The following is a 461,373-nucleotide window of genomic DNA, read 5'->3' as shown; positions in this document are numbered from 1 at the left end:
AGTTCCTCGAAGCTTGTGTCCGGGTTGCCCCAGGTGACGCGCGCGGTGATGGTGCCGCCGACGCGCTCATGGATGTGGCCAAGGTTGCGGATGACCTTGCGCCAGATACCGCGGCCGCGGTAATCGTCCGTCGTCTGTTCGCCACCATCTATGGACACCAGGATGTTGGAGAAGCGCGCCAACATCCAGTCGGGCAGATCGTCAAGCAGCGTGCCATTGGTCTGGAGCTGGTAACGGAATTCGGGGAAACGCCGCATCACCTGCTGCATCATTTTCTGGTTGAGCGTGGGTTCGCCGCCGTAGAAGGTGACGTAGATTTCCTTGCCGGCGAGATGTTTTTCGACGAAGGCGGCCAACTGGTCGATGTCATATTTGAGCTCGGTCTGTGAACCCAGCACCTCGCCTACGCCGAGCGAACAGTAGGTACATTTCAGGTTGCATTTGAGTGTCGTCAGCAGTTGCAGTTCGACGCGGTTGCCGGCAATGGGATCGATATCCGAGTCCGGCGCGGGCGCCGGACGTATGGCTTCAAGAGTATGGGTAGGCAAGGTTTTCTCCTCCGGGCCAAAAAACTGAGCCGCGATGCAGGGCATTGCGGCGGCAGGGGTCAGACGGCGGCAGGGAGGAGCGGAGGGCCGGTCTTGTGCGCGGCGATGACGCCAAAACGCAGCCAGGCCGCGGCCACGCTGGGCGCGACGATGCGGGAACGCAGGCAGGCGGAGAGGTGGGCAGTCATGGAGGATGAATTTTGTTTTCCCGATTATTCGCGTGCGATTCTATATCACCAAGACCATATCACGCGTCTGCCAGGCAGCAGGGATACGCGGTTTATCGGGAATCTTCAGTGGATCAATCAAGGTATACTTAAATCCACGTCAGCCAAAGCATCAGACAGGGCGCTTTTATTTTGATCAATTTCCGCCAGTTGCCGGTTCCTCGATCCCATCCATGTATCTGAGTTACTTTGGCTTAACCGAAGCACCTTTCTCCATAGCGCCAGACCCGCGCTATCTTTATATGACGCGGGGCCATCAAGAGGCGCTCGCGCATCTGCTTTATGGCGTGAACGGGGATGGTGGATTCGTGCTGCTCACGGGTGAGGTCGGGGCGGGCAAGACCACCGTGTGCCGCTGCCTGATCGAGCAAATTCCCGACTCCTGCGATGTGGCCTATGTCTTTAATCCCAAGCTGACTGTGGAGGAATTGCTCTCTGTTGTTTGCCTGGAATTGGGCATCGCCAGCCCGCCCGGAAACACCAGCATCGGCGTATTCGTTGATTGCATCAATGCTTACCTGCTCGATGCCAATGCCAAGGGCCGGCACACGGTGCTGATCATTGATGAAGCGCAGAATCTTTCCGCCGAAGTTCTGGAGCAGATGCGTCTGCTTACCAATCTTGAAACCAATCAGCGCAAGCTGCTGCAGATCATCCTGCTGGGTCAGCCGGAACTGGCGGAGATGCTCGATCGGCCTGGATTGCGGCAGCTCGCGCAACGCATCGTCGCGCGCTATCACCTGGGAGCTCTGGCCAAGTCCGAGGTAGCCGCATACGTGCAACATCGCCTCGACGTATCGGGCAACCAACGGCAGATTTTCCCCAAGGCGCTCATGGGCCAACTGTATCGCCTGAGCAAGGGCGTACCGCGGATCATCAACGTGCTTTGCGACCGGGCGCTGCTGGGAACCTACACGCAAGGAAAGGAGCGGGTGGATCATGCGACTCTTGCTCAGGCAGCACGTGAAGTGTTCGGGCAGCGAACGGTGCACAGGCGCACCCTGTGGCGCACCGCTGTAGCGGCACTGTTGATTGCAACAAGCGGCGCACTGGCACTTGGTGCCTATCGGTGGACACAGCATGACAGCAAGACTGCGGCAGTAACGCCCGCGACTGTAAGAGCCGCGGCAACACCGGCGGCAAAGCTGGACGCGGCTGGCTCGACCCCAACTGCGCCGGTGGCTGAAAAACCAGCGCAGGTGCTGGCATGGCCGCAAAGCGTGCCGCGCACGAACAGCAGGTCGATGGCTTATGCAGCGCTATTCCAGACATGGAAAATGGACTATGAGGGCGGGGATGCCTGCCAGCAGGCCACAAGGGCAGGCTTGCACTGTCGTGTGGCGCGCGGCGGACTGGGGGAACTGCGCGAAATGAATCTGCCCGCGGTGATGCACATGAAGGATGAGCAAGGCCAAGAGTTCTATGTCACGCTGACCCGGCTTAACGGCAACACGGCCACCCTTGCAGTCGGAGGCAAAAGCAGGACAATAGCGCTGGAAGCCTTGGCAGACCAATGGTCCGGACACTACACCGTTATGTGGCGCATGCCCCCGCAAGTCCAGGAACATATCCGGTTCGGTGAACGCGGTGCGGCGGTAGCATGGCTAAGCCAGATGCTCCCAAAGGGGCAAGGCAGCGCCGCGCAGACCAGCGGGGAGCCTGTGTTCGACGATGCCATGACGCGGCGGATCAGGCAGTTCCAACTTGCTCAGGGATTGATACCCGACGGGGTTATCGGACCGCAGACCCTGATCCGCTTGAGTGCGTTATCCGATCAAGCGGCGCCGCAACTCACTCCCGGGCAAGGGAAAAAGTAGGCATGTCATATATCCTCGATGCTCTCAAGAAATCCGACCAGCAGCGCCGGCGCGGGGTGGCGCCGACACTGCTGGCACCGCAGCTAACGGCGGCAGTGTCCGAACGTCGCTTGTCGAAGTTTCATGTTCTGCTGGCTGTGCTGCTGATAACTGCCGGCATCGTGATCGGCGCTTTGCGTCCGTGGCAGGGCGAACAACCGGCTTCAATTCCGGCATCGGCAATGGTTGTTCAAGCGGCAAGGCCACCTGTAGCGATGACACTACCAGAATCAAATCCGCCCCCATCTCCAGCCTCGGTGCAAGCGCAATCGCCCTTGCATTCGGAACAGGAGATACCGGCGCAGAAACCTGCGACGGCAACGCTTCCGGCCCCTGTCGCACAGCCTCCCAACCCAATCGCGGTCTCTGTTCCGCCATCTGCGGCCGGAAAGCCTGAGGTGTCCGCCGCTGCCGCTACTACTCAAGAGCAAACAGTGATGACTATGGCAGAATTGCCACTATCGATCCAGCAGGAAATCCCGAAAATGACGATTACGGTCCATGCCTATTCACGCACATCCAAAGAGCGTCTGTTGGGCATCAATGATCGGATGTTGCGGGAAGGCGATTACCTTATACCGGGCCTGATGCTGGAGCAGATAACGCCGGAAGGCATGATCATGAACTACAAGGGCTACCGCTTTCGGCACGGCGTGCGCTAGTCCCTGTTTTACACAAAGGCAGATTGCGATCTGCCTTTGATTCCATATCGGTCAGTGCTTCTTCTTCTCCGCCTGTTTCTGCATCTCTGCAACTTTCGCGGCTGTAGCTTTGTTCTGCTTGGCGATCACCAGGGTCTTGAGCTTCTCGTAGACCGCACGCGATACGATGTTGCGGGTTGTGAGATGGGCCTTGGTGAGGTAAGGCCGGCCGGCGATGATCTTGTCGGCTTCCGTGTCACTGATACCCGGAAGCGTCATCAACTCCTTTTTTTCAGCGCTGTTGATGTCGACAAGCTTGACCTTTGCGACGGGTTTGCGCTTGGTCTCGCTCACGACGCTATTTGGGCTCGCTTTGGTCTTGCTGGTTGCTGCCTGCGGCGCATCTGCCTTGTTGTCGGCAAAGGACGGGGTAACGCCCAGCGACAGTACTGTCGCAGCAGCCAAGGCGACAGAGATAAAATGATATTTCATAAAATTTCCTTTTGAATGAACTTGCGTTTTAATTCAGGCAGTCTTGTCTTGACAAAAAATAACCCGGATACATTATCGCATCCGGGTTAGCTTTTGGCGCTGTTGCCGGGGCACGGCGAACCGTGCCCGGCTTTTTTCACGATCGACTACTTCGCATGCATGGCCTTGATATCCGCAATTTGGCCGGAGAGGTGGCAAATCGTGCACTGCTCGGTAGTAGCAAGAGCTGCAGTGCGCCCCGCATAAAGCGAACCGCCGTTCGCCCTCATGTGGGCTTGCGCCACAGTGCTGTCGTGGCAAGCGAAGCATGCCGTTGCAATCGGCGAGTTCACCAAGGTCGTGCCCGCGGCGGCGGTAATTACCTGTGTGCCGGCGTTATAGCTGAAACCCGAGCCATAGTCGGTGTCCAGCGTGATGTACGGCGAGAATGCAAACAAGGACAAAGCGCTGGCTGTGGACGAGAATATACCCGTTGCCACTGTCCGGTACAGTCGATTGGGCAGGGCACCGGCCGATGCGGCGGCGCTGAAGTCATAGGTGCCGGGCAAATGGCAGGTTTCGCACTTGTTGAGAATGCCCGGATAACCAATTTTCCAGAAGCCGTCGGTAGTGGAAGAGGCATGCCAAGTGAAATCCATCCCGCGCTTCGCTGCCGCATGGATCGCGTGGACAAAGCTCGTAGAGTCCGCCGACCAACCCGAACTGGTTCTGTTCGGATTGTGGCACCAGGAACAGGTCGTGCCGTCGTTGCGCTGTCCGGCGTGGAAATTGTCTTCAGTGAACACCCCGAGTTCCTGGTGGCACTTGTTGCAGCGCGCATCTTCGACGATCGCCCGGCGCCCGGTATAGCCGCTGGCCACCTTCTGCTGATCGGGCGCGACGACGATCAGGCCGCCCGTTGCGTTGGGCATGCCCGCGGTCAGTCCGCTTCCCGTCGCGGCCGTGACCGGATAATTTGAGAGATTCGTCTGCGTGAGCGGCAGGGTGGACTTCACGTTGTACGAATACCCCATGCCGCCGGTCAGCATCACCGCGCTCGCCGGTATGGTGATGCCGGTAAGGGTCGCGGTGTAGAAGCCGTTGGCGTCAGGGCCGGTCAGGGTGCCGGCACCGGTGCCCGTGGCGGTACCGTTCCAAAGGCTCCGCAGGTAGCTGGACACGGAGGCGTTGAAATCAGCCGGGGCGGCGATGCCATCCTGCGGCACGGCGAACACGAAGTACACGCTGGGCGCACCCATGAAGTTGTCCCAGATTTCCTTCTGTCCCGTCGCGGGGTTCGGTGTCGCGGTCGCGAAAGTGTTGAAGGGTGTTGCTACCCCGTTTTGCAGCATCCTGAAGACCATTACCGGCTGGTTGCTCGCATTCTTGGAAACGCTGTTGATTTCATAGGTGACCTTGATCGCGCCTGCTGGCACGTTGCTCGTGTTTGACGCGATCCAAGCGGCGTTGGTATTGGAGTTGGTGCCGCCCAACAGGAGCGAATTGGTCGGGTTTGGCGGCGTCACCGGTATGTGGTTTACCGCGATGGTCGTCGCATCATGGCATAGTGCGCATTGCGAATCATCCGCCTTGGCGCCGCCGACGTGGCCAGGAAAGGCTCCATTCAGCGTTTCGCCGCCGCCGGTCGCGAAATTGATGCCATCATGGCAGGCGCCGCAGGCCGAACGGTTGGGCACGTTCTTCCAGTTGTCGCCCTGTGCCGTGGCGCTTGCCGCGCCGGCCGTACCGTCGTGGCACTTGGTGCAATTGCGGATATCCTGCGGGAACTTGCAGGCTTCTTCGTACCTGACGCCCCCATAGTTATAGCCGGCTTTTAGCAGGAATTCGCTCATGTGGATCTTGTGGATATGCGGGGCCAGCTTTCCGACCGCGAGGCCGTTGATCCGGTAGGTGCTCAGACCGTCATAATTGCCATCGGCAAGGACCACCGCTTCCGTCCGCCCGTACTTGCGCTGTTCGGTATGGCAGACCACGCAGTACTCGACCTTGTTGCGATTGCCGCCATGGAAGGTGGCATCGGAAGCTTCCGCCGAGGCAGTGGGGAAGCCGCCAAGGTTCTGGTGGCAATCATTGCATTTCTGCGTCGAGGCGATATCGCGCCCGGACGCCGTTACGGCTGCGCCGGTGGCCGGGGTGAAGTCATAGATCGCGTTCGCCGGATTGGCCAATAAAACCCCCGGGGTCACCTGAACGGCGTTAGGCGTGTTGGTGCCGGTGCCGGGGGCGTTGCCGGAAAGCTGGATTGACACACGATGGACCAAGGTGGGATCGAAGGTCAGATCATCCAGGTCCGCGGCAACGTTAGGGGCGGTCAGCGTCGCTGCCGCAACGTCATCCTTGGCCTTGGTGATGTCCCTATAGAACGTATAGGTGTAAGTACCATCGCCATGATCTACCAGCGTACCGGTATTGTCGGTGGTCGGCCGTGTCGGAACCGAGGCGGTAATGGCGCCGGTGGTCGCGTTCTTGGTTGGCACTGTGGTCACGATGTAGCTCACCCACCTGCTCGGGGCGGTGCCCGTGCCGGGGACCAGTTTGGCCAGGGCGAAGGAAAGATTGGCATAGCCGGGCACTGTGGCGGTCGCGCTTTGCGATGTATTGCCCAGCCCCACGACCGGGTTGCCAGCAGCAGTTATCACCGTGAAATTGACGACGGGGGGACTGGCGATGGTAACGCTTTGCACTGTAACCTGGGGTGCAAGCGCTGCCCAGGCCGCAGTGGCAGCCTCAGTGACAGGAGCGGAGTTGCTGGCCAGCGTAACTGGGCCGGTACCGGCATCCTTGCCCGGAGGACCCGCCGGCCCCGCCGGACCCTGCGCACCCGTTGCGCCGGGGGAACCGTCACTGCCGTTGTCGCCGCTGCAAGCGGCCAAGGTGCCGACCATCAGTGTTATCAAGCCCAGCCGGGCCAGTGCAGTGATCTTCATTGTGTTCTCCGTTATCGTTAGAAGTCTGATTGTTGTAGTCAATGAGGCCGTGAATCAAGTCAGATTTTTTCTCGCATGCGTATATCTTCTATCGGTTTACTTGGCATTTGCGTTGCAAAAAATAACCACCTGAGGAATTAACCAGGCAGTCATTATCTTGAGCTTGCTTACATTCTTTTACATTATTTATTACTAGCCAAGGTCGCCTGCTCTGTCAATGGGCTGTTCTACCTATGCTTTGAACTTTCGGGCATCACGCTGGAATGGCATGGGTTCAATAGCGGGCCTGTCTCACCGGGAGTCGTATCCCAGGCGAAAAAACGGAAGCCATAACGCTTCCATTTCTGGTGCTGCGCCGAGACGCATTAAGCATGCCCCCGGTTTTGGTGCCATCAACCGTTTCACATGGTCAGTGCTTCTTCTCCGCCAGTTTCTGCAACTCTTCAAGTTTCTTCGCGGTCGCCTTGTTCTGCTTGGCGACCACCTTCGTCTTGAGATTTTCGTAGACACTGCGGGCGAGGACGTTTTGGGTAACCAGATGGGCCTTGCTAAGGTAAGGTCGGCCGGCGATGATCTTGTCGGCTGCAGTGGCGTCGATGCCGGGGAGTTTCATCAACGCTTCCTTGCTCGCACTGTTGATATCAACCAGATTTTTCGGGGCAACCTTTGCGGCTTTGGCAGGAACAGCGGGCTTCTTGGCCTTGACTCCTGTTGTCTTGACAACGCTGGCAGCTTTCGCCCCCGAGCTATCCTCTGCCGCGTTCTCCACGGCCAGGGACAGGCTGGTGGTCAGCATCAGTGCTGCGGCGATCAGAACGGATGGGATGAAACTGTGTTTGTATTGCATGAAATTCTCCTGGGTTTTCTGGAAAAGGCTGGAATGGGAAAGATATAGCGAACGCCGCCATTGTTGTCAATGCGCACTATCAAAAAGAAACCGGAAGCGATGCGCTTCCGGTTGGGGTACTGCGCCGGAGACGGATTAACCGTTCTCCGGCCTTGTTGCTGTCATCGACTATTGCGCATGCATGGTCTTGATGTCGGCCAATTTGCCTGAAGCATGGCAAAGTGTGCATTGTTCGGCCTTGGCAAAGCCGCTGGTGCGAACACCGGTGCCAGTAACCGTAACGGTTGAAGCCCGCCTGACGATGGTGCCGCCATTCGACTCCATGTGCGATACGGCTAAACTGCTGTCATGGCAACCGAAGCAGGCAGAGGCGATCGGTGAGCTCACCAAGTTATCGGTTGAGTAATCACCAGGGCCGGCGCCATTCGTCGTTACCCAGGGTGAAAGATCAAGGCTCCCAGCCGTATGGGTCACGGCATTGGTATCCGTCGCCCACAGCAGATTGGGTACGGCAGCCGCATTTGCGGTCGCGCCGAAGTCATAACTGCCAGGAACGTGACAGGTTTCGCATTTTTTCAGCACGCCCGGATAGGTGACGTCACCAAAACCCTTCGGGTTTTCGGCGGTGGCCTGGTAGGTGAAATCCTGCGTCCGCTTCGAAGCGCCATGGATGCTGTGAATCATGTTTTTGGCCTGCAGACTCCAGCCGGTGGCGCCATGGCCAGCCGGGGTGTTCGCCGTATGGCAGATGGGGCAGCCTTCGCCATTGTTACGCGAGCCGCTGTGGAAGGACGGGTCGACACCCAGTTGTCCATGGCAGTTGTTGCATTTTGCATTACTGACAACGGAACGGCGGGCGGTGTAACCGGTCGCGGTCTTTATCGCAAACTGTGTCTCGCGCAGGCGCAGTCCTTTCGGATAATCGGCAAGGTTCAGTTGGACGAAACCGTTGTAATTGACGCCAAGCGCCGCGGTTACCAACTTCGCACCGGCCGGAAGAGCGGTGGCCAAGGTTGCCGTGTAATAGCCGTCCACATCGGGGCCGGTCTGGGTCCCTTTGCTTGCTATGCCGTCACGAAGATCGCTCACGCTGGCGCTAATGGAACCAGTCCAGTCGGCCGGACTTGCAACGCCATCCGTAGCAGCAGCGTAAACCACATAGATACTGGGCGACCCGGCAAGGTTGTTGATCAGATAGTCCTTGTCTTGATAGGTACAGGTTGCCGGGACTGTTGTGGCGCAGGCAGGCTTGGCGTTCAAGGTGACCGGTGCCATTGCTCCACCAGCTCCATCATCCTTCAGGATGCGATATACCACGGTGGCTTTATTGCTGGCCACGCTGGCCGACTTGATCTCGAGACCAATCTTGTAGGCGCCGGCTGGCATATTCAGCTGCGATGCCAGAGCGATATCAGGACCCATTCCGGCCGCGTAACCGACGGTAGGCGTGTCCACTGCAGTGTTCAGCGGGTAACCGCCACGGCCGCCATTGGAGCCCGTAGGATCGACCGTTACGTGATACATCGGAATATCAGCCGCACCATGGCAGAGCGCGCACTGAGAGTCGTCCGCCTTGGCACCGCCAACGTGGCCGGCGAATTCACCGTTCAAAGTCGTTCCGCCGCCGGTGGCAAAGTTGATGCCGTCATGGCAAGCGCCGCAGGCGAGGCGGCTGGGCACCATCTTCCAGTTGTCGCCGTTGGCGGTCTTGTTGACCGCAGTGGCCGAACCATCGTGGCACTTGACGCAGTTTGTAACCGGCTGCGGATAGGTAACCTCGTTGAATTTGCCTTCAGAGGAGTTATTAAAGTTGTAGCCCTGCTTGAGCAGCTTCTCACCCATGTGGATGTGATGCAGCATATTGGGGAGGTTGCCCAAGGCGCGACCATCGACGACGGCGGTGGTCTGGCGGGTGGTTCCGGTCAGGGTCATGCCGCCATCGGTACTGCTCGCTTCCTGGCTGAAGGAGTACCTGATCTGGTCGGTATGGCAGGTCACGCAATATTGCGGATCCTTGCGACTGCCGTGGGCCAGGACTTTCCCGGCGTGGCATCCGCTGCAGGAATCGATCTTGACGATATTGCGCGTGCTGGCCAGGGAGCCGCCATCGGGGCGGAAATCAAACACGGCGTTCGCGGTGTTAACCATATTCACGCTGGGAGTTACGGTCACGGCAGTGGGCGTGTTGGATCCGGTGCCGGGGGCAGCGCCGCCGAGCTGAATTCCCAGACGGTGGGTTAGGGTCGCATCGAAGCTCAAATCGCCCAGATCGGCCTTTTTATTAAGGCCGTTAGCTGTGTCTATCAGGGCCGCCGCAAGCGTTGCGACTTGCGTGGGATCGCGGTAGAAGGTGTATTGGTAGGTGCCATCACCGTTATCGACCAAGGTGCCTTGAGCATCCGTAGTGGGGAAAGTACCGCACCAGGTCGGAGCAGTGGCGGAATCGCAGGACGTTGTGGCAGCGATAGTCCCCGCCTTCTCGGCTACGGTTACCGGCCTGAGTACGTTATAGCTGACCCACTTGCTGGGGGCGCCGTTGGTGCCGGGTACCAACTTGGCCAGGGTGAAACCGAGGTTGGTCAAGCTGGCCACAGTGGCGGTGGCGCTTTGGGACTTGTTGCCCAGACCCACCACCGGATTGCCGGCGGCATCTTTCACCGTGAAATTGACGACGGGGGCGCTGGCGATGGTCACGCTTTGCACCGTGACCTGTGGTGCCAGTGCCGCCCAGGCCGCAGTTGAAGCCGAAGTAGGCGTAGCGGTGTTGCTGGCCACCGCGACTGTGGCAACCGCATCCTGGCCCGCTGGGCCTGCCGGACCCGCCGGACCCTGTGCCCCCGTTGCGCCGGGTGAGCCGTTGCTGCCATCATCGCCGCATCCAGCCAAAGTACCGGCTATCAGCATTACAAGACCCAATCGGATCAGTGTTTTAAACTTCATTTATTTCTCCCAATTAGAAGATAACTAAAAAACCCCGATACGATTCCGTAAGGAGTCGCACTGCTTAGATACTGCTGTTTCAAGAACCTGCGCTCGATTGCCAACCCTCAGTAATGCTGAATGTTTAACTGCGGATTTCATCCACTTGCGTTCGTTACTTCATGCTGATACAGCGTGTTCGCGGCGTAATGCAATGGAGGCAAGCTCGCATCCCCATTTATGCGCGCTTCGCTACCAGACAATCCGTAACTAGCGGTAACAAAATATACGGGCAACATAATGTGCCCTGTTTGACACAGATCAAGCGCTCTTGGCGCATAGCCTGAAATGCGGCGCATAACGACAGCTTTTATGATCTGGATCAACAAATGCTCTCCGTATCCGATGATTAAGGCTAATTGGAGTCTCTCGGCTGTCATCCAGGCTGTAATGCCGTCCCATTGCTGAGCGTGTTTGCATGCGTTGCAGTAAATAGCTTCTGGATTTCCCTGGAGTAATCGCCTATCGACCATGGCCGGCAGTCCATGTCGCGGTTGCACCCGGAGTAAACGAAAAAAACCCGGAAGCGTTGCCGCCTCCGGGTTTATTGGCACTTTGCCAAGGCACGGTCACCGTGCCCCGGCTGTTACCGTGACCAAACCTCGGCCACTTTATTACTCATGCATGGCCTTGATGTCGGCCACTTTGCCGGAACCATGGCAAAGCGTGCACTGCTCGGTCTTGGTAAATGTCATCGTCGACGCTGTGCCAATTGCCGGACGCGTTGCCGTCGAGGCGACGCTGGAGAACAACCGGACGATGGTGCCCCCGTTCGATTCCATGTGCGCGACAGCCAGACTGCTGTCGTGGCAGCCGAAGCAGGCAGAGGCAATCGGTGAAGTCACCAGATTGTTGGCGGAGTAGTTAATCTGCCCCGCGCCATTGATCGTCACCCAGGGCGAAAGGCCGATGGAAGGAAGCAGGGTGGGATTGCTCATGTCTCCCTTCGCATCCGTGGTCCACAACAGATTGGGCAGAGCAGCACTGTTCGCACTGGCACTGAAATCATAGGCGCCGGCCACGTGACAGGTCTCGCAGTTCTTCAGGATGCCCGGATAGGTGACTTCCGCGAAGCCGCCCGGATTCGCGGCGGTGGCTTCGTAGCTGAAATCCTGTTCGCGCTTGGCCGATCCGTGAATGGAGTGCACGAGGTTCTTGATGCCGACGTTCCAGCCGCCGCCGAAGCTGTTGGCTGCCCCGGTGTGGCCGGTCGCGTTGTTGGCGTTATGACAGATCGCGCAGCCTTCGCCGTTGTTGCGTGCGCCGCCATGGAAGGACGGGCTGACACCGAGCTGGCCATGGCAGTTGTTGCACTTGGCGTTGCTGACAATGGAGCGGCGAGCCGTGTAACCGTTCGCGAGCTTCATGACGAACTGCGGTTCGCGCAGCCGGATTCCATTGGGGAATTCCGGGTGACCCAGCTGGACGAAGCCTTGGTAGTTGATACCAATCGCGGCGGTGACCATCTTCGCCGCGTCAGGGATGGTGCCGCTCAGCGTCGCGCTGTAGAAGCCATCCGCGTCGGGGCCGGTCTGCAAAGCACCATCGCGCAGCGCCTTGACCGTCATATTGGTGCTGGCATTCCAGTCGGCCGGATTTGTAATGCCGTCTTGTGTGACCGCATAAGCCACATAAATGCTGGGCGTGCCATCGACGTTGTTCATCAGGAAGCCCGTGGCGTTCAGGGTGACCGGCAGTCCGTCTTTCAGGATGCGATAGACGACTGTGGCTTTCTTGGCGCCGGCGGCACCAGCGACGGTGACCTGCTTGATCTCGAAATTCATCTTGAAGACGCCAGCCGGCAGATTGCCGAGCTGGGACGCCAGCGGAATCGTAGGACCTTGTCCGGAGGGGAAACCCGGCGTGGGCGTGTCCAATGCGGTGTTTGCCGGGTATCCGGCACGACCACTCGAACCTTCAGGATCGACCGTCACGTGGTAAATCGTCGCGATCGAAGTGGCATCGTGGCACAGCGCGCACTGAGAGTCGTCCGCCTTGGCGCCGCCGACGTGGCCGGCGAATTCACCGTTCAAAGTCGTTCCGCCGCCTGTAGCAAAGTTGATACCGTCGTGGCAGGCACCGCAAACGAGGCGATTGGGCACGTTCTTCCAGTTGTCGCCATTGGCGGTCTTGGCGTTGGAGGTCGCCGATCCATCGTGGCACTTGACGCAGTTCTTGATGTCCTGCGGATAGGTGATTTCGTTGAACAGGATATTGGCGTAGTTGTACCCGTCCTTGCTCAAATGGTGACTCATATGGAGTTTATGGACGTAGTTGGGGAAGTCGCCGACTGCATTGCCGCCGATCCGGTAGGTGCTGCCGGAAAAGCCGGTTGCCGTGGTCGTGGCTTCGGTACGGCCGTACTTGCGCTGGTCGGTGTGGCAGACCACGCAGTATTTCGTTTCAACACGGCCACCGCCGTGTAGCGCCAGCTTGCCGTGGCATTCATTGCACTTGGCCGTAGCAACGATGTCGCGCGAAGGATCGGTAGCGGCTACCGGGCCGGTGGCGGGAATGAAGTCATAGATCGCGTTGGCCGGATTCTCCATGGCGACGCTAGGGGTCACGGTAACGCCATTGGGGGTGTTGCTGCCGGTGCCGGGTGCGTTGCCGGAAAGCTGGATCACCAAGCGGTGAACCGCGTTCGCATTATAGGTCAGATCGCCCAGATCCGCGGCGACGTTGGGCGCGGTCAGCGTGGCTGCCGCAACTTCGTCCTTGATCTTGGTGATGTCGCGATAGAAGGTGTAGGTGTAGCTGCCATTCCCGTTATCGACCAGCGTACCGGTGTTGTCGGAACTGGGCCGGGTCGGGACCGAGGCGGTAATGGCGCCGGTGGTCGCATTCTTGGTCGGCACCGTGGTCACGATGTAGCTAACCCACTTGCTGGGAGCGCCGCTAGTACCGGGAACCAGTTTGGCCAGGGCGAAAGCCAGATTGGGATAGCTGGGAACTGTGGCGGTCGCGCTTTGCGATGTGTTGCCCAGACCCACCACCGGATTGCCGGCGGCATCTTTCACCGTGAAATTGACGACGGGGGCGCTGGCGATGGTCACGCTTTGCACCGTGACCTGTGGTGCCAGTGCCGCCCAGGCCGCAGTTGAAGCCGAAGTAGGCGTAGCGGTGTTGCTGGCCACCGCGACTGTGGCAACCGCATCCTGGCCCGCTGGGCCTGCCGGACCCGCCGGACCCTGTGCCCCCGTTGCGCCGGGTGAGCCGTTGCTGCCATCATCGCCGCATCCAGCCAAAGTACCGGCTATCAGCATTACAAGACCCAATCGGATCAGTGTTATAAACTTCATTTATTTCTCCTAATTAGAGATAACTCCAAAACGTCACCACGGTTCCTAAGGAGCCGCATTTGCATTTGCATTTGTTTAGGTACTGCCATTCCCCGAAACTGCCTTCTGACTTGCCAATCTCCTGTTAATGCTAAAGTTATTAATTAATAAAAGCGCCATCACATGCCAGTAATAAAACGTTACAAAGGATACTAGTAACCATAATTTCTTTATTGACATGGATCAAAGCTGATACAGATCAAACAGATGATCAAAACCCTCCCGGTATGCCGCGGCCTCCGAGTTTTTATAGTCCGTCAGTCTTTGATTGTGTGATTATGCGAACGGAATCACGCTTTCGATTCCGCTATTTGAGTTGTAGTGCGAAGCTTCCATCGCCACGTTCGACGGCGATCATTCGCAACAGCGGCGCGAGCTGTTGCTGGTGCTGCGGTGGAATGTGGGCAGTGCCCGAAAACGCGAGATTGCCCCCACCGTACCATGAACCTTCGCCGTCGAGCTGCAATGGTCCCTGAACCGTGCGCAGCGACGTTCGTACCGTGGCGCCGTCACCATCGAGTCGCAGTTCATAGTCGCCCAGAGGCGAGACTCGTGTAAACGCCGATCCTGCGCCGCGCCATTGCAGTGTGGCGTTGCCCTGGATCGAGTCGCGCCCGAAGGTAAGCCGTGCAATGTGCAACAGCATGTCGCCAGTGAGTCCGAGCGGGGCCAGCTTGGGTATGCCAAGGCCGAGTGCGGCGGCGGGCAAGTCGATGTCGGCATCCTCTACTTCGATCCGTGACGGCGTAATCGTCACTGGAAAATGCCGGGGCGCACGATCCAGTGTGACTTCATACCGGAGTTTTCCGCGCAGCAGATACGCGGGTCGGATTTTCCAGGCGATGCTCTTTGCGATTCCGCTACGGCGGTTTACATCGAGGATCTCGATCTGTCCCGTCCCCGACCATAACGTACCGCTGGCTTCAGCGAGACGCAGCGCGCCTGCACTGGCTTGTGCCAGGCGTGCGTCGATCAGGGTCGACGGCGCGGTGGCGATCAGTCCAAGCGCAAAGACAGCAAGCCCAAGGCCAATCAGTAGCCAGCGGCTCACTGTGCTTTGGCGCGGGTGAAGGTGGCGGTTATGCTCACCAATCCCGGCGTGGTCAGGGCCTCAATGCGGCTGGTGTCAAGCCGGATGCGCTGCTCCTGCAGGGTTGCGACCCAGGCCAGCCAGTCGGCGAAAGGCACCGACCCGAATACCACTTGCACCTGATCGGCCCCTCTGGCATCGATGCGCAGCAGCGCGCGCCCGAGTCCGGTGGCATTGGCCTGAGACTGTATTTGCGTACGCAGGTCGGACTGCGGCGTGGGAGGTGAAGGCATAGCGCGCACGCGGGCGAGTTCGTTTGCATCGGATTCCAGACGCAGCGCCTGTGCACGCAGAACGGATACCGATGCTCCCAGTTGGGTTCGAGCCTGGTTCGCCGACTGCACCAGCAACAGGTACAGCATGGCTCCCACAACCACGGCCAGCGTGACGATGATCACCCGGTCGCGCGGCGAGCGTGATTCCCACAGCTTCTGCAGCCGCGCCTTCATGATGCGCGCACCGTGATAACTACTTTTCCACCAGGCGCAGCCTGAACACCCTGGTCGACGCGCAAGCCGGATTGGAGCAGACGCGCCACGATGCTGCGAATGCCATCGTTCTGCACACCAGCAAGTTCGAGCGTCATGCGTCCGCTCTCGTAGGAGGCGATGCGCAGTCCGCCTGGTGGTACCTGTCTCAATGCTGCTGCCACGTTGCTTATCATCGGTAGAAAGTCACCACTGTCAGGTTGCCCGACGGCATGTCGTGCCTCGGCCAGGTTGCGCCGCATTTGCAGCGCCGGATCCGCTATCGCGACGGCTTGCGGGAAGGAAGCGCGGAAACGCGATTCCATGCGTGTGCGCAAGTTGCGCTGCTCGCTGGCGAGGCGAGTCCAGTCCGCGACCAGCGCCAGTGAATGTATGGCCAAGACTGCAGTCATGATCCATGCCGCTGGGCGCAGACGGGCGAGAGTATCGGGTGGCAGGCGCCAGCGTATGCGCTCCTTCATCAGACTGACGCCGGCTTCGGGTGGCGCCGAGCGCCAGTCCCAGGGTTCGGCAGTGCGCAGGGCGACGCCGAGCGCGCGTTGCCATGCGTCGATTTTGAGTGGCGCATCGGGTACAGTCGCGTACACCGCGATCGATGAAGGAGCCTCGCCACGGGCCTTCACTTCGTCGAGCATCAGGCGCAGTGACAGCGGGGGGGATGCCGAGTCGCCGCGATCGGTCGCGCCGCCTTCGAGATCGGAGGTGCGCACGAATCCCTCGTGACCGTTCCAGGCGAGGCTCCATTCGCCTTCCATCCGCGGCAGCATCAAGGTTTCGCAGTGCACTTCGTAGCCGCGGATACCAACGGCGTCGAGTGCGTCGTGCCAGGCCTTGAGGCCCTGCTGGTCGGCGACGGCGAGCACATCGGCATCACCTGCGGAGCCGAGCCAGCTTACCTGATTGGCATCGGGGTCGCCGACGATTTCCTCTTCCACGGCATAGGCGAGCATCGCCCCGGTGCGGCGCTTGGCCGATTGCGGCAGGCGCGCCCGGGTGATCAGGACATCGGCGGCGGGAAGCACCAGTTGCACGCGTTCGGCGCGCTGCGGCAGTTGCGCCAGCGATCCTTCGCCAACGACCGCTTCGCGGCCGTCGCCGACCAGCGCCCATTGACAACGTTGTGGCGCCTCGCGCAATAAACCGTAAATTCGAAGCAAACTCATAGCGTAGCCTTGCTAAAGGTGTTCATTGCCATTGTATTGGAATGTGGGCCGGTGCGGCCTCTACTCCGCATCCCGACCGTATCATAGATATTTGCGCCATACGATATCAGGCCAGTTGGGGGTTTGGCGCGAGAACAGGGCCTTGCCGCGCGCCGAAGCGCCGCCGATAGTCACGCGCAGTGTCGCCATGAAGTAATCGCTGCTCACGCTGATGCCGCCGGATGCCGCTTCCGCGCCGCGCGGAAGGCGTGCGATGAATTCGTCGCTGCCGCGAAAATATGTCCGTTCCCGTTGCGAGACCAAAAGCTGGGCGCTACCAAGGTCGAGGCCATCGATTACTGCGGCGATCACTTCGGCGGGGGCGGTATTCACATTGACGGCAGTGGTCTTGGGCAGCGCCGTTATGTAAGGGCGCAGGCGGGTGCGCACATTGTCGTCGAAGCCACGTACCAGCGCCAGTTCATCCACGTCGATGAGCGGCTGGTCGGCGGCGAGGTAGGGTGGATCCAGGGCAAGGTAGTATTCGTCCTCGGCCCCATCCTGCGGCTGTGGCTGGCTGTCGGCGTCGATCCAGTCGGCAAGCGCGCCTGCGAGTTCGGCCGGCAAGCCCAGGATCGACAGCAGTTTGCTGAAGTGCGCGAGCTGCACCACATTGATCTTTCCTCCCGTTACCAGATTATTGATATTGAATTTTCCCTGCTGATCCTCGATCAGGCCAAGCAGTTCGCCGTTTTCGACCGACATCGGCGGTAGTTTCAACGCCCAGGGTTCGCCCAGATGGTCGACATTGCTTATGCGACGGTCATCGTAGAGTATGGCGCGCGCCCAGTCTGCGCCAGCCAGCAGTACGGAACGTGCCTGGATGTGGTCAGTCGTCAGTTCGACCTGGCGCGCCCATGTGCTCTGCGAAACCATGATCGCCACTGCTGCCATGGCGGCAAGCGCAACCACGCCCATGGCGAGCACGATGGCGACGCCACGCTGTTGGATTTTCATGATTGCAGCACGAATATGCGCACGATTTCTTCGTCCGTGGCGAGCACGATGCGCAGGCGCACTGCGCGCGGAATTGGCTTGTCGGTCGGCGCCGTGGGCCAGGCGTTGACCCAGAGCAGGGCAGGATTAAGGTACTGTAATTCGAAGGTCTTCACTCCGGCCAGTACCGGATAGTGCTGGGGTTGTGCGTCGGGTGCGACATCCAGTCCAGGCCACAACCACAACTCGATCTCGTTTTTTTCGTTGAGCCGATAGGCGATCCTGCGTGCCGTGTCGATGCCGTCAGCCGAAGCGAAGTGGCTGAATTCCAGGCTCGCCGCAACCGTTTCCGCCGCTGGTGTGCCCAGCCATGCTGGCGCGAGTCTGTCGCCGCTGCGTACTGGACGTGGCGCTGCCAGTTCCACGTCGCGCTCGAAGCGCCCGTAAAACGCTGCCACGCGCTGCCATTTGTCGGTTTCCCGCTTGACGTGTTCGCGCGCGTCGAGTACCGCTCCCAGCCCGCGGTAGGACATCAACGCGAGCAGCGACAGTACCAGCAGCGCGACCATTACCTCGATCAGGGTGAAACCGCGTGCGGTTTTCATTTGCCTGATCCCGGCGCATTGACGATGAACCCGGTGAGGTGCGCCAAAGCATGCGCCTCTTCGGCCGTCGCAAATACCTGTACCTCGACGCGGCGGAAGGCGGCGTTCGGAGTGGCGATGATTTCCTCGCGCCAGGCGAAGTCGAGGTTGCCTTGACGCGCGGTGCCGCGCAGCATCCCCGGCGGCAGCCAGTCAGCGCGTGCGCGGTGCTCGGCCAGCAGGTTTTCCGCAATCCAGCCGGCGAGCAGGCGTGAGCGCAGTTCGGCCACGTTGTTCGTGCCCTGGCCGGCGGCGCGCAGTGCCGCCATCAGCGCGATCGAGACGATGGCCAGCGCGACCAGCACTTCGACCAGGGTGAACCCTTTGCCGCTAGCGCAGCGCCACTTGGCCATTCTCTGGGCCTTCTCCTGGTACTGCTACGCGCACGTCGCCGACCGGAGAGCCAGTGACGGCAATATGTTCCTTGCCCAGTGCCATGCCGATGGTGAATGCCAGTGACGACCCCTGCGGAGTAAATTCCAGACGCATGGCTCCCTGCGGCTTCATGTTCTCCACGCGAAAATCGGAAACCATCATGCCTTGCGGCAGGGTCAACGCGCGCAACAGATCGCTGTCGCGAATTTCAGACCAGGTGCCGTCGTCATCCAGGCGCCAGAAGCGGTAGCCCGATTCGTCGGCGGTCCAGGCGATGGATTTCCCCGTGAGCCGCGCTTCCGTGGCGGCAAAATCCAGAAGCTGCGCCATGCGGTCCGCTTCGAGTTTCAATATGGCGCGATCATCGGGCTGTGTGATGGCGCTGACCAGGCCGATGAACAGGCCCATGATCATCAGCACCACGAGCATCTCGATCAGCGTGAAGCCCCGGCTTGGCGCCGAGATAATCGCGCGGCTCATTGCCGCCGGCCTAGAGTTCCCAGGAACCGATGTCGGTGTCATTACCCTCGCCACCGGACGCGCCATCGGCGCCGTAGCTGAAAACATCGATCTCGCCATGCACGCCGGGATTGAGGAACTGATAGGGATTGCCCCAGGGATCTTTCGGCAGGCGCTCGACATATCCGCCCGACTTCCAGTTGAGCGGGATCGGCGAGGTCTCCGGCTTGACCACCAGCGCCTGCAACCCCTGGTCTGTCGTCGGGTAGCGCTGATTGTCCAGGCGGTAGAGTTTGAGCGCCTGCATCAGGCTCGCGATGTCCTGTTTCGCTGCAATCACCCGCGCCTCATCCGGACGGCTGATAATCTTTGGTACCACCAGGGCGGCGAGAATGCCGAGAATGACGACGACTACCATTACTTCGAGCAAGGTGAAACCACGTTGCCTGCGTACATCGATCAGCATCGCTAAATTATCCCTTTCAACAATTGATGCTCCCCTCTCTTGGGGGCAATAACATCAATTATAATGCTTCGATAGACGTAACCGGCGGTCCCAGCAGTCCATTCCTAATATATGATGTGCCAATTCATGCATTCAGCCGATTACCGCCCTTGGCCCGTTTTTAGGCGCACGTATGATAATTAACGAGGATTGAGGAAGAATGCAGGCGCTCTCTTTGGGTCGATCCAGTCTTGCGCAAACGGCTCTCGTTTCCTCACTGACTTTGGTCGCGCTCGCGCTGCTCGGCGTCGTGCTCGCTTACTGGACCTGGGAGTGGTTTGCGCCGCGTGCCGAACCGCGCATCGAGGCGAGCGCGGTGCAAAGTGGCAGTGTAGCGGCCGCCGCAGCCATTTTTGGCAACGTGCCACGCAATCAGGAGACTGCTGCGCCCACCGGTATTGCGATCAAGCTGCTCGGCGTAGTGGCCGCCTCACCCGGCCGGCGCGGTTATGCGATCGTGCAATTGGAAGCGAAGCAGATTCTGGCGGTGCAGGAGGGCGAGGAGATTGCTCCCGGCATTCGCCTTGCCGAAGTTCACGCAGCTAACGTCATCCTGGAACGCAATGGCTTGCGCGAAACGCTTGCATTGCCGGAGAAGAAAACCTCCGCGTCCCCTGCACCGCAAGCCGCGGCATACGCTGTCGGACGACCTACGGAGTCCGCTGTTCCACAACCACAAGTTACAGAACCTGTTGCTCCTCAAGTCATACGACCGGCTAATCGGCGAGGCAGGAGATCCTCTCGTCAACAAAATGACAGTGATTGAAACCCATGATTTTCAGATAATGTCGCCATCGGTTTTTTACGGCGCAGCCAAGGATCATCTATGAAGCATTACTGGTTACGAACTGGTTTTTTGTGGCTCGCCATCGCAGTTGCAAGCGGGCAGGCGTGGGCTGATGACACGGCACCTGCCGAAAATCCTCCTGCCAAGGCGGCTGCGCGTCCGAGTGGCCCCGATATGGTTACGCTCAACTTCGTCAATGCGGACATCGAAGGCGTGGTGAAGGCGGTGAGCGAAATCACCAGGAAGAACTTTGTTCTCGATCCGCGCGTCAAGGGCACGGTCAGCATCGTCTCGGCCAGGCCGATGTCGCGGTCGCAGGTCTATCAGGTGTTCCTGTCGTCGATACGGGTGCAGGGCTTTACCGCGGTGGAACAAAGGGGCATGGTCCTGATCGTTCCGGAGGGAGATGCCAAACTGTACGCTGACTCGCCGGACAATGCGCGTGCGGCGGGGGATGTCGTCAGGACGCAGGTGTTCAGGCTGCAACACGAATCGGCGACGCAACTCGTGACGGTATTGCGCCCGTTGATCGCTCCCAACAATTCGATCACTGCCAACCAGAGCAGCAATACGCTGGTGGTTACCGACTATGCGAGCAACCTGCAGCGTATCGAAAAAATCGTTGCATCCATAGACCAGCCCGCCGATTCCGATTCAATCATGATTCCGCTCAAGTACGCCTCGGCGCTGGACGTCGCACAGACCATCAGTCGCTTGCTCGCCGATCCGGGGCAGACAGCGGACCCGACCAATCGTTTTACGGTAGCCGCGGACGCGCGCTCGAACAGCCTGCTGGCCCGCGCCGGCGATCCGTCGCGCTTGCGGCGGGTGCGCGAGTTGGTGGCGATGCTGGATACTCCCACCAGCGCCAGCGGTAATATTCACGTGATCTACCTGAAGAACGCGCAAGCGGTGAAACTGGCGGAGGTCTTGCGTGCGATCCACAGCGGTGAATCCAGCGGTGCGCAATTGGCCGCGCCGGCGGCGGCTGTGCCGGGGCAGGCGCCGGTAGCGGCGCAGAGCGGCGGGATGGCATCCGGCATTATCCAGGCCGATGCGGCCACCAATTCGATCATCATTACCGCTCCCGACGCGATCTACAATAATCTACGCGCTGCGGTGGAGAAACTCGATGTGCGCCGCGCTCAGGTCTATATCGAAGCGTTGATTGCCGAAGTCACCTCCGACAAGGCAGCGGAGCTGGGCGTTCAATGGCAGAGCCTATCCGGCCTTGGCAAGAACGGCACGCAGGCGTTTGGTGGCACTAATTTTAGCAATACAGGTGGGAACATAATTGATCTTTCCGGTACTGCTATGAAAAATGGGCTGTCATCATCAGATGTCGGAAATGGGCTAAATATCGGCGTGTTAAGGGGGACGGTCACGATTCCGGGCACGGATATCCAGATACTTAACCTCGGTGCGCTGATCCATGCGGTAGCATCGGATTCAAGCACCAATATCCTCTCCACGCCGACGTTGCTGACCCTCGATAACGAGGAGGCAAAAATTGTGGTCGGGCAGAACGTACCTTTTGTTACCGGAAACTATACAAACACCGGCGCGGGTACTGGCGTGGCTAACCCGTTTCAGACCGTTGAGCGCAAGGATGTTGGCCTGATGCTGAAGATCAAGCCGCAGATTTCCGAGGGTGGCGTGGTGCGGCTGCAAATTTCCGAGGAGGTTTCCAGCGTGCAGGATCTCAACAAGGACGGCGGGGGCATCATTACCAATAAACGCTCGGTCGATTCGACGGTGCTGGTCGACGACGGCAAGATCATCGTGATCGGCGGCCTGATGCAGGACTCGGTCACCGATGGCGCGAGTAAGGTTCCGTTCCTGGGCGACATCCCCTTGCTCGGCAATCTGTTCAAATCCAGCAAGCGCGAGCGCAACAAGACCAACCTCATGGTATTCCTGCGGCCGACGTTGCTGCGCAGCGAGGAGAGCGCCAATTCGATCAGTGGCGACCGTTACGACTATATTCTGGGTGAGCAGGCCAAGGCCGTACCCGGGTCCGCCATTCTTCCCGATTTCGGATCGCCCCGTCTGCCGCCGCGCCCGAGTTTGCCAGCGCCTAAAGCGGACAAACCCGCCACGCCGCAATGAGCAAACCGGCCGTTCCCTACGCCTTCGCCAAGGCCAAAGGCGTCGTCGTTACTGGTGTTGACGATGAAATGGCGCATGTGGCAGTGCGCAGCGGCGCACGCGCTACTGCGCTCGCCGAAGTGCGCCGCGCGCTGGGTGTGCCGCTACAGGCCAGGCGTATCGATGCCGACGAGTTCGATGAGGTGATCTCGGCCCTCTACAACACCGCCGATACCGGCGCCGCTGCGCTCGCCGACGACATCGCGCAGGACCTGGATCTGTCGCGGCTGTTGCAGGAAATTCCCAAGGTCGAGGACCTGCTCGAAAGCCAGAACGACGCGCCGCTGATCCGTCTGATCAATGCGTTGTTCACTCAGGCGCTGCGCGACGGCGCCTCCGACATCCATATCGAACCCTTTGAAACGCGCTCGGTAGTGCGGCTGCGGATCGATGGAACATTGCGCGATCTGATCGAGCCGGCGCGCGCGCTGCATGGCGCGCTTGTCTCGCGCGTCAAGATCATGGCGCAACTCGACATTGCCGAAAAACGTTTGCCGCAGGACGGGCGCATCACGCTGCGGGTGGCGGGAAAGCCGATCGATGTCCGGGTGTCGACAATTCCGACCGGTCATGGCGAGCGTGTGGTGCTGCGCCTGCTGGACAAGCAGGCAGGGCGGTTGGACCTTTTCAAGCTGGGGATGGACGCCACAACGCTGGCGACCATGGACAAGCTCATCAGTTCACCGCATGGCATTGTCCTCGTTACCGGTCCCACCGGGTCGGGCAAGACCACGACGCTTTACGCCGCCCTTTCGCGCCTGGATCCGAAGGCGCTCAACATCATGACGGTGGAGGATCCGATCGAGTACGACCTCGACGGCATCAGCCAGACCCAGATCAACGCCCGCATCGACATGAGCTTCGCGCGTGCGCTGCGTACCATCCTGCGCCAGGATCCCGATGTCGTCATGATCGGCGAAATCCGCGATCTGGAGACTGCGCAGATCGCTGTGCAGGCGAGCCTGACCGGCCACCTGGTGTTCGCCACGCTGCATACCAACGATTCGGTGAGCGCCGTCACGCGGCTGGTCGACATGGGCGTGGAACCGTTTCTGCTCGCCACCAGCCTGATCGGCGTGGTAGCACAGCGGTTGGTGCGCCGCCTTTGCCCGGAATGCCGCAAACCGTTTACGACGGATGGGGCGCAGCTGAAGGCGCTCGGATTCGCACCTATGCCAGGAAGTTTCTACACTGCGCAAGGCTGCCCCGCCTGCAACAACTCGGGTTATCGCGGCCGTACCGGCATATATGAACTGCTTACCGTCGACGACACGCTGCGCCGGTTGATCCATGACCGTGCTTCAGAGCAGGCCTTGCGTGACCACGCTATTGCACATGGCATGCGCTCACTGCGTGACGACGGCATGCGCTGGGCCACTCTGGGCGAGATCAGCCTGGACGAGGTGGTGCGCGTGACGCGCGAATAGCGCCATGGAGTCATTTCACTACGAAGCGCTGGATACAGCCGGGCGCATGGTGTCTGGCGTGGTGCAAGCGGATACAGCGCGCCAGGCACGGGCACAGTTGCGTGCCCAGAACCTGCTGCCTTCGGCGGTTGACCTGGTGCGCGCACGAGAGCGCGCAAGCAGGCCCTGGGCGCGCGGCATCTCCTCGGACGAACTGAGTCTGGTAACGCGGCAGATGGCCACTTTGCTTACGTCCGGGCTGACCATGGAGCAATGCCTTGGCGCGCTGATCGAGGAAAGTTCCGAACCGATGACGCGCGAAGTGCTGGGCGGCGTCAAATCCGAAATCACCGCCGGGCTCTCCCTTGCCGGCGCCATGGGCAGCTATGACAAAAGCTTTCCCGATTTCTACCGTGCGCTGGTGCACGGCGGCGAAGAATCGGGGGCCTTGTCCACGGTATTGCAGCATCTTGCTGATTATCTCGATGCACGGCAGGCGCTGAAACAGAAGACCACCCTTGCGCTGCTCTATCCCATTCTGGTGACAATAGTCGCGGTCAGCATCGTCACCGGCTTGCTGGTATTCGTGGTGCCGAAAATCGTGCAGGTGTTCCAGCAGTCCCGACAAGCCCTGCCGCTGCTCACGCGCATGCTGATCGGTCTTTCCGACTTCCTGCGCGCAGTCTGGCCTTATCTGACGGTCGCTGTTATCGGCGGTCTGATTGCCGCGCGTCAGGCGCTGCGCCGCGCTGGGCCGCGCCGCAGTTGGGATGCCTTGTTGCTGCGCACCCCCTGGCTCGGGCAGCTGATTCGCGGCGTCAACACTTCGCGTTTCGCCAGCACGCTCGCCATCCTGGTCGGTGGTGGCGTGCCACTGCTCTCGGCGTTGAATTCCGGCGCGCGCGTGATGACAAACGTGGTGATGCGGGAAGCCGTCGAAGCCGCCATCGAACGCGTGCGCGAAGGCGAAAGCCTGGCACGTTCACTTGGCGCAACGCACGTGTTCCCGCCGCTAATGGTGCATCTGGTCGCGAGTGGGGAATTGAGCGGCAAACTGGAACAGATGCTGCAACGCGCCGCTCAGCTCGAGACCCAGGCTTTGGAACGGCGCCTTGCCGTATTCCTGACTTTGCTTGAGCCAGTAATGATCCTGGCGATGGGAGGAGTAGTGCTGCTGATTGTGCTTGCCATACTGCTCCCGATCATCTCGATCAATCAGTTGGTGCACTGAAAAACGTTGAAGCTTTGGCCGATCTAACCCATCTACAAGAAAGAACAAGATGTCAAGACAGCAACTAAAATCGTTCGCTTTCTTTTGTACCTTATTGGTCGGCGCTGCAGTTCATGCTGACGCGACGGCAGAAGATTTCTCGCCCCAGGTCTGGCTCAATCCCGGCCTCTATTCGATGCACTTCAATCGCAATAAGGACTTTCGTGAAAACAATATTGGTTTTGGCGCGGAAGTCATGTTGACTGATGACCATGTGCTAATGGCGGGTTCCTTCATCAACAGTGACCGGCAAAGAAGCCACTATGGTCTCTACCAGTGGCGTCCGCTGCATTGGCAGGTTTACGGCGTCAAGGTGGGTGCGGGGATCGCTGCGGGCGCTTTCGACGGCTACCCGAAATACAAAGACGGCGGATGGTTTCCCGCCGCACTGCCGCTGCTGTCCGTGGAGGGTGAGCGTTTGGGGGCCAATTTCGCTCTCATCCCCAATATCCCGAATCGCATGAGCGGAGCAGTGGCGGTCCAGGTAAAGTTGAGGGTTTGGTAGCGACTGGCGGCTTCGTTCTATTCGCTCGATGCTCCGATGAGCGGACGGTACTGATAACGGAACACGTTAACTTTGAAGTGTCATCCCCGCGGATACCCATTGGGCACGCAGAGCGGGAAGCAAGTGTCTTGGTCACCGAAAGCCGAGCCGCTGGATCCCGCCGGTTTTCCGCTCACGCGGCGTCTGGAATGACGGCAATTAGAACTTGTACTTTACCGACAGCCTAACCACATCCACATGATACCGTGACGGTTGTATCCCCAAGGCCAAAACATTTGGAATGGCGCTGGGGAATACGCCGTCCAGCATCCAGTCCTTGCTGGAGTAACGCTCGTACCAGTAATCCGCCAGCAATGAAATGTTCTCCTGTAGACGGTAGGCGGCATAGAGTTTCAGACTATCCAGCGATGTATTGATTTGCGGAAATCCCGGACCCGATATGCCGTTATCAACGCTGATCTTGCTATGTGAATGCGTAATACTGTAATCGGCGCCAAGATCGAGCTTGTCCTTGATTGCCGCGTGCTTTATGCCAAGGCCAAAGAAATCGATGGTGTCCTTATTGTTGGCAGACCAGTCCGGCGTCGCAAATGCCTGGCTGCCTGCCTGCTTTGACTTGATTTCCTGATGGTTCGCGAAAAAATGCAGACTGGTTTGTTCCGTGACCACCATGGAGATGTCGCCGTTCAAATCAAATTCCTTGCCGTTGGTCAAGCCAATGGTTGTATCGGAATACTTGTCCTCAGACGAATCAGCTCCCAAGCTGACGCTGATGCGTTCGCTTACCGCGATGTCGGCGCGTACCGACGCAGTGTCGCGCGTACGATTCGCCAGATTGTATCTTCTTAGCAGCGGATTCTCGGGCGGCGTGATTCCGGCAATGGGCTGGAACGAGCCTGAATTGCTGCGCTCGCCACGCGCGAGCTTGAGTGTCAAGTCAACCATATCCACCAAACGCGTGGTCGCTTTGCCCCAGACGATGTTTTCGTGTGTCTTGTTGACTTCTGCATAAGTGCGCTCGCGCGAATCGAAATCAGCGCCCAACGCGCCCCTCAGGTTTTCTAAAACCCGGTAATCGCCGCTCAGCTTCAATTTGTCCTGCTTGATGCCGTAGGGCAGATTCGTCCTTGGCGCGCCGGGGAACATGTCGGTTACATATACGGAATAAAGTGACTGTGGCGTGTCGTTGTCGCGGTCGTTATGCGTATATACGGCGTTCAGTCGCATCTTGTCAGTTACCGCGGAACTGAGCTTCAGAGCAACATCGAATGTCTTGGCTCGTCCGTTCACGGAACCTCCCGGTCCCGGGACTGCGGTGCCATATTGGAGCAGGCTGCTGTCTTGCGTCATGCGGCCAACGGCGATGTCGGCTGTGGCCCGCGTCCGTTCCGTGAATTGGTACCCAGCCGAGGCCTGGATCTGGTGAAACTCGTTGTCCGGCGGAAGCGCAAGCTGGCCGGAAGCCGAATTGGGAAACGTTGCCAGGAAAACCGGCGTGGCGTATGGATTGGCCCAGGTTAAAGATTCATCGTTGTTCCTGAACTTCGATCCGTAGTAGGCGAGCTTCAATTGAAATTTTTTGCCGGAGTAAGTGGCCGATGCGTCGATCTGGTCGGTGACATAGTCCACCGGTTCGATCAGTTGTGCCGTATCGACGAAGAAAGAGCCAGCCGTGCGTTTTGTGCCGTCTTTTGTTTCGTGGCGAAAGCTGACGGCATATTCCCAGTCGCTGTGGGGTAGCCATGAGACGCCCACGCCCAGTCGTTTCCTTTCGGTGCCGATATCAACCGTATGCATATTGCCTGCCAAGGGCATTGCGCCTGTCGTATCAGCCGCAAAGCCGGGCGGCAGGGTCAGCGACGTGCCACCATTGAAGGGGGTTTGCGCGTTGTCCGTAATATAGTGGGGTATTTCATCATAGTTGAGCAACAGCTTGTAGTTGCCCTGTTTCCCGCCTTCTGCGTCGATAGAACGCGAATCAAGCCCGAGATTCGATGCATTGAGTTTCCAGTATTCGCCACTATCCTTGCTGCGATAGCTCGCTGAACCGTTGCCGATAAAATATCCGCCGTCCTTGTTGAGGCCGGTGAAATCACCAAATTTGGCCGATTGGTCCGAGACTGAAGTCGCCCCAACTTCCACTGTTGCGCTGAACGAACCCTCGAACTTGCAGGACTCGCATTTCCACTGGGAGGTATCGGCAGCGCCCTTTACATCGTCGGCCAATGCGGCCGTCGATAGTGCTGATAGCATACCGAGCAGCAGCAGTTGATTTGAAGTTTTCATTTTCTTGTCCTGTTTTAGTTATGGCATAACACGCTTCGCGCGTTGGCCTCCACTGAAACTACGTTTTATAGTCTGCCTCTTCAAGAGACTCCGTCATCCTGTCCGCCCTGGCCGTTATTGCGTTGGCGGATCTGCGGATGCCGGCTAGCGCATTAGTTTCACTCCTGACGGATGGTTCGAACCGTGGATCTGCGAGTGGCAATTGGTACAACTGCCAGCAAGCAGGAAGGCCGATCCACCACCCGTGCCGCCGGGCAGAGAGGCGCTGGTGCGCGCCACCGAGGGATGGCCGGCTACTGTGTGGCATTGTTGACAGAGCAGGGGTGGTGTCTTTTTCAACAGCGCGGGACGCACGGTTCCATGCGGCGAGTGACACAGCGTACAGTCTTCCGCCACTGGAGAGTGCTCCCACAGGAAAGGTCCGCGCTTTTCCGCATGGCAGGTATAGCAGGTCTGGTTCACGGTTGGCTTGTTCAGCATGGCGCTGGCATTCGAACCGTGAGGGCTGTGGCAGTCGCTGCATGCCAGCTTGCCGTACCGAACTGGATGAGTCGACGGCTTGGCAAAGTCCGCGCGTTGTTGCTTGTGACATTTATAGCAGACATCCGGCTGAGCCACCTTCTCTCTTACGGGATCACGCTCAGCGTGGATCGTGTGGCAATCGGTACAGGCGAGGTTATTATTATCGTGCTTGCTGCCAATCCAATCCATACGAGACCTGTTCTGATGGCATTCCAGACAGAACTTGTTGCGCTGCTGCGGCGTCAGGAACGATGAAGGCTCGAAACTGTTTATGCCATCATGCCCGCCGCCGCCATCGGCGTGCTTCTTGCCCGGACCGTGGCAGGCCTCGCACTGCAAGCCGCCGGCGGCAAAGGGGGTGCGCTTGTCGGCACGGTTGGCATGCTTGGTCTTGAAGATTGCCATAACCGGAAAATCGCCGCCTTCGGTATGGCACATGAGGCAGGTGTCTGCACCAGTATCGGTGTATTCGGTGCCCATGCTGAGCGGGGAAGATGCGAGTGATTTGGTTGCATCCTCAGCGAATGTGACCGAGTTAAACGCAAAACCAGACACCAGAATCAGTACGGCAATAGCTGTTTTTGTCATATTTATCATTGTTGCTTGTCTTCCAAAATTAGCACAGGCCGATTTTCGTCTATTACGGAACACCATGAACCACCTTGACGTCAAGTAACTTGCCCGCCCCGTGGCAGTAAGCGCAAGCTTCCTGACGAGGGGCAGTGTCGATTGCCGTTTGCGTCACCGAGAAGAGTGCCGCCTGGAAGGCACCTTGCATATGCGTTTTCGTCGCCGCGCTATCGTGGCAGGACGAACAGACTGCGGCAATCGGTGTGATTCTCAAATTGTCCGCCGGATCCGTGATTGAGGCGCCCGTGCTGATGGTGGTTCCCAGTATGCCCTTGGCCGTGGGTGCATCCCAGACACCCGTCATCTGATACGACGTGCCGGCGTGGCACATGGTGCAGTCGTTCAATTTTCCCGGAAAGACGACTGTACTGAAGTCGTTCACGCTGCCACCGAAACCATAAATCGTGATGCCCTTGTCACGGAAACCGCCCTTGTCTGCCTGTCCGGCATGGATGCCATGGATCATGGTCTTGAAGTCGATGGCCTCCTCCGTCTTGCCATCGATGCCCACCCCGGTGCGCCGCGACTTGTCGGTCGCATTCGGGTTGTGGCAGACAACACACACACCTGGCTCGTCAGTGCGGTTGTTACCATGCAGACTTAGCGTGCCATGGCATACGTTGCATTTGGCGATGTCCACCACTGCCCGACGCGGCGCTACTACGCCAGTGATCGCGAAATCCTTGAACACACTCTTTACCGGCAGTCGATCGGCAAAAGTTCCGGCGGTAGTGACATCGCCAGCAGGATGCCCTTCCATCAAGGCCCGTAGCGCACCTGTCTGCGTGGCGGGGATGGCACTGGACGCGGTGACGGTGAATGTGCCCGGCGTCGCGCCTGCCGTTACCGCCGCGTTGCCAAGGAGGTTGATGCTGATCGGCTGGCCGAACGCGAGGCTGTTGTTGTCGTTGCCGAAATCCAGCTTCCCGGGTGTGTTCCAGCCCAGCTTGACGGTCAGCGTGCTGCTGGCGCCTGCGGTAAACGCCGCGGCGGTCTTGATGTCGTAGGGGGCATCTGCGTTGGTCGGATCGGTGACCGAGAAGGTGATGACCGGCGTGCTGCCCGCAACGGTCGGCGTGACGCTGATGATGTTGTACTTGAACTTGGCCGCTGCCGCCTTGAGTCTGGCCGGGAAGTTGTGCGCGATGACGATGTCCTTATTGTCTGTGTACCTCCCTGCCGCGTGGCAGATCGCACAGGTGCTGTTATCGGTCATGACGCCGCCGGGGTGCGCCACTGTTTGATAGGGCTTGGCCGGATCCGGACTGGCGCCGAAATAGACATCGTCATGGCAGGAACCGCAGGCCTGCATGCTCGGCTGGGTTTTCCAATTGTCGCCCTGCGCGGTGGCATTCGTTGCACCGGGCGTGCCGTCATGGCACTTGGTGCAATTGCGCACATCCTGCGGGAAAACGACTTTCGAAAAATCAGTCCCGTTGACGACGTATGGCGTACCAGCGATGACGCTCGGCAGATTGGGAGCGTTGTGGATCTTGTGGATCATCACCTTGAAATCCACTGTTGTGTTCGGAGCCCCCGCAACCCAGGAACCCGGGTTGTGGCAGGTGACGCACAACTTCGTGTCGACCCGCGTTCCGTGCGCTGCAAGCTGACTGTGGCAGGCGTTGCACTTGGCGTTGGAAACGATATCGCGCGTGGTCGTAACGGCACGGCCATCCGGCACGAAATCAAAAATGCCAGCGGTCTTGGCATAGGCGCTGTTGGCCTGCTGTATGGTGACACGATTTGTCAGGCCGGGTTGATCGCTGAGGTCAAGCGCCTTGCCGTCAGCATCCGTACAGGGTGCCGGACAGGCGACATTCTTGATGTCGGTGGCAAAAGCATAGGTATAGGTGCCATCCCCATGATTGGTCAGCGTGCCGAAAGCATAACCGGCGGCCGAACGCTCCTGGCTGCCCTGCACCGCCCCGCCGTTGCTCCGGTTGATGTAGTCCTGCCAGATGCTTGGACCGCCGTTTGTCCCCGGCATCAACTTCGCGATGTTGAAGCGCAGGTCCGCCGCAGTCAGGCCTGCCATTCCGACGCCGGCTTGGTTGGTGACCGTGAAGTCCACAACAGGGGAATTATTGACGGTCACTCCGGTGATAGTCATGGTCAGCGCGGTCGCGGCAGTCAATGCCGCGATATCGGCTGAGCTTGACGAAGGTGGCGTGGGTGTCCCTGTAGCACTGCCGCCGCCACCTCCGCCACCACCACAGCCTGCCAGGGCAAGCGTAAGCATGATTGCCGCTGCCAGGTTAATCCACTGATGATGCGACGTTCGATTTTTGTCCATGACTATCCGTTTGTCCGTGGCTAAGGGATGCCAGAGTGAGGTGCTCACAAAAAAGATAAAAAGACGTAACGAACATATCAGCATAACGAATTTAACGACTGCTGATGATTTCCGCCATGATGCATCATTTTATTTTGACAGGCTAATAACTTTGAGCAGGCTAATAACCGATTTCCAGCGCTCTGGAAGGATACCATAGCGAGAATTGGTTGTACGGACAGACAGGTTGGCAATTCGGGAGTTGGGCTCGTCCAGTCCGGCTGATAGATGAAAATGATACGATTGGAACTGTGAGAGGCTGAATGCACGGGGCGCCAAACAATTTGCCGTGCCATGCCAAGAGCTTATAGGTGGCCATATCTTTATGAACAAGAAATTTACACAGCAGGCGAAAACAGGGATTCGACGAATCGTCGGGGCATCTATGTCAATGGTGGCGATTGCCATAACGGCGCTGGCCCTGTTCGCCATATCGCTGCAGGCAATGGCACAGAGAACCGAACGTAGCGGCAAAGAAGTGGTGACGTCAGTGTGCGCTGCCTGCCACGGCACGGGCGCGAATGGCGCGCCGAAGATTGGTGACAGGAAAGCGTGGGCGGCACGAGCAGAGCGGGGCTTGACGGGGCTTTCGCAAAATGCCCTCAAGGGCATCCGGAAGATGCCATCCCATGGCGGCAATCCGGCGCTCAGCGATACCGAGATCGAACGTGCCATTACCTACATGGTCAATGCATCTGGCGGCAACTGGGCGGAGCCCGTCAGCAGAACGGCGCCAGCCACGGAGCGTAGCGGCGCGCTGACAGTGCGAACCTACTGCGCCAAGTGTCACGAAACCGGTGTCGGCGGCGCACCCAAAATAGGTGATAGCGCGGCGTGGGCGCCACGGGTCAAAGAGGGATTCGAGATGCTGACCCGCTCCGCCATCAATGGCCACGGCGGCATGCCTCCGCGTGGTGGCGTGGCCAACCTGACCGATGCCGAAATCCGTCTGGCCATTACCTACATGTTTAACCCAACATTTGACCCTGCAACCGCGAAGGCGCCGTCCACGGTGGCAGTGAGGCCGGACCCCAATCATCAGATCATCGACGGAATGGAAGTCTACTTTGGTGTGACTTCGGCGGAGTCGATACGCAAGCGGCCACCGGGTGCTGATCCGGAAAGTACGATGCATGGTGGGGTACCGCGTGGGAACGATTATTACCACGTAAATATTTCACTCTTCGACGCCAAGACTAAAACCGCGATCAAGGGCGCTCAGATCGAGGTGAAGATCGCGGATCCGTTAATGGGCGATCAGGTAAAGTCCCTTGAGCCATTGGTGATCAACAACATTGTGAGCTATGGGAACTATATTCGATTACCTGGCAAGGATCCCTACACTATCGTCGTGCTGATTCGCAAACCGGGCGATTCCCGCACGATCGAGGCCAAATTCGGTTTCAGGCAATAAAGGGGTTGTGCCGAACGCAGAAAGATTGCAACAATCAATAAAAACCGGGATGTCCAACTGTCCTTGGACATTACCAAGGGGGAGCGTGTTCGATGCCGAAACATATCGTCCGACTGGTCATGCTGCTTTTGGCATTCGTTATTGTCGCCTATACGGCCAAGCAGTACTTCACCGCCGGTTCGTTCTATCAGTTCGGGCACTATCGTGGCCTCTCGGTGGCGGAGATCGCATCGGACAAACCCAAGTTCAAGACGCCAAAGTACTGCGAGCAATGCCACGCCAGCGAATATGCAGAATGGGCGAAGGGCGTGCACAACAACGTCGAACTCGGCAAGGTCGTCAAGTGCGAAGTGTGTCACGGCCCGGCGGGCAGCCGCGACGTCAAGGGCCGGTTCGACAACGTGACCACCGGCAAGGATCACCCCAGTGGCTTGAAGATGACGATTCCGGTCGACACCGCCAGGCTTTGCACACTGTGCCATGAGCAGATGCCCGGACGTCCCGCGCAGCAGCGGCAGATCGTGGTGGCCGAGCATGCCAGAACCCAGCAATGCACGGTTTGCCACAATCCGCATTCCCCCAGGACCTTCAAAGTGGCTGCCGCTAGCGCAGCAAAAGGCGATGCCGTGGCGGGCAAGGCGATCGCGGCTGGTTGCGCCGGATGTCATGGCGAAGCGGGCATTGGTGATTCCGCTCCCGGACTTGCCGGACAGAAGGCGGACTATCTCGTCATCTCCCTCAAGGCATACAAGACCGGCGCACGCGCTAACGAGTTGATGAGTTCGATAGCCAAGGATTTGAGCGACAACGATATCGCCAATGTTGCTGCGTATTTTTCCGCTGCCAAATGCAAGAGCGCGGGGAACGGGGACAAGAAGGCCGCCGCCGCAGGCCTGGCGGTTGCGGCGAAATGCGCTACGTGCCACGGCGCGCAAGGCGTCAGTACGCAACCCTCATGGCCGAATCTTGCCGGCCTGTCCGGTGAGTACCTGTTGGGCAGCTTCAAATCCTACAAGGCGGGCGAGCGCAAGAACGGCATGATGGATGGCATCGCGCAAGGACTGAGCGATACCGACGCGGCGAACGTCGCGGCATATTTTGCCAATGCAGCTTGCCGCTAGGCGTACGCACGCAAAGCGGTCAAGGTCAATGCAGCGAGGAGGGCTACCCAGATGGCAGATAACGACGAGCAGGAGAAACAGCGTCGCGAGCGCAGGCAAGTCCTGCGCTTCTTCGGCGTGGCCGTTGGTTGCGGCGGCATGGCAATCGCGGCCGGTACTGGCTTGCCAGGATTGTGCGAAGCGGCGGCCGCTTCAGAGGCCGCATCGCCGCCCAAACCGGATATACCGGATTACGACTGGACCAAGCATCGCTGGGCCTTTGGCGTGGACGCGACAAAGTGCATCGGCTGCCTGCGTTGCGTCGAGGCGTGCAAGATCGAGAACAATGTGCTTGCAGATGCGCATCACTTCCGCACCTGGGTCGAGCGCTACGTCACGCTGGAAGGAGAGGAGAAGGCACGCATCGACAGCCAGAGCGATCCGGTGAATATCGCGGCATCGGGTTCCGAAAGCGCATATCGATTCGCCAACCGCTACAAGGATGCGAAGGTGGACAGGGCTTTCTTCGTGCCCAAGCTTTGCAACCATTGCACCCATCCGGCCTGTGTGCAGGTATGTCCCACCGGTGCGACCTACAAGACCGAGGACGGGGTGGTGGTGATCGACCACAAGTATTGCATCGGCTGCCAATATTGCGTCCAGGCCTGTCCCTATGGCGCGCGCTACTTCAACGAAGAAAAAGGTGCCACCGACAAGTGCACCTGGTGCTACCACCGCATCACCAAAGGCCTGCAACCGGCGTGCGTGGAAGTTTGCCCGGTCAGCGCGCGTATCTTCGGCGATCGCAACGACAAGCAGAGTCCGATCAGCCTGTTCCTCCGCAACAACCGGGTTTCGGTGCTGAGACCAGAATCCGGCAATGCGCCCAATGTTTTCAACGTGGGTCTCGACAAGGAGGTGATCTAGTGGAAGCACTCTATGACGTTGCGCCCTATATCGGTTATGTCTATCCCAACGAAACCATCATTCCGTGGACTGTGCTCATCGCGCTCTATCCCTATCTCACCGGCCTGGTAGCGGGGGCTTTCACGGTATCGAGCATGTACCACGTGTTCGGCATGCAGCGCTTCAAGCCGGCCGCGCGCCTTGCCCTGCTGACATCGCTGTGTTGCATGGTTATTGTTCCATTGTGCTTGCTGACCCATCTGGGCCATCCGGAGCGGGCATTCAATGCCATGATCACGCCACACTGGAGTTCGGCTTTCGCCGTTTTCGGTTTTGCGGCTGCCGGCTACACCCTCCTGTTGCTTCTGGAAAGCTGGTTCGTGTTCCGGCCTTACATCGTCGAGCAGGCGCAACAAAGAAAAGGTGCCCTTGGATTGCTCTATCGTGTCCTGTCGCTGGGGTCCCATGACCTTTCCGAGGCAGCGATGCGCGTCGACCGCAAGTGGATTTTCGCCCTGGCGGTGATCGGCATCCCCGGGGCGCACGGTTTGCACGGCTATGTCGGCTTTGTGTTCGGTTCACTCAAGTCGCGCGAATGGTGGTCCTCCGATCTCATGCCGCCCATTTTTCTTTTTTCCGCCATCATCTCGGGTACCGCGCTGCTAATTGTGCTCTACGTCATATCCAGCCTCTTGCGCAAAAAGACAGTGGATTTGCCTTGCCTCAAGGGCATGGCTTATGCGCTGTGGGGATTCATGATGTTCGCCCTGGTGCTGGAGGGGGTGGAATTCGGAGCTCTGGTCTACCGTGGTCGGGAGGGAGTGGACATGATAATGGAGTACGTCAGGGGCCCGCTCTTCATTCCGTTCTTTACCCTGCAACTGGGGATTGGGTCGGTGTTGCCGATCGTGCTGCTCAGTTTCATGATGTGGCGTGGCACCACCGGCAAGGCACTGATCACGGGTGTCACGACATGCGCCGTCCTGGTGTTGCTCGCGGTGTTCATGATGCGCTGGAATGTGGTGATCGGCGGACAGGAGATATCAAAGACGGGCAGGGGGCTGCTGACCTATCATCTGCACTTCCTCGGCAGGGAGGGCGGTCTGGTTGCAGCCTGCTTGCTGGCTACGCCATTTGCATTGCTATCCTTTTTGGTGAGAATATTGCCACCATGGGATGACCAGGCGACAACTTGACCACCTGTTTAGCATAGAAGATCTCAGGGCTTTCTCAACCACAAAGGAGGCATGAAATGAAATGCGCAATAATTACGCGTGCTTCCCTCGCAGCGCTGTTGCTCGGCGCCGGCTAGATGCTGATTCTCCATCAGTAGCTGCGAGTGCTTCTTTCGGTGGTTCTCAGGATTCAATCTGGGCCGAGAGCCAGGCAGCTTTTTCATGTTAACATTCGCGGCGGCCGAAGCTATGCAGGTGACTGCGCATGCAAGATTCAACGATTAATAAGAATGTTCATGGAGATCAACATTGATGAAGCGGAGCGTCAGGATTTGCCACTTGTTTTCGCTGCTGCTTGCGATTGTGGCGACGGTAGTGAGTGCGTCCAGCGAAGCCGCTCCGTCGAGCGTGGCTGGCACTGATGAACTTCGAGCCGCATACGCAGGACCCTTGGAGGTGGCGGAGGGCAAGCGCGTGGCGAAACAATCCTGTGCGGGTTGTCATGGTATAGACGGTATCGCTACCATCAAGGGCATACCCCATCTCGCTGGCCAGCGAGCATCCTACCTCTTGATGGAGATGCGAGCTTACAAGGCGGGCGCCCGCTCCGATAAGTCCATGGACGGTGCGGTCAAATTCCTTAGCGACGAGGCGCTGCTCGCGGCTGCAGCCTACTACGCCAGTCTCGATCCGGCGCCATCGAGCGCCGCCAAGGCTGCTCCTGCCAAGGCCGATGCGCTGAGCGCCGGCAAGGCAGCCGCCGCAGGTTGTGCTGGCTGTCACGGCGATACCGGCATCAGCAATACACCTGGCGTGCCCAATCTGGTCGGACTGGACCCGGCATATCTGGTCACGGCCATGACTGCCTACAAAGCAGGACAGCGCAAGGATGAGATGATGAAGACACTGGTCGGTGCATTAAGCGACAGTGATATGAAAAACATCGCGCTCTTCTACGCCTTGCAAAAACCCGCTGTGGCACAAACACCAGTTTCGGGCGACAAGGCTGCCGGCAAGGCGGCTGCCTCGGCATGTGCCGGGTGCCATGGCGAACAAGGTGTCAGCGGCAGTCCGGCAACACCCAGTCTTGCCGGCCAGGACAGTCAATATTTCCTGGCGGCGCTTCAGGAATACAAAAACGGATCTCGTGCCGATGAAAGCATGAAGGGAGTGGCCGCTGCCCTGGAAAACCGTGCCATGAAGGATCTCGCAGCGTACTACGCAGCACTGCCGCCACAGGCGCCGAAAGTAGTCAAGCCGCTGAGTACCTCGGAATGGGCGCAACGCTGTGACCGCTGTCACGGCATTAATGGCAACAGCATCGACCCGCGTATTCCGGCAATAGCTGCGCAGCGTCTCGACTATCTGGAAAAAGTATTGCTTGCGTACAAGTCCGGCGCGCGCAAGAGTCCACAAATGTCAGCTATGTCGGCTTCTCTGAGCGAAGAAGACATTACCGCTCTGGCTGCCTACTATGCCCGCCAGAAGCCGCGTGCCGTTGTCTTCGTGCAGCTGCCTGCCAAATGAGCGAATTGCGGTGATCCACCCCTACCCTAAGTCGGGGGGATTCCTGCGCCGGCGTGCTTTGCTTCGTATAATCATTGGAAACAATCATGACTGACATCAAACTTCATCAGCATTATCTGCATTTTTCCGAGCTTCCCTACAGCATGCGCTCGCTGTACACGGTAGTGCTCATGACGCTGGGTCTGGCTTACCTGTTCGCTGCCATCTACCTGTTTCATAGCTACGCGGGGCGAGCCGGCGGAAACCCGATGATGATGACGTACAACGACGTCGTCGTCGCCTACTCCGGCAGTGGCAAGGGCTCGCGCCTCGAAGCGGCGTTACGAGGCCCCATGTCTACGATGTTGCCGGCCGATGAAGCCAGTGCGCTCATCGGGTGGGTGGAGATGGGTGCCGACAAGGACGGATATGAAAAAAACGTCAAGCCGACGCTGGACAAGCGCTGCATGAGCTGTCATGACGGCAGCAATCCGCATCTGGTGAATCTGAACGGGTTAGACAATCTGAAGAAGGTGACCGAGAAGGATACGGGTACCGATATTTTTACGCTGGTTCGTGTATCTCATATACATATGTTCGGCCTGAGCTTCGTTTTCTTTCTGATGGGCACCATCTTTGGTCATGCCTACATGCGGCCCGTGTGGCTCAAATGTGCTGTGATCGCCGCGCCTTATCTGTGTCTCGTAGCGGACATCGGTACCTGGTATCTGGTCAAGCTCTATCACCCCTTTGCCTGGCTGACGATAGCCGCTGGCGCAGGCATGGGAGCATCCTTCGCTTTCATGTGGGCGGTATCCATGTATCAGATGTGGTTTACAAGGGCGCCACAACCTGTCTTGTTGCGATCGGACGACAAGTCGAATGTAGGCTGATCAATGCCGGTTTTAGCACGGTGATATCAACCGATCCGGATTTGTTTGATGTAATCGTCGTTGGCGCCGGGATTTCCGGACTTGCCAGCGCATGGGGAATCCAGCAGCAGGGCGCGCGCGTGCTTGTCATCGAAGCGGTCTCGCGGCCAGGGGGGTGCATAGCAACCGCGCACGAGCAGGGCTGCCTGCTCGAATCGGGGCCAAATAGTGCACTTGATACCACGCCATTAATCAATCACCTGCTGAATGAGTTGGATATCGCCAACTCACGCATTGCGGGCAATCCGGACGCCCGTAATCGCTATATTTTGCGCGATGGCGAACCACGCGTACTGCCAATGTCTCCGTTCGCGTTCCTGACCAGCCCGTTGTTCTCGACTGGCGCCAAATTGAGGTTATTGCGAGAACCGTTCATCGCGCGCGGCACATCAGATGCCGAGGAAACGGTCGCGGCTTTCGTGCGTAGGCGCCTAGGCGCCGAATTTTTGGATTATGCGATCAATCCTTTCGTTGGCGGGGTGTATGCGGGCAATCCGGAGATGCTTAGCCTTAGCGCCGCATTTCCGCGGTTGCACCAGCTTGAGCAGGAGCATGGCAGTCTGATTCGCGGGCAATTGCTTGGTGCGCTGGCGCGCGCTCGCAGTCCGGAAAAATCAAAAAAATCGGCGCCAACGTTTTCATTCCGAGAGGGAATGCAAACAATGACCGATGCCATGGCGCGGCATCTACGTATCGAACTCGGCGCCCAGGTTATCAGCGTGACGGCCGGCGACAACGGTTATACGATCAGCACTGATAGTTCTGGCATGCGTCGCGAATTCCGTTCACGAGCCGTACTGTTGGCGGTGCCAGCTTATGTCGCAGCGAGTCTTGTTGCATCCATTGCACCACATACGGCGCAGGCACTGGCGGATATCCCTTATCCTCCCGTTGCGGTAATCCATAGCGCATACCACCGCAGCGCGATTACCCATCCTCTTGATGGATTCGGATTGCTGGTTCCGGCCTGCGAACGCAGGCAAATCCTGGGTACGCTATTCTCCAGTTCGCTATTCGATAATCGTGCGCCGCACGAACGTGTGTTGCTCACAACGTTCATGGGTGGCATGCGGCAGCCAGATTTGACGCAGCTTGGCGAACGAGAGATTGCCCGCATCGCTCAAGCCGATAATGCGCAGTTGCTCGGTATTGCGGGGCCGGCCGAATTTGTGAAGGTCACGCGCTGGGCGCGCGCGATTCCGCAATACACGCTGGGTCATTCCGAGCGCATGGCGCAAGTCGATGAGGCGGAGCGAATATTTCCGGGCTTGTTCTTTTGCGCCAATTATCGCGGTGGGGTTGCGGTCGGAGACTGCATCAAGTCAGCGCACCATGCCGCCAACGCGACGACGAATTTCCTGCGTGGGCGTTGAGGCGTGGCTGTGATGCAGGGCACTAAGTGGGGGGGCGCTTTGATCTGGATCAAGTTTCGCATTGCGCGGCCGGTTTAGACTCGCGCGCCGTAAGCAAGCAAAGTATTAAATGCAAAGCGATGGTAAGCCTGCAATTAGCTTAATACAATCAAATTTATAGCATGCTATTTCCCGCCCGTTGCCCATCCGGCCGTCTTATCAATAAGTAGGAAAGGTAGTTCCATGCGCGGTTTTAAACTCATAAAGTATTTATTGGCATTCGCCGTTTGCTTATTGACATTTGCTGGAAGCGGAATGATGCCAGTGTTGGCGGCAGATGGCGGCAATGAAAAGGCGGCCGAATCGGTGGCGGACAATCTTCCTAGCGAGCTTTGCCTGGGTTGCCATGGCGAAAAAGGGTTTGCAGCGCCGGGAGCCGACGGCAAGATGCGCTCGTTGTACGTGAGGCAGGGTAAATTTGAGAGCAGTGTGCACGGCAAGCGTCAGTGTGTAGAATGCCATACGGATATCACCGAAATCCCGCATCAGCCAGGCATGGGACAAAAAGTCAGCTGCGTGACTTGCCACCAGAAATTATGGGAAACCGCGAAGAAGGAGGGCAAGACTAATGATAAGGAGTTCGCGCGGCTCGGAGTGGTAGTACAGCAAATCGACCGGTTCATGAAATCGATCCACGCGCGTCCAAATGCCGAGGATCAGTCGCATACCAATGCGACTTGCTACAATTGCCATGACGCGCATTACATTTACCCAGCGGGTAGTCCGGAGCGGACCGAATGGCGTCTGGATGTGCCCAACAAGTGTGGGAAGTGCCATGCCGCCGAGAGAAAGGCCTATGCGACATCAGTGCATGGCCAAATGGTACTCGAAAATAATTATCCAGATGCTGCGATCTGCTCGGATTGCCATTCGACGCACAGCGTGGAGGATCCGACGCTTGACGTAACCCGGGTTGCCATCACCAAAAACTGCGGCAACTGCCATAAGGACCAACTAGAAACCTATACGAAAACCTATCATGGTCAGGTCAATACCCTGGGTTACGGCTATACGGCCAAGTGTTTCGACTGCCATGGCAGCCATACGATCCAGTTCGTAAGCGATCCCCGTTCGACCGTATCTCCGGAAAACCGCGTCAACACTTGTCGCAAATGCCATGTGGGTGCGACGGCCGGGTTTGTTTCGTTCGAGCCGCACGGTAACAGTCATGACCGCAAGCGTTTCCCCTTGATGTGGGCTACGTCCACATTCATGATTGCATTATTGTTCGGCGTGTTTGCCTTCTTCTGGTTGCATTCAGCATTGTGGTTCTACCGGGAATACAAGGATCGCAAGGAGGGCAAGAAAGTACCCCACATTGTGACGGATGGGCTGAAACTGGATGAGAGCAAGCATTTCCGGCGTTTCCATCCTGCCTGGCGGGTTGCGCACATATTTTTTGCCCTCAGTGTAATGATGCTGGTACTGACCGGTACGGCAGTATTGTTTGCCGATGCAACATGGGCAAAAGTCATTGTGGACATGTTTGGCGGCCCCAAAGTGACGGCTATCGTGCATAGAGTCAGCGCGGCGATCATGCTGGGAATATTTTTCCTGCATTTGATCTATGTTGTGATCCGCATCGGCCGGGAATGGAAAACATTCAATTGGTTTGGCCCGACTTCGCTGGTGCCCAACTTGAAGGATTTGGAGGACATGATCGGCATGTTCAAGTGGTTCTTCGGGCAAGGGCCGCGTCCGATCTTCGAGCGTTGGACTTACTGGGAAAAATTCGACTATTGGGCGGTGTTCTGGGGTATGGGCGCCATTGGCGGTACCGGGTTGATGTTGGCGTTCCCGAATGCGGTGGCCTCGATTCTCCCAGGGTGGGTCTTTAACATCGGCACCATCATCCATGGCGAAGAGGCAATCCTGGCTGCAGTGTTCCTGTTCACGGTGCATTTTTTCAACAACCATTTCCGGCCGGACAAGCATCCTCCTCCGGATATCGTGATGTTCACCGGCACACAATCGCTGGAAGAATTCAGGCACGAGCACACCTTGGAATACAGCCGCCTGGTTGCCTCCGGAGAAATCAATAAATATCTGGTGGATGCGCCATCGCGGGCCATGACTTTGGGTTCGAGGATATTGGGTATAGCCCTGATCATTATTGGCCTGACATTGTTGACACTGGTGCTGATCGGGTTTATCGGAGGCGCATGACATGGCAGCGGGCACACAGAGTGAATAAGTCTCTGCGTGTCCGTGCTGTTTCAAAGCCAGTTGGAAACGAGACAACTTTAGGGTAAATCTGGGGCGTTTTTTTCAGCAGAGTATGAACAAAGGAACAAGTCATATGCGCCGCAGAGAGAGCAGCCTATTTTTTCGTCTGTTATCGAGATAGAATTCATTTGTGGTGCTGTGAAAATGACTGGAAGCAAGTCGCGGTTTAACTAATTCTTGGGATTTCCAATGAAAAATTTTGTACTGGGAATTGCGCTGTCAGTGATGCTGATTGGCTGTACGGATAAAGGAACATCAACCGCCAAATCCGCCGCAGGAGATGTGGGCGCGGGCAAAGTCATCGCGGAGCGCGACTGCAAGGCCTGTCATGGCCTGGATGGCCGTGGTGTTGCCCCGGGAATACCCCACCTCGCGGCGCAACGAGTACGCTTTCTGCTCGCATCTCTGTATGAGTACAAGGATGGTCGGCGTACCCATGCAGCACTAAAGGGCATGGCGGAAAATATGAGCGATGCGGATTTGCGCAACGTGGCTGCGTACTACGCCAGCCAGCTGCCAGTCGCGATCGCGTCATCGGATGTCAAGCAATCATCTCCCTATGAGCAGGGCAAGGCGCTGGCGGCAGAATGCGCCAAATGCCATGGCGCTGACGGAAACAGCAAGATCCCGGGCACGCCCAGTTTGGCGGGCCAACAGCCGCACTATCTTGTCGCTGCGATACGGGAGTATCACAGCGGAGAACGCAAGGTGGCTGTGATGAAATCGATGCTGCAGTCTTCCGACGTAATTGCGATAGAAAACCTTGCACTTTATTTTTCAGCGCAAATCCCTGCTCAGCGTATCGCCCCGGCGCGCGGAGATCCCGCAGCTGGGGAACCCGCGACCGCCATGTGCGGCGGTTGCCACGGCCCCCGTGGCGTAAGCAACGACGCATCAACGCCGTCGCTGGCAGGCCAGGATCCCGTGTACCTTATTAACGCCGCCAAGGCCTATCGCACGACCCGCCAGAATTGGGCGATGCAGCGTTACGTGGCCGCCCTCAGCGACAAGGATCTCGAGAATATCGCCGCTTTTTATGCAGTCCAGAAATCCAGTCCCGCCAGCCAGATGCCGGGTACGAACCAGGATCTGGCGGAGAAATGTAATCGTTGCCACGACGCTGAAGACAATCCTGCGATCGTCATGCCGAAATTGAGAGGACAGGACAAGGACTATCTCATCATGGCGCTAAGGGCGTATCGCGACGGCAAGCGCGAAAGTTCAATGATGCACAATATGAGCTATCCCTACAACAATGCCATCATTGAAAGTCTCGCGTCATGGTATGCCAGCCAGCCGGCAAAATGAGCGCTTATCCAATGATTGCACTCCTTTCGGAGTTTCGGAAGAAACCCTAGCAACCGCCCTCTTTTTCTCCTCGGGACGTTCACCCGGAAGGGTGAACGCATTTGCCGCATAATGCGATGCGGGGAGGGTTTTTGCAGGGACAGAAACCTGCCACGGCTTGGGGCCGCCGTATACACGGCGGCTAGCTTTGGCAGCCAAACTCAGTCCCCATCCGCGTTGTCGCCCCCGGTCGCATTGCAGTGAGTCAACGTATTTTGTCACTGGACGTTTTGTACACTATGTTCAGGTTCGATAAGCCCCTTCGTTACTCTTTCGTGCTGCTTCGCGTAGTGTCGGCGTTTTGCGCCTTTGCCGTGCTGATGTCCGCTGCCCCGCGGCCTGTTTTTGCGCAAGAGCCAAATGTTCAGGAGCTGCCCACGCCATCACGCATCGGCATGGTGAGCGGTACCGCATCATTCTGGCGGCCAGGCGCCGAGAACTGGTCGCCGGCCCAGGTCAATACAGCGCTCGCCGCCGGCGATGCGCTTTATACCGCCGCCGCCGCGACACTTGAAGTGCAGGTTGGCGCGCGCGCCTATGTGCGCATGGCGCAGAACACGATGTTGACGCTGCTTGGCAATGAGCCGGGACTTCAACAATTCAAGGTGACCTCCGGCATTGCGGCATTCGATCTGCGCGGCCTCCCCGCCGGCCGCAGCGTGGAAATCGACACGCCTTCGGCTGCCTTCAACATTGATAGTGCCGGCTACTATCGGCTGGAGATCACCGACAGCACCACTCACTTCGTCGTCCGGCGTGGCGGCGAAGCCACAGTGACCCTGCCCGATGGCGACAGCCGGCTGATTGCGCCAAGTCAGGAAGCCGTGATAGAAGCTGGCGGCGATGGCAATGTCGAGACTTATGTCGCGCCCGACACCGACACGTGGGATCAATGGAATTACACCCGCACCGACGACCTGACCGAGGCCATCAGCAATCGCTATGTGTCGCCGGAGGTATACGGCACCGACGATCTGGACCATAACGGCAACTGGCGCGTGACGCCGGATTACGGACCGGTATGGGTGCCAAACGGCATGGCGCCGGACTGGGCGCCTTACAGCAGCGGTTCGTGGGTCTGGGATCCGGTTTATGCGTGGACCTGGGTCGATACGGCGCCGTGGGGTTGGGCGCCCTATCACTACGGACGCTGGGTCAATATCAGTGGTTTCTGGGCTTGGGCGCCCGGCCCGCGCCATCACCATCCCATCTATGCGCCGGCGCTGGTCGCCTTCTTTAACGGCAGTGGCGGCGGCTTGCAAATCGGCTTCGGCGGAGCTGCAGTCAGTTGGGTCGCGCTCGGCTGGGGCGAGCCATGTTTGCCGTGGTGGGGACAACGCAGTTTTGTCGGACGGCCGTGGTGGGGTGGCTGGGCAGGGCCGCGCGTCGTCAACAATGTGGTGATACAGCACAATACTGTGATCAACAACATTACCAACATCAGGTATCGAAATATCAATCAGCACAATGCCGTGATCGCCATCCCGGAAAAGGAGTTTGGGCACGGGCATATTGCCGATATCCGGCATATTGAAGCCGCGCATATTAAAGATTTGAGACCTATTGCCGGACAACATCCGATGCGCCCCGAAGCCGTCAGCTTAGCGCCATCAGCGGTGAAATCCATAATGCCCGCAGCAAATGTCCTGAACCGGCCGGCCGTTGGATTGCATCGTCCGCCCCAGCGCTGGCGGCCTCTGCAGGCCGAACGGCAGGACAACAAGTTGCAAGCGCAACAACAATCGTCGCCCGACAAGCTCATCACGGTGCGCCCGCAACAAACGGGACAAAAAACGCCATGGGCGCGCTTCGGCCAATCAGCCGGACCAGAACGCAACGAACCGCGCCGAGCCCCCGATCCGCCGCGCGTGGAGACATGGTTACCGCAGGTGCCACTGCCGCAGTTGCGGCAGGAAAGCAGCACGACCAAACCGTCAGTGCCGGAGCAGGCGAGGCCGATGCCGCAACAGCAGCAGCCCTCACGAATTATCGAAGCGCCGCAGGTTCAACGGCGTGAACAAGAGCCGGCACGAATCATTACTGTACCGCCGCCGGCGCCGGTAATCATGCAACGCGAAGCGCCGCGAATGCCGGTAGTTGCATCGCCTCAAGCCGAGCACTCGATGTCGCCGCGACATGAACAAGCGCCGCAGAACGCCAAGCCTGAAAAGACAACACCAATGCCATTAGGTGAAATGCGTCAAATGCGTCGGGAGCATGTCGAGCGGCCGCTTGAAAGCAGACAGCAGGAAGCCCCTGCATCGCTGCCCGGCGAGCCCGCCAACAAGTTGTATCCAAGACGCTTTCAGCGAAGCGAGCAGCAGCGCTAATTTCCGATAGGTACAAGGGTGTTATCAATTTCCTTTACGAATAAAGGCATGGGGGCAACTCCTTAGGCATATGGCCAGTTGCCCCCAGATGTCAATAAACCTTGTCGGACAATATCGACATTTAAATCCGCTCCAGACTCGCGTTTATACGGCTTTGTCGGACTTTATTGGACTTCGTTGGTGGGATATGGTGGCGATACTTGGCGGGCTTGTGGGACTTGCTGAGATATTGCTGGATGCTTATTTGGTGGGCGGTACTGGGATCGAACCAGTGACCCCTGCCGTGTGAAGGCAGTGCTCTACCGCTGAGCTAACCGCCCCTTGCGGGGAGGCGCGCATTTAATCACAAATCCCGATTCGCGGTCAATTCAAACTGGTTTACGTGGCTTGGTCGCGTAAAATCTACCGTATTACGACAAACAGTATTCATGCACCATGAGCAACAATATCCGAACCCGCTTTGCCCCCAGCCCGACCGGTTTTCTGCATATCGGCGGCGCGCGCACCGCGCTGTTTTCCTGGGCCTATGCACGGCACCATCAGGGGATGTTCATTCTCCGCGTCGAAGATACCGATGTGGCACGTTCGACGCCGGAGGCGGTGCAGGCGATTCTCGACGGCATGCGGTGGCTGGGTCTCGATCACGACGAGGGCCCGTTCTACCAGATGCAGCGGATGCCGCGCTACAAGGAAGTAATTGCGCAGATGCTTGCCGCCGGCGCGGCCTATCATTGCTATACGCCGCCCGAAGAACTGGAGCAGATGCGCGAGGCGCAGCGGACGCGCGGCGAAAAACCACGCTACGACGGACGCTGGCGACCGGAACCGGACAAGGCGCTGCCACCCTTTCCTGCCGGAGTTGATCCCGTGGTGCGCTTCCGCAATCCGCTCGATGGCGTTACCGCATGGGACGATCTGGTCAAGGGCCGCATCGAGTTTGCCAACGACGAACTTGATGATCTTGTCATTGCGCGCGCCGACGGCACGCCGACCTATAATTTCTGCGTCGTGGTCGACGACTGGGACATGGCCATCACCCATGTCATCCGTGGCGACGATCACGTCAACAACACGCCGCGCCAGATCAACATCCTCAAGGCGCTTGGTGCGCCGATCCCCGCCTATGCCCACCTGTCCATGATTCTCGGCGACGACGGCGCCAAGCTGTCGAAGCGCCACGGTGCGGTGTCGGTGATGCAGTACGACGAGGACGGCTATCTGCCCGAGGCAGTGATCAACTATCTTGCGCGCCTCGGCTGGTCGCATGGGGACGAGGAAATCTTTTCGCGCGAGCAATTCGTCGAATGGTTCGATCTGGCCCACATCACGGCTTCGGCGGCGCAGTTCAACACCGAGAAGTTGAACTGGTTGAACCAGCATTACATCAAGCACGCGGATGATGGCCGCCTGGCCTCCGATGTCGCGCGGCGTCTGGCGCGGCGCGGCATCAATCCCGAAACAGGGCCGCGTCTGGAAAATGCGCTGGCGCTTTACAAGGATCGTGCAATCAACCTCAACGAACTGACCGATGCCGTTGAACCTTTCGTCACCGAGATTCGCCCTTCCGAGGAAATGCTGACGATCCATTTCACCGATGCGGCGCGCCCTGCGCTCAAAATATTGCGCGAGAAATTCGGCTTTGCCGCGTGGAATAAGTCTTCCCTGTCGCAGGCGATCAAGGACACCTGCAAGGAAACCAATCTGAAAATGCCGCAGGTCGCGATACCGCTGCGCGTGCTGCTGCTCGGCCAGCCACAGTCGCCGTCGATTGATGCCGTGCTGGAAGTGCTGGGGCGGGAGCGAGTGTTGAATCGACTCGATCACCACCTCTGAATTCAATCTGCGCGGCGCCCATGTTGCCTGAGCGCCCAGGCAACATGCTCGCGCACCAGGGCCGAGGGATGATCGCGGCGCGCTTCAAGCGCCGCGAGTACGGAGGCCGATGTCGGCGCATTGCCCAGCCCAACGGCGATGTTGCGCAGCCAGCGCTCGTAACCGATGCGGCGTATTGCCGAGCCGGCCAGGCGTTGTTCGAACTCGTGTTCATTCCACTGGAATAACTCCTCCAGTGTCGCAGCGTCCAGTCCATTGCGCACCGAAAAGTCCTCTTCAGGCGTGAGCCGGGCGAAGCGGTTCCACGGGCAGCAGAGCTGGCAATCATCGCAGCCGTAGACGCGGTTGCCGATCAGCGGCCGCAACTCCAGAGGGATTGCGCTCTTCAATTCAATCGTGAGATAGGAAATACAGCGCCGTGCATCCACCTGATACGGCGCGACAATGGCTCCGGTCGGGCAGGCATCGATGCAGGCCGAGCAACTGCCACAATAGTTGTTGATCTGCTGCTTGTCGTGTGGCAGCGGCAGGTTGGCGAATATCTCACCGAGGAAAAAACACGAGCCTGCCTCGCGATGCAGCAGCAGGGTGTGCTTGCCGCGCCAGCCCAAGCCGGCACGTTGCGCGATTTCCACTTCGAGCACGGGCGCCGAATCGGCGAATACGCGGTAGCCGTATTCGCCAACCTCGGCGCGAATCCTTTCGGCGAGGCTTTGCAGGCGGTTGCGCAGCACCTTGTGATAGTCGCGTCCCAAGGCATAGCGCGAGATGTAGGCGCGATTGGCATCGACATGAACCGCATCGGCGTCCCGCGCTTTTGTCTTGTAGTTCATGCGCACGCTGATCACCGACAGCGTGCCCGGCACCAACTCGGCGGGCCTCGCGCGCTTCATGCCGTGGCGCGCCATATAATCCATCTCGCCGTGGTATCCGGCATCGAGCCAGGCTTGCAGGCCCGCTTCGGCCGTGCCGAGGCCGATGCCGGAGATGCCCACGGCGTCGAAGCCGAGTTCCCGTCCCCAGTCCTTGATGCGTTCTGCCAGCGAAGACCAATCCTTATCCATGCCCGATCATAAATCCATAAGCCTCGCGCTGGCCAACGAAGCCGCCACGCTGGCACTCGGTGCGCAACTCGGCAAGGTGCTGGTGCCAGGCCTGCGCGTTTTTCTTGAAGGCGATCTCGGTGCTGGCAAGACCACGCTGGTGCGCGGGCTACTGCGCGGCCTCGGGTACGCAGATAAGGTCAAGAGTCCTACCTATACTCTCGTTGAGGAATATTCGGTTTCTGGCCTAGACTTGTTTCACTTCGACTTTTATCGCTTCACGCGGGCGGAAGAATATCTTGATGCAGGACTCGACGAGTATTTTACTGGCGACGGAATCTGCCTTGTGGAGTGGCCGCGCAATGCCACGCCTTATCTCCCGCCCGCCGACATTGTGGTGTCGCTTGCCGTTGCAGGCGAAGCACGCATCGCCACTATCGTTGCCCGCAGCGACAGGGGGGAGGCATGTCTGACGAGTTTTCCAGCACCCGACGCGATGCGCTGAAGTTTGCGGCGGCGAGCCTGACGCTGCTGGTCACGCCACTCGGCATGCGCACTGCCTATGCCGCCACCAACATCCTCGGTGTGCGCGTCTGGCCGGCGCAGGACTACACGCGCGTCACGCTCGAATATGACCACCCGATCAAATACACGCAACTTCTGGTCAAAAATCCGGATCGGCTCGTCGTCGATCTCGAAGATGTCGAGTTCAACTCGGTGCTGCAAAGCCTGCCCGGCAAGATTTCCGAGACCGACCCCTATATCAAGTTGATCCGCGCCGGGCGCAACAAGCCGGGCGTGGTGCGGCTTGTCATTGAACTCAAGAGCGAGATCAAACCGCAGGTATTCACGTTGGCCCCGGTCGGCGAATATGGCCATCGCCTGGTGCTCGACCTGTATCCGCTCGAACCCGTCGACCCGCTCATGGCGCTGCTCCAATCGAAGCCCGATGTTCCGCCCTACGACACACCATCGCAGCAGCTGCCGCGCGACGTGCCCAGAGATGCGCCCGAGCCGCTCGATGCCGAGCGCAATCCCAATCGTCCGCCCAAGGGGCAGAAACCCGAAATCGTGCGCATGGTCACCATCGCGCTCGATCCCGGCCATGGCGGCGAGGATCCCGGCGCGGTGGGGAAGGGCGGCAACTATGAAAAAAATGTCACCATTTCGATTGCGCGCCGGCTCAAAGCCTTGATCGACGGCGAGGACAATATGCGCTCCATTCTCACCCGCGACGGCGACTTCTTCGTGCCGCTTGGCCAGCGTGTGAGCAAGGCGCGGCGTGTGCAGGCCGACCTTTTCGTCTCGATCCATGCCGATGCCTTCATCAAGCCCGAGGCGCGCGGCTCCAGCGTTTTTGTATTGTCCGAACATGGCGCATCTTCTTCTGCGGCGCGCTGGCTGGCGCAGAAGGAAAATGCAGCCGACTTGATTGGTGGTGTCAACCTTGGCGTCAAGGATCCTTATCTTGCGCGCACCCTGCTCGACCTGTCGCAGACCGCGACCGCGAACGACAGCCTCAAGCTGGGCAAGGACGTGCTGGGCGAACTCGGCCGCATCAACGACCTGCACAAGGGAAAGGTCGAGGAAGCCGCCTTCGCCGTGCTCAAGGCGCCGGATATTCCTTCCATCCTGGTCGAAACTGCCTTCATCTCAAACCCGGAAGAAGAGAAGCGACTTATCGACGACGAATATCAGGACAAGATGGCCACGGCCATCCTGCGCGGTATAAAACGCTATTTCGCCAAGAATCCACCGCTCGCCAAGTCGAAGCTGATGTAAGGTAATATTGACGACGGAGAGAGCGGTGCGTTTCACTCGCCACAGCCCCGGCCGCATTTTGCCTGAACCGATTTGGCCATTAGGTAGGCAAAAAACGGAAGAACGCGTCAAATCACTACGGCAATCGAAAGTTATCTGCGCATAGGGCCAATTTTCTCGGCATTTTTTGATTTGCGTCAATGATCCGATTGCGAACGCGCGTAAATCTTACGCAGTCGCGGAAAAGAAGGGTAATAAGAACTTCTTTATCTTTGTAGTTTGGAAGCAGCACTCACCACTGTCATTATGCCGGCATCGGTAATTTATTCCATAGCAATTGATGGCTATCCGCTCACAGCTTGAAAACAGAATGTGATGTGGGTGGCGATGCGCATAGGCGGGGTAGATAACGCTGTTCCTTTGGTGGTTGGAAGTTTCGGATCGTGGTTGCCGGGTGGAGGGAGTGCCGTGTTTGAATTATTGGTTAGAGATGTTATGGAACCGAAGAAGGCTCTTATGCTTTCGCCCGAGGTCACTGTTAGTAAAGCCGCAGAGTTGATGGCGAAGAAGAAAACCGGGGCTGCGATGATTGTCGAACAGGAGCGCCTGGTCGGAATCTTCACCGAACGCGATGCGCTGTTTCGGGTAATCGCGCGCGGGTTGGATGCGCGCACCACGCGCGTGGCCGAAGTGATGACTGCCGAGCCGAAGACTGTCGCTCCCAACATGTCTTATGGATACGCGCTTGTGATAATGCAGGAAAATGGTTTCCGGCATGCGCCGGTGGTCGACAATGGCAAACCGGTCGGGATGGTCAGCTCGCGCAATGCAATGGATCCCGAGTTGGAAGAATTTGCTGCGGAAGCAAACCGGCGCGAGTTCATCCGCGTCGGGCACGAGCAAGGCGATCCCCACAGTTGATGACAATAACAAGCCAGGGATATGGGCTGTATTGCGGTGAGTCCACCTGCAGTGCCCAAATGTGGGGCCGTCTTGAAATCCGTCTGGCATCTCTACCTGCTCGAATGTGTGGATGGTTCCCTCTACGCGGGAATCACGATCGACGTTCAACGCAGATACGACGAACACCTTTCCGGCAAGGGAGGGCGTTATACTCGATCCCACAAGCCTGTTCGCTTGCTGGCATCACAACCGATCGGGACGCGGTCACAAGCACTGCGTGCCGAACTGGCCATCAAACGCTTGCCCAAGGAAAAGAAACTGACGGCGCTGCGTTCGTCCGGCCTGCTCGGGGGAACCGATGTTGATCACCATTTATTCACCACAGGGAGGAACCACCGCATGAACAAGTCTGAACTCATCGAAGCCGTCGCCAAGGAAGCCGATATCAGCAAGGCTGCCGCCGAGAAAGTGTTGTCCGCCACGACCGCCGCCATCGTCAAGGCAGTGTCCAAGGGCGACAGCGTTACGCTGATTGGTTTCGGCACCTTCAAATCCTCGAAGCGCGCCGCCCGTACCGGTCGCAATCCCCAGACTGGCAAGGAACTCAAGATTGCCGCCGCCACGGTACCGCGCTTTAAAGCCGGCGCCACCTTCAAGAACGCCGTCGCTGGCAAAAAAGCCGCCAAGAAAAAATAATCGTACAGCGCGGATGGCATGCCATCCGCGCTTTTCCCGCAATCATGCCGATCAACAAGACTCCGGATCACGCCAGACTGGATCGGCTTGTTGCGGATGCTCGTCGCTCGGCCGATCAACGCGATCTGGATTACCGCGAGCGGGCCTTGAAAATCTATCCCTGGATCTGCGGCCGTTGCGCCCGCGAATTCACCCGTGCCAACCTGCGCGAGCTTACGGTGCATCACCGCGACCACAATCACGACAACAACCCGCCCGACGGCAGTAACTGGGAGTTGCTCTGCCTGTATTGTCATGACAACGAGCATCAACGGCAACTGGAAGCAAGCGGTGGTGGGACCAGGGAGACAGCAAGGGGTGAGGCAGCTACCCACTCCCCTTTTGCCAGCCTGAAGGATTTGCTGCAGAAGAAGGGTTAAATCCGCCTCCCGGTATCAGGAGGCGGCAAGTTCTTGCGCTGTCTCGCTGCTTATACCGTTATGCTATCCGCCACTTCCTTGAACTCCTTGATCTGATCGAAGCTCATGTAGCGATATACATCGGCGGCCTTGGCGTCGAGTGTCTTGACCTGTTCCATGTACTCGGCCACGGTCGGGATTTTGCCGATCAGCGCGCATACGGCGGCGAGTTCCGCCGAGCCGAGATAAACGCGGGTGTCGATGCCAAGCCGGTTGGGAAAGTTGCGGGTCGAGGTCGACATCGCGGTTGAGCCCTTCCTCACCTGCGCCTGATTGCCCATGCACAGACTGCAGCCGGGCATTTCCATGCGTGCGCCGGTGCGGCCGAGAATGCCATAGTGGCCTTCCTCGGTCAGCACAAACTGGTCCATCCTGGTCGGCGGTGCGATCCACAGGCGCACCGGGATGTCGCTCTTGCCTTCGAGCAGCTTGCTGGCGGCGCGGAAGTGGCCGATGTTGGTCATGCAACTGCCGATGAATACTTCATCGATCTTGTCGCCGGCGACTTCCGAGAGCAGTTTCACATCATCCGGATCGTTCGGACAGGCAAGGATCGGTTCCTTGATGTCGGCGATATCGATTTCGATCACGGCGGCATATTCGGCGTCGGCGTCTCGCGTCAGTAATTCGGGCTTGGCGAGCCATGCTTCCATGGCCTTGATGCGGCGGCCAAGCGTGCGTGCGTCCTGGTAGCCGTTTGCGATCATCCACTTCATCAGCGTGATGTTGGAGCGCATATACTCAATAACTGGCTCCTTGTTGAGTTGCACCGCGCAGGCGGCGGCGGAACGCTCGGCGGCTGAGTCCGACAGTTCGAAGGCCTGTTCCACCTTGAGATCGGGCAGGCCTTCGATTTCGAGAATACGGCCGGAGAAAATATTCTTCTTGCCTTTCTTTTCGACCGTGAGCAGGCCCTGGCGGATCGCATAGAGCGGGATCGCATTGACCAGGTCGCGCAACGTCAGGCCGGGGTTGAGCTTGCCCTTGAAGCGCACCAGCACAGATTCGGGCATGTCGAGCGGCATCACGCCAGTGGCGGCACCGAAGGCGACGAGGCCGGAACCGGCCGGGAACGAGATGCCGATGGGGAAACGGGTGTGGCTGTCGCCGCCGGTGCCGACGGTGTCGGGCAGCAGCAGGCGGTTGAGCCAGGAGTGGATCACGCCGTCACCGGGACGCAGGGCAACGCCGCCGCGCGTGGAGACGAAGGCCGGCAGTTCGTGGTGCATCTTCACGTCGATGGGCTTCGGATAGGCTGCGGTGTGGCAGAAGGACTGCATCACCAGGTCGGCGGAGAAACCGAGGCAGGCGAGATCCTTGAGCTCGTCGCGCGTCATTGGCCCGGTGGTGTCCTGCGACCCCACGGTGGTCATCTTGGGCTCGCAGTAGGTGCCGGGACGGATGCCCTTGCCCTCGGGTAAGCCACATGCCCGGCCGACCATCTTCTGCGCGAGCGAGTAGCCCTTGCCCGTGTCCTTGGGTGCTTGCGGCAGGCGGAACAGCGTCGATACCGGCAGGCCGAGCGCTTCGCGCGCCTTGGCCGTGAGACCGCGCCCAACGATGAGCGGTATGCGGCCGCCGGCACGCACTTCGTCGAAAATGACATCGGACTTGACCTTGAATTCGGCGATGACGGCGCCGTTCTTCAGCGCCTTGCCTTCATAGGGGCGCAGTTCAATCACGTCGCCCATGTCCATCTTGTTGACATCGAGCTCGATCGGCAGCGCACCGGCATCTTCCATGGTGTTGTAGAAGATCGGAGCGATCTTGGTGCCGAGGCAGACGCCGCCGAAGCGCTTGTTTGGCACGAAGGGGATGTCCTCGCCGGTGAACCAGAGTACCGAGTTGGTGGCGGACTTGCGCGAGGAGCCGGTGCCGACGACATCGCCGACATAGGCCACAAGGTTGCCCTTGGCCTTGAGCGCATCAAGCTGCTTGACCGGACCGCGGCTACCCGGCTCGTCGGCATCAATGCCGGGGCGCGGGTTCTTCAGCATCGCCAGTGCGTGCAGCGGGATGTCCGGGCGGCTCCACGCGTCGGGCGCGGGCGAAAGATCGTCGGTATTGGTTTCGCCGGTGACCTTGAACACGGTGAGCGTCAGGCTCTTCGGCACTTCGGGGCGGCTCGTGAACCATTCGGCGTCGGCCCAGGATTGCAGTACGCCCTTGGCGTTTGCATTGCCCTTGTCGGCGAGTTCCTTGACGTCGTTGAAGTAGTCGAACATGAGCAACGTCTTTTTCAGGCCTGCGGCGGCGACGGCACCGACTTGCGCATCGGCCAGCAGGTCGATCAGGGGCTCGATGTTGAAACCGCCCAGCATCGTGCCGAGCAGTTCAGTTGCCTTCACGCGCGAAATCAGCGCGCAGGTTTCGGTGCCCTTGGCAACGGCGGAGAGGAAGCCAGCCTTGACCTTGGCTGCATCATCGACACCGGCTGGCACGCGATAGGTGATCAGTTCGACGAGGAATGCCTCCTCACCCTTGGGCGGCGTCTTCAACAGCGCGACCAGTTGCCCGGTTTGCTGGGTGCTCAGTGGCAGGGGCGGGATACCAAGCGCGGCGCGTTCGGCAACATGCTGACGATAGGCTTCTAGCATGACAATTTCTTTCAGATAGAGTGGTTCAGGGAAAAAAATCGGGATTGGGTATCGGCTTCGAGCGTCATGCCTGTGGCTTGAGCACGTTGCAGCAGCTCCCAGTAAAAACGGTATGAGGCGCGGTCGTGCAGTTTACCTTCATGTTTGATCGGCCCCCAAGAAGCGTCCTGCGCGGCAGCGAGAATTTCGCCGGCATGGTGAATGTCGTCAAAGGAGGGGCGCATGGCTTCGACGATGGGCAGAATCTGGTTGGGATGGATGCTCCACATGCGCAGAAAGCCGAATTCGCTGCGCGCGCGCAGGGCGTCATTGCGCACCACTGCGACGTCGTGAATTTCCGTGGTGACGTTGTGCGCGGCAATGATGCCGTTGCCCAATGCGGCGGCGGCAATCTCGCACTTGGCGCGGGCGATCAGGGGATGGTCGAACTGCCCCGGCGATTTCATCGCGCTGGCAGGGATCGCACCGTGATGCGCGCTGACGAAGTCCATGAGGCCGAAGTCGAGCGATTCGACCTGGGGCATGGCGGCGATCTGCCAAGCCTGGCGCAGGGCGCCATGGGTTTCAATCAGCACATGCACCGGAATTTCGCGCTCGATGTCGTGTTGCTTGCGTACCTCATCAAGTACTGCGATCTGCGTTGCCGCATCATCGAATGACTCCGGCTTCGGAATGACAATGTAGGCGACTTCATTGCCTGCCGCGCCGATAATGATGTCGAGATCGTCGCGCCAGTGTGGGTGCGTGATGTCGTGGATGCGCGCGCCGATATGGGAAGCGCGGAGTTTCGAAGCAGTTCCTGCTACGCCCCGCACAGCTTCGGAAATCAGTGCCGCGACCATCTCGGCGTGTTCCTTTTCGCGGCCGGCTGGCGCGCCATCCTCGCAATCGGCCGTGATGTCGAAAATCGGACCCAGTTCCAACTGCAACTGGAGCGCCTTGCGAATCAGCTTTTCATTGCCGGCATAATGCTCGCAAGCGGCCAGCGCGGGTAGTGGTTTGACGCCTCGGTAAAGAACATCAGCGGGGTGAAGGGGTTTTGTCACTGCTCTCTTTGTCTGTAACAAAAACAAAATTCACAATCTTTGCCACATGGATCACAGAGGCCACCGGGAAAACCTGTGGCCATGTTTTTCACTGTGATCTCTGTGACTATGTTTTTGCTATTTTACTCAGCCCAGCATCGATTTGACGCCGTCCTGCTCTTCCTGCAATTCCTTAAGCGTGAAGTCCATTTTCTGGCGCGAGAAGTCATCGATTGCCAAGCCGGTGACGCGTTGGTACTTGCCGCCGACACAGGTGACGGGTACGCCATAGAGGGTACCTTCGGGAATACCGTAACTGCCATCTGAGGGAACGCCCATGGTGACCCACTTGCCATTGGTGCCAAGTGCCCAGTCGCGCATGTGGTCAATGGCGGCGTTGGCAGCCGAAGCGGCGGAGGAAACGCCGCGCGCCTCGATGATCGCGGCGCCGCGCTTGCCGACTTTGGGAATGAATTCGTTCTTGTACCAGGCATCGTCATTGACGGCGGCTGGGGCGGCCTGGCCGGCGATGGTGGCGAAGCGGTAATCGGGGTACATGGTGGGCGAGTGATTGCCCCATACGATCAATTTCTCCATGCTGTCGACCGGCTTGCCGGTCTTGCTGGCCAGTTGCGACAGGGCGCGGTTATGGTCAAGGCGCAGCATTGCGGTGAAATTCTCCTTGGGCAGGCTCGGCGCCGACTTCATGGCGATCCAGGCATTGGTGTTGGCCGGATTGCCCACCACCAGTACCTTGATGTTGCGCGAGGCGACTGCGTCCAGCGCCTTGCCCTGCTCGATGAAAATCTTGGCGTTTTCCATGAGCAGGTCCTTGCGTTCCATACCGGGGCCGCGCGGTTTGGCGCCGACGAGCAACGCATAATCCGCATCCTTGAACGCCACCTTAGGATCGGCGGTGCCGACCATGCCCGCCAACAGCGGGAAGGCGCAGTCTTCGAGTTCCATCATCACGCCTTTTAGTGCGGCTTGGGCCTTGTCGATCGGCAGTTCGAGCATTTGCAGGATCACGGGCTGATCCTTGCCCAGCATTTCGCCACTGGCGATACGGAACAGCAGGGCATAACCGATTTGTCCGGCGGCGCCGGTAACTGCGACACGAACGGGGGCTTTGGCCATTTCTGATTCTCCTAGAGGAAGGGTTGGGGTTGGTAAAAAAAGTGTACGTTGTTGAAGGCAATGTGCTCAAATATAGTGATGGCATTCGCCAGAGCCAGTCTTGATCTTCGTCAACGACAGGCAATCGAAAGATACTTGAGAATAAAAATTTAGGCTTTGTCCGCAGCCATTTAATTTAACAGTAAGCAACAGGAGATTGGGCACATGACGCAGTTAAAAGATAAGTTGTCGGAAAAGATACAAGCGCATCGCCCACGTACCGCAAGACTCACCAAGGAATTTGCAGACATTGTTATCGACAAGGTCGATATCGGCCAGTGCATGGGTGGTGCCCGGGACATCAAGTGTCTGGTCACGGATATTTCCTCCCTCGATCCTCAAGAGGGGATTCGCTTCAGGGGCAAGACCATTCCCGAAACCTTTGCGGCCCTGCCCAAGGCTGCCGGTTCTGCTTATCCGACCGTCGAGTCCTTCTGGTATTTTCTCCTGACCGGGGAAGTTCCGACTCAGGCCCAGGTGGATGAGGTTGTGGCACAGTGGAAAACAAGGCAGTCGGTTCCCCCGTATGTGTTCGACGTGATCCGCACCCTGCCGCGCGACAGTCATCCGATGGCGATGCTCTCCATTGGGATTCTAGCTTTACAGAGGGATTCCAAGTTTGCCGCCTACTACAACTCGGGCAAGTTCAACAAGACGAATGCCTGGGAACAGGTATACGAGGATGCCAGTGACCTCGTGGCACGCATACCCGTGATCGCCGCTTTCATATACAACCTGAAGTACCGGGACGACAAGCAGATCGCCATCGATCCCAAGCTCGACATGGGTGCCAATTTCGCCCATATGATCGGCCAGAGCGAAGAGTACAAAGACGTAGCCCGCATGTACTTCATCCTCCACTCCGACCACGAATCCGGCAATGTTTCCGCGCACACCACCCACCTTGTGCACTCGGCGTTGTCCGACCCTTACTATGCCTACTCTGCCGGCCTTAGCGGCTTGGCTGGACCGCTTCACGGCCTTGCCAACCAGGAAGTGCTCAGCTGGACCATGAAGTTCCAGGAGAAATACTGCAAAGGCGTTGAACCTACCAAGGAATTGATCACCAAAGCTCTTTGGGATACTCTCAATTCTGGCCAGGTCATTCCGGGCTACGGCCACGCCGTGCTGCGCAAGACCGATCCGCGCTATATGTCGCAGCGCGAATTCTGCCTCAAGACCCCAGGTCTTAAAGACGATCCGCTGTTCAAGTTGGTTTCCATGATATTCGAGGTCGCTCCTGGGGTGCTTTCCGAACACGGCCATACCAAGAACCCCTGGCCGAACGTCGATGCGCAGTCAGGTGTCATCCAGTGGTACTACGGGGTCAAGCACTGGGACTTCTATACTGTCTTGTTCGGTGTGGGGCGCGCTCTTGGTTGCATGGCCAACATCACCTGGGACCGTGCGTTGGGCTATGCCCTTGAGCGGCCCAAGTCCGTTACTACCGACATGCTCGAGAAGTGGGCGGCCGAAGGCGGCATTAAGTAAGCAACTGCAACCAACTCGTCAGAGCAAGGGTAGGGGCTCTGCTGAAGCAGAGCCCACTTCGATTGCACGGGCATCTTGCCGACTACCATGGAGATGGCAGTGCTGCGTACGCAAATACGCAGCCATCTTGCCCTGCTTGTATAATGAATTTATCTTTGAAGCGTGCGATAGGGGCTGAACGGTGACGACGGGTCAAGCAGGCGATTCCTCACAAGCCATGCCCGACTACAAGGAAGGGATCAAGAAGGATGTCGCGGAAATCAAGTTCCTTGTTCATGACCTCCGGGTCGAGGGCTTTTTCAACGAGATCCTGCATTATCACGTCACCCTGAATACCGACCTCGAGATTTACAACATCGAGCAGGCGCAGGTTCTGCACGCGGCGGACGTTCAAGAGCTGAAGTCCAAGCTGGGCGTTGCGCGCAAGGCTTTCCAGGACTATTCGAACGCGGTGAAGAGTTTCTCGCCGGACCAGACGATACTGCTTCTTGGACGGCGCTATATCGACGCTATCCATGAGACCCTCCATCTCATTCTCAGCCCGCTGTGGGGGCGGTCGGATCAGGTACTTTCCTTTTTGCCCAAAGAGGCGCGCTCGGTGCGCTCGCGGCGCCACTACCGCAACTGCATCAGCTGGCTCTACGGTGTGCATCTGCGCATTTCTGCTTTTCGCCAGGAGTCGAATGACCCGAACGCCAAGGAGGAGTTTGATATTGCAGAGGATGTCCGCGATTTCACGCAGGACGTTGTTTATGGATATGTAATAGAGAAGTCCGAAGCAAGAGTTGAATTGCAATTAGAACGGATAGAGTCGGCGGTCATCGTCGGCAGGCGTCCGCGTTTCCGCCGTATGTATTTCAACCTGGTCATGAATGCCGTCGATGCCATGAGCGGACGCAAGGCGGGCGTTGTGCATGTGAGCAGCATCATCGAAGGCGACCGTGTGGCCCTGCGCGTGCGCGATGACGGCGTGGGCATGTCGCCGGGGAAGATCCAGCAACTCCTTACTGACCGTCAGACACTTGACGGCGAAGTTCACTCGCTCGGCTTTGTGTTTGTGCGCCAGACAATTGCCGAGTTCGGCGGCGAACTTGCGATAGAGAGCGAGATAGGCAAGGGAACGACTATCACGCTGCGCCTGCCTTACCTGAAAGACAAGGTTTTGCCACCGGACCCGTCATATCAGAAAATGCATCGCCTGCCGGAGAAATACCGGTCCATGCCAGCAGAGCCTGACACGGCGCGAACGTCATCAGTGGATGTGACGCCGGCGGCCACTGCCGTGGCAGCGGCGCCAGCTCTGTCGCAGGAGCTGGCATCCAGCAAGGGCAACGATGAAGAACGTGCATACGGCAAGCTCCTCTTTGATGCCTATCAGAAGTCCCGGGCCCAGTTCCCCGGGTGTATCTTCGCCATCGCCATCACGGAGGACGACCGGGTCGAGATGTTCGCGCATAAGCCCTATGAGCGCGAATGGAATATCTCGCACGAGGATCTTTCACCCATGTACTTCCAGGCGACCTATCGTGGGCGTATGGAGGAAGACGAGCTAAAACGTCCCATTGTGATACTCAAGCCGTCCCAGAGTGTCGGAGATTACTTTGACTTCAAGGAAGTGCCCGAAGCCGATCGTGATATCGAACGTTTCAAGCGCATGGTTCGAGACGAGGGTATCCGAATTGCGCGCAAACTCATCGCGACAGGACTTGACCCGCATATCTCCGTCCATTTGTCCGGCGCGCCCCGGTTCTTCGCCACTTCCCCGGAGTTTCATGGCACCGAGCCGTTCCCGCTCGATCTGCTGGCGCGCCAAAAATTGTCTTCGGAAGTGAGCTAAGGCGTCAAGCCGGCAGTTTTGACTATTGCGTGTAATACTTCGTCACGCGCAAATCCTGTCCGAACGTCGATCACTATTCGGGCATGGCGCACAAAGCGCCCGGCATCCTGGTTGTGATGTGTCCGGCATCTTTTTGCTGGCACGCGCCATGGACTGGGTGCGACAATGGAAGAAGTTAATGATCCATCCCGTACAGGTGACATCGAGATGAAACAAATGTTAACCAACTCTTACCTCTTCGGCGCCAATGCGCCCTTCATCGAAGAGTTGTACGAGGCATACCTCGTCAATCCGGCCGCGGTAGATCCCGCCTGGCGCGACTATTTCGACAAGCTTGGCACCCTGCCCGGCGCTGGTAGCTATACCGGTCCCGATGTGGCGCATGGTCCGATCATTGCGTCTTTTGCCGAACGGGCGAAGGAGGGCCTGTTCAAGCCTGCTGCGCAGACTGGTGCGGCGGCGGTCGAGAAGCAGGTCAAGGTTCTGCAGCTGATCGAGGCCTACCGGTCCCTTGGCAACCACTGGGCGCAGATCGACCCGCTCAAGCGTTCCGAACGACCACAGATCGCCGAACTGGAGCCTTCCTTCTACGGCTTTACCGAGGCCGATCTGGGGCAGACATTCAATGTCGGCTCCTTTGCCGCAGCGACCGGGTCCGCCCATGCCACGCTGCGCGAGATTCTTGATGCCGCACGGCAGACTTACTGCGGTTCAATCGGCATCGAATACATGTACTTGAACAACGAGGCGCAGAAGCGCTGGCTGCAGTCGCGGCTGGAACCGATTCGCTCCACTTCCCAGTATCCGGTTGAGGACAAGAAGCGTTTCTTGCAGCGCGTGACCGCGGCCGAGACACTGGAACGTTATCTGCATACCAAGTATGTCGGGCAGAAACGTTTCTCACTCGAAGGCGGCGAATCGACCATTGTGGCGCTCGATCAGTTGATTCGCATCGGCGGTGGCCTGGGTATCGAGGAAATCGTCATCGGCATGGCGCATCGCGGCCGTCTCAATGTGCTGGTCAACGTGCTGGGCAAGGCACCGGCGATGCTGTTCTCCGAGTTCGAGGGCAAGCATGTCGAAGACTTGACATCGGGCGATGTCAAATACCACATGGGTTTTGCTTCAAATGTGAGCACACCGGGCGGCCCGGTGCATCTGTCATTGGCATTCAATCCCTCGCACCTCGAAATCGTTAACCCGGTGGTCGAGGGCTCGGTATTTGCGCGCCAGCGCCACCGCGCCGACAAGGGGGGCAATCTGGTCATGGCTGTTCTTCTGCACGGCGATGCCGCCGTGGCCGGGCAGGGCGTGAATCAGGAAACCCTGAATTTTTCCAGCACGCGCGGCTATGGCACAGGGGGCACCTTTCATATTGTGGTGAATAACCAGATCGGTTTTACCACTTCCGATCCGCGTGACTATCGTTCCTCGCTGTATTGCACCGATATCTTCAAGATGATCGAGGCGCCGATATTCCATGTGAATGGCGACGATCCGGAAGCCGTGGCATTGGTGACGCAACTGGCCATGGAATTTCGCCAGACCTTCAAGAAGGACGTGGTGGTGGACCTGGTTTGCTTCCGCAAGCTCGGCCACAACGAGCAGGACGAGCCGATGGTGACACAGCCGCTGATGTACAAGAAAGTACATGCCCATCCCGGTACGCGCAAGTTGTATGGTGACAAGCTGGTTGCGCAGGGTGTCTGCAGTATTGATGAACCCGATCAGATCATCAAGGACTATCGTGCCGCGCTGGATCGGGGCGAACTGCTTTACAACCCCGTGTTGGCGAACTACAAGCGCAAGTACGCGCCTGACTGGACACAGTTTTTTGGTCAGAAATACACCGATGAGTGCACCACCAAGGTGCCCATGACGGAGCTGAAACGCCTTGCCAGAGCCGTGACAACGCTGCCGGACGACCTGACGCTGCATTCGCGCGTGCAGAAAATCATTGACGACCGCCGCCTGATGGGCGAGGGCAAACTGCCACTGGACTGGGGCATGGGCGAGACGTTGGCCTATGCTTCCCTGCTGACGCAGGGCTATAGTGTGCGTCTTTCCGGCGAAGATACCGGACGGGGTACTTTTTTCCATCGTCATGCGGTATTGCACGACCAGAACCGCGAAAAATGGGATGCCGGCACCTATACTCCATTGCAGCACGTCGACGACAAGCAGGCGCGGTTCGTCGTCATCGACTCCATATTATCCGAAGAAGCGGTGCTGGCTTTCGAATACGGTTACTCGACTTTCAAACCGAATGAACTGGTGGTCTGGGAAGCGCAGTTCGGCGATTTTGCGAATGGCGCGCAGGTCGTCATCGACCAGTTCATCGCTTCGGGCGAGGCCAAGTGGGGCCGGCTTTCGGGCCTCACCCTGATGCTGCCGCATGGCTACGAAGGCCAGGGGCCGGAGCATTCTTCCGCGCGCATCGAGCGCTACATGAGCCTATGCGCCGAACATAACTGGCAGGTTTGCATTCCCACCACACCGGCGCAAATTTTCCATCTCTTGTGCCGGCAGATGCTGAGGAAGCTCCGCAAACCGCTGGTCATCATTACGCCGAAATCGCTGCTGCGCCACAAGGATGCCGTGTCTTCGCTCGACGATCTGGCCAAGGGCAGGTTCCAGACCGTGATCAGCGAGGTGGATGAACTCGATCCGAAGAAAGTGACGCGCGTGGTGCTTTGCAGCGGCAGGATTTATTACGAACTGATGGCGCACCGCCGCGAAAACAAGATCCAGAACACCGCCATCGTGCGCCTCGAACAACTTTATCCTTTTCCCCAAAAGGCCTTTGATGCGGAACTCAGGAAGTGGCCGAAAGCCACCGAGATCGTCTGGTGTCAGGAAGAGCCGCGCAATCAGGGCATGTGGTACTGGCTGGTATCGCGCCAGCACATGGTGAAGGCAATCGCTCCCAACCAGTCGCTGTTGCTTGTCAGCCGCCCGGCCTCCGCTTCTCCCGCCGTCGGCTATTACGCCAAGCACAACGCCCAGCAAAAAGCCGTCATCGAAGATGCCTTTGGCAAACTGAAAGCGCCGGAATAAAAAACAGAAAGTGAGAACCTCATGCTGATCGAAGTCAAAGTTCCGCAACTGTCCGAATCGGTTGCCGAAGCCACGCTGTCAAACTGGCACAAGAAGGTCGGAGACGCGGTTGCCCGGGATGAAAACCTGGTCGACGTCGAAACCGACAAGGTAGTGCTCGAACTTCCTGCCACCGAGGCGGGGGTTCTGGTGAAAGTGTTGAAAGACAATGGCGCCACGGTCGTGGCGGGCGAGGTCATTGCCCATATCGACACCGATGGCGCGGCCGCCAAGGCCGTTCCCTCTGCCGCTAACACAGCCGCGACTCCCGCGGCAGCAGTTTCCGCCACGAGTTTGCCGTCCCCGGCAGCCGTGATGCCCGCAGCGCGCAAGCTGATGGAGGAAAAAAGTCTGACGGCTGCGGAGATTACCGGATCGGGTCGCGGCGGGCGCATACTTAAAGAAGATGTACTCGGCACCAGGCCAGCGCCGGCGGCGCCAGCAGCCGTTATGCCTGCCGCAGCAGTGAGCAAGCCGGCACTGCCGCAGCCTGCCGCGATCAGCGCAGAAACGATTGTCGCCGATCGTGCCGAACAGCGTGTGCCGATGTCCCGGCTGCGCGCGCGCGTTGCCGAACGCCTGCTGCAATCGCAGGTGCAGAACGCCATTTTGACCACGTTCAACGAAGTCAACATGGCCGCGGTCATGGAACTGCGCAATAAATACAAGGACAAGTTTGAGAAGGAGCATGGCGTCAAGCTCGGTTTCATGTCCTTTTTCGTCAAGGCCGCTGTCGCCGCACTCAAGCGTTATCCGGTACTCAATGCCTCAGTCGACGGCAATGACATCGTCTACCATGGCTATTTTGACATCGGCATTGCCGTGAGCAGCCCGCGCGGCCTCGTGGTGCCGATCCTGCGCGATGTCGACCAGATGTCGTTGGCGCAGATCGAGAAAAAGATTGCCGAGTTCGGCGCCAAGGCCAAGGCCGGCAAACTTTCGCTGGAGGAGCTCACTGGCGGTACCTTTTCGATTTCCAACGGCGGTGTGTTTGGCTCGATGTTGTCGACCCCCATCATCAATCCGCCGCAGTCAGCAATTCTTGGCGTGCATGCGACACAGGAGCGTCCGGTGGTCGAGAATGGACAGGTCGTGATTCGTCCGATCAATTATCTGGCCATGTCCTACAACCACTGCATCATCGACGGCCGCGAAGCCGTGCTCGGCCTGGTGGCGATCAAGGAAGCGCTGGAAGACCCGGCGCGCCTACTGCTGGATATTTAAGATTTGGTGAAGGGCGAAGGGAGAAGGGGGGAAGGGTAAAAGCGCTACAACCCTTCCCTCTTCACCTTTTCCCCTTCCCTTCCGAAGGAAATACAAATGGCGAAACAATTTGACGTAGTAGTGATCGGCGCCGGTCCCGGCGGCTATGTGGCGGCGATTCGTGCCGCGCAGTTGGGGATGTCAACCGCCTGCATCGAGTCGCGGTCCTATGCCGACCCCAAGGGCGAAGTACGGCTTGGCGGGACTTGCCTCAACGAAGGCTGCATTCCTTCGAAGGCATTGCTGCAATCATCGGAACTGTTTGATCAAGCGGGACACAGTTTCGTGATGCACGGCATAACGGTGGGCGATATCAAGATGGATGTTGCCACCATGATTCGGCGCAAGGACAATATCGTCACCCAGCTGACGAGCGGGATTCGCGGTTTGTTCAAGAAATACAAGGTCACATTGCTGCCCGGTCACGGCAAGTTCGCCGGGCGCGGCGATGGGCATTGGCAAGTTGATGTTGGGGGCGAGATCGTCGAAGCCAGGCATGTCATCGTTGCCACCGGCTCCCGCGCCCGTCATCTGGATGGCATACCGGTCGACAATAAGGTGATTTGCGACAATGCCGGCGCGCTGTGTTTCGACCAGGCGCCGAAACGCCTGGGGGTGATCGGCGCCGGCGTGATCGGACTCGAACTCGGTTCGGTGTGGAAACGTCTCGGCAGCGAAGTCACGATTCTCGAAGCGTTGCCGGATTTTCTTGCGGCGGCGGATCAGTCGGTGGCGCGCGAAGCATGGAAGGTCTTTACGCAAAAGCAGGGCCTGAACATCCAGCTCGGCATCAAGATCAACAAGGTTACCCAATCGAAGAAGGGCATTGCGGTCGAGTACGAATCCGGCGACGAAGCAAAAACGCTGGAAGTGGACAAGCTGATTGTCTCCGTTGGCCGTATGGCGAACACCGCGGATCTCGGGATTGAGAGCGTCGCTCTCAAGCTCGATGACAAGGGCCGGATAGCTGTCGATGGCCACTGCCGTACCAACCTGGAAAACGTATGGGCGGTCGGTGACATTGTCCGCGGTCCGATGCTGGCGCACAAGGGCATGGAAGAAGGCGTCATGGTCGCCGAGCTGATCGCCGGGCAAGCCGGGCATGTCAATTACGATGTCATTCCGTGGGTGATGTACACCCATCCTGAAATCGCCTGGGTCGGCAAGACCGAGCAGCAACTCAAGAACGAAGGCATCGAATACCGCGCGGCTCAGATTCCGTTTGCCGCCAACGGTCGCGCGCTGGGGCAGGGCGACACCACCGGCTTCGTCAAGATGCTGGCGGATGCCAGGACCGATCGCATATTGGGGGTGCATGTTATCGGCAGCAATGCGTCTGAACTGATTGCCGAGGCGGTTGTCGCGATGGAGTTCGGGGCATCGTCCGAAGATATCGCGCGCATCTGCCACGCTCATCCGACGCTCTCCGAAGCCATGCACGAGGCAGCGCTCGCGGTGGACAAGCGTTCGCTGCATTTTTAATACTTTAAGCCACAGAGGACACGGAGAAAAACCATTTCCGGTTTCTGGTTTTCGCCGAGGTGTTTTTTGAAGTTCTCGGCGATCTCTGTCCCACGGGGATTTCCTTCGGTCATGTCCTCTGTGGTAAATGCTTTTACTGCTGGCGCCGTGAGTCCCAGCTCATTAGGTGGGTAGCGCCAATTATCGTGGTACTTTACAAATTTCTCCCGGGCTTCGTTTAGAATCGTTCCCAGTATAAGAGGAGACCACATGCTGCAAACTGGACAACTCGCGCCAGCGTTTACCTTGCCTGATGCTGACATGGAGATGTTTGCATTCGATAGCTTGCGCGGGCGCCAGCATGCAGTGCTTTTTTTCTATCCGAAGGATGGCACACCGTACTGCACGCTGGAAGCAACCGAATTCAGCGACCATGAGGAAGAGTTTAATCGGTTGAATTGTGTCATCTGTGGCGTGTCGCGCGATGATTGCCTGCGCCATGCCGATTTCCGGGACAAGAACGGCTTGTCCATTCGCCTGCTTTCCGACGAGGACGGGGAAGTCTGTAAAAAATACGGGGTTGCGCAGATGAAGGAAAAGGACGGCCATCGCAAACTGTGCGTAGTGCGTTCCACTTTCATCATCGACAAATCCGGAATTATCCGTCATGCTTTTTACGACGTAAATCCGAAGGGCCATGCGGCGGAGATTTACCGCCTGGTCAAAGAACTTAACGGCAAGGAGAAGGTTGCATGTTGATTACAAAAAATACCGTCGTTACGCTTTCCTACCGTGTGACGGACAGTGACCGCAATCTTGTCGATGAAGGCAGTGCGCCACTGGTCTACCTGCATGGCGGTTACGATGGCATTTTTCCTCGCATTGAAGAATCCCTGCAAGGCAAGGCGGTTGGCGACAAGCTGGACATCAGGCTTCAGCCGAACGATGCGTTCGGCGAATACGATGCCGAACTGGTTTTCATCGAGCCGCGTAATCTTTTTCCCGACTCCATTGAGGTTGGCATGCAGTTCGAGCGTGCCACGGAACAGGAATTGGGAGGGACTCTGCAGGAAGACGACGTGCTCTACACTATTACCGATATCACCGATGACAAGGTCGTCATCGACGGTAATCATCCCCTGGCAGGGCAGACACTGGTATTCACTTGTGAAGTCAGCGATGTACGCATCGCTACAGCGGAAGAAGTTTCGCACGGTCATATTCACGAGCCGGGCGGTCATCACCACTAAATCCAAGGTGCAAGATTCAAGGCCCAAGGTTCAAGGTCGATGCGTTCCCCCTTGAATCTCGAACCTGTTTAGAGTTCCACCGGAGTCGGTGCCACCCGCCAGATGTCGCGGCAGTATTCGGCGATGGTGCGATCGGACGAGAATTTCCCCATGCGCGCGACATTACGCATTTTCATCCTCGGGGGTGCGCTGGCGATCATGCGAGTTAGCTCCATTCTGTCGGATTAATGCATTCTGGCATAGCTGAGACAGATTAAACCAAGCGAGAGGATTCCATCCCGCCGTGATCAGTCGAGCAGGCGCTTGAGGTCATAGAGCCGTTGCAGCGCCTCTCGTGGCGACAGAGCGTCGGGATCGGTCTCGTCCAGGGCGGCAATGACCGGATGCGCTTGTGGCGGTTCCACGTGAGGCGGCGGTGCAAACAAATCGGATTGTTGTGTCGCGGCGAGTTGGTTGTTTTCAAGTTTTGCCAATTGCTTGCGCGCATCGCGCAACACGGCAGCCGGAATGCCGGCCAGGGCGGCGACGTGGATGCCGTAACTCTGCGAGGCGGGGCCTTCTTCTACGGCGTGCATGAAGACGATGCGCTTGCCGTGCTCGACGGCATCGAGATGGACATTGGCGCATTCCGGATGTTCCTGCGCCAGGCGCGTCAGTTCGAAATAATGCGTGGAGAACAGGGTCAGGGCGCGGTTCTTTTCGATGAGGTGGCGCGCGATTGCAAAGGCTAGCGCAAGGCCGTCGAAGGTGGAGGTGCCGCGCCCGATCTCGTCCATCAAGACCAGGCTGTTGCCGGTCGCGCCGTTCAGGATCGCGGCTGCTTCGGTCATTTCGACCATGAAGGTGGAGCGGCCCGAGGCCAGTTCGTCGGCGGCGCCGATGCGTGTGTAAATCGCATCGATCGGGCCGAGGGCGCATCCCTGTGCCGGAACGAGGCTGCCGCAATGGGCAAGCAATACGATCAGCGCCACCTGACGCATGTAGGTCGACTTGCCGCCCATATTGGGGCCAGTGATCAACAGGGTGCGGCGGGCAGGACCCAGACGCGTATCGTTGGGGATGAAGCTGTCGACCTGCTGTTCGACTACGGCATGACGTCCGGCAACAATGCCAATACCGTATTCATCGCGGAATGTCGGGGCGCAATAATCGTGAACGACTGCGGCATCGGCGAAGGCACAGAGACCGTCAAGCAGGGCGATGGCCTTCGCAATGCGCTGCAATGGGGAAATCCACGCTGACAGCGATTCGAGCACAGCATCATAGAGTCGCTTTTCCAGCGCCAGGGCGCGTTCGTTGGCGGACAGTGCCTTGTCCTCGAATGCTTTCAATTCAGGGGTAATGTAGCGCTCGGCGTTTTTCAGTGTCTGACGGCGGCGGTAATCGTCGGGGATGCGTTCGACATTGGCATGAGTGACCTCGATATAGAAGCCATGCACCTTGTTGAATTCGACGCGCAGATTGGCGATGCCAGTGCGCTCGCGTTCGCGGGCTTCGAGCGCGAGCAGGAATTCGCCGCAGTTGCTCTGGATGCCGCGCAGTTCGTCAAGTTCCGCGGAATAACCGGTGGCGATGACGCCGCCTTCGCGCAGCACCACGGACGGCTCTGGTTGTATCGCAGCGGCCAGTAGATCAAGGCATTCTGTCGGAGTGTCGAGATCGTGGTGCAAGTCCGCCAGCAAGGTCGAGTCAAGTGCAGCAAGTGGCGCCTGCAATGTGCCCAGATGGGCGAGACTGGTACGCAACGAGGAAAGATCGCGCGGCCGCGCGCTCTTCAGTGCGATGCGCGCGGTGATGCGCTCGATGTCGGCGATGCCTTTGAGTTCCGCATGCAGCGCAGACAAGGGATGTTTTCCTTCGACACCGATGATTTGTGCGACGGCCGTCTGCCGCGCAGCTGCTGCCTTGCGATCGGACAGCGGGTGATGCAGGCAGTGGCGCAGCCAGCGCGAGCCCATGCTGGTAGCGCAAGTGTCGAGCAGGGAGAGCAGGGTGGGAGCAGCCTTGCCCGACAAGGTCTCGCTGATTTCCAGATTGCGTCGCGTTGCCGGATCGAGACGCAGATACTCTCCTTCGTGTTCGACGGCGATGCCTGTGATATGTGCGAGAGTTTGCAGTTGCGTGGCGCGCGCATATTCGAACAAGGCTCCCGCCGCACCCAGGGCGGGCGTGGGACTGTCGATGCCGAAGCCGGCAAGATCGCGGGTGCTGAAATGCTGCGTCAACGCGCGTTGCGCCGATTCGGTGTCGAAGTGCCATTCAGGCAGGCGGCGAACTGCGGTGGCATTGATTTCCAAAACGGTGCCGTCCCTGTTGTCCGGTAGAAGTATCTCGGCGGGGCTCAAGCGCTGCAGATGCGCAGCCAGCGAATCGGTATCGGTGTCAAGCAGGCGCAGGTCGCCATTGGCGAGATTGAGCCAGGCCAGACCAGCCTGCCGTTTGTCGATCCCGGTACCAAAATTCAGCGCCAGCAGCAGACTGTCAGTCTTGTCGTCGAGCAGGGCGGCATCGGTGAGCGTGCCCGGCGTGACGATGCGTGTTACTGCTCGCTCCACCGGCCCCTTGCTGGTGGCGGGGTCGCCGATCTGCTCGCAAATGGCAACCGATTCACCCAGCTTCACCAGTTTGGCGAGATATTGCTCTACGGCGTGATAGGGCACGCCGGCCATTGGAATCGGCTTGCCGGCGGACTGCCCACGCGCGGTCAGCGTGATGTCCAGCAGACGTGCGGCCTTGGCAGCGTCGTCGAAGAACATTTCGTAAAAGTCACCCATCCGATAGAACAGCAGGGTGCCAGGATGCTGCGCCTTGAGGCGCAGATACTGCTGCATCATGGGGGTATGGCCCAACTCTTTGTTATCCGTATTGCCTTTATCTAGCATCCAGTGCCTGTCTAAAACTTGGTCTATCCACGATCTGAACTTCCCTGTCGCCGAGGAAATGGGCTGTCATCCTGTTGAAGTTCGGCGTAGCGTAGCGGGATTTTCCTCTTCCCAGTGATTTTGCGGCTTTCTCCGCCATCGCTCGCAGGCTGGGGTCACCAATTCCGGCGCCAGCACAAGCCTTATTCCATTGGTCGCGCACAGTGCAACAGCCGGGAGTCTTGCCGCGACAGTTGTGCATGAGGGGCAGCACAAACGTTACTATGCCATGCTTGACTGATTCAAGCCTGATTGCGAGTCTAGCAGCAGTATAAAGACCTTGTGATACGTGTGGAAGCTGAAGCCCGAATACTCAAGCCAGATGAAAATGTTCCGGAGTTCCGAGTTACGGCGCCGATAATTATTCAATATGATTAAATGGAACTGGGACAAAGAAAAAAGGCTGCCGGATCAGGGTGGCCCTTTCTGTTGGTGGGGCGGGGTCAATCAAATTGCACTGCATAACCTGCATGGACCAGACAAAAGGCTCAATTGACCACTTGTCACGATTTTATCGCTCCCGCTTTACACCTCATCAAGCGCTCCGTATAATGCGCGCTCTCTTGAGGGGGTATAGCTCAGCTGGGAGAGCGCTTGCATGGCATGCAAGAGGTCCGCGGTTCGATCCCGCGTACCTCCACCAAGGACGAAGTCCCTATCGTCTAGAGGCCTAGGACAACACCCTTTCACGGTGTGAACCGGGGTTCGAATCCCCGTGGGGACGCCAGTATCGAAGAACGACACCGACCAGTGAGTCGGTGTTTTTCTTTATAAAACAGCTTTCTAAAGTCAATTAACAGGGTTAGCCAATCTTGACACTTCGTCCGCGCGACATCCTGACAGCTAGCAGGAAGCTGAAGGCGACAACGCTGACCACCGCAATGCCGAAATAGGATTCCCTGCGCTCGCTCCAGGCAGCGACGGCCGGCAATGACAATTTCATCACACCGAAGGTGCCGACCAGCAGGCTGATGCCGGCAACCGCCAGGCTCATAACGCGCGAGGCGAGTGCGGCAATCCGGTCCGCGCGCAGGATCAGGCGCGAGATCCAGATTCCGTTCGCTCCGTCGGTCACCAGCATGCCGAGCATGAACAGCAGGCCCAGTGCCAGGGGGTGCTGCCATCCGCCGAACCGGGTCGCCGTCAGCGCGAACAGGGCTGCCTGGCTAACGGTATCGAAAGACAGCGCGAACAGGGCGCCGACCAGTGCTACCCAGAACGGGCTGGCCGCCTCCGCCAGGCGCCCAAGAAAGCGGCCCTTGAGTCCGACCGCACGTACAACCTCGCCTGGTTCAGCGCGCAGCACGGCATGCACGTTGACAACGCCGATAGAGAGCAGGAAGACAACGGATACCCAGGCGCCGAATGCAGTCAGCCATGCCGGCACCAGCCAGTGCTGTGCCAGGGTGCCAACCAGCAGGGCGATGACAATCATCACGAAACCATGCCCAAGCGAAAACAGCATGCCGCAGCGGCGCGCCAGGCATGGCCGGGTTCGCGAGTTGAAGCGCGTGAGACTATCGATGGTCGCCAGGTGATCCGCATCGAAACCGTGCTTCAGGCCAAGCACGAATACCAGCACGCAAAGCGCGGACCATTCTTGCGGAAGCGAAGCATCCATGGGTAGTCAATTCACATATTGGACGGGCGCAGCGTTTTTGCCATTACGTGCACACCATGTCGCACTTGGGGTTTCATGTAGTTACTCATTGGTTTCAGGTTGAGTAGTTAATCCTACGCCGTTCAGTTCTGCGGGGAAAGCAGGTTATCGCCCGATCCAGCAGATAACGCCAGCAATCGCCGGATATCGGGCATCGCGCAAACGATTTAATGCATTTGCTTTGTTCTGAAAAAGCAGTTCGCCACGGCGAACACGGCGACACGGCGAAAACACAAGGCATGGCAGGCATGCGGCGTCTCACCCATTGGATGAAACGAAGTCCATTGGCAAGCTATTGATTTTCTGCCGCCCCGCCTGTCGCCGTGATTCAAATGAGGTTGTCAGGTTTATTCTGCCAGGAAGGCTGGCATGTTCAGCCATGCGCAACAAGTCTGGTCAGGCCACACGAGTAATCGCAGTTATTGACGCCCATGGACTAAGGCGCAACCTTCATCTGCCGTGGCGAGTTCCGATGAAGGTTGGAATGCACTGGATTCCCCTATTCCGTATATTTGCGTACTTTGTGGCAATAACAAATAGTCATTGCGTGCTGGGGCTGGCATGGTGTCCCATTAATAACTGACTATATATTGCATGCAGTCGCAGTATCTTGAGGACAACAAAAAAGCGACAGGAACACTGTCGCTTTTTTGTTGATTTAGTCCAGCTTATTTCTTATGGCATTTGCCGCAGTTTGCCTCATCACCGGCCTTGAACGCCTTCTTGCCATCGTGGCAAGCGCCGCAGAACTTGCCGGCGTTAATGTCAGCCATGGCGATCTTGTCGCCACCCTTCTTCATCGCGAAGAGCTTGGGGTTGGTGTGGCACTCGCCGCATTTCAAACCCTTATCCGCATGTACCTTGCCGTCAAACGTTACCTTGCCCTTGTCACCTCCGGCAAATTCAACAGTCTTTCCCGGTGGGACGGCAAATGCGCTACCCATAGAGAAAATCATAGCCATAACCATTGCTACCAGCCATGCGAACTTCATTTTGTTACCCCTTTCTGTTTAGTGATAAACGATAAAACCACTTGATGCCAATACCCTGCAAACTTGCGTCAAAGAACCTGTACAAAAAATTGTGGCACAGTCCCCACAAAAGAATTATGGCCTTTAAATTGTAGGATGTCTAGCGACTTTACAATGGCTTGGTGGGGAGTTATCGTCGCATTGAGTCGAAGAACTCGGCGTTATTCTTGGTGGCCTTGATCTTGTCGAGGAGAAATTCCATGGCTTCAAGATCGTCCATGTTGTAGAGCAACTTTCGCAGTACCCACATTTTTTGCAGCACGTCCGGTTTCAACAGCAGTTCTTCGCGGCGAGTGCCGGAACGGTTGACGTTGATCGCCGGATACACGCGTTTTTCCGACATGCGCCGATCAAGATGGATTTCCATATTGCCGGTGCCCTTGAACTCTTCGTAAATCACGTCGTCCATGCGGCTGCCGGTTTCGACCAGCGCCGTGGCGATAATCGTCAGTGAGCCACCTTCCTCAATGTTGCGCGCGGCGCCGAAGAAGCGCTTGGGTTTTTGCAATGCATTGGCATCGACCCCACCGGTGAGCACTTTGCCCGAGGCCGGTTGCACAGTGTTGTAAGCGCGGGCCAGCCGTGTGATCGAGTCGAGCAGGATGACAACATCCTTCTTGTGCTCGGTGAGGCGCTTGGCTTTTTCGATCACCATTTCGGCGACCTGGACGTGGCGCGTGGCGGGTTCGTCGAAAGTCGAGGCGACTACCTCACCCTTGACGGTGCGGGTCATTTCCGTCACTTCTTCCGGTCGTTCGTCGATGAGCAGCACGATCAGGGTGACATCGGGGTGGTTGGTGGTGATGGCATGGGCGATGTGCTGCATCATCACTGTCTTGCCGCTTTTGGGGCTGGATACCAGCAATCCGCGCTGCCCCTTGCCGATCGGGGCGATGATGTCGATGACGCGGCTGGTGATGTTTTCCTCGGCCTTGATGTCGCGTTCGAGCTGGAGGTGCTCGGTCGGATGCAGCGGCGTCAGGTTCTCGAACAGGATCTTGTTCTTGCTGTTTTCCGGCGGCTGGCCGTTGATGGTGTCTAGTTTCACCATCGCGAAATAGCGCTCGCCTTCCTTTGGCGTGCGGATTTCGCCTTCGATGGTGTCGCCGGTGCGCAGGTTGAAGCGGCGGATTTGCGAGGGTGAGACGTAGATGTCGTCGGTGCCCGCCAGGTAGGAAGTGTCGGGCGAACGTAAAAAACCGAAGCCGTCGGGCAGAACCTCCAGGGCGCCATCGCCGTAGATCAGTTCGCCCTTGCGGGCCTGGTTCTTGAGTAGCGCAAAAATCAATTCATGCTTGCGCATCCGGTTGGCGCCGTCAATGTTGTTCTCGACGGCTGTCTCCAGCAACTGGCCGACATGGAGGGTTTTGAGCTCCGATAAACGCATGGGAAGAACCTGTGGAAGTGAACTGGACACAAGAATGTCCATGGAATTACGAAAGGGAAAGGTGAAACTCGAAAGGGGCGTTGAAGCCGGTGCTGCGTTTTACTGCCCGAACCCGTAAAAATTATGGCGCTGTTCTGTCTTTCTGCCGAGCGAGTTCGGGGCGACTGTAGCGGTATTACAGATTGCTGTCAATAAAGGCGGTGAGTTGTGATTTGGACAGGGCGCCGACCTTGGTCGCTTCAGCGTTGCCGCCCTTGAACAGGATCAGCGTCGGAATGCCACGAATGCCCAGCTCGCCCGGCGTCTTCGGGTTATCGTCAATATTCAGTTTGGCCACTTTGAGACGCCCCGCATATTCCTTGGCGACTTCTTCCAGAATGGGGGCAATCATCTTGCAGGGGCCACACCATTCGGCCCAGTAATCAACCAGTACCGGTGTGGGGGAATCGAGGACTTCGCTCTTGAAGCTGCCGTCCGTGACATGCTGAATGTGTTCGCTCATATGTTCCTCTGGATCGTTGCGAGCCTGATATGGCTTGTGCAAGAAGTTTAAAGTTTACTACTGGTTTACTGCGTGTTGCGCCAAAATTGTTTTGGCGTGGCAGAAAAGTCAAAAGCTGTTGGAAAGTGGAAACAGGCAAGGCTAGAATATACCATTACATATTTCCGCCACTCACCCTGGGGTAAAACGATGACTTACGTTGTGACTGAATCCTGCATCAAGTGCAAATACACCGATTGCGTGGATGTATGCCCGGTCGATTGCTTCCGTGAGGGGCCGAATTTTCTGGTAATCGACCCGGATGAATGCATTGATTGCACCTTGTGTGTTGCCGAATGCCCGGCCGAAGCGATCTTTTCCGAAGACGACTTGCCGGCAGATCAGAAGCAATGCGTAGCGCTGAACGCGGAACTATCGAAGGTCTGGAAGCCGATTGTCGAGCGCAAAGATCCTCTGCCGGATGCCGATGAATGGGTTGGCGTCAAGGACAAGCTGAAATATCTGGAGCGATAACCAGCAAAAATACCAAAAGGACCGCAGGACGCAAACCCTGCGGCCCTTTTTTATTTACTGTGATTGAACTAGGATGAAACTGTAGTGTAGTGCATACAAACGGAGGAGAGCTGATTATGCAAGTCAGTGAGATTCTTGCGGTCAAGTGGACAGTTCTCTATACGATCGTGCCAAAAGAAGCAGAATCATCGGTGTTCTGACAAAGCGCTACAAAATGGAAAAAATCTGGCTGAGCAGCTATCCGGCGGGAGTCCCGGCCGAGATTGACCTTGCCGAATTTGCGTCGCTTAATGAATTGTTCGAGCGTACGGTTGAGCGCTATGCCGGGCGCACTGCGTTTACCTGCATGGGCAGGTCGATCAGCTATGCGGATCTGGATCGGCTATCGCGCGACTTTGCTGCGTATCTGCAATCCGGGCTGAAATTGCAGCGTGGTACTCGTGTGGCGTTGATGATGCCCAACCTGCTGCAATATCCGGTATGCCTTTTCGGCATCTGGCGCGCCGGTCTGGTGGCGGTGAACTGCAACCCGCTTTATACCGCGCCGGAACTGGAGTTCCAGTTGCGCGACTCGGGTGCCGAAGCAATTGTCATTGTTGAAAATTTCGCCCACGTGTTCGAGGAAATCGCGCAGACGGTACCGACTCGACATGTAATTGTTACAGGACTGGGTGATCTGCTTGGGCCGGTCAAGGGGCGGCTGGTCAACGGCGTGGTCAAATACCTCAAACGCATAGTGCCGGCATGGTCGCTGCCGCAGGCGCGGCAAATGCGCGACGTCTTGTCGAAGGGCCATGCGCTTACACTGGGAATGGCTGACCTTGGTCAGCAGGATATTGCCCTGTTGCAATACACCGGCGGCACCACCGGGATCAGCAAGGGGGCGATGCTGACGCATGGCAATATCATCGCCAACATGCTGCAGGCACATGCATGGATCAAACCTTTTCTGCACGACGGTGACGAAATCATCGTTACTCCCTTGCCGCTGTACCATATCTTTGCGCTTACCGCGAACTGCCTGACTTTCTTCAAGGTGGGCGCGCAAAACGTGCTGATTGTCAATCCCCGTGATATCCGGGGCTTTGTCAAGGAACTAGCTAAATACCGCTTCACCGCCATCACCGGGGTGAATACCTTGTTCAATGCGTTAGTCCATAATCCGGACTTTGCCCGCCTGGATTTTTCTTCCCTGCGCATTCCTCTCGGCGGCGGTATGGCGGTGCAGCAGGCGGTGGCCGAGAAATGGAAAGCGATTACCGGCAAGCAGTTGATCGAAGCCTACGGCCTGACTGAGACATCGCCCGGTGTTGCCATTAATCCGCTTGACTTGCAAAGCTACAACGGCGCCGTCGGTCTGCCCATTCCATCGACGGAAGTTTCATTGCGCGATGACGAGGGCAGGGAAGTTCCGCTCGGCCAGCCCGGCGAGTTGTGCGTGCGCGGTCCGCAGGTAATGAAAGGCTACTGGAATCAGCCCGCTGAAACGGCGAACGTGATGATGGCGGATGGCTTTCTGCGCACCGGCGACATCGCCGTCATGGATACACATGGTTTCCTGCGCATCTCCGATCGCAAGAAGGACATGATCATAGTGTCTGGTTTCAAGGTGTTCCCCAACGAAGTGGAGGCGGTTGTCGCCATGCATCCCGGAGTACTGGAAGTGGCCGCCATTGGCGTGCCCAATGAATATTCCGGCGAAGTGGTGAAAATCTTTGTGGTGAAGAAGGATCCAGATTTGACCGCGGAGGCGCTGATCAAACACTGCCACCGGAGCCTGACCAAATACAAGGTGCCGCATCTGGTCGAATTCCGTGACGAATTGCCGAAAACCAGTGTGGGCAAGATTTTGCGTCGTGCCCTAAGATAGAGTCATTAAGACGTAGTGTAAAATTCCCGCACTATCACTGATGCAGGCGGGCAAAGCGCATGTCCGGCAACACCTTCGGCAAACTTTTTGCAGTTACTTCCTTCGGCGAATCGCACGGCCCGGCCATCGGTTGCGTCATCGACGGATGTCCGCCTGGAATGACACTGACAGAAGCCGATATCCAGATCGAACTTGATCGGCGCAGACCCGGCACTTCGCGCCATGTGACGCAGCGGCGCGAGCCGGACACGGTGGAAATTCTCTCCGGCGTGTTCGAAGGCAAGACTACCGGAACCCCGATTGCGCTGTTGATTCGCAATGAAGACCAGCGCAGCAAGGACTATCAGAATATTGCGCAGTCGTTTCGTCCCGGCCATGCCGACTATGTCTATTTGCAAAAGTACGGCTTGCGCGATCATCGCGGCGGCGGTCGTTCCTCGGCACGTGAAACAGCCGTGCGCGTAGCTGCCGGGGCAGTGGCGAAGAAATGGCTGGCCGAACGCCATGGCGTGCGTGTGCGCGGCTACATGAGCCAGTTGGGTCCAAAGGAGATTCCCTTTGTCGACTGGGACGCGGTTGGCACGAATCCATTTTTTGCGCCCAACGCGGACATGGTGCCGGAACTCGAAGCCTTCATGGATGCGCTGCGGAAATCCGGCGATTCGGTCGGCGCAAAAATTATCGTCATCGCCGAAGGCGTGCCGGTGGGCTGGGGCCAACCGGTGTACGACCGGCTCGATGCGCAGATCGCTTACGCCATGATGGGCATCAATGCCGTCAAGGGCGTCGAGATCGGGTCTGGCTTCGGCGCCATTACCGAACCGGGCAGCATTCATGGCGATGAGATGACGCCGCAGGGTTTTTTGTCCAACCATGCCGGTGGCGTGCTGGGCGGCATTTCCACCGGCCAGGACATCATCGTGAACCTCGCTGTCAAGCCGACTTCAAGCATACGGCTGCCACGCCGATCGATTGATGTGCATGGTCAGCCGACTATTGTGGAAACCCACGGCCGCCACGATCCCTGTGTCGCGATCCGCGCGACTCCCATCGCCGAAGCCATGCTGGCGCTGGTGCTGATCGACGCGGCCTTGCTGCATCGCGCCCAGTGCGGTGACGTGGTCAGTCCTGCGCCCAGGATTCCCGGCCGCGTCGTTGACTGATTCGCGGCTGGTGTCTGTGCCCTATTGGCGGCTGTCGGGCTGGTATTTTTCCTATTTTGCCTTCGTCGGTTGCTTCATCCCCTATTTCAGTCTTTACCTGAAATCGGCTGGCCTCGATGCCTGGCGCATCAGTGTCGTCATGGCGATGATGCCGCTGATGCGCCTGCTGGCGCCGGCGTTCTGGGGCCTGCTCGCCGACCGCCTCGGCCGCAAGGCCATGCTGGTGCGCTATGCATCGACAACCAGCGCCTTGGTATTTGCCGGTTTTCTGTTGACGGCGAATTTCTATTGGCTGATTGCCATCATGGTGGTGATGTCGCTGTTCTGGAGCGCATCGCTGCCCCTGGTGGAGGCGTTGACACTCGGCCATCTGCGCCACTTTGTCGAACGTTACGGACGGATTCGCCTGTGGGGTTCGCTCGGCTTCATCGCGGCGGTGCAGGGCGTGGGTTTTCTGCTTGACCTGTTGCCGCTGACGGCGATTCTGTGGATTTCGCTCGGACTGCTCGGCGCCGCCAGCATTGGGGCTGCACTGATTCCGGAAAGCGAACCGGTTGCGCATGACCGCGTCACGGAACCCCTGCATGAAAGTTTATTGCAGCCTGCGGTCATCGCCCTGTTGTTGGCCGGCTTCATGATGTCGGTGGCGCATGCGCCGCTGTATACCTTCTACTCGATTCATCTGGTCGAACACGGCTATGGCAAGACCACTATTGGCGGGCTCTGGTCGCTGGGAGTATTGGCGGAAATACTGGTCTTCGTTTCCATGCCGCGGCTGCTGGCATTTGGCTCCCTGCGCAACATACTGATGTCAAGTTTTGCGCTTGCCGCCTTGCGCTTTCTCCTCATCGGCTGGGCAATTTCATCACCCGTGGTTGCCTTGTTTGCGCAGCTATTGCACGGCGCTTCGTTTGGCGCCCATCATGCGGCGAGCATTACGGCCCTGAATCGCTGGTTTCCGCCGCGCCAGCAGGGAACAGTGCAATCGCTGTTCGGCAGCATTTCATATGGTGCAGGAGGCGTGGTTGGCGGCCTGCTTGCCGGCTACGGCTGGGAAACGCAGGGTGCCAGCCTGACCTATTCCTTTGCTGCGCTGTTCGCGCTGGCCGGGTTGTTATTGATCTGGCGCGGGTGGCGCGCAGTTGATTAATCCGCTACTTCGGTTAACTCTTGGTCTAACTCGATTCTCGCCGGCGATTTCAAGCTGCGCCAGAGTCCCGCGGGGTACATGCCGCGTTTGAATAAACGCCCGCCTACCATCAGCACGATCCGGGCGATGTCGCGCACTGGTCGGAAATGGCTGGCCCGCGCCAGCTTCGGATAAATGCCGGGAATCGATACCGCGACGCTCTGCACCCCCATATTGCCCGCGACAATCAAAACCTCGCTCTCGAATACAAAGCCGTTCCACGACACCTCGCGCCGCGTCAACCGCCGCAACAATGTCGCCGGATAAACGCGGAAGCCCGACTGAGTATCGGCGATGGCATAACCCGCCGCCCAGGAGATCCAGAAGCGCGCGAACTGATTGGCGTAATAGCGACGCGCGGGGAAATTCTTCCTGTCGTGCAACCTCGCCCCAATGACGATGCTGTCGGGAAATCGTCGCGCGGTGTTGAGCAGTCGCCCGATATCCTCAGGGCTATGCTGGCCGTCACCGTCCAGCGTGACGACAAACTGTGCCGCGTGCGCCAGGGCGTAGTCAAAACCTTTCCACAAGCTAGCCGCCTTGCCGAGATTGCGTTCGTTGCGCAGCAGCGTTACCGGCAGACCATTCAATTGGGCTGCCGTCGTGTCGCTCGATCCGTCGTCGACAACCACGATGCTCGGCACGATTTTTAATGAGCGCTCAACCAGGCTGCGTATCGTCGCCGCCTCGTTGTATGCGGGAATCAATACCACGACATCGTTGATGGTGTTTGACATTCCTTATCCAAACAACCAGTACAGCCAGCGCCACTGCGCCGGCACCATGTCGGCACGATGCGCCACATCATGCGCCCGTATCAGCGCCGCGCGTTCGAGCGTGGCCCCATCGTCATAGAAAGGCCGGGCGGCAAGCGTCAAGCCGGCTCTGCGCGCCTCATCAACCAGCATATGCAGGTATTCCTGCATATGCTCCGCAGTGTAATCATTGGTGTCGTGAAAAGTCACCACAATCGGCGTTGCGCCATCTGCGCCGGGGATCTCGCTGCGCTGCATTCGTTCTTTTACATGCGCCATTTCACTGGCCATATGGCTGCGCCGACGCGGACTGCCGTGATAGCCCCAGACCTTGCCATCGTTGGCGCTGATGTCGGTGAGCAAAACCGCCAGGCCATGGCGTGCATAGGTCGCCAGGGTACGTTCGTTGTAGGCCCAATAAGGCGGACGCAGCAGCGTTGTGGGGCGGCCCGCGATGGTCATAAGATCGGCCAGCCCGTCGTTGAGCGATTGTTCCAGCACCGCATCGCTCAATTTGCAATGATTGGGGTGTCCCAACGTTGATCCGTCATGCAACGCGAGCACATGGCCCTGCGCGTGTTCGCGCCCGAGCAGGGCCTGGCCGCATGCAGTTGCGCCGCCTTCGCTGCTGCGCGTCTGGACGAAGAAAATGGCCTTGATGTCTTTTTGGGTGGGGTTCTCGGCCAACGTAGCGAGAATGCTTGCGGTCGGATTGTCCTTCTCGCGACCGTCCGGGCCATCATCGAACGTGAGAATAAAACGCACCGGAGCAGGCGTTACCACCGGCGCGTCGGCATAAGCCTCAATAGCACAACTCGCCGCCCAGAAAATGGCGCAGAGCCGCAGCAAGAAAAATCTCATGTTTGTCGGCTGCCCTATTCGGTTGCTTGCACGCGCTGTACCGACTGCGTGAACACCCAGGGCAGACCGAAGCCCGCAGCCAGATTGCTGCGTCGCTCGATCAGCGGGCTGGCCCCGAAAGCGGTGTGGTTGATGTTGTCATACTTGATGAAAGCACCGACCCAAAACTGGTCGAAACGCTTCGATGCGGCTGCAATGAACTGCGCGCCCGAATAGCCACCCGGAGCGTCGTAGGCCGGTCGCCCGGCTCTCGCGTATTGTGGGACGACGCTGTAGAAATACTCGTGATAACGGCGGTCGCCAAATAGCGTGCCGGCCACCAGCCCAAGCTTCCAGCCTTGCGTTATTGATACATCAAGATCGAATTGTGGATTCGCCAGCACGCCGGCGCTACGCGCATGGTGGAAGTCGCTGGCAATGACCGCGCGTAGTGGCAGTTTGAGTGCGAGCTTGTGACGTTGCGAATCCTGCGCCAGCAGATAATTGAGCGACGGCCCAATCTCAAGCGTGGGGTCAAGGTCGGGCATGCCCTGGCGCACCGGATTGTTATTGCTGCGCACGGGTACCGAGCCATTGACCGAAATATCGAGTTCCATACGCTCGGTCTTGAACAGTAGACCACGCACTTTTTCCCTGTCGATTTGCAACATCTCGCCGCGATACACGACATAGGGCAGGGGCAGCACGTAGTTGCGCTGCTTGTCCGAGCCGCGGTAGTCGGGAAAGCTCACTACCGCAGCGCCAGCACCGAGTTCCCGGAGTGGAAGTGATTTTGCATGCGCAAAGGGCCAGACGCAGGTCGTGCATGCCATGAAAACGATGCTTGCCAGCGAACATTTCATTGGTGGGCTTCCTAAACTTCGGTGGTAAACATGAGGGTGAACTGCCCGCTCAACAGTAGCACCTCGCCGCCGTATGCCGTGAAACCGTAGATACCGCCGGCGGCATCGGCATGCAGCAATGTCGCGTCAAGCATCAACTCTTCGTCGATGCGGTCGAGCCATTCGCAGGTGGCAGTCACATTGCGCAATGCCGCCAGAACGCCGGCGCGCGGCGCGGACTGGGGATGCCTCAGCGCGCTATGAACGGCAGCAGCCTGTGCGGCGTATTCGATGCCGGCCCACACCGGCAATCCTTCCGCCTCGCGCAAGGGGTTATCCGCGTCCCTGTGAGACAGCGTCGCGCAGCGGATGCCACGCTCATCCCAGCGGATGACGCGGTCGAGCAGGCACATGCGTCCTGCGTGGGGAATGCGTGTGGCGATGGCGGCACGGTCTAGCATCGGCATATCTTCAGGCTCAATTCGTGAGACAACGGAAACGTGGCGACGCCACGCCCGGGATTTTCCAATGTTGCCAGCGCGGCGAAGCCACGCGCACTCGCATTATCATGCCAGATGGGTGGCAGCCAATCCGGCCAGGGGGCCTGCCCATTGCCGGGATCAAGCGTGATTTCCCAGCCCGCCATCGATCGTGACGTGGCGGTCGGCGTCAGCACCAGCGCAATCGCAGTAGCCTCCTGCACCGGCATGACATCGTACAAAGGCGGCGGCATGGGACTGTCGTAGCAGACGTACAACACTGGCACGTTGTCGGCAAGCGCCTGGGCTGCGGCATTCAACAGTCCGGCAGCAAAGCTCCATTGGCTGTGGCACACGCTGCTGGCGGCAAGTTTGGCCTTCATCGCGATGCTGTAATAGCCGCTCGGCGCGTTATGCACGGAGTTGTGGAATAGCGTCGGTGAAACTTCGCGGCTGTCCGCCAGCACCTCGCATAACTGGTGGGTGATCACGCCCGAGGCTTCGGCGGATGAAAATACCATCGCCATGTCCTGCGGCGCCAGTGGCGTCCGGTTCAGCGCCTGCTCGGCAGTCGCAATCGCCAGTCGCACATTCGCGCTGCTGCGCCGGCGTTCCGCGGGCGGCAGACAGGCGGGGGTCACCAACTCCAGCGGCGCGGCAACAAAGGCCTGCTCGCCGGCAAGCACCGGCCGGGCGCTGTCCCAATTCTTGAGCCCCGGCGCCAGCACCCCGACCGCTTCGACAAAGATGCGCATCAGACCACCCTTCCAAATATCAGCGCGCAGTTGCTGCCGCCGAAACCGAAGCTGTTGCTCATCACGCGGGAAAGCGGCCTGGCGTAGCCATGCAGCACAATCCCGCACTGCGTTTCGGGATCGACGTCACGCGTGGTTGGGCTGCCGGGGATGAAGCCGCGCTCCAGGCTCAACAACGCAATCGCTGCCTCGGTGATGCCGGCAGCGCCCAGCGTATGTCCGGTAAAACCCTTCGTCGAAGAGCAGGGCGTGGCTGCGCCAAAAACGCCGGCCACGGCGCGGCCCTCGGCACGATCGTTGGCCGGTGTCGCTGTGCCATGCAGGTTGATGTAATCGATTTCATGCGCACCAAGTTGTGCGCGCGCCAGCGCTTCCAGCATGGCGCGCCGCGCGCCGTCGCCTTCCGGATGCGGGGTGGACATGTGATGCGCATCGCTGGTTTCGCCGTAACCGAGCAGGCGCAATGTGCCGTCTTCCTTGTCAAGCAGGACGAAACCGGCCGCTTCGCCGATGCTGAGTCCCTGGCGAGCGGCATCGAAGGGGCGGCAGATATCGGGCGCAACCAGTTGCAGGGAATTGAAACCATACAGCGTGGTACCGCACAGGCTGTCGACGCCGCCGACCACTGCGGCATCGATCAGCCCAAGGCGGATGAGTCGTTCGGCCAGGCAGAACACCTTGGCGCTCGAAGAACAGGCCGTGGACATGGTCATCGCCGGACCGGCAAGGCCGAGCACGCTGCGCACGAACTCGGTGGTGGCGTCGAGATTGTGCGTCGTCGCGTAGTGAAAATCGGCGGGCAGACGGCCGGTGATCGGATCGCGGTGCTGGTAGGCAATCTCGGTGGACAAAATCCCCGAGGTGCTGGTGCCGAGAAACACACCGACGCGGTAGGACCCATACTTTTGTCTTACAGCCGCGACAGCGGACATGAAGCCGTCCTGTTCCAGCGCCAGCAACGCGAGGCGATGATTGCGGCAATCATAGTCCGCTAGCGTCGCGGGCAGCGCCACCTCTTCCGCCGCGCTCACGCGCCCGATCCAGCAGGGCAGCGGCGCCCACGGCAGGTCGTTGGGGATCAGACCGCTGCGCGCCTCGCGCAGCGCGAGCGCCATCGCCGCCTTGCCGATGCCGGCGGCGCTGCTGGTCGTATAGGAGCGAATGGAGAGCAGGGTCATTGATATGGGAATTGAGCTTCAATACTAAATCAAGGGTGCGTTCCGGCTTCGCGCGGCCGCGCCCACAGCGCGGACAGCATCAGGGAAAGCAGCGCGCCGAGCGCGACCGTGGCGCCGATGGCATGCAGTACCGGCGTGGCGGATAGTGACAGAAAGCCGAAGGTGGCGATCGTGGATATGCTGCATACCACGAGCGAGAGCCGCGTGCGGGCGCGCTCGGTGGCGTCGGCTGGCGGGCGCTCGAAAAACAGCGCGTAGTTGAGGCCGATGCCCAGCACCAGCAGCAGCGCCACCAGATGGAATACGCCGAGGTGCTGGCCGCTTGCTACCAGCAAGCTCACGGTTAACACCAAAGCGGCAGCAATGGGTGCCGTCACGCGCCACGTTCGGCGCGGCGAACCGAGGCCAACCGTCAGCAGCAGCAGAATCAGCAGCGCGCCCCAGCTCGCCTGATGCAAGGCCTCGTAGCGATAGCCTTCCACCATCTGCGATGATATCTGCGCCAAGTCGACCAATTGGCTCTTGCCCGCCGTCAGCGCCGCCGCCAATTGGGAGGGATCGCTGACGCCACCGAGCGGGGTCAGCACCAGCCACTCGCCTTCGAGTTCGATCACCAGTGCATTCAACTTTGCGCCCAGCGGTGTGCCGGCATAACTGGCGCGATTCAGTGGCTGCTCCCGGCGCGCGGCCGCCACGTCCTGCACAAAGGGGGCGAACGCATCAGGGCGAAACGCCAGCCCCTTTAGGGCGACGCGCAAGTTTTCCTGCAAGGTGGGCGTGTCGGGCAGTGCTTTCAATCGTGCCGCCTGGGTGACTGGCGCCGGCAGATACGTGGTTGGCGAGTCGTAACTGCGAATGAGGCTCCGCTGTTTCCATTGTTGCAACACTGGCAGGATTTCTTCACCGGCCTGGAGTGCAGCGGCTTCACTGGCGCCGCGACTCGCGACAAAAAAACTGACTTCGGGAGCACCCATCTCGCGGCGCAGTTGGGTATCGAGTTCGCGCATTGGTGCAGGCACGGGGCTGAGGCTCGCCAGATCCCGCTCCCACCAGGCTGGATGTGTGTACCCCAGCCACAACGCGCCACACAGCGTGGCGAGCGCAGCGATTATCCCCAGCCATCTTGTGTGGGCAATGTTCGCGCCCATCGAGATATTGAGACGACGGAATTCCAATAGGCGATCACCGAGCAGCGAGGGCAGCAGGCGTTGCGTGGTGAGGCCCGCCACCGTGACGCCGACCATCGTAAGCACGCCCAGTTGAGCGAGTCCGGTAAAACTCGATAGCGTGAGCGCCAGTGCGCTGGCGACTGTGGTGAGGACGGCGAGCAACAGGGTGCGGCCGATGCGTTGCGCGGCATGATGGGCGGTTTCGCCCGCTGCGGTATTGAGCAGGAGGTAGTTCGGGTAATCGACCGCCTCGCCGATCAGCGTGGCGGCAAAGCCAAGCGTGATGGCATGCACCGAGCCGAACAGCGCCTGCACCACCAGCACGCCGATCAGCAAGCCGAAGGCGACCGGAGTCAACACCAGCGCGACAGGCAAGGCTGAACGATAGACGAAGGCCAGCATCGCCAGTATCACCAGTGCCGAGCACAGGCTCAAGCGCAATGCATCACCCTCGATAATGCGGCGCGATTCGGCGGCGAATACACCCGGTCCGGTGAGCGTCATGGTCACTTGCGGATAAACCTCGGCGAGTGCGCTGCGCACTTTTGCCATCGCCTCGGCCTGGCGCAGACTGTCGAAGCCCGGGGCGCGCGTCTGGGCGACGAGAAAAGCGCGCTTGCCATCGGCGCTGAACCATACACCCTGGCGCAGCGCCGGCCTGGCGCCGGGATCGAGCTGGCGCAGTGTAGCGAGGAACTCGCCGGTGGGGTCGCGCGCCAGCGTGGTTCGCGACAGCACGCCGAAGGGCGACGCCAGTTGATCGAGTTGTTCCTCCAGCGCGGCACGCAGTACGGGTGCGGCGAAGTGTTCGGCATTGACCTGCGGACTCAGCGCATAGCGATGACGCATCAATACTTCACCCTGCGCCGCGAACTGGTCCAGGCTGCCGTTGGCCGCATAGTCGAATTCGGCTGTATTGCCAAGTTTCTGCGCCAGTGCGCGGCTGGCTTGGGCCAGTGTTTTCTCGTCGGCGCCGTGCAGGGCCACCAGCATCAGGCGCGATACCAGCCCATCGCGCAGTTGCGAGATCAGCAAGCGCTGCTCAGGTGTGGCGGACGGCGGCAGGAAGGCGCTGAAATCGGTTTCAACCCGTACTGTTTTCGCCACGAACAGTGCGATTGCGGCGAAGCAGATCAACACCAGTCCGTAGCGCGCCAACGACGGGGAGGAAAACCTGAGCACTAGCGTACCTGCAGCACGGAGCGATCACCGCTGCGCTCGCGCACTTCGATCTGCTCGATGTGGTCGGCGTGCCCGGACACGGAAATGCGTTCGACATAACGGGTGATTTCTGCTTCGATCGGCGTCATTTCCAGGCGCCATTGCTGTTCATCGCCCTCCAGCGCAAGGCGATAGTGTTGACGCAGCAACTCGGCATCGCCGCCGAGTACGCCGCGCAGGCTGGCGGCAAAGGCGACGAGCAGTGGCTGACTGGACAAGGGATAACTTTTTTCGCTTCCCTTGCGCGTGACGATCAACGCATTGCCGGCAATGCGAAAGCTCTCCTTGCGCGGCGACAGCATGTTTTTTTCCACTGTATCGGGCCGTCGATAAGCCAGGGTCCCGGAACTCACGACGGGTTCAGTGAGCAGGCTTGAATATTTCTTTTCGGTATAGAAAACCTCCGCCGCGGGCGCGAGGCTGAGCAGTTGCATGAGATGCACAAGATCAAAATCGTCGGCATGCACGCTGCTTACCGTGAATATCGACATCAGAGTAACGAGGAGGGCAAGCATTATTTGGTGCGGCGTTTTCATCTATTCGACGCTCCAGTAGTCGTAAAAGTTGAACCAGTTATAGGGGAAACGCCGCGCCTTGCGCTCCAGGGTTTCGACGTAGCATTGCAAGGTGAGCTCTGTCATCGGTTCAAAGGCGATTTCATAGCGACGTCCACCGCGGAACAGGCCGTACACCATCAGCACCGGAGCGCCGATGATTTTCGCCAGCCGCAGCGGGCTCAGCGAGAAACGCGCCGGGCATCCCAGAAACGGCAGGCTTTGCGTGCGCTCATCGCCGTAGACGCGGTCGGCCAGTATGCCGACAACTTCGCCGCGCGCCAAGCACTCCTTGACGCGCAGCATGGAGTCCGGATGGCCGAGTGGAATTATCTTGTACGGTAGTTCGTGTCCATGGCTGGAGATCAGGTCGCGCAGCCCCTCGCTATCGGACAGATGCATCACCACATTGATCACCAGCTTTTTCTCGGCACCGCCGATAACGCCGAGCATTTCGAAGCTGCCCAGATGCGAGCCGAGCAGCAGGCAGCCGCGACCTTGCATCAGCGCCTGCCAGAAAGCGGGTTCGTTGTTCACCTCAACCTTGAATTCGCGTTGCCGACCGTTGACGAGATAGACGCGATCAAGCAGCGTGGTAGCGAAAACGAACAGGTGCATGAAGCTGTCGCGCCAGGTGGCGCGTCGATGCAGTGCGCGGCTCAGGAACGCCAGGGATGATCGCCGCGCCAGAGGTGCGGTCAACAGGAAATAGATGCAGATGGGCACCAGCAGGACACGGCATAGCGCGCGACCGCTGTGCAGCGCCAGCCAGATGATGAGACGCACCAGGCTTCTGCTGCCACGTTCGCGCTGGCTGCGCCACTGCTCGTTCATGCGTTCCCGGCTTGTAACGAATTCGTTGCTCGGCATTGCCACTGACCGCTCGCAATCAGGACTTCGGAATCCGCCAGGAGTACCTTGAAACGCACGCGCTCATCCTGCAATTGTGGATGAATGATAAAAGCGTTGCCGGGCTTGAGCGGAGCGTGAAAGCGCGCGTTTAACAATGTATCCAATTCCATGTGCGGAAAAGCCGTGCGTATGGCTTGCGCGACGCGTGCCAGAATGACAACGCCGGGTATCAGGGGATTGTTCGGGAAGTGTCCGGACAGGGCCGGATGTTCGGCGGAGATCATCATGTGCGGGGCCTTTTGCAGGTGGCATTGCGCAAACAGTTCCACCAATGCGGCTTGGGGAAGTTTTCCGTTGGCGTTTCTCGGCAATTGCGCGACACGATACAGAGGCCGTGGCAGGAACACCGGATCGATACTGGCGCGCAGCGTTTTCAATACCTCACGCGGCGAGAGTGTTGCCGAGACATAAAATGCAGCCATCCGCTGCGCGGGGTGGGAGTTGTTGCCGGAAGCATGCGTGTTATCGTTTGCGGGGGAAAAGTAGGCGCCGTCATCCACGCCGGGAATATCCGTCAAATTCTGGTTCAGGGCTGACAGCGAAGCACGCTTACCGCCGACTTTAATCAAATCGGTTGAACGGCCAAGCCATAGAAAGCGGCCATCCGGCTGCAGCTTCAACTCATCGCCAAGCGCCACGGGTGGCCCGACATGCGGACCCGCAGCCCAGATCTTCTGCCCTTCGCCTTCACCCTCAAGCCATAGCGAAACGCCGGTCAGCGGGGTCCACAGATTTTCGCTGGCGGTACGCCGTATCGCCAGCGCACCGGTTTCGGTCGAGCCGTATATCTCCATGACGGGCACCTGCCACGCCGTTTCGGCCGCACGCGCCACGCTGGCAGGCAGGCTCATGGTCGACGCCACGACGCCGGCAAGGCCGCTTAACGCATGCAACGGTGCGCGCAGATGCATGGGGGTAGTCATCCACCAACTCGATCGATCGCTTTGGCGCAGAACATTGTCGACATCCGCGGGGAGCAGCGGCTTCTGCGCGTGGACGGGTATGCCCGTAGCCCAGGGCAGCATCACCGTAGTTTCAAGTCCGAACATGTGCTGTGGGGGAACACTCCCCACGATGGTACAGGAAGGAAACTCTTCCCAATTCAGCGCAGCAGCCAGACTCGCGGCGCCATGACAAAGCTGTCCCCAGGTCTTGGAGTGCGCGCTGGGTTGCCCGGTACTACCGGAAGTAAACAGGATCGCGGCCATTTGGTCGTCATCGACCAGCGGCATTTGCATTGCATGCGCTGCGCTGTTGACGAGGAAAAGACCGATGTCGAAAACGCGTTCCGCGGCTAAAGGCTTATCGCTCAACAGCCATGCGTCGGGGTATTGCCGCAGCACTTGCTCCCGGTCGCTGCGTCCCTGGCCGGAGGGCAGCAGGGACGTCTGTCCACGCAGCAAGGCGGCGGCGAAGCCGAGCATGAAACCATGACGTGTTTCGCAAAGATTGACGACAAAACGGGTGTCGGGTAGCGCTGCAGCCAAGTGATGCACTTGGCTAAAAAATGTTGTTGCGGTAATTGCGCCACCGGGATAAAGCAGGACGGGATCGCTTGGGGCCCGATATCTTGCCAGCGGCAGCATGTTCAATGCCGCTCGATACTGGCGGGACTTGCTGGAGTCGGGCTGGTGGCAATCTCTTTGATAACGGCAATGATATTGAAGATCAATATCAGCAGCGAACCATGCCGATGATCGCGCAGGCGATGATGACGGTAGATATATTCACCGAGGAACAATGTGGCCGGCACAAAAAACCCCAATCCCTGCACCCAGCGTGACCATGAAGCCAGGGACAAAACCGGCGCAAGCAGCAGCGCGGCGACAAGCAGGAACAAAAAGCACCAGCTCCATGCCCAGGTGAGGATGCGCGTGTAACGCGCAATTTCCAGCGGCAAGTCGGGATGCTCCTTGCGCGCCACGCGCGTAATGAGCGGCTCGGACCCGCGCCTGAGCGTGCGCCGAAAAAAGTACGCCATGAACGCGAAGCCTGCAATCGGCGGCAGGTACACCATAATGAACAGTGAGTCCGACCAGTAGAAACATGCGCTCGACAATATCAGACCCGCGAACAGACCGGCAATGCGCCGGCCGGAGACTGCAACCACGGCTCCGATCATCAAGCCGACGACACCCAGAGCGATGCCACGATAACCGCTGGCGGAAGCTGCCAAATAGCTGACGGCGAGGCCAAACCAGAGCGAACCCGGAATGCCCGGAGCGGCGGACATTGCACGGGTTTCACGCGCTTCAGACATTATTCAATCAAGCTGGAAATAATTGCGGATGCCCGGTACATGCAAGGGTTTCGGCGGGGACTTCAGCGGACACGATGCAGCTGGATATACGCGGACAGGATGCGCAGGGACGTGAAAACCTTTATGTGTTCCGGATCGTCGGAGCGCAAAGCCACCCCATATTTTTGTTCCACCTCCATCGAGAGTTCCAGCATATCCAGAGAATCGAGCCCCAGGCCTTCACCGAATAATGGTGCTTCCGGTTCAATCTGCTCGGGAGTGACCTCTTCAAGGTGGAGGGTATCGACAATCAAGCGAGCAATTTCCTGTTCTATATTTTTTAACACATCATTCATGGACGATATTATTCACAACACATGTCTGGGGGCTGGTCATTGGCTCGCAAAGCGAATTCTCACGGCCATTTATTTTGCGCATATACAGTCTTGGATGCTATCACAGGGTCCTTGGTCATCGGCAAGGGCCCTATATTTTGTCCAGTGTCGGCACCCTTCAGTCGAGAACTCGCCTGGCTCCATGTCAGTGAGCTGTGACATAATCAAAATCATCTGCAAGAGTTGGCACTCCATGCAAAAGATGTTCTACGACATCCGTTAAGAGAATCTCGTCGTCCATTGAGGATCCGCCTCATTCACGAGGTCACCAGCCCGTGGATCCTGGAAGTATTGGAGATCTTGGCCGCAGCTATAGCCGGGGCATTTTGCAAGGGTATTGAAAGGTATTGGAATTTTTTGAAAAGGAACAGATGTTATGAAACAGATAGTGCAGAAGCTGGTGATGTTTGGTGTCGCAGTGGGTGTGCTTGCCGCATGCAACACCATGGCAGGGCTTGGGAAGGACGTTGAAAAAGTCGGTAGCAAGATCGAAAACAAGGCACAAGAGAAAAAGAGCTATTGAGGTAAAAAGGTTCATCCTGCTGACCGATTCGAGGCATGCTGCCCACGCCATCGCTCAAAGGAAAAGATTTGGCCGCCACGAGTCGATTCACAATCCGGCTTCGGATACTGCCGGCAAGGTATCGTCAATTTCCTGGTGACCTTAATTTCGGCAGCAATGATGTTGCGTTTTGGCTTCAATAATGCCGATGTGGCGGATAGAATTGAGTCGGCCGTGAAAAAGTGCTGGCACTGGGCTTTCGAACAGGCGATATTATCGGGTCCGGCATGCAGTCGGTCGGGACACGCGAAACGGGCGGCGCCGTATTGGCGGCGCTGGAATAGTCGAGAGAACGGAACTATGAAGCGAGTGGGACTGGTAGGTTGGCGCGGGATGGTGGGGTCGGTGCTCATGCAGCGCATGAGTGAGGAGAACGACTTTGCCCTCATTGAGCCGGTCTTTTTCACGACTTCGAATGTCGGCGGCAAGGGGCCCGATATCGGGGTCGATGTGCCGCCATTGAAGGATGCATCCAGCATCGACAAACTCAAGGCGCTGGACATCATCATTTCCTGCCAGGGTGGCGATTACACCAATGACGTGTTTCCTCGTCTGCGTGCCGCCGGCTGGAACGGCTACTGGATCGATGCCGCTTCGGCGCTACGCATGAAGGATGATGCGATTATCATCCTCGATCCGGTGAACCTCGATGTCATCAAGCGTGGCCTTGCCGCGGGCGTCAAGAACTACATCGGCGGCAACTGCACGGTATCGCTGATGCTGATGGCACTGGGCGGCCTGTTCAAGGCCGATGAAATCGAGTGGATGACCTCGATGACCTATCAGGCAGCTTCGGGCGCGGGTGCGCAGAACATGCGCGAACTGCTCAATCAGATGGGTGAGGTGCATCGCGTGGCCAAATCACTGCTCGAAGATCCGGCCTCGGCGATTCTCGACATCGATCGTGAAGTTGCCGGCATCCTGCGCGACGAGAGCTTTCCGACCGACAACTTCAGCGTGCCGCTCGCTGGTTCGCTGATCCCCTGGATCGACAAAGATCTCGGTAACGGTCAGAGCAAGGAGGAGTGGAAAGGAGAAGCCGAGACTAACAAGATTCTCGGCCGTAGTGGCAAACCGGTTCCGGTGGATGGACTGTGTGTGCGCGTGGGCGCCATGCGCTGCCATTCGCAGGCGCTGACCATCAAGCTCAAGCGCGACATTCCGCTCGACGAGATCGAGGGTATGCTTGCTGTGCACAACGATTGGGCCAAAGTGGTGCCGAACCAGCGCGACGCCACCTTGCGTGAACTGACTCCGGTCAAGGTGACGGGGACGCTTTCGGTACCGGTTGGCCGCTTGCGCAAGTTGTCGATGGGAAACCAGTATCTGTCGGCGTTTACCGTCGGCGATCAGTTGTTATGGGGAGCAGCGGAACCCTTGCGTCGCATGTTGCGCGTGCTGTTGAATTAAACTTCAGGCGGCTGCAGGGGCAATTTGATGCGGAGGATGAGCTTGCATCGCTAAGGCCATGATGTTATTTTGAATACCAGTTTAGAGTATTCCCCACGGGGGGCACCGTGCATAGAAATGACAAACAGAATGTTTTGAAGCGTGCAATATTGGCTATCGTAATGGTGTCGGCATTGGCCGCGCCGTTTGCGGTCAATGCGGCTGGGCTGGGCAAGATTACCGTGCTTTCCGCGCTGGGACAGCCCTTGCGGGCGGAGTTGGACATTACCGCGTCGCGCGAAGAACTGCCTTCCCTGACCGCTCGCGTGGCCCCCGTCGAGGCGTTTCGCCAGGCCAACGTGGAGTACGCGTCTGTGCTGTCCGCTGTGCGTTTCGTTCTTGACAAGCGTTCCGACGGCAAGCCTTACTTCAGGATACAGACCGATCATGCAGTCAATGATCCGTTCATTGACTTTCTCGTCGAATTGAATTGGTCCTCCGGTCGCCTGGTACGTGAATATGCTTTTCTGCTCGATCCCCCTGAGCTGAAGACCGATAATGTGTCTGCTGCCGTGACGGCGCCAGTCGCGCCAGCGCCTGTGGATACCTCTTCTTCTGCCAGTGCGCCGCCGGAGGTGACGGTTGAATCGGCACGGAGCAATGAAGCGCGTCGGGCTCCTCCAATTGAGTCACAGAAACCCGAGATGGAGAATAAAGCGGCTTCAAATAATATCCGCAAAGTGAAGCCGGGCGACACGCTGAGCAAGATCGCTGTCGAATCAGCGCCGGAGGGTGTTACGCTCAACCAAATGCTGGTGGCCCTGTTCAACAGCAATCGTGATGCCTTCATCGATGGCAATATGAACCGCCTGCGCGCCGGCAGGATTCTTAATGTTCCTGATGCGGAAAAAGCGGCAGCCATCAGCGCCGGTGAGGCGCACAAGGTCGTGGTAGTGCAATCCGCCGCCTTCAATGCCTATCGCAATAGTCTCGCTGCTGCGGCTGCCAATCAAGCGCCGGTGGAACAGCCGAGGCCGCAGTCCAGCAGCGGCAAGATCACACCGAAGGTGGAAGAAAAGGCGCCGTCCGCAAGCGGCCAGGACAAGCTTCTGGTGTCGCGCAGCGAAGCACAAGCGAAAGCGGGCAAGGGTAAGTTGGGCGAGGAAGATATTATTGCTCGCGACAAGGCGTTGAAAGAAGCCAACAGCCGTATTGGAGAACTCGAAAAAAATCTGGCCGATCTCAAAAAACTTGCTGAATTGAAGAGCCAACCTGCCACGGATACACAGAAGACCGGGCAAGCGGCGACAACGGTACCTGTGCCTGCTGCAGCAAAACCAGTGCCCGGCGGCCCGGCTGCCTCCCCAATCGCTACCGCTCCAGTGGCGGCTGCCGCAGCGCCGACGGCGGAAAAGCCGCAGGCAAAACCGAAGAAAAAAATCGTTTCTCCCCCGCCTCCGCCAGAACCCAGCTTCGTCGAAGACAATCCCGTGCTGGTCTATGGTGGTGGTGCTGCGCTTGCGGCTGTTCTGGGTTTTCTCGGCTTTCTTGGCTGGAAGCGCAAACGCGATGTTGCAAGTGCTCCAGCCGTCACAGTGGACGATCTGGCAGCCAGTTCCGTTTTTGGCGTGGCCGCGAGCGAAAATTTAGCTGCCAGTGCAGTGCCGCGCTCCGATTTTGGCCACTCGACCCTCAGGGCTGTCGATACCGGAAAGGAAGGCGTCGACCCGATTCAGGAGGCCGAGGTTTATATGGCCTACGGGCGCGATGGCCAGGCAGAAGAGATCCTTGTCGATGCGATGCGGAAAGATCCCGGCAACCTTGCCGTATATCTGAAACTGCTCGAGATATATGCCGGTCGCAAGAGTCTGCCTCAGTTCAACGAACTGGCCGGCAAATTGCATTCGCGTACCGCCGGCAACGGTTCCGAGTGGAACAAGGCTGCGGTGCTTGGCCGTTCCCTGGATCCGGCAAACCCCTTGTACAGTGGCGCTACAGCGCCTGAGCCTGCGCAGCACGGCCAGACGGCCGCCGTCGAATCAACACCAGCCAGCCAGTCCGTGGATGCAGCGATAGCCCTGCAAGCTCCCCCCTTGCAGGGAGCGCCAGCTAAAGCGGCGGCTGCGACGGCAAATGCGGGGACGAGTACACTCGACTTCGATCTTGATCTTGGGGCTGCACCGGTGGCTTCGGTTGAAGCGCCCACCGCAGCTCCTGCAAAAATGGCTGCCAGCGACCTTGACTTCGATCTTGATCTGGAGACGGCTGCGCCGGTGGTTTCGGCTGAGGCGTCTGTCGTTGCTCCTGTAAAAGCGGAGGCCAGCGACCTTGACTTCGATCTTGATCTGGGGGATGACGAAAACCCGGCCGTGGAAGCAAAACAAGGTGGCGGTCTTGACATCGACTTCAATGCGCCGGCCCAAGCGGGCAACGCACTCGATTTCGATTTCGACCTCGGCGCAAGCGCGCCGGCATCGCTCGAGCAGGCTGCGCCGCCTTTGGATCTTTCATTAATCGATCTTGACCTCAAGCAAACCGACGTACTGGCCGCGGCCGGGAATGCAGGCAACTCGGCAGAAGTGGCAACCAAGCTTGAACTTGCTCATGCCTATGAGGAAATGGGCGACCATGAAGGCGCTCGCGAGCTGCTGCAGGAAGTGCTGACGGAAGGTTCTCCTGCCCAACAGGAAACGGCGCGCAGCAAACTGGCCCAACTCGGCTGACTGTTTTCTGGAAGACGCGGCCATAGCCGCGTCTTCCGGCTTCTTCCGACCCCATGAGGTTTCATTCTTCCAGCCAACTGCTCGTTCGGAGCAGCCTGCTACTGCACATGCCGTCATCCCACGCTTTTCACGAGAATACGGTGAGTCTCACCATCGTCACGCCGCATGCACGCCAGGTTTGGTAATGACCACTCTTGCCGCCGCGGTTGAAGTTCAGGAATGAATGCGATGACAAGAGTTGCCATTGGCATCGAATACGATGGCTCACACTTTCACGGCTGGCAATTGCAACCTGCGCTGGAAACCATCCAGGGCGCGTTGGAACGCGCGGTTGCCGAGATTGCAGGCGAACGTGTGGCGGTGATCGCCGCCGGGCGTACCGATGCCGGTGTGCATGCCTTGGAGCAGGTGGCCCACTTTGATACCAATGCGTCACGCCCGCTCCAGGCCTGGATACGTGGCGTCAATCGTCATCTTCCACCTGCGGTAGCGGTGCGTTGGGCGGTTCCGGTCGAGCCGGCGTTTCACGCCCGGTTTTCGGCGATCTCACGCCGCTATCGCTATGTGTTGTTCAACCATCCGGTACGACCAGCGCTACATGGCGGGCGCGTCGGCTGGTATCACCGTATGCTCAATGTCGACAGGATGTCTTTAGCCGCCCAATACCTGATCGGGGAACATGATTTTTCCTCGTTCCGTTCCTCGGAATGCCAGGCCAGATCGCCGGTCAAGACCCTGCATGAAGTCAATATCCGGCGCCATGGCGACTATGTGCTATTCGATTTTCGCGCCGGCGGTTTTTTGCATCACATGGTGCGCAACATCATTGGTTCCCTGCTTTGGGTCGGTTACGGCAAGGTATTGCCGGAAGCGTTCGCAGAACTGCTGGCAGCTCGCGGCAGAACCCTTGCAGCGCCGACCTTTGCCCCGGATGGACTTTATTTCGCTGGCGCTGAATACGCCGAACACTGGCGATTGCCACTATCGGGTCGTATCATGACGCCCTTCGATCCTGTACAACCTTGAATGTGCGCACCCGAATCAAGATTTGTGGTCTGACTCGCGCTGAAGATGTCGATGCGGCAATCAATGCCGGCGTCGATGCCATCGGCTTCGTGTTCTATCCGCCGAGCCCGCGTAACCTTGCCATCGAGCAGGCGGCTGCCCTGGCAGCGCGCGTGCCGCCTTTCGTTACCAGGGTGGGTCTCTTCGTGAATGAAAACGAGAGCGCTGTAAAGCAGGCACTCGCCGCGGTGGCGTTGGATTTGCTGCAGTTTCATGGTGAAGAATCCGAGGCTTATTGCTGTTCATTTGGACGGCCCTATATCAAGGTGGCACGGGTCAGGCCGGGACTCGATCTGGTAGAATTCGCGCGGTCTTATCCTTCAGCCGCGGGGCTTTTGCTTGATTCCTATGTCGAAGGCTACGGTGGCAAGAGCGAGACATTCGACTGGTCCATCATCCCATCCCGATTGCCATTGCCGGTAATTCTTTCCGGCGGTTTGCACGGCGGCAATGTTGCCGCAGCGATACGTCAATTGCATCCTTGGGCGGTCGATGTGAGCAGCGGAGTGGAATCAAGCAAAGGCATCAAGAATGCCGCAAAAATCGCCGACTTTGTGACGGCAGTAACGCATGCAGACAGCTTACCAATATCCTGACGCGCTTGGCCACTTCGGCACTTACGGCGGCGTTTTCGTTGCCGAGACGCTGATTCCCGCGCTGGATGAGTTGCGCGCTGCCTATGCCGCGGCCCGGGCCGATCCGGCTTTTCGCGCCGAGTTCGAATACGACCTCAAACATTACGTTGGACGGCCGAGCCCGATTTACCACGCCAGGCGCTGGTCGGATTTGCTCGGCGGCGCGCAGATATATCTCAAGCGCGAAGATCTCAATCACACCGGTGCGCACAAGGTGAACAACTGCATCGGTCAAGCCATGTTGGCGCGCCGCATGGGTAAGCCGCGCGTGATTGCCGAGACGGGCGCTGGAATGCATGGTGTCGCGACTGCTACCGTTGCTGCACGCTATGGCATGGAGTGCGTCGTCTACATGGGCAGCGAGGACGTCAGGCGCCAGGTGCAGAACGTCTATCGCATGAAGCTGCTCGGCGCCACGGTAGTGCCGGTGGAAAGCGGCTCGAAGACACTCAAGGATGCATTGAATGAAGCGATGCGCGACTGGGTCACCAACATTGCCAGCACCTTCTACATCATCGGTACCGTGGCCGGGCCACATCCCTATCCGATGATGGTGCGCGACTTCCAGTCCGTCATCGGCGAAGAATGCAAGGTACAGATGCCGGAACTCGCCGGTCGCCAACCGGATGCGGTGATCGCCTGTGTCGGCGGGGGCTCCAACGCGATGGGAATTTTCTACCCCTATATCGATGAGCAGAAAGTGCGCCTGATCGGTGTCGAGGCGGCTGGTTGCGGCATCCAGAGCGGCCGGCATTCCGCTTCGCTGACTGCCGGCCGCCCCGGTGTGCTGCACGGCAACCGCACCTATTTGCTGCAGGACGAGAACGGCCAGATCACCGAGACGCATTCGATTTCGGCCGGCCTTGATTATCCCGGCGTTGGTCCCGAGCATGCCTGGCTCAAGGACTCGCAACGTGCCGAGTATGTGACCATCACTGACGACGAAGCGCTCAAAGCTTTTCATCACCTGTGCCGGCTGGAAGGCATCATTCCCGCGCTGGAGTCTGCGCATGCCCTGGCCTATGCAGCGAAGCTCGCGCCGACCCTGGGCAGGGACAAGCTGCTGTTGGTCAATCTGTCCGGCCGCGGTGACAAGGACATGCACACGGTGGCGGAGAAATCCGGCATCCGCTTCTGACCATGTCGCGCATACAGACCACTTTCGCGCAATTGCACAAGCAGGGCCGCAAGGCGCTGATCCCTTTCATTACCGCCGGCGATCCTGATGCCGAATTGACGTTGCCGCTGCTGCAGGCGCTGGTTGCGGGCGGCGCCAACATCATCGAGCTTGGCGTACCATTCTCCGATCCGATGGCCGACGGCCCGACCATCCAGCGTGCCTCCGAGCGTGCGCTGAAACAGGGCATGTCGCTGACCCGCGTGCTCGATATCATCCGCGAATTTCGTCGGGATAACGATCACACGCCGCTGGTGTTGATGGGATATGCCAATCCGATCGAGGCCTATGGCGTCGAACGATTCGCATGCGACGCCAAGGCTGCTGGCGTCGACGGCGTGCTGACCGTCGATTATCCACCCGAGGAGTGTGAGGCTTTCGCTGCCATCCTCAAACACGCAGGGATGGATCCGATTTTTTTGCTGGCGCCGACCTCGACCGAGCAGCGCTTTGCCCAGGTGGCCCAGTTGGGTAGCGGCTATATTTATTACGTCTCGCTCAAGGGCGTGACCGGTGCCGGCCACCTCGATCTCGATGAGGTGACGAAGCGCATTCCCGCAATTCGCGCTAAAGTCGGCATGCCGATCGGTGTCGGTTTCGGTATCCGCGACGGCAACAGCGCTGCACGGATTGCGACAGTTGCCGATGCGGTGGTGATCGGCAGCCGCATCATCGAGGAAATAGAGAATTCGCCGCGCGATCAGGCTGTCGCAAAGGTGGGCGCATTCATTCGCGGCATTCGTAATGCCATGGATCAGGGGGTACCGTTATGAGTTGGCTTCAGAAATTGCTGCCACCGAAGATCAAGCGCGCCGAAGGAGTTCGCCATTCGGTGCCGGAAGGACTCTGGTGCAAGTGCCCGGCCTGCGAGGCGGTGCTCTACAGCTCTGACCTCGAAAGCAATCTCAGCGTTTGCCCGAAATGCGGACATCATCATCGCCTCAAAGCGCGTGCCCGCCTCAACCTGCTGCTGGATGCCGAAGGGCGTTTTGAGATTGGCGCCGAAGTGATTCCTCTCGACACACTCAAGTTCAAGGACAGCAAACGCTATTCCGATCGTCTCGCGGGTGCGGTCGAAGATACCGGGGAAGCCGATGCGCTGGTAGTGATGCAGGGCGCGATCAAGACATTGCCTGTTGTCGTGGCCTGTTTTGAATTCGATTTCCTCGGCGGCTCGATGGGCTCAGTCGTCGGCGAACGCTTCGTACGCGGTGTGCGCGCTGCGATCGAGGCCCAGAGCGCGTTTGTCTGCGTCACGGCGAGTGGTGGCGCGCGTATGCAGGAGGGTCTGTTCTCGCTCATGCAGATGGCCAAGACGACGGCAGCCGTGACCCAGTTATCGCAGCACAATCTGCCCTTTATTACCTTGCTCACCGATCCGACCATGGGCGGCGTGTCGGCCTCGTTCGCCTTCATGGGCGATGTGGTCATTGCTGAACCCGGTGCATTGATCGGCTTTGCCGGACCGCGCGTAATCGAGCAAACCGTGCGCCAGAAGTTGCCGGAAGGTTTTCAGCGCGCCGAGTTCCTGATTGAAAAGGGCGCGATCGACATGATCGTCGACCGGCGTGAACTGCGCGACCGGTTGGTGTCGCTGATTGCACTGCTGCAACGTACACCTCTTCCCGCATAGATGCCCGACTCACTGTCTGGCTGGCTGGCTTATATCGAGTGCCAGCATGTCCGGCCCATTGTGCTGGATCTGGAACGTGTTGAAGAAGTGCGTAGCACCCTGGGGCAGACAAAAAACTGTGTTGTCATTACTGTGGGTGGCACCAACGGCAAGGGTTCGGTATGTGCAATACTGGAAAGCATCCTGCTTCGTGCCGGTTACCGCATTGGCCTTTATACCTCACCACATTTTCTCGACTATAACGAACGCGTTCGCGTCAATGGACGGACAGTATCCGACGATGAACTTTGCCGCGGCTTTACTGAAGTCGAAGCCGTACGAAACGGAACATTGTTGACCTACTTCGAGTTCGGCACGCTGGCGGCGTGGCAGGTATTTGTACGCAACCAGCTTGACGTCATCATTCTCGAAGTCGGGCTTGGCGGCAGGCTGGATGCGGTCAATGTCTATGAACCGGACTGTGCGGTGGTGACAACGGTCGACCTCGACCACATGGATTATCTCGGCAGCGACCGTGAGCAAATCGGGTTCGAGAAAGCCGGGATATTTCGCCACGGGAAACCCGCCATCTGTGGCGATTCGAATCCGCCCTCGACCTTGCTCGCGCATGCGGCCACAATTGGCGCGGATTTGAGGCTGATCGGACATGACTATGGTTTCGTTTCTGAAGAACAGCAGTGGCAGTTCTGGAGTTGGCTGGGTAAACGCAGTGGACTCGCTCTTCCGGCCTTGCGCGGCGGGATTCAACTCACCAATGCGTCGACAGCGCTGGCCGCGCTGGATACGTTAGGCGACTTACTTCCTGTGGCAACGCAGGACGTTCAGCGCGGCTTGATGGAAGTCGAATTGCCGGGACGATTCCAGATCATTCCCGGCAAGCCAGCCGTGGTGCTCGATGTGGCGCATAACCCGCAGGCGGCCGGCGTGCTGGCAGAGAACCTCGGTAATATGGCATCCGCCCGCGCGCAGACTTGGGCCGTGTTTGGAATGATGGCCGACAAGGATATCGCCGGCGTGATTCGTGCGGTCAAGCCGTGGGTAACGCACTGGCTGGTCTGTACGCTGCCAGGATCACGTGCCGCGAATGCCGCGCAACTCGCCGAACTGCTACGGCATGAAGGTGTTACCGAGCCGATAGGGGAGTATCCGTCAGCGGCCGAAGCATTCGCCTATGCGCGAGGCGCCGCAGAGGATAATGATAAAATTCTTGTTTTCGGATCGTTTCTAACGGTTGCCGACGTTATGCGTATCCTTGCTTCCGGAGCCTGACCGTCATGCCTGACGATTCCACCGTCGATTCAACGATTGACTTGAAGAAACGCGCACGCCGGCGCCTGGTTGGCGCGGTGGCACTGGCGCTGCTGGCCGTGATCGTGTTGCCGATTGTGATGGATAGCGAGCCGAAGCCCAGCGGCCAGGAAATCCAGATCCGCATTCCCAGTCAGGATGGCGATTCTCTCGTTGCGCGCGTGATTCCCGGCCGCCCGGCACCAGCTCCGTTGCCGAAAGATCAGCAAGTACCCAAGCCAGAGCCTGTCGCTGAAATGACTGTTTCCAAAACTCCAGAGGTTGCCGAGAAACCGGCTTCGCCCCGGTGGCGAGCGTGGTAACGGAAACGAAAGTCGATACTGCCAAAAAATCCGAAGTTGCTCATGCTGAGGCCGTGCTCGAAGGCAAGGATGCCGAACAATGGGTTGTGAAACTGGGGGCATATCAGAATGCCGCCAATGTGAAGCAACTGGCAAACAAGCTCAAGGATATGGGTTTGCCGTCTTACACTGAAAAGCTCGATTTGCCGCAAGGGTCGCGCACGCGGGTACTGGCGGGGCCCTTCAAGTCACACGAGGTGGCCGATAAGGCGCGCTCGCGAATTAATAAGATTGGCGTTGACGGCCAGGTTGTGCAAAAGCAGTGACGATCTTCGATTACGCAGTTCTGGCAGGCATTGTGCTGTCAGTGTTGTTTGGGTTTTGGCGCGGAGTGGTCAGCGAGCTGCTGGCACTGGTTGCATGGGTACTGGCGATCGTATTGGGTAGATTGTTTGCACCAAACTTGGCGCCGGAATTGGCGCGGTGGGTACCTGATTCTGCTCTACGGTATGCGGTGGCATTTGTGGCAATTGCCATAGCGGTGTTATTTCTGGCCGCAGGGGTCAGACTACTGGCAAGCGGATTGCTGAAAGTCATTGGACTGGGCTTGATAGACAGGCTTCTTGGCGCCATGTTTGGTTTGGCGCGGGGTGTTTTGGTGGCGCTGGTGCTTGTGGCGGCGGGTGGTTTGACAGCCTTTCCGAAACAGGCATGGTGGCGCGATGCAGTATTCGCAGCGCCACTGGAAACGGCGGTCGTGGCAATGAAGCCGTGGCTGCCACGCGAGTGGGCAAGCAAGATTCGATATCGCTAAGTGTGAATTGAGGACATCATGTGCGGGATTTTGGGCGTTGTAGCAACCACACCGGTTAACCAGTTGCTCTACGACGGGTTGCAGGTGTTGCAGCACCGTGGCCAGGATGCTGCCGGCATTGCGACAGCCGAGGGTGGCCGCTTCCATATGCACAAGGGGCAGGGGTTGGTGCGCGACGTGTTCCGCACCCGCAACATGCGCAATCTGGTGGGCAACTGGGGCATTGGCCATTGCCGCTACCCCACTGCGGGTTCTGCCTATAACGCTGCCGAAGCGCAGCCGTTTTATGTCAATTCACCTTTTGGCCTGATGCTGGCGCACAACGGCAATCTTATCAACACCGGCCAGCTTAAACAGGACATGTTCCTGCAGGATCTGCGGCACGTAAACACCAATTCGGATTCTGAAGTGTTGCTCAATGTGCTCGCACACGAACTGCAACTTGCCTCGACCAAGTACCAGCTCGATCCTGAGACTGTATTCAGGGCGGTGGCGGGCGTGCATCGTCGCGTGCGCGGGGCGTATGCGGTCGTGGCGATGATTGCCGGCTACGGCCTGCTGGCGTTTCGTGATCCATTCGGTATTCGTCCGCTGGTGGTCGGCCGTAACGATACTGAGCAGGGACCGGAATACCTGGTGGCGTCGGAAAGCGTCGCGCTCGACACGCTTGGTTTCAAGATGCTGCGTGATATCGAGCCGGGCGAGGCGGTGTTGATCAATACGCAGGGGCATTTCGTCAGTCGCCAGTGCGCGGAGAAGACCATGCATGCCCCGTGCATGTTCGAGTACGTTTACCTGGCGCGGCCCGATTCGCTGATGGATGGCGTGTCGGTCTATGAAACGCGCGTCAAGATGGGGGAGTTCCTGGCCGACAAGATTCGCCACACCATGCCGCATCTGGAAATCCATGCGGTGATTCCGATTCCGGATTCGTCGCGCCCTGCTGCGATGGAACTGGCGCGCCGCCTTGATCTACCGTACCGGGAAGGATTCGTGAAGAATCGCTATATCGGCCGTACTTTCATCATGCCAGGGCAGGCTTCGCGCAAGAAGTCGGTACGACAGAAACTTAATGCCATTTCGCAGGAGTTTCGCGGCAAGAACGTGCTGCTCGTCGACGATTCGATCGTGCGTGGCACCACCAGTCACGAGATCGTCACCATGGCGCGTGAAGCAGGTGCAACCAAGGTGTATTTTGCTTCGGCCTCGCCCCCGGTACGTTATGCCAATGTCTATGGCATTGACATGCCGTCGCGCGGTGAACTGATCGCTGCTTTTCGTACCGATGAGGAAATCCGGCAGGAAATCGGCGCCGATGCATTGATCTATCAGGACATTGATGCCTTGAAAAAAGCCGTGCATATGTTGAATCCGTCCTTGAATATTTTTGAAACGTCGTGTTTCGACGGTTGTTACATCACCGGCGATGTCACTGCGGAGTATCTTGAAAACGTCGAGCAGGCGCGGGATAACCCGGCGCGGCATTCCGCTGATGGCGACGATAGCGCCCAGCTTGACCTTAACCTGATTCTGGAAGGCCAGGAATAACATGGCGAAAAAACCGGATTTCGATACGCTTGCCGTCCGTGCAGGCCAGGAGCGCAGTCAGTTCAATGAGCATTCCGAGGCGCTTTATCTCACGTCGAGTTTTGTTTTTGAGAACGCGGCTCAAGCAGCGGCACGTTTTTCCGGCGCGGAGAAGGGTTATGTTTATGGTCGGTTCGACAACCCGACCATCGATATGTTCCAACGCCGTCTCGCCGCGCTCGAAGGTGGAGAAGCTTGCGTCGCCACGGCAAGCGGCATGTCGGCATTGCTGTCGACCGTGATGGCGCTGCTCAGCGGCGGCGATCACATCGTATCGTCGCAGAGCGTGTTTGGCGCGACAGTAAATTTGTTCAGCACGATCCTGTCGCGTTTCGGCATCGAGACCACCTACGTCAAGGCCACGGACATCGAGGCCTACAAGAATGCCATTCGTCCGAACACCAAGCTGATTTTCATCGAGACGCCATCGAACCCCTTGATGGACGTTGTTGATATCGCCGCCTTGGCGCAAGTCTCGCGTGCTGCCAAGGTGCGGCTGGCGGTCGATAATTGCTTTTGCACACCGGCCCTGCAGCAGCCTTTGGCGCTGGGCGCAGACATCGTGATTCATTCGGCGACCAAGTATCTTGACGGCCAGGGCCGCGTCCTGGGTGGCGCCGTGTGCGGCAACAAGGCGGACATGGAGGAGGTGTACAAGTTTCTGCGCACTGCCGGTCCTTCGATTTCGCCTTTCAATGCATGGGTCATTCTCAAAGGCATGGAGACGCTGCGCATTCGCATGGAAGCGCAGTCAGCCAATGCGCTGGAGTTGGCGCAACGTCTTGAAGCGCATCCGAAAGTGGCGCGAGTTCTTTACCCGGGACTTGCCTCGCATCCGCAGCATGCGCTGGCTGCCAGGCAGCAGTCGGGCGGCGGTGCCATCGTCAGTTTCGAGGTGAAGGGTGGCCGAAATGAGGCATGGCGGGTTGTGGATGACTGCCGCCTGCTCTCGGTGACGGCGAATCTCGGCGACACCAAGACCACGATAACGCATCCGGCTTCGACGACGCACGGCCGTATCACGCAGGAAGCACGTGCCGCGGCGGGAATCAATGAAAGCTTATTGCGAGTGGCAGTCGGACTGGAGTCGGTGGACGACATTTTCGGCGATCTGCTATCGGGCCTCGGTTAATCGGTTTCCCAGCATCGTATGGATCGTACCGAGCGCTTTTACAAGATAGACCAACTGCTCGGCGAACATCGCGTTGTTCCTTTTTCAACCTTCGAGGAAAAGCTCGGAGTTTCGCGCGCGACCATCAAGCGCGATCTTGAGTACATGCGCAACCGGCTCAATGCGCCGATTGTTTGGGATCGTGAACGCCGCGGCTACTGTTTTGCACAGGCTGAGTATGGCGCCAGCCAATATGAGTTGCCCGGTCTCTGGTTCAGCGCAACCGAGATTCACGCGCTGTTAACCATGCAGCATTTGCTCTCGGGGCTTGATCGTGGTGGGTTGCTGGCATCGCATGTCGAACCTCTTCAGGCGCGGCTGATGTCGTTGTTGGATTCAGGCGACGGCTCGATCGATGAAATCCGTAAGCGCATTCGTATCGTTGGCATCGCATCTCGTGTTATCGGCCTGGATCATTTTTCTGTTTTGGGCTCTGCTTTGCTGCGGCGCAAGCGCGTGCAAATCCTCTATTACGTTCGTGCCCGTGACGAAGCAACCGAACGCGAGGTATCGCCGCAGCGGCTCGTCTATTACCGTGAGAACTGGTATCTGGATGCATGGTGCCATTTACGCAATGAACTGCGCAGCTTCGCTATCGATGCGATACGCCGCGTCGACATTCTTGAAACACCAGCGAAGAATGTTCCGGACAAGACGCTCGATTCGGTATTGGGGGCAGGCTACGGGATATTTTCCGGGCGCAAGGTGCAATGGGCAAAACTGCGCTTTTCCGCGCAACGTGCGCGCTGGGTAATGAGCGAGAGATGGCATCCAAAACAAAAAAGCAGATTGTTGGCTGATGGCCGTTATGCCATGGAGCTACCATACAGCGACCATCGCGAACTGGTAATGGATATTCTGCGCCATGGTCCGGACGTCGAAGTGCTGGCGCCAACTTCATTGCGTGAAGAAGTGATGTCCCATCTCAAGAGTGCCTTGGAACATTACAAAAAATAAAATGCATCCAACTAAAAAAAGTGTCGAAAGGGCTTTACAAGCCAAAAGACTCTTCCTATAATCCTGCCTCTCTGCTGATTGCGGAGCGCGCAAAAAGAAGTGGCGCGAAGGCTCTTTAAAATTTAGAACAACCGATAGGTGTAGGTGCTTGCTGGGTTTTTGAGGCGAGGACGAGTTGGTGGTGCTGAAATCGAAGGCGCGCCAATGCGACGGAAATATGAACGAAAGTTTGGATTTTCGGCGCGAATCAAAACGAAAGTGGAGGTTCTGTTCTGGCCAAGCGAAGTAATACAGCAAGGCACTTACACGAAATAGACAAGACTGGTCAGAGGTAACACTTTGATCAATCCTTGAAGATTCGTTTGAGTGAGTAACAAAATTAAGCAAGATTAAACTGAAGAGTTTGATCCTGGCTCAGATTGAACGCTGGCGGAATGCTTTACACATGCAAGTCGAGCGGCAGCGCGGGGCAACCTGGCGGCGAGCGGCGAACGGGTGAGTAATACATCGGAACGTACCCAATCGTGGGGGATAACACATCGAAAGATGTGCTAATACCGCATAAGTCCTGAGGGAGAAAGCGGGGGATCGCAAGACCTCGCGCGGATGGAGCGGCCGATGGCGGATTAGCTAGTTGGTGGGGTAAAGGCCTACCAAGGCGACGATCCGTAGCTGGTCTGAGAGGACGACCAGCCACACTGGAACTGAGACACGGTCCAGACTCCTACGGGAGGCAGCAGTGGGGAATTTTGGACAATGGGCGCAAGCCTGATCCAGCCATTCCGCGTGAGTGAAGAAGGCCTTCGGGTTGTAAAGCTCTTTCGGCAGGGAAGAAACGGTTTGGGCTAATACCCCGAGCTAATGACGGTACCTGAAGAAGAAGCACCGGCTAACTACGTGCCAGCAGCCGCGGTAATACGTAGGGTGCGAGCGTTAATCGGAATTACTGGGCGTAAAGCGTGCGCAGGCGGTTTTGTAAGACAGATGTGAAATCCCCGGGCTTAACCTGGGAACTGCGTTTGTGACTGCAAGACTCGAGTACGGCAGAGGGGGGTGGAATTCCACGTGTAGCAGTGAAATGCGTAGAGATGTGGAGGAACACCGATGGCGAAGGCAGCCCCCTGGGTCGATACTGACGCTCATGCACGAAAGCGTGGGGAGCAAACAGGATTAGATACCCTGGTAGTCCACGCCCTAAACGATGCCAACTAGGTGTTGGGGAAGGAGACTTCCTTAGTACCGTAGCTAACGCGTGAAGTTGGCCGCCTGGGGAGTACGGTCGCAAGATTAAAACTCAAAGGAATTGACGGGGACCCGCACAAGCGGTGGATGATGTGGATTAATTCGATGCAACGCGAAAAACCTTACCTACCCTTGACATGCCAGGAACTTTCCAGAGATGGATTGGTGCTCGAAAGAGAGCCTGGACACAGGTGCTGCATGGCTGTCGTCAGCTCGTGTCGTGAGATGTTGGGTTAAGTCCCGCAACGAGCGCAACCCTTGTCATTAGTTGCCATCATTTAGTTGGGCACTCTAATGAGACTGCCGGTGACAAACCGGAGGAAGGTGGGGATGACGTCAAGTCCTCATGGCCCTTATGGGTAGGGCTTCACACGTCATACAATGGTCGGTACAGAGGGTTGCCAACCCGCGAGGGGGAGCCAATCCCAATAAAGCCGATCGTAGTCCGGATCGGAGTCTGCAACTCGACTCCGTGAAGTCGGAATCGCTAGTAATCGCGGATCAGCATGCCGCGGTGAATACGTTCCCGGGTCTTGTACACACCGCCCGTCACACCATGGGAGTGGGTTTCACCAGAAGTAGGTAGTCTAACCGCAAGGAGGGCGCTTACCACGGTGGGATTCATGACTGGGGTGAAGTCGTAACAAGGTAGCCGTATCGGAAGGTGCGGCTGGATCACCTCCTTTCTAGAGCGCTAAGCTCGGCAAGTACCTACAACCTATCGGTTGTTCCAGGCAGCAGACAAGCGGGTCTGTAGCTCAGCTGGTTAGAGCACCGTCTTGATAAGGCGGGGGTCGTTGGTTCGAACCCAACCAGACCCACCACGCATACCAGGCGGGGCACGGCCGATAACAACCACCGGGCGTCGAAGCTTGAGGGGGTGTAGCTCAGTTGGGAGAGCGCGTGCTTTGCAAGCATGAGGTCATCGGTTCGATCCCGTTCACCTCCACCAATTGCGCTGCCCGAGTTGCTGCTGACAAGAGTCGATCTCTCAACGTGATCAAGAAATTGGCGGGTTGAGAGATCGGTTTTTTACCGAACGGTTGTAGGTTCTTTAACAATTTGGAAGAAGTAAAGTGTGTGTGGATCCGCAAGGATTCACGCATGGGTTGTGATTGCATTGCTTCATTCCCACCAACTTGAACCGGCGGTGGGGGTGGAGAAACAAGCGCTTGTTGCTCTCTAGGCTAGCGACTTGGGAATCTGGAAAGAGGACCAGGGCGCAAAGTTATAGGGTCAAGTGACTAAGTGCATGTGGTGGATGCCTTGGCGATGTCAGGCGATGAAGGACGTTGTAGCCTGCGAAAAGCTACGGGGAGCTGGCAAACAAGCTTTGATCCGTAGATGTCCGAATGGGGAAACCCGGCCCGCAAGGGTCATCCCATCCTGAATTCATAGAGGTGGGAAGCGAACGCAGCGAACTGAAACATCTAAGTAGCTGCAGGAACAGAAATCAACCGAGATTCCCAGAGTAGTGGCGAGCGAAATGGGAACAGCCTGCAAGATTTAGCTTCTGTGTTAGCGGAACGCTCTGGAAAGTGCGGCCGTAGTGGGTGAAAGCCCCGTACGCGAAAACATGGAAGTGGAACTAAGCTTGCGACAAGTAGGGCGGGACACGTGAAATCCTGTTTGAAGATGGGGGACCATCCTCCAAGGCTAAATACTCGACATCGACCGATAGTGAACCAGTACCGTGAGGGAAAGGCGAAAAGAACCCCGGGAGGGGAGTGAAATAGATCCTGAAACCGCATGCATACAAACAGTGGGAGCGGACTTGTTCCGTCACTGCGTACCTTTTGTATAATGGGTCAGCGACTTACGTTCAGTAGCGAGCTTAACCGAATAGGGGAGGCGTAGCGAAAGCGAGTCCGAATAGGGCGCTTCAGTTGCTGGGCGTAGACCCGAAACCAGATGATCTATCCATGGCCAGGATGAAGGTGCCGTAACAGGTACTGGAGGTCCGAACCCACTAGTGTTGAAAAACTAGGGGATGAGCTGTGGATAGGGGTGAAAGGCTAAACAAATCTGGAAATAGCTGGTTCTCCCCGAAAACTATTTAGGTAGTGCCTCGTATGGACACTTCCGGGGGTAGAGCACTGTAATGGTTGGGGGGGTCATTGCGATCTACTCCGCCATAGCAAACTCCGAATACCGGAAAGTGATATACGGGAGACAGACTGTGGGTGCTAACGTCCATGGTCGAAAGGGAAACAACCCAGACCGCCAGCTAAGGTCCCAAATCCATGGCTAAGTGGAAAACGAAGTGGGAAGGCATAGACAGTCAGGAAGTTGGCTTAGAAGCAGCCATCCTTCAAAGAAAGCGTAATAGCTCACTGATCGAGTCGTCCTGCGCGGAAGATGTAACGGGGCTCAAGCCATGAACCGAAGCTGCGGATGCCTAGTAATAGGCATGGTAGGGGAGCGTTCCGTAGGCCGTTGAAGGTGTGCTGTCAGGCATGCTGGAGGTATCGGAAGTGCGAATGCTGACATGAGTAGCGATAAAGCGGGTGAAAGGCCCGCTCGCCGAAAGCCCAAGGTTTCCTGCGCAACGTTCATCGGCGCAGGGTGAGTCGGCTCCTAAGGCGAGGCCGAAAGGCGTAGTCGATGGGAAACAGGTCAATATTCCTGTACCGATCACAGATGCGATGGGGGGACGGAGAAGGTTAGCTCGGCCGGGTGTTGGACGTCCCGGTTTAAGCGTGTAGGCGTGCTGCATAGGAAAATCCGTGCGGCTTAGCTGAGGCGTGATGACGAGGAGCCATTGGCTCTGAAGTGAGTGATACCCTGCTTCCAGGAAAAGCCTCTAAGCTTCAGTCTGTGATTGACCGTACCGCAAACCGACACAGGTGGGCAGGATGAAAATTCTAAGGCGCTTGAGAGAACTCAGGAGAAGGAACTCGGCAAATTGACACCGTAACTTCGGGATAAGGTGTGCCTCGGTAGCGTGTAGCGACTTGCTCGCGAAGCGCGATGGGGTTGCAAAGAATCGGTGGCTGCGACTGTTTAATAAAAACACAGCACTCTGCAAAGGCGAAAGCCGACGTATAGGGTGTGACGCCTGCCCGGTGCCGGAAGGTTAAGTGATGGGGTGCAAGCTCTTGATCGAAGCCCCGGTAAACGGCGGCCGTAACTATAACGGTCCTAAGGTAGCGAAATTCCTTGTCGGGTAAGTTCCGACCTGCACGAATGGCGTAACGATGGCCACACTGTCTCCTCCTGAGACTCAGCGAAGTTGAAGTGTTTGTGAAGATGCAATCTCCCCGCGGCTAGACGGAAAGACCCCATGAACCTTTACTGTAGCTTTGCATTGGACTTTGACGAGACTTGTGTAGGATAGGTGGGAGGCTGTGAGACTTGGTCGCTAGATCAGGTGGAGCCAACCTTGAAATACCACCCTGGTGTCGTTGAGGTTCTAACCTGGGCCCCTGAATCGGGGTCGGGGACCGTGCATGGCAGGCAGTTTGACTGGGGCGGTCTCCTCCCAAAGTGTAACGGAGGAGTACGAAGGTCTTCTAGGTACGGTCGGACATCGTACTGATAGTGCAATGGCATAAGAAGGCTTGACTGCGAGACCGACAAGTCGAGCAGGTGCGAAAGCAGGTCATAGTGATCCGGTGGTTCTGTATGGAAGGGCCATCGCTCAACGGATAAAAGGTACTCTGGGGATAACAGGCTGATTCCGCCCAAGAGTTCATATCGACGGCGGAGTTTGGCACCTCGATGTCGGCTCATCACATCCTGGGGCTGTAGCCGGTCCCAAGGGTATGGCTGTTCGCCATTTAAAGTGGTACGTGAGCTGGGTTTAAAACGTCGTGAGACAGTTTGGTCCCTATCTGCCGTGGGCGTTGGAGATTTGAGGGGGCCTGCTCCTAGTACGAGAGGACCGGAGTGGACGGACCTCTGGTGTACCGGTTGTCACGCCAGTGGCATCGCCGGGTAGCTAAGTTCGGAAGAGATAAACGCTGAAAGCATCTAAGCGTGAAACTCGCCTCAAGATGAGATCTCCCGGGGGTTTAACCCCCCTAAAGGGTCGCGGAAGACCACCGCGTTGATAGGCTGGGTGTGGAAGCGCAGCAATGCGTTAAGCTAACCAGTACTAATTGCCCGTGCGGCTTGACCCTATAACTTTGTGTGAACAGCACGAAAGCAACAAACGCAGCAATCATTACCCATCTTTACTTCTCCCAAATATCGTGACCCGGCTCAAGCCAAAAAGCCCACCCCGAGTCACCCAGTTTTGTCTGGTGCCCATAGCGTCTTGGAACCACCCCTTCCCATCTCGAACAGGACCGTGAAACGAGACCGCGCCAATGATAGTGAGTTAACCTCTTGCGAAAGTAGGTCAGCGCCAGACTCCCCCTTGAAACCCCCTCCGGCTTAGCCGTGAGGGGGTTTTGTTATTCGCTTGCTAGAATAGCGCCCATGAAAACCACTTTTCTCGAATTCGAGCAGCCGATAGCTGATCTTGAAGCCAAGATCGAGCAACTCCGCTTTGCGCAGGATGATTCCGCTGTCGACATCTCCGATGAGATCAGTCGTCTCGAAGTAAAAAGCCAGGCGCTGACCAAGGATATTTACGCGCAACTGACGCCGTGGCAAATCGCGCAAGTGGCGCGTCACCCGCAGCGTCCCTACACGCTAGATTACATCAAGCATGCTTTTACCGATTTCGAGGAGTTGCATGGCGATCGTGCTTTTGCCGATGACCAGGCAATTATCGGTGGCCTGGCACGCTTCAATGGTCAGTCATGCATGGTGATCGGGCATCAGAAAGGCCGCGATACCAAGGAAAAAATTCAGCGCAATTTCGGCATGCCGCGTCCGGAGGGCTATCGCAAGGCGATGCGCTTGATGAAACTCGCGGAAAAATTCGGGCTGCCGATTTTTACCTTTGTCGACACCCCGGGCGCCTATCCGGGCGTCGATGCCGAGGAGCGAGGCCAGTCGGAAGCCATCGGCCACAACCTTTACGTGATGGCCGAACTCAAGGTGCCGCTGATAGCAACAATTATTGGTGAAGGCGGCTCGGGCGGGGCATTGGCGATTGCCGTCGGCGACTTAGTCATCATGCTGCAATACGCGACCTATTCCGTGATTTCACCGGAGGGTTGCGCCTCGATTTTGTGGAAGAGCGCTGAACAAGCCAATGAGGCGGCGGAAACCATGGGCATTACGGCGACGCGGCTCAAGTCGCTGGGACTGGTAGACCGCATCGTCGCCGAGCCTGTTGGCGGCGCCCATCGCGAATATTCAGCCATTGCGGCCTCGCTCAAGCGCGCATTGCAAGATGCATTGAAGCAGGTCTCCGGCCTGACGCCTGCCCAGCTTATCGAACGGCGCATGGAGCGCTTGATGGGCTATGGCAAATTCAAAGAGCAAACCATCCATTGACCTGTCTGCGTTGTTGAGCGACCGGCTCGCCCGTCATGTCGAGCCGGGCCAGGGCTTGTGTGTCGCGCTTTCCGGCGGCATCGATTCCGTGGCACTGCTACATGCAACTACTGCATCGGCCAAGGCACTGGGACTCAGGCAGCCGGTCGCCTGTCACGTCAATCATGGTTTAAGCCCGCATGCCGGCGAGTGGGAAACCTGCTGCCGCAAATTATGCGAACAGCTTGGTATTGCCCTGGAGGTGCGACGGGTCCAAGTCACGCGCGACGGCAAAGGATTGGAGGCGGCGGCGCGCAAAGCGAGGTATGCGGCGCTGAATGCCGTCGAATGCGACTGGGTTCTTCTCGGCCATCACCGCGACGATCAGGCCGAAACCGTTCTGCTTAACTTGTTGCGTGGCGCTGGCGTTCATGGCGCCGCCGGAATGGCTGAGCGGCGAGGGCGACTGCTGCGACCGCTGCTGGATGTGTCGCGCGAACAAATTGTCGAATATGCAAAATGGAACGGGTTGTCGTGGATCGAGGACGAAAGCAATATCGATTGTCATTACAGCCGAAACTTCCTGCGTCATGAGGTAATGCCCTTGCTTGAGCGGCCGTTTCCCAATGCGACGGTTAGTCTGGCGCGTGCGGCACGGGCATTCGGCGAGGCCGCCGAACTGCTGGATCGGATGGCAGAAGAAGATCTCGGCGCCGCAAAATTATTGAATGTTGCGCAATTGAACGCCCTGCCTCCATTGCGTGCCGCCAATCTGCTGACGTCTTACTTGCGCCGTCAGGGTTTGCAAATTCCGGGCAGTGCAATGGTCCGGGAAATGTTGCGGCAGTTGCTTACAGCCAGCCACGACAGCGATATCCGTTTCACGCTGGGAAATTACGAACTAAGGCGATTCCGCGATCAGGTGCTGGTGGATATTCCCCCTCAACCGGTAGCGCCAACTGTCTGGGCCGGGGAGCAGACAATACCATGGAGCGGCCATCAAATTCATGCCAGTTCCATAGTCGGCGCCGGAATCGCTGCTGCCATGTTGAATTTTGGCCCTTTGTATTTTTCGGCACGTCGTGGCGGCGATGTTCTGCAACTCAGACCGGGCGGACCGCGGCGACCACTCAAGGATTTGCTGCGCGAGGCTGGGGTTCCCCCTTGGCGCCGCAAGAACCTCCCGGTACTTTATTCGGGAGATGAAGTGGTCTGGGTGGCGGGCATCGGCATTGCCGCCAAATATCGTTGCAAGCCCGGAGCAGAGGGCTTTTTGATAGAGTTCGATGGGGTAACTTGGTAGAATTCCACACTTTCAATTTTGTCTGCGGAATATTCCCAAGGAGAACCAAATGGCTGTCGAACGCACCCTGTCCATCATCAAACCCGATGCCGTCGCCAAGAATGTCATTGGCAAAATTTACTCACGCTTCGAGATGAATGGACTGAAAATCGTTGCCGCGCGCATGACCCACCTTTCACGCATTGAAGCCGAGGGTTTTTACGCCGTGCACAAGGAGCGTCCCTTCTTCAAGGATTTGGTCGATTTCATGATTTCCGGTCCGGTGATGATCCAGGTGCTGGAAGGCGAGGGGGCCATTGCCAAGAATCGCGACCTGATGGGTGCCACCGACCCGAAGAAAGCGGCGCCCGGTACCATCCGCGCCGACTTCGCCGAGTCCATCGACGCCAACGCAGTGCATGGTTCGGATGCTCCCGAAACCGCCGCCGTGGAAATTGCCTACTACTTTCCGGCGTTGAACATTTACTCGCGCTAATGCCGGTCAACCTGCTCGATCTCGATGCTGTCGGACTGACGGCTTGCTTCGCCGAACTCGGCGAGAAACCGTTTCGTGCCACGCAAGTGCTGCGCTGGATACATCGTTCTGGGCAGGATGATTTTGACGCAATGACCGACCTGGCCAAGAGCCTGCGCGAGAAGCTCAAGGTCAATGCGGTGATCGTTCCGCCGACGCTCACCTCCGACACGCTATCGGATGACGGCACGCGCAAGTTCCTCTTTGATGTCGGCAACGGCAATGCGGTTGAAACGGTTTTCATCCCCGAGGATGACCGCGGCACACTTTGTATTTCGACACAGGCGGGGTGCGCGCTCGATTGTGCTTTTTGTTCCACCGGCAAACAGGGTTTTAATCGCAACCTGACAGTGGCAGAGATCATCGGCCAGCTTTGGCAGGCGAATCGCGCCCTCGGCCATGATCCGAAAGGAGAGCGCATCATCAGCAATGTAGTGTTGATGGGCATGGGCGAGCCGCTGACGAATTTCGACAATACGGTCACGGCCCTGCGCCTGATGCTCGACGATAATGCCTATGGTTTGTCGCGTCGTCGCGTCACGGTGTCGACATCGGGTATCGTGCCGGCGATGGATCGATTGGCCGCAGCCTGCCCGGTAGCGCTGGCGGTTTCGCTGCATGCGCCGAATGACGCCAAGCGTGATGACCTTGTACCGATTAATCGCAAGTATCCGTTGCGCGAGCTCATGGCAGCCTGCAGGCGTTATCTCAAGCATGCGCCGCGCGACTTCATCACCTTCGAATACGTCATGCTGAGTGATGTCAATGACAGCGACAGCGATGCGCGTGAGTTGATAGAACTCACCTCCGATGTCTCCTGCAAGTTCAACCTGATTCCTTTCAATCCGTTTCCGAATTCACCGTTCCGGCGTTCGCCGGCGCAGCGCATTCGCCGCTTCGCCGATATCCTGATGGCCGCCGGCGTCGTGACAACGACGCGCAAGACGCGAGGCGACGACATCGATGCTGCCTGCGGCCAACTTGCCGGCCGCGTGCGCGACAAGTCAAAGCGGACCGCGCATGCCAAATCCGTAATTTCAGTGGTGGAGGTGAACTCATGAAACTCATGCTTCGGCTTGCGGCAGTGTTTCTGCCCGTCTGTCTGCTGGTTGGCTGTGCCATGTCGCCGTCGAGTCAGTCCAGGGCCCAGGCTCCCGCATCGCAAGAGGTGGTGTTGGGCGAGGCTCGCACTCGTGCCAAGGCGCATACCGATCTGGGTTTCGAGTATTACGCACAGAACCAGTTCGGGGTCGCCCTGAAGGAGGCCAAGACTGCCCTCAATCACGACAACAACTATACCCCTGCCTATAATCTGCTGGCGCTGGTCTATATGAGCCTGGGTGACGACAAGTCCGCCGAGGAAGCTTTTCTGCGTGCCAGACAGCTTTCGCCCGGAGACCCCGAGATTGCCAACAACTACGGCTTGTTCCTGTGCCGGACCAAGCGCGTGCAGCAGTCTTTTCCATACTTCAACGAAGCCTTGCAGAACACGCTGTATCCGACGCCGTGGGAAGCGTTGACCAATTACGCGGAATGTTCCTTGCAAGTTAAGGATTACAACGCGGCAGAAACTCACTTGCAACGGGCATTGGCTTTGATCCCCAACAACGCGCGCGCGCTGTTCCTGATGGCGAAAGTGAAGTATCAGCAAAAACAATATGAGGAAGCGCGCGGCTACATTACGGAATTGCACCGGAATTCCAAACCGAATGCGGCATCGAGTTTCCTCGCCTACTGTATTGCCCGTCTTACCGGCAATCGCGATGACGAGGCACGTTATCTGGCGCAGATGCATAAAAAATTCCCTGATTCCGACGAATACAGGAAATTGCTTCAAGGGGCTCTGGAGTGAGCGATCAGGATATTACTGACGATGTGACCAATGCTTCCCATCCATTCCCGGGTGGGACATTGCGTCAGGCGCGGGAACAAAAGGGACTGACATTGGGTGAGGTTTCCGAGGCGCTGAAGTTCAGTGTCCGGCAGATCGAAGCGCTCGAGAACGACGACTTCCAACAGTTGCAGGGGAAAACATTCCTGCGCGGTTTTATTCGCGCCTATGCCCGCTTGCTGAAATTGCCGCCCGATCCACTGTTGGAAATGCTGGGGGAGCAGTCCTTGCCGTCTCCGGAACAGATTGTTGTACCGGCCAATATGGGTGAGACCAATCCAATACCTTTTTATCGCCGCCATGCAAAAAAGCTTGGTTTTGCCGCGATATTGCTGCTGCTGTCGGGCGGTATGATCTGGTTTGCCGGCACCCAGCCGGCAATGAAACATCAGGTTTCGCCACCTATCGTCGATATTGCCCCCAAGGAGGTCGTACCTGCCGGCGGTCAACCGGCACCGGCCAACGATGCCACAGCCACCACACAGGAACCCTTGCCAGCGGCGATATCGCCGCCCGTCGAGTCGGCAACGACATTGTCATTCGAGTTTTCCGGGCGTTCCTGGCTCGAAGTCAAGGACGCCAGCGGACAGGTACTGCTGACCGGCGAATTTTCCGATGGCCAGAAGCAAGTCATAACCGGCAAGCCGCCGTATCAACTCTGGATCGGCAGGGTATCGGCGGTCAAGGTTAGCTATGGCGGGCATGACGTCGATTTGCAGCCCCATGCCCGGGAAGATGTCGCGCGTTTCACACTCGAATAGCGGTAATGAACGCCACTCCCGATCCAGCTTCATATGCCGCACCAGTGCGCCGCATGACGAATGCCGTGCGTGTCGGTGCTATCACCATCGGGGGCGGTGCGCCTATTGTCATCCAGTCGATGACGAATACCGATACCGGGGATGATCTTGCGACGGCGGTGCAAGTGGCGCAACTGGCGCGCGCCGGTTCGGAAATCGTGCGCATCACGGTAAATACGCGCGAAGCGGCGCGGGCGGTGCCGAAGATTCGCGAACGGCTTGCGGCCATGGGGCAGGAAGTACCGCTGGTCGGCGATTTTCATTTCAATGGCCATAAGCTGCTGACCGAAGTGCCGGAGTGTGCATCGGTATTGTCGAAGTTCCGCATCAATCCCGGCAATGTCGGCAAGGGGGTAAAACGCGACGAACAGTTTGCGCAATTGATCGAAATTGCCTGCCGCCACGACAAGCCGATTCGCATCGGCGTGAACTGGGGCAGCCTCGATCAGGATTTGCTGGCCCGCATCATGGATGAAAACGGCAAGCGCGTGCGGCCGAAAGACGCCACCGAAATCATGCGCGAAGCCATGGTGACCTCCGCTCTTGAGTCGGCCGCCAGGGCCGAGGAAATCGGCCTGCCGGCCAATCGTATTGTTTTGTCATGCAAGGTATCCGGCGTGCAGGATCTGATTGCCGTTTATCGCGATCTCGCGGCAAGAAGCAATTACGCCCTGCATCTGGGGCTCACCGAGGCCGGCATGGGCAGCAAGGGCATTGTCGCCTCGACCGCGGCGATGGCGGTGCTGCTGCAGGAAGGCATCGGCGACACGATCCGGGTTTCGTTGACGCCGGAACCCAACGGCGACCGCACCAGGGAAGTCATCGTCGCCCAGGAAATATTGCAGACCATGGGGCTGCGCGCTTTCACGCCGCTGGTGGCTGCCTGCCCAGGATGTGGCCGCACCTCGAGCAGTTATTTCCAGGAACTGGCGCAAGACATCCAGAACTATGTGCGCGAGCGCATGCCGCAGTGGAAAATTGAACGTGTCGGCGTTGAAAACATGAGCCTTGCCGTGATGGGTTGCGTGGTCAACGGCCCGGGCGAGAGCAAACACGCCAATATCGGCATCTCGCTGCCAGGCACGGGCGAGGCGCCGGTAGCGCCGGTTTATGTCGACGGCGAACGCGTCACGACACTGCGCGGGGACAATATTGCCGGCGAGTTTCGCCAGATCGTTGACGACTACGTGCAACGTAAATATCTCAGGAAGATTGCATAACGGTTCTTATGTCCCAAATAATCCAAGCCATTCGCGGGATGAACGATATCCTGCCCAACGATGCCGAACTGTGGGAAGAGTTCGAGGCATTGGTGCGCGATTGGCTGAGCGCCTACGGCTATCGGCCAATTCGCATGCCGCTGGTGGAAGCAACGCCGTTGTTCGCGCGCGCCATTGGCGAAGTGACTGACATCGTCGAGAAGGAGATGTACTCCTTCACCGACAGCCTCAACGACGATTCACTGACCCTGCGTCCTGAAGGCACGGCTTCCTGCGTGCGCGCCGTGCTGCAGCACAACCTGCTCTACGATGGCCCGAAGAAGCTCTGGTATATGGGGCCGATGTTCCGTCATGAACGGCCGCAGAAAGGCCGCTACCGCCAGTTCCATCAAGTCGGTGTCGAAGCGCTGGGACTGGCCGGGCCGGATATTGATGCAGAGCAGATACTCATGTGCGCCCGCCTTTGGGATGATATGGGCCTCGAAGGTATCCGGCTCGAAATCAATTCATTGGGGAATCTGGAAGAACGTCAGGATCACAGGAAAGCCCTGATTGACTATTTGACCCAACATGAGTCCTTGCTTGACGCTGATGCCAGACGCCGCCTGCACAGCAATCCCTTGCGCATTCTCGACACCAAGAATCCCGACATGCAGGACATTGTCGAGCAGGCGCCGAAGCTGATGGATTACCTCGGCGAAGCTTCGCTCAAGCATTACGAAGGCGTGCAGGCCCTGCTCAAAAATGCCGGCATTCATGCGCGCCTGAATCCGCGCCTGGTGCGCGGCCTGGACTACTACAACCTCACAGTGTTCGAGTGGGTGACGGATCAGCTCGGCGCGCAGGGCACGGTTTGCGCCGGTGGCCGCTACGACGGTCTGGTGTCGCAACTCGGCGGCAAACCTGCACCGGCCTGCGGTTTCGCGATGGGTATCGAGCGGCTGCTCGCCTTATGGACCGATCAGGGCTACCAGCACGAGAAACCGTCACCGGATGTCTATCTGGTGCATCAGGGTGAAGCCGCGCAGGCTGCTGCTTTCAAGGTGGCCGAACGGCTGCGCGATGCCGCATTCGCGGTGCAACTGCATTGCGGCGGCGGCAGTTTCAAATCGCAGATGAAACGCGCCGACGCATCAGGCGCCATACTGGCGGTGATTATCGGCGACGACGAAGCCGTGGCGGGTGAAGTATCGATCAAGCCGCTGCGCGAGAGCGGCGAACAAAGGCGCATTGCGGCGGATGACGCCGCAATTGCCGTGAGTGAATTTATTTTGGGAACCGATGCGTCGTCCGACGCGGACAACAAAAGGAACGAACATGGCAGTGTATGACCTTGAGGAACAGGAACAGCTCGAAGAAATCAAAACCTGGTGGAAGCAGCATGGCAATCTGGTGACCACAGTCATCACTGTCATTGCGCTGGCGCTGGCGGCTTGGCAGGGCTGGAACTGGTGGCAGCGCAAGCAGGCCACGGAAGCGTCGGCGATTTACATGGCGCTTGAACAGTCGATCGGCGCGCAGGATGCCAAGAAAACGCGCGAACTGGCCGGTATGCTGATCGAGAAATATCCGCGTACCACTTACGCGGCAATGGGCGCGCTGTTGTCGGCGCGGGTGCAAACGGAATTCGGCGATGCCAAGACCGCGCACGTCGAGTTGCAGTGGGTCGCCGAGCATGGCAAGGATGCGGTGGTACGGGATCTGGCGCGTTTGCGTCTGGCGGCATTGCTGCTCGACGAGAAGTCCTATGACGAAGCGCTGAAACAACTGGCTGCGCCGCCGCAGGCAGGGCTGGCCGCACGCTTTGCCGAACTCAAGGGTGACGTGCTGGCGGTGCAGGGCAAGAAGGCCGAAGCGGCTGCTTCCTACACGGCCGCGCTTGCCGCGCTGGACCAGACGCCGAAGGGCAATGGCCCGGATGTGCACGCGTCTTACCGCGACATGCTGCAAGCCAAGCTCGATTCACTGGGAGTCGCCAAGTGAGGACCATGCTGCGCATCTCTGCGCTTTTATTGATGGTCTCGCTGGTTGGTTGTTCTGCGCTGAACCCTTGGTCCAGCAGCAAGGACAAGCTGAAACCACTTGAACTTCCTCCGCTGACTCAAACGGCGGTCAATCTGAAAACGCTCTGGCATGTCAGCGTTGGCAAGTCGGAACCCTATGTGCTGACTCCCGCCGTAGCGGGTGGTTCGGTGTTCGTCGCCGCGGCGGATGGCGCGCTGAGCCGTTTCGATAACGGCAAGGAAGTCTGGCGCATCGCGACGGACCAAACCATTTCCGGCGGTGTCGGCAGCGATGGCAAGGTCGTTGTCGTCGGCACACCCAAGGGCGAAATACTGGCTTTCGATGCGGCCAGCGGCAAGTCATTGTGGAAAGCGGCGACCGGCACGGAAATTCTTTCCGTACCCGCGGTGTCTGCCGATCTGGTGATCGTCCGCGGCAGCGATTCCCGTATCGAGGCTTTCGAAGTTGCCGGCGGCAAACGGCGCTGGGTCTATCAACGCAGCACGCCGGCGCTTACCTTGCGTTCCAATGTCGGCGTTGCCGTGTTGCCCGGCGGCGTTGCTGCGGGTTTCCCCGGCGGCAAACTGGTGCTGATCTCGCTCGCGAATGGCGCCCAATTGTGGGAGGCCGCGGTGGCCATGCCCAAGGGCGCTACCGAACTGGAGCGCGTGACCGACATTACCAGTTCGCCCGTAGCCGGCGGCGACAATATCTGCGCGGTTGCCTACCAGGGGCGCGTTACCTGCTTTTCTGTCAGCAACGGCAATCAGCTCTGGTCGCGTGATATTTCCTCGATGGGCGGACTCGATGCCGACGACAAGGCAGTCTATGTCAGTGCCGATCAAGGCGCGGTGCTGGCCTTCGACATCAGCAACGGCTTCAACCTGTGGAAGCAGGACAAGCTGGCGAATCGCCGCCTGTCGCGCCCGCTGATCATCGGCGATGCAGTGCTGGTGGCCGACAACCTCGGCATCGTCCATGCGTTGAATCGCCAGAACGGCGCTTTTGCGGCGCGTCTGAATACGGAGGAGGACAGCCCCATCGCCGCCGAGCCGCAGCGCATGGCCCATGGCATTGTCGTGCAAACACTGTCGGGCGCCGTTTATGCGCTAAGTGTTGAATAGGCCGTGCGCCTGATACCGAGTGTCGCGCCGAGCATGAACACTGTGCCGTTTCCCCCTCACCCCCAGCCCCTCTCCCACAGCGGGGAGAGGGGAGCATCGAGAGTCGCGTTGCGACTGTTATGTGAATGAAACCGACGCTGGTGCTCGTGGGTCGCCCCAACGTCGGCAAAAGTACGCTGTTCAATCGCCTCACGCGCTCGCGCGATGCGCTGGTGGCCGACATCCCGGGACTCACGCGCGACCGCCACTATGGGCATGGCCGCATCGGCCACCGGCCCTTCCTTGCGGTCGATACCGGCGGCTTCGAGCCGTTGGTGAAAGACGGCATCGTGCATGAAATGGCGCGCCAGGCTGAAGCGGCGATCGCCGAAGCCGATGCGCTGCTGTTCATCGTCGATGGCCGTACCGGACTGACGCCGCAGGACAAGGTGATCGCCGACCTGTTGCGGCGTAGTGGTCGGCCGTTGCATCTGGTGGTGAACAAGGCGGAAGGCATGGATCGCGCCGTGGTCGGCGCCGAGTTCCATGAACTCGGTTGTGGCGAACCGCGGGTTATTTCCGCGGCGCATGGCGACGGCGTCAACGAATTGATTGACCTGGTGCTGGAAGCGTTTCCCGACGAGGAAGAGCAGAAAGGCGATCAGCTATCAGGGCCGCCGGGTATACGCTTGGCCATCGCCGGCCGCCCCAATGTCGGCAAGAGCACGTTGATCAATACCCTGCTCGGCGAAGATCGCGTCATCGCCTTCGACATGCCGGGCACCACGCGCGACGCCATCGAAATCGAGTTCGAGAAGAACGGCCGCCAATACACGCTGATCGATACCGCGGGGCTGCGGCGCAAGGGCAAGGTTTTCGAGACCATTGAAAAGTTTTCCGTGATCAAGACGCTGCAGGCGATCGAGGAAGCCAATGTCGTTGTACTCATGCTGGACGCCAGTCAGGATATCTCGGATCAGGACGCGCATATCGCCGGTTTCATCATCGAAGCGGGGCGGGCGCTGGTGATCGCGGTCAACAAATGGGATGCGGTGGACGCGTATCGGCGCGAGCGCATCAAGATCGACATCGAGCGCAAGCTCAATTTCCTCGGCTTCGCCCGCGTGCATTACATCTCCGCCCTGCACGGGCAGGGCATCGGCGGCGTGCTGGGCTCGGTCGACAAGGCTTATGCCGCCGCCATGGCCAAGCTGACCACGCCCAAGCTTACGCGCGCCCTGCTGGCCGTGGTCGAAAAACAGGGTCCGCCGCGCCACGGCCTGTTTCGACCCAAACTGCGCTATGCGCACCAGGGCGGCAGCAACCCGCCCATCATCGTGATCCACGGCAACGCGCTGGATCAGATCCCCGACTCCTACACGCGCTATCTCGAACGCAGCTTTCTTGACATCTTCAAGCTGCAGGGCACGCCGCTCCAAATCCGCTTCAAATCGTCCACCAATCCCTTCGACAAGAAATGACGCAGACTACCCTTTACCAACAGTCGCCGGCCTGGATTCGCTCCATCTCGCCTTATGTGCCGGGCAAGCCGGTCACCGAACTGGCGCGCGACATCGGCTTGCCGCTGGAGAGCATCGTCAAGCTGGCCTCCAATGAAAACCCGCTCGGCATAAGCCCGAAAGCGCGTGCCGCGGTCGAGAAAGCGATGAATGGCATAGAGCGCTATCCCGACACCTTCGACCTGGCCGCGGCACTGGCCAGCCATCTGCGGGTAAGGCACGAGCAGATCGTGCTCGGCAACGGCTCCAACGACGTGCTGGATCTGGCGGCGCGCGTGTTCCTGACCACGGGCCGTTCCGCCGTCATGGCACAACATACCTTTGTCGTGTATTTGCTGGCGACCGTCATGACGGGCGCGGAATGCATCGTCACTCCCGCCAAAAATTACGGCCACGATCTTGCCGCCATGCGTGCCGCGCTGCGTCCCGACACGCGCGTGGTGTGGATTGCCAACCCGAACAATCCGACCGGCACTTTCCTGCCTTATGACGATATCAAGGCCTTCCTGCGCGGCGTGCCGGCCGACGTGGCGGTGGTGATCGACGAGGCCTATAACGAATACCTGCCGCCTGACTTGCGTGTCGACACGGTGCGCTGGATCGATGAATTCCCCAACCTGATCGTGACGCGGACCTTCTCCAAGGTCTATGGCCTCGCCGGTCTGCGCGTCGGCTACGCCGTTGCCGCGCCGGAAGTGGCCGACCTGATGAATCGCGTGCGGCAGCCCTTCAACGTCAACAATCTCGCCGCCGCCGCCGCCATCGCCGCACTCGACGACAAGGCGTTTGTCGACCAGAGTCATGAACTGAACCGGCGCGGGATGCGGCAGATCGAAGCCGGGTTGAAAGAACTGGGACTTGAATGGATTCCGTCCCGCGGCAACTTCATTACCTTTCGCGTCGCGGATGCCGCCGGGGTCAATCAGCGCCTGCTCCGGCAGGGCGTCATCGTGCGCCCGCTGGTCGGCTACGAAATGCCGCAGCATCTGCGCGTTACCATTGGCCTGGAGCAGGAAAACGAGCGGTTTCTGGCAGCCTTGAAAAATGCGTTAAATTCATAAGCCACAGAGGACACAGAGTGCATAGAGAAATGCAAAGGAAATTTATTGCCTCATTGGGTTTAAGTCTTTCCTCTGTGATCTCTGTGTCCTCTGTGGCTAAATGCTTTTATGGTAAAACTTAACAAAATCGTTATTGCCGGCGTCGGCCTCATCGGCGGTTCGTTCGCCCTGGCGCTGAAGCAGGCCGGAGCGGTGCGCGAAGTGGTCGGCATCGGCCGCACGCGGGCAACGCTGGAACGCGCAAAACAACTCGGCGTCATCGATGCCATTGCCGACGATTGGGCCGGCGCCATGCAGGGCGCCGATCTGGTCTTGCTGGCCATGCCGGTCGGCGCCATGGAAGCCGCCCTGCAGGCGCTGCTGCCGCATCTCGAAGCGCATACCGTGGTGACCGATGGCGGCAGCACCAAGCGCGATATATTGCAGGCGGCGGAGCGAATTCTTGGTGCGCGCGTTGCCCAATTCGTGCCCGGTCATCCGATCGCCGGTTCTGAAAAAGGCGGCGCCGCCGCGGCGCAGGCAGATTTGTATCGCGACCGTCGCGTGGTGCTGACGCCTGGCTCCGCGACCGGCACGGATGGCCTCGCGCTGGTGCGCACGGCATGGGAAGCCTGCGGCGCCAAGGTCGATATCCTGAGCACCGCAGCGCATGACCGCGTCTTTGCTGCCGTGAGCCATCTGCCGCATCTGCTGGCCTATGCGCTGGTGCATGAATTCGCCGCGCGCGATAACGCCGGCGAACTGTTCGGTTTCGCCGCCGGCGGTTTCCGCGACTTCACGCGGATTGCCAGCAGCCACCCCGAAATGTGGCGCGACATCTGCATCGTCAATCGCGCCCCGCTGATCGCCGAACTCGATGCCTACATGGCCGCGCTGCTGCGGCTGCGTACCCTGCTGGCGGCGGCGGATGCGAATGGTCTGGAAGCGGTGTTTGCCGCCGCGCGCCAGGCGCGCGATGAATGGCTGCATGGTATGAGCGAAAACGCGGAAGAGTAAATTGACAAGGCGATTTGGAAAGAAAATCGTGGTCTGTCCCTTATTACTCGTCCCTTATTACTCCGCCTCAAACGTAAGCGCGCATTCTGCATATTGCTCATTGCATAAGTCCAATCTATGAACCATCTCGATATTCCCGTATTGCATCGCGCTGCGGGCACGGTGCGGCTCCCCGGCTCGAAGAGCATTTCCAATCGCGTCTTGCTGCTGGCGGCGCTGGCGCAGGGCGAGACCGTGGTTGCCGATCTGCTCGATTCAGATGACACGCGCGTGATGCTGGCGGCTCTGCGCCAGTTGGGCATCGGCATTGAATCTGCCGGCGCGGACAGTTACCGGGTGAAGGGAGCGGCCGGGCCGTTCCCCATCAAGCAGGCCGAGCTTTTTCTGGGCAATGCGGGCACCGCATTCCGGCCGCTGACGGCGGCGCTGGCCTTATCCGCTGGTCATTACCAGTTGTCCGGTGTGGCGCGCATGCACGAACGGCCGATTCGCGACCTCGTCGACGGCCTCACCCAGATTGGCGCCGAGGTGCGCTATCTCGGCAACGCGGGTTTCCCGCCGCTGCAAGTGCTGCCTGCACAGATCAATTTGTCGGCGCCGATCCAGGTGCGCGGCGACGTCTCGTCGCAGTTCCTCACCGCCTTGCTGATGGCATTGCCACTCATGGGTCAAACCGCCGTGATCGAGATGACAACCGAACTCATCTCCAAACCCTATATCGAGATCACGCTGAATCTGATGGCGCGCTTCGGCGTCAAGGTCGAGCGCGAAGGCTGGTCGAGATTCACGATTGCCGCGGGGCAGCGCTATGTCAGCCCCGGTACGATTCACGTCGAAGGCGATGCCTCGTCGGCCTCGTACTTTCTGGCGGCGGGGGCGATTGCCGGTGGGCCAGTGCGGGTCGAAGGAGTGGGTCGAAACAGCATCCAGGGCGATGTGGCTTTCGCCGACGCGCTGGCCAGCCTGGGCGCGCGCATCGGGATGGGTGACAACTGGATTGAAGCGCGTGGGCCATTGTCTGCCCTCATCCCCAGCCCCTCTCCCGCTGATGCGGGAGAGGGGAGCAAGCTGCGCGCCTTTGATCTTGACCTCAATCACATTCCCGATGCGGCGATGACGCTGGCTGTGGCAGCGCTGTTTGCCGACGGCCCGTGCACCCTGCGCAACATCGCCAGTTGGCGCGTTAAGGAAACCGACCGCATTGTCGCTATGGCAACGGAATTGAGAAAAGTCGGCGCGATAGTCGAAGAAGGGGATGATTGGCTGAAGGTCTCTCCTCCTTACACCTCACACCTCACGCCTCATGCTTCTATCGCCACTTACGACGACCACCGCATGGCGATGTGCTTTTCGCTGGTGGCGCTGGGCGGCGTGCCGGTACGGATTCTCGATCCGAACTGCGTCGCCAAAACCTTCCCCGATTACTTCGACCGCTTTGCGGAAATCACCGCACCGGTAATTGCGATCGACGGGCCGTCGGCTTCCGGCAAGGGCACGGTGGCGCAACGGGTGGCAAATGCCTTGGGCTATGGCTATCTCGACAGCGGGTCCCTGTATCGTCTGGTGGCATTGGCCGGCCAACAGGCCGGAGTGGGGTACGACGACGAGGCCGGCATCGCCGCGATTGCCGCGGCTTTGTCGGCCGAGTTCAGGGGCGACCAGGTGTTGCTCTCGGGCAACGATGTGACGGAGGCCATTCGCAGCGAGGAAATGTCGGCTGCCTCGTCGAAAGTGGCTGCATTGCCGGCCGTGCGTGCGGCGCTGATTGAGCGGCAGCGCGCCTATCGGCGCTGGCCCGGCCTGGTGGCGGACGGGCGCGATATGGGCTCGGTGGTGTTCCCGCAGGCAGAAGTCAAAATTTTTCTCACCGCCTCGGTCGAGGCGCGCGCGGAACGGCGATATAAACAGTTGATCGCAAAGGGGGTTGCTGCTAATATTCGGCCCCTTCTTCAGGATTTGCGCGAACGCGATGAACGGGATGCCTCCCGCAGCGTGGCGCCCCTGCGGAAGGGCGAGGATGCGCATCTGCTCGATACGACCGAATTGTCCATCGAGCAGGCAGTCGATGCGGTACTGGGCTGGGCCCGGGACGCGGTTGACGGCAAGCGCTGAAACGCAGGGTGTTTGCAGCGGCGCCAGTCGAGGCAAGCTTTGAGCAACTAACCCACCGTGCATACCTAAAGATGCCGGTGTATATGAAGGTCCCAACTCAATGTCAGCAGTAGCCGAAAGTTTTGCCAGCCTTTTTGAAGAAAGCCTGCAGCGCCAGGAAATGCGCGCCGGCGAGGTCATCACCGCCGAAGTCGTCCGCGTCGACCAGAACTATGTGGTCGTCAATGCCGGACTCAAATCCGAAAGCTTCATCGCCGCCGAAGAATTCAAGAATGACGCCGGCATCATCGACGTCAAGCCCGGCGACTACGTCGCCGTCGCCATCGAAATGCTCGAAGACGGCTATGGCGAGACGCGTTTGAGCCGCGAGAAAGCCAAGCGTATCGCCGCCTGGAACGATCTCGACAAGGCAATGAACGAAGGCATCCTGGTCAAGGGCCTGATCACGGGCAAGGTCAAGGGCGGTCTTACCGTCATGGCCAACGGCATTCGCGCCTTCCTCCCCGGTTCGCTGGTTGACACCCGCCCGGTCAAGGACACTACGCCGTTCGAAGGCAAGGAATTCGAATTCAAGGTCATCAAGCTTGATCGCAAACGCAACAATGTCGTGTTGTCGCGCCGCGCCGTGCTTGAAGCCAACATGGGCGAAGACCGCCAAAAGCTGCTCGAAACATTGCAGGAAGGCACCATCGTCAAGGGCATCGTCAAGAACATCACCGATTACGGCGCGTTTGTCGATCTGGGCGGCATCGACGGTCTGCTCCACATCACCGACCTGGCCTGGCGTCGCGTGCGTCACCCGTCGGAAGTCATCAATGTCGGCGACGAAGTCACCGCCAAGGTGCTCAAGTTCGACCAGGAAAAGAATCGCGTTTCGCTCGGCATGAAGCAGCTCGGCGAAGATCCGTGGGTGGGAATCGCGCGCCGTTATCCTTCCGGCACCCGCCTCTTCGGCAAGGTCACCAACCTCACCGACTATGGTGCGTTCGTCGAGATTGAACAGGGCATCGAAGGCCTGGTCCACGTCTCTGAAATGGACTGGACCAACAAGAACATCCATCCCTCCAAGGTGGTGCAGCTCGGCGACGAAGTCGAAGTCATGATTCTCGAAATCGACGAAGAACGCCGCCGCATCTCGCTTGGCATCAAACAGTGCCAGCCCAACCCGTGGGACGACTTCGCGATCAACCACAAGAAGGGCGACAAGGTAAAGGGCGCCATCAAGTCGATCACCGACTTCGGCATTTTCATCGGCCTGCCCGGCGGCATCGACGGCCTGGTGCATCTCTCCGATCTGTCCTGGAACGTGACCGGCGAGGAAGCCAAGCAGAACTACAAGAAGGGCGACGAAGTGGAGGCCGTGGTGCTGGCCATCGACGTCGAGAAGGAACGCATCTCGCTCGGTATCAAGCAGATGGATGGCGATCCCTTCACCAGCTACATTGCCACTCACGACAAGAACAGCATCGTCAACGGCAAGGTGAAGAGCGTCGACCAGAAGGGTGCCGTGATCGACCTGGGCGGTGAAATCGAAGGCTATCTGCGCGTATCCGAATTCTCACGCGATCGCATCGAAGACCTGCGTACCGAGCTGAAGGAAGGCAATGACATCGAGGTGATGATCATCAACGTGGATCGCAAGACCCGCTCGATCAGCCTCTCGGTCAAGGCCAAGGATCAGGTCGAGCAGAATGAGGCCATGCAGAAGCTTGCCGCCGACACCTCAGCCAGCAGCGGCACGACCAATCTGGGCGCACTGCTCAAGGCCAAACTCAATCAAAACTGAGTCTTGCATAGTCACTCATGACCAAGTCCGAGCTCATTACCCTGCTGGCGGCACGTTACCCGCAACTGGCGGCGAAGGATGCAGATTTCGCCGTGAAAGTGATTCTGGATGCGCTGACCGACGCGTTGGCGCAAGGCGGCCGCATCGAGATTCGCGGTTTTGGCAGCTTCTCGCTCAACTACCGGCCGCCGCGTCTCGGGCGCAACCCAAAGTCAGGCGAGAAGGTGCGGGTTCCGGCAAAGTACGTGCCGCACTTCAAGCCAGGCAAGGAACTGCGGGAACGTGTCGATCTGAGGACATGACGGTTGAATGATGAGCATCCACGGGCGGTATTCTTGGCGGATACCGCCTTTTTTGTGCGTGGAGAAAAATGAAGACCCTGATCTGGATTTTGCGTTTTGTCGTTTTCTTTGCCCTGTTCGGCCTTGCCGTCAAGAACAGTGCGACGGTCGACTTGCGCTTTTATTTTGATCGGCATGTTGATGCACCGCTGTCGCTGGTTGTGCTGGGTGTTTTTGTGCTTGGAGTAGTGGTGGGCATTTCCGCCGCCACGGCCACCCTGCTGCGACAGCGGCGTGAGTTGGGCCGCTTAAAACGCCGCGTCGGCGATCGGAGCTAGCTCGTGGCAATCGAACTCTGGTGGCTGCTGGTACTGCCCCTGTTTTTCGCGCTGGGCTGGATTGCCGCGCGTATCGATATCCGCCATCTGGTCAGGGAGTCGCGTGCACTGCCTCGTTCCTATTTCCATGGCTTGAACTTCCTGCTCAACGAGCAGCCGGACAAGGCGATCGAGGCTTTCCTCGAAGCGGCCAAGGTGGATCCCGAAACTGTTGAACTGCACTTTACCCTCGGCAGCCTGTTCCGCCGTCGCGGCGAAACCGACCGGGCCATCCGCATTCACAAGAACCTGGTCGAACGCGATATGGAAAGCGGCCGGCTCAGCGACGAGCAACGCGTGCAGGCGCTCTCGGAATTGGGTCAGGATTATCTCAAGGCCGGCCTGCTGGATCGCGCCGAGGAAATCTTCATCAAGCTGCGCGGCACCAGCCGCGACGAGGACGCCCTGAAGGCCCTGCTCGAAATCTATCAGCAGGAAAAGGAATGGGCTCGTGCCATTGCCATTGCCGGGGAACTGGGCAGCCACGGCGACCACCTGTGGCATAACGAGATTGCCGAGTTTCACTGCGAACTGGCCGCGAATGAGCTGATGCACGGCCACAATGCCGCGACGCGCGAGCACCTGGAACAGGCGATCAATGCCAATCGCAAGTGCATTCGCGCCACCATCCTGCAGGGCGATCTGGCCTGGAGCGAGAACGATACCGAGGGCGCAATCGCGGCCTGGACGCGAGTCGAAGCGCAGAATGCCGTCTACCTGGCCCTGGTGGCGGACAAGCTGATGCAGGCCCATCGCAAGGCGGGCCGCACGGAACAGGGCCTGCAATTGCTGCGCGCCTATCTCGAACGGCATTCCTCGCTCGACCTGCTCGATGTCGTGGTCAGCGCCGAGATGGAAGCCGGCGGCCCCGAGGCGGCTTACCAGTGCGTGCGCGATGAACTGCGCCGCAACCCAACCCTGATCGGACTTGACAAGCTGCTTGAGGCGCAGATCTATATCGCACCGCCGGAGCGCCGGCCCGATCTCGAACTGATGAAGAACCTGATCCATGCGCACACGCGCCGCGTGGCGCGCTACCGCTGCGACAATTGCGGTTTCAAGGCGCGCCAGTTCTACTGGCGCTGCCCGGCCTGCGGCGGTTGGGAGACTTATCCGCCGCGGCGTACCGAGGAATTCGATTTGGCACCCTGAGGATTTGGCACCATGAAAGTAACTGTTGTAGGAACGGGCTATGTCGGTCTGGTCAGCGGCACCTGTCTCGCCGATGTCGGCAATGACGTGCTTTGCCTGGATCTCGATACGGACAAGATTCGCATCCTCAATGAAGGCGGTATTCCCATTTATGAACCTGGTCTGGAGGCCATGGTGCGCAAGAATGAGGCAGCCGGACGCCTGCGCTTCACCACCGATATCGAAGCTGCCGTCGCGCATGGCCAGATTCAGTTCATCGCCGTCGGCACGCCGCCGGACGAGGACGGTTCCGCCGACCTCCAGTATGTCGTCGCCGCGGCGCGCAATATCGGCAGGTACATGAAGGACTACAAGGTCGTCGTGGACAAGAGCACCGTGCCGGTCGGCACTGCCGATAAAGTGCGTGCCGCGATTGCCGAGGAACTGAAGGCGCGCAGTGCCGGCATCCCCTTTTCCGTCGTATCCAATCCTGAGTTCCTCAAGGAGGGCGCGGCGGTCGACGACTTCATGAAGCCGGATCGCATTGTCGTCGGTGCCGAGGATGCAAAGGCGATTGAATTGATGCGCCAGCTTTATGCGCCGTTCCAGCGCAATCACGAGCGCCTCATCATGATGGACGTGAAGAGCGCCGAATTGACCAAGTACGCCGCCAACGCCATGCTGGCGACGCGTATCAGCTTCATGAACGAATTGGCCAACCTGGCCGAGAAGCTCGGCGCAGACATCGAACTGGTGCGGCAGGGCATCGGTTCCGATCCGCGCATCGGCTATCACTTTCTCTACCCCGGCTGTGGCTATGGCGGTTCCTGTTTTCCCAAGGACGTGCAGGCGCTGATCCGCACCGCGAGCGAAGCGGGGCAGGGACTCAAGGTGCTGCAGGCCGTCGAGGAAGCCAACGAAGCGCAGAAGCATGTGCTGACGCAGAAGATCGTCAAACGCTTTGGCACCGATCTGTCCGGCATGACCTTTGCGCTGTGGGGCCTGGCCTTCAAGCCCAATACCGATGACATGCGCGAAGCGCCGAGTCTGGTCTTGATCGAGGAACTGCTGAAGCGTGGCGCCAGGGTGCGGGCCTACGATCCGGTTGCAATTCATGAGGCCAAGCGCATCCTTGGCGAGGACAAGCGAATTGTGTTCGCCCAGTCGCCGATTGATGCCCTGGTCGGCGCTGATACGCTGGCGATCTCTACCGAATGGAAGGAATTCCGCAGTCCCGATTGGGACGCCATCAAGGCTGCGCTCAAGCACCCGGTGGTATTCGACGGGCGCAATCTCTACGATCCGCAGCACCCGCGCAAGGCAGGGCTGGAATACTTCGCGATCGGCAGGAAATAAAAAACTTTAACCACCAAGACACCAAGGACACAAAGATGCACAAAGAACACAAAATTCAAGAGCGCTTTTCCTTGGTGCTGCTTGGTGATCTTGGTATCTTAGTGGTGAGATTTTAAAAATGAAGATACCTGGCACTTCGAAAGCCCGTGTCCTCATCGTCGGCGATGTCATGCTGGACCGCTACTGGTTCGGCGACGTATCGCGCATTTCACCCGAGGCACCGGTACCGGTGGCGAAGGTGGAACGCACCGAAGATCGTCCTGGCGGTGCGGCGAACGTCGCACGCAATTGTGTGGCGCTGGGCGCGCGTACGGCATTGCTGTCGGTGGTCGGCGCCGATGAACCGGGACAGACCCTGGCGCGACTGCTGAAGGAAGCGGACATCGACGCCCGCCTGCATGAGGACGCCCAACTCAAAACCACGGTCAAGCTGCGCGTCGTGGCACGCCAGCAGCAACTGATCCGCATCGATTTCGAAAATGCGCCGGACCATGAAGTGCTGCGCGACAAGCTGGCCGATTTTGAGCAACGCCTCTCCGATTGCGATGCCATCATACTTTCCGATTACGGCAAGGGTGGCCTGACCCATATCACCGAGATGATCCGCATGGCGCGCGCCGCCGGCAAACCGGTGCTGGCCGATCCCAAGGGCGACGACTACGCCCGTTATGCCGGCGCCACGCTGATTACGCCGAACCGGGCCGAGCTGCGCGATGTCGTCGGCCGTTGGAAGAGCGAGGCCGACCTCACCGCGCGCGCGCAGAAGCTGCGTGCCGAGTTGGGCCTGGAAGCGATTCTGCTGACGCGCTCCGAAGAGGGCATGACCCTGTTTACGGCACAGGGGGAGATACATGAAGCAGCCAAGGCGCGCGAGGTATTCGATGTCAGTGGCGCCGGAGACACGGTGATTGCGACCCTGGCGGTGATGCTGGCCAGCGGCGCCACGCTGGCCGATGCAATGAAACTTGCCAACCGGGCCGCCGGCATCGTGGTCGCCAAACTTGGTACCGCTGTTGCTACACTGGAAGAACTTAAAACCGCGATTTAGCCAAAAGGATTCTCATGTATTACGTGGTGACAGGCGCTGCCGGATTCATCGGCGCCAATATCGTCAAGGCGCTGAACCGGCGCGGCCTGACCAATATCATTGCCGTCGATGACCTGACTCAGGGCGACAAGTGCCGCAACCTCGCCGATTGCGATATCGCCGACTACATGGACAAGGCAGAGTTCATCGAGCAAATCGGCGCGGGCCATTTCGATGGCGTGATCGAAGCCATTTTGCATGAGGGCGCCTGCTCCGATACCATGGAAAGCGACGGCCGCTTCATGATGGAGAACAACTATCGTTACTCGCTGACCCTGCTTGATTTCTGCCTCGAAGACGAAGTGCAGTTTCTCTATGCGTCGAGCGCATCGGTATACGGCGCCGGTTCGGTGTTCCGCGAAATGCGCGAATGCGAAGCGCCGCTTAACGTGTATGGCTATTCCAAGTTCCAGTTCGACCAGGCAGTGCGCCGCCGCTTGCACGATGCCTGCTCGCAGATCGCCGGTTTCCGCTATTTCAATGTCTATGGCCCGCGCGAGCAGCACAAGGGGCGCATGGCCTCGGTGGCCTTCCATCATTTCAACCAGTATCGCGAGAGCGGCAAGGTCAGGCTGTTCGAGGGCAGCGCTGGTTATGCCAATGGCGAGCAGCGGCGCGACTTCGTGTTCGTCGATGATGTGGCCAAGGTGAACCTTGATTTTCTCGACCATCCGCAGCGCTCGGGCATTTTCAATCTCGGCACCGGCCGTGCGCAGACCTTCAATGAACTGGCTGCGGCAACCGTCAATGCCTGCCGTGCACTGGAAGGCAAGCCGGCATTGTCTCTGGCGGAGCTGGTAGGGCAGGGCATCGTCGAGTACATCCCTTTTCCGCCGCAGCTCGTCGGCAAGTACCAGAGCTTTACCGAGGCCGATCTCAGCCGCCTGCACTCCGCCGGCTACCAGGGGCAGTTCGCCAGCGTCGAAGAGGGCGTCGCCAAGTATGTCGCCGTCCTGGCGCAGTCATGAAAACAGCGGCATGAAGACGCTGGAAACTTTTGTCGGCAACACGCCGCTGGTGCGCTTGCAGCGCATTCCTTACGCTGCCGGCGCGGACAACGCGCGCCGCAACAACGTCATCCTCGCCAAGCTCGAAGGCAACAATCCCGCCGGCTCGGTGAAGGACCGCCCCGCGCTATCAATGATCGCCTGTGCCGAAGCGCGCGGCAGCATCAAGCCCGGCGATACGCTGATTGAAGCGACCTCGGGCAACACCGGGATCGCGCTGGCCATGGTCGCGGCGATGCGCGGTTATCGCATGGTGTTGATCATGCCCGAGCACCAGAGCGTCGAGCGCGTGCAGACCATGCGCGCCTATGGCGCCGACCTGGTGCTGACCTCAAAAGCGGGCGGCATGGAAGGCGCGCGCGACCTGGCCGAAAAAATGGTGACTGAGGGCAAGGGCATCATGCTCGACCAGTTCGCCAACCCGGACAACCCGCTGGCCCATTACGAAGGCACCGGCCCCGAAATCTGGCGCGACAGCGAGGGCAGGATTACCCATTTTGTATCGAGCATGGGTACCACCGGCACCATCATGGGCTGCTCGCGCTATTTCAAGGAAGTCAATCCGGCGATCCAGATCATCGGCTGCCAGCCCGAGGAAGGCTCGCAGATTCCCGGCATCCGCAAATGGCCGGAAGCCTATCTACCGAAGATTTTCGATCGTTCGCGTGTCGACCGCGTCGAAAACGTGAGCCAGTCCGATGCCGAAATCATGACGCGGCGCCTCGCCGCGGAAGAAGGCATTTTCGCCGGCGTTTCGTCTGGCGGCGCCCTGCATGTCGCGCTGCGCATCGCCGCCGAAGTCGAGAATGCCGTGATCGTGAGCATCGTCTGCGACCGTGGCGACCGTTATCTTTCCACCGGCATCTTTCCTGCATAAGCTGCCTGCCTGCCTGCTGGCCGGCCTGGTGCTGGTCATACTGCCGGTACGGGCGCAGCAGATCGATATTACCCTCGATATGCTTGAACACAGCGCCTTCAGCGCCCGCGCAGTGCGCGTTGCTTTCGACGCCTTTCATCCCGGCCGGGCTGATGTCACTGTCGCCGAACTGAAAATTGGCGACAGCCGTTTTCGCGACCTGAAACTTCATTGCAACGCCTTTCATCTTGATATCGCTGCGCTGTCCTGCCGTGAGGGAACTCTGCGCCGGGGGCAGCGCCCGCCGTTGTCCTTCACGCTCGACTATCGTTTTGACAGCGGCAAACTGCAACTGACCTTGCAGGACGCCGATGTGGCGGCCTGGTCCACGGTCGTCAAACGCCTGCGCCGCTGGCATCCCTCCGGCCGCTTCGACCTCAGGCTCACGGCCGACCGCGAGCAGGCCAACTTCGATTTTGCCGTGCGCGGCCTTGGCTTCAATACCGATGACTACGGCATTGCCGGCGAAGGCATCGCCGGCAAAGTTGCCGTGGCGGCGCAACGAGCGGGGGATCGCTGGCAATGGCGGGCCTCGGCCGACTGGTCCGGCGGGGAGGCCTTCTGGTCGCCCTGGTACCGGCGTGCCGGCGTACGCATGACCGCCGCGGGGACGGTGACGCCGGCGCAGATTCAGGTCGATCAGGCACGTCTTACCTTCGACCGCCTGGGCAGCCTGACAGCGGGCCTGAGTTGGGACCGGAAGGCGGGCCAGGTTCGACGCTGGGGCTTCGTCACCGAACCGCTTGATCTTTCCGTAGCGGTGAAGGACTGGGTGCAGCCCATGCTCGATGCCCGCGGCCTGCCCGGAATCAACGCCAGCGGCACTACGCGCTATGCCGCCGAATGGGCCGATGGCGCCTTGCAATCGTTTTACGCCGGCATCGAGGATGCCACCTTCAAGGAAAGCACGGGACGCCTGACCCTGACGGGCGTGAGCGCCAGCGTGCCATGGTCGCACCATGACGAATCGGCGGCCTCGGTTTCGGTCGCGGGGGGCATGCTCGACGAATTCCCGCTGGGCGGATTTCGCATCCCGCTGCGCCTGCATGGTTTCGATGTCGCCGTATCGAAGGCAGTCATTCCCTTTCTCGATGGCCGCATCCATATCGACGACTTCCACGCCAAGCGTCCCGGCGCAGCGTGGACCGGGGGCTTTTCCGGCGGCATCGAGGGCGTGTCGATGCCGCGCCTGACTGCCGCCATGAAGCTGCCACCCATGGCCGGCAGCCTGACCATGCGCATTCCCGCTGCCTACTATGCCGATCATGTACTCAACCTGGGCGGTGACATGAGCATCGACGTCTTCGATGGCCGCGTCGTGGTCCGCAAGCTGCAACTCATCGATCCCCTGTCCCGCACTTCGCGCTTCGTTGCCGATGTGGAGGCGCGCCGTCTCGACCTGGGATTGCTCACCAGCACGTTCTCCTTCGGCAGCATCGTCGGCCGCCTCGACGCCGACATCAATGGCCTCGAACTGCAGGACTGGAAGCCTCTGGCCTTCCGCGCCTATCTCGCCAGCAGCCCCGGCAACTACAAGCGCGCCATCAGCCGCGGCGCCCTGATCGATATCTCCGCACTGGGCGGTGCGGCAGGTGCCGCGGCAGTGCGGGCGATTCCCGCCGCCGGTTTTTTCAACACCTTCAGCTACGACCGCATCGGCTTCGGCTGCGTGCTCAAGGACAAGGTATGCCACATGGAAGGCATCGTCCCCGAGGGAGACGGCTATGTGCTGGTGCAAGGCAGCGGCATCCCGGCCGTCAAGGTGATGGGCTACAATCGCAGCATCGACTGGAACCTGCTCGTATCGCGCCTCAAAGCCGTGATCGCGGGCAAGACAAAGGCTGTTATCGAATGAAGCTACTGACGGTTTCAACTACGCTTTCTGCCGCCCTGTTCCTCGCCGGCTGCGTCACCATTAATATTTACTTTCCCGCCTCCGCCGCCGAGAAGGCCGCCGACAAGATCATCGACGAAATCTGGCAGCCCGGCAGCGCGGGAGCGGCGCCCGCCGTCCCGCCACCTGTCAATGACAAACCGGAGAAGCCATGATGTTACGCAGACTGTTGTTCCTGCTGTTGTTCTGTGCCAGCGCGGTTTTCGCCGAAGGCAATCTGGACGTTGATTCTCCCGTCATCAACCAGCTCAAGGCCAGCATGTCTGCGCGCCACGGCCAGCTCAAGCCCTGGTACGACAGCGCCGCTGTCGGGCTGGGCAACGATGGCACTGTCGTCTTGCTGCGCGAAGCGGGCGCCGTGCCACTGGCCCAGCGCCAGACCGTGAACCGCCTCGTCGCGGCAGAGAACGAGGATCGCGCCGCGCTGTATCGCGAGATTGCCCGCGTCAACGGTAACCCGGGATGGGAGAAGGACATCCGCGCCACCTTCGCCCAGCGCTGGATCGACCGCGCTCCGGCTGGCTGGTGGGTGCAGAACGCCACGGGGGCGTGGCAGCAAAAGAAGTAAGTTCGTCATTCCCGCGAAAGCGGGAATCCAGGGTTTAGCCTTTCGTCCTCAGCGCCATGATCCCAGTTCTCGTCTTCGACATCGAAACCATCCCTGACATCGCCGGCCTGCGGACCTTGCATGACTTGCCCGCCGATCTCGCGGAGGGTGAAGTCGCCGAGCTCGCCTTCCAGAAACAGCGTGCCAGGAACGGCAGCGACTTTCTGCCGCACTATCTGCAACGCATCGCCGTCATTTCCTGCGCCATGCGCAGCGACGAAGGCTTCAGGGTCTGGTCGCTGGCCGAACCCAAGCTCGATGAGGGCGAGATCGTCCAGCGCTTTTTCAGCGGCATCGAGAAATACACGCCGCAACTGGTGTCATGGAACGGCGGCGGCTTCGATCTACCCGTATTGCATTATCGTGGCCTGATTCACAACGTCACCGCGCCGCGCTACTGGGAAACCGGCGAGGGCGATTCCCGTGACGCGCGCGACTTCAAGTGGAACAACTACATCAGCCGCTACCACGCGCGCCACACCGACCTGATGGATTTATTGGCGCTCTATCAGCCGCGCGCCAACGCGCCGCTGGACGAACTCGCCAAGCTGATGGGCTTCCCCGGCAAGCTCGGCATGGACGGCTCGGCCGTGTGGCAGGGCTGGCTCGACGGCCGCATCGACGACATCCGCGACTATTGCGAGACCGACGTGGTCAATACCTATCTGGTCTGGCTAAGATTTCAGCTAATGCGTGGCGTGATGACCGACGCCGAGCATGACGACGAGGTGGCGTTCGTCAAACGGCAGTTGGGCGAGATGAAGCAGCCGCACTGGCAGAAGTTTCTCGCGGCCTGGCGTTGATACCCGTCAAGAGGGCATCGGCTCCGGATTGCCCAGCGCCGTCGTATTCAGCCCGCCATCCACATACATGATCTCGCCGGTGATGGCGCTGGCGAGGTCGGAGAGCAGGAAGGCGGCGGCATTGCCGACTTCCTCGATGGTCACATTGCGGCGCAACGGCGCATTATGAGAGTTGTAGGCGAGCAGCCTGCCGAAGTTGCCGACGCCGGAAGCGGCCAGCGTCTTGATCGGGCCGGCCGACACCGCATTGGCACGCACGCCCTGCGGACCGAGACAAAAAGCCAGATAGCGCGTGGCGGCTTCGAGGCTGGCCTTGGCCAGTCCCATGGTGTTGTAGTTGGGCATGGTGCGTTCGGCGCCGAGATAGGACAGCGCCAGCACCGAGGCCTTGTTTCCCTTGAGCAGCAGCGGACGGGCAGCCTTGACCAGCGCAGGAAAACTGTAAGAGGAGACGTCGTGGGCGATGCGGAAGGCGTCGCGCGAAATGCCGTCGAGGAAGTCGCCTTCGATGGCTTCATTGGGGGCGTAGGCGATTGAGTGCACCAGGCCGTCAAGGCCGTCCCAATGCCTGCCCAATTCGGCGAAGACGGCTTCGATCTGCGCATCCTCGGCGACATCACAGGGGAATACCAGGCTGCTGCCGAACTCCTCGGCAAACTTCGCCAGACGATCCTTGAAGCGTTCGCTCTGGTAGGTAAAGGCAAGCTGTGCGCCTTCGCGATGGCAGGCCTTGGCGATGCCATAGGCAATGGAGCGGTTCGAAATCAATCCGGTGATCAGGATGCGCTTGCCGGCAAGAAAACCCATTGTTCTATCCTCTGTGAGCAATAGGGGCGGATTATAGCGGATCGGCTACACTTGCCCTCATGCGATCAATGCTTACATTAGTGCTGCTACCGTTGCTGGCGGCTTGCGGCGCAGCCTGGAACGATCCCTATCCGGCGGCGGAGCGGGGCGGCAATATTCTCTATAGCGCTTTCATCGAGCGGCCCAAGCATCTCGATCCGGTGCAGTCCTACAGCGAGGATGAGGCGGTGTTTACGACGCAGGTGTATGAGCCGCCGTTGCAATATCACTATCTCAAACGGCCGTATACGGTGGTGCCGGCAACGGCGGTTGCCGTACCCAGGCCGGTCTATGTCGATGCTGCCGGCAAGCCGCTGCCGCAGGATGCGGAACCTTCGCGCATCGCCTATTCGGATTATGTGATCTCGATCCGCCCCGGCATCCGTTACCAGCCGCATCCGGCATTCGCCAAAAAGGTCGATGGCAACCATGCCTATCTTCAGGTTCCCGCAACCAAACTTGCGCAGATTCATACATTGACGGATTTTCCGCTGCGTGACACGCGCGAACTGACCGCCGAGGATTACGTCTACGAAATCAAACGCCTCGCTCATCCGCGTCTGCACTCGCCAATCCTCGGTCTGATGTCGGAATACATTGTGGGCTTGGGTGATCTGGCCAAACGCTTGCAGGCGGACGAGAGGCTTGCGGCAAAGCCGCTGGACGCCGCGTGGCTCGACCTGCGCCGCCATCCGCTCGCCGGCGCCGAGGTCATCGACCGTTATCGTTACCGTATCCGCATCAAGGGCAAGTATCCGCAGTTCATCTATTGGCTGACCATGCCATTTTTTGCGCCCATCCCCTGGGAAGCGGACAGGTTTTACAGCCAGCCGGGCATGCAGGAGAAGAATCTGACGTTCGACTGGTATCCGGTCGGCACCGGCCCTTACATGCTGACCGAGAATGATCCCAATGCGCGCATGGTGCTGCAACGCAATCCCAATTTCCACGGCGAGACGTTTCCCTGCGAAGGTGAAAAGGGCGACCGCGAAGCCGGCCTGCTGGCGGATTGCGGCAAGGCGCTGCCCTTCATCGACAAGGCCGTATTCACCCGCGAGAAGGAACAGATTCCCTACTGGAACAAATTCCTGCAAGGCTATTACGATTTCTCCGGCATTGCCTCCGACTCCTTCGACCAGGCGATCCAGACCGGCAGCGGCGGTGAGGCTGCATTGACCGAGGACATGCAGCGGCGCGGCATTCGCCTCAGCACTTCGGTGGCAACCTCGACCATGTACATGGGCTTCAATTGGCTGGATCCGACGGTGGGGGAGACGCGGAACGCGCCAGGAAATTGCGCCAGGCGATATCGATCGCTATCGATCAGGAAGAATTCATTTCGATATTTCTCAATGGCCGCGGTATCGCAGCACAGGGCCCGATTCCGCCTGGCATATTCGGCTATCGCGAAGGCGAAGCCGGCATCAACACGGAGATGTACGACTGGGTGGATGGCAAACCGCGGCGCAAGCCGGTTGCCGAGGCCAAACGGCTGCTGGCGGAAGCAGGCTATCCCGATGGGCGCGACAGCAAAACGGGTGAACCACTGGTGATCAACCTCGATACCACGCTCACCGGCGTCGGCGCCAAATCACGCATCGACTGGCTCTCCAAGCAGTTCCGCAAGATCGATGTGCAACTCGTGGTGCGCAGCACCGACTACAACCGCTTCCAGGAAAAGCTGCTCAAGGGCAACGCGCAGCTGTTTTACTTCGGCTGGAATGCCGATTATCCCGATCCGGAAAATTTCCTGTTCCTGCTCTACGGGCCGCAAGGCAAGGTAAAGACGCAGGGTGAGAACGCGGCGAATTATTCCAGCGCCGAATATGACCACCTCTTTGAGCAGATGCGCACCATGGACAACGGTCCCGCGCGGCAGGCGGTGATCGATCGCATTTCGCAACAACTGCGGCATGATGCACCCTGGATATGGGGTTTCCATCCGAAGGACTATGCGCTCTATCACGCCTGGCTGTTCAATCGCAAGCCGACCAAGGTCGGCAACAACACGCTCAAATATCAGCGCCTCGATCCGGCGCTGCGCGAGCGGAAGCGGCGGGAATGGAACCAGCCCGCAATCTGGCCGGCAATCCTGATAATTGCATTGGTGTTGGGAGGCGCGGCAGCTGCATACGTTGTTTATCGGCGCCGATCGTAAGCGCTATTTGTCCTGCTTCCAATGGAACAAATGCAGCAGCCGGTGCAGAATCGGCGCCAGCATGATGCCGACCGCGATCAGGAATACCAGTCCGGCATACAAGGCGCAGGAGTCGGCGAACAGCTTGTCCTATCGGTGGCCGGCGCGTTCACCGACCCCATACCGCCGAGCAGCATGGCCGCGTTGAGGAAGGCGTCGCGCCAGGCGAGCTGCTCGAAGTGCATGTAGCCGGCCATGCCGGCCAGCAGCGACAGCAGGGCGATCAGCAACGATACCGCAGCATGCAGCGCCAGTCGCCGCAGGAATAACCACCTTGACAGCGGCGCAGTCTTGCGCGATTCGTACTTCAAGCTTTACCCCTGTCAAGTTGTGCTGCCAGCGTGTGGAAGGCGGCAAGTTCAACAGGCGAAAGTTCGCCTACCTGCGGCACTGCACTTTCATCCAGTGTTTGTAACAGGCGGCGCAAATGACCGATATGCGGCAGCATGGTGCCCGCAAACAGAAGCCGGCTCCCCTGTGCCACCAGCAGGGTCGGGAAATTCTCGATCTCGATATCAATGACAAGATCGCCTTGATCCTCGATATCGATCCAGACGAAGCGATGCTGGGAAAACTCCTGACCCAGTGCTACAAAATCGGGCCGGTATTTTCGACACGTATCGCACCATTCGGCGCACAGACAGGCAACCAACAGGTTGCTCATGAGGCGGTTCGACATGAATCAATGGTGAACATGCGTTCGCAGTGGGTAGCAAATGGGTCGGATTCTACCCGTCGACACAGAATGTCGTTTGCCGGCAGCAAGCTTTTCGGTATAATTCCGCCTCCTCAAAGCGCCCGTAGCTCATCTGGATAGAGTACTTGGCTACGAACCAAGGGGTAGGGAGTTCGAATCTCTCCGGGCGCGCCAATCAGGTATGAAAGTGGGCACTTGTTTCGAGTGACCCACTTTTTTTTCGTCCATAGCTGCCGCCCTTGCAAGTGCAGCGTAACTTCCTCGAACCGTGGCGAGCTTGCCTTCCACCACGATTTCATCCACCAGCAGATTCAAATAGCTTTTTGCGAATCCCCGATCGCCCGACAGCAGCCTTTGCCGTAACGCCTTCCCAAAGCTGTCGATCTGGCTGGCCTTGATATGTTCCACAGGCAGCGAATGTTCCCGCCTTGTACCTGCCAACTCGATCAATAGTGCCTCCCTGGATGCTTTCAACTGCTGGGCGCGGCGCTGTGTCACCTCATCCAGTTCAATGGTGCCGGTTTCAATTGCATCCAACAGCCGGTGCTGGCGTTCCTCGGTTTGCTTGAGCTGGCGGTTTAGCTGGTTGATACGTTCCTGCTGGTTGTCCTTGGAAGTCTTCATGCGCTTGCGTAGCGCCGTCATCATGGCTTGCAACCGAGTTGGGGCAAACACCTTGTCTGCCAACTGGCACAGCACCAGGTCATCCAGCTTTTCCATCGGCAGGTTGCCACTCGCGCAGGCATGATTGCCCTTGTTCTGGCGGCTGGTGCATTTGTAGTATTTGTAACGACCACCCTTGCCAGTGGCGAGAGTCAAACTACCGCCGCAGACACCACACTTGAGCAGGCCGGTCAGCAGGGTAGTGGAGGAGAGAATGCGCGGTGATGCCTTGTCCGGGGCGCGGGATTCCCGCTTGGCGCGTACCTGCTCGAAGGTGGCGGCATCAATGATGGCTGGTATAGAGGTTTTCACCCAATCGGTAGGCGGGCGCTTTTTGGCCGTCCTGGAGTCGATGACGTTAAAGTAGTAATCGCCCATATAGAGCGAATCCGACAGCAGCTTGTGAATCTTCTGAATGCCCCAGGGTTTGCCGCGCATCAGCAGCCCCTTGTCGGTCAGATGCTTGGCAATTTCCTTGCAGCCCATCATGCGCCCTTGATGGCCGAGCAGATAGAGGTCATAGGCCATGCGCACGATGCCTGCTTCGGCTTCGTTGATTTCCAGCCGCTTCTTCTTGCGGCCACGACTGCCGGATATATCAGTAGCTATTGCTTGGTAGCCAAAGGGCGGGCGGGAACCATTGAAGAATCCCTGCCGGGCGTTTTCCTTCATGGCGCGGGAGGTGTGCTTGGAATTCTCCTTCGATTGATGCTCATCGAATAGGTTGATGATCCGGCGCATCATTTCCCCGCCAGCGTCGTCACTGGTCGGCTGAGTAATAGAAATAACCTTGACCTTGTTCTTCATCAGCTTGCGCTCATAGACGCCGAATTCGATACCGTCCCGAAAAAAGCGCGACAGACTGTGAATGATGATCGCGTCGAAGGCGGGCGGTTTCAGCATCGCATCGGCAATCATCTGCTGAAATACCGGGCGCTTGTCGTCCGTGGCGGAAGCCCCAGGTTCGACATACTCATGCACGACCAAATGACCATTGGCCTTGCACCAGTCGTTCAATTGTCGCAGTTGGTCAGGAATAGAAAGGTCGTTATCCGCTTGGCGCGTGGTTGAGACCCTTGCGTAAAGTGCTACTGCCATGGTTTCACCTTATTGCTGTCTTCGAAATCGGGTTACCCACCGCCGGCCGACCGCCAGCGTTAGTGGCGCGCTGTCGGCCAGCCGTGGATAACCCTTCCTAATCAATCTTCATCACTATCGTCAATCTGCTGCAACAACAACATCAGTCCCGGCAGCATAGAGCTAATCAAATTCAGTTCTCCCGGTGTCGGATTTTGCAGTTCAAAGCCCTCGAAGCCGATGGCTAGAATTTGTCGTTCGTCGTTCACTCATGGTGGCACCCCCTTTCCTGCAGTCTCGGCCAGCCCATTCCTTTCCTTGCCTTGTTGCTTCAGCAGGGATTCCAATTCCGGTAGGAAGCCCTGTCGTCCAAATTCATCCAGTGCAAACGAGCGAAACGCCTGGTATTGCTCCTTGCCCGGAATGCCGATCTCGGCAGCCCGCAGCACCCGGTTTAAATGGGTATTCATGGTCTCGACAATGGCATCGCGCAGATTGCTCACCATTGCCCTAATCGCATTTCATCCATGCGCCGCTGTACATCCCCATCCCAGGACAAAGGGTCATGCACCCGGTTGAGCAGCTTGCGCAACCTCTCGATGGTTTCTTCCAGGCCAACTTCGCTATAGCCCCGTTTCAAGCCGTGAATCGCTGCCAGCCGTTTCATGTAGCCGTAGACACTCACCCCCAGGCGAATCAGACGTTCATCGAGCAAGCTTTGCGGGTCACATTCACGCACCACGCCCAAGCCTTCCATGACATTGACGCGGGCCTGGAGATCGACCCACAGAGGATGCAGCGGCCAGCGCGAGCGGTTGCTGTCATCGGTACGAATGCGCAGGGCGGTGTGATCATTGACCAGATAGCGCAGCAGATCGCCTTGGCGTTCTGCCAGGTCTTGGAAGGTGCGAATGCCAAAGTGTTTCAAGAGTTCCTTGCGGGTCTGCCATTCGATGCGCCAGACGTTCTTCTCGACACCCCACAGGGCATAGAACCATGACTTGGCGCTTTTCTCTTCAATCTCGTCGCACTTGTTATAAACCCGCAGCACCAAGTCGCCAGCACCAAAGCGGAAGGTCTGCACCCGGCCATCCTTCCGGTGTTGTGCATCTTTGTTGGCCTGAGAAACGAAGCAATCTTCATCGAAATCAATCGGGTCAATCTGATAGTCAAAAGTCATGTCGACTCGGGAAAGCTTCTCCGGGCGATACGGCATCAGGCCAACCGATGCGGCCCAGGCCAGGAAACGCTGATGCAAGGCAGATGCGCCGATATGCCACAGGGCAAAGGAACGGAACGCAACATAGAAATTCGGCTTGTTGAATTCACCGCACTGGATGCTGAAGGCGTCGTTCTCCAAGAGAAAGGGATATCCGCTGCCGGTGCCGTGCGAGGCAAGGAGGAATTGTTCGCTGCCGAGTGTGATGACTTTTGGGTGACGGCTTTTACTAGTGGAGATGAGCGACTTCTCCAGGGCCAACTGCTCGAAATCCAAACCACCCAAGCCATTCGAAGCCAGCCAATAGGCGCACTCGATGGTGTCGAAGCCGGAGAGAAGATGAGCAAAAAACATGGTTACTTCTTACTGAATTGCTCTTTGGTGCCGACTACATTGTCAAACAACAATTCCGGTTCAGCATTGCCGAGTTCGGCTTCAAGTTCGCGATAATGCTTGTTGGATAGTCCTCTGAAGCGGCCCCTAGCACCACCAAGGTAAAACAACGTTTCCCCTGGTTCATCAATTTGTTCCGCAATACGGTCATTCCATTCGGGTTCAACTTGATCGCCTGGGGCTTCTGGTAGCGATTGCTCAAGATCATCTAGAGCGGAAGTGAGTAGATCAGCGACGATCTGGGTGCGGTTTTTCTGGGGGTACATATCGCACAAGGCCGCGATTTTGGCCGCGATATGCACAGGAAAGCGAAAAGAGAACTGCTTGGTCGTCAGCCGCGTGTTGTCTGGGCCTGCCCATATGTCGTGGAGGTGCTCAGTTTTCATGTAATTCACCCATCAGTTATGCGAAGTATGGATAGGTTACATAACTTTCCAGCAAAGTGCAAGCAACTTACGGAAATTATTTTATGGCATTGTTGTGCCGTCCGTGCGTCCGGGCTTGCGCGCGGGCGCGCGGGCGGCACAACAACTTGCTATAACCATGTTGTCATAGTAGGCTCTTACCTTTATGCGGAAAGATTTGTTCAATGTATCCGTAGCCCCCCGTGTTACTTGGACGGGAAGTCACATTGATCCTGAATAGGAAGATAAGATATTTGGTGTCTCTAGGAGGATCGGCAAGATGAGTAACAGACATTTCTTCAGTTCAGTCCGCCCCCTCAGCATTGCCGCTATCGTTTTTGTCATTTCCACAATGGCTTCTGGAATTGTGATCTGGCGCTCCGAAGTCAATCGCCTGCAAGGCTACCGCAGTCAGATTATGGTTATTGCACAAGACCATTCGCAAGCCATAGAGAGCACTTTAAGTAGTGTAATGTCCGTCACGTACGCTTTGGCGGCACTAGTAAAACAGGGGAACGGGACGATCCACAACTTTGAGCATGTGGCCGGCGAGATGCTGCATTTGTATCCAGGTCTAACTGAGTTAGTTCTGTCGCCTGGCGGAGTCGTCACTCAAATAGCACCACTTGCCGGAAATGAACACATACTCGGTTTTGAACAATTCAAGGATCCTTTACAGAAAAAGGAAGCCCTATTAGCTCGTGATACCGCGAAACTGACGCTCGCGGGACCGCTGAACCTGAAAGAGGGGGGTGTGGGAATGGTTGGCCGCTTCCCGGTTTTTCTTGAAAGAAAGGATGCTGACAGCAAGAGGTATTTCTGGGGATTTACCAACGCAATTGTCAGATTCCCGGAAGCTCTCGCTCCATCAAGGCTGTCCAGCCTAGTTGAGGACGGCATTGCCTATGAACTTTGGCGCATTAATCCCAATACCGGGCAAAAACAGACAATCGCCAAATCTACTGTTTCCCCAATAGACCCTGAACATGCCATAGTAGCCCTTCAAAATGCCAATTGGATATTAAGCCTATCGCCAGTTAAAGGATGGGATGATCCGTACATGCTTAGTTTAAAAATCTCCTTAGGGGTTCTGCTGAGTTTTTTATTAAGCTACATAGTGAAGTTGCTGCTTGAAGCCAAATATCGCGCACTAAATTTAGAGACTCTGGTTGACCAACGGACTGCCGCTATCAAAGCCGTGTTGGCAAACGAGCAGCGCCTACGTAACGCGCTTGACCAAGTGCCCTCACCTGTTTACATAAAAGATACAAACTCCCGCTATACCTATGCTAACAAGCAAGCTCTGAAGTTACACAATTGTTCAGCGGAAGAACTAGTGGGGAGTGACGCTAGCCGTTTTCTCAAACCAGATATTTTAAAGAAATTGCAAGCAACCGAAAAACGCGTATTGGCAGGAGAAAGCACGGACGAAGAAATCGAGATTCTCGATGCGCATAATATACGCCATGTACATAGGGAAATGAAAACACCGATATACGCCGATGCCGAGCGCAAGATCATATCGGGTCTATGCGGGATATCTACGGACATCACCGCGAGCAAGGAAGCCGAGCAACGATTGCGGCACTTCAATCGCGTGTATGCGGTCCTGAGCGGCATCAACTCATTAATCGTTCGCGTGCGCGACCGGGACACACTCTTTCGTGAGGCTTGCCGAATTGCGGTCGAGGTAGGGCAATTTGCGGCGGCTTACATCGCCATACTGGATCCCGATTCGAACGAACCTCATCTGGTGGCTTCCAGCAATATTGATGCACGAAATCTGGAGACTCTGCTGGAAATTCTGAAGAAGGTGGCCAACGAGACCATCCCTGAGGCGGAGGGCATCCGGGACCGGATATTGGTGAAACGGCAACCTCTGATTGTGAACGACGTCGAGCACGGGTTGCCGTTATCCCTTAGGGAGGCATCCGACAGTGCCGGAGTCAATTCATTATGCATATTGCCACTGGTAATTGCGAACCAGGCCGTGGGCGTTTTGGGGCTGCGCGCCCGCGAGACAGATGTCTTCGATGCGGGAGAATTGAAGCTATTGGTTGAAATGTCGAGCGACATCGCTTTTGCGCTCGATCACCTCGACAGGGCGGACAAGCTCAATTACCTTGCCTATTACGATCAGCTCACCGGCCTCGCCAATGCAACATTGTTCCACGAGCGTCTGGCGCAGTACGTGCATACGTCGAGCAGCAAGAAGCAGCGTGTTGCGCTAGTGCTACTTGATGTGGAACGGTTCAAGACGGTTAACGATGCACTCGGCCGACAGGCAGGGAATGCGCTGCTCAAACAACTGGCCAAGCGTCTTGCCGATTGTGCTGGCGACCCGGAGGAGGTGGCCCACCTTGGCGGCGATCACTTTGCGCTGGTAATGCCGGTCGTGCAGGGTGCAGAACAGGTGGCACGGATCATTGAAGATCGAGCGCACCACTGCTTTGCAGATTCATTTCAGATAGAAAGCACCGAACTCAATATAGTAGCTAAATTCGGGATTGCCCTTTATCCCGACGATGGTTATAACGCTGAGACTTTGTTCAGGAATGCCGAAGCTGCACTCAAGAAGGCGAAAAACAGCGGCGACAGGTATCTTTTTTACACCCAGCAGATGAATGATCGGGTCACCGAACGGCTCACTCTAGAGAACAATCTGCGGCACGCGCTGGAACGGGAGGAATTCGTGCTCCACTATCAGCCCAAAGTGGAAAGCCAGACGGGACATATCGCAGGGGTGGAAGCGCTGATCCGCTGGAACGACCCCAGAACCGGCCTAGTGCCACCTAATCAGTTCATCCCGTTGTTGGAGGAGACCGGCTTGATTCTGGATGTGGGTGCATGGGCGCTACGCCAAGCAACAAAAGATCACAACCACTGGCTGGAAGCAGGCTTGGCGGCGCCGCGTATTGCGGTCAACGTGTCGGCGATTCAGTTACGCCAGAAGAATTTCGTCGAGGTAGTTCGGCAATCACTGTCCTTGGGTCCCTCGCCACCGGGTATCGACCTAGAGATCACCGAGAGCCTGATCATGGAAGATATAGAAGGCAACATCGGCAAACTGAATGCGATCCGGGACATGGGACTGAGTATCTCCATTGACGACTTTGGCACCGGATATTCATCGATGGCGTATCTGGTCAAATTGCCAGTGAGAGAGCTCAAGATCGACCGTTCCTTCATCATCACCATGTTGCAAGAACCGAATACCATGACCTTGGTCTCAAGCATCATTTCGCTGGCACATTCGCTTGGACTGCTGGTTGTAGCGGAAGGCGTGGATATGGAGGAGCAAGCGAGTAAGTTGCGCATGTTACGGTGTGACAAGATGCAAGGCTATCTTTACAGCAAACCCATTCCACTGGAAGAAATGACGACTTTGATTGGAAAATAAACAAGCCGGGGTGCGGGCCGAGGAATGTAATGGCTGTAGATTCCGGCAAGAACCTATCTGATGTCATTTGTTACATCAAAGGTTCCAATCTTGTTGGAAATACAAATCATAGTAAAAACACACATTCTTTCCAGTGCCCAGATTCATCCTCTCGGGCGCGCCACCAACACTAGGTTTCGCAGATAGTCACCACTAACAAAAGCAAGATTGCGTGACTTTCAGCGTGACTATTTCACCTCTCCAAGGCTCATCCCGTCAGGCTCATCCGGTCCGGAAGAGCCATTCCAGATTTACCTTGGAAGCCCCGACCCGCTTTACCATCATCAGTTCATTTCAGCGCTTTGTTCGGCGAAGACTATCTCCAATACAGCACAAGCTCGCCGAAATTCCGCAACTGACTTTGTTGCTCAATTAAATGTCTTGCCTTCGGCTGCCAGTTTGGCCAGTAACGGCGCTGGCTTCCAGAACCCGCCGTGACGGCCAAGGGCGTATTTCCCCATGGCCACGACTACGTTCGACAGACCGACAGTATCCGCATAGAACATCGGGCCACCGCGATGCCGGGGGAAGCCATAACCGGTGAGATACACGATATCCACATCCGAAGCTCTTTGCGCAATGCCTTCCTCAAGCAGATAGGCGGCTTCATTTACCAGTGCGTAGATAAGCCGCTCGACAATTTCCTGGTCGCTGATCTTGCGTCGTTCTACGCCAATATCCTTGGAATGATTGATGATCATCTCGCTCACAAGTAGCGAAGGAATGGGCGTGCGATCACCTGGTTTGTAATCGTACCAACCACCGCCATTTTTCTGCCCGTAGCGGCCTTTCTCGTAAAGCAGATCGCCGATCTTGGAGTATTCCATATCCGGGCGCTCGGCGATACGACGTTTGCGTATGGCCCAACTGACGTCGACACCCGCGAGATCGCCCATGCGGAAAGGCCCCATGGCGAAACCGTATTTCTCGATCGCCTTATCCACCTGTTCCGGCAGGCATCCTTCCTCCAGCAGGAAGGCCGCCTGGCGTGTGTACATATCGAGCATACGATTGCCAATAAAACCGTCGCACACGCCTGAAACCACTCCGGTTTTCTTGATTTTCTTCAACAATGCCATGGTGGTGGCGAGCACGTCATTGGCGGTCTTTTCGCCACGCACGATTTCCACCAGCTTCATCACATTCGCCGGACTGAAAAAATGGAGGCCAATCACGTCCTGAGGCCGCTTGGTAAAGTCAGCAATCTTGTTCAGGTCGAGAGACGAAGTGTTGGAGGAGAGGATGGCACCGGGCTTCATCACCTCATCTAATTTCCTGAATACCTTTTCCTTTACACCCATCTCCTCGAACACTGCTTCAATCACGATATCGGCGTTCTTGATGTCGTCATAGGACAGGGTGCCCCTGATCAGGCCGACCCGTTCGTCGAACTTCTGTTGCGTGAGCTTGCCTTTTTTCAGAGTGTTCTCGTAGTTCTTGCGTATTGCGGCCAAGCCCTTGTCCAGCGCTTCCGGCTTCATTTCCACCAGCATGACCGGAATGCCGGCATTAGCGAAGTTCATGGCGATGCCCCCACCCATGGTACCGGCGCCGATGATGGCAGCCGATTTAATCGGCCGTTTCGGCGTGTCGTCCGGCACATCGGGAATCTTGCCGGCTGCGCGCTCGCCAAAAAAAGCATGCCGCAGGGCCTTGCTTTCAGTGGTTTGTAACAAAGCAAGGAAATTTTCGCGCTCGACCTTCATTCCGTCCTCGAATTTCATGCTGACCGAGGCGGCCACGCAGTCGACGCACTTTTCCGGCGCCGGGAAGTTCGCCGATTGCACGCTGACAGTAATGCGCGCCTGCTGAAAGAAAGTTTCGTAGTTGGGACAGTCGATCTTGATATCGCGCACCTTGGGCAGCGGCCGCACATCAGCCACTTTGTCCGCAAATGCAATTGCGCCTGCCATCAGATCACCTTCGATCATCTGGTCGAAGAGCCTGGTGCCGGCAAGATCTTCCGACAGCACCGAATTTCCTGAAACGATCATGTTGAGAGCAGTTTCCACACCAACCAGGCGCGGCAGGCGTTGCGTGCCACCGGCGCCTGGCACGATGCCTAGCTTTACTTCGGGCATTGCGATCTGCGCACCGGCGGTAGCCACCCGGTAATGGCAGGCAAGGGCCAACTCCAGGCCTCCGCCCATGGCGGTGGAATGCACGGCGGCGACCACCGGCTTTTGGGCATCTTCGAGCGCAGCAATGACCATGTGCAGCGTTGGTTCGGCAAAGCTCTTAGGGGTGTTGAATTCCCTGACGTCAGCGCCGCCGGAAAAGGCATGGCCCGCTCCGGTGATTACCACCGAATTGACTATCTTGTCGGCCATAGCCATTTTCAGGCCGTCGACAATGCCCGCGCGCGTAGCGTGGCTAAGACCGTTAACCGGGGGGTTGTTCAAGGTAATGACGGCAGTTCTGTTTTCGACTTCATATGTTGCGCTCATTTTGATTCCTTATTATTCAATGTGATTGCCAAAATGCCTTGAACAACTTGCCACTGAAAGTCAGAGCAAGTATTTCAATAGCATCATCGAGCAGGACCGCCGAGCGGTGAAACGGATCACCAAACGCATGATGGGTTTCAAATCCTGCTATGCCGCTCGTCATGTTCTGGCCGGACTTGAGTTGATGCGCATGATCCGCAATGGTCAGATGATCGTTGCGAAAGGAGTGCAGCTTTCTTTCGCCGGCCTGTTTTCATGCGCTCGTGGCCAGATTGCGCCACGGAATAGCGCGTGTCTCACCAAGAAACACCGTTGTCATTATTCGCCATTAACGCGACAGAACCGCGTCTCGTCAGCAACAGCGAGCCTAAAAGATGGTTTCTGCTTATTTCTCCTTGACTATCTGCTTCAGCCGGGCGATGACCGCCTCCATCCCGTGCTGCTTCATCAGCGTTTGCAAACCGATCTCAAGTTGTCCGAGCGGTTCCTGCGCCGCCTGCTCGCGCGGCACTTCGCGTTCGCTATAGACTAGCGCGTGCTCGCCACAGACTTCGACGCACCAAGGCTGCTTCAGCGCTGGCGTGCTCTCGCACATGTCGCACTTCAGCGGGAAGCGGGAATCGGGCTCGATGAAATAATCCCGCGTCGGGCAGGAAGCCCGGCAGAAGCTGCACTCGCTGTAGGTCTTGCCATCGACGGTATAGACGTGCCGACCGTCGCAGCCGGACTTGGTGTGATTGCCGGCGAATATCGGCACGTATTCATCGGTGAGCTCGTTCGACACCACCCGTATCCGCGCCTTGGCCGGATTGATGCTGCTGAACTTGGGATTGGAGTGGAAGGCCGAGCAGGCCATTTCGCAGGCGCGGCAACCCGTGCATTTGTCGACATCGACCAGGATTTCGCGGATGATTTTCATCCCAAGATTCATCGCGAACCTCCTTCGGCGGGAGCCAGTATCCCACATTTTTCAAAGTCGTCGGCGATGTAAGCCAGATCGAGTTCTTCGAGCGTCTTGCGGGTGGGAATGCCCTCGCTGTTCCAGCCCTTGAATGCATAATACTTGCTCAACAATTCCTGCTCGTACTTTTCGTCGCGCACAGCCCAGTGGTCCTCGGGAGGACGCTCGTCCTTGCGGCGCAGCCCGCGGCGTACATTGACGGCCCGGATCAGCGTGCGGATGCGCTGGAAATTCTTCCACAGTTTGGGCTTGTCCATCGCCTTGCCGGTGGCCAGAGTGATGGCCTCGGGAATGTTGTTCATGTGGTAGGGCACGTTGCCTCCGAACTGGCCGCGGAAGGAGGAGACGAAGCCGCAAAAGCCCAGTGAGTCGTCGATGTAGTGCATGGCTTCATTCCAGTCGACGATGTCGCAGGTCGCCTCGTCGGAAATATCACTGCGCTTCACCCAGTTGCGGAAATATTCCTTGAATTTTTCGTTCGGCACCGCTTCCCATTTATTGACGAAGTCGTCTCGCTGCTCCTGGGTGGGCAGCGGATCCTGGGGAAAGGATCCCTCAATCTGGGTGATGCTCATCTTCTCGCCGGTGGCGATCATCAGGAAGTAGGCGGGGTTCAGTTTGCCCAGCTTGATCGGCAGCTGTTCGAATTTCTTGGTGGTATTGTGATCGAAGGCTTCGGCGCCGTTGCCGATGCGTTTTGCGGCTTGGGAAACGCTGTCGGCGAGGATGTCGCCGATGCCTTCGCGGCGCACGATTTTCTCGAGCAGATAGAAGAACCTGCCCTTGACATCCTCCGGCATGCCGGGGAAGTCCTTATCCGTCAGGATGCCGGCTTCGAGCAGTTCGAGGGCAAAGGCCATGACCTGTGGCGTCGAGTAGGAGTCCACCCCATACTCCTGGGCGATGCCGAGGATCTCGTAGCTGAAGTCGAGCTCCAGAAAGGCGGCCATGTGATATGTGTCCTTGCCGAAGCACTTGTAGCCGAAGCGCTGCTGGCCGGGCATCTTGATGACGTTGCGGCATTTCTTCGGACAGTTGTAGCAGCCCGTCTGCCGGTCCATGTTGTCGTATTTCAAGCGGGTCCAGCGGTCCTGGAGCTCCTTGTTCCAGTAACCGGGCCGCCGCGTGCGCGCGTTGCCCCAAGCGAAGTGGTTGTGGTGGAAGCTGTCGTCCTCGTCGACCGCCATCCAGTCGCCACAGCCCGAACTACCGATCATCTGCTGGTGGATGCGCTGACTCATCTCGAACAGTTCGGCGGGACGGGCGACATTGACCGCCCTGGTGCCGCGCACGGCAATGGCTTTCAGCCGCTTGTCACCCATGATGACGCCGACACCGCGGGCGGCGCTGGCGTGGTTGTGATCGATCGACGCCATATAGACGCGGTTCTCGCCGGCCAGGCCGATGGCCGCCACCTGCACCCGCGGGTCGTTCAATTCCTTCTTCAACAGGTCGCCGGTTTCGGTGCAACCCTTGCCGCGCAAATGCGTGGCATCGCGGATTTCCACCTTGTCGTTGTTGATGTACAGATAGACCAAGTCCGGGGCCTTGCCGCGAATGATGATCTTGTCGTATCCGGCGTACTTCATCTCCGGTCCGAAGAAGCCGCCGAACAGCGAATGCGACATCAGGTTAGTCTGTGGTGAAAAGGTGTTCACCGCCGTGCGGTTGCAGGCAGGAAGAGGTGTGCCATGCAGTAGGCCGGTGCTGAATATCAGCAGATTGTCTGGCGAAAATGGGTCAGTCCCGGCTGGTACCCTATCCCACAACAGCTTTGCGGCCGATCCCTGCCCCCCCAAATAATACTCGGCCAAATCGGGCTGGGTCGCCACCTTTTCACAGGTACCCCGGGTGAGATCGACTTCCAAATTGAACCCTGTTTCAGCATACCTCATATCCGTTCCTCTAAGTTCGTCGGCCTCTCGGCCTTTACCTGACTGAATGACTATTCAGTCAGGCAAGTTTACCTTGTTGCCGGGAATTTGCAACTGCATGACCGGTGGGGTTATCGGGAGCTTGAAAAAATGGTTCTGTCGCGTTGATGGCGAATAATGATAATGGCGTTTCTTGGTGAGGCACGCGCTATTCCGAGGCGCAATCAGGCCGCTAGCGTATGAAACAGGTCGGCGAAAGAAAACTGCACTCCTTTTGAGGCGATCATCTGACTTTGCGGATCATGTGCATCAACTTGAGTCCGACCAGAACGCGACGAGCGGCGTAGAAGGATTCGAAACCCATCCATCGCGGCTTTATTGGATCCGCTTTTGTCAATCTTGAGACTTTCTATAACGGGTCGAAGGGCATTTTGGAGATGCTGACGCCTTTGCCAACGTGGCACGCGGCCATTGGGGAATCGAGAACAAGCTGTATTGGGTGCTCGATGTCACATTTCGAGAAGACAATTGCCGCGTTCGTAAAGATCATGCGCCGCAAAATTTCTCTGCCCTGCGCAAGTTCGCGCTAACCTTTGTACTTGACAACCATAGATGAATGACTAATCATTCATCAATCAAAGAGGTAACACTCGGGTTTTGTCGGGGTATTTAATTTGTTCTTAGGTAGCGTCAGCTTGGCGCTGCCCTTTTACGGAGAAGGTATGGACATTCAACTTTCGGGTAAACGCGCGGTCGTTACTGGCGGAGGTAGCGGGATCGGAGCGGCAATTGCCAAAATACTTGCAGAGGCGGGCGCCCACGTATTAATCGGCGACATTTCCGAAGAAAGCGGGGAAGGGTGCGCTGCAGAGATTCGCGCTAGGGGAGGGGAAGCCAGCTTCATCCACCTCAATGTCGCCGATCCGGTAAAGGTTTCGGCTGCGTTCGCCGCCGCCAGAGCTAGCTACGGCGAAATACAGATACTCATCAATAACGCTGGCGCGGCCAAGAGCGCGCCGTTTGTACGCACCGACCTCGACATGTGGCAGCAGATGATGGCGATCAATCTTACCGGGGTCTATCTGTGCTGCCGTGAAACTCTGCCGGCGATGCTGGAAGCAGGATATGGCCGCATCGTTAATACTGCCAGCACTGCGGGCCTGGTCGGATACGCTTACACGTCAGCCTATTGTGCCTCCAAGCATGGCGTAGTTGGTCTGACGCGCTCGCTGGCACTGGAGACAGCTCGGACCGGCGTGACGGTAAATGCGGTCTGCCCCGGTTATGCAGAAACTGAGATGACGAAACGCACCGTGGAAAATATCGTCAAGAAAACTGGCCGAAGCGAGGAAGACGCACGCGCGGAAATTGCCAAACATAACCCGCAGGGTCGGTTGATTATGCCGCAGGAGGTTGCCAACGCTGTGCTCTGGTTGTGCCTGCCGGGCACTGAGTCGATGACCGGGCAGTGCATAGCGGTGGCAGGCGGAGAGGTCATGAACTGAGGCGTAGCCTGATTGCCAAATCTAGTACAGTAAAAAGTGTTGGATAATATATCCCGATGAAACATATATGAAAGAGGAGCAGGAATGGTCTTGGCCGCACATGTCGACAGCATAGTTACCGACACCAGACTGATCGAGGAACGACGGGGGCAGGTTTTGCGCGCTGCAATCAAGCTGTTTTCCGAAAACGGCTACTACACCACAACTATCTTGCAAATAGCCCGCCAAGCCGGCGTCAGCGTTGGCCTCATTTACCAGTACTTCGGCGACAAAGACGACATCCTGTTCCTGGCGCTTAAGTTGGTGCTGGAAACTTATGAGACAGAAATTCCGCTACGCCTGGAAGGTGTCGAGCATCCCGTAGATCGCCTGTGCATGGCCATTTGGGCATATTGCCAGATAGTCGATATTCACCGCGATGCCACTTTGCTCTCTTATCGCTCCTCCAAGTCGCTACGAGCCGATCGCCGTGTCTTGATCAAGGAGGACGAGGCGCGCACGAACAGCATAATCGCTGACTGCATCCACGCTTGCATTACCAGTGACTATATGCGGGAGATCAACGAGTATCTGCTGGTTTATCAGTATGTGATGTTCTCCCACGCTTGGGCACTCAAGTACTGGGCGTTGCGCGATAGATTCAGCTTGGCGCAATATGTCTCCGACGGCATCGACCTGCTGGTTGAACCCTTTCTCACCGCCAAGGGTCGCAAAGCACTTGCTTCATTTCGCCAGCGCATCGGAGACTTCAGTACGCTACAGACGCCATCAGCACCGGTAAAGGCAAAGCGCAAGCTCAGTACGCCGCGCAAGCGGACGTGATCACGTCCAGGCTGTTCTGTACGGGAACGAGCCAGGGTGTAGCAGAACAAAATCCAGCACTGACGCGGGATTTTGAACAGCCACTATTCATGACGTTGCCTCATTTGCCGGAAAACTGGCAAAAATACGGCGAAAAAACTGCTCGCGATTTCAATCGTCGAAATCTGAAATTATTTTTAAACCCGCGTTAGTGCTGTCTTTCAGTCGTGACCTGGTCTATTCATTTGAAAGCGCTGCTGCCCGGTGAAGAGCAGATAATGCTTGCCTTGGGCGCGGCCGATCATGGTCAGGCCTACCTTCAGGGCAATCGAGTAACCCATGCCAGTGAGGCCGGAGCGCGAGACCAGGAAGGGGATGCCCATCTGCGCGGTTTTAATGACCATTTCAGAAGTAAGTCGGCCGGTAGTATAGAAAATCTTGTCGCTGCCGCTCATGTCTTTCAGCCACATCAGGCCGGCGATGGCATCAACAGCATTATGCCTGCCGACATCTTCGATGAACATCAGGATGTCACCATCTGCTTTTGCCAAGGCGCAGCCATGTACCGCGCCGGCCTGCTTGTATATGGATTCGTGGCGACGTACATTGTCGAGCAGGATTCCCAGAGTTGCCTGATCCAGCCGACCCGTCTCGGGAAGGACAATGCTTTCGAGATTCTCCATCAGATCACCGAACATCGTGCCCTGACCGCAGCCGCTAGTGACGGTGCGGCGTTCCAACTGTGCCGCAATGTCGCTGCTTTCGGCATGGGTAGTGACGGCGGCCGAATTGGTTTCCCAGTCGACCTGGACAGAAGCGATCTTATTAATATCGGTCACCAAACGCTGATTTCGCAGATAGCCTAACACCAGCACTTCGGGTGCAGTACCCAAGGTCATCAAGGTAACTATCTCGCGTTTGTCGAGGTACACTGTCAGCGGATGTTCGCCGGCGATCGTGGTGGGCACCGTTGCGCCATGTTCGTTGATGGCATCAACACTCATGGTGGCAGGACGGACGGCTTGCGTCAGATGGAGCTTGTACATGGATCGTTACCCCTTATCTACCAATGCAGGACATATCGATCTTTCAACTTTGCGGATTCCACCATGCGTTTCAGTTTCTGACTCAGTGTTTGTTCGATGACATCAACCCAGCCCCCACAGCCCGTCGAGTCTATCCGCATCTTGCACAACGCTTGGGAGCACGGATTCGATTTCGCTGCGTCCTGGCCATACTCGGTGAGAATCGTTTTCGCCAAGAGCGCCGCATGATCTTCTTCCGGCACAGCATCAGCGTCGAATTCGCCTTCTTAAAAGTTATCTATATCACAGTAAGGCGCTACTATCGCCAGAAGAAATGGATCGCGAGTTAAATTTTGGGGTGTGTGTGCCGCAGGCATACGCACCTGGGGCAACACATGCACGTCCTTAGCCCTGAGGGCGACTTGCTCTGCCGTCACTCATAATGACTCCTCCCATTTTCAACTCCATCGGTCGGGCGAGCTTAGCTTTTCTCCAGGAATTGCCGCACCAACTGCTGCGTCTGGGTACTGCCGAGCAGCCTCTTGCTACCGGCAAGTTCGACTTCGAATCCATTAACGTTCGGCTGTAGCGCCGCATCGATGCAGGTCTTGCATTCAGTCAGTGCCTGGCGCGGCAATTCGGCAATGCGTGTTGCCAAGGTTCTTGCTGCGGCTTCGAGTTCCGCTGCCGGGGCCGCCCATTGCGCCAGACCCAGACCAACCGCAGTCAAGCCGTTGACCATCTCGGCGCCGAGGATAAGGCGCCGCGCCACGCCTTCGCCGCACAGGCGTGTCATGCGTTGCGTGCCTCCGCCGGCAGGAAGCAGTCCCAGCCGCGCTTCAGGCAGGCCGATTTTTGCCGTATCCGATACGATACGCAGATCGCAGGCCAACGCCATTTCGAAGCCACCACCCAGCGCGGCGCCGCCGATCTCGGCCAGGGTGACCAAACCAATTTTCTCCAGGCGCGTCAGGACTTCCTGCAGTCGGCGGGTGAACGCGATCATCAGCACACGGCCTTCCTCGGTCAGGAAGCGGGCGCGCATGAACTCCAGATTCGCGCCGGCGCAGAAAACGCGCTGGTTGCTGCGTATCCACAGTACGCTGACGCTTGGGTCCTTTTCCAGTTGTGAAAGAATTGCATCCAGTCGGGCCACCCAGTCGTCATTAATAGCGTTGACTGGCGGTTGGCACAGAGTGGCGACGGCAATGCCGCCTTCAATGGTCAGGTCGATCATGGGGAGTGACTGAGTTAGGGCTTATTCATCGGTGGTGGAGGCAACGAAACTTGACGCATTGAGAATCAGCAAGTCACGCGCCCCTTCTGTCTGTAACCGCCGACGCGCACGGGGCGCGCCGGCTTTGTTGCTACTACTATCAGCGTTGACGACGACGTATCAGTTGCCTACGAATTTCGGTGTCTGCTTGGCGACAAAGGCGTGATAGGCAATCTTGAAGTCCTCCGTCTGCATGCAGATGGCCTGAGCTTCGGCCTCGGTCTCCAGCGCCTGCTCGATGGTCTGGTTCCACTCCTGGTGCAGGCATTTCTTGGTCACCGAGTGGGCGAAAGCCGGGCCGTCGGCAAGCGAAACGGCCATGTTGGTGGCCGTCTCCAGCAGCTTCTCTTGGGCAACGACGCCATTGAAGTAGCCCCAGGCTAGGCCTTCCTCGGCGCTCATCATGCGTCCGGTGTACAGCAGTTCCGAAGCGCGGCCCTGGCCAATGATGCGCGGCAGGATGCTACAGGCACCCATGTCGCAACCGGCCAAGCCGACCTTGACAAAGAGGAAACCGGTCTTGGCTTTTGGCGTGGCATAGCGCATGTCGCTGGCCATGGAAATAATGGCGCCGGCGCCGCAGCAAATACCGTCGACTGCGGCAATGATGGGCTGCGGACAGTTACGCATTTCCTTGATCAGGTGGCCGGTCATGCGTGTGAACTCCAGCAGACCGGTCATGTCCATCTTGGTCAGCGGGCCGATGATTTCATGCACGTCGCCGCCGGAGCAGAAGTTGCCACCCTCGCCGGTAAACACTACGGCACGCACGTCTTCCGCGTATTGAAACTTGTGGAATGTGTCACGCAATTCTGCGTAGCTTTCGAAGGTCAGCGGATTCTTGCGTTCCGGCCGGTTCAGAGTAATGGTTGCCACGCGGTTGGCCACTTCCATTTTGAAATGTTTCGGCTTCCATTCAGCTGCTTTCAGTTTGTACATAAATATCTCCCAGAAAAAAAGAAAATGAAGAAATTAGCCAGCCATGGCCAGGCCGCCACAGACGCTGAGAATCTGTCCGGTGACAAAGCTTGAGCGATCGCTGGAAAAGAACAGCACGGCATCGGCGACTTCCGAAGGCTTGCCCAAGCGGCGCATCGGCGTGGCGCGGATGAAAGCATCACGGTGCTTTTCCGGCACAGCTGCCATCAGCGGCGTGTCGGTGGGGCCGGGGCAAACGCAATTCACGGTGATGTTGTAGCGGGCCACCTCGCGTGCCAGACCCTTGCTGAAGGCGATGGCGCCGCCTTTAGCGCCGGAATACACGGTCTCGCCCAAGCTGCCGACACGACCGGCGTCTGAAGACACCGTGACGATCTTGCCGGCCCCCTTCTCTATCATCTTGTCGAGGAAGGCGCGCGTGACCGCCACCGGACCCATCAGGTTGATGTCGATCACCCGGCGCCAGAAGTCCGGCGTGTTCTGGATGAAGGGCTCGATCTTGCCCCAGCCAGCGACATTGGCGACGATGTCTACATGAGGGCGAGCCGCATAGCTTTTCTGCGCAAAGTCAGCGATCGAATTCAGATCCGAGACATCGAGGCGAAAGAAGTCGGCGCCCTGGCCACGGCTGCGGATTTCCTTAACTACCGCCGCACCGCCTTCTTCGTTGAGATCGCCAAGCAGAACGTGTGCACCCGCCGCCGCCAGGGTTTCGGCAACTGATTTCCCGATTCCAGATGCCGCCCCAGTAACTACTGCTGTTTTTCCGTCTAATCGCATGTTTGTTTGCCTTTATGACCAAGGGTTGAAAAAAGAATGAGCATTCATTCATAATTTAACATGCACAATTTACAATTGCAACACTACTTTCCTTCCTTGATTTTCCCTATATTGAATGTGGACTTAGCCGTCGGTCAGGAAGTTCTTTACTACTTGACGACCGATGATCAGCTTCTGCACTTCGGTTGCGCCTTCATAGATGCGCAGCGCGCGGATCTCCCGGTACAACAGTTCAACTGGCATTCCTGACTTGACGCCGAGACCGCCGAAAATCTGCACTGCCTTGTCGATCACCTGCTGAGCGTTCTCGGTGGACACCATCTTGGCCATCGCTACTTCGCGCGTTGCTGCCAGCCCCTGGCAATCGCGCGTCCACGCCGCACGATAAGTCAACAGCGCGCTGCTGTCGTTGGCTGTGGCCATGTCAGCCAGTGCTGCCTGGGTCAACTGGAAGTCGGCAAGGGTCTGACCGAACATCTTGCGCGACGTGGCACGTGCCAGCGCCTCATCGAAGGCGTGACGGGCGAAGCCGAGCGCCGCGGCAGCGACGCTGGTGCGGAAGATATCGAGGGTCTGCATGGCAAGTTTGAATCCGCCTCCGGCGATGCCGAGCAGGTTTTCCACTGGTACGCGGCAGTTGGTGAACCGCAGCGTTGCCAATGGATGCGGTGCAATGACCGGAATAATTTCGGCGATTTCCAGGCCGGGAGTATCGGCGTCGACCACGAATCCTGAAATACCGCGACTTCCTGCCGCCTCACCAGTGCGAGCAAAGACGCAATAGAAATCAGCGATGCCGCCGTTGGAGATCCAGGTCTTCTCGCCGTTCAGGATATAGTGGTCGCCATCGCGGGTAGCCGTAGTGGCCATCGCCCCAACATCTGAGCCTGATTCTGGCTCGGTAAGAGCAAAAGCGGCAATTGCTTCGCCTGCGCACACGCGCGGGAGGTACTTGCTTTTGATTTCTTCAGAACCGCCGATGGAAATGGCGCCGCTGCCCAGCCCCTGCATGGCGAAGGCAAAGTCAGCTAGACCGGAGCAGTGGGCGAGTGTCTCACGGATAATACACAGTGAGCGCACGTCGATAGTATCGCGAGCGCCACCATATGCCTTCGCTGCGCATTGGCGCAGCCAACCGGCCTTGCCCAAGCGTGCCACGAGGTCGCGGCAGGTTTGGGCGACGTCTACGTGGCCGTCACCGGCTGGCAGGTCCGCGGCCCATATCTCAAGGTCTCGCGCCAGCTTGCGATGCGTGTCATCGAAGAATGGCCACGCCAGGTAGTCCTTGCTGCTCATACTTCAGATCCTCCGGATGCTTGTCGTGCCCGATATGTTAGGTTGTTACTTCCGACTAACAAACATCGAAGCGAGTAAAATGAAACAGAATGATCGCTCATTCAGTCATCTATTGCAAGTCCTTATCGCACCTCGCTAGTGAGGTGCTTTCCAAGCACTTCTGGCCAGAGCGACTGGAGATCATCGAGGATGCCGCGGATCCCCGCAGGGAATATCCAGAAGTTTGTGTTGTGTGACTCACTAGGTCTCTGCGCTGTTTAGCTGAGTAACAGTTCCGGTTCTGTCGCGTTGGCGCGTAATGGCGGCCAGTCAGTGCCGGTATTTCCAGCTTGAGTCATTTCCAATCAGTGTTTATATTGACGCGCTCATGCAATCGCATCAGATTACGAGCGGCGTCTTGCAATGCGAAATGCCCAAGAATCTCGCATATTTTCGCTACATGCGCCAAACATACTGCGAGCAGCATCAGCAGGAAAGTATCAGCCTGAAAGACTACTCGCCACCACGTCTATTGAACGTCGTCAGTATCTCCGACCTCGTGGCGGGTAGTCGCGGAAGAAACTCCCGATACCAGTGGCACGACCATAGCGATCAGAACGACCAATAGGACCACTGCGATAATGAAGTTCAAGAAGCTCATCTCTCCACCTTTTTTTAAATTATCGAGCAAACCTGGAATCTACCCAGTAGCCATTATAGGCATCTATCAGGAAATGCAAAGGGAATTGATTGCCGGGGCCACTGATGTTGGGAGCAGTAGTACCCAAGTGCAATAGTCGGGTACTGACTCATTGTGTTGAAATACTCCATTGTTTCTTCCCGTATTTCAGCCTTGCGCAAGCGCATCCTAACGGTATGCCGCAAGTCGTGGATATGGAGGTCAGGAATTCAGCGCGCGATGACGATATCGGCCAATGCCCTGATCCAGTCCGGCTGCTCGTTGAGGCAGGGGATGAGGCGGAATTCCTTGCCGCCCGCCGCGAGGAAGGCTGCTTTGCATTCCATGCCGATTTCTTCCAGGGTTTCGAGGCAGTCGGCGGCGAAGCCGGGACAGATTACGTCGATGCGCGAAACACTCTCTTTTGCGAACTGTTCCAGCGTCGGCTGGGTGTAGGGTTGCAGCCAGGCCGCTGCGCCGAAACGCGATTGGAAAGTGACGACATAGTGCTGCGCATCGAGTTGCAGCTCGTTTGCCAACAGCTTTGCGGTGGCCTGACATTCGGCTTGGTAGGGGTCACCGAGATCGACCGAACGCTTGGGGATGCCGTGGAAACTCATGACCAGCTTGTCGCCGCGGCCGTGCATTTGCCAGTGTTTGCGCACGCTGGCGGCAAGCGCGGCGATATAGCCGGGATGTTCGGGAAAACTGCGTACCAGGCGCAGTTCCGGCACATTGCGCGTGTTTTGTGTCCACGTGGCGACATCATCAAACACGCTGGCCGTTGCGGAGGCCGCGTACTGCGGGTAGAGCGGTACCACTGTGATGCGAGCCGCGCCGAGTGCCTTCAACCGGTCGAGCACCGAGGCAATCGAGGGTTGTCCGTAGCGCATGGCGTAGTCGACAAGCATGTCCTTGCGTCCCGATTCGCCGAGCAGACCTTTCAGCAGCTTGGTCTGCCGCTCGGTGTGCACCTTGAGTGGCGAGCCCTCCTTGGTCCAGATGGCGGCGTACTTTTTTGCCGATTTTTTCGGCCGCGTGTTGAGGATGATGCCGTTGAGTATCAGCCACCAGACGATGCGCGGAATTTCGACCACCCGCGGGTCGGACAGGAACTGCTTGAGATAGGGACGCAACGCCTGTGCCGTCGGCGCTTCCGGAGTGCCGAGGTTGACCAGTAAAATCGCATCAATACCAACAGCGGTCGGTACGCTTTCCTTGCGGTAGCGGCCCATCACTTTCCGATCACCGAAGTCTGGACTGAATTAACGAAACATATCGAGCGAAGCGAGCCAATCAGTCGCCGCCCCCGAGAGGGGGAGGATGGGAGGGGGCGGGCCTTCATTTGCTTTTCCGGCTAAGCATCAAAGTCCTTCATCGAATCTATCCATGTCTGGTTCCGGCTTGGCCGGCTTATGAATTCGGCGGCGACAGCGCCGAGGACATCAGTCGCGCCGTGATGTCGACAATCGGAATTACCCGTTCGTAGGCCATGCGTGTTGGCCCGATCACGCCGACGGTACCGACCACCTGTCCCTCGGCGGTATAGGGTGCGGTGACCACACTGCATTCGTCAAGCGAGTCGATGCCCGATTCGCTGCCGATGAACACCTGCACACCGGCGGCTCGGTGCGACAGTTCAAGCAGGTGGGCGAGGCTGGTGCGCTGCTCGAACATGTCGAACAGGCGGCGCAGACGCGCTATGTTGGACGACAGGTCTTCGACGCCGAGCAGGTTCTTCTCGCCGCTGATGACGTATTGCTCGCCGGTATCGGCCTGATTGCCGGCGCTGAGCGCGGCTGTCATCAGTTCGCTCAGGTCCGAACGCAACTTGCGCAGTTCCTCGTGCAGGCGGGCGCGCATCTGGTCAAGATCGAGGCCGAGGAAATTCTGGTTGAGGTAGTTCGCCGCTTCGACCAGTTCGGATGGCGAATAATCACGCTGGGTGAGCAGAATGCGGTTCTGCACTTCGCCATCGTCGGTGACGATGATCAGCAGCACGCGCCGCTCGGAAAGGCGCAGAAACTCGATCTGGCGCACGAGCGGCGTCTGCCGCCGCGGCGCGATAACGACACCGGCGAACTGCGTCAATTGCGAGAGCAATTGCGAGGCCTGGCTGAGCACGCGCTGGCGATGGATGGGCTGGATAACGTCTTCGATCTCGGAGATTTCCTGCTGCGCCAGGGGCTTCACCGTGAGCAGGGTATCGACGAAGAGGCGATAGCCGAGCGGGGTCGGTATCCGTCCGGCGGAAGTGTGCGGGCTGGTGATAAAGCCCATTTCCTCGAGATCGGACATGACGTTGCGGATGGTCGCCGGCGACAGTTCAAGCTCGGAGTAGCGCGACAGCGTGCGCGAGCCGACCGGCTGACCTTCGACGATATAACGTTCGATCAGGGTCTTGAGCAGGGTTTGGGCGCGGACATCAAGCTTCATGCCGGCCATTTTATCGGAATAGCCGCCGCAGCAAATTATGGTTTAATCGCCAAATGGATGAGGTCTACAACAAGCCGGTCAAGACCGTCGCGCTGATCGGGAAGCCGCGCAGTCACGATATCGTCGAACCCATCAACGCGATTGCCGCGTGCCTCAGGGAAAAGGGCGTCAGGGTGCTGATCGAATCCGGCACCGCGGCATTGCTTGACGATATGAGCGATCACGCCGATACAGTGGCCGATTACGCCGTACTGGGCGCGCAGGCCGATGTGGCGATTGTCGTTGGCGGCGACGGCACCATGCTCGACGCCGCGCGGCGCCTTGGCACACACGGCGTGCCGCTGGTCGGCGTCAATGTTGGCCGCGTCGGTTTCATGACCGATCTGTCGCGTTCTGAAATACGGGCTGGCATCGAAGAGCTGCTCGCCGGCAAATTGCTGGTCGAACGCCGCTTCCTGCTTGATGTCACGATCATTCGTGACGGCGAGGACGTATGCAACGCCTTGGCCTTCAACGATGTGGTCGTAAACAAGGGCGAGATTGGCCGCATGATCGAACTTGAAGTCCGGGTCGATGACGAGTTCCTTTATGTGTTGCGCGCGGACGGCATGATCGTGTCAACGCCGACGGGTTCTACTGCCTATGCCTTGTCGGCCAATGGCCCCATTCTTCATCCGGCGGTGCCGGGCATCGCCATTGTGCCGCTCTGCCCGCACGCGCTATCGAACCGGCCGATCACCATTCCCGATAGCAGCGTGGTCGAGCTGTTATTGCTGCCGCCGCACGATGCGCGGGTACACTTTGACGGTCAGGGCATGTTCGATACGCGTGCCGGCGATTGCGTGCGCGTGGCGCGTGCACCGCACACTGTGACCCTTCTCCACCCGCAGGGCTACAGTTATTTCGCGATGCTGCGCGAGAAGCTGCATTGGAGTTCAACGCCGCGTGGGAGTTAACCCGCATGATTGCCAGCGCCACCCACGAGCATGAAAATGCGTAAAGGCAAATTGAATGTCCCCCACCCCCATACCTGCTCCAGGGCTCGCTTTGCACAGCTCGCCCGTCTCGGCGGCACAAAGCGATGCTTTGCGAATTCCCGCCTCAATCCCCGGGGCGGGGCTGCCAATAAGCTCGCTGCGCTCGATATCACACCGGGCGCTGGTTCTGGTTTTTCACATTAACGGCGAGTAATGTGTGTGCTGACATGGCATTCGTCAAACTTGCTACCTCGACGCAGAAATGCGCCACGTGTGACCGCTGGAGCGGGTCGCGGCAACGCAGTGCCGACGGTTCGCAAGTCGAGTTCGATGATGGTGAAACCAATGGCATATGTGCCGGCGGTCCATGGGACGGCAATGTGCGCCATCCGCTTACGCGCTGCGGCCGCTGGATTATCTGGGTAGTGCCACAATAAGCCCCATGTTGCGTCATCTGACTATTCGCGATTTCGTCATCGTCGATCGCCTCGAACTTGATTTCGAGGGCGGCTTCGGTGCGCTCACGGGCGAGACCGGCGCGGGCAAATCGATCCTGATTGACGCATTGTTGCTGGCCTTGGGCGAGCGCGCCGATGCCGGCGTAGTGCGCGCCGGTTGCGAGCGGGCCGAAGTCAGCGCGGAGTTCGACCTTGCCGACGGGAGCTCATTGACGAATTGGCTGCACGAGAACGATTTCGATGCCGGCGGCGGCTGCCTGCTGCGGCGCGTGGTCGATGCCGGGGGACGCTCACGTGCCTACATCAATGGCGCGGCGGCAACAGTGATGCAACTCAAGACCGCCGCCGAATGGCTGGCGGACATTCACGGCCAGCATGCGCATCAATCCTTGATGCGTAGCGAAGCACAACGCCGGTTGATCGACGCACAGGCTGGCTTGAGCGGGCTTGCCAATGATGTGGCCAAGGCCTATCGGAACTGGCAAAAAATCAGAGACGCGCGCGAGAACGCCGAGAGCGATGCCGAGGCCAGCGCGAAAGAGCGCGAGATGCTGGAATGGCAGGTCAGGGAGCTGGAGACGCTGGGTTTCGATGCGCAGCAGTGGCAGGACGACAACCAGGAACATCGTCGTCTCGCTCATGCCGCCGGGCTGATCGAAGGTTCGGCCGCCGCCGTCGCCATGCTTGATGGCGACGAACAGTCGGCGCTGCTTGTCGTCGATGCCGCGCTCAATCGGGTGCGCGACCTGATCGACATCGATGCGGCGCTGAAGGAACCGGCCGATCTGATTCAAGGCGCGCGCATCCAGCTCGACGAAGCCGTGCATGCGCTCAACCGCTATCGCGACCGGCTTGAGCTGGATCCGCAACGCCTCACCGAACTCGAAGCGCGCCTGCAGGCCGTGATGGCACTGGCGCGCAAACATCGGGTACAGCCGGAGGCGCTGGGGGAAATGCAAGCTTCACTGAATGAACGGCTGCAGGATTTGCGCCTTGCTTCCGATCCGACCGCTCTGGCCGAGCATGAGGCCGCGGCAAAAAATGAATTTGATGCCCTGGCGAAGAAACTCAGTGCCGGGCGCAGGCGCACGGCAAGCGACTTGTCAAAACGGGTAAGCGAGGTAATGCAGCATCTGGCCATGGCCGGTGGCAGTTTCGACATTGCGCTCGAACCCGTGAAAGAGCCTGCCGGCTATGGCCTGGAAACCATCGAGTTTCGCGTCAGCGCGAATACCGGACAGCCTTTGCGCCCTCTTGCGAAAGTGGCTTCGGGGGGCGAACTGTCGCGCATCGGGCTGGCGATCCAGGTCATCGCCAGCCAGTCGGCACAGGTACCGACGCTGATCTTCGATGAAGTGGATGCCGGCATCGGTGGCGGGGTGGCGGAAATCGTCGGGCGTATGCTCAAGCAACTGGGCAAGGAACGTCAGGTGCTATGTGTGACGCATTTGCCGCAAGTGGCGGCGCAGGCCGACTGGCAATGGTCGGTCGCCAAGGAAACGGTGCAGGACAGCACCTTGAGCCGCCTTACCGCGCTTGACACTGCCGCGCGCATTGAAGAACTTGCGCGCATGCTTGGCGGCGTCAAAGTGACCGAGACGACGCGCCAGCATGCCAGGGAGATGCTGGCGATCCGGAAAGAAAAATAGTCGCCAGCCCGGTGGCGATGAACATCGCAGCGGCGATATGGCGGATCAATTTCAGTGGCAGGCGTTCGGCCAGTTTATGACCGATCAATACGGCCGGCACGTTGGCCAGCATCATGCCCAGCGTGGTGCCGACCACGACCCAGACCAGGGAACCGCTGAATTGCGCGCCCAGGGCAACGGTCGCAAGCTGGGTCTTGTCGCCCATTTCGGCAAGAAAGAAAGCAATGAGCGTAGTAACGAAGGCGCCGGCACGGCTTTCTTTGGGGTCATCGTCGAGCGAATCCGGATGCAGGGTCCATAGGCCGAAAGCGATGAACACGCCCCCGGTAATCCTGGGCAGCCAGTGCGGCGGAATCCAGTGCGCGATCCATGACCCGGCAGCGCCGGCCAGGGCATGGTTGGCGATGGTCGCCGCGAATATGCCGGCGATGATCGGCAGCGGTTTTTTCAGGCGCGCGGCGAGAACAAAGGAGAGCAGTTGGGTTTTGTCGCCGATTTCGGCCAGCGCGACCAGCACGGCCGAGGTAAGAAATGCTTCCATGTGCATATTGCCTGCGCTAGGGGCGGCAGGTCTTCAGACGGGGTTTTTGACTTCAGGGCAGCGGGGCGGGCAGTTGCCCTCGGCATCGAGATGCTGGCAGTCGTCTTTCTGCGGACAATCCTTTTGTCCGGGGCAGCCGGGTTTGGTACAATCCGCGTAAATATACAGTGCGTGTTCGCGGATGGCGAAGCCGCGCTCGGCGGCGATGCGTTTTTGCCGCGCCTCGATCTCGGCGTCGTAAAACTCCTCCACCTTGCCGCATTGCAGGCAGACCAGGTGGTCATGGTGCTTGCCTTCATTCAGCTCGAAAATAGCCTTGCCGCTTTCGAAAAAATGGCGTTGCACCAGTCCGGCGTGCTCGAACTGCGTCAGCACCCGATATACCGTGGCGAGACCGATGTCGATGTCTTCGGCGATCAGGTGACGATAGACATCCTCGGCCGTCATGTGCCGTGCATCCGTCTTTTGCAGCAGTTCAAGAATGCGCAGACGCGGATAGGTTACCTTGAGGCCGATGCTCTTGAGATTGTCGGAATTCGTCATTTAAGCTGAAGAAGTCGGGGAAACATAAGGCTTATGATATAGTTTTCGGCCTACTTCGAGGATGATTATCGCACCGCGATACAGAATGCCAATGAGGCGACTTTTCCTGCTGCCACTTGTTTTGCTCACTGCCTGCGGCGAAATGCCGAAGCTGCATGCCCCGCCCCTGGCTCTTGGCGACTACTTTTCCGTCTATCACCTTGATATCCGTCAGGGTAACTTCGTCACTCAGGAAATGGCGTCGCAACTGAAGCCGGGACAGACGCGAGAACAGGTGCGCTTTGTGTTGGGAACGCCGCTGTTGACCGACCCCTTCCATGGCAATCGATGGGATTACGTCTATCGTTACGACTCCGGCAAGGGCGATGTTCAACAGCGCCGTCTTACGGTCTATTTCGAAGACAATAAGCTGGCGCGCGTCGATGGTGATGTCGTGCCAGCGGATATGAATGCGGCGCCGAAGCCGGAAGCGGCCAAATCGGCGGCGCCAGTTCAAACTCCCGCTGCCCCGTAGACCAGCATGAGCAAGATACGAGTTGCCATTGCAGGCAGCAGCGGACGCATGGGTCGCACCTTGATCGAGGCGGTACTCGCCGTACCGGATGCTGAACTGGCGGCAGCGCTGGAACATCCGGGCAGCCCGTTTATCGGCAAGGATGCGGGCGAACTGATGGGTTCCCGTTGCGGCATTTCCATCAGCACCGACATCGATGCGGCCCTGAGCCAGGCCGACTGCCTGATCGACTTCACCCGCCCGGAAGGCACGCTCCAGCACCTCGCGGCCTGCCGCAAGCTTGGCGTGCATCTGGTCATTGGCACCACCGGATTTAGCGTGGAACAGAAGCAAGTCATTGAAGAAGCCGCACGCGATATCCCTATCGTATTTGCGCCCAATATGGCGGTGGGCGTTAACGCCGTGTTCAAGCTGCTCGATGTCGCAGCCCGGATTTTGAATCAGGGCTATGACGTCGAGGTCATCGAGGCCCATCATCGGCACAAGGTGGATGCGCCTTCCGGCACGGCGCTGCGCATGGGCGAAGTGGTGGCCGAGGCACTGGGTCGTTCCCTGCCTGAATGCGCGGTGTATGGGCGCGAGGGGCATACCGGCGAGCGCCCGCCAACCCAGATCGGTTTTTCGACCATCCGCGGCGGCGATATCGTCGGTGACCACACGGTGCTCTTCGCCGGCACCGGAGAACGCATCGAAATCACCCACAAGTCCGCCAGCCGCATGCCCTATGCACAGGGGGCGTTGCGTGCCGCACGCTTCATGCACAACAAGAAGCAGGGCCTGTTCGACATGCAGGACGTGCTGGGCCTGCGTTAGGGCGGTTTCTCACGTTCGCGTTGCCGGGCATAGGGCTTGCAGGTATAATTTTGCGGTTTGCCGAGACGGGCCGCGCAGCCCCTGATCCTGTCCGGTCCCCCGATGCCGATCTTAGGAGTTCGCCGTGTCCCAGTTGCCGTCCGCCCTGCTAGCGCTCGCCGACGGCACGGTATTCAAGGGCAGGTCGATCGGCGCCGCGGGCAGCAGCGTGGGCGAGGTGGTGTTCAATACCTCGATGACCGGCTACCAGGAAATTCTCACCGATCCGTCATACTGCCGGCAGATTGTCACTCTGACTTATCCGCATATCGGCAATTACGGCATCAACGCCGAGGATGCCGAATCGCCTCGCATCCAGGCCGCGGGCCTGGTGATCCGCGACCTGCCGCTGGCGGTGTCGAACTTTCGTAGCGCACAGCCCCTGGATGCTTATCTGAAGGCACAAAATGTGGTCGGCATTGCCGACATCGATACGCGCAAGCTGACGCGCATCCTGCGTGAAAAAGGTGCCCAGGCCGGTTGTCTGGTGGCGGGCGAAAAACTCGATGCCACAGCAGCGGTGGCGCAGGCGCGTACCTTTCCGGGGCTTGCCGGCATGGATCTGGCCAAGGTGGTCAGCATCGACAAACGCTATGACTGGAACGAGGGTGAATGGGCCCTGGGCAATGGATATGCGGCGCAGAGTGAAACAAAATTCAACGTGATTGCCTATGATTTTGGCATCAAGCGCAATATCCTGCGCATGCTTGCCAGTCGCGGCTGCAAGCTTGCCGTAGTGCCGGCGCAGACGCCGGCGGCCGAAGTGCTGGCACTCAACCCCCATGGCATCTTCCTCTCCAATGGCCCGGGCGACCCCGAGCCCTGCGACTATGCCATTGCGGCGATCCGCGAATTTCTTTCACGTTCGCTGCCGGTATTCGGCATCTGTCTCGGCCATCAGTTGCTCGGTCTGGCGAGCGGCGGCAAAACCTCCAAAATGAAATTCGGCCACCATGGCGCCAATCACCCGGTGCAGGATCTGGATTCCGGCCGCGTCATGATCACCAGCCAGAACCACGGTTTCCAGGTCGATGAGACCACCTTGCCGAAGAATGTGCGCGTGACGCACCGTTCCTTGTTCGACGGCACGGTGCAGGGCATCGCGCTGACGGATCGGCCGGCATTCAGTTTCCAGGGGCATCCCGAAGCCAGCCCCGGTCCGCATGATGTGAGTTACTTGTTTGATCGTTTTATCGACATGATGGAAAAGAAAAAAATATGAAGCCACAGAGGCCACAGAGAAAAACAAACCTTAGCGTTTTGTTTTTGAATTTCCTCTGTGATCTCTGTGTCCTCTGTGGCTAAAGGGTTTTATGCCAAAACGCACTGACATCCATTCCATCCTCATCATCGGCGCCGGCCCGATCATCATCGGCCAGGCCTGCGAGTTCGACTATTCCGGCGCCCAGGCCTGCAAGGCGCTGCGTGAGGAAGGCTACAGGGTCATCCTCGTCAATTCGAACCCGGCCACGATCATGACCGATCCGGAAATGGCCGACGTGACCTATATCGAACCGATCACCTGGCAGGTGCTGGAAAACATCATTGCCAAGGAGCGCCCCGACGCGCTGCTGCCGACCATGGGCGGACAAACGGCACTCAATTGCGCGCTCGATCTGGCGAAAAACGGCGTATTGAAAAAATACGGTGTCGAAATGATCGGCGCTTCCAAGGAGGCCATCGACATGGCCGAGGACCGCGAGAAGTTCAAGCGGGCGATGTCCCGCATCGGACTCGGCTCGGCACGCTCCGCGATTGCGCACAGCCTCGAAGAAGCGCTCCAGGTGCAGGCGGCGCTTGGCTTCCCGGCCATCATTCGCCCCTCTTTCACGATGGGGGGCAGCGGCGGCGGCATCGCCTACAACCCGGAAGAGTTCGTCGAAATCTGCAAGCGCGGCCTTGAAGCTTCGCCTACCAGCGAGTTGCTGATCGAAGAGTCGCTGCTCGGCTGGAAAGAGTTCGAGATGGAGGTGGTGCGCGACCACAAGGACAATTGCATCATCGTCTGCTCGATCGAGAATCTTGACCCGATGGGGGTGCATACCGGCGACTCGATCACCGTCGCGCCGGCGCAGACGCTCACCGACAAGGAATACCAGATCCTGCGCGATGCCAGCATCGCCGTGTTGCGCGAGATCGGCGTCGATACCGGCGGTTCCAACGTGCAGTTCGCCATCAACCCCGATGATGGCCGCATGATCGTGATCGAAATGAATCCGCGTGTGTCGAGATCAAGCGCGCTGGCGTCGAAGGCAACGGGGTTCCCGATCGCCAAGATCGCGGCCAAGCTCGCAGTGGGTTATACGCTCGACGAATTGAAGAACGATATTACCGGCGGCGCCACGCCGGCCTCGTTCGAGCCTTCCATCGACTATGTCGTCACCAAGATTCCGCGTTTCGCGTTCGAAAAATTCCCGCTCGCCAATGACCGCCTCACTACGCAGATGAAGTCGGTGGGCGAGGTCATGGCCATCGGACGCACTTTCCAGGAGTCGTTCCAGAAGGCGCTGCGCGGGCTTGAAATCAGTGTCTATGGTCTCGACCCGATCGAAGCCGAGCGCGATGAGATCGATCACGAACTGGCCAATCCCGGGGCGTTGCGCATCTGGTACGTCGGCCAGGCCTTCCGCACGGGTTACACGCTGGACGAGATATTCGCTCTCACCAGGATCGATCCCTGGTTCCTGGTGCAGATCGAGGACATAATCAAGACCGAAGCCTGGATCGCCAGTCAGTTGCTCGCCGAGATGGATGCGGATACCCTGCGCGGCTTGAAGCGCAAGGGCTTTTCCGATCGCCGTATCGCCACGCTGCTCAACAGCACTGAAACGGCGGTACGCGAACTCCGCCGCGCGCTCGGCGTGCGGCCGGTGTTCAAGCGCGTCGATACCTGCGCCGCCGAGTTCGCCACGACGACCGCCTATATGTATTCGACCTATGAGGAAGAATGCGAAGCGCGGCCGACGAACCGGAAAAAGATCATGGTACTCGGCGGCGGCCCCAACCGTATCGGGCAGGGCATCGAGTTCGACTATTGCTGCGTGCATGCTGCGCTGGCGATGCGCGAGGACGGCTATGAGACCATCATGGTCAATTGCAATCCCGAGACCGTGTCGACCGACTATGACACTTCCGACCGGCTCTACTTCGAGCCGCTGACGCTGGAAGACATTCTCGAAATCGTCGATGTCGAAAAACCGCTCGGCGTGATCGTGCAGTTCGGCGGCCAGACGCCGTTGAAGCGCGCGCGCGAACTCGAAGCCAATGGCGTGCCCATCATCGGCACCACGCCGGACATGATCGATGCGGCCGAGGACCGTGAACGCTTCCAGAAATTGCTGCACGATCTGGGTCTCAAACAGCCGCCCAACCGCACCGCGCGCGCGTCCGAGCAGGCCATCGCCCTTGCGGACGAGATCGGTTATCCACTTGTGGTGCGGCCGAGCTATGTGCTGGGCGGCCGCGCCATGGAAATCGTGCATGAACAGAAGGACCTCGAGCGCTACATGCGCGAGGCGGTGAAGGTGTCGAACGATTCACCGGTATTGCTCGACCGCTTTCTCAACGATGCCACCGAAGTCGATGTCGATGCTCTCTGCGACGGCAAGCAGGTGGTGATCGGCGGCATCATGGAACACATCGAACAGGCCGGCGTGCATTCGGGCGACTCCGCCTGTTCGCTGCCACCCTTCTCGCTGACGCCGAAGATCCAGGACGAAATGCGCCGCCAGACGGCAATGATGGCCGAAGGGCTCAACGTCGTTGGACTGATGAACGTGCAGTTTGCGATTCAAGGCAAGGGCGAGGAGGCAGTCGTCTATGTGCTCGAAGTGAATCCGCGCGCGTCGCGTACCGTTCCCTTCGTGTCCAAGGCGACCGGTATCCAGTTGGCCAAGGTGGCGGCGCGCTGCATGGCCGGGCGCAGCCTGGCCGATCAGGGTATGACGCGCGAAGTGATACCGCCCTATTTTTCCGTCAAGGAAGCCGTTTTCCCGTTCATCAAGTTTCCCGGTGTGGACAGCATCCTTGGCCCCGAAATGAAATCTACCGGCGAAGTGATGGGGGTCGGCCGCAGCTTCGGCGAGGCCTTTATCAAGTCGCAGATTGCCTCGGGGATGCGCATGCCGACTTCGGGCAAGGCCTTCGTCAGCGTCAAGCAGGGCGACAAACAGAAGGCTGTCGAAGTCGCACGCGAACTGCACGAACTCGGCTTCAACCTGATAGCGACCAGAGGTACTGCCGCCGTCATCGAAGCTGCCGGCTTGCCGGTAACACTGGTGAACAAGGTGACCGAAGGCCGGCCCCATATCGTAGACATGATCAAGAACAACGAGATCAATTTCATCGTCAATACCGTGGAAGAAAAGCGCACCGCGATCGCCGATTCACGCTCGATCCGCACCTCGGCCATGGTGCAGAAGGTCACGCTGTATACCACCATCGAAGGTGCGCGCGCGGCATGCGAGGGCATGCGCCACCTTGGCGCGCCGCAGACCTATGCCTTGCAATTGCTGCACAAGGAATTGTCGTGAGTAAAGTTCCATTGACCTTGCGTGGCGCCGAGCTGCTCAAAGCCGAACTGCATCGCCTCAAGACGGTGGAGCGCCCATCAGTAATTGCCGCGATTGCCGAGGCACGCTCGCACGGCGACCTTTCGGAAAATGCCGAATACGATGCCGCCAAGGAACGCCAGGGTTTCGTCGAGGGCCGCATTGCCGAGGTCGAAAGCAAACTCTCGAACGCGCAGATCATCGACCCCAGGTCGCTGGATGCCGACGGCCGCGTGGTGTTCGCGGCGACCGTCGAACTGGAAGAAATCGAGAGCGGCAAGACCGTGCTCTACCAGATCGTCGGTGACGACGAAGCCGACCTCAAACTGGGCAAGATTTCGCTGAAGTCCCCCGTGGCGCGCGCCCTGATCGGCAAGTTCGCCGGGGATGTCGCCGAAGTGCAGACGCCAGGCGGGATGCGTGAGTATGAGATACTCGATGTGCGATATGAATAAGGCATACCCGGAGACATGAGCAAGCTCGCGGAAGCGCTGTATTCGGTAGCGATTTCGCTCTGGGTCGGCGGGCTGTTCGCCATCGGTTATCTGGCCGCGCCGGTGTTGTTTCATGAACTGGCAGACCGCACGCTGGCCGGCAATCTGGCCGGCGCCATGTTCACCTTTGTCGCTTACGCAGGTTTCGCCTGCGGCGGTTATCTGTTGCTTTACCTGCTGTTCAATCGCGGCTGGCGCGCGCTCAAGTCGGGCGTTTTCTGGATCGTGCTGGCGATGCTGGCGCTGACCTTCGCCGGCCATTTCGGTATCCAGCCGATCCTGGCGCAACTGAAGGCCGACGCGCTGCCGCGACAGGTAATGGAGAGCGCATTGCGCGACCGTTTTGCCGCATGGCACGGCATTTCCAGCGGCTTTTACCTGCTGCAAAGCCTGCTGGGTTTATGGCTTGTAGTTTGGCAGGAACGCGCCAAACGTTAGGAAGCGCCGATTAACCCCGTTCGCATTGAGTTTGTCGAAATGCGCGCTCGTCGAATCATGGGATCTTCGGTTTCACTCAGGGCAGGCTTCGACAGACTCAGCCAGAACGGTACCAACACTAAGGCGTGTCGCGCGCCGTTTATACCAGGCTGTGTTCAATGCCATAGCGGATCAGCTCCGCCGTGGTATCGAGGCGCATTTTTTCGAGCAGGCGTTTGCGGTATTCGCTCACGGTCTTGACGCTCAGGTTCAGCTCTTCTGCAATCCGGGTCAGTGTCTTGCCGGAAGCGATTCGCACCAGCACCTGATACTCGCGGTCGGTCACTCTTTCATGCGGCAATTTGTCGCCGTCGTCGGAAATCGCGGCGGCCAGTTGTTCCGCCAAGGTCGGGCTGATGAATTTCTTGCCGCTGGCGACCTGGCGGATCGCCGTGACCAGCAATTCCGGCGCGCTTTGCTTGGTCAGATAACCGGCGGCGCCGGCCTTGATGGCACGCACCGCGTATTGTTCCTCCGAGTGCATGCTGAGGATCAGCACCGGTTGCCGCGGGAATTCGCGGCGCAACTGTTTCAGCACATCGATGCCATTGCGGCTGGGCATCGATACGTCGAGCAGAAATACATCCCAGCGTTTGTTGCGGGCGAGACGGATTGCATCCGAGCCGTCTTCCGCCTCGCCGGAGATGATGAGGTCGCTGGTCTCGGAGAGAATCTGTTTCAGGCCCTGCCGCACAATGGCGTGATCGTCGGCAATCAGCACGCGGATTTTGCTGGCCATGATTAACGTAGAAAACCAGAACCAGCGCCCGGTGCGATATCGAGCGCAGCGAGCTTATTGGCAGCCCCGCCCTGGGGCGGGGTATGGGGGTGGGGGGCGTTCAATTTGCCTTTACGCATTTTCATCTTCGTGGGTAGCGTGGCGATCATGCGAGTCAGAACAACTTGTGCTGTACATCCTCTTCAACCGCCGTACGGCGGCTTGAGGATTTCAACGGCAAGCTCAACACAATATGCGTTCCTCCCTGCTCACCGGCGCTGACGCTCAATTCACCGTTGAGGCTTCTTACCCGTTCGCGTATGCCGCGCAAGCCGAAGGATTTCGGCTTGTGCAGATCGGTCTCGCCGATCCCGCGGCCATTGTCGCGTATTTCGACGATCAACTGCTGGCGATCGCGGTAAAGCCGGATCGCCACCAGCGAGGCATGCGCATGTTTGGCGACATTCGTCAGCGCTTCCTGAACGATGCGGAATAGCGCGAGCGCGCAACGCTCCTCGACTTCCAGCCCGTCGTCATCGCATTGCGCGCGGCAGGTAATGCCGGTGCGCTGGGAAAAATCTTCCGCCTGGCATTCGATGGCGGCGGACAACCCGAACTCCTTGAGAATGCCGGGACGCAGCTCGCGCGCCACGCGGCTGGCGGTACCCATGGCCTGATCGAGCATGGTCTCGATCGAGCGCGCCTTGTCGCGCAATGCAAGCTGATTCTTCGGCAGCTTGCTGGTGAGCAATGCCGCCTCGATCTTGAGCGCGACGAGGATGCTGCCAAGCTCGTCGTGAATATCGCGCGCAATCCGTTCCCGTTCTTCCTCTTTTCCTGCCTCAAGGTAAGCGGAGAGTTCCGACAACTGCTCGCGTGACCGTTTCAGCGCCAGGTCGAGATCATGCTCGCGGCTGAAGTCGGTGATGACGCCCTGCCAGGTCACCGTCCTGATCAGGGCCTTGGGAGTCTGCGCCTGCAGGCGAATCCATTTCGCCTTTTGCCGATTGCGTGCGCGCAAGCGGCCTTCCCATAGCAGCCCGCTACGCTTCGCCGCCGCAACCGCAATGACTTCTTCCAGCCGGGAATATTCGGCAGGGTCAAGTACTTCGGCCAGGCAGTCAAACGAAGCCATCAGGTCTTCCGCCCTGATATGCAGGAGCTTCTGACAGTTGGCGCTGATGTCGATGAGGCGCAGGCTGCCAGTCCGGTTGCGTTGCAGGGTGAACGTCACGCACGGAACATTGGCGATGGCCGACTGCCACCACTCCGTTGCGGCCTTCAGCTCTCGCGCCATGTCTGCCGACGCCTTCATCTCCCGGATTCGCCGTGGGGATGAAGCTCGAAGTGATGATCTGGTAACAGGCATCCTGGTGTCGCCGAACCGTTGCGATAATCGTGAATAGCGTTGAGTGTAGCCGAAATGAAACTGCCAACCCAACTCGTCGGCTATAATCCGCGCCGCGTTCTTTTGCGCCCTTGCGAGGCCGCAGCCGGCTTAGCTCAGTTGGTAGAGCAACCGCCTTGTAAGCGGTAGGTCGTCAGTTCGATTCCGACAGCCGGCACCACTTCCATACACTACTCACGCCTGCGCGAAATGTCTGCGCAGGTCTGTCGTTACGCCATTGCCACGGGTCACATGGTATCGAGTTCCAGTCGGTCGGTCTTCCGCAGTGGAGACCCGCAGCTTGATCCTATCCTGCAATTGAATTGCTCTCTTATGTGGCACTCCCGGCCACGATCGGCATTGAGACGAGCTTTTCGAGCTTTCAGAATGATCGAGGTATTGGCGATTCCGAGCTCGATCTCGGAATTCCTTTTAGCGATTTCGAGTAGATGACGGCCAATTGTCATCGGATCAAATGCCAGGGTGCTGGCACGCCGCCACAATTTGCGCTTTGAATTCCAAATCATGGCGCCGACGCCTCCGTGATGCCGCCGGCTGCACCAGCTTAGTGTCCATGTGTCCACCATAAAAACCGTGGACACTATTCGACTAGCCGCTCATCACTCAATGTGGATCGGTTGAACTTACACATCCGGCTTTAACACGGACGAATATCTGCTGATCTACAACCGCTTCGGTACTGATCCTTTGTCATCCACTACGTCCAGATAAAGTGTTAATCGTTCGAACTCAAATGTGAAAAGGGAAGATCCTGCTGCGGTGACTCTTGCGCTGGTCTTAAATTATCCGCTTGCTGCAGGGCACTGACCCGAACACCCAGCAGGCGTATTTTCTTGTCGAGAGGCACGCGGCGCAGGCACTCGCCGGCTGCGCGCCGTATCTGCGCTGGTTCCGCTGTGTAGTCCGGTAGCGTGATATCACGCGTGACCGTCTGAAAGTCTTCAAAGCGCAACTTGATTCCAATCGTGCGCCCAAGATAGCCCTTGCGCTTGAGATCCTCCGCCACCCGTACGCAGAGTGCCGTGAAAATTTCGGATAGGGCATCCCGGTCCTGCCGTGGATGCAGATCCCGCTCGAAAGTTGTTTCTCGACTGATGGACTTGGGTTCCGAGTGGGTGACGACCGGGTGATTGTCGATGCCATTTGCTGCGTCATGTAGCCATGAACCGTAACTGCGCCCAAAACGAATTTGAAGGAGTTCAAGTTCTGCGGCGGCCAACTCACCAATCGTTGTAATGCCTAGACCAGCCAGCTTCTCGGTGGCCTTGGGGCCGATGCCGTTAATCTTGCGTACCGGCAATGGCCATATTCTGGAGGGAATGTCCTCCATTCCCAGAATGGTGATGCCATCGGGCTTCTGCAGGTCGGAACAGATTTTGGATAACAGCTTGTTGGGCGTGATGCCGATGGAGCACGTGAGTTCCGTTGCCTCCTTGACCGCTTGCTTGATTCGGCGCGCAAGATCCAAAGTCTCGCCGGGCATATCGGTCAGATCAATGTAAATTTCGTCAATGCCGCGATTCTCGATTTGAGGCGCAATGGTGGCAACAGCCTCCTTGAATAGGCGCGAGTAATAGCGGTAGGCATCGAAATTTACCGGCAACAAGATGGCATCCGGCGCCAATTGAACCGCTTTCATGACGCCCATTCCCGAAAACACGCCGAGTGCACGCGCTTCATAGGTGGACGTCGTGATGACGCCGCGTCCTTTGTAATTACGAATCCGGGCGAATTCATGGGTGCCGTCCGGATTGACCTGCGGCTGGTGATCCCGTCCACCGCCAACGACGACGGGCTGGCCACGCAGTTCCGGATAGGTGAGGAGTTCGACGGAAGCAAAGAATGCATCCATGTCGAGGTGAGCGATGCGCTGGGGCCGGGAAGTCACAGGTCTAATCTAGAGACGAAACCGTAGGGGCAAACTCGAATTCTACTTGCTGCTAGCCATAGATCTGCTCGACGCCTCTTTCACACTCACTGGACCCATCTTTTTGTCCTCGCTATACGAAGTGCGTCACTCTCGACGCGCAACCAAGGGCATTTATGACTGGACTCAAGGAAAGAAGCATGATTGCTGGGCGTATCAACGCATTCGCCACTGATCACACTGTTACTTCGTCCCCCTGACAGGTAAAGCAGTTACTAGTCCATTGAAACAATGAAAACGCACACCATATGGGGTGCATGGGAAAAATGAATCTGAGTAAGACGGAGCGGGAGCAACTGACGAAGATGACACGGAGCCGCACGATCGGTGCGGCCTATGTGCGTCGAGCGAAGTTGATTCTGATGCTGGAAGACGGTGCGTCGCGGGACACGATTATGGAATCGCTGGGTTGCGATTCGCGTTTTATTGCCCGTTGGTTGAGCCGTTTCGCCGATGAACGCTTGGCGGGAATGTATGCGCGACACCCAGGGCGTGCGTCGAAGCAACCGGTGGCGAAATTGGAGGCACGGGTGCTGAATATGACACTCAAGAAAAAACCCAAGGATGGATCGACGCATTGGAGCAGCCGCAAGCTCGCTGCCGAATTGGGCGATGTCTCGTTTGCCACCGTCCAGCGTATCTGGCGCAAGCATGGTGTGCGCCCGCATCGCCTGGATATCCACATGGTATCCAACGATCCCGATTTCGAAACCAAGGCGGCGGATGTCATTGGCTTGTACCTCAACCCGCCAGCTCACGCCGCCGTCTTCTGCGTCGATGAGAAGACCGCCATACAAACCCTCGACCGTAAGGATCGGCAGTTGCCGCAGTCGCCGGCCGCATCCGCGTCGCCCGCAGAGCCGGGATTAGTTATGACGCAGGCGCAACACGAGCTCCGCGTTGTGGCACCGTTTCGACTCGACCTCACCGTAAGCGCGCTGCGGCGTCTGTCCACCAACATGGTGGACGTGCTTACCCCGGAGCGAGAATACGTTCGCGTGCTGGGCGGCGCGCATGCCCCCGTGTTCGTGCGCGTCAAGCAGAGTGGCCCCGAGGTGCTGACCGTTGTACTGGATGGAGACGCGGGCGACTGCGCCCAGGTACTCCCGCTGATCCGGCGGATGCTCGGTGTGGATTGCGATCTCACACACTTCAATCGAGCGGCGAAGCGGATTTCGTGGCTGGCGCCGCTCGCGGATCGCATGCGCGGCGTAAAGCCGCCGCGGTATCCGACCCTCTGGGAGGCGTGCGTCAACGCGATCGTGTTTCAGCAGGTGAGTCTCTTTGCAGCGAGCGCGATCATGCGCCGCCTGCTGATTGCACTTGCGGAACCGTTCGAGCACCAGGGCTTGACGCTGTATAAGTTCCCCGGCGTCGAACGCGTACTGGAAGGGAACGGAGACATCGCCCGTGCGGTTGGGCTCAGCGCTAACAAGTGTGCGACGTTGCGGCGCGTGGGCGAGGCGTTGGCGTCAGGTGCACTGCATGAGGAAATGTTGGAAGAGCGCGCCAGTCCCGATGCTGCAGCCCTGCTCCGGCAGATCAAAGGCATCGGCCCGTGGACGGCCACGGTCATCCTGCTGCGCGGACTCGGCCGGTTGGACGTGTTCCCGATGAATGACAGCAGCGTCGCGCGCAATCTCACGCTAGTCTCACAAGCCATGTCCGTCGACGTTGCGGCCACGCTGAATACGCTCGGCGCACAGCGAGGCATGCTCTATTATCATTTGCTGCTGGCTCGCCTGGAGGCACGCGGAGAGGCAGGACGGCCATCCGGTCCGCCCGCTTAGCCGCCTTCTGGACGGGTTGTGACGTTAAGTCAAGAATGCCTGACTCGAATGGTCGAAGTTTTCGTATTCCTTCTTCCTTTACGCGCGCGTAACGTCACAACTCGCAGCGTCCAAACCGTGCGTGCCTGTGGCGGAAGTGACCGAGTATGGGAATTTCGCGCGTTGCAACACGTTCCCCATAACTCCAAATAACGCAATGCAACGTGGTGGCTTGAAGTGCACCGAATCAATCACGATTCAAGCTGCAAAGTCTACAGAAACTCCAGCATTGGGTTTTCATGCGTGCCGAGAATCTGTTCACCGATATTTTTAGTGAAAGATAATTCCTTTGTTAGCGGCTTTTTTTGGTGTGGCCAGGAACAGGTAAGTTGACCACTTTCTCATTGAGGGCATTCCTCTTCTTCAGGCGTTCGTTTTTTTCGTCGTTGGCAAAGACGTAGCGGCCATACAAAATGCACCCCTTCATGCCCGGGTCACATGGCAAGTTGTTAACCCTGGAACACAAATCGTTGACTTCGTGTGGACAACCCCATGAGCCAGCCATAAATCCTCTTATCCTATAAGCTGTTTTCAGAAAAAAAAGTTACCAAAACTTCAATCTCCACCATGCTGGCCAGCTTCGATTGATTGAGGGCGAGGTAGATCAACGCCCGTAGTGCGATGTCCGTAAGTGTTGCCAAGCCACATGGTCTTTTTAAGAAATATAAACCATATCGCTTTAATCGCAGTGAAGTGATAATCTATAGATGTATAAATAATACTGCTTATTTACAGCCATGGTCAATATCAAATCATCACCGAATTTCGGCGTGGTCAAGGGCGCATTGCGGCGTGTCATAGATCCAGAATTGGATATGAACATCGTGTCAGGTTTGCAGGCAACTTGCGTTCGAGAACTATTGTTAGGAGACGCCCCATGACTTACGTTGTGACCGAATCCTGCATCAAATGCAAATATACGGATTGCGTCGATGTTTGCCCGGTAGACGCGTTCCGCGAAGGGGAGAACTTCCTGGCAATCGATCCCGAGGAGTGCATCGATTGCACCTTGTGCGTAGCCGAATGTCCAGTCGATGCAATTTTTGCCGAAGAGGATGTGCCGAAGGATCAGTATGCGTTTATCCGGCTCAACGAGGAACTGTCCAGGCAATGGAAATGTATTTCGGCGACCAAGGCACCTTTGCCCGAAGCAGACCTGTGGTCCAAAGTGAAAAACAAACTCGACAAGTTGATTCGCTGATTGACGGAGGACCGATGAAACGCTGCAGTAGCCTGGCCTGGCTTTCCCGGCAACACCATGTGACGCTGGTGCTGGCGAAGCATGCGCAGCGCACCGGCACGGACAGCACGGAGGCCACGCGCCAATTGATGGCTCATGCCGTCGAAATTTTTGAGCGTGAACTGGAGCCTCACTTTCATGTCGAGGAAGAGACGCTGCTTCCCTCATTGACGGCTGCGGGAGAAACCGATCGAGTCAGGCGCACTCCGGACGAACACAAAGAATTGCGCTGCCTGACCAGCCGGCTCAGGGCAGGAGATGCGGCAAGCCTGCGCCGCTTCGGCGACATATTGGAAGCTCACGCCAGATTCGAAGAGCGCGAACTGTTTGCGGTTGCCGAGTCGGTCCTGGCACCCGCGGCCACAGCGACCTTGTTGCAGGGGCGCTGATGGGCAGCCGAGAACTGCTTGCTCCCGTCGCCGTCTGGCGCAAGAATCTCGGCCAGACGCCTGCGCCGGAAACCGCAGCACTGTTGTCGCGCAGCCTATGCACGCAACACATAAGGATCAATCACCATGCAGCCACGCCTCTCGCTCGACAAAGACAAACTAAAATTTCTGCTACTTGAAGGCATTCACCCTTCTGCGGTTGAAGCCCTCAAGCAGGATGGTTACCATCAGGTGGAAACGCATACCCATGCGCCCATCGGCGCAGAGTTGATCAAGGCGATCGGCAATGCGCATTTCGTTGGCTTGCGTTCTCGCACCCGTCTGACTGAAGAAGTTCTGAGTCAGGCACCGAAGCTGACCGCCATTGGATGCTTTTGCATCGGCACCAACCAGGTCGATCTGCGGGCCGCCGCACGGCGCGGTATCCCGGTCTTCAACGCCCCTTTTTCGAATACACGCAGCGTCGCTGAGCTGGTGCTTGGCGAGATCATCATGCTCTTGCGCAACATCCCGGAGAAAAACGCGATCCTGCATCGTGAAGGCTGGGTAAAGAGTGCCTCCAACTCCTATGAGGTGCGCGGAAAAACACTCGGCATTATCGGCTACGGCCATATTGGCACACAGATCGGGGTACTTGCCGAGCAACTTGGGATGGCCGTCATATTTTATGATATCGAAAACAAGCTGGCGCTGGGGAATGCCCGGCCAATGCATTCACTGGTTGACTTGCTGGAATCTGCCGATGTAATCAGCCTGCACGTGCCGGAAACCTCGGCCACGCAAAACATGATCGCGGCGCCGCAAATAGCACAGATGCGGCGCGGGAGCTGTCTGATTAATGCCTCGCGTGGTACGGTCGTCGATATTCAAGCGCTCGTCGATGCACTTGAGTCCCACCATTTACAGGGTGCTGCGGTCGACGTCTTTCCAGCGGAACCCAAGGGCAATGACGAACCTTTCAAGTCGCCATTAGTGCGATTCGATAATGTCATTCTTACTCCGCACATTGGCGGCTCGACTGCCGAAGCGCAGGCCAATATCGGTGTCGAGGTGGTAACCAAGCTGATCCGTTACAGCAATAATGGTTCAACGACATCGGCGGTAAATTTTCCCGAGGTCTCGTTGCCGGAACACAGCGGAAAGTGCCGTCTGTTGCATATTCACAGGAATGTGCCGGGGGTTCTGGCGCGGATCAACGAACGCTTTTCACAAGCAGGCATCAATATCGCCGCGCAATACCTGCAGACCAGCGTAGACGTGGGATACGTGGTGATCGATGTGGACGCCTCGGCAAGCGAAATTGCGCTCGACCAACTGGCGTCAATCGAAGGCACGATTCGTTGCAGAATTCTTTATTAAAGCTTAACCTGCAATCGAACCATTGGTCGAAAAATGGAATTGGCCAACGTTGCAGTCTGAAATGTGCTTTGAACAATTTGGGGACCGTTAATGAAATCCGGGGCATCTACAGGACGCCCCAGGTGGGCGAATGCGAGATCGCCACACCGACGATATAAGCCACGCTAAGCAGCGCTGAGAAGAAATACGCGAGGCGGTGCTGTGTGTGCTCCCCCAAGGCCTGCCTGGCAAGCAGAATGTAGACGAACAAGACCACGACCTTGGCAGTGAGCCAACTGTTCACGAAGGGATACTGGTGAATCTGGAAGGCAAGCCATAGTGCCGATCCAAGCAGGACTGTGTCGACCACATGGGGTGCGATGCGCAGCGACATCCGGTGACGCCAAGGCTTTTCTTGTAACTGCAGGGCTTCGCGCAGAATAAACAGCGCAATGCTGATAATGACGCAGGCGATGTGTAGCAGTTTAACGACGGAGTAGGTCATCTCTTCTCCAGAAGACGGAAAAATCGAAATCATGATGTATGGTTCTCGGTCAGATATGGATTCATATGCCCTGGCTATTTTCATTGATGCTTTCGGTTCTGTCGCGAAGTTTTGGCTGGTTGAGCAGGGTGGTCTTGGAATAGTGGTCTTATGCAGTGAGTGAATGGAATTGTGCGGCGGGAGTGACATCAACCCTGCGAGTCAACAACATTCGCCAATTGTTACGTACAGGACGCTTGCGTTGAGGAGGCTCCTTTTCTAATTGCGACGTGCACTTCAGCACTCACCAGTTGAGGCTCGAGCGATCCAAGTCGAGTCCCTGCTCTTCTATCCTCTCTCTTTAAATCGGCGATAACTGATCGGATACGCCAAGTACCAAAGTACTCTCCACAAAATGAGACCAGAACTGACTGCCGTTGAAATCAATCATGTCGCATGTCACTCGGACATCATTACGCTTGAGCGTACGCGACCCTGGCCTCGGCGTAAACATTGTGGCTTAATCCGAAATAGTTGCTGGCAGCGCCTCAGATTTCCAGCATCACCCATTAAAAGATGTATAAATATTGACATCTTTAATAAGATGTATTTATGATGCCGCTTATGGCAGTTTGCCAGTCATGAGAGGAAAAGGGTAGTGAAATGAATACATTACGCAGACTATGGCTCTGGCTCGGAGCCATTTTTCTATTGTCCTTCGCGGCACCTGGGCGAGCATCAGCCAGAGCTTATGGTTTGCCCGCTCGCCCGAAGTCGTTCATTCCGCAGTCATGACGACCCTGGTGTGGTTGCGGGTACCAGGTGATGTCGTATTTGCAGTCGGCGTGTTGTTCCTTGCCGTATTTGCGGTACGCTTGTTGGCCAAGCCAACTGTTTCCAGAAATGCAAAACCTGTACCCGTATCCGCCTCTGTTTCTCATTGAGCAGGCTTCTCGACGTCGAGCCCGGCAATCTGATTGCCGGGCCCGCTTGCAACCATGCCTCCAGTAAATCCCATGTCGAAATCAGTAGCGCCTACCATTCGGGTCACGCCCGATCTGCTGCGCAAGTACGACCGACCGGGTCCTCGCTACACCTCTTATCCCACGGCCGTCGAATTCAATCCTGCCTACGACGCGTCTGCGTACTTCGACTCACTGCACGACGCGGCGATGCGCCCGGACGATCCCCTTTCGCTTTACCTGCACCTGCCATTCTGCGAGCACCGGTGCACGTTCTGCGGGTGCAACGTGGTCATTACCCAGCATCGGGAAGTATTGCAAAAATACTTGAGCTACTTGTATCGCGAGCTTCGCGAGGTGGCACGGCGACTGGGACAGCGGCGCAAGATAGTGCAGTACCACTGGGGTGGGGGTACACCGACCTATCTGAAGATTGAAGAGATACGCGCACTGCACCGTGTCGTGACCGAGTGCTTTGAAGTCCTGCCGGATGCCGAGGCGGCAATCGAGGTTGATCCTCGCGTCACCAGTCGTGAGCAGATCAGCCTCCTGCGCTCGTTAGGCTTTAACCGTCTCTCGATGGGGGTGCAGGACTTCGATCCCGAGGTTCAGGCGATCATCAACCGCAACCAGACGGAATACCAGACGCGCGAGCTCTTTGCGCACAGCCGGAGTGTCGGATTCCCATCGATCAACGTCGACCTCATTTACGGCTTGCCGTTGCAGAAGCCGGAAACCTTCGCCAAGACCCTCGATACCGTGATCGAGCTGAGGGCTGATCGCGTCGCGGTCTACTCTTATGCCCACGTGCCGTGGCTGCGGACCCAGCAAAAGGGCTTCGACCCCGCCTTGCTGCCATCGGCCGAACAAAAGCTCGAGCTGTTTTGCCTCGCGCGTGAAGCGTTTTTGCAGGCCGGTTATTGCCAGATCGGGATGGATCATTTCTCCCTACCGGAAGATGAACTGGCCAAGGCCGTCGAGACGCGCACGCTCTCGCGCAATTTTATGGGGTATACGGTCAAGGCGGCGCCAGATATGATTGGCTTGGGAGTCTCTGCAATTGGCGACGTGGCAGGTTCCTATGCCCAGAACGAGAAGAAACTCCCACGCTACTACGACGCGATTGAGAAGGGCTCGCTCCCGATCGAGCGGGGATACCGGCTCAGTGCCGACGACCAGATCCGACGCTTCGTCATCACTCAGTTGATGTGCAATTTCCATCTTGACTTGCGAACGGTCGAAGAGCGCTTCGGAATTGTGTTCGAGAATGCATTTGAGCGTGAGCTTTCGGAGCTGGCCAGCCCCGACGGCTTGACCGCGAATGGCTTTGTCACCGTGAGCCGTGAAGCAGTGCACGTGGAGCCGCTGGGGCATTTGTTCGTGCGCAATATCGCGATGCTGTTCGACCGCTACCTGCTGGACAAGAATGCCGACGCTCGGATTTTTTCAAGGACGGTCTGACGTGCACCCCAGAGTTGTGGCTGTTTTTCAGGCGCGAGTCCGTATAAGCGCCGCAGCGATAACAAGTTTCGCAATTGCCTCTTATGAATAAAAAATCACAATACGATTGGGATCCAAGGTCTGACGCTGTTCTGAATGATCCTATTGCTGCGTATGATGAAATGCGCGCCCGTTGTCCGGTGGCTTACAGCGAGTATTTGAACTGGTCCTTGTTCAAACACGAAGACGTGGTACGGGTGCTTAATGATCCCCAATCTTTCAGCAATGTCGTATCCAGCTATCTTTCTGTGCCCAATGGCATGGATCCGCCTGAGCATACCGAATACAGGCAGATTATCGAAACCTATTTCAGCCCGCAACGGATGGAGACCTTTGCTCCGGTATGCCGAAACATTGCAAACAATCTGGTTAAGGAATTGCCCAAAGGCGGGGAGACCGAGCTGACGGCGGTACTTGCCCAGCCTTTTGCCTTAAAAATCCAATGTGCGTTTTTGGGGTGGCCAGCATCGCTGCACGAGCCACTACGCCACTGGATACGCAAGAACCATGCGGCCACCCTACGCAAAGACAAAGCCGCCATGGACGATGTGGCTCTCGAATTCGACGGCTACATCAAAGGCTTGTTGGATGTGCGCCGCAAGGCCGGCGTGAACGCGCCTGATGACATTACGGCCAGCCTGCTCGGGGAAAAGGTAGGAAAGCGGCAGCTTGATGATGAAGAAATTGTCAGCATTCTGCGCAACTGGACCGTAGGCGAGCTAGGCACGATTGCCGCCTGCGTAGGAATCCTGGCTCACTATCTGGCCGAGCACGCCGAAATCCAAAAACTGTTGCGGGAGCAAATGTCGTTATTGCCGATAGCAATTGACGAGATTTTGAGGATTCATGCTCCGCTCATTGCCAACCGCCGGATGATCACCAAGCCCGTCGAAATTGGTGGACAAAAGCTGGAGGTTGGTGATCGCATAACTCTTCTTTGGGCTTCGGCCAACCGGGACGAAGCCATCTTTGGGGATCCTGATGAGTTCCGACTCGACCGCGATCAGAAAAAAAACCTGCTGTATGGTGCCGGCATCCATATTTGTCCGGGTGCGCCGCTGGCCCGACTGGAATTGTGCAGCGTCATGGAAGCGTTGCTGAGCCATACCACACGCATTGCCCTGGTACCGGGCAATGCGCCCGTGAACGCAATCTACCCCGGTAGCGGATTTTCTTCTTTGCCCCTGTGGATTCAATGATGCTTTGGGCGAGGCACTTCTGCCAGATCAAGTCTGAACTCCCATAGTTTATTGTTGGTGCGTTCGCGGCGCAGCAGCACTTAGAAGAACTTTTAACTACAGCCACTTTGATTACGTGGAATTGATAGTTGGCCTCGTGCGCCGGCAGCCTGGTTCTCACGTTTCTCCAAACCGCTTCGACGGTGCAAAAATCCGCTCGGTGAGGTTATCCATCTTAATGCCGGCTTGTCTGCCGCGGGAACCGAGACCCTTTAACGCCGAAGTGTTTTTCTCTCGCAATCTCATCGTGAGCGATCCTTGGACGACGTCTGGCAATGAGGTTCTGGATTGGCTGCGGGTGCACGGCTGTGAAGGCGCACGAAGAATATTAGCAACAAGACGAATGCGCTGCTCCATATCATCGATGCAATCACGAGCAGCGGTTGCGGATCAAGCGCCGCCAGTTCCCGTGCCAGCACCGCCGTGCCAATCAGGATGGTCGCCCCAATCCGCACGCGGGCCCGTGAAGGATCCTGCCGCGCCTTGAGCGTCCACGTCATGGCCATCACATTGAGTGTAAGCGTGCCGAGGGCACCCACCGTAATAATATGCAGCGCGGCGAGCTGGTAACGGCCTTCGGCGAGCGCGGCGCCGTACAGCATCAGGCCGATGGCGAGCCATGCGTAACCCGCAGCGAGGCACAATAAGTCTGGCCTGCCACGCAGCCCCCATAGGCGCCAGCGCAACAGGCGCACCGCAGCGAGCGCTCCAGCGATGATCGTCGCCGCGGCTGCCAACAAGGCGAACGGTGACCGGTTGTCGCACAGCGACGCCACGATGGCGACCACCATGGCAATGATTAACCCACCTTCGATACGCGGCTGCACGCGGGCGACGAGGTTACCCCCTTGCCGATAGAACTGGACGGCGACCGTTGCCGCAATAATTCGTCCGCCCATGAACAGCATCAATAGGGCAAGAAGTAAAACTACCATGATGGGTACGGCGTGCTCGGTGCCAGCGAAGCCCGCATGCCGAGCAAGCTGAAACGCGATGCCGCTGATGCAAATAGTCACCAGCACCAGGGGCAGCGCTTGATTGCGCCACTTTTTTGCGGCGCTGGACAGTCGCGGTACGAGTTGCATGGCCAGCAGCGCAACGAACGCGATATTCGCCGCAGCCGCAGTCATGCTTTGGGGGGCACAGAGAAACGCTGCGCGCGCGATTACCCACAGTCCCGCCAGCAGCACCAGACGCGGTATCGCCATAGGGCCGAGCTGGTTGCCCGCTACCACGGCCAGCGCAAAACCGAACAGCATCTCGTGCGCGTGTCCGGTTGAGGATGCCAGCGCTGGAAATGCATCCGTGAGCCCGAGGATCGCGAACACCGAGGCGGGCAAAACGAAAATCGCGTAGGCCGTCGCCAGCGGGAAGAAGATCGAGTAACCAGCAATTCGTCGACGCAGACGTGCGCTGTCAGGATGCCCTTCAGAGTGTAGCAAGTGACTGGTTTCCGCCATATTTCCATAACGAGTCGAAACCATTATTTAGGTGTAGGTAAGTATTCGATGTAAACGCGCCGACTGGCAACTGAATTTTCGTCAAATTGAAAAACACCGGCCGTCGATCTTTCATTTTTTGTTTCCCGAGGTCAAAGCAGGTTTGCCTTCATATACCGTGCCTCGATGCATTGCGGGCCACAGAAGTGATAGAGGTAGTCGGCGCCTTCGAAGCTGGTCGCCACGGCCGCGTAAATTCTTGTGTGACAGTGGTCACACTCAATCGGGATATCCAGAGCCGCAGGCTTGAGACTATTATCGCTGCCGAACTGGCAATCCGGAATCTCACTGGACCCTGGACCCATCAGCTTTCCGTGATCTGCGTGAGAGGCTGGTACGAAGCTGGTGAGGTGGTGATACGGCAATGGAATCGCTGGCGGGAAATGTTTCAGAGAGTGCTTCATCGAGTAGCCACTCATCGTGTCCCTCCGCATGCCGCGGTGGCTCTGACGAGATCGTTTCGGGCAATTTCGTCGGAAAATTAAAAGTGCTGCGAGGTTTGTTAGCCATGATATGCCTCGATTCGGACTGAAAAACTCAGAGCCCCTTACAGCCAAAATGTTTCATTGGGAGCCGACGTTGATCGGGAGTCCGCTGCCGTCAGCTCATGCGACCGCTATCGACTGCCTGGGCGATATGGTGGCACACCGCACAATAGCGTTCCTCGACGTCCCTGCCGAATAGAGGATCCGGCTCGGATTGGGTTTTGGCGTTGATCGTCTTCCAGTCCTCGTCGCGCAGCAGCTGTTCAGCCAATACAAAAAGGTTATTTTCCTCCCTGTCCATATGGGTGCGGTAGTAAGTGATATACAGGAGGCCGGGCGCTTCTATCATCTGTCGCGGCATAAGCGCGCCCGCGATGACGCTCTCCAGGTTTTCGTGAAGACGAGTTCCGGACTCCGCGATCACGCGATGTTGCCTGGCAAGTTCTTCGACGCTTCGCGCTGCGTGGGAATCGCGCTCCAAAAGACATGAAAAAATGACATCCTCCCTTGGATGATGAAAATGATCGGGATAGCGGATCATGTAATGCAGTATGTCAGTCATGAGCTGGTAATCAGGCTGCTCTTCGTGGTGAAATAGACTCAACTGCGTCTCGAGCAAATTAAGCAGTTTTCTGAAGTTCCCATGTTCTTCCTTTAATTTCGCAATTTCATTTGCCATGGCCATCTCCTATGGATTTAACTTTAGGCTCGCGAATAGACGAGTGCCTGTGAGATTCGGATGTTTCACTGAGGTGTCTTGGCATGCCAAAACCGGTGAAGTGGAGGCCAAAACAGTACGAAAAATAAGATTGGCCTCGATAGGTTGGGATTGCCTCAATCGCGCAGTTTGGGGCGCGCTGGGCTTGATTGCAATCACGCACGCCTCAGCAGAATGGTAACCAGAAGCGAGGAATCTTCCAGCGCTTTGACTGCATGCGGCTCTGCGTCGGATAGGTAGACCATGCTTCCTGTACGAAGTATCTGTGTTCGCCCGTGGGCCTCGAACTCCAGCGCTCCTTCCAGGCACTGAATTGTGATCGCACCGGACGCTTTGTGATCAGGAGCCGCCTTGCCGGCCGGCAACACCAGCCGAAAGACCTCGAGGTGATCTGCCCTGACCAGCGTACTTGAAGACGTCTGACGCAGATTCGCGCCAAGTGGACGAACATCTATCAATTCACCGGATGCCGCGTGGGGGATGGCCATGAAAGCTCCCTCCTGTAGTAAAGAATGGGGTAGTTCAGATTGAACCGTCCCACGTTGGTTATAGACCGAAATGGTCGATTGGTCTTAATCCGCATGTGCATGCGCCCCGGCCTCGGAATAATGGCCTTTAGCGGGTTCTTTAGTTACTTCGTAGAGCCGTTCAACATAGTGGATGTACTCGACGTAGGCTTCAATAAATTCCCGCCCGGCCGCAACGTCGTCCCTGTTGAAATTCTTTTTGGAAATCACAGCATTGAATTGTTCGCGCAGGCCTTTTTGAACTCTCTCCGTGAGCAGCTTGACTACCGGTTCCACAGAACCCGTCTCAAGTGCCTTATCGCCTGCGGGAATGGCGGGACCAAGATCGCGGCCGGCAGGTTTGATTCCGGTGTAAGGCGCCCCTTCTCCAGCTCGATGCACGCGCACCAGGGTCTCGAAGAAGTAATTGTCAGCCAGTTCCCTGGCCGAGGGATTCAACTTTCTGACCTCGAGCGTCTTGCGAAATGCGTCCTTGATCTGCGCTTCGTCCGTATGTTGCACCCAGATCAGCACGCGATTCACATTTCCCGTGTCGAGCGCTTGTTGCGCTGCCTTGACTACAGGTCCATCCACGCCATCGCAATGTGCTGATGCTGGAGCCGCGAACAGTAATGCCATTGAGATTGCCGCCAAGGCTGAAGCTTTGGTGCTGATTTGATGAAAATTCATGATTGATAATTCTCCATTGTTGGTAGTGGACTTGATATCTGCTACCAATATTTTTCGAAAGCCATCTGGCCGGACACGCCGCGGCGACTACTGGCGAAGCTGCGTGAACTCAGCAGCTGCCGTAGCTCGCGAGCCAGTTCCGGGTTGCCGCAGATCATCAGGCGCGAATCGGCGACGCTGAGCGGTACCCCCGCCGACTGTTCCAGACGACCAGCGGCAAGAAGTCGCGGGATGCGATCCGCAAGCGGGCTCGCGCCGGGTTCGCGAGTGATGACAGGAAGATAGCTAAGCCGCGCCCCGCCGCCAGTCAACAACGCTTCATTTGGGATTGCGGCAATTTCGTCGCGATACACGAGTTCGGCAGAATGGCGCACGCTATGGACCACGATTAATTGTTCGAACGTCCGCCACGGCAGCGGATCGCGCAATATCGAGAGAAACGGACCAATTCCCGTGCCGCTGGCCAGCAGCCAGAGATCCCGGCCCGGCGCCAATTGGTCAACGGTGAGAAAGCCATAACTGGACTTTTCGATTTTTACCTCGTCGCCGACGCGCAGTCTGCCGAGTTGTTCCGAAAAGGCGCCACCCGGCACCAGCACGGCGATGAATTCCAGATAATCGTCGCCGGCAGCGGACACCATCGAAAAAGGGCGCCAGACCGTATCGTCGCCGAAACCTAGCCCGAGGCGCGCATAGTGTCCGGGCGTAAAGCGAAAGTCGCGATTGCGCGTGGTGCGGAAGGACAGCAGTGTCGACGTCCAGTAACGAATCGACAGCACCTTCTCAGTCGTCCATTTCTCCCCAGGGTTCTGTCGAAGAATCTCAGTGGCCGATTCAGCGATGACGTTCATCACACGCCTCCTTGAACAGCCCGCTTGCCGAAAATGACGCTTGTTGCCATGGTCAAAATGAATATCGGCAGGGACAGCAGGCCCAAAGCCAGAAGCGGCAAGCGGGCCAGGGTTGCAGATCGCTCATTGTTCGCTCCGCTCAGTTCGAACTGCTCCGCGCGGTGGTGGGTGTGGCAGTGGTATCGGGCTTGCCGATTTTCACCTGCCAGACTTCGGGGCCGCTTTCCAGGTAATCCCAAGTGAACTTCTCTTTCGATTCGGCCTGGAACTGGTAGAAGAGCGGTTTGGGATCGTGATCGTTGATCAGCAACAGCGCCTCTCCGGCGGCAAGCTCGTCGAAGCTGCCGAAAATCAGCGGATGACGCTCGCGCGGCGCAATGGAACGAACATCGATGGTGGTTTTGAAGCTGGGTGTCTTGCTCATGGTTCTGCTCCTATAGGAGTGGGGGTGAAATGCAGGGGGAAGGTTTAACATGGTCGAGAATTATTCGAGTTTGCTGCCGGGTTGCCTTATCCATCATCGATGGATTCCAGGGCGGCTCCCAGACCAGACGCACATCGAGCTGCATTGTCTGCGGCAGCGCCTCTTGCAGCGCGACGTGGACATCATCGAGAATCATCTCGCCCATCGGACAAGCCGAAGAAGTCATGGTCATTTCGATCAGCAACTGATCGGAGGTGACATCGATACGGTAGACCAATCCCATGGCGACGATATTCTTGCCTACCTCGGTATCAACGACCTGGCGCAGGATGTCCCGTACCTGCTCCATGTCGATTTGCGGTCTGGTTGGGGCAACCGAGAGTTCGCTGGCCATGATCTGATTAAAAGCTGTAGAATTAATGTCGCTTTATCGTAACACTGGTTTTTTTATAAAGCAATATATTATCTACTGCTTATAATGTCCACATGAAACTGACGACTTTTAGTGATTACACTCTGCGTGTGCTGATGTTCCTGACCATCAACCGGGACAGGCTTGCCACCATTCCGGAAATCGCGGCCGCCTACAACATCTCGGAGAATCATCTGATGAAGGTGGTGCATCAGCTGGCGCGCTCGGGGGTCATCGAGTCGGTGCGCGGCAAAGGCGGCGGCATCCGCCTGGCGCATGAACCAGAGGACATCCGGCTAGGGCAGATCATTCGCGCCAGCGAAAGCAGCGCGCCCATCGTCGAGTGCTTGGGCGTGGAAGAAAGTGCCTGCAGCATCGTGCCAGCCTGTCGCCTGAGAGACATCCTCGTCAGCGCCTTCGCTACGCTTTACGATGTACTGGACGAACATACGCTGGCCGACCTCGTGGGCAATCGCCGCGCACTGAAGCGAGTCCTGGTGCGTGCCCAGCTTAGCTAAGCCTCACTACCTCGGACAATGAAGGGAAAGCCCGTGAACCGCCGCCTCAGTCAACTTGTTTTGGCTCTCTTCGCACTGGGCTTCGGCCTTCTCACGATAATATCCGGTGGTCATGTATTGTTCGGAGACGAAGCAGCCCGCCGATCGGTAGGCCACTATGTCCCTTTCGTCCTATGGTTCAACTTCATAGCTGGCTTTGCTTATGTAAGTGCCGGTTTCGGCATCCTGCGTAGTCATCCATGGGCTGCCAAGTTGGCCCTCGGCATCGCCGTCACTACTTTCCTCGTCTTCGTGAGCTTGGGTATCCATATCGCAATGGGAGGCGCTTTTGAGGTCCGCACCATCGTCGCCATGACTTTCCGCACGCTGACCTGGTGTGCAATTTATATTGTGCTTTCTCGGTTTCTCATACAATCTCGAAAACTTACGCAGTAAAAAATTACAAGCGCTCTCCTTGCCATCAATACACAGCGCAACGCATTATAAGGAAGGAGCAAAGCTCAAGATGAAATTGTCGGCTCGACCGCTCTGGCGCTGACCCGGCAGATCAAAGGCAAGCTCTTGATCATTTGGGATGGCCTCAAGGCCCACAAGAGCAGATTGGTACGCGAGTTCGTCGAATTGAAAGGCGATCGCATCGTGCTCGACTACCTGCCGCGGCTGCCTGCGGTCATCACGAGCGGATCATTGGTGAGCATGCCTCATTGGTCCTTTATCTTCCCGCTGAACTGCTTCCAAATGCCGTGAAAGCGATCCTGGTTCATGTCGATCCAACCCTTTCTTGCATCGTGCGTCGATTTTCAAATTATGTTCCCCCTGGAATCGGGGTTCTGTACGTTGGCAGACATACGGCTAGAACATATTTCATTATGGTTGTTTTGTGTGGAATAGTTGCCGCTGAAAGCCACCACCATCATGGCTGTCGACTTGCGCTACAAGTTGAACATGATGCTCAGATTCATCCAGTAAACAACTTTTGGAGGCAGACGTAAATGAATAGCGCAAAAATTGTCGGAATAATACTGATCGTACTGGGCGGTCTTGGACTCGCTTATGGTGGCTTCAGTTATACCAAAGAGACCACCAAGGCAAAGCTGGGTTCGCTGGAACTCAAAGTGCAGGAACAGGAAACGGTCAACGTGCCGTTGATCGTTAGCGCGGGTAGTATTGCTGTCGGAATATTCCTGCTCGTCGCAGGCAAGACGAAGTAGTTGAACGATCGCCTGCTACCGGATGTCACTGCGGCCCATACATCATAACGCGATGGTCAGGATGCTTTTGGCATCCTGACCATCGCAGAGTCAACTACTTGGGGTTTTACTTCGTGCCGGTGACTTCGACCTCGACACGACGATTCGGTTTTCGATGCATTGATTGCAGACCCCGTAGGGTGATGTTCGATTCGGACAGCCGCACCATTCTTGAGGATTCGCTATTCCATGCCGCTTGCCACGAAGTGCGGATTGTCGAGCCCCTCCTTGCCATAGCGCAACTCGTCACCTTTCAGGGTTTTTACATGTCCGCCGGCAGCCCTGAGTACGGCATGTCCAGCGGCGATGTCCCATTCCATGGTGCGGCCGAGACGCGGGTACAGGTCGGCTTCGCCGGCAGCGACGAGGCAAAGCTTGAGTGACGATCCGGCATTGACCGCTGCCGCGATCTTGCGTCCGGCGAGGAAGGCGTCGAGCGCGGCCGCATCGCCATGTGAGCGGCTGGAGACGACGGTCAGTCCTGCGGCGGGTGCCGTGCGACAGCGAATCGGACGGCGTATGCCATTATCCTCGACGAAGGCGCCTTCCCCGGCGATGCCGGCGAAGAGCCGATTCAGCACCGGTGCCAGGACCACGCCCAGCGCCGGTTGACCATTCTCGATCAAGGCAATGTTGACGGTGAATTCGCCGTTGCGGCTGATGAACTCCTTGGTACCGTCGAGAGGATCGACCAGCCAGAAACGTTCGGCCACCTTGGGGATGCGGCCCGCTGCGACGGCTTCTTCGGAAATGACAGGAATATCCGGAGCGATTTTCGCCAGCGCCGCAAGGATGACGGCTTCGGCTTTTTCATCCGCTTCGGTGACTGGGGAAGCATCGTCCTTGCCGCGTACGGCAAAGTCGGTTGCATAGATGTCCAGAATTACCGTTCCTGCAGTGCGAGCGGTGGCAATTATCCGGTCCAGCAACTGACTGGGGCTTTGGCTCATGAACATCCTCCTTTTTCGACAGTATCCAGTGTAGTGCTGCATTCTTGATGGAACATTCAGAAAAACACTCGTCATTCCACGGGGATCTCCTTTGGCCATTCCCGCGCAGGCAGGAATCCAGCGTCTTTACTGCAAAGTCACTGGGTCCCCGCCTGCTCGGGAGCGACGAAACCGAGCAATAGCGAAGAGAACCAGGTGTGGGTATCTGCCCGGTGTGGCCCTTGGCCATTCGCGGGGGACGACAAAACCTTGGTTCATACGCCGCTCTTGGCGCGCAACTCCACACTAGCCTAACTGAGCCATAAGGGCTAATATTGCGAAATTAAAGTTTTAGTTATTGCCATGCCCTCAATCGACTCACGCAGACTGACGACGGAAGTGCTCAATGAAAAGCGCCGTGAAGCGGTACGCCTGCGTCAGGCCGGCACCCCGCTGGCCGAGGTATCGCGACTCACGGGACTCAGCGCTCCCACGATTATTTCGGCCAGGAAGGCTTTTCTCGCGGGGGGATGGGAAGCCGTCGCGGTCCGCGCGCGGGGGCGTGGTGTCGGAGAAGGGCGGCTGATCTCCTTTGAGCAGGAGGCTGCCGTGTTCGGCCAGATGGTCGACCACGCCCCGGACAAGCTCGGTCTGCCCTATTCCCTATGGCAAGTGGCAGCGATCAAGGCGCTGATTCATCAACTGACCGGCACCACTCTTCCTGAGCGCAGCATAACCAACTACCTGAAGCGCTGGGGTTTGTCGGTGATCAAGCCTTTTGCCAGGCTGGATGCCGGTTCCTGGCCGCTGAAAAAATGGCGCAAAACCATCTATCCGAGCATTATTGAACGCGCTCAAAAAGAGGGTGCCGAAATATTTTGGGTAGATGAGATTCCTCTGCGCTCAGAGAGCTTGACTGCCGATGTTTTGCCCCATCAACGCCGCTGTGCGGTGCGAGCCGTTACCAATCGCGGCAAGCAAATGTGGTTGATCTACGAGGGCGTGTTGCGGGCACCGATCCTGATCGAGTTCCTTGATCGTTTGCAAAAGACTGCCAATGGCAAAGCCTATGTCATTCTGGAGGGCGCGCAATGGCGCCGGGCCTCATCCTTGAGCGCATGGCTGGCGGAACGGCATGATCATTTGCTGGCCTTTCAATTGCCTGACCCGGTCGGAACGGCGGACGTCGCCGCTGGACCCCGCCAGGAGCAAGCGTCGGGACTCGCTGTTCGAACTTTGCCATTGGAGCATAAGCAGTTCGATATCTTCTCTTCGCAGATTAAACATTTAATTACCCAATCAACCGTTGGCTGCGGCTCCTATGATGCAAAAAGCCCAAAAGAAGGATTGCAATCCATGACGCTTACTCACCTGCAACGACTTGAAGCCGAAAGCATCCACATCATGCGTGAGGTGGTGGCCGAGACTGAGAATCCGGTCATGTTGTATTCCATCGGAAAGGACAGTGCGGTAATGCTGCATCTGGCAATGAAGGCGTTTTATCCCGCCAAGCCGCCTTTTCCGCTGCTGCACGTCGATACCACCTGGAAGTTCAAGGCCATGTACGAGCACCGCGACCGCATGGCCAGGGAACTGGGCATGGATCTTTTGGTACATATCAATCCAGAAGGGCTGGCGAAGGGCATCAATCCCTTTACCCACGGTTCGGCAATTCATACCGACATCATGAAAACCGAAGGACTGAAGCAGGCGCTCGAAAAATATGGTTTCGATGCTGCTTTCGGTGGTGCCCGTCGCGACGAGGAAAAGTCGCGCGCCAAGGAACGAATTTTCTCCTTTCGTTCCAGCGCCCATCGCTGGGATCCGAAAGCGCAAAGACCGGAATTGTGGAAGCTCTACAACGCGCGCAAGCACAAGGGCGAAAGCATCCGCGTCTTTCCGCTGTCGAACTGGACCGAACTCGACATCTGGCAGTACATCCATCTGCAGAACATCCCGATTGTCCCGCTCTACTTTGCCAAACCAAGACCAGTCGTGGAGCGCGACGGCATGCTGATCATGGTCGATGACGAGCGCATGCCGCTGCGCGAAGGCGAGGTACCGATGATGCGCAAGGTGCGTTTCCGCACTTTGGGCTGCTATCCGCTCAGCGGCGCGGTGGAATCCGAAGCCGAAACGCTGGAAGAGGTAATCCAGGAAATGCTGCTGACCAGGACCTCGGAGCGCCAGGGCCGAATGATCGATCACGATTCCGCCGGTTCAATGGAAAAGAAGAAACAGGAGGGGTACTTTTGATGAGCCCCCACATTCGCGGCTGTGCCGCTTCACTGCCCCCCGAGGGGGTAACGGTCTCCCTTGGGGCGGCCCTGCGAGAGACCTGCTAATGGCACACGTTTCCGACCTGATTGCGACCGATATCAGCGCCTACCTGAAGTCGCATGAGCACAAGAGTCTGCTACGTTTTATCACCTGCGGCAGCGTCGATGACGGCAAGAGCACGCTGATCGGCCGCCTGCTCTACGAATCAAAAATGCTGTTCGAAGACCAGATGGAAGCACTGGAAGCGGACTCGAAAAAAATGGGAACGCAGGGCGAACAGCTCGATTTTGCCTTGCTGGTGGACGGCCTGACCGCCGAACGCGAGCAGGGCATCACCATCGACGTTGCCTACCGCTTCTTTTCCACCGATGTGCGCAAGTTCATCGTGGCGGATACGCCGGGCCATGAGCAGTACACCCGCAACATGGTGACGGGTGCGTCAACGGCTGATGTCGCGATATTGATGATCGACGCAAGAAAGGGAGTCCTCACCCAAACGCGCCGGCACAGTTATCTGGTTTCGTTGATAGGAATCCGAAACGTGGCGGTTGCCATCAACAAGATGGATCTGGTCGACTATTCGGAAAAGACCTTCAAGGCGATTGTCGAAGACTACATGGCCTTTGCCAAGGATCTCGGCTTCGGCAACATTACCTTTATTCCAATGTCGGCCTTCAAGGGCGACAACATTACCGCACCCAGCGAGAACACACCGTGGTATCACGGCACCACACTGATGGGCTATCTCGAAACCGTTCAGATCGACGAAGAGCGCCTGCAAAAATTATCCTTCCGTATGCCAGTGCAATGGGTGAATCGGCCCAATCTCGACTTCCGCGGCTTTGCCGGCACCATCTCCAGCGGCATCATCAAGGCGGGAGACCCGATACGCATACAGCCTTCGGGGCGTACCAGCACCATTGCCCGCATCGTTACCTCGGATGGCGATCTGGAACACGCGGTCGCCGGGCAATCGGTGACGCTGACGCTGGCGGATGAAGTCGATATATCGCGCGGCGATGTTCTCTCCGGTGTCGATGCACCGCCCGAGTGTGCCGACCAGTTTGAAGCCACGATTGTCTGGATGCACGATGAGCCGATGTTGCCGGGCCGCAACTATCTGCTCAAGATTGGCGCGCGCACAGTCAATGCGCAGGTCACCCACATCAAGTACCAGGTCGATGTGAACTCGATGGAGCATCTTGCCGCCACGCAACTCGCGCTCAATGCAATTGGCGTATGCAACATCAGCATCGATCGCCAGGTTCCGTTCGATCCCTACACTGAAAATCGCGATACCGGCGGCTTCATCCTCATCGACCGACTCACCAATAACACGGTCGGTGCCGGCATGCTGCACTTCGCCTTGCGCCGTTCGCAGAACATCCATTTGCAGCACGTCGATGTCGACAAGGCGGCGCGCAGCGGGATCAAGAACCAGAAGGCATGCGTACTGTGGTTTACCGGCCTCTCGGGTGCCGGCAAGTCGGCGATTGCCAACAACCTGGAAAAACGCTTGCATGCCATGGGCCGCCATACTTATCTGCTCGATGGCGACAATGTTCGGCATGGGCTTAACAAGGATCTCGGCTTTACCGATGCCGACCGCGTCGAAAATATCCGTCGCGTCAGCGAAGTCTGCAAGCTCATGGTCGATGCGGGCCTGATCGTGATCACGGCCTTCATTTCGCCCTTCACGGCGGAGCGGCGCATGGCGCGCAGCCTGCTGGAGGAAGGCGAATTTTTTGAAGTGTTTGTCGATACGCCGCTGGATGTTGCCGAGCAGCGTGACCCGAAGGGCCTTTATAAAAAGGCACGCAAGGGAGAACTGAAACATTTCACCGGCATCAACTCGCCTTACGAAGCACCGAAAAATCCGGAGTTGCGTCTCGAAACGACCAAGCTGACGATTGAAGGTGCGACGGATGCCGTGATCGAGGCTCTGCGTCAGCGCGGGATCCTGCCCGATCTGAATTAACCAAGCATCTGCCGAGTCGGTTGGGACGATTTATATTACTTCTGGATAATTTGAAATGCACGATTGGATGTATTCGCTGGCGGGTTTGTTGGTCGGGGCGATGGTGGGCGCAACAGGCGTAGGTGGTGGCTCGGTCATGACGCCCTTGCTGATCCTGCTCATGGGGGTCGCTCCCCATACTGCGGTTGGCACCGACCTGCTTTACGCATCCCTGACCAAGATGGTCGGGGTCAGCGTCCATCACTCCGAGCAAAGGGTCGATTGGCAGATAGTGCGCCGGCTTGCGACGGGCAGTCTGCCTGCGGCAATTGCCACCTTGCTCTGGATGCATTTGTCGCAGTCGAGCGGAGTCCGCAGTGGCGTGATCATCGTTGCGCTGGGCATAGTGCTGCTTATCACGGCACTGACCATGGTTATGCGGCCCTACTTGAACAGACTGGGAAAATATTTGCGCATCACTGATCCCGCTCGCTTCCGGAAGTATCAGCCTATCCTTACTGTGACGGCAGGTGCAGTTTTGGGCTTCATGGTGGCGTTGACGTCGATCGGTGCCGGGGCGCTGTGTGCGGTAATGCTGCTGTTCCTGTATCCATTGCGACTGACGCCGGCAAAACTGGTGGCAACGGATCTGGCCCATGCCATTCCTCTCGCCCTGGTCGCTGGAGCGGGGCACATCCTGCTGGGCAATGTCGATTTCATCATGCTGGGATGGTTGTTGCTGGGATCGATCCCTGGCATCATCATCGGCGCCCATTTTGGCGGCAAGTTGCCGGACAGGTTGCTGCAAGTCGCTATAGCCGTGGTACTGGGAAGTGTCGGCCTGAAATTGCTCGGTTGACGTTTACCCGAAAGTGCTGCCGTTAATGGCATAAAACGACAGGAGGCCCGGAAGGGCCTCTTGTCGTTATTGCGCTATTTCAAGCCTTTCCTACTCGTGCTTGGTTTCCACCATTTGCAGCGGTTCATCGGGAATGACGACTATGGGCTTGGGTTTGCGACCCAGCGGTTGGGCAGGCGCCGGTTCGACAATAATCGGTTGCGCGCCTGCGGCAGTTTCGATCATGATCAAGCCAGCCTGTTGCAGAGAAGCCGAAACATCGACCTCAGCCGGCGCTGCAACGGGAGCCGGAGCAGGCGTTGTCGCTATCGGTTGCACTGGCGGCGCCTCAGGCGCAACAGCCGCGACAGGTTCAATCTGCGGCGGCGGTGCCAGTGATGCGGCAATGGGTGCCGGCTCAGACTCTGTAACAACGCGCTGCGGGATTGCGGCTTCCAATACGGGAGCAGCAGCTTGTTCTTCACGCATGGGCAACAGCTCGGTTTGAACAAATGCTGGCGCTTGTGCCTCGGTGGTTGCAGCAATCGCACTGGCCACGTCCGCAGCAAATTCGGCGGCTGCGGTGTCACGAGGCGCTTCCGCTCTGTCGGTGTGGTTGCGCTGCTCGCGCTCGCCACTACGGCCACGACCGCGACGACGACGACTAGGTCCTGTTGCTTCACCTTCTTCAGCGGCGGGGCCTTTGCGCACGGCATCGGCAGTTGCCTCCTGCCTGGGTTTAGGCTGTTGTTCCTGTTTCGGTGGCCGCGGAGTGCGTTGCTCGTTGCCGCCCTTTTCGCCACGCTCCTTGCGCGGTTCGCGGGCCTGGACTGCTGGCGCTTCATCACGCTTCGGGCCCTGCTGGCGCGGTTCCTTGCGTTCGCCGCCTTCACGTTGCGGACGATCGTCCTTGTTGCGTCCGCGCCCACCCCGGCCATTGCGGCGTTCTTCGCACTGAGCGCCTTCGCGGCGACCTCGCTCGGTACTGACGGCAGGTTTGACCGGAGGAGGAGCCTCAACCTTGGCAGGCATCAGCCAGGAGAACAGTTTTGTGAACAGACCTTCGTCGGCTTTCGGTTTTTCCTCAACCGTCCTTGCGCGGTTCTCGACAATCGGCGCCGGCTGGTCCGGAGTGATGCCCTTGACTGCGGCTTGAGGCTTCGCCGGTTTGGCTTCGGTCTGCGCTGAAGGCGGCTGGTAACTCTCTTCCACAGGTTTTTCCGCCATCTGGTAACTCGGCAGCACCGTGCCTTCGGCATTCAACTGATCGTGGCGCAGGCGAATGATTTCATGCTGCGGCGTTTCGAGATGACGATTGGGAATAATCACCAGATTGGCGTGGTGGCGCATTTCGATGCGCGCGATATCGACGCGCTTTTCGTTGAGCAGGAAGGTGCCGACATCGACCGGAACCTGGACGTGGATGGCGCCGGTGTTTTCCTTCATCGCCTCTTCTTCGAGAATGCGCAGGATGTGCAACGCGGCCGATTCGGTGGAACGGATGTGGCCAGTGCCGGTGCAGCGCGGGCAGGTGATATAGCTGGTTTCGGCCAGTGCCGGACGCAGGCGCTGACGCGACAATTCGAGCAGACCGAAACGGGAAATCTTGCCGGTCTGCACGCGGGCGCGGTCGAAATGCAGGGCATCGCGCAGGCGGTTCTCGACTTCGCGCTGGTTCTTCGACGACTCCATGTCGATGAAGTCGATGACGATCAAGCCGCCCAGGTCGCGCAGCCGCAGCTGGCGGGCAATTTCATCGGCCGCTTCGCTGTTGGTGCGGAACGCGGTTTCCTCGATGTCGCTGCCTTTGGTGGCGCGTCCCGAGTTGACGTCTACCGAGACCAGGGCCTCGGTATGGTCAATGACGATGGCGCCGCCGGAGGGCAAGGTCACCTGACGCGAATAGGCCGACTCGATCTGATGCTCGATCTGGAAGCGCGAGAACAGGGGCACGTCGTCGTTGTAGCGCTTGATGCGATTGACGGTGGCCGGCATCACGTTTTCCATGAAACTCTTGGCCTGCTCGAAGATTTCGTCGGTGTCGATCAGGATCTCGCCGATTTCCGCATGGAAATAATCGCGAATGGCGCGGATGACGAGACTGGATTCCTGATAGATTAGGAAGGCGCCCGATTGACCCTTGGCAGCACCTTCGATCGCGGTCCACAACTGCTGCAGGTAATTCAAGTCCCATTGCAGTTCTTCGACGTTGCGGCCGATGCCGGCGGTGCGTGCGATCAAACTGGTGCCGGGGGATACCACCAGTTGGTCCATGACATCGCGCAATTCCTGCCGGTCCTCGCCCTCGATGCGGCGCGAAACGCCGCCGCCGCGCGGACTGTTCGGCATCAGAACCAGATAGCGGCCGGCCAGTGAGATGAAGGTTGTCAGTGCGGCGCCCTTGTTGCCGCGTTCGTCCTTCTCGACCTGAACGATAAGTTCCTGGCCAACCTTGAGCGCGTCCTGGATTCTGGCGCGACCCGGATCCATGTCGGAACGGAAGTAGTTGCGGGCGACTTCCTTGAAGGGCAAAAAGCCATGGCGTTCGGCGCCATAGTCGACGAAGGCAGCTTCCAGGCTGGGTTCGAGGCGGGTGATGACCGCCTTGTAGATGTTGCTCTTGCGCTGTTCCTTATTGGCCGATTCGATGTCGAGATCGATCAGTTTCTGACCATCGACGATCGCAACGCGGAGTTCCTCGGCCTGCGTCGCATTGAAAAGCATGCGTTTCATGTGTGCTCCCGCGCGCGGGCAGGGCACGACAAACCACCCGCCCCGCTAATCGCTAGGGAGTTCCAACCAGGGTTGCAGAAGATAAGGCATGTTATGTAAGTGTGCCAGTTGCAATGTGGTATCGAGTTTGTCGTCTCGTTGTTTGATGCCGGTCGCCGTTATGTCGGAGGACCTGCGTCACGCAATCGTGTGTGCCTGTGCTGCGCGCAAATCAAGTAGTATCGCTGCTTCGGGCGAGCGAAATACCCTTTTGGCTGCTGGAAGGTAGTCATCAGGACAACGCGGCATCGATGCAATATGCGATGGAGTCGTTGCTCCGGCTTCTTCTCCCAATGCCGTCATGGTGCGGTCTTTGATTCGCTCGCAGACCATGCACGCAAAAACTGGCAACATCCGGCAACTGCGCCACCGATGCCACTTCGGGCCGTCGGGCACGCCGTCGCAGAACGGCTAACCGGTGATCATTGTATTTCAAAATGAATGACTTGAGTAAAGAAGCAGCAACCCTGCTCGAAGTTGGCGAAGAGGCCGCCGGGCAGCGCATCGACAATTACCTGCTGCGGCTGGCCAAAGGGGTGCCCAAGAGCCACGTCTATCGCATCCTGCACAGCGGCGAAGTGCGGGTGAACAAGGGCCGGATCGGGGCCGACTATCGGTTGCGCGAAGGCGATGTGGTGCGCGTGCCGCCAATCCGGGTGGCGGCCACGACAAAGTCCGCGGCGCCAGCCCGCGATTTCGACCTGGTATTCGAGGACGAGGCCCTGATCGTTCTCGACAAACCATCGGGCACGGCCGTACATGGCGGCAGCGGCGTGAGCTTCGGTGTGATCGAGCAGCTGCGCCGGGCACGACCGCAAGCAAAGTTTCTCGAGTTGGCGCATCGTCTCGACCGCGAAACTTCCGGCTTGCTGATCGTGGCCAAGAAACGCGCTGCACTGACGTCCCTGCATGACATGTTCCGCGCCGGCAAGATCGCCAAGCGTTATCTCGCCCTGGTCAGCGGACGCTGGCTCAATCCGACGCAGCATGTCAGACTGTCGCTGCACAAGTACCTCACTGACGACGGTGAGCGGCGTGTGAGTGTCGCTGCAGAAGGCAAGGAGGCGCACTCCATCGTGCGGCTGAAAGCGCGCTGGGAAAATTTCAGCCTGGTCGAGGTCGAATTGAAAACCGGGCGCACTCACCAGATCCGCGTGCATCTGTCGCACCTCGGATTTCCGATTGCAGGCGACGACAAGTACGGCGATTTTACGCTCAACCGCGAGTTGCAAAAGGCGGGGCTGAAACGCATGTTCCTGCATGCGGCGACGCTGTCACTATGCCACCCGCTTACTGGCGAACCGATTGCGATGGAAGCGCCGCTGCCTGCCGAACTGAGCAATTTTGTGGCGCGAATTGAAAACAACGAGAAACGGGACTATGGCGCACCGCCTTGAACTGATCGTCTTCGACTGGGACGGCACCTTGATGGATTCGACCGCCGCCATCGCGCAGGCGATCCAGGCAGCGGCGCAGGATTTGGGCTTGGCGGCGCCATCGGACGCCGCCGCCCGGCATGTGATCGGCCTTGGTCTGAATGATGCCCTGGCCCAGGCGGTACCCGATCTGCCGCCGCAGCGCTACGGCGATATGGCGCAACGCTATCGTCATCATTACCTGAGCAATAGCCAGTCGTTGCAGCTGTTTGAGGGTATTCCGGAACTGCTGCGGGAATTGAAGACAAGAGGACATTTTCTTGCCATTGCCACCGGCAAGAGCCGCCGTGGCTTGAATGAGGTGCTGGCCCGCAGTGGATTGCATTCATTGATGGATGCGACGCGCTGCGCCGATGAATGCTTTCCCAAGCCGCATCCGCAAATGCTCAAAGAATTACTGGACGAGCTCGGCGTGTCGCCCGAGGCAGCAGTGATGATCGGCGACACCACGCATGATCTGCAAATGGCAAAAAATGCCGGTGTTGTTGCGGTCGCCGTGAGTTACGGCGCGCACGAAGCGGCTGTACTCGTAGCGGAACAGCCGAATGCGCACTGCAACACCGTTGAGGAATTACGCCGCTGGCTGTGCAAGAATGCGTGATCTGCGCTGGATAGCGGGCGCTGTCCGGGAATAAAATTCCACGCGGCAATCAAGCATGATGGCAGTATTCAAATTTCTGAAGAAAGCACTAAAGGAAAACGCGGTGGCCGACAACATCAACGAACCCGGTTGGGAACGCAAAGTCCTCGAAAAGGTGGCGCTGGAATCCATTGCCGAGCAGCGGCGGCGGCGACGCTGGGGAATATTTTTCAAGCTGCTCGGTTTTGCCTATCTGGCCGTGCTGTTCGCGGCCTTTGGCGGCTGGGGCAGCGCCGAGCGACTGGCCGACGGCAAGGACCACACCGCGCTGGTGCAAATGAACGGCGTGATCCAGGCCAAGGGCGATGCGAATGCAGAGAACGTCATCGCCGGGCTTCAGGCCGCATTCGAGGACATGGGCACGCGGGGCGTGGTGCTGCAGATCAACAGTCCCGGCGGCAGCCCGGTGCAGGCCGGAATGATCCGCGACGAGATCGTGCGCCTGCGCAAGAAATATCCGGCGACTCCGCTGTATGTGGTGGTCGAGGATGTTTGCGCATCGGGCGGCTATTATGTCGCTGCGGCGGCGGACAGGATTTATGTGGACAAAGCCAGCATCGTCGGCTCGATCGGTGTGCTGATGGACGGTTTCGGCTTTACCGGGGCGATGGAAAAACTCGGCGTCGAGCGCCGGCTGCTCACGGCCGGCGGCAACAAGGGTTTTCTCGATCCCTTCTCGCCGCAAAACGCCGAGCAGAAGACCTATGCCTTGAGCATGCTGGATGAGATTCACCGGCAATTCATCGACGTGGTCAAGCAGGGCCGCGGCAAGCGCCTCAAGGAAATGCCGGAAACCTTTACCGGCCTGATGTGGACCGGAGCGAAGAGCATCGAACTGGGGCTGGCGGACGCTTATGGCACCACCGAGTCCGTGGCGCGCGATGTCATCAAGGCCGAGGACATTCTCGACTACACGGTGAAGCCCAACTTCGCCGAGGTGTTCGCACAGAAATTCGGCGCCAGCATGGCTGCAGGCGCCATGTCAATGCTGACGCGCTTCAGCCTGCGTTGAGCAGGAAAACCGTGGGCCGGTGATGCAGTGACGGCGAGGTGGCAGTGCGCCATTGTGCGATGCGCCGGGTCGCTATCTGTTCGTCGGCGAGCGTCAGGTTGCTGGCAACGCAAAGACGTGTATTGGGTTTGCAGGTCTTCAACAGTGCCTCGAATAGCGCCTCGTTGCGATAGGGCGTTTCGATGAAGACCTGTGTCTGGTTGAATCGTTGCGATTCCTTTTCCAGTTCGCCGATCCTGGCGCTGCGCTCGGGTTCACGCGCCGGCAAATAGCCGTGGAAGGCGAACTGCTGGCCGTTGAGGCCCGCTGCCATCAACGCCAGCAGGATCGATGAAGGGCCGACCAGCGGTACCACGCGAATACCCAGTTCATGCGCGCGTTGCACCAGCAGGGCGCCGGGGTCGGCGACGCCGGGGCAGCCGGCTTCGGACATCAGGCCGAGATCGTGGCCGGCCTGCAAGGGTGCCAGTAGATGTTCGATCTGCTGGCCATCAGGCTTTTCGGGAAGCTGTTCGATGGCCAGTTCGCGCAACGGTCGCGGATGGGCCATGCGCTTGAGTTCGGCGCGTGTCGTTTTGGCGTTTTCGACGACGAAATAAGTAATCGTGCAGGCAATGTCACGCGTGCGTTGCGGCAGAAATTCGGCCCAGACGGTATCGCCGAGTGCGACAGGAATCAAATAGAGCGTCCCCGTCATTAGCGCGAAAAGGCAAAAACAGTGCGAATTGTGACTATTGAACGCAGCGAGCAAATCAGTAACCCCGCCCCGGGGGTTGAGGCGGGGTTTCGCAAAGCACGGCTTTGCGCCGCCGAGACGGGCGAGCCATGCAGGGCGAGCCCTGGAGCAGGTTGGGGTGGGGGGCCTTCAATTTGCCTTTCGCATATTTTCATCATCAAGGGTGGCGCCGGCAACATGCGCGTTAGGGCACGGTCATGCCTTCGGCGCGCAGCATGTCGCACAGCGCGATGAGCGGCAGGCCGATCAGGGCATTCGGATCGTCGCCGCGCAGGTAACGCATCAGGGCAATACCAAGGCCTTCGGACTTGGCGCTGCCGGCACAATTAAGGGCATCTTCGCGGTCAAGGTAGCGCTGGATTTCGGCTTCAGTCAGGGTACGAAAGCCGACCTCCACCGGAATGCCGCGCAATTGCACATTGCCGGTGGCCGTATTGAACAAGCAGAGGCCGGTATGAAAGAAAATCGAACCGCCGCTCATGGCGCGCAACTGCGCGGCGGCCTTGTCGCGCGTGCCCGGCTTGCCAAAGCGTCCACCGGCGTTGTAGGCTATCTGGTCGCTGCCGATGACCAATGCATTGGGAAAGCGCATTCCGACATCGCGAGCTTTGGCCTCGGCAAGGCGTTCCGCGGTCGCCCCGGGAGATTCGCCTGCCAGAGCCGATTCGTCGACTTCCGGTGCGGCTACCTCAAACGGGATTTGCAGGCGCGCCAGCAGTTCGCGCCGGTAGGACGAGGTGGAGGCGAGAACCAGTTTGTGCGCCGAATGCGACATGTTTTTGATTTGACGGAAAAACGGCCGGCATGATAACATCCGCCCCCTTTCTCGCGGCTGCCGAAGTTGACAGCAATACGCGGCTGATTTGCGGGTGGGTGGCAACATGCAACTGATGCGGATGGTAATCGACGGAGCGGAATTTGCCCGGCGCGGTAACCGAGCCAGCGGTAGCGTGATGGTTGCCGATTTGTCGCGTGTTGCGGAATATCTGGCAAATAGCGCTGGCATGCTGGACTGCGTCGTGCAGGGAGCATGCAGCGACGAGGGTGGCAGGCATCTTGAATTGCACTTGACGATAGGCGGCGAATTGCAGTTGTGCTGCCAGCGCTGTCTGGAAGCGATGCGGTTTCCGCTACGGCTGGATAAGCGTTTGTGGCTGGTGACGCCAGGTGCGGAATGGCCGGAAGAGATGGTAGAGGATGAAGGCTTTGATGTCATTGAGGCGTCTGGGGAAATGGTGGTGGGATCGTTGATTGAGGATGAGATATTGCTGGCTTTGCCGATATCGCCACGTCACGAAATCTGCGGTATCCCCCGGAAGAAAGAGTCGAAGCAGGATGCATCACCATTCGCGGTGTTGCGAAAATTGAAAATCGATTGATGTCGAATCGAGGAAACAAGGAGCATCAACATGGCAGTACAGCAAAACAAGAAGTCCCCGTCGAAGCGCGGCATGCATCGTTCCCACGACTTCCTCACCAATCCCTCGCTTGCCGTCGAGGCAACCACCGGCGAGGTGCATCTGCGCCACCACATTTCTCCCTCCGGTGTTTACCGGGGCAAGAAGATCATCAAGGCCAAGGGCGAATAAGACCGACTCCGATGACGGCCGGATGCGAATTCCGCATCCGGCCGTTTTCTTGAGCGTGCTCAGATAATGACGATTACCATCGCGGTGGATAGCATGGGCGGCGACCACGGCTTGCCGGTCACCGTTCCCGCGACATTCGAATTCCTGCGCCGCGATCCCGGTTGCTCCATCGTCCTGGTCGGCAATGAGGAATTGCTGACGTCCGCTGTCGCCAAGTCCGGTAATAGCTTTGGCGAACGGCTCAAGATTCGCAACGCATCCGAAGTCGTCACTATGGAAGACGCGGTGGCCACGGCGCTGCGCACAAAAAAAGACTCATCGATGCGTGTCGCCATCAACCTGGTCAAGGAAGGTACTGCACACGCCGCGGTCTCGGCTGGCAATACCGGTGCGCTGATGGCGATTTCGCGTTTTGTCCTGAAGACACTTCCCGGTATCGAACGCCCGGCGATTGCGACCATCCTGCCGACCATCAAGGGCCATTGCTACGTGCTTGATCTCGGCGCCAATGTTGATTGCACGCCGGAGCACCTGCTGCAATTCGGCATCATGGGTTCGCAACTGGTATCGACGCTGGAACACATGGATAAGCCCAGTGTCGGCCTGCTGAATATCGGCGAGGAAGACATCAAGGGCAATGAGATCGTCAGACGCGCGGGAGACCTGTTGAAGGCGAGTGACCTCAATTTTTACGGAAGTGTCGAAGGCAACGATATTTTCAAGGGCACTACCGATGTGGTTGTCTGCGACGGCTTCGTCGGCAATGTTGTGCTCAAGGCATCGGAAGGCCTCGCCTCGATGCTTGTCGCCGGTTTGCGTGAGGAGTTCAAGCGCAATCTGCTGACTAAACTCATGGCGCTGTTGTCCAGGCCGGTACTGAATGCTTTCAAGTCACGCTTCGATCATCGCAGCTACAATGGCGCCAGCCTGCTGGGCCTGAAAGGCATCGTCATCAAGAGTCATGGTTCGGCGGACGCCTATTCCTTCTGTTGCGCGCTGGAAAAGGCGGCCCAAGAGGCCCGCAACAATCTGCCCGAAAAAATTGCATCTCGCATGGTCAAGTTCGTATGAATCGTATTGTTTATTCACGCATTACCGGAACCGGCGGCTACCTGCCCGGCGCACCGGTCAGCAACGCCGAGTTGATCCGGAAACACCAACTTGAATCCTCCGATGACTGGATAACCGAACGTACCGGCATTCGTACCCGCCATCTTGTGGCGGCCAATGAAAACGCCAGCGACCTCGCCCTGGAGGCCTGTCGCCGCGCATTGACCGCGGCGGGCAAGGTGCCTGCCGATGTCGACCTCATCATCGTTGCCACCTCCACGCCGGATTTCATTTTCCCGAGTACGGCGGCAATTCTTCAGCGCAAGCTGGGCGTAGCCAATTCGAGTCCGGCCTTTGATCTGCAGGCCGTGTGCACCGGTTTCGTCTATGCGGCGGCGGTGGCCGACAAGTTCATCCGTTCCGGCACAACTCGCTGTGCACTGGTGGTCGGTGCCGAAGTGTTCTCGCGCATCCTTGACTGGAAGGATCGTGGCACCTGCGTCCTGTTCGGCGATGGCGCCGGTGCGATTGTGCTCGAAGCGAGCGACATCCCTGGCATTCTCTCGACCGCCTTGCATGCCGATGGCAGCTATAGCGAAATTCTCAACGTGCCGGGTCAGATCAACGGCGGACAGGCGATCGGCGACCCCTTCCTGCGCATGGATGGTCAGGCCGTATTCAAGTTTGCGGTGCGCGCCTTGGCCGAGGTCGGCGAAGAAGTGCTGGCGGCAGCCGGCATGACCATCGATCAAGTGGACTGGCTGATACCGCATCAGGCCAATATTCGCATCATCAATGCGACGGCGAAGAAACTGGGGCTGCCAGCCGAAAAGGGCATCGTCACGGTTGCGCATCATGGCAACACCTCGGCGGCCTCGATCCCCATTGCCCTTGACGAGGGGGTCCGCGACGGACGCATCAAGCACGGCGAAACGCTGCTGCTGGAAGGTGTCGGCGGGGGGTTCACCTGGGGCGCCGCTCTACTCAAGTATTGACGAAAGAATATCAAATGAAATTTGCACTTGTGTTTAGTTCCGGCATAACGCCCGCCCGCGCGGGCATTAGCCTTCTCTGAAGACTCACGGAGAGATGAAATGAAATTCGCGCTCGTCTTTCCCGGCCAGGGCTCGCAATCGCTCGGCATGATGTCAGCATATGGCGAGCATCCGGTTCTGCGCGACACCTTTGCCGAGGCATCCGCCGCGCTGGGCCGCGATCTCTGGCAGCTGGTGCAGGAGGGCCCGGCCGAAGCGCTGAACCAGACCGTCAACACGCAACCCCTGATGTTGACGGCGGGTATCGCGGTATATCGCCTGTGGCAGGCCCTTGGCGGTCCGCAACCGGCGATGGTGGCAGGTCATAGCCTCGGTGAATATGCTGCCCTGGTGGCGGCCGATGTAATTCCGCTCCCCGATGCGGTGCCGCTGGTGGAACTGCGCGCCAGGGCGATGCAGGAAGCCGTGCCGCAAGGCGTCGGGGCCATGGCAGCGATTCTCGGCCTCGATGTGCCGTCGATCGAGGCGGCCTGTGCGGAAGCGGCGCAGGGACAGGTGGTGCAGACCGTGAATTTCAATTCGCCCGAACAGACCGTGATCGCGGGCCATGCAGCGGCGGTGCAACGCGCGGCCGATGCCTGCAAGGCGGAGGGCGCCAAGCGTGCGCTGCTGCTGCCGGTATCGGCGCCGTTCCATTGTTCGCTGATGCAACCTGCCGCAGAAAAACTGAAGGCGCGTCTGGCGACGCTGACGCTGTCGGCGCCGACGATTCCGGTGCTGAATAATGTCGACGTGCTGGTGCAAAACGAACCGGACAGGATTCGCGCTGCCCTGGTGCGCCAGGCCGCATCCCCGGTGCGCTGGGTCGAAACCATGAAGGCGATGCAGGACGCGGGGCTTACCCACGTTTATGAATGTGGTCCCGGCAAGGTGCTGGCGGGACTGGTGAAACGTTGTGCCGACGGCTTGAGCGGCGGCGCCATCAACGATTTGAAGGGATTGGAGGCGGCTCTCGCCGCCGTGAAAGGATGAATATGGACAACAGTTTGCAAGGACAGGTGGCGCTGGTGACTGGCGCTTCGCGCGGCATCGGTTTATCGATCGCAATGACCCTGGGCCGCAAGGGCGCGACCATCGTCGGGGTCGATATCAACGAAGCGGCCGCCACCGATATCCAGAAGTTGCTCGATGAGGCCGGCATCAAGGGCTGGGGCGCGGTGCTCAATGTCACCGACGGCGCCGCCTGCGAAGCGGTGGTCGGCGAAATCGAAAAGCGCTTCGGCGCGGTGTCGATCCTGGTGAACAACGCCGGCATCACTCGCGACAACCTGGCGATGCGCATGAAGGACGAAGAGTGGGATGCCGTCATCGACACCAACCTGAAGGCAGTGTTCCGGCTTTCGCGCGCGGTCATGCGCGGCATGATGAAAGCGCGCAATGGCCGCATCATCAACATCGCCTCGGTGGTTGGGGCTGCCGGCAATGCGGGCCAGGCCAACTACGCGGCGGCCAAGGCCGGCGTCGCCGGCATGTCGCGCGCGTTGGCGCAGGAATTGGGCAGCCGCAACGTTACGGTCAATTGCGTCGCGCCCGGGTTTATCGACACGCCCATGACCCGGGCATTGGGCGAGGAACAACGTAACGCGCTTTTGCAGAAAATTCCGCTCGGCCGCCTTGGGCAGGCCGCGGAGATCGCTCATGCCGTGGCTTTCCTGGCGAGTCCGGAGGCCGCCTACATCACCGGCACCACGCTGCATGTCAATGGCGGCATGTACATGAGTCAATGAACCATCGGAACAAGCCGCAGCGCTCGCGACTTATTCAGGAGTTTTCAAACCCGGAAACGCCCCGGCTTTTTGTTAGAATGCTGGGGTTTTTCGCCACAGTCTGAGTTCTTCGGAGTTCAGGTCATTGCAGCAAAACCGTTATAACAAACCCGCCACTCAGGGAAGGAGCAATCAATGGAAAACATTGAGCAACGCGTCAAGAAAATAGTCGCCGAACAACTGGGCGTCAACGAAGCTGAAATCAAGAATGAGTCCTCATTCGTCGACGATCTCGGCGCCGACTCGCTCGATACTGTGGAACTCGTGATGGCGCTCGAAGAGGAATTCGAGTGCGAAATACCCGATGAAGCTGCCGAGAAGATCACCACCGTGCAGCAGGCCATTGATTACGTGAACGCCAACGTCAAGTAATCCTGACGCGCATGGCCGCCAGCGCCACCCTTGATGATAAAAATGCGTAAAGGCAAATTGAACGCCCCCCGCCCCCATACCTGCTCCAGGGCTCGCCCTGCATGGCTCGCCCGTCTCGGCGGCGCAAAGCCGTGCTTTGCGAATTCCCGCCTCAACCCCCGGGGCGGGGCTATCAATCGGCTCGCTGCGCTCGATATCACAAGGCGCTTCATCGCTGCTTTTTCACGTTAACTTATCTTCACCCTCTTGGAGCATTCCTTGTCCCGTCGCAGAGTTGTCGTCACCGGCTTGGGGATTGTCTCCCCGGTCGGCAATACCGTTGCCGAAACCTGGCAGAACATCGTTGCCGGCAAGAGCGGCATCACCAGGATTACCCGCTTCGATGCTTCCACCTTCGCCAGCCAGGTAGCCGGCGAAGTCAAGAACTTCGATGTGTCGGCCTACCTGTCGCCCAAGGAAGCGCGGCGCATGGATGCCTTCATTCATTACGGCATGGCGGCGGGCATTCAGGCCTTCAAGGATTCAGGGATAGAGGTTACCGAGCAGAATGCCGACCGCATCGGCGTGAATATCGGTTCCGGCATCGGCGGGTTGCCGATGATTGAATCGACGCACGATGACTTCCTCGCCGGCGGCGCGCGCAAGATTTCGCCCTTCTTCATTCCCAGCAGCATCATCAACATGATATCGGGCAACCTCTCGATCATGCTGGGGGTAAAGGGGCCGAATCTTGCCGTGGTCACCGCCTGCACCACCGGCCTTCATGCTATCGGCATCGGTTCGCGCATGATCGAGTATGGCGACGCCGACGTGATGGTCTGTGGCGGCGCGGAATCCACGATCACGCCGCTGGCGATTGGCGGTTTCAGTTCGGCCAAGGCCCTGTCTACGCGTAACGACGATCCGGCAACCGCCAGCCGTCCCTGGGATACGGGCCGCGACGGTTTCGTGATGGGCGAAGGCTCAGGCGTGCTGGTACTCGAAGAGTATGAACATGCCAGGCAGCGTGGCGCGAAGATTTACGCTGAATTGACCGGCTTCGGCATGAGTGGCGATGCTTATCACATGACGGCGCCGGATACCGATGGCCCCAGGCGCAGCATGCTGAACGCGATGAAGAACGCGGGCGTGAATCCGGACCAGGTGCAATACCTGAATGCCCACGGTACATCGACTCCGCTTGGTGACAAGAATGAAACCGAGGCCATCAAACTGGCCATGGGCGATGCAGCGAAAAAGGTGGTGGTGAATTCGACCAAGTCGATGACCGGCCATCTGCTCGGTGGTGCCGGCGGGCTGGAGTCTGCCTTGACCGTACTGGCCGTGCATCATCAAATATCGCCGCCGACCATCAATATCTTCGAGCAGGATCCGGAGTGTGACCTGGATTACTGTGCGAATACCGCGCGCGACATGAAGATCGATGTCGCCATCAAAAACAATTTCGGTTTTGGCGGCACCAACGGCACGCTGGTGTTTCGCCGCATTTGATCCGGGTGGCGGCAGTGCGACTGCCACTATCAAGTCAATTGCCGGGCCGCCCCAAGATTGATCTGACCCCCGTGGGGGGCAGCCCGGGCCGAAGGTCGGGGCTGGGGGCGCAATTATTTCTTCGCTTGCATCCTTCCCGTTCAGCCGCCGCTGCACTGATCCTCATTCATGGTCTGGCCGTTGCGGCAATAGCCGTCAGCCAGTTCGCGCTGGCCGCCAGGATATTGCTGCTGGTGTTGCTGGCTTTCTCAATGGCGCGCGAATTGTGGTTGCATGCGCTGCGCTTGGGGCCCGGCGCGGTCGTTGCATTGAGCTTGCGTGGGGAGGGAGAACTGGAACTGGAATATGGCGACGGTCGCCGTATTGCAACCCGGGTTGATCCGTCCAGCACCGTATGGCATTGGCTGATGGCGCTGCGGCTGCGCCAGGAACGACGATCCCGCTCACTGTTTCTGTTGCCCGATATGCTGGATGATGAATCCTGGCGGCGTCTCTCGGTGCAGTTGCGTGTGGGGAAACTCAAAGGTTAAGCGAAGTATCTTGCGAGTTCAGTTCGCGTGAGCAGGAATATCTTGTCTTCGCTGCTCGGCGTGTCGATCCAGGTGAAGGGCACGTTGGGGAATGCAGCTTCCACCAGGTCGGCATTGTGACCGACCTCGACCAGCAGGATGCCCTCGGGCGTGAGGCAATCTGCCGCCGAGACGAGGATGCGGCGCACGATATCGAGTCCGTCTTCGCCTGCCGCCAGCGCCAGTGCGGGTTCATGGCGGTATTCGGCGGGAAGGTTGTGCATCGATTGCGCCGTAACATAGGGCGGATTGGAAATGATAAGATCATAACGGCGCCCGCCAGCGCCAGCGAGCAGGTCCGATTCGATCAGTTCGACGACATCCTGCAAGCCGTAGCGTTCGACATTGCGCCGCGCCACTTCGAGTGCGGCAGACGACAGGTCGATGGCATCGATTCGGGCTGCGGGAAAGGCGAGCGCCATCAGGATGGCAAGGCAGCCCGAACCGGTACATAGATCCAGCGCCCGGTCGACTTTTATGCTGTAAGGCAACCAGGGCGATAGTCCGTTTTCCAGCAATTCCGCGAAATAGGAACGCGGCACGATGACGCGCTCATCGACGTAAAAGTCATGGCCGCCGAGCCAGGCCTGGTGGGTCAGGTAGGCGCTGGGGATGCGCTTCGAGATGCGCTGGTTGAGCAGATCGAAAACCGACTGGCGTTCGGCATGCGTGAGCCTGGCGTCCATGAAAAAGTCGATCCGGTCGGGCGGCAGGTGCAGGGCATGCAGCACGAGCCACATCGCTTCGTCATAGGCGTTGTCGCAACCGTGACCGAAAAACAACTGCGCTTCGGTAAAGCGGCTCACGGCCCAGCGCAACCAGTCGCGCAGGGTGAATAGATCGTCGACGAGGGATTTCATTAAATGAGTAAACGCTTCAGCACGCCTTCGTAACAGGCGGCGAGAGGTTCCAGATCGGCCGTGCGAACGTGCTCGTCGATCTTGTGCGAACTGTCATTGATCGGCCCGAACTCGGCGATCTCGGAACTGATCGCGGTAATGAAGCGGCCATCCGAAGTGCCACCCGTCGTGGAAAGTGCGGGTGAGATGCCCGTTGCCTCCTGTATGGCAAGCTCCATTGCGGTTACCAGCTTTCCATGCGGCGTCAGGAACGGGTTGGCGCCAACGGTCCAGCGAATGTCGTATTCGAGATCATGTCGGTCGAGAATGGCATGCACGCGCGATTGCAGCGACTCCACCGTGCTTGCCGTGGAGAAGCGAAAATTGAACAACACCTCCAGCGTGCCGGGCACGACATTGGTGGCGCCGGTGCCGGCGTGAATGTTCGAGACCTGGAAACTGGTGGCCGGGAAGTATTCGTTGCCATCGTCCCAGTGCGTGGCGGCAAGTTCGGCCAAGGCGGGGATGGCCTGGTGGATCGGGTTGCGCACTTTCTCCGGGTAGGCGATATGGCCCTGGATGCCGCGTACCGTCAGGGTTGCCGAAAGCGAGCCGCGGCGGCCGTTCTTGATCGTATCGCCGAGTTTTTCGCTCGAGGTCGGCTCGCCGACGATGCAGTAGTCGATACGCTCGTTGCGCGCCTGGAGCGTCTCCACCACTTTCACGGTGCCGTCGGTGGCGTCTCCTTCCTCGTCGGAAGTGAGCAGGAACGCAATCGAGCCCGAGTGTTGCTCATTTTTCCTGATGAAGCGCTCGACTGCGACCACGAAGGCGGCAAGCGAACTCTTCATGTCGGCGGCGCCGCGTCCATACAGCAGCCCGTCGCGAACAGTCGGGGTAAAAGGATTGCTCTGCCACTGTTCGATCGGGCCGGCGGGCACGACATCGGTATGCCCGGCAAAACAGACCAGCGGAGCGGCATTGCCGCGCCGTGCCCAAAGATTGGAGACCGGGTTTGACACTGAGCCGGAATCGATGCGTTCGAGCGAAAACCCCAGTGCCTGCAGTATGCCGCCGATCAGGTCGAGACAGCCGGCATCTTCGGGAGTGACCGAGGGCCTGGCGATCAGCACCGTGGCCAAGGCTTGAACAGCATTCATGCGTCGAGCTTAAGCGTGAAGTCTTTGAAGTTGCTGAAGTCGGCGCCGGGTGCGATTGACTTGACCGGGTCGAAGAGTGGCGCTTCCTGTTTGCTGCCATGACCACTGTGCCCGGCTTCGGCGGTCACTGTCTGGTCGTTGTTGATCAGGTAAAGCAGGTTGTTGGCGGAATCGGCGTTCGCGGTTGCTTCATCAAGCGTAATGGTGCCCGACTTGTAGAGTCTGAACAGCGCCTGTTCGAACGTCTGCGAACCGGCTGTCATGCTCTGCTCCATCGATTCCTTGAGGCCAATCATGTCGGCCTTTTCGATCAGTTCGGCAATATGGCGTGAATTGAGCATGACTTCTACCGCGGGCGTACGGCTGCCATCCGGCTTGTTTACGAGCCGCTGGGAGATGATCGCCTTGAGCGTCACCGCCAGATCGGCGAGCAGTGCCGGCCGATTTTCCAGCGGGTAGAAGCTGATGATGCGCGATAGCGCATGGTAGCTGTTGTTGGCGTGCAGGGTAGCGAGGCAAAGGTGCCCCGATTGGGCATAGGCAATGGCCTGCGACATGATTTCCTTGTCGCGGATTTCACCGATGAAAATACAGTCCGGCGCCTGGCGCAAGGCATTTTTCAGCGCTGTCTGGAAATTGCGCGTATCGGCACCGACTTCACGCTGGTTGACGATGGATTTCTTGTTCTTGAAGATGAACTCGATGGGGTCTTCGAGCGTCAGGATGTGTCCCGGCTTGCGCTCGTTGCGATAGTCGAGCATTGCCGTGAGCGTAGTGGTCTTGCCTGACCCGGTAGCGCCAACCATGAGGATCAGGCCGCGCTTTTCCATGATGACTTCGGGCAGCACATCCGGCAGATTGAGTGTTCCCAGTTGCGGGATCTCGGCCGGAATGTAGCGCACGACGAGCGCGGGCGTGCCTTTCTGGTGGAACGCCGAAAGGCGAAAATTGCCGACCCCTTCCAGGGCGTAGCCGGCATTGAGTTCGAGGCTTTCCTCAAATTCGCGGTATTGCGCGTCGGTGAGGATTTCGTGGAGCAGGGTGGCGATGGTCGCGCCATCCATCGTCCGTTGATTGATGGGGACAGAGACACCGCTGATCTTGATGTGAATCGGCGAGCCAGTCGAAAGAAAAATATCGGAAGCCTTCTTCTCGGCCATCAATTGAAACAGGCGAGTCATCGTTCCCATTTGCTTTCCCTATTCCGCGCTGTCATTGCGTTCAGTCGCGCAGCAGTTCGTTGATACTGGTCTTCGAGCGGGTCTGCGCGTCTACTTTTTTCACGATCACGGCGCAATACAGACTGTACTTGCCGTCGGCCGAGGGCAGGTTGCCGCTGACGACCACCGAGCCGGCAGGAATCCGGCCGTAGCTGACTTCGCCCGTGGCGCGGTCGTAGATCTTGGTGCTTTGGCTGAGATACACGCCCATCGAGATGACGGAGTTTTCCTCGACGATGACGCCCTCGACGACTTCGGATCGCGCGCCGATGAAACAGTTGTCCTCGATGATGGTCGGGTTGGCCTGGAGCGGTTCCAGCACGCCGCCGATGCCGGCCCCGCCCGACAGATGCACGCTCTTGCCGATCTGGGCGCAGGAACCGACCGTGGCCCAGGTATCGACCATGGTGTTTTCATCGACATAGGCGCCGATATTGACGTAGGAAGGCATCAGTACCACGTTCTTTGCGATAAAGCTGCCACGGCGCGCCACGGCGGGCGACACGACGCGGAAGCCGCCCTTTTCGAACTCGTGCTGGCCATAATGCGTGAACTTGGTGGGCACCTTGTCGAAGTAGCGATTGACGCCGCTCTCCTGCACCTTGTTGTCGCTGAGACGGAATGACAACAGCACGGCCTTCTTGATCCATTGATGCGTGACCCAGCTGCCGTTTATTTTCTCCGCGACCCGGAGTTTGCCTGCGTCGAGTTCGGCCAGCAGTTGGTCGACGGCTTCGCCGATTTTGGCCGGCGCGGTGCCGGGTGTCAGTTCGGCGCGAATGTCCCAAGCGTCTTCGATGATCTTTTGCAGTTCGTGCATGGCGTTTCCTGAAAATTGATTAAGGTTTCAACCTAAAAACGGCAGAAGCTGGCCACAGAGGACACAGAGATCACAAAGATCACGGAGAAAAGCCTTCAAAGCCAACGGCTCTATGCTCACCCGTTGGGTAAGTAACGCTAAGGCAATAACCCGCTGTTTTTCCTCTGTGCACTCTGTGTCCTCTGTGGCTAACTGCTTTTCTCAAGTTTAAAGCTTGCGGCAAAACTCGGCGATGCGTCGCGCGCCTTCAAGGCACTCGGCGGGGTCGGCAACCAGCGCGATGCGGATGAAATTCGCGCCCGGATTGATGCCGTCCGATTCGCGCGCCAGATAGCTGCCGGGCAGGACGCTCACATTATATTGGCGCAGCAGCTCGCGGGCGAATTCGGTGTCGGCGATTGACGTCCTGGCCCAGAGATAAAAGCCCGCATCGGGCAGTTTTGTGTCGAGCTGCTCCGCGATGATGGGCGTCACTTGCGCGAACTTTTCGCGGTAGAGGCGGCGATTTTCAATGACATGCGCTTCGTCGTTCCAGGCCGCGATGGATGCCGTCTGGATGGCGGGGTTCATGGCGCTGCCGTGGTAGGTGCGATAGAGCAGGAATTTCCCGATCAGCGACCGGTCGCCGGCGACGAAGCCGGAGCGCATGCCGGGCACGTTGGAGCGCTTGGACAGGCTGGAAAACATCACCAGCCGGCGATAATCGTCGCGGCCGAGTTTGCTCGCCGCTTCCAGTCCCCCCAGCGGTTTCTGCCGCTCGTCGAAATAAATTTCCGAATAGCACTCATCAGACGCGATGACAAAACCATGTCGATCGGACAGTGCGAACAACTCGCGCCAGTCGTCGAGCGAGAGCACTTTGCCGGTGGGATTGCCCGGCGTGCACACATACAGGAGTTGCACGCGACCCCATTCTGCGTCGCTTAATGCCTGCAGGTCGAGGTTGAAACCGTTGCCGGGCAGGGTGTTGAGAAATATCGGTTGCGCACCCGCCAGCAGGGCGGCGCCTTCATAGATCTGGTAGAAGGGATTCGGACAGGCCACCAGCGCGTCCGGCCTGCCGCCGTCGATGATGGTTTGCGCGAAGGCAAACAGCGCCTCGCGGCTGCCATTGACCGGCAGCACCTCTGTTTCCGCATCGGGAGCGGAGATGCCGTAGCGGCGGCCGATCCATGCGGCAATCGCCTGGCGCAGGGCGGGCATGCCGGCTGTGCTAGGATAGTTCGCCAGTCCCGATAGCCCTTCGCTGAGCGCCGTCTTGATGAAGACTGGCGTGGCATGCTGCGGTTCGCCGATCGACAGGCGGATTTCCTTGAGGCCCGCAACGGGCGTGATGTCAGCCATCAACCGGCGCAGTTTCTCGAAAGGGTAGGGTTGCAGTAGCGACAGGCGCGGATTCACGGCGGGCAGTCAGGCTTGATTGAGGAATGTAATTATAGGCGATGAGTTCCAATCGAACTTCAACGGTGACACTCTCCCTGTTCACCGCAGCAACCATCTGGGGCCTGATCTGGTATCCCTATCGCATCATCGACCATGCCGGCATCAACGGCGTCGTTGCCTCCATGGTGACCTATGCTTTCGCGTTCCTGCTGGGGCTGGCCGTATTGCGGCGCAAATTACGCGGCGCCCGTTTTTCCTGGTGGTTGCCCTTGATCGCGCTGGCGGCCGGCGGCTGCAATCTCGGTTATGTGCTGGCCGTGCTGGGCGGCGACGTGATGCGCGTGCTGCTGCTGTTTTACCTGTCGCCGTTGTGGACCGTGCTGCTCGCGCGCCTGTTGCTCGGCGAGCGGCTGAATCCGCTGGGCATGGCTGTCATCGGCCTTTCGCTGTGCGGGGCGATGGTCATGCTGTGGCACCCCGCAATGGGCATACCCTGGCCGCGCTGTGTGGCCGAGTGGATCGGGATGGGGGCGGGCTTCATGTTCGCGCTCAACAATGTATTGATCCGCCGTACCGGCGAACTGTCGATCGAACTCAAATCCATGGCGTCGTTTGTGGGAGTGATCGTCAGCGGTGCGCTGATGTTGCCCTGGATAACACTGCCTTCCCCGACCGTCATGACGGCAGGACTTTTTTTCCTGATGCTGCTGATTGGCGTGGTACTGCTCGCGGTCAATCTGGTGATTCAGTATGGCCTGACGCAGGTCAAGGCCAATCGCGCCATCGTCATCCTGCTGTTTGAACTGGTCGTCGCAGCACTGGCCTCGTGGCTGCTTGCCGGGGAATACATGGGCATCAGGGAATGGGCGGGAGGCGCCCTGATTATCCTCGCCAGCCTGTTTTCAGGACATATGGAGGAGGACGAGCCGCAAAGCGGCAATGCCTGATTCCTGGCTGATTGGCCATGCCCTGAAAATGGCATGGCCAGAGATTGGGATGACCCTGGAGAGCCGTTTGGCCTCCTTCAAACCGAAGGCCAATTTCTTCGGTTCTACAGTCCTGTAACGGTTGGTCTCTCCTTCCAGCCTTTGGCAAGATAAAACAAAACGAAACACCCAATCATCATGCCTATCGGAACATAGATGAGAGACATCAACGCAAGCAAAACCCACGAGACTTTAGCCCATGGTTTATACTTTTTTATATAGGCCCCGACAATTAAAAATGCGATGCCGAAACATGCGGCAACTGCCAATATCCACGCAACGGGCACCATAGGCCGCAGCAGTGCATTTGCCAAACTTGATTGCATGGAAGCATCGAGTGCAGTGAAAACAGGAATAGCGAGAGCAATTCCAAAGGCACTTCCCACGCCCAGCGTAAATGCCAGAATAACCCATCCCAGCATCCGCAGAAGACGGCCTGCTTTGACAGTATTGGTGAATAACAAGTTGCTCATCGGATTTCGGAAAATACCTATCAAGAAGTTACAGATAGATATGAAAATGCATGCGAGAAAAAATGCTGGCCGGGGTCGTTCGGGTTTTGCCGGACTGAGATACGCATAATCAGTCAGTCCAACGATTGGTTCTCTTTGCTTTTCTTTGCCGGGATGCCGACCATCTCATCCGGCTTGACCAAAAGATCGAATTCGACTGCCGAAACATACCCCAGATCAATTGCCGCCTGCTTCAATGTGCTGCGGTCCTGATGCGCCTTTTTGGCGATCGCGGCGGCCTTGTCGTAGCCGATGTGAGGCGCCAGCGCCGTGACCAGCATCAGCGAGCGATCGACCAGTTCGGCAATGTGCTCCCGGTTCGGCGTGATGCCGCGCACACAATGCCGCTCGAAACTGCGCATGCCGTCGGCAAGCAGCCGCACGCTTTGCAGGAAGTTGTGGGCGATGAGCGGTTTGTAGACATTCAATTCGAAATTGCCGGATGCGCCGCCGACGGTGATAGCGACATCATTGCCGAAGACCTGGGCGCAAATCATGGTCAGCGCCTCGCATTGCGTCGGGTTTACCTTGCCCGGCATGATGGAACTGCCCGGCTCATTCTCGGGAAGTGAAATTTCGCTGAGACCCGAACGCGGGCCGGAAGCCAGCCAGCGTATGTCGTTGGCGATCTTGAAGAGCGCGGTGGCGAGCGTTTTCATGGCGCCATGCACCGCGACGAGCGCATCGTGGGCAGCCAATGCCGCGAATTTGTTGCTTGCCGTGGTGAACGGAATACCGCAGCGTTCGCACAGTTCGGCCGCAACGCGCTCGCCGAATTCGGGAGTGGTGTTGAGTCCGGTGCCGACGGCGGTTCCACCGGCAGCCAGTTCGAAGAGCGGTGGCAGGTTGACGCTTAGCGCCATCTCGGCATGCGCAAGTTGTGCGACGTACCCGGAAAATTCCTGGCCCAGCGTGAGCGGCGTGGCATCCTGCAGATGCGTGCGCCCGATCTTGATGATGTCGGCAAATTCGTCGGACTTCTGCATCAGCGTCTCGCGTAATTGACGCAATGCCGGCAGCACCTGGGAGACGATGCCCCGGCTGGCGGCGACATGCATCGCGCTGGGGAAAATGTCGTTCGACGACTGGCCAAGATTGACATCGTCATTGGGATGCACCAGCCGTCCTGTGCCGCGCTCTCCCCCCATCAGTTCCGAGGCGCGGTTGGCGAGCACCTCGTTCATGTTCATGTTGGTCTGCGTGCCAGAACCGGTTTGCCATATCGACAGGGGAAATTCGAGCGCGTGCCGTCCGGCCAGAACTTCTTCGGCGGCTTGGATGATGGCGACGGCCTTGGCGTCGGGGAGCAGTCCCAACTCACGGCTGACTGCGGCGCAGACGCGTTTCACGAGAGCCAAAGACAGGACCAACTCCATGGGTATTTTTTCCGTTGAAATATGGAAGTGCTGCAGTGAACGCTGGGTTTGCGCGCCCCACATGCGTTCGTCCGGAACTTCTATGGGGCCGAAACTGTCTTGTTCGGTACGCATTGTTTTCTTCCTTTATTTCAATTTGTATTGCTTTAGTGGCATTCTGTCACCATTCTGCTTTACTTCGTAGCGGGCTAGGCCATGACTCAATCATTGTACGATTCGTTCCAGTCCTTTTCACTGCAATCCGGCGCCACCGGATACCTGTATTCCCTGCCGGCGCTGGAGCGCGCCGGGCTCGGCAAAGTTTCGCGACTGCCGGTATCGATCCGGCTGGTGCTCGAATCCGTGTTGCGCAATTGCGACGGCCGCAAGATTACTGAACGGCATATCCGGCAATTGGCCGCATGGCAACCGAACGAGCCGCGCAGCGAGGAGATTCCCTTCGTCGTCGCCCGCATCGTATTGCAGGATTTTACCGGTGTGCCCTTGCTCTGTGACCTCGCGGCGATGCGCGGCGTGGCACGGAAACTCGGCAAGGCGCCGAAGATCATTGAACCGCTGGTGCCGGTCGACCTGGTCGTCGATCATTCGGTACAGGTCGACTATTTCCGTCAGCAGGATGCGCTCGATCTCAACATGAAGCTGGAGTTCCAGCGTAACCGCGAGCGCTACCAGTTCATGAAATGGGGCATGCAGGCCTTCGACACTTTCCGTGTCGTGCCGCCGGGTGTTGGCATCGTGCACCAGGTCAATCTGGAATACTTGGCGCGCGGCGTCCATGCCAAAAAGGTCGACGGCAAAACGCTCTATTACCCCGATACGCTGGTCGGCACCGATTCGCACACGACCATGATCAACGGCATCGGCGTCGTAGGTTGGGGCGTCGGCGGCATCGAGGCCGAGGCCGGCATGCTCGGCCAGCCGGTGTATTTCCTGACCCCGGACGTGGTGGGTTTCGAACTGAAGGGAAAACTGCGCGAAGGCTGCACGGCGACGGACCTGGTGCTGACCGTGACCGAGCAATTGCGCCGCGAAAAAGTGGTGGGCAAGTTCGTCGAGTTTTTCGGCGAAGGCGTCGAGGCATTGACGCTGGCCGACCGGGCCACCATTGCCAATATGGCGCCTGAATATGGCGCGACCATGGGTTTTTTCCCGGTTGATGACGCGACGATCAGCTACTTCCAGGGCACCGGCCGCACCGCGGAGGAGATCGATGCCTTCGTGTCCTACTTCAAGGCGCAGGGACTCTATGGCGTGCCCAAGGAGGGGCAGATCGACTACAGTCAGGTGGTGACGCTGGATCTGGCTGGCGTGACGCCTTCGCTGGCAGGACCGAAGCGGCCGCAGGACCGCATCGAGATCGGCAAGGTCAAGGCGAACTTCATCGACCTGTTTAGCAAGCCAGCCTCCGCGAACGGTTTTTCCAGACCCGCCGCTGAACTCAGGGCGAGCTATGTCAACAGCGACGGTGTGACGGTGAAGAACGGCGACATCCTGATCGCCGCGATTACTTCCTGTACCAATACCAGCAATCCGGGCGTATTGCTGGCGGCGGGCCTTGTGGCGAAAAAGGCCGTGCAGCGCGGTTTGAAGGTTGCCCCCCACATTAAGACGTCCCTCGCACCGGGGTCGCGCGTGGTGACCGATTATCTGAAGAAGGCAGGTCTGTTGTCCTACCTTGAACAACTCGGATTCCCCGTCACGGCTTATGGCTGCACCACCTGCATCGGCAATTCGGGCGACCTGACGCCGGCCTTGAATCAGGTCATTCAGGACCGGCAACTGGTCTGCGCCGCCGTGCTTTCCGGCAATCGCAATTTTGAAGCGCGCATACATCCCAACATCAAGGCCAACTACCTCGCCAGCCCGCCACTGGTGGTCGCCTACGCCATCGCCGGTACGATGCGGAAGGATTTGATGACCGAACCGCTGGGCAAGGACAAGGAGGGCAATGATGTCTGGATTGGCGACATCTGGCCCACCAGCGCCGAAGTGCAAGCGTTGATGAAACTGGCCATGAACCCGGCCGTGTATGCGGCCAACTACCGCCAGCTTACCGCCAAGGGCGACTTGTGGAGCCAGATAGCGAGTACCTCGGGCGATATCTACGATTGGCCGCTATCGACCTATATCGCCAATCCGCCGTTCTTCGATGATTTTGCGCTGGCACCGCCAGTGGCAGGAGGCAACATCACCGGTGCTCGCGCCCTGGGCATCTTCGGCGATTCGATCACCACCGATCACATCAGCCCGGCGGGGTCGATCAAGGAAGCCTCGCCCGCCGGCCTTTACCTGATCGCGCACGGCGTCGGCAAAACCGACTTCAACAGTTATGGCGCGCGGCGTGGCAATCACGAGGTGATGGTGCGCGGCACTTTCGCCAACGTGCGCATCAAGAACCTGATGCTTCCACCACAAGCGGATGGCGGCCGCGAGGAGGGCGGGATCACCTTGCACCAGCCTTCGGGCGAGAAACTGTCGATCTTTGAGGCGGCGATGAAGTACCTCGCCGCCGGCACGCCGACGGTCATCTTCGCCGGCGAGGAATATGGCACCGGTTCCAGCCGCGACTGGGCCGCCAAGGGCACCCGGCTGCTCGGTGTGAAGGCTGTGGTCGCGCGCAGTTTCGAGCGCATCCACCGTTCCAACCTGGTTGGCATGGGCGTGCTGCCCTTGCAGTTCATCGGCAGCACCAGCGCGCAGTCGCTTGGCATCCAAGGCGACGAGAGCTTTGATATCCTGGGACTGGAAGACGGCCTCAAGCCGCGGCAGAAACTCACGCTGGTGATCCACGGCAAGGATGGCGAGCGGCGCAGCGTAAGGGTGTTGCTGCGCATCGATACCCCGATCGAAGTGGATTACTACCGCCACGGTGGCATCCTGCCTTATGTGCTGCGCGAACTATTGATTTGAACGTATAGGCAAGCGCGTCATTCCAAGGGGGCGAAGCCACCCGGAGCGGTGGTTCCCTTCGGTCATGGCATGTGCGGTGCCGTACGCAAATAGCGACTTATGAACCAGGGTTTTGTCGTCCTTGCAAAGGTGGGAACCTAATTAGGCGCCACCCGCATATTTATGCAATAAACATAAATGTACCTGGTCTCTTTAATTACGCTCTGCGGGAAAGCCCAATACCTTTGAACCCCGGTAATCAATGCGGCATATCGGCAAAACATCACCGAGGTGACGCTGATCATTTGAGCCATCTGCGTTAAACTCCCACCTTCTCTAATCTCAACAAATCCGGCGATGATGCAGCGCGCATTGAATCGGCGTGACTTTAAAACGCTTGCCCTGGCCGCAATCGGTGGGGCGCTCGAATATTACGATTTCATTGTTTTCGTATTTTTGGCCGCGCTTATCGGCAAGCTTTTTTTCCCGCCCGATACGCCTGACTGGCTGCAATTGTTGCAAACCTTCGGCATTTTCGCGGCGGGTTACTTGGCACGGCCGCTGGGCGGTATCGTAATGGCCCATTTTGGTGACCTGTTTGGCCGCAAGCGGATGTTCACCCTGGGTATTTTCATGATGTCGATACCGACCCTGCTGACAGGACTGCTGCCCACCTATGACAGCATCGGCATCGCGGCGCCGCTGACCTTGCTGCTGTTGCGCTTGATACAGGGCGCGGCGGTTGGCGGTGAAGTGCCTGGCGCATGGGTGTTCGTTGCTGAGCATGTGCCGCCCCGGCATGTCGGTTTTGCCTGCGGCACCCTGACTTCCGGTCTTTCCGTCGGCATATTGCTTGGTTCGCTGGTTGCCGCCGGAGTCAATACTTTTTTCTCAACTGCGGATGTCATAGCCTATGCGTGGCGGATTCCCTTCCTGGTGGGCGGTGTGTTTGGCTTTATGGGGGTTTATCTTCGACTCTATTTGGAAGAGACGCCGGTTTTCGAGGAGTTGAAACGTAATCGCAAACTTGCCGAAGAACTGCCGCTCAAGGCAGTAATTCGGGAATATCGTCCGGCGATTGTCGTGTCGGTACTGCTGACCTGGCTATTGACCGCCGCCCTTGTCGTGGTCATCTTGATGACGCCAACACTGCTGCAAAAGCAGCATCGTATTTCTCCCGCTGTCGCCTTGCAAGCCAGCAGCCTGGCTACATTTTTCCTGACGATAGGTTGCACCGCGTTTGGCCTGCTGATCGACCGGATCGGTGCCGGTAAAACCTTTATCCTCGGCAGCCTCTGTTTGCTCGGCAGCACTTTGTTGTTTTATTTCAGCCTCGACACTGCGCCGGAACTGCTTTTCCCGACCTATGCATTGGCTGGTTTTTGTGTCGGCATCGCCGGTGCTGTGCCCTACGTAATGGTGAATGCCTTCCCGCCCAAGGTCAGATTTACCGGGTTGTCGTCATCCTACAATCTGGCCTACGCAATTTTTGGTGGTCTCACGCCAGTTTTCGTGACCCTGATCATGAAAACACAGCCGATGGCACCCGCCTATTATGTTGCCGCAGTGTGCCTGCTTGGCATCGCTGTGGGCATTTTCTTGCTGCGTAATGACGTCCATATTGCCGATAAAAGCACTAAGCAGGCGTCTGGGGTAGCAGCATAGTGGGACTAAACATCTAGGACGGTATCTGGTATCTGCAAGGAGAGTACACAGGATGGCAGTTCAGCTATCGACCATCCAAAAACCTGGATCGGCTCGGAGTTGCGCCCCTCGCGATGACATCTGGCAGCGCGAACAGCGGCAGTTCTTTAAGCCCGCTTGTCGTGCATGATGCGGGCTTTTTCACGCACCCAATCGCGTTCTTTTTCGGTTTCGCGCTTGTCGTATTGCTTCTTGCCTTTCGCCAGGCCGATACTCAGTTTGATGCGCCCCTTGGTGTAGTGCAGGTCGATGGGTACCAGCGCATAACCGGCGCGCTCCACCTTGCCGATCAGCTTGGCGATTTCTTCACCATGCAGCAGCAGCTTGCGGGTCCGCACCGGGTCGGGATTGATATGGGTGGACGCGGTGGCCAAGGGGCTGATATGGGCGCCGATGAGGAATATCTCGCCGCTCTTGATGACGACATAGGCTTCCTTCAGCTGCGCGCGTCCGGCGCGGATTGCCTTGGCCTCCCAGCCTTCCAGCACCAGGCCGGCTTCGAACCTGTCTTCGATGAAGTAATCGTGAAAGGCCTTGCGGTTGTCGACGATGCTCATGGCGGGGGAGCTTGGTAGAATCAGCCAATTCTAGCCGAATGCTGACCCATGGCCGTTGTTGAGAAATCCGTATTGATCGAGCACACAGCAGCCCAGATTTTCGAAGTGATCGATGATGTCGAGCATTACCCGCAGTTCCTGCCGTGGTGCAGCGACGTCGATGTGCATGAGAAAACCGAGCGGCAGACGGCCGCCAGGCTGCACGTCAATTATCATGGCATCAAGGCGCATTTTTCGACGGTCAACCCCAAGGAGTTTCCGCGCCTGATGACCATTCATTTGCGCGATGGCCCGTTCAGGCATCTCGACGGCCACTGGCGCTTGACGCCGCTGGGCGAGACGGCGTGCAAGATCGAGTTTCGCCTGCACTATGAATTTTCCAGCAAGCTGCTAGAAAAAGCCGTCGGCCCCGTGTTCAATCACATCGCCAACACGCTCCTCGAATCCTTCGTCAAACGCGCTAATCAGGTCTATGGCTGAGTTGATTGATGTCCAGGTGGCATATGCCTTGCCGGAGCGGCAGGATCTGGTCAGCATCAGCTTGCCCGCCGGGGCCACGCTGCAAAGCGCCGTCGAAGCTTCCGGCCTGTTGCTGAAATATCCGGAAATTGACCTGGCCGGAGGAAGCTTCGGCGTTTATTCGCGCATCTCAAGGCTGGACACCATATTGCGCGATCGTGATCGCGTCGAAATCTATCGTCCGCTCATTGCCGATCCGAAGGAAGTTCGCCGCCGCCGCGCCACTGCAGGAAGACGGCATCCTGCCTGATGTTGCGATTCCGCTTCGCAGCAGATAATAATTGTCCGCCTCCCCGGGCGGAGGCAAGGTTTCCCATCGCGACGGCGCACCTTCAGGCGTGCCGTGCCGCCATCAACGCCGCCTCCACGCGACTGCGCACCTGCAATTTCTGCAGGATATTGGTGATGTAATGCTTGATGGTTTTTTCCGAGAGATGGATGCGGTCGCCGATTTCGCGATTGGTCAAGCCTTGCCCGACCAGGGTGAGGATTTGTGATTCCCTTTCTGTCAGTTCCTCCAGTGGATCGGCAGGTTTGCCTCGCGACAGTGCGACCATGATTCCCGCCGCAAGCGAGGGTGATACATAGACTTCGCCGCTTGCTGCGGTGCGCACCACGCTTGCCAGATCGCGCGCCGAGACGCCTTTGAGAACATAGCCGCAGGCGCCGGCCTTGAATGCAGCCAGCAGCTTGTCTTCGTCTTCGAATACCGTCAGCATCACGATCTTCGTTGCGGGGCAGGCGGTGATTATCTTTTCGGCGGTGACCAGGCCTCCGCCTCCCGGCATGGCGATGTCGAGCAGTACCACGTCGGGCAGCAGCTCGCGCGCGAGCCGCAGCGCTTCCTCGCCGTCCGCGGCTTGGCCGACAACAGTGAAATCCGGTTCGGAGGCGAGCGAATGAACGACGCCTTCGCGAAACAGCGGGTGATCATCCGCGACCAGAATGAGGATGGGGTCACTCATTTTCTTCCTCCAGTAACCGCAGGGGCAGCGACGCGCGGATCAGTGTGCCCGAACCGGGGGCGCTTTGCACGCTGAAAGAGCCGCCGAGTATCTCCACCCGTTCGCGCATTCCCGCCAGCCCAAGATGGCCGTTTGCGGCGATCGTCCGAAGGTCGAATCCCTTGCCGCTGTCGGTAACATCGACAATTAGCTGTTCCCCAGTCCGCGTCAGCCGTACGCGCTGATCGGTCGCGGCGCCGTGTCTGAACCCGTTGGCGAGGGACTCCTGCAACAGCCGGTACAGGGTAATCTTTACGGGCAGCGGCGCTTCGGACGGAAGTTCATCGACCGTGAGCGGCACTGCAAAGCCTACCTTGCGCTCATAGTCGTGCAATGCGCGCTGTGCCGTCTCGGTGAGCGTCAACCGCTCGATTTCCGGCAGCGGCAGCCCCGCGGCGATGGCGTGCAATTCGTCGCGCGCGGATTGCAACGCGGAATGGAGCGTGCGGAATTCGTCTGCCACGGTGCGCCCCTTGCCGACCGTCGAGGAACAGGTGCCGCACGATTCGGCCAGAGTTCCCATGCGCATCAATGCAAGCGCCAGCCCCTGCGCCGGACCGTCATGGAGGTCTGCCGCGATGCGGTTGAGGGTCTGTTCATTGATTGCTGCCGCGCGTCCCCCCGCGCGCCGCACGCGTTCGTGAAGCTGCTCGTTCTGGGCCAGCAGCGCGGTGAGCTGCCTCACTTTATCGTGAAGCTCGTTTTGCTGCGCGGCAATGATATTGCTGGCGCGCTTGATCAGCGCGGCAAGCAGCAGGTACATGACCAGTGTTGCCGCGATGACCACGAGCCAGGTTTTCAGCTTGGCGGTACCGACAGCGCGTGCGACAACATCTGTGGTCTGATAGATCTCGGCAACGCCAACGATCGATCCGGTTTTCCGTTCGTGCATGGGTGCGTAGATTTCAAGCAGTCTGGACCAGCGCTGACGCTCGAACAGATTCTCGTCATCCGTGATATCGGATAAGTGCGATTTCGTTTCCCCGCGAAACGCCATGGCCAGGTCCGGCTTTACCTTGAACTGCCTGCCGATAAGCGCCGGATTGGTGCTATAGATGATGCGGCCATCGCGTGACCACATCTTGAACGTCACGATGCGCTTGCCGACTTCGGTTCCGGAAAACAGCTTGTCCAGCCCAACCACATCCGTGCTGCTCAACTGACCGTTGCTGGCAATAGACTCGACGTGGTCGGAGATGAGGCTGTCCAGATATAACGCAAAAACCTCGCCCTCATGATGGACCACCCTTTCCTCGATCGTGCTGCTGATCCACGTGCCCATGAACAGCATCCCGACCAGCAACACGACGAACCCGCCCGCGAGCAGCAGGCGCAAGAGAGTTAACTTGGCGAAGAAATTCCTGACCACAATTCATTGTAGCAGCCGGTTTTTGCCCGACCTACGGACCAAATGCTGGTTTTTATGGGACTAAGGTCTTAACCATGTCGCGCCCAACAGCCATTGTTCATTCCCGGCGTTTTCCGCAAGATGCGGCCGAAAAGCGGAATATACCCGCAGTGTCTCGCGAAATCACAACCAGGAGGAGTTCAGCATGCGTATTCAAAATATCCGGCATGGGAAACACTTTGTCATGTTCATGGCGGCGGCGCTGCTTGCAGGCATCTTGCGGTCCTCGGCCGCGGCGGATGGCCAGACGGTTTACGACAAGAGTTGCAAGCTTTGCCATGACAAGGGGGTGATGGGCTCCCCGAAAACCGGCGACAAGGCCAAATGGGCGCCCCTGATCAAGGGAGGAGAGGCGGCGCTCGAAGAATCCGTCATCAAGGGCAAGGGAAAGATGAAACCCAGGGCCGGCAATAGTTCTCTGAGTGACGAAGACATCAAAGCTGCTGTCGACTACATGATCAGCAAGAGTTAATAACGCTGCATGTCCAAGGGATACTCGTCCATCACAATCAGCTAGGAAGCGAGAAATGCCGAAACATATCGTCCGACTGGTCATGCTGCTTTTGGCATTCGTTATTGTCGCCTATACGGCCAAGCAGTACTTCACCGCCGGTTCGTTCTATCAGTTCGGGCACTATCGTGGCCTCTCGGTGGCGGAGATCGCATCGGACAAACCCAAGTTCAAGACGCCAAAGTACTGCGAGCAATGCCACGCCAGCGAATATGCAGAATGGGCGAAGGGCGTGCACAACAACGTCGAACTCGGCAAGGTCGTCAAGTGCGAAGTGTGTCACGGCCCGGCGGGCAGCCGCGACGTCAAGGGCCGGTTCGACAACGTGACCACCGGCAAGGATCACCCCAGTGGCTTGAAGATGACGATTCCGGTCGACACCGCCAGGCTTTGCACACTGTGCCATGAGCAGATGCCCGGACGTCCCGCGCAGCAGCGGCAGATCGTGGTGGCCGAGCATGCCAGAACCCAGCAATGCACGGTTTGCCACAATCCGCATTCCCCCAGGACCTTCAAAGTGGCTGCCGCTAGCGCAGCAAAAGGCGATGCCGTGGCGGGCAAGGCGATCGCGGCTGGTTGCGCCGGATGTCATGGCGAAGCGGGCATTGGTGATTCCGCTCCCGGACTTGCCGGACAGAAGGCGGACTATCTCGTCATCTCCCTCAAGGCATACAAGACCGGCGCACGCGCTAACGAGTTGATGAGTTCGATAGCCAAGGATTTGAGCGACAACGATATCGCCAATGTTGCTGCGTATTTTTCCGCTGCCAAATGCAAGAGCGCGGGGAACGGGGACAAGAAGGCCGCCGCCGCAGGCCTGGCGGTTGCGGCGAAATGCGCTACGTGCCACGGCGCGCAAGGCGTCAGTACGCAACCCTCATGGCCGAATCTTGCCGGCCTGTCCGGTGAGTACCTGTTGGGCAGCTTCAAATCCTACAAGGCGGGCGAGCGCAAGAACGGCATGATGGATGGCATCGCGCAAGGACTGAGCGATACCGACGCGGCGAACGTCGCGGCATATTTTGCCAATGCAGCTTGCCGCTAGGCGTACGCACGCAAAGCGGTCAAGGTCAATGCAGCGAGGAGGGCTACCCAGATGGCAGATAACGACGAGCAGGAGAAACAGCGTCGCGAGCGCAGGCAAGTCCTGCGCTTCTTCGGCGTGGCCGTTGGTTGCGGCGGCATGGCAATCGCGGCCGGTACTGGCTTGCCAGGATTGTGCGAAGCGGCGGCCGCTTCAGAGGCCGCATCGCCGCCCAAACCGGATATACCGGATTACGACTGGACCAAGCATCGCTGGGCCTTTGGCGTGGACGCGACAAAGTGCATCGGCTGCCTGCGTTGCGTCGAGGCGTGCAAGATCGAGAACAATGTGCTTGCAGATGCGCATCACTTCCGCACCTGGGTCGAGCGCTACGTCACGCTGGAAGGAGAGGAGAAGGCACGCATCGACAGCCAGAGCGATCCGGTGAATATCGCGGCATCGGGTTCCGAAAGCGCATATCGATTCGCCAACCGCTACAAGGATGCGAAGGTGGACAGGGCTTTCTTCGTGCCCAAGCTTTGCAACCATTGCACCCATCCGGCCTGTGTGCAGGTATGTCCCACCGGTGCGACCTACAAGACCGAGGACGGGGTGGTGGTGATCGACCACAAGTATTGCATCGGCTGCCAATATTGCGTCCAGGCCTGTCCCTATGGCGCGCGCTACTTCAACGAAGAAAAAGGTGCCACCGACAAGTGCACCTGGTGCTACCACCGCATCACCAAAGGCCTGCAACCGGCGTGCGTGGAAGTTTGCCCGGTCAGCGCGCGTATCTTCGGCGATCGCAACGACAAGCAGAGTCCGATCAGCCTGTTCCTCCGCAACAACCGGGTTTCGGTGCTGAGACCAGAATCCGGCAATGCGCCCAATGTTTTCAACGTGGGTCTCGACAAGGAGGTGATCTAGTGGAAGCACTCTATGACGTTGCGCCCTATATCGGTTATGTCTATCCCAACGAAACCATCATTCCGTGGACTGTGCTCATCGCGCTCTATCCCTATCTCACCGGCCTGGTAGCGGGGGCTTTCACGGTATCGAGCATGTACCACGTGTTCGGCATGCAGCGCTTCAAGCCGGCCGCGCGCCTTGCCCTGCTGACATCGCTGTGTTGCATGGTTATTGTTCCATTGTGCTTGCTGACCCATCTGGGCCATCCGGAGCGGGCATTCAATGCCATGATCACGCCACACTGGAGTTCGGCTTTCGCCGTTTTCGGTTTTGCGGCTGCCGGCTACACCCTCCTGTTGCTTCTGGAAAGCTGGTTCGTGTTCCGGCCTTACATCGTCGAGCAGGCGCAACAAAGAAAAGGTGCCCTTGGATTGCTCTATCGTGTCCTGTCGCTGGGGTCCCATGACCTTTCCGAGGCAGCGATGCGCGTCGACCGCAAGTGGATTTTCGCCCTGGCGGTGATCGGCATCCCCGGGGCGCACGGTTTGCACGGCTATGTCGGCTTTGTGTTCGGTTCACTCAAGTCGCGCGAATGGTGGTCCTCCGATCTCATGCCGCCCATTTTTCTTTTTTCCGCCATCATCTCGGGTACCGCGCTGCTAATTGTGCTCTACGTCATATCCAGCCTCTTGCGCAAAAAGACAGTGGATTTGCCTTGCCTCAAGGGCATGGCTTATGCGCTGTGGGGATTCATGATGTTCGCCCTGGTGCTGGAGGGGGTGGAATTCGGAGCTCTGGTCTACCGTGGTCGGGAGGGAGTGGACATGATAATGGAGTACGTCAGGGGCCCGCTCTTCATTCCGTTCTTTACCCTGCAACTGGGGATTGGGTCGGTGTTGCCGATCGTGCTGCTCAGTTTCATGATGTGGCGTGGCACCACCGGCAAGGCACTGATCACGGGTGTCACGACATGCGCCGTCCTGGTGTTGCTCGCGGTGTTCATGATGCGCTGGAATGTGGTGATCGGCGGACAGGAGATATCAAAGACGGGCAGGGGGCTGCTGACCTATCATCTGCACTTCCTCGGCAGGGAGGGCGGTCTGGTTGCAGCCTGCTTGCTGGCTACGCCATTTGCATTGCTATCCTTTTTGGTGAGAATATTGCCACCATGGGATGACCAGGCGACAACTTGATAACCCTTTTGACATAACAAAACGCAGTGCTTTTTTCAATAACAAAGGAGGAGACAAAATGGAGGTCAGCAACCTGATCTGGCTAATATTGATTGTAGCGTTGGGGATTGGCGTTTTTGCCATAGGCTTAAGTCGTCATTTTGAGAATACCAAGAAGGGTAGTCTAGACGGCATGTAAGTTCGACATGTTCCACTGGGGTTTGTCCTGTCCCCAGTGGAGCAGGCATCAACGTCCTGCTGGCAGGGACAATCGCTCCACGCAAGGCGGCGCTGGCTTTCTTTTGTCCTCCGAAAGCCAGGCAGTTTCTTCCCGCGCTTGGGCATCACGCATCCCAGTCCTCACGCGTTCCCTAGAATCTCATCTTCCGGATATCTTGTCGCAGTTACGTTCGACTTGTTCGGTACATCTTCACAAATAAGACGGCTGGACGAATTGCGTGCCACAAATCCGGACGATTCACCGCCTCCTGCCTGATTGTCGGTGGCGGGCGGCTTGCGTATAATGCTGCTTTGTCAAAGAGGAAAACAGCATGAGACTGCTCCAGAAGGCGCTGACGTTCGATGACGTCCTCCTGGTACCCGCCCATTCGGCGATCCTCCCGCGCGATGTCAGTCTCGCCACCCGGCTGACCCGCAATATCCGCTTGAATATCCCCCTGGCGTCCGCGGCAATGGATACCGTGACCGAGGCGCGCCTGGCGATTGCCCTTGCCCAAGAAGGCGGCATCGGCATTCTGCACAAGAACATGGCGCCCAGTCTCCAGGCCGCCAAGGTGGCCAAGGTGAAGCGCTTCGAGTCGGGTGTGCTCAAGGATCCGATCACGATTCCCCCGAACATGACCGTACGCGAGTTGCTTGCGCTGACGCGGCAGCATCGCATTTCCGGTTTTCCCGTCGTTGCGCACGGGTGTGTGGTCGGCATCGTCACCAACCGCGATCTGCGCTTTGAAACCAATCTCGACCAGCCTGTCAGCGCCATCATGACGCAGAAAGAACGGCTGGTTACGGTCGCGGAAGGCACCTCGATCGAAGAAGCGCAAATCGTGCTGCACAAACATCGTCTTGAACGCGTGTTGGTGGTGAATGACAAGTTCGAACTGCGCGGCCTGATTACGGTGAAGGACATTCTTAAGTCCACTGAATACCCCGATGCCTGCAAGGACGAATCCGGCCGTCTGCGTGTTGGTGCCGCGATCGGCGTCGGTGAAGGCACCGAAGAGCGTGCCACCTTGCTGGCCGAAGCCGGTGTCGATGTGCTGGTCGTGGATACCGCCCATGGCCATTCGGAAGGCGTGTTGAAACGCGTCGCCTGGGTCAAGAAGAACTTTCCGCAGGTTGAAGTCATAGGCGGCAACATCGCCACCGGCGATGCGGCGAAAGCGCTGGTCGATCATGGCGCGGATGCGGTCAAGGTCGGCATCGGCCCCGGTTCGATCTGTACCACCCGCATCGTGGCGGGCGTTGGCGTGCCGCAGATCACGGCGGTCGACAATGTGGCGAACGCGCTGGCGACAACGGATGTTCCGCTGATTGCCGATGGCGGCGTGCGCTATTCCGGCGACATTTCCAAGGCCATCGCCGCGGGCGCACATGTGGTGATGCTGGGGGGCTTGTTTGCCGGCACCGAAGAGGCGCCGGGCGAGACCGTGCTCTACCAGGGCCGCTCCTACAAGTCCTACCGCGGCATGGGCAGCCTGGGTGCGATGCAGGAGGGCTCGGCGGACCGCTACTTCCAGGAGGGTGATACCAACGTTGAAAAGCTGGTGCCGGAGGGCATCGAGGGCCGCGTTCCCTACAAAGGTGCTGTCGGTGCCGTGATTCACCAGTTGATGGGTGGTCTGCGCGCCTCGATGGGTTATGTCGGTTGCCGTACCATTGATGAAATGCGGCACCAGGCGCAATTCGTCGAAATCACCTCCGCCGGCGTTCGCGAGTCGCACGTGCATGATGTGCAGATCACCAAGGAAGCGCCGAATTACCAGGTGAGCGAATAAATCCAGCGCCAGCTTGCGCTGGCGTTTTTCATCATCCAGGCCATGCACAACAAGATTCTCATCCTCGATTTCGGGTCTCAGGTCACTCAGCTCATTGCGCGCCGCGTGCGCGAAGCCGGCGTGTATTCCGAAATCCATCCCAACGACGTTTCGGAAGAATTCATCCGCGCTTACGGCGCCAAGGGCATCATCCTTTCCGGTAGTCACGCCAGCACCTATGAAGCGCAGGACTTGCGCGCGCCGCAAGTGGTCTATGAACTGGGTGTACCGGTACTGGGCATTTGCTACGGCATGTTCACCATGGCCGTGCAGTTGGGTGGCACGGTGGAGGCAAGCGACAAGCGTGAATTCGGTTATGCCGAAGTGCGCGCGCGCGGCCATACCCAACTGCTCGATGGCATCCAGGATTCGGTGACGCCCGACGGTCACGGCATGCTCAAGGTGTGGATGAGCCACGGCGACAAGGTTACCGCGCTGCCGTCCGGCTTCAAACTGATGGCCTCGACCGATTCCTGCCCCATCGCCGGCATCGCCGACGAGGCACGAAAGTTCTATGCGCTGCAGTTCCACCCCGAAGTGACGCATACGGTGCAGGGCGCGGCGATCCTGCGCCGCTTCGTGCTTGATATCTGCGGCGCAACGCCGGACTGGAACATGCCTGACTATGTGTCCGAAGCCATTGCCAAGGTGCGCGAACAGGTCGGCAAGGACGAAGTGATTCTCGGTCTTTCCGGCGGCGTCGATTCGAGTGTGGTGGCAGCGCTGTTGCACCAGGCCATCGGCGACCAACTGACCTGCGTTTTCGTCGATAACGGCCTGTTGCGGCTCAACGAGGCGGAACAGGTGATGCAGACCTTTGCCCGCAATCTTGGCGTCAAGGTTATCCACGTCGATGCCGCCGATCAATTCATGGGCCATCTCAAGGGCGTCAGCGACCCGGAGCAGAAGCGCAAGATCATTGGCCGCGAGTTTGTCGAGGTGTTTCAGGCCGAGGCAAAAAAATTACCCAAAGCCAAATGGCTGGCCCAAGGCACTATATACCCGGATGTCATCGAGTCGGCGGGCGCCAAGACCAAGAAGGCAAACACCATCAAGAGCCACCATAACGTCGGCGGTCTCCCTGAAACCTTGCATCTCAAGCTACTCGAACCGCTGCGCGAACTGTTCAAGGACGAGGTGCGCGAGCTTGGCGTGGCGCTCGGCCTGCCGCATGACATGGTGTATCGCCATCCCTTCCCGGGCCCCGGCCTGGGCGTGCGCATCCTCGGCGAAGTGAAGAAGGAATACGCTGACCTGCTGCGCCGTGCCGATGCAATCTTCATCGAGGAATTGCGCAATAACAGGGACGCCGACGGCAGGAGCTGGTACGACAAGACCTCGCAGGCCTTCGCCGTGTTCCTGCCGGTGAAGAGCGTCGGCGTGATGGGCGACGGCCGCACCTACGAGTATGTGGTCGCCCTGCGCGCGGTGCAGACGCAGGATTTCATGACGGCGCACTGGGCGGAATTGCCGCACGCGCTGCTGGCGACGGTCAGCAATCGCATCATCAACGAAGTGCGCGGTCTCAATCGCGTGGTCTATGACATCTCGGGCAAACCGCCGGCGACCATCGAGTGGGAGTGACTGGCAAAGACGAGCAACATCCAGCAACGTCTGGCCAATTCAAGTAGCAGGATCGTTATAGAAGGTCGCGGGTTGCTGGCATTGTCTGGCAACGGCGTGCAGTGTTAAGCAACGGCCTAATGATGATACAAAGCATTTTGCTTTGACTATGCGCGGTTGGTAGTCTGACTTTTTGTTTGTATCGATCGTTGTAGCCGTCGGTCGCCAGTTCGGCCAATCTGGCCGTCGACTGTTCGACCAACTCTGTCGGCAATATACCGGTTACCTGTCGCTCAGCGCCTGACAGCTACGAATGGCAGCTTTCTCATCCCGCGTGTTCGCGCTCTCAACCCGCTGCTGCCTATCGGACTGTCAGTGAATATTAGTCAGGGTTCAGATGCTTAATCGTCGTGAACACGACTATCCTTCAAGGACATTGCGAAGCACTTGTTGTGCCGATTCGAGCTCAGCGACCGTCGCCTGAATTCTTTGCGCATCGAATTCGGGTTGTAGTAGCAGATCATTGAGCTCTTTTGCCGCATCGCATAGGGCTGTGAAACCGACCGGTGCATTGCCGCCCGGGTCTGATAATTGCGCCGTCCCGCCATCGCCGACTTTTCAATGACGTGGCGCGATGCAATGCTGCCCCTCGCTTCGGCGACCCGCAGGATTATTGTTGCCGGGTGTTTGCCCGATCCCAGTAGGGTTCGACACCGATCCGGGCGATCAGGAAGTCAATGAAAGCCCGTACCTTGGTGGGCAAGTGCCGGGTGGGCAGGTACATGGCATAGACATGGCGCTCGACCGGGATGTATTCGGAGAGCACCGCCTGGAGTTGTCCGGCCTGCAAATCCTTGCCGATGATGAAGGTCGGCAGCAAGGCTACGCCGAGGCCGCCGAGGACGGCCTGCGACAGGGCTTCGTCGTCATCGACATGCAGCGAACCTGAAACCGGCACGTCGATTTCTCCCTTTGGCCCATTGAATCGCCACAAGCCTTGTTCTCCGGAACGGGTGTAGTCCAGGCAATTGTGATGAATCAGATCGGCTGGGATGAGCGGCAAACCGTATTTTTCGAAATATGCCGGCGTGCCGCACAATTTGCGTCGTACTGGTGCGAGCTTTCTCGCCACCAGGGGGAGCGGCGGTTCGGCCGTAACGCGAATCGCCATGTCATAGCCATCTTCGGCCAGGTCGATGAGCCGGTCGGTGATGGTCAATTCCATCTTCAATCCGGGGTGAGCGGTCAGGAAGTCGGCTAATGCAGGGGCCACATGCAGGGTGCCGAAGGCCACCGAGGCGCTCACGCGCAGCGTGCCACGCGGTTCGTCGTTGAAACTGCCGACAACCTGCTCAAGTTGCTCCATTTCTTCGAGAATTCGCCTCGCGTGGGCGGCGGCTACCTGGCCAATTTCCGTCAGGCTTAAATGCCGCGTCGTGCGATTGAGAAGGCGGGCACCTAAGACGATTTCCAATTTGGCGACTGCCTTGCTGACAGCTGAGCGGGATGTACTTAGGCGACGTGCGGCTTCAGCAAAACTATCCGCCTCGGCGACACGGGCAAATACAGCCAACAAATTCAGATCAAACATGCGGGCACACCATATGTAGGTAATCCTATATCCCATTGTATCCCCGGAGGCTACATTTTGATTCCGATCCTGGGACTAATCAAGCCACGGTCAGTTGGATAACATGCACCATTATGAAACACGATAATGCATCTGCAGATTCCCGCCATGGCTTGCACACACAGAGGTCCGAGGATTTAGTCGTATCCATGGACGATTATGTCCGCTTGCGTGAACTCGTCGGAGATCACGCCTTGGCCGAAGAGTTGGACCGGGCAATTGTTATTCCATCGGATCGTATTCCGAGGGATGTGGTCACGATGAACTCTCGCCTGATCTACTCCGACGAAAGTACCGGAACGACGCGCGAAGTGGAGTTGGTTTACCCCGAAGAGGCCGATCTCATGACTGGCAGGGTTTCGGTACTGGCCCCTGTCGGTTGTGCGCTCCTCGGCCTGAGTGCCGGACAGTCGATTGACTGGAATTTGCCGGGCGACAAGGTCCATCGCCTGCGGGTCGAGCGTGTTCTCTCTCAGCCACGGCACAGTGGCACCAAGTCGGCCGCTGCCGAGACCCCATAACCAGCGGCATCAACATGCACACCCTCTGGATCAACGCACTGACACGTCAAACCAATTGCATGCTCGCCCAACAACCTGGCAAGGTGTTTCGCGCAATGAGCCGGGAATTTGAATCGACCCTGATCCGGTGCGCGCTGGTGGCCACGAGAGGGTGCCGCATGGATGCCGCCCGCTTGCTGGGTATTGGCCGCAACACGATCACACGCAAGATCCATGCTTTTGGGCTGAATACTGGCGATGCCACGTCCTCGCAAATCGTGAAACCGCAGTTCCGTACACAGCACAGCAAACGAAATAACAAACCACCCCGAGGAGAACCAAATGGCCAAATCGAAAAGAATCACTTCGCCCGATAAAGTGGCACCTGAATCGGTGGAAAATAATTCTGGCATGCTTCATCCGGTCACACCAGAGCAACGCTATCACTATGTCGAGGTTGCCGCTTATTACATAGCCGAGCGCCGCCGCAGCTTCGATGCGGGCTATGCGCACGAAGACTGGGCACAGGCGGAACTTGAAATAGATCGGTTGTTGGCCGAGGTGCAGATCAATCGATGAATGCGGCCCACAGGGAAAGCCAATTTCCTCGCCGTTTGACAAATGCAAACCTCGGTATCGCCGATTCGAGCAGAAAACTTGGGAGAAACAACGTGAAGTCGATTTCAACCGATGCCGTCTTGAAATTATTCCGTCAGGACGCTTTCCTTGACCTGCGCAAGCTGGCCGTACAACTGGGTGTTGATACCGCCAATTCAATGCTTGCAGCGGTCATCGGCAATCTGGTGCGAAAGGGAATAATTCGCCGCCTTGGTGGCAAAGGTCGTCATACCTTGTTCGTGCTGGCCACGTTTGAGGGATGAAGCCATGAGCGGACTTTTTAATAACAGATCACTGACAATTTTGAGTTCCCAGAAAACCAAGGAGGGCAGCCATGTTTCCGGAATATCGTGAGCTATTTTCTCAACTCAAGGCAAATGATCGTCACTTTGACAGCCTATTCATCAAGCACCATGAACTGGATCAGAAGATTCAGCTCATGGAGGCTTATGTCGAGCCGGCAAGCCATGAAGATATCGAGACCTTGAAAAAGAAAAAATTGCGGCTAAAGGACGAGATGTACGACTTGCTCAAAAAAGCCAGCGCAACCCAACCGGCATGAACACATCATGTGATGCAAAATCTGCCTCCCTCACGTGGAGGTAAACGAATGGTAGCCAGAATTCCAAAATGCTTCCCAAGAATCTTATCGCCTTCATCGAAAATGGCCTTGTCGAGAATATGACCATCAGCAGGGCATCCCCCGCTGCCGCATGGTCGGTGTTCGCATATGGCATGGCTCTGCCCGCTGATGTCATTGCCATGATCGAACTCAACCCCGAAGGCTGCCAACGGTTGTGGGCCGATCTCGATGCTGCCTACAGTTTCATCCGCAAATGCGGCTTCCAGCATCAGATCCTGATTGAGGGCTGATGGTTAGATGAATAGAAACATCTCACTTTGTTCCTCTCGGGAGGCCAAAAACTGATTCAGCAGGATTCAATGAGATATTCTCCGAATTCTCCCAAAGAGAATGTCACTCGATGAACGCCCTGGTTATATTGGTTTTACTGATCTTGATCTGCGGCTTTTTTGCCTTGGCAGAAATGGCCCTGGCGGCATCGAGACGGTCCCGTCTGCAACTTCTCGTCGATGCCGGCAGCCACGCCGCGGCACGGGCGCTGCGCATCAAGGAAACGCCATCGCGCTTCATTGCCGCCACGCAAACCGGTCTGACGACCGCGAGCCTGTTGGCGGGGATCTTCGGCGAGAATGCCTTGGCCGCACACATCGAGAATTTCATCGCAGCCTCGCTGCCGCTGCTGGCGGCAGCGCGTACCGAGATCGCCCTGACGACCACCGTCGTGAACAAATACTGCCAACAAAATCAAAACAGGCATGCAGTTGCGCAATAAAACGAGTGACCTTGTGCTTCATTGTATCCCTGCAGGCTCCATGGCCAATATGTTGACGACCTACATGAAGCCTCGCTGCTCAGCAAGCATCTGACACCAACGCCTGATGGCAAGGCGATCCGCTTCATCGACTTTGCCGCACCCCGTCATCAACGGTACCTGAAGTAGAACATGTGGCGGACGAAGCCTGCGAAGACGCGCTCTACGACGTGGCCGTGTTCCGGGAGTTCTGCCGGTTTGATCCGGGATGCGAGCGGATAGCGGATGCCACGACGCTGCTCAACTTCCGGCATCTGCTGGAACAGCACGACCTGGGCGCGGCCCTGTTTGCCAAGGTCGGCGAATTGCTGCTGGCCAACGGCATGAAACTGTCGGGGGGCACGATCGTCGATGCCACGCTGATCGCCGCACCGCCTTCCGTCAAGAACCAGGACAAGAGCCGTGATCCGGAGATGCACCAGACCAGGAAGGGCAACCAGTGGTACTTCGGCATGAAGCTTCACATCGGAACGGACAGCCAGAGCGGTCGGGTCCATGGCGCCAGCGTCACCGCCGCCAATGTCCATGACAACCATGAAGTGCCGAACCTGCTGCATGGCGAGGAAACCCGCTTCCACGGTAACAGCGCCTGCCGGGGCAAGGCGCAGCGCGAACGACTCAAGGACATTGCGCCAAAGGCAAAGGACTTCACCAACAAACGTGCCCACCGGAACTGCCCGCTGACGGACGCCGACAAGGGGACCAACCGTCGCAAGTCCAGTGTATCGGGGCAGGGCTGCTCAAGGATGCGCTGAAGTGGTTTCTACAGGCCCAATCGATCATTGCCGCGCGTGCTTTGATGGTCCATGCCAAGGATAATCACGCCGTTGAGTTCTATCAGCACTTCGGATTTGTCCCGTCGCCGCTCGACCCGTATCACCTCTACCTGACGACCAAGGACATTCATGAATCCTTGGCGTAGTCACTCAAAACGCTGCCTTTGCAGTGCCAGCAAGCCTTTCGGGATGCGTATCCCATCATCCATCTTGCATGCTTGAAAAATTGGGGGCCAAATCCGTCAAAAAATTATTTTTCAGGCAAAATCTGGCAACTACTTGAGTTGATAAGCAAGAGCATGTCGATGGTAAACCTGATGGTAAATTTTTACCCGAAAAGCGTTTATTCTTTTCAAATTAACTGCATGAAAAGCTCGTCAACAATCGAGTGGGAATGAAGTCTTTTGTGTGCGGCGCAGGCATACATTTATCGCAACTTGCTGCAGGGAATAAGCGCTAAAGTAAGTGCATAGTCAGCCCAACGACCGATGCCGTGCCTCGTTATGGCAGGCTTGGACGAGCGAATGGATATGGACCACGGAGAGAAGTTGAATGCGGTGACGCATCTTGTCGGGGCGCTGCTGGCGCTCGCCGGCTCCATTGTGCTTATCGTGCTGGCGGCGCAGGGCGGCGATCCGTGGAAGGTGGTGAGCGTCTCCATTTACGGCGTGACGCTGGTGTTGCTCTACAGTTTTTCCACGCTTTATCACAGCCTGGGCGGGCGCGCCAAAAAAATCCTGCGCGAGTTGGACCACCACGGCATCTATCTGCTCATCGCCGGCACTTACACTCCGTTTTGCCTGGTGACGCTGCGCGGATCCTGGGGCTGGTCGTTGTTCGGAACGGCGTGGGGACTGGCGCTGCTCGGCAGCCTGCAGGAACTGAGGCAAAACAGTGGCGCGCGCATATTGTCAGTCGTGATCTATGTCATGATGGGCTGGGTGGCCCTGGCGGCCATGATCCCGCTGTTGCATGCGCTGGGACCGGTCGGTTTCGCCTGGCTCGTGGCCGGCGGACTGTTCTATACGATTGGCATCATCTTCTATGCGCTCGACGCCCGCCTCAAACACGCGCACGGTGTTTGGCACCTGTTCGTGATCGCCGGCAGCGCCACCCATTACGTAGCGATCCTGAACTATGTGCTGTAAGTGGAGTGGGACACGACTGCTGTGTGCTGCGAACACAGCTCAGCAATTTAATTATTGGAGGCGCGACCCGGAATCGAACCGAGGTACACGGCTTTGCAGGCCGCTGCATAACCACTCTGCCATCGCGCCAGATGTCCCGTCCGGCGTGTGCGTGGGCGGAAATCGATGAAGCGGGCGCGATTTTATCGAACCGTACCCTTACTGTCCAGCCAAGTTCAGATTTCGCGCAGCACGTCGGCCCAGCAGTTGGGGGTTTCGTATAAGCGTATGCGTTCGAGCCGCAAATGGTTGCCATAAACGTCGCGATATAGCGGTTCCAGAATATCGAATGCGATCCTGGCGAGGTTTTCCGCGGTCGGCACCCTGTCGAGTATGACGGTCTTGTGATCTGGCAGCGCCGCAAGAAAATCGACTATGGGCGTGTCCCCGGCGCAGACGAGGAAGGCATGGTCCCATTTGTCCACCAGATGGATCCGGGCGATTTCCTTTACCGCGCCGAAGTCCATTACCATGCCATCGCTGCTGCTGCATGCATCATGAATGACATCGCCGCTCAGCGTCACTTCCAGGACATAGCGATGCCCGTGCAGGTGCCGGCACTGGCTCTGGTGTGCGGAAATGCGGTGCCCCGCATCGAATTCGAGGCGGCGAGTGATTTGCATGGCTGGGGTGATATGCTGATCGGCCTTGGATTATAGATGAGCAATGTCTGCAATGCCCCGCTCTGATGGTTTGCTTTCGGTCGATGACCATTCGCGCGACAGCGCGGGGATGACCTATGTCTATCCTGTTGTCTCGCGCCGGGCGCGCGGCATTTCGGTGGGAATCAACCTTAATCCGAACAACGCCTGCAACTGGCAATGCGTGTATTGCCAGGTGCCGGGCCTGGTGCGCGGGGGGCCGCCACCGATTGACCTGGCACTCCTCAAGGATGAGTTGAACCGGTTTCTGGATGAAGTGGAGTCAGGCCGCTTCATGCGGGAAAAGGTGCCGGTCGGCGCGCGGGTTTTGCAGGATATTGCCTTTTCCGGCAACGGTGAACCGACCAGCGCCGGCGAGTTCCCGGAAGCAGTGAATATCGTGGTGGAAACATTACGCAAGCATTCCCTGCTCGGCACGCTCAAGTTGCGTCTGATTACCAACGGTAGTCAGACGGGCAAAACCGGCGTGCAAAGAGGTTTGCGTGCGCTTGCCGCCAACGATGGGGAGGTCTGGTTCAAGCTGGACGCCGCGACGGCTGCCGGCATTGCCGCAGTGAATGGCGTGCGGATATCACCGGATGCACATCTGCGTCGTTTGAAGGCTTGCGCCGCGCTTTGCCCGACATGGATTCAGAGTTGTTTTTTTAAGCGCGATGGCAAGCTGCCGGCTGCGGCTGAAATCGACGCCTATGTCCATGCAGCAGGGCAGATGAAGGACAGTGTCAAAGGGGTGCATCTGTATGGGCTGGCACGACCTTCCATGCAGCCGGACGCGAGAAGATTAAGCCGGCTACCCGACCAATGGTTCGATGCGTTGGCCAGGCGACTGGAAAGCCAGGGGCTGAACGTGATCGTCAGCCCCTGACCCAAGGGGAAGCTGGAACTGGTTATTTCTTGACGGCGGACTTGGCTTCTTTCTTGAGTTCCCTGAACAGCCCGGGCTTTTTGGCTTTCAGGTATTCGGCAACCTCAAAATCCTCGCGCTTGGCCTTGCTGATGTCAATTTGTTCGACATGCACCAGGCGCAGCAGGTGCTGGACAGGGCGGGGAATATTGCGGCCGCTTTCATAGCGCGATCCACCACTTTGGGTAACCCCCAGTCTGGACCAGAACTGTTGCTGGTTGAGGCCGAGTTTGCGGCGGATGTCGCGGACATTAGCTGTTTTTTCTGAAGCTTTCATTGGTATTCTCCATGAGGAATATTCGGGGAATGCGCGCTTGATAAAAATAGGATGCCTACGTTCTAATGTCTATAACTAAAGTTATAGATGAGTTCAGTATATGGCATACTTGTACAACATACAAGAGCAGGATAAATGTTTTTTCCGGGCCGGCGCCAAGTCCGGAGAGTTGCCAGGCAAGGAGATTGCGGATCAGGTAAAATCGCGCCCTGTTTAACCTTAACTCTCCTTGACTTACGGCTTCATTCAGATGGCACTAATTGTTCAGAAATACGGTGGCACCTCCATGGGATCGCCGGATCGTATCCGCGATGTTGCGCGCCGTGTATCGCGCTGGAAGGCCAAGGGCCACCAGTTGGTGGTCGTGGTGTCGGCCATGAGCGGCGAGACCAACCGGCTGCTGGCCCTGGCGAAAAATGTTTCGCCCAGCCCGGACTCACGCGAACTCGACGTCATGGTATCGACCGGCGAGCAGGTCAGCATTGCCCTGCTGTCAATGGCGCTGAAGGATATCGGTCTCAAGGCGCGCAGCTATACCGGCGCCCAGGTAAAGATCGAGACCGACAACGCCTATACCAAGGCGCGCATCCTGAATATTGACGATGCCAATATTCGCGCCGATTTGAATAACGACACCGTGGTGATCGTCGCCGGCTTCCAGGGTATTGATGCGCACGGCAATATCACCACGCTGGGCCGGGGCGGCTCCGACACCACGGGCGTGGCGATTGCCGCCGCCCTGAATGCGGACGAATGCCAGATTTATACCGATGTCGATGGCGTCTACACCACCGATCCGCGCATCGTCCCCGAGGCGCGCAAGCTCGACCAGATTACCTTCGAAGAGATGCTGGAGATGGCGAGTCTCGGCTCCAAGGTATTGCAGATACGTTCGGTGGAGTTCGCCGGCAAGTACAAGGTGAAGTTGCGCGTGCTTTCCAGCTTCGAGGAAGAGGGCAAGGAAACGCAGGGTACGTTGATCACGTTTGAGGAAGGTCGCAAGATGGAACAGCCAATTATTTCGGGCATCGCCTTCAATCGGGACGAAGCCAAGCTTACAGTCCTTGGCGTTCCGGATCGTCCCGGCATCGCCTATCAGATCCTCGGTCCGATCGCCGAGGCGAATATCGATGTCGACATGATCATCCAGAACGTCGGCAATGACGGTACCACCGACTTCTCGTTTACGGTGAATCGCGGCGAGTACGAACGCGCGCTGAATATTCTGGAGCAGAAGGTCAAGCCGCATGTCGCTGCGCGTGCCGTGGTCGGCGACAACAAGATTTGCAAGGTGTCGGCGGTCGGCGTCGGCATGCGCTCGCATCCCGGCATTGCCAGCCAGATGTTCCGTACGCTGGCGGAAGAGGGCATCAATATCCAGATGATTTCGACTTCCGAGATCAAAATTTCCGTCGTGGTCGACGAAAAATATCTTGAACTGGCAGTGCGCGTACTGCATAAGGCTTTCGGACTCGAACAAGCCGCCTGACAAGTTTGACCGGGGCCGCGCGAGCAGATATGATCGCGCCCCTTGGAGACGTGGCCGAGTGGTCGAAGGCACGCCCCTGCTAAGGGCGCATCTGGGCAAAACCTGGATCCAGGGTTCGAATCCCTGCGTCTCCGCCAAGGAACAAGCAACCAAGCGCCTTTAGAGGCGCTTTTTTGTTTTGTATGCCATTTAGTATGCCACTTGTTGGGTGCTGGTATTTCTGATCGTTTGCGCTTATCTCGGTGTTCTCCTTCACATAACCTTAGCGCGCATTTGAATCGCGGTACCTGCCAGCGCCGATTTCACAGAGAGAGCCGCTAGGGCCGACAGTGCGGTGTTTAGCTTCACCAGTCATCTGTACTCGGCTGCATATTCCGGGTTGCTCGCGTATGACCGGCTCTAGCACAGAGTTCGAATATATTCCAGCGGCAGAATAGTCCTAAGGCATCCTTTTTCTGGGCAGACTACCGGGGGAGGGGGTGGTTATTGCTCATTCTTAAAGTTGTATTTTCAGAAGCGTCTTACTCCCCTGCAATCATTGGGAAGCCGGAGCCTTACGGTGTGCGGCGCGATGACAATTCTGTCTGTCTCGATCAGACCGCACCGATTGTCTCAGCCTGGCCAAAAAACCTCCTTGAAAGCATGAAACCAATTTCATAAGCTATCATTTGGAATGGATAATGATGGCGCTACGCCATAAACTTAAGGGTGCTATTTGAATGGCTATCCCTAATTTGAATAGATTGCTAGTAGGTCTCCTGGTAGGACTCGTCTTATCATTGACCCTATTTGCATACGGTCTAAGTACTTGGATTGCTATAGCTACTGGCGGCAATTTTCAGGCATTGGTGACCCGGATTCTTCCTTCTTTAGCGGCATCTTTTGCCGGAGCTTTTGCCGCTTACAAGTATTCATTGCTGTTAACGAACGAGAAGGCGAACGCAACCCAGATCAGTGCTTCGAATCACGCTATTTTCGCGCCTCATCACATGTACGCAATTCTTATGACCTTCAGGCGGGATTTGGTGGCAACCGGGAGGCTGTCTTGTGAACCTCAAGCAACTTGAATATTTCGTCCGTGTCGCCGAGCTGGGCAGCTTCAGCAAGGCGTCACTGATTCTGAATATTGCGCAACCGGCATTGTCGCGTCAAGTCCGTTTGCTGGAAACGGATTTGCGCGTCACGCTGTTGCTGCGCAACGGTCGCGGCGTCGTGCTCACCGAGGCAGGTCAGCGCCTGTTCGACCAAAGCCTCGGCATCCTGCAATTGGTATCGCGGGTGCGCGAGGATCTGGAAAGCACTCGCGGCGAACCGGGCGGACGCATTGTCGTCGGCCTGCCGCCAAGCATGGGTCGCCTGCTCACACTGCCGCTGGTCGATGGCTTTCGCCGCGCCCTGCCGAAGGCGCGCCTGGCCATCGTCGAGGGCTTGTCTGCCCACTTGGCGGAATGGATAGCCACCGGCCGGGTTGACATCGGGCTGCTGCACAACCCGGATTCGCAAACGGCACTTGAACTTGTGCCGGTACTCGACGAGTCGCTTGGCATGGTCAGCCCGGCTACCAACAGCCGGAAAATCAAGGTCGGCGCCAGCGCTGCAGCCAAGAAAGCTTCCAGTCGCGCAGGCGGTTCCCTGGCGGGATTAGGGGACACGGTAACCTTGGCCGAACTGACGGGTTTTCCGTTGATCCTGCCGGAACGTACTCACGCCATCCGCAAACTGCTGGAGACACAGGCGGCGCTGGCCGGCCGCAAGCTGAATGTCGCGCTGGAAATCTCCAGCGTGCAGTCGATCCTGGAACTGGTGCGCGCCGGTCACGGCCATGCCATCTTGACGCCCACGGCGTTGGCCGCCTCAGGCCAGCCAGAAGCTTACGTCCTGCGCAAACTTGTCGAGCCGTCACTGGCGAGCACCTTGTGCCTTGCGGTTTCGGCACACAAGCCGGCGACGCCCCTGACCAAGCACATGCTGCGCCTGTTACGTGAACTGATCCTGGCCGCGGCTGAGACTGTGCCATCTCCCACTCCGAGCCGCGCCCATAACAAAATGCGATAGCTAGTAGTGCGCCGCTTGGCTTGGCAGAATGCCGTTGTATTGCCACAATCGCTCCATCAATAATTGGTGGGACAAATGCAAACTTCAGTGTCCGATATCGCGACCCGAATCGTTGGCATCTCCTCGATGGCGACGCGCCAGGTGCTGGCCGACCTGGCTGGTGCTTACATGCAGTGCAGCGGCGTCGAGGTCAGCTTCGAATCGGTGGGCGGTGTGGATGCAGCCAAACGCTTGCAGGCCGGTGAACCTTTCGACGTGGTAGTTCTCGCCACAGATGCGATCGACAAGCTGGTCGCCGCCGGACGCGTGGTAGCCGACAGTAAGACCGACCTGATGCGCTCGGCAGTGGCGATAGCAGTGCGCGCCGGGGCGCCGCGGCCGGACATCGGTTCCGAAGATATGCTGCGGCGCACCGTGCTCGCAGCGCGCACCTTGGGCTATTCCACCGGGCCCAGCGGCGTGGCGCTGATGAAGCTGTTCGAGCGCTGGGGCATTGCCGCTTTGGTTCGCAGCCGCTTCGTGCAGGTGCCGCCCGGCGTGCCAGTGGGACAACTGGTGGCAAGTGGCGAAGTCGAACTCGGCTTCCAGCAGCACAGCGAGTTGATGCACCTTCCCGGCATTGCTGTGCTCGGGACTATGCCGCCCGGCAGCGAGATCGTCACTACCTTCTCGGCCGGCCTGTGTGTCACGTCGCTCCAGTCCAAAGCTGTGCGTGCCTTGCTCGGTTTCATGCGCTCTCCCGCCGCCACCACGGCCAAACGGCGCCTGGGCATGGAGCCGGCGTGAGTACCTCAATCAGTATTACTGGAGCATAGTGATGATCATCGACATTCACGGCCACTACACGACGGCGCCCAAGGCGTTGGAAGATTGGCGCAACCGCCAGATTGCCGGCATCAAGGATTCGGCAATGGCACCCAAGGCATCCGAGTTGAAGATCAGTGACGACGAACTGTGCGAGACCATCGAGACCAATCAACTGAAGAAGATGCGGGAGCGCGGTTCGGACCTGACCATTTTCTCGCCGCGCGCCAGCTTCATGGCCCACCACATTGGCGACTTCAATGTGAGCAGCATCTGGGCAGCGATCTGCAACGAGCTGTGCTACCGCGTGGCACAGCTGTTCCCGGACAACTTTATCGGCGCGGCCATGCTGCCGCAGTCGCCGGGCGTCGATCCGCGCACCTGCATTCCCGAGTTGGAAAAGTGCGTAAAGGAATACGGTTTCGTCGGCATCAATTTCAATCCCGATCCATCGGGCGGCCACTGGACTTCGCCGCCGCTTTCCGACCGCCATTGGTATCCGATCTACGAGAAGATGGTCGAGTACGACATTCCGGCCATGATCCATGTCAGTACCAGTTGCAACGCCTGCTTCCACACCACCGGCGCGCACTATATCAACGCCGACACAACAGCCTTCATGCAGTGCCTGACCTCGGACCTGTTCAAGGATTTCCCGACGTTGAAGTTCGTCATCCCGCACGGCGGCGGTGCGGCACCCTACCACTGGGGTCGCTACCGCGGCCTGGCGCAGGAACTCAAGAAGCCGCTGCTGCAGGACCATCTTCTGCACAACATTTTTTTCGATACCTGCGTCTACCACCAGCCTGGCATCGATTTGCTGACGAAAGTCATTCCGGTAGACAACATTCTGTTCGCCTCGGAAATGATCGGCGCCGTGCGTGGTATAGATCCCGAGACGGGGCACTACTACGACGACACCAAGCGCTACATCGAAGCGACGCTGAACCTAAGCGAGGACGACCGCCGCAAAGTCTATGAGGGCAATGCGCGCCGCGTCTATCCACGCCTCGATGCGGCATTGAAAGCGAAGGGGAAATAGCCATGAGCATGAACAATCTCGGCATCGTCAAACGCAACATCGTGCGTGCCGACCGTGCCGCCGTCGACAAGCTGTCGCGCTTCGGTGTGGCCACGATACACGAAGCCATGGGCCGCATCGGCCTGATGAAACCCTATATCCGGCCGATCTACACTGGCGCCCATGTCTGTGGCACGGCCGTCACCGTGCTGCTGCAGCCTGGTGACAACTGGATGATGCATGTCGCAGCCGAACAACTGCAGGAAGGCGATGTCGTCGTCGCCGCCTGCATCAGCGACAACGAGGACGGCTTCTTCGGCGACCTGCTGGCGACCTCGTTCAGGGCTCGCGGCGGCAAGGGGCTGATCATCGATGCCGGCGTGCGCGACGTGAAAGACCTGACGGCGATGAGTTTCCCGGTGTTCTCGCGTGCCATCAGCGCCAAGGGCACCATCAAGGCGACGCTGGGCTCGGTGAACATTCCGGTGGTATGCGCCGGCGCGCTGGTCAATCCCGGCGACGTGGTGGTGGCCGATGACGACGGCGTGGTGGTGGTGCCGGCCGGGTTCGCACAGCAGGCCGCCGACGCTGCCGAGACGCGCGAGAACAACGAAGCGGCAAAACGTGCGCGTTTTGCCGCCGGCGAACTCGGCCTCGACCTGTACAGCATGCGCGATGCGCTGGCCAAGGCCGGATTGAAATACATCGATTAGCGCCATGGGCCTGCCTGCCAATCCCCTGCAGTGGTCCATCGGGCTCGTCGGCTACGGCGAGGTCGGGCGCATCCTTGCCGAGGATCTTCGTGGCTGCGGCGTGGAGAACGTTCTGGCCTACGACCTCAAGCTCGCCGGGCCGGAGGATGCTTCGCTGCGGGCCCACGCACGGCAATTTGGTGTGCATCTCTTGTCCGGCCATGCCAATCTCGCCGCCGACGCAGACCTGGTGATTTCCGCCGTTACTGCCGATCAGACGCTTGCCGTCGCCATATCGGCAGCACCGTCGCTTGCCCCCGGCGCCTGGTTCCTCGATCTCAATTCCGCTTCACCGGGTGTCAAGATCAAGGCCGCCGCCATGGTCGATGCGGCCGGAGGCCGCTATGTCGAAGGCGCGGTGATGACTTCGGTTCCACCCTGCCATATCCGCGTCCCGCTGTTGCTGGGCGGTGCAGGCGCCCGCGAGTTGGCGCCGCTGCTCAAAGTGTTCGGCTTTGACGGCACGGTAGCCAGTGACAAACTTGGCGTCGCATCCGCCACCAAGATGTGCCGCAGCGTGATGATCAAGGGTCTGGAGACGATGGTCATAGAGAGCTTTACCGCGGCGCGCGCGTATGGCGTCGAGGATGCGGTGATCGCTTCGCTCTACGAAACCTTTCCCGGCATCGATTGGGAAAAGCAGGCTAGCTACTTTTTCCAGCGCGTCATTGAACATGGTCACCGCCGCAGCGAGGAAATGCGCGAAGTGGCCCAGACGGTGCGTGAGATCGGGCTCACGCCGTGGTCGGCGCAAGGCACGGCCGAGCGTCAGGCCTGGGTCGCCGACCTGGCCGACGCTGGGCTCTTCGGCGCCAAGGACAGCGAGGAGTTTGCCCGCAGCGTCGACTGGCGCGTCGAGGCAGACCGCATCCTGGACAAACTCAAACCAGGGAACTAAGCATGGAATTCCAGAAAACTCCCGGCTGGCTGGACTGGCACGCCGGCCCCTCGAAACCCCGCTTCAAGCTGCCTGCGGGCAGCGTAGATGCGCACTGCCACGTCTTCGGTCCTGGCGCCGAGTTTCCCTACGCGCCCGAGCGCAAATACACACCCTGCGACGCATCGAAAGACCAGCTCTTTGCGCTACGCGACCATCTCGGCTTCACTCGCAACGTCGTGGTGCAAGCCACCTGCCACGGCGCCGACAACCGTGCCATGCTCGATGCGCTACGGCACTCCGGCGGCAAGGCACGTGGCGTAGCTACAGTCAGGCGCACGGTTACCGATAGCGAACTACAGGAGATGCACGCGGCGGGCGTGCGCGGTGTGCGCTTCAACTTCGTCAAACGCCTGGTCGACTTCACGCCGCGCGATGAGCTGCTGGAGATCGTCGGACGCATCGCCCCACTGGGCTGGCACGTGGTGATCTACTTCGAGGCGGTCGACCTGCCCGAACTGTGGGACTTCTTCACCACGCTGCCGACCACCATCGTGGTCGACCACATGGGCCGCCCCGATGTTGGCAAACCAGTGGACGGCCCGGAATTCGAACTCTTCGTCAAGTTCATGCGCGACTATCCGAACGTATGGAGCAAGGTCAGTTGTCCTGAGCGACTGAGCGTCGTCGGGCCAAAGGCCCTGGACGGAGAGCTGAATGCCTATCGTGACGTGGTGCCTTTTGCCAGGCGCATCGTCGAGACATTCCCTGACCGCGTACTCTGGGGTACCGACTGGCCGCACCCCAACCTGAAGGACCATATGCCTGATGATGGCCTGCTGGTCGATTTCATCCCGCACATAGCGACGACGCCAGAACTGCAGCAAAAAATGCTGGTGGATAACCCGATGCATCTTTATTGGCCGGAGGAAAAATAGATGGCACTTGACAAGCCTTACAAAGACATACCTGGCACGACGATCTTCGACGCCGATCAGTCGCGGCTGGGCTACCATCTCAACCAGTTCTGCATGTCGCTGATGAAAGCCGGCAACCGTGCCCGCTTCAAGGCTGACGAGCGCGCCTATCTCGACGAATGGGCTATGACGGAAGAGCAGAAGCAGGCCGTACTGGCGCGCGACCTTAACTGGTGCATCCGTCTGGGCGGCAACATCTACTTCCTCGCCAAGATCGGTGCCACCGACGGCAAGTCGTTCCAGCAAATGGCCGGCAGCATGACTGGCATGAGCGAGGAGGAATACCGCAACATGATGGTTGCCGGCGGCCGCTCGGTCGAAGGCAATCGCGTGATTGGCGAGGATGGCGACGCCCAGGCACACCGTCAGCCGCAGGGCCGCGCTGGTCGCAAGGGAAGTCAATGACATGGCTCGCATAACCGCATCCGTCTACACCTCCCACGTGCCGGCTATCGGTGCCGCGCTGGACTCGGGAAAGTGCGGCGAGCCATACTGGCAACCGGTATTCAAAGGCTACGAGCCATCCCAGGCGTGGATCAGGGCCAATACTCCCGATGTCATCTTCCTCGTCTACAACGACCACGCCACGGCTTTCAGCCTCGACCTGATTCCAACTTTCGCCATCGGCTGCGCGGCGGAATTCCAGCCCGCCGACGAGGGCTGGGGCCCGCGCCCGGTGCCGGTGGTCAAGGGCCATCCGGAACTCGCCGCGCACATCGCCCAGTCGGTGATCCAGGATGATTTCGACCTGACCATCGTCAATAAGATGGACGTCGACCACGGCCTCACGGTGCCGCTATCGCTGCTGTTTGGCCAACCGGCGGCTTGGCCCTGCCCGGTGATTCCCTTCGCGGTTAACGTGGTGCAGTATCCGGTACCTTCCGGCCGCCGCTGCTTCAATCTGGGCCGAGCCATTCGCAAGGCTGTCGCGGCCTTCGATCAGCCGCTCAAGGTCCAGATCTGGGGCACCGGTGGTATGAGCCACCAGCTGCAAGGCCCGCGCGCCGGTCTGATCAACCGGGAATTCGACCAGGCCTTTCTCGACCAATTGATTGCCGATCCCGCAGCACTGGCGCAGAAGCCGCACATCGACTACGTGCGCGAAGCCGGCTCGGAAGGCATCGAACTCGTGATGTGGCTGATCGCGCGCGGCGCCATGGGCGACGAGTCGGGCCCGGGCACGCCGCGCGTTGCGCACCGTTTCTACCATGTGCCGGCAAGCAATACCGCCGTAGGCCATCTGATATTGGAGAACACCTGATGGGCAAGACAATCAAGGTAGCGCTGGCTGGTGCCGGCGCCTTCGGCATCAAGCATCTGGATGCCATCAAGCTGATCGAAGGAGTTGAGGTCGTCTCGCTGGTCAGCCGCGAGTTGGAGAAGACGCGCGAAACGGCAGTCAAGTACGGCATCGGCCATGTCAGTACGGATCTCGCCGACAGCCTGGCGCTGCAGGAGGTCGATGCCGTGATCCTGTGCACGCCGACCCAGATGCACGCCGCCCAGGCGCTTGCCTGCATGCAGGCGGGCAAGCATGTGCAGATCGAAGTTCCACTGGCAGACAGCCTGGCTGGCGCCGAGTCGGTGCTGGCCTTGCAGCAGCAGACCGGACTGGTGGCCATGTGCGGTCACACGCGCCGCTTCAATCCCAGCCACCAGTGGTTGCACAAGAAAATATCTGCCGGCGAATTCAATATCCAGCAAATGGACGTGCAGACCTATTTCTTCCGCCGCAGCAACATGAACGCGCTGGGTCAGCCGCGTAGCTGGACCGACCACCTGCTGTGGCATCACGCCGCGCATACGGTCGATCTCTTCGCGTATCAGACTGGCGGAACGATCGTCGCTGCCAATGCGTTGCAAGGGCCTCTGCATAAGACGCTGGGCATAGCCATGGACATGTCGATACAGTTGAAGAGCAGCACCGGCGCGATCTGCACATTGTCGCTCTCGTTCAACAATGATGGTCCGCTTGGCGCCTTCTTCCGCTACATCGGCGACAGCGGCACTTACATCGCGCGCTACGACGACCTGATCGATGCCAAGGACAACAAGATCGACGTCTCGCAGGTCGATGTGTCGATGAACGGCATCGAGCTGCAAGACCGCGAGTTCTTTGCTGCGATCCGCGCAGGCCGCGAGCCGAATGCCAGCGTTGCCCAGGTAATGCCCTGTTACTGCATCCTCGACCGCCTGGAACGGCAGTTGAATCAGAGCGCCTGATATGCAGCAGCGTCGCATCGGATCGTTCAGCGTCTCGGCCCTCGGTCTCGGCTGCATGAACCTCAGCCACGCCTACGGCACGCCGCCGGCGCCCGAGGCAGCGACGGCGCTGCTTTTGCGCGCACTCGAGCACGGCATCAATTTCTTCGACACCGCCGCGCTGTATGGCTTCGGCGCCAACGAGAGCCTCCTCGGCCGCGTGCTGAAACCGTACCGCCGGCAAGTCGTGCTGGCCAGCAAGTGCGGCATGACCGGCGTCGATGGCCGGCGCGTCATCGACGGCCGGCCTGAAGTCTTGAAGCGCACCTGCGAGGATAGCCTGCAGCGGCTGCAGACCGATGTCATCGACCTTTACTACTTGCACCGCTGGGACAAGAAGGTGCCAATCGAGGACAGCATTGGTGCGCTGGCGGACTTGGTGAATGCGGGCAAGATCAGGAGCATCGGTCTTTCCGAAGTGTCGGCGCCCATGTTGCGGCGGGCGCATGCCGTGCATCCGATCGCCGCCCTGCAGACCGAATACTCGCTGTGGACACGCAATCCGGAAATTGCCGTGCTCGAAGCCTGCCGCGAGCTGGATGTGACCTTCGTCGCATTCAGCCCACTGGCGCGCGGCTTCCTCACCTGCACGCTGCGCGACCCAGAGCTTCAGCTCGAAGCCAAGGACATTCGCCGCCAGATGCCGCGCTTCGAGGCGGCCAACTATGCGAAGAACTTGGAACTGCTGGCCGAGTACTACCGCATCGCCGATGAAATCACCTGCACACCAGCCCAACTCGCCCTGGCCTGGCTGCTGGCCAAAGGTGAATACATCATTCCGATATTTGGTACCCGACAGGCGGAGCATCTCGACGACAACGTCGGGAGCGTTGCAGTAAAGCTCGATCGCTCCGTCGTCGAACGGCTGGACACGCTGATCAATCAGCAAACAGTGACGGGGCCGCGCTACAACGCGGCCACGCAGCAAGAGATCGACACTGAAACATTTCGGATTGCAGCGTAGGAAACGGGACATGAACAGCGGCAAGCAGAAAAGGGTGATACCCGGCACCACGATGTTCGACGGCGAACAGGCGTGCAAGGGATACGCGCTCAACAAGATGTCATTTCCTTTCAACTCGGTGGAGAACCGGACCGAGTTGCTGCTGGACAAGAAAGCCTACTGCAGCAAGTACGGGTTGAACACGCAGCAGCGCGCGCGTCGTGGTGATTGGCACCGGCGGCCTCTCGCCCCAGCTCGACGGCCGGGCGCGCCGGCTCCATCAACAAGGAATTCGACCTGATGTTCATGGAAAAGCTGATAACCGACCCGCTGTGGGTGACACGTTATTCGAGTGTCGGCCTGGTCGAACTGACCGGCACTCAGGGCGTCGAACCGCTCAACTGGCTGACCTCGCGCGGGGCCCTGCTCGGCGAAGCGACCAAGGTGCATGCCAACGATCACATCCCAATTTCCAACACAGCTTCCGGCCTGCTGGCCATGGAAGCCGTGTAATCAAACGGAGAGAAAAGACATGAGAGTACAAGTTGCCATCATCGGCGCTGGCCCCGCCGGACTCATCCTCGGCCAGTTGCTGCACAAGGCTGGCGTTGACACCATCGTTCTCGAGGCGCAAACCCCGGAATATGTTTTGGGCCGCATCCGCGCCGGCGTGCTGGAGCAGGTCGCGGTCGACCTGCTCGATGAGGCCGGCGTCGGTGCGCGCATGCATGCCGAGGGGCTGCCACATAAGGGCATCGAGTTGCTGATCGGCGGCGTGCGCCACCGCATCGATTTCGTCGGTCTCACCGGCGGCAAGCAGGTGATGATCTACGGCCAGACCGAACTGACCAGGGACCTGATGGAGGCGCGCGCCGCGGCCGGCCTGAAGACCGTCTACGAGGCAAAGGAGGTCAGCGTGCATGACTTCGACAGCGACCATCCGCGCGTGCGCTACACCAAGGATGGCGTCGGCCACGAGATCGAGTGCGACTTCATCGCCGGCTGCGACGGCTTTCACGGCGTTTGCCGCGCCAGCGTGCCGCAGAATGCCATCGCCAACTTCGAGCGCGTTTATCCCTTCGGCTGGCTGGGGCTGCTGTCGGACACGTCCCCGGTCTCCGAAGAACTGATCTACGCCAAGCACGAGCGTGGCTTCGCGCTGTGCAGCATGCGCTCCCATTTCCGCAGCCGCTACTACCTGCAAGTTCCGCTGACGGAGAAAGTCGAGGAGTGGTCCGACGACCGTTTCTGGGACGAGTTGCGCCGCCGCCTCGACTCGCAGGCGGTGGCGGCGCTGGTGACTGGTCCCTCAATCGAGAAGAGCATCGCACCGCTCAGAAGCTTCGTGGCTGAGCCGATGCGCTTCGGCCGCATGTTCCTCGCCGGTGACGCCGCCCACATCGTGCCACCGACAGGAGCGAAGGGGTTGAATCTCGCCGCCTCCGACGTGCGCTACCTGTCGCGCGCGCTGGTCGAGTTCTACGGTGGCAGCAGCACCGGCATCAACCACTATTCCGCGCGCTGCCTGCGTCGCATCTGGAAGGCCGAGCGCTTCTCTTGGTGGATGACCAACCTGCTGCACTTCTTTCCTGACACGAACTCCTTCGACCAGAAGGCGTTGGAAGCAGAACTCGATTACGTAGTGCATTCCCTGGCTGGCAGGACGATGCTGGCGGAGAACTACGTAGGGCTGCCCTTCGACGATTAAGTTCGACTCACCCATCGGATGACTCATCTCAAAGTCTCGAAAACCACAGCCTGCCAGATTCTCAACGCTGTATCTCGACAAGCGCGAAATTGTGTGAATGGTTCTCCGGGGCCAAGAAAGGAAAATTGGGTAACAGCCGCCGCTGACAAAGAAGACGTCCGCCGCCCACGGCCCTTTTGTGCTTGCGTGGCCAGTGACATGGCATGGTGAGGGCGAGATAGTCCACGATCGACTGTGGCAATATCATCTGCATATAGCCGAGTCCGTGATGGTACCGTCTAATGATCGTAAAGCAGCATCGTTTTCACCCGCTTTGCCCTCATGCAGACGCTTCAGGCGATAGGCAATCTGCGCCCGGGTCAGGCCCAGCAATCGCGCCGCAGAAGACAGGTTGCCGCGGGCCTTGTCGACAGCAGTTTCGAGCAGCATGGCTTCGATTTGGTCAAGCGTCAGCACACCATTGAAAACCGCCTCAAGCAGATCCTTGCCGGTTTCCCAGCAGTTGATGTCAAGGCCTCCGGTAGGGTCGAGTCCGAATTCCTGCGGCTGCTCATCGCTGCTAGACAGGAACAGGTGCTTCACCTCGATTCTGGTCCCGCCAGGAGCCAGCATCACGCCGCGCTCAACCACGTTTTGCAGTTCACGGATGTTTCCCGGCCACGGATACGCCAGCAAGGCGCGTTTGGCCTTATCGGTAAAGCCACGCAGCTTCTTGCCATTGATCGCGGTGTGCTTGGCCAGAAAATGTTTTGCCAGCAGCGGAATGTCTTGCTTGCGCTCGCGCAAGGGCGGGATGACGACCTGGAAGGCATTGAGCCGGTAATACAGGTCGGAGCGGAAGCGCCCTTCCTTGACCAGTTGCTGCAGGTTAAGATTGCTGGCGACCACCAGCCGCATATTGACCTTGCGCGTCTTCTGGTCGCCGAGCCGCTCGATCTCACCGTCCTGTAGCACGCGCAACAGCTTGGCCTGCACCGAGGCGGGCAGGTCGCCGATCTCGTCGAGAAACAGGGTGCCGCCGTCGGCGCGTTCGAAGCGTCCCGGCCGCGAGACGAGTGCGCCGGTATAGGCGCCTTTTTCGACGCCGAAGAGTTCAGACTCGACCAGTTCGTGCGGAATCGCCGCACAGTTGACGGCGACGAAGGGCTTGCTGCAGCGCGGCCCCATTTCGTGCAGACTTCGCGCGAAGACTTCCTTGCCGACGCCGGTCTCACCCTGCAGCAGGACGGTGATGTGGCTGGCGGCGGCCTGCTTGAGCAGATCATAGGCGGCGCGAAATCCGGGCGAAATCCCCATGACATCTTGCGGCAATTGATCGCGGTCACCAATCGACGAGCGCAACTGCACCACCTGGGTTTGCAGGTCGATCAGCTGATCGGCGATCGATTCGCTGTTGAAGAAGCGCATCTGCTCGGCGGCATCCTCCCATTCTTCGGCCGGCTTGCCGATGATGCGGCAGTTGTTGTGCCCCATGCCGGTACATTCGACTTCCTTGTACAGAATCGTGCGGCCCATGAAGGCCGAGCTGTAACCGCAGGCGTAGCCGATCTGCGACCAGCACACCGGCTCGCTGTGAATGCCGTAGAGGCGGCGATGCGATTGACCTTCCCAGGAATGCTCCCAGAGAAACTCGGCGTAGAACTTTCCGGTGTGGCGGTTCAATTCCAGCTTGACCGGCATCACCTGCACGATGCCTTCCAGCGTATGCAGTTGCGGGCCGGTCATGAAAGCTTCCTGGTCGCTCGAATCCTCGGCGCGGGTGCGGGCCAGTTCGGCATCGCGCACGCCGGAGGCATAGCCCATGCGAGTCAGGATGCCCCGGGCGCGGTCCATGCCGAGGGTGTCAATCAGTTCCTTGCGCAGGGTTCCCTGCGCCTCGGCATGTACCAGCAGCATGCGGTGCTCGTGCAGCCATATCTGCCCGGTCTCGGCACAAAAATGCATGCGCGCGCGCAGATCCCCGTTTGTGATGCGTCCGACGCTGCGGAGTTTGGTCATTGCCGTACTCCCACTGTCATCTCCTCGCTCTGTTGGTGATCCGCATCTATAGCGATGCAGCGGATTCTTCACGAACTCTATACTGTCGACAGCCTTGAGCTCTTGCAAGTATATTCCAAATATGCAGAATCGACGGCCGTGGCCAAAGACGTTTGACAATCTTATTGTTGCCACCACTTCTGGAGCAGGGCTTGAACATACAGCGTTGTGGTATCGGGCGTTGTCCTGCGCGATTACCATGCGCTTGTCCCGCGAGCGATGCCGCAAAAGCTTCTTGAGAAATGTCTCGAATGCTGCTGCGTCGAATCTTTTTGCACATGGCGCGAACGAACTTGCCGGTACTCAGGCTCACCGCGCCGAAGCAGGCCACCGATTTGCGGTGGGCGCATGCATCTAAAACGAATGAACCCCAACAGCGAACGAAATATCCCTTGACACGGTATCGGTAATCAATTAAAGTTCGTCTGATGATCAGGTTATCGGATTAACGATCCAAATCTACCTAATAAGGGGGCGAAAATGGCAGATGCATCGTATGACGCGATAGTGGTTGGCGGAGGGCATCACGCCACCATCATTTCCTGTTATCTCGCCAAGGCGGGCTTGCAGGTGGCGGTATTGGAAGGACACACCGCCCTGGGCGGGGGTGCGGTCAGCGAGGAAGCGCCGGCACCAGGATTCCGCCAGAATCCGCACGCGCACTTCACCCGCTTTTACGGCCATCCGGCCTACGCGGATTTCAACCTGCGCGAGGAGGGACTCGAATACGTCTTCCCAGAACAGAACGAGGGCATGATTTTCGAGGATGGATCGAGCTTCATCGGCTATTCAGCTTTTCGCGTGGTCGACCCGAAGACTGGCCGCACCGAGGAATCGCCCGAGAATGTGAAGAAGACCTATGACCAAATCAAGGCATTTTCGCAGCGCGACGCCGACATGTATCTGCGCTTGTTCGATCAGTACAAGAAATACTGGAAGAAGGCCTTCCACAAGAACCGCTTCACCGCGCCCACGCCTTGGGGCACGCCGGATGATCTTGAGGCGCTGTGCTATATCGCCGACAGCGGCATCGAGCCGGTGCACCAGTTCATGTCGGTGCGCCAGTGCGCCTACGACTTCTTCGAGAGCCCGGAACTGCGGACGCTGTTCATGCGCGCCTGCCCGACTTCCAATGGCGCCTTCCCCGACGACGCGATGGGCCTGATGAATCTGATGCATGTCATGGGCCTTGTGCTGTCCTTCGAACCGGCGGCGATCGTCAAGGGTGGCACCCAGTCGATCACCGACGCCTTGGTGAAGGTGGGCAAGAAGCTCGGCGTCCAGCATTTCACCGGCTACGAGGTCGACGAGATCATCGTCGAGAACGGCGCCGCGACTGGCGTCAAACTCGCTCGCGGTGGTGTCCTGAAAGCGCCGCTGGTGATTTCCGACCTCGGTGTGCCGCAGACCTTTCTCCGCCTGCTGCGCGCGCAGAAGTTCGACGACAGGTTGTTGCACCGGATCAAGAACATCCACTACGACCGCGGCCAGATCTTCTGGGGCAATGTGGCGATGCACGAACTGCCCAAATACACCGCCGACAACATCAATCCGGGTGTCGGCACGCAGCCACGCTTGTATACCGGCGCCAAGGATCCGGACTACATGGCAAGCAAATATCAACACGACATTTTCCTGCTCGGTTTCCCGCAACAGCCCTATATCCTTACTGCACCCGACAGCATCTGGGACAAGACCCGTGCGCCGGAAGGCAAGCACACGATCCTGATCGAGGACTTCACCGCGCCGGCGCGGCTGTTCTCGGCGCGCGACTGGGGGCGCATCAAGGAAGAGTTCACCGACCGCGCCCTCGAGGAATGGCGCAAGTACGCGCCGAACATGACCAAGGACAACATCATCGGCGTGCGCATCTATGGTCCCTACGACGTGCAGGCCGGCAAGCCCGACATGAAGGAAGGCGGCTGGACCGAAGGGGCGATGTTCGCCTCGCAGCTCACCCGCTTCCGCCCCACGCCGGAAACGTCGGGATTTCGCACACCGATCAAGAATCTCTACATGTGCTCGTCCAACCTGCATTCGGCCGGCGGCATCGGTCGCGGCTCAAGCTACATCGCCTACAAGATCATCGCCCAGGATCGCTCTTTGGCGCGCATCTGGGAACAGGCCGGGCGGGAATTCTAACCAGAGGAGAGCGGGATGCGCGTCGTCGTCTGCCTCAAGCAGGTCATCGATCCACTGACTCCGGCGTCCACCCTGGCGCTCGATCAGAACGAGAAGAAGATTCGCGCTGGTGTCTCCGCGCCGCCGGTGATCAACGGTTTCGACGAACAGGGGCTGGAGGCGGCGCTGCGGCTGCGCGAGGCGATCAAGGATCTGGAGATCGTCTGCGTGGCCGCTGGAGAGAGCTTCAACAACGAAGTGATGAAGCGCTCGCTGGCGGTTGGCGCCGATCAGTTGATCCTGGTGCAGGATCCCTCGCTCGACACCTGGGATCCCTATCTGATCGCGCAGGCCTTGGCCGCCGCGATCCGCCAGGTCGGCGGCGCCGACCTGGTTCTGTGCGGGCGCCAGGGTTCCGACTGGGACAACGCGCTGACCCCCTACATCCTGGCCGATCTGCTGGCGATGCCGCTGCTTACGCTCGCCAAGAGCGTAAAAGTCACTGACGGAAAGCGTGTCGAGATTGAACGCGTGCTCGCTGACGGCTCGATGATGATGAATGCCCAATTGCCTGCGCTGGTGACGGTCACCAGCGAGCTCGGCGCCTTGCGCATGCCCAGCGTCTCGGCGCGCCTGCAGGCGGCGCGCAAGCAGCCGAAGCAGATCGCGCTGGCTGAGCTCGGTGTCGAGGCCGCAACGCTGCATGCCCCCGAGGTGGTGGCGCTTGCCATCCCGCTCACCGGGCGCAGTTGCACCTTCATCGAGGCTGCGGACGGGCCGGCTGCCGGCGCGCGTCTGGCCGAAACACTGTTGCAGGCCGGGGTGATTCGGCTCGGCGGGGAGCGCTGACCATGACGGGCATTCTGATAGTTGCCGAAGTCGACGCCGGCGAGTTGCGGCCGGAGTTCTGGGAACTGGTAACGCTGGCCAGAACCATGACCGCCGTTGTTTCCGGAGGGATCAGCATCGCTGTCATCGGCGCCAACGTGGATGCAGCAGCGCGCCAGGCGACAGCAAGTGGTGCCGATGCACTTCACATAATTGAGGATGATCGTCTGGCCGATCCGTGGCCTGAGGCGCATGCCGCGGCCTTGATCCAGTTGTGCGGCAATCTTGCGCCGAAGCTGGTAATCGCGCCGCGCACGATACTCGGTGCCGAGATGGCGGCACGCCTGGCGGTGCGTTGCCGCTGGCAGTTGGTGCAAGACGTGACCCAGATTGAGGCGACGGCGGACGGCGGTTTACAGGGCTCGCGGCCCGTCTCAGGCGGTGCCGTCGCCGCGACGGTGCGCGCTGGTCCCGGTCCCTGGGTGGTGGTACCGCGTCCGCGCGCGTTCGCGCCGGCCGAACCCGACACCGCTGTCACCGACATCGCGCCCGTACGCCACGCGTTCGAGCCGCCGCCGCTGGCGACGGCGTGCGAGGCGCCGAAGCGCATTGCCGTCGAAGGCATCAGCGTCGAGCGTGCCAAGACCGTCATCTCCGGCGGCGGCGGGCTCGGCGGCCCCGCGCCCTTCGCCTTGTTGCGCGAGATTGCCGATCTCCTCGGCGGAGCTGTCGGCGCATCGCGCGTCGCAGTCGATTCCGGCTGGGTGCAACCGGCCTTGCAGGTCGGCCTGACCGGCAAGACCATCGCCCCCGATGTGTACATTGCGGTCGGTATTTCCGGCGCAATCCAGCATCTGATCGGTTGCTCGTCGTCGCAGGTGATCGTCGCCGTTAATAGCGATGCATCCGCGCCGATCTTCGGGATCGCCAACTATGGCGTCGTAGGCGACTGGAATGAAGTCATGCCGGCATTCCGCGACGCATTGGCCGGACGCGCTGCGTGATCTCCGTGCGGTCGCACTGAAATGTCGATCGAACTCGCCCTGCGCCTCGTTGTTGTTGTTGCGGCGCTCGTTTGGGCCGGTTTCCGCTTCGAGCGTCTCGCGCGCCCGCTGCTGGCCGCGCCAGCCGAGGCGCGCCTGGGGCCGTTCGCACCGCGCGCCTGGGGCGTGGTGGTGAATATCCTCGGCCACGCGCGCTTGCTGCGCAAGCCCTATGCCGGGCTGTTGCACATGATGATGTTCTTTGGTTTTGTGTTTCTGATCACTGCCGTGGTGCAGGTATTCGGCGAAGGCATCTCGCCGCTGTTCGCGCTTGAAGCGATCGGCGGTACGACCTGGATCGCGCTTGGGCAGGATATTTTCGGGATCCTGTTGCTGGTCGGCGTCACGATGGCAGCATACCAACGTGTGGTGCTGGTGCCGGCGCGCTTCGAGGGCTCCAACAAGGGCGATGCCGCGATCATCCTCGGCTTGATCGCGGCCGTCGCAATTGGCATGCTGCTGCAGAACGCCTGCCGCATCCTTGGCAGTGATCCTTCGGCGGCATGGCGGCCGGTCAGCTCGGCTCTGGCAACGCTGCTGCTTTCCTTGGGCATGACCGGACCGGCAGCGCATGCCGGCGCGACGGGGTTCGCGTGGCTGCACATGCTGGCCATCCTGGCCTTCCTCGTCTACATTCCGGGATCCAAGCATCTCCATGTGTTCGCCGGCATCCCCAACGTCTACTTGCGCGACCTGCAGCCGGCCGGACGCCTGATCACGATCGATCTCGAACAGCCGAAGCTCGGCCTTTCGGATATCGGCCAACTCGGCCGCAAGCAGGTGCTCGACCTCTACTCCTGCACCGAATGCGGACGCTGCCAGGAAATGTGTCCGGCCTATGCTTCGGGCAAGCCGCTCAGTCCGAAGTTGCTGATCATGAATCTGCGCGACCATCTCTTGGAAAAGCAGGGGGGCGACGGACAGGGTATAGGCGGCGCCTTGATCGGCGATACCATCAAGGAAGAAACGATCTGGGCATGCACAACCTGCCGCGCCTGCATGGAGGCCTGCCCGCTGTTCATCGAACATGTACCCAAGATTGTCGACATGCGCCGGCACCTGGCGATGGAGGCCGGCAGCGTTCCCGACGGGATCTCTGGCGCGGTGTTGTCGATTGAGCAGCGGGGTCATCCTTGGGCGGGCACTCGATTCTCCCGTCTGGATTGGTGCCGTGATCTCGACGTTCGCGTGCTCAAGCCAGGAGAGACGACCGACACGCTGCTCTGGGTCGGTTGCACGGCAGCGCTCGATGCGCGTGCGCAGAAGGTCGTGCGCTCCCTGGTGCGCCTGCTGCGCGCGGCAAAGCTGGATTTCGCCATTCTCGGCGACGACGAGAAATGCACTGGCGACGTCGCGCGCCGCACCGGCAACGATTATCTATTCCAGATGCAGGCTGCAGCCAATGTTCAGACGCTCAATGCGCGTACCTTCAATCGCATAGTCAGCGTTTGCCCGCATTGCGTCAACACGCTGAAGAATGAATATGCAGATTTCGGCGGCGTGTACAAGGTTGCGCACCACAGCCAACTGCTGGCGGAGTTGATGGAGAGCGGTCAACTGCCGCCTCTGCAGGAGGAGAGCGTGGCGGGCACGGTTACCTTCCACGATCCTTGTTATCTAGGGCGCTACAACGGCGAATTTGATGCGCCGCGTTCGGTCCTCGCGGGAGCGGGTGCGACGGTTACTGAAATGGAGCGTTCCCAAGGGCAGTCATTCTGTTGCGGCGGTGGTGGCGGACGCTCATTCGCGATCGAGCCACCGAATCAGCGCGTCAACGTCATTCGTGCGACGCAGGCGCGCGAAACAGGCGCTCCGGTGATTGGCACGGCCTGTCCGTTCTGCTTGTTGATGCTTGAGGACGGCAGCAAGACGGCGGCGCGGCAGGGAAACGGCAAGGCCCCGCTGCAGCAGGTTCGCGATATCGCCGAAATTCTCGATGCGTCCATGCACGGCACCAGCGCGGGGGTGGCCTTGTGAGCCCCGGCGTCCCGCAAGCAAATGGGCCCACTGGCCCCTCAGGTTTTGCGAGGGTTGCGTGCCCGCGCTTTGCGCGCACCAGGTGCTTTTCTCTTGCTGTCCTGGGCAACGTCTTCGGTGGAATCGAGAACCATCTGGAAGCCATGCTGCATATGTTTTTCGCTGGCGGCCCTGGCTGCTTTCGGATTGTGATCGCGGATCGCGGCGAGGATCGTTTCGTGATCCTTCAACAGCGTCTCGTAATTCTCGAGACGACGGCGCGAAAATCGCCTCGACTCGAAGTAGAGACTGCGCAACAGGCGTGTCGCGAGCAGCAGGGTCTGATTGCCACTGGCATCGGCGACTGCGGTATGGAAATCCAGCGCCGTCTGAATGCTCGCGGCCTCGTTGCCGATCGCCCTGCGGCCCGCTTCAATCGTCTCCGCGATGCGCCGAATGCCAGCTGCATCCGCGCGCTTCGCCGCCATGGCCGCGATCAACGGTTCGAGCATGAAACGCGCCTCGACAATGTCATTGATCAGTTCCGTGCTGGTGAATTCGGACCAGTCCGTCAGCGCAAACAGGGGCGCCGTGTTGACCAGAATCGTTCCCCGGCCTGGCTTGGCCTCTGTCACGCCGAGAATCTGAAACACACGGAACGCCTCGCGAATCGACGAGCGACCGACTCCCATTTGCTCGGCAAGCACGGATTCAGGAGGAAACTTGTCGCCGGGTTTGATCTTGCCAATGGCAACTAATCGAGCGATCTCATGAACGATCGATTTGGAAAGGGACGCATTGCGAGTAATGGATATTTTGGCTAGCATTAAAGTTGGTCTGATAAACAGATAAGATGGCTTCCGCAACTATGCACTACCAGCGCCGAGGATTCAATAGATTTCGAAGAATTTGACAGCATCCTATAGATAGCTTTAGCAGGAATTGTATAAATGAGTTGATCGAGCGCCAGATAAACCGCATGATGCCGCCATAGAGGTTATTAGAGACGCCCGTAGAGGTGTTGAAGGCGATATGCGGAAATTTGAAACAATCAAAATTAGGAGGAAGATCATGACCAACATTGCCGTCGTTCAGACGAAAATGGCATCGCCAGCTGTTCCAGGTTTCGAATTTGACGAGAAGGCTGACCTGGAACAATCGCCTGCCTGGTTTCTCGATGCGACCCACTCGGTTCCGCCGTGGACGCCTCTTTTCGGTTGGTTCTGGATCAACTTTTGCCGGCACGGCATGCAGTACGGCGCGGAAAAGCTTTCGCTGCCGACCGTGAAGGGTTGGGACTGGCGCTTCAAGAACGGCGGCGGCTACCTGACCGTGATGCTGGTCAAGACCGAGGCCGAGCAACTTGAGCGGGAGAAGCGTTTTCGCGTGACGATCCGGCCATTCATCGAGAATTACGACGGCCTCTGGCGCAGCCAGCTCGACGAGATACTGGCTCTGTACGAAGATCTGAAAAAGCTCGACCTCGACAAGGCCAGCAATATCGAACTCCTCGACAACTTCGAGCAGACGATCAACGTTTGCCGGCGCATGTGGGAAGTGCACATGTACATGATGTACGGCACTTTCACGGGCTACATCCTGTTTGAGAACATGTGTCGCGAGCTGATAGGAATCGACGACACCCACCCGCTCTTCCACAAGCTTATCGCCGGCTTCGACAACAAGGTCCTCCAGGTGGACAAGCGGATCTGGGAGTTTTCCCAGAAGGCGGCAAAGTTGGGACTGGCGGACATCATCCTGCGCAGCGAGTCAGCGGATATCGCGGCAAATGTCGAAGCTGCGCCGAGTGGACACGGGTTCATGGCAGAGTTCCGCGCATTCCTGAACGAGGACGGCTGGCGCATGCAGCGCATGTCCGAGATGAACATGCCCACCTGGATCGAGGATCCTGCCCCGCCCCTGACGAACCTCAAACAGTTCCTGGTGAAAGGGGGCGGCTTCAACCTCGAGGAGGAGCGCGAAAAGATCAGCAAGGAGCGGGAAGCAGCCGAGAAGGAGGTGTTCGCGAAGATTGCGCCCGAGCAGAAGGGATGGTTCACAACGGTGCTACGGCTGGCACAGAAATCGGGAATCTTTAGTGAGGAGCACGACCACTATCTCGACCTCTATACACACGCCATGATGCGCCGCTCTGCGCTGGGTATCGGTCGGCGCTTGGTCAGCGCGGGCGCCATCGATACTCTCGAAGACATATTCTTCATCACACCCGAGGATATCCGCAAGGTGGCCATCAACCCGGACCAATACAAGCTGCAGCCGAGCGTGGTGAGCCGGCGCGCAGAATGGCAGGAGTGGTGCAAAACGCCCAATCCCCCGGTGATTCTCAGGGAAGGCTTCGACATGGACCAGGCGATGGCCATGCTGGTCAAGTCGAATGATCCGATTGCCCTGAAAGTGGTGGTGGGCTCGATGCCCGTTGTGAGAGCGGAGCTCAATGCCGATCTGCATGGTACTTGCGGTTCGCCGGGGGTCGTCGAAGGACTGGCGCGGGTGATCCTCAGCGAAGACCAGCTCGCCGACGTCCAGCCGGGAGAGATTCTGGTTACCGCGACGACCTCGCCGAGTTGGACGCCGGTATTCTCCTTCATCAAGGGCGTTGTCATGGACAGGGGCGCATCCTTGTCGCACGCGGCGATTGTGGGACGCGAATACGGCATCCCGGTGCTGATGAATGTGTTTGTCGGAACCCAGAAAATCAAGACGGGACAGCGGATACGAGTGGACGCCAACATGGGTGCCCTTTATATCCTCGACAAGTAATTTTCTCCTGCGAACCGACGGGCAGCAAGGCTGCTTCGTCTCGAACTATCACTGGCTAGGAGCAAATGCTGATGACGAAGAAGTGGATATATGCACTGGAAGAGGTTGGACAGGAGCACCTCAACTTGGTTGGGAGGAAGTGTGCGAACCTGGGAGAGATGACCAAACTCGGGATGCGTGTCCCGCCGGGATTCGCGATTTCGGTGGACGGCTTCGAGAACTACATGCGGGTGACTGGTCTCGGCAGGCGCATCGAAACCTATTTTGCCTCGCTTGGCGAGGATCTGAAGAAGAGCGTCCAAAAACAGATGGACGCCAGCCGTGCGGCGAAGGACATGATCGCGGAAACACCGTTGCCAGCAGGCATCGCCGAGCAAATCGTAAGTAACTACGAGGCGCTATGCGCCCGCTGTGGCGAAGCTGACTTGCCGGTAGCAGTGCGCTCCAGCGGCTCCGTGAGCATGCCCGGCCAGATGGAGACCTACCTCCACGTACGCGGCAGTTCTGAGGTGATGCGGCGCGTGCTCGAAGTCTGGGAGAGCACGTTCAACACGCGCGCCATCGCCTTTCGCCTGGAAAAGGGGATGGCCGTGGACAAGGCGCCGATAGGCGTCGCCGTCATCAGGATGGTCAGTGCCAAGAGCGCTGGCGTGTTGCTCACGGTTGTCCCGACTACCGGCGACACGGATCACGTGGTCATCGAGGGCAACTGGGGTTTGGGCGAGAGCGTGGTGAGTGGCGATATCACGCCGGATAATTTCATGGTAGACAAGGTGAGCCTGGCCATTGAAAAGAACATAAACAAGAAGTCGCGCTATGTCGTCTCAACCGTTAATGGCACGGTCAAAGCCGATGTCCCTTCCCACCTGCAGGAGATTCCGTGCCTCGAAGACGCGGAAATCCACGAACTCGTCCGCATCGCCCTGAGTGTCGAAAAGCACTTCGGCGTGCCGCAGGACATGGAGTGGGTGGTGGATCAGGATCTGCCGTTCCCTGAGAATGTGATCTGGGTGCAGGCGCGTCCGGCGAAGTTCACCGCGCAACGGAAAGATGCCGATGCCGACTACATCGTGGACCAGATGGCAAGGCTCTTCCGCCGTTGACCCGATCTGGATTGAAGCTCGGGAAGTGACGAAGCCCACAGGAAAAGATACGTCGTCAGCAAACTTCACCCGCACAAGGAGGATTCATGGCTGTTCTGTTCAACCAACATTGGGACATCGCACCAGGAAAGCAGGAGGCCTATTCCGACTTCTTGATGAGTTATTACAACCCGACGCTGGAAAAAATCGGCATCAAGCTGGTTGGCGGGTACTACGTGACGGTGGGTATGGGCCCCAGGATCATTGCCGTCGGTCTGGCACAGAACCTGAACGAACTCGAAGAGGCGCTCGCCTCAGCGGACTATGAGGAAGTCACGAATCGGCTGATGGAATTTGTGACGCACTATCACAGCAAGATTCTGATCCCGACCGGCCGGGTCAAGATGGATGGCTACAAGATCCAGACCGGGCTTTGGAAGTTCAATCAATACTGGAACCTGCTGCCGGGAATGGAGCAGCAATACACGGAATTTGTCACGGGCGACTACATCCCAACCCTGGAAAAACTTGGCCTGATTGTGACGGCAGGATGGCGCGTAGTGGTTGGTTCCGGACCCTACATCCTGGCCGAGTCCTCTGCCGCCAACCTCGTCGACATTGCGCGGGCGATTGACACTGACGAATTCCGGCGCGTGATACGCAAGCTCAAGTCGATGTACGTGACGGACTACCACAGCAGGATACTGGCGCCCACCGGTCGCATCGACCTGCCCTATTTTATGAAAGAGATGATGGCGCATTTCTGACACCATCGTTTGTTAAGCGGTGGCAACGCTGCACAAGGACCAACATGGACTTCTTCATCGATGGAAAATGGACGCCGGCGACTACGTCGCGAACGATTCCGGTCGTCAACCCCGCGACGGGCGAAACGATCGATTCCGTACCCGCAGGCAATGCTGTGGATGCCGACCGGGCGATTGCCTCGGCGGCACTTGCCTTCAAGCAGTGGCGCAAGGTTCCGATGGCCCGTCGCGCCAAGCTGCAACATGCGGCTGCTCAACGGCTGCGCGAACGAGTCGAGGAATTCGCCCGCCTGCTGACGCTGGAGTTGGGTCGCCCGCTCGCCGGAGCAAAGATCGAGATCGAGCGCGCGGCCGACCTGCTCGACTACTTTGCCGAGGAAGGACTGCGGCTGCGCGGCGAAATCCCGATGATCAACGAGGAGAACGAGCGGGTGCTGGTCGTCAAGGAGCCGGTCGGCGTTGTTGTCGCCATCGCTCCGTTCAACTATCCGATCACGTTGCTGACGTTCAAGTTGGGCGCGGCGCTTATGACCGGCTGCACCGTGGTCGCCAAGCCGGCCTCCGATACACCGCTGACCACGCTGCTGCTGGCTAAACTTTTCCACCAGGTGGGCTATCCACCCGGCGTATTCAATGCGATTACCGGCTCCGGCGGGGAATTGGGCAGGGCCTTGGTGGAACACCCGACGCCGCGAAAAATCGGGTTCACCGGCAGCAGCCCGGCAGGCAAACGTATCGCAGCCATGGCCGCTGCGACCAACAAGCGGCTGACACTCGAGATGGGCGGCCAGTCGCCGGCCATCGTCTGCCGCGATGCGAACCTCGACGTCGCCATCCCGGCTCTGGTGCGGCATGCCTTTGCCAACAGCGGGCAGTTTTGTTACCGGGTTAACCGGATCTATGCCGATCGTGAAATCTATCCAATGTTCATTGAGCGTTTCGCACGTGCGGCAGCGGCTCTCAAGGTCGGCAATGGCCTGGACCTGGGTTGCGACATGGGGCCGATAGTCAGCGAAGAAATCTTTCGAACCAGTGTCGAGCATGTCGCAGACGCGCTCAGCAAGGGCGCGCAAGCTGCAGCCGGAGGCGCACGGCTACTCGGCGGCGATTACGATCGCGGCTACTTCTTTCCTCCCACCGTACTCGTCGACACGCAGCAGTCGATGAAGATCATGCGGGAAGAGACCTTCGGTCCGGTGGTCGGTGTAATGCCCTTCGCTTCCTTGCCGGAAGCCATCGAGATGGCGAACGATTCGCCGTTCGGTCTGGCCGGTTACGTCTTCAGCACCGACCTGAGTGTGGCGCTCAGCACCGCCGAGAGCCTTGAAGCCGGCTCGGTATGGGTCAATAATATCCATCGCTCTTACAACATGGTGCCCTTCGGCGGCTACAAGGAGAGCGGACTGGGCCGCGAGAAATCCCGCTATGGCCTGGAGGCGTATCTGGAGTTGAAAACCATCTATCTGTCGACAGCACAATGAAAGAAACCCACTACCCCGTTTATCTGCGTGCGCGCGAATACTGGAACACCCGCTTCAACGACTTTCATATGCCGTTGGCTTATTTGCACGGCTGCGAATTGCTTCTGGCATACCCGGCGGCGGACGCGGATATCGTCATCCCGGCTATCTTTCTGCACGACGTCGGCTGGAAGTTGATCCCCGAGGAAGAGCAGGGGCGAGCTTACGGGCCGACCATGGAGGACGAGTCGCTGCGGCGAATCGAGGACGAGTCGTTGCGGCGCCAACACGAAATCGATGGCGCGCGCATCGCTAACGAGATCCTGACGGATGTTAACTACGATCCACGCAAGCGCGAGATGATCGTGCGCATTATCGACGGGCACGACTCGCGGCTGGAGTCACTCTCGGAGGAGGATTCTTTGGTCAAGGACGCGGACAAGCTGTGGCGCTTTACCTTAGTGGGAGTCGATATCCATTATCGGGAATTTGGCAAGCCGCTCAAGGAGTATGTGCCGTGGTTAAGCAATCAAATCGATCGCTGGTTCTTTACGGAACGTGGCAAGCAGATGGCGCACGAGGCGCTCGCCAAAGTCAAACATGCAGTGGCTGAGGTCGGTCATGTCTGAGTCGAATTTGGCCGGGCAAGTGGCGATCGTAACGGGAGCCGGAGGCGGTTTAGGGAGGGCGTTCGCATTGGCGCTGGCCGGGGCGGGCGCGCGGGTGACGGTTGCAGATTGCAACTTTCAGGGCGCTTCCGACACCGTGGAACAGATCGTCGCCAAGGGTGGGGAAGGGATGGCTGTCGAGGTTAACGTGGCGGACGAGGACTCTGTCGAGACGATGACAAAGGCGGTTGCGCAGCGCTGGGGCCGGATCGACACGCTGATCAATAACGCCAGCGTTTATGGCAGCATCGTCCGCAAACCGTTCTTCGAAATCACTCCCGGCGAGTGGGACGCGCTCATGGCAGTCAACCTCAAAGGACCATGGCTCTGCGCACGCGCCGTGTTTCCTTACATGCGTGAGCGTGGCGGCAGCATCGTCAACATCGCCTCGGCCACGTTCTACAGTGGTTCACCGCTCTGGGCCCATTACGTTGCTGCCAAGGGCGGCGTCATCGGTCTCACGCGTGCCCTGGCGCGGGAGGCCGGCGATTACGGCATCCGTATCAACGCCATCGCCCCAGGTTTCACGCTGACTGAAGCCAGCTTGCGATTGATAGAGGATGCGGCGCAATACGGAGTGAATCGTGGAGCGATTAAGAGGGCACAGCAGACTGACGACCTGATCGGGGCGCTGCTGTTTTTTGTTTCGCCGGCCAGCGATTTCGTCACTGGCCAAACACTCGTCGTCGACGGTGGTCGCCAGTTCAATTGAACTTCATTGACCATGGAAATAGATCAATTCAACAATCACGAGTCACGATATTTCATCAAATGACTAGTAGTCGATTGACTGCGCTGGATCATCAGCACAATCGTTTCTGTGATTGCATGTGTAATTTTGCTGCGTGTGCACGTACTGGCGATACCTGTATTTTGCTTGGCTCTAAACAAATCGTGGTCATTCTCTAAATCCGAAATATTGCACTGCGCCAACGTTAGATGGCCCGAATTTTGCGTTACATCACACAATCATAATACTCTTGGGAGGAATTGGATGCGGTGGTCAACAACAACAATGACGACAGTGCCGAGATGGTTAGGTAGTGCATCAGCTATTTTCGCGATGTTGGGCTGTAATGTCACAGCAAACATCAATGATGAGGTAGCGGCAGAGAAAGCCCGCAATGACAACTTTCTGACCATACCCTTGATGCTGGCCCTGGCTTTTGTCTTCATGATGATTTTCTATGGCTCATTTGATGCTGGCTGATGATCCTGCCAATGATATTCGCCACGATCATGATTTACGCCTATACGGGCATCAAAAATATCGGCATGAACGTCAATACGGTGCCGGTGATCGCCGTGGATATCGGCGTAGGGATTGACTACGCCATTTACATCATGCAGCGTATTCGGGAAGAAATGGCACAGCTGCGTAATCTGCGACAGGTCGTGTTACGCGCCATCTCCACTACGGGATTCGCCGTGACCTTCACCGCAACTACCTTGATTGCCGGCGTGATCATGTGGGTGGTGTTCTCCCAACTGCGCTTCCAGTCTGATTCGGCACTGCTGCTCTCGCTCATGCTGGTGTTGAACGCGGCCGCCGCGATGCTGCTGATGCCGGCGTGGGTGATGATTTTCAAGCCGCATTTTATTACTTAGGCATATCTGGGCGAGGATGGCATATTGCAGGTTGGGGCGCAGGGAGCAGCCAAGGCTTGAGTGACATGACAGCCATCAAGCGCCGAACCTGCTGCATGGATAAATGGCCATGCTTCTACGGTGATAGAAGTCTACCGGGATCAGTTACAGCGGGGCGGCGCAAGAACTTCACCAGCAAATGGGCATATTTGGAACCGGTTCTTGACTGAAGCGGGCAAGGAATCAAAAAATCTGGAAAGTAGTGGCATTGAAGTAGTGGCGTTGGCTGTTCGAGTGGATGTTTTTGTGGGTTGGATAATTTTAAACAGGAGGGAATACCAATGAAACAAAGAAACATTTGGAAGAGTCGGCGAATCATGCTATCGGCATGGGTTGGGTTCGCCATGACGGCGCCAATGGCGCTGGCCGACGGACTTCCCGACATGGGGGCGGTTGACAGCTCGACACCGTGGCGAGCGGATATCTATTATCAAAATCATACCGCCTACCGCGGCAAGGACGCGACGGGGGAAACTGTTGGCTTGTCCAAGTTCCGCAATACGATTCAGGTCGAGGCTGACAAAGGCGTCAACGACGGATGGGCGATCCACTCCGTCTTGCGTGGCACCTACGATGGTGTTTACGATATGAACAGCGGGGAATTCGGTAACGACGCGGGCGGCGCAATCAACATGCAATCGACGACCCCGGGCGGTTATTTAAGCACTCCTTGGGGAACTGGCCCCGTTACTCATACGGCGGTTAGTGGACTGGGCTTGCCTCTCAACACGTTTGTTGACACCTATCCCGCGAGCAACTCGAATTCCGGCCTGCGCGTGTTGGGCGACGGCTGGCATGGCATCAACGGCGGTGTCGCATTCGGTGTTCCGGTGCGGCCCTGTAATGTCGATTCCCGCGGCTGCACGGACTTTGGCGGTTACGGCAATCGCACGAAAACCGAATTGGCCTCGCCTGAGTTCAACAGCCGGCTCGACTTTATCCGCGAACTGTACGCCAAGAAGCTGTTCAAGCTGGGTGACGGCACCGACCTGTTCGTCAAGGTCGGCAAGCAGCAGGTCGTCTGGGGCCGTACCGATTTGTTCCGGGTGCTCGATGTGATTAACCCGGTGGATTACTCGCGCAACAACATCTATGACGAGTTGCAGGACATCCGCATCCCGATGTGGATTGCACAGGTCGAGTGGCGCTTTGGTGGCGGCGATATTTTGCAGGAGCGCAATCTTCAGGTAGTCTGGAATTTCGACCAGTTCCGTGCCAACAACCTCGGCCAATGTGGAACGCCCAATTCGATTCTGGATGCAGGCTGCTTCTTCCGCGGCATGAAGAATCTGTGGGATAACGGCGGCACCGTCTCGAACTTTGCCAACGTCGGGCCGAATACCTTATTAGCCACCAACTTCGGCCCGCACCAGATCGGTATCAACAATGTCAACCTGCCTGGATGGAGTTTCAATAACACCCAGTTGGGGGTGAAATTCGAGGGTGTGGCTTCGAGCGGGCTCAACTTCTCCCTGAATGCATTGACCTATCGCTCCCAGTTGCCTTCCTTGCACGGCGGCCAGGGGGCGGTCAATGCCTTCACCGGGGTATCTCAGTCGTCATGGCCGTACCTGATTGCCTTCAACATGGAGTTTCCGCGCGTCAATCTGGTCGGTGGTTCGCTTGACTTCCAGATTCCGGCTGTGGATGCGGCAGTGCGGATGGAAGGCGCCTATACCAGCGGTGAGGAGTTTCCCAATACGGCCAGTCCCAATCTTTATTCGAGAAACCATGTGTTCCGCAGCGTCATCGGGATTGATCGGCCGACATTTGTGCCGTTCATCAGCGAAACCCGGACCACGCTGTTCTCGGGCCAGTTGTTCTACCAGCACATCTTTGACCACGAGCTTTTCTCCAGTGTCTACGGCCCGGTCGGCATGCCGGACTGGAAGGATAATTTTATTGGCACCTTACTGATCAAGGCTTTCCTCGTGGGCGACCGGCTGAGTCCGCAACTGATCATGGCGCGCGACTTCAGGGCGCAAGCGTATGCCGTTGCACCCTCCGTGGATTGGAGCATTACCGATAATCTGCGGCTGACTTTCGGCGCCAATTACAAGTACGGCGATCCCAACCGGAATCAGTTTGATGACTGCCGCTTCTGTAATCCCTGGCCGCCTTTCACAGCACCCAATGGCGACCCGAATCCGTTCGTCGCAGGTTCTCGTGGTTTGGGCGGCGTCGAACCTCTCGGGCGTTTCCGTGCCGGCCCGATTGGTGCTGCATTCGATCAGAACGACATCTACTTTCAAGTCAATTACAAGTTCTAATCTAGGAGACATCACAACATGAAACTCATATACATCATGCTGGCCGCCATCCTGGCGACCTTGGGCGGGGCGGCCATGGCGGCTACCGATGCCGACATAGACAACTCTTTCTCCCCCTACAAAAAGGGGGCACCAAGCTTTCCCGGACTCACGCCGGGCATGACCATCAACAAGGCCAACGTCGACCAGTTCAAGGACATCCTTGCAGTTGGGACTTACAAGATCATTAAGGACGGACTGACCGAGATCAAGGTGATTGGGACAACAAGCTTCGATCTGACGTCGGCATACGTCGAGGCGACCCGGAAGAATCTGAACAAGGTCAAGCTGGGCCCGAAAAATGGTGACATCGAAGGCTATATCGCCGGGCGACCGTTTCCGGAGGAACCGGACCTCAAGGATCCACGGGCTGGCGAGAAGCTGGCCTGGAACTACAAGTTCGGTGTGAATTGGGGCGACAACGCCATGATTTCCCCGTTCTACTGGGAGTACCGCGACTTGGCCACCGGCAAACTTGAACGCACCCTCAAGATGGACATGCACTTCTTGAATCTGAAACACCGCGTAAAAGATGCGCCAGTGCCTGAAGTGCCGGGCAATACCTCCAATCTATATCGGGCCATCTACGCGCATATACAGGAGCCCCAGGATCTGAAGAACACCCAGGTCCTGATCCAGCGCTATGAAGATGACCAGAAGCTCGATGATGCCTACTTGTATCTCGGTTTTCAGCGCCGCGTACGCCGTTTGGCGACCGGTCAGACAACTGATGCCTTCCTCGGCTCCGATCTGATGATCGAGGACTTCGAGGGCTACAACGCCCGGGTGTCCGATATGAAGTGGACCTACAAGGGCACCAAGAATATGCTGCTTCCCATGTGGAACCACAACGATCTGAAACTGGCGACGGATATGCCGGTGGAAGCCGATGGCTACAAGTATGTGGACTTCGGTGGCCAAGGCAAGTGTTTCTACCAGGGAGCCTACCAACTGCGCAAAGTCTATGTGCTGGAGGCGGTGCCGGTCAACCCCAATCACCCGATCAGCAAGCGCGTTTTTTACATGGACAGCCAGTTGCAAAACATTAACGGTGCCATCGAAATCTACGACCGCAAGGGCGAGCTATGGAAGGTTTGGAGCGTTGGCAAGTCGCATGCAGATCACCATCTCCCGATGAACAAGGGGGCCGGTATCGGTATCGACGATGCGTTCTCCATGGTGGACTTGCAGTCCAAGCACTGCACCACTGGCCACTTCAAGGGGCAAGTGAGTTACCAGCAGAACCCGCCTGCCATGTTCCAAGTGCAATTCATGCGCGGCGGCGACTGACACCTTGCATCAATGATTGTCCTTTGGCAAGGGCTTCCTCTCCCATCCGACAGAAACCCTTGCCGATTTATTTAAACAAGACTGTTCACAACTTTCAAACCCGTACTGGCTCAATACGTGAGCCGGCTGAGACTTGTCGGTAAACAGAAAAATAAATGAAATAAATGTATTACTGCTTTTCGGCAATTTAGGCCTGACACATTGCCAGAAACAATCGGCATATTGGAAAGAAATCTTCTGGAAGCTCAAAATCTCGGCAAAGATCAGCATAAGTCATGAACACCTTGCCTCAGATAACCAGCAATAGAGTATTCGGAAGGGAAAGCATGCAAGACGTCTCTGCACTCAACACCTTTTTCAGCCCGAGGAGCGTCGCGGTGGTCGGCGCGTCCTCCGATCCCAAGAAGCCCGGCAATACCGCCCTGCGCAACATGAAATCCATGGGCTACAAGGGAAAGATCTATCCGATCAACCCGCGCGAGCAAAGCATTCTCGGACTTGCCTGCTACAAGAACGTGCTCGACATTTCAGAACCGGTCGATGTTTGCGTACTGCTCGTGCCGGCGGATTTCACCTTGCAGGTTGCGCAGGACCTCGTCAAGAGAAAGAAGCGCTACCACGACGTCAGCGCCGTCGTCTGCATGTCGGCCGGCTTCGGCGAACTCAACACGAGCGAGGCCGGGCAACGCGAGCGCAACCTGGTGCAGACCCTGCGGTCCGCGTCGATCCGGCTGATCGGGCCGAACTGCCTCGGCATCATGGACACGGTGAGCGGGTTTAACACGAATTTCGACATCGGCGACTATCCGCGCGGCGGAATCAGCATACTCACGCAAAGCGGCGCGTTTGGCAATTCGTTCCTGTTCGGCTCGGGAACCACTGGCAAGGTGGGACTCAATAAATTCGTCTCCATCGGCAACATGGCCGATGTGCAGATGTCCGAACTGCTCCTGTTCCTGAAGGCCGATGAGTCGACGCGGGTTATCGGCATTTACCTCGAAGGTCTTACCGAGCCGAGAGAATTTTTCGAGATCGCCCGCGACGTCGTCGCAACCAAGCCCATCGTGATACTCAAGAGCGGCAGAAGCGAGCTGGGTTCGACCGCCGCGTTGTCCCATACCGGTTCGGTAGCCGGCGCTGATGCGATCTACGATGGCGCCTGCCGGCAATCCGGGCTGATCCGCGCGCGGAGCGTGGCGGAGTTCTACGACACGCTGCGGGCCTTCGCGAAGCAGCCTATGCCAGCCGGGAATCGCGTCTGCGTGCTGACGCACATGGGAGGCCCCGGAACGATGTGCATCGATGAAATCTCGACGCTGCCGGGCTTGAAGATGACGGCATTTTCGCCAGAGACCCACGACGCGCTGAAGCGCATTCTGTCCCCGGCTGCCAACATCGGCCAACCGCCGGGATACGTCGACCTGACGGCCGCCCATTACGAGAACCTGCACAACCAGGTTCTCCAGCTCCTGTTCCGGGACCAGAACGTCGATGCTGTGATACAGATATTGGCGCCAAGCGCGTTCCTGGACCAGAAACTGCTCGCGAAGGAAATCCTCAGCGGCTACGAATCCCAAAGCGGCGCGAAGAAGCCGCTCTTGAACGTCGTGACCTTCGGTGATTTTGCCGATACGTTGCGCCAAGGGCTCGAGGGCGGCGGTCTACCGACCTTCGATTTTCCGGATTCCGTTGCCCAGGTCGCCGCGAATCTTGCGGCCTATGCGACCATCCGCAAAGCGGCGGGGCAGGGACGCGTCGTAAAGGCCGAGAGGATCGCGGCGCAAGCGGCGCAGGGGCCGGCGGAGCGGCTGATCGCCGTTGCATCCGGGCAGGGGCGCATTAGCCTGCTCGAGCCAGAAGCCTATGAAGTATGCAAGCAATACGGCATACGAGTGCCACCCTTCAGGAAGGTGGATGCGCCGGAGGACGCCAAGCGCGCGGCGAACGAGATCGGATATCCGGTCGTGCTCAAGATCGTATCGGCCGAGATCCTGCACAAGACGGACGCGGGCGGGGTGATGCTCGGCGTCAGTTCCGACAGCGTTCTCGAGCAATCGTACGCAAAGCTCATCGAAAACATCCGCAAGGCGGCACCGCGAATCGCAAAACCGAACGTCCTGGTGCAGAAGATGATGCTGGCAACGACGGAACTCGTGCTTGGCGGCCTGAGGGACAAGCTGTTCGGTCCGACCATCATGTTCGGCCTGGGGGGGACCTACATCGAAGTGCTCAAACACGTTAATTTCCACCTCACGCCATTAGGGCTCGAGGATGCGAAGGAACTGATTCGCGAGACCCTTCCGCCGGCCCTGCTCGAAGGTGCGCGCGGCCGAAAGAAAATGAACGTCGACGCGATCGCGGGCGCGCTCGTGTCATTGGGGCGGCTGTTCGAAGAGCAGCCACAGATCGAACAGGTGGATCTGAATCCGTTCCTTCCGGACGACGAAGGAGGAATCGCCGTCGACGCGAGAATCATTCTGGCAAAGCAGGCAAGCGCGGCCAAGAACTTATCCGCAAATAATGTTAACCCCTAACAGCACCTTGCGAAACGCGATGATGGCGGCCGTTCCGCCGACCTCTTTTTACGAAATATTCGGGTTAGTGTGAATGACAGCGAGGAAGCCTTGGAAGTGGTGAATGACACTTGCTTTGGTTTGTCCTCGGCGGTCATTACGAATGACCTGCAGAAGGCGATGAGCCTATCCCTCCAATTAGAGGCGGGCATGGTGCATGTGGACGACTCCACCGGCCTGGGCCAACCCATTGTCCCCTTTGGCGGCGTTAAGGACTCGGGCTTTGGGCGCGAAGGAGGCACTACTCGATGAACAAGATTACTGAAGTAAATGGATCACCATCCAGCCCGGACAGCGTGCGTTTGCACCCTTGCTCCCGGTGTCGTTCTTATTGCACCGCCAGACCAATTTTTGCTGCTATGCACCAACATCGTATGACATGAGCTTTGCAGCACGCTTGTGCAGAACAAATCGGATATCTAGTCGGAGTAACCCATGAACATTGCTCAAGAAATCTTCAGCGCGGCACAGAGTCGTGGTCTTACGACTCGGCCGGCACTACTTTGCGAAGACCGTACGTTGACCTACGGCGAACTGGAACAGGCCGCGAATCGCTTCGGCAACGCACTCATGGCCGAGGGTGTTGCCCGTGGCGAACGCGTGCTGTTTTTGCTCGACGATTCACCCGAGCTGGTCGCCGCCTACCTTGGCACGCTCAAGATCGGGGCCGTTGCCGTGGCGCTCAATCTGCGCATGGCGCCGGTCGACCTTCTATTCATCCTGCGCGAGAGCGAATGCCACTGCCTGGTCGTGCATCAAGAGTTCCTGCCACTCTACCAAGGCATTGCCGACCAGTTGAGCAACCCGCCCAGGGTGATCGTCGTCGAAGGCCACGTCGGCGGTTGCACCTCGCTTGATGATTTCCTCGGCAGCTGTTCGGATATCTTGGCGGCGGCGCCGACCAGTGCCGATGACATGGCCTATTGGGTCTATTCCTCAGGCACGACGGGTAAACCGAAGGCAACGGTCCATCTGCACCGCGACATCACGGTCGCGTCATTGCACGTTCGGCAAAATCTCGGCGTAAAACCTGGAGATCGCGTGTTTACGACATCGAAGCTCTTCTTCGCATTTGCCCTAGGGCATTCGCTGCTCGGTGGACTTGCCGTAGGCGCGACAGTCATTCTCTATCGGGGTTGGCCGGAGGCCCACGCGCTCGCACGCGTTATCGCGCGGCTGGAGCCGGACGTTCTTTTCAGTGTTCCGGTGATGTACCGCAGTTTCCTACGCGAAGGATTGGCGGGCGGCGAGAGTTTCAAGCGCATCCGCCATTTCGTGTCGGCGGGCGAGAAACTGCCGGCGCCGATTTTCGAGGCATGGCAGGCGCAAACCGGGCAGCCGATCATCGAGGGGATTGGCTCTTCAGAGACGATATTTCTGTTCATCGCCAACACGCCGAAAGTCTTCCGCGCCGGGTCTTCGGGCAAGCCACTGCCTTGGGCTGAGGTCCGCATTGTCGATGAGTTCGACAGGACCATCACCAGTGCCGATACTCCGGGCACCCTGTGGGTACGCATGGTTTCCGTGTGCGCGGGCTACTGGCAACGCCCGGAACTCAATGAGCGGACGTTCCGCGACGGCTGGTACGCGACTGGCGACACGTTTAGTTTTGATGCCGAAGGTTGGTGGTATCACCAAGGTCGCAGTGACGACATGCTGAAGGTCTCTGGCCAGTGGGTAAGCCCGGCGGAGATCGAGTCATGCGCCCTCGCGGTGCCAGGCATCGCAGACGCGGCAGTGGTCGGTGTCCCGAATGACGACGGGCTGGTTCGGCTCGCGCTGTTCCTTGTAGCGAAACCCGACAGCGATCCGGACGTGCTCGGCGCTATGGTGCAGGCTCATTTGCGAGCCACGCTGGCAATCTACAAGTGCCCTCGCAACATCCACTTCCTTCAGGACTTGCCCCGCACGGCGACAGGCAAGACCCAGAAATTCCGGCTGCGCGAGATGCTGCAGGCCGATGCTATGCATCCGGAATTCTGATTTAAACAAGCCTGCCGGCAAAAAGTGCAACGGTAGAGACTTGAGTAAGAATGACACAATCCAGTTGGCTGGTTGCTGCAATGCTGGCAGTCGACTTTCGGGGCCGCTCTGTTCGCGCGAATTAAAGTACCCGTTTTTTTTTAGATGCACGTCGATACACAGGGCACTTGATCGCGATGGCCGAACCCAAACGAGTTGTCGATAAAGTATAAGGATTCGACGGCGAGCCGATACCACTTCCCTCTCGACATCGCGCTGACAATGATGGCAGATGCCATGGCCAGATTACCGACCACGGGAAATTTCGCACCATAGAGAGCAAGAGCTCTCGCTGCTTCAGCCCATGCAGTTCGCTGACTGGTCCTTCGAGCTGAACGCCCCGAATCTGCTGCCAGTCCTTGCAGTCCTCTTGAATCGTGTCGACAGCTCGTGGACAGGCAGCCAAATTCATGCGGTGGCGCGTTGTGGCGGCCGACAGGAAGTAAAGGCCGAATCCGTCGTTGACAAAAAAGACGGCAGCGGCCCAAGGACCGGCGGCCGACGTGGCCAAGGTCATGACGTGGTGCTGGCTCATTTAATTTCCACTTCATTAATGAAATAATAGTGGTGTCTCGATCATGGGGATACGGCAATGGCAAGGAGAGCGAGTGGAGGGGAATGGCTGGAAGAAGCCAAGGCGTGCCTGGCCAAGGCCAGGACGGTAGAAGAGTTGAGACAGGCGCAGGCGGTGGTTCTACCGCTTGAGTACGGCTTGTCATTGGAGCAGACAGCCCGTGCCATCGGAGTGTCGGCCGGATGGGCCTGCCAGTTGCGAACGCGCTTTGTACGCGGGGAAGGGGTACCGGGTTATGGTGCAAGCCGACGGGGCGGACGGCGGCGGGAGAACATGACGCGCGAGGAGGAGGCCGCCTTTTTGCTACCGTTCTTCGAGAAAGCGAGAGTTGGCGGCATTCTGGTGGTGAGCGAAATCAAACAGGCATTGGACGCTCGCCTGGGACGGACCGTGGCCTTGGCCTCCGCCTACAATCTCCTGCATCGTCATGGCTGGCGCAAGCTTGCGCCCGACAAGCGACACCCCAAGGCTGATGTCACAGCCCAGGAGGATTGGGGAAAAAACTCCCCGGCCTCCTCGTGGAAATAAACCGGTAGTGGCGCTAATGTATGCAGTTGTTCCTCGATGAGGTCGCGCAACGGTGTCTGGTCCATAGTTGCATAGCCTCGGATTGTTAATTCACTAAAGAATTATAAATTGAATTATTTCCCTGTGAGTAATCAAAAGACCAAATTCCACAATCGCGGGTCATGATATTTCACCAAATGACTAATAGTCGATTGACTGCGCTGGATCATCAGCACAATCGTTTCTGTGATTGCATATGTAATTTTGCTGCGTGTGCACGTACTGGCGAACCCGTATGTTGCTTGGCTCTAAACAAATCGTGGTCATTCTCTAAGTCCGAAATATTGCACTACGCCGACGATAGATGGTCCCGATCTTGCATTACACCACCCGATCGTGGCACATTGACCTGACCGGATATTTTTGGACCAAGCTTCTAGAGATAATGGGTCAGCAGCGATGTGAAGCGGCTCAAGATTTTGGAATCCGAGAACACACGGCTGAAAAAGTTGGTAGCTGAACGGGATCTTGAGATCGAAGTGATGACGGAGATCGCAGCAAAAAAATGGCGGGCGCACAGGTTCACCGGGAACAAATCCGTTTTGCAGTAAAAAGGGGATTGAGCCAGCGACGAGCGTGTGCGCGATATTCACAAGTTAATTAGAGAAGGAGGCCTCCAATGAAGTTTCCAGTCCCGCACGATATAAAACGCAAGGCGATTCCAGGTACGGAAGGCTGGGAGAGGATGTATCCGTACCAGTATCAATTCGTTACCGACGATCCAGTTCGCAACCAGTATGAAAAGGAAACGTTCTGGTTCTACGACGGATTACACTATCCAGAGCCGCTCTATCCATTCGATACCATTTGGGATGAGGCTTGGTTCCTCGCCCTGTCGCAGTTTAACAACCGCATCTTTCAGGTGCCGCCGGTGCGCGGAGTCGATCACCGCATCATCAACGGCTACGTCTATATCTCGCCGGTCCCGGTCAAGGATGGCGCCGAAATCGGTCGGCGCGTGCCGAATTTCATGGAACGTGCCAGCCTCTACTACAAGAACTGGGATGCACTGGAGGCCAAGTGGAAGATCAAGATGGAGGCTACCATCAAGGAACTCGAAGACTTGCAGATATCGCCCCTGCCCGATCTCGAGGACATCTCGGTGGTAACCGATGCCTTGGGTGAATCCAAGGGCTACCACTTGATCAAGAACTACGACGATCTGATCAATCTGGGCATCAAGTGCTGGCAGTATCACTTCGAGTTCCTTAATCTCGGCTACGCGGCCTACGTCTTCTTCATGGACTTTACGCAGAAGCTGTTTCCGAGCATTCCGCTGCAGCGCATCACGCAAATGATCTCGGGTATCGACGTGATCATGTACAAGCCCGACGGCGAGCTCAAGGAACTGGCGAAGAAAGCCATTGCGCTCGGTGTTGACAAGGGAGTGACGGAGCATCGGGACTGGGTCGCCGTTAAGGCCGCCGTCGAGAAACTGCCAAAAGGCACAGAGTGGCTGGCCGCCTTCGAGAAGGCTCGCTACCCGTGGTTCAACATCTCCAGCGGCACCGGCTGGTTCCACACCGACCGCAGTTGGAACGATAGCCTCGCTATTCCTCTCTCCGGCATTCAGACCTACATCGGCAAGCTCAATGCCGGCACCAACATCGATCGCCCGACGGAAAAGATTCGCGCTGAACGGGACCGCATAACTGCCGAGTACCGCGCCTTGATTACCAATGATGCCGATTTGAAGCAGTTCGACGAATTGTTAGATTGCGCCAAGACTGTATTTCCTTATATTGAGAACCACCTGTTTTACGTGGAGCACTGGTTCCACTCGGTGTTCTGGAACAAGATACGCGAAGTCGCGGCGATCATGAAGGACCATGGCATGATCAACGATATCGAGGACATCTGGTACCTGCGCCGCGACGAGATCAAGCAAGGACTGTGGGACGTGGTTACCGCATGGGCCACTGGCGTCACCCCGCGTGGCACCAAAACCTGGCCGCCTGAAATTGAATGGCGCAAGGGCGTGATGGAGAAGTTCCGCCAATGGAGTCCGCCACCCGCAATCGGCACCGCGCCGGAGGTTGTTCAGGAACCCTTCACGATCGTTCTGTGGGGCGTTACCAACAAGTCGCTGGCGGACTGGTCTGCGATACAGGAGGTCAGTGATCCCGACAGCATCACTGACCTCAAGGGCTTTGCCGGCAGTCCCGGCATCGTCGAGGGCAAGGCGCGCGTATGTCGCAGCGCGGAAGACATCTGCGATCTGCAGGAAGGAGAAATTTTGGTGGCACCGACTACCTCGCCGTCGTGGGCGCCGGCATTCGCCAAGATCAAGGCAGCCATCACCGATGTCGGCGGGGTCATGAGCCATGCCGCCATCGTCTGTCGCGAGTACGGTTTGCCTGCTGTCGTGGGCACCGGGCATGCCACCAAGATCATCAAGACCGGAATGATGCTCAGGGTAGATGGTTCTTCGGGTGTGATTTCGATCACCCGGTGATCCGGCAACAAGGAGGTATCGACTATGGGAGACACTTTGGCTATTGGCAGGAATCGCACGGAGGACTGGATGGATAGCACAATGCCGAATGTGTGCTGGTTCGAGGAGTGCAACAAGGACTCCGTCGCCTTGGTGGGGGGCAAATGCTCCTCTCTCGGCGAACTCATCAATGCAGGGGTGCGGGTGCCTCCAGGATTCGCTCTGACGACACATGGCTATGCGCAGTTCATGCGCGAAGCGGGCATCCAGCCCGAAGTGACCGGTCTCCTCACGGGACTGGACCACGAGGACATGGATAAGTTGGAAGAGGCCTCCCACGCCATTCGCGCGATGATCGAATCGCGCCCCATTTCGATCGAGCTTGAGGATTTGATTGCAGAGTCTTACCGAAAGTTGTCAATACGCTGCGGCGTTCCAGCGGTCCCGGTTGCCGTGCGTTCCAGCGCCACGGCCGAGGATCTGCCCGGCGCAAGTTTTGCGGGTCAGCAGGACACTTATTTGTGGATTCGCGGCATCGACGACGTCATGCACCATGTGCGGCGATGCATCTCCAGCCTGTACACGGGGCGTGCCATTGCCTATCGTATGAAGATGGGCTTCCCCCACGAACAGGTGGCGATCAGCGTCGGCATCCAGAAGATGGCCAACTCGTTTTCCGCCGGAGTGATGTTCACGATTCATCCCACCAACGGCGACCGCTCGGTCATCGTCATCGACTCGAATTACGGCTTCGGCGAATCGGTGGTTTCAGGCGAGGTAACGCCCGACCACTTCGTCGTCAACAAGGTCGCGCTCGACATCATAGAGCGCACCATTTCCAAAAAGGAAATTTGTTACACCGTCGATCTGAAAGCACAGAAGTCCGTCGCCACGGAGATCCCCTTCGAACGTCAGAGCGTGCAATCGATCATCGACGATGAAGTCACCGAACTGGCCTGGATGGGCAAGCAGATCGAAAAGCACTACGGCCGCCCGATGGACATCGAATGGGCCATCGACAAGGACCTTCCCGCCGGTGGCAATGTCTTCATCCTGCAAGCACGGCCGGAGACGATCTGGAGCAACAAGCAGCAGACGCCGGTGTCCACAGGCTGCGCTTCGGCAATGGATTACATCCTTTCCAGCCTGCTAACCGGCAAGAAGCTTTCGTAACCAACGATTTCAACCATAACAACTGCACTTTACAGGAGCGAAGCATGAATGCACCAACGAAAGTAAAGCCCATCAATGATCTTCGCAGCTACATCGCCGCTCTCGAGGCAAACGGTGTGCTGAAACGCGTTAAGGCCGAGGTGGACTGGAAATACGAGTTGTGTCACGTCTCGAAGGTGAACGAGGAGCAGAAGGGGCCGGCCTTGCTCTACGAGAATGTCAAGGGCTACGACATTCCGGTGTTCACCAGCGCCTTCACCACGCCTCAGCGGATCGCCATCTGCCTGGAGCAGGATCCGTCGCTGTCGATGTGCCAACTCTCCAGGAAGTGGATGGAACTGACCACCAAGAAGATGGTCAAGCCGGTATTCGTCGACAAGCCGCCGGTGATGGAGAACGTCATCACCGGCGACGACATAGATATCAACATGTTCCCCTCGCCCTGGTTCTATCCCGATGACGGCGGGCGCTTCTTTGGCACCTCTGCCTTCATGGTGACGCAGGATCCGGACACCGGCTGGACCAACCTCGGCACCTACCGCGCCCAGGTTCTCGGCAAGGACATCCTCGGCTCCCAGATCATCAAGGGCAAGCACGGCGACATGCACATGAAGAAGTACAAGGAGCGTGGCGAACTGATGCCTGCGGCTTACGTAGTCGGCTGCGATCCGGTATTGTTCCTTACGAGTTCCACCCTGGTTAGCGCCCAGACGGACGAGTACGATGTGGCCGGTTCACTGCGCGGCCGTCCGGTGGAAGTGTTCAAGTCAGATCTCACCGGCCTGACCTATCCCGCCAACGCCGAGATCATCGCCGAGGGCTTCGTGGACCCGAACGAGCTGATGGAGGAAGGCCCGTTCGGCGAATACACCGGCTATTATTCCGGCAACAAGGGCAAGGATTATCCGAAGCCGGTGCTGCGCATCAAGCGCATCCTGCATCGCAACAAGCCTATCATGTGGTCGACCACGGTTGGCAAGCCGATCAACGACATTCACATGATCCAGTCCTTGAACCGCACGGCGACGCTGTGGCACGACCTGGAGACGATGAAGGTACCCGGTATCCAGAGTGTGTACTTCCCGGCTGCGGCAACCGGCCGCTTCTGGGTCATCGTCTCGGTCCGTCAGATGTATCCGGGACACTCGAACCACGTCGCTGACGCGGTGCTCGGCAGCACGACCGGGCACTATGGCGTCAAGGGCGTGATTGTGGTCGACCACGACATTGCGGCCGACGACATGGACCGTGTCTGGTGGGCAATGGCAACGCGTTTTGACCCGAAGCGCTCGGCCCAGATCACCCAGCGCGGCCGCTCGACACCGCTCGATCCCGGCCTGCCGATCGAGGCGCGCGACGTCACCAGCCGCATCGTTCTCGACTGCTGTACTCCTTACGAGTGGGAAAACAAGCCCAACGAGATATTCATGGATCGCAGCGTGCTGAAGAAAGTTTCGGACCGCTGGAACGAGTACGGCTTTACCGGCGCCAGTCCGGTAGCCGAAATGATCGACCGTCTGACCCGGCCCGAAGTGATAAAGGGCAAAGGTGGCAAGTAAGTACAGGTACCGGCAGGCTTGCCTGCCGGTACTTCAACCCAGCGAGAGCACAACAAAATGACTGGCAAGAAGAGTATCGTCATCGTCTGCAATCTGGACACCCGCGGCGAAGATATTATTTTCGTCAAGGATTTGATCACGGGCCGGGGGCATGAGGCCATCCTGCTCGACTTCAGCATGGAGGAGCCGCCACCCTTTCCTGGCGACATTACGACCGAGGAGGTGGCCTTACGCGGCGGTCTGACGATAGAGGTGGTGCGCGAGAAGTACCGCTCCGATCGCGACACCGCCACCAACAACCAGATCAGAGGTGCAGCAGCGATCGTCGACGACCTGGTCAGGGCCGGCCGCGTTCAAGGCATCATCGGTATCGGCGGCGGCACTTCCAGTCTGGTCGCCACCTCGATCATGAAACAGCTTCCCTTCGGCATGCCCAAGCTGATGGCCTCGCCGATGGCGGCGCATCCGGCCTATATCGACAAGTACGTTGGCACCCATGACATCACGATGCACCACACGGTGCTCGACATCGTGAAAATGAACCCTCTGTTAAAAGCACAGATCACCAATGCGGTCGGCGCGATTTGCGGCATGGTCGAGATGACACTGGGCACAAACTTTAGTTTCGACAAGCCCTGTGTCGCCATCTCCTCGTTCGGCTTCGGCGAAATGGCCGTGCAAACGGCGCTCGGTATGCTCGAGGAAGCCGGCTTCATCCCAGTCGTCTGCCACGCACAGGGCAAGGGCGACAAGGCAATGGAAGAGATGATCCGTAGCGGCGCCTTCAGCGGCGTGCTGGATATCTGTATTGGCGGTGTCATGGAAAATTTGTTCAAGGGCAACCGCGATCCCGGCTCCGCCCGGCTTTTGGCGGCAGTGGAGACCGGTATTCCCATGGTATTGGCTCCTTGTGGCCTCGATATCCTGTCCTATGGGGGACGACCCGACATGCTGGAAAAGACCAAAAACCGCCCCCAGTATGTGCAGGACGCCCTGCGCGTCCAAGTTCGCACCACCGCCGACGAACTGCGACAGGCTGCCGACGTGATCGCCGAACGGCTAAATCGTGCCAAAGGGCCGTGGACTTTCCTCGTTCCGCTCAAAGGCTGGTCGTCGCTGGACAAGGAAGGGCGACCCATCTACGACCCGGTGGCCGATGCCGCCTTCGTCGCCCGCCTGGAGGAAAAGCTCGACGATCCGGCGCGGGTCAAGAAGGTCCCGCTGCACCTTTACACCCCGGAATTTGCCCGTGTGGCGGTCGATGAGTTTGTACGCTTGCATGCAGGAAGCAAGGCGAAGGCGCCCGAGACGACAGAGACATGAACAAGAACTTTGCTTTTGCGGAGGCTAACGTCGGTCTTATGTCCCCTCGAGACGGGGGCGCTATCCCTCTCGCGGATTGCGATGTTAAGCGCAGCGGCCGTAACTAAAACAAACAAGGAGAGACGACTATGATGGTACGCAACTGGATGCAGGCAAATCCGACGGTCATTCCTAGCGGCATGCTGGTGTCTGAGGCAAAGCGCATCATCAGCGAAAACAATCTGCACGCCTTGCCGGTGGTTGACAACGGCAAGTTGCGTGGACTGATAACTCGGGCCAACCTTCTGCGCATGGGCAGCTTCGTCCTGCGCACGCAGAATGCGGATGAGTTCAATTTCTTTGTCACCCGGCTCAAGGTACGCGACATCATGGTCCGCAACCCGGCGACGATTCATGCGAACGACACCATGGAGCATTGCCTGCTCAAAGGTCAGGAACTCGGCGTAGCCCAGCTCCCGGTCATCGACCAGGATCAGGTGGTGGGTGTTATTTCCGCCAACGAGATTTTCCACCTGGCCGCCCACTGCCTGGGCGCCTTGGAGCGGCGCAGCGGTGTTACGTTGGCGCCCGTGCGGCTTGGTCCAGGCGTACTCGGACGCATTGTCGATGTCGTGGAAGCAGCCGGGGCCGTGCTGCAAGCGGTGTACCCGATTGGACGCCAGGATGACCAGTCGGAATGGGACTATCCGGAGAAGAAGGTCATCCTCCGCTTTCATGCTGACGCAGGACAAGACGTCGTCGCCGCGTTGGAGGCTGACGGATTCCCGGTCATCGAATCAACGGAGATGCAGCACACTTCAGGCCCGCATTAGACGCTGGACACCGCAGGACACGCTGACAAATGATGACAGGAGTGAAACACAATATGTCGGCCACCGATGATAGTCAGGGTTGGCGCGACGGCGATACTGTGAAGACCAGACACGCTGCAGACCGTGGCGATTACACTTCCGATACAAGGACAACAGCATGAAATTGGTAGTCGGAATTTCGGGCGCAAGCGGCGCCATCTATGGACTGAGAATTCTGGAGGTGTTGAAACAGATCGGCGTAGAGACGCATCTTGTGATGTCCGATTCCGCCAAACGCACGATCATGTACGAAACCGACTACACGATCGATGCCGTCAAGAAGCTGGCCACTTATGTGCACGACATCAACGACGTCGGCGCCAGCATCTCTTCCGGTTCATTCAGACACGACGGCATGGTGATCGCGCCATGTTCGATCAAGACGCTCTCGGCGCTGGCAAACTCATTCAATACCAACCTGCTGATCCGCTCCGCCGACGTCACGCTCAAGGAGCGGCGTAGGCTGGTGCTGATGATTCGCGAGACCCCTCTGCATCTCGGACACCTGCGACTGATGACGCAGGTAACCGAAATCGGTGCAGTGCTGGTACCCCCGCTGCCGGCCTTCTATCACCAGCCGAAGACGCTCGACGACATCATCAACCAGTCGGTCAACAAGGCGCTCGATCAGTTCAATCTGGGTATCGAACTCGACTTGTTCAAACGTTGGACTGGTAATGAAGAACGCGAACGTGCCAAGTCACAATGACCCGACAGCCTGCAGGACTTGGATGACCGCGCGGCATTGCAGCCAGTGCGGATCGCGCATGGTTCTGTCCATGATCGATTTGCGGCAGCGCGAACAATGCCCAGCCTGCGGTTTCATTGCCTGGCGCAACCCGGCGCCGGTTGCCATGGCGATGATCGAGCATGAGCAGCAACTGGTGCTGATCCGCCGCCGCGACCCGCCTCTCGCGGGCTATTGGGCACCGCCGGCAGGTTATGTCGAGACCGGCGAGTCGGTACCCGAAGCAGTGATACGCGAGGCACGAGAGGAATGCGGACTGGAAATCATGCTGGACAGCCTGACAGACGTGTATTCGCGGGCCGACATCGAGGTGCTGATCGTCGCTTACCGGACCCGCTCGATCGGCGGACACCTGATCGCCGGCGATGACGCCAGCGAGGTCGGGCTGTTTGCCCGCGGGCAACTGCCAGCACAGCCGGCTCCGGTGGACGGAACCGCAATGGACTGCTGGCTGCATGAGGTTATTCTCGACGTGACTGCACCATGGCAGCGTATCGATAATCAATAATTGGGAAGCCACAAATTGACCGGCAACATTATCTTTACCCTTGCAGAAAACCTCATCGGCTACCTGCACCCTGGCGCACCGGCCCTGATGAACATCACCGGCGCTGACGGCTATTCCAGCTCGGCCTGCACGTGGCTTACGGAGATGGAGGCCACACGACTGCGTTTCGGCGTCAACCTTGATGGTTTGACGATGAGAAACCTCCAACGCACCGGCCAGGTATCGATCCAGATCATCGCCGGACGAACTGAGTTTTTTGGTTAAAGACAAGGCACGCCTGCTGTATAACGGACATCATCCAAGGTTGTGTCCGAGGCAAGCGCAGAAGGGGCACAGGGCTGGGAATCGGGACAAGATCGACACGTGGACTCACAGGAATGTGCCATACGAAATTAGCCGTTACCGGGAAGTGGAAATATGAGTGGGTTCAGGCAGTGATTCACGCATTTCTGCGTACACCGCCTGTTCCATCCTGAGCATGGCTTCGCGCGTCAAGCCAACTTCCCACACTCTGGGGATTGTTTACGGCCTACGCCTTCGTCGATGCCGCAAGCAAAGAGCATTTGTTATTGGGAATGGGAAACGTCGGCAATGGAGAACCGGTACTCACCCGGATCCATTCCGAGTGCCTTACTAGTGATGCCCTTTTCAGCTTGCGGTGCGATTGTGGGTTTCAGTGTAAGCGTTCAACCCATCCACATTGAGCGATGAGTGGCTAGTCGAATAGTGTCCACGGATTTAATGGTGGACACATGGACACTAAGCTGGTGTAGCCGGCGGCATCACGGAGGCGTCGGCGCCATGATTTGGAATTCAAAGCGCAAATCGTGGCGGCGTGCCAGCGCTCTGGCGTATCAATCGCTGTGCGGGCTCTGGCAAACGGAATCAACACCAACCTGCTGCGGTGCTGGGTCAAGGAACATCGGGAGTCATTGCTGGTGAACTCTAGTTCGCGCGCGAACCAGGACACTCGCGACGAACTGACCACGGTGGTTCCCGTGGCGATGCAAAACTCAGGCATGGCCACCGACTATGCTCTATGCTCATAGCCAGTGGCGAAAAATTTTTTGTCATACCCGGCATAACGATGTAAACAAGTAGCGCGCTTGCGATCGTCACCAAAACCAAAGTGAGGACGTAGATCGGGAGTCCCTGCAGATGCGGACCGGAAAGAAAAGCAGTGGCGTGATGGTCAGATAAACGCCAATGCAGCTCACAATCATCATTTTGTGGCACGGAGGCGGAATCATCACGGACGATTTCCAACATCCTTAGGTAACTCGAACCAGGTTTCCAGTCCGTAGCAGCCGCTCGCGTTCTCCAGAGTCACTGACGTGATTCAGCGCCGCGCCCGTGCAATTTATCCGCCTCAACCAGCACCCTGTGCCCCAGCCCAAGCGAATTGTCGATGAAATACAGAGAGGCAGGTGTCAGTCTATACCACGCGACCTTCTGCATCACTGCTGCAAATGCAGCTGGGATGCGAAGAGGATCCATGAAGGCAAATTTTTGTGCATACAGGTCAGCAGCATGATGCTGATCATTGGCATTCAGACGTTGCACCGTCCCCTCAACCTGGACGCCTTTTATCTGCTCCCACTGCGAATAGTCCTCTTGAACAGTCGCCGCGACTCTCGGATTGCACTGCATGTTTTGGCAGTGTCTGGTCGTTGGCGCCGACAGGAAATAGAGTGCAGTGCCTTCGTTGACGTAAAACACCGCCGCCCAAGGATCATCCGCGCCAACGGTGGCAAGCGTCATTACGTTGTGGGTGCCGAGGTATTCCAGCAACTGTTCAGGCGCATTCATTTTATTCTCTTCCCATCCGGGTGAGGCGAGGCGACGTAAATGACAGAACCCTTAACTTCCGAGCTATCCCGGGGAAACTCTCCTATCGCAAAGTTCAGCACTCGTTCGATACAGGTCACAAACCACACGCTATACCTGCCCGGATCACCTTTTTCGTCCCTATACAGGTTATCGAGTTCTATCCATGTTCAGTCATCGAGCTCTTCTGGATTCGGTATTGGGTCAACGTCGTACTTGCCGAATAATACATGCTCGTATTCGTTCTCAATGAGCTGATTGTCGAGCAGCGCGATAGGTAAAACTGAAAACTTCTTTGAGTTCGCAGTCAATGCCTTCTCCTCGCGAAACCGGCGATGACCCACACTAATGATACTTTCGTTGGGTCCCGGATGGCCGCAACAGGTGTTATTCCACAATCCACCTGAGTGATATTTACCGGATGCGCGCCTCTGCAAAAGCAGCCTGTCACCGGAGTCGAAAACAAAAGCTGAATCGAATCCGATTATGTTGTCGAGGGAATCTACCAGGATAACTTGCTCTCCCATAAAGCACCCGTACCATTTTCGATCAAGCGCACTCCCTGCCACCTTCTTCCCGCACATGCGGTTCGACGGCACGGTCGTCCTCCAAATTCGCTTCCATAGTTACCGCGCGAGCAACAACACAGCACAAGCATATCTGTGCACTATTAAAACGCGATCCGCACTAACATACTAAACATAGCGACATATGTAATGCCGCATCATTGAACTATGCTGATGACAGTTTCCCGTTGCGGAGGTGTCATCATGAGAAAGCTGGAAATTGCCGATCCTGAAGTGATGCGAATCGCCATCCAACAAGAAATTGCCCGCTCTGTCCGATATCGTGAAACTGCCCGGTTGCGAGGCGGCATAGAAGCTCATTGCGGCTTCTGCCGGGTGAATGGTTGATGCATCGTTTCGAGGATTCGCGGCAATGCTCGTTTACTGAAACTCACCGTCGCCTGGATTAACGTCGGTCCGGGAAAATCTTCTGTAGCAAAGCTACCAAAATTTTGTGTTCCTTGGCGGTGAGATGCTCAATCAGTCGTTTTTCGTGAGCAAGGACCAAACGCCTTACCTTACGAAGGAATTTCATTCCTTGGTTAGTCAGGAAGATGGCATTCGAACGGCGGTCGGCGGATTGTCGTTCGACAAGGCCGCGCCGCTCTAGATTGTCGATGATGGACACAACGGAAGACCGATCGAGGTGGACTGCCTGTGCAAGTCTGGTTTGCTTCAATCCGGGGTTGGATTCGATTACCACCAACACTCCGAACAGTCCTGGGGTGATATCGACACCACCCAATGTCTCAGAGAAATCGCGGAATACGGCAATCTGGGCAAGGCGAAGCTGATAGCCGACCAGGCCAGTCAAGAGGCCGTAATCGAGATTGCCATCAGCATCGTTTGTCTTTGTGGCTTGGCGTTTGCGAGCGGCGAGATTGTTTGCGGGCATGTTGGTGTTTCCGGACGAGTTTTGCCAATGTCAACAACGAACCGCAATTCTATCGCAAGGCCTGAATCGAATCGATAATGGCATATCGGAACGTCTGGCACCCGCTATTCCGATCAGTTCCACGTTATGTTTAACATGCAACAGTTTGACATCAACCAAATAACCTGATACGCTATGATGGTATCGGTGTGTTGTTCGAATTGTCCCGTGAGGGAAGCTGGATGACTGCAAAAGTATTTCGTTTTGTTGACATCCGCTAGAAGCGGATGGGCGTGGATTGTTGTCATCTTTTCTCTGTGCCGAATGTATCGTCATGTCAGCAAGGACTCCCCCCAGTACAAGTATGGACAACAGAGAATGCAGGGGCGGTGTGAGCCTCATAGAGGTGGCAGGAATACGCTGGAACTTGCGCTTAAATGCCGTACGACCAAGTGTGGAGCTACAGCGACTGGAGACAATATGAAAAAGATACTTGGCATCTCGGTCAATGGGCGCTGGCGCGAGGACGCCGTCGCCGACAACACGCTGTTGATCGACTACCTGCGCGACGCGCTTGGTTTGACCGGCACCAAGCAGGGCTGCGATGGTGGGGAATGCGGCGCTTGCACCGTGTTGGTCGACGACGAGCCTCGCCTGGCTTGCTGCACACTTGCGCACAGCGTTGCCGGTCGTCGTGTCGAGACGATCGAGAGTCTCGCGCACAAAGGAAATCTGTCGCGCCTGCAGCGCGCCTTCCACGAACACTTGGGCTCGCAGTGCGGTTTTTGTACGCCAGGCATGATCATGGCGGCAGAAGCACTGTTGCGGAAAAATCCGCATCCGGACCGCACCGCGATCCGCGCCGCGCTGGCCGGTAATCTGTGTCGCTGCACTGGTTACGTCAAGATCATCGAATCGGTTGAAGCCGCATCACAACGCGAGGAGCACGCGCTATGAACGCGCCGGATCGGAAAATGGCCACGCTCAAGCCGGTGCTCCCGGCCGCGATAAAGTCACCGCATGGTGTCGGCGCCCGGCTGCCTCTGGTAGACGGCGTCGAAAAAGTGACGGGCACAGCACGCTACACCGCCGATTTGCCGGTAACCGGGGCACTGGTCGGCAAAATCCTGCGCAGTCCCTATGCCCATGCTGAACTGCTGGATGTCGACATCAGCGAGGCATTGAAGCTGCCCGGGGTGTGCGCCGTGATTACCGGCGACGAATGCGACATACCCTACGGTGTTATCCCGATCGCCCAGAACGAATTCCCCATTGCACGCGAGCGCACCCGCTACATTGGCGAACCGGTCGCAGCCGTGGCAGCCATTGACGAGGCAACCGCAGACCTGGCGTTGTCCCTCATCCGCCTGCGCGTGCGCGAACTGCCGGCCTACTTCAAGGCTGCCGATGCACGCGCACCTGACGCGGTGCTGCTGCATGACAACAAGCCGGGCAACATCGAGCGTGCAGTACACAACGAATTCGGCGACAGCGCAGCGGGATTCACCGCCGCCGAACTGGTGCGTGAGGAAACCTACGAATGCGCCGAGGTCCATCACGCCATGATGGAACCGAACGCGGCGCTGGCCGCCTACGAACCCGAGCGCGGCCACCTGACCCTGTGGTCGGTGACGCAGGTACCGTACTACGTACACCTGACTCTGGCGCGTTGCCTGAACATGGATGCGGCGTACATCCGCGTCATCAAGCCCTATGTCGGCGGTGGCTTTGGCCACCGCGTCGAGCCCCTGAATTTTGAAGTCATTTGCGCCATGCTCGCCCGCGCTGCGCGCGGTACCGTGCGCCTGTTGCAAACACGCGAGGAGGCCTTCCTGACTCATCGCGGCCGTCCAGAGACGCAAATCCGCCTGAAGCTCGGCCTCACTCGCGACGGTCGCATGACTGCCTGCGAGGCGGAGGTCATTCAGCGCGGCGGCGCCTATGGCGGCTACGGGTTGGTGACCATTCTTTATTCCGGCGCCCTGATCAATGGCCTCTACAATCTTCCGGCGGTCAAGTACGACGGTTACCGGGTCTACTCCAACACTCCGCCCTGCGGCGCAATGCGCGGCCACGGTACGGTCAATATCCGCTTCGCCTTCGAATCGCTGCTCGACACGATGGCGGCGGAACTTGGCCTCGACCCGATCGATATCCGCCGGAGGAACCTCCTCAAGGCGCCGACCGAGACGATCAACGGCCTCAAGGTCATGTCCTACGGCCTGCCCGAGTGCATTGACTGGGTCGAGAGCGCGAGCGGCTGGAAGAAGCGCAAGGGCAATCTGCCCCGCGTTGGCAACATCGGCAAAGGTCTCGGCATGGCCTGCTCGCACTTTGTCAGCGGCTCGGCCAAGCCAGTGCACTTCACCGGACAGCCCCACGCGACGATCGCATTGCGGCTCGATTTCGACGCCGGCGTCACCATCCTTACCGGCGCCGCCGACATCGGCCAGGGCTCGTCGACGATCATCACCCAAATCGTCGCCGAAGTCCTCGGCATCGACTACCAACGCCTGCGAATCATCGCCAGTGATTCGGCGCTCACGCCCAAGGACAACGGCTCATATTCGTCACGCGTCACCTTCATGGTCGGCAATGCCGCCGCCGACGCGGCGCGGAACCTGAAGCGGCTGTTGATCACCGCCGCCGCCCGGCGCCTGAAAGTCAGCGAAGCCGAGATCGAATGGCTCGGCGAAGCTGCTGCCGTCGTCAGCCACCCGGAGCAGCAAATTTCCTTTGTCGAGATCGTCGAGGAAGCTTTGGTCGGCACTGGGATGCTGACTGTCAAAGGCACTTTCACCTGCCCTCCCGAATTCCAGGGCGGCAAGCACCGTGGCGGCGCGGTCGGTTCGACGATGGGTTTCTCGTATGTGGCGCAGGCGGTCGAAGTCAGTGTCGACCTCGACATTGGCAAGGTCACCGTCGACAAGGTCTGGGCCGCGATTGACTGTGGCTTCGCGATCAACCCGATGTCGGTCGAGGGGCAGGTACAAGGCGCTGTATGGATGGGCATGGGCCAGGCGATCAGCGAGGAAACGATCTACAAGAATGGCCGCCATAGCTGCGCCAACATGCTTGACTATCGTGTGCCAACGATCGTTGAATCGCCGGACATTGAAGTTCATATCGTAGAGAGCATCGATCCCAACGGCCCGTTCGGCGCCAAGGAGGCGAGCGAAGGTCCGCTCTCCGGCTTTATGTCGGCACTGGCTGCGGCCGTCGAAGATGCCACCGGACACCGCTTTACGGTGCTGCCGATCACGCCCGTGCGGGTGTTCGAAGCGCTCAACGACAAACACGCAACCGCCAAGCGACAAATGGGAACAAACGAGAGCACCTCACTTGTCAAAGGAGTAGCTTGATGGACAGCATACCGGCGTTCCGCCTCCAACGCCCTGACAGTGCCGCCGCCGCCGTCGCGCTACGCGCTGAAAACCCTGCCAGCCGCTTCATCGCCGGTGGCACCGACCTACTGCCCAACATCCGCCGTGGCCTCACCACACCGGAAATGCTGATTGATCTCGGCGGCATCAGTGAACTGCGCAAATTCCGTGAGGAAGCGGGCACGTTATGCATTGGCGCCGGTGTTACGTTGTCAACAATCGCCGCCAATGCCCACGTGCAGACACATCTGCCGGCGCTGGCCCATGCGGCAGGCGCCGTGGCCGGTCCGACGCACCGGATGGCCGCCACGCTCGGCGGCAACCTTTGCCTCGACACTCGTTGCCAGTACTACAACCAGAGCGAGTCATGGCGCAAAGGCCTCGAGTTCTGCTTGAAGCGCGGCGGCGATGTCTGTCGCGTTGCGCCGAAATCCTCGCGCTGCTACGCTGCATTCAGCGGCGATGTCGCACCGGCGTTACTAGCGCTCAATGCGACGATTGAGATTCTTAGCCCACAGGGATCACGCCGCCTGCCGATTCGAGAGTTCTACCGCGACGACGGCAAGACTTACATCTCACTTGCCGCCGATGAGATGCTGCTTGGTGTCGAAGTCCCCCTCGTCGATGGCTGGAAAAGTGCCTACGATAAAGTACGCGTGCGCGGCGCCATCGATTTTCCACTGGTTGGCGTCGCCATCGCATTGCGGCGCGACGGAGATACCGTCGGCGATCTGCGCATCGCGTGCACCGGCGTCTCGTCGCGTCCCGAATTGATCGATGGCTTGGAGTCGGTCTATGGCAAGCCGCTCGACGACGCGAGCCTGGCACTGATCGATAAACGCATCCGACATTACACGCGACCGGTGGGAACCACGATAATCGACGTTTCCTACCGCCGCCAAGTCATGCCGGTGCTGGCACGGAGGCTATTGAGGAGGCTTGGGGAGAACTGCTGATGGACCCGAGCTCGATGATCTGGCGCTGATCAGCGCATTGAAATCCGATGCCCTCTACGCCGGTGCGATCGGGTCGCGCGCCAACAGCGCCAAGCGGCATGAGCGATTAAAACTATTCGATCTTGGCGATATCGACATTGATCGGCTGCATGGTCCGATCGGCCTTCCTCTCGGCAGCAAGACGCCGCCAGAAATCGCGCTGGCGATCGTCGTCGACATTACTGCACGCCGTAATAATGTCGAACTTATTGCCACAAACGAACGTCCCCCAGCGGTGAGTGCCGCGTGTCCGGTCACACTGTAATTGTCGGCATTTTGCTCGCGGCGGGCGCGGCATCTCGCTTCGGCAGCGGCAAGCTCATCGCCGAACTACCGGACGGCTGCTCGGTCGGCGAAGTTGCCTGCGCAGCATTGCGTCCGGCCGCGTATTTTCTCAATTGCCGTTTTTGGTGAGCTCCCTGCTGCCATTGAACCCAGTAGACTGCGATGCAGATCGAAGGCAGGCTCCGGCCTTGAATAGTGGCCCTTGCTTGATCGAGCCAGCAGAACAATTACAGAAAGATACCCAACGCATGTCTGAAACATTTATTCCCAGCAAGGATGCTTCGCTTGAGTCTTCTATTTCTACGTTGCTGGGAAAGCTTGAAACAATAGGTTTTCACGTCGTCGAGCGCTCGTGGCTTAATGAGATTGAAAACATCTGGTCGGTGCATGTTAGCGACCGCGACTGCCCCCGCCTGTTCTGCAACGGCAAGGGCGGCTCCGAGCTTGCTGCGCGCGCCAGTGCGCTAGGCGAGTTTTTTGAGCGACTCAGTACCAATTATTTCTGGACGCACTTCTACCTTGGCGATAGCGTGGCCAATGACAAGTTTGTGCACTATCCGAACGAACAGTGGTTTCCGGTCAAGGGCAAGGCCTGGCCCATGGGCATCCTCACACCCGAGTTGCAAAAGTTCTACAACCCGAAAAAGGAAGTGCTTGCCGAGCAACTGATCGACCTGAACTCCGGCAACGCGGCACGCGGCATTTGCACCATTCCCTATACCCGTTTGCGCGATGGGGCGAGCGTGCCGTACCCGGTCAATCTGATCGGCAACCTGTATGTGAGCAACGGAATGTCGGCCGGCAACACGATGATGGAAGCGCGTACCCAGGCGCTGTCGGAGATTTTCGAACGCAACATCAAATTTCGCATCATTCGCGATGGCATCTGCCTGCCTGAAGTGCCTGAGGAAGTCATTAATCGTTATCCGCGTATTGCCGCCGGAATCAATGGCCTGCGTGCGGCGGGCTTTGGCATTCTGGTCAAGGATGCTTCGCTCGGCGGCGAGTATCCGGTGATGAACGTGACTTTGTTGCACCCGCATGACCAGGGCGTGTTTGCCAGCTTCGGCGCGCATCCGCGCTTTGAGGTGGCGCTCGAACGTGCGCTGACCGAGCTGCTACAAGGGCGTGCGCTCGACTCGCTGGGTGACTTCCCGGCACCCGGCTTCGATCAGGATGAAATCGCCGATGCGCAGAATCTGGAAATCCACTTTGTCGATTCCAGTGGCGTCATCAGTTGGGAGTTTCTGCGCGACACACCGGATTTTGAATTTGTCGACTGGAATTTTTCCAACACCACGGCAGAAGATTACCAGTGGTCGGTGGACCGCATTCACGCGAGCGGCCATGATATCTACGTTGCCGATTTCACTCACCTTGGCGTTTATGCCTGCCGCATCTTCGCGCCGGGGATGTCGGAGATTTATCCGATCGAAGAATTGCAATGGGAGAACAACAGCGTCGGCAATCTTGTGCGCCCGGCGATTCTGCGTCTGCCCGAACTGACGCAGGAAGAATGCCAAACCTTGCTCGACCTGTTTGCCGAACTCGATCTGCCGGAAGAACTGCCGATTACCACGCTCATCGGTCTCGCTGCGGATGCCGATACGGCTTGGGCCGACCTGCGCGTTGGTGAACTCAAGACCCTGCTCGGCCTTGCGGTTGAAGATGAGGATGTGGTGCTGGAAGGGTGCGCATGGGTTGCCCAGTGTGGCCTACTCGGCGCGCAACGCCGCCGTGTCTATCGCTGTATCGAAAATCTGCTCAAGCTCGGAGACCCGGAGCGATTTGACGCTACGCTGAGCCTGCTGTTCGGCGCAGAGACCTTGCGTCAAGCCTATGCGCTGGTCCGACGCGAACAGCAGTTCTTTGGCTTGAGTACGCTGGGGCCCAATATGGAAGGCAGTGAGATGCACCAACGATTGCTGGTGGCGTATCAAAAAGTGCAGCGCCTGAAGGGAACTCCCCCCAACTGATCCGGGTGTCTCCGTTCAAGCCAATCGGCATTTGCCAATCAGGCCTTAATCCACGCTGACTGGCACGTGTTCCCCGCACCAATGGTGAATTGATACATGCGGGAATTTCCAGTGGCTGTTTTCAATGAAGACCGGTGGGTAGCGATGACAATTGCCTTCATTGTTGTCGTGCAACTCAAGGTATTCGCAGGTTTCGCAGCGAAGATGAGAGGGAGGCTTGGCTTCTGACATGTTGTTGAGATAATCATTCGAAGCGCTGTAAAGGCTGTACTTTATTTGTGTCCGTGTTTATCGTTCGGATTCATGGGCTGCAATAGCGTTGCAGCTGGTTCGGGATGGCGAATCACCCCAATCTGTTCGTCAGGTTTGAGCCAGAATTCACCATGCGGACCCTTTAGGTTACCGGTGATCAATAAAATCAGGACGTCCACTAGACGCACTTCGGTAACGGACTCCCACGCGAAAGTTGGGATGAGCGTTGGTTCCGGTACCGTTGCAGATATGGTCGTTCACACGTACCTTCGAGGCTGCCACAGTTATTTTGCCGGTCATGACCCGTTCTCCTTTTTATGGCCCATTTCCCATCATGGTGCTTTATATGTTGCCATTTGTACCACGGGCCTCAATCCCCCCGCGTCAGGCCCGCCCGCTCCGCCTGAGTCGCGCCCGGAGGTCGTTTATCTCATCGATGAGATCAAGCGCCAGCGCGACGCCCGCAGCATTGATCTCGAGATCCTGCGTTAGCCTTACCGCCAGCCGCGCGCGACGCAATGACGGGCCGACAAATTGCCAGTCTTGCGGCTGTTGGCCGGTCGGCTCGATCACGCCATCTGATACCAATAGCATCAGCTGTTCTTCGGTAATGCCGCAAGCGTGGCACAACTCCGTCAGTGTCAGGCGGAGTTCTTCTTCGACCACTTGGCCGTTTAGATATGTCGTAATGGTTTCAGACATGGCCGATCATCCTTTGAGGTGAACGCGCGGGTCAAAATTGAAGCTGCTTTGCATCGCACGATAAGCGTTCTTTGCGATGTCTGTATCGGCTGGTGGCAAGGCGATGGCAAGTACCGCGTATAGATCACCGGGCGGATTGCCGGGGATGCCCTTGCCTTTCAGCCGCATTTTGCGCCCCGCCGTCGACCCTGGCGGAATGGAAAGGTTGACGGGACCATCCAGCGTTGGTATGGCGACCGATGCACCGAGTGCGGCTTCCCATGGCGTCACCGGCAGGTCGAAATAGATATCGCGGCCGTCAGCGCGAAAGTATGGGTGCGGGTTGAAAGCGATTTCCAGATAGAGATCACCCGCCGGTCCCTCGCCCATTCCCTGCGCGCCCTGCCCGGCCAAGCGTAGGTGCTGTCCCTCGCGAACCCCTTTGGGAATATTCACATTGAGCGTGCGTTGTTGCATCGTCAGTCGCCCCTCGTGATCAAGCCCCGGCATTTGCAGGGAGATGCTGCGCTGGGCGCCGCGATAGGCGTCCTGCAAATCGATCAGCACCTTGGCGTGGTGGTCCTGTCCCCGCGCATGCATGCCATGATGATGCGTCTGCGCGCGGCCGGCGCGCTGGCCGAATAACGATTCGAAGAAATCGCTGAACTCCGCGCCGTTGCCCGGTCCTGCATTGCGACCGCTGAACTCGAAACCGGCGTCCCAGTCTGGCGGAGGCTGGAATTCCTGCCCGGGCTTCCACTGGTCGCCCACGCGGTCATAGGCGGCACGTGTCTCAGGATCTTTCAGCACTTTGTAGGCTTCCCCCACTTCCTTGAAGCGCGCCTCGGCATCAGACTCCTTGCTCACATCGGGATGGAATTTGCGCGCCAGCTTGCGGTAGGCACGCTTGATCTCGTCCTCCGTCGCGCTACGTTCAACGCCGAGAACTGCATAATAATCTTTGAATTTCATAAGCCAATTAATACTACCCTGATTAGAGTGAGTTTCAACTTAACCCAAGAGGATCAAAACCATGAAACTGCAATTTCTCGGTGCGACCAATACGGTGACCGGTTCAAAATACCTGGTCACGGCAGGATCCAGAAACATTCTCGTGGACTGCGGGCTGTTTCAGGGCCTGAAGATGTTGCGTTTGAGAAACTGGCAAGCCTTGCCATTGGATCCAAAATCCGTCGATGCCGTCATCCTGACGCATGCGCACATCGATCACAGCGGTTACCTCCCGTTGTTTGCCAGGCAGGGATTTTCAGGCCCGGTGTATTGCACCCGAGCGACCGCCGATCTGTGCGCAATCCTGCTGCCGGACTCCGGTCACTTGCAGGAGGAAGAAGCGGAATATGCAAACCGCCACCGGTTCTCCAAACACTCGCCGGCGTTGCCCCTCTATACGGAGCAGGATGCCAGGCGCTGCCTGCGGCGGCTGTCGCCGCAAGCGTTCGAACATGACATCGATTTGGGCGACGGCCTGACGCTGCGCTTTTCGCCATCGGGCCATATCCTCGGATCAGCGTTTGTCCAACTTCAGCACAATCATCAGTCGCTCGTTTTTTCGGGAGACCTGGGCCGGCTCGATTCCAGAGTGATGGCTGCTCCGGCAACCCTCAGACAGGCGGACTATCTGGTGCTCGAGTCTACCTACGGCGATCGCCTGCACGATCCGTCCGACCCGCTGATCAAACTCGCGGACATCATCAACCGCACCGCGCAGCGTCGTGGCGTGGTGGTGGTCCCCGTATTTGCCGTTGGGCGAGCGCAGGAAGTGATGTACTACATCCACCTGCTGAAAGCCGCCGGCAGCATTCCGGATATCCCGGTCTATCTCAACAGCCCCATGGCGGCTGACGCGACCCGGATCTTTCACAACCATCCAGGCGAGCATCGTCTCACCGGGGAGCAGTGCGATGCCATGTGCAAGGACGCGCATATCGTTAGCAGCGCCAAAGAATCAAAAAAACTCAATACGCGATCCGGGCCGATGATCATCCTGGCGGCGAGCGGCATGGCCACCGGTGGGCGGGTGATTCATCATCTCAAGGCATTTGCGCCGGACGCGCGCAATACCATCATGTTTACCGGCTTTCAGGCAGCGGGCACGCGCGGCGCGGCCATCCTTTCTGGCACGGAAAGCGTGAAGATTCACGGTGAATATGTCCCGATCCGGGCCGAGGTACAGGCGCTGTCGAATCTCTCCGCGCATGCCGACTACGCGGAGATTCTGCGCTGGCTCGATGGTTTTGAAGCACCGCCCAGGCAGACCTTCATCACGCACGGTGAGCCGGTTGCAGCCGATGCGTTACGGCACCGGATTGAAGAGACGAAAGATTGGCAGTGCACCGTGCCGGACTACCTACAGTCGTTTGAACTGAATTGCCCTGTTGCACCTGTGCAAGTTCCCTGATACATCCTTGTTACTGCTGGCTCAATTTATCCGGCAGGCCATTAGGCTCTTTCGGCGTTTGATGCGTTAGCCCGAATTCTTCCTTCGGCGCTGGCCGACCGAAAAAATAACCCTGAAAGGCATGGCAGCTCATTTGCGCGAGAAACTCTCGCTGTTCCCTGGTCTCCACTCCCTCGGCAATAACATTCAGCCCCATGCTTTGCGCCAGGGTCACGATGGTGCGGGCGATGGTGGCATCGCCGGTATCGGTCAAAATGTCGCGCACGATGGATCGGTCGATCTTCAACTGATCCAGCGGCAGGCGCTTTAGATAAGTGAGCGAGGAATAGTTGGTGCCGAAATCATCCAGAGCGAAACCGACGCCTTCGGCCTTGAGCGCGGTCATTTTGACGATGAGGTCTTCCACATTGTCCATCAGCATGCTCTCGGTCAGTTCCAGTTTGAGCTTGTGCGGATCGGCACCGGTTTGATTAAGCACTGCCAGCACCTGGATGACAAAGTCAGGATGGCGAAGCTGGCGCGGGCTGATATTGACGGCCAGGGTGAGATTGGCCGTTTTGGGCTGAGTCGACCAGGCTGCCAGTTGGGCGCAGGCGGTTTTCAGCACCCATTGGCCCAGAGGCAGAATCAGTCCCGTATCTTCGGCGAGGGGAATGAAATCCGCGGGAGTTAACAGGCCGCGCCGTGGGTGTTGCCAGCGCAGCAATGCCTCGGCCCCCGTCATGCGGCCTTCTTCATCCACATGGGGCTGGTAGTAGAGGAGGAACTGATTCCTCATCAAACCCATGCGCAGGTCGGCTTCCAGCATGGCGCGAGCATTGACCACGGCCTGCATTTCCGGATCGAAGAAGCGCAAGGTGTTGCGCCCGGCCGCCTTGGCCTGGTACATGGCAAGGTCTGCCCGTTTCAGTAATTCATCGACGGAATTCTTGTGGCCGTTGAACAGGGTGGCGCCGATGCTTGGGGTACTGTGGCGTTCGTAACCGGCGAGCAGGTAGGGCTGGTTGAGAGTGGCGAGGACTTTTTCGGCCACGGCTTTGGTCTGGGTGGCGGCTTCCTCATGGTTCTCACTCAGATTGTCGAGCATGATCACGAACTCATCGCCGCCCAGGCGGGCCACGGTATCGCCTTCCCGCACGCAGGTGGCAAGTCGCAGTGCCACTTGTTGCAGCAGCAGGTCGCCGACATTGTGGCCAAGCGTGTCATTCAGGGTCTTGAAATTGTCCAGGTCGATGAACAGCAGCGCGCCTTCGCGTTTGCTGCGGATGCTGGAAACCAGGGCCAGCCGCAGTCGATCCAGCAGCAACCGCCGGTTGGGCAGGCGGGTCAGGGGATCGTAGAAGGCCAGATGCTTGGTCTCATCTTCCGTCATCTTGCGCAGGGTGATGTCGCGGGTCACCCCGAGCAGGTGGGTGATCTTGCCGGTGGAGTCTCGTAGCGGTGCCTCGTGAGTCTCCAACCAGCGTCGCCTCCCCAGCTTGCCTTGAACCTGAAATTCCAGCGAGCGGGTTTCGCCGGCGAAGACCTGCCGGAACAAATCGGTGAAGGCGGCGCGATGTTCAGGCATCACGAAATTTATCAGGCCGCTGGCATTGACTTCCTCGACGCTGTTCGCTTCCAGCATGGATAGCCCAGCATGGTTCATTTGCAGCAGCGTTCCGTCGGCTGCAACAACTTTGACGCATTCGGGCTCGGTTTCCAGGATGGTTGCAAGGAAATTCTTCTGTTCCTGGAGCGCCTGCTCCATACGTTTGCGCTCCGTGATATCCCGGTTGCTGACTCTGCGTCCAGCGCATGCGCTATCAGGTCCGGGGATGGCATGGCAGTGGTGGGCCAGCCAGCGAATATTCCCGTCGCGTCGTACGATGCGGAAATCCATCTGCGTTTCTTGGGGGCTGGACTGATGAGTGATATCGCTCAGGTGACACTTCATCAGATGACGATCTTCGGGATGCGTGATGCTCAGGAGCAGGCCGGGATTGGCGGTGAACTCGACCGGGCTGTAGCCAGTGATGTGCTCGCATGAAGGAGTCATGTAAAGAATTTCTCCCGTCGGCCCCAGCCAGTATTCCCAATCAATGGTGTAGTTGGCCACCGTGCGGAATTTGGTTTCCTGGCGTGCCAACTCCTCGACCATGCTGTTTTGGCGTTTCCAGGTGCGGTAAATCAGCCACGCCGCCACAAAGGTTATCAGGGCGAAAACCACCGCCAGCGCAGCCTGCATCGCGGTGGCGGTGTACCAATTGGAAAGATAGTCTTCAGTGGCCTGTCCGATCAGGATATAGAGAGGATAGGCGCCGATCCGGCGATAGGAGTAAGTTCGCTCGACATTGTCGAGTTGCGAGCGCGCAACCGTAGTTCCAGCGAATGGCTGTGCCCGAATCATTTCCCGGAATTCAGGCGCCATCGCCGTGCTGCCTATCATGCTGCCGGCTTCGGCAAGTTCGGGATGGCGAGAAACAACACTCAGGTCTCCATCGCGCAGAACGACAACTCCGTGCGGACCGACGTCAATAGCGGAAAATATTCTGGAAATATGCTCCAGCGTAATCGCCGCGAACGCCATGCCGCCAAAGGAACCGTCCGGCCGGTCGATGCGCCGGGCAAGAACGATTACCCATTTTTGATTGATGCGGCTTTGCTGGGGTTTTGAAATCACCAAACCGGCTTTGGGGTCGTCGTGCAGGCGAATGAAATGGGGGCGGTCGGCAACGCTGGTCCTAGTGCCGGGCGTTACATCGTTGCCGTATATGAGACGGCCTTGCGCATCGGCAATCCGCAGGGCGTCGATTTCCGGCAATTGCGAACGTATCTGGTCGATACGGGCAGTCAAAAAATCGTCATTGATATAACCGTCGCGCCGCTCAATGTATTCGTTAATCATGGCCGAGAGGGCCATGTCGTCGGCTTTGATGGCGCCGGCAATTTCGCTTTCCAGTACCTGCGCCAGGTTTTGGGTAGCGATTTCGGCCCGCTCCTGATACTGGTGGTAGCTGTGGTGGGCCGATAGCCCGATCAGAAAGAAAACAAACAGGTTGGCAAGAATGACACCGCTTATCAACAGGATAAGCGGGCAGGAAAACAGCGGTGAAGGCCGATGTTTCTGTCGTACAGGTGGATAAGGCGGCTGCATCGAATGCGACATGACCTCAAATCCTGCTTATCTGGATAGGGAAGCAAACCAAACCCCTCATTGGGATATAACAGTTCCAATGTACATGTCAAGCTGATAGTGGCGGGATATGTGATGGATAACATCAACTTCCCTCCCATCATCAGGGTGCCAAGCAATTACTGCTGATACAAGATACAAGACTCAAGATTTCAAGATTGATTTGTTTTCTCTTGTGTCTTGTACCCTGCGTCTTGTGCCTGCCGTCGGCTAGTCGTTGAAAGGATGGCGACGAACGATGGTTTCTTCGCGTTCCGGCCCGGTCGAGATGAGGTCGACTGGAACACCGCAGATTTCCTCGATGCGCGTCAGATAGGTGCGGGCATTGGCCGGCAGATTATCGAAGGCCTTGATGCCCACCGTATTTTCGGACCAGCCGGGCAGGGTTTCGTAGACAGGTTCGCAGCGGGCGAGATCGTCGGCGCCGACGGGCAGGATATCGGAGAATTTTCCGTCCAGCTTGTAGCCGGTGCAGATCTTGAGTTCTTCGACGCCATCGAGCACATCGAGCTTGGTGACGCAAAGTCCGGAGACGCCGTTGATCTGGATCGAACGCTTCATTGCGGCCGCATCGAACCAGCCGCAGCGACGTGCGCGGCCCGTGGTGGCGCCGAACTCATGGCCCCGGGTGGACATATGCTTACCGACTGGGTCGAGTTTGTCGATGGCGTCGTATAGCTCGGTGGGGAAGGGGCCGCCACCGACGCGCGTGGTGTAGGCCTTTGTGATGCCAAGCACATAATGCAGCATGCCGGGACCGATGCCGGCGCCGGCTGAAGCCGCGCCAGCCACGCAGTTGGAGGAGGTGACGTAGGGATAAGTGCCGTGGTCGATATCGAGCAGTGTGCCTTGGGCGCCTTCGAACAACAGGTTGGCGCCGGCCTTGTGCGCATCGTAGAGCGCGCGTGGTACATCCGCGATCATGCGCGTCAGGCGCGGCGCCATGGCCAGGGTGCCGTCGTAGACCTGCTGGAAGTCGATGGTCGCCGCACCGAAATAATTTTTCAGCACGAAATTGTGATAGTCGAGCAGCTCGGCGAGTTTTTCGGCGAAACACTTGGGATGCAGCAGATCCTGCAACCGGATCGCCCGGCGCGCCACCTTGTCCTCGTAAGCTGGGCCGATGCCGCGCCCGGTGGTGCCGATCTTGTTGCTGCCGCGCGCGGTTTCGCGCGCAATGTCGATGGCCTGGTGATAGGGCAGTATCAGCGGGCAGGCTTCCGAGATGCGCAGGCGCGGTTCGGCATTGATGCCGGCTGCGGCGAGATCATCGAGTTCATTGATCAGGGCTTCGGGCGAGAGCACCACGCCGTTGCCGATGTAGCAGATCACCTCGGGGCGCAATATGCCGGAGGGCACCAGGTGCAATACTGTCTTCTTGCCCCCGATCACCAGGGTATGCCCGGCATTGTGTCCGCCCTGAAAGCGCACTACACCCTGGGCATGATCGGTCAGCCAGTCGACAATCTTTCCCTTGCCTTCGTCGCCCCATTGGGTACCGACGACGATTACATTCTTTGCCATACGAGTTCCAGTTATTTAGATTTAGCTTGAAAAAGCGGCGACGGAGCGCCTTTTGATATCGAGCACAGCGAGCTGATTGGTAGCCCCGGGGGTTGAAACGGGGTTTCGCAAAGCACTGCTTTGCGCCGTCGGGACGGGCGAGCTGTGCAAAGCGAGCCCTGGAGCAGGGATGGGGGTGGGGGCGTTCAATTTGCCTTTGCGCATTTTCATCCTCAGATGTGGCGCTGGCGGCCATGCGCGTTAGATGTTGAATTCATCGCTTCGACAACCCATCTGCCATCGCGCAAGACAAGTTGCCGGTCGCAGTTGATCTCGCCCAAGGAATCTTCGTGGCCCGGCAACTGGCGCCAAACGATCTCGCCCTGCTCGCGCAACCGAATGACTTCGCGGTTCAGTTGCTCGTCCCTGTTCCATGGCGCCAAAATGGCAGATTGCTCCTGCTCCAGCGGAGACAATTGAGTGATGATGCGCAAATCCATGGAGAAGCCGGTCGCGGGACGCGCCTGGCCGTAGTCCTTGCCGATTTTGTCATAACGGCCGCCCAGCGCGATGGCCCCGCTGGAATTGGCGTGATAGGCGGCAAAAACAATGCCGTTGTGATAGTCATAACCGCGCAGGTCCGCCAGATCGAAACCGATCGGCAGCGCGGGCAGCGCGTCCGCCAGTTGTTGCAGTTCGTCGAGTGCGTGGCCAGCTTTTTTTGGTGGAAGCAGTTTGCGCGCCCGGTCGAGGACTTCGCGACCACCGTAGAGTTCAGGCAGGGCGAGCAACGCCGCGCGGCTGGATTCGTTCATGCACTGCGTCAGATCGCGCAGGGCCGGGATATCCTTGGCCTGCAATGCCGAAAATATGGCCTGTTCGGCTGCAGCGTTGAGTCCGGCGTCGCGCAACAGGGCGTGGAAAATGTCGACGTGGCCGAGATCTATGCGGGTGGCATCGAGCGATGAAAGTTGCAATACCTCGTTGAGCAGACTGACGATTTCGATATCCGCCTCGATGCCCTGGTGGCCGTAGATTTCGGCGCCGATTTGCAGAGGCTCGCGCGTCGCATTGAAACCCGCCGGCAGGGTATGCAGCACGCTGCCGCAATAGCAAAGGCGCGCGACGCCGCGGCGATTGAGCAGATGGGCGTCGATACGCGCAACCTGTGGCGTGATGTCGGCACGAATGCCGAGCATGCGGCCGGATATCTGGTCGACCAGCTTGAAGGTGCGCAGGTCGAGATCATGGCTGCTGCCGGTGACCAGCGATTCCATGTACTCCAGCAGCGGCGGCATGATGTACTTGTAGCCATGGCGCTGGAACATGTCCAGCAGTAAACGGCGCAACGATTCGATGCGGGCTGCTGCGGGAGGAAGCACATCCTCGATCGCGTCGGGCAGCAGCCAGCGATTCGCGCTCATCTGAACACCATCAGCAACACCACGCCCATGATTATCGACGACAAACCGATAAAGCGGATTTGTCCATCCTGCATTTCGATCACGCGGCGAAATGCGTTACGCCAGGCCTGTGGCGACAGGAACGGCAACAGTCCTTCGAGGATCAGCATCAATGCGAACGCCGCCAGGAGCAAGGAACCCTTCATTTTGCCGACTTGCCGGAATTCTTCAGGTATTTGAAAAATTCGCTGTTCGGTTCCACCACCAGCACATCGCTCCGGTTCTTGAAGCTGTTGCGATAGGCATCGAGACTGCGATAGAAGGCATAGAACTCGGGATTCTTGCTGAAGGCGCGACCATAAATCGCAGCCGCCTGGGCATCGCCCTGGCCCTTGACCTTTTGCGCATCGCGGTAGGCTTCGGCGAGTATTACTTCGCGCTGTTTGTCGGCATCGGCGCGGATTTTTTCGCCCTCTGCGGCGCCCGTTGAACGCAACTCGTTGGCGACGCGCTTGCGCTCGGTTTCCATCCGGCGATATACCGATTCGGATACCTCCGGCGGAAAGTCGACGCGCTTCAAGCGTACGTCAATGACCTGGATGCCGATATTCTTCATGTCGGCATCCGCCGCGCGCCTGACTTCCGACATGATCTTTTCGCGTTCGCCGGAGACCACGTCGCGTACTGTGCGTTTGCCGAACTGCTCGCGCAGGCCGGAATTCACGGTTTGCGACAGACGCGTGCCAGCGAGTTCCTCATCGCCGCCGACGGATATGTAGTATTGGCGTACATCGTGAATGCGCCACTTGACAAACGAATCAACCAGTACCGGCTTTTTCTCGGCGGTAAGGAAGCGTTCCGGATCCGGTGTCTCCCAGGTCAGGATACGATTATCAAAAAATCTTACATTCTGGATCAGCGGCCACTTGAAATGCAGGCCCGGTTGGGTAATCACTTCCTTGACCTCGCCGAACTGAAACACGATCGCCCATTGGCGCTGATCGACGGCGAACATGCTGGTTGCCAATAAGGCCAGCAATCCGAAAATGAATACGGCGACAAAAGTGAAATGCTGTTTCATCAACGCTCTCCCCGATCGCGGCCTTCGAGCGAGCCGCGCGAACGGTAGTCGCCGCTGGATACCACCCCCGGCGCTTTTTCTGTCTGCGGTGGGACAGCGCCGGAATAGGCAATGCCTGAGCCGGTAGCGGCTGGAACTGCTGTTTCGGCTGTCGCAGCCACTGGCGCCTGGGCGGCAACGGCCTGCATCAGTTTGTCGAGCGGCAGGTAGAGCAGGTTGCCGCTGCCCTTGGCATCGACCATGATCTTGCTGGTATTGGTGTATACCTGTTGCATGGTTTCCAGATAAAGGCGCTGGCGGGTGACTTCCGGCGCCTTGCTGTATTCGGCCAATAGCTGGCTGAAGCGCGAGGCATCGCCTTCGGAGGTGGCGATCATGCGTGCCTTGTAGCCGACGGCTTCCTGCTCTAGGCGCGCGGCACCGCCGCGCGCACGCGGGATGACGTCATTGGCGTAAGCTTGCCCTTCATTTTTTGCCCGCTCTTTGTCCTGGCCAGCTTTTACGGCATCGTCGAAAGCGGCCTGCACCTGCTCGGGTGGCTGGGTACTTTGCATGGTGACGGAGCGAATCTGGATGCCGGTCTTGTAGTGATCGAGAATTTCCTGCATCAGTTTCTTGGTACTGGCGGTGATTTCGTCGCGACCTTCATAGAGGACAAAGTCCATCTCGCTTTTGCCCACCACCTCGCGGATTGCCGTCTCGGCCGCCTGCATCACCGTATCGTCCGGATTGCGGTTCATGAACACGTAATCCATCGGATCCTTGAGCAGGTATTGCACGGCAAACTCGACACTGACGATGTTTTGGTCGTCGGTCAGCATCAAAGCCTCTTTCGGCACCTTGTTTTTTTCCGAACCGCGATAGCCAATTTCGATGGTGCGCACGCCAGAGAGGTTGACTACCTCGTTACTCTGGATCGGCCACGGCAGGCGCCAGCGCAGGCCGGGGTCGGTGGTTTCAATGAACTTGCCGAACTGCAGCACGATGCCGCGCTGGGCGGGCTCTACAATGTAGAAGCCGCTGGCGAGCCAGATGGCGGCCACCAACCCGGCAAGCAGGCCGATGCCGCCGCCGAACTGGCGCGGGCTCAGCGTTGGAATCTTGTTTCCGCTGCCGTTGCCGCCATCATTGCCGCCGCCGTTCTGGTTGCCGCTGCGGCCGCTTTTGCCAAACAGCCCCGCAAGGCGGCGATTGACGTCGCGCCATATTTCTTCGAGATCGGGAGGGCCGTCGTTCTTCATGCCCAACAGGTTTTCTCCCCAGGGGTGATGCTTGAAAGAGAGCAGTATTCCGGCAATCACTTTGTATATGTATCCGAAGAATGAGAGAGGGATCAGGCTGTAGCCGCCGTCAGGTGTTCGCTTTTTCGCGTGCCATGCCGGCCAGCGCATCACGCAAAAGATCGAGTCCCGCGCCTGTTTTCGCACTGACACGAACGCGGGCGATTTTACCATGTTCGTCCAGCGTCACTCCCGCGGCGGCGGCGGATGCATCGATCTTGTTCCAGACGATGATTTGCGGTACATCGCTGGCGCCAATACTTTTCAGAACGGCATCGACCGCAGCCATTTGCTGATCCCGATCCGGACTGGCCGAGTCGACCACATGCAGCAGCAGGTCGGCCTGCGCGGTTTCCTCCAGTGTGGCGTGAAAGGCCGCAACCAGTTCATGCGGCAGGTCGCGAATGAATCCCACGGTATCGGAAATGACGATCTGCCCGGCACCTTCGATGAAAAGACGGCGCGAGGTCGTGTCGAGCGTGGCGAACAGTTTGTCGGCGGCATAGGCGCCGGCCTTGGTCAGGGCGTTGAACAGCGTGCTTTTGCCGGCATTGGTATAGCCGACCAGGGATACGGCCAGCACTTCGCTGCGCGTGCGGGCGCGGCGGCGCACGGCGCGTTGACGCTCGAACTGCTTGAGCTTGTTCTTTAGCAGCGCGACGCGCTTGCCCAGCAAACGGCGATCGGTTTCGAGTTGCTTTTCGCCGGGACCACGCAGGCCGATGCCGCCCTTTTGCCGTTCCAGGTGGGTCCAGCCGCGTACCAGGCGCGTAGCCAGATGCTGCAACTGCGCCAGTTCCACTTGCAGCTTGCCGTCGTGGCTGCGCGCGCGCTGGGCAAAGATGTCGAGGATCAGGCTGGTCCGGTCGACAACGCGGCATTGCAGTTCGCGTTCCAGATTGCGCTGTTGCCCGGGCGAGAGCTCGTGATTGAAAATGACGACATTGGCATTATGCAGGCGGACAGCCTCTGCAATCTCGACGACTTTTCCCTTGCCGGCATAGGTCGCGGCATCCGGTCGCGACCGTTTGCCCGAAACCACGGCGGCGACCGTTGTGCCGGCGCTTGCGGCAAGCAGACGGAATTCGTCCAGTCGCTCGGCGAAGCCGGCATTGCCGAAATCGAGCTGAATCAGAACTGCGCAATCGCCGGATGGGATGGGATCAGGCAAGGTGGCGGCTTGGCAGATTGCGTGCGCCAGGCGCACATCGCAACAGCGCAGGCAATCTCAATCGGCGCCGACTTCCTGCGCGATATTGACCTGGCGTGCCGGCACGACAGTGGAAATTGCGTGCTTGTAGACCATCTGGGTGATGGTGTTCTTGAGCAGAACCACATACTGGTCGAAGGACTCGACCTGACCTTGCAGTTTGATGCCGTTGACGAGGTAAATCGATACCGGAATGTGCTCGCGGCGCAACGCGTTCAAAAACGGGTCTTGTAGCAATTGCCCTTTATTACTCATGTGTTGCCCCCGATAAATGAGATGCGAGATATGACTCTAATGGATTTTACGCTATGGCGCTACTATAAATATTTTTAGCATTCCAAATGGGTACTATGCAGTCGCCAAGGGATAGGAGCCCAGTTCCTTGACATAGCCCGCGCAGGCGTGGAGTTCCTCGAGCGCGCGTTGAACCGACGCATCGAGGCGATGGCCGAGCAGATCAATATAAAACACATATTCCCACTGGCTGCCGCCCAGGCCCCGTGCCGGACGCGATTCGAATCGCGTCATCGACACGCCGTGGCGAGCCAGCGGCGTCAGCAATTCATGCACCGCGCCGGGCTTGTGTTGCGCCGAGCAGACGAGCGAAGTTTTGTCATTGCCCGAAGGACCGGCATCGTGGCTGGCGATGACCAGAAAACGTGTCGTGTTGGTTGGGTCGTCCTCGACATTGGCGTGAAGGATGTGCAGGCCATAGAGTGCCGCCGCGGATTCGCCCGCGATAGCCGCTGATGATTCCTCTTCTGCGGCCCTGCGCGCAGCCTCCGAATTGCTGACGACGGGTATGCGTTCGAGCGCCGGCAGGTGTTTGTTCAGCCAATCCTGGCATTGCCCGAGCGACTGGGAATGCGAATAGATGCGTTTGACGTCGTCGATGGAACCGCATCTCGTCATCAAGTTGTGATGAATCGGCAGATTGATTTCGCCGCAGATCTTGAGGGGCGAAGTCAGCAGCAGGTCAAGCGTGCGCCCGATGGCGCCTTCGGTGGAGTTTTCCACCGGCACGACGCCGTAATTGGCGACGCCCGCTGCAACAGCGCGGAACACTTCATCGATGTCGGGGCAGGAATCAAGACTTGGCGACGAGCCAAAGTGCTTGCGCGCCGCGCTTTCAGAATAGGTGCCGGCTGGGCCAAGAAAAGCAATCTTCAGCGGCTGCTCAAGGGCCAGGCAGGCCGACATGATTTCGCGGAAGATGTGCTGTATGGCTTGCGCTGCCAACGGACCAGGATTTTCTCCGGACAGGCGGCGCAGTATCTGGGCTTCGCGCTCGGGACGATAAATGCTGCCCTGTTTGGCTTCGCCGATTTTGTGTGCAAATCCGGCGCGCTCGTTTAACAGCCGAACCATCTCGCTATCGATGCGATTGATGTTCTCGCGCAGTTTTGCCAGTTCGTCCTTGTTATCGCTCATCGGCTCAATATACTTCCAATCAGTTCTGCCGCGAAGATCAGGTTCAGGATCGACATATTGAATTCGACCAGGGCACACCCTGCCTCATTTACCAAACCTGGCTTCGAATTCCTGCATGTAGTTCACCAGTGTCTTGACCCCCGCGAGGGGCATCGCATTGTAAATCGAAGCGCGCATGCCGCCAACCGAGCTATGCCCCTTCAATTGCTGCAAGCCGCGCGCCCTGGCCTGCTTGAGGAATTCCTCGTTGAGTGCTTCGTCCTTGAGCGTGAAGGGGATGTTCATGCGCGAGCGGTCCTGCTTCTTCACCAGGTTCCTGAAAAAACGGCTTTGGTCGAGAAAGCCATAGAGCAGTTTGGCTTTCTCGATATTCTTCTGTTCCATCACGGCGAGGCCGCCCTGCTGCTTGAGCCACTGGAACACCAGGCCGGCGATGTAGATGCCGTAGGTCGGCGGCGTGTTGAACATCGAATCGTGGTCGGCGTGAATCTTGTAGTCGAGCATAGTCGGCGGCGTCGGCACGGCGTGGCCGATCAGGTCGTCGCGTACGATGACAATGGCAAGTCCGGCGGGGCCGATATTCTTTTGTGCGCCAGCGTAGATCAGCCCGTATTTCGAGACATCGACCGGCTTCGACAGGATGTTCGACGACATGTCGCATACCAGCGGCACGTTTCCTGTATCCGGAATCCAGTGGTATTCGACGCCGCCGATGGTTTCATTGGCGGTGTAATGCACATAGGCAGCATCCTGGTTCGGCTTCCAGCTCGATTGCGGCGGTGCGTAGCTGAAATTCCTGTCCTCGCTGCTGGCAATGACCTTGACTTGGCAAAAAGGCCTGGCTTCCCGGATTGCCTTGCCCGCCCAGACGCCGGTGTAGACATAGTCCGCCGCGGGTTTGCCGCGCAGCAGGTTGATCGGGATCATCTCGAACTGCAATGTCGCGCCGCCCTGCAGGAACAGCACCTTGTAGTTGGCCGGGATCGCCAGCAATTCGCGCAGATCGGCTTCGGCCTGGTTGCGGATGCCCATGAAGTCCTTGCCGCGATGGCTCATCTCCATCACGGACTGTCCCGAACCATGCCAGTCGAGCATTTCCGCGGCGGCCTGTTTGAGCACTGGTTCCGGCAAGGTGGCGGGACCGGCGCTGAAGTTAAATGCGCGTGTCATTGCCTATTCCTCCAGCGTAGCTTCGGTTTCGATGACTTTTTCGATGCCCGCGAGCAGGGTGCCATCGTCGAGATTGATCAGGGTAACGCCCTGCGTGGCGCGGCTCATTTCGCGGATATCGGCAACCGGAGTGCGGATCAGCACGCCGCCGGTCGAGATCAGCATGATTTCGTCCGTGCTGACGCCGGCCTGCACCAGCACCGCGCCGACCACCTTGCCGTTGCGCTCCGAGGTCTGGATCGCAATCATACCCTTGGTGCCGCGGCCGTGGCGGGTGTACTCGGCGATCGGCGTGCGCTTGCCGTAGCCGTTTTCGGTCGCCGTCAGCACCGAATAGTTTTCGTTGTCGGCGACCAGCATCGAAATTACGGTCTGCCCGTCTTCGAGCATCATGCCGCGCACGCCGCGCGCCTCGCGGCCCATGGCGCGCACGTCGTTCTCGTCGAAACGCACCGCCTTGCCGGCATCGGAGAACAGCATGACGTCGTTGTGGCCGTCGGTGATGGCGACGCCGATCAGGTGATCGCCGTCGTCGAGGCTGACCGCGATGATGCCGGCCTTGCGCGGATTGGCGAAGGCGGTGAGCGGCGTCTTTTTGACGGTGCCGAGCGTGGTTGCCATGAAGACGAAATGATTCTCGTCGAACTCCTTGATGGGCAGCACCGCCGTTATTTTTTCATTGTCCACCAGCGGGAACAGGTTGACCACCGGCTTGCCGCGCGAGGCGCGCGTGCCTTCCGGCACCTCATACACCTTGAGCCAGTACACGCGGCCGCGGTTGGAGAAACAGAGGATGTAATCGTGCGTATTGGCGACGAAGAGGTGATCGACGAAATCGTCTTCCTTGATCGCCGCTGCCTGCTTGCCGCGTCCGCCGCGTTTCTGCGCCTTGTAGTCGTCGAGCGGCTGGCGCTTGATGTAACCGCCGTGTGAGAGCGTGACCACCATGTCTTGTGGCGTGATCAGGTCTTCGAGATTGATGTCCTGCGCATTGAGGATGATTTCCGAACGGCGATCGTCGCCGAACTGTGCCTTGATCGCAGTCAACTCGGCGCCGATGATTTGCGTAATGCGTTCGGGGCGGGCAAGGATGTCGAGCAGGTCGGCAATGACCGCCATGACTTCCTTGTACTCGCTGACGATCTTGTCCTGCTCCAGCCCGGTCAGGCGCTGCAGGCGCAATTCGAGGATCGCCTGGGCCTGGGCGTCGGAAAGCCGGTAGCCATTTGTCGTCAGTCCGAATTCGCGCGCCAGTCCCTCCGGGCGCGAGGCATCGGCATTGACGCGATCGAGCATGTCCCTGACCAGCGCCGATTGCCAGTGGCGCTCCATAAGGCCGCGCTTGGCTTCGGCTGGCGTAGGGGCTGCCTTGATCAGTGCGATGACATCATCGACGTTGGATAGAGCGACGGCGAGGCCTTCAAGGATATGACCGCGCTCGCGCGCCTTGCGCAACTCGAACACCGTGCGCCGCGTTACCACTTCGCGCCGGTGCGAGAGGAAGCATTCGAGCAGTTGCTTGAGGTTGAGCAGGCGCGGCCGGCCATCGATCAGGGCCACCATGTTCATGCCGAAGGTATCCTGCAACTGCGTCTGCTTGTAGAGGTTGTTGAGCACCACATCGGGCATTTCACCGCGCTTCAGATCGATCACGACGCGCATGCCGGATTTGTCCGACTCGTCCTGGATGTGCGAAATCCCCTCGATCTTTTTCTCGTTCACCAGCTCGGCGATTTTTTCGAGCAGGGTGCGTTTATTGACCTGGTAGGGCAATTCGTCGACGATGATGGACTGCTTGCCGCTGGGCGCTTCCTCGATATGCGTGCGGGCACGCATCACAACGCGCCCGCGCCCGGTCAGGTAGCCGTCGCGCACGCCGGAAACGCCATAGATCAGGCCTGCGGTCGGGAAATCCGGTGCCGGCACGATCTTGATGAGTTCCTCGATACCTAGCGCCGGATCGGCGAGCAGGGCAATGCAGGCGTCGACAATTTCATTGAGGTTATGCGGCGGAATGTTGGTCGCCATGCCAACCGCGATGCCGGAACTGCCGTTGATCAGCAGGTTGGGGATGCGCGCAGGCAATACCAGCGGTTCCTGCTCCGAGCCATCGTAGTTGGGGCCGAAGTCGACGGTTTCCTTGTCGATGTCGAACAGCAGTTCATGGCCGATCCTGGCCATGCGTATTTCGGTGTAGCGCATCGCCGCCGCGTTGTCGCCGTCGACCGAACCGAAGTTGCCCTGGCCGTCGACCAGCATGTAGCGCAGCGAGAAATCCTGCGCCATGCGAACGATGGTGTCATAGACAGCGGTATCGCCGTGCGGGTGGTATTTACCGATCACGTCGCCGACGATGCGCGCCGATTTCTTGTAGGCCTTGTTCCAGTCGTTGCCGAGTTCGTGCATCGCAAACAGCACGCGGCGGTGTACCGGTTTCAGACCGTCGCGCGCGTCGGGCAGTGCACGCCCCACGATTACGCTCATGGCATAATCGAGGTAGGAATGGCGCATTTCCTCTTCCAGGCTGATCGGCAGTGTTTCTTTGGCAAAAGTCGTGGTCATCTTGTTATGGTTTACCGTGGCGCGGAGGTAACTGGCGGGCAAGATCTTTAAAAATGAAATTTTACCACGCAGGGCCCGGCAAACCGCCGCTGGAAATGATCTTTGGGCATTTCGGCGACGACGCTGCTACACGGTTATTTTCGGGAATGGCGTCTCATCCATGCAACTATTGATGGATATCAATATGACAATATTGATATCCATCCCGATTTTGTGGCACAATTCCCTCGTATGTCGGGATGAGCAACCGGTTATGCGTTGGCGCCCTGACAATCGCCCTTATCCACGATCAAGAAAGTCGAGGACTCAAATGAAAAATGTCGCCATGAAATCCTTGTTGATTGCCGCTCTGTCGGCTGTCGGCTTATCCGCTTTTGCCCAGACCAAGAATGTTGTTCTGGACACCAAAGGCATGGAGCCTTTGCCTTATGCCGTCGATGCTCGTGGCGTAATTACCCGCAGCGGTACCGGTCTATGCTGGCGCACGGGTTACTGGACCCAGGAACTGGCCGCAAAAACGCCCGTCGTTGGTAGCGAGTTTCCCGCTGGTTGCGAATGCGACAAGGATTTGATGCCAAAGGCGGTCTGCGAGCCCGCGGCCAAGAAGGCCGCTGAGGCGCCGGAACCAGTCGCTCCCGCTCCGGTTGCCGCCGTCAAGCCCTCCGCTGAGAAGATCACGGTTGCCGCTGACGCATTGTTCGATTTTGACAAGGCGGATCTGCGCGCCGAAGGCAAGGCCAAACTCGATGACGTAGCCAGTAAAGCCAGCACACTCAAAATTGAAGCCATCACCGCTGTCGGCCACGCCGACCGCTTTGGCACCGACAAGTACAACCAAAAGCTGTCCGAGCGCCGCGCCAATTCGGTGAAAGACTATCTGGTGAAGAAGGGCATTGCCGCCGACCGCATCTATGCCGAAGGCAAGGGCAAGACCCAGCCTGTGACCAAGCCCGACCAATGCAAGGGTCCGAAGAGCAAGAAGGTCATTGCCTGCCTGCAGCCTGATCGTCGCGTAGTGATCGAAGTGATCGGCACCAAATAAGCAGTTTTCAGGTATAAGAAAGCCCTGCTATGCAGGGCTTTTTTTTTGACCTAAAAACCGCACGAATGAAAACCATGAGCAACGTAGATCCGAAGGAACTTGCTAAATTTGGCGATTTGGCGCATCGCTGGTGGGATCCGAACTCGGAATTTCGCCCACTGCATGAGATCAATCCGCTCCGGCTCGACTGGATCGACCGCCATGTCGGTTTGGACGGCAAGCGCGTGCTCGACATTGGTTGTGGAGGCGGCATTCTGGCCGAGGCCATGGCCGGGCGCGGCGCCATCGTCACCGGCATTGATCTGTCGGAAAAACCGCTCGGCGTCGCGCGGCTGCACCTCTACGAATCCGGATTGAAGGTTGACTACCGTCAAGTCGCAGCGGAAGAACTGGCAAGTGAAATGCCGGCTGCCTTCGATGTCGTCACCTGCATGGAAATGCTGGAACATGTGCCCGATCCGGCGAGCACCGTGCGCGCCTGCGCCGAACTGGTAAAGCCGGGCGGCGCGGTGTTCTTCTCGACCATCAACCGCAATCCGAAGTCCTACCTGTTCGCGGTGATTGGCGCCGAATACATCCTCAAGCTGCTGCCACGCGGCACGCATGATTATGCGCGTTTCATTCGCCCTGCCGAACTCGCTCGTTATGCACGCGAAGCGGGGTTGCAAAACGAAGAAATCATCGGCATGCACTACAACCCGTTCACCAAGCAATATTCGCTCGGCCCTGGCAGCGGCGTGAATTATCTGATGCGTACCCAGCGCCGTTGCTGAGGGGTAACTGAGGTGGCGATCGAAGCAATCTTGTTCGACCTCGACGGCACGCTGGCGGATAGCGCGCCTGACCTTGGCGCAGCCCTCAATCGACTGCGCGAAGAAGCCGGTTTGCCACCGTTTCCGCTCGACATATTGCGTCCGTACGCCTCGGCTGGCGCGCGCGGCCTGATTGGTGCCGGCTTCGGTCTGGCGCCGGATCACGCGCTCTATCCGGATTTGCAGCGGCGTTTCCTTGCGCACTATGCAAGCCGGATTTGTGTCGACACGCGCTTGTTTCCGGGAGTTGTCGAACTTCTTGCCGAACTTGACCGGCGCGGGATCCGCTGGGGTGTCGTCACCAACAAGATCGAGCGTTACACGCGGCCTCTGCTCAAATGCCTCGGCCTGCATGACCGTGCCGCCTGCATCGTTTCCGGTGACAGCGCAGCCAAACCCAAACCGGATCCTGCGCCATTATTGATGGCCTGCGAGATCGCCAGGGTGCGGCCCCGCAATGTAATGTATGTCGGCGATGATGAGCGCGACGTGCAAGCGGGTCGGGCCGCAGGTATGCATACCGTGATTGCAGCCTGGGGCTATTTGAACGGGGTACCGATCAAGGAGTGGGGCGCCGACACCATCATCGACCATCCGGCCGATGTGCTCGTGCTGATTGATGGGCCGTGACCACGCGTAGGCGACAGCTTAGTGGCGCGCCAATGACGATGGGGACCGAAGTCCCCACCGGCTTTTCTTTGGTTACAAGGCTCAAGCAGCCTCGGCATAGGCCTTAAGCGGCCAGTGCGAAACGCTCATCGTTGGCGTTTAGAGATTTGCTTCATTAACGTCGATCGCCTGACGAGTTGCCTGCTCACCTTTGCCCGCCCTGTCGAAACCAGTACACCCCCACCTAAGAGCACTCCGATACGCTTAGGTGGAGGTGGCGGGAATCGAACCCGCGTCCAAGACGCCTCCAGATTGCCGGAATTACAACCATAAAACAATTATGGGGCCGAAAGGCCTTATTTTCAAGGATTCCGCCAGGTATTTGCGGGGGGGGGGTATGTCATGAAAAGCGCAGTTGGCGTAAGCTTTAAATATTTTCAAACTATAAACCGACAGGCGACAGTGGCCTGAAGCAATGCCCAAACATTCTGGAGAAGCAAGCCATTTCATCAATGAACTTGATGCCGCAGTCGAGGCCCACATGGGTTGGGTGCGCCGTGTTTTGCGATGTGCCGTGCTGGGCACCCCGCCCAGCGACGATGTGCTCGATCCCTTGGCTCACTCTCTATGCCGCTTCGGTCGCTGGTTTGCGTTGAACAAGCGGAATTTAGAGAAACTCGATGCGCAAAAGATGCAAAGGCTCGATATCGTACATCAAAACATGCATGACGCCATTCGGGCAATCTGCACAGAAATGCTGGCCGGTCGGGGAGGGAACAGCGCCGATCTGGACGTCTTTGAACAGACGCAATCAGAACTTGTCAATTTGTTGGCAGAGCTCAAGACCAGGGTTCTGGCAAACGCCGCGCGCCACGATCCACCAACTTGACTGCCCGCGGCTACACTGACTAACTGCCCTCGGCTTCCATGAATGCGCCCGTTCTCGCAATAACCGGCGCAGGAGTATCGCTTCCCGGTGTGCTGTTGCTGAGCTTGCGTTCAATGATCTCCATCGTCGCCCGGCCGATGTAATCGTCGGCGACGCCGCGCATTTCGAGGGCTTCAAGATAGGCGCGGCCGATCATTCGGCCCAACGGCGGCGGATTGTAGAGCAGCTTCTTGATGGTGAAGGGATTGAGCGTGAGCGGATCGTAATTGGCCGACAGATAGCCTTCAGCGATCAGCCGCTTTTCGATTGGCGTGCCGGGCTGCACGCCGATGAAGAAAATGAAGGGCAGGACGTTGTCGCGGCCGAACATCTCATACAGTTCACGAATCTTGGCGATGGTGGCCAGCAGCGTCCGCGGTGTCTCGCCTGGCGCGTTGAGGGGCATGTAGAGCTTGATCTGCTGGTCGGTGTGGCCGGCATCCTTGAACATGCGGAACGCGTCCATTTGTTGTTCCAGGTTGTAGCCGAGTGTCAGGCTGTCGATCACATCCTGCGTGCCCGTGAAGGACAGATCGATGCTCTCGATCCCGGTCTGCAGCATCTTGGCGGCGATGGAGGGCGTCAGGTGGTTGAGGCGCAAGTAACCGGTCCAGCGCACCTTGACCTGGCGCGCGATCATTTCGTCGAGGACTTGCTCGACATGCTGCGTGCTACGTTTGGTCGAACAGAACTGGGCATCGGTGAACCAGATGTGCTTGACGCCGTAGTTCTTGCTCAGCGACTCCACTTCCTTGGCCACTTCCACCGGGTCGCGGTAGCGCTGGCGGGCGCCCTCGATCTTGTTATACAGACAGAAATTACATTGGAACGGGCAGCCGCGCTTGGTATGCACGCCGATGACCTCGCCGAGGTAATCGCGGAATCCGGGAAAGATCGATTCGATGTAGCGGAAATCGACCGCGGTCAGTTTCGCCAGGTCGAAGTTCTCCTCGGCGGGATTATGGATCAGCGCGCCGGAACGATCCTTGTACCAGTGATGACCGGCGGGTTTGATAAAGCCGTCGACGATCGAGAGCATCGCCTCCTCGCCCTCGCCGACCACGACGACGGTATCGTTGGGACATTTGCGGGCGATGTACTTGCCGAAAATCGATACTGCGGTGCCACCCACCATCAGGCGCACATCGGGCAGCAGACGCCGCGCCAGCCTGAGATAGGCGAAATTCTGCAGCCGCATCGTCGCGTAGTCCCAGATGATGCGGGTCGCAGCCCAGGCCGCCTTGATTCGCCGCAATGGGTTTTTGGCAAATTCGAAATCCATGACCACATCGAGCGCATCGTTTTCCGGATGCGGGCCGAAGGTCTGCATATTGCGCCAGGAAAAGGCGACCACGTCGGGGCGCAGTTCCAGCAGGCGCTCGCGCAACTTGGCTTGACGCTGGCTGGGTTCGATCAGCGCCAGATCAAGAATCTCCTGGCGCACGTCCGGCCGCTGCTTGTGGATGAAGTCGGACAGATACACCACGCCACCGGGCCAGATTTTCCACACGGGCAGGCGTATATACAGGACGGAACGGACGGTTTTTGACATGGCTTGGGATTTCAGCAGTTGGTAACGCTATATCGTGGCTCAAGCGAAGGGCGGGCGTCTTAGTGTATTGCTCAGGCGCGCTGTTTGAGCCTGCGCATTATCTCAGACCGAAGCGCGGCGATCAACCGTGTCCACCGCGCCCCGTCTTTGATGTTACAAATTGAGAAATCAATTTGACATACTCGTCGGTGGCCAGTCGGAACATGAAATTCGGCAGGAACTGCCCCAGATTTCCTATCCCAACCCCGCCGGCTTGATCTTGCTGTCGATGAACTGGCCCTTGTTGGCGCGTTTGCCGCGGTAGGGATCCAGTGCCACGCCGTCGATGTGGGTCTTCGTTTCCTTGCCGCCGCGGCCGGCGCCTTCGACGGTCAGGGTGTTGCCGTAGTTCACCAGCACTGCCGCCAGCGCGTCCTTCTTGTCGAGTTCGATGATCTTGTTACCGCGGCCCTTGCTCATTTCCGGCATTTCGGCGAGTGGGAACAGCAGCAGGCGGCCGTTGGCGGTGATGGCGTTGAGCGTGCCGCCGGCAACCTTCGCCGGCTTCAGCGGTAGCTCGCCGTCGTCCAGCGACATGAAAGCCTTGCCGGCTTTCTGCCGCGAGATGAGGTCGCCGACCGTAGCGACGAAGCCGTAGCCGCCGCTGCCCGCGAACAGGTATTTGGTTTCCGGCACATCGGCAATGACCTGTGACAGCTTGGCGCCGTCCTGCAATTCGACCAGCGTGGTGATCGGCACGCCGTCGCCACGGCCGCCGGGCAGGTCGGCGACGCGCAGGCTGTAGGCGCGGCCCTTGCTGTCGAGCAGCACCAGCGGTTGCACGGTGCGCGATTCGGCGACGAAGAAGGGGTAGTCGCCGCTCTTGTAGCTGATGCTGTTGGGATCGATGCCATGGCCCTGGCGCGAACGCACCCAGCCGTTCTTCGATACGATCACGGTCACCGGTTCATCCGGGATGGCGACTTCGGCAATCGTCACCGGGGCGACGGTTTCGAGCAGCGTGCGGCGCTCGTCGCCGAATTGTTTGGCATCCTCGCTGATTTCCTTGAGGATCTGTTTGGTCAGTTCCTTGCGGCTTTCCAGCAGCAGCCTGAGCTGGCCTTCTTCCTCGCGCAGTTCGTTGAGTTCGCCTTCGATCTTGATGCCTTCGAGTCGCGCCAATTGGCGCAGGCGGATTTCGAGGATGTCCTCGGCCTGAACCTCGGTGAGGTGAAATTTCCAGATCAGGTCGAGCTTGGGTTCGTCGGAATTGCGGATCACCTTGATCACTTCGTCGATCTTGAGGAAGGCCGTCATGCGTCCTTCGAGGATATGGATGCGGCGTTCGACCTCGCCCAGACGATGCTGCGTACGTCGCTCGACGGTGACGAAGCGGAAGTCGATCCATTCGTGCAATATCTTCAGCAGATCCTTCTGCTGCGGCCGGCCATCGCGGCCGATCATGGTCAGGTTGAGCGAAACGCCGGCTTCGAGGCTGGTGTGGGCCAGCAGCACGGCCATAAATTCGTCCTGCGAAATCTTCGAACTGCGCGGCTCCAGCACGATGCGTACCGCTGCCTTGTCGCTCGATTCGTCGCGTACCGATTCGAGCACGCCGAGCACGAGCTGCTTGAGGTTCTTCTGTTCCTGCGAGACTTCCTTCTTGCCGAGGCGCGGTTGCGGATTGGTTAATCCCTCGATTTCCGACAGCACCTGTGCGGTTGATATGCCATGCGGCAGTTCATTGATGACGATGCGCCATTGGCCGCGTGCCAGATCCTCGACCTTCCAGCGTGCGCGCATGCGCAGCGAGCCGCGACCGCCGGCATAGGCTTCGCGGATATCTCCCGGCGTGGAAATCAGTTGTCCGCCACCGGGAAAATCCGGTCCGGGCAGTACCGTCAATACCTCTTCCAGCGCGGCCTCCGGTTTCCTGATCAGCAGCTTCGCCGCCTCGGCCACTTCGCGCAGATTGTGCGGCGGAATTTCGGTCGCCATGCCAACGGCAATCCCCGAAGCGCCGTTCATCAACACGAAGGGCAGGCGTGCCGGCAGCAGCGTCGGTTCCTTGAAGGCGCCGTCGTAGTTGGGCGCAAAATCGACCGTGCCGCGGTCGATCTCCGCCAGCAGCAGTTCGGCGATCGGTGTCAGCCGGCATTCGGTATAGCGCATCGCCGCCGCGCCGTCGCCGTCGCGCGAACCGAAATTGCCCTGGCCGTCGACCAGCGGATAGCGCAAACTGAAGTCCTGCGCCACGCGTACCATGGCGTCATAGACGCTGGTGTCGCCGTGCGGGTGATACTTGCCGATCACGTCGCCGACCACGCGCGCGCTTTTCACATGCTTGGCGGAGGCGGCCAGCCGCATCTCGTGCATGGCGTAGAGGATGCGGCGCTGCACCGGCTTCATGCCGTCTTCGACCTGCGGCAGCGCGCGTGAGCGCACCACGCTCATGGCATAGGCGAGATAAGCCTGCTCGGCGTAGCTGTCGAGCGGTAACACGCCATCGTCCATCGTTGCCGGTAGCACCGGTGGCTGGGGAGGCAGGCTGTCGAAGAGGTCGGGGGTATCAGAAGTCATATATCCGCATCCACGGTGTGGCCCTTGGCTTCCATCCAGGCGCGGCGCGACGAAGCTTCGCCCTTGCCCATCAAGAGCGTGAACAGTTTCAATGTCTCGTCGCGCGCACCGGATCGTTCGGCCACCGGCAATACGCGCCGCGTAGCGGGGTCCATCGCGGTTTCGCGCAATTGCACCGGGTTCATTTCCCCCAGGCCCTTGAAACGGCCGACTTCGATCGCATCGGCGCGGAAGCCTTCCTTTTCGAGACGGTCGCGGATGGCGTTCAATTCACCTTCGTCGAGCGCATAAAGCCGCCGCGCGGGGCGCTTCTTGCCCTGCGCCGGTACGTCGATGCGATACAGCGGCGGCTGCGCGACGAAGACATGGCCGCACGCGATGAGCGCCGGAAAGTGGCGGTAAAACAAAGTTAGCAGCAGCGTCTGGATGTGCGCGCCATCGACATCGGCATCCGACATGATGATGACCTTGCCATAGCGCAGTCCGGACAGATCAACGCCATCCTCGGGACCATGCGGGTCGATGCCCAAGGCGACGGCTACGTCGTGGATCTCGGCATTGGCGAACAGGCGGCCGGCCTCGATTTCCCAGGCGTTCTGCACCTTGCCGCGCAAGGGCAGAATGGCCTGCGTTTCCTTGTTGCGCGCCATCTTGGCCGAACCGCCGGCCGAATCGCCTTCGACCAGGAACAGTTCGTTCTCGGCAGTGTCGGTGGATTCGCAATCGGTGAGCTTGCCCGGCAGCACGGCGACGCCGGACTGCTTCTTCTTCTCGACCTTCTGCGAATTCTTCTGCCGTGCCTGGGCCTGGTTGATGGCGAGTTCGGCAATCGCGCGGCCGGCGTCGACGTTGTGGTTGAGCCAGATCTCGAATGGGTCGCGCACGCAGCCGGCGACCAGCTTCACGGCTTCGCGTGAATTGAGTTTTTCCTTGACCTGGCCCTGGAACTGCGGGTCGAGCAGGCGCGCCGAAAGCACGAAGGCCATGCGCCCGCAGACATCCTCCTGCTGCAGCTTGATGCCGCGCGGCAGCAGCGCATGGTGCTCGACGAAGGTTTTCATCGCCTCGAACACTCCGGCGCGCAGGCCGGATTCGTGGGTGCCGCCGGCGACGGTGGGAATCAGGTTGACATAGGACTCGGAAGGCAGCGCTTCCCCGAACCAGCCGAAGGCCCACGCCGCGCCTTCGCCTTCAGCGAAATCGCCTTCGCTGGCCTCGGCGTATTTCTCGGCGGCAAAGATCGGCGCCAGCGCTTCAAGGTCGCCAGCCATTTCGCGCAGATAGCCGGTCAGTCCATCGGGATAAGTCCAGGTCTTGGAAAGGCAGCTGCCATCGGTCTGCTCGATGTCGAGCGCGACCTTGACGCCGGGTAGCAGCACGGCCTTGGAACGCAGCAAGCGCTCGATCTCGGCCAGCGGCACCTTGGGCGAATCGAAATACTTCGGGTCGGGCCAGGCGCGCACGCGGGTACCAGTCTCCTTGCCGCAGGTGCCGATCTGTTCGAGCTTGCCGACATGCTCGCCGCCGTCGGTGAATTCGACGCCATGCACTTTACCTTCGCGCCGCACTTCGACCGTGACGCGCGTCGATAGGGCGTTGGTGACGGCAACGCCGACGCCGTGCAGACCGCCGGAAAAGGCATAGGCGCTGTTTCCCGTACGTTTGTCGAACTTCCCGCCCGCGTGCAGGCGCGTAAAGGCCAGCACCACGACGGGAATTTTTTCTTCCGCATGCAGGCCGACCGGGATGCCGCGGCCGTCGTCGCTGACCGTCACCGAACCATCGGTATGCAGCAACACATGAATGTTCTTGGCGTAACCGGCAAGCGCCTCGTCGGCGGCGTTATCGATGACTTCGTGAATGATGTGCGCCGGCGAGTCGGTGCGGGTGTACATGCCCGGCCGTTCGCGCACCGGCTCCAGTCCCTTGAGGACACGGAAGGAGGATTCGTCGTATTGCTGCTTGCTCATTGGGGAAACGATAGGTTGAATGATTGATTGAAGAGGCTGCCACGTTTGCTGCGGGAGTGTAGCGGAATTGCCTTCTTTTCCGCTCGTCGTCGTGGGCCGGCTAGGAGCCGCCGCCGCAAGTGCGTTCGACCCGTTCGTGCGTCGATCTTCCCCCCAGAAACCGGCGCACCCGCTCCATCCAGGGTTCGGTATGGCGGCGAATTTCCGCATCATCGTCGAGAATGCGCTGGATCAGGCCGTGTTTCAGGTCGAGTTCCTGAAACGAGGGGGAACTGCCGTCATCTTCCCCGATCAGCCCATCGCGCAAAGTGGCGACATTGCGCTCCAGAGCGACGAGGCGCTCCCAGTCGTTGGCGCGCGCTGCCTCGACCATCTGGGCCGAGAGCGCGCAAATTTCCTTGTAGATATTGATCTGGGAAGGCATTAGCAACATGGTAGTCGTCAGCTTGCGGCCTTGGTCGGGGAAACTACAGCGCTATTCTTTGCCTATTTCTTTCCAACCATTTGTAAGCTTGCGAAGTAGCTCAGAAACCCCTTTCAGAACCAGCTATCGCCGTGCGGATTGCCGTGTAGCACGGCGTTTCACCTACAATTTATGGGCGGCTCGATGCGGTTGCCGCCAGAACGGCAATCAGGACGGGTTTTGGGCCCGTTTTCGCTGGTTTCGGCCGGGGCGTGCTTTGCACCACGCGATTGGGCGCTATGCCGCGACGACGCGGTTTTTTCCCCGTGCGCTTGGCCATATACATTGCGTTATCAGCGCGTTGGATGACTTCAAGCGCGCTTTCCTCTTGCCTTATTTCGGCAACACCACAACTGAAGGTGATCTGGATTTTTTTGTGGTTATGCAGGAAATCCTTCCGCGCCAGTTCGCTCTGTACGCGGGTCATCGCCATTGTTGCGCCGCGCAGATTGGCATTTGGCAGCAGGAGGAAGAACTCCTCGCCGCCATACCGCGCCAGGACATCCTGCGGCCGGATGGTGGCGCGTAACAGGGATGAAAGGTGAATCAGTGCGGCATCGCCGACGCTATGTCCGAATATGTCATTGAATCGCTTGAAATTATCGATATCGAGCATCGCCACCGATAAATCTCCGCCATATCGCTTTCTGCGCGTGACCTCGCGTTCGATCGCTTCATTCATTCCCTTGCGATTGAGGGCGTTGGTCAGGGAGTCGTGGCGTACCAGTTTGCTGGCCAATGCAAGTTCGGTTCGCAGCCGGCTGATTTCCTGCTCGGATTCTTCGACGCGCAGCTTAAGGGCCGAAAAATCGGTGTGAGTGTGCAGGGCCTGGGCCTGGATACCGCGTGTCTCGCGCATCGCATCGTCCAGCACTTTGGACAGTTCGTTAATGGTGCTGGCCTGTGCGATGCGCGCTACGCAATTTTCAATCTTGGCGTGGTAGTCCGAGGTCAATTCCGTAAAACTGGCAAGCTGATCGATAAAAGTGGCCAGCATGGCCTTGAGCTGTTCCTGGGCTTGGGTAAGCTCCTGCTTCATGCTGCTCTGTTTGACGGCCAGGTCGCGCAGACGGCTTTCGGCGGCATCGAGGTGGCGAATATTGAGGGGACGCTGGTCGATCAATTCCGCAACAACGTTAATTTGGCCAGACAGCCATTTGTCATCACCGTACAGTCCGTCGATATTGCTGATCATGAGACTCAGCAGTTTCAGCAAGGCATCGCGGATTTCGGCCTTGTCTTGTGCTACCAAACCGAGCCGGCAGTTGAATTCCTTGATCTTTGTCGCGAGTTGCAGCACCTGCCCGGAACTATGAGTGGCGCGTATTTTCATCGCCAGAACTTTTGCTTCATCCGCCAGCTCCGGGGTTTCGGCGAGCAGAATCGCAACGGTGTCTTCCAGCAGGTGTGCGGACAGTTCCTTCAGGGTGCTTTCAATCTGGTAAACAGGTGCGGCCGGATGTGCGATTCCAGAGACCACCTCATTACTGGTGCCGGAAATCTCCTGATAAGCCGCCAGATAGTTGGCGGGCGTCGGCGGCAAGCTACGCTGGGCCAAGCGCAACAATATTTCGTGTGCAATTTCCAAGGGTGGAGAGCTTTCAGCTATGTTTTTTATTTGGTTATTACCGAATAATCTTACACCAGAGTCCCTTTGTACAAGCCATGGGTAAATGAATGTTCCCGCTTCCAAATACGACCGTATCGTGAAACGTTGAGGGCCTTCTCAAAATAAAAAAAGCCCGTCACAAGAGACGGGCCAAGGGGGAGAGAGTCTTGCCTATTCGGGTCTGATTTCCCCATTCACGAGACGGACGCGTTCGCCATCACGGAAACCCTGTTCGTGGTCGCTGTTGAAAACACGCGATGTGCCATCGTCGAATCGGACCGTGGTTTGATAGCTGACGATCTGCTTGCGCGATTTCTCAATTTTATTGCCCAGCAAGGCGCCACCGACGACACCAGCGATTGTTGCCAGCGTGCGGCCATTGCCGCTCCCCACGTTGTTGCCGACTACACCGCCGAGTGCCCCACCGGCGACGGCGCCGACGCCACTGCCTTCGCCTTCACGCACGATGCGCTGCACCGACTCGATGCGGCCGCAATTGTTGCAGACAGCGGGCGGCGGGGGTGGGGGTGGAGCAAGTTCGGCTGCCGGTTCGGCGCGGGTGATTTGTTCAGCGCGGCGCTCGACATGGCGACGCTTGGGCGAAGCGTCTTTCTTGACGACGGCCTGCGGTATGGGGGCCGTCGTTGCTGCTGGCGGAGTTGCCGCAACCGTTGCTGGTGCGTTAACGTCAGCTACAGACTGAGGAATGGCCGCTGGCTCTGCGGATTTTGACGTGGGGATCAGGCCCATTATTGCCGCGATGCCGGTGATGGAGAGCAGGATGACGGCGATGGCCGCAACCCATAGCACGGGATGCAGCGGACGATGTGTCGACATGGTGTTCATGAAGCCTCCTCCTACACAGACGATGATGTCAATTTAACGCATCGTTACGCTGGCTGCCGACATCCGCAATGGAGCGTTACAAATCCGGTGGCAATTAGCGTGAAGACGTGGCGATGGGGCATCTTGTGATATCGAGTGCAGCGAGCCGATCAGTAGCCCCGCCCTGGGGGTTGAGGCGGGGTTTCGCAAAGCACTGCTTTGCGCCGCCGAGACGGGCGAGCTGTGCAAAGCGAGCCCTGGAGCAGGTGTTGGGGTGGGGGGCATTCAATTTGCCTTGCGCATTTTCATCCTTCTGGATGACGCTGGCGATCATGCGCGCCAAGCAATGCCGCGGCGTTGGTTGCGGATCATGAAACGGCCGGGGTCAATGGCATCCAAAAGATCACGTTCGAGCGGCAGCGGTTCGTTGTTGAGTTGCGCGGCGAGCAGTTCCGCCGCCAATGGCGCCCAAGCCAGGCCGCGTGATCCCATCGCCAGCAGACTGTGGAGACCGGGCAGGCGCAGTACGTCGCGCAACTGGGCGCCTGGCTTCAGCGTTTGGGTCATATCCGGCAGCGCGCCGACGATCGGCATGCGGTCGATGGCGATGGCGCGAAAGCCGACCAGGCCGGCGAGTTGCGCCGGCTCGAATTGCGGCAAGTCTCCACCGGGCAGCAGCTCGGCGAGACGTTGCAGATTGGAACAATGGCTGTCCTCGCGTGGTTCCGGGTCGTCGTCCTTGTCATAAGTCGCTCCGAGGCAATGCCTCCCCAGTGTGTCGGGAGTGAGATAACCGTTGCCGCACAGCGCATGGTGGAGAAAGGGCAGGGAGCCTCGCGGCAACATGCTGATCTGCCCGCGCATCTTGCTGAGCGGCAGCTTGCATTGCGGAACCAGGCGCACGGCATCGATGGAATTGGCGACGATCGCGACCGGCGCGCTGCCGAGCGTTTGGCCATGAACGCCAATGGCATGCCAGTTTCCGCCATCGTATTCCAGCCGCGCCACGTCGGTGTGGAAATGCGTCGAAATCGCGGCGGAGTGCCGCGCCAGCAGCGCTTTGAAGAGCGTGATCGGATTGACGATGGCGCCGCCTGGGTAGTACCAGCCGCCCGCTGCGACGACATGACCCGCCTGCCGCGCTGCCGTTTCGCGGTCGATGAATTCGGCATACTCGCCGGGGAAGCCCAGAGCATCGGTGATGTCGCGTTGCGCACGTTCCTCCTCCGCGTCGCGGGCGAGGTGGAGGATGCCGCATTGGCTCCAGCGCAAGCCGAGGTTTTTGGCGTCGAGCTGCCGAAATAGACGCAACGCGTACAGATAGCCGGCGCGCGTCAGTCGCGCGGCGAGGTTGTCGTCCTTCGCCAGCAGGGGATGCAGCAGTCCTGTCAGCCCCAGAAAGCCCCCGATTATGTTGCTGATGGCCGAACGCCGTTCGAAGAGGTCGACATGCCACTGCCGCGCTGCCAGTCTTTCTGTAATGGCGCAGCCGGCAATGCCGCCACCTATCACTATGGCATGTCTGGGCGGTGCCGATGGCGGGACATTTCCATCGCTTTTACCAAACAAGCGGCCGCACAGCATGTCGCGCTTGCTGCCGAAGCCGGGCCGCTTCTCCAGTGTCCAGCGCTGGGCGGCCAGCGCCTCGCGCACCGGCGCCGCGACGCTCCACGTGGCCAGCGTGGCGCCGGGTTTGCAGAGCCGGGTAACGGCCTTGAGTAATTGCGGGTCCCACAGCACGGGGTTCTTTGCCGGGGCGAAACCATCGAGATAGAGCGCATCGGCCGCTACGGCGAGCTTGCGCATTTGTGTGGTGGCATCGCCGAAGAGCAGCGTCAGCGTGACGCGGCCGTTGTCGAGCAGCAGGCGGTGTACTCCCGGCGTCAGCAGCGGCCACTGCGCCTGCAATTCATCCGCCAACGCGGCGAGTTGCGGCCAGCGCGCATGCAATTGGGCCAGGTCGGCGCGCGCGAAGGGGTGCTTCTCGACCGAGACGAAATGCAGCCGCTGGCAGCGCGCAGTTTTATTAATGTGATCTTCACGCCAGCGCTGCCAGGTGGCAAGGAAATTCAGGCCCAGGCCAAAGCCGGTTTCCAGAATGACAAATAGCTCACGATCACGCCATGCCCGGGGCAGGTCATTGCCGGCAAGAAAAACATGCTGCGCCTGTTCCAGCCCGCCATCGGCGGAATGGTAGATGTCGTCGAATATCGCTGAATACGGAACGTCGTTGGCGGTATAGCTCAATGTTGCTGGATCAAGAGCAAAAGGCATTTATCGCAGAGGACGCAGAGTACGCAGAGGAAGGCGAGAAACGAAAATGATTTTCTCCATGTCCTCTGAGTCCTCCGTGGTGGAGGCGGTTTTCATTCCGGACGCATCTGCGGGAACAGGATCACATCGCGAATCGAGGGCGAATCGGTCAGCAGCATCACCAGCCGGTCGATGCCGATGCCGCAGCCACCGGTCGGCGGCAGGCCGTATTCGAGCGCGCGGATGTAATCGGCGTCGTAGAACATGGCTTCCTCGTCGCCGGCCTCCTTGGCCCTGGCCTGCTCCAGGAAGCGCGCCGCCTGGTCTTCCGGATCGTTCAGCTCGGAGAAGCCGTTGGCGATTTCGCGGCCGACGATGAACAGTTCGAAACGTTCGGTGATATCCGGGTTGCTGTCGGAACGTCGCGCCAGCGGCGAGACTTCGGTCGGGTAGTCGATGATGAAAGTCGGCTCCCAGATTTCGGCTTCGGTGGTTTCCTCGAACAGTTGCATCTGCAGTGTGCCAAGCCCGGCATTCGGTTTGACTTCCACCTTGAGCTCGCCAAGTTTTTTGCGCAGCCAGCCGGTGTCGTTCAATTCCTCGAAACCGTAGCCGGGATGGTGATGGTGAATGGCACCGACAATAGTGAGGCGCCGAAAAGGTTTCGACAGATCAAGTTCGCGGCCCTGGTACTGGAAGGTTTCCAGCCCCATTGCTTCGCGTGCGGCGTGGCGCAGCAAGCCTTCGGTGAAATCCATCAGGCTTTGGTAATTGGCGTAGGCCTCGTAGAACTCCATCATGGTGAACTCGGGGTTGTGCCGCGGCGACAGCCCCTCGTTGCGGAAGTTGCGATTGACTTCAAACACTTTCTCGAAACCGCCGACCACCAGACGCTTCAGGTACAGCTCCGGCGCGATGCGCAGAAACAGGTCGAGATCGAGCGCGTTATGGTGCGTGGTAAAGGGCTTGGCTGCAGCTCCGCCCGGGATGGAATGCATCATCGGCGTTTCCACTTCGAGAAAACCGTGATGCGTCATGTAGTGGCGGATCGAAGTGATCATGCGGCTGCGTGCGACGAAGGTGAAACGCGTCTGCTCGTTGGTGATGAGGTCGAGGTGGCGCTGGCGGTATTTCTGCTCGACGTCGGACAGGCCGTGGAATTTTTCCGGTAACGGGCGCAACGCCTTCGACAGCAGGCGGATCTCGCTTGCGTGCACGGAGAGCTCGCCGGTCCTGGTCTTCATCATGGTGCCCGCCACGCCGACGATGTCGCCGAGGTCCCACTGCTTGAAGTCGGTGTAGCTTTCCTCGCCGACACCATCGCGGCTGACGAAAATCTGGATACGGCCGGAAAGGTCCTGGATGGTCGCAAAGCTGGCCTTGCCCATGACGCGCTTCAACATGATGCGTCCGGCCACCGCAACCGCAATGGCAGCAGCTTCCAGTTCTTCCTTGGTTTTCTCGCCGTAGAATTCATCGAGCTTTTCGGCGGTGTTCTCGCGCACGAAGTCGTTCGGGTAGGACTTGCCCGACTCGCGCCATTTGCGCAATTTCTCGCGCCGTTCGGTGATGATATGATTTTCGTCTGAAGCGGGCTGTGACGCGGGAGTTTGGGCGTTGTCAGTCATGGTGGCGGTTATCAATAAAAAGTATGTACTTTGAATCCCAGTGCGCGTGCAGCGCCGGCTTGGGTTTTGTCGGCGGTAGCGAACTGTTTGCAATCGGTCGCATGGGCGACCGCGAGATGCAGGGCATCAAGCGTGCGCAACGGCATATCCGGCATTTTGGCGATCAGTTGGTCGGCCAGGATAAAACAGCTGTCGCTGAGTGGCGCAATGTGCAGGATGCCCTGGCGAAGATGATCCTCGAAAAGTTGTTGGTTGAGTTGCGCAACCCGCTTGCTGATTTGTTGATCCCGTAGCTTGCGCTGGTGCAGGCAGCGGAACTCCACGCTGGTGAGCCGGCTGACCAGAACACTACCGACGCTGTCGAGCAGCGATTCGACCGCATCGGAATAGGGCTCCGGAAGATACCATTTGGCTAGTGCGCTGGTATCGATATAAAGCGTGGCAGAACTCATCCGCGCGCATCCCGGTCTGCGCGGATCAGTACTTCGCTGGGGATCGTCTGAAAAGGAATTTTTGCCCGATGTTTGGCCAGACTGGGCATCTTCTTCGGTGGGATTGGCGCCTCGATGGGCAGTACTCGCGCGAAGGGCTTGCCGTGGTGGGTGAGGATGACTTCGCCTTCTTCCTTCAGTGCGGTTTCCAGAGCGCCATAACTGGCGCGCATTTCACGTATTCCAAGGGTTTTCATGTGGTGCTCCTCGACCGGTAACAGGCGAATTGTGTCACATTTTGTTTTGTGTGTCACATTTTGCGGGACGGCCGGTATAATCCGCGCCCTCTGTGTTTGTTATGAAAGCTTCTCGTGTCCCTCGATTCCGAAATCGCCCGCCGCCGTACCTTCGCCATCATTTCGCACCCCGATGCGGGCAAGACCACGCTGACCGAAAAACTGCTCTGGTTCGGTGGCGCGATCCAGGTCGCGGGCGAGGTGCGGGCGCGCAAGGCCTCGCGCCACGCGACGTCCGACTGGATGGAACTGGAAAAGCAGCGCGGCATTTCGGTCACTTCCTCGGTGATGCAGTTCCCCTATCGCGACTGCATCATCAACCTGCTCGACACGCCGGGCCACGCCGACTTCTCGGAAGACACCTATCGCACGCTGACCGCCGTCGATTCTGCCGTGATGGTGATCGATTCGGTGAAGGGCGTCGAGGAACGCACCATCAAGCTGCTCGATGTCTGCCGCCTGCGCGATACGCCGATTCTTACCTTCATCAACAAGCTCGACCGTGAAGGCCAGTCGCCGATCGACCTGCTTGACGAAATCGAATCCGTGCTGAATATCCAGTGCGCGCCGATGACCTGGCCGATCAGCATGGGCAAGCGTTTCCGCGGCGTGTACGATCTTTATCGCGACACAATTCACTTCTTCGATCCGCAGGCCGAGAAGGGCACCTCGGAAATCATTCAGGGCCTCGACAACCCGCGTCTCGATGAAGTGATCGCGGATCAGGCCGAAGAACTGCGCATGGACATCGAACTGGTGCGCGGCGCCTCGCATGCCTTCGACAAGGACGCCTATCTGTCGGGTCGGCAGACGCCGGTGTATTTCGGTTCAGGGATCAACAACTTCGGCGTGCAGAGCGTGCTCGATGCCATTGTCGATCTGTCGCCGCCGCCCCTGGCGCGACCGACGACGACGCGCGACGTGGCGCCGAACGAGCCGAAGTTCACTGCTTTTGCCTTCAAGATCCAGGCCAACATGGACCCGCGCCATCGCGACCGCATCGCCTTCCTGCGCGTCTGCTCGGGACATTTCGAGCGCGGCATGAAGATCAAGCAGATGGGAGCGGCCAAGCCGTTTGCCGTGAACAACGCGATTACCTTCATGGCGCAGGATCGCAGCATCATGGAGGACGCCTATGCCGGAGACATTATCGGCATTCCCAACCACGGCACCATTCGTCTCGGCGAAACCTTCACCGAGGGCGAGGAGCTGCGTTTCACCGGCATTCCTTCTTTTGCGCCGGAACTGTTCCAGCGCGCGGTGCTGAAGAATCCACTCAAGCTGAAGCAGCTGCAGAAGGGCTTGCAGCAACTGGCGGAGGAGGGCGCGACGCAATTATTTCGCCCACTCGGCAGCAACGATCTGATTCTCGGCGCGGTTGGCGCCCTGCAGTTCGACGTGGTGGCACACCGGCTCGAATTTGAATATGGCGTCGATGCGGTGTTCGAGCCCTGCGCCGTGGCGACGGCACGCTGGATCAAGGGTAGCCCGGACCAACTGCGCGCCATTGCCGACAAGTATCCCGCCAGCGTCGCGCTCGACGGCGCGGAGGATTATGTCTATCTCGCCTCCAGCCGCGTCAACCTGCAATTGACGCAAGAGCGCTATCCCGAGCTCAAGTTCCAGGAAACGCGCGAAGTGCATTGACTGCTCGCGCCGCGCGCCGCAGTCATGGCGCCAGCGCAGAGAATTGGCGATTACGGCAAGCGGTTCGGCAGCAGCGCTTGCGACAGAAAACGGGCAATGGGTACCACCTCGATACGCGGATCGGTATTGCTGCGCACACTGTCGGTAGTGACGATCCGTTGTACCGAAGCAGCGCAAATTCTGTCCAGCGCGCCCGGCGCCATGACGGCATGAACAAACAGCGCGTGGACCGCTTTCGCGCCGGCATCGAACAATGCGTGAGCCGCGCCGGCAATGGTGCCGCCGGTGCTAGCCATGTCATCCACGATCAGGCAAGATCGGTTGCGCACCTCGCCCAGGGTTTTCAGCGTGACCGCAATATCTGCGCCGGGACGATTTTTTGTGACCACCGCCAGCGGCACTGTCAGCGCAGTTGCATAGCGTTGCGCGCGCTTGAAGCCCCCGGCATCGGGTGAAACGATCACCAGATCGGCGATATTCCAGCTCCGGATCACGGGCAGCATCAGATCATCGGCATATAGGTGAAACAGCGGCATCTCGAAAGCATTTTCCAGTGCCGGCGAATGCAACTCCAGCGCGACGATCCTGTCGATGCCGGCGTGGTGCAGGAGATGCGCCGCCAGCCGCGCCGAGAGCGGCTCGCCGCTGCTCTTGCGCACGTCCTGCCGGGCGTAGCCGAAGTAGGGCACCACGGCTGTCACCCGCGCAGCCCCCGCGGCGTGTGCCGCGTCGGCGATCAACGCCAGTGTCATCAGGCGCTCGTTGGTCGGTGAGGAGGTCGGCTGCACGATGTACAGATCGGCGTTGCGGATTTCGGCCTCGATACGAATTCGCGTTTCGCCGTCGGCGAAAGCCGAGATCGAGACGGGGATCAAGGTTGCCCCTAGCGCAAGCGCAATATCGCGCCCCAGTTCAGGGTGGGCATCGCCGGCGATCAGCGCGATTTCATTCATTGCCCGATTCTCTTCCCGACTTTTATCGGAGCTGAAACGCTGATGCTCATGGCGCACCTCGATTGGCGGCATCCTGACGGGACGGTATGCACACGATAACGGCCAACGCGGCAACGCTTGTTGACCGCGGTCAAACTATTCCATGACGGGATGGAATAACAATCCGGTTAAACAGGCCAACACGGTGAGTTCCTGTGCCGAGCAGGAGCTCCATAGTCAACGTCGCGTATCATCGGAATTCCGAGGACTCCTCTCATGGCACAAGATCTTTTCCTGATCACCGGCGGCGCCGGATTTCTCGGCATCAATCTGTGCCGCTATCTCCTTGCCCGCGGACAAGCGGTACGCTCGCTCGATATCGCTGCGTTCGATTACCCGGAGTGCAACGCCATCGATCCGGTTTTGGGAGACATTCGCGATTCCACCACCGTGGATCGGGCAATGGAGGGCGTAACGGTTGTCGTTCATGCGGCGGCAGCCCTGCCGCTGAGCAAGCGGCGCGACATCTTCTCCACCGATGTCGATGGCACGCGCATCGTTCTCGACAGCGCCTTCCGGCACGGGGTCTCACGCGTTATTTTCATATCCTCGACATCCGTTTATGGAATCCCCGATCATCACCCGCTGTATGAAGACGATCGGCTGCAGGGGGTGGGGCCTTACGGCGAAGCCAAGATCGCGGCGGAAAAACTATGCCTTGTGCAACGCGACGCCGGGCATTGCGTGACGATCCTCCGTCCCAAGAGCTTTGTCGGGCCGGAACGACTTGGTATCTTTGAGCTGCTCTACGACTGGGCCTGCGATGGAAGAAATTTTCCGGTACTCGGTTCCGGAGATAACCGCTATCAGTTGCTCGATGTCGAGGATCTTTGTGCCGTCATCTATCTCTGTGCGACGCGGGATCGTATTACCGTCAATGACACCTTCAACGTTGGCGCCAGGGATTTCGGCACCATGCGCGACAACTTTCAGGCGGTGCTGGACCATGCTGGCCATGGTGGTCGCGTTGTCGGTCTACCTGCCGCTCCGGTCATTGCGCTATTGAAGCTGCTGGAGGCCTTGCATCTTTCTCCCATCTACAAGTGGGTGTACGACACCGCCGCCGAAGAGAGCTTTGTGTCGATCGAACGCCTCGAAAGCCGGCTCGGATTTGTTCCCCGTTTTTCGAACCGGGATGCGTTGCTGCGCAACTATGACTGGTACGTGGCCCATCGCGGCGAATTCCGGGGCAAGACGGGAATTTCGCATCGCGTGCCCTGGAAAAAGGGTGCATTGCAACTAGCCAAGCAACTTTTCTAACGGTACACTGTGCATCGGCTATCGTGCGTTCGGCTTTTTCTAGTTGAACGTTGCCTGTAGTCCTGCCATGTTTCGTCGAGACGACAGCATAGTCATCCGCCGAGACCGGAAATCCCCGTTCCGCCTGACCGCAGATAATCGCGGATCAAAACCCGATGCAATGTCATCTGCATCATGTCAGCGTTGCTTCGCCAGGATGATGAGACGAATAAAAAGCCATATCAGACTTCGATTAGCCATGGCATGCCTGGCCGCTCCCGTTGCCTGCATGGCGGCGACCGCGGCCCATCAGCCGGACCGGCTTTGTCCCTCTGCGCTCACCAGCGCGATTCCAGCTCGTCAGTCCTCGGCGCCTGGCGGGCGTGAATTCGTGTCGCGGGTAAAAGGCATGAATAGCGACGAACGGGAGAGCAGGATCCTTGCCGAACTGATGGACGGCAACATTCCGTCTTTCCTGCGGCGGCTGGTGCCGGTGACGTTCCGCGAGCGTCTTGCAGATCATCGCGACGTAAAAGTGACGCTCTGCGTGGCTCCCGACTATGTGGCGATAGGCAGCGACGACGATTACGTGTTGATGCCAATGCGGCTCGAAACCGCACTGCTATTCGACGACAGCTACGGCTTTGTGCTGCCGACGCGCAAGTTGGTGGATGAAATCTATGGACAGGCGCAGATCCATCTTGCGCCACAGCCCTTGCCGGCCAGCGCTGCAATGCGGTCGACAAATTATTATTGGCAGCATAACGAGATGGTGCGCGGTCAGCGCTCCGACTGGAGGTTGCCGCAGGGAACGCTGACGGCAGGCGACAAAAAGGATCTGGTGCTTACCAGTCGCCTTTGGCGCTATCCGGAACGCGTTGCCATCTATGGCTGGCATCGGATCGATGGCCGGCCTATCCAGCCATTGAGCACGCTGCATGGAGCGCGCTACGCGGACTACAGCCATGGCGTCCGGCTCATCAGTTCAACCGCGTATATCGATGATCAAGCCCAGCCGCTGCTGACGCTACTCGGAGACCCTCAGCTTGCCCCATTGTTCAACGATGAAGGCGTCATACCGGAGGTCGCGCGATTGGTCACAATATTGAGTACGCTCAAGCTGCCGCCAAGGCAAACAATCGGACTTCGCTCCGCACCCGCCACCCTCGCGGCGGCAGAGTAATCCACCTTCACTGCGGCGCTGTATCCTTGCAGCAGCGGAATCCCAAGTGATAATTGGCATGGCTTTGGTCGTCCATCACCCGTGTTCCGTGCCAGAACGGCGCACGCCAGCGGCACCAGTCTTCGTGCGCCCGGTAGGTATCGAAAATAAGCCAGCTCCCTTTCATTTCCGTATAGCCGAGCACCTTGCTGCCGCGGCTTGACATCTGACTCTCGCTGAGCGGCAGATTCATATGCTCCGCCGCGTTGCCATTGAGATCGTATACCCCAAGCGGGCTGTGGCAGGCGGGAAAGTCTCCGGCCGGATAGGTGTTGGAACCGCATTTCGTCCAGCCGCCGCCGAGGCAGCCCGGCGTCTTGTGGCTGGCGGTAGCGCAGATGCCTTTTTGATAACTGGGACCATAACTCCAGCTTTTGTGCGCTTCATACTGTTTATTATGTGCAATACGCATGCGCCGGATCGCTTCGTCGGGGCCGGCCCCTTTGGCCAGATCGAAGCGGTAATCGGGTGGTTCCAGGGTCCCTGCGCAGGCGCCTTCCCATTCGTGCGCGTCACAGAGCCGCTTGCCTTCCGCCGCGCAAATCTCGGCCGCTTCCCTGGCACGTACCCATACCACGGGATAACTACATGGAATATCCGGGAATTCGAACTGGTCGATGCAGGCTTTCGCATCCTGCGCTTGCTGTGTTTTGGGGTTGTACAAAGGCGCCATGTACCTGGCGTGACATATCTTCTCGAATTCCCGATTGGCGTAATCGACCTTCTGTTGCGCGATCCGCGCCGCGCATTGCTGCGGTGTGACGGGATGTTCGGAAATGGCCGGGTTGCCCTGGCCGATGTATCCGGAGCGCGCAAAAATGGCCCGGATTTGTTGCATCTGTCCGTCACTGAGTTCGTGAATTTCCTGCAATTGCTGGAACAACTGCTCGTTCTGCCGAGCCAGGGCGGTGTCCGCGGCAGTAGCAGATCCGCTCCCCAAGCACGAAAGCGACGCGACTATCCACACCGTTCTTTTATTCATTGCGGCGGGTTCTTTGGCAGAACATAGAAGAAATCCCGATCATCGGGGTAATTCAGAAAACGCGGCGCGTACTCGCCGCCCCCTCCTTTCTGGTCTACCTCGGCCATGCCCTGGATCAAGTGTTCGACGATAACTTTACCGTTTTTATGGGTGTAGATGGCGAGGTAAGTATGTTCGAGTGCGTTCATGTCGAGATGCATCGCGTAGCGGCATCCATAGGCTTGAAACACGCGTGCCATCGCCGAAGGCGTCGCGCTTGAAAAGTAGCCATAGATCAGGAACTGCCGCCCCATTCCATTGGCGAGGCAGGCTCCCGCACGAAGCGTGCGCAGATCCTTGCGGTCGGATCCCGACCAGTTGCCCGCACCCCAGCGATTCACCAGCGTCCCCGGTCTGGATTGGCCTGTGGCGGGATAGTATTCGATCAAGGCAACGCCGTTCTGGCGCGCATGCCTGAGTTGCGGCAGCAAGGTGTCGTTGTCTTTATCGTCCCAGGTCTTCATGCCGACGGTCCCATCGTCGAGAACGTAGAGCGTCGCCAGCCCGGGTTGCAGCTTGCTGAAGACGGTTCCCTGTTCAATGAAGCCATAGTGGCTGCCGTGATTCACGTGGGCCAGTGCCCCGAAATGAAAGGCGCCATGCTCGCGCTTGAATCCGCCAGTGAAAGTCGCTGCAATTTGCGTAATGAGTGTTGGGCTCAACATGCCGTTGGTGACCAGCGGCGTTACGGTATCGATGCCATCGGGACCGGGCTGGCTGTGGTCACGTACCTCGTCGAGCGTGCGTTCCGACCAGCCAACGCGGGGATGGTCGGTACCCAGAGCGAATCCCACACTGAACCGGTTGAGATCAAAGGCGACAAGATAATCGTTGGCATTGGCTTCCACGGAATCGAGTGCATTAACGTTAATCTGCGCGCTATGCAGAAGCGTCATGTCGATCGCCAACGGTTGAATGGTACTGAGGTAGATGCCGGGCGCGTCGCGTGCCGGATACCAGTGGCCGAGCCTCAAATTCCGCGTTCCCATGTCGATGCCCAGATGATCGGGTGTCAGCTTGCGATTCGCGAAGTCTTGCGCCAGTCGTGCCGCCGCCGGTGCATCCGGCGGCGCTCCTTTATCGCCCGTTGCCCCGGCAGCGATAGCGGTTTCTCCCCGTTCGATAAAAGCATCTTCGTAAAACTGGTCGCGGACGAATCCTACGATTCTGTCGCCGCCCCAAACATGATCCCGAAGAAAGTTCGTGACGCGCTCGATGCGCGTATAGGTGCCTGCCACGGGATTGCGCAAATAGATGCGGCCGTTGCACAGCGGCGCATAAGGCAGCGCGGACTTTCGCGCTTCCTCCAACTGCGTGGTTGGTGCTCTGGTCCATAGCGGGCAGTCCAGGCCTGCGCCATTCAGTTGCAGGTGCAAGCCGCCAGCGCCCGCATCGAGCCGCACGTTCTCCTGCCCGCGTGGATTGGGATTTTCCAGATGATAGCTGCGGTGCTGCGGGCGGCGCTCTCCGGGCTCCAGCCAGTCGAGTTCAAGCAGATACCAGGCGTTGGCCCGCGGATTGAGTTCCGTCAGTGTGGCCGTGCCCTTGCGACCGCCCGCCATTTCGATGTCCACCCTGGTGGCGTGGCGGAATGGCTGCAAATCGAGGACGGTCCTGGCGGCCGTCGGCAAGTCCGCCGCCAGGGCAGGGGACATGTTCGGCCACATTGGCGACAACAGGAATACGGCAATGGCGCACAGACAGCGGACAACAACAGGCAAGCCGAATTTTTCGGCATCAAGCCCGCCTTTTCTTATGTCGCGATTAGTCATAAAGCATATATTCGCAAGATTGCCGGCATGCCTGGCAACAGGAACAAGTGGCAGTCACGAAAACTCCGCATGAGAAATTGACTCATTGTATTGGGTATGAGCGTCGATCCGGATTTTATGGTTGACGGATGTCAAGGTGGCCTGCAGCACCAGCAAAAACCATGGTTTGTTGTAACCTGTTTGTACTATATGCTTGATGGCCGGGAAGTCGTCTGCTTGCGAAGCGATCTTTCATATTTACGGGAATGGGCAGGCAACCGCAAACTCATGATCGAGGATAAAGCGCGCAATATGACAGCTATTCAGAAACGGTCCGGTTTTCCCTTGTTTGTCGATCTCGACGGTACGCTGATTCATGGCGATCTCATGATCGAATCCTTTATCGAGCTGCTTAAGCGCAAGCCGCTGGCGGCAATGCAGGTTCCACTATGGCTGCTGTGCGGCAAGGCTTACATGAAGGAACGGATCGCACGTCTTGTCGCCGTCACCCCCGAGCATCTGCCCTACAACGTCGAGCTGCTTGCGTTTTTGCGGGAGGAGCGCCGGCAGGGCCGCCAGATCTACCTGGCAACGGCATCCAATGTCCGGCAGGCCGAGGCGGTTGCAGGACATCTGGGAATTTTTACCGCTGTAATGGCCAGCGACGAAAAGACCAACCTGTCCGGCCGGCGCAAACTCGATGCGATCAGGAGGGCTGCACCCGAAGGTTTCGCCTACGCCGGCAACGCCAGGGTGGATGTCCCGATCTGGAATGCATCAAGCGCCGCTATCCTGGTGAATGCTCCGGCGGCCGTTGCCGCACAAGTCCGGTCCACTGTTCCAGTCGAGGCGGTATTCGAACAGCATGATGGCAGTCTTTCTTCCCTGCTAAAAGCCATCCGGCTGCATCAATGGCTGAAGAATCTCCTGGTATTCCTGCCGTTGCTGCCGATTGTCACCACCGTCAATGCCGATATGGCGGGTGCGGCGTTGCTGGCATTCATCGCTTTCAGTCTATGCGCATCCAGCGGCTACCTGATCAACGACCTTTCCGACCTCGCGGCTGACCGGGCGCACCCGCATAAGCGCAATCGGCCCTTCGCTTCCGGCAGTGCGGCGCCTTTGCACGGCCTGCTGCTGGCGCCGCTACTGCTGCTATCTGCCGCAACAATCGGTGTTTTGCTGCCGGTCCGCTTTCTACTGGTGCTCGGCATCTACTGGCTGACGACGACCACCTACACCTTCGTGCTGAAACGTTATGCATTGATCGATGTCGTCACCTTGGCGGGCCTCTACACCTTGCGCGTCATTGGCGGCGCTATGGCAATCGCCGTAACGCCGTCGTTCTGGATCCTGGCATTTTCCATGTTCGTTTTTTTCAGTCTGGCACTGGTAAAACGCTATGCGGAACTGCATGTCATGCAGTCGTTGCGTCGCCCTGGGGCTAACGGCAGAGGCTATCGGACCGAGGACTTGCAAGCGGTCCAGCAAATGGGAATCGCCTCCGGCTATCTGGCGGTGCTGGTCTTGGTGCTCTACATCAATAGCGGCGAAATTGTCGGGCGCTATGGTCATGCCACGCTGCTTTGGGGCGCCTGTCCCCTGCTGTTATTGTGGGTCAGCCATGTCTGGCTAAAGTCCGCACGCGGCGAAATGAGCGACGATTTGCTCGTATTCGCAATTCAGGACAAGATGAGCCGGCTGGTTCTGTTGCTTTGCACGCTGATCGTTTTAACCGCGTTGGTGTGGCGATAACTGAAGCAAACCAGGTTCCTCGAAACGCGGAAAGTTCACTGAAGCGGATCGGATGAAGTCGCAGCGGTGCTCCCCTTGAGCAAGCGCAGCGGTGTGTAGACCAGGACCGTTTCGCCGCGCTGATTGATGATGCGATTGCGGGTACGCACCAACCCCCTGCCGTCGCCCTTGTGGGTGGGCCGGATTTCGGTGACTTCCAGTTCCACATGAATCGTGTCGCCCGCCACTACCGGACCTTTGACGTCCATCTCGGCATGCAGGAAGGCAAGGCCCGTGGCCTGGATCAGCGTGACGAAGAGCATGCCTTCCGCAATGGCATAGGTCAGCGCCGCCGGCGCTACGCGTCCCTTGATGGCGGAATGCTTCTCACGAAATTCCGCGTCGGTAAACAGCACTTCCAGCATGCCGGTGCAGTTGATGAAATTGACGATATCCGTTTCGGTGATGGTTCGTCCGTGGGTACGGAAACTGTCGCCGACCTTGAGTTCGTCCCAATACAATCCCTGACCGAGTAGTTTCATTTGTTTTGATCCATTGGATGGCATCAGACGCCTTGCTTCAGGCTGGCTTCGATAAAGGTGTCGAGATCGCCATCGAGCACCTTTTGCGTATTGGAAATTTCGACGTTGGTGCGCAGATCCTTGATGCGGCTGTTGTCGAGTACATAGCTGCGAATCTGGTGGCCCCAGCCGACGTCGGTCTTGCTCGCTTCCAGCTTGTCCGCCTCGACCTGGCGCTTGCGCAATTCGAATTCGTAAAGCCGCGACTTCAACATGGTCATCGCCTCGGCCTTGTTGCGGTGCTGCGAGCGGTCATTCTGGCATTGCACGACGATGCCGGTCGGATTATGGGTGATGCGGATCGCCGAGTCGGTCTTGTTGATGTGCTGACCGCCGGCCCCGGAAGCGCGGTAGGTATCGATGCGCAAGTCGGCCGGATTGATTTCGATTTCGATCGAGTCATCGACTTCCGGATAGACGAACAGGCTCGCGAACGAGGTATGACGGCCGCCCGAGGAGTCGAAGGGGCTTTTGCGCACCAGCCGATGCACGCCGGTTTCGGTGCGCAGCAAGCCATAGGCATATTCGCCCTCGACCTTGAGCGAGGCGCTGCGGATGCCGGCCACATCGCCATCGGTTTGTTCCAGCAGCTCGGCCTGGAAACCCTTGCGTTCGCAATACTTGAGGTACTGGCGCAGCAGCATGCCGGCCCAGTCGCAGGCCTCGGTGCCGCCGGCACCGGCCTGGATGTCGATGAAGCAGTTGCTGGGATCGAGCGGGTTGGAAAACATGCGGCGGAATTCGAGCCCGGCGACTTCCTGTTCCACCGCCTGCACGTCGGCTTCGACGGCATGCAGGGTGTCGTCATCGTTCTCGCCGCGCGCAAGATCATAGAGTTCGTGCGCATCGCCCAGTTGCCGGCGCACCCGGTTCAGCGTCAGCACCACGCCTTCCAGCAACTTTTTTTCCTTGCCGATTGCCTGGGCACGCACGGCATCGTTCCAGATTTTCGGATCTTCGAGTTCGCGGTTCAGCTCTTCGAGTTTCGCGGACTTGTTATCGAAGTCAAAGATACCTCCGCAGTTCGGCGTCGCGCTGGGCGAGATCGTTCAGGTGGTTGCCGATGGCATTGATGCGTTCTGCTTCCATGGTGTGTTTGGTCTTTGTCTAAAGTGCGGATTTTACCAATACCATTCTGCCACTACCGCCAATTCGTTTTCCCGGCACTGCCTCGAATATTGACTTGAAACACAAAGTCGCCTAACTTGGCTCATATGCATCGATCACGGTGATGATACCAACCTTCAATTGTCGTGAGACATTGCTCCCAAAGGGATTTCTTATGCGCGTCACGCCGTTTGTTTCCTTCATCTTTCTCGCTTATGCAAGTATCAGTCATGCGGCACTCGGCGGACTCCCGGAGCAGTTCAATGCGCAAGACACAGCGGTCGTAGCGCGCGTCACGTCAGCGGGGGCAAGCTATGTTACGCACGACACGACCCTGGCAACCGGAACGCAGGTGAGCGAATATGTCTCGGCTGGCGGCGTCGTGTTTGCCGTTACCTGGAAGGGGCCGATCCTGCCAGACCTGAAGGCATTGCTGGGAAAATACTTTGACACGATGGTGGCCGAATCGGCCAGGGCACCCAGGACAGGCCGCTCGCAAATGGCTATCGACCGTCCCGAGGTCGTCATCAACTCTGGCGGCCATATGCGCGCCTTCGAAGGCAGCGCCTGGATTCCGGCAGCATTCCCCGCCGGTTTCACTGCCGCCGATGTACGTTGATACGTTAGCGAGCTCGCCAATGAGTATCCGATTCCACCCCCCGTTCGTGAGTGCATTCATGAAGGTTGCCGCAATAGCGGCTTGTCTCCTGCTCGTCTCCTGCGGCGGAGGAGGGGGTGGCGGCGGCGGTTCGACGACGATAGCCAATCCGGTCATCGTCAGCATCGGTGCCAACCCAACCGCGCTTACTGCCGGCCAGTCGACGATGCTGACCTGGTCAAGTTCCAACGCGACCGCATGCCAGGCAAGCAGTATCCCGGCGAGCGGCGAATGGGGCGGAGCAGTAGCGCTTTCGGGTTCGAAGCTCGTCACGCCACCCGCCGCGGGCTCATTTACCTATACCCTCACCTGCAATGGCACCACGAAAAGCGTGGTGGTGGCAGTCTCGAATGCCCCCGCGCTGCCCACCGTCAGCATGTCGCTGGCGCCGGCAAGCGTGTCGACAGGGCAGCCTGCCACGCTGACCTGGTCCACGACCAACGCGACGTCATGTAATGCGTCAAGCGACCCGCCAGGAACCTGGACCGGTAGCCAAGGTCTCAGCGGCAGCACCACGGTCACGCAGGCCGTTGCCGGCACCTATACTTACACCCTAACCTGCAACAACGGTTCTGGCGGCAGCGCCAGCGGCTCGGTGACCCTCGGCGTGACGGGCCTTGCCGGCAATGTGACGCCGGTGTACATCGATAGCGGCCCCGCCGGCGCCAGCAATATCATCAATGTGCCCTTCGTCAGCGTAACCTTGTGCCGTCCTGGTACATCGACCTGCCAGACCATCGATCATGTGCTGGTCGACACCGCGTCCTTTGGCCTGCGCATCATCGCCGGTGTGCTCGACCCTGCCCTGGCACTGCCTGCCATCACCGCTTCCGACGGCAGCCCGATGGGTGAATGCGCGCAGTTCGTCAGCGGCTTTATGTGGGGTTCGGTGCACAGCGCGGATGTGAAAATCGCCGACGAGATTGCTCCATCCCTGCCGGTACAGGAAGTCGGCGATACAGCCGCGGCATTCGCGAACATTCCGTGCAGCGGCGCGAACTTCGGCACGGTGGCCAGACTGGGCGCCAACGGCATACTCGGCGTCGGTCTGTTCAACCAGGATTGCGGCTCAGCCTGTGCGACACAGACTGCTAACGGCGTCTATTACAAATGCATCGCGTCGACTTCGACTTGCACTGGCACCAGGATGCCGCTTGCCAGCCAGGTGGCGAACCCGGTACCTGCGTTTGCCTCCGACAACAATGGTGTGGTACTGACGATGCCCGCAGTTGCCGCGGGTGGCGCTACGACACTCATTGGTACGCTCACCTTCGGCATCGACACCCAGAGCAATAACAACGTCGGTTCGGCGACGGTCTATGCAGCAGACCCCCATACGGGCAATTTCACTACCACTTATAAAGGCGTGAACCTGACATCAAGCTTTCTGGACAGCGGCTCAAATGGCTATTTTTTTGCTGACGCGGTCATCCCCGCCTGTTCCGCACAATCCGGTTTCTATTGTCCACCCACGCCACTGGCGTTGTCCGCCGTCAATACATCCGCCAATGGCGCTGCATCCGGCACCGTCGATTTCACCATCGTGAATCTGCAGGCGCTTGATGCCAGCATCAGGGCGGCCTCCGTTGGCGGCAATATCGGCCAAAGCGGCGGCTTCGACTGGGGCATGCCGTTCTTTTTCGGACGCACGGTTTTTGTGGCCATCGCTGGTCGCAGCACCTCGCACGGCACGGGGCCTTACTGGGCCTACTAGCTTTTGATTACGTCCGGCCGGCTACGAAAATTGGCATACGGACGCGTCATTTTTACCGCCCCGGTCAGGAATATCGCAAGCGGGAACTTTACCGACAGGGACGACGTGCGCAGGGACGGTCCTCGTCCTGGTGCTCCGACCAACGTGATGCCCGCTTGCGGTGGCGATAACCAGCTGACCGTCTCTTGGGATCCGGTTGCCAATGCGACTTCGTATGACCTGTTCTATTCGACCAAAATCAATGTCGCAGAACAGGAGGATAGTGATACGCATCACATGCAGGTGGCATGGATAAGGAATGTTACCAGTCCGTTTGTGCTGACAGGTCATGTCCGCCGTGTCGCCGTGGTTCAAATGAGGTTTTCAGGATGAAATGTCCAATAGCGGTTACCGGCAAAGCTCCAGATCATTACCAACCCGGTCGTGACCACCTGGCTGAGCAGGTAATGCGCCCCGACGAGTTCGACGCCCACCCACATGAACGACGTGTTCAGCGTCAGGCCGACCGTAGCGACAACGGCAAATCTCAGAGCCGCCTCGCGGTGTTGCCGGGTGCTGCGGAACGTGTAGCGATAGTTGAGGCTGTAATTGATCAACGCACCGAGCAGCGCGCTGGCGGCCGAGGCCGGCACCGCTGGCACCGCCGCGATCTGAACCAGCGCGATCAGCAAACCGTAGTGGCCGATCGCAGAAACGCAACCGACGCCGGCGAACTTGGTGAATTGGCGCAACAGTTCGAGCAAGCTCGTCAGGCCCCATCGCTTGTTGAACATTGGCTCACCGCAGCTCGTCTCCGACCAGGTACTCTGGCCGCGCCTTGATTTCGTCGAACAACTGGGCGAGGTAGATACCCAGTACGCCCAGTGCGAACAGATTGGCGGAACCAAAGAACAGCACCACTACCGTCAGCGAAGTCCAGCCCGACACTGCGATCCCCGTCGACCATGAGTACAGTGCCTGCAACAACAGGATGACCGCCACCGCCATGCCTATCAGGCCGAGCCGCAAAATCATTCCCAGCGGCTTTGCCGTATAGGCGAATACCGCGGTAACGGCAAGCTTGACAAGTTGCGCGCTGCTCCAGTGGCTCGTGCCGGCGATGCGCGGCGCCACATCGAAGCTGACGTATTCGACGGGAAAACCGGTCCACGCCGTCATGCCGCGAAAAAAACGCACCTTCTCCGGGAAGGCGAGCAGGGCATCCACGACGCGCCGATCGAGCAGGCGGTAATCTGAAGCCGCGGTCAGGTCCAGACCGGTCAAGACCCGCATCATGCCGTTGAAAAGGCGCGCATTCAGGCGCGATGCGATGTTGTCGCTTTTGCGAGTAGCTTTTTGCGCGGCAATCATCTGCGCGCGTCCGGCGCGCCAGGGTTCAAGCATCTGCGGCAGCAAGGATGGCGGATGCTGGCCATCCGCGTCCATGACAACGACCGCTTGTCCGGCAGCGCAACGCAGCCCGGCGAGCATCGCGGCCTCCTTGCCAAAGTTGCGGGTAAAGCGCAACCCGCGCAACTCGGCATAGCGTGCGCGCGCAACGGTTAGCTCTCGCCACGTGCCGTCTCGGCTGCCGTCATCGATCACCCATACCTCGAAGCGCGTGCAGCACGAGCGCAACACCCCAAACAGCAGTTCCAGGAATGGCGCGATGCCCTGCTCCTCGTTGAATGCGGGAACCACCACGCTGAGTTCCACAGGCGCACTGGTGCCGGCATACGATGCATTTATCATTTCACTTGATCCAGTTTCAAGGTCCATTTGTTGCCGGGATACTCCTCGCGCAGGCGCGCCGCAAATGGTGCGGCGCGGTCGGCATGGCCGTCCTGCTTCTCCATCAGCACGTAGGTATAGAGGCTTTCGGACAGCCAGTATCCATGATAGCGCTCGGCCAGTTCACGGTAGCTCGCCTTCGCCTGTGCCCGTTGTCCGGCAAGTTCGCTCGACTTGGCCAGCCAGAACAAGGCTTCTTCTTTTTTGGCCGGCGGCCGGCGCAACTGGTAGGCGCGCGCGAACCCTTCGCTCGCTTCGGCATAGCGATTTGCCGCCATCGCTTGCCATGCCCTGTTGTAGACCCGCTCGGGCGAATGTGTCCCGAAGTAGAAACCCGCAGCCAGCAGCACGAGCCATGCAGTGAGGGCGGGCCACCAGGGGTTGAGCGCGTGTTCCCCCGCCAGGGCGAGCTGCGTTTGCCTCCGTCTGCTCCAGAGGGCGAACAATGAGTACAGGGCCGCTGAAATCGTAACGGCAATACCGAGCTTTCCCACCAACGTGTGGCCATAAACCAGACGAATTTCTTTTTCCTGCGGTACGATCAGCATGTAGCCGGGGCCGGCCAGCGCCAGTTGTCCCTTGCTTTGCAACTGCCAGCGCGGATGGTAGGCGATCTTGATCAGATGCGGGCTGCCGATGGCATCGGTTTCGAACACCAGCTCATGCCGCGATAGCGACTTCACGCGTACAGCATTCGCCGGATTGGGCGCAATCAGCTTGTCCAGCGCCACATTGCCGTAGACCGGCAGGTACGCATCAAATAGGCTGCGCGTGCGAAACCACGCAAATGCATCCTGCATCCAGTCGTGCGACGGCCGCACGCGCATCGGCCGGCGCACGAGTTCGATCAGGTGGCTGTCAAAGTCGCGCAGCTTATAGAGCGCAAACGGCGGCGCTTCGGCCATCCTGGTGAACAGTTGGCTGGATTCGATGGCAGACTTGGCCTGCTGACTGCGCAGCAGCAGGGTATCGGCGTGCAGCAGGTTCATGTGCCGTGCGGCGAACTGCGGATCGAGACTACCGCTGGGAAATCGCACTAGCGGTGAAGAAGGGCGTGCCGATATTTCCGACTGGAGCTGGTAGATGGCGGGGCCGAGCAGCGCTGTCTCCATGTACAGGCCTTCGAGCACCGGCCGGTGGTTGAGAAACATCGGCAGGGCCTCAAGCGACCGCGTCGAGCCGAGATCGTTATTGTCCGGATCATGTTCGAACACGAGTCGTGGACTCCACAGATCGCCGGACATGGCGGGGAAGAGGCTGGCGAGGTTATGCCATTGTGGTTTTGAATCGAGTCCGGCATGGTTCCACAGTGCCCAATCCGGAGCCTGCCGTACCTGTTGGCCAAGCCAGCCCAGCAAGCCGAACACGGCGGCGGCCGCGAACATGAACAATGCGATTTTCCGTTTCGGCTGCCATGCTTCGCCGATCACAGTAAGCGCATGGCCGAACAGCCAGCCGCATACGATGGCGGCAAGCAACCAGACCAGCGGGAAGAAACGGATATCGGCCAGTCCAAGTTGATCGCCGGCAATGAAGCCTATCGCCGCCAGCCCTGCGCTGCTCACGAAATAGCGCAGGGCACTCGTCTGAAGCGCAGTCCAGCGGCGGCGCACCGCTGGCACAAGTTGCAGGCATAGACCCGCAAGTCCTGCGGCCCCCACCGGCCACAGCGTGGCTGGCAACAAATCGCGCCAGCTCTGCAGCGGAAAGGCGGCATCGTTGGGAATGGTGAGACCATGCATTTCAATCATCGGCCACAGCCACCCGCCAAGCAGGCAAAAGGCGAGCAAGTGGCCGCGCGCGAGCAAACCGAGGGTGCGGCGGAACTGCTTGCCCTCGAACAGCAGGAACACGGTGGAAAAACCGACCACCAGCAGCGTGAAACCGTGCGCGAACCCGGTGGCGGCTTCGAGCAAGGCCGCGACGATCCAGCCGCGGCCCGTATGCACGGCCCGCAACCAGGCGATCAAGGTCAGCACGGCGAGGCATATGCCATAGCTATAGCCAAACTCACCGGCCAAAGTGGAGAGCAGGTTGCCGCCCCAGATCGAATTTTGTTCGTGCAGCAGGAACGCCAGCGCACCCATGGCCCCGAATAGCGCCCCGGCCCAGGACATGTCCAGCCAGCGCCGGCTGGCGACGAATACCGTACCGGGCAACAGCATTGCGGCAAGGAAGGCGCCCCACTTGAATGCTTGCGCAATGCCGATCAATTTTGACAACAGGGCGATCACGATGAAGGGCAGGGGAAAGTAATAGGACAGGAAAGGCAATCCGCCGAAAACTTCCGGTACCCAAGGCAGCACCTTTCCTGAAAACAGCAGACCATCCGCGTAAAGCCAGGCATACAGCAGGTGCGAAGCGCTGTCGCCACCGGTGGGCCAATTCGGCGAATTGAGCAAGGCAATGCCCAGCGTGTTTGCTACCAGCGCACCTGTAGCCACGACGAACAGCCCCTCGATCAATCTATCCCGCAGAGGTACCCGTGTAATCATGTCTTGGCGCTGCCTGTCTTGGTGGCAGCGCGTGGCCGCCGCAAAAATTGCATTACCATCGCCGTCACGCCGAATACCAGAGCGATCAAGGACGCGGCATAGAGCTTCGGTGTGGCATCGAGCCAGGCCGCACGCTGTTCCTTGCCCTGCAGGCCTCCTCCCGGCACTAACTGCATTGAATAGCCTTGCCCGGTTTCGTGGATCAGGATCGCGGCGGGCTGTCCGGCGCCGGTATCGAGTTGAAACGGGATGCTGCCCTGGTGCTGCCAGTCGATGCGCAGTGCCGGCGGCTGATGGTGCTCGTAGCGTATGGGCAATTGTATCGGTTTGATTCCCTCTTCCTGCGGCCACAGCACCCAGCTCGCGCGAATGGAAGATCCGCCGTCAGGTGGCTTGATCTGCAATTTGCCATTCACATAAGCAGCCGTCAACGCGCGATTCGCTGCTGGCGCTGCGTGGAAAAAGGAAATCTGCCCGAATCCCACCCCGGCCTGATCGAAAAAACGCACCATGACCGGCTGCATGCGTTCAAGTTCGGACATCTGCTCCAGCGGACGCGTATCAGGCCAAATGAACAGCAAGCTCGCGCCATCTGAAAGTTCCGCAGGTGCGCCATTCGCTTCCTTGAGTTGCTCCCAGTTGCCGTCGGGTAATAACCTGTACGCGGCTGGGTAGAACGCGGTGCTGTCGCCCTGGTTGATCACTGTCAGTTGCGATCCGGTCAGGGACAGGCGAAAGGACAGGTTGCCCGCTACCGCAGGCAGCGAAAGTAGCAGCACAGCAAGCGCGTGCATAATTTTAGCCAGCGGCGTAGTCATTATTTTTGACAGGAAATGCCTCTCAATTGATATCTACATCGAATATTCCTGGCCGCAGGGTCCTGTAATCCTCAATCGTTACCATCATAGCTTTTGCTGCATTAAAAGCCATACTTCCAACCCACAGATCGCGGCAAGTGCCTATTGGGGATATGCCTGGCTATGCCGGTTCTATGTGTTCGAGCATCAGTTGCACGCTTTGCAAGCCGTTGAACTCGTTGATCGCCAAGCGGTAAACGACACGAATTCGATCGGCCACGGCTTCGGAAAAATTGAAGCGTATCGCTTCAAAGCGCGCCGGGCCCGCGCGCAAGTCGAGTTTGAGATGCTGTTCCTTGAGAATGCGCTGGCGCTCGACCTGGAATACGCCCTCGAACAAGGGTTGCGGGAAACCCTGGCCCCATACTTGATCCTGCAACAGTCGCGCGGTGGCGATTGAAATATAACCGCCTTCGAGTTCGCCATCGGAGTCGAGCGTGCGGCTGAGATCGTTGGGCGAAATCAGTTCCCGCGCGACGGCTTCCAGCGCTGCGGCAAAAAGCGGGAAATCGGCCTCGGCAATGGTGACGCCCGCGGCGGCGGCGTGCCCGCCGAAGCGCTTGAGCAGATCGGGATGGCGCTTGGAAACGAGATCCAGCGCATCGCGCAGATGCAGTCCGGGGATGGACCGTCCGGAGCCGCGCAGATCTCCACTGGCCTCCGCACTGTCTGCGCGCGCGAAGGCAAACGTCGGGCGATGCAGCTGTTCTTTTATGCGTCCGGCAAGAATGCCGATCACGCCCTGATGCCAGTTCGGATCGAACAGCGACACGCTGCTGCATGTGCCACCGTCGATCTGTTGCAGATGAAGATCGGCGTCGGCGCGCATGTCCGCCTCGATGCCGCGCCGTTCGCGGTTCAGGGCATCGAGTTCCTGCGCGATATTCATGGCCCGCGCCGGGTCGTCCGTGACTAGGCATTCGATGCCGAGCGACATGTCGGCCAGGCGTCCGGCGGCATTCAGGCGCGGACCGAGGGCGAAGCCGAGATCGAAGGTGCTGGCGCTGGCGGGATCGCGCCCGGCGCAGCGAAACAGCGCGCGCAAGCCGGGGCACAAGGCCCTGGCGCGCATGCGCGCCAAGCCCTGCGCGACGAGGATGCGATTGTTGCGATCGAGTTTGACAACATCGGCCACCGTACCCAACGCCACCAGGTCGAGCAGGGCGGCCAGATTCGGTTCCTGAGCGTCGGCGAACGCACCGCGTTTGCGCAACTCCGCGCGCAGCGCGAGCAAGGCATAAAACATTACGCCGACGCCGGCGATGGACTTGCTCTCAAAACGGCAGCCGGGCTGGTTCGGGTTGACGATGGCGGCGGCGTCCGGCAGTTCGGTGCCGGGCAGGTGATGGTCGGTGATGATGGTGGTGATGCCGAGCCGCTTGGCTGCCGCCACGCCTTCGATGCTGGCGATGCCGTTGTCAACCGTGATGATGATGTCGGGTTTGCCGAATTTACCTTCAGCCGCGATGGCGACCACTTCCGGCGACAGCCCATAGCCGGTCTTGAAACGATTCGGCACCAGGTAATCGACCTCTGCGCCGAACCCGCGCAGGCCGCGTATGCCAACGGCACAAGCCGTTGCCCCGTCGCAATCGTAGTCGGCGACGATCAGCAGGCGTTTTTTCGCGGCAATCGCATCGGCCAGCAGGCAGGCGGTCTCCGCGATGCCCTTGAGATTGCCGGGCGGCAGCAGATGCTTGAACTGGGTTTCCGCCTGTTCCGCCGAGGTGATGCCGCGCGCCGCGTAAAGCCGCGCCAGCAGCGGATGCATGCCGGCCTGTTCAAGCGCCCAGACGGCGCGCGGCGGCGCCTTGCGTACCAATAGGTGCGTCACATTGTTTCCAGTCGGCGTGGCTTGCGCCAGAAACGATAACGATCCAGCGCTGCCATGGAAAGCGACACTGCGCTTTCGTCGCCGAAACCATGCAACTCGATGCGCTTCAACTTGCCGGACGCCAGGGCGGTCAGCGCGGGCGCCAGCCAATCCTGGTCCAGTTGCTGCAATCCTTCGCGCCAGGCCTGCGCATCGTGGCTGGCGGCAGGGGCTTGCAAACGATGCCAATGCACGATGCCAGCGGCCTCCGTGCCGGTAAAGCGTACCGGGAGGGGTCCCACCTGCAATCCGGCAAGCCTGGCGGCGCCGGCGACGACCGGATCGTCGCTCCACAGTGCGCTTGGTTTTTTTTCCTTTAACGTGAAAAAGCGGAACCGAAGTCGGGTGTGGCTATCGAGCGTGGCGAGCTGTTTGGAAACCCCGCCCCGGGGGTTGAGGCGGGAATTCGCAAAGCACTGCTTTGCGCCACCGAGACGGGCGAGCTGTGCAAAGCGAGCCATGGAGCAGGCTTGGGGTGGGGGGCAACTCATTGGCCTTTGCGTATTTTCATCCTCTGGGGTGGCGCTTGTGACCATGGTTAGCTTCGGCAGACGTCCGCCACCCCACAGCGCGATGCTGTTGATCTCCGCCTGTCCGCGCAGTTCGCGTTCCGTGTTGACCGGATGCGCATGCAGGCTCATTTGCACCTCATTGAGCAGTTGCCGCCAGCGGCGGCCGCTATCGCCCTGAGGCAGCGAGGCCGCCGCAGACTGTCCGACCAAATCGTACAGGTGGGCGGGCAGGGCGGGCGCGGGCGTCGTCAGGCGCAGATGCCATTGCGATGGTGTTGCCACCACCAGTTCTCCCACTGCGGCGAACAGCGGCGCCAGCAGCGCATGCAGTTGCGCCGCCTCTTCGGCAGTGATGTGGAGCGCAGCAGGATCCTTCAGCGTGGCGCCGTGCCGATCGGCCTCCAAATGGACAGGATCGGCGCACAGCCAGGTCGAATCGCCGGCTTCCTTGCCCAAGGCATGGAGACGCAACGGTGCGGCAGCGAACTCGTCGAGGCCAATGCCGAAATGCGCACACCACCATGCCTCGGCCGATGCGGCTGTGGATGCCAGCCAGCGGCCCTTGCCAAGCAGGGTTTGCAGCGCGGGGAAGTCGGTGTCGTAAAGCGTGTCCTGCATGACCTGGCGCGGCCAGAGCAGTCCGGGAATCACCAAAGTCAGAGTCATCGCCGCATGTTAACATGCGGCCTCCCATGCAATATGAACTCACCATCGGGCTGCGTTATACGCGCGCCAAGAAGCGCGGCGCCGGCCGCAACCGCTTCATTTCCTTCATCTCGATGACCTCCATGCTCGGCATCGCGCTCGGCGTCGCGGCGCTGATCGTCGTCCTGTCGGTGATGAACGGTTTCCAGATGGAAATCAGGACGCGCACGCTCAGCGTCGCTTCGCATATCGAGATTTTCGGCGCCGGCAACGAGCTGGCGAATTGGCGCGAAACCATAGCCGCGGTGCGCCAGCATCCCCAGGTGGTTGCCGCCGCGCCCTATGTGCAGCAGCAGGGCCTGCTGTCGTCGGGCAGCGAGGTGCAGGGCGTCATGGTGCGCGGCATCGATCCGCGCGCGGAGGAGGGCGTGGCGGAATTCGAAAAGCATATGCACCAGGGCCATCTCGCCGATCTGCGGCCCGGCGAGTTCGGCATTGTGCTGGGCCTGGATCTGGCGCGCGCCCTGCGGGCCGCCCCGGGCGACAAGGTGACGCTGATTGCGCCCCAGGGGCTGGTCACGCCCGTAGCCGTATTGCCGCGGCTCAAGCAGTTCCGCGTGGTCGGGATATTCGAAATCAGGATGCAGCCCTATGACGGTAGCCTGGCGCTGATCGATATCCGCGATGCGCAGACGCTTTACCAGATGGGCGACAGCGTTTCCGGTGTGCGGCTGAAGGTCGCCGACTTGTTCGAGGCGCCGCGCATTGCCGGCGAATTGCTGCGTTACCTTGACATGAATACCTTCATCACCGACTGGACGCGGAGCAACGTCAATTATTTTCGCGCCATCGCGATCGAAAAAATCATGATGTTCCTGTTCCTGCTGCTGATCGTGGCCGTGGCCGCGTTCAACGTGGTTTCCACGCTGGTGATGGCGGTCACCGACAAGCAGGCCGACATCGCCATCCTGCGCACGCTGGGCGCCAGCCCGCAGAGCATCATGCTGATCTTCATCGTGCAGGGCGTGCTCATCGGTCTTGTCGGGCTGCTGCTCGGGGTTGTGGGCGGGGTGACGCTGGCGCTCAACATCGACGTCGTCGTACCGGCGATCGAACATTTGCTGGGCATCCAGTTCCTGTCGAAGGATGTGTATTACATCTCCGATCTTCCTTCCGACCTCCACTGGAACGACGTCGCGCTGATTACCGGTGTGTCATTCCTGCTGACTTTGCTTGCGACGCTGTATCCGAGCTGGCGGGCATCACGCGTCAATCCCGCCGAGGCGCTGCGCTATGAGTGACAGCCTTCCCCCCAGCCCCCTTCCCAAGGAAGGGGGTGACCAGGGTTCAGCCGCGCAAAGCGCGGCTTCCGGTTTCAACGCTGGAGCTGCCTTGGGACGGCCCGGCGGCGGCTCCCCGGTTCTTCGATGTTCGGGCCTGGCCAAATCCTTCTGGCAGGGTGATATCGAAGTGCCGGTGCTTTCCGGCGTCGATTTCGAATTGCGCCGCGGCGAGAGCGTTGCCATCGTCGGCGCCAGCGGTTCGGGCAAGAGCACGCTGCTGCATCTGCTGGGCGGCCTCGACCGACCCAGCGCGGGAATGGTGTCGATTCAGGGACAGAATATATCAACGGCCAGTGAGACCGAACTCGGCCGCTTGCGCAATGAAGCACTCGGCTTTGTGTATCAGTTCCACCATCTGCTGCCGGAGTTTTCCGCGTTGGAAAATGTGGCGATGCCCTTGTTGATACGCCGTCTTGCGCGCGCTGAAGCCGAGCAACGGGCGCAGGAAATGTTGGAGAAGGTTGCCTTGGGGCATCGCGTCAATCACCGTCCCGGCGAACTCTCGGGTGGCGAACGCCAGCGCGCGGCGATTGCGCGTGCGCTGGTGACGGCACCGGCCTGTCTGCTCGCCGACGAGCCGACCGGCAATCTCGATCGGCATACGGCGGAGAATGTGTTCGAGCTGATGCTGCGCCTGAATGCCGAGCGTGGCGCGGGTCTCATTGTGGTGACTCACGATCAGTCGCTGGCCGCCCGCGCGCAACGCGTATTGCATCTGCGTGATGGAAGACTGCAGACGGAATAGTATTCAACGTTGGGTTAGGCTGAGCAAAGCGAAGCTCAACAATTTCAACTCACGGCAGTTCCTTGCGGTCCGGATGCAGTGCCTTGAGAAATGCATCGCACGGAATGCAGGGAAAGCCATCGATCGCCAGGCGCTCCTTGCCCATGTACAGCAAACACGCCGAGGCTTCCGGATAATCCTCACGGAAGGCGTGCAGGGCGCGCAGATCCTTGCTATGCACTTTGGCGGCGCGTTTGACCTCGATGGCCGAAAATATGTCAGAGTCATAGACGACGAAATCCCCTCGCTGCCCGACTTGGTACGCCAGTAATAGAGTGCACGCCGCTGGCCCGGTAGGCGATCCAGGCGCGCAGGTACTGCGCCACCAGCCCTTCCAGCGCCATGCCCTCGATTTCTTCGGGCCGGTCGAGCGGGCCGGCGGGGCGCAGCGAACGGAACACCCGGCATCGAAGTAAAAGAATTTGTCATGCGAAACCAGATTGCGCTTGGCCCGCAGCCATGAAGGATGCATACTGGCTCCGCGCCACACTGGTTCGGAAGGCCGGCAGCGGTAGGAATCCAGCCATGGACAAGCGGTGTGTACCAGTAGCGTGGCATCACCGTCCTGTGCGAGGTGCGCGGCTTGCCATGATGTCGCTGGCGCGCTTCATGACGCAGGCGATCTGCCCGGTATCGTCGGGCTTGCCGCCGAGCGTCAGGTACAACTTGCCCGTGCTGAGGCCAATGTTTTCCAGAAGAGCAATTCCATTTCCCTTGCCGCCGGCTCGCCATGTGTGTCCGCAACGGCCTTGCGCCAGGCATGGAAAAAATCGTGGGTAATCCGGATCATCGATTGCCAGTTGCTCTCCAGGCGCTTTGCGCGCTCTTTCAGCGCTGTGGATTCCGCTGTGGCCTGTGTTCCCGTGCTCATGATCTTGCTCAGTTGCAAGCGTCCTGCCGATTCGCTACATTCCATTCCTGCACGGCGGTCGTATCCGCGCACACGCCCTATACTTTCACCCATATCAGTACTCGTCTCAGCAAACCTTTCCGAGAGCTTAAAGAGACCTCCAATGAGCTTCGCCACAGACTACCTTGCCCAACTAACCGCCTTTGCCGACCAGAGCCCGTTGCCGCGCATCCGTGCTTTGCATCTGCCACCGCTTCAACCCACCCAGAGCAACAAGGGCGAGTTCTGCGCCGTGGAACTCACGGATGGGTCGATCGGTCTCTCCTACGTCCTTCTCGATGACACGCTGGCGAAGTTGCATCGAGGGTCCATCGGCTTCGGCCTCGTTGGCGCAGATGCGCTCGAGGTGGCCCGGCGCTTCGTCAGCGACACTGGTCCCGAAAGGACCATCAGCTTTGCGGCGGCCAATGCCATTTCTCGCTGCCTGTTCGACCGCGCAGGATTTCGCCCGCGCGACAGCAGCGATTCGATAGGGCAGATGAATCCCGAACCCGATGATTTCATTGGCATGATCGGACTCTTCAGGCCGCTGCTGGGACGCGTCCTAAAGAGCAGAGCCCGGCTGACAGTCGTCGAATTGAAAGCGGACCTTGCAGGCGAACATGATGGCTACCACGTGACGCTCGACGCCAGGGAACTCGCCGAGTGCAACAAGGTGATTTCCACCAGCACCTTGCTGCTCAACGATACGCTGGATCAAATGCTCGCCCACTGCCGCAAGGCGCGCTGGTTCGCCATGGTCGGTCCTAGTGCGGGCTGCCTGCCGGACGCCCTCTTCACACGCGGCGTCACTCTCCTCGGAGGAAGCTGGATCACAGACCGGGAGGGATTCATTGCGGCACTGACGAGCGGCGCGCCCACGAGCAAATTTTCCAGCAAGTGTGCCCTGACCTCTGACACCTATCCGGGGTGGCGTGAGCTGATTCAGAGAGCGCGCAAGTAGAATCACCCCCTGAAAGACAAAGCGGAGCGAATGAAGAACATGATGGACATCGGCGACTCAAGCATGACGGCGAAATTGGTGAACGCCCGCCGACGCTGTATCTCGACAAGCGTGAGATCGTTGCCCTGATGACCCTGGGTGCCGCGCCCGAATTTCTATTGCTGGGCTAACTGTGCAACCAGCAGCTGGTATTGACGCTGGAAGACATCGTCGCGGTCCAGGTCGACTGGAAAGCTTTTCCATACCACCGGTCAATTGACTTCGGAGATGATCATCAAGACCGCGCAGATGGGCATTCCTTTCGTCGTCTCGCGGTCCGGTCTTACCGGCATGGGGCACACCATCGTCCGCAAGATCGGTCTGACGGTGATTGGTCGTATCATGGGAAAATGCTATCTTCTTTTCACGGGGCAGCATTGATTCGACAATGGTGGCAACCGGACGGGAAACGACAATGAATGAAATGCGCGCAATACTGGATAGCCACTTTCACAGGCTGTACGCCCGCATTGAGAAGTTTCTTGTCAAAACTGAGGCGAAATACAACGATCAGGCCGGCCAGGCACCGTCGGAATTTCTGCTTGAGCACAAACCCAAATAACAAATTAAGAATGGTCGCCCGAAGGCGACCATTCTGCTCAGCTTTGATAATCAAAAATGGCTGTAATTAGAATGCATGACGGACGCCGAGCGCAAGGCCTGTGGGGTCAGCGCCGTTGCCGAAACTGCCACCCACCGCAGCACCATTGGCGCCAAAGTCATAGGCGACGTTATTGTCGTTACTGATCTTTGACCAAACCGCCTTAAGCATCGTCCGCTTGGACAGGGCATGCAAATAGGCGAGCGTGATTTCCTTGGCGCCAGTGCCGGCGTTGGATGCACGATAGTTGCCCGAAGCATCACCCGTCTTGCTGTAAGCCGCGATCAGGGAGCCTGCTGGGCTAACCTTGTACAAACCCTGCAGCGACCACGCATCTTTGTCCAGATTTGTGTTGCCAATCAAATCCTGTTTTTGCTGATCCCAAATGAAATTGATCTTGTGTCCTTCAGTGAAGGTATAGCCGGCGCCAATCCGATTGGACTTCCAGTTAATGATGCTGCTTGCGGTCGAGGTCTGGCTGGCACCAGTATCGCGCTTGCCATAGGCGTAAGCGACATACCAAGGTCCATTGACATAAGACGCTCCAAGCTCATAGGCCTTGCCATTAAGCTGTGTCGCAGCGGTAGCACTGTCGAGCGTTTTGTTTTCGCCGGCAGCGTAGTTGATGACGCCAGTAAAACCGTTATAGGTTGGCGTGGTGTACCCGATGGCATTCGACAGGCGGGTATCGAAGAAGGTCGCCGAGCCTCCGGTCTTGTTGATGGCTCGACCGATTATCGAATCGGAAGAACCAATGCCCGAGCGACCGGGAAGTAGGTCAAGCCTGGTACCAATGGTGCGCGAGGCGCCGGTGAAGATGCCCAACTTGACAGTGCCTGCATTGCCTTGCAGTCCGACAAAGGTATCGCGGCCCGCAGGCGTGTAGACCCCGGTATCGGCACTGAAGCCGGTTTCGAACTGGAACAGTGCCTTGAGACCATCACCCAAGTCTTCAGTACCCTTATAGCCGATATAGCTGGAGTTGGAATTGACGCGGCCAAAACCGCCACGACTTGCCCCGGCAGTGGTTGCATCGTTAGCTCTAACGCTTTCCAGACTGGCATCCATGACCCCATAAATGGTGGCATTGGATTGGGCGAGCCCTGCGGTACTGGTAAAACCAGCAATTGCCAGAGCGATGAGTTTCTTCTGCATGTGTTACTCCTGAGATAAATGTAAAGTGGCTAGATTGCCGATGTTGCAAGTTTTACTTGACGTAAATTTGGCCCGCTCGCAAGGAATGCTCTGGGGTCTATTCGTACTTTGCGGCGTAAGCCGCGTCGTCGTACAGGCTCTCGCCAAACTCGTCGCGGCCGTAATCTGAAATAACTTTCTGCCCATCCGGTGATGAAACATACGCGATGAATTTCTCTGCCGTATCGTGGCCCGCTGTTGCGCCAACCGGGGCCAGCAACGCGTGATAGGTATTCACTAGAAACTTATCCCCCCGATAGAGGATCGCAAGCTCAGGAGCGATGTTCTTCTCCATTATCCAGGTGCTTGAATCAGTCATGAAATAGGCGCCTTCGGCATTGGCACGCCGGAGGCTCGCCGTCATGAAGTCCCTGGTAACGATGTACCAGTCACCCGCAGGTTGTACGCGGGCTCGCTGCCATATCTGCATTTCCTTCTGATGGGTACCCGAGTTGTCCCCACGGGATACGAAACGTCCTTTGGCTCCGGCAATCCGTACATAGGCACCTGTGGAACTGCTGGCCTTCGCAATTTCAGCGGGATCATTCTTCGGTCCAACGATGTAGAACTCATTTGAGGCGATCAGGGTTTTGCCTGTTGCCCATCCATCTTTAACGGCTTTCTCAACCTGGGCAGGAGCGTGAACCATTGCCATGTCCACTTTCTTTCCCTGCAGAAGTTTCAGGGACTGCCCTGTGCCGGCCTTGACCCACTTCATCTGCGCATCGGCACGCTTGGCAAAATCTTCCGCCAAGGCCTTGAGCAAGCCAAGTTCACCGGGGCTGCCCGTGGCAAGCGTGAAGATGTTCTTGCCGGTACCGTAGGTTGCTTCCACATCGTCAGCAGCAAGAGCGCAGAAAGTCATGCCGGGAATGCAAACTGCGATGGCGGCCAGCTTCAGGAAAGTGCGACGCATGGTGGAAGTTATCTGGCGGCGTTGGGGAAAAACAGTTGTTCGCCGCCGATCTTGTATTCAGCGATGGTCTTTTGGCCGTCAGTGGAAACAAGCCAGTCAATGAACTTTTGCCCGTCGGCCTGCTTCACATGCGGATACTTGGCCGGATTGACAAGTATGACGCCATACTGATTAAACAGTTGCCGGTCGCCTTCCACGGTGATGCCGAGTTCGCCCCGATTCCTGAAACTAAGCCAGGTACCGCGGTCGGCAAGGATGTAAGCGTTCATTGAGGCTGCCGTGTTCAGCGCAGGCCCCATTCCGGAACCAGTGTCCCGGTACCACGTCCCCTTCTTTGCCTCGATATCGACCCCCGCCGCCTTCCAATAGCGGAGTTCGGCTGCATGGGTGCCGCTCTTGTCGCCCCGCGAGACAAAAGCTGTCTTCGTTGCCTCGACCCGGCGTAAGCCTTCGAGGATGTCCTTGCCGGCCGCCCTGGCTGGATCCGACTTTGGTCCAACAAGAATGAAGTCGTTGTACATCACCTCCTGCCGCTTGACGCCGTAACCTTCTGCGATAAACTTCTCTTCGGCGGCCTTGTCATGGACGAAGAGCACATCAGCATCGCCACGGCGTCCCAGATCGAGCGCCTGTCCGGTACCAAGCGCAATGACGTGCACCTTGATGCCAGTCAATTTCTCGAAGACGGGCAGCAAGTGGGAGAAAAGTCCCGACTGTTCGGTGGAGGTCGTTGAGGCGACAGTGATGAAACGCTCTTCGGCCTGGGCGCCCAATGAAAACAGCGCAGCGGCAACCGTAAGGCAGCAGATGAATGAGCGACGAGAAAATTTGGCGATGTTCATGAAGGTTCCTGATAGCTATGGAGGGCAACGAGGTAAACTTGAAAGAGATTAACCAAGCTTTCCCAAAAACAAAATATGTCGAAACTTGCAACTATCAGTCAGGAAGAGATTGCGGCGGACATACACTTGCCTCGTCTGCGCTGGTACTGGGATTTCGGACTAAACCTGAGCGAACCCGAAACCCGAAAACTATTGACGCTCCTGGTCGCTCTTTTTGACACGACAGCGTTGCGCGAGGCCGCATTGAAAGCGGGGATGTCGTATCGCACGGCATGGGGCTTGTTGCGTCGCTGCGAGGAAGAATTGGGCATGACCATGGTCACCATGCAGCGAGGTCGGGGGACTCAACTCACGCCTCTGGGCGAGTCGCTCGTCGAACTTGATGCTGCTGCCCGTTTGGCACTGGGCGAGGGGCACAGTGCCTGGGAAGGACGGATGCGAAGCCTTATCGAGCCGCTCCGTCGCCCGGTTACGACATCACCGAATCGGTTGTGTGTTCTTGGGAGTCACGATATAGCGTTGGCGGACTGGGTCGAACATGGCCGCCAGGTACCGATCGATATGATATGGCGCGGCAGCGAGGATGCGTTGTCAGCTTTGGGACGCGGGGAGTGTGATGCTGCCGGATTCCACATACCAGACACGTGGGGTTCTGATCGATTCTCTGCCTGGCTGAGTCAATGGCTGGACCCTCGCTTGCATGTCTGCATCCCGGTGATGTGGCGACAGCAAGGACTCCTGGTTCGCTCCGGCAATCCCTTGCAGCTGGAGTCCCTGATGGATGTTGTCGAAAGAGGGGCGTGTTTTGTGAATCGACAGCGGGGTTCAGGGACACGGCGGCTGATTGACGAAATGCTGGACAAAAGAAATATTGATCGCGGACGACTGTTAGGTTACGGCCGCGAGGAATTCACTCATGATGCTATCGCCGCAACCATTGCCAGTGGTCAGGCAGATGCAGGAATTGCGTTGAAGGCTGTAGCTTATCGCTATGACATTGACTTTGTTCCTCTGGTACGGGAGCGCTACGGTTTTGCGATGCGGCGATCGTCGCTGACCAGCCCACAAGTCAAGACGCTATTGCAACGACTTCGTGGCGGAACGTTTCGCAACCGGCTTCACGCACTTCCGGGATATGAGCCGATGTCCGAGGTGAGTCCGCTGGACTGGGATAGCTGGATCAAAAAGACGCAAGGGTGACGGTCGAGCCAACTGCTAATTGGGAAGAAATGGCCGGTTTCTGCCCCTTGGCTCTTTGTGGCAAAAGTATCTTCATTGCGAATTGGACAAGTCGCAGGCATTGGCAATTCAATATGAGGCTCTTGCCTTCCCACGGAGATCCCACAGGGATTCCCGGTGGTCATTTCCTTCGATCATGCCCGCTGTGTCGCCGTGGTGCTGTATGTTAAAGCCTCACAGGGCTCGTCGGCGACAGGTCCCAGCGCGGCTTCCAGTTCCGGCCGGCCCTGTGGCGATGCCATGGCGACCAGCGTATAGCCGGGTTCCAGCAGATAATCGCCAGCCGGATTGAATATCCAGTTACTGCCGGTGGTGCGCAGCGCCAACAGCAGATTGTCGCCGCTGCGTTTCAAATTAAGCTCCGACAAGGGCCGTGGTTCGAAGCCTTCGGGCACCGCCACTTCTTCGACACGCAGATGGATTTCCGAGCGCAGCATTTCATCGAGGAAGGAGACGACATGCGGCCGGATCATCGCCAAGGCGATGCGTATGCCGCTGGTGAAGTTGGGCGAAACAATGACATCGGCGCCGGCTTTGCGCATTTTAAAGTGTTGCGCAGTTGGTTGTGGTGCGCGATTATGGCCACATTCAATTGAACAGCGATTTCCGTCTGCCACACTCATGCGCTGCCCGGATGAAAGCAACTGAATGGATCACAACATTTCCCTGATCACCACCATTGCCGCTGGCTTTGGCGTTGCCTTGATCCTCGGCTTCATCGCCGAACGAATCAAACTGCCGGCGCTGGTCGGCTATTTGATTGCGGGCATCCTCATCGGTCCGGCGACGCCTGGTTTCGTGGCCGACATGCATATCGCCTCCCAGCTGTCGGAAATTGGCGTCATGTTGCTGATGTTCGGCGTCGGGCTGCATTTTTCGCTCAATGATCTGCTGGCGGTAAAGCGCATCGCCGTTCCCGGTGCGGTGGTTCAAATGGGCTTGGCGACGGTACTCGGCATGTGCCTGGCCGGGTGGTGGGGCTGGAGTGTGGGTAGCGGATTGATTTTCGGGCTGTCGCTGTCATGCGCGAGTACCGTGGTGCTGCTCAAGGCGCTCGAAGCCCGGCATGTGCTCGAATCCATGAACGGGAGGATCGCCGTCGGCTGGCTGGTGGTGGAGGATCTGGTCTGCGTTCTGGTGCTGGTGTTGATGCCGCCGCTGGCCGGCTTGCTTGGCGGCACCCACGCCGCCTCTGCCGGACCCCTTTGGATAACCATCGGCATAACGATCGTGGAAGTTTCGGCCTTTATCGCGCTGATGCTGGTGGTGGGCCGCCGCGTATTGCCCTGGCTGTTGTGGCAGGTAGCGCGCACTGGTTCGCGCGAGTTGTTCACCTTATCCGTGGTAGCCACGGCGATCGGAATCGCCTACGGCGCTGCCGCACTGTTCAGCGTGTCGTTCGCACTCGGCGCGTTCTTCGCCGGCATGGTGATGCGCGAATCCGAGTTTAGCCACCGCGCGGCGGAAGAGTCGCTGCCGCTGCGCGACGCGTTCTCGGTGCTGTTTTTCGTGTCGGTGGGTATGTTGTTCGAACCGGCGATATTGGTCGAGCAGCCTGTCCGGGTGATCAGCGTCGTGGCCATCATCGTGCTCGGCAAGATGTTCGCGGCATTGGGCCTGGTGCTCGCATTCCGCTATCCGCTCAATACGGCATTGACGGTGGCGGCCAGCCTGGCGCAGATCGGGGAGTTCTCTTTCATCATGGCCGGGCTTGGTTTGTCGCTCGGCTTGCTGTCCGCCGAGGGCATGAGCCTGGTACTCGCTGGCGCGTTGATCTCGATTGCACTGAATCCCCTCCTGTTCGCCGCCGTTGCGCCGTTCCGCGGCTGGCTGCTCGATCGCTCGGTACTGGCACGTCGGCTGGAACAGCGACAGGATCCCTATGCCGAATTGCCCATGAGCACGGAACGCAAGTATCTGGCAGGGCAAGTTGTCCTGGTGGGCTATGGCCGGGTAGGGCGCCGAATTAGCAGGGCGCTCGATGCGAGCGGCATCCCTTTCGTAATCGTGGAGCAGAGCCGGGAACTGGTCGAAGACTTGCGCAAGAAAGGGATGGCCGCTGTGTCAGGAAATGCCGCCGATCCGGCGGTGTTGATTCAGGCGCATATTGCCGATGCGGCAATGCTTGTGGTGGCCACACCCGATTCGCTCGATGTGCGGCAAATAGTCGATACCGCGCGCACTCTGAACCCCGACATCGAAATCGTGCTGCGCACCCATAGCGATGAGGAATCGGTACTGCTGCGCAAAGACAAACTCGGCACGGTGTTTTTTGGCGAAGAAGAATTGGCCAAGAGTATGGCAAGTCATGTTCTGCAACGTTTCGACCCGCAACAAGCAACTATGGCAAACAACTACGACTAATGGCGCACCGCAGCCGGAACGTGGCCTAAGCGGGCGGCGCGCGGTTCGCGCACGACCAACGAATCGCAAGGTAGCCAGTCGAGCAGCTTGGCCGCCGTGCTGCCAAGCAGAATGTTCATCACTCCACTGCGGCCATGCGTGCCCATCGCCACCAGATCGATTTCATGGTTTCGGACGTATTGAGTCAGGGTTGTTTCCAATGCGCCCTGCTCGATTACAGACCGTATCCTCGTATCGGCGGGTAGCTCGCTCGTGGCTAAAAATTCCGCGCATTCGCCTTGTTCGATGTCGCAATTGAGACGGGTTTTCGACGGTCTGTCGGAAACCCCGTCAAGTGGTATCTCGCAGGCGTGATAGAGGATCAGTTCACGTCCTGGGAAAAGGCGAGCGGTAGCCAGCAGGGTGTGGCGCGACGAGACCGAAAAGTCGGTGGCGACGACTATCCTCCGGTACGGGCCGCGTACCCGGTTGCGCACAACCAGCAAAGGCTGGGGCAGCGAGCGCGCGAGACGTTCAACGGTCGATCCCAGCAGGCAGCGGCCGAAGAATTCGTTGCGTGCCACACCGGTTATGACCAGGCCGCAGTCAGTGCTGGCGGCAGCCTCTCGAATCGTGGCGGCAGCATCGCCGCCACGTGCCATCTGCATGGTGGCACGGATATCCAGCCCTGAAAGATCGCGGGCAAGCTGCTGCCGGGCGATTTTCAATACACAATCTGCATCTGCGCCGGTGGCCCAGGCCAGTGCCTGATCAGGTGATGCTGCGACGTCGAGCACATTCAGTGCGATCAATTCGGCCTGCCACTCTCCAGCGATCTGCGCGGCACGATCCAGCGCCCGATCACAACGGGAACTGAGGTCGGTAGCCAGCAACAGGCGAGCCGGTGGAGCAATTATCGAGGGGTTTGCACTCATGGGTTCTCTCCTTGGAGTCGAGATCATTGTTCATGCGGAGACCAGATGCGATGCCAGACGGGTACGCCGGATCACGAATTTTTCCAGTTCGGCACCGCAGAATACCAATAGTCCGGCACCCAGCACCCTTCCCCATTCCAGTGGCGAAAGACTGGTCGAATCAAAGATACCCTGCATGACCGGGGCGTGGGTGTAGGCGATTTGCAGCGGAAGACAGGCGGCAATGGCAAGCAGAACGTAACGGTTCCCTGTCACCCCCTCCCAATTGGTTACCGGCGCGAGGATGTACCGGCTATTGACCAGATAAAACATTTCCGCCACCACCACTGCGTTGACGGCCATCGTGCGCGCCGTATTGACGCTGGTGCCGTCGCTCAATTCCCACAGGAACAGGCCGAGCGCGCCGGTCATCATCAGTACGGAAACCATCAGTACACGCCAGACGAAGAATCCTGACAACAGCGCTTCACCCGGGGGCCGGGGGCGGCGACTCATAATGCCATGCTCGGCCGGTTCGAAGGCCAATGCCAAGCCCAGCGTGCTGGACGTGACCATGTTGATCCACAGCACTTGTGCCGGCGTGAGCGGCAAGGTCAGTTCGAACAGGATTGCCACGATCACGACCATTGCCTCGCCGCCGTTGGTGGGCAGCATGAACAGGATGAATTTTTTTAGATTGTCATAGACCGCCCGGCCTTCCCGAACGGCAGTCGCGATGGTAGCGAAGTTGTCGTCGGCCAGCACCATGTCGGCGGCTTCCTTGGCTGCCTCCGTGCCTTTCATGCCCATCGCCACGCCCACATCGGCACACTTGAGCGCGGGAGCATCGTTGACGCCGTCGCCGGTCATCGCCACCACTTGCCCGTCGTCCTGCAAGGCTTGCACGAGACGCAGCTTGTGTTCCGGACTGGCGCGGGCAAAGACATCGACTTCCATCGCCACGCGACGCAGCACGGCATCGTCCATCATGGCGATTTCCGCCCCGGTGATCGTCGGCTTGCCGACGCCGATGGCGAGTTGGGCACCAATGGCGCGCGCTGTTTCGGCGTGATCGCCAGTGATCATCTTGACGCGTATGCCCGCGTGATGGCACTCGCTCACGGCGTGGATTGCCTCCTCGCGCGGTGGGTCAATGATGCCGACCAGGGCCAGCAGCATGTATCCCCCTTCCACGTCGGAGAATGCCAACTGCCCGTCGACCGGAGCCGCGCGTTTGCAGGCCAGCGCGAGCAAACGCAATCCCTGGGCCGCAGTGTCTGTCGCCATGCGACGCCAGTAATCGACATCGAGTGGATGCTCGCCAGTGTGGTTCAACTGGGAGGAGCACATATCGAGAATCCGTTCGGGCGCGCCCTTGACGAAGATCCAGGATTCACCGTCGCCATCGCGATGGTGGGTAGCCATGAAGCGATGCTGCGACTCGAATGGGATGGAGTCAATCCTGTGCCAAGCGGTATCGCCAGCATGCTGCGAAAAACCCGCTTTGCCTCCTGCTACAAGCAGCGCACCTTCGGTCGGGTCTCCCTCTACCCGCCACATGCCATCCTCTTCGCGCAGGCGGGCATCGTTGCACAACACACCGGAGCGAATCGCCATTGACAGTGCCGTGTAGTGGTCAGGATCGATGATGCGGCCGTCGATGCTGAAATCGCCTAGCGGCACATAGCCGGTACCGCCGACATCGAACACATGGCCGGCGCAGAGGATTCGCTGCACGGTCATTTCATTGCGGGTCAGCGTGCCGGTTTTATCTGAGCAGATTACCGTCACCGATCCGAGCGTCTCGACGGCAGGTAGGTGGCGGATAATGGCGTTGCGCCGGGCCATGCGTTGTACCCCGAGCGCGAGCGTGACGGTCATGATCGCCGGCAAGCCTTCGGGAATCGCTGAAGCGGCCAGTGCTACGACCATCATGAACATCTCGGCGGGGGTATGATCGCGCCACAGGGTACCGAGCACGAAGGTCGCAGCGGACATGCCGATGATGGCCAGTGCCAGCACGCGGCCGAAGCGGTCAATCTGGCGCAGCAGGGGGGTGGACAAGCTCTGAATGCCGGTGAGCATCTGATTGATCTTGCCCAGCTCGGTGGTGCCACCCGTGGCGACAACCATGCCGATGGCTTGACCATAGACTACCAGGGTGCCGGAATAGGCCATGCCGTAACGGTCGCCCAGCGGCGCATCGGCACTAACGGTCTCTGTGCTTTTTTCGGACGGCAGGGATTCGCCGGTCAGCGCCGCTTCTTCGACGCGCAGCTCCTTGACCGAAATCAGGCGCAAATCCGCCGGAACACGATCACCCGAGGCGAGAGCAACAATGTCTCCCGGTACAAGTTCAGCGGCCTCGATCTCGCGGCGACTGCCGTTACGGATCACAGTCGCATGCGGGGACAGCATGGCGCGGATGGCATCGAGTGCTGCTTCCGCCTTGCCCTCCTGGATGAAACCAATGACCACGTTGATCACCACAGCGACCAGAAGCACGCCTGTATCGACCCAATGACCGAGAAAAGCTGTGATAACGGCCGCGCCCAACATCACATAAAGCAGAATGTTGTGAAATTGCATGAGCAGTCTTAGCAATGTGCCGCGCCGTTTTGGTGGTGTTAGCCGGTTCGGCCCATATCGGACAATTCGCTGTTTCACTTCGGCATCCGTCAAACCGTCCATCTCGGCATGCAACGCCTGTCGGACCTCCGCGTGCGTCAGAGAGTGCCAGTTCATCGACTGGGGGGGATCCATGTTGTGGTCGGTTGAGCGTTTGATCATCGATGCGGGGTCTCTCGGTGCATTGAAAAATGATACGTCTATCGCTTATTTACAGTATGAGTCAAAATGCCTAAGAATTTTGCTGAGCACTGCTCAGACCATCCTACCTCCGGGCAAAGCGGCCGTTTTAAGATCGGCTGATCCTGGCAGGAATCAAGCAGAAGGAATACAACCATGACGAAACTGAACCACCTGTTGGCTGCTACCGATCTTTCCGCGCCGGCTCGCCATGCAGCTGAGCGTGCGGCGCTGGTAAGCAAAGAGACGGGAGCGCCGCTGGACTTGCTTCATGTGGCAGACCTCGCTCCGCTGGAAAAATTTCGGCAACTCATGGGCGAGTCCCCGGAGGAACTGAAATTACGGTTACTCGATACCGCGAAGGAGAAACTGCGCGAGTTGGCCGAAGCGCTATTGAAACAACATGGCGTGTCAGCCGGCGCTCGTGTCGTGTTTGGCCCCTTGCTTGCGGAGTTGTTCAAGGAGGCGGACGCGATGGCGACGGACCTGATTGTTTGCGGTGCTCGCGGCGAAAGCTTCATGCGACATTTGTTGCTGGGGTCGACTGCAGAGAGGATGCTCAGCAGAACGAAATGCCCTCTGCTGGTCGTCAAACAGGCAGCTCATGAACCCTATAGGACACTACTTCTGCCCGTTGACTTCTCACCCGCTTCCCTGCAGGCGATCAAAAATGCACGTGCCGTAGCCGCCCACGCCGAAATCGTGATGCTGCATGTCTTTGAAGTTCCGTTCGAGAGCCACTTGCGATACGCAAGTGTCGATGACGACACTATTAAACATTATCGCACCATCGCCCGGCAGGAGGCTGTTCGGAAGCTGCATGCGTTGAGCGAAGAAGCGGGACTGCCACCCTATGCCACGCGATTCGTTGTGGTGCACGGCGCCCCCTCCTTGCGCATCATTGAGCAGGAGCAAGAGCAAAATTGCGATCTGATCGTGATGGGGAAGCACGGGGAAAGTGCACTCGAGGATTTGTTGCTCGGCAGCGTCACAAAACGTGTGTTAGCCGAGTCGCAATGCGATGTCCTGGTCTCGATGTGAAAATGTCTGATGCTTCACCGAACATTCTCACGCTGGGAAAGGCGGCTCTCTATTGCGTTTTAAAACAAGGAACTTTCAGAACGCTACGGCCCTTCAGGGTCCGCGATGGAGGACTTGATCAGCGTTTTTCCTATCTCAGATTGTCGGCCATTGCCGCCAGCGTAGTTATCGACAAGCAGATTCTACGAACTACACGAAAGCCATGGCGTGTTATTTCATTTCCGTTTTTTAAGGCGCCTCTTTGAATCTGTCGTAGCAGGACATTCGCGCAGACGGCTTGTAATCAAGTTGGTAACGCCGGGACTTTAACGAATCGGCCGCGGATCTGGTTTAATCCGGGCTTATGACGATTGTGATCCTTGCCTTTGCCGCCGGGGTTTTGTGGCTACAGACCCAGGCAGCCCTGCCTGATGGCACCATGCTGCTTGGCATGTCAGCAATCGGTGCACTGTGCTGCGGCGCATCCGCCGCCAAAGTTCGCTTGCGCTGGGTATTGCCAGTTGGGACATTTCTGTTTGGCATTGTCTGGGCCGGCTGGTTCGCGGGTTACCGCATGGCCGATCAGTTGCCGCTGTCGAGTGAAGGGCGCGACATCGACGTTGTCGGTGTTGTGGCGGAGATGCCGCAGATTACCGATCGCGGCACTCGCTTCCGCTTTGCGGTCGAGAGCTCGACGTTGCCGGTGCCGCGGCAGATTTCGCTGACCTGGTATGCGCACCGGATGGCCGATGACGATGTTCCGGAGGTCGTGCCGGTAGTGGTGCATGCCGGTGAACGCTGGCGTTTTCAGGTGCGCTTGAAGCGTCCGCACGGCAGTCTGAATCCGGAGAGTTTCGATTACGAGGCCTGGCTTTTCGAACGCGGTATCCGCGCTACAGGTTATATCCGCGACGCCCCCGACAGCGGGGCAATAAAAGCCCACGTGCCGGGTTTTGGCATAGGGGTGGAACGGCTGAGAGAACGCCTGCGCGACCGCTATCAATCAGTGCTCGGCGATCGACCCTATGCCGGAATCCTGATTGCACTCAGCGTTGGCGACCAGCAGGCGATCTCTCCCGGCCTTTGGCAGATTTTCAGCCGCACCGGCCTCACGCATTTGATGAGCATTTCAGGCCTGCATATCACCATGGTGGCGGGCCTGTTTTACATGCTGGCGGGTTGGCTGTGGCGGCGGTCTTCGCGCCTGCCGCTGTATTTGCCGGCGCAGCATGCCGCCGCGCTGGGCGGGGTAGCCGCCGCGTTTGCCTATTGCCTGCTGGCCGGCTTTGCCGTACCCGCGCAACGCACCTTGTACATGCTGACGACGGTGGCAGCGGCGTCGCTGTTGCGGCGGCGTCCGGCAACGCGGCAGATGCTGGCTATTGCGCTGCTGGTCGTGCTCCTGCTCGATCCGTGGGCGGTGTTTTCGGCCGGGTTCTGGCTTTCCTTCGGCGCCGTCGCGCTGTTGTTCTACACCGGTAGCGGCCGGCTTGCGGCCGGGCATTGGCTGAGCCAATGGGGCCGCGCGCAATGGGCCATGCTGGCCGGCATGTTGCCGCTGCTGCTGGCCCTGTTCCAGCAATTTTCGCTGGTCTCGCCGCTGGCCAATGCGCTGGCGATTCCGATCATCAGCTTCATCGTCACGCCGCTGACCCTGCTCGCCGCCTTGCCGGGATTGCAGTTCCTGCTCTGGCCAGCGTATTGGGTGACCCAGTTGCTGATGCTGTTCGTCGCTTTTCTGGCAGACCTGCCTGGGGCGATATGGCAACAACATGCGCCGCCCCTGTGGGCAACATTGCTGGCGCTGATTGGCACGGCCTGGCTGATGCTGCCTCGTGCAGTGCCTGCACGCTGGGTAGGTGTGTTGCTGTATTTGCCCTTGTTGTTCGTCCCACCTGAACGGCCTCTCGAAGGCGATATGAAAATGGCGGTGCTCGACGTGGGGCAGGGGCTGGCGGTGCATGTGCAAACCCATGGCCACGATCTGATTTTTGATACCGGACCGTCATTTGCGCCCGACGCGGACAGCGGCACGCGCGTGCTGGTGCCCTATCTGCGCGCGGCTGGGGTGCAAAAGCTGGATGGATTGGTGGTCAGCCATGAGGACAACGACCACGAAGGCGGCGCGGACTCATTGTTGCAAGCCATACCTACCGGCTGGCTGTTGTCTTCACTGCCGTTCGAGCACCCGCTGTCGGCGGCGCCGGTGCGCCACGTCGCCTGTAGTGACGGCCAGCGCTGGCAATGGGACGGTGTTTCGTTCGAAGTGCTGCATCCCGCTGCCGCGCAATACTTGCACCCGCCGCCCAAGACCAACAATATGAGTTGCGTGCTCCGCGTTGTGTCGCGCCAGGGCAGTGTGCTGCTGACGGGAGACATCGAGACGGTCGATGAGATGCGGTTGCTGCAAAGGCATGCTACCGAACTGCGCAGCGACGTGCTGCTGGTGCCGCACCACGGCAGCAATACTTCTTCCTCGCCGGAATTCATCGCCGCAGTGGCAGCATCGCGTGGTGTATTTACCGTGGGCTACCGCAACCGCTTCGCTCATCCGCGTCCGAATATCGTGGCGCGCTATCGCGAGCGGAATGTACAGATGTTCCGCAGCGATGAGGATGGCGCGGTCAGCTTCGATTTTCGCGCTGGCGGCATCCAGGTCAGCCGGGAACGCGAACAGCGCAAACGCTATTGGCACGGCGCCTGATAGACTTATGCTCGATTGGTGATTGTTGCACCACTGATGATGAAAATACGCAAAGACAAATTGAACACCCTCCACTCCAACCTGCTTCAGGGCTCGCCCTGCATGGCTCGCCCGTCTCGGCGGCGCAAAGCAGTGCTTTGCGAAACCCCGCCTCAACCCCCGGAGCGGGGCTACTCATTAGCTCGCTACGCTCGATTTAAAACAAGAGCCACTTCGTTTTTCTTGCGTTAACCGGTTTGTAACATGAGATTGATCGACCATTTACGCCGCCTGTTTGGCCGAGGCGAACGCGCGCCGGCACTGCGCGAACACATGTTGTCCTGCCACGGCCCGCATGGCTCGCACAAAATGGCCTATGTCGAGTGGGGCGCGACAGACAGCCCGAACGTGCTCATCTGCGTGCATGGCCTGACCCGCAACTGCCGCGATTTCGATTTTTTGGCGGAAGCCATGCTCGATCGTTACCGTGTCATTTGTCCCGATATCGCCGGGCGTGGCCGCAGCAACTGGCTCACGCATCCGCAAGACTACGGTTTTCCACTCTATGCGTCAGACATGCGGGCGCTGATGGCGCATGTTGGCGCCGAGACGGTCGACTGGGTCGGCACCTCGATGGGCGGCCTGATTGGCATGCTGATCGCCAGCGAAACGCCGGCTGCGGTCCGGCGTCTGCTGCTCAACGATGTCGGCCCGCTGCTGACGGCACAGTCCCTGCAACGCATCGGTCAATACACCGGCAATGCGCCATTGTTTGACGATGTTGGCGCCGCCGAGGCCTATATCAGGATGACGAGCGCGACATTCGGCAAACTGACCGACATGCAGTGGCGCCACCTGACGATTTACTCAATACGCCAGCGTCCCGACGGCAAATATGAAATGACCTACGACCCGTCCATCGCCATGCCCTTCCGCCAGACCACGGTTTATGCCGACGTTGATCTGTGGCCTGTCTACGACGCGATCAAGTGCCCGACGCTGGTGATTCATGGCGCCGAGTCGGATTTATTGACGGCGGATACGGTGCGCCGGATGGCGGAGCGCGGCCCGAAGGCGAAGACGGTGGATATTCCCGGCGTCGGCCATGCGCCGATGCTGATGGACGATGCGCAGATCGGCATCGTGCGCAATTTCCTGCTGGATCGTTGATGGGGCGCAAGGAGTGCAATGTTAGAATTCGCTGTGGCGGGTCTCCCCGCATTGCAAGGTGGTGAATCTGGTCAGGTCCGGAAGGAAGCAGCCACAGCTACTGCAGCAAGTGCCGGGGGTAAGGCTCGCCACATTCGCCCTTTGGGCGAATGTGGCGAGCCCAGGGCTCGCATCTGGAAGCACTCCATCCCGGCCTTCCTCGCCGGGCGAGGAAGGTGACGGAATGTGACTCCGCCTTTGGCGGAGTAAAGACAAGGGTTGGTGCTCAAAATTGCGATCCATGGCGAACGAACTGGGTTTCCTCTGTGATCTCTGTGTCCTCTGTGGCTAAACGGTTTCTTTCGATCTCCGGCGTATGAGTTATCAGGTGCTGGCGCGCAAATGGCGCCCCAAATCGTTCGCTACCCTGATCGGCCAGGAGCATGTGGTGCGCGCGCTGACCCATGCGCTCGACCAGCAGCGGCTGCACCATGCCTATCTGTTCACCGGCACGCGCGGCGTCGGCAAGACCACCATCGCGCGCATCATGGCCAAGGCGCTCAATTGCGAAACCGGCATCACCTCGACGCCGTGCGGCACCTGTTCTTCCTGTGTCGAGATCGACGGCGGACGCTTCATCGACTACATCGAACTCGATGCCGCATCGAACCGCGGCGTCGAGGACATGACGGGCCTGCTCGACAAGGCCACCTACGCGCCGACGCGCGGCCGCTTCAAGGTGTATGTGATCGACGAAGTCCATCAGCTCACCGGCCACGCCTTCAATGCGATGCTGAAGACGCTCGAAGAGCCGCCCGAGCATGTCAAATTCATTCTAGCCACCACCGATCCGCAGAAGATTCCCATCACCGTGCTGTCGCGCTGCCTGCAGTTCAACCTCAAGCAGATGCCGCAGCAATCCATCATCGATCACCTGTCGCGCATTCTCGATGCGGAGAGCGTCAAATTCGAGGCGCCGGCCCTGCGCCATCTCGCCAAGGCCGCCGCCGGCAGCATGCGCGATGCATTGTCGCTGCTCGATCAGGCCATTGCGCACGGCGCCGGCGTGATCGAAGAGGAAAAAGTGCGCGACATGCTCGGCACCGTCGGTGACGATTACCTGTATGCATTGCTCGATGCGCTGGTCGCGCGCGACGTGGCGGCGCTGATCGCCGTGGCCGACCAGATGGAGACTCGCAGCCTGAATTTCGATTCGGCGCTGCAGGAACTGGCCGTGCTGTTCCACCGCATCGCCCTGTTGCAATTTGCGCCTGAGGCGATGGGCGACAGCGACGAACGCGAACGGCTCAAGTCTTACGCCGCGGCCTTCGACGCCGAGTTCCTCCAGCTCTGTTATCAGATCGCCATCCATGGCCGCGACGACCTCGCGCTGGCACCCGACGAATATGCCGGCTTCACCATGGCTTTGCTGCGCATGGTGGCCTTCAATCCCGAGACCGCCAGCGCAAGACCGGCGGACCCGACGCCTGCCCCCGCACGACCGGCGCCCGTGGCGGCAAAACCGGCGCCGGCTCAAGCTGCCGTGGCAACGCCGCCGGCAGCGCAAAGGCAAGCGGCACCCGCTGCTCCTGCGGTGTCTGACGACTGGCATGGCATCGTTGCTGCGCTGTCGCTCTCGGGCATGGCACGCCAACTCGCCCAGCATTGCGAACTGGTTGAAGTTGGCGAAGCACAGATCACCCTGCACCTGCCGCCGGCCCACAAACATCTGCTAGCCAGGACGCCGCAGGATAAATTGCAGACTGAGTTGCAAGCGCATTACGGCCGACCGCTGAAACTCAATATCAATATTGCCGCCGCGGCGACGGAGACGCCCGCCGAGCGCGCGAAAAATGCACGACACGCACGCCAGGAGCAGGCGATAGCCGCCATCGAAGGCGACAGCTTTGTGCGCGAAGTGGTGGAGATGTTCGATGCCAGCATCGACGAATCGACGATTAAACCAATTTAAAGGAAACACAATATGATGAAAGGCGGAATCGCCGGCCTAATGAAACAGGCCCAGAAAATGCAGGAAAACATGCAGAAGGCGCAGGAAGAACTGGCGACCATCGAGGTCGAAGGCCAGGCTGGTGCCGGCATGGTCAAGGTGGTGATGACCTGCAAACACGATGTGCGGCGCGTATCGATCGATCCTTCAGTAATGGATGACAAGGAAATGCTGGAAGACCTGATCGCCGCCGCGCTTAACGACGCGACGCGCCGGGTGGAAACCACCACACAGGAGCGCATGGCGGGTTTTACGTCCGGGCTTAACCTGCCTCCCGGCATGAAGCTGCCATTTTGAAAAAACAAAAATGCATCTGCCACAGAGTTCACAGGGGACACAGTGAAAAGCAAACTCGCTGCATGATTTGCTTTTGTCTTTCTCTGTGAACTCTGTGGCTAAAGGTTTTTATACCCAATGGCACTTCCTTCCAGCCTCGAAGAACTGATCGAGGCATTGCGCTGCCTGCCCGGCGTCGGACCAAAATCGGCGCAGCGCATGGCTTACCACCTGCTGCAATATAACCCGCGCGGTGCGACGCGACTATCGCAGGCCATATCGCGTGCGGTTGAAACGCTGCGCCGCTGCCAGCGCTGCAACAATTTCACCGAGGCTGAAGTCTGCGAACGCTGCGTCTCATCCCGGCGCGACGCGACGCAGCTCTGTATTGTCGAGATGCCGGTCGATCTCAATGCCATGGAACAGACGCACGCCTACAACGGGCTCTATTACGTGCTGATGGGACGGTTGTCTCCGCTCGACGGCATCGGGCCGCGCGAACTGGCCTTCGATCGCCTGCTGGCGCGCGTCGGCGACGGCGTGGTCAAGGAAGTCATTCTCGCCACCAACTTCACCAACGAGGGCGAGGCGACGGCGCACTATCTTTACGAGATGCTGCACGCCCGCGGCCTCAAGGTCAGCCGTATTGCGCGCGGCGTGCCGGTGGGTGGTGAAATCGAATACACCGATGCTGCCACCGTGGCGCAGGCACTGATTGAACGCAGAGAGTATTGAAAGACGAAACTCCTGCAAGCATGCATGGAAGTTTGCCCCTCGCTTTCGCATAGGTGTCTTTGGCTGACGATTCGTGCCGCCGATTAGCCATCGTTCGCTATGTGGAGACAATGTCCAATGCGTACAATCGGCCATAACCGGCCACACCAAGATCAATCAAAGAGCAGGCACTCCTGGTTCAAATAGCTATCTACTACTTAACGTATTGGCCCGCCCCCACTTGCCAAGTTCCTCACATTTCTTGGCATAAGCGGGATGGTGCCATAACCATTTCTGATATTATGCAAGATGGCATTATCTAATTGAAATGGATGGTGGCATGGAAAGCATTTTCATATTAATAGCGTTGGCCATCGTTGTTGCTACTTTTACCGCTAGAAATAACAAGTCAAAGAAGAAGTACTCCAGATTTCGCAATCAAGGGCGTCAGTTAGCTAAAGATAATGGGTTTAAAAACTCAAGTGGTCAAAAATTTAATGATTTCATTACCAGTGGAGGAAAAAGTAGCTTAGTCGATGAGCGAAAATCGCAATACCGCGATAAGTTTGAGTTATTGAATGGCGCCGAGCAAAAGCTTTATTGGACGTTGCGAGAGGCGGCACCAGCTTTGGTGGTTTTTTCTCAGGTCAGTATGTCCCAAATTTTCCATATTGACCAAAAAACAAAGGATCGAAGGCAAAAATTGAACGAAGCCGGGAAGAAGAGCATTGATTTTATGCTTTGCCGCCCGGATGACATGAGTATTGTCGTTGCGCTAGAACTAAATGGGCGGACTCATGATAAAGAAGACCGGAAGCTTTCAGATGAAACGAAGCAACGGACTCTTCAGGAAGCGGGTATACCGCTGATAGTCTTGACACCGGGGAAATGCCTGATGCTGTGGCACTTCGCAGAATGCTTGCCCCTCATTTGGTAGATAGACGTAAATATGAGGAAGAGCGTGATAAAAGGTTGCGGCGTAAGAATTAGTCTTTTAACGGCCATGAGCGGAAGTTCGGTAAGACCACTCAAAGCAGATATGCCATTCACATGTTTGCAAATGAGTTATGATGTTGGCACGTTTCCTTCCGGGGCGTCGCTGGATGTCCGGATAAAAAAGGCAACCGACATTGGAGCAAATTAATGGACATTGACGGGAAATATACCGACACAGGGGAATTGAACCGACATCAATGTCGTTCACTTCAAAGTTGGGCCTCAAATCACGATGAGTAACAAGTACGGACTCCCGCGCGACATTCCGAGCGACGTAAAACGTGCGGTGCGCCAGCGCTGCGGGTTCGGGTGCGTCATATGTGCTGGTGCCATAGTCGATTACGAGCATTTCTCTCCTGAGTTCGCTAACGCGACGCGACATGATCCTGAAGGTATTACCCTTCTGTGCCCCATTTGCCACGCGAAGAAGACGCGCAACATGCTTTCTCAACGACGCGTCCACGAAGCTAATCAGTATCCCTCCGCTAGGAAGGTGCAATATGCGTTCTCCGACGTGGAGGCATCGGAAGGACGGCCGTTCATTAAGCTAGCCGGAATGACCCTTAGGAATTGCAACACTCCCCTACAGGTTCGCGGCTATCCTCTATTTCAAGTCGAAAGTCCGGAGGAATTGAATGGCCCCTATCGCCTCACTGCGTCATTCTTTAATCGACAGAGTCAGCCGAGCCTATTCATTCGGCAAAACGAATGGAAGGTATTTGCCGATTCGTGGGATGTGGAAGTAAAAGGGCCATCGGTTACTGTGCGGGAGCGGCCAGGTGAGATTGCTCTCAAGATATTGTTCGTCCCCGGCGAGGGCCTAGTTGTCGAACGACTTGACATGTACTGTGCCGGCTTTCATCTCATCGGGAATGGAGAGGAACTTCGCGTCAACTCACCGGATGGCGGTGGCGCCACCTTTACAAGGTGCCTTGCAGATAATTGTAACGTCGGCCTTTCGTTGGGATAGCCCGACGAGGCCCAACCCTACAATCGAGCAGACCTCGCGCATAGAGCCGCGCGAGGCCGCTCATTTCAGATGTTGAATGTCCGCTCCAATTGAAGCGACAGGCCGCTTGGGGGCGGGTCCTGCCGGTAGCGGAGTGAGAAAGCTGCCACTCACCTCGACCTTCCCTCCAGGCATCAGTTAACGATTCCGCAGCGAAAGTTTAGGTTGAGTACCCTTGCTTCAATGGTGTCATCTCTGTATTGCGAGGCGGACATCCCGACCCGGCATGAACCTGAACAGAAGTGGCCTATTGGAACTGATCGATAAGTGAATTCTGTTCAGGTATGTCGAGTTGATTCTGGCCAAGGGTTATAACTGCCCGGTTATGTGGCCGGGCGCTGGGCCCATCACATGACGGTAATTTTTTGCGTCTTGGTGCCCGGTTTTTTCGGTAGCGTCAAATCCAGTACGCCATCGGTGTATTTGGCCTGGGCCGCGCCCTGGTCCACTTCCTCGTCAAGAAGAAAACTGCGCGAGACCATGCCGTAGTAGCGTTCGCTGCGGATGACTTTCTCGTCCTTCTTTTCCTCTTTTTCCTTCTTGACCTCGGCGCTGATGGAGACCCGGTTGCCATCGACAGAAACCTGGATGTCCTCTTTTTTTACGCCGGGGATTTCCGCCTTGATCTTGTAGGCCTTGTCTTCCTCGGACACTTCGATCCTGATCTGCGGCTCGGCTTCGAAATCGCGCAGTACCGGGCGCAAATTAAAGCCCTTGAACCAGTCGCCCATTTCGGGGAATGGGTCGATGCGTGCAAGTTCGTTAAAGGGATTGAAACGGGTGATGTTTGCCATGATGATTTCCTTTCATGTAAAAAATACGGCAATAAACGCGACGTTACCGTCATACGTCGGCGGCCGCTCCGTGATTCAAGCGTTCATTGCCACCAGCTGCCGTCCGTCCGGACTTTCACTTGCGCCAGCCTGTCTCACTGGCTGGCGCATCCACAACAAAATCAGATAGCGCAAATTGACTACCAGCACGTCCAGGAGCAGTTCTGCCGGAAAGCCTCGTTTGTTTGAGTCGAGTATGCAGTATTCCCGCCATTGGTTCCGTCTGCCGGTAAATGTGGCATATGCCACGTTGCTGCCGGGCGTCCAGGCGTTCAGGCGCATGTTGAGAACGAACTCGCTTATATGCTTTCCCGCGATCATATTGGGTGTGCTGTTGAGGATCGTTGCCCCATTGCTGTTGCAAAAAAGCACTTCGCCGCAGTCGTCGAGTACCATCGCTGCCTTCTCTTCCATGCCGCCGAGCGCTTTCAGGCAGTCATGGTAGAATCGGTCCGATAGCTGGGTCTCGTTTCTCCGTTTGCTGGAACTCTCAACATAGGTGTTCATTTCCATGATTATTTGCCCTGGATGAAAAAACAATTGATGCTCATGCCGCACTCATCGGCCCGGCCGCATATTTCGCATTTCTGTGACTAAAACCGCGCGTTTGAGTCCTGCGTAATCAACATGCCCGTCATGCCGGTAATGCCCGATCAACTTCCGGATTGATGGCGCCAGCGAATGAAGCAATTTCGATTGTTTCGCGCTATGGCAGAACTCATCGGTAAAGGCGGTTTTGCCCGCCGCTTCGACCGCTGCTGCAAGCCACTCCGGTACCGGTTCCATAATTATTCATCATCAGTGCGGCGCTGAAGGCACTCTTTGTTCCAAAATATTTTTCAAGCCTTCCTGGTTGAGTATCCGGATCCGTCTTTGTCGAACGCTGACCAGGCCGTCATCCTGAAACCTGGAAAACAGCCGGCTTACGGTTTCATGCTTCATACCCAGATAGCTGCCGATTTCCACGCGCGTCATGCGCAGATAGAACTCGGACGGCGAATAGCCGCGTGCGGTGAAACGTTGTGACAGATTCAGCATGAAGGCGGCGAGCCGCTGTTCGGCGCACATGCTGCCGAGCCACAGTATTACGCTGCGCGCACGCACGATTTCGCTGCTCAGTATGCGGTGAAAGTGGACTTGCAGGCTAGGCATGTTGCGGCTCAGATTTTCCAGATGGGTGTATGGCAGCGCGCAGACTTCGCAATCATCGAGCGCGGTAACGTTACTGGCGTATGTTCCCGTGCCGATGCCGTCCATGCCCATGACTTCGCCCATCATGTGAAATCCGGTCACCAGATCGCGTCCGTCTTCCATCAGCAGGTTGGACTTGAAAAATCCGGTGCGCACTGCGTACAGCGAGTGGAACGGATCACCGGCCTGGTACAGGAACTGGCCGCGCTTGACGCGTTTGCGGCCATAGACCAGTTCGTCCATGCGGCCGATGTCCCGCCCCGTTAAGCCGCCGGGCAGACACAATTCACGAAGCTGGCAGGTCGAGCAGTGCGTGCCATCAAAGAGATTGATCCCTTCTCCGCGATCGAGATCGCGCAAAAGCAGTGTGGCGCGCGGAGTTGACTTAACATCTTGCACGGTTACGACTGTCATGATGGCTTCCCTTATTGTCGATCCAAGCCAGCACTAGTGACGCGTTGCGCCAAGTGCGGCAATGATTTCCACTACTTTTTCAAATTCGGTGGTTTTGTCCAGAAAATAGCTGGCCCCAGCTTCCAGATAGGCTTTGCGGTACTGCGGATTTGGATAATTGGTCAGGACAATGAAGATAACTTCGGGTGCAATGGTCCCCATCCCTTTTAATACTTCGATGCCACTGCCACCACGAAGGTGGATGTCAAGCACAACAGAGTCGGGACGGGTGTTGGCAATGCCCTTGATGGCCAAAGCCGGGCTTTCAGCCGAGCCAACCACGGAAACTCCCTTGATCTCGGCGAGCATGCCCTCAAGACGTTCCCGAATGGGAAACGAATCGTCAACTATGAAAACTTTGGTGGTGGCTTCAGTGAGCATGTCGCCAGTATTGACTGGCGGCCTTGTCGTCCGCTATCGGCAGCGTCTGAAAGCGGCTGTGGGGTAAGTCTGATATGGCTTGTAGGAATCGTCCTACAAGGTGGGGTTCAGGCCATGGGCTCCGGATCATCCGTCAGCCGATGGCTGATGGCGTAGCGGATCAGGTCGGCCCGATTCTGCAGATTCATCTTTTGCAGGATGCGCGCCTTGTGCGTGCTTACCGTTTTGACAGAAAGGTTCAGCAACTCGGCAATGTGCGATATCCCATGGCCCTCGACGAGTAAATCAAACACTTCAAACTCGCGATTGGACAGCGCGCTGTGGGGTAAGCCCTTGGCATCGGGCATGGCGCTCAAGGCAATCTGCTCGGCGACCTCGGCTGTGATGAAAGCGCCGCCGCCGGCGACCTTGCGTATTGCCGACATCAGATCCACCGAGGCATTGTCCTTGGTGAGATAACCGGAAGCGCCTGACTTGATGGCGCGCACCGCATATTGCGGTTCCTGATGCATGCTGAGGATGAGTATGCGCAGCTTCGGCTTTTCGGTGTGTACCTGCCTGATTAGTTCCGGGCCGCTTCTGCCAGGCATGGACAGATCGAGTACCAGTACTTCAAAATCCAGTTCGCGTACGCACTGGATCACCCCGTTCCCGTTCTGTGCCTCTCCGGCCACGATCAGGTCAGGGGCTGCGGAGATCAGTTGTTTCAGACCCTCGCGAACCATGGCATGGTCGTCGGCTATGACGATTCGTATCATATCGAGCGTTTCATACGGAGAAATCCTGATACCCTGCTTCTGATCGGCCAATCGGGATGAGCAGGTCGATGACTGTCCCCCGGCCGGGCGCACTATCAATGTATATTGTGCCACCGATCAGGTGGGCACGTTCGCGCAGTCCCATCAAGCCAAAGGAATCCGGCTTGCGCGGACTGGTGCTGACGAATCCACGGCCATTGTCACGTACTGTCAGTTGTGCTTCATCATTGGTCCGGTTGATCGATATTTTCACCAGCGATGCCTGGGCATGTTTCGAGATATTGGTCAGTGATTCCTGAAGAATCCGAAACACGGCGGTGGCGTAGGGTTCCGGCAAATCGAGACAGGGATCGGAGATCGCGAGCTGGCAGTCGATTCCGCTATGTTCGCGGAAATTCTCTACCAGCCACTCTACCGCGGGAATTAGTCCAAGGTCGTCCAGTATCAATGGCCGCAGATTGGTGGAGATGCGCCGCGTCGATATCATGGTGTCATTTAATATTATCTGCATATTGGCCAGTTTTCCCATCAGGAATTCCGCGCCGGCGGGCAGCCTTTCCATGATCCACGCCACGTCCATCTTGAGCGCCGTCAGCGCCTGGCCCAGTTCGTCATGCAGTTCTCGCGCGAGAATGCCCTTTTCTCGTTCCCGCAGCGATTGCGCCACTACCGAGAATTCGTGTAATTCCGCCTGCAAGACGCGCAATTCATTTTCGTTTTTAACCTTCTCGCTAATGTCGCGATGATATGCCAGCGTGAACTTTTTGCCGTTGATATCGATTGCGGAAGCGGTAACTTCCAGCGGCACGATATGGCCGTCTTTGTGGATATGCTCCACTCCGAATTCCAGTGATTCCCCCGCCATTATTCGGGCCAGCCTTTCCGCGCTCTGCGTCAGTGTTCCCGGGGTATCGAATCCGTGCAGGCTCATGTCGCGCATCTCGTCGATGCTATAACCGTGCATGCGAGCAAACGAGTCATTAACGTTGACGACATTTCCCTCCATGTCCAACAACAAAATTCCGTCCATGGCACGGCTGAACAAGGTCCGGTAGTGTTCCTCGCTATCGTGCAAAGCTTGCTTCTCGTGTTTCAGCGCGGCGGACGAGCGCCGTAGTGCGCGTAATGGCAGGGCGAGTATCGTGGCGTACACCAGGACGCCAAGCAGCAAGCCCAGCAGCCCTGCGGCCAGCGTGCCAGTCAATATCTGGCGATACGAATGCGCGATTTCGACTTCACCCACGATCCGTTCATGGACATAGATGGGAGACGAGCGGATGAAGATTGGCGCTTGCGGCGACACGCCCACGACGACAAGTGGAATGCCGAAGGCATCACGGACAGTCTCGCTTTCGTTGCCCAGCGGAGGGGGGGTCATCAGCAGCACTTCTTCCATGTCCTGTCTCTGGCGGACCCACAACTCCGGGTTGGCAGTAGCCAGGGATGTAATCTTTGCTGCCCTCACCTGGGCCGAAAGCTCGACGTGTTCGACAAGGCTCGAGTATTTCAAGCTGAAATATCCGCCCGGTAGTCCGACCACCACCAGGGTGGCGAACAACAATGTCAGTCGCTTTAAGAGATGAACCAGTCTGTCCGGGGCAGGCAATTCAGGCCATCTGCTGGAAGCATCGGCATCAGACTGCGCTTTTGCGTCCAGTGACGAAGGTGATGCGGTATCCATTCGACGCTTATTGGCCATCATCCTCTCCCCATGGATGCTCCACTATAGGTGCAAAAGCTGTTTTGACTCGTTAACGGTGAAAGCATTCAATCTGCAAAAGTAGTGCAATGACCGCAGCCTATCATTGACATGGGTCAAACTTGGTCTGCTCTTGAAGTCGTCAAATGTAAAATCTGGACAGTAAACGAACACAATCGGGCGGCGCATGAAAGTGGAAGGACAATCGATGGAGACCTCTCGGGAGGTTTTGCTGGCGGCCTTGATGAAGCCGGAGAGCTATCCGCACGAGGTAGGCCACATCGAACGTATCGACACGCACATTTCGACTGTGCTGCTCACCGGTGCTTATGCCTACAAGATCAAAAAGCCGCTGAACCTCGGTTTTCTGGATTTCACGACGCTTGCCGCACGGCGCCATTTCTGTGAAGAGGAACTGCGTCTTAACCGGCGCCTGGCGCCGAGTCTCTATCTGGATGTGATCGCCATTTGCGGGAAGCCTGACTCCCCCCGTCTGGGTTCACGCGGCGCGGAAGGCGCCATCGAATACGCGGTCAAGATGAAGCAGTTCCCACAGCAGGGTTTGCTGGACCGCATGCTTGTCAATGGCGAACTGACCCGGCAGCATGTGGATGCGCTGGCACATATTATTTCCGATTTTCACGCCAAAGCCGGCCGCACAGTCGAAGGAGATCGTTATGGGGCGCCCGCTGGCATGGAAGCCCTGATGCGGCAGAACTTTGCCCAGATTCGGGAGCTGCCGATTTCCGTGCAAGACCGTGATGAGCTTGACGAGATCGAGCGCTGGAGCGTCAACGAGCACGTTGCCTTGACGCCGTTGATGGCACTGCGGCAACGCCATGGCCGGGTTCGCGAATGCCACGGCGATCTGCATCTGGGCAATATCGCGCTGGTCGATGGCGAGGTCCAGGTTTTCGACTGCATTGAATTCAACGCTGATCTGCGCTGGACCGATGTCGCCGCGGAGGTAGCCTTCCTGATCATGGACTTTACCGCGCGCGGTCGTCCGGATCTGGGGGTGCGCTTTCTCAATGCCTATCTGGAAATCAGCGGGGACTACGAGGCGGTACGCCTGCTGCCCTATTACCTTGTGTATCGCGCCATGGTTCGCGCCAAGGTGGCATGCATTCATTGCCACCAGACCGGTTTGAGCACGCGTCAACGCGAAGCATTGCGCGCGGAATTCAGCTCTCATCTTCAGCTCGCCAGGACATTCACGGCAAGACGGCAGCCTTGCCTGATCATTACCCATGGCGTTTCGGGATCAGGCAAGACAACGGTGACTCAGCCCTTGGTGGAGCATCTGGGAGCCTTGCGCCTGCGTTCGGACCTGGAACGTAAACGCCTGCATGGCCTGGACGCCATGGCGCACAGCGGCTCCGCCGTCGGCGCCGGCCTTTATGCCGAGACTGTGACACAGGCCACCTACAATGAACTGCATCGCCTGGCGCGGCTCCTGATCGACTGTTGCTGGCCCGTCATCGTCGATGCCGCGTTCCTCAAGAGGAAGCAACGCGACCGGTTTCGTGCCCTTGCGGCGGAAACTAAGGTGCCTTTCTTTTTGCTTGAATGCCATGCCGCTCCCGATGAATTGCGGCGTCGGGTGGCGCAACGCGCGGCTGCCGGCACGGACGCTTCGGAGGCGACGCTTGCGGTGCTGGAAATGCAGCTCGCTGGCGCGGAGCCGCTGGTGGCTGAGGAACGCTCCAACGCGCTCGTGATCGACACTTGCTGCGATGATGCACAAAGCATTATCAATCTTTTGCCTTCCACCTTGCGCTCGCCAATGGCTTGAAGGTAGGCTTGGGTCTGAAGCGCCCAGGCAATTTTTATTGCGAGGCAATATGACAAAAATTTTATTCCCGCCCACGTCAAAAGCCGGTTTGCTGCTGGCAGGAGATATTGGCGGCACCAAGGCACTGCTAGGACTTTGCCAGGCGCAGGCTGTAGCAGGCCAGCCCAGATTCGTCTTCAAAGAAAAATATGCTTGTGCCGGATACGCGACATTCTCCGATCTGCTCGCGGAGTTTCTTGTGGCAAGCGGCACAAAGGACGGCGATATTTCAGGCGGATGTCTGGCGATCGCCGGCCCGGTTTCTGGTGACGGCCGAACTGCCAGGCTTACCAACCTGCCATGGTCGATCGATACCGAACTCATTTGCCGCGAATCCGGCATTTCACATCTGGCCCTGGTCAACGATTTTTATGCAGCGGCAGCGGGTATAAGCGTCGTGGCAGCCGATGATCTGCTGGTGCTGCAGGCAGGCCAACCCGACCCCCGGGGGGTGCGGCTGGTGATCGGCGCTGGTACCGGCCTGGGCATGGCTGTCCTGGTGCCGCAAGAAAATTTCTGGCGCATACTCCCCGGCGAAGCGGGGCACACCGGGTTTGCTCCGGCAAATGCGCAGCAGGCTGCGCTCTGGGCACATTTACTAAAGGTGGGCGGCCGCGTAAGCAACGAACGCGTGATCTCCGGCAATGGCCTCGCGTCGATCTACCGTTTCCTCGCCGGCAATGACGCCGATTCCGTCGTGCTTGGGGCCGCCGATCCGGCTGCTGCGATTGCTGCGCTGGCGGCTGGCAAGCCTGATGGCAATGCCGGTAGAGCCATGGAACTGTTTTTTTCTGTCTATGGAGCGTTTGCCGGCGATATGGCACTGGCCTTGATGGCCACGGGCGGCGTGTTTCTCAGCGGCGGCATCGCCGTCAAGAATCTGCCGCAACTACAGTCCAGCCCGTTTATCCGGGAATTCAACGCCAAGGCCGAGCATGCGGCACTGGCGATGCGGATGCCGGTCAAGGTTGTGACCGATCTTGAACTGGGCCTCAAGGGGGCCGCTCACCATGCCTTGATGATGAATTGACTTTCGTCAATGCATGGGGTGAATTCCGTCTACCAGGTAGCAAAAACTCGTCTAAAAAGGAGTTAGCAGTTTAAAGTACCCACCATTCCGTTGAGGGATGGCGGGGTGTTTGTATTGTTGCTTCAACCTTGTTCTGGGAAGTTGTCGGGAACGGGGCCATCCTTGTGGAGATTTAACATGTCTGCATCAGTTGTAACGCCGGCTGTGAAACCCGCGACCATTTTGCATAGTGGCAAACCCATGCAAAAAACCCGCGCCAAGGCTTCGAAGTCGGGCAAGGCCATTGAAAAACCAGGGAACATGGTGACAAAACAATCGAAAACCAGGAAGGCAAACGGTGCCCTGTCGGATGCCGAGCGCCGCAACTATGTCGAAGTTGCGGCTTACTACATCGCCCAGCGCCGGGGGTTCAGAGGAGGCAGTGAACTCGAAGACTGGATCCAGGCCGAACTGGATATCGACCGGCTGTCGAAGTAAAAACCGGATCAGGATCTGGTCGGCGCAACCACGATGCCAGCCAACGGCGGCACGGTAAGCGTGAGCGATGCCGGGCGTCCCATCCACGGTCGCGGCTGTGCAATCAAGCCGCTGCCGTTGCCGAGGTCACCGCCGCCGTAATAGCGCGAATCGCTGTTGAATATTTCGTGATAACGCCCCGCCTCCGGCACCCCGATGCAGTAGCCGAGGCGCGGTACGGGCGTGAAGTTGAGCACCACAACGACGAAATCCCCGTCGAGGGAAAAACGCAGCCAGCTCACGATTGACTGGTCGGCATCGTGGCAGTCGATCCATGCGAAACCTTGCGCATCGAAGTCCAGTTCGTGCAGCGCCGGCACAGTGGAATGTAAATGGTTGAGCTCCCGTACCAGAACCTGAACGCCGGCATGGGAGGGCCATTGCAGCAGATGCCAGGCGACTTCTTCCCGCTCACGCCATTCATGCGACTGCGCCAGCTCAGCCCCCATGAAACAAAGCTTCTTGCCCGGCGTGGTCATCTGGTAGGTCAGCAGCAGGCGCAGGTTGGCGAAGCGCTGCCACTCGTCGCCGGGCATCTTGCCCAACAGTGATCCCTTGCCATGCACTACCTCGTCGTGCGAGAGAGGCAGCACGAAGTTCTCGGTGTAGGCATAGAGCTGGCCGAAGGTCAGGCGGTCATGGCTGTAGCGGCGATGCACCGGATCCTCGGCCATGTAGCTCAAGGTGTCGTTCATCCAGCCCATGTTCCATTTCATCGAGAAGCCGAGGCCGCCCAGGTGTGTGGGCCGCGACACCATGGGCCAGGCCGTCGACTCTTCGGCAATGGTCAGCGCCCCCGGGAATTCGCGATGCACCATTTCGTTGAGCCGGCGCAGGAAATCGATGGCCTCGAGATTCTCGCGTCCACCGAAGACGTTCGGCGCCCACTCGCCTGCCTTGCGCGAGTAGTCGAGGTAGATCATGGCCGCGACGGCATCGACGCGCAGGCCGTCGACGTGAAATTCAGACAGCCACCAGTGGGCGCTGGAGAGCAGGAAGCTCCGCACCTCGTTGCGACCGAAGTTGAAGACGTAGGTGCCCCAGTCGGGTTGCACCTTGCGCTGCGGATCCTCATGTTCGTAAAGCGCGGTGCCGTCGTAATGGGCGAGGGACCACTCGTCGCGGGGAAAGTGCCCCGGTACCCAGTCGAGAATCACGCCAATGCCAGCCTGATGGCAGCCATCGATGAGGAACTTGAGATCGTCGGGTGAACCGAAGCGGGAGGTCGGTGCGAAGAAGCCGGTGCACTGGTAGCCCCAGGATTCGTCGAGCGGATGTTCCATCAGCGGCAGAAATTCGATATGGGTATAGCCCAGATCCTTGGCGTAAGGAACCAGCCGCTCGGCCAGTTCGCGGTAGGAATAGAAGCGGCCGTCAGGATGGCGCATCCACGAGCCGGCATGGACTTCGTAGACGGACATCGGCGCGTGCAGCCAGTCGCGGCGTTCACGCATCTTCATCCATTCGCAGTCTCTCCAGGCATGGTCTGAGTTCGTGACCCGGGCCGCTGTTGCCGGACGCACTTCGAAAGTCCGCGCATAGGGGTCGGTCTTGGTGCTCACCATTCCCGTCGCGCGATTGCGAATTTCGAATTTATAGAGGCTGCTAGGCGGCAGGTCGGGAATGAACAATTCCCAGATGCCGGAGGCGCCTAGCGACGCCATGGGATGGACGCGCCCATCCCAGCGGTTGAAGTCGCCCACGACCGACACGCGCCCGGCATTGGGCGCCCAGGTGCGAAAGCAGATTCCGGCGACCCCCTGACGAGTTTCCAGTGTTGCACCCAGCAATCGATAGGCCTGGCTGTTGCTGCCCTCGGCGAACAGGAACAAATCGTGATCCGAGGCACCTGGCGGAAATGCGTAAGGGTCGTGCAAACAAAACTTTCGCTGCTGCTCCTCGATGCGCAACCGGTAGGGCGAGGACGGTGCCTCGGTGCCTTCCCATTCGAAGAAGTCGCTGCCCCCGATGCGGTGCAGGGGCAGGGTCGTTGCGCCCGATTCCAGCAGCGTCACGGACTGGGTGTCCGGACGCAGCACGCGCAGACGCCAGCCATCTGCGGTACGATGCAAGCCGAGCGTGCGAAAAGGGTCATGCTCGCGCGCTTCAGCCAATGCGCGCAATGGCTCATCAATCCTTGTTTTCATCTACAGTTTGATCTTGGTCGGTCTACATAACCGTGAATGATAGAAGAATACGCCAATGCAGACAGCTCCAGCACAAAATGATGCCTCCGCCGGGTTCGGCCGCTTTATCAGCCACCTGACCCACGGCACCTATGCCATGGTGCTCGCCGGAGGGCGCGGCAGCCGGTTGCTGCAACTGACCGACTGGCGCGCCAAACCGGCGGTTCCCTTCGGCGGCAAGTTTCGCATTATCGACTTTACCCTGTCGAATTGCGTCAATTCCGGCATCCGCCGCATCGGTGTCGCCACGCAGTACAAGGCACAAAGCCTGATCCGTCATGTGCAGCGCGGCTGGAGCTTCCTCGATGGCCGCTTCGACGAACAAATCGATCTGCTGCCGGCCCAGCAGCAGATGGGCGACAACTGGTACCAGGGTACAGCCGACGCGGTGTTCCAGAACCTCGATGTGCTGCGCCGCAATCACCCGCGCTATGTCATGGTTCTCGCCGGCGACCATATCTACAAGATGGATTACGGCCGCATGCTGGCCCAGCATGCGGAGCACGGCGCCGACATGACCGTGGCCTGCATGGAAGTTCCCGTTGGCGAAGCCTCATCCTTTGGTGTCATGGGCGTGGACGACGGCCAGCGCGTCACCAGTTTTCTGGAAAAGCCGGCCGATCCGCCTGGCATTCCGGGCAGGCGGGGTCGCGCTCTGGTCAGCATGGGCGTCTATGTGTTCAATGCCGATTTCCTCTATGAGCAATTGATCCGCGACAGCGACGACCCAAACTCCAGTCATGATTTCGGCAAGAACCTGATCCCCCATGCGGTTTCCTGCCATCGCGTCTTTGCCCACAATTTTGCCGACAGTTGCGTCGAAATGGTCGGCACCGACACGCCCTACTGGCGCGATGTCGGCACCATCGACGCCTACTGGGAAGCCAACATCGAACTGACCAAGGTGACGCCGGAACTCAATATGTATGACGAGGTCTGGCCGATCTGGACCCATCAGGAACAGTTGCCGCCGGCCAAGTTTGTTTTCGACGACGCGGGACGGCGCGGAATGGCGGTGGATTCCCTGGTTTCAGGCGGCGACATCATCAGTGGCTCCACCGTGAAGCGTTCCCTGCTTTTTTCCAAGGTCCATGTGCATAGCTATGCCGAGGTCGAGGATTCGGTGATCCTGCCCGACGTGGATATCGGCCGCCATGCAAAATTGCGGCGGGTGGTAATCGACAAGCATTGCCGCATTCCGCCGGGAATGACAATCGGATTCGATGCAGAGGAAGACCGCAAGCGCTTCCACGTCAGCGAGAAGGGCATTACGCTGGTGACGCCGGATATGCTTGGTCAATCGATCCATTTCATTCGCTGACCGCAAACGGAACGGCCGGGCACCCGCTTATGAAGGTTGAGCCTGGCGGGGCAGGAGCGCTACAAACCCACGCCGTTCTTTTTGTCGCGCTCGATCAGCGCATAAGCCGAATGGTTATGGATCGACTCGAAGTTTTCCGATTCGACGACATAGGCATCGATGCGTGGATCGGCATTGAGTACCGCGGCGACGTCGCGCACCATGTCCTCGACGAACTTCGGGTTGTCGTAGGCGCGCTCGGTGACGTACTTCTCGTCGGTGCGCTTCAACAAGCCGTAGAGTTCACATGAGGCCTGGTCTTCCACCATGCGCACCAGTTCCTCGATCCAGACGAAGTCGTTGGTGGTGGCGGTGATGGTCACATGCGAGCGCTGGTTGTGGGCGCCGCGTTCGGCAATCTTCTTCGAGCAGGGACAGAGGCTGGTCACCGGCACGACGATTTTGGTGGTCTGCTTGTAGCTGCCATTCTTGCGCACTTCGCCAATGAAGCTGACCTCGTAGTCCATCAGGCTCTTGACGTCCGAAACCGGTGCCGTCTTGTTGATGAAATAGGGGAAGTTCATTTCAACATGACCGACGTCGGCTTCAAGCCGCTGCACCATTTCGCGCAGGATGGATTCGAAGCTCTCCACCGAAATTTCCTTGTCGTGTTCGTTGAGGATTTCGACGAAGCGCGACATGTGGGTGCCCTTGAAGTTGTGCGGCAGTTCCACATACATGTTGAAGGTGGCGATGGTGTGCTGCACGCCGCCGCTCTTGTCGAGCAGTCTGACAGGGTGGCGGATGGCCTTGATACCGACCTTGTTGATCGGCAAATGGCGCGTGTCCGCGCTGTTCTGTACATCGGCGATGCCTTCCGGCTTGACTGTGTTCATGGTGTTTGCGCCTGAATTGGGGCTGTCACGCTGGAGACGATAACGTCGGACGAGAGCAACCGTTTAAAATTATAGCATTCCCGACAAGATCACTCAGCCTTTGCCAGTCTGTCCTTGATCTGCCTGGCGATGCCAGCGGCATCAAGGCCGCTGTCGGCCAGCAACAGTGCCGGATCGCCGTGGTCAATGAAGCGGTCGGGCAGGCCGATGCGCAGCAGCGGCACAGCGCAGCCATTCTCTTCCAGGCAACGCGCGACTTCCGAGCCGGCGCCACCGATCAGGGCATTTTCCTCGACCGTTACCAGCAGGCTATGCCGGCGCGCCAGATCCATTACCAGTTCCCGATCCAGCGGCTTCACGAAACGCATGTTGGCGACCGTCGCGTTGAATTCCTCGGCAGCCTTCAGTGCCGGTGAGACCATTGCGCCAAAGGCCAGAATTGCCACATTCTTACCTTCGCGGCGCAGTTCGCCGCGCCCGAGCGGCAGCGCAGTCAGTGCCTGCACGACTGCTGCGCCAGACCCGCTGCCGCGCGGATAGCGCACTGCCGCCGGGCCATTATGTTGATAGGCCGTGGTCAGCATGGCACGGCATTCGTTTTCGTCACTGGCTGCCATGACCACCATGTTCGGGATACAGGTCAGATAGGAAAGGTCGAAGGCGCCGTTATGCGTGGCCCCGTCGGCGCCGACCAGTCCGCCGCGGTCGATGGCCAGCATCACCGGCAGGTTTTGCAGGGCAATGTCATGAATCAGTTGATCGTAGGCGCGTTGCAGAAAGGTCGAATAAATGGCGACAACCGGTTTCATGCCGTCGCAGGCAAGCCCGGCGGCAAAGGTCAGTGCATGCTGCTCAGCGATGCCGACGTCGAAATAACGCTGCGGATATTGCTCGGCAAAGCGCATCAGCCCGGAACCTTCACCCATGGCCGGGGTGATGCCGATAAGACGCTCGTCGGCCGCCGCCATGTCGCATAGCCAGTCGCCGAAAATTTGCGTGTAGGTTTTTTTGCCAGAGCTTTTCCCCCCCTCGATGCCGTTGCTGGCATCGAACTTCGAAACGCCGTGGTACAGCACGGGGTCATCCTCGGCAAGCTTGTAGCCCTGGCCCTTCTTGGTGATGATGTGAAGGAACTGCGGACCATCCAGTTTGCGGAGGTTTTGCAGCGTCGGCACCAATGATTCGAGGTCGTGGCCATCCAAGGGGCCGAGATAGTTGAAGCCGAGTTCCTCGAACAGCGTCCCTGGTACGAACATGCCCTTCACGTGTTCCTCGAAACGGCTGGCGAAGCGGTACAGCGGCGGTACGTTCTTGAGCAGTTTCTGCCCCGCATGACGCACAGCGTTGAAGGAATCGCCGGTAAACATGCGCGCCAGATAACGGTTCAGCGCACCAACCGGTGCCGAAATTGACATGTCATTGTCGTTCAATATGACAAGAAGATTGGTATCGCTGACGCCGGCATTGTTGAGCGCTTCGAAGGCCTGCCCGCCCGACATGGCACCGTCGCCGATGATGGCTACGGTACGCCGGTTGCTGCCCTGCTGCTTGGCCGCGACCGCCATGCCCAGCGCGGCGGAAATCGAGGTTGAAGAATGGCCGACGCCAAAAGTGTCGAATTCGCTTTCGCAACGGCGCGGAAATCCCGAAATGCCGTCCTTCATCCGCAGTCGCGCCATGCCTTCGCGACGGCCGGTCAATATCTTGTGCACGTAGGTCTGGTGGCCGACATCCCATACCAGCCTGTCCTCGGGCGTATCGAAGGCGTAATGCAGCGCGATGGTCAGTTCGACCGTGCCAAGGTTGGACGACAGGTGGCCGCCGGTTTTCGATACTGTTTCCAGCAGGAACTCGCGCAGCTCTTCGGCCAGCGCGGTCAGTGATTCCGGCGGCAGCGCGCGCAGTTCGAGAGGGGAATGAATGGTGTCGAGTAAAGGATACATCCGGGTCACTTCAGTATTCACGTTTTGCAATGTAATCGGTAATAAAACGCAAGCGATCGGCGCGTTGGCCGAAATGATCAAGGCCCGCATGCGCCTGGCGGCCAAGTTCCACTGCCTTGTTCCTGGCGGCATCCAGGCCCAGCAGGCTGATGTAGGTGAGTTTGTTGTCTTTCGCGTCCTTGCCGGCGGTTTTGCCTAATATCTCGGTGCTGGCTTCGGCATCGAGAATGTCGTCCACCACCTGGAACAACAGGCCAATGGTAGCCGCAAATCGGGACAGGATTTCAATATCTTCATCGTCCGCCTTGCCACAATAGGCGCCCAATAGCACGGCGGCTCGAATCAGCGCCCCGGTCTTCTTGCGATGCATGGTTTCCAGCGTTTGCAGCGATAACGATTGCCCGACCGCGTCGAGATCGAGGCTCTGGCCGCCCGCCATACCCAGCGATCCGGCGGCGTCGGCGAGTAAACGCATTGCTGATATTTGCAGTTCGGCATCGCACAGCGTGCGAAATGCCAGCGACTGCAATGCGTCGCCGGCAAGCAACGCCGTTGCTTCGCCGAATGCGACATGGCAGGTCGGTTTGCCGCGCCGGAGCACGTCATTGTCCATGCAGGGCAGGTCGTCATGCACCAGCGAATAGCCGTGGATCAACTCCACCGCGCAAGCCGCAGCATCTAGCGCAGCAGATGCCGCGCCGAACATCTCCCCAGTCGCATGGCAGAGCAGGGGACGGACGCGTTTGCCGCCGCCGAGCATGGCATGGCGCATGGCTTGGTGCAGGCGTTGCGGCGGGAAGTCAGCGCGGGGAAGCATACGGTCAAGTGTTGCTTCCGTTCGCGACTGGATATTGAGAACCCAATCCGCGCTCAGGTCAGTCGGCATCGGGCAGGTCAGTCTCGCGCAGTACGCCTTGATCGAAGACACGTATCTTGTTTTCCGCGGCAGCCAGCTTGTCCTGGCAGAACTTGAGCAGTTCCATGCCGCGCTGATAGGCTGTCAGCGACGGCTCGAGGTCAAGGTTGCCTTTTTCCATCGCGTCGACGATGGACTCGAGTTCGCGCAGCGCGTCCTCGAAACTGGCGGGTGAAGCGGGTGTGTCTGGAGAGGTTGTCTTGGCCATGGCCGCTGATTTTGACCGTGGTCAAAGAGGAAAGGCGTGAAAATAGCGCAAGCGCCCCATGTTGGTCAAATCCGGCGCTACTCCGATATACTCCCCAGCCCCTGTAACGCTGGTTGCGACGGGGATTCTCCGGTTTTCCGGGTTGTTTTTTCTTGGAGGTTGGGAATCATGTCCGATATCGCGAGCCAGGTTGCCGTTGCCCCTGCCGTTTCCCAGTTTCCCGTCGACTGGTACTTCGACGAAAAGCGTTTCGAACGGGAAAAAAAGCTCATTTTCGATGCCGGACCGGGATATGCCGGCCACGAACTGATGGTGCCCGGGATCAACGATTACCGCTCGCAGGAATGGCGCGACCATTCGCACCTGTTGCTGCGTCAGCCTGACGGCGTGTATGACGTGTCCAATGTCTGCCGTCATCGCCAAGCCATCATGCTGCAGGGCGCCGGGAATTCCACGTCCATCGTATGCCCGATCCACCGCTGGGCCTACGATATGGCCGGCCATCTGATTGGCGCGCCGCATTTTCCGGCGAAACCCGATCTTTGCCTGCAACGCATCCGGCTGGAAAACTGGCACGGCCTGCTCTTCAAGGGGCCGCGTTCGGCCAATGCCGATCTGGCCGGCATGCAGGTCGCCGACGAGCTCGATTTCAGCAGCTTCAAGCTCGACCGGGTTGAACTGCACCAGTGCAACTACAACTGGAAGACCTTCATCGAGGTCTATCTTGAGGATTACCACGTTGTGCCTTTTCACCCCGGCCTGGGCAGATTCGTAACCTGCAACGACCTGACCTGGCAGTTCGGCGACTGGTATTCGGTGCAGCGCGTCGGCGTTACCTCGCTGGCCAAACCGGGTTCGGATGCCTACCAGCGCTGGCATAAGGCAGTGCTCGACCATTACAACGGCCGGTTGCCGAAGCACGGCGCCATTTGGCTCACCTATTATCCGAACGTGATGGTCGAGTGGTATCCGCATGTGCTCATCGTCTCGACGCTGATTCCCCAGAAGGTGGACAAGACGCTCAATGTCGTCGAGTTCTATTACCCGGAGCAAATCGCCGCGTCCAACCGCGAGTTCATCGAGGCAGAACAAGCGGCCTACATGGAGACCGCGATCGAGGACGACGACATCGGCGAGCGCATGGATCGTGGTCGTCACTCGCTCTGGATAGAGGGGCGTAATGAAGTCGGTCCCTATCAGTTACCCATGGAGGACGGCATGCAGCACTTCCATGAATTTTATCGACGCGTCATGGGTGAACTTTAGCGTGCACGGTTGCTAGCGCCACCCCCGAAGATGAAAATGCGCAAAGGCAAATTGAAGGCCCCCTACCCCAACCCCGCCCCGGGGCGGGGTTACTGATTTGCTCGCTACGCTCGATAGTAACCATGCGCGCTGGTTTTACTTTTTCACACTATTGAATATGCAATCTCTTTGGATGGTCGCGGCGAGTTTCCTGTTCGCCTGCATGGGGGTCTGTGTCAAGCTCGGCAGCCAGGTGTTCTCGTCCGGTGAACTGGTGTTCGCGCGCGGCGCCGTGGCGACGTTGTTGCTGGGCGGCTATATCATGGTGCGCCGGCTGCCGCTGGCGACGCCGCTGTGGCGTTCCCACCTCGTGCGCGGCTGCGCCGGCTTTGTTGCGCTGGTGGCTTATTTCTACGCTATTGGCATGATCCCGCTAGCGGCGGCAGTGACGCTCAGCTATACGTCACCGTTATTCCTCGCCGCGTTGCTGGCGTTCTGGATGCGTGAGCCGGTGCGGCCGATGCTTTACGGCGCACTGGCGCTCGGCTTCGTCGGCATCGCCATGCTGTTGCAACCGACTCTGGCGCGCGAACAGTGGCTGGGCGGTGTGCTCGGGCTGGTATCGGGCGTCGTTTCCAGCGTTGCCTATCTGAATGTGAGGTACCTGGGCGAGAGGGGCGAGCCGGAGTGGCGCACGGTGTTCTACTTCTCGCTGTTTTCCATGCTGGGCGGCGTGCCGTGGCTGCTGGCCTTCGGTTCAGTTCATACCGTCGATGCGCGCGGCTGGGGGCTGCTGTTTGGCGTCGGCGCGTTTGGTGCGTCGGCACAACTGTGCATGACCGCTGCCTACAAGCGTGGCAAGACACTGGCAACAGCCAGCCTGGCCTATACGACCGTCGTCTTCTCCAGCCTGTTTGGCATGCTGCTCTGGGGCGAAGTGCTGGTGCCGCTGGCCTGGAGCGGCATTGCGATCATCGTGGCCGGCGGCGTGGCCGCCATGGCACTCTCGCGCTCTGCGCCTGTAGCGCCGACGGAACAGGACTGAGTTATAGTCAGGCCAAACTCCGTTCAGGGAACCGCCATGATTACCATCGACCACAAGGAACATCTCGTCACCGTCGCCGTACTGGGCGAATTCACCCTTGCGGATTTTCAGGAATTCGAGGCGCTGGTGAGCAGGGCCAGCGCGCCGCTCAACCTGCTTTTCGATTTGCGCAACATGGCCGATTTCACGCTCGACGTGGCGTGGGAGGAAATCAAGTTCGCACGTGCGCATGGCCATGATTTCGGCAAGATCGCCGTGCTTTGCCGCAGCCAGTGGGTGACGTGGAGCGCCTGGCTCACACGCGCCATCGGCGATGTCGATCTGGAAGTATTCGAGAGTCTGGCGCAAGCAGAAGCGTGGCTCGCTGAGTCGCCTTGAGCGACACTCCCGCCCCTGCCGTACTGCCGCCCTATCCAGGCATCCGACCGGAAGACGTAACCCTGATCCAGTCACGGCAGGCCGCCGAAGTGGCCGTAGCCGTTATGCTGGCGGCCGATGCGCTCGGCTTCGACACCGAATCCAAACCCACCTTTCGCAAGGGCGAGGAATCCACCGGCCCCCACTTGATCCAGCTTGCCACTGACGACCGGGCCTGGCTCTTCCCTCTAAACACCCAATTCGACATCACGCTTCTGAAACCACTCCTGGAGTCGCCGCGCATCATGAAAGTGGGTTTCGGCATCAAGGATGACGTAAAGCGATTGGCAGCGAAGTTCGACATCCATGCCCAAGGGATACTGGATTTATCCGTGGCCCTGCGTGGCATCCAGCGCCAGGATTTCGGCGCCAAGACGGCGGTAGCGCATTTCTTCGGCCAGAAGCTGCAAAAGTCAAGAAAAATTTCCACGACCAACTGGGCCAATCCGCGCTTTAGTTCGGGGCAGATTCTTTATGCGGCGAATGATGCGCAGGTGCCGTTGCGGGTGTATCGGGAGTGGGTGAAACGTAGCGCCGTCATCCCACGGGGATTCTCTTCGGTCATTCCGGCGAAAGCGAGAATCTAGAGTTGCTCCTCGCCCCTCGTGGGAGAGGGGCAGGAGAGAGCCTTGCAATTCTAGCGGCCATGTTTCTATCGACTTGCATGAGTCCACCAGTAGCAATTGCGCCCCAACAGGACGCTGGTAGATTTGAAAGAATTCAAGGAGTCGAAGGATTGCCGGGAGATGGAATTATATTTGGGTCAATAGGACACTACGCCCAGCATGGTCAGGCAGCGACATTGATCTTCCAGCGAGAGGGAGAAGAAGGCGTAGGCACTATTTTGCTTGCAACTCCTGGTGTGCTTGATCGTAACAAATGGGTGCCGGATGGTGAGATTTTAGCAAGGCCGTTCCATGTAAGCCTACATTGGGGCATGTACCGAATAATTGGCTATTGACCCACACTTAATCATTAAACTGAATCCGGCAATTGCCGCTTACATTGGGCAATGGAGCCCACGTACAGTGGAAGATGGCGAGAAGAATCACTTGGTGTTTATGATGAAAGACCGACTGACCCGCGACCGTAAACTTGTTCGTACTCAGTTATCAAAGCTTCCCAGAAGTGAATTGATCGAAAATTTCGTGCCCCGACTGATTGAACGAGGAAAACCGCTGATTCAGGAGTGAAAGTAGTCACCCATCAGTCGGCCGGTGTCAAGTGAGTAAATGATTTCATGGCAGCGCAAGCCACCAAGGCCATGAGAGTCAAGGTTCCAGGCTCAATAACCGCTAACTCTTGCGCAGACTACGTTCTGCCGCAGCGGCTGCCTGCTTCTTGGTCTTGGGTTTGGGATTGCGTCGGGGTGATGGCGTTTTGGCTTCGGCCGCGGGTTTTGGCCGCCACAGCACCAGGACATTGCCGATATGCTGGATCGGCGCGCAATCCAGTTGCCCGCATATTGTTGCCAGCACGGCATCGCGCTCGGCGCGTTCGATGCCGTAAAGTTTCACCTTGATCAGTTCATGCGCATTCAACGAACGGTCGATTTCCTTCATCACCGCATCGGAGAGGCCGTTTTGGCTGATACTGACGACTGGCCGCAGATGATGGGCCTGGGCGCGCAGGGCGCGGGTTTCGCTTGGGTTCAGTTCAATCATGGCGGCATTTTAACGCGATGAAGCCTGGCAATACTCCCACATCGCAACCTGTTGATTGCGAACAGCCGTTTTTTGGGTTCAAAAAGACACTGTCATTCATGCAATTTCCGCCATGGACTTTCTTGTATAGCCATGCTAAAAGTAGCGGAATTGTTTGCTAATAATGGGATGGGGAGGTATCTATGGCTTTTGGTCGATTTTGTTGCGGCCTGGCGGCGGGGTTTGCATTAATTACCCTGGGGAATGGGGTCGCTTATGCTCAGGACGCTAAGGCACAGGCTGGCCCGGATGCGCAGGCCAGGCACGCTGCCTTAGTTGCCGCGACTGAAAAGCCGGTAGATGATGCCGAGGCCCTGATGAAAGCCGGGAAAGCCGCAGAGGCTTATGGCTTGCTGGAACCCCTGGAATTCGAAAAGGCCGGCGACAAGCGTTTCGATTACCTGTTGGGCATAGCCGCGCTGGACAGCGGCAGGCCGGACAAGGCGACCATCGCTTTCGAGCGGGTGATCGCAGTGGATCCCAATTTTGCCGGTGCGCGCCTCGACATGGCCCGCGCCTATTTTCAATTGGGCGACTTGCCGCGCGCCAAGACCGAATTCGATACGGTAATGAAACAGAATCCGCCGGAAGCGGCTAGGGTTACCATTCAGAAGTATCTGGATGCGATGGCGGCGCACGAGAAAGCGCTGCAGACGCGAATCACCGCCTATCTCGAAGGATCAGTGGGCCGCGACACCAATATCAATAGTTCTACCAGCCAGGGCCAGATTCCCATCCCTGTGTTCGGTAATCTGGTGTTTACCTTGAGTCAGGCCAATATCTCCATGGCCGACAGCTATGCCGGCATCGCAATGGGCGGCGAAGTGACGCACTCGATTTCTCCGAAGTTGGCGCTGTATGCTGGAGTCGATCTGCGTCAGCGTGGCTATACGTCGGAATCCCAATTCGACACCGTCGATCTGCTCGAGCATGCAGGGGTTTCCTACACCACTGGCGAAGATACGTTCCGTGCCGGCCTGCTGGGAGATCAATACATGTTGTCGACGACGCGCCTTTACAACACGGCAGGCGTCAACGGCGAGTGGCGGCACATGCTCAGTCCGGGCAATCAGCTCAGCATGTTCGGCCAGTTCTCCAGCTTCCGTTTTGATCCGGATTCGATGCGGATCCAGGATTTCGACCAGTCGGTTGTCGGCGCGGGCTGGATGCATGTCATGCCCGATGGCAAGTCGGCATTGTTTGGCAGCATCTTCGTGGGGCACGAGAAAAGCGTGGCGCCAGTGACCGCTATCAATCCCACGGGCGGACGCGCCGATGGCAACAAGGACATGACGGGGCTGCGCTTTGGTACCCAGGTAATGCTGAACGACAAGTGGGACTTTTTTGAAAGTATCGGTTTCCAGTGGGCGCGATATGACAAAGCCAATGCCGCTTTTCTGGTAACCCGCGATGATCGGCAGACGGATGTGACGTTAGGTCTGAACTGGCATTTCGATAAATTATGGACAGTACGGCCGCAACTGGCCTTATCAAGCAACGATTCAAACATTGCGATTTACCGCTACCACCGCGCCGACGTATCGGTAGCGGTGCGCAGGGACTTTTGATTGTTCAACAGGTTTAGATAGTGAGGCGCCTCATGAAAACTCGCAACCTTCTTCTCTGCATGGCTGGCTTGGCCGCGCTGTTTCTCGATGCGACTGCGGCTTGGGCCGATACGGCAGGTCACATCCAGTTCGTCAATGGTGACGTACAAGTTGTCAGTCCAGGCGGGATGGCTCGTGCCTTGCGAAAAGGCGATGCCATCAACGAAGGCGACACCATCAGTTCGGCCAGGGACGCCTCGGCGCAAGTCAAGATGGTGGATGGCGGTTTCATCGCTGTGCGCCCGGATACCCAGCTCAAGTTCGACAGCTTCAAGTTTTCCACCAGGCAGGGTGAACCCGAGAACAGCTTCTTTTCCCTGGTAAAAGGCAGCTTTCGCGCGGTGACCGGCCTCATTGGCCGCGTCAACAGGCAGGAATACAAAATTACCACGCCGGTGGCGACCATCGGCATTCGCGGTACGGACCATGAAACGGCCTTTGTGCCGAATGCTCTGCCGGGGGTTCCGGCGGGTGCTTACAGCAAGGTCAACCTTGGTGAGACTTCACTGACTACGGATGTGGGATCGATCAACGTGAAACCCAACCAGATGGGGTATGCAAGAGGGATGACGCACATCCCTGAACTGCTGCCCATCAATACCAATCTCTTCACCGTTGCAGTTGCTCCGGCCAAGGAACCGAAAGTAATCGGTGCGAAAGAGAAAGAGGAGAAGGGTGGTGGGCAAGACAATCATGACACGCGAACCGTGGAGCCGCCGATCCGCGATACGGCCGTGGTGGATAACACCAGCGAGGGTGCCGGCATTCTAGCCAGTGTTCCGATCGCGCCTGCTGTTACTGATACGACCGGTACTACTGTAGTAACTCCACCGCAAACCACGATTCCGGTGATAGCCACCAATGATTCTTTGACACTGGACACAACGAACCAGACGGTTTCTGCTGGTCCGGACACACCTCCGGCACCGGTACAGAATGGCACTTTTGGTATCGAGGCGCAGGCGGCAGCAGACGCCGCAGCCAGTGCAGCAGCGGCGGCGCAAGCTGCAGCCAGCGCAGCTACGGCAAGCAATACAACCCTGACTGGTATCGCCCAAGTAAGTACTGCTCCGGCAACCACGGCAATAAGCACGGCTTCGGCCAACATCGCTACTGCGACTACGGCAGTCACTACAGCAACGGCACTGACACCAGCCGATGCCACGGCTGCCGCCGCCAACGCAACCGCTGCACAAAATGCCGCAACAGCGGCGGCGGCTCTGGCGGCAACGGCACAAGGCGCCTTGACGACGCATGGCACATTTGCCGACGTAACGGCAGGCCCGGCAAACATCGCCACGCAAAATGCAAACAGTTCCCTGCAAGCAGCGAGCACAGCGGTGCAAACGGCTGCGGGAAACGTAAGCACGCAGAATGACGCATTGACTTCAGCGCAGGCAGCAGCTTCGACTGCATTGACCAGTGCCGGCAATGCACTGACCACGGCGAACACCAATCTGACTGCGGCGAATACGCAAAATGCAACGATCATTACCGCACAAAGTTCGGCGGCAACGCCGTTGAGCGCGGCGCAAACGGCGGCGACGAATGCGCAGAACGCGGCGGCGGCAGCGGCCGCCGCCGCCGCCCAGGCGGCCACCTTGCAAGCGGCGGGCGATCTGACAGGGGCGCAGGCGCAACTGACGATCGCGCAGCAGCAACTGGCGATCGCCCAGGCCCAGCAGGTTAATGCGCAGGCGGCGCAAACCGCGGTGGCGACGCAGTTGACCAACGCGCAGACGGCGCAGACAGCAGCGGATGCAGCTGTGACGACGGCGGCCAATACGGCCACCGCCGCGGCCACGGATGCAGCCACAGCCAGCACGCAAGCGAGTGCTGCGCAAACAGCAGCTAACAGTGCCACTGCTGCGCTTGCGACTACTGGCAGCCAACTGGCCGTGGTGAGCAGCAACGCAACCACGGTGACGGCCAATGCACCAATCGCAGCCTACAACAATCCCGCTGTTGCCGGAAACTTCATTGGAGCAACAATGGCATCGGTGCCGGTGACCGGCGGGTTTAATACGGCCTTTACGCCAGACACTCCGTTGCAGCCCAACACATCGTACGTGCTGGATGGCAGCGGCAATCTGGTCGAGATGCGCAATGCGCCGTTCCAGGTGCAAACCAACCAGAATGGCATTGTACTTACCCCAGCCATCACGGGCACCACTGGCGCCGATATCAAGTGGAGCGGTGGCACAGCAGCGGATACTTTCAAACTTGCTGACAACAGCATATATTTGGGACGCTGGGTGAACCCGACGATAACCGTGACGGATAACGCCAATCCGGCTAATGTATTTACTTACACCCCACTCGACAACGTGTGGATAGCGCTCTTGCCACCGCTGACCGGTTATGTGCAATCGCTGGTGGGAACGACCACCTACACCATGGCCGGGCATACCACGCCGGTTGATGCCTTCGGCAATCTTGGGGTCTTGACCAGTGCGGCGCTTACTGCCGACTTCACCAATCAATTGGTTAGCGCAGCGGTGAACCTGACCATGAGCACTGGATCCATGGCGGGCACATTCAATGTGGCCGCAAACAATATGCCTATTCAGGGAAGCGGCTTCGGTGTTCCCAACTCCAGTGCGCTGACAACCAGTTGCTCCGGAACGGGCTGTGCCGCGGGACCAACAGGCTACAGCGCCGATCTTGGTGGTAATTTTGCTGGCACGGCGGCAGCCAGTGCAGCATTTTCTTACAATATCTGGCCGACGACGACACTGATTAGCGATCCGGCAACCAATTCGGTGCAGGGCTTGGTGGCATTCACAACCACTACACCACCGACAGTATCCTCGGGTGGCCCGTTCGCAGCTATTGCCGCAACCGGCACGGCAGTGGCTTACACCGGCGCTTATGGCGGCAGTTTCAGCTTTATCGCCGCACCCGGGGATGTGACACCGGCGGGCAATCCGACCACGTTCACACAAAGATATGGCGACATTTCGGGCTATTGGACTGACGTTTTAAATGGCGCGAGCACGACAACCCCACCAACCACAACAACGAATGGCATCACCTTTGGTGTATGGGAAACTGTGGCGAGCGTCGATATACACGAGCATCATGTGATTATGCCGGGCGAGGGCAGCGGTACTGCTCACGCCTACATGTTTGGCGCTGAAGGCTACCTCGATTCGCCCGTGGCTTTCTTTAATGGTATTAACGGTAATACCGGCCCGCTGGTGGGTACGTTCAGCTACAACAAGGTCGCAATGACCTCTTACGACAACAATTCCAATAATTGGGCAACCGGCACGGCACTTTCGGCGAGCATGAGTGCGGATTTCACCCATCAGACGGCGAATGTCGCGCTGGCCGGGACGATGGGGGCAACCAGTTGGACATCGGCTGGCAGCGGTATGCCGATCACTTTCCTTGACTCGTTCAACGGCACGGGAGCAAGCTTTAACAGCTCATCGCCGGTCATTACGGTAAATACGCTGGCTTGTTCGACCTGCGGCGGCAACATCAACGGTTCCTTCGTCGGGCAGAACTATGCCGGTGCAATAGTCCAGTACAACGTGTGGGATAACAACGGGCTGAATGTGGATGGATTGGTGGCATTTGACCGCATGCCTGTAGGCACCAACCCGACAGTTATCAATAGCGCTCCCAACCCCGCCATGACGTCCTATGTTCTGACGAATAATTCCTACAATGTTGAAAGACCGACTTCGATTACCACTGATACCGCTACCGGTGTGCTGACGGGCTGGGGTGTTGGTGGTTTCAACTCAACAGTGGCACCTGCCGCTGGTTCGGTAGCGCAAACGGCGGTTGGCTCCGGCAGCGGTACGATCAACTGGGGCGAGTGGGCGACAGGGTCGGTTGCCGACAACACTTTCAGCTATGTGCCGGGTACTGCGCAATTGCACTGGATCACCGCGCCAGAGCCGACGCCGGTTTATCTGTCCGAGGTGCTGACGACAACTGCTACCTATCACTTCGTCGATGGCGATGTCACCAGCAACGGCGGTACCTTCGATGTTTGGACACCCACTCCGATACATGGCACGGTCAATGGAGGCTCGTCGCTCACTGTGAATTTCGCCACGCAATCTGTGGCGGTGAATTTGGGCTTGGCGGTAAATGGGCATGACTGGCTGGCGAGTACCTCGGATGCGTCATTGCAATATCAGAATAGCGACACCCTGAACAGCTTTAATGCCGACAGCAAACGGTTGCCTTCAGAGCCCGGCTATCTGACGGTGACGGTGGATGCCACACCTGCCAGCGGCAATCTGGCCGGACAGCTGGTGGGATCGGGACTGGATGGAGCTTTCCTCAAATTCAACCTGGATGGCCAGGTAATAAACCCGGGGCCAACGCCAGGCTATGAATTTGTACAGGGTGTTGCGGCGTTTGGCGCAGATGTACCTAACGATCCGCTGACCCCTTACAAGATTGCTGTCGCGATGGTGAACGATCCGGTGCTAATGGATGGCAGCGATCCCATGGTGGGAGGGTATCAGGCCTTGACCAAAGTCGCCTTTGACGGTTCTGGAAATCTGATAAAGCTATATGGGGAGAAGGATGACAAGATAGAATTTTCCCTTGGCACCCTAGGGTCGGCATTTACCGGCGCCAGTTCAGCCGGACCAGCATGCAGTCCTTGCACAGATGCAGTAACCGGTATTGCATGGGGCCGCTGGGCGCCAGGAGTGACTGCTACGATCACCGAGGCGGGGGCATCACCTCAGGTTGTACCCATAAACGGTGGCGGGGTGCACTGGATCGCCACGCCGGAATTGAGCGGGCCCACGACACTGCCGGTGAGCGGTACATATGATTATGTCGTGGCAGGTGGGACAAACCCCACCGATTCGACGGGCGGCGTAGGTACGCTCAACTCTGCTTCACTTCGCGCGGACTTTACCAATCAAAAGGTCAACGTTGGGGTGAATGCGACCGTGGGTGCCACGACCATCGATGCCTCGGCCAGTAATGTGCCGATTTTCAAAAACGCGACATTCAATGCCGACACCGTGAGTGGTCTGGCGGTGGCTTGTAGTGGCAGTGGCACTGCTTGCGGCGCCCCCGGTACACCTCGGGGGGAAATCCGGGGCGGCTTCGGCGGTGCCGGTGCAATGGGAGCGGTGATGATATACGGTTTCCTGCCCAACCCTGCGGTCCAAAACATCATCACAGGCGTGGTAGCCTTGCACCGCTAGACGGAGCCGTGAAGAGGATGAACAACAAGCCCCGCAAGCGCGGGGCTTGTTGCTTTGTGTGGTCATTTACAGTTTTTGACTGAATTTTGTAACACGATGAAACTTGGCAACAGCGCCATAAAAAAACACCATCCAAAGAAAAACTGGATGCAGGAGCACGTCAATGACCACTACGTGCAGAAGGCCAATGCCGAGGGCTGGCGTTCGCGTGCCGTGTTCAAATTGTCCGAAATCGACACCAGGGACAAGTTGCTCAGGCCCGGCATGACCGTGGTCGATCTCGGCTCCGCGCCGGGCAGCTGGTGCCAGTACGCAGCGAAACGCATCCAGCCCGGCGGGCGGCTCATCGCGCTGGATATCCTGGAGATGGACCCGATACCCGGTGTCGAGTTCATTCAGGGCGATTTCCGCGATGACGCCGTGCTACGGGAACTGGAAGCACGCATCGCCGGTCGAGCCATAGACCTTGTTTTATCCGACATGGCCCCCAATATATCGGGTATCGCAATGGCCGATCAGGCGCGGGCGACACACTTGGCCGAATTGGCGCTGGACTTTGCCCGGGGGCACCTGAAACCCGGCGGCGATATGTTGATCAAAGTATTTCAGGGCAGCGGCTTCACCGAATTGCGCGAAGCGGTAAAGCGGGACTTCGAGGTCATTCACATGCGCAAGCCGGCAGCCTCGCGCGACCGTAGCCCGGAAGTGTTCTTGCTGGCGCGCAAAAAACGTCAGCGAACGGTTTAGGGTGATTTGCGGCGTGTTTGAATCAAGCCTAGAATGACCGACCATCCCGTAAATCGGGTAGAGAGGCACATAAGTTGAATAACTTGTTCAAGAATATTGCGATCTGGCTGGTCATCGGCATCGTGCTGATGACGGTGTTCAACCAGTTCAATTCGCGCCAGGCGGCGCAGGGATCGGTCGAGTACTCGCAGTTTCTCGACGAGGTCAAGCAGGGCCATATTGCCAAGGTCACCATTCAGGGGCGCCAGCTTGAGGCGGTGACCAACGACGGCAAGAAGATTACTTCGTATTCGCCGCCGGACTTGTGGATGGTGTCGGATTTGCTGAAGAACAACGTCAAGATCGTCGCCAAGCCGGAAGAGGAGCAGTCTTTCCTCACCAGCCTGTTCGTTTCCTGGTTCCCGATGCTGCTCCTGATCGGCGTCTGGATTTTCTTCATGCGCCAAATGCAGGGCGGCGGGCGCGGCGGTGCGTTCTCGTTCGGCAAGAGCAAGGCGCGATTGATGGACGAGAGTGCCAATGTCATTACTTTCGCCGATGTCGCCGGCTGCGACGAAGCCAAGGAGGAAGTCTCCGAACTGGTCGATTTCCTGCGCGATCCGACCAAGTTCCAGAAGCTCGGCGGGCGCATTCCGCGTGGCGTATTGATGGTCGGCTCGCCGGGCACCGGCAAGACGCTGCTGGCCAAGGCCATTGCGGGCGAGGCAAAAGTGCCGTTCTTCTCGATTTCCGGCTCCGACTTCGTCGAAATGTTTGTCGGCGTCGGCGCGGCGCGCGTGCGCGACATGTTCGAGAATGCCAAGAAGCAATCGCCCTGCATCGTCTTCATCGACGAAATCGATGCCGTGGGGCGTCAGCGCGGCGCCGGCCTCGGCGGCGGCAATGACGAACGCGAACAGACGCTGAATCAGCTGCTGGTCGAGATGGATGGTTTTGAAGGTACTTCGGGCGTCATCGTGGTTGCCGCCACCAACCGTCCCGATGTACTTGATCCTGCGCTGCTGCGTCCCGGCCGCTTCGACCGCCAGGTGGTGGTGCCTCTGCCCGATGTGCGCGGCCGCGAACAGATTCTTCTGGTGCATATGCGCAAGGTGCCCATCGCGCCCGACGTCAGGGCCGACATCATCGCACGCGGCTGTCCCGGCTTTGCCGGCGCCGATCTGGCAAACCTGGTCAATGAAGCGGCCCTGTTCGCCGCCCGTCAGAACAAGCGCCTGGTCGACATGGAAGATTTCGAACAGGCCAAGGACAAGATCATCATGGGCAGCGCGCGCAAGTCCGTGGTGATGCCGGAGGAAGAGCGGCGCAATACGGCCTATCACGAGTCCGGCCATGTGATGGTCGCCAAGTCGCTGACCAAGACCGACCCGGTGCATAAGGTCACCATCATTCCGCGCGGCCGCGCGCTCGGCGTCACCATGCAATTGCCCGAGGGCGACCGTTACAGCCAGGACAAGGAACGCCTGTTGCAGACCATCGCGGTACTGTTCGGCGGACGTATCGCCGAAGAGGTGTTCATGCACCAGATGACCACCGGCGCTTCCAACGACTTCGAGCGCGCCACCGGCATCGCGCGCAGCATGGTGACCCAATGGGGCATGAGCGATGCGTTGGGGCCGATGGTTTATGCCGAGAACGAGGGCGAAGTATTTCTCGGCCGTTCGGTGACCACGCACAAAAACGTGTCGGAAGCAACCATGCGGCAAGTTGATGCGGAGATCCGCCGCATCATCGATCAGCAATACGCGGTAGCGCGCAAGATCATCGAGGACAACCGCGAGAAGATCGAGATCATGGCGAGTGCATTGCTGGAATGGGAAACGCTCGATTCCGACCAGCTTGACGACATCATGGCCGGCAAGCCGCCGCGCCAGCCCAAGCCGAGTTCGGCGCCTCCCAAGGCGCCGGCGGATAGCGGCAGCACACCCGGCGCGGCGCCAAGCGCGACGGCGCCTGCTTGAGTTAACGCGTATACGGAAAAGGCCGCTCGGGAGCGGCCTTTTTTGTTACCTGCATTTCCTGCATGGTCTTGGCATGAAAGCTGGAAACAAGATCTATTTTGCCTTGATGCCGGATGCCATCGTTGTCATGCGAGTCAAAACCGGACTTCCAGACTTTTATGTCGCGACGCGTTATTTGGTTTTCGAGCTTGCTCCGAAGAAAAAACAAACTGCGACTATGACTACTACTGCCAACGGAACCAACAAATTGACACTCATGAATCACTCCCATAAAAGTTGTACGCGACAACGACTTTATACGAGTCCCTAGTCTTAAGTCAACAAAAATGGTGCGTTGCATTGGTGTTAATGTAATTTCTTTTTCAATATAAAACATATAGTTATAATTTTAAGTAAAATTTTTACAAACTTTTTTGATGCAGCGCAAACGAAAGCCTGTTCAAGTTGCGGTCATTGCTGCGACAACAATGGACAAGCTTGATAATCTGATCCGTGCCACCATGCCTTACGCCTTGGAAAACAATCCTGTCCCCGATCAAAAAAATGGGCTTCCCGACTCTGGATGATGATATGAACTTCGATACGGCAGATGACCTGCACCTGCATTGCGGCAGCCATGTGCTGAGCCTCCGTTATCCACTCGTCATGGGCATCATCAATCTAACCGATGATTCCTTTTCCGGTGACGGCTTGCACGGTAATGCGCGGCGTGCCATCGAGCAGGGGCTGAGAATGGTGGAAGAGGGGGCGCACATCCTCGACATCGGCGCTGAATCCTCGCGTCCCGGCGCGGCTCCGGTATCCGTCGCCCAGGAAGAGGCGCGCCTGTTGCCCGTGGTCGAAGGCTTGCTCGAGTGCGGCGTGCCCCTCTCGGTGGATACGACAAAGCCCGAAGTCATGCAGTCCGCCCTTGCGGTCGGCGCCGAGATGATCAACGACATCAACGCGCTACAGGCGCCCCGCGCGCTGGAACTGGTCGCCGCGAGCCGGGCCGCCGTCTGCCTGATGCACATGCAGGGCAATCCCGGCACCATGCAGCAGGCGCCGCAATATGTCGATGTTGTCAGCGAGGTTGCGGAGTTTCTGGCGCAACGCATCGCCGCGGCTGAAGCGGCAGGAATCGACCTGGAACGTATCGTGGTCGATCCCGGCTTCGGCTTTGGCAAGACGCTGGAACAGAATCTGGCACTGTTGCGCAGCCTGGATGAATTGTGCATGCCCGGTCTGCCGCTGATGGTCGGTTTGTCGCGCAAGTCGATGCTGGGCCTGCTCACCGGCCGTGCAGCCGGTGAGCGTGTGCATGCCAGCATCGCGGCTGCTATGCTCGCGGTCGCGCGCGGCGCCAACATCCTGCGTGTGCACGACGTGGCGGCGACGCGCGATGCGCTGGCTGTATGGAATGCTTTGAAGGAACCACAAAATGAGTCGTAAATATTTCGGTACCGATGGCGTGCGCGGCGAAGTGGGGCAGGCCCCCATTACGCCGGATTTCATCATGCGTCTCGGTTATGCCGCCGGCGCCACGCTGGTGGCGCGCGAACATCTGCCGGCCGGGGAGCATCCGGCGGTGCTGATCGGCAAGGACACGCGCATCTCCGGTTACATGCTGGAAGCCGCGCTGGAGGCCGGGTTTGCCGCGGCAGGCGTGGATGTCTGCCTGGTCGGGCCGATGCCGACTCCGGCCGTGGCCTATCTGACGCGGGCGCTACGTTTGCAGGCGGGCGTGGTCATCTCCGCCTCGCACAATCCTTACCAGGACAACGGTATAAAGTTTTTTTCCGCCCAGGGCGCCAAGCTGGCGGACGCGGTGGAACTTGAGATCGAAACGCGGCTGGAGCAGCCGATGATTTGCATGGAATCGGCACGGCTTGGCAAGGCGCGCCGCATTGACGATGCCGCCGGGCGCTATATCGAATTCTGCAAGAGTACCTTTCCTGGCGAACTGGATTTGCGCGGTCTGCGCATCGCGCTTGACTGCGCCCATGGCGCGACCTATCACATTGCGCCGAAGGTCTTTCATGAACTGGGCGCCGAAGTCATCTCCGTGGGTATTGCGCCGAACGGGCTCAACATCAACGAAGATGTCGGCGCTACGGCGCCGGATTCGTTGCGCCGTGCGGTGCTGGGGGCCAAGGCCGACATCGGCATCGCGCTCGACGGCGACGGCGACCGCCTGCTGATGGCCGATGCACAAGGCACCTTCTACGATGGCGATCAACTGCTTTATGTGATCGCGCGTCAACGCATGCAACACGGTACAGTGACGGGGATTGCCGGTACCCTGATGAGCAATCTCGGTTTCGAACATGCCCTGCAGCGGCTCGGGATTGCCTTTGCCCGTGCCAAGGTCGGCGACCGCTATGTGCTGGAACTGATGCAGGAGAAGGGTTGGTCGCTGGGTGGCGAGAACTCGGGCCATATCATCTGCCTCGACAAGCACAGCACCGGCGACGGCATCATCTCGGCGCTGCAAGTGCTGGCGGCCCTGCGTTCGCGTCAGGAGACCCTGGCGCAGGCCTGTGCCGAACTCACCATGTATCCGCAAAAGTTGGTTAACGTACGTTTCCCTTCATCGGCCTTCGACTGGAAAGCGAACCCTGCCATCCAGTCGGCTGTTGCTTCAGTTGAACGTGAATTGGACGGTCAGGGTCGCGTGTTGCTGCGCCCCTCGGGTACCGAACCGTTGCTGCGGGTCATGGTGGAAGGCCCCGACGCCCAGGCAGTCAACGCGTATGCGGAGACGATTGCAGTGGCCGTCCGTGATGCAGTAACTGCCTAGGATATGTTATTTAGATGATCGAATCCGAAACAAGACTGGAAGGCGCCCCGAACTTTCGCGATCTCGGCGGCTATCCCACAGTGGATGGACGGAAGGTTCGTCGTGGACGCGTCTTTCGTTCGGACGGCTTGCATGCCTTGAGCGAACGGGATTTCGATGATCTGTCGCGTCTCGGTCTGCGGCTGGTCTGCGACCTCAGAAGCGAATACGAGCGCAAGCGGAAACCTACCGTCTGGCCGCAGCGGTTCGTGCCAAAGACCCTGCTGATGGAGGTGAATGCCGACCCGCGCGTCAATCATGCGGGCCTGCTGGAGATGCTGCACCATGATTCTTCACCGCAGGGCGCCGCGGCGATGATGTCGAGTGTGTACCGCCTCGTGCCCGGAATGCTGGCGCAATATATCCCTTCGTTTTTCTCCGCCCTGGTAAGCAACGATCAGCTGCCGCTGGTATTCCATTGTTCCGCGGGCAAAGATCGCACCGGTATACTTTCCGCGATCATCCTGCTTGCGCTGGGAGTGCCGCGCGAAGTTGTGTTCGAGGATTACCTGAAAACGGTCCGCTATCAGAACCGGCTGAAATTATTGCTTCATGTGGATGAATTCCTGGAGCCGATCTATGCTCCCGCAAGACCGCCACAGGAGGTGGCGTCGATATTGATGGGAGTGGAAAGGCGATTCCTCGAAGAAGCTTTGGCGGTGATGGGGGAAAGGGATGGACGCATCGACGACTACTTGCTGAGTGCGGGCGTTACGCAGGAGCAGATCGAGCGGATGCGGAATCGCCTGCTGATCGAGTGATCTCTCTCTTTTTTCGCGGTAGCGCGTTCGCCACTTTGCGTGCAGTATCGGCGTATGACTGATTTGAAGCGGATATTCCATGCCGGCGGCGTGCTTGCCACGGCGATTCCCGGTTATCGCGAACGCCCGCAGCAGCAGGAAATGGCGGCGCATATCGCCGAGGCTATTGAGCACAACAAGGTTTTCGTCGCCGAGGCCGGCACCGGTACCGGCAAGACCTTCGCCTATCTGGTGCCGGCGCTGCTGTTGGGCGGCAAGATCATCGTCTCCACCGGCACCAAGACGCTGCAAGACCAATTGTTTCAGCGTGATCTGCCGATGGTGCGCGACGCGCTCAAATCGGGTGCCAGCATCGCATTGCTCAAGGGGCGGGCCAACTACGTCTGCCCTTACCATCTTGAACGTGCGCTGGCCGAGGGCAAGCTCAACAGCCGTACCGAGGCAGGTCACCTGCGCAGCATCGCCAAGTTTGCCAAGGTCACGAAAAGCGGCGACAAGGCCGAACTCTCGGCTGTCCCTGAAGAATCAGGCGCATGGGCGCTGGCGACCTCGACCCGAGACAATTGCCTCGGCCAGGAGTGCCCGTATGTAAAGGGTTGCTTCGTGTTGAATGCGCGACGCGAAGCGCTTGCCGCTGATATCGTGGTGGTCAATCACCACCTTTTCTTCGCCGATGTGATGCTGAAGGACGATGGTTTGGGCGAACTGCTGCCGGCATGCAATGCGGTGATCTTCGACGAGGCGCACCAGTTGCCGGAAACCGCGAGCCTGTTCTTCGGTGATGGCGTTGGTACAACGCAGTTGATCGAACTTGCCCGCGATGCGCGCGTTGAGGCCATCGCCGCGGCGAAAGACTATCCGCCGTTGCAGGAAGCGGCAAGGGTATTGGATAAGGCGGCGCGCGACCTGCGTCTCGCTATCCGCAGCGACAGTGCGCGCCTGACGTTCAGCCAGGTCGAGAAGGATGACGATTTTCAGCACTCGCTTGCAGCGGGCGAAGCTGCGTTGGCCGATCTGGGCCGCCACCTCGACACGCAGGCGGCGCGCAGCGAGGGATTGCAAAACTGCCTGCGCCGCAGCCAGGAATTCAGCATCAAGTTGAAGCGCTGGCGCGTTGGCGACAAGGCGGCGAAGCTTGACGAAGAAATCTGCGTGCGCTGGGTCGAGACCTTTGCCCATTCGCTGTCGCTCAACATGACGCCGCTCTCGGTGGCCGACATTTTCAAGCGCCAAATGGACGGGCATCCGCGCGCCTGGATCTTCACTTCAGCCACGCTCGCCGTCGGCCCCGACTTCAGCCATTACTGCGGCGCGCTGGGTCTTGATGAAGCCGGCACCGGTCTTTGGGGCAGCCCCTTCGACTATGCGCGGAATGCGCTGCTGTACTGCCCGCCCGATATGCCGGAACCGAACACGCCTGGGTACAGCGATGCCGTCGTTGCCGCCGCGTGGCCCGCGATCCGTGCCTCGAATGGCCGCGCATTCGTGCTGTGTACCTCGCTGCGCGCCATGCGCTACATCCATTCCACATTGGCGGAACGCATCCACTCCGATGCTCTTGACATGCCGCTGCTGTTGCAGGGCGATGGTTCGCGTAGCGAACTGCTGCGCCGCTTCCGCCAGCTCGGCAACGCCGTGCTGGTGGCGAGCCAGAGCTTCTGGGAAGGTGTCGATGTGCGCGGCGAGGCGCTCTCGCTGGTGGTGATCGACAAGCTGCCTTTTGCGCCGCCGGACGATCCCGTGCTGGCGGCGCGCATCGAACATCTGCGCCGCGCCGGGAAGAATCCTTTCTTCGACTACCAGTTGCCGCGCGCGGTGATCAACATGAAGCAGGGCGCCGGCCGCCTGATTCGCGACGAGCGCGACCGTGGCGTGCTGATGGTGTGCGATCCGCGCCTGGTGGAGAAGTCCTACGGGCGGCGCATCTGGCAATCACTGCCGCCGATGCGGCGTACGCGCGACATCACCGACGTCGAGCAGTTTTTCGCCGCTGAAGGGCTGGGGCTGACCGCATGAATACAGTCGAACGTGCCCGCGAATTGAACGCAACGCCGCTATCGGGTTGCCTCGACCGCGAGTGGATACGGCCGCTGCTGGCTGATCGTGAATTGATCTTCTCCGACACGCGGATATTCGTGGCACGGGAACACGTCGCACGCATGACGGCGTTTGTGGCGACGATGGAACGTATCGGCGCGCTGCCCCGTTGGCAAGAGGCCGTATTGAACGATGCAGGCGAGACGGCTCGACATCCGACGTCCGCCAGCGGTGTGTTCTTCGGCTACGATTTTCATATCAGTGCCGATGGGCCGAAGCTCATCGAAATCAACACCAATGCCGGCGGCGGGCCGCTCAATGTGAAATTGCTCAAGGCGCAGCGCGGTGATTGCAGCGGTCTCGCCGAGGCGCTGGAGGTCGAAAAGGGCATTGTCGCGATGTTCAGCAGCGAATGGACGGCAACGGGTCATGGTGGCGTGCCGGGACTGATTGCGGTCGTCGACGATGGCCCCGCCGAGCAATATCTGAACCCCGATTTCGAGATCTGCCGCCTGCTGCTCGAACGGCATGGCATGCCCGTGGTCATCTGCGATGCTGCCGATCTGCGATTCGTCGGCGGCGAACTGCAATGCCAGGGACGACGTGTCGATCTGGTATACAACCGGCTCACCGATTTTTCTCTCGATGCGCCCGAACATGCAGTGTTGCGTGAAGCATGGCTTTCCGATGCCGCGGTGATTACGCCAAACCCGCGCAACTATGCTCTGTATGCCGACAAGCGCCATCTGGTCTTGCTGAGCGATGACGCATGGCTGGCCTCGATTGGCGTTGACGAAGATGAGCGCGCCCTCATACACAGCATCGTGCCACACACCGAACCAGTGACTGCCGCGAACGCCGACGCCATTCACTCCCAGCGCAAGCATCTGTTCTTCAAACCGGCAACGGGCTTTGGTTCCAAGGCCACCTACCGCGGCCATAATGTGACGACGCGCGTGTTCGGCGAAATTGTCGCGGCCGGCAACTATGTCGCGCAAACGCTGGTGCCGCCGCCAACCCGTGCGGTCATGGTGGAGGGCAACAAGATCGAACTAAAATTTGATTTGCGCTGTTATGCTTATCGCGGTATGGTTTTACTGACGACTGCACGACTATGGCAGGGGCAGACGACCAATTTTCGTACGCCGGGAGGCGGGTTTACACCAGTGGTAACAGTGATATGAAAATTTTCGGTTTTTGTGGTTATTCCGGCTCCGGCAAGACGACCCTGATCGAGGGTCTGATTCCGCTTTTCGTGCAGCAGGGCCTCAAGATATCACTCATCAAGCATACACATCATGGTTTTGATATGGATCGACCGGGCAAGGACTCATGGCGCCACCGCGAGGCCGGTGCGCAAGAGGTGATGTTGTTGAGCGACCGGCGCTGGGTACTGTTGCACGAGCGGCAGGAGGCTACGGAACCAACACCCATGCTGGACGACATGCTGCGGCATCTCTCGCCTTGCGATCTGGTGATCCTCGAAGGCTTCAAGAGCGCGCGCTGGGACAAGATCGAAGTGCATCGCGTCGCCAACGGCAAACCAACGGTGTGGCAGGAAACTCCCGCCGTAGTTGCGGTGGCGAGGGATCAAGCAATAGACTGTCCGCTGCCGCAACTTGATATCAACGACCATGCCGCCATCGCGGCTTTCGTGCTGAAACACACGGGATTAATGTGATTTACAAAAGCAAAAGCAGCCACAGAGTTCACAGAGGACATGACCGAAGGAAATCCCCGTGGGACAGAGAAAATCGTCACAGTTTTTCCTCTGTGGTCTCTGTGAACTCTGTGGCTAAAATGTTTTTAAGAGAATGAACCCGAAGACTCTGAGTTTTGAAGATGCCTTGTCGCGCTTGCTCGCCGCGGCAGTGCCGGTCGCAGGAATCGAAAAGCTGCCCACGCTCGAGGCAGGCGGCCGCGTGTTGGCTACGACGCAGCGTTCATTGATCGACGTGCCGCCCCATGACAACAGCGCGATGGATGGCTATGCCGTACGCGTTGCCGACGTGACGGCGCAAGGTTGCGCGTTGCCTGTCACACAGCGCATCGCCGCCGGCAGCGTTGGTACCTCGCTGGTTGCGGGTACTGCCGCGCGCATTTTTACCGGCGCGCCGGTTCCGGCCGGCGCCGATGCAGTGGTGATCCAGGAAAGCTGTGCGACCGAAGGTGACCGCGTCGTCATCAACGAAATCCCGGATGCCGGCGACAACATTCGCCGCCGTGGCGAGGATGTCGCAGTTGGCAGCGAAATACTGCCTGCCGGAATCAGGTTGACGCCGCAGGCGCTGGGCCTCGCTGCTTCCGTGGGCATTGCCGAACTGGAAGTCTTCCGTCGTTTGCGCGTGGCGATATTCTCCACCGGCGACGAGTTGATAATGCCCGGCGATCCCCAGCGACCGGGGGCGATCTACAACTCCAACCGCTTCATGCTGCGCGGTCTGATTCAGGGCCTGGGTTGCGAATTGCTTGATCTTGGCATCGTATCCGACGAGTTGGCCCAAACGCGCGAGACATTAAGACGAGCGGCCGCGGGTGCGGATTTGATCGTGACGACTGGCGGCGTTTCGGTCGGGGAGGAAGACCACGTCAAGGCGGCCGTGCAAGCCGAAGGCGAACTGAACTTGTGGAAAATCGCCATTAAGCCCGGCAGGCCGCTGGCGTTCGGCCACATAACCAACAGCAGCGGCGGAACAACGCCCTTCATCGGCCTGCCCGGCAACCCGGTAGCGAGTTTCATCACTTTCCTCGTGCTGGCGCGTCCCTTCCTGCTCAAACGCCAGGGAGTATTGGCGCAAAACGCGCGCGGCATCATGCTGGCGGCGGACTTCGAATGGAAGCCTGCCGATGCACGACGCGAATTCGTTCGTGCACGTATTGGTGACGATAGCCGCGTGCAGCTTTATCCGCATCAGGGCTCGGGGGTGTTGACCTCGACGATATGGGCCGATGGCCTGGTCGATCTGGCGCCGGACAAAACGGTCGCGCGCGGAGATGATGTACGCTATTTGCCCTTCTCTGAATTATTGAACTGACATGGTACGGATACTGTTTTTTGCCCACTTGCGCGAGACCCTTGGTTCTGGCGAATCATTGCCTTACTCACCTGAGATCGCCACGATCGCCGCATTGCGCGGTCAGTTGGCCCAACGCGGCGGAGCTTGGCAAACGCTTGAAACGACGCGCAACCTGCGCGCCGCCGTGAATCAAACCATGGCCGGCCTCGATGCCGCCGTGAAAGACGGCGACGAGGTGGCTTTCTTTCCGCCGGTCACTGGAGGATGAGGCGATGAGCGTCTCGATTTCAGTGCAGGCGGAAGACTTCGATGCCGGCCGCGAGATCAACGCGCTGACCGCCGATGTCGGCGTCGCGGGCGCAGTGGCGAGCTTCGTCGGCCTGGTCAGGGACGAAAACAAATCACTTGCGGCGATGACGCTCGAACATTATCCCGGCATGACGGAAAAGGCGATCGGGGAGATTGTCGCCACGGCGATGCAACGCTGGTCGCTGTTGGGCGTGCGCGTGATCCATCGCATCGGCCATCTGCTGCCCGGCGACCGCATTGTGCTGGTTGTCGTGTCGTCGGAGCATCGTGGCGAAGCCTTCGCCGCCTGCGAGTTCATCATGGACTATCTGAAGACGCAGGCGCCATTCTGGAAGAAGGAAGAAACACCGGATGGCGGACGCTGGGTCGATGCGCGCGCGAGCGACGACGAAGCGGCCAGTCGTTGGTAGGCGGCATGCGCAAAACACAATATGCCATATGGCAATGACCCGGTTATTTGGGGTATCTGTAATGTATGCTTGATTTTTTATTCTGTGATGCAGAATGCTTTTGGACTAATATGCCAGGATCGCGGTCCGGCCGGAAGTGGTTACTGACGGAGTTTCCCGAAAGCCGCCAGTCGGACGATTAGCGACGCACTCACGAGGAAAAGGTGCGATGCTCATTCGGCCTTAAGCGTTTCCTTCATTGCCTGATGTAGCGTACAGATACAGGTGACTGTTACCTACAACTTCATGCGACATCAAAGGGATACGCCCGGATTCCTCACCATGACCATATCAGTTGGTCGTCCTCAGGATTTGGCGACAAGGGCAATGGCGCACCAAATCCCATGCAGTTCCGCATGCGAATAAAATCTCCCAAACAATACATGACTACACGTTTCAGCTTATCCGCGACACTGTTCTTCGAGGCTCTATACAGTATTTACGTCTTGAATCGTAGTGCCTGTGGATATCTCAAGCAGATGCAGTCTAAGAATCTCGATCTCAGGGGGACATTTATCGGGACAGCGATAAATATCTTCATGCGGTCATCATGAGTTCAGCGGATTTGTTCGTAGAGAGGTTGCCGGCATTCCTGATCGTGCCACTTCTCAAATGTTCCGGTTGATCGCCTGTAAATTGATCGAGGCCTTGCAAAGCCACCAGCAGACGTGCGTGGGAATTGAAATAATCCACATCGTCATCCCCGAAAGTTCCGATGAATGGGTCGCAATCCAACATCAACTTGCGTATGAAATTACTGTGCAGTTTGCGCGTGCCGTCAGTTAAGGGTTTGACCCAGAAGCCGGCGGCATTCTCGTAACTGCCTACAAATATCCAACCTCTGCCCTTGGGCGGCGTCAGGTCAGGCATGAATCCACCGCCTTGATCGCGCCGGGTACGAAACGCGACTTCAAAACCCATACTCAGAGCATGCGCTTGTAGCGTATCCCATGACATGGCATCTCCTTCCTAAAGTATACGGTGGCCGTCCAAGATATTGCCTGGTCGAGGTAGGCAATGTACCCAGAGATGCTGCGCAAATGAATACGCGTGAACACGTATCGACTTGCTTTTTAGTCAACGCGGCGCCTTCGGAAAAACCGGAGCGAAATAACTGCCGGAATAAGCCGGAAAGTCTCTCGGAAAGAGGGTTCCAACCAATTGAGGTCAGGTTGGTTACAGCAGCATCAGGCGCGTGGCGCTACGGAACTGCGTCAAGAATTGAAACCGCTGGCTTTCACGATGCGGGAAAGATCGAATAAGTTAACTGCGCCGGTTTTCTCCATAATCCGCGACCGGTGAATCTCTACGGTGCGATAGCTGATATTCAAGTGGCGCGCGATTTCCTTGCTGGTCAATGCTTTTATCGCCAGAGCCATAACCTGCCGTTCGCGCTTGGTCAGATCGCTGAGACGCGCCGTGGCCATCTGAATCAGATTGGATTGCTCGCACATCCTGTCGCTTTCGCGCAGCGCTTCCCGAACGCTCCCCAGAATATCTTCAGCAGGGGTAGTCTTGGTCAGAAAGTTGACTGCGCCCGCCAACATTGCGCGTTTGCAAAGCGGAATGTCGCCTTGGCTGGTCAAAAAGATGAGCGGCAGCAATATGCCGCGTCGCGATAGTTCGCCCTGCAACTGCAGGCCATCCATTCCGGGCATTCGGTAATCGACGATCACACAACTGCGTGGGGTCGACCGGCACACCGCCAGAAACGTCTCCGCACTATCGAAGGTCTCGACTGCAAAATTCTCCGCTTCGAGGAGGAACCCCAGAAAATCCCGCGCGACGGGATCGTCGTCGACCACAAAGACCGTCTTCTTGCCGGTCATGTGGCGAACACCAAGGCAACGTGAAATGTTGCGCCGGAGCCCGTCTCGGGAACAATGCCGGCTTGCGTGGCCCTCACGACCCCGCGGGTTTCGTCGATCAGGGCGCGCTGTCCGCGCCGGGTAACGGACCTTGTCGTCAATAAATCAAATGGGCGATATGCGGCCAAGACAGGTCTCCTGGTTGTGAATCCATTGACGTAATGCAACGATGTCGAATACATAGCCATGCTGAAACAGGCTGCTAACAGCGCTTCCGGTAGCTTGATTCTCAAAAAAGTCCTGCCCGACTTTGCCATGGACGATTCTGCTCATGGTATCGGCAGTGTTCTGACCGCATTCGCCAGGCTGGTAAACTCAGCCTCGCATATTGCCGCAAGGAGCGTGATGCGGGATTCATCCGCGCCATCGAGCAGTCCCTGCGCGACGGCGCCCGCCAGATCGGAGATACGCCGGGCACCAAGCATTCCGGTAACCCCTGTGAAGCTGTGAGCAACCTCATGTGCAGCTTGGTACTCGCCGCTCTTCAGCAGTTCGCATATCCGGCTGATGTCCTGACTGTGAAGCTTCACGAAGCGATTCAGTAGCCCACTATAGGTGGCCGGCTTTAATACTGACAATACCTGCTGCGCATCGAGCCCTGGAATCGCTGTCAAGGCGCGTTGCAATTCGCTGTCGCCGATCGACGTAGCATCGCTCGGTGTGGTCACTCCCGGTGCGGCCGGTCCCGGCATCCATTGGCCGAGTGCGGCGGCAAGCGTGGCCGGCGACAACGGCTTGCTGAGGTGGCCGTTCATGCCGGCATCGAGGCAGCGCTTGCGATCCTCGGCGAAGACGTTGGCTGTCATGGCGATGATGGGAGTATCCCGGTACCCTGGCAGTGCGCGAATGGCGCGCGTGGCCTCCAACCCGCCCATCTTGGGCATCTGCATGTCCATCAGGATGATATCGTAGCTATGCGTCCGCGCGCACTCGACCGCATCGGCGCCGTCCATCGCCACATCTGCCTCACAGGCAAGGTCTTCGAGCATCTCCAGGATGATTTCCTGGCTTAGCGGATTGTCCTCGGCGAACAGCACTCGAAGACCCCTGAAGTCGGTTATCGATTCCGCCGGCGTTTCTTCGGTTAGGCTCGTTGTGGAGCGCGGCAGGACCAACTCGAAGCTGAAGGTGCTGCCCATTCCCAGCTGGCTATCACACCGGATCGTGCCACCCATTAGCGACACCATGTGCTGGCTGATGGTCAAGCCCAGTCCCGTACCGCCGTATTCGCGCGTGAATGAGCTGTCGATCTGGGTAAACGGCTGAAAAAGTCGTAGCTGATCCTCCGGCGCAATCCCGATGCCGCTGTCCTCGACGGTAAAACGCAGGGTGACGTTATCAGCATTCTCCGCCAGGCAGCCGATGCACAGGTTAACCGCACCCGTGTCGGTGAACTTGACGGCGTTGGCGCACAGATTGATAAGCACCTTGGCCAAGCGTATTGGATCGCCATGCAGTAGCATGTCGCGCAATTGTGGCGCGACCTCCACGGTCAGCGCCAATCCCTTCTCCTGCACCCGTCCTTCGATAATGCGCACTACCTTGTTGACCATTGTGCCGAGGCTGAAGTCGCTGTGGTCAATTGTGAGCCGCTGGGCCTCGATCTTGGACAGATCGAGGACGTCGTTGATGATGGACAGCAAATGATCGGAAGTGGCGCAGAGATTATCCAGTCGCCTTTGTTGTACGGGATCGGTAAGGTCACGGCGCAGCAGGTGGCCGAGGCCGATGATGACATGCAGTGGCGTGCGAATCTCATGGCTCATGTTGGCGAGAAAGACGGACTTGGCGGCATTTGCAGCTTCGGCGGTTTCAGCGTGCAGCCGCTCGGACTCCAGCGAGCGGATGCGCTGCATCGCTATCGCGACGTGGTCGGCCACCAAATTCATCAGCACCAGTTCGTCTTCGGCAAAGCCCGCTCTAGTCCGCGACCCGAATGAGAGCGTTCCAATGACCTGCCCCCGGTTCAGGAGCGGGTAGCAAGCGTAAGCGTGGATGCCCAAAGATCGAACCAGGTCGGTCCGGGAATCTGGTGTGGTCTGAATATCCACCGCTACCATCCGACGGCCGTCTTGTGCCACGCAGCCGCATACCGCGACGCCATAGTCAAGCCAGGCGATCTCGCGTGCTGTCTCATCCGGTATGCCGGCGCAGGCATTAAGGTGTAGCCGGTGCTGCTGTTCGTCTACAAGGAAATTAAAGAATACCTGGCAATCGAGATGTTCCATAACCTTCTGGCAGAGCGACTCGACGATCTTCTGCGGCTCATCGCTGGCAAGCAACTGGCTTGTGACTTCTGCCAGCAGCGCAGACCGCTCTACCTGCCTCTGTCGCTCTTCCTCGGCCCGTCGGCGTATAAGAACTTCGATACGCAACGCCTTGTTGGTCTCGGCTAACTCGGCCGTCCGCTGCTGGACGCGATCATCCAATTCCATACTTAGCGCAACCAGCCCTCGGTTGGTCGCCGTCAGTTCGTCTTGAAGTGCCTGTATGGTCGCCTGGGCCTTGGCCAGCTGCTCCGGAAAGTTCGAGCTATTCATGGGATCGCATTTCTGACCACAATTACTGTGGCGTCGTCCTCCGCCTTTGCCTTGGCCTGCAGCAGTTCCCGAGCCATGGCTTCGGCTGGTTTGTTTGCCCAGCCTGGGAAATCCTGCCAGCCCCAGTGCGCGGAGATGCCGTCGGAGTGCAGTACGAGCACTTGATCGGGGCACCAGGAATGTTCCGTCACCACGGCTTTGGGCGCATTAAGCCCGATGACGCCGCGCCGGACGACGAAATGAAACGGCTCGGAACGAGGGAACACCCGCATCAGGATGTTGCCCACTGCAGCAAATGTCAGCCGGCCATGGCCCCAGTCGAAACGCGCCAGGGCCATCACCACGCCACGGGTAGCGCGACAGGCACGGCCCGTGCCACGAAAGATTTGGTCAAGCGGCAGATCGAAATGAGTCTCCACATACTGATAGGCAGTCTGGGCGGCGCGGTGAGCAAACTGTCCGTGGCCAAGACCGTCAATGACACCCACCAGTGCGCTTTCGGCCCACTGATGGACGACGAAGGCGTCGCCGTTGGCTTGACCAAAGGTGCGCGGCCGCGTTGCCACGCCAAAGCCCAAGGGGCAAGGCCTCACGCTGGGCTGGTATTCGCGGCGCCATTTGCGGCATACGATATCCGTGCCACCGCCGTGCTGGGAGTCAATATCGAGCTCGTCCATTAGGCGATTGATAGCTCCCAAACCTGTGCCGCGGCTGCCCTCCGCGGTGGAAAACCGGTCACCAAGAGCCAGCTCCACGTTGGCAATGCCCCGGCCCGTATCTCGCGACCGAATCTCCAGGCCAACGCGGCCGTTCTCGGCCAGCGGCGTCAGGGTGAGGCTCCCGCCTCCAGCATGTTTGATGAGATTGGTGGCCAGTTCCGTCATCGCCAGCGCGATATCGTCGCAGGCTTGCGGCACGAAGCCCAGGGCAGCAGCGAGCGTTTGTGCTGCCCGGCGCGCCTCTCCTACGCTGCTCTCGTAGCGAATATCCACCGTTTGCGGTGGCGACATCTCCGCTACTACTGAAGCCATTTTCGAACCCGGATCGTGGTTCCCTCGCCCACACGGGACTGAATGTCTATATCGTCCATCAATCTCCTGGCGCCGGGCAATCCCAAGCCGAGTCCCTTGGCCGTGCTGAAGCCCGCTTCCAATGCCTTCTCGACATCGGGGATGCCTGGCCCCTCATCTTCGAAGCTCAGTTCGAGGCCGACCCGGTCGCCCTCGCTCAGCGACCACCAGCGCATTACGCCGGTGCCGGCATAATGGTAAATGTTCCGGCTTAGTTCTGATGCAGCGGTGACGATGCGCGTTACATCGGTAATACCGAAACCCAAGTCGGTGGCTGCGCTGCGAACCAGCCTGCGCGCCATCACGATGTCGCCTTCAGACGCGATCCGCAAATCTCCCTGGTTCGTATGCCCCATTTGCGCGTCCTAGGGCAACGTAGCGCCCAGCAGTTCAAAAGCCCGGTCCACGTCCAGAGCAGTCAGGGCCTCGCCCATCGTCAGCCCCAGCTGGGTTGCCGTGATGGCCACGTTGGCGCGCATCCCGGCCAGTACCGCGCGACCGCCCATCAAGCCCACCATATCCACGGTTTCGGCGATGGTCCGCGCAAAGAACGAGTCCAGGGTCTGTACGGTGGAAATGTCCAGCACCAAGCCCCTGCATTCATGCCGTGCCATGGCTTCCAGCACCTTCTCCTGGAGCGCCGAGATGGTCTGGTCGTCCGGGTCCGGCGGCACCGTGACCAGCAGGAGATCGCGCAGCTTGATGACGGAAATGTTTTCGATCGTCATGTCCGCGCCCTTAGCGACTGCCGTTCGCGGCAACGATTTGCAGATTCAGCTTGTCCAGGGCGACTCGCAGTCCAGCCGCCAGGGAGGAGCGTGTGGTAATGCTGGACAGGTCGATACCCAGATGGACGAGGGTTTGGGCGATAGCCGGCCGCACTCCGGTCAGGACCACTTGCGCTCCCAGCAGACGCACGGCACTGATGGTCTCGATCAGGTGCTGTGCCGTTTGCGTGTCGATGGTCGGCACGCCCATGATATCAACCAGAGCCATGGACGAATTGGTCTCCACGATGCGCGCCAGGAGTCGCTCCATGAACTGCTGCGTGCGCTGACTGTCCAGCGAGCCGATCAAGGGAGCGACGACTACCCCTTGCCAGACCTGCATCACGGGGGTCGATAGTTCCATGATTTCCCGCGACTGCGCGCGCAGCTGTTCTTCAGTCGCTTTGCGTTCCGTCAGATCGCGCGTCACTTTTCCATAGCCGCGCAGCGTGCCGTCCTTGTCGCGCAAGGCGGTGATGACAATGCTGGCCCAGAATTTGGTTCCGTCCTTTCGCACGCGCCAGCCTTCGTCCTCGAAGCGTCCCTCCTTGGCTGCCATTCTTAACTCCTGCTGAGGCACACCGCGCTGTACGACATCGACGGGATAGAAGCAGGCGAAGTCCTTGCCCAGGATTTCCTCAGCGCGAAAGCCCTTTATGCGTTCAGCACCGCGGTTCCAGCTGTTAACGCGTCCCGCAGTATCGATCATGACAATGGCGTAGTCAGTAACGCTATCCACGAACAGGCGAAAACTCTCGTCGGTGCCAAGCACGGGGGTCGGGTTGTTCGAGTCTGAATTCGTTTGCTTTGCCATTGGATTCTCCCTTGAATGTTCGTTGAAATAGACCTGCTGTCACATCCGCCAGAACGTATTTTCAGACTCCGCATACAGCTTTCAGTATATCTGAGAGTTGACATCCCTTTCCCCAGCTCGCAATTGAATATTAACCTCAAGATTACTATTGACGTTACCGGCCAGTGCGAACGACGATGCAGGTACAGTGACTGAGATGCTCCTGTGCTTCAAAGCAGCAGGTAAGCCTGGTCGTTGAACGACCGCTTCCAGGAAAGTTGAATCCGCAGCACAACTGAGACATACAGCTAAGCTAACGCCCAATCTGCTGCTTCATTATCCTTTGCGCCGCATCATGCGAAAAGGATATCAATAACGGATTGCGGATAGGCTTATTTTTCGACTGGTTTGCGCGCGACCAGTCCTATCAGCGCCGAGCATCCTTTGTGAGCAATCCCTTCTTCGAGGTCGTCTTCATATTCGACGAGTTCTTCGATGAACCAATCGGAGAAGGCGGTTCGTAGCAAGTCAACGGTATAGAGGTTTTCAATCGCGGAAGGGCCGCCGGTGCCGTATTCAAGCTGCTTTGGCGTATAGCCCTGCAACAGAATGCGGCCGCCGGGACGCGTTGCCCGTTTCATCGCAGAAAACTGATGCCTGCGTTCAGCCGGTGTGGCGAACTGGATGAAAATCCCTACTACCCAGTCGAATGCATTGACGAGTTCGGCAGGCGGCCAATCGGCATGCAGTACGTCGGCAATGAGAAAGCGCACGTCGACATGCCTGCCCAGCGCCAGTTTCTTCGCCTTTTCCACGGCGATGGCCGAAACTTCGACGGCGGTGACATGCAGCCCCTGTTCGGCCAGCCACACGGAATTACGCCCCTCGCCGTCCGCAATCGAGAGCGCGTTCCGTCCCGATTGCAGCAGCCCGCCGCGATGGCGGAGAAAGCGATTGGGTTCGGTGCCGAAGAGATAGCCTTCTCCCGCCTCGCGGTAGCGGGAGCTCCACGTTTCTTCCTGATTCATCTTAAAAACGGCAAAAGCAAGCCACAGAGGTCGCAGAGATCACAGAGAAAAGCCTTCAAACCCAATCTCCCCACGCTCAACAGTTGGGTAAGTGAGGCAATGGCAACAACCTTCTGTTTTTCCTCTGTGCACTCTGTGTCCTTTGTGGCTAACTACTTTTTCTAGATTTATCAATTCCCCGGTTTCGCGCCGAGCTTCTGCATGATTTTCTCCATCATGCACCAGCGCGTGAGGCCGCTTTGCAACAGATTGGCGCCGACGAAGGCGGTGAACCAGAGCCAGTATTTGCTCATGAACAGCGGACTTTCCGGAACGCCGAAAGCGAGCGAGAGCAGGACGAATGTGCCGGCGATAACGCGCGTGAGTTGCCAGGATGTCATGATGATTTTCTCCTTTAGTGTAAAAGAACGTAGAAAGAAGCGATTGTTTAAGTCGAGCGCAGCGAGCTAATGAGTAGCCCCGCCCTGGGGCGGGGATGGGGGCGGGGGTGGGGGGTGTTCAATTTGCCTTTGCGTATTTTCATCATTAGAGGTATGGCTAATCCTTGTATTAGCGTTAATGCGTGAACTTCCTGCGATACGCAATGTAATACAGCAGCGGAATTACCAACAGCGTCAACAGCGTTGAAACCAGGATGCCGAAGATCAGCGACACGGCGAGCCCGTTGAAAATCGGGTCGTCGAGGATGAACAGTGCGCCAAGCATAGCCGAAAAGGCGGTGAGTAGAATCGGCTGGGCGCGGGTGATCGCCGAGTTGATGACGGCCTCCTTGAACGGCGTGCCGGCTTCAACCTGCAGGTTGATAAAGTCGACGAGCAGAATCGAATTGCGCACGATGATGCCGGCCATGGCGATCATGCCGATCATCGAAGTGGCGGTGAACTGTGCGCCGAGCAGGGCGTGGCCGGGCATGACGCCGATGATGGTGAGCGGGATCGGCGCCATGATCACGAGCGGGGTGAGGTAGGAGCCGAACTGCGCCACGACCAGCAGGTAGATCAGGATCATCCCAACCGCATAGGCAGCGCCCATGTCGCGGAAAGTCTCGTAGGTGATCTGCCATTCGCCGTCCCATTTGATGGCGAACTCGCGCTGTGGATCGGCGGGCTGGTTGATGAAATATTCGCCCAGCGTGCCGCCACCGGGCACCTGGATATTGCGGATGGACGGGCGCATGGCGAAAAGGCCATAGAGCGGGCTGTCGGCGCTGCCGACGAAATCGCCCGTCACGTAGGTCACGGGCAGCAGATCCTTGTGATACAGCGGTTGCTCGCGCATCGTGTTTTCGATGCTGACCAGCTCCTGTATCGGCACCAGCTTGCCGCTGCCGCTATGCACAGTGAGCTTGAGCAGTTCGTCGAGATCGCCGCGTGCGTCAACAGGCAGGCGCAACAGTGCGGCGGCGGGGTACTTGCTAGCGTTGTGCAGGTAGGTCGCGCCTTCGCCGCTCAGCCCTGCGTACAAGGTATTCACAATGTCGGCCTGGGCGATGCCAAGCAGCGCGGCCTTGCGCCGGTCGATGACGAGTTCGCGCTTCGGCGCGGCGACGATGCTGCTGTCGTCGCTGTCGACGATGCCCGGCGTGGTATCGAATATCTTGCGCACGGCCTTGGCCACCGAGAGACGCGTGGCGTCGCCGGGGCCATACACTTCGGCGACGATGGGCGCCAGCACCGGCGGGCCGGGCGGCACTTCGACCACCTTGATGCGTGCGCCAAAAGGCGCGGCGATTTTCTGCAGGGCAGGGCGGATGCGCGCTGCGATCACATGGCTCTTGTCGTCGCGGTGATGCTTGTCGACGAGATTCACTTGAATATCACCGATATCGCCGCCGCTCCTGAGGTAATACTGGCGCACCAGGCCATTGAAGGTGATCGGTGCGGCGAGGCCGACATAAGCCTCGTAGCTCAGCGTTTCCGGCATTCTGCCGATTTCCGCGCCGAGCGCATGCAGCAGGCTGGCGGTGCGCTCCGGCGGCGTGCCGGCGGGCATGTCGATCACCACCTGGAATTCCGACTTGTTGTCGAGCGGCAGCATCTTCAACACCACGAGCTGGAATACCGGCAACGCCAGCGAAATGACGATCAGGCCGAGTACGCCGAGACCGAGCAGGCGGCGGTTGCGTTTTCCCTTGTTGTTGTCGAGGAAGGGCGAAAAAACTCTGCGAAACCAGGGCGCAGCCTTGGCAGCAATGGCATCGTCATGCTCCGTGGCATGACCGGCCGGCTTCAGCCACAGGCTCGACAGCCAGGGCGTGACGATGAAAGCCACGGCGAGCGAGATCATCATGCCCATGCTGGCGTTGATCGGAATCGGTGCCATGTAGGGCCCCATCAGCCCGCTGACAAAGGCCATCGGCAGCAGCGCGGCAATGACGGTGAAGGTGGCGAGAATGGTCGGGCCGCCGACTTCATCGACCGCGGCGGGAATGATCTCCCTAAGCGATTGGCCGTGATGCAGCTTCATGTGGCGGTGGATGTTCTCCACCACGACGATGGCATCATCGACCAGAATGCCGATGGAGAAGATCAGCGCAAACAGGGAGACGCGATTCAGCGTGAAACCCCAGGCCCAGGAGGCGAAGAGGGTTGTGGTCAGGGTAAGGATTACGGCGGCGCCGACGATCGCCGCTTCGCGGCGGCCGAGGGCGAGAAAGACCAGTACCACGACGGCGGTCGTGGCGAAGATCAGTTTCTGGATCAGCTTGGTGGCTTTTTCGTTGGCAGTGACGCCGTAGTTGCGCGTGACGTCTACCTGCACGTCGGCCGGGATGACGGAATTCTTCAGCATATCAAGCCTGGCGACCACGGCATCGGCGACATCAACGGCGTTCTGCCCCGGCTTCTTGGTGACCGTCATGGTGACGGCAGGGTATTCGCCGCCGTCCTTGCCCGTAATGGTGTGCCAGACAAAGCGTTCCGGCGCCGGCGGGCCGTCGCGGACAGCCGCCACTTCGCTCAGGAAAACCGGTCGGCCGTCATGTACGCCGACAATCAGTTCGGATACGGCGCGGGCATCGGTGAGGAAAGGCCCGGCGCCGATTTCGACGGCGGCGTTATTGCTGACCACATCGCCCAGCGAACGGCCGGAATTCGCCGAACGCAAGGCGCGCTGCAGGTCAGTCACGGCAATGCCGGCAGCACGCATGCGCGCAGAATCAAGCGCGATATTGATGGCGCGGCCGGGGCCGCCGAGTGTCGCCACTTCGCGCGTGCCTTTGACGTGCTTGAGTTCGGCCTCGATGCTGTGGGCCACTCGTTCCAGTTCGAAAGCTCCCGTATCCGGTTGTTTCGAATACAGCGTGAGCGAAACGATGGGCACATCGTCGATACCTTTCGGTTTGACAATGGGCTCGCCGACTCCCAAGCCCGCTGGCAGCCAGTCCTTGTTCGATTGGATTACGTCATGCAGCCGCACCAGCGCCTCGGTGCGTGGCACGCCGACGTCATACTCCACAGTGATGATCGCCATGCCGGGCCGCGAGACGGAGTAGACGTGCTTGACGTCCGCGATTTGCGCCAGCACCTGCTCGGCCGGCGTCGCCACCATTTGCTCCACGTCCTTGGCCGAAGCGCCGGGGAAGGGGATCATCACATTGGCCATGGTGACGTTGATCTGCGGCTCTTCCTCGCGCGGCGTGACCAACGCGGCAAAAATGCCGAGCAGCAACGCCACCAGCGCCAGCAGCGGCGTCAGTCGCGAGCCAAGAAAATAACGCGCAATGCGGCCGGAGATGCCTAATGGTTTGTTGTTGTCCATTTAAAAACCTGAACTGCAAGCCACAGAGGACACAGAGGGCACAGAGAAAACCCAGTTGGTTTGGCGATCACAGCCTTTATCAAAGAATGAAAGTACAAACCTGTGACAGCTTTTTGTCTTTCCTCTGTGATCTTTGTGTCCTCTGTGGCTAATTGTCTTTTTCATTTTCATCGCTCAGCGCTGTTTTGCGGCAGCGAGCGGATCGAGCGCTACCTTCTCTCCAGCTTCGAGGCCGGCCAGAATCTCGATGCGCTCGCCCTGGCGACGGCCGGGACGCACCTGGCGCAGCGAGGCATGGCCGGTTCCATCCACCACATACACGGCAGTCAGTTCGCTGCGCGTAATGACGGCCTTGGCGGGTACCGTGATGCGGCTCGTTGCAGCAGGTCCCTGGGTTGGCAGCAAGGCGCGTGCGAACATGCCGGGGCTTGGGTTGTCCGTTGAGGCAGGCAGGGCGATGCGTACCTGCACCATATGGCTCACCGGATCGGCAGTGGGCAGTGCAATGACATTACCCGCTGCGATGCTCAGCGTGGGATTTTTTGCGCCGGGAATCTCCACTGTGGCGGCTGCGCTTTTCAAATTCGCCAACTGGCTTTGCGGCAGGTTGACGGTGACGCGCATCACGCTTGGGTCGTAGACCGTCAGCAGCGGTTTGCCCGGCATCACCATGTCGCCGAGTTCGATCTGGGTCTCCGCCACCACGCCATTGTAGGGGGCGGTCAAGATATGCAGGCCGGTCTGTACGCCGGCTGCGGTGGCCTGTGCGATTTGCGCCTTGGCTTGCGCGGCGGCGCTCTTGTAGTCGGACTCGGCACGGTCAAGCGCGGCCTTGCTGAGGAACTTCTGTTCATAAAGCTTTTGCCGGCGTTCGAAGTCGGCCTGTGCCGCGGACAGTTGCGCCTGCGCCGCGGCGACCTGCGACTGGCTTGCCAGTGCCTGCTGGTTGGCGATGCGTTCGTCAATGCGGGCCAGTACCTGTCCGGCGTGCACCCGGTCGCCGGCCTTGACCAGCAGGGCGGTGACGCGGCCCGCGAGTTCGGCGCCGATGACGCTGCTGCGCACTGCCTCGACCACGCCCTCGGCGCTGTAGGTGTTGGCGCCGGCGCCTGCTTGCACGGTTTCCGTAGCCAGCGATTGCGCCCGAACGCCCGCTGTGAACATCAGCGCCAGCACCACTACCAACCGGCCTGCTAATACAGTTCCTCGCATGACTCACCCTCGTGTTTCGTTGTGCGCGTAAAAAAGTGCGTGACAAAATGATTTACATGGCTTACTATACAACCAATTAGTTAATTAAGCAAATAAGTTTTGCTGCGGGAGTAAACCATGAAGGGACTCGACAGGGTCGCGCTGGAACAAGTGGCGGAGTACTTCAAGTCGATGGCCGAACCGACTCGGCTGCAGTTGCTCAATGCCTTGCGCGGTGGCGAGATGACGGTGAGCGAACTGGCGGAACAGGCAGGGTCGACTGCTGCCAATGTGTCGAAACATCTGTCGCTGCTGGCCAAGAACGGCTTCGTCGAACGGCGCGGCCAGGGTACCAGCGTTTATTACCACATCACCGACCCCGACATCTATTCGCTTTGCGACCTGGTGTGCGGCCAGATCGCCAAGCGGCTGTCGGCACAAAGCAATCGGCAGGCGGCATTTCGCCGGGCCGCGAAACGCGTTTGATCAAGGAGCAGCAATGAAAGCAGTCGAATTCATTCATGGCGACACGGAACAGTTTCCGGTGAATTACCGCGATCTGACGCGTTCCATCTCGAAAAACCTCGGTACCCTGCGCAAGGATGTGCCCGATGTGATGAAAGGATTTTCCGAACTCGCCGCCGCGGCCACGCGTGACGGCGTGCTCGACAAGAAGACCAAGGAATTCATTGCCCTTGCGCTTGGCGTGGCGGCGCATTGCGATGCCTGCATCGGATTTCATGTGCAGGCACTGGTCAGGCTCGGTGCGACCAAGGCCGAGTTGGAAGAGGCGCTCGGCATGGCGGTCTACATGGGCGGCGGGCCGTCGTTGATGTATTCGGCCAATGCGCTGGCCGCTTTCGACGAGTTCTCGGCGGCGCCCTGAAACCGCTGAAACTGGACCTTTAATTGATGGACATTAAGGTTTTTGGCTGTGCGGCTCACCGATCATTACATCGGAGGCTTTGATTACTGCATAGACGGTTCTACCCACAACTAATTCCAGAGAATCCGCGGAGTGCTTGGTAATGACCGAGACGATTTCGCTACCGCCGGGAAGCTCAATAACAACTTCTGCTTCAACTCCCCCAAGCGTAATCGACTTGACGGTACCTTTGAGCACATTTCTGGCGCTGATTTTCATGCTTGCCTCCGAAAGTAATGAAGGATGTCACTGAAGAATCTTTGCTGCGGAAAAATACGCAGTAATAAATCAGATTATTCCTACTCAGCACCATTGTCCAGTTGGAGCCTTTTCCAATGAGGCATGAGCCTGAAGCGAAGAAGCTGAAGGCTAGAGCCGTGTGGGTTTAAAAGCTAAAAGGTGCCCCTTTAACGCTTTCGACGAGTTCTCAGGGGGCAGGCTGATACCGGTTTTTCCGTTCGTGCTGAGCAGCTCGTGCAGTGAGCGTGTCGAAGGGGAAGGGGTTCTTCGGCCCGGCTGGCTCAGCTCATTTGGCCTTCAGCTCTCTCTGCAGCTGCGCGGCCTGTTCTTCGCTGATTTGACGCAATACAAGCGGAGCCTCCGTCAGCGGCATCAGCCATGAGCGTTCCGGCTTGTAGGCGACAACCACAAAATAGTGCTGCCCGGCTTCGGCCGTGAACCGAACCTCCTGCTTCCAAAGCGGCGGCTCCGGCTTCAAACTATGCAAGCCTGACTTGAGGGACAGCTTGACATATGTTTGTCTCGGCAGCCGGGCAATCTCGATGCCGTTATCGGTCACGATCTGATCGCCTGGAATCAGGGTCCAGCCGCTGTCATTGAACAAGTAAAGTTCGGCTTGCCCGCCCGCCGAGGTGCTTGCCGTGCCGGATGGCGGCGTATCCGCCGGCTCGGCGGCGAAGCTGGCGGGCGAACAAAGTATTGTTGTTAGAAGAATGAGGCGGCGAATCATCGAGGTATCCCTCCGCGGTCTGTGAAACTGGGGGAAATCGCTGCCAGCAGAATTGATAGTTACAGGCAAGTGTTGGGCAAAACTTTAAACCTGGCATGACTGGCACCCACTGATCTCAGCGACGGGCGTCAGTGTTGATGGGTAGGGAAGCCGTCATTTTCTTTCCGGAAATTCATAGTGTTTGGGAAGATCGCAAGTTTCCACAAACCAGATAGCTCTTGAGCCCCAGAAAATATTTTGCTGGGGTTGAATGCCGGGATCCCCATCCAGAGTGCCGGCAGGGACGACGACATTCTTGCCGCCTTTTACTTCCCAAGGCAGCGAAGAGCCGCAGTTTTTGCAAAAGCAGGTTGCGAAATATTTGGTTTCCGGCAACTCATATCGCCCAGCTTGATTTTGACCTCCAAGCCACCTGAACTGCGATGGCGGGACAAAAAGATTCGCTGCATGAGCGCTGCCAGTGAACTTTCTGCACCTGGAACAATGGCAATACTGAAACACCTTGAATGGTGGATCAATCTCATAAGTAACAGTTCCACACAGGCAACTACCTTTCATTTTTCAAACTCCAATGATGTGGCCAGTTGAAATGACTGCCAGCCAGATCGGCTTTCTGGACCGTACCCATGTCGCATGACTGCCAAGATAGCACAGTTAAATTCCTTTTTTGTCAAATCGCCTTTTTCGCGACTTGAATACGGTATTCTTGCCCGACCACAGTCCGGGAGAAGCCGGTACATTGTCTCAATTGAAGTCAGGGGATTTTTTTGAACCAGCCAGCAAACGCGGACAACACGCACAAGATTCTTTCCCACCTGCCCTTGTTTCAGGCGCTCAAAGCCGTGCAGTTGCAACGGATTGCCGACGGCACGAGCGAGTTGCGCTTGGAAAAGGGCGATACCCTGTTCCACAAGGGCGATCCAAGCGACGGCTTCTACGTGGTGATCTTCGGCCAGATCAAGCTGACGATCGGCTCCGCGCAGGGCAATGAGAAAGTGGTCGAGATCATCGGACAACGGCAGAGTTTCGGCGAGGCGATGATGTTTTTAGATCGTTCCTACCCGGTGACGGCGGTGGCCCTGTCTGATTCGCTGCTGCTGCATGTGAAGCGCAGTGATGTCGAATATCTGCTGAGCTCCGATCCCTCGTTTGCGCGGGGCATGCTGGCGGGACTGTCGCTACGGCTGCACTCGCTGATCAAGGATGTCGAGTCCTACACGATGCGCTCCAGCACGCAGCGCGTGCTCGGCTATCTGTTGCAGCACTGTGCGGAGGACGAAGCGCTGACGGCGGATATTGCCCTGCCGGCCTCCAAGCAGGTGGTCGCTTCGCGCCTCAATCTCACGCCGGAAACCTTTTCCCGCATCCTGAACGATCTCACCCGCGCCGGACTGATCGAAGTGCAGGGCCGCACCGTTTGCATTCCCGATCTGCGCCGGCTGCGCGAATTCGAGATCTGATCCCTGAAAAAACAGTTCACCACGGCGACACGGCGGTCACGGCGGGAAATCAATGCTTATTTACCAATAGACGGCATTTTCCCAAATGTGCGAAACCCTCCTAACTATCCTGCCTTGTGTTTTCGCCACGTCGCCGTGGTTCAAAAGGTTTTATGTTGATCAGTTGCGTGTTAGTTGCGCATAGAGCAGCGGCAGGCGCAGGCTGAGTTCTTCGGGCCGGCGCAGCAAGGTGTAACCCTGGGCGCCGAACAGGTGTGGCAGATAGCTGGCGCCCTCGCGGTCGATGGTGACGCAAAACGGGCGGATGCCCTGATGCCGCGCTTCATTCAGGCTCATCCGGCTGTCCTCGATGCCATAGCGGCCTTCGTAGAGGTCGATGTCGTGCGGCTTGCCGTCTGAAAGAATGAGAAGCAATTTCTGCCGGCAGGGTTCGCGTTGGAGCAGATCTGTGCTGTGGCGGATTGCCGCGCCGAGTCGGGTGTAGTAGCCGGGACGGATCGCCTGCACCATCCCGCGTGCGCGGTCGTCATACGACTGCGCGAAGGACTTGAGTTCCTGATAGCGCACATGGCCGCGTTTCAAAGAAGAAAATCCGCACAGCGCAAAGCGGTCACCGGTGCTGCTGAGTGCTTCGGCAAACAGCAGCAGGCTGTCGCGGATCACGTCAATCACCTTCTGCTCGTTCGAGACCCAGGCGTCGGTGGACAGGGAAAGATCGGCAAGCACGAGGCAAGCGAGGTCGCGCTCCTGCTGTACCTGCGTCAGATACAGCCGGTCGCTGTTGTCGGTGACGCCGGCCTGGCGATCGGCTTGCCGTCTGACCCAGGCGTCGATATCCGGTTCGATGCCATCGGCTTGGCCCTTGAGCCAGCGCCTGGCCGGCGCCAGACAGGCGAACTGATTGCGCAAGCGCGTCGCCTGCTGGCGCAGATACGCGGGCAGCGGCATGGCCGGGGCATGCCGCGCCTGCATCGTTTGCAGCTTGCAATAATCGCGCTTGAGTTGACGGCTCCTGTGATCCCATTCGGGCAACAGGATTCCCGGCCCCAGAGGCATATCATCTTCCGCCACAGCGGGCAGATCGAGATCGAAGCGCACCCTTGAGGCTACCCGGTCGTTGTCCTGGGCGACGCTCAACTGGTCCAGGTTCTCAGCGGCGCGTGCCGCATCGGGATCGGGGTCGTCGTCGAGGGAACGGTTGACCTTGATGTACTCGGCCCATGACAGCAGGCTTTCCGCGCGAAATATCATCAGCATGCCATTCTTGTCCTGCGGCATGTCCACGCGTTCTGCCTTGAATCGCTTGTGCGATTCCGCCGCAACAGTGCTGCCTTCGCTGTCCTGGTGTTGCAGTTTGCGCGGCGCTCCGGTTGTTCCGGGTAAAGGGTAAAGCCAGAGTGGTACCGGTTGCAGCGCTTTTGCCTTGCGTCGCTGCAAAGGCGGCAGTTGCGATACGGTGCCGGGCTCGTTCAATGCGGCTCTGATCGCGCGTTCCTGTCCGGCTTCATCCGCCGGCATGCCATCGGGATCGATCCTTTGGCTGATGCAGGCGGTAACCAGCCGGCGATAGCGGCTTTCCAGTCCTGGAAAGCGGGCCAGCGCGACGACCGTGGCGCGCTGGTTGCGCACGATCCATTCACCATCAGGCACATCGTGCGCGGCGAGCGCGGCAAGCCACAGGTAAAGGTCGCGATTCAATTCAGCATTGGGAAACAGCGCGATCCGTTCCGGCAGATTCAGGCTGGCGCCATCGATGCCTGCGAAATGCGTTTTGTCCGCGCTGCCTGCCATGCGCGCCAGCCAGGAACGGCGCGCACCGTGCCGTTCCGCTGTGGCTTGCTGCACGCGCAAGCCGGGATCGCCGCCGAGCCCGCGAAAGACAATGCCCAAGATCTTTTCCATTTGCGGCAAGGTTACCGCGGCGGAGGGATATTCCCGTATCGCGACGCGGGTGATCAGCTTGTTCCAGGCGGAGCCGACCCACTCTTCCATTTTGGTGTGATGCTTCCTAAATTCTGCAACTGACGAACAAAATGCCGTCGCCTCCGCGCCGGCGGGGACCCAGTGCCTTTGTCCGAACGCCGCTGGATTCCCGCTTCCGCGGGAATGACCGAAGGGAATCCCCGCGGGATGACGAGGGCCTTTGCAGACGCAAGTGATAATTTAAATGCACGCTACTAATCCCGGCTCCCGGTTAACGTCACCTGCGCTTCGTTGCGCTGCGCCTCTTCGTTTTCTACCCAGTGCAACAGGGATTGATGGTGGTCGCCGCGGTGTCGTTGCTGCACCGTGGCGCAGGCATCGATGCACTGCGCGCATTGCGTGCACGCGAACATCTTGTGCTTCGCGGTACGTGGCTTCAGGCGCATCGGGCACACACCCTCGCATGCCGCATAACCCGGACCACCTGACTCGTAACAGGCCACGCAGTCCGCCGCCTGTGCGCGTTTGTAGCCCACCACCATGGCGCCGCGATTGCTCATCCAGGCCAGGCTCTGGAACAGGCCGACGGCGCAGCCAAAGCGGCAAAACAGATGGCGCGCGAAAAGAAATTCCAGCGTCAGTACCGTTGTTGCGGCGCCAAGGAAAATGACCTGATTGCGCGTCGGCGCAAGATGGAACAAGTTGCTGTACACCTCCAGCGGCGGCAGCAGATAGGTGAGCAGGACAATGGCCCAGAGCGCGGCAAAGCTGATCGCGAACAGAATGGTCGGCAGCCACCAGACAGGGTTGACGGGACTGGGTGAACCATCCGGGTTGCGGGGCGGGATCGGTTGCCGGTCCCAGATGCTTTGGCGCCCGCTGGCGCGGCGCATCAGCCGGTTGATGGTTTCGACGGCGGAGAAATGCGGGCAGAGCCAGCCGCAATAGAGCCGGCCCCAGCGCCACGCAACCAGCAGGAACAGAATTGCGCCAGTCAGCAAGGGCAGGAACAGGCGCAGCAGGATGTTGAGGCTGACCTCGATACTGCCGATGCGTCCGGCCATGAAGTCATCGATGCCCAGTCGCCACGGCATGCCGAGCAGCCAGGCATGGCCGGCCGTGAGGTCGAAGCGGAAGATGTCGAACAGCGGCGCCAGAACGAACAGAATGAAAAATCCGCCCTGCCATAACAACCGCTGTCGCTGCGTGTGCTTGGCACTCGTGACAGCACGCGCAGACGCCGGCATGGCGGCTATCGGCACAATCGATATGATGCGCGGCGCATCCGTTCGACGCATATCCATTTGTTGGCTCCGCTGATGATTTGGTCCATCATAACTGGACCAAGTCGGTGCATTCCTTGATCTAGGATAATTTCCTACTGTTTAACTTGGTTATTGGCCGGACCATGCTTGGATTATTTGACCTCTATCCAGCGGGCGGCACGGCCAAGCAGGGGGAACGGCCACACTTTTCCCGCCATTGCGTGCGATAGTCCGATCAAACCGAACATGATCAATGTCGAATGCACGAGGAGGAAATACAGCAGGACGATAACCCAGGTCCATGACCAGTCGAGGCCACCGAGCGCAAGGATCACGCCGCAGGCGACGATCAGCAACGCACCACCACAAAGACTGACGACGAAGGTCTGGTCGAGATGCTGGCGCGCCAATGCGGGCGCCGTCCGCCGGTGCTTGAGCCACAGCCATGCCAGCAGCAAAAAGGCCAGGCCCGGAGCGAGCATCAGATTCACCAGATACAGCAACTCCGCATTTACCGCGAGTGCTTGCCCCGGCGCTGGCGCGCTCTCGTTCATCGCTTTATCCACCAAAGGTGGCGGTTACCAGCTCCAGCAATGCGGCGGAAACTTCGACATCGTCGGTGAGGCTTTCCGCCAACGCTGCACGGCAAGCTTCGATCGGGTCCATGCCGTCGCCAATGAGAATCGCGGCATACACCAGCAGGCGGGTGCTGGCCGCTTCTTCAAGATCGACGTTATTCAGGCTGCGCATGCTGTTGCCGAGCGCGACCAGACGCCTGGCCAGCATCGGGTCGCAGCCGGTTTCGCCAATGAGGATGGCTTCTTCCCGTTCTGCATCGGGGAAGTCGAAACGCAGGGAGACGAAGCGTTGCCGGGTGGAGGGCTTCAGGCCCTTGAGGAAATTCTGGTAGCCGGGATTGTAGGATACCACCAGCATAAAACTGTCCGGCGCATGCAGCAGCTCGCCGGTGCGGTCAATGGGCAGCGTGCGACGATGATCGGCGAGCGGGTGAATCACTACCGTGGTGTCCTTGCGCGCCTCGACCACTTCGTCCAGATAGCAGATGCCGCCTTCGCGCACAGCGCGGGTCAGCGGGCCGTCGCTCCACACGGTCTGTCCGTCCTGGATCAGGTGGCGGCCGACCAGATCGGCCGCAGTCAGGTCGTCATGGCAGGCGACGGTAAACAGCGGCAAGCCCAGACGTGCCGCCATGTAGGCGACGAAGCGCGTCTTGCCGACGCCGGTCGGCCCTTTGATCAGCACCGGCAGGCGCTTGCACCAGGCATGCTCGAACAGAGCAATCTCCTGTCCGGCGGCCTGATAGTAAGGCAAATTAGTCGTTCGCATGTCCATGGCGATAATCAAAAAAAACGGGCCCCTGGAGTCAAGGGCCCGTGGTTGGTCGATTGCCGCGCTATCAAGCCGCGGCTTTTCCTCCCTTGAAGAAACTCACCAGATAAGCCACCAAGCCGATCAGGAAAATCACGCCGGCCACTTCGCGCATCCAGTAGAACAGCGCAACCTGATCCTGTGTCGCCATATAACCGAGCGGCGTTGCCGAGACCCGTTGCAGCCAGACTTGCAGAATGCCGGCGGCGGTGAGGAACAGGGTGATGAACACCATCGACACCGTCATCAGCCAGAAGCCCCACATTTCGATGACCTGCGAACTGTTGCTGTTGGCAGCGCGACCGCGCAGCAAGGGCATGGCATAGGAGATCATGGTCAGCACCACCATGACGTAGGCGCCATAGAAGGATATATGTCCATGTGCGGCGGTAACCTGAGTGCCGTGGGTATAGAAGTTGACCGGCGCCAAGGTATGCAGGAAACCCCACACGCCGGCGCCGAGGAAGGCCATCACGCCGGTGCCCAGCGCCCACAGCGTCGCGGCGCGGTTGGGATGTTCGCGGCGGCGGCGGTTCACCATGTTGAAGGCGAACACGGTCAGCGCAAAGAACGGAAGCGGTTCCAGGGCGGAGAAGACCGAACCCCACCACTGCCAGTATTCCGGCGCGCCAATCCAGTAGTAATGGTGGCCGGTGCCGATGATGCCGGTAATGAGGGTCAGCGTGATGATCACGTAAAGCCATTTCTCGATCACTTCGCGATCTACGCCGGTCACCTTGATGAGGACGAAAGCGAGCAGCGCGCCGAGGATCAGTTCCCAGACGCCTTCCACCCAAAGATGTACCACCCACCACCAGTAGAATTTGTCGAGCACCAGGTTAGTCGGGTTGTAGAAGGAGAACAGGAAGAAAATCGCCAGACCCCACAGGCCCATCAGCAGCACGGTGGTAATTGCCGTCTTGCGTCCCTTGAGGAAAGTCATGCTGAGGTTGAACAGCATCGACAGTGCGACGATGACGATGCCGATCTTGGTGACCGTCGGTTGCTCCAGAAACTCGCGCCCCATGGTGGGCAACAGTTCGTTGTGGGTGAGCTTCGCCAGCGCCGCATAGGGGACGGTGAGATAACCGACCACAGTCAATGCCGCCGCAACAAGGAAAACCCAGAACGTCGCGATGGCCAGCTTCGGCGAATACAACTCGGTTTCCGATTCCTCGGGCACCAGATAGTAGGCGGAGCCCATGAAGCCCATCAGCAGCCAGACGATCAGGGCATTGGTGTGCACCATGCGCGCCACGTTGAAGGGAATGTGCGGGAACAGGAAATCTCCCACCACATATTGCAGGCCCATGATCAAACCGAACAGAATCTGCGCCACGAAAAGGCCAAGAGCGCCGATGAAATAGGGCTTGGCGACCGCTTGAGATTTATATTGCATTTGGATATTCCTCCTCAGCCCTCGATGTTGGGTGGCCACTTGGCCGTGTTGATCTCGGAAGCGTATTTCAGAAACGCCACCAGATCATCCAGTTCCTTGTCGCTCAGATTGAACTGCGGCATCTGTCGGCGACCGGGTACGCCGGTAGGTTGCGCCTTGATCCAGGCCTTGATGAATTCCGGTCCGCGCCGCTTGTAGACATTGCCCAATTCTGGAGCGAAATACGCCCCTTCACCCAGGAGAGTGTGGCAGCCGATGCAGTTGTTGGTCTCCCAGACATTCTTGCCGGCCGCGACCTGCGGGTTCGACAACTGGGCGCGCTGATCGCGTTGTGGTAGTTGCTTCTGTGTATTGAAAGTCAGTCCCAGAAACAGGAGGAAGCCAAACAGCGTCCCTCCGAAAAAAATGTTTCGGGCTGCCGAGGTTGAGAATTTACTTGGCATGGTTCCCCTTTCATGCAATCCTGCCGACGCGGATGCGGTCAGCTGTCTCATAATATATGAATTAGAACTATATTGCGTAATTGATCCGAATCAAGAAAATCGGGATTGAATGGCAGCGTTATCAGCAGGTGTATTGAGCGGGCTTTGGAACCGGCCTTGCCTGTGTCGCTTGTGCTGCTCGCGTAGCGTGCTATGGTCAGAAGCATGGAATTGCAGCATCTGTTATCTGGATTCGACTTTAACAAGAGGCAGACCATCATGAGCCCACCCGTCAAAATTCTCGGTATCGCCGGCAGTTTGCGCCAGCAGTCTTTCAACCGCGCCGCGTTGCGTGCCGCGCAGACCAACGTTCCCGCCGGCGTGATTCTCACTACATTCGAACTGGATGACATCCCGCTCTTCAATCAGGACAAGGAGAAGGAATTGCCGCTCGCGGTGGCGCAGATGAAACAAGCCATTCGCGAAGCCGATGCCATTCTTTTTGCTACCGCTGAATACAACTACTCCATCTCCGGCGTGTTGAAGAACGCGATTGACTGGGCCTCGCGGCCCTTTGGCGAAAGCGCCTGGAAGGGCAAGCCCGCCGCTATCATGGGCGCCTCGCCGGGACTGTTCGGTTCGGCCCGGGCGCAATACCACTTGCGCCAGGTACTGGTCGGCCTCGGCATGCCAACCGTCAACCAGCCGGAAATCATGATCGGCAGTGCCAGTGAGCGTTTCGATGCAAATGGCGTACTGACCGACGAAAAGACAAATGCGCTGATCGGAAAATTGCTGACAAGCCTGGTAACGCTGACGCTTCAGTTGAAGGCCACAACGTCCTGACTGCCAAAAGCCAGCACAGGCAGCCAGTGCTGCTCCGGCGCCGCTTATTCCAGGGTAAAACCAACCTTCAGCGTTACCTGCCAGTAGGCCACCTTCCCATTCTCCACTTCGCCGCGCGTTTCCACCACTTCGAACCAGCGAATGTTGTGCAAGGTTTCCGCTGCCTTGGCGATGGCCGTGTTGATCGCATCCTCGAGGCCCGCCCTGGAAGAGCCGGTCAGTTCGATTTTCTTGTATACGTGGTTGTTCATCTTGTTTCCCTTTTGTCATAAGTGCGCGGAGTCCGCGCCCGCAGTTGAAGTCTAGTACCAGAATGCAAACCGCGCAATTTTGCGCTGGCGTGGTTGGCCATTAACAATCTTTCTCTGTAGACTTCGCTCGCCGCAATCCCGCATTGATCCGCCCGCTTCCACTTCCATGTCTGACGCATCCTCCTGGTTTGAAATCCCCAGCCCCTTCGAGACGGCGCCCGGCTCGGTATTGCTGGCGGACCCGCCCAATGCCGGCGCGCGCAAGTTGCGGGCAATGCTGCTCGACGAAACCTATCCCAAGCCGTTTGTCATCGACGATGGCGAACTGCTGACGCTCTACTTCAACATCCGCCTGATCCAGAGCGTGATGCGGCTGAAAACGCCCAACACGCTGGAATTGCGCTACACACGCAAGATGATGTCGTTCCTGCTGTTCAACCCAAGCCCCAAGCGCATTGCGCTGATCGGCATGGGCGGCGGGTCGCTGGTCAAGTTCTGCCATCAGCGGCTGCCTTCTGCACAAGTCACCGCCATCGAACTCGACCCGGACGTGATTGCCTTTCGCGACATCTTCAAGGTGCCGCCCGACGGATCGCGCCTGCAGGTGCTACAGGCCGATGGTGCGGCATACCTGGCCAGTGCGGGCAAGGGCATCGACGTGCTGCTGGTGGATGCCTTCGACAAGATCGGCCTGGCACCGGCACTGGCAAACCGCGAGTTCTTCGAGAGCGCATTTGCCAGGCTCTCGCCCCAAGGCCAGTTCATCATCAACCTGGCCGGTGACAAGCGGCGCTTTCGCGGCCTGATTGACGAGGTGACGGACGTGTTCGACGGCCGCGTGATCGTCGTCCCCGTGCGCGGCGATGGCAATTCCGTGCTGCTGGCCTTCAAGGACGCCCGCTTCAAGCCCAACTGGCGCCTGCTCCATAGAAAAACAAAGGTGCTGCAGGACAAGTTCGGCCTCGACTTCCCCGACTACGCCAGAAAAATCGAGATCGCAGCGAAGCGGTAAGCAAAAGGGTTGGCGGGAAGAATTGCGTTGGGCGCGCTATTGCGGAAGGGGAATGGAGGCTAAAGGGTTCGGCATGGATTTGGATTTCACACCAGACTGATCTGTTCGTGCAGGCTATCCAAGGCCGCCTGTTCGCTGCGAACCCGGAAGAACGCCCCTTCCTCCTCGGCGCGCTCTGCCAGCACCTCGCAGCGCGCGAATATTTCTCCGCGCAGTTGCTGTGCCGTCCACGGCAGAAACAATTCGGCCTCGACCAGATCCCGCTGGAAAAACGCGACGATCGTCTGGTGCAGCCGCGCGATATCCTGCGGGCGCTTTGCGCTTATCACGATGCAACCGGGATACATGGCGCGCAGCGCGGCGGCGCATTCTTCTTGCGCCACGGCGTCGCCGCCACCGTTAACCTGGTCGATCTTGTTGAAGATGCGCAGGCGCGGCACGTCCTGTGCCTCGATCTCGGCCAGCACTGCGTCGGTGACCTGAAGCTGCCGCTCGAAGCCGGGGTCGCTGGCGTCGATGACGTGGAGCAGCAGCGAAGCATCGAGCGCTTCTTCGAGCGTCGACTTGAACGACGCGACCAACCCGTGCGGCAGGTTCTTGATGAAACCCACCGTGTCGCTGACCAGCACGCGCGGGACGCTTTCGGGATGGAGCGCGCGCACGGTGGTGTCGAGCGTGGCGAAGAGTTTGTTGGCGACGAACACGTCGCTGCCGGTGAGGGCGCGCATCAGGGTGGATTTGCCGGCGTTGGTGTAGCCGACCAGCGCGACGTTGGCGCCGCCCTGGCGATCCTGCCGCCGTGCGCGCTGCGTCTTGCGCTCGACCTCCATCGCCGCGATCTCCTTCTGCAGTTCGGCGATGCGGTCGCGGATCTTGCGTTTGTCCAGTTCGGTATGCGATTCGCCGGCGCCGCGCCCGCCGGTGCCGCTGCGCTGCCGCCCTTGCGGCCCGGCCAGCTTGGCCTGCTCGCGCAGGCGCGGCGCCATATAGCCGAGGCGCGCGATTTCCACCTGCGCCCGCGCGGCGGGGGAGCGCGCGTTGCGATGGAAGATTTCGAGAATGACCATGGTGCGATCCATCACCTCGCAGCCGACTTCCTTTTCGAGATTGCGCGCCTGCATCGGCGATATCTCATGGTCGACGAAAAGGATGTCGAAGTGATCGGACCCTTCGACAGGCTCAGGGCGAACGGGATTTGAATCGCCATGCTTGGGTTCACTGGCGACAAACTCGCGTATCTCTTCGCGCTTGCCGGTGCCCAGATACGCCGCCTTGTCGAAGCCGGAGCGCTTCTGCGTGAAAGTGCGGGTGACCTTGTAGCCCAATGTCTTGGCGAGATCGCTCAGTTCGGCCAGCGACGACGCGAATTCCGCGTCGCTCACGTTCGGCAGTTGCACGGCCGCCACGATGGCGTAGCGGGGCTTTTCATTGACTTCTGTTTGCATGCGAGGATGGCTACTCAGGTCGAAACGAAGGCGGATAGTACCGCCGGGGCCTGATCTGGAGAATAATTCATACCTTCGCAAAGGAGTCCTTCGATGTGCCAGCTCATGGGAATGAACTGCAATGTGCCGACCGACATCTGCTTTTCTTTCACCGGCTTCCAGGCACGCGGCGGCGCCACCGACGTCCATCGCGACGGCTGGGGCATCGCCTTTTTCGAAGGCCGCGGGGTGCGTGTCTTCCTTGATCCGCAGCCTTCCGCGGACTCGCTGGTGGCGGAGCTGGTGCGGCACTACCCGATCCGCTCGCTCAATGTCATTGCGCATATCCGCAAGGCGACGCAAGGGGAGATTGGCCTCGAAAATACGCATCCGTTCATGCGCGAATTGTGGGGCCGCTACTGGATCTTCGCCCACAACGGCAACCTGGCGGACTATGCGCCCGACTTCGACGGAAGCTTCCTGCCGGTCGGGCAGACCGACAGCGAACGAGCCTTTTGCCATCTGCTGCAGACGCTGCGCGCCCGCTTTCCGGCGGGTATGCCTGCGCGCAAGCGATTGCAGGCGGCGATAGAGGACTTTTCCGCGCAGGTGCGAGCGCTGGGCCAGTTCAACTTCCTGCTGTCGAACGGCGACAGCCTGTTCGCGCATCGTTCCACCGACCTCTACTACATCGTGCGCCAGGCCCCCTTCACCGTCGCCCACCTCAAGGATCAGGACGTCAGCATCGACTTCAGCGAAGTCACGACACAGGATGATCGCGTCGCATTGATTGCCACGCAGCCCTTGACGGATAACGAAACCTGGACGCCGTTGCCCTCAGACCGCATCGCCATGTTTGTCGACGGCGCTTTGCGAGAATCGTAACCAGAGGGAACCGCTTCTCGGCAAGACTGACCCGCTGTGGCCAAGGAAATTGCCGATCTGCAACGGCCGCTTGCGAATTTTGTGAATGCGTACTACCGCCCCACACCTGCCGTTCGCCACTTCGCAGGTCCAACGACAGGTAACTGAGTACAGCGGACGTAGGGGTAGCTCGCCCACTAAATGATTTTGAAACCAAGCCGCTCGTCAAGTGCCAAGACCAAGCTGACCAGCGCTATCGAAGCTCTGTGGGCAACGCCATCTGCTGCCACAAGAGCATGCCGCCGTGCAGGTTGGCGACTTCGGTGAAGCCCGCCTCGCGCAGGATCACGGTCGCCTGCCCGGAACGCATGCCTGAGTGGCACACGGTGATCACGGGCTGGTCGCGGGGGACTTCGTCGATCCGCCCCTTGAGTTCGCCAAGTGGTATCGAACGGGCACCGGCAATCTTCCCTAGTTGCCCGTCGATTTCCTCGGGCTGGCGTACATCCAGCACGCAGAGAGCATCGAGGTGCTGCGCCACCCACTCGGGATCGATTTCGAGCAGGCCGGCATAACTCTTGCGGACCGGCCCCCAGTCGGCCGGTTGCGGCACATTGTCATCCTCAGGTTTGCCACAGCGCAGATTGGCCGGCACTGCGATGGCGATTTGCTTGGGGTGTGGCAGGTTCATGTTCTGCATGAACCCGACGAAATCCTGTTCGTCGGCTTGGCCGCCGATACGTGGGTTGTACGCCTTTTCCTCACCGACCGAGGTGACGGTGCGGCCGCTGTAGTCGTGGGCAGGGTAGATCAGGCAATCGTCGGGTAGGCTGAAAATCTGTTCGGTTATCGAGTGAAACAGTCGGCTGGCGTTTCCCTGCTGAAAATCGCAACGCCCGGCGGCTCGGATCAGCAGGCAGTCGCCGGTGAAAGCCAGGTGGTGGTCGTCGGTGATGAAGGTCAGGCAGCCGTCGGTATGTCCCGGCGTGGCCCGGACTTCGAGGTGGCGATTACCGAAATCGACACGGTCGCCTTGATCGAGCCACATGTTGGCCTCCGGCACGGCGGCGCCATAGCGCTTTGAGATGCCGATCAGGCAGCCGGTGGCATGCTGCATCAGCCAGCTACCGGTCACGTGGTCGGCATGGCAATGGGTATCGAGAGAAGCGACCAGCGTCAGCCCGAGCTCCTGGATCAGCGCCCGGTCGCGCAGATGCTGTTCGAACACAGTGTCGATGATGACTGCTTGGCGGGTCGCCGAATCGCCCAGCAGATAGGTATAGGTGGACGACTCCGCATCGAATAGCTGCCGAAAAATCAGGTTGCCGTACATGGATGAATACCCTCCGGGGATGCGACAAACAATTGATGGGGTGAGACGCATACGACAGTTCAACCATAGCCTGCGTGTAACCCACTTTTCAAGCAGAGCGAGTTTCCCCGGTTTGGTGATTCGATCTGCGAACCAGGGAAATCGGCTTCGGACTGGATGTTCCAGATTGTCCCTGTAAATCGTCCTTCCGGCAGGTTCCGAAGTACATCGGCCAGACGGATGGCGGCTTTGTAGAGTGAGCGAAGGTCGGCAGTTGGCCGATTGTACTCATTCGCCAACACGTTCGGAAAGCGGTCATCATGAAGCGCGCCGCCAGCCAAGGGCAGGCGATGCGGTCGATCCTGGGGGCGTTGGCGGGTGATCCATTTCATCCTGCACCTCCGGCAAGCTTGATGACGAGGCCGATCAGTGCGCAGGCGCCGATCACATGGACCACGTTGCGCTGATAGCGGAACAGCGCCACGGCCGCGGCGATGGCGATGAGCGCCGATATTGCATCGAAGCTTCCGGCGAAGCCCTTGGGCCACAGCACGTGATAACCAAAGAACAGCGCGAGGTTGAGTATCACGCCGACCACGGCGGCGGTGATGGCGGTGAGCGGCGCGGTGAACTTGAGATCGTTGTGCGTGGTTTCGATCAACGGGCCGCCGGCGAAAATGAACAGGAAGGAAGGCATGAAGGTGAACCACGTCACCAGCGAAGCCGCCACCGCGCCGGCGAGGAACTGACTATTGGGGCCGAACACCGCCTTGACATAACCGCCGACGAAGCCGACAAAGGTCACCACCATGATCAGCGGTCCCGGCGTGGTTTCACCCAGCGCGAGGCCGTCGATCATCTGCGTTGGCGTGAGCCAGCCGTATTGACCAGCGGCGCCCTGATAGACGTAGGGCAGCACGGCATAGGCCCCGCCAAAGGTGAGCAGCGCGGCCTTGGTGAAGAACCAGCCCATCTGCGTCAGCGTGTGCTGCCAGCCGCAGGCGGCTGTCAGCAATGCCATCGGGATCAACCATAACAGCGCACCGACGACGGCGATTTGCGCGAGGCGGAAATAAGAGAAGAGCGCGTGTTGCGGTGTCGGCGTGTCGTCGCCGATCAATGCGAGGCCATAGGATTTTTTTGCCGCGGCATGGCTGCCGCTGGCAGAGAACTTGGCAGGAGTGATATGCCCGCCGACGTAACCGATCAGCGCGGCCACGGCCACGATGGCGGGGAAGGGCGCATTGAGCGCGAAGATGGCAACGAAGGCCGCCGCCGCAATGGCCCACAGCAGGCTGTTCTTCAAGGCGCGCGAACCGATGCGGTGCGTCGCGTGAATGACGATGGCCGTCACCGCAGGCTTGATGCCATAGAACATTCCGGCTATCAGCGGCACCTCACCAAAGGCGATGTAGATCCATGACAGCGCGATCAGGATGAACAGTGAAGGCAGCACGAACAGGCCGCCGGCGACGATGCCGCCCCAGGTGCGATGCATCAACCAGCCGATGTAGGCCGCGAGTTGTGTCGCCTCGGGGCCGGGCAGCACCATGCAGTAATTCAGTGCATGCAGGAAGCGCCGCTCGGAAATCCAGCGCCGGCGCTCGACCAGTTCCTGATGCATGATCGCGATCTGTCCCGCCGGGCCGCCGAAGCTGATGAAGCCGAGCTTGAGCCAGAAGCGGAAGGCTTCGGCAAATGAAACCATCTTGGGAGTTTGTGTGTTCTTGTTCATTCCTGTTGTAATTGGTCTGCGGTGAGATTGATCGCTAGAATCGCCAGCAGCAAGGCGATACCGGGGAAGAAGCTGATCCAGTAGTTGCCCGACATCAGGTACTGGAAACCGTTGGCGATGAGCAGTCCGAGCGAAGGCTCGGTGACCGGTGCGCCGAGGCCGAGGAAGGACAGTGTGGCTTCGAGCGATATCGCCGCCGCGAGTTGCAGGGGCAAGAGGGCGAGCAGCGGCGGCAGGCAGTTGGGCAGCAGGTGGCGCAGCAGGATGCGCGGCGTCGACAGGCCGAGCAGGGTCGCCGCCTCGATGTAGTCCTTCTTTCGCTCGACCAGCGCCACGGCGCGCATGGTGCGGGCGAAATAGGCCCACTGCACGGCGGCCAGCGCGATCACGATCTTGCCCAGCCCCGGCCCGCTCAATGCAAGCAGCATCAGCGCGATGAGGATCGAGGGGAAGGAGAGTTGCAGATCGGCGAGACGCATCAGCAGCGCGTCAATGCGTTTGCCATACCAGGCGGCACACAGGCCAAGCAGGCCGCCGATGAGGAAGGCGCTGCCGCTGCCGGCAATACCTACACCCAGGCTGATGCGCAAGCCGTAAATAATTGCCGAGAACAGGTCGCGCCCCTGTTCGTCGCTGCCGAGCAGGTACAGCATGTGCGATGCGCTGCTGCGGCTGCCGGGCGGCAGCCGTGCATCGAGGATGTCGAGTTGCGCGAGGTCATAAGGATTTGTCGGCGCCAGCCACGGTGCGCCGAGTGCGACGATGGCGAGCAAGGCGAGCAGGACATGAAATGGCCGTGGGTTTCGCGCGAACTTAAGGAAACGCCAATTAAGTATCCCACCGTTCGGGTTGAGCCCTTTGGCTTCGCTCAGGACAGGCCTGTCGAAACCCGCTTCTGGTGCGGCTTGCGCTTCGACCGGCTCAGCGCGAACGGACTTGCTCGGCGTTTCCTTAAGCATGTCCGCTGTCCTCGTTCAGCTTGATGCGCGGATCGAGCAGCGTGTAAATGATATCGACGCCGAGATTGATGGCGACGAACAGCGTCGTCGTCACCAGCAGGTAGGCCACCACGACCGGTCGGTCGAGCGCGTTGATGGAATCGATCAGCAGCTTGCCCATGCCCGGCCAGCCGAAGACGGTTTCGGTGACCACGGCGAAGGCGATCAGCGAACCGAACTCCAGCCCCATCAGCGTGACTAGCGGGATAGCGATGTTTTTCAGCACATGTACGCCGACGATGCGCGATTGCGCCAAACCGCGGGCGCGGGCAAAGCGCACGTAGTCGCGGCCGAGGGCATCCGCCGCGCCGGCACGGACGACGCGGATCATCAGCGCAGTGTTGAACAGCGCCAGATTGATCGCGGGCAGCAACAGATGCTTCCAGCCTTCGATAGAGAGAAAGGACACGGGAATGCCGAGCAGTGTTTGTCCGGCGACGCGGCCGCCCGGCGGCAGCCAGCCCAGTTGCACCGCGAACAGCAGGATCAGGAGCAGGCCGACCCAGAAGGTCGGCAGCGAAAAACCGAGCATGGAAAGCAGCGCAACGCCACGGCTGAATATGCCACCAGGATGTACGGCAAGGCGCAAGCCGAGCGGTACGCCAAGGCCGACGGCGATCAGCAACGCCACGCTGGCCAGTTCCAGCGTCGCCGGCAGGCGCTCCGCGATCAGGTCAAGCACCGGGGCGCCCTGCACGAAAGAGCGGCCCAGATCGCCGCTGGCCGCGCGTTCGACGAACAGCAGGTATTGCCGCCAAAGCGGCTGGTCGAGCCCGAGCGCATGCGTGGTGCGGGCGATATCGTCGGCGCTGGCCTGCGGATCGATCAGCAGTTCCACCGGGTTGCCGATGAGGTGGATGGCGCAAAACACCAGCAGCGACACCGCCATCAGCACGAAGGCGGCATGGAGGCAGCGGCGCAGAAGGAATGCCATGGTTATCCTTGAAAAAGGCAATTAGCCACAGAGGACACAGAGGGCACAGAGAATACAGAGGAAAGGCAAAATCCAGGCATTCGGATGATCGGTGTAAACATTGCCAGTAGTGCGATACATTGATATTGAAACATCAATTCATAGCCGTCATCCCACGGGGATTCCCTTCGGTCATTCCGGACGCCGCGTCGTGAGCCGAAGCCCCGGGCTTGACCCGGGGGGCGAGCCGGAATCCAGCGACTTTTCAAGACTCTGGATTCCCGCCTTCGCGGGAATGACGAGACTTTTTCCATATGTTCCATCAAGAGTGCAGCACTACACTTGATCGTGGGTTTTTCTCTGTGTCCTCTGTGGCCAAGTTTTATTCTTTACGGAACTGCTGCGCGAAGGTGAATTCGTCGACGCGCGGCGTGTAGCGCAGGCCTTTCTTCATGGCCCAGCTCACGATCTGGTGGTGCAGCGGAATGATGGCTACGTCATTGATGGCGCGGGTTGCGGCTTCCACATCCAGTTTTGCACGCTTGCCCTGATCGGTTTCGGCCAGGGCCTGGTTGATGGTCGCATCGACGTCGCGATTGCTGTAGCCGCTCCAGTTCCAGGTACCGGCGCCAGTATTCGTGTCCGGTGTGCAGACGATGTTGCGCAGGGCGAGGTCGCTGGCGAGGGAGCCCCAGCCGAGCAGGCCGACGCTGTAGGCGCCCGCGCGCAGCTTGCCGAAATAGACGGCGAGCGGCAGGGTGACGACCCTGCTGCGAATGCCGATGCGGGAATAGAACTGCGCAATGGTTTGCAGCACCTGGCCATCGTTGATGTAGCGGTTGTTGGGGCCGTGCAGGACGAGGTCGAAGCCGCCGGCATATCCGGCTTCGGCCAGCAGGCGCTTGGCGCCCTCGGGATCATAGGCGGTGGGCTGCAGGGCGTCGGCATGGCCGAAGATGCCCGGCGCTACCAGGTCGGCGGCGGGGATGCCCAATCCTTCCAGCGTATGCTCCACGAGTGCGTTGCGGTTGATGGCCTTCGCCATGGCCAGCCGCACGCGTTTGTCCTGCAAGGGGTTGCGCGTGAGCGGCTTGCCATGGCTGTCGCTGATGTCGGGCGTCACGCCGCGGCCCTGGTCGAGTTGCAGGAACAGGGTGCGCCACGAGACGCGTTGCTCGATGCGAAACCGCGCATCGTGCTTGAGCCGTTGCAAGTCGGCGACGGGAACGGCTTCGATGGCGTCGGTCTGCCCGGCCAGCAGGGACGCAAGCCGCGTCGCATCGTTGGTCTGGATGCGGAAGGTCACCTTGTCCCAGGCGGGTTTCGTCCCCCAGTAATGCTCGTTGCGTGCCATCTCGATACTCTCGCCGCGACGGAAGGCGACGAAGCGGTAAGGCCCGCTGCCGACAATGGCTTTGCCGCTGTTGAAGTCCTCGCTGGTGGCGCTGGCCGCCGCGCGTCTGGAGACGATGAAGACCGAGGCAAGATTCAACGGCAGCGGGCCGTAGGGCTGCGCCGTGACGATTTGCAGCGTATCGGCGTCGATGACGCGTTTGCTCTTGATGGGCTTGGTGAAGGAGGTAAATGGGCCGGGACTGTTGACGATGGCCGCCGGGCGATCGAGCG

The 461,373-nt window shown here is 58.5% G+C and carries 410 protein-coding genes, 9 tRNA genes, 3 rRNA genes, 2 other RNA genes and 11 pseudogenes (2 of these 435 running past the window's edge); 252 read left to right on the top strand and 183 right to left on the bottom strand.

What is annotated here, in order from left to right; translation table 11 throughout:
• Positions 1–548 carry the beginning of a radical SAM/SPASM domain-containing protein gene (locus K5E80_RS07040; RefSeq protein ID WP_220635486.1) on the bottom strand. Its footprint begins 628 nt before the window's first position, so the window shows 548 of its 1,176 coding nt (coding positions 1–548); it begins with the start codon at positions 546–548; its stop codon lies beyond the left edge, outside the window.
• Positions 549–948: 400 nt separating this feature from the next.
• On the opposite strand from K5E80_RS07040, the gene K5E80_RS07035 reads away from it, so the two are divergent.
• Positions 949–2,592 carry an AAA family ATPase gene (locus K5E80_RS07035; protein ID WP_220635485.1) on the top strand — a complete coding sequence of 548 codons (1,644 nt, stop codon included), beginning with the start codon at positions 949–951 and terminating at the stop codon, positions 2,590–2,592.
• 2 nt (positions 2,593–2,594) lie between these two features.
• Complete coding sequence (locus tag K5E80_RS07030) at positions 2,595–3,293, top strand: general secretion pathway protein GspB (RefSeq protein ID WP_220635484.1); 699 nt, start codon at positions 2,595–2,597, stop codon at positions 3,291–3,293.
• A 51-nt stretch (positions 3,294–3,344) separates the two neighbouring features.
• Here the strand turns inward: K5E80_RS07030 and K5E80_RS07025 are convergent, their stop codons facing one another.
• From K5E80_RS07025 to gspG, 13 genes are all read right to left on the bottom strand, one after another.
• Positions 3,345–3,764 carry a ComEA family DNA-binding protein gene (locus K5E80_RS07025; protein ID WP_220635483.1) on the bottom strand — a complete coding sequence of 140 codons (420 nt, stop codon included), beginning with the start codon at positions 3,762–3,764 and terminating at the stop codon, positions 3,345–3,347.
• A 146-nt stretch (positions 3,765–3,910) separates the two neighbouring features.
• A complete protein-coding gene (locus K5E80_RS07020) occupies positions 3,911–6,691 on the bottom strand; it encodes an OmcA/MtrC family decaheme c-type cytochrome (protein ID WP_220635482.1) in 2,781 nt (926 codons plus the stop codon).
• A gap of 409 nt (positions 6,692–7,100) precedes the next feature.
• On the bottom strand, positions 7,101–7,538 hold the full coding sequence (locus K5E80_RS07015) for a helix-hairpin-helix domain-containing protein (RefSeq protein ID WP_220635481.1): 438 nt from the start codon (positions 7,536–7,538) through the stop codon (positions 7,101–7,103).
• Between the two features lie 168 nt (positions 7,539–7,706).
• Positions 7,707–10,478, bottom strand: coding sequence for an OmcA/MtrC family decaheme c-type cytochrome (locus tag K5E80_RS07010; protein ID WP_220635480.1), 2,772 nt, complete (start codon positions 10,476–10,478; stop codon positions 7,707–7,709).
• Between the two features lie 653 nt (positions 10,479–11,131).
• The gene (locus tag K5E80_RS07005; protein ID WP_220635479.1) at positions 11,132–13,819 is read right to left on the bottom strand and encodes an OmcA/MtrC family decaheme c-type cytochrome; all 2,688 of its coding nucleotides are present in this window, start codon (positions 13,817–13,819) and stop codon (positions 11,132–11,134) included.
• A 346-nt stretch (positions 13,820–14,165) separates the two neighbouring features.
• Positions 14,166–14,909, bottom strand: a complete 744-nt coding sequence (locus K5E80_RS07000; RefSeq protein WP_220635478.1) for a type II secretion system protein N — start codon at positions 14,907–14,909, stop codon at positions 14,166–14,168.
• Positions 14,906–15,397 carry a type II secretion system protein M gene (locus K5E80_RS06995; RefSeq protein WP_220635477.1) on the bottom strand — a complete coding sequence of 164 codons (492 nt, stop codon included), beginning with the start codon at positions 15,395–15,397 and terminating at the stop codon, positions 14,906–14,908. Before K5E80_RS06995 ends, K5E80_RS07000 begins: the two co-directional genes overlap by 4 nt.
• On the bottom strand, positions 15,394–16,599 hold the full coding sequence (gene gspL / locus K5E80_RS06990) for a type II secretion system protein GspL (protein WP_220635476.1): 1,206 nt from the start codon (positions 16,597–16,599) through the stop codon (positions 15,394–15,396). The genes K5E80_RS06995 and gspL overlap by 4 nt, the downstream gene beginning before the upstream one ends.
• An 81-nt stretch (positions 16,600–16,680) precedes the next feature.
• Entirely contained in the window at positions 16,681–17,595 is a 915-nt protein-coding gene (gene gspK, locus K5E80_RS06985) for a type II secretion system minor pseudopilin GspK (protein ID WP_220635475.1), read from the bottom strand.
• The gene (locus tag K5E80_RS06980; protein ID WP_220635474.1) at positions 17,592–18,179 is read right to left on the bottom strand and encodes a type II secretion system protein GspJ; all 588 of its coding nucleotides are present in this window, start codon (positions 18,177–18,179) and stop codon (positions 17,592–17,594) included. The genes gspK and K5E80_RS06980 overlap by 4 nt, the downstream gene beginning before the upstream one ends.
• A complete protein-coding gene (gene gspI, locus K5E80_RS06975) occupies positions 18,176–18,571 on the bottom strand; it encodes a type II secretion system minor pseudopilin GspI (RefSeq protein ID WP_220635473.1) in 396 nt (131 codons plus the stop codon). Before gspI ends, K5E80_RS06980 begins: the two co-directional genes overlap by 4 nt.
• Positions 18,549–19,073 carry a GspH/FimT family pseudopilin gene (locus K5E80_RS06970; RefSeq protein ID WP_220635472.1) on the bottom strand — a complete coding sequence of 175 codons (525 nt, stop codon included), beginning with the start codon at positions 19,071–19,073 and terminating at the stop codon, positions 18,549–18,551. Before K5E80_RS06970 ends, gspI begins: the two co-directional genes overlap by 23 nt.
• A 10-nt stretch (positions 19,074–19,083) precedes the next feature.
• Entirely contained in the window at positions 19,084–19,518 is a 435-nt protein-coding gene (gspG, locus tag K5E80_RS06965; protein WP_220635471.1) for a type II secretion system major pseudopilin GspG, read from the bottom strand.
• A 199-nt stretch (positions 19,519–19,717) separates the two neighbouring features.
• On the opposite strand from gspG, the gene K5E80_RS06960 reads away from it, so the two are divergent.
• Genes K5E80_RS06960 through K5E80_RS06940 form a run of 5 tightly spaced genes read left to right on the top strand, consistent with a single transcriptional unit; the run spans position 19,718 to position 25,673 of the window.
• Positions 19,718–20,323, top strand: a complete 606-nt coding sequence (locus K5E80_RS06960; protein WP_220635470.1) for a type II secretion system protein N — start codon at positions 19,718–19,720, stop codon at positions 20,321–20,323.
• Between the two features lie 60 nt (positions 20,324–20,383).
• On the top strand, positions 20,384–22,453 hold the full coding sequence (gene gspD / locus K5E80_RS06955; protein ID WP_220635469.1) for a type II secretion system secretin GspD: 2,070 nt from the start codon (positions 20,384–20,386) through the stop codon (positions 22,451–22,453).
• On the top strand, positions 22,450–23,919 hold the full coding sequence (gene gspE / locus K5E80_RS06950; RefSeq protein ID WP_220635468.1) for a type II secretion system ATPase GspE: 1,470 nt from the start codon (positions 22,450–22,452) through the stop codon (positions 23,917–23,919). Before gspD ends, gspE begins: the two co-directional genes overlap by 4 nt.
• 4 nt (positions 23,920–23,923) lie before the next feature.
• A complete protein-coding gene (gene gspF, locus K5E80_RS06945) occupies positions 23,924–25,129 on the top strand; it encodes a type II secretion system inner membrane protein GspF (protein WP_220635467.1) in 1,206 nt (401 codons plus the stop codon).
• A gap of 49 nt (positions 25,130–25,178) precedes the next feature.
• Positions 25,179–25,673 carry a hypothetical protein gene (locus K5E80_RS06940; protein WP_220635466.1) on the top strand — a complete coding sequence of 165 codons (495 nt, stop codon included), beginning with the start codon at positions 25,179–25,181 and terminating at the stop codon, positions 25,671–25,673.
• Positions 25,674–25,871: 198 nt separating this feature from the next.
• Here K5E80_RS06940 and K5E80_RS06935 read toward each other — a convergent pair whose 3' ends face one another.
• From K5E80_RS06935 to K5E80_RS06925, 3 genes are all read right to left on the bottom strand, one after another.
• A complete protein-coding gene (locus tag K5E80_RS06935; protein WP_220635465.1) occupies positions 25,872–27,959 on the bottom strand; it encodes an MtrB/PioB family decaheme-associated outer membrane protein in 2,088 nt (695 codons plus the stop codon).
• 144 nt (positions 27,960–28,103) lie between these two features.
• Positions 28,104–29,069, bottom strand: a complete 966-nt coding sequence (locus K5E80_RS06930) for a DmsE family decaheme c-type cytochrome (RefSeq protein WP_220635464.1) — start codon at positions 29,067–29,069, stop codon at positions 28,104–28,106.
• 52 nt (positions 29,070–29,121) lie between these two features.
• A complete protein-coding gene (locus tag K5E80_RS06925; RefSeq protein WP_220635463.1) occupies positions 29,122–31,407 on the bottom strand; it encodes an OmcA/MtrC family decaheme c-type cytochrome in 2,286 nt (761 codons plus the stop codon).
• Positions 31,408–31,771: 364 nt separating this feature from the next.
• Here K5E80_RS06925 and K5E80_RS06920 point away from each other — a divergent pair, with 364 nt between their 5' ends.
• The 10 genes from K5E80_RS06920 (at position 31,772) to K5E80_RS06875 (ending at position 45,794) form a co-directional block, all read left to right on the top strand.
• Entirely contained in the window at positions 31,772–32,860 is a 1,089-nt protein-coding gene (locus tag K5E80_RS06920; RefSeq protein WP_220635462.1) for a c-type cytochrome, read from the top strand.
• A 92-nt stretch (positions 32,861–32,952) separates the two neighbouring features.
• Complete coding sequence (locus K5E80_RS06915) at positions 32,953–33,981, top strand: c-type cytochrome (protein WP_220635295.1); 1,029 nt, start codon at positions 32,953–32,955, stop codon at positions 33,979–33,981.
• Between the two features lie 51 nt (positions 33,982–34,032).
• Positions 34,033–34,887: a 4Fe-4S dicluster domain-containing protein gene (locus tag K5E80_RS06910; RefSeq protein ID WP_220635294.1), complete on the top strand. Its 855-nt coding sequence runs from the start codon at positions 34,033–34,035 to the stop codon at positions 34,885–34,887.
• Positions 34,887–36,062 carry an NrfD/PsrC family molybdoenzyme membrane anchor subunit gene (gene nrfD, locus K5E80_RS06905; protein ID WP_220635293.1) on the top strand — a complete coding sequence of 392 codons (1,176 nt, stop codon included), beginning with the start codon at positions 34,887–34,889 and terminating at the stop codon, positions 36,060–36,062. The genes K5E80_RS06910 and nrfD (K5E80_RS06905) overlap by 1 nt, the downstream gene beginning before the upstream one ends.
• Before the next feature lie 291 nt (positions 36,063–36,353).
• A complete protein-coding gene (locus tag K5E80_RS06900; RefSeq protein ID WP_220635461.1) occupies positions 36,354–37,568 on the top strand; it encodes a c-type cytochrome in 1,215 nt (404 codons plus the stop codon).
• Between the two features lie 86 nt (positions 37,569–37,654).
• The gene (locus K5E80_RS06895; protein WP_220635460.1) at positions 37,655–38,440 is read left to right on the top strand and encodes a hypothetical protein; all 786 of its coding nucleotides are present in this window, start codon (positions 37,655–37,657) and stop codon (positions 38,438–38,440) included.
• 20 nt (positions 38,441–38,460) lie between these two features.
• A complete protein-coding gene (gene hemG, locus K5E80_RS06890; RefSeq protein WP_220635459.1) occupies positions 38,461–39,852 on the top strand; it encodes a protoporphyrinogen oxidase in 1,392 nt (463 codons plus the stop codon).
• A 222-nt stretch (positions 39,853–40,074) separates the two neighbouring features.
• Positions 40,075–42,057 carry a cytochrome C gene (locus K5E80_RS06885; protein ID WP_220635458.1) on the top strand — a complete coding sequence of 661 codons (1,983 nt, stop codon included), beginning with the start codon at positions 40,075–40,077 and terminating at the stop codon, positions 42,055–42,057.
• 237 nt (positions 42,058–42,294) lie between these two features.
• Positions 42,295–43,425, top strand: coding sequence for a c-type cytochrome (locus K5E80_RS06880; protein ID WP_220635457.1), 1,131 nt, complete (start codon positions 42,295–42,297; stop codon positions 43,423–43,425).
• 314 nt (positions 43,426–43,739) lie between these two features.
• Positions 43,740–45,794: a DUF6600 domain-containing protein gene (locus tag K5E80_RS06875; protein WP_220635456.1), complete on the top strand. Its 2,055-nt coding sequence runs from the start codon at positions 43,740–43,742 to the stop codon at positions 45,792–45,794.
• A gap of 245 nt (positions 45,795–46,039) precedes the next feature.
• Here the strand turns inward: K5E80_RS06875 and K5E80_RS06870 are convergent.
• Positions 46,040–46,114 (bottom strand) — tRNA-Val (locus K5E80_RS06870).
• Between the two features lie 115 nt (positions 46,115–46,229).
• Between K5E80_RS06870 and gltX the strand changes: the two genes are divergently transcribed.
• Entirely contained in the window at positions 46,230–47,627 is a 1,398-nt protein-coding gene (gene gltX / locus K5E80_RS06865; RefSeq protein WP_220635455.1) for a glutamate--tRNA ligase, read from the top strand.
• Positions 47,628–47,629: 2 nt separating this feature from the next.
• On the opposite strand, the gene queG is transcribed toward gltX, so the two are convergent.
• Entirely contained in the window at positions 47,630–48,691 is a 1,062-nt protein-coding gene (gene queG, locus K5E80_RS06860; protein ID WP_220635454.1) for a tRNA epoxyqueuosine(34) reductase QueG, read from the bottom strand.
• On the opposite strand from queG, the gene tsaE reads away from it, so the two are divergent.
• The 6 genes and pseudogenes from tsaE (at position 48,690) to K5E80_RS06830 (ending at position 52,449) form a co-directional block, all read left to right on the top strand.
• Positions 48,690–49,175, top strand: coding sequence for a tRNA (adenosine(37)-N6)-threonylcarbamoyltransferase complex ATPase subunit type 1 TsaE (tsaE, locus tag K5E80_RS06855; protein WP_220635453.1), 486 nt, complete (start codon positions 48,690–48,692; stop codon positions 49,173–49,175). The two genes, queG and tsaE, sit on opposite strands and share 2 nt — an antisense overlap.
• The gene (locus K5E80_RS06850; RefSeq protein WP_220635452.1) at positions 49,136–50,452 is read left to right on the top strand and encodes an N-acetylmuramoyl-L-alanine amidase; all 1,317 of its coding nucleotides are present in this window, start codon (positions 49,136–49,138) and stop codon (positions 50,450–50,452) included. The genes tsaE and K5E80_RS06850 overlap by 40 nt, the downstream gene beginning before the upstream one ends.
• A gap of 474 nt (positions 50,453–50,926) precedes the next feature.
• The gene (locus K5E80_RS06845) at positions 50,927–51,352 is read left to right on the top strand and encodes a CBS domain-containing protein (protein WP_220635451.1); all 426 of its coding nucleotides are present in this window, start codon (positions 50,927–50,929) and stop codon (positions 51,350–51,352) included.
• A gap of 21 nt (positions 51,353–51,373) precedes the next feature.
• Positions 51,374–51,634: pseudogene (locus K5E80_RS06840) on the top strand (GIY-YIG nuclease family protein); the annotation flags it as partial.
• A gap of 99 nt (positions 51,635–51,733) precedes the next feature.
• A complete protein-coding gene (locus K5E80_RS06835; RefSeq protein WP_220637255.1) occupies positions 51,734–52,030 on the top strand; it encodes an HU family DNA-binding protein in 297 nt (98 codons plus the stop codon).
• Between the two features lie 44 nt (positions 52,031–52,074).
• Positions 52,075–52,449 (top strand): YajD family HNH nuclease, encoded by a 375-nt coding sequence (locus K5E80_RS06830; RefSeq protein WP_220635450.1) that lies wholly within the window; start codon positions 52,075–52,077, stop codon positions 52,447–52,449.
• Positions 52,450–52,499: 50 nt separating this feature from the next.
• On the opposite strand, the gene acnB is transcribed toward K5E80_RS06830, so the two are convergent.
• The 3 genes from acnB to K5E80_RS06815 form a co-directional block, all read right to left on the bottom strand.
• Positions 52,500–55,085 carry a bifunctional aconitate hydratase 2/2-methylisocitrate dehydratase gene (gene acnB, locus K5E80_RS06825; protein ID WP_220635449.1) on the bottom strand — a complete coding sequence of 862 codons (2,586 nt, stop codon included), beginning with the start codon at positions 55,083–55,085 and terminating at the stop codon, positions 52,500–52,502.
• A gap of 11 nt (positions 55,086–55,096) precedes the next feature.
• Positions 55,097–56,131, bottom strand: a complete 1,035-nt coding sequence (locus tag K5E80_RS06820; protein WP_220635448.1) for an HpcH/HpaI aldolase/citrate lyase family protein — start codon at positions 56,129–56,131, stop codon at positions 55,097–55,099.
• Positions 56,132–56,257: 126 nt separating this feature from the next.
• Entirely contained in the window at positions 56,258–57,247 is a 990-nt protein-coding gene (locus tag K5E80_RS06815; protein ID WP_220635447.1) for a malate dehydrogenase, read from the bottom strand.
• A 204-nt stretch (positions 57,248–57,451) separates the two neighbouring features.
• On the opposite strand from K5E80_RS06815, the gene K5E80_RS06810 reads away from it, so the two are divergent.
• The 7 genes from K5E80_RS06810 (at position 57,452) to K5E80_RS06780 (ending at position 67,684) form a co-directional block, all read left to right on the top strand.
• A complete protein-coding gene (locus tag K5E80_RS06810) occupies positions 57,452–58,777 on the top strand; it encodes a citrate (Si)-synthase (RefSeq protein ID WP_220635446.1) in 1,326 nt (441 codons plus the stop codon).
• Positions 58,778–58,994: 217 nt separating this feature from the next.
• A complete protein-coding gene (locus K5E80_RS06805; protein WP_220635445.1) occupies positions 58,995–60,614 on the top strand; it encodes a sensor histidine kinase in 1,620 nt (539 codons plus the stop codon).
• A 207-nt stretch (positions 60,615–60,821) separates the two neighbouring features.
• A complete protein-coding gene (locus K5E80_RS06800; protein ID WP_220635444.1) occupies positions 60,822–63,671 on the top strand; it encodes a 2-oxoglutarate dehydrogenase E1 component in 2,850 nt (949 codons plus the stop codon).
• Positions 63,672–63,692: 21 nt separating this feature from the next.
• Positions 63,693–64,934, top strand: a complete 1,242-nt coding sequence (gene odhB / locus K5E80_RS06795) for a 2-oxoglutarate dehydrogenase complex dihydrolipoyllysine-residue succinyltransferase (RefSeq protein WP_220635443.1) — start codon at positions 63,693–63,695, stop codon at positions 64,932–64,934.
• 96 nt (positions 64,935–65,030) lie between these two features.
• On the top strand, positions 65,031–66,455 hold the full coding sequence (gene lpdA / locus K5E80_RS06790; RefSeq protein ID WP_220635442.1) for a dihydrolipoyl dehydrogenase: 1,425 nt from the start codon (positions 65,031–65,033) through the stop codon (positions 66,453–66,455).
• A gap of 249 nt (positions 66,456–66,704) precedes the next feature.
• Positions 66,705–67,193: a peroxiredoxin gene (locus tag K5E80_RS06785; RefSeq protein ID WP_220635441.1), complete on the top strand. Its 489-nt coding sequence runs from the start codon at positions 66,705–66,707 to the stop codon at positions 67,191–67,193.
• Positions 67,187–67,684 (top strand): FKBP-type peptidyl-prolyl cis-trans isomerase, encoded by a 498-nt coding sequence (locus K5E80_RS06780; RefSeq protein ID WP_220635440.1) that lies wholly within the window; start codon positions 67,187–67,189, stop codon positions 67,682–67,684. Before K5E80_RS06785 ends, K5E80_RS06780 begins: the two co-directional genes overlap by 7 nt.
• A gap of 68 nt (positions 67,685–67,752) precedes the next feature.
• Here the strand turns inward: K5E80_RS06780 and K5E80_RS06775 are convergent, their stop codons facing one another.
• Complete coding sequence (locus K5E80_RS06775) at positions 67,753–67,854, bottom strand: glycogen/starch/alpha-glucan phosphorylase (RefSeq protein ID WP_220635439.1); 102 nt, start codon at positions 67,852–67,854, stop codon at positions 67,753–67,755.
• A gap of 117 nt (positions 67,855–67,971) precedes the next feature.
• Positions 67,972–70,566, bottom strand: a complete 2,595-nt coding sequence (gene mutS / locus K5E80_RS06770; protein WP_246590901.1) for a DNA mismatch repair protein MutS — start codon at positions 70,564–70,566, stop codon at positions 67,972–67,974.
• 606 nt (positions 70,567–71,172) lie between these two features.
• On the opposite strand from mutS, the gene K5E80_RS06765 reads away from it, so the two are divergent.
• Both K5E80_RS06765 and K5E80_RS06760 read left to right on the top strand, forming a co-directional pair.
• Positions 71,173–71,248, top strand: a tRNA-Ala gene (locus K5E80_RS06765).
• 8 nt (positions 71,249–71,256) lie between these two features.
• Positions 71,257–71,332: transfer RNA gene (locus K5E80_RS06760), tRNA-Glu, on the top strand.
• A 75-nt stretch (positions 71,333–71,407) separates the two neighbouring features.
• Here the strand turns inward: K5E80_RS06760 and K5E80_RS06755 are convergent.
• The 4 genes from K5E80_RS06755 to trxA all read right to left on the bottom strand — a co-directional run bounded on the left by K5E80_RS06755 (position 71,408) and on the right by trxA (position 75,185).
• Positions 71,408–72,226 (bottom strand): HoxN/HupN/NixA family nickel/cobalt transporter, encoded by an 819-nt coding sequence (locus K5E80_RS06755; RefSeq protein WP_220635438.1) that lies wholly within the window; start codon positions 72,224–72,226, stop codon positions 71,408–71,410.
• 707 nt (positions 72,227–72,933) lie between these two features.
• Complete coding sequence (locus K5E80_RS06750; RefSeq protein ID WP_220635437.1) at positions 72,934–73,257, bottom strand: c(7)-type cytochrome triheme domain-containing protein; 324 nt, start codon at positions 73,255–73,257, stop codon at positions 72,934–72,936.
• A gap of 169 nt (positions 73,258–73,426) precedes the next feature.
• The gene (gene rho / locus K5E80_RS06745) at positions 73,427–74,683 is read right to left on the bottom strand and encodes a transcription termination factor Rho (RefSeq protein WP_220635436.1); all 1,257 of its coding nucleotides are present in this window, start codon (positions 74,681–74,683) and stop codon (positions 73,427–73,429) included.
• Positions 74,684–74,858: 175 nt separating this feature from the next.
• Positions 74,859–75,185 (bottom strand): thioredoxin TrxA, encoded by a 327-nt coding sequence (gene trxA, locus K5E80_RS06740; RefSeq protein WP_220635435.1) that lies wholly within the window; start codon positions 75,183–75,185, stop codon positions 74,859–74,861.
• Positions 75,186–75,374: 189 nt separating this feature from the next.
• Between trxA and fdxA (K5E80_RS06735) the strand changes: the two genes are divergently transcribed.
• The 4 genes from fdxA (K5E80_RS06735) to K5E80_RS06720 all read left to right on the top strand — a co-directional run bounded on the left by fdxA (K5E80_RS06735) (position 75,375) and on the right by K5E80_RS06720 (position 79,881).
• Complete coding sequence (gene fdxA, locus K5E80_RS06735; protein ID WP_220637253.1) at positions 75,375–75,698, top strand: ferredoxin FdxA; 324 nt, start codon at positions 75,375–75,377, stop codon at positions 75,696–75,698.
• 214 nt (positions 75,699–75,912) lie between these two features.
• Positions 75,913–77,568, top strand: coding sequence for an AMP-binding protein (locus tag K5E80_RS06730; RefSeq protein ID WP_220635434.1), 1,656 nt, complete (start codon positions 75,913–75,915; stop codon positions 77,566–77,568).
• 59 nt (positions 77,569–77,627) lie between these two features.
• Positions 77,628–78,731: a chorismate synthase gene (aroC, locus tag K5E80_RS06725; RefSeq protein WP_220635433.1), complete on the top strand. Its 1,104-nt coding sequence runs from the start codon at positions 77,628–77,630 to the stop codon at positions 78,729–78,731.
• The gene (locus K5E80_RS06720; protein WP_246590900.1) at positions 78,724–79,881 is read left to right on the top strand and encodes an MFS transporter; all 1,158 of its coding nucleotides are present in this window, start codon (positions 78,724–78,726) and stop codon (positions 79,879–79,881) included. Before aroC ends, K5E80_RS06720 begins: the two co-directional genes overlap by 8 nt.
• Here K5E80_RS06720 and K5E80_RS06715 read toward each other — a convergent pair.
• The 12 genes from K5E80_RS06715 to K5E80_RS06660 form a co-directional block, all read right to left on the bottom strand.
• Positions 79,878–80,657 carry a glycosyltransferase family 2 protein gene (locus K5E80_RS06715; RefSeq protein WP_220635432.1) on the bottom strand — a complete coding sequence of 260 codons (780 nt, stop codon included), beginning with the start codon at positions 80,655–80,657 and terminating at the stop codon, positions 79,878–79,880. The genes K5E80_RS06720 and K5E80_RS06715 overlap by 4 nt on opposite strands.
• 3 nt (positions 80,658–80,660) lie before the next feature.
• Complete coding sequence (locus K5E80_RS06710) at positions 80,661–81,536, bottom strand: polysaccharide deacetylase family protein (protein ID WP_220635431.1); 876 nt, start codon at positions 81,534–81,536, stop codon at positions 80,661–80,663.
• Between the two features lie 14 nt (positions 81,537–81,550).
• Complete coding sequence (locus K5E80_RS06705) at positions 81,551–82,378, bottom strand: MipA/OmpV family protein (protein WP_220635430.1); 828 nt, start codon at positions 82,376–82,378, stop codon at positions 81,551–81,553.
• A gap of 11 nt (positions 82,379–82,389) precedes the next feature.
• Positions 82,390–82,824, bottom strand: a complete 435-nt coding sequence (locus K5E80_RS06700) for a hotdog family protein (protein WP_220635429.1) — start codon at positions 82,822–82,824, stop codon at positions 82,390–82,392.
• On the bottom strand, positions 82,812–83,591 hold the full coding sequence (locus K5E80_RS06695; protein ID WP_220635428.1) for a beta-ketoacyl synthase chain length factor: 780 nt from the start codon (positions 83,589–83,591) through the stop codon (positions 82,812–82,814). The genes K5E80_RS06700 and K5E80_RS06695 overlap by 13 nt, the downstream gene beginning before the upstream one ends.
• The gene (locus K5E80_RS06690; protein ID WP_220635427.1) at positions 83,591–84,769 is read right to left on the bottom strand and encodes a beta-ketoacyl-[acyl-carrier-protein] synthase family protein; all 1,179 of its coding nucleotides are present in this window, start codon (positions 84,767–84,769) and stop codon (positions 83,591–83,593) included. Before K5E80_RS06690 ends, K5E80_RS06695 begins: the two co-directional genes overlap by 1 nt.
• A gap of 29 nt (positions 84,770–84,798) precedes the next feature.
• On the bottom strand, positions 84,799–87,120 hold the full coding sequence (locus K5E80_RS06685) for an MMPL family transporter (protein ID WP_220635426.1): 2,322 nt from the start codon (positions 87,118–87,120) through the stop codon (positions 84,799–84,801).
• Positions 87,120–87,695 (bottom strand): LolA-related protein, encoded by a 576-nt coding sequence (locus K5E80_RS06680; protein WP_220635425.1) that lies wholly within the window; start codon positions 87,693–87,695, stop codon positions 87,120–87,122. The genes K5E80_RS06685 and K5E80_RS06680 overlap by 1 nt, the downstream gene beginning before the upstream one ends.
• On the bottom strand, positions 87,696–88,547 hold the full coding sequence (locus K5E80_RS06675) for a lysophospholipid acyltransferase family protein (protein WP_220635424.1): 852 nt from the start codon (positions 88,545–88,547) through the stop codon (positions 87,696–87,698). It abuts the gene before it with no gap.
• On the bottom strand, positions 88,544–90,211 hold the full coding sequence (locus K5E80_RS06670; protein WP_220635423.1) for an AMP-binding protein: 1,668 nt from the start codon (positions 90,209–90,211) through the stop codon (positions 88,544–88,546). Before K5E80_RS06670 ends, K5E80_RS06675 begins: the two co-directional genes overlap by 4 nt.
• Positions 90,212–90,213: 2 nt before the next feature.
• Positions 90,214–90,885, bottom strand: coding sequence for a COG4648 family protein (locus tag K5E80_RS06665; RefSeq protein ID WP_220635422.1), 672 nt, complete (start codon positions 90,883–90,885; stop codon positions 90,214–90,216).
• 62 nt (positions 90,886–90,947) lie between these two features.
• Positions 90,948–91,220, bottom strand: a complete 273-nt coding sequence (locus K5E80_RS06660) for a phosphopantetheine-binding protein (RefSeq protein ID WP_220635421.1) — start codon at positions 91,218–91,220, stop codon at positions 90,948–90,950.
• 415 nt (positions 91,221–91,635) lie between these two features.
• On the opposite strand from K5E80_RS06660, the gene K5E80_RS06655 reads away from it, so the two are divergent.
• From K5E80_RS06655 to K5E80_RS06430, 46 genes are all read left to right on the top strand, one after another.
• Positions 91,636–91,782 (top strand): entericidin A/B family lipoprotein, encoded by a 147-nt coding sequence (locus K5E80_RS06655; RefSeq protein ID WP_220635420.1) that lies wholly within the window; start codon positions 91,636–91,638, stop codon positions 91,780–91,782.
• A 339-nt stretch (positions 91,783–92,121) separates the two neighbouring features.
• Positions 92,122–93,231, top strand: coding sequence for an aspartate-semialdehyde dehydrogenase (gene asd / locus K5E80_RS06650; RefSeq protein WP_246590899.1), 1,110 nt, complete (start codon positions 92,122–92,124; stop codon positions 93,229–93,231).
• A 161-nt stretch (positions 93,232–93,392) separates the two neighbouring features.
• Positions 93,393–95,933 (top strand): motility hub landmark protein FimV, encoded by a 2,541-nt coding sequence (locus K5E80_RS06645; protein ID WP_220635418.1) that lies wholly within the window; start codon positions 93,393–93,395, stop codon positions 95,931–95,933.
• A gap of 228 nt (positions 95,934–96,161) precedes the next feature.
• Positions 96,162–96,959, top strand: coding sequence for a tRNA pseudouridine(38-40) synthase TruA (gene truA, locus K5E80_RS06640; protein ID WP_220635417.1), 798 nt, complete (start codon positions 96,162–96,164; stop codon positions 96,957–96,959).
• Positions 96,960–96,961: 2 nt separating this feature from the next.
• Complete coding sequence (locus tag K5E80_RS06635; protein ID WP_220637251.1) at positions 96,962–97,594, top strand: phosphoribosylanthranilate isomerase; 633 nt, start codon at positions 96,962–96,964, stop codon at positions 97,592–97,594.
• Positions 97,569–98,771, top strand: coding sequence for a tryptophan synthase subunit beta (gene trpB, locus K5E80_RS06630; protein ID WP_220635416.1), 1,203 nt, complete (start codon positions 97,569–97,571; stop codon positions 98,769–98,771). Before K5E80_RS06635 ends, trpB begins: the two co-directional genes overlap by 26 nt.
• Before the next feature lie 2 nt (positions 98,772–98,773).
• Positions 98,774–99,583, top strand: a complete 810-nt coding sequence (gene trpA / locus K5E80_RS06625) for a tryptophan synthase subunit alpha (RefSeq protein ID WP_220635415.1) — start codon at positions 98,774–98,776, stop codon at positions 99,581–99,583.
• Positions 99,580–100,443 (top strand): acetyl-CoA carboxylase, carboxyltransferase subunit beta, encoded by an 864-nt coding sequence (gene accD / locus K5E80_RS06620; protein ID WP_220635414.1) that lies wholly within the window; start codon positions 99,580–99,582, stop codon positions 100,441–100,443. Before trpA ends, accD begins: the two co-directional genes overlap by 4 nt.
• Entirely contained in the window at positions 100,444–101,712 is a 1,269-nt protein-coding gene (gene folC, locus K5E80_RS06615) for a bifunctional tetrahydrofolate synthase/dihydrofolate synthase (RefSeq protein ID WP_220635413.1), read from the top strand.
• Between the two features lie 5 nt (positions 101,713–101,717).
• The gene (locus K5E80_RS06610) at positions 101,718–102,053 is read left to right on the top strand and encodes a hypothetical protein (protein WP_220635412.1); all 336 of its coding nucleotides are present in this window, start codon (positions 101,718–101,720) and stop codon (positions 102,051–102,053) included.
• A gap of 53 nt (positions 102,054–102,106) precedes the next feature.
• Entirely contained in the window at positions 102,107–102,358 is a 252-nt protein-coding gene (locus tag K5E80_RS06605) for an SPOR domain-containing protein (protein ID WP_220635411.1), read from the top strand.
• On the top strand, positions 102,355–102,846 hold the full coding sequence (locus K5E80_RS06600; protein WP_220635410.1) for a CvpA family protein: 492 nt from the start codon (positions 102,355–102,357) through the stop codon (positions 102,844–102,846). Before K5E80_RS06605 ends, K5E80_RS06600 begins: the two co-directional genes overlap by 4 nt.
• 18 nt (positions 102,847–102,864) lie before the next feature.
• Positions 102,865–104,394 carry an amidophosphoribosyltransferase gene (purF, locus tag K5E80_RS06595; protein WP_220635409.1) on the top strand — a complete coding sequence of 510 codons (1,530 nt, stop codon included), beginning with the start codon at positions 102,865–102,867 and terminating at the stop codon, positions 104,392–104,394.
• A 1-nt stretch (position 104,395) separates the two neighbouring features.
• The gene (locus K5E80_RS06590; protein WP_220635408.1) at positions 104,396–105,565 is read left to right on the top strand and encodes an O-succinylhomoserine sulfhydrylase; all 1,170 of its coding nucleotides are present in this window, start codon (positions 104,396–104,398) and stop codon (positions 105,563–105,565) included.
• An 18-nt stretch (positions 105,566–105,583) separates the two neighbouring features.
• Entirely contained in the window at positions 105,584–106,561 is a 978-nt protein-coding gene (locus K5E80_RS06585) for a helix-turn-helix transcriptional regulator (RefSeq protein WP_220635407.1), read from the top strand.
• A 391-nt stretch (positions 106,562–106,952) separates the two neighbouring features.
• A 16S ribosomal RNA gene (locus tag K5E80_RS06580) occupies positions 106,953–108,489 on the top strand.
• Between the two features lie 61 nt (positions 108,490–108,550).
• A tRNA-Ile gene (locus K5E80_RS06575) sits at positions 108,551–108,627 on the top strand.
• Positions 108,628–108,679: 52 nt separating this feature from the next.
• Positions 108,680–108,755: transfer RNA gene (locus tag K5E80_RS06570), tRNA-Ala, on the top strand.
• 282 nt (positions 108,756–109,037) lie between these two features.
• Positions 109,038–111,924 (top strand): 23S ribosomal RNA (locus K5E80_RS06565).
• Positions 111,925–112,043: 119 nt separating this feature from the next.
• Positions 112,044–112,157: ribosomal RNA gene (gene rrf / locus K5E80_RS06560) — 5S ribosomal RNA — on the top strand.
• Together the 16S, 23S and 5S rRNA genes with 2 tRNA genes alongside form the textbook arrangement of a ribosomal RNA operon.
• 68 nt (positions 112,158–112,225) lie before the next feature.
• Complete coding sequence (locus tag K5E80_RS06555; protein WP_220635406.1) at positions 112,226–113,194, top strand: acetyl-CoA carboxylase carboxyltransferase subunit alpha; 969 nt, start codon at positions 112,226–112,228, stop codon at positions 113,192–113,194.
• Positions 113,163–114,476, top strand: a complete 1,314-nt coding sequence (tilS, locus tag K5E80_RS06550; protein ID WP_220635405.1) for a tRNA lysidine(34) synthetase TilS — start codon at positions 113,163–113,165, stop codon at positions 114,474–114,476. Before K5E80_RS06555 ends, tilS begins: the two co-directional genes overlap by 32 nt.
• Positions 114,477–114,525: 49 nt before the next feature.
• The gene (ndk, locus tag K5E80_RS06545) at positions 114,526–114,951 is read left to right on the top strand and encodes a nucleoside-diphosphate kinase (protein WP_220635404.1); all 426 of its coding nucleotides are present in this window, start codon (positions 114,526–114,528) and stop codon (positions 114,949–114,951) included.
• Positions 114,951–116,051 (top strand): dual-specificity RNA methyltransferase RlmN, encoded by a 1,101-nt coding sequence (gene rlmN / locus K5E80_RS06540; protein ID WP_220635403.1) that lies wholly within the window; start codon positions 114,951–114,953, stop codon positions 116,049–116,051. Before ndk ends, rlmN begins: the two co-directional genes overlap by 1 nt.
• Positions 116,048–116,842, top strand: coding sequence for a type IV pilus biogenesis/stability protein PilW (gene pilW, locus K5E80_RS06535; protein ID WP_220635402.1), 795 nt, complete (start codon positions 116,048–116,050; stop codon positions 116,840–116,842). Before rlmN ends, pilW begins: the two co-directional genes overlap by 4 nt.
• Complete coding sequence (locus K5E80_RS06530; protein WP_220635401.1) at positions 116,839–117,642, top strand: RodZ domain-containing protein; 804 nt, start codon at positions 116,839–116,841, stop codon at positions 117,640–117,642. The genes pilW and K5E80_RS06530 overlap by 4 nt, the downstream gene beginning before the upstream one ends.
• A 5-nt stretch (positions 117,643–117,647) precedes the next feature.
• Positions 117,648–118,901 (top strand): flavodoxin-dependent (E)-4-hydroxy-3-methylbut-2-enyl-diphosphate synthase, encoded by a 1,254-nt coding sequence (gene ispG / locus K5E80_RS06525; protein WP_220635400.1) that lies wholly within the window; start codon positions 117,648–117,650, stop codon positions 118,899–118,901.
• Positions 118,902–118,909: 8 nt separating this feature from the next.
• The gene (gene hisS / locus K5E80_RS06520) at positions 118,910–120,232 is read left to right on the top strand and encodes a histidine--tRNA ligase (RefSeq protein ID WP_220635399.1); all 1,323 of its coding nucleotides are present in this window, start codon (positions 118,910–118,912) and stop codon (positions 120,230–120,232) included.
• Positions 120,219–120,884, top strand: coding sequence for a tetratricopeptide repeat protein (locus K5E80_RS06515; RefSeq protein ID WP_220635398.1), 666 nt, complete (start codon positions 120,219–120,221; stop codon positions 120,882–120,884). The genes hisS and K5E80_RS06515 overlap by 14 nt, the downstream gene beginning before the upstream one ends.
• Before the next feature lie 5 nt (positions 120,885–120,889).
• The gene (gene bamB, locus K5E80_RS06510; protein ID WP_220635397.1) at positions 120,890–122,029 is read left to right on the top strand and encodes an outer membrane protein assembly factor BamB; all 1,140 of its coding nucleotides are present in this window, start codon (positions 120,890–120,892) and stop codon (positions 122,027–122,029) included.
• A 125-nt stretch (positions 122,030–122,154) separates the two neighbouring features.
• A complete protein-coding gene (gene der, locus K5E80_RS06505; RefSeq protein WP_220635396.1) occupies positions 122,155–123,489 on the top strand; it encodes a ribosome biogenesis GTPase Der in 1,335 nt (444 codons plus the stop codon).
• Positions 123,486–124,589 carry a histidinol-phosphate transaminase gene (hisC, locus tag K5E80_RS06500; RefSeq protein ID WP_220635395.1) on the top strand — a complete coding sequence of 368 codons (1,104 nt, stop codon included), beginning with the start codon at positions 123,486–123,488 and terminating at the stop codon, positions 124,587–124,589. The genes der and hisC overlap by 4 nt, the downstream gene beginning before the upstream one ends.
• 108 nt (positions 124,590–124,697) lie before the next feature.
• Positions 124,698–125,585 carry a prephenate dehydrogenase gene (locus K5E80_RS06495; protein ID WP_220635394.1) on the top strand — a complete coding sequence of 296 codons (888 nt, stop codon included), beginning with the start codon at positions 124,698–124,700 and terminating at the stop codon, positions 125,583–125,585.
• A 117-nt stretch (positions 125,586–125,702) separates the two neighbouring features.
• Positions 125,703–127,697, top strand: coding sequence for a bifunctional 3-phosphoshikimate 1-carboxyvinyltransferase/cytidylate kinase (locus tag K5E80_RS06490; protein WP_220635393.1), 1,995 nt, complete (start codon positions 125,703–125,705; stop codon positions 127,695–127,697).
• A gap of 100 nt (positions 127,698–127,797) precedes the next feature.
• Positions 127,798–129,483 carry a 30S ribosomal protein S1 gene (gene rpsA, locus K5E80_RS06485; protein WP_220635392.1) on the top strand — a complete coding sequence of 562 codons (1,686 nt, stop codon included), beginning with the start codon at positions 127,798–127,800 and terminating at the stop codon, positions 129,481–129,483.
• A gap of 17 nt (positions 129,484–129,500) precedes the next feature.
• Positions 129,501–129,785: an integration host factor subunit beta gene (locus K5E80_RS06480; RefSeq protein WP_220635391.1), complete on the top strand. Its 285-nt coding sequence runs from the start codon at positions 129,501–129,503 to the stop codon at positions 129,783–129,785.
• Positions 129,786–129,853: 68 nt separating this feature from the next.
• A complete protein-coding gene (locus K5E80_RS06475) occupies positions 129,854–130,102 on the top strand; it encodes a lipopolysaccharide assembly protein LapA domain-containing protein (RefSeq protein WP_220635390.1) in 249 nt (82 codons plus the stop codon).
• A gap of 3 nt (positions 130,103–130,105) precedes the next feature.
• Entirely contained in the window at positions 130,106–131,293 is a 1,188-nt protein-coding gene (lapB, locus tag K5E80_RS06470) for a lipopolysaccharide assembly protein LapB (RefSeq protein ID WP_220635389.1), read from the top strand.
• A 12-nt stretch (positions 131,294–131,305) separates the two neighbouring features.
• A complete protein-coding gene (locus tag K5E80_RS06465; RefSeq protein WP_220635388.1) occupies positions 131,306–132,628 on the top strand; it encodes a UDP-glucose dehydrogenase family protein in 1,323 nt (440 codons plus the stop codon).
• A 118-nt stretch (positions 132,629–132,746) separates the two neighbouring features.
• Positions 132,747–133,676, top strand: coding sequence for a D-glycero-beta-D-manno-heptose-7-phosphate kinase (gene rfaE1 / locus K5E80_RS06460; RefSeq protein WP_220635387.1), 930 nt, complete (start codon positions 132,747–132,749; stop codon positions 133,674–133,676).
• Positions 133,677–133,690: 14 nt separating this feature from the next.
• Positions 133,691–134,683, top strand: a complete 993-nt coding sequence (rfaD, locus tag K5E80_RS06455) for an ADP-glyceromanno-heptose 6-epimerase (RefSeq protein WP_220635386.1) — start codon at positions 133,691–133,693, stop codon at positions 134,681–134,683.
• 10 nt (positions 134,684–134,693) lie between these two features.
• A complete protein-coding gene (cysM, locus tag K5E80_RS06450; protein WP_220635385.1) occupies positions 134,694–135,599 on the top strand; it encodes a cysteine synthase CysM in 906 nt (301 codons plus the stop codon).
• Positions 135,559–137,493: a hypothetical protein gene (locus tag K5E80_RS06445; RefSeq protein WP_220635384.1), complete on the top strand. Its 1,935-nt coding sequence runs from the start codon at positions 135,559–135,561 to the stop codon at positions 137,491–137,493. The genes cysM and K5E80_RS06445 overlap by 41 nt, the downstream gene beginning before the upstream one ends.
• A complete protein-coding gene (locus K5E80_RS06440) occupies positions 137,490–137,687 on the top strand; it encodes a hypothetical protein (RefSeq protein ID WP_220635383.1) in 198 nt (65 codons plus the stop codon). Before K5E80_RS06445 ends, K5E80_RS06440 begins: the two co-directional genes overlap by 4 nt.
• Complete coding sequence (locus tag K5E80_RS06435; protein WP_343213234.1) at positions 137,684–138,100, top strand: YdbL family probable chaperone protein; 417 nt, start codon at positions 137,684–137,686, stop codon at positions 138,098–138,100. Before K5E80_RS06440 ends, K5E80_RS06435 begins: the two co-directional genes overlap by 4 nt.
• A 56-nt stretch (positions 138,101–138,156) precedes the next feature.
• A complete protein-coding gene (locus K5E80_RS06430; protein WP_220635382.1) occupies positions 138,157–138,942 on the top strand; it encodes a 3'-5' exonuclease in 786 nt (261 codons plus the stop codon).
• Between the two features lie 6 nt (positions 138,943–138,948).
• Here K5E80_RS06430 and fabI read toward each other — a convergent pair whose 3' ends face one another.
• On the bottom strand, positions 138,949–139,749 hold the full coding sequence (fabI, locus tag K5E80_RS06425; protein WP_220635381.1) for an enoyl-ACP reductase FabI: 801 nt from the start codon (positions 139,747–139,749) through the stop codon (positions 138,949–138,951).
• A gap of 59 nt (positions 139,750–139,808) precedes the next feature.
• Between fabI and K5E80_RS06420 the strand changes: the two are divergent.
• Positions 139,809–141,946 (top strand): annotated as a pseudogene (locus K5E80_RS06420) (ABC transporter substrate-binding protein).
• Positions 141,947–142,023: 77 nt separating this feature from the next.
• Here K5E80_RS06420 and K5E80_RS06415 read toward each other — a convergent pair.
• Together K5E80_RS06415 and K5E80_RS06410 are read right to left on the bottom strand one after the other, a co-directional pair.
• Positions 142,024–142,296 (bottom strand): hypothetical protein, encoded by a 273-nt coding sequence (locus K5E80_RS06415; protein ID WP_246590898.1) that lies wholly within the window; start codon positions 142,294–142,296, stop codon positions 142,024–142,026.
• Positions 142,293–142,649 carry a thioredoxin family protein gene (locus tag K5E80_RS06410; RefSeq protein ID WP_246590897.1) on the bottom strand — a complete coding sequence of 119 codons (357 nt, stop codon included), beginning with the start codon at positions 142,647–142,649 and terminating at the stop codon, positions 142,293–142,295. Before K5E80_RS06410 ends, K5E80_RS06415 begins: the two co-directional genes overlap by 4 nt.
• Positions 142,650–142,779: 130 nt before the next feature.
• On the opposite strand from K5E80_RS06410, the gene K5E80_RS06405 reads away from it, so the two are divergent.
• A tRNA-Arg gene (locus tag K5E80_RS06405) sits at positions 142,780–142,856 on the top strand.
• Here the strand turns inward: K5E80_RS06405 and K5E80_RS17150 are convergent.
• From K5E80_RS17150 to K5E80_RS06370, 5 genes are all read right to left on the bottom strand, one after another.
• Complete coding sequence (locus tag K5E80_RS17150) at positions 142,812–144,443, bottom strand: recombinase family protein (protein WP_425514552.1); 1,632 nt, start codon at positions 144,441–144,443, stop codon at positions 142,812–142,814. The two genes, K5E80_RS06405 and K5E80_RS17150, sit on opposite strands and share 45 nt — an antisense overlap.
• A 101-nt stretch (positions 144,444–144,544) precedes the next feature.
• Complete coding sequence (locus tag K5E80_RS06385; protein WP_220635378.1) at positions 144,545–144,691, bottom strand: hypothetical protein; 147 nt, start codon at positions 144,689–144,691, stop codon at positions 144,545–144,547.
• Positions 144,692–144,928, bottom strand: coding sequence for a hypothetical protein (locus K5E80_RS06380; protein ID WP_220635377.1), 237 nt, complete (start codon positions 144,926–144,928; stop codon positions 144,692–144,694). It lies immediately after the preceding gene.
• The gene (locus K5E80_RS06375) at positions 144,922–145,917 is read right to left on the bottom strand and encodes a hypothetical protein (protein ID WP_246590896.1); all 996 of its coding nucleotides are present in this window, start codon (positions 145,915–145,917) and stop codon (positions 144,922–144,924) included. Before K5E80_RS06375 ends, K5E80_RS06380 begins: the two co-directional genes overlap by 7 nt.
• An 80-nt stretch (positions 145,918–145,997) precedes the next feature.
• On the bottom strand, positions 145,998–146,420 hold the full coding sequence (locus K5E80_RS06370; protein ID WP_220635375.1) for a hypothetical protein: 423 nt from the start codon (positions 146,418–146,420) through the stop codon (positions 145,998–146,000).
• A gap of 298 nt (positions 146,421–146,718) precedes the next feature.
• Between K5E80_RS06370 and K5E80_RS06365 the strand changes: the two genes are divergently transcribed.
• Positions 146,719–149,838, top strand: coding sequence for a bifunctional diguanylate cyclase/phosphodiesterase (locus K5E80_RS06365; RefSeq protein ID WP_220635374.1), 3,120 nt, complete (start codon positions 146,719–146,721; stop codon positions 149,836–149,838).
• A gap of 407 nt (positions 149,839–150,245) precedes the next feature.
• On the opposite strand, the gene K5E80_RS06360 is transcribed toward K5E80_RS06365, so the two are convergent.
• Positions 150,246–152,324 carry a 3-hydroxyacyl-CoA dehydrogenase NAD-binding domain-containing protein gene (locus tag K5E80_RS06360; protein ID WP_220635373.1) on the bottom strand — a complete coding sequence of 693 codons (2,079 nt, stop codon included), beginning with the start codon at positions 152,322–152,324 and terminating at the stop codon, positions 150,246–150,248.
• Positions 152,325–152,349: 25 nt separating this feature from the next.
• On the opposite strand from K5E80_RS06360, the pseudogene K5E80_RS17145 reads away from it, so the two are divergent.
• Positions 152,350–152,469, top strand: a pseudogene (locus K5E80_RS17145) (IS6 family transposase); the annotation flags it as partial.
• A gap of 240 nt (positions 152,470–152,709) precedes the next feature.
• On the opposite strand, the gene K5E80_RS16685 reads toward K5E80_RS17145, so the two are convergent.
• Positions 152,710–153,243, bottom strand: coding sequence for a 4Fe-4S dicluster domain-containing protein (locus tag K5E80_RS16685; RefSeq protein WP_246590894.1), 534 nt, complete (start codon positions 153,241–153,243; stop codon positions 152,710–152,712).
• A gap of 8 nt (positions 153,244–153,251) precedes the next feature.
• Positions 153,252–155,180: an aldehyde ferredoxin oxidoreductase N-terminal domain-containing protein gene (locus K5E80_RS06350; protein WP_220635371.1), complete on the bottom strand. Its 1,929-nt coding sequence runs from the start codon at positions 155,178–155,180 to the stop codon at positions 153,252–153,254.
• A 427-nt stretch (positions 155,181–155,607) separates the two neighbouring features.
• On the opposite strand from K5E80_RS06350, the pseudogene K5E80_RS06345 reads away from it, so the two are divergent.
• From K5E80_RS06345 to K5E80_RS06335, 3 genes and pseudogenes are all read left to right on the top strand, one after another.
• Positions 155,608–155,757, top strand: a pseudogene (locus tag K5E80_RS06345) (ISAs1 family transposase); the annotation flags it as partial.
• 124 nt (positions 155,758–155,881) lie between these two features.
• Entirely contained in the window at positions 155,882–156,664 is a 783-nt protein-coding gene (locus tag K5E80_RS06340) for an SDR family NAD(P)-dependent oxidoreductase (RefSeq protein WP_220635369.1), read from the top strand.
• 84 nt (positions 156,665–156,748) lie between these two features.
• Complete coding sequence (locus tag K5E80_RS06335) at positions 156,749–157,486, top strand: TetR/AcrR family transcriptional regulator (RefSeq protein ID WP_220635368.1); 738 nt, start codon at positions 156,749–156,751, stop codon at positions 157,484–157,486.
• 200 nt (positions 157,487–157,686) lie between these two features.
• Here K5E80_RS06335 and K5E80_RS06330 read toward each other — a convergent pair whose 3' ends face one another.
• From K5E80_RS06330 to hrcA, 7 genes are all read right to left on the bottom strand, one after another.
• Positions 157,687–158,511 (bottom strand): formate dehydrogenase accessory sulfurtransferase FdhD, encoded by an 825-nt coding sequence (locus K5E80_RS06330; protein ID WP_220635367.1) that lies wholly within the window; start codon positions 158,509–158,511, stop codon positions 157,687–157,689.
• A gap of 460 nt (positions 158,512–158,971) precedes the next feature.
• Complete coding sequence (locus K5E80_RS06325; RefSeq protein WP_220635366.1) at positions 158,972–159,727, bottom strand: enoyl-CoA hydratase/isomerase family protein; 756 nt, start codon at positions 159,725–159,727, stop codon at positions 158,972–158,974.
• Positions 159,728–159,886: 159 nt separating this feature from the next.
• A complete protein-coding gene (locus tag K5E80_RS06320) occupies positions 159,887–160,705 on the bottom strand; it encodes an enoyl-CoA hydratase family protein (protein ID WP_220635365.1) in 819 nt (272 codons plus the stop codon).
• Positions 160,706–160,738: 33 nt separating this feature from the next.
• Entirely contained in the window at positions 160,739–161,485 is a 747-nt protein-coding gene (locus K5E80_RS06315) for an SDR family NAD(P)-dependent oxidoreductase (protein ID WP_220635364.1), read from the bottom strand.
• Positions 161,486–161,608: 123 nt separating this feature from the next.
• Entirely contained in the window at positions 161,609–162,781 is a 1,173-nt protein-coding gene (locus K5E80_RS06310) for an acyl-CoA dehydrogenase family protein (RefSeq protein WP_220635363.1), read from the bottom strand.
• 888 nt (positions 162,782–163,669) lie between these two features.
• A complete protein-coding gene (gene hemH, locus K5E80_RS06305; RefSeq protein ID WP_220637248.1) occupies positions 163,670–164,674 on the bottom strand; it encodes a ferrochelatase in 1,005 nt (334 codons plus the stop codon).
• A 178-nt stretch (positions 164,675–164,852) separates the two neighbouring features.
• A complete protein-coding gene (gene hrcA / locus K5E80_RS06300; RefSeq protein ID WP_246590893.1) occupies positions 164,853–165,884 on the bottom strand; it encodes a heat-inducible transcriptional repressor HrcA in 1,032 nt (343 codons plus the stop codon).
• Between the two features lie 44 nt (positions 165,885–165,928).
• On the opposite strand from hrcA, the gene K5E80_RS06295 reads away from it, so the two are divergent.
• From K5E80_RS06295 to recN, 3 genes are all read left to right on the top strand, one after another.
• Entirely contained in the window at positions 165,929–166,831 is a 903-nt protein-coding gene (locus K5E80_RS06295) for an NAD(+)/NADH kinase (protein ID WP_220635362.1), read from the top strand.
• A gap of 248 nt (positions 166,832–167,079) precedes the next feature.
• On the top strand, positions 167,080–167,289 hold the full coding sequence (locus K5E80_RS06290; RefSeq protein WP_220635361.1) for a hypothetical protein: 210 nt from the start codon (positions 167,080–167,082) through the stop codon (positions 167,287–167,289).
• A 5-nt stretch (positions 167,290–167,294) separates the two neighbouring features.
• Positions 167,295–168,959, top strand: coding sequence for a DNA repair protein RecN (gene recN / locus K5E80_RS06285; RefSeq protein ID WP_220635360.1), 1,665 nt, complete (start codon positions 167,295–167,297; stop codon positions 168,957–168,959).
• On the opposite strand, the gene K5E80_RS06280 is transcribed toward recN, so the two are convergent.
• Together K5E80_RS06280 and fur are read right to left on the bottom strand one after the other, a co-directional pair.
• Entirely contained in the window at positions 168,895–169,500 is a 606-nt protein-coding gene (locus K5E80_RS06280; RefSeq protein ID WP_220635359.1) for a TMEM165/GDT1 family protein, read from the bottom strand. The genes recN and K5E80_RS06280 overlap by 65 nt on opposite strands.
• 33 nt (positions 169,501–169,533) lie before the next feature.
• A complete protein-coding gene (gene fur / locus K5E80_RS06275; RefSeq protein ID WP_220635358.1) occupies positions 169,534–170,043 on the bottom strand; it encodes a ferric iron uptake transcriptional regulator in 510 nt (169 codons plus the stop codon).
• Positions 170,044–170,134: 91 nt separating this feature from the next.
• On the opposite strand from fur, the gene K5E80_RS06270 reads away from it, so the two are divergent.
• The 6 genes from K5E80_RS06270 to K5E80_RS06245 all read left to right on the top strand — a co-directional run bounded on the left by K5E80_RS06270 (position 170,135) and on the right by K5E80_RS06245 (position 176,891).
• Positions 170,135–170,557, top strand: coding sequence for an outer membrane protein assembly factor BamE (locus K5E80_RS06270; RefSeq protein WP_220635357.1), 423 nt, complete (start codon positions 170,135–170,137; stop codon positions 170,555–170,557).
• Positions 170,558–170,563: 6 nt separating this feature from the next.
• Positions 170,564–171,370: a 4-hydroxy-tetrahydrodipicolinate reductase gene (dapB, locus tag K5E80_RS06265; protein WP_220635356.1), complete on the top strand. Its 807-nt coding sequence runs from the start codon at positions 170,564–170,566 to the stop codon at positions 171,368–171,370.
• A 124-nt stretch (positions 171,371–171,494) separates the two neighbouring features.
• Positions 171,495–172,631, top strand: a complete 1,137-nt coding sequence (gene carA / locus K5E80_RS06260) for a glutamine-hydrolyzing carbamoyl-phosphate synthase small subunit (RefSeq protein ID WP_220635355.1) — start codon at positions 171,495–171,497, stop codon at positions 172,629–172,631.
• 91 nt (positions 172,632–172,722) lie between these two features.
• Positions 172,723–175,941, top strand: coding sequence for a carbamoyl-phosphate synthase large subunit (gene carB, locus K5E80_RS06255; protein ID WP_220635354.1), 3,219 nt, complete (start codon positions 172,723–172,725; stop codon positions 175,939–175,941).
• The gene (gene greA / locus K5E80_RS06250; protein ID WP_246590892.1) at positions 175,938–176,414 is read left to right on the top strand and encodes a transcription elongation factor GreA; all 477 of its coding nucleotides are present in this window, start codon (positions 175,938–175,940) and stop codon (positions 176,412–176,414) included. Before carB ends, greA begins: the two co-directional genes overlap by 4 nt.
• A gap of 15 nt (positions 176,415–176,429) precedes the next feature.
• Positions 176,430–176,891, top strand: a complete 462-nt coding sequence (locus tag K5E80_RS06245) for a DUF4149 domain-containing protein (protein WP_220635352.1) — start codon at positions 176,430–176,432, stop codon at positions 176,889–176,891.
• Between the two features lie 139 nt (positions 176,892–177,030).
• Here K5E80_RS06245 and K5E80_RS06240 read toward each other — a convergent pair whose 3' ends face one another.
• On the bottom strand, positions 177,031–177,669 hold the full coding sequence (locus K5E80_RS06240) for a response regulator (RefSeq protein ID WP_220635351.1): 639 nt from the start codon (positions 177,667–177,669) through the stop codon (positions 177,031–177,033).
• A gap of 154 nt (positions 177,670–177,823) precedes the next feature.
• Positions 177,824–178,945, bottom strand: a complete 1,122-nt coding sequence (locus tag K5E80_RS06235; protein WP_220635350.1) for a sensor histidine kinase — start codon at positions 178,943–178,945, stop codon at positions 177,824–177,826.
• Positions 178,946–179,140: 195 nt separating this feature from the next.
• Between K5E80_RS06235 and K5E80_RS06230 the strand changes: the two genes are divergently transcribed.
• Positions 179,141–179,216: transfer RNA gene (locus K5E80_RS06230), tRNA-Thr, on the top strand.
• A 555-nt stretch (positions 179,217–179,771) separates the two neighbouring features.
• Here the strand turns inward: K5E80_RS06230 and dinB are convergent.
• Entirely contained in the window at positions 179,772–180,944 is a 1,173-nt protein-coding gene (dinB, locus tag K5E80_RS06225) for a DNA polymerase IV (protein ID WP_220635349.1), read from the bottom strand.
• A 305-nt stretch (positions 180,945–181,249) separates the two neighbouring features.
• On the opposite strand from dinB, the gene K5E80_RS06220 reads away from it, so the two are divergent.
• From K5E80_RS06220 to serA, 4 genes are all read left to right on the top strand, one after another.
• Positions 181,250–182,773, top strand: coding sequence for a helix-turn-helix domain-containing protein (locus tag K5E80_RS06220; protein ID WP_220635348.1), 1,524 nt, complete (start codon positions 181,250–181,252; stop codon positions 182,771–182,773).
• Positions 182,774–183,689: 916 nt separating this feature from the next.
• Positions 183,690–184,013 (top strand): ferredoxin FdxA, encoded by a 324-nt coding sequence (gene fdxA / locus K5E80_RS06215; RefSeq protein ID WP_220635347.1) that lies wholly within the window; start codon positions 183,690–183,692, stop codon positions 184,011–184,013.
• Positions 184,014–184,027: 14 nt separating this feature from the next.
• Positions 184,028–184,441 (top strand): hemerythrin domain-containing protein, encoded by a 414-nt coding sequence (locus tag K5E80_RS06210; RefSeq protein WP_220635346.1) that lies wholly within the window; start codon positions 184,028–184,030, stop codon positions 184,439–184,441.
• A gap of 126 nt (positions 184,442–184,567) precedes the next feature.
• Positions 184,568–185,800, top strand: coding sequence for a phosphoglycerate dehydrogenase (gene serA, locus K5E80_RS06200; RefSeq protein ID WP_220635344.1), 1,233 nt, complete (start codon positions 184,568–184,570; stop codon positions 185,798–185,800).
• A gap of 106 nt (positions 185,801–185,906) precedes the next feature.
• Here the strand turns inward: serA and K5E80_RS06195 are convergent, their stop codons facing one another.
• The gene (locus K5E80_RS06195) at positions 185,907–186,284 is read right to left on the bottom strand and encodes a SirB2 family protein (RefSeq protein ID WP_220635343.1); all 378 of its coding nucleotides are present in this window, start codon (positions 186,282–186,284) and stop codon (positions 185,907–185,909) included.
• A 995-nt stretch (positions 186,285–187,279) separates the two neighbouring features.
• On the opposite strand from K5E80_RS06195, the gene hemN reads away from it, so the two are divergent.
• Both hemN and K5E80_RS06185 read left to right on the top strand, forming a co-directional pair.
• Entirely contained in the window at positions 187,280–188,686 is a 1,407-nt protein-coding gene (hemN, locus tag K5E80_RS06190; protein ID WP_220635342.1) for an oxygen-independent coproporphyrinogen III oxidase, read from the top strand.
• Positions 188,687–188,769: 83 nt separating this feature from the next.
• Positions 188,770–189,924 carry a cytochrome P450 gene (locus K5E80_RS06185; RefSeq protein ID WP_220635341.1) on the top strand — a complete coding sequence of 385 codons (1,155 nt, stop codon included), beginning with the start codon at positions 188,770–188,772 and terminating at the stop codon, positions 189,922–189,924.
• Positions 189,925–190,205: 281 nt separating this feature from the next.
• On the opposite strand, the gene K5E80_RS06180 is transcribed toward K5E80_RS06185, so the two are convergent.
• The 8 genes from K5E80_RS06180 to K5E80_RS06145 form a co-directional block, all read right to left on the bottom strand.
• Entirely contained in the window at positions 190,206–191,405 is a 1,200-nt protein-coding gene (locus K5E80_RS06180) for an NnrS family protein (protein ID WP_220635340.1), read from the bottom strand.
• 149 nt (positions 191,406–191,554) lie between these two features.
• A complete protein-coding gene (locus K5E80_RS06175) occupies positions 191,555–191,881 on the bottom strand; it encodes a hypothetical protein (RefSeq protein ID WP_220635339.1) in 327 nt (108 codons plus the stop codon).
• Positions 191,882–192,062: 181 nt separating this feature from the next.
• A complete protein-coding gene (locus tag K5E80_RS06170; protein WP_220635338.1) occupies positions 192,063–192,626 on the bottom strand; it encodes a hemerythrin domain-containing protein in 564 nt (187 codons plus the stop codon).
• A 194-nt stretch (positions 192,627–192,820) separates the two neighbouring features.
• Positions 192,821–193,153 (bottom strand): cupin domain-containing protein, encoded by a 333-nt coding sequence (locus tag K5E80_RS06165; protein WP_220635337.1) that lies wholly within the window; start codon positions 193,151–193,153, stop codon positions 192,821–192,823.
• A gap of 84 nt (positions 193,154–193,237) precedes the next feature.
• On the bottom strand, positions 193,238–193,861 hold the full coding sequence (locus tag K5E80_RS06160) for a DUF6448 family protein (protein ID WP_220635336.1): 624 nt from the start codon (positions 193,859–193,861) through the stop codon (positions 193,238–193,240).
• A gap of 41 nt (positions 193,862–193,902) precedes the next feature.
• Positions 193,903–194,712, bottom strand: coding sequence for a ferredoxin--NADP reductase (locus tag K5E80_RS06155; protein ID WP_220635335.1), 810 nt, complete (start codon positions 194,710–194,712; stop codon positions 193,903–193,905).
• A 139-nt stretch (positions 194,713–194,851) separates the two neighbouring features.
• Positions 194,852–195,136: a DUF2249 domain-containing protein gene (locus K5E80_RS06150; protein WP_220635334.1), complete on the bottom strand. Its 285-nt coding sequence runs from the start codon at positions 195,134–195,136 to the stop codon at positions 194,852–194,854.
• 10 nt (positions 195,137–195,146) lie between these two features.
• The gene (locus K5E80_RS06145) at positions 195,147–195,530 is read right to left on the bottom strand and encodes a metal-sulfur cluster assembly factor (protein WP_246590891.1); all 384 of its coding nucleotides are present in this window, start codon (positions 195,528–195,530) and stop codon (positions 195,147–195,149) included.
• Positions 195,531–195,622: 92 nt separating this feature from the next.
• On the opposite strand from K5E80_RS06145, the gene K5E80_RS06140 reads away from it, so the two are divergent.
• The 4 genes from K5E80_RS06140 to K5E80_RS06125 all read left to right on the top strand — a co-directional run bounded on the left by K5E80_RS06140 (position 195,623) and on the right by K5E80_RS06125 (position 197,277).
• Positions 195,623–196,066, top strand: a complete 444-nt coding sequence (locus tag K5E80_RS06140; protein ID WP_220635333.1) for an RrF2 family transcriptional regulator — start codon at positions 195,623–195,625, stop codon at positions 196,064–196,066.
• Between the two features lie 33 nt (positions 196,067–196,099).
• A complete protein-coding gene (locus K5E80_RS06135) occupies positions 196,100–196,501 on the top strand; it encodes a hypothetical protein (protein WP_246590890.1) in 402 nt (133 codons plus the stop codon).
• Positions 196,502–196,627: 126 nt separating this feature from the next.
• Positions 196,628–196,813, top strand: coding sequence for a transposase (locus K5E80_RS06130; protein WP_220635331.1), 186 nt, complete (start codon positions 196,628–196,630; stop codon positions 196,811–196,813).
• Positions 196,814–197,058: 245 nt separating this feature from the next.
• A complete protein-coding gene (locus K5E80_RS06125) occupies positions 197,059–197,277 on the top strand; it encodes a hypothetical protein (RefSeq protein ID WP_220635330.1) in 219 nt (72 codons plus the stop codon).
• Positions 197,278–197,498: 221 nt separating this feature from the next.
• On the opposite strand, the gene cysQ is transcribed toward K5E80_RS06125, so the two are convergent.
• Entirely contained in the window at positions 197,499–198,266 is a 768-nt protein-coding gene (cysQ, locus tag K5E80_RS06120; protein ID WP_246590889.1) for a 3'(2'),5'-bisphosphate nucleotidase CysQ, read from the bottom strand.
• 342 nt (positions 198,267–198,608) lie between these two features.
• On the opposite strand from cysQ, the pseudogene K5E80_RS17035 reads away from it, so the two are divergent.
• From K5E80_RS17035 to K5E80_RS06105, 4 genes and pseudogenes are all read left to right on the top strand, one after another.
• Positions 198,609–199,016 (top strand): annotated as a pseudogene (locus K5E80_RS17035) (winged helix-turn-helix domain-containing protein); the annotation flags it as partial.
• Positions 199,017–199,601: 585 nt separating this feature from the next.
• A complete protein-coding gene (gene cysD, locus K5E80_RS16680) occupies positions 199,602–200,501 on the top strand; it encodes a sulfate adenylyltransferase subunit CysD (RefSeq protein ID WP_246591070.1) in 900 nt (299 codons plus the stop codon).
• Between the two features lie 88 nt (positions 200,502–200,589).
• Positions 200,590–202,503: a sulfate adenylyltransferase subunit CysN gene (gene cysN, locus K5E80_RS06110; protein ID WP_220635327.1), complete on the top strand. Its 1,914-nt coding sequence runs from the start codon at positions 200,590–200,592 to the stop codon at positions 202,501–202,503.
• 55 nt (positions 202,504–202,558) lie between these two features.
• Positions 202,559–203,341: a sulfite exporter TauE/SafE family protein gene (locus tag K5E80_RS06105; RefSeq protein ID WP_220635326.1), complete on the top strand. Its 783-nt coding sequence runs from the start codon at positions 202,559–202,561 to the stop codon at positions 203,339–203,341.
• Positions 203,342–203,431: 90 nt separating this feature from the next.
• On the opposite strand, the gene K5E80_RS06100 is transcribed toward K5E80_RS06105, so the two are convergent.
• Positions 203,432–206,053: an Rne/Rng family ribonuclease gene (locus tag K5E80_RS06100; protein ID WP_220635325.1), complete on the bottom strand. Its 2,622-nt coding sequence runs from the start codon at positions 206,051–206,053 to the stop codon at positions 203,432–203,434.
• 476 nt (positions 206,054–206,529) lie between these two features.
• Between K5E80_RS06100 and K5E80_RS06095 the strand changes: the two genes are divergently transcribed.
• Genes K5E80_RS06095 through K5E80_RS06085 form a run of 3 tightly spaced genes read left to right on the top strand, consistent with a single transcriptional unit; the run spans position 206,530 to position 209,180 of the window.
• Positions 206,530–207,489 (top strand): RluA family pseudouridine synthase, encoded by a 960-nt coding sequence (locus K5E80_RS06095; RefSeq protein ID WP_220635324.1) that lies wholly within the window; start codon positions 206,530–206,532, stop codon positions 207,487–207,489.
• Positions 207,473–208,129, top strand: coding sequence for an HAD family hydrolase (locus tag K5E80_RS06090; RefSeq protein ID WP_220635323.1), 657 nt, complete (start codon positions 207,473–207,475; stop codon positions 208,127–208,129). Before K5E80_RS06095 ends, K5E80_RS06090 begins: the two co-directional genes overlap by 17 nt.
• Positions 208,130–208,184: 55 nt before the next feature.
• A complete protein-coding gene (locus K5E80_RS06085; RefSeq protein ID WP_246590888.1) occupies positions 208,185–209,180 on the top strand; it encodes a S49 family peptidase in 996 nt (331 codons plus the stop codon).
• On the opposite strand, the gene K5E80_RS06080 is transcribed toward K5E80_RS06085, so the two are convergent.
• Both K5E80_RS06080 and K5E80_RS06075 read right to left on the bottom strand, forming a co-directional pair.
• Positions 209,167–209,859, bottom strand: a complete 693-nt coding sequence (locus K5E80_RS06080) for an SAM-dependent methyltransferase (RefSeq protein WP_246590887.1) — start codon at positions 209,857–209,859, stop codon at positions 209,167–209,169. The two genes, K5E80_RS06085 and K5E80_RS06080, sit on opposite strands and share 14 nt — an antisense overlap.
• Positions 209,860–210,100: 241 nt before the next feature.
• Positions 210,101–210,691 (bottom strand): Maf family protein, encoded by a 591-nt coding sequence (locus K5E80_RS06075; RefSeq protein ID WP_220635321.1) that lies wholly within the window; start codon positions 210,689–210,691, stop codon positions 210,101–210,103.
• A 106-nt stretch (positions 210,692–210,797) separates the two neighbouring features.
• On the opposite strand from K5E80_RS06075, the gene K5E80_RS06070 reads away from it, so the two are divergent.
• The 9 genes and pseudogenes from K5E80_RS06070 (at position 210,798) to K5E80_RS06030 (ending at position 217,769) form a co-directional block, all read left to right on the top strand.
• Positions 210,798–211,295, top strand: coding sequence for a YceD family protein (locus K5E80_RS06070; protein ID WP_220635320.1), 498 nt, complete (start codon positions 210,798–210,800; stop codon positions 211,293–211,295).
• 30 nt (positions 211,296–211,325) lie between these two features.
• Positions 211,326–211,505 (top strand): 50S ribosomal protein L32, encoded by a 180-nt coding sequence (rpmF, locus tag K5E80_RS06065; RefSeq protein ID WP_220635319.1) that lies wholly within the window; start codon positions 211,326–211,328, stop codon positions 211,503–211,505.
• A 66-nt stretch (positions 211,506–211,571) separates the two neighbouring features.
• Positions 211,572–212,576 (top strand): phosphate acyltransferase PlsX, encoded by a 1,005-nt coding sequence (gene plsX, locus K5E80_RS06060; RefSeq protein ID WP_220635318.1) that lies wholly within the window; start codon positions 211,572–211,574, stop codon positions 212,574–212,576.
• A 5-nt stretch (positions 212,577–212,581) separates the two neighbouring features.
• A complete protein-coding gene (locus tag K5E80_RS06055) occupies positions 212,582–213,550 on the top strand; it encodes a beta-ketoacyl-ACP synthase III (RefSeq protein WP_281420337.1) in 969 nt (322 codons plus the stop codon).
• Between the two features lie 99 nt (positions 213,551–213,649).
• On the top strand, positions 213,650–214,582 hold the full coding sequence (gene fabD / locus K5E80_RS06050) for an ACP S-malonyltransferase (RefSeq protein ID WP_220635316.1): 933 nt from the start codon (positions 213,650–213,652) through the stop codon (positions 214,580–214,582).
• Entirely contained in the window at positions 214,579–215,337 is a 759-nt protein-coding gene (gene fabG, locus K5E80_RS06045; protein ID WP_220635315.1) for a 3-oxoacyl-ACP reductase FabG, read from the top strand. Before fabD ends, fabG begins: the two co-directional genes overlap by 4 nt.
• Before the next feature lie 171 nt (positions 215,338–215,508).
• A pseudogene (acpP, locus tag K5E80_RS06040) lies at positions 215,509–215,748 on the top strand (acyl carrier protein); the annotation flags it as partial.
• A 258-nt stretch (positions 215,749–216,006) separates the two neighbouring features.
• Positions 216,007–217,239, top strand: coding sequence for a beta-ketoacyl-ACP synthase II (fabF, locus tag K5E80_RS06035; RefSeq protein ID WP_220635313.1), 1,233 nt, complete (start codon positions 216,007–216,009; stop codon positions 217,237–217,239).
• 5 nt (positions 217,240–217,244) lie between these two features.
• Entirely contained in the window at positions 217,245–217,769 is a 525-nt protein-coding gene (locus tag K5E80_RS06030) for a protein YgfX (protein WP_343213233.1), read from the top strand.
• On the opposite strand, the gene prmB is transcribed toward K5E80_RS06030, so the two are convergent.
• The 5 genes from prmB to dapC all read right to left on the bottom strand — a co-directional run bounded on the left by prmB (position 217,766) and on the right by dapC (position 223,248).
• Positions 217,766–218,668 (bottom strand): 50S ribosomal protein L3 N(5)-glutamine methyltransferase, encoded by a 903-nt coding sequence (gene prmB, locus K5E80_RS06025; RefSeq protein ID WP_220635311.1) that lies wholly within the window; start codon positions 218,666–218,668, stop codon positions 217,766–217,768. The genes K5E80_RS06030 and prmB overlap by 4 nt on opposite strands.
• The gene (gene dapE / locus K5E80_RS06020) at positions 218,668–219,807 is read right to left on the bottom strand and encodes a succinyl-diaminopimelate desuccinylase (RefSeq protein WP_220635310.1); all 1,140 of its coding nucleotides are present in this window, start codon (positions 219,805–219,807) and stop codon (positions 218,668–218,670) included. Before dapE ends, prmB begins: the two co-directional genes overlap by 1 nt.
• Positions 219,804–220,997, bottom strand: a complete 1,194-nt coding sequence (locus K5E80_RS06015) for a PilT/PilU family type 4a pilus ATPase (protein ID WP_220635309.1) — start codon at positions 220,995–220,997, stop codon at positions 219,804–219,806. The genes dapE and K5E80_RS06015 overlap by 4 nt, the downstream gene beginning before the upstream one ends.
• 31 nt (positions 220,998–221,028) lie before the next feature.
• Positions 221,029–221,847, bottom strand: coding sequence for a 2,3,4,5-tetrahydropyridine-2,6-dicarboxylate N-succinyltransferase (gene dapD / locus K5E80_RS06010; protein ID WP_220635308.1), 819 nt, complete (start codon positions 221,845–221,847; stop codon positions 221,029–221,031).
• 207 nt (positions 221,848–222,054) lie between these two features.
• Complete coding sequence (gene dapC / locus K5E80_RS06005) at positions 222,055–223,248, bottom strand: succinyldiaminopimelate transaminase (RefSeq protein WP_220635307.1); 1,194 nt, start codon at positions 223,246–223,248, stop codon at positions 222,055–222,057.
• 41 nt (positions 223,249–223,289) lie between these two features.
• Between dapC and K5E80_RS06000 the strand changes: the two genes are divergently transcribed.
• Entirely contained in the window at positions 223,290–224,177 is an 888-nt protein-coding gene (locus K5E80_RS06000) for a DMT family transporter (RefSeq protein WP_220635306.1), read from the top strand.
• A 104-nt stretch (positions 224,178–224,281) separates the two neighbouring features.
• On the opposite strand, the gene K5E80_RS05995 is transcribed toward K5E80_RS06000, so the two are convergent.
• Together K5E80_RS05995 and fumC are read right to left on the bottom strand one after the other, a co-directional pair.
• A complete protein-coding gene (locus K5E80_RS05995; protein WP_220635305.1) occupies positions 224,282–224,689 on the bottom strand; it encodes a hypothetical protein in 408 nt (135 codons plus the stop codon).
• Between the two features lie 113 nt (positions 224,690–224,802).
• Positions 224,803–226,218 carry a class II fumarate hydratase gene (gene fumC / locus K5E80_RS05990; RefSeq protein ID WP_220635304.1) on the bottom strand — a complete coding sequence of 472 codons (1,416 nt, stop codon included), beginning with the start codon at positions 226,216–226,218 and terminating at the stop codon, positions 224,803–224,805.
• Between the two features lie 81 nt (positions 226,219–226,299).
• On the opposite strand from fumC, the gene acnA reads away from it, so the two are divergent.
• Both acnA and K5E80_RS05980 read left to right on the top strand, forming a co-directional pair.
• A complete protein-coding gene (acnA, locus tag K5E80_RS05985) occupies positions 226,300–229,014 on the top strand; it encodes an aconitate hydratase AcnA (protein ID WP_220635303.1) in 2,715 nt (904 codons plus the stop codon).
• Between the two features lie 336 nt (positions 229,015–229,350).
• Positions 229,351–230,658, top strand: coding sequence for an MFS transporter (locus K5E80_RS05980; protein ID WP_220635302.1), 1,308 nt, complete (start codon positions 229,351–229,353; stop codon positions 230,656–230,658).
• Positions 230,659–230,804: 146 nt separating this feature from the next.
• On the opposite strand, the gene smpB is transcribed toward K5E80_RS05980, so the two are convergent.
• Positions 230,805–231,254 carry an SsrA-binding protein SmpB gene (gene smpB, locus K5E80_RS05975; protein ID WP_220635301.1) on the bottom strand — a complete coding sequence of 150 codons (450 nt, stop codon included), beginning with the start codon at positions 231,252–231,254 and terminating at the stop codon, positions 230,805–230,807.
• 48 nt (positions 231,255–231,302) lie between these two features.
• Between smpB and K5E80_RS05970 the strand changes: the two genes are divergently transcribed.
• The gene (locus K5E80_RS05970) at positions 231,303–231,734 is read left to right on the top strand and encodes a type II toxin-antitoxin system RatA family toxin (protein ID WP_220635300.1); all 432 of its coding nucleotides are present in this window, start codon (positions 231,303–231,305) and stop codon (positions 231,732–231,734) included.
• On the top strand, positions 231,727–232,023 hold the full coding sequence (locus tag K5E80_RS05965; protein ID WP_220635299.1) for an RnfH family protein: 297 nt from the start codon (positions 231,727–231,729) through the stop codon (positions 232,021–232,023). The genes K5E80_RS05970 and K5E80_RS05965 overlap by 8 nt, the downstream gene beginning before the upstream one ends.
• An 82-nt stretch (positions 232,024–232,105) precedes the next feature.
• Here K5E80_RS05965 and K5E80_RS05960 read toward each other — a convergent pair whose 3' ends face one another.
• Together K5E80_RS05960 and K5E80_RS05955 are read right to left on the bottom strand one after the other, a co-directional pair.
• The gene (locus K5E80_RS05960; protein ID WP_220635298.1) at positions 232,106–232,738 is read right to left on the bottom strand and encodes a response regulator; all 633 of its coding nucleotides are present in this window, start codon (positions 232,736–232,738) and stop codon (positions 232,106–232,108) included.
• Positions 232,731–234,113, bottom strand: a complete 1,383-nt coding sequence (locus tag K5E80_RS05955) for a sensor histidine kinase (protein WP_220635297.1) — start codon at positions 234,111–234,113, stop codon at positions 232,731–232,733. Before K5E80_RS05955 ends, K5E80_RS05960 begins: the two co-directional genes overlap by 8 nt.
• Positions 234,114–234,330: 217 nt before the next feature.
• On the opposite strand from K5E80_RS05955, the gene K5E80_RS05950 reads away from it, so the two are divergent.
• The 6 genes from K5E80_RS05950 (at position 234,331) to guaA (ending at position 241,439) form a co-directional block, all read left to right on the top strand.
• Complete coding sequence (locus tag K5E80_RS05950) at positions 234,331–234,657, top strand: c-type cytochrome (protein WP_220635296.1); 327 nt, start codon at positions 234,331–234,333, stop codon at positions 234,655–234,657.
• Between the two features lie 55 nt (positions 234,658–234,712).
• On the top strand, positions 234,713–235,741 hold the full coding sequence (locus tag K5E80_RS05945) for a c-type cytochrome (RefSeq protein ID WP_220635295.1): 1,029 nt from the start codon (positions 234,713–234,715) through the stop codon (positions 235,739–235,741).
• Positions 235,742–235,792: 51 nt separating this feature from the next.
• The gene (locus K5E80_RS05940) at positions 235,793–236,647 is read left to right on the top strand and encodes a 4Fe-4S dicluster domain-containing protein (RefSeq protein ID WP_220635294.1); all 855 of its coding nucleotides are present in this window, start codon (positions 235,793–235,795) and stop codon (positions 236,645–236,647) included.
• Positions 236,647–237,822 (top strand): NrfD/PsrC family molybdoenzyme membrane anchor subunit, encoded by a 1,176-nt coding sequence (gene nrfD / locus K5E80_RS05935; protein ID WP_220635293.1) that lies wholly within the window; start codon positions 236,647–236,649, stop codon positions 237,820–237,822. The genes K5E80_RS05940 and nrfD (K5E80_RS05935) overlap by 1 nt, the downstream gene beginning before the upstream one ends.
• Before the next feature lie 530 nt (positions 237,823–238,352).
• A complete protein-coding gene (gene guaB, locus K5E80_RS05930; RefSeq protein ID WP_220635292.1) occupies positions 238,353–239,816 on the top strand; it encodes an IMP dehydrogenase in 1,464 nt (487 codons plus the stop codon).
• Between the two features lie 42 nt (positions 239,817–239,858).
• Positions 239,859–241,439: a glutamine-hydrolyzing GMP synthase gene (guaA, locus tag K5E80_RS05925; RefSeq protein ID WP_220635291.1), complete on the top strand. Its 1,581-nt coding sequence runs from the start codon at positions 239,859–239,861 to the stop codon at positions 241,437–241,439.
• Between the two features lie 649 nt (positions 241,440–242,088).
• Here the strand turns inward: guaA and K5E80_RS05920 are convergent.
• Positions 242,089–243,009 (bottom strand): LysR family transcriptional regulator, encoded by a 921-nt coding sequence (locus K5E80_RS05920; RefSeq protein ID WP_220635290.1) that lies wholly within the window; start codon positions 243,007–243,009, stop codon positions 242,089–242,091.
• 113 nt (positions 243,010–243,122) lie between these two features.
• Between K5E80_RS05920 and rnk the strand changes: the two genes are divergently transcribed.
• The 8 genes and pseudogenes from rnk to K5E80_RS05880 all read left to right on the top strand — a co-directional run.
• Positions 243,123–243,569 carry a nucleoside diphosphate kinase regulator gene (gene rnk / locus K5E80_RS05915; protein ID WP_220635289.1) on the top strand — a complete coding sequence of 149 codons (447 nt, stop codon included), beginning with the start codon at positions 243,123–243,125 and terminating at the stop codon, positions 243,567–243,569.
• A 14-nt stretch (positions 243,570–243,583) separates the two neighbouring features.
• Positions 243,584–243,925, top strand: a complete 342-nt coding sequence (locus tag K5E80_RS05910; protein ID WP_220635288.1) for a helix-turn-helix domain-containing protein — start codon at positions 243,584–243,586, stop codon at positions 243,923–243,925.
• Positions 243,891–244,127 carry a DUF2934 domain-containing protein gene (locus K5E80_RS05905; protein WP_220635287.1) on the top strand — a complete coding sequence of 79 codons (237 nt, stop codon included), beginning with the start codon at positions 243,891–243,893 and terminating at the stop codon, positions 244,125–244,127. The genes K5E80_RS05910 and K5E80_RS05905 overlap by 35 nt, the downstream gene beginning before the upstream one ends.
• Positions 244,124–244,429, top strand: a complete 306-nt coding sequence (locus K5E80_RS05900; RefSeq protein ID WP_220635286.1) for a hypothetical protein — start codon at positions 244,124–244,126, stop codon at positions 244,427–244,429. Before K5E80_RS05905 ends, K5E80_RS05900 begins: the two co-directional genes overlap by 4 nt.
• 71 nt (positions 244,430–244,500) lie before the next feature.
• Entirely contained in the window at positions 244,501–244,728 is a 228-nt protein-coding gene (locus K5E80_RS05895) for an HP1242/YdcH family protein (protein WP_220635285.1), read from the top strand.
• A gap of 68 nt (positions 244,729–244,796) precedes the next feature.
• Positions 244,797–245,039, top strand: coding sequence for a hypothetical protein (locus K5E80_RS05890; protein ID WP_220635284.1), 243 nt, complete (start codon positions 244,797–244,799; stop codon positions 245,037–245,039).
• A 110-nt stretch (positions 245,040–245,149) separates the two neighbouring features.
• Positions 245,150–245,521 (top strand): CNNM domain-containing protein, encoded by a 372-nt coding sequence (locus tag K5E80_RS05885; protein WP_220635283.1) that lies wholly within the window; start codon positions 245,150–245,152, stop codon positions 245,519–245,521.
• 170 nt (positions 245,522–245,691) lie between these two features.
• Positions 245,692–246,285 (top strand): annotated as a pseudogene (locus K5E80_RS05880) (IS5 family transposase); the annotation flags it as partial.
• A 38-nt stretch (positions 246,286–246,323) separates the two neighbouring features.
• Here K5E80_RS05880 and K5E80_RS05875 read toward each other — a convergent pair.
• Positions 246,324–246,467, bottom strand: a complete 144-nt coding sequence (locus tag K5E80_RS05875) for a hypothetical protein (protein WP_220635282.1) — start codon at positions 246,465–246,467, stop codon at positions 246,324–246,326.
• A gap of 393 nt (positions 246,468–246,860) precedes the next feature.
• On the opposite strand from K5E80_RS05875, the gene trhA reads away from it, so the two are divergent.
• Positions 246,861–247,484: a PAQR family membrane homeostasis protein TrhA gene (gene trhA / locus K5E80_RS05870; RefSeq protein ID WP_246590885.1), complete on the top strand. Its 624-nt coding sequence runs from the start codon at positions 246,861–246,863 to the stop codon at positions 247,482–247,484.
• 55 nt (positions 247,485–247,539) lie between these two features.
• On the opposite strand, the gene K5E80_RS05865 is transcribed toward trhA, so the two are convergent.
• Together K5E80_RS05865 and queD are read right to left on the bottom strand one after the other, a co-directional pair.
• Positions 247,540–247,613 (bottom strand) — tRNA-Cys (locus K5E80_RS05865).
• 86 nt (positions 247,614–247,699) lie between these two features.
• Entirely contained in the window at positions 247,700–248,146 is a 447-nt protein-coding gene (queD, locus tag K5E80_RS05860; protein ID WP_220635281.1) for a 6-carboxytetrahydropterin synthase QueD, read from the bottom strand.
• A gap of 43 nt (positions 248,147–248,189) precedes the next feature.
• Between queD and K5E80_RS05855 the strand changes: the two genes are divergently transcribed.
• Positions 248,190–249,050: a radical SAM protein gene (locus K5E80_RS05855; RefSeq protein ID WP_343213232.1), complete on the top strand. Its 861-nt coding sequence runs from the start codon at positions 248,190–248,192 to the stop codon at positions 249,048–249,050.
• A gap of 22 nt (positions 249,051–249,072) precedes the next feature.
• Here K5E80_RS05855 and K5E80_RS05850 read toward each other — a convergent pair whose 3' ends face one another.
• Positions 249,073–249,366, bottom strand: coding sequence for a helix-turn-helix domain-containing protein (locus K5E80_RS05850; RefSeq protein ID WP_220635280.1), 294 nt, complete (start codon positions 249,364–249,366; stop codon positions 249,073–249,075).
• Positions 249,367–249,616: 250 nt separating this feature from the next.
• On the opposite strand from K5E80_RS05850, the gene K5E80_RS05845 reads away from it, so the two are divergent.
• The 15 genes from K5E80_RS05845 to pobA all read left to right on the top strand — a co-directional run bounded on the left by K5E80_RS05845 (position 249,617) and on the right by pobA (position 262,254).
• Positions 249,617–250,855, top strand: a complete 1,239-nt coding sequence (locus K5E80_RS05845; RefSeq protein WP_220635279.1) for an aspartate kinase — start codon at positions 249,617–249,619, stop codon at positions 250,853–250,855.
• A gap of 44 nt (positions 250,856–250,899) precedes the next feature.
• Positions 250,900–250,992 (top strand) — tRNA-Ser (locus K5E80_RS05840).
• Positions 250,993–251,902: 910 nt separating this feature from the next.
• Positions 251,903–252,910 (top strand): LysR substrate-binding domain-containing protein, encoded by a 1,008-nt coding sequence (locus tag K5E80_RS05835; protein WP_220635278.1) that lies wholly within the window; start codon positions 251,903–251,905, stop codon positions 252,908–252,910.
• Positions 252,911–252,985: 75 nt separating this feature from the next.
• Positions 252,986–253,696: a substrate-binding domain-containing protein gene (locus tag K5E80_RS05830; RefSeq protein ID WP_220635277.1), complete on the top strand. Its 711-nt coding sequence runs from the start codon at positions 252,986–252,988 to the stop codon at positions 253,694–253,696.
• Between the two features lie 31 nt (positions 253,697–253,727).
• Positions 253,728–254,756 (top strand): amidohydrolase family protein, encoded by a 1,029-nt coding sequence (locus tag K5E80_RS05825; RefSeq protein WP_220635276.1) that lies wholly within the window; start codon positions 253,728–253,730, stop codon positions 254,754–254,756.
• A gap of 2 nt (positions 254,757–254,758) precedes the next feature.
• On the top strand, positions 254,759–255,448 hold the full coding sequence (ligK, locus tag K5E80_RS05820; RefSeq protein ID WP_246590884.1) for a 4-carboxy-4-hydroxy-2-oxoadipate aldolase/oxaloacetate decarboxylase: 690 nt from the start codon (positions 254,759–254,761) through the stop codon (positions 255,446–255,448).
• A gap of 4 nt (positions 255,449–255,452) precedes the next feature.
• The gene (locus K5E80_RS05815) at positions 255,453–256,385 is read left to right on the top strand and encodes an NAD(P)-dependent oxidoreductase (RefSeq protein ID WP_220635275.1); all 933 of its coding nucleotides are present in this window, start codon (positions 255,453–255,455) and stop codon (positions 256,383–256,385) included.
• Between the two features lie 2 nt (positions 256,386–256,387).
• Positions 256,388–257,302 carry an amidohydrolase family protein gene (locus K5E80_RS05810; protein WP_220635274.1) on the top strand — a complete coding sequence of 305 codons (915 nt, stop codon included), beginning with the start codon at positions 256,388–256,390 and terminating at the stop codon, positions 257,300–257,302.
• Complete coding sequence (gene ligA, locus K5E80_RS05805) at positions 257,303–257,746, top strand: protocatechuate 4,5-dioxygenase subunit alpha (RefSeq protein WP_220635273.1); 444 nt, start codon at positions 257,303–257,305, stop codon at positions 257,744–257,746.
• Between the two features lies 1 nt (position 257,747).
• Positions 257,748–258,602, top strand: a complete 855-nt coding sequence (locus K5E80_RS05800) for a class III extradiol dioxygenase subunit beta (protein WP_220635272.1) — start codon at positions 257,748–257,750, stop codon at positions 258,600–258,602.
• Positions 258,602–259,564 carry a Gfo/Idh/MocA family oxidoreductase gene (locus tag K5E80_RS05795; RefSeq protein ID WP_220635271.1) on the top strand — a complete coding sequence of 321 codons (963 nt, stop codon included), beginning with the start codon at positions 258,602–258,604 and terminating at the stop codon, positions 259,562–259,564. The genes K5E80_RS05800 and K5E80_RS05795 overlap by 1 nt, the downstream gene beginning before the upstream one ends.
• A gap of 1 nt (position 259,565) precedes the next feature.
• A complete protein-coding gene (locus tag K5E80_RS05790; RefSeq protein WP_220635270.1) occupies positions 259,566–260,567 on the top strand; it encodes an aldo/keto reductase in 1,002 nt (333 codons plus the stop codon).
• Between the two features lie 10 nt (positions 260,568–260,577).
• Complete coding sequence (locus tag K5E80_RS05785; RefSeq protein ID WP_220635269.1) at positions 260,578–260,847, top strand: hypothetical protein; 270 nt, start codon at positions 260,578–260,580, stop codon at positions 260,845–260,847.
• Positions 260,848–260,852: 5 nt separating this feature from the next.
• A complete protein-coding gene (locus K5E80_RS05780) occupies positions 260,853–261,059 on the top strand; it encodes a class III extradiol ring-cleavage dioxygenase family protein (RefSeq protein WP_220635268.1) in 207 nt (68 codons plus the stop codon).
• A 19-nt stretch (positions 261,060–261,078) separates the two neighbouring features.
• Positions 261,079–262,254, top strand: coding sequence for a 4-hydroxybenzoate 3-monooxygenase (gene pobA / locus K5E80_RS05775; protein ID WP_220635267.1), 1,176 nt, complete (start codon positions 261,079–261,081; stop codon positions 262,252–262,254).
• A 243-nt stretch (positions 262,255–262,497) separates the two neighbouring features.
• Here the strand turns inward: pobA and K5E80_RS05770 are convergent, their stop codons facing one another.
• Complete coding sequence (locus K5E80_RS05770; protein WP_220635266.1) at positions 262,498–264,252, bottom strand: sigma-54-dependent Fis family transcriptional regulator; 1,755 nt, start codon at positions 264,250–264,252, stop codon at positions 262,498–262,500.
• A gap of 519 nt (positions 264,253–264,771) precedes the next feature.
• On the opposite strand from K5E80_RS05770, the gene K5E80_RS05765 reads away from it, so the two are divergent.
• From K5E80_RS05765 to K5E80_RS05750, 4 genes are read left to right on the top strand one after another with little or no spacing between them, the layout of a single operon-like run.
• Positions 264,772–266,433, top strand: a complete 1,662-nt coding sequence (locus K5E80_RS05765; RefSeq protein ID WP_220635265.1) for a phytoene desaturase family protein — start codon at positions 264,772–264,774, stop codon at positions 266,431–266,433.
• A gap of 15 nt (positions 266,434–266,448) precedes the next feature.
• Positions 266,449–267,261 carry an electron transfer flavoprotein subunit beta/FixA family protein gene (locus tag K5E80_RS05760; protein WP_220635264.1) on the top strand — a complete coding sequence of 271 codons (813 nt, stop codon included), beginning with the start codon at positions 266,449–266,451 and terminating at the stop codon, positions 267,259–267,261.
• Between the two features lie 2 nt (positions 267,262–267,263).
• A complete protein-coding gene (locus K5E80_RS05755; protein ID WP_220635263.1) occupies positions 267,264–268,244 on the top strand; it encodes an electron transfer flavoprotein subunit alpha/FixB family protein in 981 nt (326 codons plus the stop codon).
• A gap of 21 nt (positions 268,245–268,265) precedes the next feature.
• Complete coding sequence (locus K5E80_RS05750) at positions 268,266–270,260, top strand: heterodisulfide reductase-related iron-sulfur binding cluster (protein WP_220635262.1); 1,995 nt, start codon at positions 268,266–268,268, stop codon at positions 270,258–270,260.
• A gap of 38 nt (positions 270,261–270,298) precedes the next feature.
• Here K5E80_RS05750 and K5E80_RS05745 read toward each other — a convergent pair whose 3' ends face one another.
• A complete protein-coding gene (locus K5E80_RS05745; RefSeq protein WP_220635261.1) occupies positions 270,299–271,066 on the bottom strand; it encodes a FadR/GntR family transcriptional regulator in 768 nt (255 codons plus the stop codon).
• A 244-nt stretch (positions 271,067–271,310) separates the two neighbouring features.
• Here K5E80_RS05745 and K5E80_RS05740 point away from each other — a divergent pair, with 244 nt between their 5' ends.
• From K5E80_RS05740 to K5E80_RS05715, 6 genes are all read left to right on the top strand, one after another.
• Positions 271,311–273,020: a PEP-utilizing enzyme gene (locus K5E80_RS05740; protein WP_220635260.1), complete on the top strand. Its 1,710-nt coding sequence runs from the start codon at positions 271,311–271,313 to the stop codon at positions 273,018–273,020.
• Positions 273,021–273,091: 71 nt separating this feature from the next.
• On the top strand, positions 273,092–274,123 hold the full coding sequence (locus K5E80_RS05735) for a PEP/pyruvate-binding domain-containing protein (RefSeq protein ID WP_220635259.1): 1,032 nt from the start codon (positions 273,092–273,094) through the stop codon (positions 274,121–274,123).
• Between the two features lie 86 nt (positions 274,124–274,209).
• Positions 274,210–274,869, top strand: a complete 660-nt coding sequence (locus tag K5E80_RS05730; RefSeq protein ID WP_220635258.1) for a hypothetical protein — start codon at positions 274,210–274,212, stop codon at positions 274,867–274,869.
• A gap of 44 nt (positions 274,870–274,913) precedes the next feature.
• Positions 274,914–276,350 (top strand): aldehyde dehydrogenase family protein, encoded by a 1,437-nt coding sequence (locus tag K5E80_RS05725; protein WP_220635257.1) that lies wholly within the window; start codon positions 274,914–274,916, stop codon positions 276,348–276,350.
• Positions 276,347–276,958, top strand: a complete 612-nt coding sequence (locus K5E80_RS05720) for an HD domain-containing protein (RefSeq protein ID WP_220635256.1) — start codon at positions 276,347–276,349, stop codon at positions 276,956–276,958. The genes K5E80_RS05725 and K5E80_RS05720 overlap by 4 nt, the downstream gene beginning before the upstream one ends.
• Positions 276,951–277,709, top strand: coding sequence for an SDR family NAD(P)-dependent oxidoreductase (locus K5E80_RS05715; RefSeq protein ID WP_220635255.1), 759 nt, complete (start codon positions 276,951–276,953; stop codon positions 277,707–277,709). Before K5E80_RS05720 ends, K5E80_RS05715 begins: the two co-directional genes overlap by 8 nt.
• 257 nt (positions 277,710–277,966) lie before the next feature.
• Here the strand turns inward: K5E80_RS05715 and K5E80_RS05710 are convergent, their stop codons facing one another.
• Positions 277,967–278,173: a hypothetical protein gene (locus K5E80_RS05710; RefSeq protein ID WP_220635254.1), complete on the bottom strand. Its 207-nt coding sequence runs from the start codon at positions 278,171–278,173 to the stop codon at positions 277,967–277,969.
• A 45-nt stretch (positions 278,174–278,218) separates the two neighbouring features.
• Here K5E80_RS05710 and K5E80_RS05705 point away from each other — a divergent pair, with 45 nt between their 5' ends.
• From K5E80_RS05705 to K5E80_RS05680, 6 genes are all read left to right on the top strand, one after another.
• On the top strand, positions 278,219–278,605 hold the full coding sequence (locus tag K5E80_RS05705; RefSeq protein WP_220635253.1) for an MMPL family transporter: 387 nt from the start codon (positions 278,219–278,221) through the stop codon (positions 278,603–278,605).
• A 383-nt stretch (positions 278,606–278,988) separates the two neighbouring features.
• Positions 278,989–280,914 carry a DUF1302 family protein gene (locus K5E80_RS05700; protein ID WP_246590883.1) on the top strand — a complete coding sequence of 642 codons (1,926 nt, stop codon included), beginning with the start codon at positions 278,989–278,991 and terminating at the stop codon, positions 280,912–280,914.
• Positions 280,915–280,932: 18 nt separating this feature from the next.
• Positions 280,933–282,243, top strand: a complete 1,311-nt coding sequence (locus K5E80_RS05695) for a DUF1329 domain-containing protein (protein ID WP_220635252.1) — start codon at positions 280,933–280,935, stop codon at positions 282,241–282,243.
• Positions 282,244–282,569: 326 nt separating this feature from the next.
• Complete coding sequence (locus K5E80_RS05690; RefSeq protein WP_220635251.1) at positions 282,570–284,777, top strand: acetate--CoA ligase family protein; 2,208 nt, start codon at positions 282,570–282,572, stop codon at positions 284,775–284,777.
• Between the two features lie 69 nt (positions 284,778–284,846).
• Complete coding sequence (locus tag K5E80_RS17140; RefSeq protein ID WP_220635250.1) at positions 284,847–285,068, top strand: aldehyde dehydrogenase family protein; 222 nt, start codon at positions 284,847–284,849, stop codon at positions 285,066–285,068.
• A gap of 183 nt (positions 285,069–285,251) precedes the next feature.
• On the top strand, positions 285,252–286,799 hold the full coding sequence (locus tag K5E80_RS05680; protein ID WP_220635249.1) for a benzoate-CoA ligase family protein: 1,548 nt from the start codon (positions 285,252–285,254) through the stop codon (positions 286,797–286,799).
• A gap of 121 nt (positions 286,800–286,920) precedes the next feature.
• Here the strand turns inward: K5E80_RS05680 and K5E80_RS05675 are convergent, their stop codons facing one another.
• Positions 286,921–287,373: a PNPOx family protein gene (locus tag K5E80_RS05675; RefSeq protein ID WP_220635248.1), complete on the bottom strand. Its 453-nt coding sequence runs from the start codon at positions 287,371–287,373 to the stop codon at positions 286,921–286,923.
• Between the two features lie 57 nt (positions 287,374–287,430).
• On the opposite strand from K5E80_RS05675, the gene K5E80_RS05670 reads away from it, so the two are divergent.
• The 12 genes and pseudogenes from K5E80_RS05670 to K5E80_RS17130 form a co-directional block, all read left to right on the top strand.
• Positions 287,431–287,940 (top strand): winged helix-turn-helix domain-containing protein, encoded by a 510-nt coding sequence (locus tag K5E80_RS05670; RefSeq protein WP_220635247.1) that lies wholly within the window; start codon positions 287,431–287,433, stop codon positions 287,938–287,940.
• 431 nt (positions 287,941–288,371) lie between these two features.
• Positions 288,372–288,571 (top strand): annotated as a pseudogene (locus K5E80_RS05665) (IS3 family transposase); the annotation flags it as partial.
• 27 nt (positions 288,572–288,598) lie between these two features.
• The gene (locus tag K5E80_RS05660) at positions 288,599–290,434 is read left to right on the top strand and encodes a PEP-utilizing enzyme (protein ID WP_220635246.1); all 1,836 of its coding nucleotides are present in this window, start codon (positions 288,599–288,601) and stop codon (positions 290,432–290,434) included.
• Between the two features lie 69 nt (positions 290,435–290,503).
• On the top strand, positions 290,504–291,586 hold the full coding sequence (locus tag K5E80_RS05655) for a PEP/pyruvate-binding domain-containing protein (RefSeq protein WP_220635245.1): 1,083 nt from the start codon (positions 290,504–290,506) through the stop codon (positions 291,584–291,586).
• Positions 291,587–291,630: 44 nt separating this feature from the next.
• Complete coding sequence (gene ppcB, locus K5E80_RS05650; protein WP_220635244.1) at positions 291,631–293,145, top strand: phenylphosphate carboxylase subunit beta; 1,515 nt, start codon at positions 291,631–291,633, stop codon at positions 293,143–293,145.
• A 57-nt stretch (positions 293,146–293,202) separates the two neighbouring features.
• Entirely contained in the window at positions 293,203–294,468 is a 1,266-nt protein-coding gene (locus K5E80_RS05645; RefSeq protein WP_220635243.1) for a Tm-1-like ATP-binding domain-containing protein, read from the top strand.
• Between the two features lie 128 nt (positions 294,469–294,596).
• Complete coding sequence (locus tag K5E80_RS05640) at positions 294,597–295,280, top strand: CBS domain-containing protein (protein WP_220635242.1); 684 nt, start codon at positions 294,597–294,599, stop codon at positions 295,278–295,280.
• Between the two features lie 157 nt (positions 295,281–295,437).
• Positions 295,438–296,028 (top strand): UbiX family flavin prenyltransferase, encoded by a 591-nt coding sequence (locus K5E80_RS05635; RefSeq protein ID WP_220635241.1) that lies wholly within the window; start codon positions 295,438–295,440, stop codon positions 296,026–296,028.
• Positions 295,997–296,575 (top strand): NUDIX hydrolase, encoded by a 579-nt coding sequence (locus tag K5E80_RS05630; protein ID WP_343213231.1) that lies wholly within the window; start codon positions 295,997–295,999, stop codon positions 296,573–296,575. The genes K5E80_RS05635 and K5E80_RS05630 overlap by 32 nt, the downstream gene beginning before the upstream one ends.
• 15 nt (positions 296,576–296,590) lie before the next feature.
• The gene (locus tag K5E80_RS05625; RefSeq protein ID WP_220635239.1) at positions 296,591–296,839 is read left to right on the top strand and encodes a hypothetical protein; all 249 of its coding nucleotides are present in this window, start codon (positions 296,591–296,593) and stop codon (positions 296,837–296,839) included.
• 236 nt (positions 296,840–297,075) lie between these two features.
• Positions 297,076–297,279, top strand: a pseudogene (locus K5E80_RS17135) (GTP cyclohydrolase II); the annotation flags it as partial.
• Positions 297,280–297,372: 93 nt separating this feature from the next.
• Positions 297,373–297,624 (top strand): annotated as a pseudogene (locus K5E80_RS17130) (transposase); the annotation flags it as partial.
• Positions 297,625–297,901: 277 nt separating this feature from the next.
• Here K5E80_RS17130 and K5E80_RS05610 read toward each other — a convergent pair.
• Together K5E80_RS05610 and K5E80_RS05605 are read right to left on the bottom strand one after the other, a co-directional pair.
• Positions 297,902–298,384: a pyridoxamine 5'-phosphate oxidase family protein gene (locus tag K5E80_RS05610; protein ID WP_220635236.1), complete on the bottom strand. Its 483-nt coding sequence runs from the start codon at positions 298,382–298,384 to the stop codon at positions 297,902–297,904.
• Between the two features lie 188 nt (positions 298,385–298,572).
• Positions 298,573–299,001 carry an isopentenyl-diphosphate Delta-isomerase gene (locus tag K5E80_RS05605; protein WP_220635235.1) on the bottom strand — a complete coding sequence of 143 codons (429 nt, stop codon included), beginning with the start codon at positions 298,999–299,001 and terminating at the stop codon, positions 298,573–298,575.
• 171 nt (positions 299,002–299,172) lie between these two features.
• Here K5E80_RS05605 and K5E80_RS05600 point away from each other — a divergent pair, with 171 nt between their 5' ends.
• Entirely contained in the window at positions 299,173–299,316 is a 144-nt protein-coding gene (locus K5E80_RS05600) for a hypothetical protein (protein WP_220635234.1), read from the top strand.
• 58 nt (positions 299,317–299,374) lie between these two features.
• Here K5E80_RS05600 and K5E80_RS05595 read toward each other — a convergent pair whose 3' ends face one another.
• Complete coding sequence (locus K5E80_RS05595; RefSeq protein ID WP_220635233.1) at positions 299,375–299,863, bottom strand: MarR family winged helix-turn-helix transcriptional regulator; 489 nt, start codon at positions 299,861–299,863, stop codon at positions 299,375–299,377.
• 459 nt (positions 299,864–300,322) lie between these two features.
• Here K5E80_RS05595 and hcrC point away from each other — a divergent pair, with 459 nt between their 5' ends.
• From hcrC to ycaO, 6 genes are all read left to right on the top strand, one after another.
• Positions 300,323–300,799, top strand: coding sequence for a 4-hydroxybenzoyl-CoA reductase subunit gamma (hcrC, locus tag K5E80_RS05590; protein ID WP_220635232.1), 477 nt, complete (start codon positions 300,323–300,325; stop codon positions 300,797–300,799).
• The gene (hcrA, locus tag K5E80_RS05585; RefSeq protein ID WP_220635231.1) at positions 300,796–303,204 is read left to right on the top strand and encodes a 4-hydroxybenzoyl-CoA reductase subunit alpha; all 2,409 of its coding nucleotides are present in this window, start codon (positions 300,796–300,798) and stop codon (positions 303,202–303,204) included. Before hcrC ends, hcrA begins: the two co-directional genes overlap by 4 nt.
• Complete coding sequence (hcrB, locus tag K5E80_RS05580; RefSeq protein ID WP_220635230.1) at positions 303,204–304,181, top strand: 4-hydroxybenzoyl-CoA reductase subunit beta; 978 nt, start codon at positions 303,204–303,206, stop codon at positions 304,179–304,181. Before hcrA ends, hcrB begins: the two co-directional genes overlap by 1 nt.
• Entirely contained in the window at positions 304,165–304,485 is a 321-nt protein-coding gene (locus K5E80_RS05575) for an XdhC family protein (protein WP_220635229.1), read from the top strand. Before hcrB ends, K5E80_RS05575 begins: the two co-directional genes overlap by 17 nt.
• Positions 304,467–304,634 (top strand): glycosyltransferase family protein, encoded by a 168-nt coding sequence (locus K5E80_RS05570; RefSeq protein WP_220635228.1) that lies wholly within the window; start codon positions 304,467–304,469, stop codon positions 304,632–304,634. The genes K5E80_RS05575 and K5E80_RS05570 overlap by 19 nt, the downstream gene beginning before the upstream one ends.
• A 119-nt stretch (positions 304,635–304,753) precedes the next feature.
• Positions 304,754–306,481, top strand: coding sequence for a 30S ribosomal protein S12 methylthiotransferase accessory factor YcaO (ycaO, locus tag K5E80_RS05565; RefSeq protein WP_220635227.1), 1,728 nt, complete (start codon positions 304,754–304,756; stop codon positions 306,479–306,481).
• Positions 306,482–307,117: 636 nt separating this feature from the next.
• Here the strand turns inward: ycaO and K5E80_RS05560 are convergent.
• On the bottom strand, positions 307,118–307,435 hold the full coding sequence (locus K5E80_RS05560; protein WP_220635226.1) for a chaperone modulator CbpM: 318 nt from the start codon (positions 307,433–307,435) through the stop codon (positions 307,118–307,120).
• Positions 307,436–307,441: 6 nt separating this feature from the next.
• Entirely contained in the window at positions 307,442–308,386 is a 945-nt protein-coding gene (locus tag K5E80_RS05555; RefSeq protein WP_220635225.1) for a DnaJ C-terminal domain-containing protein, read from the bottom strand.
• A gap of 61 nt (positions 308,387–308,447) precedes the next feature.
• Between K5E80_RS05555 and K5E80_RS05550 the strand changes: the two genes are divergently transcribed.
• A complete protein-coding gene (locus K5E80_RS05550; RefSeq protein WP_220635224.1) occupies positions 308,448–309,833 on the top strand; it encodes an MBL fold metallo-hydrolase RNA specificity domain-containing protein in 1,386 nt (461 codons plus the stop codon).
• A 10-nt stretch (positions 309,834–309,843) separates the two neighbouring features.
• Here the strand turns inward: K5E80_RS05550 and K5E80_RS05545 are convergent, their stop codons facing one another.
• The 11 genes from K5E80_RS05545 to gyrA all read right to left on the bottom strand — a co-directional run bounded on the left by K5E80_RS05545 (position 309,844) and on the right by gyrA (position 324,645).
• On the bottom strand, positions 309,844–312,978 hold the full coding sequence (locus K5E80_RS05545; protein WP_246590882.1) for a bifunctional diguanylate cyclase/phosphodiesterase: 3,135 nt from the start codon (positions 312,976–312,978) through the stop codon (positions 309,844–309,846).
• Positions 312,979–313,215: 237 nt separating this feature from the next.
• A complete protein-coding gene (locus tag K5E80_RS05540; RefSeq protein ID WP_220635223.1) occupies positions 313,216–314,529 on the bottom strand; it encodes an adenylosuccinate synthase in 1,314 nt (437 codons plus the stop codon).
• A 212-nt stretch (positions 314,530–314,741) separates the two neighbouring features.
• Positions 314,742–315,932, bottom strand: a complete 1,191-nt coding sequence (locus tag K5E80_RS05535; RefSeq protein ID WP_220635222.1) for an ATP phosphoribosyltransferase regulatory subunit — start codon at positions 315,930–315,932, stop codon at positions 314,742–314,744.
• A complete protein-coding gene (locus tag K5E80_RS05530; protein WP_220635221.1) occupies positions 315,929–316,117 on the bottom strand; it encodes a DUF2065 domain-containing protein in 189 nt (62 codons plus the stop codon). The genes K5E80_RS05535 and K5E80_RS05530 overlap by 4 nt, the downstream gene beginning before the upstream one ends.
• The gene (gene hflC / locus K5E80_RS05525) at positions 316,114–316,992 is read right to left on the bottom strand and encodes a protease modulator HflC (RefSeq protein ID WP_220635220.1); all 879 of its coding nucleotides are present in this window, start codon (positions 316,990–316,992) and stop codon (positions 316,114–316,116) included. Before hflC ends, K5E80_RS05530 begins: the two co-directional genes overlap by 4 nt.
• A complete protein-coding gene (gene hflK / locus K5E80_RS05520) occupies positions 316,992–318,233 on the bottom strand; it encodes an FtsH protease activity modulator HflK (RefSeq protein WP_246591068.1) in 1,242 nt (413 codons plus the stop codon). The genes hflC and hflK overlap by 1 nt, the downstream gene beginning before the upstream one ends.
• Positions 318,234–318,342: 109 nt before the next feature.
• Positions 318,343–319,443, bottom strand: coding sequence for a GTPase HflX (gene hflX, locus K5E80_RS05515; protein WP_220635219.1), 1,101 nt, complete (start codon positions 319,441–319,443; stop codon positions 318,343–318,345).
• A 57-nt stretch (positions 319,444–319,500) separates the two neighbouring features.
• On the bottom strand, positions 319,501–319,737 hold the full coding sequence (hfq, locus tag K5E80_RS05510) for an RNA chaperone Hfq (RefSeq protein ID WP_220635218.1): 237 nt from the start codon (positions 319,735–319,737) through the stop codon (positions 319,501–319,503).
• A 93-nt stretch (positions 319,738–319,830) separates the two neighbouring features.
• Complete coding sequence (gene pheA / locus K5E80_RS05505; RefSeq protein ID WP_220635217.1) at positions 319,831–320,913, bottom strand: prephenate dehydratase; 1,083 nt, start codon at positions 320,911–320,913, stop codon at positions 319,831–319,833.
• An 84-nt stretch (positions 320,914–320,997) separates the two neighbouring features.
• The gene (serC, locus tag K5E80_RS05500; RefSeq protein ID WP_220635216.1) at positions 320,998–322,083 is read right to left on the bottom strand and encodes a 3-phosphoserine/phosphohydroxythreonine transaminase; all 1,086 of its coding nucleotides are present in this window, start codon (positions 322,081–322,083) and stop codon (positions 320,998–321,000) included.
• Between the two features lie 3 nt (positions 322,084–322,086).
• Entirely contained in the window at positions 322,087–324,645 is a 2,559-nt protein-coding gene (gyrA, locus tag K5E80_RS05495; protein WP_220635215.1) for a DNA gyrase subunit A, read from the bottom strand.
• 325 nt (positions 324,646–324,970) lie between these two features.
• Between gyrA and K5E80_RS05490 the strand changes: the two genes are divergently transcribed.
• The 3 genes from K5E80_RS05490 (at position 324,971) to gph (ending at position 327,129) form a co-directional block, all read left to right on the top strand.
• Positions 324,971–325,687, top strand: a complete 717-nt coding sequence (locus tag K5E80_RS05490) for an OmpA family protein (protein WP_246590881.1) — start codon at positions 324,971–324,973, stop codon at positions 325,685–325,687.
• 65 nt (positions 325,688–325,752) lie between these two features.
• Positions 325,753–326,460 (top strand): bifunctional 2-polyprenyl-6-hydroxyphenol methylase/3-demethylubiquinol 3-O-methyltransferase UbiG, encoded by a 708-nt coding sequence (ubiG, locus tag K5E80_RS05485; RefSeq protein ID WP_220635213.1) that lies wholly within the window; start codon positions 325,753–325,755, stop codon positions 326,458–326,460.
• A 12-nt stretch (positions 326,461–326,472) separates the two neighbouring features.
• Positions 326,473–327,129 (top strand): phosphoglycolate phosphatase, encoded by a 657-nt coding sequence (gene gph / locus K5E80_RS05480; RefSeq protein WP_246590880.1) that lies wholly within the window; start codon positions 326,473–326,475, stop codon positions 327,127–327,129.
• 33 nt (positions 327,130–327,162) lie between these two features.
• Here the strand turns inward: gph and ssrA are convergent.
• Positions 327,163–327,488, bottom strand: a transfer-messenger RNA (tmRNA) gene (gene ssrA, locus K5E80_RS05475).
• 161 nt (positions 327,489–327,649) lie between these two features.
• On the opposite strand from ssrA, the gene K5E80_RS05470 reads away from it, so the two are divergent.
• Positions 327,650–327,997 (top strand): CZB domain-containing protein, encoded by a 348-nt coding sequence (locus K5E80_RS05470; RefSeq protein ID WP_220635212.1) that lies wholly within the window; start codon positions 327,650–327,652, stop codon positions 327,995–327,997.
• A gap of 19 nt (positions 327,998–328,016) precedes the next feature.
• Here the strand turns inward: K5E80_RS05470 and K5E80_RS05465 are convergent, their stop codons facing one another.
• The 10 genes from K5E80_RS05465 to K5E80_RS05420 form a co-directional block, all read right to left on the bottom strand.
• A complete protein-coding gene (locus tag K5E80_RS05465) occupies positions 328,017–329,588 on the bottom strand; it encodes a B12-binding domain-containing radical SAM protein (protein ID WP_220635211.1) in 1,572 nt (523 codons plus the stop codon).
• A gap of 234 nt (positions 329,589–329,822) precedes the next feature.
• Entirely contained in the window at positions 329,823–332,147 is a 2,325-nt protein-coding gene (parC, locus tag K5E80_RS05460) for a DNA topoisomerase IV subunit A (RefSeq protein ID WP_246590879.1), read from the bottom strand.
• Entirely contained in the window at positions 332,144–334,117 is a 1,974-nt protein-coding gene (locus K5E80_RS05455) for a DNA topoisomerase IV subunit B (RefSeq protein WP_220635210.1), read from the bottom strand. The genes parC and K5E80_RS05455 overlap by 4 nt, the downstream gene beginning before the upstream one ends.
• 100 nt (positions 334,118–334,217) lie before the next feature.
• Positions 334,218–334,550, bottom strand: coding sequence for a flagellar protein FliT (locus K5E80_RS05450; protein ID WP_246590878.1), 333 nt, complete (start codon positions 334,548–334,550; stop codon positions 334,218–334,220).
• A gap of 160 nt (positions 334,551–334,710) precedes the next feature.
• Positions 334,711–336,168, bottom strand: coding sequence for a GGDEF domain-containing protein (locus K5E80_RS05445; protein ID WP_220635209.1), 1,458 nt, complete (start codon positions 336,166–336,168; stop codon positions 334,711–334,713).
• 192 nt (positions 336,169–336,360) lie between these two features.
• Positions 336,361–337,035: an outer membrane lipoprotein gene (locus tag K5E80_RS05440; RefSeq protein WP_220635208.1), complete on the bottom strand. Its 675-nt coding sequence runs from the start codon at positions 337,033–337,035 to the stop codon at positions 336,361–336,363.
• A 309-nt stretch (positions 337,036–337,344) separates the two neighbouring features.
• Positions 337,345–339,288, bottom strand: a complete 1,944-nt coding sequence (gene mnmC, locus K5E80_RS05435) for a bifunctional tRNA (5-methylaminomethyl-2-thiouridine)(34)-methyltransferase MnmC2/FAD-dependent 5-carboxymethylaminomethyl-2-thiouridine(34) oxidoreductase MnmC1 (RefSeq protein WP_220635207.1) — start codon at positions 339,286–339,288, stop codon at positions 337,345–337,347.
• A 92-nt stretch (positions 339,289–339,380) separates the two neighbouring features.
• Positions 339,381–340,895, bottom strand: a complete 1,515-nt coding sequence (lysS, locus tag K5E80_RS05430) for a lysine--tRNA ligase (protein WP_220635206.1) — start codon at positions 340,893–340,895, stop codon at positions 339,381–339,383.
• Positions 340,896–340,906: 11 nt separating this feature from the next.
• Complete coding sequence (locus tag K5E80_RS05425) at positions 340,907–341,347, bottom strand: type II toxin-antitoxin system VapC family toxin (RefSeq protein ID WP_220635205.1); 441 nt, start codon at positions 341,345–341,347, stop codon at positions 340,907–340,909.
• Positions 341,344–341,583 carry a type II toxin-antitoxin system Phd/YefM family antitoxin gene (locus K5E80_RS05420; RefSeq protein ID WP_220635204.1) on the bottom strand — a complete coding sequence of 80 codons (240 nt, stop codon included), beginning with the start codon at positions 341,581–341,583 and terminating at the stop codon, positions 341,344–341,346. Before K5E80_RS05420 ends, K5E80_RS05425 begins: the two co-directional genes overlap by 4 nt.
• A 114-nt stretch (positions 341,584–341,697) precedes the next feature.
• On the opposite strand from K5E80_RS05420, the gene K5E80_RS05415 reads away from it, so the two are divergent.
• Entirely contained in the window at positions 341,698–343,269 is a 1,572-nt protein-coding gene (locus tag K5E80_RS05415; protein WP_220635203.1) for a peptide chain release factor 3, read from the top strand.
• Between the two features lie 50 nt (positions 343,270–343,319).
• On the opposite strand, the gene K5E80_RS05410 is transcribed toward K5E80_RS05415, so the two are convergent.
• Positions 343,320–344,222: a ribose-phosphate diphosphokinase gene (locus K5E80_RS05410; RefSeq protein ID WP_220635202.1), complete on the bottom strand. Its 903-nt coding sequence runs from the start codon at positions 344,220–344,222 to the stop codon at positions 343,320–343,322.
• Between the two features lie 255 nt (positions 344,223–344,477).
• Here K5E80_RS05410 and K5E80_RS05405 point away from each other — a divergent pair, with 255 nt between their 5' ends.
• Both K5E80_RS05405 and K5E80_RS05400 read left to right on the top strand, forming a co-directional pair.
• Positions 344,478–345,521, top strand: a complete 1,044-nt coding sequence (locus tag K5E80_RS05405) for an NAD-dependent epimerase/dehydratase family protein (RefSeq protein ID WP_220635201.1) — start codon at positions 344,478–344,480, stop codon at positions 345,519–345,521.
• Positions 345,522–345,759: 238 nt separating this feature from the next.
• Positions 345,760–346,683: a hypothetical protein gene (locus K5E80_RS05400; protein ID WP_220635200.1), complete on the top strand. Its 924-nt coding sequence runs from the start codon at positions 345,760–345,762 to the stop codon at positions 346,681–346,683.
• Positions 346,684–346,690: 7 nt separating this feature from the next.
• On the opposite strand, the gene K5E80_RS05395 is transcribed toward K5E80_RS05400, so the two are convergent.
• Both K5E80_RS05395 and K5E80_RS05390 read right to left on the bottom strand, forming a co-directional pair.
• A complete protein-coding gene (locus K5E80_RS05395) occupies positions 346,691–347,704 on the bottom strand; it encodes an SUMF1/EgtB/PvdO family nonheme iron enzyme (protein ID WP_220635199.1) in 1,014 nt (337 codons plus the stop codon).
• On the bottom strand, positions 347,701–349,515 hold the full coding sequence (locus K5E80_RS05390) for a hypothetical protein (protein ID WP_220635198.1): 1,815 nt from the start codon (positions 349,513–349,515) through the stop codon (positions 347,701–347,703). The genes K5E80_RS05395 and K5E80_RS05390 overlap by 4 nt, the downstream gene beginning before the upstream one ends.
• Positions 349,516–349,782: 267 nt before the next feature.
• Between K5E80_RS05390 and K5E80_RS05385 the strand changes: the two genes are divergently transcribed.
• The gene (locus K5E80_RS05385; RefSeq protein WP_220635197.1) at positions 349,783–351,249 is read left to right on the top strand and encodes a UbiA family prenyltransferase; all 1,467 of its coding nucleotides are present in this window, start codon (positions 349,783–349,785) and stop codon (positions 351,247–351,249) included.
• Between the two features lie 35 nt (positions 351,250–351,284).
• Here K5E80_RS05385 and K5E80_RS05380 read toward each other — a convergent pair whose 3' ends face one another.
• On the bottom strand, positions 351,285–351,770 hold the full coding sequence (locus K5E80_RS05380) for a MaoC family dehydratase (protein WP_220635196.1): 486 nt from the start codon (positions 351,768–351,770) through the stop codon (positions 351,285–351,287).
• Positions 351,771–351,793: 23 nt separating this feature from the next.
• Positions 351,794–352,898, bottom strand: a protein-coding gene (gene prfB, locus K5E80_RS05375) for a peptide chain release factor 2 (protein WP_220635195.1) whose coding sequence is annotated in 2 segments (ribosomal slippage) — positions 351,794–352,816 and positions 352,818–352,898 — 1,104 coding nt in all. Because the reading frame shifts where the segments join, the coding sequence is not laid out codon by codon here.
• Between the two features lie 193 nt (positions 352,899–353,091).
• Here prfB and K5E80_RS05370 point away from each other — a divergent pair.
• Genes K5E80_RS05370 through K5E80_RS05360 form a run of 3 tightly spaced genes read left to right on the top strand, consistent with a single transcriptional unit; the run spans position 353,092 to position 355,660 of the window.
• Positions 353,092–353,535 (top strand): DUF2844 domain-containing protein, encoded by a 444-nt coding sequence (locus K5E80_RS05370; protein ID WP_220635194.1) that lies wholly within the window; start codon positions 353,092–353,094, stop codon positions 353,533–353,535.
• Between the two features lie 58 nt (positions 353,536–353,593).
• Positions 353,594–355,288 carry a DUF3443 domain-containing protein gene (locus K5E80_RS05365; RefSeq protein ID WP_220635193.1) on the top strand — a complete coding sequence of 565 codons (1,695 nt, stop codon included), beginning with the start codon at positions 353,594–353,596 and terminating at the stop codon, positions 355,286–355,288.
• Between the two features lie 30 nt (positions 355,289–355,318).
• The gene (locus tag K5E80_RS05360) at positions 355,319–355,660 is read left to right on the top strand and encodes a hypothetical protein (RefSeq protein ID WP_220635192.1); all 342 of its coding nucleotides are present in this window, start codon (positions 355,319–355,321) and stop codon (positions 355,658–355,660) included.
• Here the strand turns inward: K5E80_RS05360 and K5E80_RS05355 are convergent.
• From K5E80_RS05355 to K5E80_RS05330, 6 genes are all read right to left on the bottom strand, one after another.
• Positions 355,639–356,061 carry a GtrA family protein gene (locus tag K5E80_RS05355; protein ID WP_220635191.1) on the bottom strand — a complete coding sequence of 141 codons (423 nt, stop codon included), beginning with the start codon at positions 356,059–356,061 and terminating at the stop codon, positions 355,639–355,641. The two genes, K5E80_RS05360 and K5E80_RS05355, sit on opposite strands and share 22 nt — an antisense overlap.
• 4 nt (positions 356,062–356,065) lie before the next feature.
• Complete coding sequence (locus K5E80_RS05350; RefSeq protein ID WP_220635190.1) at positions 356,066–357,019, bottom strand: glycosyltransferase family 2 protein; 954 nt, start codon at positions 357,017–357,019, stop codon at positions 356,066–356,068.
• Positions 357,016–359,553 carry a hypothetical protein gene (locus K5E80_RS05345; RefSeq protein ID WP_220635189.1) on the bottom strand — a complete coding sequence of 846 codons (2,538 nt, stop codon included), beginning with the start codon at positions 359,551–359,553 and terminating at the stop codon, positions 357,016–357,018. Before K5E80_RS05345 ends, K5E80_RS05350 begins: the two co-directional genes overlap by 4 nt.
• Positions 359,550–360,347 (bottom strand): hypothetical protein, encoded by a 798-nt coding sequence (locus K5E80_RS05340; RefSeq protein ID WP_220635188.1) that lies wholly within the window; start codon positions 360,345–360,347, stop codon positions 359,550–359,552. The genes K5E80_RS05345 and K5E80_RS05340 overlap by 4 nt, the downstream gene beginning before the upstream one ends.
• A gap of 184 nt (positions 360,348–360,531) precedes the next feature.
• A complete protein-coding gene (recJ, locus tag K5E80_RS05335; RefSeq protein ID WP_220635187.1) occupies positions 360,532–362,244 on the bottom strand; it encodes a single-stranded-DNA-specific exonuclease RecJ in 1,713 nt (570 codons plus the stop codon).
• On the bottom strand, positions 362,241–363,461 hold the full coding sequence (locus K5E80_RS05330; RefSeq protein ID WP_220635186.1) for a hypothetical protein: 1,221 nt from the start codon (positions 363,459–363,461) through the stop codon (positions 362,241–362,243). The genes recJ and K5E80_RS05330 overlap by 4 nt, the downstream gene beginning before the upstream one ends.
• A 26-nt stretch (positions 363,462–363,487) precedes the next feature.
• Here K5E80_RS05330 and K5E80_RS05325 point away from each other — a divergent pair, with 26 nt between their 5' ends.
• Positions 363,488–364,741 (top strand): lipoprotein-releasing ABC transporter permease subunit, encoded by a 1,254-nt coding sequence (locus K5E80_RS05325; protein ID WP_220635185.1) that lies wholly within the window; start codon positions 363,488–363,490, stop codon positions 364,739–364,741.
• Complete coding sequence (gene lolD, locus K5E80_RS05320) at positions 364,734–365,528, top strand: lipoprotein-releasing ABC transporter ATP-binding protein LolD (protein ID WP_220635184.1); 795 nt, start codon at positions 364,734–364,736, stop codon at positions 365,526–365,528. The genes K5E80_RS05325 and lolD overlap by 8 nt, the downstream gene beginning before the upstream one ends.
• 49 nt (positions 365,529–365,577) lie before the next feature.
• On the opposite strand, the gene K5E80_RS05315 is transcribed toward lolD, so the two are convergent.
• Positions 365,578–366,039: a hypothetical protein gene (locus K5E80_RS05315; protein WP_220635183.1), complete on the bottom strand. Its 462-nt coding sequence runs from the start codon at positions 366,037–366,039 to the stop codon at positions 365,578–365,580.
• A gap of 183 nt (positions 366,040–366,222) precedes the next feature.
• A complete protein-coding gene (locus tag K5E80_RS05310) occupies positions 366,223–366,483 on the bottom strand; it encodes a hypothetical protein (protein ID WP_220635182.1) in 261 nt (86 codons plus the stop codon).
• A gap of 97 nt (positions 366,484–366,580) precedes the next feature.
• Between K5E80_RS05310 and K5E80_RS05305 the strand changes: the two genes are divergently transcribed.
• The 3 genes and pseudogenes from K5E80_RS05305 (at position 366,581) to K5E80_RS05295 (ending at position 368,021) form a co-directional block, all read left to right on the top strand.
• Positions 366,581–367,420, top strand: a complete 840-nt coding sequence (locus K5E80_RS05305; protein ID WP_220635181.1) for a Rossmann-like domain-containing protein — start codon at positions 366,581–366,583, stop codon at positions 367,418–367,420.
• Positions 367,421–367,648: 228 nt separating this feature from the next.
• A pseudogene (locus K5E80_RS16675) lies at positions 367,649–367,840 on the top strand (formate dehydrogenase accessory sulfurtransferase FdhD); the annotation flags it as partial.
• A gap of 34 nt (positions 367,841–367,874) precedes the next feature.
• Positions 367,875–368,021 (top strand): hypothetical protein, encoded by a 147-nt coding sequence (locus K5E80_RS05295; RefSeq protein WP_220635180.1) that lies wholly within the window; start codon positions 367,875–367,877, stop codon positions 368,019–368,021.
• Between the two features lie 66 nt (positions 368,022–368,087).
• Here K5E80_RS05295 and K5E80_RS05290 read toward each other — a convergent pair whose 3' ends face one another.
• From K5E80_RS05290 to K5E80_RS05280, 3 genes are all read right to left on the bottom strand, one after another.
• Positions 368,088–369,215 carry a porin gene (locus tag K5E80_RS05290; protein WP_220635179.1) on the bottom strand — a complete coding sequence of 376 codons (1,128 nt, stop codon included), beginning with the start codon at positions 369,213–369,215 and terminating at the stop codon, positions 368,088–368,090.
• A 97-nt stretch (positions 369,216–369,312) separates the two neighbouring features.
• Entirely contained in the window at positions 369,313–370,119 is an 807-nt protein-coding gene (locus K5E80_RS05285) for an ABC transporter substrate-binding protein (RefSeq protein ID WP_220635178.1), read from the bottom strand.
• A 59-nt stretch (positions 370,120–370,178) separates the two neighbouring features.
• The gene (locus tag K5E80_RS05280) at positions 370,179–371,012 is read right to left on the bottom strand and encodes an ABC transporter substrate-binding protein (RefSeq protein ID WP_220635177.1); all 834 of its coding nucleotides are present in this window, start codon (positions 371,010–371,012) and stop codon (positions 370,179–370,181) included.
• 75 nt (positions 371,013–371,087) lie between these two features.
• Here K5E80_RS05280 and K5E80_RS05275 point away from each other — a divergent pair, with 75 nt between their 5' ends.
• Positions 371,088–372,212, top strand: a complete 1,125-nt coding sequence (locus K5E80_RS05275) for a substrate-binding domain-containing protein (RefSeq protein WP_220635176.1) — start codon at positions 371,088–371,090, stop codon at positions 372,210–372,212.
• Positions 372,213–372,385: 173 nt separating this feature from the next.
• Here the strand turns inward: K5E80_RS05275 and K5E80_RS05270 are convergent, their stop codons facing one another.
• On the bottom strand, positions 372,386–372,793 hold the full coding sequence (locus K5E80_RS05270; RefSeq protein WP_220635175.1) for a TrkA C-terminal domain-containing protein: 408 nt from the start codon (positions 372,791–372,793) through the stop codon (positions 372,386–372,388).
• A 106-nt stretch (positions 372,794–372,899) separates the two neighbouring features.
• Here K5E80_RS05270 and K5E80_RS05265 point away from each other — a divergent pair, with 106 nt between their 5' ends.
• Positions 372,900–374,615 carry a cation:proton antiporter domain-containing protein gene (locus K5E80_RS05265; protein WP_220635174.1) on the top strand — a complete coding sequence of 572 codons (1,716 nt, stop codon included), beginning with the start codon at positions 372,900–372,902 and terminating at the stop codon, positions 374,613–374,615.
• On the opposite strand, the gene K5E80_RS05260 is transcribed toward K5E80_RS05265, so the two are convergent.
• Both K5E80_RS05260 and K5E80_RS05255 read right to left on the bottom strand, forming a co-directional pair.
• Positions 374,612–375,529: a universal stress protein gene (locus K5E80_RS05260; protein WP_220635173.1), complete on the bottom strand. Its 918-nt coding sequence runs from the start codon at positions 375,527–375,529 to the stop codon at positions 374,612–374,614. The two genes, K5E80_RS05265 and K5E80_RS05260, sit on opposite strands and share 4 nt — an antisense overlap.
• 30 nt (positions 375,530–375,559) lie before the next feature.
• On the bottom strand, positions 375,560–378,298 hold the full coding sequence (locus K5E80_RS05255; RefSeq protein ID WP_246590876.1) for a cation-transporting P-type ATPase: 2,739 nt from the start codon (positions 378,296–378,298) through the stop codon (positions 375,560–375,562).
• 174 nt (positions 378,299–378,472) lie between these two features.
• Between K5E80_RS05255 and K5E80_RS05250 the strand changes: the two genes are divergently transcribed.
• From K5E80_RS05250 to K5E80_RS05215, 8 genes are all read left to right on the top strand, one after another.
• Positions 378,473–379,357 (top strand): universal stress protein, encoded by an 885-nt coding sequence (locus K5E80_RS05250; protein ID WP_220635172.1) that lies wholly within the window; start codon positions 378,473–378,475, stop codon positions 379,355–379,357.
• Positions 379,358–379,700: 343 nt separating this feature from the next.
• Positions 379,701–382,040 carry a DNA internalization-related competence protein ComEC/Rec2 gene (locus K5E80_RS05245; RefSeq protein WP_220635171.1) on the top strand — a complete coding sequence of 780 codons (2,340 nt, stop codon included), beginning with the start codon at positions 379,701–379,703 and terminating at the stop codon, positions 382,038–382,040.
• A 243-nt stretch (positions 382,041–382,283) separates the two neighbouring features.
• A complete protein-coding gene (locus K5E80_RS05240) occupies positions 382,284–383,189 on the top strand; it encodes an alpha/beta fold hydrolase (protein WP_220635170.1) in 906 nt (301 codons plus the stop codon).
• Between the two features lie 35 nt (positions 383,190–383,224).
• Positions 383,225–383,322: signal recognition particle sRNA small type (gene ffs / locus K5E80_RS05235), an RNA gene on the top strand.
• Positions 383,323–383,544: 222 nt separating this feature from the next.
• The gene (dnaX, locus tag K5E80_RS05230; protein WP_220635169.1) at positions 383,545–385,140 is read left to right on the top strand and encodes a DNA polymerase III subunit gamma/tau; all 1,596 of its coding nucleotides are present in this window, start codon (positions 383,545–383,547) and stop codon (positions 385,138–385,140) included.
• 12 nt (positions 385,141–385,152) lie between these two features.
• Positions 385,153–385,476: a YbaB/EbfC family nucleoid-associated protein gene (locus K5E80_RS05225; RefSeq protein ID WP_220635168.1), complete on the top strand. Its 324-nt coding sequence runs from the start codon at positions 385,153–385,155 to the stop codon at positions 385,474–385,476.
• A 117-nt stretch (positions 385,477–385,593) separates the two neighbouring features.
• Positions 385,594–386,190: a recombination mediator RecR gene (recR, locus tag K5E80_RS05220; RefSeq protein WP_220635167.1), complete on the top strand. Its 597-nt coding sequence runs from the start codon at positions 385,594–385,596 to the stop codon at positions 386,188–386,190.
• Between the two features lie 319 nt (positions 386,191–386,509).
• Positions 386,510–387,106 carry a DUF2726 domain-containing protein gene (locus tag K5E80_RS05215; protein ID WP_220635166.1) on the top strand — a complete coding sequence of 199 codons (597 nt, stop codon included), beginning with the start codon at positions 386,510–386,512 and terminating at the stop codon, positions 387,104–387,106.
• 1,415 nt (positions 387,107–388,521) lie between these two features.
• On the opposite strand, the gene K5E80_RS05210 is transcribed toward K5E80_RS05215, so the two are convergent.
• The 7 genes from K5E80_RS05210 to K5E80_RS05180 form a co-directional block, all read right to left on the bottom strand.
• Positions 388,522–388,968 (bottom strand): Hsp20/alpha crystallin family protein, encoded by a 447-nt coding sequence (locus K5E80_RS05210; RefSeq protein WP_220635165.1) that lies wholly within the window; start codon positions 388,966–388,968, stop codon positions 388,522–388,524.
• Positions 388,969–389,043: 75 nt separating this feature from the next.
• Positions 389,044–389,520, bottom strand: a complete 477-nt coding sequence (locus K5E80_RS05205) for a hypothetical protein (protein WP_220635164.1) — start codon at positions 389,518–389,520, stop codon at positions 389,044–389,046.
• 45 nt (positions 389,521–389,565) lie between these two features.
• Positions 389,566–389,793: a hypothetical protein gene (locus K5E80_RS05200; protein ID WP_220635163.1), complete on the bottom strand. Its 228-nt coding sequence runs from the start codon at positions 389,791–389,793 to the stop codon at positions 389,566–389,568.
• Between the two features lie 12 nt (positions 389,794–389,805).
• Positions 389,806–390,612: a helix-turn-helix domain-containing protein gene (locus K5E80_RS05195; protein WP_220635162.1), complete on the bottom strand. Its 807-nt coding sequence runs from the start codon at positions 390,610–390,612 to the stop codon at positions 389,806–389,808.
• Positions 390,613–390,645: 33 nt separating this feature from the next.
• Positions 390,646–391,032 (bottom strand): response regulator, encoded by a 387-nt coding sequence (locus K5E80_RS05190; protein WP_220635161.1) that lies wholly within the window; start codon positions 391,030–391,032, stop codon positions 390,646–390,648.
• A gap of 107 nt (positions 391,033–391,139) precedes the next feature.
• Positions 391,140–391,790: a response regulator gene (locus tag K5E80_RS05185; protein ID WP_220635160.1), complete on the bottom strand. Its 651-nt coding sequence runs from the start codon at positions 391,788–391,790 to the stop codon at positions 391,140–391,142.
• Between the two features lie 10 nt (positions 391,791–391,800).
• The gene (locus K5E80_RS05180; RefSeq protein ID WP_220635159.1) at positions 391,801–393,300 is read right to left on the bottom strand and encodes a sensor histidine kinase; all 1,500 of its coding nucleotides are present in this window, start codon (positions 393,298–393,300) and stop codon (positions 391,801–391,803) included.
• 397 nt (positions 393,301–393,697) lie between these two features.
• On the opposite strand from K5E80_RS05180, the gene K5E80_RS05175 reads away from it, so the two are divergent.
• The 3 genes from K5E80_RS05175 to K5E80_RS05165 all read left to right on the top strand — a co-directional run bounded on the left by K5E80_RS05175 (position 393,698) and on the right by K5E80_RS05165 (position 396,830).
• Entirely contained in the window at positions 393,698–395,284 is a 1,587-nt protein-coding gene (locus K5E80_RS05175) for a bifunctional aminoglycoside phosphotransferase/ATP-binding protein (RefSeq protein WP_220635158.1), read from the top strand.
• A 49-nt stretch (positions 395,285–395,333) separates the two neighbouring features.
• Entirely contained in the window at positions 395,334–396,353 is a 1,020-nt protein-coding gene (glk, locus tag K5E80_RS05170) for a glucokinase (protein WP_220635157.1), read from the top strand.
• 177 nt (positions 396,354–396,530) lie between these two features.
• The gene (locus K5E80_RS05165; protein ID WP_220635156.1) at positions 396,531–396,830 is read left to right on the top strand and encodes a DUF2934 domain-containing protein; all 300 of its coding nucleotides are present in this window, start codon (positions 396,531–396,533) and stop codon (positions 396,828–396,830) included.
• Between the two features lie 8 nt (positions 396,831–396,838).
• On the opposite strand, the gene glgB is transcribed toward K5E80_RS05165, so the two are convergent.
• Positions 396,839–399,016 carry a 1,4-alpha-glucan branching protein GlgB gene (glgB, locus tag K5E80_RS05160; protein ID WP_220635155.1) on the bottom strand — a complete coding sequence of 726 codons (2,178 nt, stop codon included), beginning with the start codon at positions 399,014–399,016 and terminating at the stop codon, positions 396,839–396,841.
• 55 nt (positions 399,017–399,071) lie between these two features.
• Here glgB and glgC point away from each other — a divergent pair, with 55 nt between their 5' ends.
• Entirely contained in the window at positions 399,072–400,376 is a 1,305-nt protein-coding gene (glgC, locus tag K5E80_RS05155) for a glucose-1-phosphate adenylyltransferase (protein WP_220635154.1), read from the top strand.
• Between the two features lie 59 nt (positions 400,377–400,435).
• Here glgC and folE2 read toward each other — a convergent pair whose 3' ends face one another.
• From folE2 to K5E80_RS05135, 4 genes are all read right to left on the bottom strand, one after another.
• Positions 400,436–401,251, bottom strand: a complete 816-nt coding sequence (folE2, locus tag K5E80_RS05150) for a GTP cyclohydrolase FolE2 (RefSeq protein WP_220635153.1) — start codon at positions 401,249–401,251, stop codon at positions 400,436–400,438.
• An 89-nt stretch (positions 401,252–401,340) separates the two neighbouring features.
• Complete coding sequence (dxs, locus tag K5E80_RS05145; protein ID WP_220635152.1) at positions 401,341–403,194, bottom strand: 1-deoxy-D-xylulose-5-phosphate synthase; 1,854 nt, start codon at positions 403,192–403,194, stop codon at positions 401,341–401,343.
• A 10-nt stretch (positions 403,195–403,204) separates the two neighbouring features.
• Positions 403,205–404,080: a polyprenyl synthetase family protein gene (locus K5E80_RS05140; RefSeq protein ID WP_220635151.1), complete on the bottom strand. Its 876-nt coding sequence runs from the start codon at positions 404,078–404,080 to the stop codon at positions 403,205–403,207.
• The gene (locus tag K5E80_RS05135) at positions 404,070–404,318 is read right to left on the bottom strand and encodes an exodeoxyribonuclease VII small subunit (RefSeq protein WP_220635150.1); all 249 of its coding nucleotides are present in this window, start codon (positions 404,316–404,318) and stop codon (positions 404,070–404,072) included. Before K5E80_RS05135 ends, K5E80_RS05140 begins: the two co-directional genes overlap by 11 nt.
• A gap of 168 nt (positions 404,319–404,486) precedes the next feature.
• On the opposite strand from K5E80_RS05135, the gene K5E80_RS05130 reads away from it, so the two are divergent.
• From K5E80_RS05130 to K5E80_RS05115, 4 genes are all read left to right on the top strand, one after another.
• Positions 404,487–405,584 (top strand): aromatic ring-hydroxylating oxygenase subunit alpha, encoded by a 1,098-nt coding sequence (locus K5E80_RS05130; protein ID WP_220635149.1) that lies wholly within the window; start codon positions 404,487–404,489, stop codon positions 405,582–405,584.
• 157 nt (positions 405,585–405,741) lie between these two features.
• Complete coding sequence (locus tag K5E80_RS05125) at positions 405,742–406,608, top strand: DMT family transporter (RefSeq protein WP_220635148.1); 867 nt, start codon at positions 405,742–405,744, stop codon at positions 406,606–406,608.
• Positions 406,609–406,644: 36 nt separating this feature from the next.
• Entirely contained in the window at positions 406,645–406,986 is a 342-nt protein-coding gene (locus tag K5E80_RS05120; protein WP_220635147.1) for a SpoIIAA family protein, read from the top strand.
• Positions 406,983–407,612, top strand: a complete 630-nt coding sequence (locus tag K5E80_RS05115) for a 3'-5' exonuclease (protein WP_220635146.1) — start codon at positions 406,983–406,985, stop codon at positions 407,610–407,612. The genes K5E80_RS05120 and K5E80_RS05115 overlap by 4 nt, the downstream gene beginning before the upstream one ends.
• Before the next feature lie 708 nt (positions 407,613–408,320).
• On the opposite strand, the gene K5E80_RS05110 is transcribed toward K5E80_RS05115, so the two are convergent.
• Positions 408,321–408,689: a YhbY family RNA-binding protein gene (locus tag K5E80_RS05110; RefSeq protein WP_220635145.1), complete on the bottom strand. Its 369-nt coding sequence runs from the start codon at positions 408,687–408,689 to the stop codon at positions 408,321–408,323.
• Positions 408,690–408,871: 182 nt separating this feature from the next.
• Here K5E80_RS05110 and K5E80_RS05105 point away from each other — a divergent pair, with 182 nt between their 5' ends.
• The 14 genes from K5E80_RS05105 to moaE all read left to right on the top strand — a co-directional run bounded on the left by K5E80_RS05105 (position 408,872) and on the right by moaE (position 427,584).
• On the top strand, positions 408,872–410,296 hold the full coding sequence (locus tag K5E80_RS05105; protein WP_220635144.1) for a tetratricopeptide repeat protein: 1,425 nt from the start codon (positions 408,872–408,874) through the stop codon (positions 410,294–410,296).
• A gap of 32 nt (positions 410,297–410,328) precedes the next feature.
• The gene (locus K5E80_RS05100; RefSeq protein WP_220635143.1) at positions 410,329–415,524 is read left to right on the top strand and encodes a FecR domain-containing protein; all 5,196 of its coding nucleotides are present in this window, start codon (positions 410,329–410,331) and stop codon (positions 415,522–415,524) included.
• Between the two features lie 117 nt (positions 415,525–415,641).
• The gene (locus tag K5E80_RS05095) at positions 415,642–416,271 is read left to right on the top strand and encodes an RlmE family RNA methyltransferase (RefSeq protein WP_425514551.1); all 630 of its coding nucleotides are present in this window, start codon (positions 415,642–415,644) and stop codon (positions 416,269–416,271) included.
• Positions 416,272–416,345: 74 nt separating this feature from the next.
• Positions 416,346–418,232, top strand: coding sequence for an ATP-dependent zinc metalloprotease FtsH (gene ftsH / locus K5E80_RS05090; protein WP_220635142.1), 1,887 nt, complete (start codon positions 416,346–416,348; stop codon positions 418,230–418,232).
• Positions 418,233–418,645: 413 nt separating this feature from the next.
• A complete protein-coding gene (locus K5E80_RS05085) occupies positions 418,646–418,798 on the top strand; it encodes a hypothetical protein (RefSeq protein WP_220635141.1) in 153 nt (50 codons plus the stop codon).
• Between the two features lie 4 nt (positions 418,799–418,802).
• On the top strand, positions 418,803–419,663 hold the full coding sequence (gene folP, locus K5E80_RS05080) for a dihydropteroate synthase (protein WP_220635140.1): 861 nt from the start codon (positions 418,803–418,805) through the stop codon (positions 419,661–419,663).
• Positions 419,653–421,011 carry a phosphoglucosamine mutase gene (gene glmM / locus K5E80_RS05075; protein WP_220635139.1) on the top strand — a complete coding sequence of 453 codons (1,359 nt, stop codon included), beginning with the start codon at positions 419,653–419,655 and terminating at the stop codon, positions 421,009–421,011. The genes folP and glmM overlap by 11 nt, the downstream gene beginning before the upstream one ends.
• A 14-nt stretch (positions 421,012–421,025) precedes the next feature.
• On the top strand, positions 421,026–421,811 hold the full coding sequence (locus tag K5E80_RS05070; protein ID WP_220635138.1) for a tyrosine-protein phosphatase: 786 nt from the start codon (positions 421,026–421,028) through the stop codon (positions 421,809–421,811).
• A 54-nt stretch (positions 421,812–421,865) separates the two neighbouring features.
• On the top strand, positions 421,866–423,827 hold the full coding sequence (yoaA, locus tag K5E80_RS05065; protein ID WP_220635137.1) for a DNA repair helicase YoaA: 1,962 nt from the start codon (positions 421,866–421,868) through the stop codon (positions 423,825–423,827).
• Positions 423,824–425,032, top strand: a complete 1,209-nt coding sequence (locus K5E80_RS05060; protein ID WP_220635136.1) for a hypothetical protein — start codon at positions 423,824–423,826, stop codon at positions 425,030–425,032. The genes yoaA and K5E80_RS05060 overlap by 4 nt, the downstream gene beginning before the upstream one ends.
• Positions 425,029–425,529, top strand: coding sequence for a molybdopterin-guanine dinucleotide biosynthesis protein B (mobB, locus tag K5E80_RS05055; RefSeq protein WP_220635135.1), 501 nt, complete (start codon positions 425,029–425,031; stop codon positions 425,527–425,529). Before K5E80_RS05060 ends, mobB begins: the two co-directional genes overlap by 4 nt.
• A gap of 133 nt (positions 425,530–425,662) precedes the next feature.
• Complete coding sequence (locus tag K5E80_RS05050) at positions 425,663–426,883, top strand: molybdopterin molybdotransferase MoeA (RefSeq protein ID WP_220635134.1); 1,221 nt, start codon at positions 425,663–425,665, stop codon at positions 426,881–426,883.
• A gap of 1 nt (position 426,884) precedes the next feature.
• Positions 426,885–427,133, top strand: coding sequence for a molybdopterin converting factor subunit 1 (moaD, locus tag K5E80_RS05045; protein ID WP_220635133.1), 249 nt, complete (start codon positions 426,885–426,887; stop codon positions 427,131–427,133).
• Positions 427,134–427,137: 4 nt separating this feature from the next.
• Positions 427,138–427,584 (top strand): molybdopterin synthase catalytic subunit MoaE, encoded by a 447-nt coding sequence (gene moaE, locus K5E80_RS05040; RefSeq protein WP_220635132.1) that lies wholly within the window; start codon positions 427,138–427,140, stop codon positions 427,582–427,584.
• Positions 427,585–428,160: 576 nt separating this feature from the next.
• Here moaE and K5E80_RS05035 read toward each other — a convergent pair.
• From K5E80_RS05035 to K5E80_RS04980, 12 genes are all read right to left on the bottom strand, one after another.
• Positions 428,161–428,580 carry a hypothetical protein gene (locus K5E80_RS05035; RefSeq protein ID WP_220635131.1) on the bottom strand — a complete coding sequence of 140 codons (420 nt, stop codon included), beginning with the start codon at positions 428,578–428,580 and terminating at the stop codon, positions 428,161–428,163.
• Between the two features lie 257 nt (positions 428,581–428,837).
• Complete coding sequence (locus tag K5E80_RS16920) at positions 428,838–429,452, bottom strand: response regulator transcription factor (RefSeq protein WP_220635130.1); 615 nt, start codon at positions 429,450–429,452, stop codon at positions 428,838–428,840.
• Positions 429,449–429,619: a hypothetical protein gene (locus tag K5E80_RS05025; protein WP_220635129.1), complete on the bottom strand. Its 171-nt coding sequence runs from the start codon at positions 429,617–429,619 to the stop codon at positions 429,449–429,451. Before K5E80_RS05025 ends, K5E80_RS16920 begins: the two co-directional genes overlap by 4 nt.
• Positions 429,620–429,760: 141 nt before the next feature.
• The gene (locus K5E80_RS05020) at positions 429,761–432,031 is read right to left on the bottom strand and encodes a hybrid sensor histidine kinase/response regulator (protein ID WP_220635128.1); all 2,271 of its coding nucleotides are present in this window, start codon (positions 432,029–432,031) and stop codon (positions 429,761–429,763) included.
• Positions 432,028–433,062 (bottom strand): ATP-binding SpoIIE family protein phosphatase, encoded by a 1,035-nt coding sequence (locus tag K5E80_RS05015; protein ID WP_220635127.1) that lies wholly within the window; start codon positions 433,060–433,062, stop codon positions 432,028–432,030. Before K5E80_RS05015 ends, K5E80_RS05020 begins: the two co-directional genes overlap by 4 nt.
• Positions 433,050–433,457, bottom strand: coding sequence for an anti-sigma regulatory factor (locus tag K5E80_RS05010; protein WP_220635126.1), 408 nt, complete (start codon positions 433,455–433,457; stop codon positions 433,050–433,052). The genes K5E80_RS05015 and K5E80_RS05010 overlap by 13 nt, the downstream gene beginning before the upstream one ends.
• Before the next feature lie 9 nt (positions 433,458–433,466).
• Positions 433,467–433,829 carry an STAS domain-containing protein gene (locus K5E80_RS05005; protein ID WP_220635125.1) on the bottom strand — a complete coding sequence of 121 codons (363 nt, stop codon included), beginning with the start codon at positions 433,827–433,829 and terminating at the stop codon, positions 433,467–433,469.
• A 10-nt stretch (positions 433,830–433,839) separates the two neighbouring features.
• A complete protein-coding gene (locus K5E80_RS05000) occupies positions 433,840–434,682 on the bottom strand; it encodes a PAS domain S-box protein (RefSeq protein ID WP_220635124.1) in 843 nt (280 codons plus the stop codon).
• A 371-nt stretch (positions 434,683–435,053) separates the two neighbouring features.
• A complete protein-coding gene (locus K5E80_RS04995) occupies positions 435,054–435,689 on the bottom strand; it encodes an SAM-dependent methyltransferase (RefSeq protein ID WP_220635123.1) in 636 nt (211 codons plus the stop codon).
• Positions 435,690–435,859: 170 nt separating this feature from the next.
• The gene (locus K5E80_RS04990; RefSeq protein ID WP_220635122.1) at positions 435,860–436,069 is read right to left on the bottom strand and encodes a YgaP family membrane protein; all 210 of its coding nucleotides are present in this window, start codon (positions 436,067–436,069) and stop codon (positions 435,860–435,862) included.
• 175 nt (positions 436,070–436,244) lie between these two features.
• Positions 436,245–439,448 carry an efflux RND transporter permease subunit gene (locus tag K5E80_RS04985; RefSeq protein WP_220635121.1) on the bottom strand — a complete coding sequence of 1,068 codons (3,204 nt, stop codon included), beginning with the start codon at positions 439,446–439,448 and terminating at the stop codon, positions 436,245–436,247.
• A 174-nt stretch (positions 439,449–439,622) separates the two neighbouring features.
• The gene (locus K5E80_RS04980) at positions 439,623–440,660 is read right to left on the bottom strand and encodes an efflux RND transporter periplasmic adaptor subunit (protein ID WP_220635120.1); all 1,038 of its coding nucleotides are present in this window, start codon (positions 440,658–440,660) and stop codon (positions 439,623–439,625) included.
• Between the two features lie 117 nt (positions 440,661–440,777).
• Here K5E80_RS04980 and K5E80_RS04975 point away from each other — a divergent pair, with 117 nt between their 5' ends.
• Positions 440,778–441,125, top strand: coding sequence for an ArsR/SmtB family transcription factor (locus K5E80_RS04975; RefSeq protein WP_220635119.1), 348 nt, complete (start codon positions 440,778–440,780; stop codon positions 441,123–441,125).
• Positions 441,126–441,138: 13 nt separating this feature from the next.
• Positions 441,139–441,525, top strand: coding sequence for a carboxymuconolactone decarboxylase family protein (locus K5E80_RS04970; protein ID WP_220635118.1), 387 nt, complete (start codon positions 441,139–441,141; stop codon positions 441,523–441,525).
• A 33-nt stretch (positions 441,526–441,558) separates the two neighbouring features.
• Here K5E80_RS04970 and K5E80_RS04965 read toward each other — a convergent pair whose 3' ends face one another.
• The 3 genes from K5E80_RS04965 to K5E80_RS04950 form a co-directional block, all read right to left on the bottom strand.
• Positions 441,559–441,783 (bottom strand): TOBE domain-containing protein, encoded by a 225-nt coding sequence (locus K5E80_RS04965; RefSeq protein WP_220635117.1) that lies wholly within the window; start codon positions 441,781–441,783, stop codon positions 441,559–441,561.
• A gap of 307 nt (positions 441,784–442,090) precedes the next feature.
• The gene (locus K5E80_RS04960; protein WP_246590873.1) at positions 442,091–442,534 is read right to left on the bottom strand and encodes a hypothetical protein; all 444 of its coding nucleotides are present in this window, start codon (positions 442,532–442,534) and stop codon (positions 442,091–442,093) included.
• A 153-nt stretch (positions 442,535–442,687) separates the two neighbouring features.
• Positions 442,688–443,092, bottom strand: a complete 405-nt coding sequence (locus K5E80_RS04950) for a GFA family protein (protein ID WP_220635114.1) — start codon at positions 443,090–443,092, stop codon at positions 442,688–442,690.
• 209 nt (positions 443,093–443,301) lie between these two features.
• Here K5E80_RS04950 and K5E80_RS04945 point away from each other — a divergent pair, with 209 nt between their 5' ends.
• Positions 443,302–443,994, top strand: a complete 693-nt coding sequence (locus tag K5E80_RS04945) for a Crp/Fnr family transcriptional regulator (RefSeq protein ID WP_220635113.1) — start codon at positions 443,302–443,304, stop codon at positions 443,992–443,994.
• 159 nt (positions 443,995–444,153) lie between these two features.
• Here K5E80_RS04945 and K5E80_RS04940 read toward each other — a convergent pair whose 3' ends face one another.
• The 6 genes from K5E80_RS04940 to K5E80_RS04915 all read right to left on the bottom strand — a co-directional run bounded on the left by K5E80_RS04940 (position 444,154) and on the right by K5E80_RS04915 (position 450,413).
• Positions 444,154–445,986, bottom strand: a complete 1,833-nt coding sequence (locus tag K5E80_RS04940) for a nitric oxide reductase activation protein NorD (protein WP_220635112.1) — start codon at positions 445,984–445,986, stop codon at positions 444,154–444,156.
• Positions 445,987–446,171: 185 nt separating this feature from the next.
• Positions 446,172–447,221, bottom strand: coding sequence for a 4Fe-4S binding protein (locus K5E80_RS04935; protein WP_246590872.1), 1,050 nt, complete (start codon positions 447,219–447,221; stop codon positions 446,172–446,174).
• Positions 447,222–447,334: 113 nt separating this feature from the next.
• Entirely contained in the window at positions 447,335–447,736 is a 402-nt protein-coding gene (locus K5E80_RS04930) for a hypothetical protein (protein WP_220635111.1), read from the bottom strand.
• Between the two features lie 4 nt (positions 447,737–447,740).
• Positions 447,741–448,535: a CbbQ/NirQ/NorQ/GpvN family protein gene (locus K5E80_RS04925; protein WP_220635110.1), complete on the bottom strand. Its 795-nt coding sequence runs from the start codon at positions 448,533–448,535 to the stop codon at positions 447,741–447,743.
• A gap of 64 nt (positions 448,536–448,599) precedes the next feature.
• Complete coding sequence (locus K5E80_RS04920; protein WP_220635109.1) at positions 448,600–449,970, bottom strand: cbb3-type cytochrome c oxidase subunit I; 1,371 nt, start codon at positions 449,968–449,970, stop codon at positions 448,600–448,602.
• A gap of 14 nt (positions 449,971–449,984) precedes the next feature.
• On the bottom strand, positions 449,985–450,413 hold the full coding sequence (locus K5E80_RS04915; protein WP_220635108.1) for a c-type cytochrome: 429 nt from the start codon (positions 450,411–450,413) through the stop codon (positions 449,985–449,987).
• A 258-nt stretch (positions 450,414–450,671) separates the two neighbouring features.
• Here K5E80_RS04915 and K5E80_RS04910 point away from each other — a divergent pair, with 258 nt between their 5' ends.
• Entirely contained in the window at positions 450,672–451,238 is a 567-nt protein-coding gene (locus K5E80_RS04910) for an NADPH-dependent FMN reductase (RefSeq protein ID WP_220635107.1), read from the top strand.
• A 44-nt stretch (positions 451,239–451,282) separates the two neighbouring features.
• Here K5E80_RS04910 and K5E80_RS04905 read toward each other — a convergent pair whose 3' ends face one another.
• On the bottom strand, positions 451,283–451,489 hold the full coding sequence (locus K5E80_RS04905) for a dodecin (RefSeq protein WP_220635106.1): 207 nt from the start codon (positions 451,487–451,489) through the stop codon (positions 451,283–451,285).
• Between the two features lie 166 nt (positions 451,490–451,655).
• Here K5E80_RS04905 and K5E80_RS04900 point away from each other — a divergent pair, with 166 nt between their 5' ends.
• Positions 451,656–452,501 (top strand): fused MFS/spermidine synthase, encoded by an 846-nt coding sequence (locus K5E80_RS04900; RefSeq protein ID WP_220635105.1) that lies wholly within the window; start codon positions 451,656–451,658, stop codon positions 452,499–452,501.
• A gap of 86 nt (positions 452,502–452,587) precedes the next feature.
• Here K5E80_RS04900 and hflX (K5E80_RS04895) read toward each other — a convergent pair whose 3' ends face one another.
• Positions 452,588–453,946, bottom strand: a complete 1,359-nt coding sequence (hflX, locus tag K5E80_RS04895) for a GTPase HflX (RefSeq protein ID WP_220635104.1) — start codon at positions 453,944–453,946, stop codon at positions 452,588–452,590.
• 93 nt (positions 453,947–454,039) lie between these two features.
• Between hflX (K5E80_RS04895) and K5E80_RS04890 the strand changes: the two genes are divergently transcribed.
• The gene (locus tag K5E80_RS04890) at positions 454,040–454,810 is read left to right on the top strand and encodes a class II glutamine amidotransferase (RefSeq protein ID WP_220635103.1); all 771 of its coding nucleotides are present in this window, start codon (positions 454,040–454,042) and stop codon (positions 454,808–454,810) included.
• Positions 454,811–455,042: 232 nt separating this feature from the next.
• On the opposite strand, the gene K5E80_RS04885 is transcribed toward K5E80_RS04890, so the two are convergent.
• The 6 genes from K5E80_RS04885 to K5E80_RS04860 all read right to left on the bottom strand — a co-directional run.
• Positions 455,043–456,122 (bottom strand): rhodanese-like domain-containing protein, encoded by a 1,080-nt coding sequence (locus tag K5E80_RS04885; RefSeq protein ID WP_220635102.1) that lies wholly within the window; start codon positions 456,120–456,122, stop codon positions 455,043–455,045.
• 59 nt (positions 456,123–456,181) lie between these two features.
• A complete protein-coding gene (locus K5E80_RS04880) occupies positions 456,182–456,493 on the bottom strand; it encodes a hypothetical protein (protein WP_220635101.1) in 312 nt (103 codons plus the stop codon).
• On the bottom strand, positions 456,490–457,836 hold the full coding sequence (chrA, locus tag K5E80_RS04875) for a chromate efflux transporter (protein WP_220635100.1): 1,347 nt from the start codon (positions 457,834–457,836) through the stop codon (positions 456,490–456,492). Before chrA ends, K5E80_RS04880 begins: the two co-directional genes overlap by 4 nt.
• Positions 457,833–458,795 carry an ABC transporter permease gene (locus K5E80_RS04870; RefSeq protein ID WP_220635099.1) on the bottom strand — a complete coding sequence of 321 codons (963 nt, stop codon included), beginning with the start codon at positions 458,793–458,795 and terminating at the stop codon, positions 457,833–457,835. Before K5E80_RS04870 ends, chrA begins: the two co-directional genes overlap by 4 nt.
• Positions 458,788–459,768 (bottom strand): ABC transporter permease, encoded by a 981-nt coding sequence (locus K5E80_RS04865; RefSeq protein WP_220635098.1) that lies wholly within the window; start codon positions 459,766–459,768, stop codon positions 458,788–458,790. The genes K5E80_RS04870 and K5E80_RS04865 overlap by 8 nt, the downstream gene beginning before the upstream one ends.
• 361 nt (positions 459,769–460,129) lie before the next feature.
• On the bottom strand, positions 460,130–461,373 hold the 3' portion of the coding sequence (locus tag K5E80_RS04860) for an ABC transporter substrate-binding protein (RefSeq protein ID WP_220635097.1). Its footprint extends 310 nt past the window's final position; only the last 1,244 of its 1,554 coding nucleotides appear in the window; the start codon falls outside the window, past its right edge; the stop codon is at positions 460,130–460,132.

The organism is Georgfuchsia toluolica (assembly GCF_907163265.1).
GTDB lineage: Bacteria > Pseudomonadota > Gammaproteobacteria > Burkholderiales > Rhodocyclaceae > Georgfuchsia > Georgfuchsia toluolica.
Note: the sequence above shows the minus strand (reverse complement) of the source record. Positions and strands in the feature narration are given on the sequence as shown.

What these genes read in the sequence shown, in the direction of transcription:
- K5E80_RS07035 (WP_220635485.1), top strand. Translation starts at nt 949, where the DNA reads ATGTATCTGAGTTACTTTGGCTTAACCGAAGCACCTTTCTCCATAGCG.
- K5E80_RS07030 (WP_220635484.1), top strand. Translation starts at nt 2,595, where the DNA reads ATGTCATATATCCTCGATGCTCTCAAGAAATCCGACCAGCAGCGCCGG.
- K5E80_RS07025 (WP_220635483.1), bottom strand. Translation starts at nt 3,764, where the DNA reads ATGAAATATCATTTTATCTCTGTCGCCTTGGCTGCTGCGACAGTACTG.
- K5E80_RS07020 (WP_220635482.1), bottom strand. Translation starts at nt 6,691, where the DNA reads ATGAAGATCACTGCACTGGCCCGGCTGGGCTTGATAACACTGATGGTC.
- K5E80_RS07015 (WP_220635481.1), bottom strand. Translation starts at nt 7,538, where the DNA reads ATGCAATACAAACACAGTTTCATCCCATCCGTTCTGATCGCCGCAGCA.
- K5E80_RS07010 (WP_220635480.1), bottom strand. Translation starts at nt 10,478, where the DNA reads ATGAAGTTTAAAACACTGATCCGATTGGGTCTTGTAATGCTGATAGCC.
- K5E80_RS07005 (WP_220635479.1), bottom strand. Translation starts at nt 13,819, where the DNA reads ATGAAGTTTATAACACTGATCCGATTGGGTCTTGTAATGCTGATAGCC.
- K5E80_RS06995 (WP_220635477.1), bottom strand. Translation starts at nt 15,397, where the DNA reads ATGAAGGCGCGGCTGCAGAAGCTGTGGGAATCACGCTCGCCGCGCGAC.
- gspL (WP_220635476.1), bottom strand. Translation starts at nt 16,599, where the DNA reads ATGAGTTTGCTTCGAATTTACGGTTTATTGCGCGAGGCGCCACAACGT.
- gspK (WP_220635475.1), bottom strand. Translation starts at nt 17,595, where the DNA reads ATGAAAATCCAACAGCGTGGCGTCGCCATCGTGCTCGCCATGGGCGTG.
- K5E80_RS06980 (WP_220635474.1), bottom strand. Translation starts at nt 18,179, where the DNA reads ATGAAAACCGCACGCGGTTTCACCCTGATCGAGGTAATGGTCGCGCTG.
- gspI (WP_220635473.1), bottom strand. Translation starts at nt 18,571, where the DNA reads ATGGCCAAGTGGCGCTGCGCTAGCGGCAAAGGGTTCACCCTGGTCGAA.
- K5E80_RS06970 (WP_220635472.1), bottom strand. Translation starts at nt 19,073, where the DNA reads ATGAGCCGCGCGATTATCTCGGCGCCAAGCCGGGGCTTCACGCTGATC.
- gspG (WP_220635471.1), bottom strand. Translation starts at nt 19,518, where the DNA reads ATGCTGATCGATGTACGCAGGCAACGTGGTTTCACCTTGCTCGAAGTA.
- K5E80_RS06960 (WP_220635470.1), top strand. Translation starts at nt 19,718, where the DNA reads ATGCAGGCGCTCTCTTTGGGTCGATCCAGTCTTGCGCAAACGGCTCTC.
- gspD (WP_220635469.1), top strand. Translation starts at nt 20,384, where the DNA reads ATGAAGCATTACTGGTTACGAACTGGTTTTTTGTGGCTCGCCATCGCA.
- gspE (WP_220635468.1), top strand. Translation starts at nt 22,450, where the DNA reads ATGAGCAAACCGGCCGTTCCCTACGCCTTCGCCAAGGCCAAAGGCGTC.
- gspF (WP_220635467.1), top strand. Translation starts at nt 23,924, where the DNA reads ATGGAGTCATTTCACTACGAAGCGCTGGATACAGCCGGGCGCATGGTG.
- K5E80_RS06940 (WP_220635466.1), top strand. Translation starts at nt 25,179, where the DNA reads ATGTCAAGACAGCAACTAAAATCGTTCGCTTTCTTTTGTACCTTATTG.
- K5E80_RS06935 (WP_220635465.1), bottom strand. Translation starts at nt 27,959, where the DNA reads ATGAAAACTTCAAATCAACTGCTGCTGCTCGGTATGCTATCAGCACTA.
- K5E80_RS06930 (WP_220635464.1), bottom strand. Translation starts at nt 29,069, where the DNA reads ATGACAAAAACAGCTATTGCCGTACTGATTCTGGTGTCTGGTTTTGCG.
- K5E80_RS06925 (WP_220635463.1), bottom strand. Translation starts at nt 31,407, where the DNA reads ATGGACAAAAATCGAACGTCGCATCATCAGTGGATTAACCTGGCAGCG.
- K5E80_RS06920 (WP_220635462.1), top strand. Translation starts at nt 31,772, where the DNA reads ATGAACAAGAAATTTACACAGCAGGCGAAAACAGGGATTCGACGAATC.
- K5E80_RS06915 (WP_220635295.1), top strand. Translation starts at nt 32,953, where the DNA reads ATGCCGAAACATATCGTCCGACTGGTCATGCTGCTTTTGGCATTCGTT.
- K5E80_RS06910 (WP_220635294.1), top strand. Translation starts at nt 34,033, where the DNA reads ATGGCAGATAACGACGAGCAGGAGAAACAGCGTCGCGAGCGCAGGCAA.
- K5E80_RS06900 (WP_220635461.1), top strand. Translation starts at nt 36,354, where the DNA reads ATGAAGCGGAGCGTCAGGATTTGCCACTTGTTTTCGCTGCTGCTTGCG.
- K5E80_RS06895 (WP_220635460.1), top strand. Translation starts at nt 37,655, where the DNA reads ATGACTGACATCAAACTTCATCAGCATTATCTGCATTTTTCCGAGCTT.
- K5E80_RS06885 (WP_220635458.1), top strand. Translation starts at nt 40,075, where the DNA reads ATGCGCGGTTTTAAACTCATAAAGTATTTATTGGCATTCGCCGTTTGC.
- gltX (WP_220635455.1), top strand. Translation starts at nt 46,230, where the DNA reads ATGAGCAACAATATCCGAACCCGCTTTGCCCCCAGCCCGACCGGTTTT.
- tsaE (WP_220635453.1), top strand. Translation starts at nt 48,690, where the DNA reads ATGCCCGATCATAAATCCATAAGCCTCGCGCTGGCCAACGAAGCCGCC.
- queG (WP_220635454.1), bottom strand. Translation starts at nt 48,691, where the DNA reads ATGGATAAGGATTGGTCTTCGCTGGCAGAACGCATCAAGGACTGGGGA.
- K5E80_RS06850 (WP_220635452.1), top strand. Translation starts at nt 49,136, where the DNA reads ATGTCTGACGAGTTTTCCAGCACCCGACGCGATGCGCTGAAGTTTGCG.
- K5E80_RS06845 (WP_220635451.1), top strand. Translation starts at nt 50,927, where the DNA reads ATGGAACCGAAGAAGGCTCTTATGCTTTCGCCCGAGGTCACTGTTAGT.
- K5E80_RS06835 (WP_220637255.1), top strand. Translation starts at nt 51,734, where the DNA reads ATGAACAAGTCTGAACTCATCGAAGCCGTCGCCAAGGAAGCCGATATC.
- K5E80_RS06830 (WP_220635450.1), top strand. Translation starts at nt 52,075, where the DNA reads ATGCCGATCAACAAGACTCCGGATCACGCCAGACTGGATCGGCTTGTT.
- acnB (WP_220635449.1), bottom strand. Translation starts at nt 55,085, where the DNA reads ATGCTAGAAGCCTATCGTCAGCATGTTGCCGAACGCGCCGCGCTTGGT.
- K5E80_RS06815 (WP_220635447.1), bottom strand. Translation starts at nt 57,247, where the DNA reads ATGGCCAAAGCCCCCGTTCGTGTCGCAGTTACCGGCGCCGCCGGACAA.
- K5E80_RS06810 (WP_220635446.1), top strand. Translation starts at nt 57,452, where the DNA reads ATGACGCAGTTAAAAGATAAGTTGTCGGAAAAGATACAAGCGCATCGC.
- K5E80_RS06805 (WP_220635445.1), top strand. Translation starts at nt 58,995, where the DNA reads ATGCCCGACTACAAGGAAGGGATCAAGAAGGATGTCGCGGAAATCAAG.
- K5E80_RS06800 (WP_220635444.1), top strand. Translation starts at nt 60,822, where the DNA reads ATGAAACAAATGTTAACCAACTCTTACCTCTTCGGCGCCAATGCGCCC.
- odhB (WP_220635443.1), top strand. Translation starts at nt 63,693, where the DNA reads ATGCTGATCGAAGTCAAAGTTCCGCAACTGTCCGAATCGGTTGCCGAA.
- lpdA (WP_220635442.1), top strand. Translation starts at nt 65,031, where the DNA reads ATGGCGAAACAATTTGACGTAGTAGTGATCGGCGCCGGTCCCGGCGGC.
- K5E80_RS06785 (WP_220635441.1), top strand. Translation starts at nt 66,705, where the DNA reads ATGCTGCAAACTGGACAACTCGCGCCAGCGTTTACCTTGCCTGATGCT.
- K5E80_RS06780 (WP_220635440.1), top strand. Translation starts at nt 67,187, where the DNA reads ATGTTGATTACAAAAAATACCGTCGTTACGCTTTCCTACCGTGTGACG.
- K5E80_RS06775 (WP_220635439.1), bottom strand. Translation starts at nt 67,854, where the DNA reads ATGCGTAATGTCGCGCGCATGGGGAAATTCTCGTCCGATCGCACCATC.
- mutS (WP_246590901.1), bottom strand. Translation starts at nt 70,566, where the DNA reads ATGCTAGATAAAGGCAATACGGATAACAAAGAGTTGGGCCATACCCCC.
- K5E80_RS06755 (WP_220635438.1), bottom strand. Translation starts at nt 72,226, where the DNA reads ATGGATGCTTCGCTTCCGCAAGAATGGTCCGCGCTTTGCGTGCTGGTA.
- K5E80_RS06750 (WP_220635437.1), bottom strand. Translation starts at nt 73,257, where the DNA reads ATGAAGTTCGCATGGCTGGTAGCAATGGTTATGGCTATGATTTTCTCT.
- rho (WP_220635436.1), bottom strand. Translation starts at nt 74,683, where the DNA reads ATGCGTTTATCGGAGCTCAAAACCCTCCATGTCGGCCAGTTGCTGGAG.
- trxA (WP_220635435.1), bottom strand. Translation starts at nt 75,185, where the DNA reads ATGAGCGAACACATTCAGCATGTCACGGACGGCAGCTTCAAGAGCGAA.
- fdxA (WP_220637253.1), top strand. Translation starts at nt 75,375, where the DNA reads ATGACTTACGTTGTGACTGAATCCTGCATCAAGTGCAAATACACCGAT.
- K5E80_RS06730 (WP_220635434.1), top strand. Translation starts at nt 75,913, where the DNA reads ATGGAAAAAATCTGGCTGAGCAGCTATCCGGCGGGAGTCCCGGCCGAG.
- aroC (WP_220635433.1), top strand. Translation starts at nt 77,628, where the DNA reads ATGTCCGGCAACACCTTCGGCAAACTTTTTGCAGTTACTTCCTTCGGC.
- K5E80_RS06715 (WP_220635432.1), bottom strand. Translation starts at nt 80,657, where the DNA reads ATGTCAAACACCATCAACGATGTCGTGGTATTGATTCCCGCATACAAC.
- K5E80_RS06710 (WP_220635431.1), bottom strand. Translation starts at nt 81,536, where the DNA reads ATGAGATTTTTCTTGCTGCGGCTCTGCGCCATTTTCTGGGCGGCGAGT.
- K5E80_RS06705 (WP_220635430.1), bottom strand. Translation starts at nt 82,378, where the DNA reads ATGAAATGTTCGCTGGCAAGCATCGTTTTCATGGCATGCACGACCTGC.
- K5E80_RS06700 (WP_220635429.1), bottom strand. Translation starts at nt 82,824, where the DNA reads ATGCCGATGCTAGACCGTGCCGCCATCGCCACACGCATTCCCCACGCA.
- K5E80_RS06695 (WP_220635428.1), bottom strand. Translation starts at nt 83,591, where the DNA reads ATGCGCATCTTTGTCGAAGCGGTCGGGGTGCTGGCGCCGGGGCTCAAG.
- K5E80_RS06690 (WP_220635427.1), bottom strand. Translation starts at nt 84,769, where the DNA reads ATGACCCTGCTCTCCATTCGCTCCTATACGACCAGCAGCGCCGCCGGC.
- K5E80_RS06680 (WP_220635425.1), bottom strand. Translation starts at nt 87,695, where the DNA reads ATGAAAACGCCGCACCAAATAATGCTTGCCCTCCTCGTTACTCTGATG.
- K5E80_RS06675 (WP_220635424.1), bottom strand. Translation starts at nt 88,547, where the DNA reads ATGAACGAGCAGTGGCGCAGCCAGCGCGAACGTGGCAGCAGAAGCCTG.
- K5E80_RS06670 (WP_220635423.1), bottom strand. Translation starts at nt 90,211, where the DNA reads ATGCTGCCGCTGGCAAGATATCGGGCCCCAAGCGATCCCGTCCTGCTT.
- K5E80_RS06665 (WP_220635422.1), bottom strand. Translation starts at nt 90,885, where the DNA reads ATGTCTGAAGCGCGTGAAACCCGTGCAATGTCCGCCGCTCCGGGCATT.
- K5E80_RS06660 (WP_220635421.1), bottom strand. Translation starts at nt 91,220, where the DNA reads ATGAATGATGTGTTAAAAAATATAGAACAGGAAATTGCTCGCTTGATT.
- K5E80_RS06655 (WP_220635420.1), top strand. Translation starts at nt 91,636, where the DNA reads ATGAAACAGATAGTGCAGAAGCTGGTGATGTTTGGTGTCGCAGTGGGT.
- asd (WP_246590899.1), top strand. Translation starts at nt 92,122, where the DNA reads ATGAAGCGAGTGGGACTGGTAGGTTGGCGCGGGATGGTGGGGTCGGTG.
- K5E80_RS06645 (WP_220635418.1), top strand. Translation starts at nt 93,393, where the DNA reads ATGGTGTCGGCATTGGCCGCGCCGTTTGCGGTCAATGCGGCTGGGCTG.
- truA (WP_220635417.1), top strand. Translation starts at nt 96,162, where the DNA reads ATGACAAGAGTTGCCATTGGCATCGAATACGATGGCTCACACTTTCAC.
- trpB (WP_220635416.1), top strand. Translation starts at nt 97,569, where the DNA reads ATGCAGACAGCTTACCAATATCCTGACGCGCTTGGCCACTTCGGCACT.
- trpA (WP_220635415.1), top strand. Translation starts at nt 98,774, where the DNA reads ATGTCGCGCATACAGACCACTTTCGCGCAATTGCACAAGCAGGGCCGC.
- accD (WP_220635414.1), top strand. Translation starts at nt 99,580, where the DNA reads ATGAGTTGGCTTCAGAAATTGCTGCCACCGAAGATCAAGCGCGCCGAA.
- folC (WP_220635413.1), top strand. Translation starts at nt 100,444, where the DNA reads ATGCCCGACTCACTGTCTGGCTGGCTGGCTTATATCGAGTGCCAGCAT.
- K5E80_RS06610 (WP_220635412.1), top strand. Translation starts at nt 101,718, where the DNA reads ATGCCTGACGATTCCACCGTCGATTCAACGATTGACTTGAAGAAACGC.
- purF (WP_220635409.1), top strand. Translation starts at nt 102,865, where the DNA reads ATGTGCGGGATTTTGGGCGTTGTAGCAACCACACCGGTTAACCAGTTG.
- K5E80_RS06590 (WP_220635408.1), top strand. Translation starts at nt 104,396, where the DNA reads ATGGCGAAAAAACCGGATTTCGATACGCTTGCCGTCCGTGCAGGCCAG.
- K5E80_RS06585 (WP_220635407.1), top strand. Translation starts at nt 105,584, where the DNA reads ATGGATCGTACCGAGCGCTTTTACAAGATAGACCAACTGCTCGGCGAA.
- K5E80_RS06555 (WP_220635406.1), top strand. Translation starts at nt 112,226, where the DNA reads ATGAAAACCACTTTTCTCGAATTCGAGCAGCCGATAGCTGATCTTGAA.
- tilS (WP_220635405.1), top strand. Translation starts at nt 113,163, where the DNA reads ATGGCAAATTCAAAGAGCAAACCATCCATTGACCTGTCTGCGTTGTTG.
- ndk (WP_220635404.1), top strand. Translation starts at nt 114,526, where the DNA reads ATGGCTGTCGAACGCACCCTGTCCATCATCAAACCCGATGCCGTCGCC.
- rlmN (WP_220635403.1), top strand. Translation starts at nt 114,951, where the DNA reads ATGCCGGTCAACCTGCTCGATCTCGATGCTGTCGGACTGACGGCTTGC.
- pilW (WP_220635402.1), top strand. Translation starts at nt 116,048, where the DNA reads ATGAAACTCATGCTTCGGCTTGCGGCAGTGTTTCTGCCCGTCTGTCTG.
- ispG (WP_220635400.1), top strand. Translation starts at nt 117,648, where the DNA reads ATGAACGCCACTCCCGATCCAGCTTCATATGCCGCACCAGTGCGCCGC.
- hisS (WP_220635399.1), top strand. Translation starts at nt 118,910, where the DNA reads ATGTCCCAAATAATCCAAGCCATTCGCGGGATGAACGATATCCTGCCC.
- K5E80_RS06515 (WP_220635398.1), top strand. Translation starts at nt 120,219, where the DNA reads ATGGCAGTGTATGACCTTGAGGAACAGGAACAGCTCGAAGAAATCAAA.
- bamB (WP_220635397.1), top strand. Translation starts at nt 120,890, where the DNA reads ATGCTGCGCATCTCTGCGCTTTTATTGATGGTCTCGCTGGTTGGTTGT.
- der (WP_220635396.1), top strand. Translation starts at nt 122,155, where the DNA reads ATGAAACCGACGCTGGTGCTCGTGGGTCGCCCCAACGTCGGCAAAAGT.
- hisC (WP_220635395.1), top strand. Translation starts at nt 123,486, where the DNA reads ATGACGCAGACTACCCTTTACCAACAGTCGCCGGCCTGGATTCGCTCC.
- K5E80_RS06495 (WP_220635394.1), top strand. Translation starts at nt 124,698, where the DNA reads ATGGTAAAACTTAACAAAATCGTTATTGCCGGCGTCGGCCTCATCGGC.
- K5E80_RS06490 (WP_220635393.1), top strand. Translation starts at nt 125,703, where the DNA reads ATGAACCATCTCGATATTCCCGTATTGCATCGCGCTGCGGGCACGGTG.
- rpsA (WP_220635392.1), top strand. Translation starts at nt 127,798, where the DNA reads ATGTCAGCAGTAGCCGAAAGTTTTGCCAGCCTTTTTGAAGAAAGCCTG.
- K5E80_RS06480 (WP_220635391.1), top strand. Translation starts at nt 129,501, where the DNA reads ATGACCAAGTCCGAGCTCATTACCCTGCTGGCGGCACGTTACCCGCAA.
- K5E80_RS06475 (WP_220635390.1), top strand. Translation starts at nt 129,854, where the DNA reads ATGAAGACCCTGATCTGGATTTTGCGTTTTGTCGTTTTCTTTGCCCTG.
- K5E80_RS06465 (WP_220635388.1), top strand. Translation starts at nt 131,306, where the DNA reads ATGAAAGTAACTGTTGTAGGAACGGGCTATGTCGGTCTGGTCAGCGGC.
- rfaE1 (WP_220635387.1), top strand. Translation starts at nt 132,747, where the DNA reads ATGAAGATACCTGGCACTTCGAAAGCCCGTGTCCTCATCGTCGGCGAT.
- rfaD (WP_220635386.1), top strand. Translation starts at nt 133,691, where the DNA reads ATGTATTACGTGGTGACAGGCGCTGCCGGATTCATCGGCGCCAATATC.
- cysM (WP_220635385.1), top strand. Translation starts at nt 134,694, where the DNA reads ATGAAGACGCTGGAAACTTTTGTCGGCAACACGCCGCTGGTGCGCTTG.
- K5E80_RS06440 (WP_220635383.1), top strand. Translation starts at nt 137,490, where the DNA reads ATGAAGCTACTGACGGTTTCAACTACGCTTTCTGCCGCCCTGTTCCTC.
- K5E80_RS06435 (WP_343213234.1), top strand. Translation starts at nt 137,684, where the DNA reads ATGATGTTACGCAGACTGTTGTTCCTGCTGTTGTTCTGTGCCAGCGCG.
- K5E80_RS06430 (WP_220635382.1), top strand. Translation starts at nt 138,157, where the DNA reads ATGATCCCAGTTCTCGTCTTCGACATCGAAACCATCCCTGACATCGCC.
- fabI (WP_220635381.1), bottom strand. Translation starts at nt 139,749, where the DNA reads ATGGGTTTTCTTGCCGGCAAGCGCATCCTGATCACCGGATTGATTTCG.
- K5E80_RS06410 (WP_246590897.1), bottom strand. Translation starts at nt 142,649, where the DNA reads ATGAGCAACCTGTTGGTTGCCTGTCTGTGCGCCGAATGGTGCGATACG.
- K5E80_RS17150 (WP_425514552.1), bottom strand. Translation starts at nt 144,443, where the DNA reads ATGGCAGTAGCACTTTACGCAAGGGTCTCAACCACGCGCCAAGCGGAT.
- K5E80_RS06380 (WP_220635377.1), bottom strand. Translation starts at nt 144,928, where the DNA reads ATGGTGAGCAATCTGCGCGATGCCATTGTCGAGACCATGAATACCCAT.
- K5E80_RS06370 (WP_220635375.1), bottom strand. Translation starts at nt 146,420, where the DNA reads ATGAAAACTGAGCACCTCCACGACATATGGGCAGGCCCAGACAACACG.
- K5E80_RS06365 (WP_220635374.1), top strand. Translation starts at nt 146,719, where the DNA reads ATGAGTAACAGACATTTCTTCAGTTCAGTCCGCCCCCTCAGCATTGCC.
- K5E80_RS06360 (WP_220635373.1), bottom strand. Translation starts at nt 152,324, where the DNA reads ATGAGCGCAACATATGAAGTCGAAAACAGAACTGCCGTCATTACCTTG.
- K5E80_RS16685 (WP_246590894.1), bottom strand. Translation starts at nt 153,243, where the DNA reads ATGAAAATCATCCGCGAAATCCTGGTCGATGTCGACAAATGCACGGGT.
- K5E80_RS06350 (WP_220635371.1), bottom strand. Translation starts at nt 155,180, where the DNA reads ATGAGGTATGCTGAAACAGGGTTCAATTTGGAAGTCGATCTCACCCGG.
- K5E80_RS06340 (WP_220635369.1), top strand. Translation starts at nt 155,882, where the DNA reads ATGGACATTCAACTTTCGGGTAAACGCGCGGTCGTTACTGGCGGAGGT.
- K5E80_RS06335 (WP_220635368.1), top strand. Translation starts at nt 156,749, where the DNA reads ATGGTCTTGGCCGCACATGTCGACAGCATAGTTACCGACACCAGACTG.
- K5E80_RS06330 (WP_220635367.1), bottom strand. Translation starts at nt 158,511, where the DNA reads ATGTACAAGCTCCATCTGACGCAAGCCGTCCGTCCTGCCACCATGAGT.
- K5E80_RS06325 (WP_220635366.1), bottom strand. Translation starts at nt 159,727, where the DNA reads ATGATCGACCTGACCATTGAAGGCGGCATTGCCGTCGCCACTCTGTGC.
- K5E80_RS06320 (WP_220635365.1), bottom strand. Translation starts at nt 160,705, where the DNA reads ATGTACAAACTGAAAGCAGCTGAATGGAAGCCGAAACATTTCAAAATG.
- K5E80_RS06315 (WP_220635364.1), bottom strand. Translation starts at nt 161,485, where the DNA reads ATGCGATTAGACGGAAAAACAGCAGTAGTTACTGGGGCGGCATCTGGA.
- K5E80_RS06310 (WP_220635363.1), bottom strand. Translation starts at nt 162,781, where the DNA reads ATGAGCAGCAAGGACTACCTGGCGTGGCCATTCTTCGATGACACGCAT.
- hemH (WP_220637248.1), bottom strand. Translation starts at nt 164,674, where the DNA reads ATGGGCCGCTACCGCAAGGAAAGCGTACCGACCGCTGTTGGTATTGAT.
- hrcA (WP_246590893.1), bottom strand. Translation starts at nt 165,884, where the DNA reads ATGGCCGGCATGAAGCTTGATGTCCGCGCCCAAACCCTGCTCAAGACC.
- K5E80_RS06295 (WP_220635362.1), top strand. Translation starts at nt 165,929, where the DNA reads ATGGATGAGGTCTACAACAAGCCGGTCAAGACCGTCGCGCTGATCGGG.
- K5E80_RS06290 (WP_220635361.1), top strand. Translation starts at nt 167,080, where the DNA reads ATGGCATTCGTCAAACTTGCTACCTCGACGCAGAAATGCGCCACGTGT.
- recN (WP_220635360.1), top strand. Translation starts at nt 167,295, where the DNA reads ATGTTGCGTCATCTGACTATTCGCGATTTCGTCATCGTCGATCGCCTC.
- K5E80_RS06280 (WP_220635359.1), bottom strand. Translation starts at nt 169,500, where the DNA reads ATGGAAGCATTTCTTACCTCGGCCGTGCTGGTCGCGCTGGCCGAAATC.
- fur (WP_220635358.1), bottom strand. Translation starts at nt 170,043, where the DNA reads ATGACGAATTCCGACAATCTCAAGAGCATCGGCCTCAAGGTAACCTAT.
- K5E80_RS06270 (WP_220635357.1), top strand. Translation starts at nt 170,135, where the DNA reads ATGAGGCGACTTTTCCTGCTGCCACTTGTTTTGCTCACTGCCTGCGGC.
- dapB (WP_220635356.1), top strand. Translation starts at nt 170,564, where the DNA reads ATGAGCAAGATACGAGTTGCCATTGCAGGCAGCAGCGGACGCATGGGT.
- carB (WP_220635354.1), top strand. Translation starts at nt 172,723, where the DNA reads ATGCCAAAACGCACTGACATCCATTCCATCCTCATCATCGGCGCCGGC.
- K5E80_RS06245 (WP_220635352.1), top strand. Translation starts at nt 176,430, where the DNA reads ATGAGCAAGCTCGCGGAAGCGCTGTATTCGGTAGCGATTTCGCTCTGG.
- K5E80_RS06240 (WP_220635351.1), bottom strand. Translation starts at nt 177,669, where the DNA reads ATGGCCAGCAAAATCCGCGTGCTGATTGCCGACGATCACGCCATTGTG.
- K5E80_RS06235 (WP_220635350.1), bottom strand. Translation starts at nt 178,945, where the DNA reads ATGGCGCGAGAGCTGAAGGCCGCAACGGAGTGGTGGCAGTCGGCCATC.
- K5E80_RS06220 (WP_220635348.1), top strand. Translation starts at nt 181,250, where the DNA reads ATGAATCTGAGTAAGACGGAGCGGGAGCAACTGACGAAGATGACACGG.
- fdxA (WP_220635347.1), top strand. Translation starts at nt 183,690, where the DNA reads ATGACTTACGTTGTGACCGAATCCTGCATCAAATGCAAATATACGGAT.
- K5E80_RS06210 (WP_220635346.1), top strand. Translation starts at nt 184,028, where the DNA reads ATGAAACGCTGCAGTAGCCTGGCCTGGCTTTCCCGGCAACACCATGTG.
- serA (WP_220635344.1), top strand. Translation starts at nt 184,568, where the DNA reads ATGCAGCCACGCCTCTCGCTCGACAAAGACAAACTAAAATTTCTGCTA.
- K5E80_RS06195 (WP_220635343.1), bottom strand. Translation starts at nt 186,284, where the DNA reads ATGACCTACTCCGTCGTTAAACTGCTACACATCGCCTGCGTCATTATC.
- hemN (WP_220635342.1), top strand. Translation starts at nt 187,280, where the DNA reads ATGTCGAAATCAGTAGCGCCTACCATTCGGGTCACGCCCGATCTGCTG.
- K5E80_RS06185 (WP_220635341.1), top strand. Translation starts at nt 188,770, where the DNA reads ATGAATAAAAAATCACAATACGATTGGGATCCAAGGTCTGACGCTGTT.
- K5E80_RS06175 (WP_220635339.1), bottom strand. Translation starts at nt 191,881, where the DNA reads ATGAGTGGCTACTCGATGAAGCACTCTCTGAAACATTTCCCGCCAGCG.
- K5E80_RS06170 (WP_220635338.1), bottom strand. Translation starts at nt 192,626, where the DNA reads ATGGCAAATGAAATTGCGAAATTAAAGGAAGAACATGGGAACTTCAGA.
- K5E80_RS06165 (WP_220635337.1), bottom strand. Translation starts at nt 193,153, where the DNA reads ATGGCCATCCCCCACGCGGCATCCGGTGAATTGATAGATGTTCGTCCA.
- K5E80_RS06160 (WP_220635336.1), bottom strand. Translation starts at nt 193,861, where the DNA reads ATGAATTTTCATCAAATCAGCACCAAAGCTTCAGCCTTGGCGGCAATC.
- K5E80_RS06155 (WP_220635335.1), bottom strand. Translation starts at nt 194,712, where the DNA reads ATGAACGTCATCGCTGAATCGGCCACTGAGATTCTTCGACAGAACCCT.
- K5E80_RS06150 (WP_220635334.1), bottom strand. Translation starts at nt 195,136, where the DNA reads ATGAGCAAGACACCCAGCTTCAAAACCACCATCGATGTTCGTTCCATT.
- K5E80_RS06145 (WP_246590891.1), bottom strand. Translation starts at nt 195,530, where the DNA reads ATGGCCAGCGAACTCTCGGTTGCCCCAACCAGACCGCAAATCGACATG.
- K5E80_RS06140 (WP_220635333.1), top strand. Translation starts at nt 195,623, where the DNA reads ATGAAACTGACGACTTTTAGTGATTACACTCTGCGTGTGCTGATGTTC.
- K5E80_RS06125 (WP_220635330.1), top strand. Translation starts at nt 197,059, where the DNA reads ATGAATAGCGCAAAAATTGTCGGAATAATACTGATCGTACTGGGCGGT.
- cysQ (WP_246590889.1), bottom strand. Translation starts at nt 198,266, where the DNA reads ATGAGCCAAAGCCCCAGTCAGTTGCTGGACCGGATAATTGCCACCGCT.
- cysD (WP_246591070.1), top strand. Translation starts at nt 199,602, where the DNA reads ATGACGCTTACTCACCTGCAACGACTTGAAGCCGAAAGCATCCACATC.
- cysN (WP_220635327.1), top strand. Translation starts at nt 200,590, where the DNA reads ATGGCACACGTTTCCGACCTGATTGCGACCGATATCAGCGCCTACCTG.
- K5E80_RS06105 (WP_220635326.1), top strand. Translation starts at nt 202,559, where the DNA reads ATGCACGATTGGATGTATTCGCTGGCGGGTTTGTTGGTCGGGGCGATG.
- K5E80_RS06100 (WP_220635325.1), bottom strand. Translation starts at nt 206,053, where the DNA reads ATGAAACGCATGCTTTTCAATGCGACGCAGGCCGAGGAACTCCGCGTT.
- K5E80_RS06095 (WP_220635324.1), top strand. Translation starts at nt 206,530, where the DNA reads ATGAATGACTTGAGTAAAGAAGCAGCAACCCTGCTCGAAGTTGGCGAA.
- K5E80_RS06090 (WP_220635323.1), top strand. Translation starts at nt 207,473, where the DNA reads ATGGCGCACCGCCTTGAACTGATCGTCTTCGACTGGGACGGCACCTTG.
- K5E80_RS06085 (WP_246590888.1), top strand. Translation starts at nt 208,185, where the DNA reads ATGATGGCAGTATTCAAATTTCTGAAGAAAGCACTAAAGGAAAACGCG.
- K5E80_RS06075 (WP_220635321.1), bottom strand. Translation starts at nt 210,691, where the DNA reads ATGTCGCATTCGGCGCACAAACTGGTTCTCGCCTCCACCTCGTCCTAC.
- K5E80_RS06070 (WP_220635320.1), top strand. Translation starts at nt 210,798, where the DNA reads ATGCAACTGATGCGGATGGTAATCGACGGAGCGGAATTTGCCCGGCGC.
- rpmF (WP_220635319.1), top strand. Translation starts at nt 211,326, where the DNA reads ATGGCAGTACAGCAAAACAAGAAGTCCCCGTCGAAGCGCGGCATGCAT.
- plsX (WP_220635318.1), top strand. Translation starts at nt 211,572, where the DNA reads ATGACGATTACCATCGCGGTGGATAGCATGGGCGGCGACCACGGCTTG.
- fabD (WP_220635316.1), top strand. Translation starts at nt 213,650, where the DNA reads ATGAAATTCGCGCTCGTCTTTCCCGGCCAGGGCTCGCAATCGCTCGGC.
- fabG (WP_220635315.1), top strand. Translation starts at nt 214,579, where the DNA reads ATGAATATGGACAACAGTTTGCAAGGACAGGTGGCGCTGGTGACTGGC.
- prmB (WP_220635311.1), bottom strand. Translation starts at nt 218,668, where the DNA reads ATGAAATCCCTCGTCGACGATCTATTCACCCTGCGCGACTGGTTGCGC.
- dapE (WP_220635310.1), bottom strand. Translation starts at nt 219,807, where the DNA reads ATGAATGCTGTTCAAGCCTTGGCCACGGTGCTGATCGCCAGGCCCTCG.
- K5E80_RS06015 (WP_220635309.1), bottom strand. Translation starts at nt 220,997, where the DNA reads ATGGGAACGATGACTCGCCTGTTTCAATTGATGGCCGAGAAGAAGGCT.
- dapD (WP_220635308.1), bottom strand. Translation starts at nt 221,847, where the DNA reads ATGCACGAACTGCAAAAGATCATCGAAGACGCTTGGGACATTCGCGCC.
- K5E80_RS06000 (WP_220635306.1), top strand. Translation starts at nt 223,290, where the DNA reads ATGAGTTCCAATCGAACTTCAACGGTGACACTCTCCCTGTTCACCGCA.
- K5E80_RS05995 (WP_220635305.1), bottom strand. Translation starts at nt 224,689, where the DNA reads ATGAGCAACTTGTTATTCACCAATACTGTCAAAGCAGGCCGTCTTCTG.
- fumC (WP_220635304.1), bottom strand. Translation starts at nt 226,218, where the DNA reads ATGCGTACCGAACAAGACAGTTTCGGCCCCATAGAAGTTCCGGACGAA.
- acnA (WP_220635303.1), top strand. Translation starts at nt 226,300, where the DNA reads ATGACTCAATCATTGTACGATTCGTTCCAGTCCTTTTCACTGCAATCC.
- K5E80_RS05980 (WP_220635302.1), top strand. Translation starts at nt 229,351, where the DNA reads ATGATGCAGCGCGCATTGAATCGGCGTGACTTTAAAACGCTTGCCCTG.
- smpB (WP_220635301.1), bottom strand. Translation starts at nt 231,254, where the DNA reads ATGAGCATCGTCGACAACCGCAAGGCCTTTCACGATTACTTCATCGAA.
- K5E80_RS05970 (WP_220635300.1), top strand. Translation starts at nt 231,303, where the DNA reads ATGGCCGTTGTTGAGAAATCCGTATTGATCGAGCACACAGCAGCCCAG.
- K5E80_RS05965 (WP_220635299.1), top strand. Translation starts at nt 231,727, where the DNA reads ATGGCTGAGTTGATTGATGTCCAGGTGGCATATGCCTTGCCGGAGCGG.
- K5E80_RS05960 (WP_220635298.1), bottom strand. Translation starts at nt 232,738, where the DNA reads ATGAGTGACCCCATCCTCATTCTGGTCGCGGATGATCACCCGCTGTTT.
- K5E80_RS05950 (WP_220635296.1), top strand. Translation starts at nt 234,331, where the DNA reads ATGCGTATTCAAAATATCCGGCATGGGAAACACTTTGTCATGTTCATG.
- K5E80_RS05945 (WP_220635295.1), top strand. Translation starts at nt 234,713, where the DNA reads ATGCCGAAACATATCGTCCGACTGGTCATGCTGCTTTTGGCATTCGTT.
- K5E80_RS05940 (WP_220635294.1), top strand. Translation starts at nt 235,793, where the DNA reads ATGGCAGATAACGACGAGCAGGAGAAACAGCGTCGCGAGCGCAGGCAA.
- guaB (WP_220635292.1), top strand. Translation starts at nt 238,353, where the DNA reads ATGAGACTGCTCCAGAAGGCGCTGACGTTCGATGACGTCCTCCTGGTA.
- guaA (WP_220635291.1), top strand. Translation starts at nt 239,859, where the DNA reads ATGCACAACAAGATTCTCATCCTCGATTTCGGGTCTCAGGTCACTCAG.
- K5E80_RS05920 (WP_220635290.1), bottom strand. Translation starts at nt 243,009, where the DNA reads ATGTTTGATCTGAATTTGTTGGCTGTATTTGCCCGTGTCGCCGAGGCG.
- rnk (WP_220635289.1), top strand. Translation starts at nt 243,123, where the DNA reads ATGAAACACGATAATGCATCTGCAGATTCCCGCCATGGCTTGCACACA.
- K5E80_RS05910 (WP_220635288.1), top strand. Translation starts at nt 243,584, where the DNA reads ATGCACACCCTCTGGATCAACGCACTGACACGTCAAACCAATTGCATG.
- K5E80_RS05905 (WP_220635287.1), top strand. Translation starts at nt 243,891, where the DNA reads ATGGCCAAATCGAAAAGAATCACTTCGCCCGATAAAGTGGCACCTGAA.
- K5E80_RS05900 (WP_220635286.1), top strand. Translation starts at nt 244,124, where the DNA reads ATGAATGCGGCCCACAGGGAAAGCCAATTTCCTCGCCGTTTGACAAAT.
- K5E80_RS05895 (WP_220635285.1), top strand. Translation starts at nt 244,501, where the DNA reads ATGTTTCCGGAATATCGTGAGCTATTTTCTCAACTCAAGGCAAATGAT.
- K5E80_RS05890 (WP_220635284.1), top strand. Translation starts at nt 244,797, where the DNA reads ATGCTTCCCAAGAATCTTATCGCCTTCATCGAAAATGGCCTTGTCGAG.
- K5E80_RS05885 (WP_220635283.1), top strand. Translation starts at nt 245,150, where the DNA reads ATGAACGCCCTGGTTATATTGGTTTTACTGATCTTGATCTGCGGCTTT.
- K5E80_RS05875 (WP_220635282.1), bottom strand. Translation starts at nt 246,467, where the DNA reads ATGAATGTCCTTGGTCGTCAGGTAGAGGTGATACGGGTCGAGCGGCGA.
- trhA (WP_246590885.1), top strand. Translation starts at nt 246,861, where the DNA reads ATGGATATGGACCACGGAGAGAAGTTGAATGCGGTGACGCATCTTGTC.
- queD (WP_220635281.1), bottom strand. Translation starts at nt 248,146, where the DNA reads ATGCAAATCACTCGCCGCCTCGAATTCGATGCGGGGCACCGCATTTCC.
- K5E80_RS05855 (WP_343213232.1), top strand. Translation starts at nt 248,190, where the DNA reads ATGTCTGCAATGCCCCGCTCTGATGGTTTGCTTTCGGTCGATGACCAT.
- K5E80_RS05850 (WP_220635280.1), bottom strand. Translation starts at nt 249,366, where the DNA reads ATGAAAGCTTCAGAAAAAACAGCTAATGTCCGCGACATCCGCCGCAAA.
- K5E80_RS05845 (WP_220635279.1), top strand. Translation starts at nt 249,617, where the DNA reads ATGGCACTAATTGTTCAGAAATACGGTGGCACCTCCATGGGATCGCCG.
- K5E80_RS05830 (WP_220635277.1), top strand. Translation starts at nt 252,986, where the DNA reads ATGCAAACTTCAGTGTCCGATATCGCGACCCGAATCGTTGGCATCTCC.
- K5E80_RS05825 (WP_220635276.1), top strand. Translation starts at nt 253,728, where the DNA reads ATGATCATCGACATTCACGGCCACTACACGACGGCGCCCAAGGCGTTG.
- ligK (WP_246590884.1), top strand. Translation starts at nt 254,759, where the DNA reads ATGAGCATGAACAATCTCGGCATCGTCAAACGCAACATCGTGCGTGCC.
- K5E80_RS05815 (WP_220635275.1), top strand. Translation starts at nt 255,453, where the DNA reads ATGGGCCTGCCTGCCAATCCCCTGCAGTGGTCCATCGGGCTCGTCGGC.
- K5E80_RS05810 (WP_220635274.1), top strand. Translation starts at nt 256,388, where the DNA reads ATGGAATTCCAGAAAACTCCCGGCTGGCTGGACTGGCACGCCGGCCCC.
- ligA (WP_220635273.1), top strand. Translation starts at nt 257,303, where the DNA reads ATGGCACTTGACAAGCCTTACAAAGACATACCTGGCACGACGATCTTC.
- K5E80_RS05800 (WP_220635272.1), top strand. Translation starts at nt 257,748, where the DNA reads ATGGCTCGCATAACCGCATCCGTCTACACCTCCCACGTGCCGGCTATC.
- K5E80_RS05795 (WP_220635271.1), top strand. Translation starts at nt 258,602, where the DNA reads ATGGGCAAGACAATCAAGGTAGCGCTGGCTGGTGCCGGCGCCTTCGGC.
- K5E80_RS05790 (WP_220635270.1), top strand. Translation starts at nt 259,566, where the DNA reads ATGCAGCAGCGTCGCATCGGATCGTTCAGCGTCTCGGCCCTCGGTCTC.
- K5E80_RS05785 (WP_220635269.1), top strand. Translation starts at nt 260,578, where the DNA reads ATGAACAGCGGCAAGCAGAAAAGGGTGATACCCGGCACCACGATGTTC.
- K5E80_RS05780 (WP_220635268.1), top strand. Translation starts at nt 260,853, where the DNA reads ATGGAAAAGCTGATAACCGACCCGCTGTGGGTGACACGTTATTCGAGT.
- pobA (WP_220635267.1), top strand. Translation starts at nt 261,079, where the DNA reads ATGAGAGTACAAGTTGCCATCATCGGCGCTGGCCCCGCCGGACTCATC.
- K5E80_RS05770 (WP_220635266.1), bottom strand. Translation starts at nt 264,252, where the DNA reads ATGACCAAACTCCGCAGCGTCGGACGCATCACAAACGGGGATCTGCGC.
- K5E80_RS05765 (WP_220635265.1), top strand. Translation starts at nt 264,772, where the DNA reads ATGGCAGATGCATCGTATGACGCGATAGTGGTTGGCGGAGGGCATCAC.
- K5E80_RS05760 (WP_220635264.1), top strand. Translation starts at nt 266,449, where the DNA reads ATGCGCGTCGTCGTCTGCCTCAAGCAGGTCATCGATCCACTGACTCCG.
- K5E80_RS05755 (WP_220635263.1), top strand. Translation starts at nt 267,264, where the DNA reads ATGACGGGCATTCTGATAGTTGCCGAAGTCGACGCCGGCGAGTTGCGG.
- K5E80_RS05750 (WP_220635262.1), top strand. Translation starts at nt 268,266, where the DNA reads ATGTCGATCGAACTCGCCCTGCGCCTCGTTGTTGTTGTTGCGGCGCTC.
- K5E80_RS05745 (WP_220635261.1), bottom strand. Translation starts at nt 271,066, where the DNA reads ATGCTAGCCAAAATATCCATTACTCGCAATGCGTCCCTTTCCAAATCG.
- K5E80_RS05740 (WP_220635260.1), top strand. Translation starts at nt 271,311, where the DNA reads ATGACCAACATTGCCGTCGTTCAGACGAAAATGGCATCGCCAGCTGTT.
- K5E80_RS05735 (WP_220635259.1), top strand. Translation starts at nt 273,092, where the DNA reads ATGACGAAGAAGTGGATATATGCACTGGAAGAGGTTGGACAGGAGCAC.
- K5E80_RS05730 (WP_220635258.1), top strand. Translation starts at nt 274,210, where the DNA reads ATGGCTGTTCTGTTCAACCAACATTGGGACATCGCACCAGGAAAGCAG.
- K5E80_RS05725 (WP_220635257.1), top strand. Translation starts at nt 274,914, where the DNA reads ATGGACTTCTTCATCGATGGAAAATGGACGCCGGCGACTACGTCGCGA.
- K5E80_RS05720 (WP_220635256.1), top strand. Translation starts at nt 276,347, where the DNA reads ATGAAAGAAACCCACTACCCCGTTTATCTGCGTGCGCGCGAATACTGG.
- K5E80_RS05715 (WP_220635255.1), top strand. Translation starts at nt 276,951, where the DNA reads ATGTCTGAGTCGAATTTGGCCGGGCAAGTGGCGATCGTAACGGGAGCC.
- K5E80_RS05710 (WP_220635254.1), bottom strand. Translation starts at nt 278,173, where the DNA reads ATGAAGACAAAAGCCAGGGCCAGCATCAAGGGTATGGTCAGAAAGTTG.
- K5E80_RS05705 (WP_220635253.1), top strand. Translation starts at nt 278,219, where the DNA reads ATGATATTCGCCACGATCATGATTTACGCCTATACGGGCATCAAAAAT.
- K5E80_RS05700 (WP_246590883.1), top strand. Translation starts at nt 278,989, where the DNA reads ATGACGGCGCCAATGGCGCTGGCCGACGGACTTCCCGACATGGGGGCG.
- K5E80_RS05695 (WP_220635252.1), top strand. Translation starts at nt 280,933, where the DNA reads ATGAAACTCATATACATCATGCTGGCCGCCATCCTGGCGACCTTGGGC.
- K5E80_RS05690 (WP_220635251.1), top strand. Translation starts at nt 282,570, where the DNA reads ATGCAAGACGTCTCTGCACTCAACACCTTTTTCAGCCCGAGGAGCGTC.
- K5E80_RS05680 (WP_220635249.1), top strand. Translation starts at nt 285,252, where the DNA reads ATGAACATTGCTCAAGAAATCTTCAGCGCGGCACAGAGTCGTGGTCTT.
- K5E80_RS05675 (WP_220635248.1), bottom strand. Translation starts at nt 287,373, where the DNA reads ATGAGCCAGCACCACGTCATGACCTTGGCCACGTCGGCCGCCGGTCCT.
- K5E80_RS05670 (WP_220635247.1), top strand. Translation starts at nt 287,431, where the DNA reads ATGGCAAGGAGAGCGAGTGGAGGGGAATGGCTGGAAGAAGCCAAGGCG.
- K5E80_RS05660 (WP_220635246.1), top strand. Translation starts at nt 288,599, where the DNA reads ATGAAGTTTCCAGTCCCGCACGATATAAAACGCAAGGCGATTCCAGGT.
- K5E80_RS05655 (WP_220635245.1), top strand. Translation starts at nt 290,504, where the DNA reads ATGGATAGCACAATGCCGAATGTGTGCTGGTTCGAGGAGTGCAACAAG.
- ppcB (WP_220635244.1), top strand. Translation starts at nt 291,631, where the DNA reads ATGAATGCACCAACGAAAGTAAAGCCCATCAATGATCTTCGCAGCTAC.
- K5E80_RS05645 (WP_220635243.1), top strand. Translation starts at nt 293,203, where the DNA reads ATGACTGGCAAGAAGAGTATCGTCATCGTCTGCAATCTGGACACCCGC.
- K5E80_RS05640 (WP_220635242.1), top strand. Translation starts at nt 294,597, where the DNA reads ATGATGGTACGCAACTGGATGCAGGCAAATCCGACGGTCATTCCTAGC.
- K5E80_RS05635 (WP_220635241.1), top strand. Translation starts at nt 295,438, where the DNA reads ATGAAATTGGTAGTCGGAATTTCGGGCGCAAGCGGCGCCATCTATGGA.
- K5E80_RS05630 (WP_343213231.1), top strand. Translation starts at nt 295,997, where the DNA reads ATGAAGAACGCGAACGTGCCAAGTCACAATGACCCGACAGCCTGCAGG.
- K5E80_RS05610 (WP_220635236.1), bottom strand. Translation starts at nt 298,384, where the DNA reads ATGAATGCGCCTGAACAGTTGCTGGAATACCTCGGCACCCACAACGTA.
- K5E80_RS05600 (WP_220635234.1), top strand. Translation starts at nt 299,173, where the DNA reads ATGAGAAAGCTGGAAATTGCCGATCCTGAAGTGATGCGAATCGCCATC.
- K5E80_RS05595 (WP_220635233.1), bottom strand. Translation starts at nt 299,863, where the DNA reads ATGCCCGCAAACAATCTCGCCGCTCGCAAACGCCAAGCCACAAAGACA.
- hcrC (WP_220635232.1), top strand. Translation starts at nt 300,323, where the DNA reads ATGAAAAAGATACTTGGCATCTCGGTCAATGGGCGCTGGCGCGAGGAC.
- hcrA (WP_220635231.1), top strand. Translation starts at nt 300,796, where the DNA reads ATGAACGCGCCGGATCGGAAAATGGCCACGCTCAAGCCGGTGCTCCCG.
- hcrB (WP_220635230.1), top strand. Translation starts at nt 303,204, where the DNA reads ATGGACAGCATACCGGCGTTCCGCCTCCAACGCCCTGACAGTGCCGCC.
- ycaO (WP_220635227.1), top strand. Translation starts at nt 304,754, where the DNA reads ATGTCTGAAACATTTATTCCCAGCAAGGATGCTTCGCTTGAGTCTTCT.
- K5E80_RS05560 (WP_220635226.1), bottom strand. Translation starts at nt 307,435, where the DNA reads ATGTCTGAAACCATTACGACATATCTAAACGGCCAAGTGGTCGAAGAA.
- K5E80_RS05555 (WP_220635225.1), bottom strand. Translation starts at nt 308,386, where the DNA reads ATGAAATTCAAAGATTATTATGCAGTTCTCGGCGTTGAACGTAGCGCG.
- K5E80_RS05550 (WP_220635224.1), top strand. Translation starts at nt 308,448, where the DNA reads ATGAAACTGCAATTTCTCGGTGCGACCAATACGGTGACCGGTTCAAAA.
- K5E80_RS05545 (WP_246590882.1), bottom strand. Translation starts at nt 312,978, where the DNA reads ATGTCGCATTCGATGCAGCCGCCTTATCCACCTGTACGACAGAAACAT.
- K5E80_RS05540 (WP_220635223.1), bottom strand. Translation starts at nt 314,529, where the DNA reads ATGGCAAAGAATGTAATCGTCGTCGGTACCCAATGGGGCGACGAAGGC.
- K5E80_RS05535 (WP_220635222.1), bottom strand. Translation starts at nt 315,932, where the DNA reads ATGAGCGCGAATCGCTGGCTGCTGCCCGACGCGATCGAGGATGTGCTT.
- K5E80_RS05530 (WP_220635221.1), bottom strand. Translation starts at nt 316,117, where the DNA reads ATGAAGGGTTCCTTGCTCCTGGCGGCGTTCGCATTGATGCTGATCCTC.
- hflC (WP_220635220.1), bottom strand. Translation starts at nt 316,992, where the DNA reads ATGAAACAGCATTTCACTTTTGTCGCCGTATTCATTTTCGGATTGCTG.
- hflK (WP_246591068.1), bottom strand. Translation starts at nt 318,233, where the DNA reads ATGAAGAACGACGGCCCTCCCGATCTCGAAGAAATATGGCGCGACGTC.
- hfq (WP_220635218.1), bottom strand. Translation starts at nt 319,737, where the DNA reads ATGAGTAATAAAGGGCAATTGCTACAAGACCCGTTTTTGAACGCGTTG.
- pheA (WP_220635217.1), bottom strand. Translation starts at nt 320,913, where the DNA reads ATGAGCGATAACAAGGACGAACTGGCAAAACTGCGCGAGAACATCAAT.
- serC (WP_220635216.1), bottom strand. Translation starts at nt 322,083, where the DNA reads ATGACACGCGCATTTAACTTCAGCGCCGGTCCCGCCACCTTGCCGGAA.
- gyrA (WP_220635215.1), bottom strand. Translation starts at nt 324,645, where the DNA reads ATGACCACGACTTTTGCCAAAGAAACACTGCCGATCAGCCTGGAAGAG.
- K5E80_RS05490 (WP_246590881.1), top strand. Translation starts at nt 324,971, where the DNA reads ATGAAATCCTTGTTGATTGCCGCTCTGTCGGCTGTCGGCTTATCCGCT.
- ubiG (WP_220635213.1), top strand. Translation starts at nt 325,753, where the DNA reads ATGAAAACCATGAGCAACGTAGATCCGAAGGAACTTGCTAAATTTGGC.
- K5E80_RS05470 (WP_220635212.1), top strand. Translation starts at nt 327,650, where the DNA reads ATGGGTTGGGTGCGCCGTGTTTTGCGATGTGCCGTGCTGGGCACCCCG.
- K5E80_RS05465 (WP_220635211.1), bottom strand. Translation starts at nt 329,588, where the DNA reads ATGTCAAAAACCGTCCGTTCCGTCCTGTATATACGCCTGCCCGTGTGG.
- parC (WP_246590879.1), bottom strand. Translation starts at nt 332,147, where the DNA reads ATGACTTCTGATACCCCCGACCTCTTCGACAGCCTGCCTCCCCAGCCA.
- K5E80_RS05455 (WP_220635210.1), bottom strand. Translation starts at nt 334,117, where the DNA reads ATGAGCAAGCAGCAATACGACGAATCCTCCTTCCGTGTCCTCAAGGGA.
- K5E80_RS05450 (WP_246590878.1), bottom strand. Translation starts at nt 334,550, where the DNA reads ATGTTGCTAATGCCTTCCCAGATCAATATCTACAAGGAAATTTGCGCG.
- K5E80_RS05440 (WP_220635208.1), bottom strand. Translation starts at nt 337,035, where the DNA reads ATGAACACCATGTCGACACATCGTCCGCTGCATCCCGTGCTATGGGTT.
- mnmC (WP_220635207.1), bottom strand. Translation starts at nt 339,288, where the DNA reads ATGCCTTTTGCTCTTGATCCAGCAACATTGAGCTATACCGCCAACGAC.
- lysS (WP_220635206.1), bottom strand. Translation starts at nt 340,895, where the DNA reads ATGACTGACAACGCCCAAACTCCCGCGTCACAGCCCGCTTCAGACGAA.
- K5E80_RS05425 (WP_220635205.1), bottom strand. Translation starts at nt 341,347, where the DNA reads ATGAGTTCTGCCACGCTTTATATCGATACCAGCGCACTAGCCAAATGG.
- K5E80_RS05420 (WP_220635204.1), bottom strand. Translation starts at nt 341,583, where the DNA reads ATGAAAACCCTTGGAATACGTGAAATGCGCGCCAGTTATGGCGCTCTG.
- K5E80_RS05410 (WP_220635202.1), bottom strand. Translation starts at nt 344,222, where the DNA reads ATGAATGAAATCGCGCTGATCGCCGGCGATGCCCACCCTGAACTGGGG.
- K5E80_RS05405 (WP_220635201.1), top strand. Translation starts at nt 344,478, where the DNA reads ATGGCACAAGATCTTTTCCTGATCACCGGCGGCGCCGGATTTCTCGGC.
- K5E80_RS05400 (WP_220635200.1), top strand. Translation starts at nt 345,760, where the DNA reads ATGGCATGCCTGGCCGCTCCCGTTGCCTGCATGGCGGCGACCGCGGCC.
- K5E80_RS05395 (WP_220635199.1), bottom strand. Translation starts at nt 347,704, where the DNA reads ATGAATAAAAGAACGGTGTGGATAGTCGCGTCGCTTTCGTGCTTGGGG.
- K5E80_RS05390 (WP_220635198.1), bottom strand. Translation starts at nt 349,515, where the DNA reads ATGACTAATCGCGACATAAGAAAAGGCGGGCTTGATGCCGAAAAATTC.
- K5E80_RS05385 (WP_220635197.1), top strand. Translation starts at nt 349,783, where the DNA reads ATGATCGAGGATAAAGCGCGCAATATGACAGCTATTCAGAAACGGTCC.
- K5E80_RS05380 (WP_220635196.1), bottom strand. Translation starts at nt 351,770, where the DNA reads ATGAAACTACTCGGTCAGGGATTGTATTGGGACGAACTCAAGGTCGGC.
- K5E80_RS05370 (WP_220635194.1), top strand. Translation starts at nt 353,092, where the DNA reads ATGCGCGTCACGCCGTTTGTTTCCTTCATCTTTCTCGCTTATGCAAGT.
- K5E80_RS05365 (WP_220635193.1), top strand. Translation starts at nt 353,594, where the DNA reads ATGAAGGTTGCCGCAATAGCGGCTTGTCTCCTGCTCGTCTCCTGCGGC.
- K5E80_RS05355 (WP_220635191.1), bottom strand. Translation starts at nt 356,061, where the DNA reads ATGTTCAACAAGCGATGGGGCCTGACGAGCTTGCTCGAACTGTTGCGC.
- K5E80_RS05350 (WP_220635190.1), bottom strand. Translation starts at nt 357,019, where the DNA reads ATGATAAATGCATCGTATGCCGGCACCAGTGCGCCTGTGGAACTCAGC.
- K5E80_RS05345 (WP_220635189.1), bottom strand. Translation starts at nt 359,553, where the DNA reads ATGATTACACGGGTACCTCTGCGGGATAGATTGATCGAGGGGCTGTTC.
- K5E80_RS05340 (WP_220635188.1), bottom strand. Translation starts at nt 360,347, where the DNA reads ATGCACGCGCTTGCTGTGCTGCTACTTTCGCTGCCTGCGGTAGCGGGC.
- K5E80_RS05330 (WP_220635186.1), bottom strand. Translation starts at nt 363,461, where the DNA reads ATGACTCTGACTTTGGTGATTCCCGGACTGCTCTGGCCGCGCCAGGTC.
- K5E80_RS05325 (WP_220635185.1), top strand. Translation starts at nt 363,488, where the DNA reads ATGCAATATGAACTCACCATCGGGCTGCGTTATACGCGCGCCAAGAAG.
- lolD (WP_220635184.1), top strand. Translation starts at nt 364,734, where the DNA reads ATGAGTGACAGCCTTCCCCCCAGCCCCCTTCCCAAGGAAGGGGGTGAC.
- K5E80_RS05315 (WP_220635183.1), bottom strand. Translation starts at nt 366,039, where the DNA reads ATGCATCCTTCATGGCTGCGGGCCAAGCGCAATCTGGTTTCGCATGAC.
- K5E80_RS05310 (WP_220635182.1), bottom strand. Translation starts at nt 366,483, where the DNA reads ATGGAATGTAGCGAATCGGCAGGACGCTTGCAACTGAGCAAGATCATG.
- K5E80_RS05305 (WP_220635181.1), top strand. Translation starts at nt 366,581, where the DNA reads ATGAGCTTCGCCACAGACTACCTTGCCCAACTAACCGCCTTTGCCGAC.
- K5E80_RS05295 (WP_220635180.1), top strand. Translation starts at nt 367,875, where the DNA reads ATGAATGAAATGCGCGCAATACTGGATAGCCACTTTCACAGGCTGTAC.
- K5E80_RS05290 (WP_220635179.1), bottom strand. Translation starts at nt 369,215, where the DNA reads ATGCAGAAGAAACTCATCGCTCTGGCAATTGCTGGTTTTACCAGTACC.
- K5E80_RS05285 (WP_220635178.1), bottom strand. Translation starts at nt 370,119, where the DNA reads ATGACTTTCTGCGCTCTTGCTGCTGACGATGTGGAAGCAACCTACGGT.
- K5E80_RS05280 (WP_220635177.1), bottom strand. Translation starts at nt 371,012, where the DNA reads ATGAACATCGCCAAATTTTCTCGTCGCTCATTCATCTGCTGCCTTACG.
- K5E80_RS05275 (WP_220635176.1), top strand. Translation starts at nt 371,088, where the DNA reads ATGTCGAAACTTGCAACTATCAGTCAGGAAGAGATTGCGGCGGACATA.
- K5E80_RS05270 (WP_220635175.1), bottom strand. Translation starts at nt 372,793, where the DNA reads ATGCGCAAAGCCGGCGCCGATGTCATTGTTTCGCCCAACTTCACCAGC.
- K5E80_RS05265 (WP_220635174.1), top strand. Translation starts at nt 372,900, where the DNA reads ATGGATCACAACATTTCCCTGATCACCACCATTGCCGCTGGCTTTGGC.
- K5E80_RS05260 (WP_220635173.1), bottom strand. Translation starts at nt 375,529, where the DNA reads ATGAGTGCAAACCCCTCGATAATTGCTCCACCGGCTCGCCTGTTGCTG.
- K5E80_RS05255 (WP_246590876.1), bottom strand. Translation starts at nt 378,298, where the DNA reads ATGATCAAACGCTCAACCGACCACAACATGGATCCCCCCCAGTCGATG.
- K5E80_RS05250 (WP_220635172.1), top strand. Translation starts at nt 378,473, where the DNA reads ATGACGAAACTGAACCACCTGTTGGCTGCTACCGATCTTTCCGCGCCG.
- K5E80_RS05245 (WP_220635171.1), top strand. Translation starts at nt 379,701, where the DNA reads ATGACGATTGTGATCCTTGCCTTTGCCGCCGGGGTTTTGTGGCTACAG.
- K5E80_RS05240 (WP_220635170.1), top strand. Translation starts at nt 382,284, where the DNA reads ATGAGATTGATCGACCATTTACGCCGCCTGTTTGGCCGAGGCGAACGC.
- dnaX (WP_220635169.1), top strand. Translation starts at nt 383,545, where the DNA reads ATGAGTTATCAGGTGCTGGCGCGCAAATGGCGCCCCAAATCGTTCGCT.
- K5E80_RS05225 (WP_220635168.1), top strand. Translation starts at nt 385,153, where the DNA reads ATGATGAAAGGCGGAATCGCCGGCCTAATGAAACAGGCCCAGAAAATG.
- recR (WP_220635167.1), top strand. Translation starts at nt 385,594, where the DNA reads ATGGCACTTCCTTCCAGCCTCGAAGAACTGATCGAGGCATTGCGCTGC.
- K5E80_RS05215 (WP_220635166.1), top strand. Translation starts at nt 386,510, where the DNA reads ATGGAAAGCATTTTCATATTAATAGCGTTGGCCATCGTTGTTGCTACT.
- K5E80_RS05210 (WP_220635165.1), bottom strand. Translation starts at nt 388,968, where the DNA reads ATGGCAAACATCACCCGTTTCAATCCCTTTAACGAACTTGCACGCATC.
- K5E80_RS05205 (WP_220635164.1), bottom strand. Translation starts at nt 389,520, where the DNA reads ATGGAAATGAACACCTATGTTGAGAGTTCCAGCAAACGGAGAAACGAG.
- K5E80_RS05200 (WP_220635163.1), bottom strand. Translation starts at nt 389,793, where the DNA reads ATGGAACCGGTACCGGAGTGGCTTGCAGCAGCGGTCGAAGCGGCGGGC.
- K5E80_RS05195 (WP_220635162.1), bottom strand. Translation starts at nt 390,612, where the DNA reads ATGACAGTCGTAACCGTGCAAGATGTTAAGTCAACTCCGCGCGCCACA.
- K5E80_RS05190 (WP_220635161.1), bottom strand. Translation starts at nt 391,032, where the DNA reads ATGCTCACTGAAGCCACCACCAAAGTTTTCATAGTTGACGATTCGTTT.
- K5E80_RS05185 (WP_220635160.1), bottom strand. Translation starts at nt 391,790, where the DNA reads ATGATACGAATCGTCATAGCCGACGACCATGCCATGGTTCGCGAGGGT.
- K5E80_RS05175 (WP_220635158.1), top strand. Translation starts at nt 393,698, where the DNA reads ATGGAGACCTCTCGGGAGGTTTTGCTGGCGGCCTTGATGAAGCCGGAG.
- glk (WP_220635157.1), top strand. Translation starts at nt 395,334, where the DNA reads ATGACAAAAATTTTATTCCCGCCCACGTCAAAAGCCGGTTTGCTGCTG.
- K5E80_RS05165 (WP_220635156.1), top strand. Translation starts at nt 396,531, where the DNA reads ATGTCTGCATCAGTTGTAACGCCGGCTGTGAAACCCGCGACCATTTTG.
- glgB (WP_220635155.1), bottom strand. Translation starts at nt 399,016, where the DNA reads ATGAAAACAAGGATTGATGAGCCATTGCGCGCATTGGCTGAAGCGCGC.
- glgC (WP_220635154.1), top strand. Translation starts at nt 399,072, where the DNA reads ATGCAGACAGCTCCAGCACAAAATGATGCCTCCGCCGGGTTCGGCCGC.
- folE2 (WP_220635153.1), bottom strand. Translation starts at nt 401,251, where the DNA reads ATGAACACAGTCAAGCCGGAAGGCATCGCCGATGTACAGAACAGCGCG.
- dxs (WP_220635152.1), bottom strand. Translation starts at nt 403,194, where the DNA reads ATGTATCCTTTACTCGACACCATTCATTCCCCTCTCGAACTGCGCGCG.
- K5E80_RS05140 (WP_220635151.1), bottom strand. Translation starts at nt 404,080, where the DNA reads ATGCCGACTGACCTGAGCGCGGATTGGGTTCTCAATATCCAGTCGCGA.
- K5E80_RS05135 (WP_220635150.1), bottom strand. Translation starts at nt 404,318, where the DNA reads ATGGCCAAGACAACCTCTCCAGACACACCCGCTTCACCCGCCAGTTTC.
- K5E80_RS05130 (WP_220635149.1), top strand. Translation starts at nt 404,487, where the DNA reads ATGTCCGATATCGCGAGCCAGGTTGCCGTTGCCCCTGCCGTTTCCCAG.
- K5E80_RS05125 (WP_220635148.1), top strand. Translation starts at nt 405,742, where the DNA reads ATGCAATCTCTTTGGATGGTCGCGGCGAGTTTCCTGTTCGCCTGCATG.
- K5E80_RS05120 (WP_220635147.1), top strand. Translation starts at nt 406,645, where the DNA reads ATGATTACCATCGACCACAAGGAACATCTCGTCACCGTCGCCGTACTG.
- K5E80_RS05110 (WP_220635145.1), bottom strand. Translation starts at nt 408,689, where the DNA reads ATGATTGAACTGAACCCAAGCGAAACCCGCGCCCTGCGCGCCCAGGCC.
- K5E80_RS05105 (WP_220635144.1), top strand. Translation starts at nt 408,872, where the DNA reads ATGGCTTTTGGTCGATTTTGTTGCGGCCTGGCGGCGGGGTTTGCATTA.
- K5E80_RS05100 (WP_220635143.1), top strand. Translation starts at nt 410,329, where the DNA reads ATGAAAACTCGCAACCTTCTTCTCTGCATGGCTGGCTTGGCCGCGCTG.
- folP (WP_220635140.1), top strand. Translation starts at nt 418,803, where the DNA reads ATGAACTTCGATACGGCAGATGACCTGCACCTGCATTGCGGCAGCCAT.
- glmM (WP_220635139.1), top strand. Translation starts at nt 419,653, where the DNA reads ATGAGTCGTAAATATTTCGGTACCGATGGCGTGCGCGGCGAAGTGGGG.
- K5E80_RS05070 (WP_220635138.1), top strand. Translation starts at nt 421,026, where the DNA reads ATGATCGAATCCGAAACAAGACTGGAAGGCGCCCCGAACTTTCGCGAT.
- yoaA (WP_220635137.1), top strand. Translation starts at nt 421,866, where the DNA reads ATGACTGATTTGAAGCGGATATTCCATGCCGGCGGCGTGCTTGCCACG.
- K5E80_RS05060 (WP_220635136.1), top strand. Translation starts at nt 423,824, where the DNA reads ATGAATACAGTCGAACGTGCCCGCGAATTGAACGCAACGCCGCTATCG.
- mobB (WP_220635135.1), top strand. Translation starts at nt 425,029, where the DNA reads ATGAAAATTTTCGGTTTTTGTGGTTATTCCGGCTCCGGCAAGACGACC.
- K5E80_RS05050 (WP_220635134.1), top strand. Translation starts at nt 425,663, where the DNA reads ATGAACCCGAAGACTCTGAGTTTTGAAGATGCCTTGTCGCGCTTGCTC.
- moaD (WP_220635133.1), top strand. Translation starts at nt 426,885, where the DNA reads ATGGTACGGATACTGTTTTTTGCCCACTTGCGCGAGACCCTTGGTTCT.
- moaE (WP_220635132.1), top strand. Translation starts at nt 427,138, where the DNA reads ATGAGCGTCTCGATTTCAGTGCAGGCGGAAGACTTCGATGCCGGCCGC.
- K5E80_RS05035 (WP_220635131.1), bottom strand. Translation starts at nt 428,580, where the DNA reads ATGTCATGGGATACGCTACAAGCGCATGCTCTGAGTATGGGTTTTGAA.
- K5E80_RS16920 (WP_220635130.1), bottom strand. Translation starts at nt 429,452, where the DNA reads ATGACCGGCAAGAAGACGGTCTTTGTGGTCGACGACGATCCCGTCGCG.
- K5E80_RS05020 (WP_220635128.1), bottom strand. Translation starts at nt 432,031, where the DNA reads ATGAATAGCTCGAACTTTCCGGAGCAGCTGGCCAAGGCCCAGGCGACC.
- K5E80_RS05015 (WP_220635127.1), bottom strand. Translation starts at nt 433,062, where the DNA reads ATGGCTTCAGTAGTAGCGGAGATGTCGCCACCGCAAACGGTGGATATT.
- K5E80_RS05010 (WP_220635126.1), bottom strand. Translation starts at nt 433,457, where the DNA reads ATGGGGCATACGAACCAGGGAGATTTGCGGATCGCGTCTGAAGGCGAC.
- K5E80_RS05005 (WP_220635125.1), bottom strand. Translation starts at nt 433,829, where the DNA reads ATGACGATCGAAAACATTTCCGTCATCAAGCTGCGCGATCTCCTGCTG.
- K5E80_RS05000 (WP_220635124.1), bottom strand. Translation starts at nt 434,682, where the DNA reads ATGGCAAAGCAAACGAATTCAGACTCGAACAACCCGACCCCCGTGCTT.
- K5E80_RS04995 (WP_220635123.1), bottom strand. Translation starts at nt 435,689, where the DNA reads ATGAATCAGGAAGAAACGTGGAGCTCCCGCTACCGCGAGGCGGGAGAA.
- K5E80_RS04990 (WP_220635122.1), bottom strand. Translation starts at nt 436,069, where the DNA reads ATGACATCCTGGCAACTCACGCGCGTTATCGCCGGCACATTCGTCCTG.
- K5E80_RS04985 (WP_220635121.1), bottom strand. Translation starts at nt 439,448, where the DNA reads ATGGACAACAACAAACCATTAGGCATCTCCGGCCGCATTGCGCGTTAT.
- K5E80_RS04980 (WP_220635120.1), bottom strand. Translation starts at nt 440,660, where the DNA reads ATGCGAGGAACTGTATTAGCAGGCCGGTTGGTAGTGGTGCTGGCGCTG.
- K5E80_RS04975 (WP_220635119.1), top strand. Translation starts at nt 440,778, where the DNA reads ATGAAGGGACTCGACAGGGTCGCGCTGGAACAAGTGGCGGAGTACTTC.
- K5E80_RS04970 (WP_220635118.1), top strand. Translation starts at nt 441,139, where the DNA reads ATGAAAGCAGTCGAATTCATTCATGGCGACACGGAACAGTTTCCGGTG.
- K5E80_RS04965 (WP_220635117.1), bottom strand. Translation starts at nt 441,783, where the DNA reads ATGAAAATCAGCGCCAGAAATGTGCTCAAAGGTACCGTCAAGTCGATT.
- K5E80_RS04960 (WP_246590873.1), bottom strand. Translation starts at nt 442,534, where the DNA reads ATGATTCGCCGCCTCATTCTTCTAACAACAATACTTTGTTCGCCCGCC.
- K5E80_RS04950 (WP_220635114.1), bottom strand. Translation starts at nt 443,092, where the DNA reads ATGAAAGGTAGTTGCCTGTGTGGAACTGTTACTTATGAGATTGATCCA.
- K5E80_RS04940 (WP_220635112.1), bottom strand. Translation starts at nt 445,986, where the DNA reads ATGGAAGAGTGGGTCGGCTCCGCCTGGAACAAGCTGATCACCCGCGTC.
- K5E80_RS04935 (WP_246590872.1), bottom strand. Translation starts at nt 447,221, where the DNA reads ATGGATATGCGTCGAACGGATGCGCCGCGCATCATATCGATTGTGCCG.
- K5E80_RS04930 (WP_220635111.1), bottom strand. Translation starts at nt 447,736, where the DNA reads ATGAACGAGAGCGCGCCAGCGCCGGGGCAAGCACTCGCGGTAAATGCG.
- K5E80_RS04925 (WP_220635110.1), bottom strand. Translation starts at nt 448,535, where the DNA reads ATGGACATGCGAACGACTAATTTGCCTTACTATCAGGCCGCCGGACAG.
- K5E80_RS04920 (WP_220635109.1), bottom strand. Translation starts at nt 449,970, where the DNA reads ATGCAATATAAATCTCAAGCGGTCGCCAAGCCCTATTTCATCGGCGCT.
- K5E80_RS04915 (WP_220635108.1), bottom strand. Translation starts at nt 450,413, where the DNA reads ATGCCAAGTAAATTCTCAACCTCGGCAGCCCGAAACATTTTTTTCGGA.
- K5E80_RS04910 (WP_220635107.1), top strand. Translation starts at nt 450,672, where the DNA reads ATGAGCCCACCCGTCAAAATTCTCGGTATCGCCGGCAGTTTGCGCCAG.
- K5E80_RS04905 (WP_220635106.1), bottom strand. Translation starts at nt 451,489, where the DNA reads ATGAACAACCACGTATACAAGAAAATCGAACTGACCGGCTCTTCCAGG.
- K5E80_RS04900 (WP_220635105.1), top strand. Translation starts at nt 451,656, where the DNA reads ATGTCTGACGCATCCTCCTGGTTTGAAATCCCCAGCCCCTTCGAGACG.
- hflX (WP_220635104.1), bottom strand. Translation starts at nt 453,946, where the DNA reads ATGCAAACAGAAGTCAATGAAAAGCCCCGCTACGCCATCGTGGCGGCC.
- K5E80_RS04890 (WP_220635103.1), top strand. Translation starts at nt 454,040, where the DNA reads ATGTGCCAGCTCATGGGAATGAACTGCAATGTGCCGACCGACATCTGC.
- K5E80_RS04885 (WP_220635102.1), bottom strand. Translation starts at nt 456,122, where the DNA reads ATGTACGGCAACCTGATTTTTCGGCAGCTATTCGATGCGGAGTCGTCC.
- K5E80_RS04880 (WP_220635101.1), bottom strand. Translation starts at nt 456,493, where the DNA reads ATGAAATGGATCACCCGCCAACGCCCCCAGGATCGACCGCATCGCCTG.
- chrA (WP_220635100.1), bottom strand. Translation starts at nt 457,836, where the DNA reads ATGAACAAGAACACACAAACTCCCAAGATGGTTTCATTTGCCGAAGCC.
- K5E80_RS04870 (WP_220635099.1), bottom strand. Translation starts at nt 458,795, where the DNA reads ATGCTTAAGGAAACGCCGAGCAAGTCCGTTCGCGCTGAGCCGGTCGAA.
- K5E80_RS04865 (WP_220635098.1), bottom strand. Translation starts at nt 459,768, where the DNA reads ATGGCATTCCTTCTGCGCCGCTGCCTCCATGCCGCCTTCGTGCTGATG.